The following is a 461,373-nucleotide window of genomic DNA, read 5'->3' on the forward strand; positions in this document are numbered from 1 at the left end:
AAGACCCCTCATAGACGATGAGGTTGATAGGTTCGGTGTGGAAGCGCGGTAACGCGTGGAGCTGACGAATACTAATCGGTCGAGGACTTATCCACAAATTCTTAGCAATCATGCGTATTCAGTTTTGAAGGAATAACGAAGAGAGGAGTCAATCCATTGGATTGGCTCTTTTTCCTATAAGAGAAGGGGAACACATGGAACCAAAAGCAGAGAAAAAATATGAAGCTGACATGTACGAACCGATTCGAAATTATTTTGTCGCACAAGGATATGACGTTTTTGGCGAGGTCAAGCATTGCGATTTGACGGCCATCAAAGGCGATGAACTGATCATTGTTGAGTTTAAACGCAACCTAAGTGTGGAATTGCTCATACAGGCAACCAAGCGACAACGCTATACTGATTTTGTTTATATGGCAATCCCGAAGCCTAAATACAAATTGTTTTCGAAAAAATGGCAAGATATATGCTACTTGGCTAGACGTCTCGAGCTAGGTCTCATTCTCGTGTCCTTTCCAAAAAGAGGGGCAGCAGTCATGGAAGTGAATATATCACCGGGACCGTTTGATCGGGTAAAAAGCAAGCAATTCAATCAAAAAAAGCGAAACCGCATCATTGAAGAGATGCGAGGAAGATATGGCGATTACAATGTGGGCGGGAGCTATCAAACCAAGCTCATGACAGCCTACAAGCAGAGCTGCATTCAAATCGCGACATTGCTCCAGCAGCATGGGCCGTTATCGCCCAAATTACTCAAGAGTAAAGGGGCCGGGGAGAAAGCCTCGTCGATTCTTATCCAAAATCATTACGGGTGGTTTAAACGTGTGCAACGAGGTCTGTATGCGATCACGCCGACAGGAGAGAGAGAAATCGCGGAATACCCTGAGCTCATTGCTCACTATCGAGAACAAGCAAAGGAAATACACCGTCCGCTTACTTTAGACGCAGAGTTGCCATCCTCATCAACTACCAAAGCACAAACCAGAAAGAAAAAACAAAGGCAGCCTGCCGTGATAGAATGACAGGCTGCCTTTTACTATTGAAGGAAAGAATTAGTTCGCGATCCATTCTGTTGTCATTTGCCCCACCAGTGCACGCCCAGCCACAATGTCTGGATGGAACTGGATCGTTGCATTTTGGCGGACGATTTTCACCTGTTGAATGGCATCCGATAATGGCTGTTCATTCGTCAGCTTCCCCCGAGCTTTTGCGATAGAAAGTCCCGCGACCGTGCCTTGAGCCATTGCCACTTTGGCACTTTCAATTCCTGTGATATTGCCGGCAACATAGAGTCCAGGGACTGGTGTTCGCATGCTTTCATTGTGTAAGGGGACATGCCCGCCTAAGGATGGAACATAGGCAAAAGGACACCCGGCAATCGCTGCCAGTTCAGCGAGTGGACTTAATCCCCCTGCGATACAGACGAAATCAGCTGCAATGACTTGTTCGGTTCCAGCTATAGGTGAACCATCGGCTGCGACCCTGGCGATACGGACACCCTCGACTTGAGAAGTTCCGACGATCTCCAGCGCTGCTGTTCGCAGCTGAATCGGGATATCCCACATGGAAAAACCTTTCGAGGGGTAGAGGGCCATTGCCAGCTTTTGCATCCATGGACTCCCCATCAGCTTGCTCCCCAGCCGAATCATCAGGGAAGGGGCAAGATGGGCGACGCGCAATAAGGATTGCATCACTGCTTGAGGTTGCCCCGCGGTGCCGCTAACAGTTGTACGAGGTGGGAGAATCATTCGATCCACCGTAACTCCAGCCAATTGCAATTCCCGTGATATCGCCACCGATAAGATATTGACTCCAATGACTACTCCGCGTTGTCCCACTCGCACGCGCTGCACATTCGTCATGACTTGAGCAGCTCCGATGGACATCACGCCGGGTAACGTCCACCCTGGCACGGGCACAGCTGCTTCTGAAGCCCCAGTTGCGATCAGGAGCAAGGGGACTGTCATTTCCCCCTGTGTTGTAGAGACGACCCAGCCATTCTGGGATTGCGACAAATGGAAGACGGAGACGCCGCAACAGATTTCTACACGGAGACTTTTCGCTTCCTCCGTGAGCCGGGCTGCCTCATCCAGTCCATTCCACCACACGCCGTCTGGTTCTTCGTGAAGCTGTCCGAGCAAGCGGCCCCCAGGGCGATAAAACTCATCGACTACACGAACAGCCAATCCCTCTCTAGCACTTGCAATTGCTGCGGATAAGCCTGCAGGTCCAGCCCCGATAATGAGAAGGTCGATCATGCACGATGTCCTCCTGTTTTCAAAGGCGTAGGAAGGAGTGAACCTGCATTTACCTGCATGCCTTCCTGGACAAGCGTCATACAAGCACGCACGGTAGGAACACCGTCTACATGCACGCGACATTCATAGCAGTGACCGATATTGCAGTAAATTCCTCGCGGCGTTCCTTTTTCCTCATGCACCCGGAGCGTGCGGATCCCTGCGGCCAATAGAGCTCCCGCAATCGTATCGCCTTCGTAAGCCATATAGATCGAGCCGTTATAATAAAAAGAAAGCTGCTTTCTATCACCGAGTGAACCGAGGACCGGATGGTGATCAATGCGTTGACTCATGCCCTTTGCCCTCCAAGCGTATGAAATGAGACAGGTCGGATAGGCGGTTGGTATCCAAGAGGTACAGTATGAGAAGGCGCTTGGCCAGTTACTTGCTGAATGACCTGATCGATCAATGTACGGCAGGTTCTCCCACCGCAGCAGCCCATGCCGGCTCTGGTTCGTAGTTTCAACTCGCGTGCGGTACATTGATAGGTTTGGGCGGTCTCTACCAATTCAGCGAGAGTGACTTCTTCACAACGGCAGATAATCAATGGATGCGATTCCATGATGAAGCCTCCTTTCATTCTTGTTTGATAGAAAATGCAAGTGTCGTGCCATGAGGAAGCGAGTGAGATCGTCCTGACTGGCATAATACTTGCTGAATATTCCTAAAGAACGAGCCAAATCATGAGAAACAAAAGAGGGATGACAGAGATGGAAAAAGTAAAAAGACTGCGAGAACAATTCGATTCACTTGGAATTGACGGGCTGTTGATCACGAATGGACAAAATCGCCGATACCTCACGAACTTTACAGGTACGTACGGAGTTGTCCTCATCTCACGGGATCAGGCCAAGCTCTTCACAGATTTCCGTTACACAGCGCAAGCACAAGCACAAGCAACAGGCTTTGAGATCGTTTATTTGCCGACAAAGGAATCTGTATACAGTGAAATAGCGCGCCAGGCGGAAGTGATGGGGATCAACCATCTCGGCTTTGAGGAGGAGAATGTCACTTTTGCTTTGCATCGCAAATACAGTGAGGCCGTCCAAACAGCATTCATTCCGACGTCAGGTGTCATGGAGGGATTGCGGATGATTAAGACAAAGGAAGAACTCGCAATCATCCGAACGGCTGCGCAAATCGCCGATGCTGCATTCTCCCACATTACTTCCTTCCTGCGTCCAGGTATCACAGAGCTTGCGGTGTCTAACGAATTGGAAATGTTCATGCGAAAAGAAGGGGCGTCGGGCTCTGCTTTTGATATCATTATTGCTTCTGGCTATCGTTCCGCACTTCCTCATGGCGTAGCAAGTGAAAAACTGATCGAAGCGGGAGATATGGTCACGATGGACTTTGGCGCATTGTACCAAGGCTATCGCTCTGATATTACCCGTACGGTTGCTATTGGCACTCCTGATGAACAGCTCAAAGCTATCTACGAGATCGTTCTGGAAGCACGCAATCGGGCTGTTGCAGGTATTCGTCCTGGAATTACCGGGAAAGAGGCAGACGCCTTCGCACGGGACTACATCACGGAGCAAGCCTATGGCGAACGATTTGGACATGGGATGGGGCATGGAGTGGGCCTGGATATTCATGAGGAGCCATTTATGTCCACACGTTGCTCGGCTGTTCTCCAAGAAGGCATGATTTTGACAGTGGAGCCGGGGATTTATATCCCAGAGCTGGGTGGGGTCCGTATCGAGGACGATCTGGTTGTCACCGAGAGTGGCAATGAGGTGCTGACACATTCACCGCGTGAATTGATCATTATGTAAATCGAGAGACAAAAGCCTTGGCCGAGTAAATGGGCTGAGGCTTTTTTGTCTAAAGGCGGTGTCTAAGATTTGAAACACAAGAAGATATACAGTGTACAAAAAAATTTACAACAACCAACGCTAGAACGAAGACACTGCCGTCTTCATTTTTGGCACACCTCTTGCATTCTGATAATTCTGAAAACCAACACATAACGACTAACAATGGGGGTTGATCAAATGAAAAAAAGTATGTTCGCGGTAATGAGTAGCCTAGCAGTTATGGGATTAGCGTTAGCAGGATGTGGAGGGCAGCCAGCGGCGAAGCCAGCCGACCAAGCAACACAGAGTGGACAGTCGAGCACGCAGCAAGCACCTGCCACCACGGCTAAAGAACCAGCAAAAGCACAAGCTCTACGCTGGAATCTTCACTCTGAACCGCCTACAGGTGATCCTGGACTTGCGGAAGACACGACTTCTGCTGCCATCGTCAAAGCAGTTTTTGACGGACTGACACGCATCGGGCCTTCAGGCAAGCCCGAGGAAGCAGTAGCCGAGACGATTGAAGTATCGAGTGATATGAAAACCTACACATTCAAGCTGAGAGACTCCAAGTGGAGCAACGGAGAACCGGTAACAGCGCACGACTTTGAATATGCATGGAAGCGAGCTCTCGATCCGAAGACAGCGTCTAATTACGCCTACCAGCTCTATTACATCAAGAATGCGGAGAAAGCGAATAAAGGAAATGGCAGCTTGGATGATGTCGGTGTAAAAGCATTGGATGACAAGACCCTCCAAGTAGAGTTGACGAATCCAACCCCGTTTTTTCTGGAGCTAACCGCCTTCCAAACTTATTTCCCGGTAAATAATAAGGTAGTTGAGTCAGATGAAAAGTGGGCTGGAGAGGCCAAAACACACGTAGGAAATGGTCCATTCAAAATGGAGTCTTGGGAACACAAAAGCAAAATGGTACTCGTGAAGAACGACAACTACTGGGACAAAGATAATGTCAAGCTGGACAAGATCGAGTTCTCGGTGGTGGAGGATGAAAATACAGAGCTGTCCATGTTTGAAAATGGCGAAATTGACTGGGCAGGCAGTCCGTTAAGCTCGCTGCCAACTGATGCGATGCCAGCGCTTAAAGACAGTGGAAAGCTGCAAGTGAAGCCTGTCGGTGCTACCTACTGGTACAAGTTCAATACAGAGAAACCTCCGTTCAATAACGTGAAGATTCGTAAAGCTTTTGCCTACGCTATTAACCGTCAAAGCTTGATCGACAACGTACTCCAAGCGAATCAGCAGCCAGCGATGGCAGCAGTTCCACCGACCATGGGACTCAATACGGGCGGTTATTTCAAAGACAATGATCAAGAAACAGCTAAAAAGCTGTTAGAAGAAGGAATGAAAGAGCTGGGCATCTCCAAACTGCCGCCGATCAAGCTCAGCTACAACACGTCGGAAGGGCATAAAAAGATCGCAGAAGCGATTCAGGACCAATGGCGCCAAAACCTTGGTGCAGAAATAAAGCTGGAAAATCAGGAATGGAAAGTGTACCTCGAGACCATGCACGAGGGCAACTACCAGGTGGGGCGTCTCGGCTGGTCGGGTGATTTCAACGATCCGATCAACTTCCTCGAGCTGTTTAAGGAGAAGGATGGGGGCAATAACGATACGCGCTGGGAGAATCCGAGATTCAAAGAGCTGCTGAATCAGTCCGCGACAGAGAGCGATCCAGAAAAGCGCAAGACGATTCTGAGTGAAGCCGAGCAAATCATGATGGACGAAATGCCGATTATGCCGATTTACTTCTATACGCATACATGGGTGAAGAATGACAAGGTAAAAGGAATCTTCCAGGATGGTCTAGGCGCAATCGACTGGAAATGGGCATCAATCGAATAATATTCGAATGGGGGATGGACTATGAAAAAATGGGGAAGCGTGATAGTCGCGGCGATGTTGACTCTATCGCTGGCTGTAGCGGGATGTGCCAATCAAGGATCTTCTACTGGAGTTACAGCCGCTGGCGAGATAGTCGTCGGGGTGATACTTCCAGTAACTGGTAACAACGCTACGGATGGAAAAGACATGCAAAACGCCATCGAAATGGCTGTCAAAAAAATTAACGACAGTGGTGGAGTTATTGGAAAAAAATTGAAGATCGAAGTAGCTGATGATGGCTGTGATCCCCAAATGGCGACGACAGCAGCCAATAAGCTGGTCTCCCAAAACGTAGTCGCTGTCGTCGGTGGCTACTGCTCAGGAGCGACACTACCCTCATCGGGTGTATTCAAAAATGCAACATTCCTATGATCGTTCCCGCAGCAAACTCAGCCAAATTGCCAGCTCAAGGCTATGACACCCTATTTTTGATCAATGGTCTAACCCCAGATCAAGCACAAACCGCAGCAGATTACATGGCAGTGAACCAGGCGAAAAAAGTCGTACTCATTCATGATAATTCTGCCTACGCCAAAGACTTGGCCGATTTTGCCAAAGCGTCCGTTGAAAAATCAGGCGGCACCGTCATTGCGTATGAAGCAATCAATCCCGAAGAAAAAGATTTCAGCGCACTGGTAACCAAAGTAAAAGGCCTCCAACCGGACGCCACGTATTTTACGGGCTATTATGCGGCTGGTGACTCATGGTCAAACAATTCAAGCAAAAAGGTGTATCCGGCTTGTTCCTCGTTGGCGATGGCTCATTCAGTGAGGACGTTATCAAGATTGCAGGTGCAGACAACGCAGAAGGACTGCTGATTACCGCGACTCCTACAGCCGAATTCATCGAGGGAGCAGAAGCGTTCACCTCTACGTACAAGCTGACGTACAACAACTTGGCACCGGGTCCTTTCTCTGCGTTGAGCTACAATGCGGTCAATCTGCTGGCAGATGCGATCGGGCGAGCGAACTCGACTGATCGTGACGCCATCAAAAAAGCGATCAAAGAAACAAAAGATTTCAAGGCACTTGGTCAAACAATCTCGTTCAACGCCCAAAATACGCTGGATACCTCCAACTTCGCCGTTTTGAAAGTGATGGGTGGCAAGTTCACGTTAGCGAAGTAGGGCATACGTCAATTATTGCCTCAAGTAAGGATGGTGGAGGAATGGATATTCTCGTCCAAACATTGGCGGACGGACTGGTCATCGGTGCTTTTTACAGTTTGATCGCTTTGGGTTATACGATGGTTTTTGGCATTATCAAGCTACTCAACTTCGCGCATGGCGATTTGTACATGCTCGGTGCATTTGTAGGCTATACCTTGCTCAGCGTGCTCGGCGGAGACTCTTCCGGAGCAGGCTTGATGGGAATATTGATTGTCATATTGCTGACGATGGTGATTGTCGGCGTCATCGGGATGGGGATCGAGAGGGTGGCTTATCGGCCGCTCCTGTTGGCTCCACGACTCTCTATCTTAATTACGGTAATTGGTGTCTCTCTCTTTTTGGAAAACGGCTCGATGATTGTTTGGGGGGCGCAGTATCAAGTGTATCCCTTGCAGCTTTCTCACGACGGCATTAGCCTCTTAGGGGCCAAAATCACGTATGTCCAAAGCGGGCTTGTCCTCATCTCGGCGCTTTTGATGCTGGGCTTGCATCTTTTCATCAATCGTTCCCTGTACGGCAAGGCTATGCGGGCGATTGCGCTCGATCAGACGGCTTGTCATTTAATGGGCATCCATGTGCATAAAGTCATTGGCTTGACCTTTTTCATTGGTGCTTCGCTGGCAGCAGGTGCAGGCACGATGGCAGGTGCTTATTACGGAACCGTCAATTTTATGATGGGCTTTGTCATTGGACTCAAGGCGTTTACGGCGGCGGTTTTGGGGGGGATTGGCAGCATTCAGGGCGCGATGCTGGGTGGGCTGTTGCTCGGGATGATGGAGACAGCCGGAACATTTATTTTCGGCGGTTCATGGAAGGACGTCGTGGCGTTTTCCTTGTTGATCTTGATTCTCGTGTTGAAGCCAACGGGCATCATGGGTGAAAAAGTGAAAGAGAGGATGTAGCGGATGAATCCATCTCGAAAAAAAATCGCTATTGTCCTGTTGCTCACCGTCGCGTGTGTACTGCCGTTTCTGTCTAATAACTACTGGCTAGATGTTGCGACACTTGCCTTGTTCTACGTTGTCTTGGCCCAGGGGCTGAATGTGGTGGTCGGCTTTGCCGGATTACTCGACTTGGGCTACGCCGCCTTTTTTGCCGTAGGCGCTTATACGACAGGCATTCTGATGACGGTCTATCAATGGTCGTTTTGGCTGACCTTGCCGGTTTCCATGGTATTTGCGGCTATTGTGGGTGTAATCATTGGTGCGCCGACACTTCGGCTGCGCAGTGACTATTTGGCAATCGTCACCCTCGGCTTTGGGGAAATCATTCGTATTTTAGCAATTAATCTCACTATTACCGGATCAGCATCTGGCATTTATGGAATCCCGCGTCCATCTATTGGAGGCTATGTTCTTGGCGGACAGATCGACTTTTACTATTTGATCTTGATCATTGCTGTTTTAGCGGTGGTAGCTGTAAAACGGTTGGGCACGTCCCGCATTGGCAGGGCGTGGATGTATATCCGTGAAGACGAGGATGCCGCAGAGGCGATGGGCATTAACCGGATCAATATGAAACTGCTGGCGTATTCGATTGGAGCTGTCATCGGGAGTCTGGCTGGTTCTGTTTTTGCTGTCAAAATGAGTGCGATTGCGCCGCTCAGCTTTAGCTTTACCCAGTCCATCATGATTCTTCTGGCAGTGGTCTTGGGGGGCTTGGGCAGCATTCCCGGCGTCGTCTTGGGCGCCGTGTTGGTCATTGCCTTGCCGGAGCTGCTGCGCTCGGTGGAAGATTGGCGGTATTTGATCTTCGGTGCCGCGCTGGTCGCGATGATGCTGTTTCGCCCCCAAGGACTGTGGCCTGCCCGCTATGAGACGAAACGAGGCACGAAACGTGGCGATACAGAGGAGGCTACGGAAGGGGGCAGTGGTAATGACGTCAAGCTTGACAGTGAAAAATGTAACGCTTAAATTCGGCGGTCTGACTGCAGTAAACGATTTGTCATTTGATATCACCCCAGGCTCGATCAGCAGTATCATTGGCCCAAATGGAGCGGGGAAAACATCCGCCTTCAACATGATCACCGGATTTTACCAACCGACTGCGGGACAGATCATCCTTGCAGGCAACCAGCTCGTGGGAAAAAAGCCAAGCCAAATCACACGGCTTGGCATGGCGCGAACGTTTCAAAACTTGCGGCTGTTTCCGAATTTGACCGTCTTGGATAATGTCAAATCAGGCATGCACAGCCGCACGAGTCAGACTATATGGGGAGCTCTCTGGCAGACACGCGCACAGCGCCGAGAGGAAACATTTATCGAGGATTCGGCAAGGGATTGCCTTCGCTTCGTGGGGATGGAAGACAGTTGCGACCGCATTGCCAAAAACTTGCCGTATGGAGCTCAGCGTTATTTGGAAATCGCGCGGGCCTTAGCTACCAAGCCGCGAGTGTTGCTCCTCGATGAGCCGGCTGCGGGGCTGAATTATGAGGAGAAGGAAGACCTGATTGCTTTGATCAAGCGACTCCGCAACCATTACGAGCTGACAGTGCTGATCATCGAGCACGATATGGGTTTGATCAAAAAAATATCGGAAAAAGTAATCGTCCTCGATTACGGCCAGAAGATCGCAGAGGGAGCCCCCGAAGATGTGCTCAGCAATCCGCGTGTTGTAGAAGCCTACCTGGGAAAGGAGGAGGAGGCGATATGACACCACTTCTGACAATCAGCGGCATGCGTTCGTGTTATGGAAAAATTGAAGCGCTAAAAGGCATCGACCTGCACGTGCAGGAAGGCGAGATTGTCGCACTGCTAGGCAGCAATGGTGCAGGTAAGAGCACGACACTCAAAACGATCTCTGGAATCGTTCGACCTACCAGTGGAGATATCTTGCTACATGGACAGAGTCTCGTAGGCTGGGCTCCTCACCAAATTGTCGAGGCAGGCATTATCCATGTACCGGAAGGCAGGCGGATCTTTGCTGGCTTGACGGTCCGTGAAAATTTGGAGCTAGGCGGTTTTACACAGAGGAAAGAGAAGGCGGCCATCGCAGAGGGGATTGAGCAGGCTTTTGCGTTCTTCCCCAGATTGAAAGAGCGGAGTGAACAAATGGGAGGAACATTGAGCGGAGGCGAGCAGCAAATGCTCGCAATCTGCCGCGGACTCATGGCACGTCCAAAGCTCTTGATGCTAGATGAGCCGTCAATGGGGCTCGCCCCGATTATTGTGCAGGAGATCATGAATATCATTAGAGAAATAAACAGGCAAGGCACAACGATCCTTTTGATCGAACAAAATGCCAAGGCAGCGTTGAAGCTTGCTCATCGGGGATATGTAATGGAGACAGGGCGCATCGTTATGGAAAATAAAGCAGACGTGCTCAGGGCCGACGATTCGATCGTCAAGGCGTATTTGGGTGCATAGGCGGAGTGGCACAGGATAATTGCTCGATGACAAAGGAGGAATCAACGATGGAATTGATTCGAATTTTGTCTGAGGTGTTGCCGCCCAAAGAAGGGCGACGTTTTCCAGATTTTTGTTCGCGTTGGCGTGCGTTTTTTTGTTGTAAAAAGAGGCTGTAGTGGGGGGAAGAAGCGTATTTCCAGTTTACGCTTCGGCCTACGCCCCACAAGGGGTTAGACTGTCCGCTCCGAAATGAATGTCGGGAGTGCTTCAAACGTAGAAGTTTCGAAGAGGTATTCCATAAGTGAAGCTTAAATTCCCCGCCATTCATTCCTACGCGGCTTTTGTAAAACATGATTGCAAGTCGATCCAAGAAGGAAGTTGAACAACTCACGATCATTGAGTCTTCAAAAAGAACCACCAATGTTTCACAATCGCAATTCGATAACTCAAGATGATCAGCTAGTATAAGGAGTCTACCTTGACATGGCTCAAAAATGCTTTAAAAAGCAGGATGAACACCTAACTGCTCGAAAGCCCTGTCACATGTTTGAAAGGAGACCGCCCGAACGAAGAGAGGAAAAAGGCGACTGGAAAACATGTGGCAGGGCTTCCCCGTGCACAACCGTTGAAAGACAACGATTTTTTACTTACCCAATTTGTTATACAGCGTGGCCCGCGAAATACCCAGTCTTTTCGCAGCGGCTTGCTTGTTGCCGTTTTCCAGCTCGATGGCTCGCAAAATGACACGGCGCTCGTGCGCTTCGATTTCTTCTTGCAGAGAAAAGAGATCGGGAGGGAGCTCAATCGGTACCTGCTTACTCTGACCTTGCAAGGAATACGGCAAATCTTCTTCTTTGATCACCCCGTCTGTCGCAAATACCACCAATCGCTCAATCGCATTTCGCAGCTCGCGAATGTTGCCTGGCCAGTCGTATTGGAGCAGGTTTTGCATCACATTTTGTGAGATGGCATGAATGGGACGATTGTAACGTAAAGAGAATTCATAGAGAAAAAAGTGAGCGAGTTCAATCGTATCTTCAATGCGTTCTCGAAGCGGAGGGATTTTCAGCGTCACGACATTGAGCCGATAGAACAGATCTTGACGAAACTTCCCTTCCTTCACGAGCTCCTCCAAATTTTTATTCGTAGCGGCAACCACACGGAAGTCTGCCTCAATCTGCTTTGTCCCTCCGACCGAATAATACTTTTTCTCTTGAAGCACGCGAAGCAGCTTCACTTGCATATCGAGCGGCATTTCTCCCACCTCGTCGAGAAACAGCGTTCCTCCACGTGCCAGCTCAATCATTCCTTTTTTCCCTTTTTGATCCGCACCAGAAAAGGCACCTTTTTCGTACCCGAACAGCTCGCTTTCAAACAAAGTAGGCGAAATCGCGCCGCAGTTGATGGCAATAAAAGGCGCATTGGAGCCTTCCCGCACATCGTGCACCGCTTTGGCGAATAACTCTTTGCCGACGCCACTTTCCCCTGTGATCAAGACAGTTGCTTGTGTAGCGCTGAGTTTTTGGATCATGGACTTGATATGGCGAATGGAGAGACTCGTTCCCTTGATCTGTGCAAATGGATCAGGGGTCGGACTGAGCTTCGCCATTTCCTGCTGCAAGTGATTCACTTTTTTATTGGCGTTCAACAGCTCCTGGTTCAGTCGGACCTGACTCGTGATATCGGTTTCCGCCGCGACCGCACCGATGATTTTGTCATGCAAATAGATCGGGTTGGTATTGATGAGCACGACGAGATCCTCCCGCGGCTGATGCTGATGACGATAGAGAGACTGTCCGCTTTGGAGCGATTTGAGTGTTTCGAGCATTTCGAGCGGGAAAAATTCGGTGATCGGGCGACCCATCGTTTCTTTTGCTTTCAAGGAAAAGATTCGTTCGGCCCCTTCTGTCCAAACCATCACACGCGCTTTTTCGTCGATGACGGATATGGAAGCATCCATGGTCTTGATCATCGTCTCGAAATACGCTTCCAAGATCTCATACGAGGAAAAGATGGCTTGGATGACTGCACCTCGATGAAGGTAGCCGACAGGGACTCCGGGCTGTTTTTCGATCAGGAGATAGTTGTGAGTAGCTAGCAGATGGATGGCGTCGGCCAATGTTGAATCCAATGGCATCACAGCAGCTGGTTCCCAAGGGGCTTGTGTGCAATCGATCGTCAAGTTGGCGGTGAAAAGGGAAGAATCGGCGACATGCCAGCTGGTTTGACGCTGGGTAAATACAGGAATGTTTTCGTCCAACTGAGGAGGGAGAAGCTCTAGATCGTTGAAAATCCGCATGTTTGTCTGTATCAACTCGGTTAAGGCAGGAAGTTTGTGATTCAACTCGATCATCCCTTTTAAAAGAGGTAGTTCAAGTGTATAAAATTTTGAACATTTTCTCATTTATTATACATTCGCTCTTTCTGTTGTCAAAGAATTTAGACGAAATATTTTGCGAATCGCGCTTGGAACAATTGGCATGGCTTTTGCAAAAAGAGTAAGAGAGTAGTAGAAAACGCATTTGAGGAGAATCAGCATGACAGTACAAAACCATGCGCAGATTGCGGTAATCGGCGGTGGCATCATCGGCGCAGCGATTGCGTATTACGCTGCCAAGGCGGGATTGGATGTCGTTGTCCTGGAAAAAGGTGAGCTGGCATCAGGAACGTCCTCGCGCTGTGACGGAAATATTTTGGCGATCGACAAGGACCCCGGTTTTGACAGTCAAATGTCTCTGAAAAGCCAGATGCTTGTTGATCAGCTAAGCCGGGAGCTGGACCATACGTTTGAATATCGGGCACCAGGGAGCATTCTCGTCTGCGAATCAGAGGCCGAGATGGAAGCGGCTCATGAATGGGTGAGACGGCAAAAGGAAGTTGGACTGCCGTTTCGGATGCTGGACCGAGCGGATATTCGGCAGGAGTCGCCTTACTTTGCCGACGACTTGCTGGGAGGCTTGGAGTGCGCCACCGATTCTACCGTCAATCCGTACATGTTGACCTTTGCCCTGTTTGAAGGAGCGAAAAAGCATGGAGCAAGAATCATGCGCCGGACAGAGGTCAAGTCGCTCCGACGTGATCAGGCGACGGGAACGTTTCACATCGGGCTTGGTACAGGCAGTATGACAGCCAAGCAGGTCGTCAACGCCGCGGGGGTGTGGGCGCCAGTCATTGGAAAAATGGTCGGGGTGGATATTCCGATTGTTCCGCGCAAAGGGCATTTGATCGTCGCTTCGCGGCAGATGCCTGTCGGCGTGCGAAAGGTGATGGAATTCGGCTATCTCATCTCAAAGTTTGGCGGCGTGCGACAAGTAGACGAGGAGACAGAGAAGTATGGAGTCGCGCTCGTATTTGAGCCGACAGAGAGCCAGAACTTCTTGATTGGCTCCAGTCGTCAGTTTGTAGGCTTCGATACTCGAATGGATTTGAATGTCGTCAGGTGCATGGCGAGAAGAGCACTGCGCTTTTATCCAAAGATTGCCGACTTCGCCATTATCCGTACCTATTGCGGTTTGCGCCCGTGGACAGAGGATCACTTGCCGATTATTTCTCGCGTAGAAGAAGTTCCCGGTTACTTCATCGCGGCTGGTCATGAAGGGGATGGAATCAGTCTGGCAGCCGTCACAGGTAAGCTGGTGTCTGAGATGCTAGTCGATCAGACAGACACCATCATTCCGACAGAGCCGCTGCGCTTGGACCGGTTTACGAAAAAAGGAGTGTTGCATCCATGAAAGCAACGAGGGTGTTTACCACCATTGACACGCATACCGGGGGAAACCCTACCCGCACGGTAATCAGTGGTCTACCAAAGCTGTCCGGTACCACGATGGGAGAAAAAATGCTCCAGATGAAGGCCGAGTACGACTGGATTCGCACGTTTTTGATGTATGAGCCACGAGGGCATGATGTGATGTCAGGTGCCTTGATCGTTGACCCATGCCATCCGGATGCGGATGTGGGAGTGATCTATATCGAGACAGGCGGATACTTGCCGATGTGCGGTCATGATACGATCGGTCTATGTACCGCACTGGTGGAGACAGGCATGATCCCCGTGACTGAACCGGTGACAAAGCTTACGCTCGATACGCCAGCAGGACTGGTCGAGGTAGACATACAGGTAGAGGGAGGAAAAGCCAAGGAAGTATCGTTTGTGAACATTCCAGCCTTCCTCTATCAGCAAGATGTGACTGTAGAAGTAGAAGGGATTGGAGCGGTGACCTGCGATATTGCGTACGGTGGAAACTTTTATGCGATCACGGATGCACGCCAGCTCCATCTCGAACTGACGCCAGCCAATGCATCCACCATTGTCGATACAGCAGTCGCCATTCGTAAAGCAATCAATCAGGCTGTGGAGATCGTTCATCCAGAGAAGCCGTTTATTCGCGGACTGACCCATGTGGAGTTCTATACGACCCCTGACAATCCGGGAGCGGATGTGAAAAACACCGTAGTCGTACCGCCGGGCGGAATAGACCGATCGCCATGTGGAACGGGCACTTCCGCCAAGCTGGCGACCTTGTTTGCCAAAGGGGAGATCGGCATAGACGAACCATTTGTACACGAGAGCATCGTCGGTTCTATGTTTACAGGAAGAGTTTTGCAGGTGACGGACGAAGGGGGCCTGCCTGCTGTCATTACCCGAATTGCAGGTTCGGCCTGGCTGATGGGCAAGCATACGATTTTTTACAATCCGGAAGACGAGCTAGCGAATGGTTTTTTGCTCATACCAGCCGCAACCGATCATTAAAACAAAACCCAAATAGAAGAGGAGAAATGAAAATGGCACGATTTGAAGGAGTATACGTGGCGATTGTCACACCGTTTACAAATGATTATGAGGTGGATTACAAACGTCTGACGGAATTGTGTGACTGGTTGATTCAGGAGGGCGTAGACGGATTGGTTCCGTCCGGTTCGCTGGGAGAATACGCGACGATGACAGGAGAAGAGCGGGCAAAAGTCATACATACTGTGATCGCTGCCGCAAAAGGGAGAGTTCCGGTGGTCGTAGGCTCTGCTGCTCCGTCTACCCGTCAAGCAGTGGAATGGGTGCAATTTTCCAAGGATGCGGGAGCAGCAGGCGTGATGGCCCTGCCTCCGATTAACTACAAACCATTGGAAAATGAAGTGTTTGCCCACTACGAGGCACTCAATACAGTCGGGCTGCCGATTATTGCCTATAACAATCCTCACGACTACAAAATCGACCTGACACCGGACATTTTGGCAAGACTGGCTGCATTCGAAAATATCGTCGCTGTGAAAGAATTCTCCGGTGACGTACGTCGCATGCAGGACATTCTCGCCCAGACGGACTTGGAAGTTATGGTCGGTGTAGACGATCTCGTCATGGAGGGAGGCTTGATCGGGGCGACAGGTTGGATTTCGGGTGTGCCGAATGCGCTGCCAAAAGAAGGAGTGGAGCTGTTCCGTCTGGCACGGGCAGGCAAGCTGGGTGAAGCACAAGCGCTTTATCGTCGTTTGTTGCCACTGTTCCACTACGACGCGAGTCCACAATTGGTACAGTCGATCAAATACATGATGGAGCTGGCCAACTTCCCAGTAGGACCGACTCGTCCACCGCGTCTGCCGCTGTCTGAAGAATACTACGCGGGCATTAAAAAGGCGTTTGACTACGCTGTCGGCGCTGCAAGTGGACGATAAGGGGGACGGCCAGGATGCACAGCAAAAACTGGATTGGCGGCGACTGGATGACGCCGTCAGGGAAGGAACTAACGGTCAAAAACCCATCGCGTATCACAGAAGAAGTAGGCGTTCTGCATCTGTCTGATCGGACACATGTTTTGGCAGCGGAGCAGGCTGCTCGCATGGCCCAGATCGGCTGGGCAAAACAAACGGGTGCAGCTCGAGGCGAAATCCTTTTTCAAATGGCTGCTGCATTAGAGGCAAATGCAGACAGTTTGGCACAGCTGGCGAGCCGGGAAATGGGCAAGCAGCTTGGTGAGATGCGCGGAGAAGTGGCGCGTGGGGTCAGTCTGTTGCGCTATTATGCTGGAGAAGGGATGCGCTCCAACGGCAACCTGATTCCTTCTTCCGATACGAACGTCCTGCAATACAGCCGTCGGGTTCCGCTCGGGGTCGTGGCGGTCATCACACCATGGAACTTCCCCGTTGCGATCCCCATCTGGAAGATCGCCCCTGCACTTATTTGCGGGAACACAGTCATTTGGAAGCCGGCGGAAAACGGCTCACTTACAGCTACACGACTGGCTGAAATATTCGCAGAAACGAAACTGCCAGCAGGTGTGCTGAATCTGGTGATTGGCAAGGGCCGAGAGATTGGCAATACACTTACGAATGAAGCTGAAGTCGATGCGGTTAGCTTTACTGGCTCATCGGAAACAGGCAGACAGATTGCCATCGCGTGCGCGGGTCGCAATATCAAATATCAAACCGAAATGGGCGGAAAAAATGCGGCAGTCGTTTTGGCTGATGCTGATCTGGATAAAGCGGTTCCGATTTTGCTCAGCGGAGCGTTTCGATCGGCTGGTCAAAAATGTACGGCTACCAGCAGGATCATTGTAGAAAAAGCGATCTATCAGCCACTGGTCGAGCGACTGCAATCGGCTGTGGAGACGTGCCAAGTAGGAGATGCCAGCGATCTGGAAGCGTATTTGGGTCCTGTCGCCTCGGCTGCACAGTATGAGACGGTCGGGCAATTCATTGCATTGGCTAACAATGAAGCAACAGTCATTGCGCAAAGCCCTGCTTATGCAAAAGAGGAGCAAGGCTATTACATCCGTCCCCAAATTGTCGAGGGGGTCGCTGCCAATCATCGCCTCGTTCAGGAGGAAGTGTTTGGACCATTGGCTGTGCTTTTGACAGCAGACGGTTTTGACGAGGCGGTGGAGCTGTGCAACCAGTCTGTATATGGACTGAGCGCTTCGCTGTTCACCCGAGATTTGGCGAGTGCCCATCGCTTCTTGGATGTAGCGCAGGCGGGGATGGTTCGGGTCAATCAAGAGACGGCAGGTGTGGAATACCAGGCTCCATTTGGCGGTATGAAGTTGTCCAGCTCACATACTCGGGAGCAGGGGCAGGCGGCGCTAGATTTCTACAGTACGACGAAAACATGCGCGATCAAATACGCGTGGTGATCCATCGAGCTTTTCGCCAATCGAATAAAAAGGTGAGGATGTCATGCACATCAATCAGTTGTTTACGACGATCGAGGCCCATACCGGAGGGGAGCCGCTGCGCATCATAACAGGTGGCATCCCACCTCTCGCGGGCGAGACGATACTGGAGAAGCGGCACTACTTTCGGGAGGAGCTGGACTATATTCGGCGGGTGCTTATGTATGAGCCGCGTGGGCATCATGGCATGTACGGTTGTGTCATGACGGAGCCTGTCAGTCCAGATGCGGCATTTGGCGTGCTGTTCATGCATAACGAGGGCTACAGTACAATGTGCGGGCACGGAATCATTGCGGTAGTGACGGCTGCCATTGAGACGGGAATACTTCGGCTGGAAGATCCAACAGAGCGTATTGTGATTGACAGTCCAGCAGGAAGAATCATCGCACACGCCAACATGGAAGAATCGCGGGTCCAATCCGTCTCGTTTGAAAATGTCCCCTCCTTTGTTTTCGCACAAGACGTTTCCATTGAGTGGGGAGGACGAATCTTTCCAGTGGACATTTCTTTTGGCGGAGCATTCTATGCAGTTGTACAGGCGGAAGATATCGGTGTCCAGGTAGAGATTGAGCAATTGGCCGAGCTGCAAGAGTGGGGAAGGCGAATCAAGGAACAAATCGAGGCGAAAATGGAAGTCGTACACCCGTTGGAGCCTGAGCTCAAAGGCATTTATGGAGTTATTATCTCGGATAAACCGAGAGTGGAAGGATCAGACTTGCGCAACGTGACGATTTTCGCCGACAAGCAGATCGATCGCTCACCATGCGGTACAGGTACTGCGGCTCGTGTAGCCACCTTGCATGCGCGAGGCAAGCTGGCTGCTGGAGAATCGTTTGTCCATGAAGGAATTGTCGGGAGCCAGTTTATTGGCAAGGTGGTAGCAACCGCGCAGGTGGGTAGTTATCCGGCTGTCATTCCGAGTATAGAAGGAAAGGCATTTATCACGGGTCTGCATCAATTTGTCGTTGACCCTACGGACCCGCTGAAAGACGGATTTTTACTGCGATAGGATCGTTTGCTAGAAAAGGGAGGCTGCGGATCACGGGCAGCCTCTTTTTCATCCCCGAAAAAGCCTAGTCACAATACTGCCACGCATTGGGACATCAGCATTTTTCCCCTTCTTCTGGTATAATGGACAAGATTGAATTTAGGAGTAAAGGAGTTGAATTTTATGCCGTATAAAGCGTTAATGGAAGCGCATGTGGGTAGCTGGGAAGTCGCATTCGTGCTCTTGATCGTTGCTTACATCCTGTATCGCGTGGGCAAAGCAAAAGCAGGCAAGATCGTACATATGCTGCTCAGACTCATGATGGTCATCATTCTTGTATCGGGAGCTTGGATGCTTTTCGTGGGTCACGCATCAGATTTCTATTACTACATGAAGGGCATCATCGCGGTTATCGCCTTTGGTTTGATGGAAATGTCCTTGGGCAAAGCAAAAAGACAAGAAGGCAGCATCGGCTTCTTCATTGGCTGTATTGTCGTATTGGTGCTGGTTATTCTGCTTGGCTATCGCGTATTTTTGTAAGATAGCCAATCCAGGAAGGAAAAGGGTTTCCTCGCAAGAAAGATTTGCGGGCGAAAGCCCTTTTTTAGTTTGGCCGGGCACGGATAAGCCAATTAGCAAAGGGAGGGCGGGGGCCATATCACACTATGTACATATGTTAGAGGGGAGAGGTGAGGAAAAATGGCCTATCCTTCTGACAGTCAATTCATCCCGTTTATGCTCGGGGGAAGTCCATTCGGAGACGTCCCGAACGATGAAAATCCCGGCTCTGTCGACATGGTAGGAAACTCTACATTTCCTGTTGCTTTTTTAGCGTATGATGGAACGTATCTCTACTTTCGGATAAGAGTTAATGAAGATCCAAGAAATTCGCAAAAAACAGGGTTTCAAAACTTTGCCTGGGGTTATCTGATCAATACAACCGGAGTGGCTGGCACATACCAGTGGATGTTGGGTGTGCAAGGCTTACGTAATCGCATTGCCTTGATTCAAAACACGGTCGTAGAATTCAACTCCTGGAACGATCCGGCAGAGGGCACAAACGGCAGTGGAGCTCCAAACTGGCAAGCGCCGATTATCAATTTTGACACGGCTCGTGTGCGGCTGACGAATGATGGTTCAAATTTTAGCGGCAATCCTGACTACTTCATTGATTTCGTCATGCCTGCTGCTACTTTTTTTTCAACGATCGGTGTTACCTCCCTTACTTCCCTTCAATTCCTCCCCTTTACCTCTACAAATGACAACAATTACAACAAAGACTCTCTGCGAATCAGCGAAGGCTTCAGCTTTCAAAATTCCCTGAGTAATAACACGACGATAGCAACAGGAGACGTTCGAGCCAGCCTTGCCATCGATAAGCAGGTAACAGCAGGACCAGCCGTCGTTACCACAGGACAACTATCGCAGTGGACAGGATCGATCACTGTCACCAATACCGGGAAGAGCCAGGCAACGACAGTCGTTGTCAACGATCTGATCGAGCTAGATCAAGTAACAGCTTTCACAGTAAACGCAACAAGTACCGGCTCTGTCAGCTACAAACCGCTCACCAAGGTGCTCAGCTGGACGATCGGCAATTTGGCCGCTGCTTCTACTGCTAGCTTGTCATTTACGGTCAGCGGGGTTTTCGCGGTCTCTCCAGGCGGAACGCGGCGGTTAAACACAGCGACAGTCACTGGCGTAGACAGCTTTTCTGGCGGTACGCTTTCCCCTGTTCAGGATAATATTGTCATTACGGTTAACTTGGCTGGAAGTGTTGCTGGCGTGGTGTTTGACCAGTCCACAAACTTGCCTGTAGCAGGTGCGCAGGTCGAATTGTATGATTCGATTCCCGTACTTATCGGAACGACGACAACAGATACAGATGGCGCCTATTCGTTTACTGGATTGGCTCCTGGTCTGTATTCTGTGTCGGTGACCGCGCCGACTTATGACCCAAAAATTCAATTCGTGAGCGTCTTGGCAGGGCAGACCACAAGAGCAGACATTTTGCTTCCTCCGAGTCCGGGTCAGGTGAACGGTACGATAACAGATACCGGATTGGCACCCATCTCAGGGGCAGTGGTAAGGCTCATTAATACGACAGGCGTGACCGTAAATCAGACAGTGACAGGGGGAGGGGGGACCTATCAGTTTACCAATGTCGTGCCAGGTACCTACACCCTTGCAGTCAGTGCGGCTACATTCCAGCCAGCAACAGTCGCAATCAACGTCATTCGTGCCCAGACTACTACACAAAATGTAGTGCTCCAGACGTCAGTTGCGCAGCTCTCCGGTCTGGTGACAGGTCCGGGTGGCATACCGATTGCCGGGGCATTGGTGGAAGTGCTTAGCCAGACAGGTGTTACACTGACGGAAACGACAACAGACGGAGCTGGTACGTATCTGCTGAATAAGCTCGCAGCAGGTGTTTATCAAGTCCGTGTCAGTGCCACAAGCTTTTCCACACATTTAGCTGGTATCAGTCTGCAAGCGGGAGATGCCAAGGTACTAGATTTCGAATTGACTACAGCATTTGGAACGGTTAGTGGAACCATTTCCGATGCGCAAACGGGTGAGGGAATCCTAAATGCGAGCATCAAGGTTGTCACTCGTTCGGGAATTTCAGTAGGAGAGACGTTAACCGACGCAAATGGAGACTACTCCTTATCCCTGCTAGGTCCGGAAAACTATGTCCTTACGGCGGCTGCGGAGGGATATGCGGGCCAAACAGTAGGGGTAGGAGTCACTGCTGGCGCTACTACGACGGTTGACCTCCAGTTGGAAAAGCAGGCCGGAGTATTGATGGGGACAGTCTCGGACACAGGCATGAATCCGCTTGGGGATGCCGTTGTTGTTGTTTTGAAGGGAACTGTTCCTGTTGCACAGACGATTACCGACAGCACGGGCACCTTTTCCTTCCCACATTTGGCCCCGAATACGTATACCGTAACTGCATCGGCTTCTGGTTATTCCACTACTGTGTTGGGGGCAACTGTAGCGCCTCAGGAAATATCATTTCTGGATTTTGCTCTGCAAGCTTCACCGGGAGCAATCACGGGACAGGTGATCGACAGCGGTAATCAGCCGATTCAGGGTGCCACTGTCATCATTAGGGAAAATACAGCAGCAGGTGCTGTAGTCGCTACGGTATTGACGGATGGGAACGGACAGTATGTGGTACCTAATCTGCTGCCACAAGCGTACGTCGTCATCGTATCTGCTCCGGATAAAACGACAGTGATCACAGGGGCAATCGTCACCTCATTGACGACAACAACGGTGAATGTACAGCTGGCAGATTTGCCGGGGAGCATTTCGAGTTCGATTTTCGATGCTACGTCGGGTCTGCCGATAACAGGTGCTTCAGTAGAGGTTAGTGTGTTGAACCAAGCAGGGACAATCGTCGCCCATGCAAATAGCGATCTGGCTGGCAATTACGCGATCACAGGACTTGCACCCGGCGTTTATACCATTACCGCACGTGCAACCAATTATGAAACGAACAGTGCTTCCGCCACTGTACTTGCGAATGCGAATACGCCTGTCAGCTTATCGTTGTTTGCGAGTCCGGGTGAGATCCAAGGACAGGTGCTTGCTACAGGGGCGTTACAGCCGATTGCCGGTGCACAAGTAAATGCACTCGATTTCAATGGCTCCGTCGTGCATTCGGTATACAGCGATAGTCAAGGAAGCTTTGTTATCACGGGCTTGGCTGCAGGTCAATACGTCATCAGTGCTTCAGCGGATGGCTTTCAGTCCAATCATGTCGGAGCCATTGTGCTCGCGAATACAACTACTCCTGTCCAGCTTCAGCTCAATCAGGATTTCGGTTTTATTAGCGGTACAGTAGCACCTGTCGTACTGGGAACCACCATTCTATTGTTTGGTATCAATAACCTATTGATCGGTACTGTCGTCGCAGATGGGAATGGGGCATTTTCATTTTCAGGGGTCGCACCAGGCTCTTATGTCCTTACAGCTACGGCCCCTGGCTACGCTGTTCAATCTGTTGGGGCGATCGTACAGCCTGGGCAGACGGCCAACGTTTCCTTTACGCTTACCCCGAATCCGGCCAGTATTTCTGGAACCGTGCTAGACACGGGGATGCAGCCGATTGTCAATGCCGTTGTCCGTATTCTGGATTTGAATGAGACGACAATAGGCTTTGGCTACACGGATTCAAACGGGGCCTATACAATTGGCAACCTGCCTGCTGGATCATTTGTCGTGGTGGCAAGCGCCCCTGAATATGTTACAGGCTCGGTTGGTGTTACACTTGGACCCGGTGAAAATAAGAACGGCGTAGACTTTACTCTCGGGGCGAATGCAGGCGGGATTAGTGGACAGGTGACGGACGCGACGAATCCCGCGGTATTCATTGCAGGCGCCGTTGTACTGATTCGTTCCATAAGTAACGGAAATGTAGTGGCTACAGGAAGTACAGACCAGACGGGCAGCTATTTGATTCAACATCTGTTGCCGGGTGCTTATACCGCCACGGTAAGTGCGCCTAGCTATGCGGATCAATCAGTAGGGGCCAATGTAGTCAGTGGAGAAACGATGGGGGCTAGTGTGGCGCTCTTGCCTTTGCCTGGGTCCATCGTGGGAAGTGTCATAAACAGCTTGGGTGTACCTGTTACGGGAAGCGAAATCAACGTCAAGCTGATGGATAGCAATCAAGCTGTTATACAGAGCTTGCTCGCGAATGAGTCTGGTGTATTTTTCATTGGGAGTGTCTCTCCCGGCGTTTACACCGTTATCGCCTCAGCGCCTGGCTATGCCGTAGGAAGTATCGGCGTGATCGTGGTGGCCAATACCGCAACTTCAACGACCGTCACGTTACCTGACTTGCCTGCGGCTATTTCGGGAGTCGTAACAAATCAGATGACGGGATTCGGGATTCCGGGGAGCACCGTGCTCATTACGGATAATCATGGTGTTGTGCTTGCTCAATTATTGACAGATGATCAAGGCAATTTTTTGGCAGAGAAGCTTCCAGCGGGTGTCGTAAATGTAACCGTTTCTGCTTCGAATTTTGTATCCGTCTCGCAGGCGGTTATTTTGCAAGGGGGCATTACCACCAACTTTCAGCAGGCATTAGTTCCCAATCCAGGCAGTTTATCCGGCGTTGTGACTGACCTGGAGATGGGCTTGCCGATCATTGGCGCAACGGTAATCGTCTACGACAACACCCGTGCTGCTGTGGGCTCCGTACTGACTGATTCAACTGGTAACTTTTCGCTTGATAGGCTGGCTCCCGGAGGGTACACCGTCAATGTCAATGCAACTGGATATGCAAGCGATGTAGCTGGCGCACAGATACAAGCTGGTGCGGCGTCTGTATTAAGCTTTGCGTTAAACGAGTTGCCCGGTGGGATAGCTGGTACAGTGCGAAAGGAAGGTACGACATCGCCGATTGCCGGTGCGGTCATTACTGTTCGACAGGGAAGCCCGTCTGGAACGATACTGGCTATTGTCCTAACGAATGAGCAGGGGCAATATATGGTGAGTGGACTGTCCCCTGGGAGCTATACACTGATCGCAAGTGCTACGGGATTCGCTGCTGAGGCTTCAACAGCTATGGTCGGATTGGGAGCGACTACCGGTCTTGACTTTTCTTTGCCGAATCTGCCTGCAAATGTCACAGGCGAAATTAGTGACGCCATTGTCGCTACGCCATTGCCGAATACGCTCGTTCGCTTGCTGGGCAACAATAACACGATCCTCTTTTCTACCCAGACAGACGTTCAGGGGATATACTTCATTGATGGATTTGTGGCTGGTAATTACACCATTTTGGCAAGGAACGAAAGCTATCAGAGGGAGAGTGTCTCCTTTGATGTAGCTCCTGGGGGCACAGCTACAGTCAATATCCCACTGGACCCGAATCCTGGTGTTTTGCAGGGCACCGTCAGGGATGCGCTTGATGGTACGCCACTGGTAGGGGCGGAAGTGTTGATCTTTTTCCCTGGCACAAACAACTTGTTGTCTCGGACGATTACGGACGGTCTCGGTCAGTTTAAAATCGACGGCCTAGCTCCTTTAACCTATACACTTACGATTAGCGCTCAAAATTACACCACCCAGCCTGTTGGTGCGACGATCTTTTCCGGACAGACCACTGAGATTGAAGTGGGGCTTCCCCCTTTTCCAGCTACTGTAACAGGTCAGGTACAGGCTACTGGTGGAGGCGTTGTTCCCAATGCATTGATACAGGTGAAGGATTCACACGGGACATTGTTCGGCAGTGCAATTACGGATGACCTGGGCAATTTTGCTGTTGGCAATCTGCCGCCAGGAACGTATTTGATAAGCGCAAGTGAAGACAGCTACGCAGCAGCCATGCAAAGCATAACCGTGATTGCCGGACAGACAATTAGCGGAGTCATTCTCACGATGTCTCCTCTTCCAGGCAGCATCTCCGGACAGGTGAACAATCAGTTGACGGGACTCCCGATCACAGGGTCGGCTGTTGCGATTCAGCTGTTTTCCAACGGTTTGTTTGTTGCCAACACTGTCACGAACCAGAGCGGGCAATTCCAGGTAAATGGCTTGGTGGCTGGAGAGTACAATGTTATTGCAAGCACAGATGGCTTCGGTACACATTACAGTACAGTTACGGTCGCAAGCGGGCAGACGACCGTAACGACAGTCGAACTATTACCGTTCGTCGGAACGATATCCGGGATTGTCCTTTTGCCGGACGGAACGCAAGCCAGCGGAAACAATATTCAATTGTCACTATTCAATTCAAACCAGATTCGCCTGCAAAATATCCTGGCTGAGCCGGATGGAACATTCCATTTTGTCAATGTGGCTCCGGGTGCGTATACCGTTATCGGGACCATCCCAGGCATTGGTACCGGTCAAGCAGAAGCAGTCGTTTTGCCGAACCAAACAACCTTTATCATTATCCGCCTTTCGCAAACGGGAACGATACAAGGAACAGTTCGATCCGGTTTAACAGGTTTGCCAGTTGCTGGAGCGACAGTGTATGTCCAAACCGTGAATCAACCAATCAGAACGACTGTGGTTGTCCAAACAGACAGCTTCGGCAGGTACAAGGTGACTGATCTTGCTCCTGGCATCTACTTGGTTGTAGCCAATGCGATGGGGAGTGGAGAAGCGAGAGGGACAGTGACGCTAGGCGTAGGGGAAATCATGACACTCGATCTGGTTCTGGTTCCAACAACAATGAGTGGATCTTTACGGGTCGCAACATGTCCGACCATTTTGTTTACCCCATTTTGATGTTTTGGAGAATTACTCCACCTAAAATAATAAATATGGCGGACTACTCCTTTTTTGATATAATAGCTGTAGAAATACAGCTATTTTGTTTTGGGTAAAATTATCTGTGAAAATCCTGATTTTTATTCAAGGGGGAGCGAGCCATATGGTGAAACAGCAGGAGGAGCTGTCCCATCCATTGACAGCAACCATCACGAAGACAAATACGCTTTTGCATATTCAGAGTCTCCTTCCCTCCTTTACGAAATCGGAGCAAAAGGTCGCCCATATCGTCTTGCAGCAGACAGACAGCGTGATTTATTCATCGGTGATTGACCTTGCTGAAAAGGCGGGAGTGGGTGAGACGACCGTTTTGCGCTTTTGCAGGAAAATAGGCTTTCATGGCTATCAGGAATTCAAGCTGGCATTGGCGCAAGAATTGGTCAATCCAGTCAAAAACTTGCATGGTGAAGTCGGAGAAGACGATTCCCTGGACATCATCACGCACAAAGTAACAGCAACCAATCAACAGGCGATTGGGGATACTTCGGCCTTGTTTCAGATCGAACAGCTGGAGCGCTGTGTAGACCTATTGCAAAAAGCAAACACGATCCATTTTTACGGGGTAGGTACGTCAGCAGTAACAGCCCAGGATGCCAAGTACACGTTCCTGCGGATCGGGCTTCGCGTGGACGCTTTTAATGAATCGCATCTGCAAGCGATGGCCGCAGCGACTCTGGGGCCGGGGGATGTCGCGATCGGTTTGTCTGTATCAGGCAGTACGAAAGACACCATCGATTCATTGAAAGTCGCCAAGCAGGCAGGCGCAACTTGCATTTGCCTGACGCACTATCGACGCTCACCGATTACGAATGTAGCAGACATTACGCTTCTGACCGCAGCGCAAGAAGGTCCGTTGCAGGGAGGCTCTCTCGCAGCGAAAATTGCACAGCTGCATGTATTGGATGTCATTAGTACCACAATAACGATGCGCAACAAGGAAAAGGCCCTTTTATATAAAGAGAGAACAGCGAAGGCTGTACTGGAGAGAAAATACTAAAAAGGTAGTTCAAAAAGTCGTCTTTTGATCATGGAGTAGTCCTGGGAGACTTTTTGAATTTATCTTATATTGGATAGGAGTGGTTGGAAAATGAAGCTCGTGATCGTGAAAGATTACGCGGAGCTCAGCAGAAAAGCTGCTGAAATGCTCGTAAGCGAAGTAAAAGCAAATCCGAAGACCGTCTTTGGTCTCGCAACCGGAGGCACGCCAGTAGGGATGTACCGTGAGCTGATCAAGCTCTCGCAGGCGGAGAGCATCGATTTTTCGCAAGCGAGCAGCTTTAATCTGGATGAATACGTCGGACTTTCCTCCGCTCATCCGCAAAGCTATCGCTCGTATATGCAAGAAAACTTGTTCAATCACATCAACATTTCTGCTGAGAAAACACGTGTGCCAGTTGGAAATACGACAGACCATTTGGCAGAGTGTGCACGCTATGAGGAAGCGATTCGTTTGGCGGGCGGGATCGACATACAGGTGCTGGGGATCGGCAATAACGGTCATATTGGCTTCAACGAGCCTGGCTCCTCTGCCGACTCTGTGACACGTGTTGTCCAGCTCACTGACAGTACGATTGAAGCAAACGCCCGCTATTTTGATAGTGCGGACCAGGTTCCGACTCAGGCCGTTTCCATGGGGATCAAGACGATTCTTGGTACTAAAAAAGTCGTGCTTCTCGCAAGTGGAGAGGCAAAGGCAGAGGCAGTGCGATTGATGCTGGCGGGTGAGCCTACGGCAGATGTACCAGCCTCCTTATTGCAATTGCATTCGAATGTAACAGTCATTGTGGATCAGGGAGCAGCGAGCAAGCTGACAACCTCCGTACTGGCAGGAACGAAACCAAGCGGCAGCTAATGCACCGCTTGGTTTTCATTTTTCTTGTTCACCAATCTGTTCCGAATACGCACTAGTTCCTTATGCTATACTGGGAATGTTGCAAGAAGGTCACCAGATTTTTCAAGGGAGCTGATTTAGAATGAGCGCAAACGAAGCGTTGCTTACATTAGAAGGTTGGTATACGTATCATAATTTCCGCACCATCAATTGGGAAAAGTGGAAAGCAGCATCCGCAGCAGAACGCCAAGAAGCGTTGGACGAGCTGAATGCATTGATCCGTACATGGGAAGCGAATGAAGCCGAGAACCAAGGCAGCACGGCTGTCTATTCCATCCTTGGACACAAAGCAGACCTCGTGTTCATGTTCCTGCGTCCAACTATGCAAGAACTCGATGAGATCAAAACAGCGTTCAATAAAACCCGCTTTGCTGCCTATACAGAAGCTCCTTATTCGTATGTATCCGTAGTAGAGCTGAGCAACTATGTACATAACCCAGGTGAAGATCCAAAAGCGAATCCGCACGTGCGTGACCGTCTGTATCCGATCCTGCCAAAATGGGAGCACATTTGCTTCTATCCAATGAACAAAAAGCGTGATCTGCAAGACAACTGGTACATGCTCTCCATGCAGGAGCGCCAAGAAATGATGCGCTCCCACGGCTTGATCGGTCGCTCCTACGCTGGCCGCGTGAAGCAAATCATCGGTGGCTCCGTTGGTTTCGACGATTGGGAGTGGGGCGTGACCCTGTTTGCCAACGATCCGCTGGAATTCAAGCATATCGTTTACGAAATGCGCTTTGACGAAGTGAGTGCGCGCTTCGGTGAATTCGGCAACTTCCTCGTAGGTAACGTATTGAACGTAGAAACATTGGCGAAAAAGCTGGAAGTATAATCAATAAGCCCAAAAAATCCGCTGTGCGAGATCGTCGCATTGGCGGATTTTTTTATTTGAGCCTTTGTTATTCAGAAATGGTAAAATTAGGTTGTTTGGAATTGGAGAGGAGAGGTTGATTTGTGTTAAAACGTACTACATCATGGGGTTTTTCACTCGGCGTGTCGTCTGCCATTTTGATGACGACTGTATTCGCCTCAGTAGGGGAAGAAAGTTTGACGACAGTCGTACATGCAGCAGCCGAGAAGACACTTTCGGAGGAAGAGGCAATCGCGCTTGCCAAGAAGCAGTTGATGCTTTCTGGTGAGTACAAGCTGGAAATGGCCAAATTAGAAGACAGCTATGAACATTTATGGCAAAAAGCAATGTGGAATAGTATCTGGAATAAAAAAGATGGTGGATCGATTTATGTGCAGCAGGACGCAAAAACAGGTACCATATGGAATTATACATATCCTGTAGCAGAAGAAGACTTGGGTAGCAATGAAAAGAAGCTTACAGAAGATCAGACCATCCAGGTGGCAACTCAATTTCTTGAACGAGTAGCGACAGAAGAAGAACGGAGCCGTTTATCAAAGCCTAATGAATATCCTGATCCGTATGTTAACTATTATTCTGCTAAAAAAGGAACCATTGTAAACTTTACCCGTATCGAAAACGGGATTCCTTTTCTGGAAAATGGGTTTCGATTCAGAGTGGGCAGCAATGGGGAAGTGATCGGTTTTGAGCGGCATTGGTCTGAGGGGAAACTTCCAGATGCTTCGAAAGTTATAGATATAACGGAAGCTAAGAAGAAGTGGGATGCAGAAGTGATTCCATCATTTTTGTACAAGGATATGGCGTCCCGATTGCGTAATGAACCTGAATCTTACCAGCTGGTTTATGATTTCCAGAAAATCGACCCGCAGTTTGTCGATGCCATCACAGGAAAAATGCTCGATTCTTACGGACAGGTTGCCAAAGAAAGGAAGATACAACCTTTAGGGAAAACAGTTCCTCCATCCACCGTAGAAAGAAAGCTCATTACAAAAGACGAGGCGCAAAAAATAGCAGAGCAACAGCTCAAAAAGCTCCCAGGTACATACCGTTCGAATGGCAGGATCACTGAATCAGACTCAGGATCTGATGAAATGAGCTGGTATTTCGAGTTTATTTCGCAACCAGGGGATGGTGAAAAGTCAGATACTGTAATAATAGCGATTGACGTCCGTGGACATTTAGTCGATTACAGTGTGAATGCAAAAATCAGGTTCTACGAAGAGAGCAAGAAAATAGTAAAGGGTATTACCTGGGAACAAGCACAAGAGAGTGCACGAAAATTCGTACAAACATTCTACCCCGATCAGTTAGGGAAAATTTATGCAGTCGACTACGCTCCCAGTGAGGAAAGGATCAAACAAATCTGGGAAAATGATGAACCGTATGAGATCGAATTTGGCTATCTGATCAACGGCGTACCGGCAGGCGATGCCAGCAGTATCTTTCATGTCTATGTCGACGCTGAGACAGGGGAAGTAGTGGGTCTGTATAACCATTTTTATAACCATGGACCTTCGGGTGATTCATCTCTTCCTCCCAAAAATGAAGATAGTATCGATGTGAATACGGCGAAAAAAGTCGTGAAAGAGAACAAGAAGCTCATGCTCACCTACTTTCAACCAAAAGTTGATGGGAGTTATGGAAGAGATAAAATGCTTGAACAGCCACTACTCGTCTATCGTTATATTGGAGAGAAAGGTCTCGTCAAAGCAGATGGCAAGTGGCACAGCTTCGCCGAGGAGCACAAACAGGATTAGATGCCTTTGAAAATTTACGAACTCTTGTCTTTGGTTCCCGGACACTTTTTGTTAAAGTAAACAGGAAAGCATTTTTGACAGCGGAGGGGAACAAGACTGGGCTTTCTCAAGTTTAAAATTGGTTATCGTACGTTAAAAACAGCCATTGGAACGGCTATCTCGATTCTGATCGCCCAGCAGCTAGGCTTGATGTATGCGTCTTCTGCGGGGATCATTACGATCTTGTGTATTCAGGTGACGGTCAAGCAATCGTTTCGAACAGCGTGGAATCGAATTCTGGCCAGCTTATTGGGGCTTGGAATTGGGGTCTGCCTGTTCTCCATCATGGGCTATACGCCGCTTGCCATTCTCCTTTTCATTTTGCTGTTCTTGCCGCTCGCGGTGCGATTTAGCATTCAGGAAGGCTTCGTCAACAGCATGGTTGTACTCATGCATCTGTATTCTTCCAAGAGAATTGACGGGATGCTACTGCTGAACGAGGTCGCTTTGCTCGTCATCGGTGTGGGTGTAGCCTTATTGGTCAATCTGTACATGCCGAGCCTCGATAAAGAGCTAAAAGGGATGCAAGTAAAGGTGGAGAAGCTGTTCAGCAAAATCATGCGAGAGTTCTGCTACTATTTGCGTCACGGAGAAAGTGATTGGGACGGGAAAGAGCTGATCGAAACAGCAGGCGTGCTGGAAACGGCGATTCGTTTAGCTTCGCGAGACGTGGACAATCGATTGGGCCGTCGTAACGATTCGTACTACGAGTATTTTGTGATGCGGCAAAAGCAGTTCGAGCTATTGGAACGGATGATGCCGATTGTCTCTTCCTTGGACAACCAGGTAGCAGAGAGTCATCGAATCGCAGATTTTCTTGCGCGAATCAGCGACTCGGTGCATCCGGGCAATACCGCCTATCGGTTTATCGACCAACTGCGCGTGATGCAAGAGGAGATCAAGGCAGCAGATTTGCCGCGAACACGAGAGGAATTTGAGACGCGTGCCTCGCTGTTCTACCTTCTTCGAGAGATTGAGAGCTATTTGTTCATCAAGCATGAGCTAGGCAAAAACAGGGACGAAAAGGCTCAAGCGGCGAAGAGTTAGAAAAGCAAGGGTACGTAACTATGAAAGAATTGTAGAATATCGAGGGAAGGGCTGCGAATACTTTTCGCAGTCTTTTTTTGTTTTTCGGTAAAAATCCCGATCGATCAGTGGGGATCCGGGAATGCTGCTTCTCCAAGTCAATTGCGCAGTGGAAAACAAAGGGGACCTGTGATTAGCTACAGGTCCCTTCCATCTTTATCGTGACGAAAATCAGTACTCACCGTGCTCCCGCAAGCTGGCTACAGGAACGCTCATTTCCTGATCCGGCTGGTTGAGCGGGTAAATCCTCGCCATGTCGTTGTCATCATCGATGTGCTGGATGTATACGGGTATTCCATCGCAGGTAACATTCGCCATAACGGGTGAAGCGGCGATTTCTTTCGCGCGCTGATTATTCATGTCGACTCCTCCTGTCATTCGTAACAGCTATAATATGTACGTCAGCCCAGCGTGGTATACTTTTTACGCCTGTTGACATTCCCTAAAATATGTAATAAATTGAGAGAGAAATTACTACGAAGTCGTACTAAAAGGAGTCACCGGTATGCAGCAACTATACGACCTCTTTCTGAAAACCGGTTTGCGTCCGTTCGCCTTTATGTCCGATACGATGCAGCTAGAAGAAAAACTGACTCGCTCCGATTTGTCGACACTCCTCATATTGCTGTTCCGCGGAGATTTGACCATGTCAGCGCTGGCGCAAGAGATGGGGGCGCCGCTTAGTTCGATGACCAGCATCGCGAAACGGCTTGAACGCAAAGGATACATCGCGAGGGCTACCTCTGTCGAGGATCAACGGGTGAAGCTCGTCACGCTGACACAACCAGGCAAACAGCTCGCAAAAGAATCGGAGCAAATCATGCTGGCGATGCTGGGCAGGCTTCAGGAGGCATTTACGCCGGAAGAAATGGAGCAATTCACCACCCTTTTATTAAAGGCAGCCAAGGTATTTCAGGATGGAGGCCCTGTCAAGCCTCGTGAAACAAAGGTTCGTTCCATCAAGATCAACATTGAGGAATAGTCCGTTCGAGCCTGCTTCTTTTTTTGTCTAATTACTACGAAATCGTATTAAATGGGTCGTGAAGGAGAGATTCGAGATGAGAATCATCATTTACACCGGAAAAGGCGGAGTTGGGAAGACGAGTGTTGCAGCGGCAACGGCAGTCAAGCTGGCAAAGCAGGGAAAGAGGACGCTCGTACTTAGTACGGATGCCGCACACAGTTTGGCAGATTCATTGGGGACTGTGATCGGACCAGACCCCGTACCAATCAGCGAAAATTTATGGGGCCAGGAAGTAAACAGCTTGCGGGAAACAGAGCGCAACTGGGGGTCAGTTCAAGGATGGCTGACAACACTGCTCGACAAAGCTCAACTGACAGATATTACAACAGAGGAGATGCTCGTTTTTCCTGGTATGGAAGAATTGTTTAGTTTGTTGCAGATCAAAGAGCATGCAATGAGTGGGCAGTTCGACGTCCTGGTAGTGGATTGTGCTCCGACCGGGGAAACACTGCGGCTGCTCAGTTATCCCAACGTATTGAATTGGTGGTTGGAGAAAATTTTTCCGACCGAGCGGAAGTTGATCAAACTCTTTCGCCCAGTGGCCAAGATTGTCAACAAAGTGGAGCTTCCTTCCGATGATGTGCTGGACAGCGTAGAGCAACTCGCACGAGGGCTGGAGGAAATGCAACGCATTGTTTTGGACCCGGAAATCACATCAGTGAGGATCGTCGTAAACCCAGAGAAAATGGTGCTTGCGGAAGCAAAGCGCTCGTTCACGTACTTGAATCTGTTCGGGTTCAATACGGATGCCGTCATCGTGAATCGGGTGCTTCCGGATGAAGCGGGAGAGGGATTTTTTGCCCACTGGCGAGAGCTGCAACGGAAGTATGAGAACGAAATCGTGGAAAACTTTCAGCCGCTGCCGATTTTAAAAGCACCGATGATGCCAAAAGAAGTGATTGGGCTTCCTGTTCTGGAAGAATTGGCTGATATCGTTTATGGAACAGAAGACCCATCGGCGATGTTTTATCGGGGCAGAACGGAATTGATTCGGGAAGTGGACGGCGAGCTTCATTTGGAGCTGATGATTCCTTTTGTGGATAAAGCAGCCTTGGATTTAACGCAAACAGGGGATGAATTGACCGTAAATGCGGGTGCCTACAAGCGAAAAGTCATCTTGCCACGAGTATTAATGGGACGACAGGTTACGGGAGCGAAATATGTGGAAGATCGGCTGATGATTCGTTTTGGCGCAAGGGAAGGGGCTGACCAGGGTTGAGGCGTACCGGATTGAACATGGTGCTGACGATTATCGGGAACATGGAACAGCACGGAACCGAGCGACATATGAAAAATGCCTGCAAAGAATGGCTGCTCGCATCGCGGTCCGTGATAGATAGCGTGATCGATGCGTTACAGGATGAACAGGAACGTCCGAGAGCTCACAAGATCAACATTTCCAAGGAATAGGCCAATTTGAGAGGAGAGAAATGCCATGGTAAGTGGGATCAAGCGCCAAATGGGTTTCACTCTCATCCTGACAGGACTGCTGCATACGGTTGTCGGACTCTTTTTCTACGCGGAGCCACTTCAGCAGATCGTCGCAAACGGCTTTTGGAATGCGGTAGGGCAAGAGGAAGATGCTGCTTTCTGGTTTATGATGTGGGGCTTCTTGCTGGTTTTGCTCGGATATATGGCTGATTGGCTGATGAAAAAGAAGGAAATGGAGCCGCCGGCTGTCTTCGGGTGGACGATACTTGGGATATGCGTGGTCGGGGCGATTGCCATGCCTGTTTCGGGCTTTTGGCTCGGTCTACCACAGGCTGGCATCCTGCTGCGCAAGTGATGTAAGAAATTTGCGGATAGGTAGATGGTTCAGATAAAATGAATGTAACCATTTTCCATATGTTTCAATATCCGAGGATGGGATTGTTTATAAAAGAAAGATGGGGATAACACGATGGAGCACATATATGACGTCCAAACCTTGATCAAAGAATCTCAGAGGACCAAAGTGAAATACTTGTTCTTTTGGGGACATACACAGAAAGAGTCAGGCAGTATCGATAAATCTTGCTTCAGCCAATGGTATCCGGCGGCTTTTGTAGAGGATGGTATCACGTACCTGACCGCGGAGCATTACATGATGGCGAAAAAGGCTGAGTTGTTCGGTGATCTTGCCATCCGTGATCAAATAATCAGGAAAAGCCATCCAAAACAAGCGAAGGAATTGGGACGAAAAGTTCATTCCTTTGACGAGGCAGTGTGGAATGCGAACAAGACGGCGATCGTACGTCAGGCAAACCTATTAAAATTCAGCCAGCATGCCGATTTGCAAGCGTTCCTCTTGGATACAGGCGACCGCATTATTGTAGAAGCGAGTCCTTATGATCGGATATGGGGAATCGGGATGGCCCAGGATCATCCGCATGCGGAACAGCCTGAAAAGTGGCGGGGAGAAAATTTGCTCGGTTTTGCATTGATGGCAGTCAGGGAGCAACTGCGTTCGTGATCCAGATTACTAAAATCGGAGAAGAACCCGTCGAGCAGGTTCCCTATCTAGCAGCGGGTGCGAGTGGCAAAGGTGTTGTTCCGAGCAGGTTGCCCATCTATTTTGGGGAGATGGCGAACATTCCTGACGCTTACGATGCGATCATCATTACTTCCGATCTGCAAGGGGTGATAGAGTCTCGGCACGGTCAGCAAGTACTGCTCGGGGAGGAGTTGCCTGAGATGGTTTCGCTGTTACTCCAAATCGAAAAGCCATCCTTTCCACAGGAACGCGTTCTCGTCTTGCTATGTGGAGACTTGTATGCCGACCCATGGAAACGAGGAAGTAGCGGCGATCCCTCACCTGTTTGGCAGGCTTTTCAACGTGAGTTCGGGCAGCCTTCACTGAATCTGCAAGGCTTGCCTGAAATTCGGGAGTGCTTGCAGCAGTATCCTCCCGTACTCGTCTGCTGTGGTCATGTACACTGGGAGCGGTCTTGGATCGAGCTTGCCCAAGGGACACAAGTGTTGAATACGGATGGGAAGCTATTTGTCTTTACGCGAAAAAGTGGTTGAGCAGACGTTGCGCTGCTAACCACTTTTTTTGTTACTGAACGGAAAATGCATTTTTTACCTGATCAAGCGACATCACCATCTTCCCATACAGCTTGCCGTCCGGAGTTGCGGGGTCATACGGATTGGACTGAGGCAAGGAGGCAACGTAGACGAGCCCATGCGTTTGTGCCAGTACATCCCCCAGCGGCGGTCCTTCCAATTTGGACAAGTGATTCCAATGTGGTACCGTCATGACAAAAATGGTGAGGAGTGAGGACTGATCCTCCTTTCGTTGATTGGGAGCGAACATAAAATGCGCTTCGTATTTCGTCGGCACATCCAGCTTGCCCTCCAGTGGCTGTTGGCGAGGGGGACGCTTAGTCATCGATGAGAACTCCTCCACGATGTAATTTCCTGTCCAAGAGGGAGGGATGGTAAACGTAAATGTCTCGGTGATCGGGATCGGCACCGTGAACTGATTGTTTATGGTTCGACCTTTGATCTCATCGGTTGTCGGTCTTTTGACTTCCCGCTCAGGGTCAGATGGAGCCGCTTGCTGTGGCGGTGGTACTGCTTGTGGACCTGGCAGCGAACAGGCGGAGAGCAGAAAAATGAGGATGAGTCCTACATAGAAGTACGTTGCTACTTTCATCACGGTCCTCCTTGATGTATAAAACACTCCCGTTTATTCATTCCACGGGAGAAGGAAAACTATTCCATAGTCCTATCGTGAATATTTATTCAATAAAACATATTTTTCTTGAATATCAGAAAATATATAATTATAATTTAAATCAGAAATCATTTCCGGTATTCGGAAAAGTTGATACGCAATTCATCCGGGAGATAAATGGGGGATAGCAGGATGATTGAGGTTAAGCAGCTTGTCAAATCTTTTGGCCCGTTAACCGTGTTGAAGGGCGTTACGCTCACGGTGGAAGAAAAGGAAGTTGTCGTCTTGCTTGGAGCCAGCGGTTCAGGCAAAAGTACTTTGCTTAGATGTTTGAATTTTCTGGAACTTTATGACGGCGGAGAGATTCGAATCAGCGGTCAGCAGATTGATCCGCACAAGACGAATCTGAATCAGTTCCGCGCCGAGGTCGGCATGGTTTTTCAGCACTTCAATCTGTTTCCGCACAAGACTGTTTTGGAAAACTTGATCGAGGCACCTGTTCATGTCAAAGGGATGAATGCAGCAGACGCAAAGCAATTGGCAATGGAGCTTTTGAAAAAAGTGAATATGCAGGATAAGGCCGATGTCTACCCGGACATGCTCTCCGGTGGACAAAAGCAGCGTGTTGCCATCGCCCGAGCACTTGCGATGAAACCAAAAATTATGCTGTTTGATGAGCCTACCTCTGCTCTCGATCCCGAGCTCGTCGGTGAAGTGCTGCAGGTTATGAAGCAGCTCGCTAAGGAAGGAATGACAATGATCGTTGTTACGCATGAGATGGGATTCGCTCGTGAAGTAGCAGATCGGGCGGTGTTCATGCACGATGGGCAAATCCTGGAGCAGGGACCGCCGAGTGAATTCTTTGAAAATCCGCAGCATGAGCGTACCAAGCAGTTCTTAGGTAGCATCCGTTAAAATCCGCTAAATCTAAATAATATAGAGATGAAAAACAGGGGGAATCACCAATGAAAAAACGTGCAAAATGGTCCGGAATTTTGTTGTCCACTGTTCTAATGGGCTCGTTGCTACTCTCGGCTTGTGGATCGCAGGCAAGCGCACCAGCAGCAGGTGGACAAGCTTCTGGAGACGGTGGAAAGAAAGATTTTACGTACGCGATGAGTGGCGTGTACAAGCCGTTTAGCTTCAAGGAAAACGGGCAACTGACTGGCTTTGACGTAGAGATCGGACAAGCGCTGGCTGAAAAAATGGGCATGAACGCAGTACCGATCACCAATCCATTCGAAACGATCATCCCGGGTCTAGACGCGAAAAAATACGACGCTGTCATCGGGAGCTTGACGGTAACACCTGAGCGTCAAAAAGCCGTTTTGTTCACCAATCCATACTACCGCTCAGGCTCGCAAATTTTCGTGCAAGAGGGAAATACAACGGTCAAGAGCAAGGAAGATTTGAAGGGCAAGAAGATCGGCGTAGTGAAAGCATCCAACTACTTGGATTGGGCGAAAAAGCTGACCGATGAAGACAAGATCACCCAGTATGACAGCGATATTACAGCATTGCTCGACTTGCCGACAGGCCGTCTCGATGCAGTCATTACCGATCAGGTAGTAGGCTTGCGATTCATTAAAGAAGGTGGCGGCAAAGTGATTGACGTAGGCGAACCGCTCAGCTTTGACGAGCAAGCAATTGCTGTACGCTTGGGTGACCAGGAGGCAGTGGAGCGGATCAACAAGGCATTGGACGAGATCGTCAAAGACGGCACCTATGAGAAGATCAGCCAAAAATGGTTTGGCCGCAATATCCTGCAAAAACAGTAAGTGGGCAACGGGGTGTCCGTGTTGGACGCCCCACTTTTAACGCTTCATGTGAGGAGGATTGCACGTGGTTATTGATATTTTTCTGTCCAGTTATCCCCTTTTTCTAAAAGCGACATGGCTCACGATACAGTTGACGGCAGTTGCCTTGATGCTCGGTTGTGTAGTAGGTCTGGTCATTGCCTTTTTTCGGATATCCGATTCCAAAGTATTGAACTACATCGCACACGTTTACATTACCGTCATTCGCGGAACGCCATTGATCGTGCAAATTTGTATTCTGTACTTCGGCTTGGCGAATATGGTCACGCTGTCGCAGTTTTGGGCAGGGGCCATCGCGCTGGCAGTTCATAATGGTGCGTATATTGCAGAAATCTTCCGAGGAGCCATCCAGTCAATCGACCGTGGGCAGATGGAGGCGTCCCGATCACTCGGAATGTCGTACCCGTTGGCCATGCGCCGAATCATTTTGCCGCAGGCGTTCCGTCGGGCGATCCCATCGCTTGGCAATCAGTTTATTATCGGGCTGAAGGATTCGTCGTTGGTCGCATACGTAGGGATGCAGGATTTATGGGGAACCGGACTTGGTGAAGCAGCTTCCAACTACAAGCAGCTGGAGACGTACATGGTCGTCGGTTTGTATTATCTCGTGCTGATCATGATCTTCTCGTATTTCGTGAATAAGCTGGAAGCAAGGCTTGCCAGAGGGAAAGCCCCCAATAAACAAGCGAAAGATAACACGAGTGTTGCAGCGTAACTCTTTGTTATGGAGGACGAAAGAAGAATGGTTCAATCAGTCGAACGGGCGATGAAAATAATCAGGGTGCTGATATCAGACGAAAAACCTGCTTGGCCTATTTCGGAGCTAGCGAGTGCAACGGGTCTACCAATCAGCACGCTCCACCGTTTTCTCGAATCGATGATCCAGTTCGGATTGGTTGAGCAAGACTCAGTCACCAAGCATTACAAGCCGGGCTATACGTGGATGGAAATCGGTTTTATCCTACATGAAAAGCTGAACCTGCGGGCTGTGGCGAGGCCTTTCATGGAGGAGCTGGCGAGTGAAGTCGAGGAGAGCATTTTCCTTAACGTCTTGGCTGGAGCAGATTCAATGCCAATTGAAAAAGTAGAAAGCCCGTTGAAAATTCGCATAGACGAGAACCTGGGGGAGCGGATTCCTCTCACAATCGGCGCCCCCAGCAAAATCATTCTCGCGTATTTGAAGCAGGATGCGATCACAAAAGTCGTTTCAGCTCAGCTTGCACCAGACAAGCAGCCGTCATTTTTGGAGCAGTTGAGTGAAGCCAAGAAAAGTGGCTATGCGATCAGTTACGAGGAGAAGACGGAAGGCACTATGGCAGTCGCCGCTCCGATCATCGGCTACGGAAATCAACTCGTCGGAGCGCTCTCGATCAATGCTCCATGCTTTCGGGTGACAGAAGATCGATTGCCTCTCCTCATTGAAAAAGTGAAGCGTCAGGCTGCGACGATTTCGGCAAGAATCGGCGGAGCATAAGCAAATCCTCCATTCCAGTATCTGTGGGTGGAGGGTTTGCTTTTTTTAATATGAACCATTGGATCTTTCAATTTTTTCGCCATGAAAAACTGTGTTAGTGTGTAAGAAACAGTGGGGAGGGAAGATAGACATGTTTCCATTTCGCGTCATTAATCAGGAAACCACGGAAGATGTGCTGGATATGGCCAGTGTCATCGAAGTGGTAGAGGAAGCCTATCAAATGAAATCGAGTCAGCAGGCGACGTTGTTTCCGCTCATTTTTCATGAGTTCGTAGAGGGTAGGGCCGACATGGATATCAAATCCGGTCATTTGCCCCAAGCGGATATATTTGGACTCAAGCTCGTCTCGTGGTTCGGTGACAATGAGAAGAAAGGTCTGCCACAGCTAGTCGGAACTGTGATGGTATTGGACAGCCAAACCGGCGTACCACAGGGAATTTTGAGTGGAGAGCACATTACTTGCATGCGTACGGGAGCCGCAGGTGGTATCGGTGCAAAATATTTGGCACGCCCTGAATCAGAGAACCTGTTGATAGTAGGGACGGGGCACCAGGCTCCTTTTCAAATCATGGCGACCTTGATGACGATGGAGCAGATCAAGCGGGTGTACATTTGCAATCTGCGGTCCACAGAAAAGGCGCAAAGCTTTGCCGCCCAAATCAAAGATAAGTTGATAACCAAATTCGTCTCCAAGTATAAGGGAGAAGAGTACGAGCGGTATGCAAGCCGTTGTGACGTGGAGTTTATCGCGATGGATAACCTCGAAGAAGCGACAAGGCAAGCAGACATCATCATTACGGCAACCCCTTCACGCGAACCGATGATCCAAGAGGAGTGGGTGAAGCCGGGGACGCATATCACTTGTATCGGGGCAGATATGGAAGGAAAACAGGAGATCGATGAACGGCTTTTTGCAAAAGCGGGCGTCTTTGTGGATGATATCGGGCAGGCAGTACGCGTGGGGGAGACGAAGGTAGCTGTAAAAAAAGGGTTGATAGCAGAGAGCGATATTAAAGCGGAGATTGGCAATGTGATCCTCGGACTTGCAGGTGGAAGACAGAGCACAGGAGAGATCACGATTTTTGATAGCACGGGTATCGCGCTCCAGGATTTGCTGACGGCTAACCACATTTTGAAAGTAGCGGATAAGAGCGGCGTAGGTACGATTGTCGATCTGTAGAAAAGAAAGCTAGAACAAAGGAGAGGAACGACCGATGAGAATTGCACCCTTTAAAGTAGAAGAATGGATGAACGCCTACGAGATGGAGGCCGTTTACAACATTGCCGAAACATGCGTAGATTCGCTGACGGTAGAAGAGTTGATCCGCCTCTCCGATGAACCGGACGATTTTTTCCGCGAGATGGCGCAGAAGAAGCTAACGTACGGTCATATCGAAGGCTCGCCGGAATTCCGTAGCCTCGTCGCGAGTATGTATCAGACGATGAAGCCGGACAACATTTTGGTGATGAATGGGGCGATCGGAGCGAATTTTCTCACCTTGTTCTCGCTCGTCGCACCTGGAGATGAAGTGATTACCGTTCATCCGACGTATCAGCAAATTTATTCAGTACCGGAGTCGTTCGGAGCGCAGGTCAAGCTGCTCAGACTTTTGCCGGAAAATGATTTTCTGCCTGATCTGGAGGAGCTGCGCTCGCTCGTTACAGACAAGACTAAGCTGATCTGTATCAACAATCCAAACAATCCATCTGGTGCTTTGATGGATGAAGGGATTCTGCGAGAAATCGTAGAAATCGCACGTTCCGTCGATGCCTACCTGCTGTGTGACGAGGTGTATCGCCATTTGCACCAAGACCCGGAGGTTGTGGTGCCATCCATCGTCGACTTGTACGAAAAAGGGATCGCGACTAGCAGCATGTCCAAAGTGTTTTCATTGGCGGGCTTGCGTTTGGGATGGATAGCAGCGCCTCAAGACGTCATCAAAAGCTGCTTTACGCACCGCGATTATACCACCATCAGCTGCGGAATGCTGGATGACATGCTGGCTGTCCATGCACTGAAAAACCGCGACAAGATCATGGAGCGCAACCTGAAGATCGTGCGTGACAACCTGCAGATTCTCGATGAGTGGGTAGCGAAGGAGCCGTTGGTCTCTTACGTCAAGCCGCAGGCAGGAACCACCGCGATGCTCAAGTACGAGCTGGATATCCCCTCGGAAGCGTTTTGCATCGACTTGTTTAAAACAACGGGGGCGTTTTTGACACCAGGCAGCTGCTTTGACATGGAAGGCTGGGTACGAATCGGGTACGCCTGCTCGACAGAGGTGCTTCAAGCGGGTCTGGCAAAAGTATCGGAGTTTTTGGATTCACGCAAATAACGGATGAAACGGGAGGGGGAGTGTCCCTTCGGCGAGAGCAAAGGGACACTCCTATCCTGAAATTCTAGCATTCTGGCATTTCTGATCACGATACCGAACTGGGGGGATATCATGAGTCAGCCTAATGTAGATTTGCAGCCGAAAAAACAGAAGAAGCTGTGGGAAGTCAATGTGTTTGCGTTACTTTTTGCCGTGATTGCGATCGCAGTCATTCTGACGTACCTTTTGCCGGCAGGAGAATACGGACGGGTCGAGGTAAATGGTAGAAGCGTCATTGATCCGGGGTCGTTTCAATGGGTCGAATCCTCTCCAGTCAAGCCGCTCGGTCTTGTAAACAGTGTGCATACCGGTTTGGTAGAAGCCTCAGGTATTATCTTTTTTGTTTTGATAATTGGCGGAACATTCGGTATTTTAACGGCGACTGGCGCAATGGAAGCGCTCATTGTCACACTATCGTGTCTGCTTAGGAATCAAGAGAAGTGGCTGATTCCCATCATGATGCTGTTTTTTGCGGCAGGTGGCTCGCTCATGGGGATGGCCGAAGAGACTTTACCCTACATCGCGATCATGATTCCGCTGGCGATTGCTCTTGGTTTTGATGCTATGACTGGCGCTGCCATTGTGCTGGTAGGAGCGTCGGTCGGTTTTACATCTGCACTAATGAATCCGTTTACAGTGGGGGTTGCCCAAGGCATCGCAGAACTGCCCCCTTTTTCGGGAATGGGTTATCGGATTGCTGTTTTTGTCGTGATGTACATCGTATCGACTGCATTCGTCCTGCGGTATGCGTCAAAAGTCAAAAAAGACCGTTCGCAGGGCTTCTTCGGATTGTTCGAAGGGAAAAACACGGCTGAGCTTTTGCGTGAAGATATGAAGTTGACGGCCAGACATAAAGGAATCTTGGCTTGCTTTGTTCTCAACTTTGTCGTGTTGGTCTTTGGTGTCATTCAATATGGCTGGTATCTGACCGAGCTGTCCGGACTCTTTCTGTTGCTGGGCATCATCATCGGAATCGTGGGAAGACTCGGCATCAATGAAATGGTAGACAACTTCATGAAAGGTGCTGCTGGCCTAATTGCCGGGGCCTTGGTCATTGGAGTTGCACGGGCAGTTGTTGTGGTGCTCAATGACGGTCACGTACTGGATACGATTCTTTACTATTCTGCTGGTGTCTTGAATCAATTGCCTAGTGCGCTTACAGCGTTTGGCATGCTCGTCCTCCAAACCGTGATCAGCTTCATTGTTCCGTCCGGCAGTGGAATGGCAGCATTGACCATGCCGATCATGGCGCCTTTGGCAGAATTAGTTGGCGTCACGCGTCAAACCGCGGTTCTTGCCTATCAGTTCGGGGATGGCATATCCAATATCTTCATTCCGACCTCCGGCTATTTCATGGCTGGTTTGGCTTTGGCTGGCATCCCGTGGTTGCGCTGGATGAAATGGATTATGCCGCTGATCCTGATGCAGTACGGGATTGTGACAGTCGCAGTCGTCGTCGCGCAGCTATCCCCACCATCATCCGCGTTTTGACATTGATGAGGATGTCATTCCGACCGCTGTCGAACTATTGATTCAATTAGTGAAAAAATTTTAACAAGGAGGAGTAGTTCATGTCGTTATCCGTATCCTTTCTCGATATTGTAAAAGCTCACAAAAATCTGCAGGGGCAGGTTATCCATACCCCGTTAATCTCAGCACCTGCGCTGTCTGCCATCGCAGATGCTGATGTCTGGATGAAGCTGGAATGCCATCAGAAAACAGGGTCATTCAAGGCGCGCGGTGCGCTTAACAAAATCGCATCCTTGACGGAAGAGGAGCTGGCTCGGGGCGTTATTACCGCTTCAGCAGGCAACCATGCGCAAGGGGTCGCGTATGCGGCTTCGCTTCGAGGTGTGTCGGCCTTGATCGTCGTGCCAAAAACGGCACCGGAGACCAAAAAAGCAGGGATCAAGCGCTACGGTGCGGAGTTGGTCGTGTATGGAGATAGCTATGATGACGCAGAAAGCCATGCCTATGAGCTGGCGAAAGAAACAAGGCGCACGTTCGTTCACGCCTTTGAAGACAATGAGATCATAGCAGGGCAAGGAACGGCAGCGCTGGAGGCTCTTTTGGAAGAGCCGGATTTTGACGTCATTCTCGTACCTGCTGGAGGCGGCGGGTTAATTTGCGGAGTGGCACTCGCAGCAAAGGCAATCAAGCCGGATGTGCAGGTGATTGGGATTCAAACACACGCTTCTCCTCCCTGGTATTATTCGTTCCGCGAAAAGCGCTTGGCGGATGTGGTATACAGTGATTCGCTTGCGGACGGTCTTCATGGGGGAATCACCCAAGGCAACCTGGACTTAGCTCTGCAAATCGTCGATGACTTCCTGCTCGTGGAGGAAGAACACGTTGCCCAAGCGATGAGCTGGCTGGCAAAAGAGCATCATCTGATGGTGGAAGGCTCAGGCGCGGTCGGTGTCGCTGCACTCATGCAAGGAACTGTACCCAAACTGGCAGGGAAAAAGGTGCTGACGATTGTGAGCGGCAGTAATGTAGATGCTGGCAAGCTGGCGGGGATCATAGGGAAGCACGCATAGGGAATCGGTTGAACATAGAGCCACTCTCGGCTACACTTTTTCTAACAGAGTTTGTTCAATAAGTCGTCTTTTTGAACACGCACTTGCACGAAGAAATGGTGTCGTTCGGTGAGGGAGTGGAAAATCAATCATGGAGTTACGCAATCTGAAGACATTTCAGGTCGTTGCCGAGCATTTGAACTTGACGAAGGCTGCAGATCAACTCGGATACAGCCAGCCTACGATTACGCTCCAAATTCAAGCGTTGGAGCGGGAGCTGGGCCATCCTTTGCTCAATCGGGTAGGTAAGCGCACGTTTTTGACACCGGCCGGAAAAATAGTGAAGCAGCATACGGATCAGCTTTTCTACGTTCTCCAGCATATGGCGGAGGGGCTTAATCACTTAGACATGCCTGTAGGCCCGCTGATCGTGGCGGCTCCGGAGTTTTATTGTATCCAATACATGCCCCAAATTTTGAAAGCGTACGTGGAGACTCATCCACAGGTGAATCTGCAGGTGATTTCATGCACCAGTCAGGAGACATTGAAAAAAATTCAAGCCCACGAGGCGGACATTGGGATCATTGCGGGCACCAGCGCACAACCGGGTATCCATTCCAGCGTTGTTGACTTGGAACAATTCACCTTGATTGCTTCTCCTGATTTGATGAAGGAAAAAACACTGGCAGACGCACTCGTGACCTTCCCTTTTTTATCCTATCAGGAGGGGTGCAATCTCGATGAATTTATTACCCAATGTCTGTTGGAGTTAAACTACATCCCACCCTCTGTCATTAAATGCAGCAGCGAGGAAACAATCAAACGGTCAGTCCTGAACCAAACAGGCATAGCCCTGCTCAGTAAGGTTCTAGTCGAAAAAGAGCTTCGAACAGGCGAACTAATCGAGCTGTACCGCTTTTCCAAGAAAGCAGAAACATCGCTAGTCTGTTTGGAACGCCGAAGAGAAGAGCCTGCGATCCAGACCTTCATGGAGCTGGTCAAAGACGTCTGGCTATCCGTAAGAGAAGAGTAGTCATGACAAGGGGCTGTCTAAGAGCGAGGAGGATGCCCGCTACTTTCAACAAGTTATGTGCGATTGCCAGAATTCCGAACTCGACATGGGGGCAAATTGTCTCTTGGAAACAATATTTTCTTCTTGCACCTCTAGAGCGAGGGTTGTTTGCGTGATATAATTTTGATTTCTTTCATTTTACAAGAAGAGACGGTTTTTTGTGTGGAATGGCAATGATATTGTAAAATGACAGAAGGTAAGAGAAATAGGAGATGACAACAAATGAGTAAGCAAGTAAACGAAAAGGAACTCGTTTTGCATTTAGCTACGAAAACAAAAGTAGACCCGCAAAAAATCATGATCGTACTCAAGCATGAGCAAACGTACATGAACAGTGCGAAGGCAGATGCAAAAGGTGATGTCGACGTTGATTTTGATGATCTCGTAGATTACATCATGGGTAAGTCAGATGTGAAGCTGGATGAGATCACCGTCGAGAAGATCCTGGATGTAGAGATGGAATACTTGATTAAAAAAGGAATCGCTGGATACATAGACTAATATAAGACGTCTGGTTATCAGGAAAAGAAGAGTAGTGTTCCAAGCACATTCCCCGTGTAGAGGGTGATGTGCTTTTTTATTCTATTTGAAAACCACAACACAAAAGGGTAAACATTGATAAAAAAACCAAAAAATATCTGAAAGACAGTGGCTGCGGTGGGGAAAAGAATATTTCCAGACTAGGCTCAGTGCTTCGTCCCTCGGGCACGTTGCGTTTTTATTTCCCGCTAATCCCTTCTCCGCTCGGTAGGACTCCCACAAGTCGTGACGTCTGGAAATATTCTTCTCTGACGTAACTGATTACGTTATTTGTTCTTTTAAGGCTTTAGAAAACTGAATAACACTGAAAGCTCGTAGAGGAAAAAGGAGAAAACAGCGAAGATCTTAGGGACACCGACCGAGACGGAATGCAAAAAGCGAAACACGATCTTAAGCGTCCACCTCTGAAACACAACTTGAATGGACCACTTTGGACGCGGTTTCGCTTTTTGCATGGAGTCGGGCAGTGAATCCCCCAGCGGGTGGGACAAGAAGCTGAGCGTTTTCTCCTGTTTCCTCTCCACCACAACAGCGTGACGACTTAATTTTTAGTATTTTTCAACAAGGGATATATACACTAAAAAATCCAAAAAATATCTGAAAGACAAATGTAAATTGTTTGACTATTGAGAGTGGCCATGTCTATAATTTGGTTATCTTTGTTAGTAATGTTAACTAACTGTGTGGCGGTGATCGATGAAGCGTGCAAGCTCCCAAAAAAACAGGTAACAGCAAACTCGTGAAAAAACTGAATAAAGAAGAAGTATTGCAGCAAGTCGTCCAGCACGGTCAAATTTCTCGTGCTGATATCTCCAAACAAACACAGCTCAGCCGTCCGTGTGTTTCCGCCCTCGTGGATGAAATGATCCAGGAAGGACTCCTGCAAGAAGTAGGAATGGGCGATTCCAAAGGCGGCCGCAAGCCGATTTTGTTGGAGTACAACTACCAAGCGTACGCCATTGCGGGCGCAATTTTTGAAGGATCTACCCTGGACATGGCCATCGCGGATATGAAGGGTGAGTTCTTGGCTCGCTATCGCAAACGACTGGCACAACCAGCGAATGGTGAAACTGTCATCGAAGATTTGGCAGCCGGATTGGATCGCTTGCTGCGTGAAAGCGGCATCCCGCGAGAACGACTGCTCGGCATGGGCGTCGGCTTGCAAGGGGTCACACAGCGTGGAAGTGGAACCGTCAGTTTTTCACCCAGCACGGGCTGGATGGGCTCACCTATTCAGCAAACGATCGAAGCGCGACTCGGACTGCCCGTCATTATCGACAATGACGTGAATATGATGACACTGGGTGAGTATGTCCGCGGAGCAGGAGTTGGTCATACCAACGTCGTCTACATGTACGTAGGAACGGGGATTGGGGCAGGGATCATTCTGGATGGACAGTTCTATCGGGGGAGTCGTGAGGCAGCAGGAGAAATCGGCTTCATGATGATCGGCCCGGTACATAATCGCCCGAATGGCGCGTCAGGGGTGTTTGAGACGCATTATTCGATTCCGGGTATCCAAGAGCAGGCAAAGGGATTTCTCTCTGACCTTCAGGAAGGGTCGAGTGTCATAGAAGAGCTGATCCGGCACGCCAAACAACACGCAGAGGCAAAGGAGCTTCTTGCGGATGTGTATCGACATTGGGCGTACGGAATGGCGAACATCATCAGTATTTTGAACCCGGAAATATTGATCCTGAGCGGGGAGATGGTCCACGTCGATGGTGAAGGGGTGAAGCAAATTCACGAATGGCTAAGAGAATGGGTGCCTGAGGTGCCTAATCTCGAAAAAGCGAGTCTGGGGGAGCGAGCTGGTTTGATCGGTGCTGTCCATAGTGTTTTGGAAGCGTTTCCTTTCATACGACTGCTTGACAAAGAGTGAGAAGAACAAGAGGGGGAGTTCGTTTTGAAGAAGACAACTAGCAAGCTGAAAACATGGATGAAGGGCGTATTTGTCAGCTCCTTGGCTCTGACTGTGGCCGCGTGCGGAAGTGGGGGACAGGAAGCAAAGCCTGCCGACAACAACGCAGGTGGCCAATCCGGCACGCAACCTGCTGCTCAACCTGCTGATTCATCGGGTGATCCACAAAGACTGATGATTTACACCGGACGGGACAAAAACATTTTTGAAATCGTGTTGCCAAAATTCGAGGAGAAGTACCCGAACATCGAAGTGGAAACACTCGAAATGGGTGCCCAACAAATTTTGGAGCGCGTTCGTGCAGAGAAGGCGAATCCACAGGCTGACTTCTGGTGGGGCGGTACCCAATCTGCTCTAGCGACAGCCGCCAATGAAGATCTGCTCGAGCCTTACAAACCGACTTTTGCAGATAAGGTTCCGGACTTGTACAAAGATCCGAAAGATCGCTGGTACGGTGAAATGCTCTTGCCAGAGGTCATCATGTACAACTCGCAGGTGTTGAAGCCAGAAGAAGCACCGCAAGATTGGGACGAATTGCTCGACCCGAAATTCAAAGACAAAATCGTGATCCGAAACGTACTGCCGTCCGGCACGATGCGTACCATTTATTCCGCAATGATCTTCCGTCAAGGGGCGGACACTCCTGAAAAAGGTTTTGAATGGCTGACCAAGCTCGATGCCAATACAAAAGAGTACACGCAAGACCCGACAAACCTGTATCTGAAGCTGGATCGTCAAGAGGGCGTCATCTCCTTGTGGAACCTCCAAGACGTTTTGATCCAAAGCAAAAAGAACAACCATCCGTATGACTTCATTTATCCGAAGAGCGGCGCACCGATTCTCGTAGACGGCGTGGCTTTGGTAAAAGGCGCGAAAAACCAGGATGCAGCGAAGAAATTCATGGAATTCTTGATGAGTCCTGAAATTGCTGCTCAATTGGCGAAGGAGCGCTTCCAGTTCCCATCTCGTACAGACATCAGCAAGGACGAATTGCCAGACTTCATGAAAAATCTCGAGCTGAAGCCAATGGAACTCGATTGGGCTGTCATGGCTGAAAAAGAAAAAGAGTGGATGCAGCATTGGGATGAAAACATCAAGGGCAAAGGCAAGAAGTAAGGACGGCGTTTGCCATGTGCTAGGCGGGAAGGAGTTGTCCTTTCCGTCTAGTCACTTATAGAAGTTGTTCCAAAAATGCTGCAGCTTGAAATGACTTGCGATGAAGGAGGAAACACAACCCGATGAGCAGCGTAACACTTGATCACGTTCACAAAAGGTTTGGCCAGGCAAAAGGGGTCGAAGATGTTCACATTCATATCGAAACAGGAGAGTTTTTTACATTTCTCGGTCCGAGTGGCTGCGGCAAAACGACTACCCTGCGCATGATTGCCGGCTTTTATTATCCAACAGAAGGCCATATCCGCTTTGGATCACAGGAGGTTACATCTCTTCCTCCCCATAAGCGCAATACCGGGATGGTATTTCAAAACTACGCGTTGTTCCCGCACATGACTGTTTTTGAAAATATCGCGTTTGGCTTGCAGGTTCGGAAAGTCAACAAAACAGATGCAAAAGAGCGCGTAGAACGGATCATGAAGCTGGTCCGTCTGGAAGGCTATGGCGAACGCCGCATTGATCAGCTTTCTGGGGGACAACAGCAACGGGTAGCACTGGCACGGGCGCTGGTCATCGAGCCGCAGATTCTGCTGTTGGATGAGCCGCTGTCCAATCTAGATGCGAAGCTCCGAGAAGAGACGCGCTTCGAGATCAAGAGACTCCAGCTGGAGCTAGGGATTACGACGATTTACGTCACGCACGATCAGGCGGAAGCGATGTCGATGTCAGACCGGATTATGGTCATGCAGAGCGGCGAAGTTCAGCAGATCGGAACACCGCATGAGATTTACCATCGTCCTGTAAACCGTTTTGTCGCTTCCTTTATTGGCGAGACGAATCTGTGGGAAGGTACGGTTACAGGCTTTGACGGCGATGAAGTGCTGGTTCGCACGGCTTCTGGACAAATGCTCAGCGGATTTAAGACAAATGCCTCTCCACGTGCGCAGCTGTCAGTTGGGGAGAAGGTGACGATGTCCATCCGTCCTGAATCCGTTCTGGAGAGTACAGGCAATGAGGGACAAAATGTAGTGACAGGCTCTGTTGTCATGTCTGAATTTACAGGGGCGTGTGTCAATTACGTCACGGAAGTAGGAACGGAGAGTCTGCGCAGCATGTCCATCAACCTGGGACGACCGATTAAACAGCGCGGCGATGCCATCGGCCTACATATACCGAAAGAGAGCATTTATTTTGCCGGATAAGGGGGAAGAAGCTTTTGAGAGCAGAGTTGCAGCAAGCGCCGACAGCAGCCAGACGAAAGTCCATCACCGCTTCACCCGCCTTCGTCTACGTGCTGATATCGCCACTCTTTTTAATATTGTTGGCATATGTCATATATCCATTGTTCGAAACGTTCGTTGCGAGTATCAAAATCGATGAAGAAATTACGTGGAAAAACTACATTCGCTTCTTCAGCCTGGAGCATACTGCCAACCTGGAAGCGTTGTGGAACAGTATCTACATATCGGTTCTGAGTGTCATTACATGCGGAATTGTCGGTGTCACGATGGCGTTTTTATTGGAGCGCTATGAGTTTCCTGGACGAAAAATTCTTTCGGTGCTGGCTTTGGTTCCGATGGCGTTGCCTCCACTCATTGGCGTTCTCTCGTTTACCTTTTTGTACGGGGAGAGCGGAATCATTCCACGGGCGATCAAAGAGCTGTTCGGGCTTGCCCAGGTTCCTTTCTCGTTAAAAGGAATTTGGGGTGTGGTCGTCGTTCATACGTTTACGATGTACACCTATTTCTTCATGACAGCAACAGCAGCAATCAAAGGACTCGATCCGTCCTTGGAAGAGGCGGCAGCCAGTCTGGGAGCCAATCGCTTCACCGTTTGGCGGCGCATTATTTTGCCGATGCTCACGCCTGCCATGGTCGCGTCTTCTCTGTTGGTTTTCATGATTTCGATGGCTTCTTATACCGCGCCGCTCATTTTCGGAATTGACCGAACGATGACGATGCAAATCTATCTGTCTCGCACCAATGGAGATCTGGACATGGCTGCGACTCAGTCTACGATTCTATCGATTGTTTCTGTTGCCTTTCTTTTGATCATGCGCTGGTACCAAGGCGCGCGTAACTACCAGAACTTGAGCAAAGGGGTCAGCGTGCACCGTACCGAGATCAAAAGCAAAGCGGGACGCTACACTACGATTGTGCTGTCTTTTATCGGTACAGTCATTCTGATGCTGCCAATTCTCGTATTGGTACTCATCTCCTTCTCGGTGGATGGTACCTGGACGGTGCAAATATTACCTCCGGAGTATACTTTGTCGCATTACATGGATTTGTTCACGGATAGCAAGACGTGGCGTCCGATTCTCAACAGCTTGCAACTGTCTGCTATCGCGGTAATCGGGATCATCATTTTCGGTGTAGCCGCGGCTTATGCCATGGTTCGCCTCAAGTTTCGCGGGAAAACACTCCTTGATGTTCTGATCATGCTGCCATGGGCATTGCCAGGGACAGTTGTGGCGATCAACCTGATTGCAGCGTTCAGCGAGCCGAATGCATTCAGCTTTGGACAGGTTTTGATCGGAACATTCTGGATTATCCCGTTGGCGTATTTTGTCCGACATCTTCCACTTGTGTTTCGCTCTACATCCGCGACTTTGATGCAGATGGACCCATCTGTCGAGGAGGCTGCGCGGAATCTGGGTGCTTCCTGGTGGTACAGCTTCAGACGTGTCGTGTTCCCGATGGCTTGGGGCGGCATTCTCGCAGGTACGCTCTTGGCATTCGTCCAGTGTATCGGAGAGTTCGTGGCTTCGATCCTGATCTTCACATCGAAGACGACGCCATTGTCTGTCGCGGTATTCCAACGCATGTACAGTAATGAATTCGGCACCGCTTGCGCTTATGGTGTCTTGCAAATCGTGGTCATCATCATCGTGTTGTTCATCTCCAGAAAATTGACCGGAGATAAAGCGGGAACTGCCGTGTAAAGCTGGATGCCTTCGTGAAAAAGGAGGGGCTTCACGTGGATGTCAGTGAGTCGATGGACAAGAAATCACCGATGGTACAGCCGACCAAATTGCCCTGCCCGCCTATTCCCGCATCTGTTCGCATCATGCAGGGGGAACATGGACTGCTCGACTTGTGGAAAGCGATTAAGCCGCTAGCTATGATTGCCAGTGCGATGAACACAGGTGCACATCCGGACGATGAGCACAGTGCCATGCTCGCTTACTTGGCGCTGGGGAGAGGCGTGTATACCACGAGTGTGATCGCGACGAGAGGGGAAGGCGGCCAAAACGAAATCGGCTGCGAGCAAGGTACCGCGCTGGGGATAATCCGCACGCGCGAGCTGGAAGAAGCATCATCTCTTAGCAATGTGACGCTTGGCATCTTAAGCGAAGAGCTGGATGATCCCATCCATGATTTCGGGTTTTCCAAATGCGCCAAAGAAACCTTTCGCAAATGGGGCGAAGAGGTCGTATACGAGCGATTGATACGAAAAATCAGGGAGCTTCGTCCTGATGTCGTCATTGCTTGCTTTGAAAATGAACCGACGACACATGGCCATCACCGGGCGATTACTTTACTGACACAGCGAGCTTTTCACGAAGCAGCGGATCCACAGATTTTTCCGGAGCATATGCAGGCTGGACTTTTGCCGTGGCAGATGAAAAAACTGTATCTGCCTATCATGGACAACGATGATTATCACGTCGCCGTACCTGTGGGAGAATACGACCAAATCTACGGCTCATCCTATGTCCAGCTTGGTGAGCGATCTAGATTTATGCATAAGACACAGGGCATGGGTGTTCATTACGATGAAGGCCCGACCTACAATTACTACCGGTTGGATGCATCTGTTTCTCCAGCACCAGAGAAAGAGCGCGACTTCTTTTCCGGGCTGCCTGTAAGCTTTGCTGATCTGGCGCAAAACGTTGCTGCAAAAGGGGGACAAGAGCTCGCGAAAGTTCTTCATCTCATGCACGATGCGGCTACAGATGTATTAAATGCCTACCCGCGTTTTGCAGAGGTGGCACAAAGGGTTCACCGCATGAAGGTTTTGCTTGCGTCCGCACAGCAGGAAGTACACAAGTCAGCACTCGACGAAGAAACCAAAATCGACCTGATGTATCGATTGGGGATAAAGGAAGCACAGCTAAACCGTGCCAGTGCAGAGGCATTGTCATTGGTGGTCAAAATCAAGCCGGAGACAGGCGAATGGGTAGCAGGTCAGACAACGACGGTTACTGTTACGGCCTACAACGGAGGCGCGCTTGAGGTGGAACATGTCCAGCTGCGTTTGCGTGTCCCTAAAGGATGGACGGCAAAACCGCTCACTCCAACGGCATTTCCGCGACTTGCTTACAACCAGACGGTGTGCACCGTATTTGAGGTAGCGATTCCTGCACAGGCAGAGCTGTTCCATCCTTACAAGCCGCCCGTGCTCGATGTCGAGGTGCTCTATTTCGCCTTCGATACAGCCAGTACAATTCGCGTGGAGCCGGATAGCCGTGTACATGTGCTTCCGCCGTATGCCGTAACACTGACTCCGTCAGATGTGGTGCGAAACACACTGCATACGGATGAGACGATCCCGGTTAAGGTAACACTGAAACAGTACCGTCCGGGAAGCTCTACGGCCAAAGTCGCGCTCGTTGTCCCGGCAGGCTGGACAGCGGAGCCAGCCTTTGTCGATGTTCCGTTTTCTTTCCGCAGCGAGACGAAAACGATCGCTTTTACGATTCATACCACGCCGCAGGTGACGAATGGCAAATATGAGATCAGCGCAACGGTCGTGGGGACAGACGGTGTGACAGAGATCGCGCAAGATGTGCAGGTCATTGAATACCCGCATGTCGGTCGCACGTATTTCATCCGGCCCGCTACGCTGACTGTTCAAGCCTTCGACCTGGCCATCCCGAAAAACCAACGGATCGGCTACGTATCCAGCGGCTTTGACAATATGGATAAATACTTGCGCGCGGTCGGGGTAAATTGCCTCAATCTCGACGCAAACGAAATACAATCGGGCGATTTGTCCCGCTACGACACGATTGTCACAGGGATTCGCGCATACGGTTTCCGCCGCGAATTAATCGAGAGTAACCAGCGTCTTTTGCAGTATGTAGAAAACGGCGGAAATCTCGTCGTTCAATATCACAAGCCGGAGGACAAATGGAAGCCGCACTTGGCACCATACCCCATTTTTATCGGCGAATCGCTGATCGATTGGCGGGTGACCAATGAGCAATCAGAAGTCCGTATGCTTGCCCCTGACCATCCGATGTTCCTTGCGCCAAACGTGATTACGCAAGCAGACTGGGAGGGATGGGTACAAGAGCGCTCCATCTACAATCCCTCCCGCTGGGGAAGCGAGTATACCGAGCTGATTGCGACAAGTGATCCGGGAGAGCCGGAGTTTCGTGGCATTTTCCTCACGGCGCACTATGGAAAAGGGACGTACACTTACAGCTCGCTTGCCTGGTTCCGCGAGATTCCACAGCTAGTCCCTGGTGCTTTTCGTTTGTTCGTCAACATGATCAGTCAGAAGCAGTAATGCCCCATCCACTCCGGGCCAACCGTGGGTCGATCCATGGCTACATCAATGAAATGCACACGTAGAGACCGCCATGATTGATATAGACATCAATCTGAAAATGGAATGGAGGAACGTTCATTGAGTAAGGGGAAACTTGCCAAGCTGTACACGATTACGTCAGCGGCGGTGCTAGCCACGAGTCTGATTATGCCGGTAGCACCCGAGACCGCCCATGCAGACCGCGGGGTTGTCGACCTGTGGAAAGCCATCAAGCCGCTCACCACGATTGCCAGTGCGATGAACACCGGAGCCCATCCGGACGATGAGCATAGTTCGATGCTCGCGTATTTGTCGCTTGGTAAAGGGGTGGACACATCCAGTGTCATTGCGAACCGAGGCGAGGGAGGACAGAACGAGATAGGCAGCGAGCTGGGGAATGCGCTGGGGATCATTCGTACCCGCGAATTGCAGGAAGCTTCCAAAATCACGAACATCCATCTGGAGAACCTCAGTGAAAAAATCGATGACCCTATTTTTGACTTCGGCTTTTCCAAAAGCCCGGATGAAACCTTGCAAAAATGGGGCGAGGATGTGGCGTACGAAAAGCTCATCCGTCACATTCGTACACTGAGACCCGATGTCGTGATTCCCGCATTTTTGAACGAACCTTCGACTCACGGCCATCATCGCGCGATTAATGTCATTACTGTACGGGCATTCAAGGATGCCGCAGATCCAAACGTATTTCCACAGCATGCGAAGGAAGGCTTGGCGCCATGGCAGGTGAAGAAGCTGTATCTGCCTGCAAAGGATAAGGATTACTCGGTCAAGGTACCTGTTGGCGACTATGACGAAATCTACGGTGCCTCTTACGTCCAACTCGGCGAAGAATCCCGTTTCATGCACAAGAGCCAGGGCATGGGACGTCATTATGACGAGGGGCCAAGCTTCAATTATTACAAGCTCGATCAAGCCATCGTAGAGACAAAAGACAAGGAAGCAGAATTTTTTACGGGAATCGCCTATTCGTTTGACGATTTAGCCAAGGAAGTTGCCAGCCAGTCTGGCGGGGAAAAAGTCGCAGGCGAACTGAAGAAGCTACAAAAGGATGCCGCAGAGGTTATTGCTGCGTACCCAAGCTTTGCCACAGTAGCCAAGGAAGCGCATGAAATGCTGGCGGATGTGGAAAAAGTGACGACAGCAGTCGAAGCGTCCTCCTTGCCAACTGAAACGAAAACAGACTTGCGCCATCGTCTGGGAGTGAAGAAATCCCAGCTGAACAAGGCAAGTGCCGAAGCGCTCTCGCTTGTGACCAAGGTAAAGCCTGAGACAACCGAGCTGGTAGCGGGTCAAACAACAAAAGTAACAGTCACAGCTTACAACGGCGGCCAAGCAAAAGTCGGGAAGATCAATCTCGCACTGAATGTACCAAAAGGCTGGCAAGCAAAGCCGGAATCGACCACCAGTTTCTCATCGCTCGGCTACAATCAGACAGTAAAAACGACATTTGCTGTCACGGTTTCGTCTGATGCTGCTCTGTTTCAACCGTATGCCGCTCCAGCCATTACGGCAGACGTCAGCTACAGCTTCGCAGACTCGACGGCGAATAGCCATGTGACGCCAGCAGATGCCATTGCAGTTCTTCCATCTTTTTCTATGGTGCTGAGTCCGAATGCGACGGTTTTGAATACACAGAAGCCAGAAGAGCCAATTCCAGTCAAGGTTACGGTGAAAAACTACAATCCAGGTGCAGCGAAAACAAACATCTCTCTCGATGTGCCAAAAGGCTGGAGCGTGGAACCACAAGCAGCACCGCTCGCCTTTGAGGCCAAGGGAGAAACGAAGTCGGTTGCCTTTACAGTCAAAGCAGACGCTTCGGTCCAACCAGATAAGTATACGGTGACAGCAGTCGCGTCGGGCAGTGGAAAAGAGAGCCGACACGGCGCTCAAGTCATTCGTTACCCGCATATCGGCACGACATACTTTGTCCAACCAGCGACGCTTGCGATCCAGGCTTTTGACCTGAAGGTTCCGGAAGGATTGAAGGTCGGTTATGTATCCAGCGGCTTTGACAATATCGATCAGTATTTGTCCCAATTGGGAGTCGATGTGACCAATCTGTCGGCAAAAGACATCGAGTCTGGGGATCTGGATCAATACGATGCGATCGTTCTGGGCATTCGCGCTTATGGTTTCCGACCTGAGCTGATTCCTTCGAATGCACGCTTGCTCAAGTACGTGGAAAACGGCGGAAATCTGGTCGTGCAATACCACAAGCCAGAGGATAAATGGAAGCCGGAGCTTGCTCCTTATCCGATTAAAATCGGTGCTCCGCTGATTCAATGGCGTGTCACAGACGAAGACTCCAAAGTAACAGTACTGGCACCAGATCATACCTTGTTCAATTCGCCGAACAAAATCACAGAGGAAGATTGGGACAACTGGATTCAGGATCGTTCCGCTTACAATCCATCCGAGTGGGGCAAGGAATACACCGAGCTGATCTCCAATGGAGACGAAGGCGAGAAGGAATTTACGGGTACGTACCTCACTGCCAAGTATGGAAAAGGAACGTATACCTACAGCTCGCTCGTGTGGTATCGCGAAATTCCGTCACTCGTTCCGGGTGCGATCCGATTGTTTGTCAATATGATTAGCCCACAGCAGTAATCATAATAGAAGGGAAGGCGATCGTTCGGCGGTCGCCTCCCTCCTAAAAAGAAGATTAGATACAAAAATAGAAGCAGCTTACGAATGGATAGGGAAGGAGATGCAAGTAAGATGAATTACAGAGATCGAATTTTTCAACAGGAGGGAGCTAGTTTCCCTGGCAAGACATATGTGGAGGCGGTTTTAGAGCCTGCATTCAATGAGGCGAAGCACCATCTGCTACATCCGATGATGGCAATCAACAAGGCACATTTGATCATGCTTCGTGAACAAGAATTGCTCACAGACGATGAGGCCAAAAGAATTGCTGGTGCACTGTGTGGGATCGAAATGGAAGAGCTGCGCCAATCGCATTACACCGGGCAGTTTGAAGATTTGTTCTTTCAGGTAGAGAGCCGATTACTGGAACTGGCTCCTGATGTGGCAGGAAATCTCCATCTGGCTCGAAGCCGCAACGACATGGGGATTACCATATACCGCATGGTGCTGCGTGAAAAATTGTTGGTGACATTGGCTTCTGCCCTCTATCTGAAAGAGCATTTGCTCCTCTTTGCAAATGAGCATGTGGATACGATTATGATTGGTTACACACACACGCAGCAGGCTCAGCCGACGACAATGGCGCATTACATCATGGCGGCTACTGACATGCTCAGCCGTGATATCAAGCGACTGATCCAAGCCTATCACACGGTCAATCGTTCACCGATGGGAGCAGCGGCCTTGACGACTTCCGGCTTTGCGATCAGCCGGGAGCGGATGCGTGAATTGCTCGGATTTGATGAATTGGTGGAAAACTCCTATGATGCCGTCTGCGGCGCGGATTATTTGGGAGAAGTAGCGACAGCCGTACAATTGGCAGCGATTAATTTGGGGCGTACGGTTCAAGATATGCTGCTGTGGTGCACGCAAGAATTCGCGGGGTTAAAAGTCGCGAGTCCATACGTGCAGATCAGCTCGATCATGCCACAAAAGCGAAATCCGGTTTCCTTTGAACATATGCGCTCTCTGTTGTCCAGTGCAGCAGGGAATGCGACGACAGTGCTTACGATGATGCACAACACGCCTTTTGGCGATATCGTGGATACTGAGGATGACATGCAGCCATACGCGTGGCGGAGTATGGGCGTACTTGAGCAGATGTATCGCTTGATGGCGAGCGTTGTGGGTACGATGGAAGTGAACAAGGACGTCCTCTTGGAGCGGGCAAAAGGTAGCTTTGCGACCGTCACAGAGCTGGCGGATACATTGGTGCGTACGGATCAACTTTCGTTCCGCAAATCTCATCACATCGTGAGTCGTGTGGTAAAAGAAGCGATGAGCGAGCATCTCGCTGCGAACCAAATCAGCTTGGAGCTGGTAAACCGTGCAGCCGTGGAAGTAATCGGACGGGAGCTGTCACTCACAGCAGAAGAGCTCAGACTGGCGCTTGACCCCGTTCATTTCGTGATGATCCGCAAGCTTCCTGGTGGACCCAATCCAGATGAAATGAAACGCATGATCGCGCTGCGCCGAGCGGTGCTCCAGCAGGAAACAGAATGGCTGTCGGAGAAAAAGCAGGCGCTTGCGAAAGTGATGGAAGGGCTTGATCAGATGACAGCTGAATGGAGTGTGGGGTAATGGCAGTGGTGCGAATACCTCTTCTGGCAGTGGACGGAGGGGGCACCAAGTGTCTGGCGGTACTGGTGGACCGCTCCAGAAATGAAATCGGTGCAGGACGCTCCGGTTCATGCAATTATCAAGGGATCGGGGAGGAAGCAGCAGCTCGTGAGTTGGTTGCAGGGATCAGCCAAGCTCTGGACGATGCGATCGCTCGTCAAACAGTTGCCCCCTTTATGAGCGGCACACCGACTCCGGAAGGACCAATCGAATGGGAAATCGAGTGCGCGGTGTTCGGGATCGCTGGCCTGGACACGGAGTATGATCGACAAGTGATCTCGCGGATGGTGAGCAAGGTGCTGCACCAGCTCGGTATTCGCGTCCAGCATCTGATTGTGGAAAACGACGGGTTTGCGGCATTACTCGGTGCCACAGGAGGGAAGCCCGGCATTCTGGTCATCGCAGGCACCGGATCGATTGCCTTTGGTGTAAACGATGAACAGGAAACGGCGCGAGCAGGAGGCTGGGGGCATCGGGTCGGTGACGAGGGCAGCGGCTACTGGATCGGCAAGCAAGCGATTATGGCTGTATTAAAAGCAGCGGATGGTCGCGGCGAGCCGACCGTATTGAAGGAACTGCTCCTCCCACACGTTGGACTGGGACGCGTAGATGAATTGTTTAACTGGACGTACAGTGAGCATTATTCCGTAGAGAAGGTAGGAGAGCTGTCGCCGTTGGTCAGCCAAGCGGCACTTGCCGGAGATAAGGTGGCAGCAGCTATCTTGCAGGTCGCAGGCGAAGAGCTTTTCGATGCTGCTCGGACTGTCATTGATACGTTGCAAATGAAAGCCAAGCCGTTTCAGATGATCATGCAGGGAGGCGTTCTGCAAAACGATGATCGCGTGCGAGAGATCGTCGTAGAGCGCGTCCAAGAGTATACTTCGCAGGTCGTCATCGAAAATGCGCAAAACGATCCGATTTACGGTGTGATAGCAAAAGGATTGGCTTGTCTAGAACGCCAATCAAGCGGCAAGTGAGGTGCCAGAAATGAAAAAAGTAATGGTCGTCTTTCCCCATCCGGACGATGAGTCCTTTGCCTGCGGGGGGACGTTGGCAAAGTGCAAGGATGCCGGACATGAAACATGTTATTTGTGCATTACCTCCGGCTGCAAAGGACGCAGCGGTCCATTCGATATCGATTGCCGAGAAAAGCTGGCAAAACATCGTGAACTAGAGCTGAAAACAGCTGCGGAAGTGCTCGGAATCAGTCGTCTCGACTTGTTCCGGTACCCGGATGGTTCCTTGAAAAATGCTGACATGGATGAGTTGGTAAGCAAGATTCGAAAGGCAATTGAAGAGTGGAAGCCCAATGTCGTCGTCACGTTTCCCCCGGATGGCGTGACTGGTCATCCCGATCATATCGTCACGTGCGAGGCGACGACGCGGGCGGTCGAACAAGCGGAAACGAGCTTGGCTCCCGCGGAATATCCTGATTTGTACTATGTTTCGATCCCGCATTACTACGATCATTGCCCAGATCATGGTCCAAAGCCAGCGGTTCCGATTACAGGAAAGGTCGATATCTCGGCCTATCGGGCACAAAAAGGAGAGGCGCTGAAGGCGCACCTCAGCCAGGAGTATTCCGTGAATCGCGCTTATCCAGGAGTGATCGATGGTGATTTTGGCGTCATTGGTTGCTTTGAGTATTTCACTCTGGTGCGGTCTCGCGGCAAGGCGATCGAGCCGATTAGTGTGGGTGGCAGTATTCCTGTCATTGACCTGTAATCTAAAAAGTAGAAAGGGCTGACAAGTATGATTTCGCTTGTCAGCCCTATTTTTGTTTGTCAGTAACCCACAACGTCACCGTGAATCATGCTAAACAGTCGCTTCGACTTCAATTTCAACGAGCAGACGCGGATCAATCAATGCCTTGACTTCAACCATCGTAGCGACAGGCTGAATCTCGCGGAAGAACTCCCCATGAGCTTTTCCGATCTCTTCCCACTGGCTGATATCCGTCACAAACATTCGCGTTCTAACCACATGAGACAAATCAGCATCCAATTCTCGCAATGCTTTCTCAATCGTCTCCAGGATGAACCGCGTCTGTTCATAGGCATTGCCCACACCAGCGACTTCCCCGTCCTTCATGGCGGTGGTGCCAGCCACTTCGATCCGGTCGCCTATTCGGATTGCGCGGCAATAGCCCACGACAGGCTCCCAAGGCGAACCAGTGAATACTTTCTTTCGATTCATAGTAGATAGCCCCTCTCTTTTCCGTAATAATTGGAATATACTACAAAAAGGAAGGCGAGTGGAGCGGTTTATGGACTTTTTTCTCACCCTTTTTTCCAAGTACAAGTGCTTGATCCACACCGCGTTTGGTTATAAGGAATACATACGCGTGGTAAACAAGCTAAGTGCTCATGGCATTCGTTTTCGGACACGCAGTCACTCTCATGCAGTTCGTCATTTAGGGGGAGACATGGGGATGCTGCCCCAAGAACAAGACCATAAGCAGTATGACATCTACGTGGCAAAAGAAGACGAACACCAAGCACATTTGGCTATTCATTCCCGGTGATGGTTACCTATACGATCACGACAACCTTTTATATAATGATTGAGACTAGTAAGAAAATGGTACAACCGAGGAGGAACCAGCATGTCCGTACTAGAGGCACTCAAAAGCAGAAGAGCCGTGCGTAACTATATTCCGAAAGAAGTAGAAACAGAGAAAATCCAAGCGCTGCTGGATTGCGCCGTGTTAGCCCCGAATGACCGCTTGCGTCAGCCGTGGCATTTTTACGTAATCAGAGGAGAAGCGAAGCTGCGGTTCGAGGAAATCGCAAAGGAATTTTTGCTGGAGCGTTTTCCAACCAAGCCGAATCTCGTGCAGGATTCCTTGGCCGTCCTGGAAAAAACACCGCTCGTCATCGTCGCCACGGCTGATGTGATCCCAGGGGATGAAGCATCCTCAGAGGATAATGAGTATGCGGTTTGCTGCGCGATTCACTCCATGTGGCTGGCAGCGAAAGAACTGGGACTAGGCATGGTCTGGCGCACAAGAGGAGTCGGCTTGGTTCGTGACGAGCGATTGCTGCAATTCCTCGGATCGCCGGAAAATAAAAAGGTCGTGGGCACGCTGTTCATTGGGTATCCCGAGGCAGATGCTCCTGAGACGAGCCGGGTAGCTGCGGAAGAAAAGACGACTTGGCTGTAATCAGTAGAATAGCAATCCAGAAGAAGCCTCCTATTGCCTATGTCGATTATTATAAAGACAAGAAGCACCATCACTTTGTGGAAGCGGAGGGCTTTTCATGAATCAGCAAGTAACGGATTATATCCAAAACATAACCAATGAATCTCAGGTAGAAGTTTGCAATCGGATTCGCCAACTCATCCATGAAAACATCCCGAATGTAGAAGAGCAGGTGAAGTATAAACAAGCTTTTTATTCCGTTCAGGGTAAGCAGGCATGTGTGTATTTTCCGGCAAAGGACTGGATTAACATAACGCTGTTTCAAGCGGCGAATCAGGATGCTCCAGCTGGCTTTTTTGAGAAGTCTGATCATGCTGACCGGAAGACTATCAAAATACGGAACGGAAAAGAATTTGATTTTGATGTCCTTGCTGGCCTTCTCAAAAAATTAGGTGAAGCACAGTAGTTGTTTGCAACTAAGTCCCCCCACTGACGTATAACTGGATAGACTTCACACCGTACATATCGAGGGGAGCTGTTTCATTATGTTTGGAAAGCTTGCGGCAGACGCACTTGGCTTGAGCAATGTGGGAATCGTGGTAAAACCAGCCGATTATGACAAGGTGGACGCCGATGATTACATCATGCACGAGGACCATGAAAAGATCTATTTTTTGATCAAATCAAAGTCCGATGAGTATTGCTTCACCAACCTGGGTCTGGTTCATCTGGATGGCACAAGTGCCACCAGCAAAAAACGCATGCTGCGCCGCTATTCATACCATACACATCCAATCTCCAACGTGTATCTGGAAACAGCCGGAACCGTCGATCTGGATGTCGAAATCAAGTTCACGATGGGAAATGAGCACTACTCGATCGATGTAAACAAAAAGCATTTGGAGGAGCTAAAAGACCTCTACAAAGCACTTGTGAAGATCGCATCGATTACGCACGATAACGAAATTGCGCTCCAGCATGCAAAAGATAGCCTCCACGTCGCCCAAAGCACACTAGGCCGTGTAACTGGACTGCAAGCAGACGTAGCTTCACAATTCAAATCCATCAACCAATACACCTTCGATTGGCTGGAAGACATGCGCTACAAATATGTCGTCAAAGACTTTGGTAAAGTTTTTGAAAAATACATTCATAACTAAATAGGAAGAGCCTCTTTGAAAGAGGCTCTTTTTATATTCAAGCGAAATCTTCGGCAAGCCCCTACTCTTACGAGTAGTTCAAAACGAGTAAAACAAACAGCTGTACGGGAAGGCGTGTCACATGTTTGGAAGGAGACCGCCCGAACAAAGTGAGGAAAAAGGCGACTGGAAAACATGTGGCACGCCTTCCTCCCGACCACAATAGCAAGAAGACAACGCTCTTCCGAGCTCTACTCCTTGTGCAAAAGCTTGCCGATCTTGAGCGCCAGCTGGATTTGGAGCAGCTCCTCCGAATTTTTCAAATCCATGTTCAAAATCTCTTTGATCTTCTCGATCCGATAAATAAACGTATTGCGGTGAATGAACATCGCTTTCGCCGCTTCGCTGACGTTTTGATTGTATAGAAAGTAATTATCCAAGGTCACCATAAGGCTTGTGCCGAACTCTTGATCATGTTCGTACAGCTTTCCCAGACGCTTCAAAAAGAAGTCTTCCAGCTCAATATCCTTAATGTTGGAATCCAAGAAATGATAGACGGAGTAATCATCGAAATGAGAGACGTCGCCCTTGCTGTTGAACTTCTGCATCAGGCGGATCGCTTCATGTGCTTCAGAAAAGCTTTTATGTAGCGAAGCGATGTTTTTATACTGACGTCCGACCCCAATAAAGAACAAGGTCTTCTTGATCTTGTCCGCGAGAGCGCTGTACAGCTCATTTGCAAATTGCTTGGCTTCGCTTGCGGATACTACAGGTCGATGCTCATTTTGTCCGATGAGGATGATGATCCGGTTGTTCCGATAAAAGCAGGTGATTTCTCCAGGAGCTTTACTCGAATATTCATAGACGAGATCCACGCATTTTTTGGCGATCCGATCCAGCTCATACTTGCGATCGACCATATCCTCCAAATTTTCCAGCTCAACCGGCTCGATATTGATGACCATGCAAAAATACATGTAGCTCGATTGCAGCCCATGCAAATCACATAAGGTTTGCAGTGAGTCAGACGAAGTAATTTTTCCCGTTAACAAGTCATCGAAAAAGTCTTGTCTGATCTTCAGCTTCACTTCCTCGATTTCCCTCGCCTTGATCCGCTCCAGCGCTACGATGGTAGAGGCCTGCTCCAGCACAATGTAATCAAATTCAGTCAGCTCCCATACCGTTTGCCAGACGACAATGTAGCCGTAGATGTGATTGGCAACGGCAACGGGGAGAATCCGGCATTTGATCTCGTAATCCTTGGCGTGGTAAATGCGTTTGATCGACTTTTTAATCTGGCTAATATTTCTCGGCACGGAATCAGTGAAGTCACGGGTAAACACAGGTCTGCTCTTGATCAAGGTCAGGCAGGAGTCAAGCGGAATCGGATTGTGCCAGATTTCCGTGTAATGAAGCAGATGCCAGTCCTGATCCAGAATAAGGATCGGGTTGTTGATTGTCTCGGACAGCTCAGATGCGATGCGATCCAGTCCTCCACCTTCGAGCGCAATGCGAAACAGCGCATTATGCATGTCCAATGTTTTGCGGTTCAACAAATCGTAACGTCCGGAGGCTTTCTCATTAATAATGGCAATCACTTTAGACAGCGTGTATTCAAAAGGCAGTGCCAGCAGTGGCAGTCCGTACTTATTGGCATGATCAATCATGTTTTGCGGAATTTGATCGAAATAGCGGTGCATCTTGATGCAGAGCCCGGAACAGTTGATTTCTGCCAGCTCTTTGATGATTTTATTTTGCAGCTCGGGATTGTCCTTGAAAATATACCCGGTGGAGAGCAGCAGTTCATTGGATGACAGCCAGTCAAAAGCATCCGGGTTCTCCATAATATTGACGATGGAGATGACGTTATTGATGCCTTGTTCTCCAGCGATGATTTTGATGCCATCGATGGATTGGATGGATAGCAAATCTTTGATGGTAAGCATCCTGTTCACTCCTTTGCCACAAAGGGAATCCTGTAATTGTGCAATGTGCACAAGTAAACCTCTATTTTTTTAGTTTCCATACACAATGACGATTCCATTCACCCTGTCTAAAATAATGATGTAAGTACGGGTGCTTGTCTAATTGTTTTTTAAAAGAGCAAGCGCTCAGCCAATCTTGGCGGGTTGTTCAATCACGAGATCATGGAGGGCTTACTATGACGGACAAAAGCGTAGTACAGGCATTTCTCGAGGCAGCGGCTGAGGGGAATATCGAAGCACTGAAAAAGCATCTGGAGCAGGGCGTAGATATCAACGCAAGAAACAGACAAAAGCGTACAGCGATTCTGACTGCTGCCATGAACGACAAATTGGAAGCGGTATCGTTTTTGGTAGAAGCGGGTGCAGATGTAGATTTACAGGATGAGACATGCTTCAACCCGTTCTTGTTCGGTTGCATCAACGGCAAGCTGGAGCTCATCAAAATGATGATCAAGGCAGGAACAAACCTGGAGCTGTTGACTCGTTTTGGGGGAGTAGGAATTACACCAGCATGCGAAAAGGGTCATGTGGACATCGTACGTGAGCTTGTAACGACGACTGACATCAATGTAAACCATACCAACTTTGTCGGTTGGACACCACTCATCGAAGCGATTATCTTAGGCGATGGCGGCGAGAAGCAACAAACGATCATCAAGCTGTTGATTGAGCATGGCTGCAATGTACAAATGGTAGATAAATACGGCGTAACACCGCTTGAACTGGCGAGAAGAAAAGGCTACACCGAAATCGAACAAATCTTGCTGGAAGCAGGAGCAAAGTAAAGCGTCCCATGTACATCCAGGCGCTGTCTGGCGATGCTAGTTTCCTTGAGCGTTTGTCACGAGCAAACTTTAGTGGGACCGTACACAGTATTTTTGAGCGAACGATCAATCTGACATGCAGCGAAAACGGGGAATTGTACACCATTGGCAACCATCAGCTAGACAATGCACCGAACACGCTCATCATTGATGTACAAGGCTTTTCAGAGTTGGGGCTGTCAGTTAACGCTCCGGTCATTACGGAAGAGAACACGCTCGTTATCGGAGCGGATTTGCGAATATGGACCAAGCAAGCAACAAAGTGGGAAGGTGTGCTTCCTTCCTATCCTTGTGACATAGAAGGCCTAGAAGTATTGCGAAGAAATGTGGCGTTCACGAAAAACTACGTGGACGTATACGGCAAGACGGGGGGCATGAAAATGTCCTCTCAATCTGCCAGTCCGTTTGAGAAAGAGATGTCCCGTATGCTGATCCAGCGTGCAGGCATGCTTTCCGACGATCTGGCGAACAACCGCATAGAGTCAGCTACTCAGCATGCGATAAGTCTTATCGGACTGGGTCCGGGGTTAACACCCTCGGGTGACGATTTTTTAGTGGGATTGTGCAGTGTATACAAAATGCAAAACATTTCCTGTTATTTGTCATGCCCATTTTTCGATGAAATCGTCCGTTCGTCCCAAACATTAACGAACGAAATCAGTGCGATTACGCTGAAAAAAGCAGTTCACGGTCAAGTAAGAGAGTCACTCCAAGATTTGCTTTCGTGCATGGTGTCCGGCTCCTTGGAAGAGCTTGTCCCTGCCTTAGACAAAATCATCGGGATCGGCTCGACTTCAGGCACGGATATCTTGCTTGGCATCCTATGTGGTTTGGAACGAAATCTAGAAGCTGGAGGTAACGTATGTCTACCAAAGTCGTAATCAAGCAAAGCACGTATTTTGACTCGGTATCCCTGATGTCTCTATCTACAAAAGCGAATCAAATCGAAGGTGTCGAGCAAGCAGTCATTGCGATGGGCACCGACATGAACAAAGAGGTATTGAAAAACGTTGGATTGCTCACACCTGAGCTGGAAGCAGCGAAAACGAGCGACCTGATGATCGTGGTGAAGGCAGCGACAGACGAGCTATGCGAGAGCGCTCTCATCGCCATCGAAGAGCTGTTCAAGAAAAAAGGCGGCAGCAAATCTGCTACGGAGATCAAGTACTCCACGATTGATTCAGCAGCAGCCAGCATTCCAGAGGCAAACCTCGCAGTCATCTCGGTAAACGGTGCATTCGCGGCGAGAGAAGCGAGAAAAGCGTTGGAAAACGATCTGCACGTCATGCTGTTCAGCGACAATGTGAGCATCGAGGAAGAAATCGCCCTCAAGCAATTCGCGCATGAAAAAGGCCTCTTGATGATGGGACCTGACTGCGGTACAGCGATTATCGGCAATGTAGCACTGTGCTTCGGAAACGCTGTGAGAAAAGGCAACATCGGGATCGTAGGTGCATCTGGCACAGGCAGCCAAGAGGTGAGCGTGCGTATTCACGACTTCGGCGGCGGCATCACGCAGCTGATCGGTACAGGCGGTCGCGACCTCTCCGAGCAAGTCGGCGGCATCATGATGCTCGACGGAATCAAAGCACTGGAAGAGGATGAGGCGACGAAGGTCATCGTGCTCATTTCCAAGCCACCAGCACCGAGCGTTCAGGAAAAAGTGTTGGCGCAAGTGAAAAACAGCAAAAAGCCAGTCGTAGTGTACTTCATCGGTGGAGACGAAGAAGCGGTTGTACAAGCTGGCGGACATTTTGCGAAAATGAGCAAGGAAGCAGCCATCAAAGCAGTTGTGCTGGCGGGCGCCAACGAAGACGAGCTCAATAAGCGCGCACTCAACTGGCCGCTGATTGAAGAAGTGCGGGCAAAGCTGACACCGGAACAAAAATACGTTCGCGGACTGTTCTGCGGCGGTACCCTGTGCGACGAAGCAATGTACCTCGCTATGGAAAAGTATGAAGACGTATATAGCAACATCCAAAAGAAAGCGGACTACAAGCTGAAAAACATCCATGAGAGCAAGGCTCATACCTACCTCGACATGGGCGATGACGACTTTACAAACGGCAAGCCGCATCCAATGATCGATCCGTCCTCGCGCATTGCAAGATTTTTGGAAGAAGCAAAAGATCCTTCCGTCGGCGTCATTCTGATGGACTTCATCTTGGGCTTCGGTTCCCACGAAGATCCTGTAGGCGTGATGCTGCCAGCGATCATCGAAGCAAAAGATCAGGCTGCCAAGGAAGGCAGACACCTGGAAATCCTGGGCTACGTATTGGGTACCGACCTTGATACACCGAACTTCGATGAGCAAGTGAAGAAGCTGATGGATGCGGGTGTAACGATTGCAAGCAGCAGCACGAACGCAGGTCTTCTGGCTAGAGAATTTGTTGCGAAAGGGGAATAATCATGAGCAAAATCAACGAGCTGTTTAACGGAAAAATTCATGCGATCAACGTAGGGATCGAGTTTTTCAAAGACGATATCATCAAGCAAAATGCGAATGCGTCTCATCTGGATTGGAAGCCTCCAGGCGGCGGAAAGCCTGAGCTGATCAACGCTCTCGACAGACTGGAAAACACTACTGTCGCTCGGAAAATCGCTGCGGCAAACAAGCTGGCGGTAGAGCGCATCATCAACTCTCAGCCGATGCTCGTTGGCTTCGACCAAGCGATCAATGTGGTACCAGGCATGACAAAAACGACGATTCTGCACGCAGGTCCGCCCATTACTTGGGACAAAATGTGCGGCGGGATGAAAGGTGCCGTAACCGGTGCAATCGTATTCGAGGGCTTGGCAAAAGACATCGAGGAAGCTGAACAGGTAGCTGCTTCCGGGGCAATCACGTTCTCTCCATGCCACGAACACAACTGCGTAGGCTCCATGGCAGGTGTCACATCTGCTTCGATGTTCATGCATGTGGTGAAAAACAAAACGTATGGCAACGTCGCTTACACCAACCTGAGTGAGCAAATGTCCAAAATTCTCCGCATGGGTGCCAACGATGAAAGTGTCATCGCTCGCCTGAACTGGATGCGCGATGTATTGGGACCAATGCTGCGTGATGCCATGAAAATTGCTGGTGAAATCGATCTTCGTCTCATGCTGGCGCAAGCACTGCACATGGGCGATGAATGCCACAACCGCAACAACGCGGGTACGAGCTTGTTGATTCAAGCGCTGACTCCGTACATTTTGGAGACAGATTTCACAAAAGAACAAAAACGCGAAGTATTCGATTTCGTAGCAAGCAGCGATTACTTCTCTGGTCCGACATGGATGGCGATGTGCAAATGCGCACTGGACGCAGCACATGGAATCGAGAACAGCACGATTGTCACCACGATGGCGCGCAATGGGGTAGAGTTCGGTATCCGTGTAAGCGGCATGGCGGGTAACACTTGGTTCACAGGACCTGCGCAAAAGGTTGTCGGTCCGATGTTCGCAGGCTACAAGCCAGAGGATTCCGGCTTGGATATCGGGGACAGTGCGATCACCGAAACATATGGGATCGGCGGTTTCGCGATGGCGGCAGCTCCAGCGATTGTCGCGCTCGTAGGTGGAACGGTTGAAGAAGCGATCGGCTTCTCTACCACGATGAAGGAAATTACGACAGCAGACAATCCAAACGTCACGATTCCTCTCCTCGACTTCCAAGGTGTCGCAACAGGAATTGATATTCGTCAGGTGATCCAAACAGGCATCCTGCCGATTATCAATACCGCGATTGCGCACAAAGACGCGGGTATCGGCATGATCGGTGCTGGTATTACGTATCCACCGATGGAAGCTTTCGAAAAAGCATTGCTCGCAGTAACGGAAACGATTAGCTAATAGCTTTTCATTCTAAGTGACTCAGCTTTCGTAGCAAAAGAAGGTTGCGAAAGCTGGGTTGAATGAGGAAGGTGAATGAACATGGGACAGGCAAACGTAAAGGAATCATATGAAGAATTCAAGTCCTATGGATATGCGGACGATATTTTGCCAAAGACTTCCGAAAATCGAGATTGGGGCACCTTTAATTACGTGACCGTGTGGATGGGCGCTGTGCACAATCTTATGTCGTACATGACTGTAGCCGGATTCTTTGTCCTCGGATTATCTGTTCCGCAAGTCTTGTGGGCAGTTATGATTGCTGCCTTGATTGTTTCGGCTGGCTATGTGTTGAATGGCTATGCGGGACAGAAGTACGGGATTGGATATTCGATGCTTCTGCGCAGCTCCTTTGGTGTAAAAGGCTCGATCATTCCTGCTATATGTCGTGGGCTTATCGCTGGTGTTGTGTTTTTTGGGACAAAAACGATTATTGGCGCACAATCCTTTAACGTTATTTTTGAGAAAATTTTCCCGGGTTATATGGAGATGCTTCCGGGCTTTGATTTTCTTGGATTAAACTTCCCGACCGCACTTTCTTACGTGATCCTCTGGGCGATTACAGTTGGATTGTTTTTAGGTGGAATGAAAATTCTTAGTCTGTTTAGTAAATGGTCTTCACCGATCATCTATATTTTCATCGTGGGTGCAGCGATTTGGGCGATCAGTGTTGCTGGTGGATTTGGTCCGATTTTTGCCTATGCTCCTGCCAAACCGATGGAGAATTGGCTTGTATTTATCGCATGTGTAAGTGCATTGGTATCGAACTGGGGTGGCCCGATTGTAAATATTGCAGACCTTACGCAACGGGCAAAACACCCGAAAGCTCCGATGATTGGTCTGCCGCTTGGAATGATTGCATCCTACATCCTGTTTGGAATTACGTGTGTAGGATTGTTGGTTGGAACGCAAATCGCGTTTGGCATCACAGACTTTAATGTAGTCGTTGCCATTGATCAAATTGGGAATCCTGTTGCCGTCATTATCTTGTTGCTGGCACTGAATATAGGTTCGACGAGCTATGTTGTGTTTGGGAATTTGCTGCCATCTGGACTGCAAATGACAGCGCTTCTTCCGAAAATGTTTACAGTGAAATCAGCGGCTATCTTGACAGCTGTTTTGGGGACTGTCATTTTACCTTGGAAGCTGGTGAATGGCACGGCTGCGCTGTATATGTTCTATAGCTTTATCGGCTCCATGTACGGTCCGATTACGGGGATCATGCTGGTGAGTTTCTTCATTGAAAGAAAAAGAAAGCTAGATTTACGTGGCATCTACGTAAAACCAGGTGAAAACGGAGAATACAAAAACGGCTTTAATATGGTGGCATGCGGCGTATTGATCGTCAGCTTCTTGATTACGCTATCCGGTTCTTTCTTGCCAAATGTGCCACTGTTGGCAAACATCAGCAAGTCAGCATTCCTTAGCGGGTCGATCATATCCGGCGTATTATATGCGCTGTGCTATAAGTGGAACAAACCAAGCACGATCACGCATAGTGAAACAGCTACAAAAGTATCTTAACAAAGGGAGAAGTGCCCAGTGGAAAAACTCGTTATTGTTGCAATCGGCGGCAACTCATTAGTTAAGGATAATGGTCGCAACACGATTCAAGACCAGTATGAAGCCGTATGTGAAACCGCGGCAAATATAGCAGATATGGTGCAAGAAGGTTACAACGTTGTCGTTACTCATGGCAATGGACCACAGGTTGGATTTGCTTTGCAAAGATGCGAAATCGCCAATGAAGTGTCCGGGATGCCAACGATCCCGCTGGTCAATTGCGTGGCGGATACACAGGGTGGAATCGGCTACCAAATCCAGCAGGCACTCACCAACGAATTTGCCAAAAGAGGAATCAACAAAAAAGTGGCGAGCGTTATCACACAGGTAGAAGTCAGCAAGGATGATCCGAACTTTGAAAATCCAACGAAGCCAGTCGGCTCCTTCTTCACGCTGGAGCAGGCGGAAGAGATGCGCAAAGAGCATCCGGACTGGGTATTTATTGAGGATTCTGGTCGCGGCTACAGAAGAGTGGTTCCTTCTCCTAAGCCAATCGACATCGTGGAAAAAGACGCAATCAAATCGTTGATTCAAGCGGGCTATGTGGTAGTTGCTGTTGGCGGCGGAGGTATTCCGGTTGTGAAAACAGGCGAAAATACGTACGATGGGATTGATGCTGTCATTGACAAAGACTTTGCCACCAGCTTGCTGGCAGAGCAAATCGATGCACAGACCTTGATCATTACGACAGGTGTTCCGCAGGTATGCATTAACTTCGGCAAGCCGAATCAAAAGGCGCTGGAGCGCATCACCGTAGAGGAAACGAAGCAATACGTTCGTGAAGAGCATTTTGCAAAAGGTAGCATGCTGCCAAAAATCGAGGCGAGCCTGAGCTTTTTGGAGAAAAACGGGTCAAGCGTGATCATTACGAACCCGGAGAGCTTAAAGGATGCGATTACGAACAAAGCAGGGACACACATCGTAAAATAAAGGCCTCTTGAGGGAGGATGTAAGTCTATAGATTACATGAAGCTAGCAGTGGAAAAAACGATGGAAGGTATGAACAACAAGCTCGGAGGACCTTTCGGGGCAGCTGTCGTGAAAGGGGACGAAATCATCGCTGTATGCAGCAATCGCATGATGGCAGATATGGACTCGTCCCAGCACGCAGAGATGGTAGCCATTCGCGAAGCGTGCAAGACGCTGGGCACGATGGACCTGACAGGTTGCGAAATTTACGCGACATGCGAGCCTTGCCCGATGTGCGTGGGGGCAATCATCTGGTCTGGCATCAAGGTCGTTCATTACTGCTCGACGGCGGAGGATGCGCATGTGAACGGTTTTTCGGACAGACATCTACGCGACTATTTTTCCGGTAAGGATACGAGCGTTTTGAACATGATCAAGGTGGAGAGACGTGAGTACTGTGATCAGTTGTTTAGGCATTTTCACAAGCTGAATAAAGAGTAGAAGGTAATTGAAAAGAAGGCAAACATGAGAGCTAAACTCCGAAAAAGGGGAATGGCTCTTTTGGTGTATGCGAGGGAAGCGAGAGTTGCTTGGACAAGTGTTGTAGGAGAATTGACTCAATTTAACGTCGATTAAGGAGGCTGATAATGGTATATTGGAGCATAATTGAAATTGCAAAAATAACGGACAAAGGAGAGCAGAAAACAATGAAAACAATCGGATTAATTGGCGGCATGAGCTGGGAGTCCTCCTTGGTCTACTACCGTTTGATCAATGAAACCGTTAAGGAGAAGCTGGGCGGCTTGCATTCGGCGAAAAGCATTCTGTATTCCGTTGATTTTGCCGAGATCGAGGAAATGCAACGAGCAGGGCGCTGGGAAGAAGCAGGCGAGCGGATGGCGAGTGCGGCGAAAAGTCTGGAAGCGGCAGGAGCCGACCTGATCGTTCTCTGTACGAATACCATGCACAAGCTGGCGTATGCCATCGAGGAAGCGACTAGCCTGCCTTTTCTTCATATCGCAGATGCGACAGCTCAAGCGATCACGAACCACGGCCATAAGCGAGTGGCACTGCTCGCGACGCGATTTACGATGGAGCAGGATTTCTATACAGGGCGTCTGCGTGATGTTCATGGATTAGAGGTACTGCTACCGGATGAACAAGAGCGAAAACTCGTCCATGAGATTATTTACCAGGAGCTGTGCGTCGGGATCATTCGCGAGGAATCCAAACGTACATACCAGGCGATCATTGAGCGGTTGGTCAAGGAAGGTGCAGAGGCAGTCATCCTCGGTTGCACGGAAATCGGTTTGTTGATCTCGGCTCAAGATTGCACGGTTCCGGTATTTGATACGACAACGATTCATGCAGAGGCGGCTGTGGGGGCTGCTTTACAGTAGATGATAGGCAAAAAACAAAAGACTGAGCTCATCCGGTTTGCTACTAGGATGGATGACTCAGTCTTTTTTTGATGCTTACATACGAACGCTTGTACTATAAAGGTAGAAAATTCACTCAATGGAGGGAGTGGGGTTCGTATGCGCCCGTTTCGTCTATCTGAAAAAGGAATTTCCTTGGCTCAAGCAAGTCGACAGCATTGCCTTGCAATCGTCAGTCCGCCATCTAGCCGATGCTTTTGATCGTTTTTTCAGAAGCAAAACGAAGCGCCTCGCTTAAAAAGCCGGAAGAATCCGGTGAAATCGTACACCACGAAATTCACGAACGGCAATATCGCCGTAGCTGAAAATCATCTAAAACTACCTAAGCTCGGTTGGCTTCGGTTCGCGAAATCAAGGGAAGTGGAAGGGCGCATCCTATCTGCTACGATCTCGCAAAAGGCTTCTGGCAAATACTTCGTTTCCATCCTCTGTGATGGCTCGTCGCAAGCTGGGCCACCCTTCGCTCTATGCTGGAATACAAGGCCCACTGGTACGGGCGGAACATGGTGGTGGTATCAAAAAATTACCCCAGTAGCCAGTTGTGTTCCCAATGTGGCTATCAGAACAAAGAAGTGAAGCAACTCTCCCTACGAGAGTGGATATGCCCGCGCTGTCAGACACACCATGACCGCGATGAGAATGCCAGTCGAAACATTCTGAACGAAGGGCGAAGCGTGTTGGCAAGCACCAACTCAACTGCGGGAATCGCAGGGATCGCTTGGTGAATTTCAAACGAGAAGGTTTGATTACCCAGGAATCCCCCACCTCAACGGCAATGTCGTAGGTGGCGGGAGTGTTCAATTGTCCTTGATTAAATCTGAAATCAAGATACCGTTTATTTTCAATTCAGTAATGTCGCAATCAGTTATCTCAACATTTGATAAATCACAATTTCTTAATTGCACATCGGGATTGTTTAACGGACATGCTTCCGCAATGGACACAAGGAAGACCATTGCAGAATCGCACTTCGCGAATATCCCAAACAATTTTGGCAACTCCAATTTCGCCACCCCTATAATAAGAACTACTTGTAAACTAGAGAGACGGTTTTGATTGATAGATACCTAGATTACTAGGGAATGATATAATGTGTCATACGATATATTCGTATGGCATTTTTCATGTTTTAAACATGGCTAATGAAGTCTTAGACTGCCGTTGCCTATATTGTGCTAACGATATCCGGCGTTAATTTAATACTTCTTAAGTGACTCCTTAGCTCTTTATAGACACATCTTTATCCAATGTTAATTCATGAAATGATTTCACACGTAGTTGTAAAAATGGGGTGAACAATAATGTACAAGCCGAAGCTAACAATCCAATGCCACCCGCAAATAAAGCGAACCGTAAACCCATTGCCCCCCCTATCATCCCTCCAATTAACGAACCAAGCGGTAAAGAACCCCACGAGATAAATCGAAATGTAGCATTCACGCGACCTTGCAGGGCATCGGGTACAATTACTTGACGTAAACTGATGGTACTAATGCTAAACATTGAGACACCCATTCCGAAAAGAAGCTGTCCGAGCATCATAATCAACGCAATACTTAACTCTGATCCTACTGCTAATGGAGCAAGCAAACCGCCACTTGCTGCGATCGTAGCGGAACCCACAATTGTTGGACCTACTCCAAAACGACGTACAGCCCTTTGGGCAAGCAGAGAGCCAAATAGGTACCCTACTCCTAGCGTTCCATAAATGATGCCAAGAATGCTCGCACTGATTTTGAGTTCTTGCGATGCATATAGAACATAAACACTAAAAATAACATTCCAGGAAAGGTTAAAGACTGTTGAGCAGCGCACCACTCCCCACAGCAACGGTTTTGTGTAAACCGTATGCAGCCCTTCTTTAATTTCCAGCCACATGTTTTTTTGTTTTTTCGCATCTGTCACGACTGTCTCCAACTTGCGAATCCGGGCTATGTACACAGCGGATACAAAAAAGGATACCGACGTGAACAATATTGCAAAAGGAGCGGTGATTAACTGTTCCAATCCACCTGATAAACCCGGCCCAGCAATTTGTGCGGTAGATTTACTTGTCTCTAGTTTGCTATTCCCATCAACAAGCTGCTCCTTGCTCACAATGGAAGGCAAAAAGGATGTATAGGCAACATCAAAAAAGACAGTACAGATACCCACTATGAAGGCTACCAAATATAGAACTGTCATATTCAGGAATCCAGTTAAGGCTGTCAGCGGCACAATGAGCAGTAATGCACCCCTGAAAAAGTTAGCGGCGACAAGAATTGGTCGCCGGGGAAATCTATCTATCCATACACCAGCGAGCAAACCGAAAATGATAAATGGCGCATACTCGGCAAAACCAAGCAACCCCATTTACATGGGACTGGCCCCTAAATAGAGAGCTGCCACTAATGGCATTCCTAATAATGCAACCTGAGTCCCAAACTGTGATGCAGTTTGCCCAATCCAGAGCCTGCGAAAATCTGTGTTAGTTAACAATCCTTCTGTCTTGTTACTCATGCTCGTTCCCCCATTCTTCGTCACAACTAATTGCCATTCAAATTTGCATTTTTAGTATAGGGGAATTTACGTTTCAAGATCTTGCGCTTTCATTATCGCAAATGTTGGATGATTCATTTTGTTATGAAGGCCTATGCCGGATTTTTTCGTTTATAATGCCATGCAATTACTCCTCGGTTCTCCCATTATGCTGCCCGTTAGCTTAGTGCCCCGCCAGTCTACACTTATTTTTTACATACAAATAAAAATGAAAAATTCGCTATACGAAAAGAGCCTTTTTTTATTTGTGATAAAAACCAACTAAAAACAACTAAAAGCACGTAAAAACAAACCATTTACATTGCATTCACATCCACTTCATATTTCGACCGTAAGATTGGTCATAGGAATCGAGAAATGAACATTCCGCAAAGAGGAGAGGTTCTCATGAAGAAATGGCATTATCCTTTACTAGCTTCCATTCTATCAATCGCGTTTTTAGCAGGATGTGGACAATCACCAGGGTCACAACCAAACACACAAAAATCCGCAACAGAAAATGCAACCGCCTCAGGAGAGATTACCGTTTATACGGCGCTGGAGGATGACCAGATCAAAACGTATCTGGAAACCTTCAAAGCGAAATATCCAGATGTAAAGGTCAATATCGTCCGCGATTCTACAGGGATCATCACAGCAAAGCTGCTGGCGGAAAAAGAAAATCCCCAAGCAGACGTTGTATGGGGAACGGCAGCGACAAGCCTGCTTGTACTCGAACAGCAAGGCATGCTCGAAGGGTATTCGCCGAAAGGAATCGAGAGAGTGTCCCCGGAGTTTAAGGATTCCAAGGAACCTGCAAGCTGGGTAGGAATCGATGCGTGGGAGACAGCGATCGCGGTCAATACCAAGGAGCTGGAAAAACGCAATTTGCCCATCCCGCGTTCATACGAAGATCTGATCAAGCCGGAGTACAAGGGATTGATCGTGATGCCGAATCCGGCGTCTTCTGGAACTGGGCTGTTAACGATAAACGGAATCATGCAGCTGAAAGGGGAGCAAGAAGGCTGGGCGTACCTCGACAAACTGCATGAAAATATGGCGATCTACACGCATTCCGGCTCAAAGCCAGCGAAAATGGCCGCATCGGGTGAATATCCAATCGGCATTTCCTTTGGCTACCGTTCGATTACCGAGAAGAAAAAAGGCGCACCCGTTGAAGTCGTCTTTCCTACAGAAGGCTCGGGTTGGGATGTAGAGGCGAATGCCTTAATCAAAAAGAGTGAGATTAAGCCAGAAGCCAAGCTGTTCTTGGACTGGGCCATCTCGGATGAAGTCATGAAGGCCTATAACCAGAACTTCGCCATCGTCAGCGTCAAGCAAGAAGGCGCAACACTCCCGGAAGGCTACGCAGTAGATCCGATCAAGCAATTAATCAAGCTTGACCTGAATCAGGCAGCACAAAATCGTGACAACATCTTGGCAGATTGGGAAAAACGATACGCGACCAAAAGTGAACCCAAGTAAGCAGCGAGGAGAACAGCATGACACCATCCTATCTATCCGTTCAAGGGGTCAGTAAACGTTTTGGTTTGTTTGCGGCTTTGGAGCACATCTCCATCGAAATTGACAAGAATGAATTTGTTTGTCTGCTCGGTCCCAGTGGCTGCGGCAAAACGACATTACTGAGAATGCTGGCAGGATTGGAGCAGCCGACCACAGGCCGGATGATTCTGGGAGGCAGGGAGATTACTTCGCTGCCTCCAGCGAAACGAAACATTGCGATGATGTTCCAGTCGTACGCATTGTTCCCTAATTTGACTGCCGCCCAAAACATTGCCTTTGGCCTGCAAGAAAAGAAGCTGGGGAAAAAAGAGATAGCAGCCAAAGTAGAACAGGCGCTGGACATGGTTGATTTGACTCATGCCGCCGCCAAATATCCCAGCCAGCTCTCAGGCGGTCAGCAGCAGCGGATTGCCTTGGCGCGAGCGATTGCACTATCGCCGGATGTCCTGCTTTTAGATGAACCACTATCCGCATTGGATGCAAAAGTAAGACAAAAGCTGCGCCGGGAGATTCGGCGTTTGCATGAGCAGTACGGCATGACGACAGTGATGGTCACACATGATCAGGATGAGGCCTTGACCATGGCTGACAAGATCGTCGTGATGGATCACGGCGAGGTTGTTCAGGTAGGCACACCCGAGGAGATCTATAACAAACCAGCCACTCCGTTTGTTGCTGACTTTATCGGAGCGATCAACTTTTTTGAGTACAGTCGTTTCGAGAATGCGCAATCTGATCCAAATCACTTACTAGCGATTAGACCGGAGCATGTGCGGATTTTGCAGCAAGAATCCGAATGTGCCATACCTGCGGCTATTTCCGAGATCGAATTTCGCGGTGCTTTTTACCGAATTTTTCTGGAGTGGCAAGAGGAAGGCCAGATAAAAAAAGAGCTTCTTACCATAGATTTGATAGCGGCCGAAGCACAAAGACTTGGGATTGCCCGAGGCAAAAAGGTGTGGCTGGAGTTTCCGCTGGAGAATTTGCTGACCTTTGAGCATGCGCCAACCATAGAGGAACAGGGGTGAGCAGCATGAAGGAAATGACATCGATCTTCGATGGAAAAGCCATGCAAAAGTGGCTTATCGGCCTTGTTGTTCTTGGATTGTCAGCGAGTGTTCTGTTGCCACTTGGTCAATTGTTTGCCAAAGCGTTCTATGACAAGAATGGTCAGTTCATCGGCCTGGACAATTTCGTAACCTACTTTTCCACCCCAGCACTGGCCGCGTCACTGAATAACACCTTGTACATCTCAGCGATGACAACGCTGATCGCAGTCACACTCGCTTTCCTGTTCGCGTATGCCTTGACGCGCAGCGGGATTCGCGGAAAACGAGTCTTTCGGGCGATCGCGCTGTTGCCGCTGTTTGCACCCACGATGATGCACGGCATCGCCCTGACCTACCTTTTTGGGAATCAAGGGCTGGTGACGACAGGGATCTTCGGGTTGCTCCCGTTTCAATGGGACATTGATCTGTACGGCCCAGCGGGGATTATTTTGGCGGAGATCGTCTATGTTTTCCCGCAAGCGTATTTGATTCTCGCTGTTTCTCTTGCTTTTGCCGACTATCAATTGTACGAAGCGGCGGATACGCTCGGGGCGAACCATTGGCGCAAGTTTTTTGCAGTGACGATTCCCAGCGTGAAATACGGTATCGTCAGCGCCTGCTTTGTCTGTTTTACTCTCTCGTTTACTGACTTCGGAGCACCTAAGGTTGTCGGCGGACAGTTTTCCGTACTGGCGACAGACGTCTACAAGCAGGTCATCGGTCAGCAAAATATGACGATGGGCGCAACGGTTGGGCTGCTTTTGATTATTCCCGCTCTCGTGGCGTTTGTCGTGGACCGGATTATTGAGCGCAAGCAACACGCGGCTGTAACAGCCAAGTCCAAACCGTATCGAATCAAGGAAAATCGTTTGCGCGACTGGTTTTATTCCATCCTTTGTGTGAGCGTCAGCGGATTTTTGCTGCTTCTTATGGCTGCGGTGGTTCTGGCTTCTTTTATCAAAGTATGGCCGTACAATCTGACTCTCGGCTTGGATCATTACGACTTTTCCAACGTAGCCGGAGAAGGGATCGAGCCACTGTGGAACAGTATTCTCGTCGCCTTGCTGACGGCAGTGATCGGGACGGCGGTCACGTTTATTACCGCCTACACGATTGAAAAATCCCAAGTGTGGAAGGGGCTTCGCCAAGCTGGATACTTCCTGTCGATTCTCCCGCTGGCATTGCCGGGAATGGTCATTGGGCTAGCGTACATTTTCTTCTTCAATCATCCGTCGAATCCATTTCACGGCATGTACGGGACGATTTGGATTTTGATTTTGGCGAACGTTATTCATTTTTTCGCAGTCGGCTTTATTACAGCAACGAGCGCGTTGAAAAAGCTCGATCCCGAGTTCGAGCAAGCGGCAGAGTCCATGGGGATCTCGCAGACAAAGCTATTGTGGCGAGTCACGATACCCGTTTGTATGTCAGCGATTGTCGAGATGGCGGTGTACTTTTTCATCAACTCGATGGTGACGATTTCAGCGGTTGTGTTTCTGTACGCAGCGGATTTCAAGCTGGCTTCTGTCTCTATCGTCAACATGGATGACGCCGGGGATGTGGCTCCGGCAGCAGCGATGTCGGTATTGATCGTCGTCCTCAACATCATTGCTCGTGCTGGCGCAGAATGGATCGCATCCAAACTTCACAAGCGGACAACAGGGTCCTACCAAGAGAAAGGTCAGGTGGCATAAAGCATGAAAGCAGTAGTATTTGATTGGGCTGGAACGATGGTAGATTACGGATGTTTCGCTCCTTTGGCTGTCTTTTTACAGGTATTCAAAAAACGGGGGATTGAGCTGACAGCAGCAGAAGCTCGCGAACCGATGGGGATGCTCAAGCGCGATCATATCCAGGCCCTTTGCAAAATGGATCGGGTAGCAGCGCTATGGCAAGAGCGGTACGGACGTCTCCCAAATGAAGCGGATGTGGACGAATTGTACGCCGACTTCGAACCGATGCTGATGGCGACGCTGCACGAGTATGCTACCCCTGTTCCGGGAGCGATTGAATTGGTAGGACGACTGCGCGAGCAAGGAATCAAAATTGGCTCGACCACGGGCTACACAAGGGAAATGATGAATGTCGTAGCGGCATCAGCTAAAAAACAGGGTTACGAACCGGACGCACTCGTCACCCCGAGTGAAGTGACTTCTGGACGTCCGTATCCGTGGCTGTGCTTTCAAAATGCGATCCTGCTGGACGTATATCCAATGAACGAGATCGTCAAGGTCGGTGATACGACGAGCGATATGAAAGAAGGAAGAAATGCCGGGATGTGGACCGTTGGCGTCCTGAAGGGTGGAAGCGAGCTCGGCCTGTCCTTGGAGGAAGTGACGAGCATGCCACAGGAAGAGCTGGAGAAAAGGCTGGCTATCGCAACGGAGCGATTGACTGCGGCAGGCGCCCACTATGTCATCGAGGAGATCGGGCGTTTGGATGAAGTACTGGAAAAGATCGAGAAGCGTCATGCAGAAGGAGAGAAACCATGAATCAGACACGACCAACCGACAATCCGTACTTGCTTTTAACACCAGGACCATTGTCTACTTCACCGACCGTACGCGAAGCAATGCTACGGGACTGGTGCACCTGGGATCGTGATTACAATGAACTGGTACAGGCAATCCGCCAGAAGCTCGTCCAATTGGCAACCTCAAAGGTAGAGGAGTATACGAGTGTTTTGATGCAAGGCAGCGGGACCTTTTGTGTGGAAGCGGTGGTGAGCAGTGCGATTCCCGCAGACGGCAAGCTGCTCGTCCTGACGAATGGCGCATACGGGGATCGGATCGTAGAAATGGCACGAGTTCATGGGATTGCGACGGAAGTAATTGATTTTGGTGAAGTGACAAAAGCCGATGCACAGGTATTGGAGCAGAGACTCGCGGCGGATGCAACGATTACCCATGTGGCTGTCGTGCATTCGGAAACGACTACTGGCATGCTTAATCCCATCAAAGAAATCGGTGAAGTCGCCAAGAAGTATGGAAAAGTCTATATCGTAGACGCGATGAGCAGCTTCGGTGGCATCCCGCTGGATGTAGCAGAGCTCTCGATCGACGTCCTGATCTCCAGCGCAAACAAATGCATCCAAGGTGTGCCCGGATTCGGGTTTGTCATTGCCAAAACGTCTGCGCTCATCCAATGCGAAGGGATTGCCCGTACGTTGTCCCTCGATTTGTACAGCCAGTGGAAGACGATGGAGGAACAAAACGGAAAGTGGCGTTATACCTCTCCTACTCATGTCGTGCGAGCTTTTTACCAAGCGTTGATCGAACTTGAGGAAGAGGGCGGAATTGAAAGACGGTACAAGCGATACCAGCGAAATCAGCAGCTACTCGCTGAAGGCATGGAGCGAATTGGCTTGCGCGTCCTGTTGCCAAAAGAATCGCAATCGCCCTTCATTACTTCCTTTTATTATCCCGAAAGCGAGGTATTCACCTTCGCAGAGCTGTATGAGCGGCTAAAGCAGGCAGGCTTCGTCATTTATCCAGGCAAAATCTCGCAAGCGGATACGTTTCGGATTGGCAACATCGGAGAGGTTTACCCCGATGATATGGAGAAATTGCTCGCCGCGGTGGAAAACAATCGTTTCTGGATTTAGTAAACCAGTAAGGAGGCAACGGTGATGAAAGTGTTTTGCTTGGGTGGAGCGGGAAATATTTGTCGGGAAGCTGTACTTGAACTCGTGATGCATTCGGATTTTGAGCAGATCACGATCGGTGATTTTAATGAAGAGGAAGGTCGCAAGGTAGTCGAGTGGCTGAATGATCCGCGCGTAGATTTTATTCCAGTAAATGTACGCGATCATGCGGATACAGTCCAAAAAATGCGCGGTTACGATATTGTCATGGCCGGTACCACGATAACACTAAATGGCCTGTCTACTGCTGCGATTGCCGAGGCGGGCTGCCATGACATGGCCGAAGCAAAACATGGAGCTGGTCAAAGCCCTCTATGATTATGGCTTTTTACGGAACGATCCCATCACGGTAGGGGAAACCCAGGTGGGAATCCTTGATTGTATCTCCCAATACCTCTACAATTCTAGGGAGGGAAAAGAGACGGAATTATACGGGTATTCTCTTCATGTCGAGGTAACAGGTACGAAGGACGGACGCAAAGTACGCCACATCCTGTACCATACACCAGAAGAAGCATTTGATCCGGCTGTGATTTTTCACGAGCTGGCAAAACGTCAGATTTTTATCCATGAAGAGAAGTTTGATCTGACGTAAGTACGAGATAGGGGGACATTCGGCGTGTCGTTGTTCGGGGAAGAGCGTAAGCAAATCATTTTGCAGTTGATCAATTCCAATGGCAAGGTGCGGACCAATGAGCTGGTCGAAAAGCTGCAAGTATCGTCTGAGTCGATTCGCAGGTATTTGGAAGAGCTGGAAGCGCAGAAGAAGCTGAAGCGCGTTTATGGCGGGGCAGTAAAACTGACAGTGGAGCGCTCCGAGCCCTCTCATTTTGCCCGTGAAGTCTTGAGAGCGGAAGAAAAGAAACGGATTGGACGGCTGGCAGCAGACTTGGTGCAAGACAGCGACACCATTGTCATCGATGAAGGGACAACGCCTTTGCAAATGATCAGCTTTCTCGTGACGAAAAAAGATTTGACGATCCTCACTAGCTCGATCACGGCGCTGAATCGATTAATCGAGTTCCAAAACAATGGAATGCTTACGGGAGACATCTACTTCCTGGGTGGAAAAGTGAGCGCCAAGCATCATCGGGTAAGCGGTACCTATGCAGAGAAGATGATGAAACAATTTTATGTGGACAAGGCGTTTATCGCGGCTGACGGCATCTTGCTCCATAAAGGCTTGACCTGTTATGAGCCGGATCGTACGGAACTCGCCCGTTGTTTCATCGAAAATGCCAATGAAAGCATTGTGCTAGCGGACCACTCCAAGATCGGGGTCAGCACATTGTGCAAGATCGCAGACCTGGGAGAGGTCGACATCGTGATCAGCGATACGGCAGCACCAGCGGAATGGAATAAAGGACTCCAAGCAAAAAACGTAGCATGGATGGTAGCAGAAGAGTTGTAGTGAACAGGCCAGCGATTCCCCACGATAGGGAAGCTGGCCTGTTTGCTTCAGGAAGAATGGTGCAACAAAAATGGCAGCATATGCAGCAATTTCTCTCTGGTAAGGGCAGCTCCGCAATTCCATTTTCGCGCTTCTACAAAATAGACATAGCCGTTTTGAACGGCAGGCAGACTGTGCCACCTATCACTTTGCATGAATGTGGCGGTAGCCTGACGCGATACGGGTTCTTCGGACAGCAGCATAAAGATCCGATCGCCAGCGTACAGGGGGATGTCCTCCTCTCTAATTTCGATAAAGCCGTAGCCAGCTTGCAGTATTTCTTGAATGTTATCCACAGGAGAAAAACCGTTTGGATGGTAGAGGGCGGAGGAAAGTCCCGACGTGCCCATTACGAACAGACGCCCGCCATGCCCATGGATAAAGATGGATGCAGTCTCACCAGGTACGATCTTGGAGCGGAGCTTTTTCCACATGCTAGCAGCATTTGTGTGGTATTTTCTAAGCCAATCTCGTGCCTCGTTCTTTTTCCCCAACCAATCTCCGAGTGTATGTAACCGTTCCTCCAGCGAAGCAAATGAATTAAACGTGAGCGTTGGGGCAATCCGGCTCATCTGCATATATTTGTCTTCTTCTGCGTTCGCGAAAATGATCAGATCTGGCTTCAATATCGTCAAATCGTCATAGTCAACGGGAAATGCGATATCCTGCACGTGCCTTACTCTGTCTCGATAGATCGTCCGTTCCATCCAGGTAAAATTCCCGCCGACGATGTTTTCAACATGGAGCGCGAGCAAATCATTAAAAGTCTCCCCAATATAAATGATGCGCTGTGGCTGAAGTGGGATCTCTACCTCATGCCCTGTCCAGTCCTGCACGAGCTCCATGCGATGAGTAAGCCTGGAATATTGTCTTGGCGTGTAACCGGTCGTCATTCGAAAGCGACGATTGAAATAATACTCATCAGTGAAGCCGACCTGCGAGGCGATGTCCCGCAATGAATCGTTCGAGCTTTTCAGGAGTTTTTTTGCATGATGAATGCGCAGCGCTGTCAAATATTCCAAAGGCTTTTTACCCGTCAGTTGGCGAAAGAGCAATGTGTACTGCCATGAGGGCACATTGGCCAGTTGTGCTAACTGTTTGACCGTCATGTTCTCTTGATAATTTTGCTGGATATAACGAATGCTGTTCTCGACCTCTTTGCTCTTACTAGGGATATGGTCAGGAGATAGATTTTGCTCAAGTAAAAATCCGATCAGCTTCTGGAACCGCAGCTGTTGCCAAAAGCTGTCCATTTCAGTGGAGGTTGATCTGCCCAAGAGCAAAGCGTCACATAAGCGCAAGAGCCGGGCAAAAGGGTGAACGGACAGCTCGATACGGCCATCAAATATTGCGTGTGGGTACGGCAGGGGCCTATTGTCTGCATCAAACTGGATGACGGTAAACGAGATTTGGTAACAATCAATCGTGCTATCGTATGAGGATTCGATAGCAAAAGGAGTAGAGGGTGAAAGGAAAAAACACTTTCCAGCCAAAGGTGAAACCGTTTGGTCATAAACATGGAGGCTGCCAGAACCTTTTGGGAAGACGAGCAAGGTATGGAAATGAGTGGGTGAAGGACAAGCCGTCCGCTCTACTTTACACAACTTAAAATGAAGGGAACCGAGAGGGGGATGAGATGGTATGGAGTGAAGCATCGGTTGTACCCTCCTTTTTATCTGTGAGAATCATTATCATACATACTAACAATCGTATACAAAAGAAAGAAGCTTTTCAATCCTTGTTGAAAAGCTTCTCGTGTTTAATTTAGGCGGACATGATTGATTATTTCGCTAGGATTTCAGGAATCCTTTGCAGGAGCCATTCTCTTGTTGTCGCATCACTGCTAGATTTTTCGATGTCGATAAAGTAGACATACCCATTTTTAACGGCAGGAAGGTCCTTCCAGATGTGTGATTTTAGCAGCTCCTGTGTTGATTTCTCAGCTTCCTCGCTCGCAGTATTCAGAATAAAGATACGATCTCCCGCTATTTCGGGCAAACGTTCCACGGAAATGAGTTCAAATCCTTTTTGTGCATCGAGTATTTCCTGAATGGGCGCAGTGGGCTTGAATCCGTTTGTATCATAGAGGACTTGGGAAAGCCCTGTTCTTGCCATGACAAACAGCCGATCACCCGGATAATAGGTAAAGACAGAGGCGGTTTCTCCTTCTTTCATGATGCCAGACTCCTTCAGCTTCTTCCACATCTCCTCCGATTTGAGCTTGTAATCGGCAAGCCATTTGGTAGCTGCTTCGGGTTTCCCGATAATATCACCGAGCTGGGTCATCCGCTCTTCCAATGGCGCGAATGTATCAAAAATGACGGTAGGGGCTATTTTGGCTAGCTGTTCATATTCTTTTTCTTCGGTATTTGCATTGATGATCAGGTCGGGCTGTAATTCCAAGACCTTTTCGAGATTAATAGGAAAACCGATATTCTCAACATCGTGCAGTTGGTCTTCAAAGATTTGGTTGGCGTACCCGAATCCCCCAATCGGCTTCACGCCCAACGCGAGCATATCGCCAAATGTTTCCCCCGAATAGATGATTCGCGCAGGGGAGACTGGGATGTTGCCTGCATGCCCGAGATAATCGGTATAGGGACGTGTCAGGCTTTTTTGACTTGCCGCGCTACCAGGTGTGCTCGTTGCTTCTTGTCCATGCGTGGAAGTGGTAGTTGCCTGCGAAGCGGATGGACTGCATCCGATGAGCAAACTGCCAGCCAGTACGAAGAATCCTAGCATTCCTGCTATGTTGCGTATGTGTTTCATTTTCATGTTCCTCCAGTTGTCGTTTGAATCTGTTTGTTATCAATGATAATTATTATCAGATATCATAGAGAAAGTAGCTTAGCAGCTCAATGGACAAACGACAGATAGTCATTATTGATTTTGTACAAAGGGAAGGATTTCGCCTGGACAGCTGTTGAGTTTGGACAAAAAATAGTGGAGAAAATGCATTGCCAGATGGAGAGGAAACACATATGATCAGGATGCAAATGAGTGAGAATGAGAATCAATTCGATATTCATCAACAGATGCGAGAGAGGGTAGAAAGATGGTAAGAATGGTTCGAAAAGCAGGATTGGCATGGATGGCATTATTATTGATCATGATGCTCGTGTTAACTGCGTGTGCAGAAAAAGCGGCGGAGCCAACAGCCACTGAGCAGAAAGCATCGACAGAGAGCACTGCTCCGAAAACCAAGGTGGTTAAAGACGCGTATGGCGATGTAGAGCTTCCGGTAAAACCACAGAGGGTAGCCGCAATTTATCAGGAGGACTTCTTGACAGCACTGGGTGTAACACCGGTTGTCCAGTGGTATCATCCAGCGTGGGGCAAACAGGATTATCTCGGGCTGGACGTGCCGCTTTTTGATATTACAGGAAGTATCGAAGCGTTACTAGCAGCCAATCCGGATATTATCATTGTGGATGGCTACGCTGATCCCAAGAAATACGAGGAATTCAGCAAGGTAGCCCCTACGTACAAGCTGCCGGATGAACTCCGTAATGATACGATTGGAAGACTCAAGAAAATCGCCGAGGTGCTAGGCGTTCCAGAAAAAGCAGACGAAGCGATCCAAAAGTACAATGCGAAAATAGCGGATACCAAGGCAAAGCTTGAAAAGGCGATTGGCAATGAAACGGTGGCCGTCATTCGTTTGAACGTGGGAAATAAGCCGAATTTGTCCCTCTTCGGAGATGGCAATGTTTACACAGGCATGCTCTATAAGGAGTTGGGCCTTACGCCGTATTCAGCTGCCAAAAATCAAGATACGCACGTGGTCTTATCAGAAGAAGCCATCCCGCTTATCGATGCAGACCATATCATTGTGTTCCCGTCGAACGGCACGTGGACTTCTGAAGAAAACAAGGATGCGCTCAAGATTTTGGAGAGCCCCATCTGGAAATCTGTTCCGGCTGTGAAAAAAGGTCGTGTCTACCCAATGGAGCGGACACATTGGCAATCCGGTGCTATTCTGGCCAATATGAAGAAGGCAGACGACTTAGTCAAAGCGTTTGTAAAATAATCGAGTTCAGTAGAGAAAGCGCATCACTTCGGTAGATGCGCTTTCTTTTTCATGTGTGGAGCTTGTCGTCGGGATGTTTACTCATTATAATAATAAATGATAATCATTCTCACGATAAGGGTGAGGGAGATGAATAACGAAACATCAGGGGCCAAGCTATCTCAACCATCATTCTTCGCATTGACGGCCATCCAAAAAGTAAATGTGGAAAGATGGCAGGACTATCAAGAGACGGAAGACTACACGATGATTGTAGCAACAGACGGAGAAGGGCTCGTTGAGATCGAATCATCGACATATCGATTCGCTCGGGAGCGTTGCTGGATTGCAGCACCGCGTCAGAACGTTCGGATCCGTTGCACGAGTCACGTTCTCGACTATTATTATCTGACTTTTCGTGTCGTCCACATGGGAACTCCGAGTGCCGAGGCTTTTTTCTGTGTAGGGGAGTTGACCTGCACGCCTTTTTCACGTGTCGTTGAATCGATTGCAGAGATTTACAAGCATCGCGATGCCATAGAGGCGTTGCAACGATTTTATAATCACGTGCGGTTTGAGGAATTACTATGTTTTTTGGCCAAGCAAAATGTGCCAGGCAAAACAAGCTTGGATCCGAGGAAAGCTGTTGAACGTTCGATTGCGTATGTAGAGGAGCACTATCAGGAGCCGCTGACCGTAGACCAGCTGGCACAGGAAGCGAATGTTCCACGTTGGCGCTATACGCAGCTCTTCAAGGAAATGACAGGAGAAATACCGCTCGATTACATTAATCAAATGCGGATCAATCGGGCAAAGCAACTCCTGCTCATAACAGGGGACCGGATCAACGAGATCGCGCAAAACGTCGGATTCAACAGCGAATATTATTTCAACCGCCGATTTAAGCAGAGCGTAGGGCTTGCACCTGGCAAATATCGCAACATCCATCGGGATGATTTGCGGGTCGTATCACTCTATATGGAAGATTATTTGCTGGCACTTGGCATTCGCCCTGTGATTCAATGGGCGCATACATATTGGGGTCAGCAGGACTATTTGGGCTTGCACGACGTACCGACGTATGATGTGCTGACTGATAACGTGCAGCTTTTGTCCGGTGGAGCCCCAGATGTCATCATGCTTCGGGAGTGTACAGGCTGGAAGGCCGATGTGTATGAACAATGCGCGCAGATTGCTCATACATGCGTGATTCGCCAATTCGGTCCTGAATGGCGAAAAACATTGCGTACACTCGGTGATCGTTTGGGCAGAAGGGAGCGCGCAGAGCGGTTAATTGAGCAGTATGAGCAAAAAGTACGTGCTGCCAAAAGTACTCTTGGCCGCAGTCTCAAAGGGCAGAAGGTTGCCTTCTTGCGCATTTCGGCCGACCACATCCTCGTAGAGAAAAACTACACATCACAAGTGTTGTTTCAAGACCTTGAAATGGAGCCACATTTGCTCGTCAAAAAACAATTTTCCAAGCAGGCGAGGGAAGGGGTATCGTGGGAGGAGCTGTCTACGCTCGATGCGGATCATATTTTTTTCTCTTTTGATAAATGGCATCAGGGGAAGCAAGGAGCAGAGCAGCTACAGCTCACTCATCCCGTGTGGCAATCCCTTCCTGCGGTGCAAAACAAGCGGGCGTACCAGGTGGATTTCATGACCTGGATGAATCACGGCGTGATCGCCAACGGAAAAAAGGTCGATGATGTTCTGAGGGTGTTAGCGTAAATGTACAAAGTATAGCGCGCGTTTGTCCATTGACACTGTTTTCATGCATCGCCTAAAATTCAATATGATAATAAGAATCAGTATCACAAATACAACTCAGCTCCATACTAACGAAAAAAGGTGGCAAGTATGAGTCAACACGCACATTCCCTGAAAGAGGGGAATAACGGAAAGCCGGTTCATTTTCGCTCTCGTCCTTGGGCAGCGACGCTGATTTTAACGGGCGGGGTTTTTGCATTAATTCTGGGGATGTTTTTGTCTGTGTCATTTGGAGCAGCCGACATCCACTTCGCTGTCGTATGGGAAGCTATTTTTCAATTTAATCCCGATAGTACGCAACACCAGATTATTCAGGAGATTCGATTGCCACGTTTGCTCGGCGGCGCAATGGTCGGGGCCAGCCTTGCTGTTGCAGGTGCCATCATGCAAGGGATGACACGCAACCCGCTGGCGGATTCCGGACTGCTTGGCTTGAACGCAGGTGCCGGGTTTGTTTTGGCATTATGTTTTGCTTTTTTCCCAGGTCTTCCGTTCATGTACCTGATTCTCTACAGCTTTTTGGGTGCTGGCGTTGGGGCAGGTATGGTGTACGGCATCGGGTCATTGGCTAAAGGAGGCTTGACTCCGGTCCGCCTCGTATTGGCGGGTGCAGCCTTGACCGCACTATTGTCTGCGTTAAGCGAAGGGATTGCCCTGTACTTTAAAATTGGACAAGATTTGGCCTTCTGGTATGCAGGCGGCGTGGCGGGAACCAAATGGTTTCAGCTGGAGGTCATGTTTCCTTGGATTCTCGCAGCCCTTATAGGGGCCATGATGTTGTCGCGTTCCATCACGATGCTCAGCCTTGGTGAAGACGTTGCGAAAGGATTGGGGCAGCGCACGGCGTTAGTAAAACTGGCCGGCATGATCATCGTCCTGATTTTGGCTGGATCAGCAGTCGCCGTTGTTGGGGCTGTAGGCTTTGTTGGATTGATCGTTCCACATATGACCCGCTTTTTGGTTGGGGTCGATTATCGATGGATCATTCCTTGCTCAGCCATTTTGGGCAGCTTGCTCGTCGTATTCGCCGATTTGGCAGCGAGAATGGTAAATCCACCGTATGAGACGCCGTTAGGGGCACTTATTGCGCTAATCGGTGTACCGTTCTTCCTTTACTTGGCGCGTAAAGAAAGAAGGGAGATGTAATGATGCAGCAAATGGTTTCCCATTACCAAACCCGCAAAAGAAATAGAGCTATTGCGGTCATGACAATACTCGCTATCCTCATTTTCATCGCGTTTATCATCAGTATGAATACAGGCTACATACGATTGTCACCAAGTGATCTGCTTATGACGCTGATCGGTTCTGGAACGGACAAACAAAACCTGATCTTGTTCGAGTTCCGTTTGCCGCGGATTGTTATTTCTCTCCTGATCGGGGCAGGACTTGCCGTATCTGGGTGTATTATTCAAGGGATTTCCCGCAATGCATTGGCCGAACCTGGTATTTTAGGGATCAACGCTGGTGCTGGCTTGATGGTGATGCTGTTCATTTCGTTTTATCCATCAACGTCTGCGGCACCTGTTTTTCTGTTGCCAGTGTTGGCTTTGCTTGGAGCCAGCGTGACTGCAGCGCTGATCTTCGCACTGTCTTATAAAAGACACAAGGGGCTGTCTCCGACCCGTATTATTTTGACGGGGATTGCCGTAGCGGCTGGGATGAGTGCGGCAATGATCGTCTTGACGCTGAAGCTAAGTCCGGACAAGTACCAGTTTGTGGCGACTTGGCTGGCCGGCAGTATTTGGGGAACCAACTGGAAGTTCGTCCTTTCGTTGCTGCCCTGGATCGCGATTTTAATCCCGTATGTCTTTTACAAAGCACGTGTTATGAACGTGCTGAATTTGGGGGAAGAGTTGGCAAAAGGCTTGGGTGCACCCGTTGCCAAAGAGCAATTGAAATTGCTGGCTGCCGCAGTCGGGCTAGCCGCTTCCTGCGTAGCAGTGAGTGGAGGCATCGGTTTTGTCGGGTTGATTGGTCCGCATTTGGCCCGCAGACTAGTGGGGCCAAAGCATGAGATGCTTTTGCCTACATCAGCGCTGGCGGGTGCGTTATTGGTCATCGTGGCTGATACCATCGGACGCTGGATCATGCAGCCGTCAGAGATTCCGACTGGTATCGTTGTAGCCGTTATCGGTGCTCCGTATTTCTTGTACTTGCTGGCACGTTCAAAAGCATAGTTTCGCAAGTTGTGGATATGGCGAGCGTTTTCCCGTCTAGTTACGAGGGAGACGCTCGTTTTTGTATAGGGCGAAGTGGAGATCAGACAATTTGGGAATTGAAAAGAGGGAAATGTTGGAGGACAATGGGGAGAAGAGCAACCGCCTTGTGTTTGCTATAATAACAGCATAAGCATGTATCGGGACGAGAAGGAGTAAAGGCATATGATCGATCGATTAGACCACTTGGTTTTGACGGTAAAAGACATCGAAGCTACCTGTCACTTTTACGAAAAAGTCCTGGGTATGAAGGCTGTTACCTTTGGCGACGGCAGGAGGGCCTTGCACTTCGGCCAACAAAAAATCAATTTGCATCAAATCGGACAAGAATGGGAGCCAAAAGCGATGCATCCAGTCGCAGGCTCCGCTGATCTGTGTCTGGTCACATCGCTTCCACTCGAACAAGTCATCCAGCATATTCATGCATGCGGCGTCCATTTGGTGGAAGGGCCTGTTCAAAAAACAGGGGCTATCGGGCCTATACGTTCGGTGTATTTGCGTGATCCGGACCATAATTTGATCGAGGTCTCCGAGTACTTGCCACAGGAATCAGGGGCGGCTTCCCCTGCTCCTGCCATCAAGGAGATTTCCAAAAGATTGCAAGAACGTGAACCCAGGACGAGTGGCGCATACAGTGTCTTGCTACCGCTCGTCAAAATGGCTGACAACCAGCTGGGCATTTTATTTGAAAAAAGAGCCAGTACCATGCGGCGACAGGCGAACGAGGTATGTTTTCCGGGAGGACGAGCTGAGAAGAGTGACGAATCCCGTTGGGCGACGGCCGCTCGGGAAACAAGCGAGGAGCTGGGGATTCCACTTGAGCGGATTCATTTGTTAGGCGAGCTGGATCAGGTGATTGGACCCGGTTCCTCCATTATTACGCCCTTTATCGGATACGTGGAAGGAATTCCAGACATGAAGCCGAATCCAGACGAGGTCGGAGAGGTCTTTATCCTTCCACTCGATCGTCTGTTGGCAACGCAGCCAGCGATGTATCTTTCTTCTGTCATGAACGAACCTGAAGAGGATTTTCCTTATCATCTGATCCCAGGAGGCAAACGATATCCGTGGCGAAAAGGGACCGTCGAGCATTTGTTTTACGAGGTGGACGGGCGTGTCATCTGGGGGTTAACCGCCCGGGTGTTGGCCCAGTTCCTTGAATGGATTCGCAACGACGATCAATCAACTAGTAAACAATAAAAGCGGTTGTTCAAAAAGTCGTCTTTTGATCACGAAGGGGGTCATGGTAGCTAGGTCGACGTCGAAAATGGCGTTCACCTTCGAAGTCCGGTGCTCATGTAGATTCCCTACACTCCGCTCCTCCTTCGTTCGGTTCTCGCCATTTTCTCGGTGCTGAAAAGTCAACTTTTTGAACAATGATAAGATGAGGAGTGGAAATCAACATGTGGACAAATAATTCTATCACTTCGCGTTTACATTTGAAATGGCCGATTATACAGGCGCCAATGGCAGGGGGGGCGACCACGCCTGCATTGGTAGCTGCTGTCTCAGAAGCAGGGGGACTCGGAACGCTCGGTGCGGCCTATATGTCTCCTGAGCAGATTCGTGAGGCGATCAAGTCCATTCGTGAGTTAACAGACAAACCAATTGGAGTGAATCTGTTTATCCCGGAAGATTTCGATGCCAATCAACCGATCGCAGAAGGAGTTGCGCAGGCAATGAATGATGCGCGAGATCGATTGGGCATCCCGCACAACCCGCAGGTGACGCAATTTACAGAGCCGTTTGCCGAGCAGATGGCTGTCGTCTTGGAGGAACAGCCTGCCGTTTTCAGCTTTACCTTTGGAGTTCTGGATCATCGCCTGATGGCAGAGTTGAAGCAGCGGGGAATCACTGTCATTGGAACAGCGACGACCGTTCGCGAAGCGATTGCATTGGAAGCGAGCGGAGTCGATATGATTGCCGCCCAAGGCAGCGAAGCAGGCGGGCATCGTGGTTCCTTTTTGCCGGATTCACCAAGCAATATGATTGGGACAATGGCGCTCGTCCCGCAAATCGTGGATCGGGTCAAGATTCCCGTTATCGCGGCTGGCGGGATCATGGATGGGCGAGGGATCGCAGCAGCACTTGCGCTCGGGGCACAGGCGGCACAGCTAGGAACGGCTTTTCTGACGTGCAAGGAGAGCGGAGCACATGCCCTGCACAAGAAAACCATTCTAGAAACGAGCGAAGAGTCCATCGTGATGACACGTGCTTTCTCTGGAAAATGGGCAAGGGGCATTCAAAATGAGTTCATGACAACACTCGCCCCACTTGATCACGAGCTCCCGACTTATCCGGTACAAAATGCCCTGACGAAAGACATTCGAGCCGCAGCGGGCAAGCAGCAACAAAGTGCGTACATGTCGATGTGGGCGGGGCAGGCTGCTCCACTCAGCCAGGAAATCAGCGCGAGTGAGCTCGTTGAAAAGCTGGCAGCGGAGACGACGAGAATTTGCAGCAATCTGGGGCAACCCCAAGTAGATTAAGCGCGCTACGAAAGCCACGCCAAAGATGGAGGAAATCAAATTGAACCAGGAATACGCTCTCAAGGGGAACCTTGTCGCAGATGGACAGGAATTGAATAATGGTCTCGTAGTCGTGGTAAGTGGAACGATCACCTATGCTGGCAAGGCTGAAGAGTATGGAAAAGCATTGCCAGATCATGTGGTTACGGTTGAGGATGGCTGGATTTGCCCTGGATTCGTGGATATGCACATGCATGGGATTGACGGATACGACACGATGGATGGGACACCGGAATCACTGCAGGCCATCTCGACCGCACTCGCGCGGCATGGGGTGACGTCTTTTTTGGCGACGACGATGACAGCTCCTTATGATCAATTGGAGCAAGTGCTGGTAAACATCGCACATCACAGCAGAAAAGGTCTTCCGGGAGCACAAGCGATCGGCATCCATCTGGAAGGCCCGTGGATCAATCCTCGTTACAAGGGAGCGCAAAAGGAAGAAAACATCGCGATACCTAAGCTCGATGCGGTGCAAAAGCTATACGGGCTGTCAGAAGGTCTGATCAAGGTCGTGACGATTGCACCTGAGCAACCGGAAGCACTTGAAGCGATTGCTTGGTTAAAAGATCGAGATGTCATCGTATCTGCTGGACATACAGGAGCTACGTTTGCCCAAGCGACGGACGCAGTAGATGCAGGCGTGCGCCATTTTACGCACTGCTTCAATGCCATGACAGGGTTGCATCATCGGGAGCCGGGCGTAGTTGGTGCTGCGATGTACCATGAGCAGTTGAGCACTGAGCTGATCGCAGATGGCATCCATGTGCATCCAGCAGTCATGAAGATTCTGTATCGGGTCAAAACGGCAGAACGTCTCGCGCTCGTCAGCGATTCCATGCGAGCAGCTGCGATGGGTGAAGGGACCTACGACCTTGGTGGACAAGAGGTTCACGTCCACGACAATCAGGCGAAGCTCGCAGATGGAACACTTGCTGGAAGCATCCTGACGCTGAATCGGGCAGTCGGAAATATGGTGACGCTAAGCGGTGTCTCTTTGCCAGATGCAGTGGAAATGGCTTCCCTGACACCGGCAAGCATTCTTGGCTTTGGAGAACGTAAAGGACGTCTGGCGGCAGGGTATGATGCGGATATTACGGTATTGAATGAACAATTTGACGTGACGATGACTTTCGTTGCGGGGAAAGAAGTGTATCACCAGTCGAAGTAGTTTCTTAATAGAAAAAAGCAGTCCAAGGTCGTTCTTGGATTGCTTTTTTGCGTAAGGGATAGTAACTTCATTCAGTTACATTTCAAAGAGGGATTTCTTCTAGCCGTAGTGGTCGGGGCGAAGCCCTGCCACATGTTTTCCAGTCGCCTATATCCTCACTTCGTTCGGGCGGTCTCCTTCCAAACATGTGACAGGACTTCCGTACAGCTTTTGTCTTCCGCCTGGTTTACACCGTTCATGATCGTCAACTCAGGGAGAGCTTTCATAATGACCTTCTTCCTCCACCACAACCGCGCCTCTCGTTACAACTGCTGCTGCAAAGCCTCCGGCTGAAACCAGATTTTATGAAAGTCCAGCCACCCCGAGGAGTTGATCGATACACCTCGCAATGACTTATGAAAGAACGTAAGCGTCTTTTTCTGAACCAGATACAAGACAGCATAGTTTTCCTTGATCATCACCTCGATCTTGGCGAGATGGTGTTCCCGCGCAAGCCTGTCAGGCTCCTGCAAAGTCAAACAAATCTCCTTATTGATCGCCCGAACCAATGCTTCATCGAATGCCGGGAGAAAGTAATTTTTTTGCAAGTACATCTCCAACTCGCTTATTTGATCACTGCTGAACACATTTCCGAACAACTGACAGTCATGTTCGGGTAAACAATCGCGATTCGCGAATTCGGACGGGTCTCTCACATCGACTTCCATGTGAATGCCGTAAGAACTGCATCGATCTTGAATCCAAAGCGCGTCTTCTCTATGGTAGGGTGTCGTCACGAGACGCAACGTTTCTCCCTGATAGCCACTTTCCTGTAGCAGGGACATGATTTCAGCATGGCAGAGCTGCTCGTTCTCTCTTGCTCTCACTTCCCTTAAAACAGGGTGATACGTTCGGAATCCTTTTGCCGGATAAATACGATCTCCACCCAAATCAGCAATCATTTGATCCCGATCGATCAGCTGATCAAGCGCCTGACGGAATTTGAGGTGATTGTGCGGGCCGATTTTCCATTGGTTAAAGACGAGCAAACTACAGCAGGAAAAAAACGCCTCCAAATCACACCAATCCTGAGCGTCCCGGATGACGGCTTCTTTTAATGCTTGTGCTTTCGTCTGGACACCGTGTGACACCATGACAGACGCCCAGTTTGGTTCTTTTAAGCGACCCATGTCCAACTCGGGGAAGATCAAGATTTCCACACGATCTAGTTGAGGTCTTCCCAAAAAATGGCCAGGAAATGCCTCTAGAATACAGATCCCCTCGTCAAGACGGACCAGTTGAAATGGCCCCGTACCAATTGGCTTTTCTCCGAAGACTCCCTCATCATTTCGCACGATTTCCTCGGGAACAATGCTTGCAGGAATCGTCGCCAACAGCCGCAGTAACAAGTAATTTGATTCTTTTAGCAGGATGCGCACGGTTCTGTCGTCAATGGCTATGAGATGTTCAATATCACGAAACATCCAGCTTGCTTCATACTTGTCTGGATGCAAGCGAAGCCGATTCAAGGAAAAAACGACATCATGTGCAGTCAGTTCCCGTCCGTGATGAAAAAGCACGTTCTTTTTCAAATAAAAGGTCCATTCTGTGGCATCTGAATTGTTTTCCCATGAGTGCGCGATGGAAGGTAAAATCGAACGACTATTCAGATCATAATGGACGAGTGTATTGAAAATTTGTCCCGCCAGATGTGCATCGAAGTGGTAGTAAACCAGGCCAGGGTCCAGCGTTACAATCGTGCGGTACACCGGAAAGCGCATGATATCTTGGGAACGGTTCGATACCGAATGGCTGGAGAAGCCCATTCCTTCTGAGAGCCAATCCATGATCTGGTCTTTGACGGCTGCTTTGCCGTAGCGATTCATGAGCTCCATCGCTTCTTTGACGTCGCCCTTGTCTATTTGCAGCTTGACCTCGGTGAGGAGGATCTCATCGGAATCCGCATGAAGCGTCATGACCGAGGCATTCCCTCGCCCACGTCCAGCCTTCCATTCGATCCAATTCAGCTCCGCTAGTTTATGGACAATCAGCTTGGCGTAGCGGGGCGTACAATGCCAAATCCCAGCCAATTTTTCGATGGTGACAGGGAACGGCTTCCCGATGTCTTCTTGTTGAAAAAACGAACGAAGCTCTAAAAAATGTAGAACGGTAACCATGCAGGCCCCCATTTCTCAGATAAAAATGCATGCTCGAAAAGGTGACAGGATTCAATCAAATCGAACACTTTTTACCCCTTTTCAAGTTCCATATACTGAAGATAACACGAGAGATAACAAACGGGAATGGGAAAGAGAGATGGGGAGAATGAGATTTCATCCGGTGGCATGGGGTGTCATTATCGGAACATTTCTGTCACGCACAGGCTTCTTTATGACGCTTCCGTTCTTGGGCATTTATTTAGGAAAGGTAAAAGGAATTGATCCGGCGATAGTAGGCTCGATCCTGGCACTCAGTTTGCTGGTTGGGACGATTAGCAGCTTTGCTGGGGGAGCACTGTCAGACCGATTGGGCAGATATCCAGTGATGATCACTGCGATGGGAGCTTGGAGCATCGTCTTGATCGGATACGTTTTCGCGACGGAGACGTGGATGTTTTTTGTTTTAAGTGCTTGCAACGGTCTTTTTCGAAACGTATTTGAACCGACAGCCCGCGCCCTGCTGGCGGATGTCACGCCGGATGATCAGCGGGCAGCTGTTTTCAACGCCAGGTATTTCGCGATCAACCTGGGTGGAGCAATCGGTCCGTTAATCGGCTTGCAACTGGGTGCAGGGAGCACATCCTTGTTGCCGTTCCTCGTCACGGCCATCATTTTTGCCGTGTACGCAGTTGTATTGGTGGTATTTATGGTCATGTTCAAGGAACAGCTGAAGAAGGATGTAACTGCTGAACCGGTCACCATGAATCAGATGGCACGCATCGTTTTTACGGACAAAGTGTTTCTTTACTTGTTGCTCGGGAATTTGTTCGTCGCTGGTGCCTACTCGCATCTGGACACAACACTCTCCCAATACATTGGGCATGATCGAATAGAGGCGTATTCCTTTTTATTTGTAGTGAATACCATCTCTGTTTTGGCGCTTCAATATCCGCTCGCCAAGTTTATGAAGCGATACTCCTCGATGACTGCGTTGAAGCTGGGCTGTCTATTGTTTGGGGTGGGGCTGTTCGGTTTCGGGCTATTTACGGATTTGTTTTGGCTCTCCGTGTCGATGGTGGTGTTTACGATCGGCGAAATCTTGTGCTTTGTCGTCGGAGATATCCTGATCGGAGAGATTGCTCCCCAGCATTTACGTGGAGCGTATTACGGCGCCAGCGGCTTTGCTTTCCTTGGACAGAGTGTTTGTGCGTGGATCGGCGGGGTGTTGCTCCAGGTACTCGGCTTTGGACAAGGGCCGCTCATTTTCTCCATCCTCATGTTGTTGACCTTTATCGCGCTTCCGTTCTATCAGCGCGGTCAGTACTTATGGGAGCAGCGGCAACATCAAACAAAAAGCTGTGAAAAATCCTCACAAGTTATCATTTGAATAGGGGTGCTAAAATGAACAACATTCAAAAATTCAACGCGCTGCATCACACGGACGATCTTTTGTTTTTAGGGAATGCCTGGGATGTACTCTCGGCGCGATCTCTGGAGAAAAGCGGCTTTCAAGCAATTGGTACGACGAGTTGGGGAATCGCGGCGTCTCTTGGGTTCGCAGATGGGGAAAAGATCGATTTTGCTCTCCATCTGGCGATTATCAAAATGATCGTAGACCACGTCCACATCCCGGTTTCAGCAGATATCGAAGCAGGCTACAGTGAAGACGCTGATACCATCGTGGAAAATGTGTTGCGAACGGCTGACTTGGGCGTTGCTGGCATCAACATCGAGGATTCTTTTAAAACCAAGCCGGGGTTAAAAGAGATACAAGAGCAGGCAGCCCTCCTGCAAAAAATGAGAGTCGCTTTGGACAACCGAGGTTTTCAGGGGTTTTATATCAATGCGCGAATCGATACTTATTTTCGGAAGGATGATCCTTTCGAGGAAACGATTTCGCGAGGAAAAGCATATGTGGAAAGCGGTGCAAGTGGCATATTTGTCCCCGGTCTACATGCGGAAGAAGAGATAAGTAGCATTGTACAACAAGTGCCAGCACCGCTGAATGTCTTGTCACGCCCGAATCTGACAGATACGAATAAGCTGGCGGAGCTGGGTGTGAAACGATTCAGCATCGGCAACGATTTCTATGACCACATAGCCGCATATACCAGCAAAAGTGCTGCATACCTGATTGCCTCGAAAAACAGTATGTCACTCTATGAGGCAAAATCCATAGAATCTCTATAAATCGAAACTGTATTGCCAGAATCCCCCATCTTTCGTTATCATTTTTGAGAGGAAAGATAGGGGGCAATTGTCATGAGGCAGGTAGAACGAGAAAGAGGTCTAAGAAAAGGCACGATCCTGCAAAAAGCCTATCGAATCAAGAAGACCATTTCCACAAGTGAGTTGTCGAATGTGTATGTGGTCTACCATATGAAAAGCAAGCGGATTCTCATTCTCAAAGAGTTTTTCCCTCAATCATTGGCGATGCGAGATTTGGATCACGTAAAGGTTATTTGCCGCATGCCGTCATTAAAAAGCAAATTCGAGATGCTACTAGAAAGCTTTTGGCAGGAAGCATCCCTGCACAAAGAACTGAATCATGCAAATATCATCGGATACATCGACCATTTTGCTGAAAATGGCACAGGTTATCTCGTCGTGGACTATTGCAAAGGGAAGACGTTCGATGAGTATGTATTCGCCCAGGCCGAGCTTGATGTGGGGGCATTTCTGCATCAGACGATACTTCCGTTGTTTGACGGATTAGACTACTTGCACAAAAAAGGCATCATTCACCGCGATATCAAGCCCAAGAACATCTTGGTCACTGAAGATGGCCAGCCTGTGCTGATCGATTTTGGCTCTGCGATCTACTTCGTGAGTGATGAACCCAGGCCGATTGTGACCACAGAAGGATATTCACCGCTTGAGTTTTACTCGGGTCAATCCAAGCAAGGAGTAGTCTCGGATATTTACAGCCTGGCTGCCACGCTGTATTACTGTCTGACCAAAGAGCGCCCAATTGATGTGGCGGCAAGAGTCATTGAGGATCACTTGCCATCGCTTCGAACGATCAATCCTGAGGTTCCGCTGCTACTGGCGAATGTCATTATGTGGGGATTGGCTGTCGATTCCAAAAAAAGATGCCCCACACTCAAGCTGTTTGCGACAGCGATTCGTGCAGAGCATCTGCTATGGAAGGGGAAGACGCGCTTCTCTCTTAGGAAGCTTCCTCACTAGACGATTTCTTAAAGCGAATTTCGATCTCAGTCATCCGATCCTCGAAGGTAACATACACCTTGTCGTTGTATTGGAGGACGAGCTTTTTATGTCGGGGCATGGCTTCCTTGCCCCGCTCAACTGTGCAATGACTATGATTGACCAAGAGAAGCGTCTGATTTTTTCCTGGCTGGAAGTAAATTTTCTGAGCTTCGGGCAAATGCTCATTCACATCCAAACTGGTGAACAACTCCTGCAACGTGATCCGCTGTTTCTTGCCAAAGGAGGCGAGAGGCCAAAACTTGACAGGGATGTCGTTGCCGCTTGCCGTGTGCAGGAAATATCCCTCAATACGACCTGCAAAGGCAGGCTTGGGACGTGTAAGCAGGTAAACGCCGTAGCCAATTGCTGCTACGAGCAGTACAATCATGCCGATGGTGATGTAGCGATCCCATACTGAGTGCACGGTAATGACGAGTGGGCCTGTTACGCTTGCTCCTTCCGCATCCGTGGCGGTGATGGTGATTTCGGATGTACCGCTTTTCTCTGGTGACAGCTTCAGAGCTGCGTCTTGGATCGTAGCGACAAATCTTTCGTCCGGATCAGTGGTGACGATTGTATAGGTCAGCTTGTCGTTATTGGCATCCGTGAAGAACGAGCCTAAATCGATAGCCTGCTCGCCGTTTTCCTTCTCGATCGTCAAGGTATTTACCGAGGCAGCAACTGGCGCGATATTCGTCATATCAAAAACGCTCGTAGCCGTCTCACGATAAAAGTCCGGGCCGTTCATAAAAATTCTCCACTCATACTTGCCCGTGTGAGGGAAGACGTAGTCGACTGTAAAACTATCGCCAAGGTTCTTCATCGGGATCTTTTCTTCTTTTTTCCCCGCGAGATCGTTTACGATCAATTCTGCTTGCATGGATGCGTACACATCCTTGTCATCCAGTCGTTTGCCCCCCTCCAGATGGTGGAGATAGGTAGTAAACGTGGCAGGATTCCCCTTGATAACAGGTTCAGGCTTGACCTCGACACCAGCCGTCAAACTGTAATTCCCCAACAAATTGATTTTCACCAAATCCCCGGGTTTGCCACGAAATTTTACGAGATAGTTCCCCTTCTTCGGCTTTTCTATTTTCATCAGCGAATATTTTTTTGATTTCATAAAATGAACATTTTGCGATTGATAGTACACTTGCGATTCTAGTAGCGGATTGTTGGACAACAGGATGATATTCGCTTCCTGCATGCTGGCGTTAGGAATGGTCACGGTCACTTCCTGCAAGCCCCCGGTAGCTGTCATGGCCGCCACCGATACGAGCTGCGATTGAATATGCTTGGCAAAAATCTGATTGAAGATCTCGGGCAGATCATCCGTGCTTTGTGTGACGAAGGAAGTCCCGCCTGTTGCCTCGGCGATTTTTTTCAATTGTTCCTTTTGAACGGAGCCATCGCTATTGAGGCCAATCGTATAGATCGGATAGTCTTGCGCTTTTGCTTTCGAGATAGCTGTCTCCACGTCCCTGTTGGAGGCTGCTATACTCCTGCCGCTCGCACTTTGCCGTAAGTCTGTTCCTCCGTCTGACAGAAGGATCAAAAATGGCTTGCGAGCCGGGTCCTTTGCTTTTTCAATCATCTCTGCCCCTCTGCGCAAACCAAGCCCCAAATCGGAATACCCGGAGTATCGCAAACCTTGAATCGTTCGCTTGAGCTGTTCCCGATCTCTTGCTTCGGCCATGCTCGCTGGAGATTGAGCTTGTACAATCCGATCATTATAAGCGACAAAGCCAATGCGGGTTTGAGTGGCTTCACTCATGTCAATAAACATGCTCATGACCTCTGCGGCTGTTTTGACAGGGTCGGTTTTGTTCATGGAATTACTTGTATCAATGACAAAGACCGCGTCTATTCCCGCATCTGCTGTTCCATTTGCCCCCGCAGAAAGGGGAGCGGACAAGAAGAGCATGGGGAGGAGCAGTCCGATGACCACCATTCGAAAAAGTGGCGGTAGAAAGAGGGTTGACTGACGATTTTTGTACATACATTCACCTTTTTCTGAAAAAAATTTTAAAAAAGTTCATGACTTACTAAAATGGGACGATTTACCTATAAATGTTTCTTCGTATAAAAGATCGGTTTCCTATTGCCGATGTATATAAAAGTTAATTACAGACATTTATGTAAATATGAGGTGAATGCATATGGCTCCCCAGCGGCAACTAGGGAGAATGATCTATCAGTCCTTGTGCTTCTTTCCTAGTAAGAGAGTGGACAAGGCAAGGCCCATCACTATTTTTTCGAAGAACTAGGAAAGGAGACTCGGTGTCTTCAGCATAAAACGCAAATCCAAGAAAAGGAAGATTCGTGGCATAAAATGGGTCTAAATACTGGTAATGGTCATCTAGGCATAGGAAATTTGTCGCAATCTGCGGAATGTTGACAAATAATGCGGGCTACGTTTAATTTAGAGGCAAGATTTTTTGTTTGTTTTTGGTATAAATGTCACGAATTGTATCTTTATTTGAGAAGTAGGACTCATCATCTTTTAAGTAGGACTAAGTGGTTATGCAGACAACAGAAAGGGGCCATTTATGGACATTATTAACCAGACCAACCGAACCATGCTGTTCGAAGAGATCAACCCGGAAAAATTGGACCTGATCACCATTGTTGGAGATGTAAAAGGCATCGACAGTCTCAGTGACGACAAGATCAAAGAGATTAACGAGCATCTTCTCGTACGCAGCTTCGATGAGTTTTTGGACAAGTTCTCTCCGAGCGTGTATTCGTTCTACAATGCAGCGAACCAAAAGGTCATGTACACATTGAAAAAGCCTGATGGAATTGCAGAGGATGCGATTTCCGAGATCAAGATCGACCAGAGCAACGACTTCTTGAAAATGCTGTTTACCCTGATCGACACCAAGCGCAGCCAAGGGATCACCAACGTGGATTTCAAATTCGAGAATTTGCTCGATATGATTTCCCCGAAAAAAGTGATGGATGACATCCGTCAGGTGCGCAAAGAGATTCACTACTTGTACGGCCATTACGAAAAGCTCGATGATGGCGATCCGAAGAAGCTCGATCTCGGTGACAAGCTGAACACGATGTTTGAGGATGCCAGCAAAAACTACAACAACGTCATGGCGATGCTGCCGTTGGCGATTGAAGATATCAAAACACGACTGCTCTTGGGCGGCGCACAAGAGGAGAACCAATCCGAAGCGATTCAGATCGGGATGCTGACGATTGGGGAAGACGGTGAACTGAAGATTATCGAGGCACCGAAGAGTGACAGCCGTGAGCTGATGGTTCTCGATGAAAACAGCGGAAACGGACTGATGAACGTTTTCGAAGAGGATTACGAGTCGATTACAGAGACGCCATCCTCCTATGTAAAAGATCTCGTAGTGCGTACCTTCTGCCCGCTGCCGACGGTACATACCGAAGTCAACATTGAGACAGAAGTACAGAACTACAATACGTATCTGGAGTTCTACAAAAACGCCAAGGACGACTTCGTAAAAACGGTGAAGCCTTTGGTTGAGAAAATCTTGGGCGTGAAGATGTTCTTCGATCAGTATGTGACCAAAAACAAAGGCATGCAGCCTGGGATGCTGATCACAAACACGAAGCTCGACATGCTCGTGAAATCCAGCAACATTCCGCGCTTGGAGACATACCTGAACACAGTCAACGCGAAAAACGACTTCACGGATACAATCTGGTTCGGAATCGTTCCATCTGTTGATATGGATTCCGCCGGAAAAGCAACAGTGACCCGCGAGCGTTTCCGTGGTAACGAAAAGGTTGTCAAGCAAGACGGCAATACGATGGAATCGCTCACCATGCTGCTCCAGGTCGTCAAAGACTTCAAGGTACAAGTGTTCTTCAGCTTCAGTACAGGTGAAGAAACGACCTTCAACAGCATGGCGACTGCGGGCATTGATAAATACATCGACAAGTGCGGAATCTTGGTGCGCAAAGAATTCAGTGAATTCGCGATCCCTAGCATTCCGAACTTCACGATTATTCCGAAAGACAAATCAGGAGTTGTCATCGACAGCAGAATGCTGCAAACCGAAGACGGCGTGAAGCTGTCCCAGGAAAAAGAAGACATCCTGAAGCTGTGGATCGAGGGAGTCTATGTCGGTGCGAGCTATGTAGCCGCAGGTGTTGTAGCAGCTTACCAATGTCCGGAATACTTGCGCGAAGCATTCAAAGTGGTTAGCCGCGAATATCCGGGTGTGCGCTTTGACATCGAAGCAGGTGAAAATGGACTGCGCGCTGTCACTACAATGGCCAAAGAAATCTCCGGCTTCACGAATAACATCAAAGATTCCATCAACCGCAAAAACTTTGGATTCGTCTTCTCTTCGGAAAATGCACAAATCCAAGGCAAAGATATCAAGCGAATTACGGTGTACAAGGCACGCAGCCTCGCTATGGCAGAGGACGGCTTTGATTCGATCTACAAAACACTGGTCAGCACCTATATCGAGCGGATTCTCCGCTTCCAGACTGGCGATTTCAAACACGACAATATCGTGAAGTTCTTCAGTAACAATCCGAGCAGCCAAAAAAGCAAATGGCTCGGAACGCGCGGTTTCGTGAACTCGATCATTCACGATGGTGATGACATGAGTTACATCATCGATGACAAGAGCAATCTGTGCCATATCGATCTGGTGTTCAACGGCAATGTGAAAAACCTGGAGGTCACCATCACCAAAGGAACGACTCCGGTCAAAGCATAGCCCCCGCCCTCTGGAGAGCTGTTTATGAAACTTTTTGACTCATTACGCAGGTGGTTAGAGGTGTGTTTTCCAAAACGCACCCTTACACATAAGCCTCGAAGCCAATCAGGTAATTCGAGAGCAAGAATTCATTTCAAGGAGGTTTTATTCATGGGTTTTCGACTCAAAGTAGAAGGTTCTGAAACAATTGAGCTGGGCATGGACAACATTCAGACAGTGAAGTACGACACTGACACGCCAGACGATTCCAACGCGCGCTCCACAGATGTGGGTGCAACACTGAAACTGTCTGGCAAAATCATCACGGCAACAGACGGTGACAGTGCGGATGACACCATGAAGCTGGCTCTCTGGTCTTTGGTACCAGCAGAAAAAGCGGATTGCTACCGCAAAGTGACACTCGAAGTAATCGCTGCTGATCAAGTGATCCGCAAAATCCACTTCCCGAACGCATTCGTAGTGGATTACAACGAGAGCTTCGGTGATACCGAGGGTGTAGGAACATTCAGCATCTTCATCAAGCAAAAGAAAGACAAAACCGAACTCACCAAAATCGAAGGCGGCTACGCTGTTTAGGTTTTGAGAGAAGTAAGGTAGGAAGAGCCGTACCTCGAAAGCCGTGTTCGAGGTACGGCTCTACAAAATAAACAAATCATTGCCAGACAGAGGGTGCGCGCATGAAAAATTATTACGAGATTCTGGGGCTAACCAAACAAGCTTCCGCGAATGACATCAAAAAAGCATACCGTCAATTGGCAAAGCAGCATCATCCGGATGTCAATGCCGGGAGCAGTGAGTCAGAACGAATCTTTAAAGAAATTACCGAGGCCTATCAGACATTGCAGGACCCGGCATTGCGCGAAGCATACGATGCACGTTACGAAGCTTTTCAGCAGAAGAAGCAACAAACCAGCCATACAAGCAGTACGAGACAAGGACAAACCAAACAACAGCAAGGACAGTCTGCACCAGGTGTGAACTTCGAAGATTTGGGAAGCACCTTTGAACGATTTTTTGGATTTAATCCGAAGACAGGCGAGATGAATGACAGCATGAAGTCCAGCAAAAAAAACCCCCTGGATACGACGGATATGTTTGAACAGTTTTTCCGCATGAAGAAAAAATAAGATGGAAAACTCGGGCTTGGATGACAGCTCTTTCATGACATAGAGGTAGTAGCAACCTGCTCCTGTCTTTGGATGGATGTCTATACATACACCATTCGCCCAAAGCTCGGAGCATTTTTCTTAATAGGAAGTTCAAAAATTCGTCTTTTGATCACGAAGTCCAAGAGCATTTAGAGGTAGTTGATTGGGGGTAAACATGTGGCGAAGAAAAAAGGGTACCAAAGGTCCATCAGAGTGAAGCTCATAGAGCTGCTGATTTCCATCCTTGTGATTATTGCACTTATTTATGTCTTTGGTTATACAGACAGCAACACTCTGAAAATTTTTACAGGAATTGCCTTCGGACTCTTTTTGTTCGGGGTCATTATCGTCAAATTCGGAAGCCCCGACGAACCGGAGCCAAAGAAAGAGGATGGCGTAACCAAACTGGTTCTATTGGATGAAGAGGGAGAGAGCGTGAAGGAGTGGTTCATCCAGGGAGAGACATCCCTAGTGATCGGCAAAAGCTCCTTACAAAACGAGGTCGACATCGACTTGGCGGACGCAGAATACGCAGCCTTGATCAGCAAGCAGCATGCGGTTCTGAACCAAGCTTCCGGGAACTGGTTCATTGAGGATATTCATTCCAAGAACGGCACAGGCATCAAGCAGCCGAACAAACGCGACAAGAGCAAGCTGGAGATTGAACAACCGCATAAAGTAAAGGCTGGCGACATTATTTACATAGCAAATACCCGCTTGTTGCTGAAATAACATCGGGGTAAACATCGCTTTTATACACATACATATCGTCCTTGCACGGAACGAAACGGGGGAGCAGAAGAATGAGTTTGACAAGATGCGCGAATGGTCACATGTTTAGCACCAGAAAACACGGAAGCACCTGCCCTTATTGCAGCATGGTCGTTGAGCCTGGGGCGAAACCGGATAACAAAGCACCAGCGAGAGTGGCAGAAGACGATAAGACGATGCCGTACCTGGGGGAAACAGAAGGGATCGAGCCTGTTACCGGTTGGCTGGTATGTATTGAGGGGCCGCAACAAGGTCAAGATTACCGCATTATGGCGGAGAAAAACTTCATCGGTCGCGCAGAGGATATGCACATTCGAATCGTTGGAGACAACACGATCTCTCGTCGAAATCATGCGGTGATTGTCTATGATCCGAAAAAACGTAACTTTTACTTGCTCCCGGGTGATGCGTCTGGGCTTGCCTATCATAACAATGAAGCGGTGTACACACCCGTTGAACTCACTGCATACGATGTGCTCCAGCTCGGAAAAAGTACCTTTATTTTCATCCCGCTGTGCGGTGTTCACTTCGAGTGGGACAACTCCAACAAGGGCAAGGAATGATGAGCATGTTTCAACAGGGCGCAATTCCGTATCTGGTCGTCCTTGGCGTAATCATTGCCATTACTCTTTTGTTTCGTCTGCGTGCAGCTTGGATCCGGCAAGAAAAGAATCCCGTCATCCAGATTGGAAATGGACAGACGATCGGCAAACGAGAAGAACAGGATGATTACTTTTCTACAGCAACATCATCACATGGGACGATTGCGGTCTTGGCGGACGGGATCAGTGGGCTGGCTAACGGCAGACTTGCATCCACGCTTGCCGTGACCACATTTATACGCGAGTTTACAAAGCTGGACAACCCGAAGCATATGTCCCTCTTCTTTTCCCGGGCTGCTTCCCTTGCCAATTCGGAGATTTTGCAGGCGCTGAGAGGAAGTCGGGGTGGGACCACGCTGGTTGCTGGCGTAATCGTAGAGGACAAGCTGTATTGGGGAGCGGTTGGGGACAGTATCATTACCGTTTTCCGGAATGGCGAATTCATCCCGATCAATCAAAAAGACATTTTTGAGTCGGTGCTGGAGGCGCGTTTTCTGTCCGGGGAGATTACGAAGGACGAGGCATTGGAGCATCCGCAGAAAAAACAGCTGATCAACTACTTGGGCTATGAGAACTTTCAAAATATCGAAATTGGACGTGAGCCGTTTCCGCTTGAGAAGGGAGACAAGGTCATTCTGTGCAGTGACGGCGTCTACGATACGTTAACCGAGATGGAGCTGGAGCAGATTTTGTTCCAAAATATCGCTGCCCATGACGCGGCTGACCAAATCATTGAAGCGGTGGAAAGCAAGCAAAAAGCCAATCAGGACAACGCAACCATTCTCATCCTGGAAAAAGGCTGGTAACGGGGGAGCGGGTAGTACGAATGAGAAAGGACAACAGTGAATTCATTACCGGGTTTCTATCCGAATCAGGCAGCTTCGTTCGCAATAAGGATTACTTTGCCTACGCGGAGCTGGATGATATCGCGTGCTGGGTAATCGCCCGCGGATTGGACAACGATCAGGAAGTAGAGAGTGCGGAGTTGGCGGCCAAAAGCGTTCTGGGCTACTTTTTGCAGAAGCCGTCCATTTCGCGTTATCGCATACGCCGCTATTTGCAGGAGGCCCATCGTGTCCTGCAAGCCGAGAGCCATCGCGTCAGACTAAAAGCGAGCTTGACCGTAATCGTAACGGACTATGCCAGAGTAAGGTACGGCGTCGCTGGTAACACCAGGCTGTACCATTTTCGCAATGGCAGATTGCAGTGGCAGAGCAAGGATCAGAGCCTTGCCCAACAGATGGTGGATGGGGAGGAAATCGCAGAGGACGCGCTTGATCAGCATGAGGAGCGACATAATCTCTTGAGCTATTTGGGGACACCCAATGAATTTCGCCCGTTTATCTCCAAGAAGCTTCCGCTCTATGACGGTGATGTTTTTCTGCTTGCTACTACAGGTCTGTGGGAGAAGGTAAATCCGGCCGAAATGCAGGACGGGCTTCAAGAGGCCACTGATCCTGAAACCTGGATCGATACGCTGGAAGACGTGCTTTTGAGCAAGCAAGAGCATGTCGTCCAAAACTACACGGCAGCCGCAATTTTTGTAAACAAAATATTCAAAACCGACCCGCAAAAAAAATGGCGGATTATCAAACGGGTGGCACTCATCCTTCTCGTGCTCGCATTGGCTGGAGGCGGGGCTCTGCTGTTCAAGATGAAGGAAGCGGAGCGCATAGCGGATGCAGCGACAGGGATGTTCGAGCATGAGACAGCCGGAGACGCTTTCATTGCGGAGAGCGATTATCCGAAGGCACTCAAAGCGTACAGCGATGCCCGAAATGCTGCAAATATTGTCAAAAACAAAGTTCAGGCCGCCCTCTTGGTTAAAAAAATCCGCATTACCCAGTTGATCGTGGATGGAGATGCGGCAGTAAAAGATGAGCAGTACGCCAAAGCATTGGATAAGTACGACAAGGCGCTCAAGGAAATGAAAGGGCGCGATGATTTTAACGAACCGGAAATTTTGGAGAAAAAAGAAAAGACGCAATCGTATGTGCTCGTCATGCAGTGGAAAAAGGAAGGCGATCTCTTGTTTGAGGCACAGGATTATGCTGGTGCGGAAGCCTACTACCAAAAGGCACGCAAACTGGCGTTGGAAACGTCTTTTGTGACTGGAGAAAAGGAGCTTCGCACTAAGCTGGACGAGGTAGCTTCCAAAAAGACCGGCATTGATAAGGAAAAGAAGACGCTCGACGGTGACAAGCTGGAAAAGCAAGGCGACGAAAGCTATGCAGCGCAAGACTTCGAGGGAGCGATCCAATCGTATACGATGGCGCAGGAAATTTATCAGGAGATTGGTGTGCTGGAAAAAGTTTTAGCGATGGAGCGCAAGGTAACAAAGGCAGAAGAGAAGCTGAATCCACCTGCTGCTCCACCTGCTGCTCCGCCTTCGGCAGGCACGCCAGCAGGTCAGCCACCTGTGCAAGGGGCGAGTGCTGCGAGTCAAGCTCCGGCAGTTCCGGTTAATCAAACAGCTCCGGTCAATCAAACGGCACCAGTTAATCAGACAGCCCCAGTCAATCCGGTGGCTCCAACTTACCAGCCAGTTCCGCCGCCTCAGGTAGTGCCGAACAATCAAGCAATCCCGTCAGCCGACACAGCTCCGGCGACTCAGCCAGTTCAGCCAATGCAAGCTAATCCACCAGCTACAGCCAATCCTACACAGGAGGAGGCAGCGAAAACGCCATGAAAGAGATCGTACTGGATCGTTTGAACAAAATGGAGGAGCTGGAGCAGCGCAGGTTGCTCAAGCAGATCATGAACGGTGTCTTCCTCAACCTGGTCGAGTATCAGGAGGAGATGCAAAAGAAGCTGGAGGAGCGTGTTTTTTCCGAGATAGAGGACAAGGAAGAGAAGCATGACATCTACGTGACACTCTGCCATCGCGATGACTTTGACCCGATCCATGAGTATTTGTACCCGATGATTCCTGGTGATGAGGAAAAGAAGGTATGTGATCGCAAAGAGTTGGCGGTCAAGCTCAGCAACCAAGAAGAAGCGGTCATGATGACGATTTTTTTAGAGTGTGAATACGACAAGATACAGGCGCTCATGACGAGCAAGCGAACCTTCAAGGGCCGCCTGAACACAGCAGGTAACCACTTTCCCATCGAGGTACGTCTCCAACAAAGCCGCATGTATATGGATGAGATGGAAAAGCTGTACAACATGTTTCAAAAGAACGGGATGCCGTGGAAAACGGTGAATCACCCTTACGCCAGCAAGTTTTTCGATGTCATTCTGGTTGCCTGTGAGGGCACGTTTACAGAAGACGAAGAGATATTGGAAATGTCGATTACGCTCGATGAGTGGGAGCCTTACAAAAAGCTGGACGTTATCCCACTGTGGAACATCGAGCGTTTGGCTTTAAAAAACATCGGCTTTCCCGTACCTGCCATTGATCGAGTGAACTTCGAGCATGTCCTGTCGTTACGCAAGACAGGCAGTGAGCACGGGTATTTGGTGGATGGAGATGAAGGGCTGATTCGCTACATCAAGCGGTCACCGGAGGAGCTGACGATTGTCTCGCCTCAGGAGAAATCGGGGATTTGGAACGTATGCAAAATTACACAGCCTGTCACGACTCGTATCGGAAGACTCGACTACGAATTGGTGTCCAATCGCCGCAAAAACAGCTTTATTGGGAGCTATGCGCGGAAGCAAGCGATGACCGTACGGGCTAAAGGGGAGATTATCCGAATCGTCCATTCCTTTGAGGCAGCTGATCAGCTGGAGCTAGTGAATGTCGAGATTCGGGACAAAAACATTCGCCCTTCCGCCACATACGGATTGAATCCGTTCATTAGTGATAATGTCCGCGTTGAAAATGACAAGAAGATCATGGCTCTCGGCTTTCGGAGACGCGGCGCGAACAGCTTTATCTTTCAAGATATGATGAGCTTTCTCGTCTCCGAGGTTCAGATGTATTTTCCGGAATACAAGTGTGAAGGAGAATGGGCTTGAATTACATCTGGGATTTGGTCATTCGTGCAAAACGCGCCGGGATCGCCAACAAAGACATCCAGTTCAAAGCGGCCAAAGTGTATTCGCCCTACATGGAGCTAAGTCATGAGGCCATCAACGCTAAAACGGTGGACAAAACGGTAGAAGTGAATCCGTACTACCGCTTCGACGATATTTTCCGTGACCTTTTTGATGCCAATTACTTGGACGATGCAGAGCTTCGGCATACCTTGTTTGATGTCATCGTCCATTTGCTGGCCGAGATCGATCTGTCACAAGGGATGAACAAGCGTGAATACCACATTCGCTTTGTATTGCATGATTTGGAAGCGGGGCTGTTCGGCAGTCGGGTACAGGAAAATATCCGACTTTTTACCAAAGAGGAGCGAGAGATAATCGCGGGCAATATTTTGCGCTTGTACGAGACGGGTGAAGCGGTGTACCTACTCAAGGATACGATGCGCAAAATTTTCTCTCACTCTACTATTTACGCCAATTGCGAAGAAAAAGATGAACTGCTGATTTATGTGGGGCAATCGGAGAGTGAAACCGCACATGCCAAGCTCGCATTAATCAAGGATATTTTTCTGCCGGTTCGGTTCCATACAGAGATTTATTGGCGAAACCACTTTGGCATTTTGGATGTCGAGGAAACGATGCAAATTGACAGTGTTGCCCTGTACTAGAGGTTTTTGACCGATTGACCCCAACAGACGTCGGGAGAGAGGAGAGTTGGGATGACTACCTATTCATATAAGCTTCATTTCCAAAAAAGCAGTGGGGATGAAAACCATCGCAATCATCCAGGCGAAGCGACCTACACACGCGATGAGCTGATGGAGATGACGACCTTTCAGCTCCGCAATATTTGTTACAAGGAAAAGTTGGTCGGCTCTGTCGTGAACAATCTCGATCGGGAAGGGCTGCTGCACACGATTCTGCGTTTTCGCGGCGCAGAAGAAAACCTCCTGATTGAGCGTGCTGTTCCGGGGGGTATTGAACGCCTCGAAGCCGTACTCCACAAATATTTGAACACACCGATGCCAGGTGTAGATGCGATCAAAATCCCAGCGAAGATGACCTTGTACATGGGTCTATCCATTGACAAGCTGGACAACTATCGCGTCGAATTCGCCAAAGGCTTGTCCGAATCCAATGTACTTTTGGTAAACGACCATATGGAGCTATGCGGCATTTTGCATCTGCGCAAAGACAGAGACGATAGGGGAGCGGGGCACTTTACGCTATACGCTCCCCAAGATGCCCAGCTGAGAAAAACCGTCAATCAAAACTACAGCCTGCTCTTTTTCCGCAAGCAGGATTCGGAGTATTTGTACAAGGCGTATGATCAAGACCATCCATTGCCACCTGTCAATCTTCACTACTACAAAGTACCAGTGACTGACCTCGAAATCAGGGAGTTGGAAGAGACGGATGCCGTTCTGGCCATTGATTTTGGTACTTCCTCCACGACAGCAGGTACCTTTCTCGACCATCAGTATGTCAACTCCCCTTCTAGCAACGACTTGTTGAATGGACGCATACGTTTGAATGCGATCAACTACGTCTCCTTCCCCGATACGACGCAAAAAATAGAGGAATGGATCGAGGTGCTGCCGACGACTGTCAGCGTGGCGGATTGCTCCTCCCCGCATGATGTTCGCTTTCACATCGGTTATGAAGCACTTCGGCACATGAAAAAGAATGGATATAGTACGAACGCAACCGTGTTTCAAGGCATCAAGCGCTGGGTGAACAGCTATCACAAGATGGAAGAGGTCATGGACAGCCAAGGAAATACCGCGACTGTGAAAAGAAGCGACATCCTGCGCCAGTACCTTCTTCATGTCATTCAAATGGCTGAGCATCAATTCAAATGCCGCTTTCGTCATCTGCATATCACAAGCCCGGTCAAGCTGAAAACGCAGTTTATTGAGATGTTCACCGAGATTTTACCTGAGTATCGTATCGAATCAGAGCATGCCCTCGACGAAGGAATGGCCGTCCTGTTTAACACGATTGCGGATCAAATTGACAAAAACAGCTTTTTGGACGGTGAGACCTATCAAGCGCTCGTCATCGACTGTGGCGGAGGAACGACGGACCTGTCATCATGCCATTTCCAGATTGAGGACGGGCATATCTCCTATCGCATCAATATCGATACGACCTATGAAAACGGCGACACCAATTTTGGCGGCAACAATATTACTTATCGCATCATGCAATTTATGAAAATCGTCTTCGCGGACTATTACGGCAAAGGGCGGCAAGTGACCGACATCGACCAGATCATCGACATCCCCGGATCGGAAATATTCCGGTACGTGGATGAATACGGCGTAGATTCCGTCTATGAGCGCTTCGAGGCGAGATATCGGGAAGCCGAGACGATTTTGCCGACGCGCTACAAGGAGTACGAAAACAAGAGTCGGGATGAATATCAGCGCGTCCGCAACAATTTTCACTTTTTGTGGGATCTCGCTGACCATATGAAAAAAGAGTTTTTCCGCCAGACGGGCATTCTGCGCAACCGCTTCACAGCCGATACGGAAAATCGTCAGGAGCCTGATCTAAAGCTAACGGCAGTCGAGCGATGGGTGTTGTCGATTCGGGAGGACGCTCGCTTCCGGGATGTGGTTGAATTTCCTGATGTCGTCTTCAACGCCAAAGAGATCAATCATCTGATCAAAGCAGATATTTACGAGATTTTACGCGTCTTTTTGGATGATTTTTATCAACAGGGAAGACTGGCAGAATTCTCAATCATCAAGCTGACCGGGCAGTCGTGCCGCATTGATGTTTTCCGTGAAGCGCTCAAAGAGTTTGTCCCTGGACGCAGTATTGAGTTCAGGCAAAAGACGGAGGATGCGGGCAAGGTGCCAGATCTGAAGCTGTCATGCTTGCGTGGGGCACTGCGCTATCAAAGCGCCAAAAAAGCCGGATTCATCGAAGCGAACATTACGAATCATGCGCCGATCGTCCCTTATTCCGTGACCGCCTTCACCCATAACAAGCAAGAGAGAGTGCTCATTCACAGTCAGGAAAAGCTGAGTCTCGTGCATGGTTCCATCTCGCGTCCCTACGGCGTGAGCGAGGTAGAATTTTTTCTCAAGGAAAGCGACGGCCATCTGCGGCAGCGGTACTTATACATGGATGATCCGGCTCAGTACAAAACGGTGCTGTATGAGGACATCGCGGGCAAGTACGGTACACATATCCCGCAGGATGAGACTGACTCGATCCAAAATGGCGAGTCGAAATACTTCGTTTTTGCGAGCGGCAGCGAGTGGGGATTCCATGTCGTGCCAGTGGCTCGGCTAAATGAACAGCTCTCTTTGGGGAAAAAGGTATTCTTTGCGTTTGAGAGTGACTTGTCGGAGCTGGATTTCTTTGACGGGCTGAAATGATCAAATAAACAGGCAGCTTAATTGAACAGGAAGGGGGAACAGCGGTGTTTTCCCATCTCTATCCCAATTTTCATAAAGGCCGAATTCTCAAGCGAGAGATGCTTGAAAATCTGCGTGATTACCCGCGCCATTTTGTAGATTTGTACTTTCAGGAGTATACAGACGGCATTATTTCCGGGATGGATGTAACGATAGGCGAAGGGCACCTCACTGTCGGCAGAGGAATCGTCAAGCATCTAGGACGGATTTACTTGTTCGATCGCGAAGAGCGTGTCCCTTATGAGGCCACAGGTATGGAGACAGTGCTCAAGATTCGTTTTCAAGAGGAGACTTCGCTGACCGACTATTACGTTTACGAGACGTCCTATATTCTCGATCAGGAGATAGAGTCACGCCAGGATGAAAGGGAGTTGGGGCGCTTCAAGCTCAAGCAAGGGGCAAGGCTTCGTGGTGATTATCAGGATTTATCTGATATGGCAACCGAATTCAATACGTGGAATATCGTGCATGTCGAATATGCCGGGCGAACTGAACCAACGCTTGCTCCCTACATCCTGCGGTATTTTGCTGATGAAATGTTGAAGACAAGCACCAATCAACCGTATGATCTCGCCTTTGTCATGCAGAGCATGAATGCGGACAGAGTGGAGCGGGGGCTCATTCTTCATTATATAGGCAACAGACTGGGGACTGGTTATCGCGAGTACACGAACCTGCAAATCCTCAAATACCTCGCACGTATATTGGACGACGCCAAGAGCGGCGGAAGGTCCTCAAAAACGGAGTGGAAAACAGGCGGGCGTCAGCGGGTTATTGTCGATTAACGAGAGGATGGTGAATGGTAATGGAGCGCATGGATGAAAGCATTATCGGCATGTTGAATGAGCTTTCCGGTGAGGATACACAGCCAGCAGCCATACGTTTTGGTCCAAAGGGCAAAAATCGACTGGATGTGGTGAGCAAATCATTTATTACGGTTGGGGAAGAGCGAATTCCCATGGAGGACAAGCGCGTCCTCGACGATCTCGTACAGATTAGACTCCCGAAGACATTTTCCATCATGAGTCCAGAAGTAGCAGCTCTGAAATATCCATCGGAACGTAGACCTTCACTGATTTATACGAACGAAACAGCGTCGATTAACCTGGCTTTTACCTATACCGAGAGCAAGCTGACCGATTCTCCTGCACAGCTGAAAGCCTTCATGGATGTCATGAAGCAAATCTTGCGCAAGACACAGCCGCTCGCTCGCTGGCAAGAGGAAGGCATACGCGAGATCGCGGGGAATCACGTCGGGTTTTTCGAGTTTGTCGCGCCCGCATTGGATACGGACATTTACAATCTGATCAGCTTTGTTTCGCTACAGGGACGCGCGCTTCTCTGCACGTTCAATTGCACGGAGCAGGAGTTGTCAGACTGGAAGCAGGTAGGCTGGGGGATCATGGATTCCTTGTCGATCGTGTCTACAAAGTCGGATGAAAATGCGAAGGGAGAAGGGAAAAAATGAGTCTTCCTGTCATTGCCTACAACAATTTGCAAATCTCTCCTTATCAATTGACGCATCTGGTGGAACTGACGATTACGAAAGAGATCAATGAGCATGCCCGCCTGACATTTACGGGGATCATACCAGAAGAATTGAAGGACAGCTATGTAGAAATGACGGAAGCACAGACCCCTATTGAAATCAGTCAGGTGGATAACGAAGGCAACGCCACGCCGCTTTTTGCGGGGATTGTTCTGGAGATTGGGGTCAAGGCCGTACGGGACGTTTATTACCTGTACGTCGAGGCTGTCTCTCCTACTTACAATCTCGATGTGAAGCGCAAGAGCCGTTCCTTCCAAAACAAAGCGATGACCTACGGTGCCCTCTTGAAAACAATCGCTGGGGAATATCCGGGGATGGATATCATGGACATGGCCTCCAATGGCGGGAAGCTAGGCTCCTTTACCATGCAGTATCAGGAGACGGATTGGCAATTTCTCAAGCGGCTTGCTTCGCGTTTTCAGACTGGACTGATGCCCGCATCTGTTTTTGAAAAGCCGAAGTTCAGCTTTGGTGTGCCAGAAGGTGCCTCCAAGGGCAAGCTGGACGATTTTCACTATCGGGTACGCAAAAATTTGAACGAATACCGCCATTCCTCGGAAAACGGGGTCAAGGGCGTGGATGAAAATGACTACATCTTTTACGAGGTAGAGACGGATCGCGTGCTCGATTTGGGCAATGGTGTGGATTTCAAAGGGAAGAGCCTGTATGTGTATGAAGCCCATACCGAGATGAAGAAAGGCTTGCTCAAGCATAAGTATTTGCTTGCGTCCAAAAAAGGAATGAGCCAAAAGCCGCTCCACAATTCGCTCATTGTAGGTGCATCGGTGCAAGGGAAAGTCATTGAGGTCTCAAAAGACAACGTCAAAATCCACCTCGATATCGATGAGAGCCAGAGCAAGAGCGAAGCGCACTGGTTTCCGTATTCCTCGGTTTATACGGCCGAAGGAAACAGCGGCTGGTATTGCATGCCGGAGCTAGATGACTACGTCCGTGTCTATTTTCCGAGCAACAAGGAAAGTGACGGGATTGCGATCAGCTCTGTCCGGAAAAATTCGGACGAGGGAGAAACGAACAAGCTCGGGAATCCCGATATCAAATACTTCCGTACGGCCAACGGCAAAGAACTGATGTTTAGCCCGTCAGAGGTATTGCTTAGCGCAAAGGACGGGGAAATCCTCATTCGCATGACCGACGCGGACGGCATCCAGATTTTCAGCAAAAAAAATATTAAGGTTGTCTCCGAAAAGGACATTTTGATGGACTCTGCCACGAAGGTGATTATCTCGGCGAAAGAGGAGATCAGTCTCACCTGCAAAGAGAGCAACATCAAAATGGACGGAAATACAAGCATCGTCGGGCAGGAGCTCAAAACCAATTGACACACATGGTTGCCACGCGGGTAACCGTGTGTTTGGTGTATGCAAAAACGGTGAGAAGAAGGGGGGATTGGCATGGAAAGAGAGGAAGCCTTGCAGCATTTCAAGGAGCACGAGGTGCCGAAGAGAACCATCGCCAGCCTGCATGCCTTGGATACTTACTATCAAGCCAATAAAGAGCGGCTGGCAAAAGAATTTCTCCGTTCATTTGAAACGATATGCCAACGCGTGGTTGATAAACAGGAGCAAGGGACAAAGGGCAAGCTGGCGTACCTGACCTACTCTATGCTGCGGACCGAGCTGCTATTGGGAAGTAGCCATTATTTGCTGGAAGCCACGGACAGCAGTTGGTTTTTTGATCCGGTGGAGTGTCAAACCACCTATGATGCGAGCTGGGCTTTCCGCTTTTTGGATCGGCTCTCAGACGAATGGAGCGAGGCTGCCAGAGCGTATGCCGGACAGATAAGTGTTCCCGATATCGAGCGAATCAAGCTCGTGGAAGCAGAGAAATTTCATCAATATGTCGTTCATCTGATCCGTTATGCCATGGTGCAGGCTGTTCAGTTGGAGGTTTTCCAACAGGTGGACAAGGAGCCGGAGCTGGAGGTGCGTGTCGGAGAATATATGGATCAAAGCGAGATCGTGTATTGTCTGGACACTCGCGACAAAGATCCTGAGATGATACGCGCGTGGCTGGAAGAAAAGCAAGAGCTGGAATACGGCTACAAGGTTTTAGCTGACCTCGACTTGGCAGAAGGACAATTCGATGGTTTGGACCTGCGCTATTCGGACTTGTCGGACAGTCAGTTAGCAAATGCAACCCTTCGTGAAAGTGTTTTAGTCGGGACGAGATGGCATCGTGCCCAACTGCAAGCGGTTGATTTCGGTGACAGTCTCATTCACGGAGCGGATTTTACCGGAGCGAATCTGCTAGGAGCGAGTTTTCGTGATGCATCCGGGCCAAGGGGTCTCTTGGAACCAGATGCGTGGGAGATGCCCGGTTTTGATGGCATCTTGTTTGTCGGGGCGAACCTGACTGGCACTGATTTTACCGGGGCTGACCTGCGTGGCGCGGACTTTTCGGATGCGAATTTGACCGGAGCGAATTTTAGCGGAGCGCTACTGGAGGGAGCCATATTCCCGGAGGATGTCAGAGAGTCGGTTCTATTAGATGAGCTTCAGGAGCGACATGTCATTTGGCGAGAGGGGAGTAAGGCATGAATTATTTCATCTTGTCACAGGACGAGCGAATCTCGAATGCGGTGGAGCCAACTGGCGTTTTTGACGTCATCCGGCAGGAGTGGCTCTCACCGGATTATATGGAAGAGCTGGACGAAGCGATCATTCAGTTCGACATCAAGCAAAAGAAAGAGAACGACTATCTGGATTTTCTCGACAGACCGATCCCGCTCTATTCCAACCGCTTAAAGACAATCATCCACAAGTTCGCGCCGAAGCTGTTTGTCAAATCCGTTGTGCTGGTAGACAGGGAGCGGATCAAGCAGGATTTGTACTGGCTGATGATCCTGCCGCGTGTGAACTGCCTGTCAGAGCAAAGCGAGTTTCACAAGGACGGCTCACTCAAAAGACTGGTTCTCGATCCAGAAAAGATTGGGCGTCGTGTGATTTTTCAAATCGAAGGCATTCGTGAACCGTATATCATCATCGATTTGCGGCTGGCGGAAGCTTTGCTGCGCAGGGACTTTTTCGGTATCCACTTGAAAAAAGCAGAGCAAGCAGGGAGGAGAATGAGTCATGCCCATGATTGAAGATGTCGATGTAGTACCTTCGTCTGCTCCGAAGAAAAGCTACGTCGTGGCAGGAGCGATTCTCTCGTGCGACTACGGGAGCCAGCAGAACAAGCTGAAAACGCCGTTTAGTCATGGCGTGTACATTCGCAATCAGGCACAGATGAACGTGAATGACTATATGCCACAAGTGAACATCATGCCGTTTGGCAAATGCCGCTGCGAGAAAAATCCAACGGTCGCGGCTGCTACTGCTGCCAACAACGGCGTACTCAAGCCGATGCCATGCATTCCAGCGGTCACCATGCCCTGGATCGAAGGCAAGGCAGATGTACTCGTGGAAAATCATCCCGCCCTGTTAAACACCAGCACGAACATGTGCGTATATGGAGGCTGCATTCGCATCGAAGACGACGGACAGGAGCAATAGTGAGGGGGATTGTATGAATACGACAGAGAAGCTGGCTGGATACGAGAATATCCAGTTGGTCTCACCCTTTGAAATCCAAAGCCTGCAAGATGTCAGAATCGTGAAGAAAGTTAATGAGCACGCCAGATTGTTCGTCACTGGAATCATCCCGGAGGAGAAAAGTGACCGCTACATCGAGATGGCGACGAGCGAGGATATAGTTGCGCTGAATTTGGTAGAAAACGGCGCGCTGACGAAGACATTGTTCAAAGGACTCGTGGATTCCGTCAGTGTGAACTTCGTTCGCGGCGTGTACCATTTGGAGCTGGAAGCGGTCTCGCACACGCAGCGAATGGACGGACAGCGCAAGATGCGCTCTTTTCAGCATAAACAAATGACGTATGCCAGTCTGCTGGATGAAATCACGAAGGACTATCCCGGTTCGGATTATTTGGACCATGCTTCGAACGGCGCGCCGCTTGGGACCATCGCCATCCAGTATCAGGAGACAGATTGGCAGTTCTTGAAGCGACTGGCCTCTCGTTTCGGCTCCATCCTCGTCGCTGAAGCCGTCGCGGATATGCCAAAGTTCTGGTTCGGCTTGCCGGAGGGACGCACCGCCCAATTGACAGACGCCAGCTACACTGTCAGCAAAAGGCTGTCGCCCTATATGGAAACGACAGAAAACGGCTATGCGGCAGGTATGTCGGAAAACGATTTTCTCACCTATGAAGTAGAAAGCGGACAGGTCCTCCAGCTTGGGGAACGCGTGAACTACCAAGGAAAAGAGCTGGTCGTCGCAGGGTCCACCACCAGAATCGACCATGCCCTCTTGATTCACACCTATCAGCTCATGCCCGAAGCAGGCATCCGGCAAAATCCCATTCGCAACGACGACATCTGTGGCGCTGCTCTGGAAGGCAAGATCATCGACATCCAAAAGGACACCGTCAAAATCCACCTCGACATCGATCCGAAGCAGCCCAAGGCAGAGGCGAGCTGGTTCCCGTATGCCACCGTCTACTCGGCAGAGGGCAACAGCGGCTTTCACTGCATGCCGCAAATGGGCGACTCGGTCAAGCTGTACTTCTCCACGCCAGACGAGGAAGGTGCCATGGCGGTCAGTTCCGTGCGAAAGGGCGGAGGCAGCACAGCGAAGACAGGCAATCCCAGCATCAAGTACTGGGGAACCAACTTTGGCAAAGAGCTAATGTTGGGAGGCAAGGAACTCGTTCTTACAGCTAAGGAGAGCGAAGAAGGCAATATTTTTATCAAGCTGCACGAAGAAGACGGCATTGAGATTCACAGTATGCATCCGATCGTATTTTCCTCGGAAAAGGATATGGAGATTACGTCAGATACGAAAGTTGAGATCAAGGCCAAGGAAGCTATCTACCTCATGTGCAGCACCAGCAGCATGATTTTGGACGGGGAAGTGGATCTTCAAGCTCCGAAGATTGAGATGGTCGGGCTGACGAAGGCGCCTGTGGTTGTGGAGGATTTGCCGCAGGAGGAAGAAGAGGAGGAAGTCGTCGAAGAGGAGCAGGAAGAGGAAGAGTCTGGTTGGGGCTTCCTCGATAGCTTGCAGCTTGGACTCGATATCGTCGGGATGATCCCTGTCATCGGGGAAGTTGCAGACGTTGTCAATGCGGGGATATCTGTCGCACGTGGCGATTATGCTGGTGCCGCTATGTCCCTTGCGGCAGCGATTCCAGGTGCGGGTACGGCAGTGACTGCGGCAAAGCTGACGACGAAAGCAGTGAAGGCAACAAAAGCGATGACCAAGGCAACGAAAGCGGTCAAGGCAGCGGACAAAGCACTGGGTGTATCGAAAGCGGTAAAGGCGACTGCCAAAGCAGCAAGTGCGGTGAAAGGCAAGGTCGTCACTGCTGCGCGGAACATTCAGGAGAGTATGGACAAGCTTGCGGCAGTGCAGAAGCTGAAGAAGAGCATGCTCGGCAAGTTCATGCAGAAGCCTGTTGTGAAAGAAGTGCTCAAGGAAGCCGGATCTGAGGCATTAGATTATGCGACGGATGGTGTTTTCTCAACTGTAGCGGGAATTACCGGGCGCCGTAAAAAAGTTCGTGTGACGAAGAAGAACACCAATAGACTGAAAAAGCGGAACATCAAAAAAGCGAAGCTGAAAAGTTGCCTTCGAGACCCTATACACGGAGGCACCGGAGCGCAGTTTATCGTTCATCCTGCCCTCAAGTTGTATGGAGCCGAGACGTGGACGTTTGAGCTGCATTACAACTCCTTGCTTTTGCAAGAGGGAGCACTAGGCAAAGCGTGGACGCACAATTACGAAATGCGCCTGGAATTCCTGGATGAGACACGCGAAGAAATTACGGTTTGGTGGCATGCTGGTCGCGCCAACACCTTTACTCGTGTTCAGGACGGATTGTATCGGTCCAGCGATGGGGACGTCTTTTTTGACGAACTGCGGGAAAGACAAGACGGCTATACGCTGTGGGTCAAGGAAACGAGAGAGACGTACGATTTTGCCAGAAATGGACAAGCACTTCGCCATACGGTGGCTGCCGGAATGTCGCTGCTCTTCGGCTATGACCAGCATGGCAGGCTGAATCGCTTGACAGAAGAGCGGAGTCGTCGAGCGTTTTCTCTGGAGTATGGGGCGGATGGCTTGGTGTCAGCATTGTCCGATGGGACTCGTTCCCTTCGCTTTTCGTATGATGCCGACCGCAGAATGACTCGCTACACCAATCCCAATGGTGTTGTCACTGACTTGTCCTATACAGGAAATGACCAATTGGAATCTCTGGCATCCGATGGCGTCATCGTCTACACGAATACGTTTGACGAAGAAGGACGCATCATCTGCCAGACAGACGCGGCAGGCATCCCTGGTTATTTTCACTACGATACCGAGAGCCGCCCTGGCATGATGGTCACGACCTTCACAGACGGCAATGGGCATGTCGAGGTCATGATCCATGACGACGATGGCCAGTTGCTGGAGAAGACCGAGAAGGATGGTACGGTCACCAAATACTCCTATAATGAGTGGGGCCAAACGACTTCTGAAACAAACGGAGCGGGCGAAACAACGACTTACACGTATGACAATCGCGGGAATCTGGTAAAAGAGACAGATCCTCTTGGCAATACAACGACGTATACGTACAACGAAAAAGACCTCATGACAGCAGAAGAAGACGCGGAAGGCGGAGTCACGACTTACGCCTATGATGAACACGAGCGGTTGGTCAGCATGACAAGACCAGACGGCTGCACCTCTTCCATCGGGTATAACGAGCACGGGCAAAGAAGCACTTATATCGATTTTACAGGCGCAAAAACCACTTATCACTACGATGGACAGGGAATGCTTGTTTCCGCTCAAGACCCAGAAGGCCGTATCTTCCGCGTCGGCTTCGACCCTACAGGCAGGATGACAACCTTTACGGATGCTTTTGGGGGTTCTTTGCGTCAGGTATTCGATGCCAATGATAATCTTGTTGGTGTCACAGATCCTCTCGGAAGGATACATTCCTTTACCTACGATACACAAGATTGTCGAATAGCGGAAACAACACCGACCGGAGCATCGACAAAGATCGGCTACACGATTACGGAAAAAGTAGAATCCATTACGAACGCCTATGGTGAAGCCACTCGTTATGAGTACGACAAGGAATGGCAGATCGTTGGGGTGGTAGATCCAACCGGGGCGAAGACCAGTCTCAAACGCGATGCCATGGGCAGAGTGACGTCTGTCACCGATCCGTTGGGGAACACCCAGTGCTATGAATACGATGCGGCGGGGCGTTTACTGGCTGTCTATGATGCAACCGGACAGAAATTGAGCGGGCTCACCTATGATGGCGCAGGCAATATTCTTGCCCATATTGACGGTCTCGGACGAACAACCCAATACCAGTTCAACAAGCTTCATCAAGTCATAGCCACGACGAATGCAGCTGGACAAAAAAACAAGTTTTCCTATGACGCAGCCGCAAGACTAACAGAGGTATTGGAAAATGAAGCAGCCGTCTACAAACAGCAATACGACGGAGAAGGACGCCTAACGAGCTATACGGATGCCAATGGCAATGCAACCACCCTCTCCTACGATGCTAGTGGTTTGCTTTTAGCTGAACGCAATGCTACCGGAGAAGGAACGACCTACCGCTATGACAAGCGCGGATGGCTGACCGACAAGACCAATGCGCGTGGTCAGGAAACGAACTACCGCTACGATGCAGCTGGACAGCTCATTGAGCAGCAGGACGACGCGGGGACTGTTCGCAGGACTTTCGACGCCGAGGGTCGAGTGGTAAGTGTCAAAGAAGATGGAAAAGACACCAAGCGCCGTACCTACGATCTTTTGGGAAGAATCGTCTCCAGCACAGATCAGTATGGGAATACGCTTCAGTACATCTATGATGCGGGAGGCAGACTCGCAACGCTCGTCTATCCAGATGGAAAGTCGGTTCGCTATACCTATGATCTCGCAGGTCAATTGACCACTGTCACAGACTGGGCAGGACGTGTCACAAGGTACACCTACGATGAAAATTACCGCCTCATCCGTACAGATCGACCGAACGGTACGGTAGAGCAGCGTCATTATGACGCAGCCGGACAGCTTCTGCGTCTTTGGGATCAGAATGCGCAAGGCGTCATGCTCCAGCAATATCGGTTTGTGTACAACGAGCTCGGGCAGATCATCCAAGAGGAAGAAAAGCAATACACCTATGATGCCCTGCGGCGCCTGACGAGCGGAGCCATGGCAGGACGCAAGATTCTCTATACGTATGACCAGGGCGGGAATATTACCGCTATTGGGGACTCAGGTTCGAGTCTTGCTATGAACATGACGTACGCCAAGGACAACCGACTGGACATGGTAGATGGTCAACCCGTTCAGTATGACGAGGAAGGCAATCTGCTACTGCTACCTGGCAAGCAACAGCCAGAAGCATATGTGTACGATGCCCGCAACCGTCTCGTCCGTGCCGGACAAGCTCGCTACACCTATGATGCCGAATACGTGCGCACCTCGATGACATGGAATGGAAAGACGACACGGTATGTGGTTGACCAAAACGCCGATTTGACCCAGGTGCTTATGGAACTGGAGGAAAATGGAGGCGCCAAAGCGTATTATGTATATGGACTGGGGCTCATTGGTCGCGAGGATGCGCAAGGCGACTATTTGTCCTATCACGCGGATACGCGCGGAAGCACGACCCTTTTGACGGACGAGCATGGTCGGGTCACTGACCGTTATACCTACGGAATGTACGGGGAACTGGAAGCACACGAAGGCAGGACAAAACAGCCGTTTTGCTATAACGGACGTGATGGAGTCATGACCGATCCGAATGGGTTGTATTGCATGCGGGCGCGGTACTACCATCCGGGATTGAAGCGGTTCCTGAACCGAGATGTGCTCCAAGGGGATATGACGGACGGGCAAACGTTTAACCGTTTTGCTTATGTGAACGGGGATCCGATTGGGTTCATTGATCCGTTGGGGTTGATGAAGTGTGAAAACGAAAAATTCTTAGCGTTACCTGCACCAAAATCTGCAACGGTACGACGTAATAGCCCTGGTACTGTTACTGGTGGTCATAAAGCCGGATCGCTTGAAAAAATGCTTCGTGGGACACATGGTAATGTAGGGCTTATACCAAAAGAGGTGGCAGATCAGTTAAAAGGTAAATCATTCAAAAACTTTAGTGATTTCCAGAAATCGTTCTGGAAAGCTGTATCTAATACTAAGTATGCGGACGAATTTGCTTCATATCACAAAGCAAATAAAACAAGAATGCGAAATGGGAATGCACCTTTTGCGGATATTACACAGCAGTTAGGGCAATCTGCATGGCCTCAAATGGTTTATAATATTCACCATAAAACTCCAATTGGACGAGGTGGAGCAGTTTATGACTTAGATAATTTACTCGTTGCAACTCCTAGAACGCATGCTGAGATTCTCGATGTGGTATACCATGGATTTAATGGATTTAAAAAGAAATAATTCAAAAAGGCTGATTTGTTTTGTTCTTACTCATCAGCCTTTTTCTAAATCGGAGGAATATTTTAAATGAATAACCTACCAATATTTAAGTATCAACCAAATGCGTACGATATTGGAGTATTCAAAAAGGTCCCTGCACAAAATTGCAGTATTTGTAATAAAGAAACGGATTATATCTACGTGGGACCATTTTATTCAATAGACGAAGTTGAAAATGTTTGCCCATGGTGCATTTATGAAGGAACCGCTACTAAGCAACATAATGGTGTCTTACAGGCAGCAGTAGAATATAAGGATCAGTTGTTGTCCGTGACTTATGATGACGAAAATAATGAGTATATGTATTTTATGGGATACGATGAAGTCGAACAGTTTAAAGATGATAACCTAGAGGAGTTACTCTTTCGTACCCCTGGTTACATTTCATGGCAAGAGCCACAATGGTTAAGCCACTGCGATGAATTTTGTGCTTTTATTGGATACGTGAATAAAAGTGAGATATCAGCGACGAAGATAGATTTACGAGATGAAGAATTGTTTGCAATAAAGGAAAACTATGGTATTGATACTTTGGACCAAGTAAGTGAGGATTCAGGAATATATTTGTTTCAGTGTCTTAAATGCGGACAACATAGAGTTCATATTGATCACACATAATTTGTGAAAAGAATGATGTTACTAGCTACTTAGAGTTGTTTCAAGTACGTTATCGAAAATTTATTATGAATGGCTTATTCCAACCTTTCAACTAAGTTGGAATGAGCCTTTTTTGCATCTTCCAGCCATAGGTTTGTGTACAACTGATAGGGGCAGTTGTTAGGGAAGTGAGACACCTATGATGTCGAATACGTGCGCATCTCTATGACTTGGGGAGGAAGAAGACACGGTATGTGATCAACCAAACGCTGACCTGCACAGCTTCTTATGGAACTGGAGGAAATTGGAGTAACCAAAACGTATTATGTATTTGCAGAAACTAAGAAACCAGCAAAAGGAAAAGGAACTGCATAGGATATTTTTAATATTACTAGTTTTGAAAGGATATAAAAATGAATCAAGAACTAAGAATACTAATAAATAAACTTATTGGCGGTGAAATAACAGATCTAGAATTTTTGGATTTGTTCAAGGGAAATATAGAAATAACTAGCTACATTGACAACCTGTTAGAAGTTATTTGTAGAGAAAAAAATAAAGATGACCTAGGATTACTATTTTATATAGGATTTACATTTGATTTGTTTGATGAAAGACATTTGGAAATGTTAAACCAGTTAATTACTGAAGCTTGGCATAAGGCACATGAGGATATTGCTGGCTTGCTTCAATATTTTCAATCAAATTCATCGGTAGAAAGTCTTTATAAAGCAGCATTAACAAAATTTGAGTATCTTCATTACACAAATGCCCTTGCCGTAAAATGTATTTGGGCTCTAGGTGATATAAATACGCCAGAGTCTAAAGAGAAATTAGAACTCTTAAGTAAATCAAAGGAAAAAGAAATGAAAAAGAATGCTTTACACCAATTAAAAAGAATCTCAATAACAAAGTAGTGTAAAATTTACCAAAGTGAACACATTTATGAAATATTCGAAAAAGCGACAGGTGGTTTAGTTACTTGTCGCTTTTTGAAATTTTTTATAATCCAATTTAAGGAGAGAGACTTCAAAAGTAGATATAACCGCAAATAATACCGGTTACAATAAAAATTGCATCCCCCACTAATCGATCAGGAAATTACAGAGTGGCAAATACAGAAGCTAAATTGAATAAGGATACGGATTCACCAGTACCGGCACCTGATAAAGCACCTGAAGGTTATATAAAGCATCATCATGAAGATGGAACAATAATGATTCTTGTTGAAAAAGTTATTCATAGGGAGTTTCCTCTTAGAAGATTAGGTGGAGTATTGGGAGTACAGTTAAAAGATGTTTCGAAAGGTGAGGAATATGATCGAATTATTAATCGGAAAACATAGATAAAATTAGTGGAATATTAAGTGACGACCCATTTAGTCTGACCTTTGCGGACATTACTAAAAATACGAATGAAGCACAATTCAAAAATTCCGAGAATAGTCTTTTAAAAGATTATTACTTGATTACAGATCGATATGAAAGATTAATTGGAGGGGTTATCAATATTTTTGGTCAACGGCAAGTTGCCGATATTCAGTTTTATGTAGAGGAAATGCAAAGGTTTGATGGTGACTGGATTTGTATAGGAAAAATTGAAAGGTATCCTTTGTTCATTAATAAGGAAAATGGTCAAGTAACGTGTTTATTTGGAGATCCCTTAGATCAAAATTTTGTTTTGGAATCGTATGGAGACTTCTATAACTTCTTACTTAACTATTTTCTAGGGGAACAATATGGAGAAATTGGATTTAAGCTAGTTGAATCTGGAGGAAGTATAAATAGCGTTGGTTCAAAAGATGATGAATGGTATAAAGTGTTAGAAGAGAATGGTTTGTTAACATAGCAAGAGTCTTTCAATACAATCAAGAAACCAAACAATAAGTAACATAGCTTGAAAGTTAGTCGCAGCACCACAAAGTCGGGAAATCTCAGTTTCAAATAGATGAGGTAAAGAGTTGATGTTGGGAGGTAAGGACCTCGTTCTCACTACGAAGGAGAGCGAGGAAGAACTTCTTTATCAAGCCTGAAAAAGATATGGAGTTTATGTCAGCGCCAAACTCAAAATTTAGGACAAGGCGGTCACCTTTTTGCAAATTTGCTTTGCATAAAAGTGGAACATGATGTCATTTTTGCAAGTGGAAGTAGATTACACCAAAAACGGTTGTATCAAATAGCTTTCAATGAGTGACAATCCAGATCGGCCTAGGACCTTCCTGGGCTTTTTGTGTTTTTCCCAAATCCCATACTTTCCCCTTACTTTTCACGAGGTTATCCCGAACATTCCCAACGCTCGTACGGTACGATTGGTTTGTAAGAAACACATAGAAGACAGGGAGTGTTCACACATGAAAAAAATGCTTTCCGTATCTGTAATCGCAGCGAGCTTGTTGGTAACGAGTGCCGTAGGAGCTTTTGCGGCTGAGAAAGAAGGGAAAGAAGCAGGGTGGAAGAGCCTGCCTGAAGTTCAAGCACTAAAAGCACTGCAAGTGGAGCAAAAAGCTCTCCAAGATAAACTGAAAGCTCAAACCCAGACCAACAAACAGGCATGGGACGTTCTTTGGGGCGATGTAACGCCAGAAGTACGTGAAACAGTGAAAAGCGCGTTGGCAGAGACCAAGCCACTCCGTGAAGAGAACAAGGCGCTGTCTGCTGAATTGAAGGAAGCGAAAAAAGCAAAGGATAAAGAAAAGGTAGCGAGCATCAAGGCTGAAATCGCCGCGAACCATACGGCTATCGAAGAAAAACTCGCTCATGTCCAAACTGAATTGGCGCAGGTAAAAGAGAAAAAAGCTTCTTTCAAAGAGATGAACCAAGAATTGAAGCCAATTCGCACAGAAAAGAAAGCGAACAAAGAGCAAGCGAAAGAACTGAAAGCAAATGAGAAAAACACAGTGAAAGAAGCGAAGGAAGTATTCAAGGCAGGCGACAAGGAGCAAGCAGCTGCATCCTTGCAAGAGGCTGCTGATCTGTTGAAAGAACTGATCGAGGTACAAAACGAGATTTTGGAGCAAAAGCAAGCGATTTCCGAGATTATTCAATAAGGAACGTCTCCGAGAATAGTGACAGCCCGAATCCTGTTATTGACTAGACAGATGTTCCCCCTCACATAAGAGACAGAAAGCCCGTTGCACGCCAGCGGGCTTTTTTCATTCCCCAATTCGTCAAGCTCCTTTGAAACATCTATACTAAAATGGAAGATAAAGACATGGGGGTAGGAGGAGTTTCGCATGGATATTTTAGAAAGAGCGAATACGGTTGAGAGTAGAGAGGAAATGGTTCAATTCATTTCTCACTTGATTAAGGATTATCAGGAAAATAAAAAAGAGTGGGCGAACATGTCTCTGGAAGAGTTCCTAAGTGGGGTGGAGTCATGGATTGAAGATAGCGATTATCTGGAATCTGTAGACTGGAATTTGTTTGCTACCATCTTAATTGCAGGAAGCCGTTATGAGTAAGCGTTTGCTGCATGCTAGATTTATTCGGTGTGAGATTGGGTATAGATGGATGATTCATAAGATCGCTCCTCCATCACAAAATTCGGCGGGCAAATTTTTGGTTCAGGACATGTGAGGGAAACAATGAGAAGAGAACAATCTCCTTATAGACTACGGATGCAAGCAGACATCAACCAATTTTACGCAGGAGCCTATGATGACATCAATACGATTACCACTGCTCCTCTCGAAACGGGAGTGAAAGTGTTGACGGTCCTATTGGAGTCTGCTTGCCATGGACAGAATATCGGGCCCATCGTCTTGGCAAGAGATCTGCTCAAGAACATATCCAGCGAGTGGCTTTATCAACATTTGCCTGTAATTGCCCGGGAATGCATCGACCTAGATGATGAATGGGAGTATCGCAGATTGTTGGAGGTAGTACAAGAGACAGTCCCGATGCTACTCAAAGAATACGTCCTGTTGGGATTACATTCAAAAAACGAGGAAGTGAGGGAGGCAGCGGAGGATTACGTTGTTTAAAGCTTACCTGAATAATCGTGTGTATGGGCTTCTACCACCTCGCAAAGGAATGGTACGAAGCCCCTCTCTTTGCCTCCAAATCATATCATTCAGGACTAACGACCCATTCATAAAATCCCCAAAAATACCGATTGTAAGATAGTGTGTAAAATAATGGTCTTATTTGGAAGGGTGAATCCAATTCCCTAGAAGTATCGGAGGGGTGGGGTTCATCTGGCAAGGAGGGGATACCATGAGCAATCGAACACTCACTTATGGAGATATACAAGTCTCGCCCTATGAATTTACTCATTTGCAAACCCTGAAAGTCGTGAAAAAGATGAACGAGCATGCGCGACTGACGCTCACGGGGATCATTTCTGAAGAGCGAAAAGATAGCTACGTAAACCAGACAAATGCGCAAACACTGATCAACGTGGCACTGGCGGATGAATCGGGCAAGCCGAAAACGTGGTTCCAGGGCATCGTTTTGCGCGTCCAAGTCAAAGCGGTTCGCGGTATTTATTACTTGTCGCTTGAGGCAATTTCTCATACCTATTTGCTGGATGTCAAAACGAGAAAGCGTTCGTTTCAAAACCCGGCGATGACCTATGCGGGGCTTGTGAAAACGGTGCTGTCCGGGTACGGAAAAGCTGATTTTATTGACTCTGTTACGAACGGCAAGGTTTTGGGGACGTTTATCATGCAGTATGAAGAAACCGATTGGCAGTTCCTGAAGAGAATGGCGTCGCGCTTTTATACAGGTTTGATCCCGACAACGGCTTTTGACATTCCCAAGTTTTATTTCGGTTTGCCAAAGGGTCAGGATAAAGGAAAGCTTGCCGTTAGTCATTATACGGTGCACAAGCGTGTCGGGGATTTTCAGAGTGATGCAGAGAACAAGGTTCCGGGAATCGATGACCAGGACTATACCGTGTATGAAGTGCAGAGCGAACGAGTGCTAGAGGTAGGCAATGAGGTGAACTTCAAGTCCAGACCACTTGTTGTCGGAGAAGCGGTCACGGAGATGAAGGAAGGCATTGTCACGCACACGTACAAGCTTTTTCCGCGTTTAGGTCTGGCGCGTAAGAAGCAGTACAACCATGCTATCATCGGGGCGTCCATCCAGGGGCGGGTGCTGCAAGTCCAGAAGGACAATGTGCGGGCCAAGCTGGACATGGATGATCAGCAGGATCAGAGCACGGCATATTGGTTCCCTTACTCCACGATTTATGCCTCCGAGGATCAAACGGGTTGGTATGTCATGCCAGAGCTGAACGACCAGATTCGGATTTATTTCCCGAGCAAAAAAGAAGAGGACGGTATCGCGATTAGCTCTGTTCTCAAGGAAATCCCAGACGACGACAAGCCAGCTCCAAAAAAGAAATCCACCCCGAAAAGCAATCCAGGTGGAGGTGGAGGTGGCGGGGGAGACCGGATGAAGGACCCTGCTGTAAAAACGTTTCGTACCAAGTATGGCAAGGAAATCGTGCTGGCTCCTGACAAAATTGTGATCACGACAGGAGATATGTCGATCACGATCAGTGATACGAGTGGAATCGATATCCAGAGTAGCCAGAACGTGAATATAACAGCGAATCAAGACATTAAGCTATCAGCTGCTTCTCTTCATATTAGTGCGGATAAAGTAGAGCTGAGTGGCAAAGGAAATACGATCAAATTGGAAGACAAGATCGAGATGAAAGGTTCGGAAATCAAGATGAACTAGAGGGGGAACTTACATCGATGAAGAAAGAGGAAGCGCTCCAGCATCTGCACGATAACACCTTTCGGCCAGCGTTGGCTGAAAGCGTAGCGGCACTCGAGCGTTATTTCCACCAAAACAAGGACCAGCTCGTCTGGGAGTTCGTGGAGTCTTTTCGGCAAATGCTCCAGCATATTGACTTCATGCAGAACAAACAGGAGCTTCCCCCTGTCGGGTTTATTCACTACTCGATGCTTCGGACAACGGTATTGGATGGCACGCACACATTTTTAATGGAGGCTTATACGGAGCAATGGTACTGGGAGCCCGTGGAATGCTATGCACGGTACGATGCAACATGGGTTTTGCAAGAGGTATCCACGCTCATTCAACTATTGGATGCAAGTCGTAAAAAGTACATGGGGATTTTACACGCTGCTGATGTGGAGCATATGGTGCTAAAGGAAATGGAGCTTTTCTGTCAGTATGTCACAGCGCTTGCCCGAATAGCCATTCCGGAAGTCATCAAGCTGCCTGAGTACCAACAGATTAGGAAAGCAGACCGTCTGTACATACGAGTGGGAGAATTCAAAGACATCAGTGAAGTGGTGTACGTAGAACAGCGAATCAAGCGGGAGGAGAAGGAGAGCCGGAGCCTGCTTGGGCAACCGAAAGGAACGTTTTGCACCCATGAAACGTTCGCCCACATGGATTTGCCGCGAAGTAATGTGGATGCAATGGATTTGCGCTATTGCGATTTTAGTGGCAGTGATTTTACAGACAGTCAGTTCCGTGAGTGTATCCTATTCGGAACAAGATGGGTAAAGAGCAAGCTTCAACGCGCCGATTTCAGCCATTCGCTTCTTTGTGATGCCGATTTTCGTCATGCTGACTTGAGCGGAGCCATCTTTTCTTATGCCGAGGGACAAGGAGTCAGTGCGGACGAGCTGCATCGTGTACCGGGCTTACTCGGTGTCCAATTTGCATATGCTGATTTGGAAGAAGCGGATTTTCGTCATTCTCGTCTGTATCATGCGAATTTTCATGGAGCGAATATGCGGAATGCCGTTTTTCTCGAGAAGGACCGGGAGCGCTTTGCATTGAGTGAAGTACAGATACAGCAGATTGAGTGGAAAACGGAATAAAGGAGGCGGGATGACATGCGCGATTATTATTTGCTAGCAGATGACGGTCGAATGGCTCAAAAGGTTGTACCATCGGGTCTGGGGCTGCAAAACGAAAACGGCTTCGAGCAACTCCCGCCGATATCCGTTCTCGAGGTCAACATGAATGGGGCCCATGCCTACACAGATTGGTTGGAAAAGCCACTGCCTATAATTTCAGAGCAGATGAAAAACATTACTGCCAAGTACAATCCAAGTGTACAATGGAAGCGTGTCGATTTGATCGACAACGAAACCAATCTGCGAAACGTCTATTGGGCCATGCAAGTACCTGCTGTCGATTGCCTATCGATGGAGACTGAGTTTCATTTGAATGGAACGGTAAAGAGGCTTGTATTGGACAGGGATAAGATAAAGGCACATCATTTTTTTGCGGTTCAAGGGATTTTGGAGCCGTATATCCTGGTGAGCTTGGATGCTGCGGAAAGCTTCCTACGCAGAAGCTTGAACGGATTTGTTTTGCAGAAAGTGGAGCAGGTGATGCGGAGGGAGCTATGACAATCTACTGGGATGAAAAGATTTTGGATGTATGGAACAGCATCCAGACACGGCGTCAGCTCGCTGAAATGGAAGAACAGCAGGCGCATTTGACGATGGAGGAGTGTCTGGATAGTGTGCGAAAAGGCATTCTGGATTACGAAGGACGCAGGTTCGAATTCGCGGCGAGTGTCCTCTTTGACGGGAAGCTCAGCATTCAGTTGCCCCGTTCGATGCAGCTCATACCAAGGGGGCGCGGGTCAAGTAGCGGGGGGAATCATCAGAACGAGCAGCTTACCTATAAAGAGGAGAATAGCGCGGTCATGCTCGGTCTGAATCATATGGCACATCTGTTGCCGATGAGTGGAGTGGAGTCGTTTGTGCAGGCGATGACCGCACAAGTGAAAAAGACGCAGGCAGGCTTGCAGGTCGTACATAACGAGCTTATCGAACTGGATGGATGCAGAATTGCCTGTAGCGAATTCATCATTCCCATCGAGGACAAATCGTACTATCAAATCTTGTTCGCGACATCGATGGACGGGCAGGCACTACTCGGGAGCTTTCATTTTGAGTCCGAAGAAGTGCTCGTGTGGCAGCCTTTGGCCCATGCGTTGATTCGCACGCTTCGGGTTGAGCAAAATTTGAACATGACGTAACAAGGAGGTTTCAAATTGGAACAGCAGCAACAGCAATTGCAAGTGAGCGTACCTGAAAATGAGCGGGTTATGTCGGTCAAGGATTGGGTAATTACTTTTTTAATAATGATCATACCGGTGGTCAATCTCGTGATGTATTTTGTTTGGGCATTTGGCAGTGAAGGCAACTTAAACAGAAAGAACTGGGCAAAAGCGAACTTGCTGATCATAGGTGTTTGCATCGGGTTGTACGTAAGTGTCTTCTTTTTAATGCTGATGTTGGCATTCATTGGAGCAGCGGTTGAATAATAGCGAGAACGGTGGATTGGCAAAAAACGTGGAGGGTGTAGAATGGATCACCAAACGTATGTGGAAGGAAGCGTAGCGGAAAACGAAAAGGTCATGACGATGAAAGATTGGATCATGGTCTCGTTGTTCATGATGATTCCGATCGCGAATATTGTTTTGTTATTTATTTGGGCTTTTGGTTCAGATGGAAATCTGAATCGTAAAAACTGGGCAAAAGCGAACTTGTTGTTAATGGCCATTCTTTTGGGTTTATACTTCGTCATTGGTACGATATCATTTATAACGTATATTTTACTCGCCATGGAAGGGTAATGAGAAACGATGATAAGGCATATTCCAACTCGAATCACCGAGGAGGAATATGCCTTGTTTTTTTTACACAGACCATTACACCAGCTTTGCTTTTTTGACGTGCTTTTTCATCAACAGATTGCCAAAATAGCAGCCGAGCAATCCGCCGACAAACGAAATCGAGCACATGATGAGAATCATGCTAGGGGTTTCAAAATAATAGAGCATTGCAGAAAGCTGCTCGGGTGTATAGCTTTTTTCCAAGGTCGCGAGGTACGATTCGCGGAAGAAAATAAGCGGGACAACCCCGCAAAGAGAATAGCCGACATAAAAAACAGAATAGCTGATCGCATTGCGCACAGGTTTAAGATAAGAACCTTTTCCCCACAGGATCAGTTCGCAGATGAGTCCGATAACAGCTAAGGTAAGTAAGTAATTCGCGTAGCCAAAACCGACAAAATACAATCCAGTCAAGACAGCTGTAAAAAATAGAGTCCCAGGCTTGGCGATTTTATTAGACATGACCATATAAATTGGACCATTGAGTAGTGCGGTAAAGCCACCAACCAGTAAATGAGAAACAACGGTAATAATTGGGGCAATGGTCATCAGTATCAGCATGACAACGTTAAAGATCGCGAGCGTAATAATATCCCGCATGGTCCATCTGCTGCTTTGGGCAGCTAACGACGTTTGGGCTTGCATGTAGTAACATCCTCCCTCAGACATAAGTAGCCGATCAGCTTTACTAACCTTCTCTACTTGCGAACCCCCTTTTGTAGGAATACTGGAAAATAGTTTGCTAGCCAAGCAGGTGTCGTACGCACGGTTGTCAGTATAACAACACAATATTGATAATGAGAATCGTTGTCAAAATAGAAAAAGCCCAAATTTCAATATTTTGGTATAAATTTCGAGCTTTTTCGCCTATTATCTCTATATTTTTCCGTTTTTCTTGAACAACCGCCAAAATATTACAAGGAGGATGATTTGCAAAATAATCATTCTGGTGAAGGTAGGACGAGATAAACGGGGAAAATCGCTGGAATATACCAGAAAACGGAAAAGAAGAAGTTTGTATATATTTGGCAACTATGCATGAGAATTATTATCATGTGCGTTGTATCAAATCGTTTTAGCAAGAGACGCAGTCGAGGAGGAACAATAAACATGGATACGAGAACGAAATCATGGCTGCTTACTCAGCCGCAAGCAAAAGACAGCATTCGCCTGTTTTGCTTCCCTTACGCAGGGGGAGGGGCTTCGATTTACCGGGGATGGGCGCAGGCTTTTCCCAGTGATGTCGGTGTTTACCCGGTTCAACTGCCAGGGAGGGAAAACAGAATTGCCGAGCAAGCGTACGCAGATATGGGAGCGCTGGTGGAAGAGCTGGCCCAATTGATCTATCCGTATTTGGACCGCCCGTTTATTTTTTTCGGTCACAGTATGGGAACGCGAATCGCCTTTGAGTTGGCGCGTACCGTACGGAGCAAATGGGGCCGTCTTCCACTTGGCCTCATCGTTTCAGGTGGACGTGCTCCACACTTCCCGGAGCTAAAGCCTATTTACCATTTGCTTGAGGATGAATTTGTCGAGGCCCTGCGACGTTTTTCCGGGACACCAGAAGCAATCCTGCAAAGCAAGGAGCTTATGGAGTTGTTCATGCCACTGTTGCGTGCGGACTTTACTCTCGACGAAACATACGTGTATGCGGAGGAGACCCCACTTGATTGCCCGATTGCTGCGTATTGCGGGACAGAGGATCAGGAAGCCACGCAGGAAGAAATGGAGGCTTGGGCTAGTCATACAAGTGCCGGATTTACGTTGGAAATGGTAGACGGCGGGCATTTTTTCCTGACGACAAACAAAGAGGTGCTCCTGCAATCTGTAACCAGAATGATCGGACAATACCGGAGTGCGGTAGCAGGGAACGGGGAGCGCTAAAGGGATGCAGTATATGCAGCAGATCCGAATAACCCATTTGTCTGAGAGGACAAAATCAGCTCTGGAGGAATCATCCTCTCTGTTCCTGGCTAAAGGGGAAGTGCATATTTGGCTGACGTTTGTGCAGGAATGGGACCACAGTATGCAGGGGCTGGAAGGCGTGCTGTCTGCCGAAGAACTCGATAAACGGGCACGATTTCATTTCCACGCAGACAGGAAACGCTATGTTGTCGCACATGGACTACTGAGAAGGATGATTGGGCGTTATCAACGGATTTCTCCTCGCGTGGTTCAATGGGAGTGCGGGGAGAACGGAAAACCGTTTTTATGTGGACATAACAGTGATTCCGAAGCACTTTATTTCAATCTGTCGCATTCGCATGAGCTTGTGGCGGTCGCTTTTTCACGCGATCGCCTTCTCGGCGTTGACGTGGAGCATTTGCGACACATCCCGGAAATGGAACAACTCATGAGCTACTTTCATCCTGCGGAGCGAGAGAGATTTTTACGTTTGCCTTCTGGTGAGAGACAGCAGGCTTTTTTTGATTACTGGACAAGCAAGGAGGCTTTTGTCAAAGCGACAGGGGAGGGCCTGAGCCGTCCTCTCAATTCTTTTTTCATGGAAAAACAGGATAGCAGCTTCACGGTAAACGGAGATGGAATTAGGAGCGGGGATTGGAAAATTTACGGGTTTACGCCTGCCAGAGGCTATGCGGGAGCAGTTGCAATCGGGAAGGGAAGATCGTAAATCTGAGTAGGTAAAACGAGAATCTTCTATTATACTGATAAACTTTATCGGGTTTAATGAGGCTATATAAGTGTGTAATAATATGGAAAACTTACAATGAGAAACGAAGAAATCGTGAGAAAATGGAAGATAATCTAACCTATTTTTCCCAAATGTAGAAAAAACAGCTTACGGATGAAATTGACAATGAGAATCACTATCACTATCTTGTTGTTAGACAAACCAACATGATGCGTGCAACGACGAGGCAGTATTCTGCATGAAACGGCTTCGGGCGCAAAAAGCGACCCGCAGTTACACAGGAGGAGGACAGAATGAGAGTAAGTACGGAGTGGTATGAGCAAGCGGCAATAACTTATGAACAGCGTGGGTATTGGGAGCCGCTGACACTTGGGCAGCAATTGCGCAAATGGGCGGAACAGTACCAGAACAAAGAAGCGCTGGTGGAGGACGAGGAGAGACTCACTTATAGCGAGCTCGACAGCAAGGTGGATGCGCTTGCTTCCGGTTTTTATCACATGGGAATTCAAAAAGGCGACAATGTAGCCGTCCAGCTTCCGAATCGAATTTCTTTCGTACTGACTTGCTTTGCTTTATTTCGCATCGGCGCTGTGCCGATTCTTGTATTGCCTGCCCACAGAGAGGCTGAATTGGACGGGATTTTTGCACTCGCGAAGCCAGTTGCCTACATCCTTCCAACGACGTTTCTCGGTTTTGATTACACGAAGATGGCAGAACATTTAGTCAAAAAACATGCGTCTGTCAAATTTGTCATGACGGATGGGGATAGCCCGATTGGGAGGAACTTGGCAGAAATAAGTGGACCGCCAATCGAGCTGGAAGCCTCTTCGTACAAAGACACTGCGTTATTGCTGTTGTCTGGCGGTACGACAGGGATACCGAAGCTAATTCCTAGAACCCATGCGGATTACGTCTACAACGCAAAAGCAACCGCAGCTCGTTGCCAGCTGACAGAGCGAAGCGTCTATCTCGCGGTTTTGCCGATTGCACATAATTTCCCTCTGTGCTGCCCGGGTATCTTAGGCACGCTGTCCGTTGGTGGCAAGATCGTGCTATGTAAAACAACGAGTTGCGACGAAGCTTTTCCGCTGATTGAGAAGGAGCGTGTGACCATTACTGGCCTCGTGCCTTCGATCGTGCAAGTATGGCAGGAAGTGCTGGAATGGGATAAATCAAGTGACCTGTCGAGCCTGGAAGTCCTTCAGGTTGGAGGCTCCATGCTGGATGATAATCTCGCCAGTCGTATCACACGAGAGTGGAAATGCAAGCTCCAGCAAGTATTCGGAATGGCCGAGGGACTCATCTGCTGCACATCACTGGATGATCCAGAGTCGATCATTACTAGCTGCCAGGGCCGTCCGATTTCCGAAGCGGATGAAGTGCGAATTGTGGATGAGCATGGAAATGATGTCGCGCTAGGCGAATACGGAGAGCTGATAGTACGGGGACCGTATACGATTCACGGCTACTACCGAGCGGAGGAACAAAACCGCGAGAGCTTTACGCCTGATGGTTTCTATCGCTCTGGGGACAAGGCTAGGATCACGCCAGAAGGAAATATTCAAATCGGTGGACGCATCAAAGAGCAAATCAACCGAGCTGGCGAAAAAATCATGCCGGCTGAAGTAGAGTCGTACCTGCGCATGCACCCAGCTGTTAAAGACGCGGCGTTGATCACACTTCCCGATCCAGTGCTGGGCGAGAAAAGCTGCGCATTTTTGATCACCGACGACGAAACGATCAGCCTGGCGGACATCCATGCCTTCTTCCAGGAAAAAGGAGTGGCGCGATACAAAATGCCAGACCAAATCGAACTCATCGACTACTGGCCGCTGACGAGCGTCGGAAAAGTCAATAAAGCCATGCTAAAAGAACTAGCGTTAGCGCCAAAGTCAGAGACGAAGCCAGCAGAAATTGCCTATCTGGAAGAGACATTTGCTTTTGCGGGCGATCCGCATATGGCAGCGGCCCTGATTGCAGAGCGCAGCGGGTATGAAAACTATCTGCTCTATGAAAACGGAGATGAGTTGTCGTTAGGAATGGGGATTCATGCGCTTCTTTACGTAGATGGGGAGCAGACGACTTTGACTTACCGCAACGAGACTGTCCGTTTCGACAACAACGAGCTTAGTGAGACGCTGGAAAAAGCAATGGCACAGGTCCCGATTCAAAACTGGCGCGCTTATGGAACCGTCAATTTTGGCATGGCGCGTTATTATCAAGGCTTGCCACTTAAGCCTGAAGAGGATTGCTTGCTCAAGCTGTTTATTCCGGAGGTCGAGCTGCGCTTCAATAAAGGTACGGTCCTCTTGAGAGCCTTGCATGAAGAGAAGCGGAGCGAATTCAGCGAACTTCTGCGCGACCTGTCGATGAATACACAAGGCGAGCAACAGCTGACCCAAAGAGTGGACAAACCGAAGCTGTCCGTCCCGCAAGCCGATACATACGACGCTGAAGCCTACATGCAGAATGTGGCGGAAGCTGTATGCGAGATTCAGGAACGCAAATACCACAAGGTCATCTTGTCGCGAAAAATTCCGCTTGATCACGAGTTGGATCTGGTTGCGAGCTATATTGCTGGTAGACGAGTAAATACCCCAGCACGCTCTTTCCTCGTTAGCTTGGACGGTCTCGGTGTGGCTGGTTTTAGCCCGGAGACGGTTGTAGAGGTCGATAGCGACGGATGGGTGAGTACCTTCCCACTCGCGGGAACACGGTCAAAAGGCAGCAGCGAAGAAGAGGCGAACAGGCTCAAGGATGAGCTGTTGAATGACCCGAAGGAAATTGCGGAGCACGCTGTTTCCGTCAAGCTGGCATTCGAAGAGCTAAAAAGCGTTTGCGATTCGACGACGATCGTCCTGAACGATTTTATGTCAGTAGCGAGCCGAGGAACCGTTCAGCATATCGCTTCTCGCTTGAAAGGGAAACTGAAGCAAGAATGCAATTCGTGGGATGCCTTCCGCGCGTTGTTCCCGGCTGTTACCGCCTCGGGAATCTCGAAAAAAGAATCGATCGAAGCGATTGGCAGATTGGAGACCGTGCCACGAAGCCTATACAGTGGGTGCGTCATGACTTTTGACAGCGACGGTGCCATGGATGCCGCTCTTGTGCTGCGAACGATCTATCAAAAGGACAACCAAGCTTGGCTGCATGCCGGAGCTGGTGTCGTCGAAATGTCTTTGCCGTCCAGAGAACTGGAAGAAACGCGTGAAAAGCTGAGCAGCTTCTCCAGACAGCTGATTGGAAAAGAATAGGGGCTTGCACGAGAGAGGAGGGAACGAGGATGTCCAAAATGCTCAGTGATAGTCAGACCGCAAGTCCCGCCGCTTCCTTGAGCTATGAGGAGATGAAGAGGCAAATTCAGGCGCTGCTGCCCGCGCCTGTCGCGTTTTCCGATGATCAAAACCTGATCGAGCTGGGGCTGGATTCCTTGCAAATGATGAGGATGGTCAACAAATGGCGCAAGGAAGGCGTGAAGGTTACATTTGCCGAGCTGATCGGTGCTCCTACCTTACGTGATTGGCAGGCGTTGCTGCAAAAAAGCAGCGCCTCGCTTCCACGTGTGGACGAAAGGAAAGCAGATGCGGAAGTAGAGGTGAATGTACCCTTTCCGCTCACCGATGTGCAATACGCTTACTGGATTGGACGCCAGGATGATCAGCCTCTCGGGGGAGTCGGGTGCCATGCGTACTTGGAAATCGATGGTGTGGGCGTGGAGCCAGATCGATTGGAAACAGCGTGGGGCAAGCTGCTGATGCACCATCCGATGCTTCGGGCCAGATTTTTGGCGGATGGACAGCAAGAGGTGATGAGTGCCCCGATGGCCACTGGAGTAGCTGTTCATGATTTGCAGTCTCTTTCTGAGGACGAATTGGCACGGGAGCTAGACCGTATACGGGATCGGCTGTCTCATCGTCGTCTGGCGGTGGAAGAGGGAGAAGTAGCCGGATTGGAGCTGAGCTTGTTGCCAGAAGGCCGTACCCGCATCCATTTTGATCTGGATTTGCTGGTCGCTGACGTACAGAGTCTGCATATCGTATTGCGCGATTTGGCGGCAGCTTATGCACGAGGCAGCAAGCCTCTTGCCCCGACCAATTGGAGCTTTGCCCATTATTTGGGGCAAGAGGCACAACGCCGGGTACAGGACAGACAGGAAGCAGCTCGCTATTGGCAGGAGCGCCTTTCCACATTGCCGGGAGCGCCAGGCTTGCCGCTGAAAGAAAAGCCGGAAATGATCAAGTCGCCTGTTTTTACGCGACGAACGCATTTCATGAAGACAGCCGATTGGGCCATTTTGCAAAAACGATCCGCAACACATCGCGTCACACCAGCGATGGTACTGTTAGCGGCTTATGCAGAGGTACTGGATCGTTGGAGCACCCAGTCGCAGTTTCTCATAAACATACCGCTATTCGATCGCCAAACCGGAGACGCGGGAATCGAAGACGTCGTTGCCGATTTTACCAATCTGCTACTGCTTGCGGTTGACATGCAGGAGCGATCCTCTTTTCTGGGGCGGGTGCGATCTGTACAATCGCAATTCCATCAAGATGTGGCACATGCGGCTTATTCAGGGGTACAGCTACAGCGTGACCTAGCGCGTGTCCGTCGGGGAGAGCGGGATTTTGCCCCGGTGGTGTTCGCGTGCAATTTGGGTACGCCTCTGATCAATGACGAATGCCGAGACACATTGGGCAAGCTCTCTTACATGATCTCGCAAACGCCGCAAGTATGGCTCGATTTCCAGTCGTATGAAATGGACGGCGGACTCCTGCTGGCGTGGGATGCGGTTGATCAGCTGTTTCCTGACGGGATGATTGATCAAATGTTCGGCGCATTTTGCCAGCTGATGGACTCCTTGGCGAGTGAGGACAATGACTGGCAAGCTACATCCGTGCTGCTTTCCGGTTTGGAACAGAAGAGGAATGATCAGGTTGTAGACGCTTCCCAATCGCAACAGAGCCAATGCTTGCACAGCGCATTTTTTGCCTATGCAAGAGAGAATCCGCACGAGATGGCATTAATTGATAGTCATACTTCCGCCACTTTTTCGTATAGCGAGTTAGCGCAGTACGCCTTGCAGATTGCAGCGTATCTCCAAAAGCAAGGCGTTGAAGCAGGAGACCCTGTGGCAGTCAGCCTACCGCGCGGAATCGATCAAGTCGCGGCGGTTCTCGGTATCGTGGCACGAGGAGCATGCTACGTCCCGGTTGGAATCGGGCAGCCTTCTACAAGGCGTGAGCGCATTCATCAAAAAGCGGGGATTCGCTTTGTGCTTACGGATACGGAGCTGGCGCAGACGCTGGAGTGGTCGGAAGACGCTGTTGTTCTGTCGGTTACCGATGCGTTGAATGTCTCACCGCTGGCTGAACCCGTGCCGATTTCTTTTGATAGTCTTGCCTACATCATCTTTACTTCTGGCTCCACGGGTGAACCAAAAGGGGTAGAAATTAGTCATTCCGGGGCGTGGAACACCATTTCAGAAATAAACAGACGCTACGGAGTCGGGCAAACGGATCGGATTTTGGCGGTTTCCTCCCTTGATTTTGACCTGTCTGTCTATGATCTGTTCGGATTGCTCAGTGTAGGCGGTTCGATAGTGCTCATTGGCGAAGAGTTGCGACGGGATGCGGCTCATTGGGCGAGACTGGTGGACCAGCATCAGGTGACGCTGTGGAACTCTGTGCCCGTGCTACTCGATATGCTCTTGATCGCTGCGGAGAGTGGATCGTACGAAAGTTTGCCGCTTCGGCTGACTATGCTTTCCGGGGACTGGATCGGTCTCGACTTGCCGCAACGACTGAACCAGCTCGCACCGAACAGCCAGCTGGTGGCGATGGGGGGAGCGACAGAAGCATCGATCTGGTCCAACTTTTTTGATGTTACGTTGCCCTTGCCTGCTCATTGGACATCGATTCCGTACGGTCGACCGCTCGCGAATCAGGCTTATCGGGTTGTCGATGCCCATGGACGTGATTGCCCTGATTGGGTAGAGGGGGAATTGTGGATCGGCGGAGCAGGTGTGGCAGTAGGCTATCGGGGTGATCCTGCGCTGACAGCAGAGCGCTTTGTCTACTGGAACGGTTCACGCTGGTATCGGACTGGTGATCTCGGACGCTATTGGCCGGATGGGACCATTGAATTTCTCGGGCGCAAGGACTTCCAGGTGAAAATTAGGGGGCATCGCATCGAGCTGGGTGAAATCGAATCGGCCATGAAGCAGCATCCGGGGATTCGCGATGCAGTTGTGACAACAGTAGGTGATCCGCGCGAGAACAGGCATCTGGTTGGGTATGTGGTACCAGAACGGGAAAGTGATCCAGCGCTGTTTGATCGTATAGAAGCTGATCCGAAAAAGTGCGAAGAACTGTGGACAGATGTCTTGGATACGGGTCGTGCGCAGACCTTGTCGGAGCATTTTGCAAGCATCAGACCTGAAGATTTATCATCGTTTTGGGCGTATATGGAGCAGCTTGCCGTTCGGTTCATTTACCGCGCATTGCAGATGGCGGGAGTGAATTTTGAGCCACATGCCACATACTCTCTCGATGATTTGATGCAGAACTGCGGGATTCAGGAACGTTATCGCGGGCTGGTTAGACAGTGGCTTCAAACATTGGAGGACGAAGGGTTTGTCCGTAAAGACAAATCGGATGTTTACAGCATCACGCAGGCGAGCCCGACTGAATGGCTGGAAAAGCCGCAAGTCTCTCAGGTACCGCCCGCATGGGAACAACAAGCACAGGCTCTTTTGCATTACTTGGAGCAAGTACATGACAAGAGTGTTGCGCTTTTGCGTGGTGAGCTTGACCCGTTGGCCCATTTCTTCTCGGAGGAATTAAGTCTGACTCCGAATGATCTGATGCAGACACTCCCTGGCGCAAAGCATCGAGACAGTGCAGCACTGGCAATGGTTAAAAGTCTTGTACAACGCTTTGGAGAAAGGTCTGAACCGATACGTGTTCTGGAAATCGGGGCAAGGAGCTTGACGCTGACGGAATCATTGCTGGCTGTGCTCCCGGCAGATGCAGCCCATTTTACATGCACAGACACTTCGACTTTCTTTACGAATGCTGCAAAAGCGAGATTCCGGGCGTACCCGTTTGTGCACTATCAACTGCTGGATATCGATCAAAGTCCACTATCTCAAGGCTTTGAAGCACATCAATTCGACGTTGTTATTGCCTCTGATTCATTGCATCGAACGAAAAATATCGGTGTGGCCCTCTCGCATGTACAAAGCCTTTTGGCTCCGGGAGGCATGTTGATTTTGCTGGAGATGACCCGCAACAGCCGATTGCAGCAAATCAGCACGGCATTTCTCGAAGATGGCTTTACGCATTTCGAAGACGAGCGGCGGAATGAACAGCGTCCCTTGTTGTCGGTGGAGACATGGCAGCAAGCCTTGCAGCAGCATTCCTTCGCACAAGTGGCAGCTTTCCCAGAACAGAACGATTTGGGTCAGCATGTACTGGTTGCGCAGGCGCCACTTCAAGCCAAGACCTTCAACGCTGCACAACTATCTGGCTTCTTGAGTCAAAAACTGCCTGATTACATGGTTCCGACCGCTTTCCTTTTGTTGAATGAACTGCCGCTTTCAGCAAACGGCAAGGTAGATCGGCAAGCACTGCCGACGCCTGACAGCATGATGAAGGTCAAAGCAGAAAAAGGGTATACAGCCCCAACGACACCGATCGAAACCGCGCTCGCGGCTATTTGGTGCCAGCTATTTGAAGTGGAACGGGTAGGCGTCACGGACAACTATTTCGAGCTCGGTGGGGATTCGCTATTGGCAACCAGACTCAGTGCGATGGTTCGCAGCAAGCTTGCGGTAGAGCTGTCGTTAGGGCGCATTTTTGAAAAGCCGACGATTGCCGGACTTGCCCAGCATGTGCAGATGCTTCTGGAACAAAAAGAAACAACGTCAGGCTTGCCTGCAATCGTACTAGCTCCACAAGACCGGCATCAGCCTTTCCCGCTAACAGATATCCAGCAAGCGTACTGGGTCGGGCGTAGTGGTGTTTACGCCTTGGGTCATGTCTCCACGCATTGCTATTTCGAAATCGAAGGGCAGCATTTGGACCTGGAGCGGATCAATCGAGCTTGGCAACGACTAATTGACCACCATGAAATGATGCGGGCCGTAATTTTGCCGGATGGCTGGCGCCAGCAGATTTTGGAGCAGGTTCCTGCTTACCAGATCGAAGTCACGGATTTGCGGAACCAATCGACTGAAGAGGCCGAGTCCGAGCTGCAAGCGATTCGGGAAGAGATGTCCCATCAGGTATTGTCTACGGATGTGTGGCCGTTGTTTGACGTGCGCGCCTCCCGCTTTGGAGAAGAACGGGTTCGCCTGCATATCAGCTTTGACAACCTGATTTTTGACGGGTGGAGCATGTTCCACCTCTTGAGCGAGTGGACGAGGCTGTATCATGAGCCGGATGCGTCTTTGGCGCCACTGGACTTGAGCTTCCGCGATTATGTCCTGGCGCAAGAAGAGCTGAAATCAACCGAGCTGTACCAACGCGATCTGGACTATTGGATGTCCCGCCTGCCAGATTTACCGTCAGCGCCACAGCTTCCTTTGGCGAAAAATCCTGACACGATTACCGAGCAGCGCTTCCATCGTTTGGAAGCCAGACTTAATCGCCAAGCATGGCAGCGGCTCAAAAAGCGGACAGCAGAGGTCGGTCTGACGCCTTCCGGGATTTTGCTGACAGCGTATGCCGAAACACTCGGTGCATGGAGCAAGAGTTCACGTTTTACGATCAACTTGACGCAATTCAATCGACTGCCGTTGCATGCACAAGTCAACGAGATCGTGGGGGACTTCACTACGCTTACATTGCTGGCAGTCGAGCTGTCCGCTGGCGAGACGATTTTGGAACGAGGCAGGAATTTGCAGCAGCAGCTATGGCGCGATTTGGACCATCCTTATGTGGGTGGCGTTCAAGTCCAGCGTGAATTGGCGAAGCAAACAGGAGAGCACAACGGTGTTGCCATGCCGATTGTCTTTACGAGCGCATTGGGTGTGGAGCAGTGGAGTGGGTCTGACTCCGATGGAAAATGGCTGGGCAAGCTCGTCTACAACATCACGCAGACACCGCAGGTATGGCTGGACCATCAAGTGGTTGAGCAAGACGGAGAACTACTGTTGATCTGGGATGCCGTAGAAGGACTGTTCCCAGAAGGACTCCTTGCCGACATGTTTACGGCTTATTGCGAACTGCTGCATCGACTGACAGAAGAGGATTCAGTATGGCAAGAATCAGCACCAAGCCTGATCGCTGTCCCTCGACTGGAAGCACGAATTGCCGCAAACGATACGGCTGCGCCTGTATCCACAGAAACGCTCGTCGGACTATTTGCCAAACAAGCTGCATGCCAAACGGATCAACCAGCCGTGATCTCTTCTCAGCGGACGTTGACCTATGGGGAGCTTGCCGACGCTGCTGACCAAATCGCGAAGTGGCTACGATCACAAGGAGTCCAACCGAATACGTTGGTCGCTGTCGTGATGGAAAAGGGCTGGGAGCAGGTCGCAGCCACGCTCGGGATTATGAAATCCGGGGCCGCTTATCTGCCGATCGATCCGCTGCACCCAGAGGAACGACGTTCTCAGCTTTTGGATGATGGGCAAGTACAGATCGTGCTGACGCAGTCTTGGCTGGATGAGCGATTGGGCTGGCCGGCGGATGTGGAGCGGCTGATTGTGGATCAGATGACGGCAAGGAATGAGGCAAGCACGGTGAACGCAGTTACGCCAGTGGCCGGGCAGCCAGAGGATTTGGCCTATGTCATCTATACATCCGGGTCAACGGGCCTGCCAAAAGGAGTCATGATCGACCATCGTGGCGCGATCAACACGATTGAAGATATCAACCAACGATTTACAGTGGGGCCACAAGATCGGGTGCTCGCCTTGTCCAATCTCAATTTCGATTTGTCGGTCTATGACATTTTCGGCATGCTTGCCGCGGGTGGAACAATCGTCATGCCGGATGCTGATAAAACCAAAGACCCTGCACACTGGCTGGAGTGGCTGGAAGCCGAGCAGGTGACGGTGTGGAACACAGTTCCGGCGCTGATGCAGATGCTGATCGAATACGCCGTGGGGAGAAACCTCCACTTGCCCCATTCGCTACGTCTCATCTTGCTGAGCGGTGATTGGATTCCATTGGATTTGCCAGACAAAATCAAGTCGTTTTTCCCTCACGTTCAGGTGATCGGTTTGGGTGGCGCAACAGAGGCCTCGATCTGGTCAAACTATTTCGCAATCGAAGACATCGACCCTAGCTGGAAAAGCATTCCGTATGGTCGCCCGATGGTCAATCAGCGCTACCATGTGCTGAACGAATCGATGGGAGATTGCCCCGTTTGGGTGCCGGGACAGCTATTGATAAGTGGCACGGGGCTCGCCAAAGGCTACTGGCGAGATGAAAACAAGACGGATGAGAAATTCATCACGCATCCGCGGACAGGAGAACGACTGTACCGCACGGGGGATTTGGGCCGTTACCTGCCAGATGGCACGCTGGAGTTTCTCGGTCGGGAAGATTTCCAGGTGAAAATCAGAGGGCATCGGATTGAGCTGGGCGAGATCGAGACGGCATTGAAGCGCCATGACGGGCTCAAAGACGTTGTCGTAGCCGTGCCAGATGACGGTGCAGATGAAAAGCGCTTGGTCGGGTATGTGGTGCTGGATCACCAAAAGGATTCCGCATTATTCGAAACAGAGCAAGCCGATCCCGCTGCAAGTGCTGCTCGTTGGCAGGCGATCAACAGCATGGGTCACGCGCAGGCTGATACCATTCCCGCGACAAGTGTCGATGTGGAAGGCGTCACGCAATTCCTGATGGAGGCTGACCGTGTAAGCACCGCCTACATGTGCCGCACGCTGGAGCATATGGGGATGTTCTCGCAAGTAGGAGACAGCGCTTCGATTGCGGAGCTCATGAATCGTTTTCAGATTCATCCCCGTTACCAGACCTTGCTTGCGCATTGGCTGGAAGTGCTAGTAGAAGAGGGCTTGCTGCAAAAACACGCTGCGGGTACGTACGTGAGTCTGCGTTCCTTGCATGAAGTTGTACCGGATGTGGATCTGTCAGTTCCTTCGCTTCGTACGGAATCAGCACGAGAGCTCGAAGCCGTTTTCCGTCGCGATTATCCGTTGTTTATTGGTCTGTTAACCGGTGAGCTCGATCCGCTGGAACTATTTCTAGCAGAAGATGCCTTCTTAACACCTGCGGGCTTGAGCCGATTTGACCTGACGCGGGAATTTTACAAAAGTCTTGCCGGGACGATGTTCGGTAGCATCGTAAACCACCATCCGTCTGACAAGACACTGCGGGTGCTAGAGCTTGGCACGAGAGCCGGAAGCTTGACGCAAACGCTGGTGTCCACCTTGCCAGCAGAACGCAGTCGTTATTTGTACGTCGACGAATCCTCCTTTTTTACCGACAGGGCAAAGAAGGAGTGGGGAGAGCAGGCTCCGCTGGAATACGGTCAGCTTGACATGAACGTAGCACCGCTTGCACAAGGCTATGAGCCGCATTCGTTTGACGTCATTGTTGCGGACAATACGCTGCATCGCTCTCTTGATATAGGGAAAACCCTTGCGTACTTGAAAGGGCTGCTCGCACCTGGGGGACTTCTGTTCCTGGTCGAGTCGACTCGCAACAGTCGTCTGCTGCTAACCACTGTCGGCTTCTTCGAGGATGGGTTTAGCCATCTGGAGGATGAGCGAAAAGCCAATCACCTTCCTCTGCTTACGGTAGAGCAATGGCGAGCGGGCTTGGAAAAACAAGGCTTCACCAACGTCCTTGCCATTCCGGATAAAGGCCAGGTCGCAGCGGCGTTCGACCGCCATCTGATTGTGGCGCAAGCACCGGAAGCAGTTCGTTTGTTCCAGCCGGAAAAATTGTCCGAAGCCCTGCGGAATAGCTTGCCTGATTACATGGTGCCAAGCGAGTACGTGCTGATAGATGAACTGCCTCTATCCGCCAATGGAAAAGTAGATCGAAAAGCAATCACAAAGCTCGGCAAAAGAAAGGCAAGCATGCCGAAGAAGACACATGTGGCGCCTTCCAACGAGCTCGAAGTCAAGCTCGCAAGCGTCTGGGAAGAGGTGCTTGGTGTAGGGGAAATCGGCATCCACGACAACTTTTTTACGCGGGGTGGAGACTCATTGCGCGCGATTCAATGCCTCAATCTTTTGAGAGAGAGATACCAGATTGATTTGTCTCTACAAAGCTTGTTTGAAGCTTCCACGATCTACACCCTTGCCGAGTTGATCAAAACGAGCGCACAGGCAACAGAGGATCTCGCAGTGGATTTTGACGAGGGGACCATTTAAATAAAGAAAAACCGCAGATGAGAGAGGTGGGCTGCGACTCAGTGGCAGACGCAGCCCCGCCTTCTCTTGGAAGAAGAAAGCGGGGAGCAGGCTAGGAGGGAGAGAACATTGGGTATCAAAAAAATTGGCATTTTGGGAGCGACTGGGGTTGTAGGTCATGCAGCCTTTCAAACGATTCTGTCTAGGACGAACTATCCGGTTTTGCTAGGTGGCAGAAACTCTGAAAAGCTAAGCGAGCTTTTTACTGGGACGGACGGTAGGCTGGAATGCCAGCAGGTGGATGTATTCAACGAGGAGGAACTGCATGACTTTTGCGGCCGAGTCGATCTCGTCATCAATTGTGCAGGGCCATCCAAGCAAATCGTTGATAAAGTTGCCGTCGCATGCCTCAAGCATGAAGTTCATTACGTGGATGTGTCCGGAGATGAGCATCTGTATCAGCAATTGCTCACGCGAAAGCAGGAAATCGAGGAAAAGGGACTGCTGTTTATCATCTCTGCTGGGGTTTACCCGGGACTGTCGGAAGTCTTTCCAGCTTACGTCGCTGAAAATGATTTGGACGAAATCGATTTGCTCGAAGTCTTTTTTGCAGGCCAAGGCGGTTTCTCACTCAATGCGGCATATGACATCGTTTGCAGCATTGAAGAAGATACCGGGTGGGGAATGTCTTACTTCAAGCAAGGCGAAGTCAAAAAAATAGATGGGCCGTTCCATCGCAACTACACGTTGCCAAATCCCGCTGGCAAACGCGACACCTATCCAGTAGTGACCAAGGAATTTGGCCTCATGACCAAGCAACATAAAATCGACTCCGCTTATTTTTACAACAGCTATCAAAGCAATGCCATCCTGAATCAATTTGTGATGATCAAGGCTTTGCAGCAATACAAGACCGAGGAACAAAAAAGAGCGTCAGCCAAGCTGCTACTGGAACAGTTTGAGGCGAAGAAGCCAGGCGTGAAAGATTTTACGATGTTCCACCTGCATGCGACTGGAAAGCGTGACGGCAAAAAAGTTCGGGTCTTCTCCACTCTTCTGTACCCAAGCGACTGGAATCGGATATCTGGCATCATCGCGGCTACGGTTGCCCACTTGATCGCGGAAGATCACAACAGCAAAACAGGCTGCTTTTTCGTGGCAGAAGGCGTATCGGCGACACGCTTGATTGATGCACTTCGCGAGCAGCAGGTCGAACTCATGCATTCCATCATGGAAATGAAGTAGGGGTGACGTATGACAAAGAATCGTAAGTTGCGTACCGTGGTATGCGGTTCCCGCTTTGGGCAGTTCTACTTGGAAGCGGTAAAGGCATTGCCTGAGCAGTTTGAACTGGTAGGGCTGCTGGCAAAAGGAAGTGAACGCTCGCGTCAATGCGCCGAGCGAAATGGCATCCCGCTGTACACCGATGTGAATCAATTACCTGCTGACATTGATTTGGCATGCGTCGTATTGCGTTCCACCGTGATGGGCGGAAATGGAACAGAGCTGTCCATTCAACTGCTTGCCAAAGGCATTCACGTCATTTCGGAGGAGCCGATCCACCACAAAGATTTGGCGCTGTGCTTAAAGCACGCCAAGCAGAACGGTGTTCATTTTATGACGGGCGATCTCTACGTACATTTGCCTGCTGTTCGCCGTTTTATTGCTTGCGCTCGTACGATGCTGGCTGTGCAGCCTGCCTTATACATCGATGCTGCTTGCGCTACACAGGTGTCCTTCCCGCTCATGCATATTTTACAGGAAGCCCTCCCTTCTATTCGTCCGTGGAAAATCAGTCATGTCATCAAGGATGAGGGGCCGTTTCAAGTGTTGATCGGACAGCTGGGCAAAATTCCGATCACGCTGCGCGCCCACAATGAAGTCGATCCGGAAGATCCAGACAACCATCTGAATCTGCTGCATCGCGTGACGATTGGCGTAGCTGGCGGGAGTTTGTCGCTTACAGACACGCATGGTCCCGTCGTGTGGCATCCGCGTCTGCACGTACCGGATCTTCCCGACATTCACGGAGAGCTGACAGTGTCCCCGCCAGCGCATATGTTGGAAAACAGTACACACATACTGGGGCCGCAAGAGACGCCGACCTATCGGGATATTCTCACGAAGCAGTGGCCGCAAGCTATCGGCCGCGATTTATTCATCATGCGAGATAGGATCATGGGGCAGGTCGATAAGGCTGTAATGGAAACGCGTGCGCAACAGGAGCTATTGTGCTCACGACAGTGGCAAGAATGGACCCAGGCATTGGGATATCCCGTGTTGCGCTCGCATGGCAGCCATGAGCCTTTGTCGTTAGCATCTCTCGAACAAGCAGCCTGGAGCATTCCAGCCGACGAAGTTGAGGACACTGCATCACCCAATGATGCGACTTTGACGGAAGACAACGATGTCTTTGCATGCACAGCACCTGCTGAGAGTGAGCGAAAAGGGATCGATGCTGTGCAGGTAAATACGTGCATTGAGCGTCTGGATGCAGCAGCGGTTGCCTCCATGCTGCTTGCGCTGCAATCCCAAGGAGCACTGACAGCGGGACAACATTCCTATACGGCGTCAGACATTTTCACTGCAGCAAACGTAGCAGCACGACATGAGCCAGTCATCAAGCGCTGGCTGCACATATTGACGGATCGTGGCTACCTGAAGCCTGCCGCTGGGGAGTATCAATGCGGCATTCAAATGACGCGAGAGGAAGTAGAACGACGGTGGGATTTAGCCAAAAATGCTTGGGATGGCAAGCTGGGCTCACCGCTCGTCATGGACTATCTCAAGGACAATGCGGATCGGCTGCCACAGCTGATGGAGGATACCCAGCAAGCTGCTTTACTGCTATTTCCTGAGGGTCGCATGCATGTTGCCAATGCGCTTTATCGGGACACCCTTATTGCGCGTTATTTGAACAAGTCGGTCGCAGAAGCAGTAGCGCGGATCGCGTCTACGACAAACTCGCTTCGTATCCTGGAGGTAGGCGCTGGGACTGGTGCGACTAGTGATGTAGTCGTGGACCGCCTGAAGGTGTCTGTTTCCAAAGGACTGAATGTGGAGTATGTGTACACAGATGTTTCCCACTTTTTCTTATCGTCTGCACGTGAACGGTACAAAGATTTCCCATGGATGAAATATCAGGTAGTTGATATCGACAAAGATTTGTTTGCACAAGGTCTCACAGAAGGCAGTTTCGATATCGTGATTGCGGCAGGCATGTTGAACAACGCGCGGGACACGGATGAAGTCATCCAAGGGCTGTTGAAGACCCTTGCACCGGGAGGCTGGATGATTATTACCGAGCCAACACGAGAATTCGTAGAAATGCTTATCTCCCAAGCTTTCATGATGACGCCACCCGTAGATGACAGGAAAAATACGCAATCGACTTTTATGACTGTCCAGCAGTGGCTCGATGTGTTTCAGCGGGCAGGCGTCAAGGAGCTTGCAGTCTTGCCTGAGAAGTCTCACCCATTGGCACCACTTGGACAAAAGCTGTTCCTCATCAAGAACAACATCGATGTTGGCGTACGTCAGCAGCTTTCCCCAAACGAAAACGAAGCGGCCAAGCTCATTAAATAGGAGTGTGTGCATATGCCCCAAAACCTCAAGACGAATAGTGTCGAGCTCTTGATGCGCCTACGCAGAGATGGAATTTTTTTATGGGAAGAAAATGGGAGCCTGCGTTACAGAGCCCCAAGAGGAACACTTGCAGCTGACGATTTACAGGCGTTAAAAGAACAGAAAGCAGACATTCTCGCACTTTTGCGAGCCGAATCCCAACCAGTTACGGTGGTACCAGATCCAGCAGCGCGATTTGTGCCTTTTCCCCTGACAGATGTGCAGTCTGCCTATTTGCTGGGGCGGTACGAGCTGTTTGGATACGGTGGCGTGGCGTGCCATATCTACATGGAGCTGGACTATCCCGAGCTCGATCTGAAACGGGCAGAGAATGCGTGGAATCTGCTTATTGCAAGACATGACATGCTGCGCGCAACCATCGATCAGAATGGTCAGCAGCGCATCTTGGAGAATGTTCCGCATTTTACAATTACCTATACAGATACGAGTTGCATGGATGAGCAGGAGGCAGGAAGAAGGCTCGATGACATACGCGAAGCGATGGGACATCGCGTGTATGATACAGCCAAATGGCCGCTGTTTGATATCGGCTTGACGAAAACGAGCGACAGGGCCGTGCTTCATGTATCGATGGAATTTCTCATCGCGGATTGGGCGAGTATTTGGCTCTTGCTGGGTGAGTTTGAGGCCCTTTACAAAGAACCGGGAAAAACATTGCCTGGGCTGCCGATTACGTTTCGCGATTACGTATACGCCGAGCGCAGCTTAAGAGAGACTACGGCGTATAGCAGAGACAGAGCGTACTGGCAGCAACGGATCGATGTATTGCCACAGGCTCCAGACCTACCAATGGCGAGACAGCAGCCCCAGAATGAAAACGCACGCTTTCGCCGTCGCTTCATTCGATTAGATAAAGCTTCATGGGATGCCTTCAAGCAGCGTGCCCAGCAGCGAGGATTGACGCCAACCTCCGCTGTGATGACAGCCTTTGCCGCTGTGATCGAGCGCTGGAGTCGAAATCGTGCGTTTTGCCTGAATTTGACGTTGTTGAACAGACAGCCGCTGCATGAACGAGTCCATGAGATTGTCGGGGATTTCACATCCGTCAATTTGCTTGCGGTTGATTGGGGACTAGAGCGTTCTTTTCAGGGACGGGCGAAAACCATTCAAAAACAGTTGTTTGAAGATTTGGATCACCGTTTGTTTTCAGGCGTTGAGGTCATGCGCGAGTTAGCGCGTAGGCGAGGGCGTGAAGCCGCTCTGATGCCAATCGTATTTACGAGCGCGATTGGGTTAGTGGAACCAGCGGAAGGCGGTCAGCTACAGGGCAAAATCGCTGGGCACGGAATCAGTCAAACGCCGCAGGTTTTCATCGATTGCCAAGCCATGGACAGCTCGGCAGGATTGCAAGTGAACTGGGATGTGCGAGAGGGCGTCTTGCCAGAGCTTATCGTTGATGACATGTTTGATGCTTTTGCGAAATTACTGCATTCATTGGCGGACAGCGAGCAGATGTGGGAGGGAGCTGACGAAATTGCCTTGCCAGACTGGCAGCGGGAAGAGCGTCAGCTGGTGAATGCGACCACCGCAGCTATACCAGAGTACGCCTTGCATCAGCCAATCGTAGCGCAAGCAATGACGATGCCAGATCGTCCAGCGGTGATTGACAGTGAAGGACAGCTCTCGTATGCGGAGTTGGTCAAACGAGCTGCCGCAGTTGCAGGGAAGCTTAAGGAGCTGGGGTGCTGCGAGCAAGACCGCGTCGCCATCGTGATGGAAAAAGGCGCGCATCAAGTCACAGCTGTACTCGGTACCTTGTTTGCCGGGGCAGTCTATGTGCCCATTGATCCGAAGCAACCTGAGATGCGCCGACAGGCCATGATGGAACAGGCGAACATCCGCTATGCCTTGACGGTATCTACCAACCAGTTGCAATGGTCCGACTCTATTCAAACGATTGCAGTGGATCAAGTAAGCCCGCAGCATGAACCGTTGATCTTGCCTGACCTAAACCCGGATTTGCCTGCGTACATCATCTATACGTCTGGCTCCACGGGACAGCCCAAAGGGGTCGTCATCAGCCACCGTGCAGCGGCAAATACGATCGAGGACATGCTTCGTCGTTTTGCGATTACGGAAAATGACCGCGTGCTTGGCCTTGCCCAGTTGAGCTTTGATTTATCTGTCTACGATATTTTTGCCACGCTCTCTGTGGGTGGTGCTATCGTGTATCCTCATCCCGACCACCAAACGGATCCGTCCCATTGGTCAGAGCTGATAGTCCGGCATGACATCACCGTGTGGAATTCCGTGCCGGCCCTGATGCAGATGCTGGTCACGTATTTGGATTCCACGCCAACTGCCAAAGTAGATAGCTTGCGATTTGCCTTGCTTTCCGGTGACTGGATTCCGCTGACGCTGCCTGATCGGATGCAAAAACATCTGCCTGCCGCAGAGATTATCAGTCTCGGGGGTGCCACGGAAGCATCGATCTGGTCGAATTACCATCAGTACAAAGGGCTGGAAGCCGACTGGAGCAGTATTCCGTACGGCCGACCGCTCGCCAATCAAGGTTTCCGTGTCCTCGATTCACAGATGCGCGATTGCCCAGTGTGGGCGATAGGAGATCTATATATTACCGGAGCTGGCTTGGCAAAGGGCTATGTAGGAGATCAAAGACTCACGGAGGAAAGGTTCTTCTCCCACCCTGTCGATGGAAAGAGACTTTACAGAACTGGTGACTTGGGCCGCTACACACCAGGGGGCGAAATCGAGTTTATCGGCCGCGAAGACAATCAGGTCAAAATCAGAGGGCATCGGATCGAGCTAGGTGAAATTGAGTCGGCAATGCTCAAACACCATGCTGTAGCCGCAGCTGGTGTCGTGCTGGATGGAGCGAGTGACGAGCCTGTTTTGCTGGGAATTGTGGAGTGCGCCCGCAAGATGGATCGGGACCTTGAAGCGGAAAGAGCGGAATTCGCGATGCTCGTAAATGGGATCGGTGAAGAAGCGGGCATCGAGGTCAATCAACGCATTGTCATGCTTTTGCAACAGATTGCGCGACAGCATACGAGCAAGCCTCTTCGGATATTGCAAGTAGGCGGAGGGAACGGGGCGTTAACAGAGGGTGTCCCGCAAGCGCTGGAAGGCTATGATGCACAGTATATAAGCATGGATATCGTAGAAGAAGAGTATCGGGAACAAGGACTGGCACCGAACTCGTTCGACGTGGTACTAGCTGCGGGAGCTGTAGAAAGCTCCGAAATGAGCAAGCTGAAAGAGTTGATTTGCCCGGGCGGGTGGTTCATTCTTGCCAAGTGGACAGAGACGTCATGGATAAGTGAGTTGCAGAAGGAAGAAGACGGTCTTGCGTTCATGTTGCAAAAGGATGGAGAAAATCATCTGCTTGTCCATCGCGTGAAGCTGGACAGGATGAAAGTCAGTTCCGCAGAGCTGGAAAAATTTCTTTCCCTACACCTGCCTGCCTACATGCTGCCTGCCCACCTGCAAGTCGTAGATGCGTTGCCGCTTACCGGAAATGGAAAAATCGATCGCCGCGAACTGGCAAAATGGCGACCTGCATCGTCGTTCGGGCAAAAAGCTGCAATGGACGCTACAGAGGCGACTGATTCAGATCCGTTGGAAGCTCAACTTACCCACATCTGGGGAGAAGCATTGGGAGTCTCGAGAATCGGCCTAACACAAAGCTTTTATGAATGTGGTGCAGATTCCCTCATCATGGCGCAGGTAGCTGGAAAGCTGCGCGACAAGCTGGCGGAGGACTCGACGCACGCTGCCATCCCGTTTGATGTCTTGCTCCGACAAATGCTTAACTTCCCGACTGTGGAAGCACTGGCTGGGTTCATACACGAGCGCAATCAGGAGTTGCAGCAGCGTGAGGAAGTGGCGTTGCCGAAAAAACGGAGTAAGTCGAGCAACGCCGTGCTGATTCCATATGGCGGTGACGAATCTGGGCCGTTGCGGGTTGTGTTCCATGCCGTTTTGGGGACGATGGACAGTTTTCGTCCATTGATTGAACAGCTCAAAGCCCAGCAGACAGGAAGCATCGTCGGGATTGCCATCGACGATAGCGAGCGCTATTGCGAGCTAGAGCCGTCCGAGCTGATAGAAACTGTGGCCGATGACTATGCCGAATGCTTGATCGATGTCTTACGTGATGGAGAGCAAAGACCCGTACAGCTCATCGGTTATTCTTTGGGCGGATTGATTGCCATTGAAGTAGCGAGAAGACTCGGGGAGCAGGGCGTCCATATTCTGGACCTGGTTTTGATTGATATTCCTCCGATCCTGACAGAAGTGAATGACGATCTCTTGATTGAGGCACTGTTCGTTCCGAACCTGAACATCACACTGGAACAGGCTGATTTTGGAAAAGTGGATGAGCACGACTTTTCACGGGCGATTTTGCAGCTTATAGAAAAATACGGGGATTCCATCCCACAAGGCTCAGCGTGCACGATCAGCGGAGACGAGGGGCTAGACCAGGTGGGAGAAATGTTCCGCAAATTATCCGCGTTTGACAGAAGAGAACGCTTTACTGCTTATGTCCAAGCGCTAGGCAAAATATCAGGAGAACAGATGCCAGTAGAAATGGCAGAGGGCTTGTGCAAGGTGTTTGGTCAGAGCTTTAAAGCAGCTCGTTATACTCCTTTGCTTTATATGGGAGACATTCGCTTCCTGTTGGCTAGCGAGCCGTTTCAATTTTTGCCAAGCACAAGCGAAGAGACCATCGCTTTTTGGCAGGATACATGCATTGGAGAACTGGAAGTGACAGAAATCGCCGGCAACCACTACAGTTGCATGGTAGGAGAGAATACGGTTAAGCTGGCGGAGCTGTTGGCAGTACCGCTTGACACTAAATAATTTCAAAAATCAAGTCAGCGGTAGACATGGACGACTAAATAGTGTCCGTAATCTACCGCTGTCCCTTTTTCTACAAAATAGAAGCCCTCATTTGTTCATCACGTGGATATGAACCCCCATTCTTAAAAAATCTGTCTATTTCGTCAACAATCAAAACTACACGGTATCCGACAACACAGTTGCTTTCCCTATCGTTGTAGATGGAAAGACGAAGAAAACAGCGTTTCGTGCTGCGATGACTAGCCGAGATAGGAAACGGTTAAGCAAAGGAAAATCTGGATTGATGCGTATCATTGAAAAGTCAGGGAAATGGTACGCTCAAATTTCGGTAGAAGTGTCTACAAGTGTAACAAACACTGAAAACATGATGGGGATTGACCACGGTCTGAAAGTTCCTGCTGTTGCTGTAACTTCTACAGGTAAAACCCGATTCTTCGGAAAGGGCAGACAGAACAAGTACATACGAAGAAAGTACCAACAACGCAGACGAAAACTAGGTAAACTCAAAAAGTTGACTGCCATTCGTAAGTTAGCCAATAAAGAGCAAAGTTGGATGAAAGATCAAAATCATAAGATTAGTCGCCAAATTATCCATACAGCCATTCAAGAAGGTGTGTCAATCATCAAGCTTGAACGACTAGAGAATATTCGCAAGACGGCAAGAACAAGCCGTAAAAACGCAAAGAATCTGCATAGTTGGACTTTCTATCAGCTTCAACAATTCATCTCCTACAAAGCAAACCTTGTCGGCATAAAGGTTGTCGAGGTGAATCCTGCCTACACTTCTCAATTTTGTCCTGCCTGTGGGGAGAAGAACAAAGCGAGAGACAGAAAGTACGAGTGTTTATGCGGATTCAACGCGCATCGTGATCGGGTTGGAGCGATTAATATCATGAATCAACCTGTGGCAGATGGTAACAGTCTGTCAGCCTAAGATGCTATAGGCACTGTCTTAGGATGGGCTGATGAGACAGCCCTGAACTTGAGGGAACTACGGTTAGCAGAAATGCACGACCGACTACCACCCAAGAATCCCACTGATATCAAAGGTATCAGCTTGTGGCTTTAGCCGTGGGAGTCTCAACTCCGGATGATAGAAGATTTGTTCATTATATCCAATAGAAGGGCCGCGCTCCAAGTCTTAGGGACAATCTTGAGAAATACGTTGACTTCTCGGATGAAAAGCACTATTTTGTAACCGACCGAATCATCATGTTCGAGATTAGCTAGGAGGGCTCGTCGTGAAAATCGCAGTAGTAGGAAGCATCAATATGGATCTCGTAACCCATGTACATCATTTGCCCAAAGCAGGAGAAACGATCGCAAGTCATCACTTCGAACTGATTCCGGGTGGAAAAGGAGCGAATCAGGCAGTAGCGGCTTCTCGCCTGGGTGCGCATGTCTCCATGATCGGGATGGTAGGAGAGGATGAAAACGGCCAGATTATGCTGGGAGGGCTTGCGGATGCGCAGGTTCACATAGAGGGGATCAAACGCTCGGGTACGACAGGCATGGCTTTTATCAATGTAAGTGATGACGGGGAAAACAACATTGTGCTCGTACCGGGAGCGAATGCGCTCGTCAGCACCGAGCATATTGCAGACAATCTGTCCATTTTAAAGGAAAGCGACGTCGTATTGCTCCAACTGGAAATCCCGATGCCCGTCGTGGAACATACAGTCATAGAAGCTGCTCGACTCGGCAAACTGGTCATTTTAAATCCGGCACCCGCACGCGAGCTATCCAGTGAGCTGTTAACCCATGTACATACCTTAACCCCAAATGAAACAGAGCTTTCCATTCTCACGGGAATGCCTGTAACCACGATAGAGGAAGTGCAGGCCGCAGCCAAAAAGCTTTTGTCAGGAGGTCCAAAGCGCGTCATCGTGACATTGGGGGAAAAGGGCGCTCTCTTAGTAACCGCTCATGAGACGACCCATATCCCAGCTTTCCGCGTAGAGCCAGTGGATACAACTGCGGCGGGAGATTCCTTTACGGCAGCTTTTGCGGTCGGGATCACGCAAGGAATGACAGAAACCGAAGCGGCCACTTTCGCCAGCAAAGTAGCAGCGATTGTCGTTACAAGGAACGGTGCTCAACCATCTTTGCCTACTTTGGATGAAGTACAAGCATACTCTTTTTCATAAAGGAGAGTTTGTCTGGTGTAGAACATATGCCAGTTGCAAATAATCAATGATCAAGCCTATTTTGAAAGACGATTTTCAAAATAGGCTCTTTCTATATTTGTGGTTTACATTTGCAGACATTTCATTTATTGACCGTATGGTACAAAATGTGTATGATTTCCATAACAGTTGGAAACGAAAGGAGGATTCCGTTGAGCAAACGCGGCAGACCTCGTGATTTTGATTACACTTCCATCGTAGATGTGGCCATGAAAACGTTTTGGTCAAAAGGCTTCAATGGTTGTTCTACGCATGACTTATGCAGTGATACTGGACTAGGTAAAGGCAGCTTGTACAATACGTTTGGCAGTAAACAGGAGCTTTATCTAGCAGTGGTGGAACACTATCACGAAACTGGGATTCGTGAACAGCGGGCATTGTTAGAAAGTCCGGGTTCCGTGAAAGAACGGTTGCAAAATTTTTTAGTTTGGGCATTGGTGGAAGACTTTGAATCAACGAACCCAAAGGGGTGTTTGCTGATCAATGCGGGATTGGAACGGGCTAAAGACGATCCCAAGATTGAAGAAATAGTCTCCAGACATGTTGAACTTCTGAAGCAAACCATAGAGAAAGTGATGGAGGAAGGCTTGCGAACGGGTGAAATCTCCAAAAAACGATCTGCTGTGGATTTGGCAAGCCTATTTTTAAGCAGTTACTACGGCTTCCGTGTGTTGAATACATCCATACAAAATCGGTCATTGGCTGAACAAATCATGAACGGCACCATGGAATCTATCTTCGGCGCGTAATGCGCTATTTTTTTGCATAATTTTTGTACCAATCGTTACAAAAATGAGTAAGGAGTGTTTCCTCATGCCATCGATGATTTATTTGTTAGCGGTAGCGATTTTTGCGATGACGACCTCTGAATTTATGGTGGCAGGTATGATGAATGAGCTTGCCGATGATTTTGGCGTGTCGATTCCCTCCATCGGGTATTTCATTACGGCGTATGCAGGTGCAATGGTGATAGGAGGCCCGATACTAACAGCAACTCTCCTGCACATTCGCCGAAAACAAGCACTGCTCTCTTTGGTTGCCGTCTTCTTCCTTGGTCAGTCGTTAGGAGCCATGGCTTGGGATTACGAGTCGATGATGCTTGCGCGTATCATCACCGGTATTGCTTCATCCGCAGCATTTGGCGTCTCTGTCAGCATTTCAGCCAGCTTGGTACCTCCTCATTCAAGGGGAAAGGCAGCTTCGATTGTTCTTGCAGGCTTAATGGTTGCTACTGTCGTTGGACTTCCTCTGACCACCGTGATTGCCCAATCTTTTGGCTGGAGGGTGAGCTTTTGGGCTGTTGCCGTTCTCGTGTTGCTATCAGGAATCTTAATTCAAGGGTTGCTCCCTTCCTCTGCACAAAAAGACCAGGTAAACGTAAAAGAGGAGCTTGCCAGTTTTCAAAATCCGCACCTGTGGACCGCGTATGCAACGAGCATGTTGATCATTGGCGGTACGTTCGCTGCGTTTAGTTATTTTACTCCTATTCTTACGGCTGTATCGGCATTTTCGGATACGAGCATCCCATATTTGCTCGCCTTTTACGGTATCACGACCGTGATTGGAAATATCGTAATTGGCAGGCTGGCTGATCGTTTTGCCATGCGAATACTTGTAACGGGATTAAGCATACTCCTAGCGGCATTGGTTCTGTTTGCCGTAGGTGCCGAGAATAGATGGATGGCAGTACTGTCCATTGTTCTAATTGGGTTGACGGGTGTAGCGATGAATCCGGCCATGATTGCACGAGTCATGAATGCCGCAGGTAGTGGGACGATGGTAAACACTGTGCATACTTCCTTTATTACATTGGGTGTTGCCATTGGTTCTTCCTTAGGTGGAATCGGGATCAGCAGGGGATATGGGCTTGTATCACCGTTGTGGGTAGGTGCTTGCTTAGCTGTTTTAGGGTTACTTTCAATCGTTCCCTATCTGCAAAAGAGCAAAGTGTAAAAACCATACAATCCCTCTTGAAAGTCAAAGAAGGTCAAACTATAATAAAACCAGCGAAGGTCAGGAAAGGTCAAAGATCTTCTGGATTCCAAAACAACGCTTTTGGGGGGATTGAATATGCATTGTGAAATCTGCAAACAACGAGAAGCAACTGTGACTGTTCATATACGTGTACAAAATCAGCAACAAAAATACGATCTGTGCCAGGATTGCAAAACAAAGCTGACCAACAAAATGGGAGTGGGCATGGGCTTTAGTCCTTTCTCCTCCTTCTCTGGACTGGATGAGTTCCTGCAAGGCTTTGCCCAAGGCCGGGTGAATCTAGGCAAATCTTCCGGCCAACCGCAGCCACAAGCACCAGAGCGCGGTAGAGGCATCCTCGATGAGTTGGGCCGTAATCTAAATGATGCGGCGCGTGCCGGGCTGATTGACCCTGTGATTGGACGCGAACAGGAAATTGAGCGCGTTATTGAGATTTTGAACCGACGCAACAAGAACAATCCGGTTCTGATTGGGGAACCAGGGGTTGGGAAGACGGCGATTGCGGAGGGCCTCGCCCTGCGTATTACGGAAGGGCAAGTGCCGACCAAGCTGAAAAACAAACAGGTGTACATTTTAGATGTCGCTTCTCTGGTTGCAGGGACGGGAATTCGCGGACAGTTCGAGGAAAAAATGAAGCATGTGATTGCCGAGCTACAAAAACGCAAAAACGTCATCCTGTTCGTGGATGAGATTCATCTCTTGGTAGGTGCAGGCTCTGCGGAAGGATCAATGGATGCCGGAAACATTCTGAAGCCCGTACTGGCTCGCGGCGAGTTGCAGTTGATTGGGGCAACTACGTTAAAAGAGTATCGCGTCATTGAAAAAGACGCTGCTCTGGAGCGCCGCCTGCAGCCAGTAATGGTCAAAGAACCAACCGTAGACCAAGCCATTGAGATTTTAAAAGGCTTGCGCCCGAAATACGAAGCATTCCACCAAGTCGCTTACTCAGATGATGTCATTCGTGCCTGCGTGGAATACTCCCATCGTTACATTCAGGATCGCTTCTTGCCTGATAAGGCGATAGATCTCTTGGATGAAGTGGGCTCGCGCTTGAACCTGCGATCCTCCGCTGTAGATACGGCAGACTTGCATGAGCGGCTGGCGCAAATCAATCAGGAGAAAAAGGAAGCGACAGAGCAAGAGGCATATGAAAAGGCAGCTCGTTTGCGAGACGAAGAAGCGGGCATTTTGGAAAAGCTGGATCAGATTGAGGGCAAGAAGCAGCGCGTTCAGGTTGACGTCACAGACATCCAGGCATTGATCGAGCAAAAGACTGGGATTCCTGTTACGAAGCTGCAAAGTGATGAGCAGATGAAAATGAAAAACCTGGCCGCTCATTTGGAAGCAAAAGTCATTGGTCAATCGGAGGCGGTCACACAAGTAGCGAAGGCGATTCGCCGCAGTCGTGCAGGCCTGAAACCGAAAAACAGACCAATTGCATCCTTCCTGTTCGTCGGTCCGACTGGTGTCGGGAAAACGGAGCTGTCCAAAGCACTGGCAGAGGAGCTGTTTGGTACCCGTGATTCCATGATTCGTCTGGATATGAGCGAGTACATGGAGAAGCACTCGGTGTCCAAATTGATTGGCTCTCCTCCGGGTTACGTCGGTCACGAAGAAGCAGGTCAGCTGACAGAGCGTGTACGCCGCAACCCATACAGCATTATTTTGTTGGATGAGATCGAAAAAGCCCACCCGGACGTCATGCACATGTTCCTGCAAATTCTCGAGGATGGTCGTCTGACAGACAGTCAGGGCCGCACAGTGAATTTTAAGGAGACCGTCATTATTGCGACGAGCAATGCGGGTGTGAGCGAGCGTAAGATTTCTGTAGGCTTTGGAGCAAAAGCGCCTGAACCTGCCACCGTGCTGGACTCCCTCGGTGCGTACTTTAAGCCGGAGTTCTTGAACCGCTTCGACTCGATCATTTCCTTTGCTCATCTGGAAAAACAGGATTTGGTCAAAATCGTCGATCTGCTGCTGCAAGATGTCATGGGCAATCTGAAGGAACAAGGAATGGAGATCAGTGTGACAGATGCCACAAAAGAAAAGCTGGCTGAGTTGGGTTACAACCCTTCCTTCGGGGCGCGTCCATTGCGCCGCGTGATTCAGCAATACGTCGAGGATGGCATTGCGGATCTGGTAATGGAAGAGGACAATGTGACAGCGATGCTGCTTGATGTAGAAGATGATGTGATTCGTGTGAAAAAAGGATTAAAGTCGTAAAAAAAGAAACCCCAATGTGGGGTTTCTTCGCTTTTTATTATCGACTTTATTTATTCAATACTTTCTCATTGATGCCATTGCTGACGCCAGTACTTTCCATTTTCAGCTGGCGGCGCTTGGTGACGATTTTCTTCACCCATAACCCGACCAAGATGAGCGGTACCACGATGAGAAAGATATAGAGAGAAACGTTATGGACCATATTTTCCGCCACTTTGCCGTAAAAATAAAACAATAATCCGACTGCGTAAAATTTGACTGCCCGTCCAATTGCCGCATACCCAAGCAATTTCCACAACGGGAAGTTCAAGCAACCCGACATGATTGTAAATACTTTAAACGGAATCGGTGTAAACGAACCGATGAAGATCGCGACCTCGCCCTTCTTTTGAAACATCGCTGTGGCCGCATCAATCCATTCTTTCTTGAGGATTTTGTACAGAACGGATTTGCCTAGTACTTTCCCGATAAAATAACCGACGGGTGTCCCTAAGAGACAAGCGATGTAGCCTACCGTTGCAATCCACAATGCCTGTGAAGGATCAACGAGGCTGAGAGGCACTTGAAGAAAGAAGGCCGGGACGGGAAAGATGACTGCGTCGGCAAAAGAATGGATAAACATTCCCCAAATGCCGTATTCCATTAAGAAATCTAAAATGTTCTGAAACATCTATTTCTCCTTTGTCATTCTATCGTTAACTGCCAGTCATCCATTCAATCAAGTCGGAATGTATCAGGTCTGCTGGAGTGGTGAGCGCAGCGCATTTTGACACGAGCCGCACGTTGGCCTCTTCAAACACCGATGCGATAAATTGCGAACAAAAATAGGCGTTTTTGCGCTTTATCGGAATATTCAGCATCACGCCGAGTAAGCCCAACAAATTACATGTGTATAGATGCGATTCTACTTCAAACTGGCCGACTATGGAACGAATTTTTTTGAATTGGGATTCACTTACTGTAACAATGATATACCGCAATCGTTGCATTTTGAAACAATTTACCCTGTATCTCTTCTTTTACAAAACCTCCAATGAATGGATTGCGCGTGTGGGTAAATCATGTTCCTGTATCTGGTAATACGATGTAGATCGTCCTCGGGTTACTCAACAATCATTCACATCCGCCTGGGTTTTTGGATCCACTCAATAAGTTCTATTATCGAGATTTATTGGTTGTCCAAAAACGCACCCTCGCCGGATTTTATCTACGACTTTAGGCGGATAGGTTAGCGGTGCATGCGGCGTAGTACATCTATCAGCACATGAATCCCTTGCTCAATCACTGCTTCCTTAGCATAGGATACATTCAGCTTCAAAATATTTTCTTGCCGAAAGCCCTCCAAGTAATTTTTGTCGGTAGCATCCACGAGGATCGAGCGTTTTTTTAGCTGGCTGATAACGGCAGGGAGCGAGATGGAATCTTTCAAAACAATGTGAGTATGAATCCCCGGATACGCAAGGGGGTGAAAGGTAAACAGTCTGTTTTCATTCTCCGCAAAATAGTTCAAGGACGCCATCAAGAGGTTGGATCGCTGGCGATAGGAACTGCGTATTTTTTGCTTATGACGCTCGAACATCCCGCTTTTTAAGTATATCTCCAACGCTGCCTGAGATAGCATGGAGCTGTCGATATCCGAAAGTCTTTTGTGCTGATTGAAGGAATCCTTTAGTGCGTCAGGTAAAACGGCTACACCCAAACGCAGTCCAGGAAAAATAATTTTGGAATAGCTTTTCAAATAAATGGTGCGAGAGAAGCGATCATAGGCAAAGAGGGGATCGGCTTTGCTGTCATGCTCAAGGTCTGCCATGTAATCGTCTTCTACGATATAGACGTCGTACTGTTGGGCAAGCTCCACAATGCGCTGCTTGTCCCCTCGGCTGTACGTTGTACCGAGAGGGCTGTGATAGCGAGGCATCGTATAGAAAAACTTGATCTCTCCCGTTCGAAAAATCACTTCCAGCTCTTCTAAATCGATTCCCTGGGCAGTTCGTCTGATCCCGACAACGGGATGCTTGCGTACTTGCAAATTTTCAATGAAAAGGTGGTAGCTAGGCTGCTCAATTAGAATCGTTTCTTTGCCATTTGGAAAAGGAAGACTACACAGCAAGGATAGAGCTTGTTGGACACCGGAGGTAATGAAAATAGTACTCGGGTCGGTAAAAACCTGATGATTCCCAAGGTGCTTAGCGATGACCGCGATGAGCGACGGCAAGCCTTGGGTGGTTCCGTATATGAAAAGATCGTTCTTGTAAGTTTCAATCGCTTTATTGATGCAGTGTTGAAAGTCGACATAAGGAAAGAGGTCAGGATCGGGAGCAGAGGTCGCAAAATCGATCATCGATGTATCTGCAGCTTGTATCTTCCTTTGTTTTTTCACGACGTAGTAGCCGCTTCGGTCGACCGAGTAGATGAGGTGACGTTTTTCTAGTTCGTCTAAGGTGCGGATAACGGTGCTCTTGCTGCATTGGTAACGAGAGGCGAGCTCCCGAATGGAGGGAAGGCGGTCTCCGTCTCGATAAGAGAGGCTTTCAATCAACGCTTCGAGTTCATTTTGAAGTTGCAAATATTTGTGCATCCGGCAACATTCCCTTTTCACCGATTTTGTATCGGTACAGTTACTCCTTTTTTGCATTGTAGCACGATTGGTCCGCCATTACTATTAACCTAAGACGGCCGTCTGTAAAAAGTCCCCAGTAGGAGAGATACATACGATGAAAGACCAACAGAAAGCAATTCTCGCGGCATTACTGAATGCAGGGATTACTGGCTTGTCGTTTTTGTTTCTGAAAATGGCACTCGCTGTAACCAATCCGGTCGATACGTTGGCACACCGTTTCACCGTAGCATTTATCGCTGCATCCATCCCGCTCGTGTTTGGGTGGATCAAGCTGTCCATCAAACCAAAAGACATGCTCACGATTATACCGCTCGCCATGCTGTATCCCATTCTGTTCTTTACCCTTCAGGCGTTTGGACTGGTGCATACTACTTCGTCTGAAGCGGGGATTATTCAAGCAACCGTTCCGATTTTTACCATGATCATGGCGGCATTCTTTTTGGGGGAGTCTTCTACATGGCTGCAAAAGCTGTCCACGCTTTTATCCGTAGGAGGTGTCGTCTACATTTTTGTGATGAAGGGGCTGGGTGTAAGCTCAGGCTCAGGGAGCAGTATCGGGACTATTCTCATCCTGTTATCCGCGTTTTCTTTGGCGGGGTATAGTGTTCTGGCGAGGAAAATGACAAAGTCCTTTCATTATATAGACATGACATATATGGTGGCGTTGCTCGGATTTTTGTTTTTTAACGGTTGGTCAGTTATTCGCCACAGTACAGAGGGGACCCTATCGACGTATTTTGCTCCTTTCGCCAGCTCGGCGTTTATCATCTCGATTGTATTTTTGGGGATACTGTCCTCGCTCATGACGTCTTTTATGACCAACTTTGCCTTGTCCAAGATGGAAGCATCCAAACTCAGCGTGTTTAACAATTTGTCTACACTGGTTACCATCGTGGCAGGCGTCCTCTTTTTGCAAGAAAAGCTGGCTTACTACCATCTCATTGGCGCGGTGATGATTATTCTCGGGGTGATTGGGACGAATTTCCTAGGAGCAAAATCGAAGAATCAGAATCGCAAGCCCCAACCGAAATCCACGTCTGTGTAAGAAAATAAATAAGGATACGCAACAGAGCGAATGTTTATTCATCGGCTCTGTTTGTTTTTGTGGAGGAATCGCTCATCCTTGCTGGTCGCAAAAAAATCATTCCAGACTTGGTGAAACTGTTTACAAATCGTATCATACACGATATAGTTACCTAGATTGTGAGTATAATGACATATGGTGAGATGACGGAATGAAAAAAATTATACATCTGGATTCGATTGAAAAGAGATTTGCAGATACTGTCGTCGTCCCCTCTTTTTCTCTCTCCATTGAAGAAGGGGAGTTTTTGACGTTACTCGGCCCCAGTGGCTGTGGGAAAACGACACTGCTTCGAATGATTGCTGGCTTTGAGCAGCCAACGACTGGGGAAATTTTCCTAGACGAAAAACCACTCAGCCATGTGCCGCCGTATCAGCGGGATATGAACATGGTGTTCCAGCAATATGCTTTGTTTCCACACATGACAGTGGAGCAAAACATCCTGTTTGGTTTGAAAATGAAAAAAGTGAACGCAGCTGAACAACAAAAGCGTTTGGAGGAAGTACTTCAGTACGTCCAACTGACAGAACTGCGGAAGCGCACGCCAAAGCAACTGTCTGGCGGACAACAGCAACGCGTAGCAATCGCACGGGCGATTATTAACAACCCACGCGTTCTGCTTCTGGATGAGCCTCTAGGTGCTTTGGACTATCAATTGCGAAAAAGCTTGCAGCTCGAACTGAAAAACTTGCAGAAAAACTTAGGGATCACGTTCATTTACGTCACCCATGACCAGGAAGAAGCGATGGCGATGTCTGATCGAATTGCGGTCATGAACAAGGGACGCATTGAACAGATTGCTTCTCCAGCAGAGATTTACAACTCCCCGCAAACCTTGTTTGTGGCTACCTTTATTGGGGAAAACAACATTTTCCGGGAAAACGGAACGAATGCAGCGGTACGTCCGGAAAAGATCAAGTTGTACCCGGTTGATTCCGACAAGGACAAGCATAAGAAGCTGGGCACCATTGCTGACGCAGTGTTCCTCGGCAATTTGCGCAAGGTATTTATTCGCCTCGAGGGGCAGGATATGACCGTAATGGCACACCAGTACGCAGGTGATGGTCTGGACTGGCAGGTGGGAGATCAAGTGGCCATTGGCTGGGCACAGACGGACGAGGTGATTCTTCCTTGTTAAACAAGAAGCCGGTAAAACTGCTCGCGCTTCCCGCCCTTTTGTGGATGGGTGCGCTTTTCGTCCTGCCTATGCTTATGATCGCCATTTTGTCTTTCCTCAAAAGAGGCACGTACGGGCAAGTTGTCTATGAGTTTACGCTGAACAATTACATCCGTATTTTCGATCCGCTGTATGGCCAAATTTTTTGGGACACGCTGGTCGTAGCGGTTTTAACTACCGTATTTTCGATCTTGTGCGGCTATCCGTTAGCGTATTACATTTCACGACTGGAAAAATCGTCTCAGCAAATATGGCTTTTGCTCGTGATGATTCCGTTCTGGATCAACTTTTTGGTCCGTTCCTATGCGTGGGTAATCATCTTGCGTTCGCAAGGCGTAATCAATACGTTTCTGCAATCGCTGGGGATTATTTCGGAACCGCTACCGCTTCTGTACAATTCGGGTTCTGTGCTGCTCGGGATGGTGTACACACTCATGCCTTTCATGGTGTTGCCGATTTATGTATCGCTGGAGCAGATGGATCGTCGTAAGCTGGAAGCAGCGTATGATTTGGGCGCAACACCTTGGAAAGCTTTTTGGCACGTGACTCTGCCGATGACCAAGACAGGTGTCGTCACTGGGTCGATCCTCGTATTTGTTTCTTCCATCGGGATGTTCGTCGTTCCGGATGTCATGGGAGGAGCGAAATCGGCTCTGATTGGAAACGTCATTCAAAATCAATTCTTGTCTGCACGTGACTGGCCGTTCGGTTCTGCCTTGTCTATCGTGCTGATGCTATTATCCATGTTGTTGATTCTTCTTTATTTCCGCGCTACCAAAGCGAGTGAGACAAAGGAGGGATCAGCATGAAAACATTACGTCGAAACGCATTATCTGGATACTCGTGGCTGATGCTGGTCTTTTTGTATCTGCCAATTTTGATCCTTGTCCTTTATTCGTTCAATGATTCACGGATCAATGCTACGTGGACTGGTTTTACGTGGAAGTGGTACGTTTCTTTGTTTGAAAACAGGCAGGTCATGCAAGCGCTGATGAACAGCCTCACGATTGGCGTTATTAGCAGTGTGATTGCAACGGTTTTGGGTACGGCTGCTGCACTGGCGGTCAAGCACTATTCCCTGCGTTGGAGCAACATCTTCAATGGGCTAATGTACTTGCCGATCGTCATCCCCGAGATCATGATGGGGTTGGCTTTGCTCGTATTGTTCAGTCAGGTGCATATGGAGCTGGGGAAAGTGACCCTAATTCTGGCGCACGTTACGTTTAGCATGCCATATGTGATGGTCATTATCTCTGGACGTTTGGCTGATATGGGCAAAGATTTGGAAGAAGCGTCTCAAGATTTGGGAGCAACTCCATGGGAGACATTGCGCTATGTGACGTTGCCTCTGATCATGCCAGGGATTATCGCAGGCTTCTTGATGTCGTTTACCCTGTCGCTTGACGATTTCATTATTTCGTTCTTTGTAGCTGGTCCGAATTCGACCACATTGCCGCTCTACATTTATGGTTTGGTAAAACGAGGCGTCTCGCCAGAAGTGAACGCACTCTCGACACTTTTGATCGTGAGTACGGTGTTGTTGGTTGTGGTAGCAGAGATATTCCGCCGCAAAGACTCGAAAAATAATCAATCCATCTTTTAGATCCATCTTGGTGTTTTCATAAAAGCAATCCCATAACTGATTTGGAGGTTGAGAGGAAAAAATGAAACGTTTCAAGTCCTTGATGATCGGCGCTTTGACCGCCGTACTCGCGGTGACCGCTGTAGGGTGCTCATCGTCATCTGAGCAAGAGCAACAGGTATTGAATATTTATAGTTGGGCAGACAACTTCGACCCAGACGTCATCAAAGATTTTGAGCAAAAATTCAACGTCAAGGTTAACTATGATGTATACGGCAGCAACGAAGAAATGCTGGCAAAAGTTCAAGCAGGTGCATCCGGCTACGATCTGATTCAACCTTCCGACTACATGGTAGGCACTATGATTCAACTGGGCCTCCTGGAAGAGTTGAACAAAGCCAACATCCCGAATATGGGCAATATCGTGTCTACGTTCAAGACACCTCCTTATGACAAAGAAAACAAGTATTCACTCGTATATACATGGGGAATTACCGGTATCGCTTACAACAAGAAATATGTAAAAGAAACCCCGACAAGCTGGAACGATCTGTGGAATGAAGCTTACAAGGGCCGTGTCATCATGCTGAACGACCCGCGTGAGGTTATGGGAATGGCACTGATCAAGAATGGCTTCTCCAATAGCACGACGAACAAAGAGGAACTGGAAAAGTCCTTTGCTGATTTGAAAAAGGTAGTACCGAATGTTGTTGCCTTTGATACAGACAACATCAAGCAAAAGATGATTGCTGAGGAAGCGTGGATTGGAACGGTTTGGTCCGGTGACGCTGCTTTCATTCACGCACAAAATCCAGATGTGGAGTACGTCATTCCAAAAGAGGGCGCAACGATCTGGGCAGATACGCTGGCAATTCCAAAAGGCGCTAAGAACAAGGAAGTGGCTGAGAAGTTCATCAACTACTTGATGGACCCAGAGGTTAGTGTGAAAAACTACGAGTCCATTGGCTACAGCAACCCGAACGAAAAAGCATACCCGCTGCACAGTGAAGAATACCGTTCCAACAAAATGGTCTTCTTGGATACAGCAGACATTGCCCGTGCGGAGTGGTTGGTTGATGTAGGAGAAACTTTGCAGCAATACGACCGCTACTGGACTGAGATGAAGAGCGGTAGATAAATAGTGGTGAACGAACCGAGATGGAGTATTTCCGTCTCGGTTTTTTTGTGTTTATTTTGTCTGGGAGCTTACTCTTCGGCTTGAAAGGGGAATAGAGAGAGGGCATTGGTAAAATAATAAGGGGACACCATATATTGGGGTACACATAAGATGACAACCAACATGATTTCTGAATCCATTAGCGAGACGCGAGAAAGATTATGGGATCACATGCGAAATCCGCGATTGGTGTTTCGTAACCTTTCTTGTGGAACCAATAGCTTGTTGCTAGCCTACCTCCCCTATCTAGTTGATACGGTCATTCTCCAGCAGGTGTTGCTTCCCTATTTCGAAAGGTTACCTGACGAAAAGATCGTTCCTGATACGATTTTGGGAAATGTTCCTGTTGGTCATGTCACCCAAACCACGGATTACAGACAAATCAGCGATTATCTCGTGAGGGGATGGATTTACCTTCAAATAGAAGGAACGGCGTGCGGGATTCTTCTCTACGTAGCAAGAATACCGAGTCGTTCTTTGGGAGAGGCTCAGGTCGAAACCCAAATTTTCGGTCCCCAGGTTTCTTTTACGGAAGCCTTGGAAACCAACTTAGGGGTTCTACAGGGATATCTGTCGACTGATTTGCTTACCAACGTATCCATTACGATTGGGAAACGTAGCATGACGAATGTGGAAATATGTTACATGGAGGAACTGGCTGCTCCTGAAAATGTTCAAACCGTCATTCAGCGTATAAGCGATCTAGATATAGACGGCGTGATTGACAGCGGAAAATTGGTTCAACTGATTGATGACAATACGTTCTCTATTTTTCCGCAGCTAATCCTAACAGAACGACCTGATCATGTAAGTGAAGCCCTGCTGGAAGGAAAGGTTGTTGTGTTTGTGGAGGGGAGCCCGTTTGCTATCGTCGGTCCCAGTTCCTTCGTTGACTTTTTCAAGTCCAATGAAGATCTCTATGTCCGGTGGCAAATGGCTTCCTTCATCCGATTGTTACGTTTCTCGGCCCTTTTTGTCTCTTTGTTTTTTACAGCTACTTATGTGGCTGCACTTACGTTTCATTATGAAATGATTCCATCTGCTCTCCTTGTATCGCTAGTAAAGTCTCGTTCCAAGGTGCCTTTTCCCCCATTGTTTGAAGCTTTGCTGCTTGAGATGATTATTGAATTCTTGCGGGAGGCTGGAGCAAGACTTCCTTTCAAAGTTGGGCAAACGATTGGGATCGTAGGCGGTATCGTAATTGGACAGGCAGCCGTTGCAGCGGGTTTTACCAGTAACATTTTGATCATGATTGTGGCACTCAGTGCATTAGCTTCGTTTACTTTTCCTTCCTACATGATGAGTACGGCAGTACGCATCCTCCGCTTTCCGATTATCCTGTTAGCTGGAATTTGGGGAGGTTTTGGTATTATGCTTGGCGCGTCTTTTCTATTGATACACATCCTACGTCAATCAAGTCTGGGACGTCCGTTTTTTCTACCCTTCTTTCCTTTTCGCTTGCAGGATTTTAAAAACAGTCTGATCCGGTTTCCTTTTTACTCTCTCGGCAAGCGTCCGGTTATGACACGTTCTCCTGACGATACCCGTGCGCCAGATGAAGTCGGGAAAAAGAGACCAGTTCAGTAGTTAGGTGTTGAATGTGAATGTCACTGTCCACTTTTCGTCGGAATAGCCATATGGCTATCAGCGTATCGCTTGCGCTATTTATGGTTCATGGCAATCAGGTTGGAATCGGCATAGCGGGCGTACAGCGGTTTATTTATGATAGGGTGCAACAAGATGCTTGGATTGCGGTCATAATAGCAGGCATTATGACCCATATAGCAGCGTGGTTCATGCTAAAAATTTTAGCGAAATTCAAAGACATGGATTTGTATGACATTCATCAAAGTGTATTTGGAAAATGGCCGGCTCGCATTCTCAATTTCATCTTTATCGTATATATCATGGGTTCTGCCTTAACGATCTTGAGAGGGTACATCGAGATCATTCAGTCATGGATGTTTCCAGAAGTGCCTTCCTGGATATTAAATGCCTCCTTGCTTTGCCTGACCATTTATGGAGTGACGGGTGGCATTCGGGTGTTGGCTGGCATTAGCTTTTTTTCTGTTGGATTGACGATTTGGCAGCTGCTGCTCATGGTTTATCCCATGCAATACGCCGATTTTCATTTATTGCAGCCAGTATTTCATCATGATATTGGACAGTTGTTGGACGGTGCGAAGAAGATGTCTTTTTCCACTATCGGATTTGAGATTATTTTGTTCATCTATCCTTTTGTGAAGGAAAAGGCAATACTACCGCGGTATGTACATGGTGGGTTGTTTATGACTACCTGCTTGTATGTAGTCGTCATGTTGGTTACACTCTTGTACTTTCAAGGCGAACAGCTTCAGCATCTTATCTGGGCAACGTTCATGATGATGAAAATTGTAGAGTTTCCGTTTTTGGAGCGTTTTGAGTTTGTGTCCATTTCACTGTGGATGCTCGTCATGCTGGATAATTTGCTGATGGACTTGTGGATAGCCATGCGGGGGGTTCACCATGTTAGTGGGGTCAAGGAAAGAATGGCCCTTTTCGGGATTGTTGGTGTCATGTTTTTTGCTAGCAACTTTTTGGAAACACGCCAGTCGATTAATCTCATCACGGATATTTTCGGTGGAGTAGGTTTCTATATCATTTTTATTTATCCGATCGTGCTTTATATAGTGATTCGGCTGTTTCGGAAGGGAGCGGTCCGGACATGAAAAGGTTACTGTTGCTTGTTCACTACTTATTAGTGATCGTGTTGTTGAACGGTTGTGGGGAGCAACACGTATTAGAAAAATTGGGACTGGCGGTTGCAGTGGGGTACGATCTTAGTAAGGACGGAAAGCTTTTAGGTACCACGGTATTTTATCAAATTGACCCGGAGGCACGTGAGTTGGTCACTGTGATTTCGGGCACAGCGCATACAAGCAAAGGACTTACCGTTGCACAGAACAGGGAGTCGTCCAAAAAAATCGTAGGCGGACAAGTTCGCGTCGTGGTCTATCACGATGAGCTAGCGCGTAAAGGGATCCTTTCTCTTGTGGAAAACTTAACGCGTGATGCCTCCATTGGAAGCAATGTCTATTTAACTGTAGCCAAAGGACGAGCTTATGATATTTTGACACATCGCTATCCTGAGAACAGCAACATTGGAATTTACCTGTATCAAGCCATACGACAGAACGTCGATAGTGAGAATATGATCTCCTCGAAACTGCATGAGTTCATGAAAGATTTCTATGCAATCGGGAAAGATCCCGTGATGCCTTATATCGAAAGAGTAAAGAATGAATTGCATATTAATCAAATTGGTCTGTTTCGAGATCAACGACTGGTGGCAGAGATTACAACAAGGGAGGGATTTTTCCTCAAGATATTACGTGAGCGCTACAATAAGGGAGAATTGGAAATAAACATTGCCCTCGATAAAAAGCGTCTTTTTACTGTAATTGAACATATCTCAAGCAAAAAGCAAATGAAAGTGCTGGATTTGGAGAAACCAAGATTTTCTGTGAAAGTGAATATGACAGCGCAGATTCAGGAAATGGCTGAAAAAATTGATTTATCAAAGCCTGAGCAGTTGAAAAAGGTACAAAAAGCAATCGAACTGGCAGTGAAAAAAGAGACGGAACAATTACTGGAAAAGTTAAGAAAACACGATGTAGACCCGGTAGGATTTGGAGAAATCTACAATATAGCCAGTCAAAAGAGCGGGAAAAAGAAATTGAGTAGAGATGAATGTCGGGAAATCATGAAAAGGGCGAAATATGAGGTGGATATCGAGATCAAGATTTTACGTACAGGCGTCATTGGGTAATCGGAACAAAAATAAATAGACACGCAACGATCCGGGGTGAGATAGTGAGTGTGAGGCGAGCCGCTCCTATTGATCCACGGTTTCAATCTGGATACAAGACTATGGAATGCACAGATGCAAGAATTTGCAAAGTCGTATAAGGTTGTTCGTTTTGACATCCGCGGGTTTGGTAAAACGCTTGCGACTGAGATTCCTTTTACCTTGTATGACGATGTGAAAGCAGTACTGCAAGGGCTTGGTATCGAAAAAGCGCATGTGGCGGGACTTTCATTTGGGGGGATGGTCGCGCAGGAATTCGCACTTGCTTATCCGCAGATGGTGAGCAGCTTGATTCTTGTCTCATCCGGCTTGTTTGGTCACCCAAGAAGTGAACAAAGGTTGCACGATGTGGAACGGTTCAATCAGGTGTCTCAACGTGGCACGACAGAGGAAGCGTTGGAAATGACGACCCAAATGTGGTTTGACGGTCCAGGACAGCCGGTAAATGAGCAAGCTCGCGAAGCGCGAAACCACTTTAAAGAAATCAACAGACACGCCTTTTCGCTGCCGGAGTTTGGCGCTGGATTGGAAACGTTATCCCCCTCACAAATCGAGCGTTTGGAAGAAATCAAAGCCTCTACACTCGTTATTGCAGGAGCGCGGGATTATCCCGATTTTCTACAGACCGCCGATGTATTGGCTGAACGGATTACAGGCGCACAAAAAGTCATCCTGCCTGACTCCGCCCATATCCCACCGATGGATCAACCTGAGGTATTCAACAAACTCGTTCTGGAATTTCTCGCACAAAGCACTGTACGAGCATCCTAATATAGTATGGAAGAGGCATGAATCGGAGAGAATTACCGCTCATGCCTTTTTTTGTTTTCAACACTTTGCCACATCAGATAGCCCGATGGAGCCATATAGATTCTCGTACTATTTTGATAGGATTAAGGACGAAATAAGGAAGCAGGTGATAGGGTGACAGACAACATCAGACATTATGCGGTTGCGTTTTTGCTCGCCTTCTTACTTGTACTGACAACGGGTATGACGACTGCTTTCGCCCATGCAGGCTTGATGAGCAGCTCACCGCAAGATGGTGAGTTACTGAAGGCGAATCCAGGACAAATATCTGCACGGTTTACCGAAACATTAGAGCCCGATCTTGTTAACGTGCGTCTATTTGACTGGGATGGCAAGGAAATAAGGATGGAACGGCCGACATTGCAGCCGGGCGATGCCTCGCAGTTAAATGCGAATCTGCCGAGCGATTTGGCTGAAGGGACGTATTCGGTTATCGTGTCTGTCGTTTCCGAGGACGGACACCCGATCGAAGAGAGACTCACGTTTTCCATCGGACAAAAAAGTGCGGTCGTGGTTCCGCCAAGTGAGCAAAAAGCAGATTCAAGCTACTTGATCATGTATCGCTATTTGACGCAAGGAATTATTCTCGTAGGTGGTGGCTTGTATCTGATAGCGTGGGTAGCACAACGTCATGGCTTGCCTTCGCTTGCCCAGTTGATCGGGATTGGCAGGCAAATTGGATGGGGTTTGGCGATCATCGGACTTATCTTTCTGTGGTTCTTGTATGACGAATCGTTAACCGCTGTATCACTTACGCAAGCACTGTGGCAAATGGACGGGAACTTGCTCAGTCAGTCTCCGTTTGCGATCATGCTGCTGGTGTCCTTTGCCTTACTGTTATTGGTCGCGATCCCCAATATGGTGTCCGGCTGGTATGTGGGAATCTGGATTTTCCTGATCAGCGCGCAAGCTTTTGGCGGTCATGCATGGGGTATTGCTCCTGTCTGGCTGTCCATTTTGCTGAGACTGTTGCATGTTTTGACGGTTGCTGTGTGGATGGGGGCACTTGTTTACTTGCTGCTTACAGTCAAAGCGGCTGAACGAGCACAGGAGTCGTTCAAGAGGTTCTTTTTGCAAACAGTTGCTGTGGCGTCTGTACTTGCCGTCGTGACGGGTGTTGTCATGCTCATCGTGCAGACGGATGTCATGAGCATTTTCCAGAGTGCGACGGTATGGAGTTATCTGTTATATGGAAAAATTGTTAGTGTTTGCTTCATGCTTCTTCTAGCCTTTAGGCAAACGAGACGTTGGCGGACAAAAAATTCCTTGCAGCCCGCTTACTTGCGTTGGGAGATTGTATTCGGGATTGTCGCTGTTCTGGCTGGACTTTGGATGAGCCAGATCAACTACCCGACTGCTACGACAAATAATCAGGATGTAATTCAAACAGAATCAAACTAGGGAGGAACTCATACGATGAAAATGAAAAAATGGATGAGCAGTGTACTATTAGCAGGTGCAGTTTTGACGTTGGCGCAAGCAGCACAAGCACATGTGAACGTATATCCGAAAGAGACTACTACAGGCTCCTACGAAAAATACTCTGTGCGTGTCCCAGTAGAAAAAGACGTCAACACCACAAAAGTGAAGCTGGAATTCCCGGCAGGTGTGAAGGTAAATTCCGTTCAACCGATTCCGGGCTGGACCTACGAGTTCGAAAAAGATAAAGACGGTGTGAACACAGCGCTTGTGTGGACAGCAACAGAAGGCGGAATCAAGGCGCATGAGTTCCAAGAGTTCACGTTTGTCGGGGCAAACCCGAAAGAGGAAGGCCAATTGGCTTGGAAGGCTTATCAGACCTATGCAAATGGTGAAGTTGTGGAATGGACAGGGGACAAGGATTCCAAAACGCCAGCGTCTGTCACAACCATTAAGGCTGGTGTAGGCGAAGCAGGGCATGAGCATGGACAAGAACAAAAGCCGGCAACTGCTCCTGCAGGGGAAGCGGCGAGTGCTGGTAGCAGCAACACCCTGCCATTGGTTCTCTCCGGTTTGGCGTTGCTGATCTCCATCGTTGGCCTGTTTAGAAAAAAAGCGTAAGTGCTTCATAATCAAGCTGTGCAGTGTGTCCAATGCTGCACAGCTTTTTTTCATTGTGTGGCAATTAAAAAAATTCTATAATAGCGATAATTACTTTCGGAGGTGTATCTCATGTTAAAAACACTATTCAGAGCAAGCAAGTACACAGGAAGGAAAAATAAGAGCGGCAGCATGACGCGTACGCATTTTGCACAGTAGAGGATTGTAGAGTAGCGATCAGTATGTGAAAACGGAACGCGTCATCTGCCTAAAAAAAGGTGGATACTGCTTCCATGTTCATGAATGCGACAAAAGTATATATGATTAAAAGTTTTTTGACTTCCCTGGCCAATACGACCATGTTCACGACCTATGCACTTTACTACATTGTGACATTGGGTTTTAACCCATTTGAATTGTTATTGATCGGGACAGTATTGGAGTTATCCGTGTTGGTGTTTGAAGGGATAACAGGTGTAGTGGCGGATACGTACAGCCGCCGACGCTCCGTCATTATCGGGATGTTTTTGCTGGGAATCGGATTTGCCTTGCAGGGAATCGTTCCCGCGCTGAATGTTTGGATACCGTTGATTTCTATTTTCGGCTTGGTGCTGTTTTCGCAAGTCATCAGTGGTCTTGGTTATACGTTTATCAGTGGAGCGGATACTGCATGGATTGTGGATGAGGTCGGTGAAGAGAAGATCGGTTCGATTTTCATGAAGGCCAAGCGCTACTCCTTGCTTGGTAATCTGCTCGGGATTGCACTTAGTGTTGCGTTGGCAACAATCGCACCCCATTTACCTTACCTCATAGGAGGTCTCATGTACCTGGGGCTTGGTGTCTTTCTGATTTTATTCATGAAGGAGACCGGTTTTAATCGTCGCGAACGTACGGAAGGTGCTTCACACTTGAAGGAAATGATTCAGACGTGGACTGCGGGTGCCCAAGTGATTCGCAGTCAGCCGATTCTGATGTTGATCTTGTTTGTGACGCTATTTACGGGTGCAGCTTCTGAAGGGTATGACCGTTTGTGGGAAGCGCATTTGATCGCAGAAATTGGATTTCCAGAGCTCGCTGGTATTTCGATGCCAATGTGGTTCGGGATCATTGCCGCACTCGCAAGCTTACTCGGCCTCATCGTCGTAGGTATTGTTGAAAAAAAGCTGGATGTGAACAATGAGCGGGTTGTTATTGTGGGCATGTTCACGTTGACGGGGCTCAAAATTGCAGCGATGATTGCTTTTGCCTTGTCCCCTAGCTTTAGCTGGGCATTAGTTGCACTGCTGTTGATCGGTGTGATCCAGTCATTAAGCAGTCCGCTGTATGATACGTGGCTGAATCTGAACATTGAGAGCAGTGTGCGAGCGACGGTTTTGTCGATGATGGGCCAATCCAATGCCTTGGGACAAACGGCAGGTGGTCCTGCTGTTGGATGGATTGGGACCCGTTTTTCGATTCGCGCTTCTTTGGTTGCGGCGGCCATCTTATTGGCACCGATTCTGATTGTGTTCGGGCGTGCGCTTAGAAGGCGCTGAGTTGTAACAAGCATAAGGCATGTGTCCATTTTTGGGCGCATGCCTTTTTGCTGAGCCGATAGTTGGTCGATGCAAATACATTTGCGAACAAGCGTTCTCTTTTGGTAAGATGATGTCAACAACAAGAAGACACATTTTGTGGTGATGACAGCCTAATGATTCAGGAGTTGAGGAGGTACGCAGCCAGGCAGCAAGCAGTAGAGATCATCTATCTGAAGAAGGATGGAGAGGCTAGCAGGCGTACGATCCGTGTAGTGCATATCGATGAGACCAAAGGGAGCTTGAAAGCATACTGTTATATGAGGAAGGCATATCGTGTGTTTGTGTTGGATAACATTTTGGCAATTGCGCCTGTGTCGGGGCATTTTGCCGGATGAACAGGGCTCATTCACCATCCCCCAGCCTATTCCAGCTCCACTATGTTATACTAAATGGGTAAACATCTTCAAAAAAGAGGAAGGGCGGGGACAACAATGGAGTACTTCATTGTCATCGTCATCATGTTTTTGCTCGTAGTATTTGTCTTGGCGTCCAAAGCCGCAAAAGGCGGAAATGGTCGCTCTCATTCCTCTTCAGACGGCGGGGGCGGCGCCTTCTATGTAGACAGCAATCACAATCACCATCATCGAAATCACGACTCGAGTGATCGTTGGGATAGCTATAACAGCGATAGTGGTAGTGGTGGAGACAGTGGTGGTGGCGGAGATAGCGGAGGCGGCGGGGGAGATTAACGCTGTTGCATTTTGTTTCATTATGGTACAATAATTGGGAAATATGATACCAAACCTGAATGGTAGGTTTGCTAAAGGAGAGATGTTTTATGGTAGTCATCAAATTTGTTCAGAGTGTCGTAGTCGAGGTCACAGGAATCCTCCTTTCAAGCGAACAGTAATACCGTTCACCAAATGAGGATTCGACTGTGACTGGTTTTGGCGATAGAGCCATTTTACTTAACCAATTGCAGGGGGAATCCGCAGTGAATCAACTAACCAATCAACAAGTATTGCAATCTATGGGCTGGAATGAGTATTTTGCTAATCATTTTGCCCCTTATGCAGAGCAAGGCTACAGTGTGGGACGTATCACACTCGAACATAAACGTATTTATCGTCTGTGGAGTGAGCATGGCGAGCTCCTGGGCGAAGTAACTGGAAAGCTTCGTTATGAAGCAACTGGTCGAGAAGATTTTCCGGCTGTCGGAGACTGGGTAGTTATCAGTGCCCGCCCAGAGGAAAAGAAAGCCTCAATCCACGGACTTCTTCCACGTAAGAGCAAGTTCTCCCGCAAAGTAGCTGGGGATACTGTGGAAGAGCAGATTGTGGCGGCAAACGTCGATACAGTTTTCCTCGTGAATTCCTTAAATAATGATTTAAATCTGCGTAGGTTGGAACGCTATCTCATTCTTGCATGGGAAAGTGGAGCCAATCCGGTGATTGTGCTTTCCAAAGCAGATTTGTGTGACGATCTAGATGCATGCATGGCAGAGGTAGAATCAGTTGCGATCGGAGTACCTGTTCATATAGTCAGTGCTGAGCAGGGAGAAGGACTGGATCAGCTCGAGCCGTATCTGGGCGAGGGTCAGACGATTGCCTTGATGGGTTCCTCTGGTGTTGGCAAATCCACGTTGATCAATAAATTGAGCGGAGCGGAGATGCAAAAAGTCAGTGACGTGCGTGAAGGTGATGACCGCGGCCGTCATACGACGACACATCGCGAGCTGTTCCGATTGCCGAGTGGCGCTCTGATGATCGACACACCAGGCATGAGGGAGCTGCAGCTCTGGGAGGCAGATGAAGGCTTCCGCGGTGCCTTTGACGATATCGAGTCCATTGCAGAAACATGCCGTTTCAATGATTGCAAGCATATGCGTGAGCCTGGCTGTGCTGTTCAGGTTGCCATCAAAGATGGATCATTGGAAAAGGCACGCTTTGACAGTTACCTGAAGCTTCAACGCGAATTGGCACATCTGGCGCGTAAAGAAGATGCAAGGCTTGCAGCCGCTGAAAGGGAAAAATGGAAGAAGATTAACGTTCAAATGAAACAGAAAAAACCAAAGAGATAAGTACGAGAGCCCTTGAGAAATCAGGGCTCTTTCCTTTATTCGGACAAGTAAGCGCTTCCTTTTGCTTTCAAAAATTAACGCTTGCTCACAACGAGGGAGTTATGATAGATTTGGTCAATACTCGTTATTACACATCGATATAAATAGATAGGTAGCTCGTATAATTTTGGGAATAAGGCCCAACCGTTTCTACCAGGTGACCGTAAATCACCTGACTACGAGTGAAAGTGCGTCTAGGGTTCCGTCTCTTTTTTTCCTATTCCAATAATAGGATGAAAAGAAAGCTGGTCCGAGCGACGCAGGCACGAATGATGTGTCACACCTAAGGGATAAAAGCCCAGAGGGACAGTTTCACTTGGCGTTGGTTAGTTACGTAGCCCGCTTGTGACACTGTCCGCTCTGGGCTTTCTATATTTCAGCAGGCCGCATGTATAAAGTGGCTGGAACCATATTCGAGGAGGAAGAACTGATGAAAGAATTACAAGAGCGCATCGTACAGGACGGCAAGGTACTGTCGGCATCCGTTTTGAAGGTGGATGCGTTTTTGAACCACCAGGTAGATCCACAATTGACGATGAAGATCGGACAGCGTTTTGCCGAGCTGTTCGCTGGTGAAAAAATCACAAAAGTCGTGACGATTGAGGCAAGTGGAATCCATTTTGCTATGGCGACTTCCTTTGCATTGGGCGTTCCCTTTATCTACGCGAAAAAGAAAAAAGCTGTCACGTTGACAGAGGAAGTATACTCCGCTCCGGTTCATTCCTTTACCCGTCAGGAAACGTATCAAATTAGTGTTTCCCGTCAGTATTTGTCCAAAGAAGATCGCGTATTGATTGTCGATGACTTCTTGGCTACGGGAGCTGCTCTGGTGGGGCTTACGAATATTATTAAAGATGCCGGTGCTCATCTCGTCGGGGTTGGCGCTGTCATTGAAAAAAGCTTCCAGGAAGGCCGCGGTCTCTTGGAGCAAGCTGGTGTACGAATCGAATCATTGGCACGTATTGAATCGATGTCACCAGAAGGCATTCACTTTATTCAAGAAGAGCCTGCACGCGTATAATCCAAAAATAAATAGGAGGTAAGGGTTCACTCATGCTAGCCAAACATAAGATTGTTACTTTGGGCTTACAGCACATTCTTGCCATGTATGCAGGAGCCGTCGTCGTACCGTTGATTATCGGTGGTGCTTTGAATCTGACTCCTACGCAAATCGCTTATTTGATTGCTGCCGACCTTTTCACATGCGGAATCGCGACACTCTTGCAAGTCCTTGGCACACGTTATACAGGGATTCGCCTTCCCGTTGTGCTAGGCTGTACGTTTACAGCAGTAGGGCCGATTATCGCCATTGCGTCTACGAGTAATCTAGCGACCGCTTATGGTGCTATCATCATATCGGGTATATTCGTTGTCTTGGCAGCTCCACTGTTTGGCAAGCTGCTACGCTTTTTCCCAACAGTGGTACAAGGTTCAGTCGTCACAATCATTGGACTGTCGCTCATTCCCGTTGCGATGAACAACGCGGCTGGTGGGCAAGGCATGCCTGACTTTGGACAACCGCACAACTTGCTTTTGGCTTTAGGAACGTTGGTTATCATTTTGCTTATTAATCGTTTCTTTACCGGATTTATTCGTGCGATTTCCGTATTGCTCGGCTTGATCGTCGGTACGGCTGTAGCTTACATGATGGGGATGGTCAGCTTCGCAAGCGTTGCGGAAGCCTCCTGGTTTAGCGTAGTTGAACCGTTTTACTTCGGTACGCCACAGTTCAGTATTGTGGCCATTGTAACCATGATTCTCGTCAACATCATCAGCATGGCTGAGTCCACAGGCGTTTACTTTGCACTTGGTAAAGTGACCGATACAAAAGTAACGGATCAAGATGTAGTCAAAGGATTGCGTGGGGAAGGGGTCGCGATTGTTCTCGGCGGCATTTTCAACGCATTTCCTTACACGGCTTTTTCGCAAAACGTCGGTCTGGTTTCCTTGACTGGCATTAAATCACGCGATGTGATGATTGGTGCCGGTGGAATCCTGGTTGTTCTCGGACTACTGCCGAAGCTGGCTGCTTTGACAACGGTTATTCCTAACGCGGTATTGGGTGGAGCGATGATCGCCATGTTCGGGATGGTTGTGGCATCTGGTATCAATATTCTCTCTCAGGTCGACCTGAACAAAAACGAAAATCTACTGATCGCTGCTTGCAGTATCGCTGTTGGACTGGGTTCTGCTGCTGTTCCGGCGATGTTTGATCAATTGCCTACCATGGCAAAAATGATGCTGCAAAATGGTATCGTAACAGGCTCTTTGACCGCAGTGATCTTGAATATTTTGCTCGTTCATACGAATAAAAAAGTAGCTCAGGCTGCTCCGGCAAATGTAACTGTTTCCGAAGCGTCTTAACTTCATCAAACAATGATCCGCCATTTCCTGGTTAGACAGGGAGTGGCGGTTTTTCTTTTTAACGCGGCTGCGGTGAAGAGAAGAATATTTCCAGTCTAGGCTCCAGGCTCCGTCCCTCGAGGAAGTATGCTGCACTGCCCGCTCCGAAGGGATTCGCGGGGAAACGCAAAAGTGGTAGCCGCTTCGACGCATGGGCAGGGTTGCGTTTCTGTTGCCCGCGAATCCCTTCTGCGCTCGGTAGGACTCCACAAGTCGCTACGTCTGGAAATATTCTTCTCTGGCACAACTGATCAGATTCTTCAATCTTTTCAGGCCTTTAAAACCCGTTTAACACGGAAAGCTCATAGAGGAAACAGGAGAAATAAGTGAAGATCTTTGGGACACCGACCGAGGCGCAATGAAAAGAAGGGAAACAAGCTTTTAGCGTCCACCTCTGAGACGCCTCCTGAATGGACCACTTTGGACGCGGGTTTCGCTTTTATTCATGGAGCCGGGCAGTCAATCCTACAGGAGGTGGCCCAAGAAGCTGAGCGTTTTCTCCTGTTTCCTCCCACCACGACAGCCCGAACAAAGATTTTTTCCAATCTTTAAAAGTCACGGAAAAAACCATCCGCTCGTCAGGAAACAGGAGAAATAAGCGAAGATCTTTGGGACGCCAACCGAGGCGCAATGGAAAAAGTGAAACACGCCTTTAAGCGTCCACCTCTGAGAAGCATCCCTGAATCTCTACTTTGGACGCGGTTTCGCTTTTTCCATGGAGCCGTACAGTCAATCCCCCAAGCAGGTGGCCCAAGAAGCTGGAGCGTTTTCTCCTGTTTCCTCCCACCACAACAGCCCGAACAAAGATTTTTTCCAATCTTTAAAAGCCATGGAAACAACCATCCGCTCGTCAGGAAACAGGAGAAATAAGCGAAGATCTTTGGGACACCGACCGAGACGGAATGCAAAAAGTGAAACGCGTTTTTAAGCGTCCACCTCTGAAAAACGTCCCTGAACCTCTACTTTGGACGCGGTTTCGCTTTTTCCATGGAGCCGTACAGTCAATCCCCCAAGCAGGTGGCTCAAGAAGCTGGAGCGTTTTCTCCTGTTTCCTCCCACCACTGTAGCTCGAACAACGATCTTTTCCGCATTAGCAAAAAAGGCGTACCCGCAATGACAAGCGTCCAACAGTGCTGGCCAAGTTTTACATACGATGACCATGTAAAACAAACTTACCTCCAGAAAGGATGGGGTGCCATGGCAACCTTTCGGGAAGCGCTCCTGGCCAAGAAGCATTTGGTCAAAAGGTGGAAGCGAATGCCGGGCGTAATTGGTATCGGGATTGGCTGCACAAACGGAAAAAACAAAAAAGACGGCGCCTGCATCGTGATGTATACCGTCACTGCAAGTGCCGCAGTGACGAAGAGATGCCCAAGCTGCGTCCTTGTCAAAAGTCAGGCGGCGACAGCCCACGTATCCGTTCCTGTTCGAACCGTCACCTCTGGTCGATGCCATTGTCATCCTGCTGTACGCCCCTCCGCAACGAATTATCGCAGCAGAATCAGACCTGTGATTGCTGGATATAGCATCGGCTACCCAGGGGCCTCCGGAACGGCTGGTTTAATCGTTTCACGAGGAGCCCAGCGGTTCGTGTTGAGCAACAATCACGTTCTGAATCGCAACAATACGAGCGGCTATACCGAGACCATCCAGCCTGGTGGAGCAGACGGCGGCCGTTCAGGAAGAGATCGAATCGGACGATTGTATCGGTATGTTCGACTTCGGAGAAATGGTGTTAATCGAATGGATGCAGCGATTAGTATCCCCACCTCCAATCGACTCCTTGCCCCTCGTTATGCAACAGTGGGCAGAGTGCCCGGTGTTATTCGTTCGTATGGCATCGGGCGCAGATTGAAAAAAGTTGGCCGTTCATCGGGGCTGGCATGGGGAACGGTTGAATCGATCCACACCGATATTGATGTCAGTTACGGAAACTACGGGGGACTGGGGACTATCCGTTTTCAGAATCAGACGGTCATCAGAAGTACGGTTCCCATCTCCCTGCCTGGAGATTCCGGCTCTGTTTGGCTGACTGCGGGCAATTTCGCTGCAGCTGTGAATTTTGCAGGTTCAGCTAATGGGAGGCTCTCGATTTCGTATCCGGTTGTCTGGGCGTTGCAAGCGCTTGGCGTCGGGATAGCAAGATCAGCAGGGGTATCCGGCAGGTCAGTTGCCAAGGCTAAAAAAGTCAGTCGAAATAATGCTCGTACGAGACCGCTGTCTACCAAAGAGTTAAAGCGTGTCCAAACAAAAAAAGCTGCCCCCAAAAGGCAGCCTGGCAAGAAAAAGACGAATAGATAATAGTATTAGGAAACTTCGTTGGCTAACTGATCCAGTACGTGGAGAATGCGTTGTGAGATATCTTCTAGCCCATCAAAAGCAGCTTCTGCTTCCTCTAGTTTCCCTTGCTTGACGAAGTGGTAAATCCGCCGAACAGTTTCGTGGAACTGTCTATGAGGCGCATCTAATTGCTTGAAAGAGGGCAAGGTGCTTACGGATGGATTGTTCAGGGCTTCGTCATACCAAATCCCCAAGCGGCATTGATGATGGTCGACGAGGTCTTTTTCTTCAATGTAGTGATACCCAAGCATGTAGTTGTACAGCCACCATTTCCATAAGAGATGGTCGGTTTTGACGATTCGCAAGTAATGCTTGGTCTTTAAGTGGCTCGTTTGCGTGATGCTCAGCTTGTGCAGGCTGTTAATGCCGGCGCCAACATCATAGACGTTTTTACCTACATTCGAGACGTGCGAAGAGACCTGCTCCATATTCGTCAGGACTTGCGATATGCGCATCGAAATATCATCTGTGGCAGCAGACTGCTCTTGTGCCAATGCTGCGATATGTCCAGTGGAATGCCCGACAGTTTCAATGTTTTGCACAATATCTCCTAATATCCCAATCGCATCACGTGTCTGATTCACTTTATCGTTAAAATGGTCGCTCATGAGAGTGGCCGTTTCTTTTACCTGGACAGCTTCATTCTGGACATTATTGATCGTGGCTGTAATGCTTTGAACGGATTGCTTGGTCTGTTCGGCGAGCTTTCGCACTTCATCTGCCACGATAGCAAAGCCGCGCCCATGTTCGTTGGCACGCGCTGCCTCAATCGAAGCGTTCAATGCAAGAAGATTGGTTTGATCGGCAATATTGCGAATGACTTGGACGACCTGGGAAACTTCTGCAATGGACGTCATTAACTGAGAAATTTTTGTTTGCATCTCTTGGAATTCATCTGCCATGGAAAGAAAGCTGGTCAATGACTCTTGGATAATATCTTTGCCCATTGTCGCTTGCTCGATTGTAGTGGAAGCACTCTCTGCGACGGAGACGGCTGATTGAGCCACTTTTTGCACAGATTCGCTTAGTTGCTCGGCAGCAGATCCCACATTGCCAGCTTCATCTGTCGTATCCTCAAGCGTGTCCAGGACATGCTTGAATTTATCGATCTGAATCACTAACTCCAGCACTTCGCCCAAGCTATCAATGACCTTGTAATCATTGTCCTCTTGATACGATTGGAGGACGATTTGCGAGTCAAGCGTAATGATTTTAATGAGTGCCAACAGGACAGAAGATAATTCTTGAGGGCGTTTCGAATAGGTGTTGACGATTGCGGGAATCAAATATTCATAGACCCGCAAGTAAGAGCCCGTATACCATTCTGGCGCAAGTCCAATTTTGCTGTGGACCTCTCCGATTTTTTCTCGCCCGGCTACGTAGGCATTGTCTAGCTTAGCGTGTGGAAGCGATTGCAAATAGTGACGAAAGGATACAGCCAATCGATCAACCGTCGTATGCGTTTCGATGATTTGCATCAGATGGGAGTATTGGTGAAGCATGTGGTAATGACGCTCTGTAATGGCCTCTAGGTGTTCTGTTAGGAGTGGTTCAATTTGTTTCAACCGATCAAGGTCCGTCTGATTCATTTGCAAAAAATGAACTTTTCCCTGTAGCTGATCGGGCATTTGGACATTACTTTTTTGAATTGAGGCGGTAACGGTTTGAGCGCCGCGCTTACCAAACATAAAATCCCTCCATATTTTTACGAAAAACGGGCCTATTCACAAGAGAAATAGGCCATAAGTGCTTTTTAGATTATAGCACTCTCGAATGGAGTTGAATCTTTGGAACTATTGTGATTTTGTGAAAAGTATATTAAGAAATGGCGGTGTCACCGATTATTCAAAAAATTTCATGTGATGCTTTTCATCCCGGTAATAGGCGAGACGGTCTTGAAGAGTGCCTGTATGTAATTCGAACTTATGCCCATCAGGGTCTGTGAAATAAATGGAGCGCTTATCCCGTTCCGAACGGTCTCGTCCATGCAAAATGGTAACCTCGTGCTTTTCCAAATGAGCGTACCACTCATCAAATGACTCTTCGGTGATGGTAAAGGCCAAGTGTGTATAAGATTGAGCAATTTCATTGCGTGGAATATCTGGTTCCTCATTCAGCGCCAACCAGTAGCCATTCAGGTCAAAGTAAGCCAGCTTGCGACCTCGTACAAGTGGTTTGGCAAGCAGTACATTCCGGTAAAAACAAAAAGATTTTTCTAAATCAGAGACAGAGAAAAGTAAATGATTCATTCCTTGGAGTTGCGGCAATACGTCCCCCACCTTTTTAGCAATAATCTTGCAGCTATTGCTATTGTATGGGGAAAACAGGCAAACCACCAGTCTACTGAGGGTCTGCCTGCATTTCGTTTAGGATTGACTTTGTTGAGCTTGCGCTTGGGTTTGCAGTGTGGATTGGACTTGGGACACCATCGTTTGCGCTTGGGCAATTTCTTGAGATGCTTGCTTCAAGGCTTCTTCGGCGAGCTGTGGATTGGCTGCGGATTGCTCGATCGCTTGGGTAATCATATTTTTCGCCAGAGTGGTGGCTACCTCTGCTTTTTTAAGCGAGTCAGTATTAATTTGGCTAGGCATGGTTGACCTCCTGAGGGTTTTGATGATGGGAACACCGTATTAAGTTGCCCCTTCCACAACCGTTTATGTATATGGATACGCGTCCAACCGTTTTCCTCGTGAGATGCATAGTCTGACAGGGGGAGGGACGTCAATGAAAAAGCAATGGGTGCAAGTCATTCGATTGGCAGAGAAAGCTTTCTTTACGATTATTTTTTCGGCGCGTAAACGAGTGGGGGATCGTGGAATCATTTTGCCAAAACGCTTTAATTCCAAGCGGAAAATTCGCCGTTTCCTGCAAAAGTTCATGACTCCTTGTCTGGCAAATCGAGTAATCGGCAATCTTGATTTGAGACGTATAAACGGACGACTGGCGATCCCTGTAGGTGATACGATTGGGGCACCACCGATTGTAAAGTCTAAGGTTTTGTCTTCGGGAAATAGATGTGCGACGCTTGCGGTATGGTTTGCCTTTGATGAGAGTGATCGTTTTTTTCGTGTGTATCAATTGAAAAAGCTTCCGAATGGTCGCTGGATCGTAGTAGGGCGTCACCCGCTGGACTATCCGTTTAACCTCCCGCAGGATTTTTTGAAACGACAAATACCATGCTGCAAAAGCTGTGGATCTTGGAAAGGGAAGTAAGCGGATTATCAGGCGCATGTTCACTGTATTGTAAAAAATTAGGAATAAATTACTATCTTCCAAAAAAATACGGTATTGATATTGGTTCAATTTGCCTGTATAGTATGTAAGTGTTGCAGTACTTATCGGAATTTGTCGAATGAGAGACAGTCCGATATGGATTGGCAAACGGGAAGTAGCTCAGCTTGGTAGAGTACTTGGCTTGGGACCAAGGGGTCGCAGGTTCGAATCCTGTCTTCCCGACCATTTTTATTTTGGATAGGCCGGTATGGCGGAATTGGCAGACGCGCGCGACTCAAAATCGTGAGGGAAACCGTGGGGGTTCAAGTCCCTCTACCGGCACCAGCAATCTATACATATGGTTTTCGTTATAAGGTGGGGAACAGTGAGTAGGCCTGTTTCTCACTTTTTTTCTTTTTTATCGAATGATTTGGTACTCAACGACATGGAGCAGAATACCGACAATAATTATGGCAGCATGCTTGCAATCAGCGGGACAGATAGAAATGAAAGGAGAGGACGACAGTGATTAAGGTAATGATAGTGGAAGATGAGAAACCTATCCTTGATCTCATGAAGCATGTAATCGGACAAAATGATAACTATACGATCGTTGGAGCATTCACACATCCACTAGAGGCTCTCGCTTGTCTGCCCGATCTGTGCCCGGATGTTGCGTTTTTAGATGTGGAAATGCCGAAAATGAATGGACTTGAGCTTGGAGCAAAAATGAATGAGCTGTCTGAACATACAAAGATTGTGTTTACGACCGCCTACAAAAAATATGCCCTGGATGCTTTTAAGGTGTATGCATTCGATTACATATTAAAACCGGTTACACCAGCAGCTATTGAACGGGTCACTGATCGTTTGGTCAAACAGCTTCAAATCACACCACCGATCAATCAGTCAGAAAAAAGTGTGTCTATCCAATGTTTTGGCGGTTTGGATGTTCGCAATTCCGCTGGCGAAGTTGTTCGCTGGCCCACGCGTAAGAGCGAGGAACTTTTTGCTTACTTTCTCTGCCATCCCAAGCAAGATATCAACAAGTGGCATCTGACAGATCTGTTGTGGCCAGAGATGGATGAGGACAGAGCGACACACAATTTGCATAACACCATGTACAGATTGAAGAAGATCATGAAAGAGCAAGAATTGGGCATCGACATTCAAAAAACCAACGACGGCTACATGTTTCACCCGACGGATCAAAACTATGATGTATGGGCATTTCAGCAATATGATTTTTCCTTTTCGCAAAAGCTGCAAAGTACAATTGCAGCCGAAGCTTTATGCGCCATGTACAAGGGACCGCTTTTGGACAGAAAGGATTATTTATGGAAAGCGCCTCTGGAGGAAGCGTACCGGAAAAAGTATACGTCGCTGGTAAGCAAACTCGTGGAGCTAGACCTAGCATCGCAGGAATGGCAGAAGGGCTTGCGAAAGCTGGAGGATTATTTGTCGATCTATCCCTTGCATGAAGAGATGAATATAGCATTGATGGACATTTACGCACGGTGCGATCAAAAACAGAATATTATCCGACACTATGCCAAGTTCGAAAAGGCATATCGGCTGGAGTTGGAAATGGACCCGCCTCGACAGATCAGGAATTGGGTTGCGAGTGTGGTTGGAGAGTAAGACAGGAAGAGATCATTCTTCCTGTCTTTTTTATTTGATGATCCATGTGAGAAGTTTGGGAGAATCAATTGCTATGATCTAACAAAAAAGGAAGTGAGCGAATTCATGCAATTCACTATTTTGTCTGTGGGGAAAATCAATAATGAATGTTTGTCGGGGGTGGAGGAATACAGCAGGCGGCTTGCTGTTTATTGCAAGATGAACTTCGTCGAAATTCCAGAAGGAGACCGACATGAAAACGTAAGTACCTCGGAGATGGAACAGCTGAGAATACAGGAAGGGCGAAAGATTCTCGCTCAAATTAAGCAGGAACAGCATGTCATTGTCCTCACTGGCGAAGGCGTGCCGTGGACCCCAAGGAAGCTATCTGTGCAAATTGAACATTTGTCGGGTACAGGGCGAGATGAAATTCTCTTTGTTATTGGCGGTGCTTTTGGATTATCCGAAGAGGTCTTGGAAAGGGCAAACGAGCGACTTTCGCTGCCCAAGAAAGAATATCCGCACCAGTTAGCGCGCATTGTGGTAATGGAGCGATTGTACAGGGCGTTTCGAATGAGCTTGGGAGAGCCGCTTTGGTAGAATGCAAATGCAGACGAATCGAGCACCCTAAGAGCACAAAGCAAGGCAATCACTGCTTAACGGGGAGATGAGTTTATCGTCATGTCACTGAAAGAATGGTTGCATGTTGTAGAGACTACTTCAGAGGATCAGTCTTTCCAGTATCAGGTTTATGCAAGCACCAGATTGGATGAAATCGCTGGTTGGGGTTGGGGGACAGCGCAGCAGGAGGCTTTTCTTCGAATGCAGTTTGCAATGCAGCAGCAAGCGTATCAGTTTCAGTTCCCAAAAGCCCATTACCAACTGATTGTCTCAGACACAGAACGTGTAGGTCATTTGCTGATTGATAGGACGGAGAATGAGTTGCATCTCGTGGATATTGCTTTACTGCGCGAATACCGTAACAAGGGGATTGGCTCGTTTGTCATGAAGAAGCTGCAGGACGAGGCTGCACAAAAGGATAAACCATTGAAGCTTCAGGTGATGAAATTGAATGTGGCTAGTCGTCTCTATGAAAGGCTGGGGTTTGCACGGACAGGCGAGTACGGTATACACATCGAGATGGAATGGAGTAAACGAGGTTCGTGAACAAAACGATAGGAGGAGTCTCGTAATCGCGAGAGTCCTCTTTTTCTTAGAAAAACATTGTGAGATTTTTGTGAGGATTAAATGGTAGTCTTAAGCAAGATGATCGTACATATTCGATTTCTTCTGGAAGGGGATACATGTTTGGAGCGAAGAAATTTCCTGATGCCTGCCGGGATTGGATTGGTCTTTTTACTTTCAATAGCGGTATTCATCGGGATATACATACAAACCTTTCCTAGTCGTGACATGCCAGTCGCGAAGCGGGGAGTGCTTGATTTGTCGAACTGGAATTTTCAGAGCAAGGGCTTGGTCAATTTAGATGGGGAATGGGAGATATATCCAGGTGAATTGCTTTCACCAGAAGATTTTCCCCGAGGGCGGCCCACAAAAGTCTCTTATCTGGTCGTACCTGGAACGTGGAAGGGAGAAAGTCTCATCGATAGTATCGACCGCAAAGGCTTCGCTACCTATCGATTACAAGTAAAGCTTCCGGAAGACAAGCAAATCTATGGGCTGAAAACAAAGAGCATTCGCATGTCGCATCGGTTATACATCAATGGAAAACAAGAAGGCGAGAGCGGACAGCCTGCCGTAGAGAGCGAAGCCCATCAGCCTGGGAATACCCCGTATACCGTGTTTTTTTCTCCGGATGACAAGCACATGGAGATTGTCATTCAAGTGGCGAATTACATGTTTTTCACTGGGGGGATTGCGAGCTCGATTCAACTGGGCTTGGACAAGGATATTGCCATTTTAAACAGTACCTTGCTCGGAACGGATATTGCTTTTGTCGTAACATTGGGGATCATGGCGGCGTACCATCTCAGTTTTTATTTTCTCCGTATGAGGGAGAGAACCTATTTGTTCAGTGGCAGCTATATGGCTGCTCTTGGTATCTATCACTTGGTTTTTGGCGAGAAGGTATTACTGCAGCATGTGCCTTCCATTCCGTTTGCCATTGCTTACAAGGCACAGGATGCGTCGCTATTCATCAGTTCCATTCTGCTAGCCCTGTTTTTCTGTTCGATTGATAGAAGGGTTCTCTCTCGAACCTGGATGATCAGGCTGACTGCTCCCATTTTTCTCTATACTCTAATCATTCTCGTGTTGCCCTATTCGTTTTATACGAACCTGAAAGGCCCGCTATTGATTTATGTACAAATCTTTCATTTCTTTATTATGGGCAGGCTGATCTATTTATCCAGCAAGAGTCAGAGGGAGTCGTCCGACCGTAAAGAAATGTTGCTTTTCATCGGGGCCAGTATATCTATGTCGGTTTGTTTAATAGACGGTCTTTTATACGCGGAGAACCTCGTGCCAACCGATCTTGCAGGAAAAATTGGTATCTTGTATTTCATTACCTTGATGAACATTCTTTTGGCGGTACGATTCACTAATGCCTTTGAAAAGACGGAAATTCTTTCCCATCAACTGAAGATATCGAATCAGATCAAAGACGAATTTCTCACACAAACATCGCATGAGATGAAAACGCCGCTGCACGGGATTATCAATATTACGTCCCATTTGCTAGAGGACGAGACAAATATGCTGTCCTCGAAACAAATCCAAAATCTCTGGCTCGTCAAAGATACGTCGATCAAGCTGTCCATGCTGGTTGGTGATTTACTCGACGTGACTCGATTGAAGCATGGGGAGCTGCGCCTCCATCTCACAATCGTGGACATCAAGGTCATCACACAAATTGTCTTTGATGTATTGCAGTTTGAACTATTAGGGAAAGATGTCCGGCTGGAAAATCAAGTTCCCGCGAATATATGGGTACATGCTGATGAGAATCGGCTTCGTCAAATCATGTATAATCTTGTGCACAATGCAATCAAGCATACGATGGTAGGTTCGATCAAGGTAACCGCAAACGTGTTGGAGGGACATGTACGCATTTCTGTAGAGGACACAGGCACAGGGATTTCGCCCGATAATCATGAAGCCATTTTTGGTTACTTTGAGCAGGCTGATCAACTATTGCCGCAGGATGGGTACACAGGCATGGGCGTAGGTCTCTACATCAACCGCAAGCTGGTTGAGCTTATGGGAGGCGAAATTTGGGTAGAAAACTCGGAGCTTGGCCAAGGCACGCGCATGACATTTACGCTACCGACTGTCCATCAAACAATGGCCGCGCAGGAGATTGCAGCGACGGCTCAGGATAAATCACGTGAGGCAAGCGAAAAGATTCCCCTGGATATATTGGATGATCACCAATATACCATCATGATTGTCGATGACGAGGCATCCAACATACACACCTTGCTGAACATCCTGTCCAAGCATCGCTATAATGTGATTTCTGCCTTTTCAGCAAAAGAAGCCATGAAGAAAATCAAGGATCACCCACAGGTTGATCTGGTGATTCTGGACGTGATGATGCCAGGAGTATCGGGGATTGAGCTGTGCCAGTTGTTGCGCGCACAGTATTCGATTCTTGACTTGCCCATCCTGTTTGCATCCGTCCGAGATACTCCCCAAGACATTGCGCTGGGCTACAGAGCAGGGGCGAACGATTATGTGACCAAACCATTTGATGCGGAGACACTCATTGCCCGCGTGCAGACACTGATTGCGATGAAAACCTCCATTCAAGAGGCCATACGCAATGAGCATGCGTTCCACCAGGCTCAAATCAAGCCGCATTTTCTCTATAACGCCTTGAGCAGTGTGATTTCTTTCTGTTATACCGATGGCGAGAAGGCAGCGTATCTCATCAGCATGCTCAGCCAATACTTGCGCTATATTTTAGATATGGATCGAACCACGCTGTTCGTACCGTTGTACCGGGAAATGGAGCTCATTCATGCCTATGTAGAGATCGAGAAGGCTCGTTTTGGAGAAGGCTTTGATTTCGTGTGTCATGTTGACGAAGGCATTCTGGATAAGGAGATTCCTTCCTTGTGCATCCAACCGTTCGTAGAGAATGCGATCCGGCATGGATTGTTCGAAAAGGACGAGAAAGGTCATGTGACGCTTACCATTGTGGACGGAGGTCATTACATCAAGGTCATGATCGAAGACGATGGGGTGGGGATTGCAGATGATCTCCTGTATCAAATGTCAAAAGGCGAGAATCAAAAAGGAAGCATCGGCATCCAAAACATCAGAAGGCGACTTGATACCATTTCTGGGGCTACCTTAAGTATTACCTCCGAAATGGGAAAAGGGACCAAAGTTGTCATGTACATACCTACTCCTGAGGGGATGCATGCTTGACCCATGTACCTGCTGTCTTTTCCTTTTGTACCTGCTACAATAGCGTAGTATAGAAGGAAAAGGAGGCGAGAACGTTGAGACTTGCAGGAAAACAAGTGGTTTGCTTCGTCGAAAGTGAATTTGAGGATCTCGAGCTCTGGTATCCGGTGATGAGATTGCGAGAGGAAGGCGCTACCGTCCATTTCGTCGGCCCGAAGGCGAATCATGTCTACATAGGGAAGTATGGTGTACCATGCGAGGCTGACAAAGCGATGGCAGAGGTCAATCCTGCCGACTATGCAGGTGTACTCGTTCCAGGAGGGTGGGCACCTGACAAGCTGCGCCGCTATCCGGAGGTGCTGTCGTTTGTGAGTGCGATGCACGAGGCGAAAAAACCGATTGGACATATTTGCCATGCGGGCTGGGTGCTTGCTTCCGCAAAAATTTTGCGCGGGGTAACCACGACATCGACGCCGGGCATTAAAGATGATATGGAGAATGCAGGCGCGATTTGGGTAGATGAAGAGGTCGTGGTAGACGGTCACATTGTTGGTTCCCGTAGACCGCCTGATCTGCCAGCGTACGCCAAAGCGTTTGCTGATTTGCTGGCACAACAATAGGAAAAGGAATAAAGGGCTTGCTCGAAATGCTGAGCAAGCCCTTGTTTTTACGTTGATCGAGGCTTTATTACGAAGGGGGGTTATTCCGTTTCTTCCAGGGCGGATCGCCTATCTCGTGGATTTTGCTATTGATTTTAAAAAAAAGATAGGGAATCAAGAATGCCAAGACTGTCCCTGTGAAGGTCAAATACGGAGGGACTACGCCTAAAAATTTGAACATGGGATCACCTGTTGTTTTAGCGTTCGGTACGGTTGATTGCACCGATATTGCGTAAATAGACCTTTGCTTGAACTGTTATCTCACTTTTTTCATACAGACGCTGCCCTGTTTCCCAATCCTGCCGAATTTTTTTCCATAGCGAAAAATGATGCTGCTTCAGATAGCTGCCAAGCTTGATGACATCCACTTTCATCTGCTTATGGACCTTCCTGATGGTGTCATTGCTCATTCGCTCGATTTCTTTGGCAAACACTTGTTCAAGCTTCTCCATCGCAATGTGATTCAAGTAATCCGTTGTGGCGTAAGACTCGGCCAATGTGCCTTCACATTCGATTATTATCGTGAATTTCATGTGCTGCCGATCTCGTAAATCTGTTTCAATGCTATGCTTGATCCCTTGGATGTTCATCGAGACGAGGTTGTTTTTAAACTTGCCTTTTACCATACCTCCACTAACTTTTCCCGTGAGAAAATTCAGTCCCTCCGTCTCTTCTTCCCCGAGAAAACCCATCAACTGATTGTCATGGGTAAAAACAGCGGCGCCTGCTAATTTTACCTCCTGCTCCTCGGGTCTGATGCGCGGAACCACAAAACTGTACGGACTGAGAAGCTCCTCGTGGACATCGCCCAATCGGACCTCTGGAAGCATGCGGGAATTTTTAGTGACGTTTTCTCCAATCGAATTGACGTAAATAGCTGGCAACTTCTCTGTTTTCGGTTTGACTTCCAGTACTTCTTTGGCGGGACCATTTGAGATAAATACCTTGCTGCTTCGTCTGGAATCTGGATCACGCAGATAGAAATCGAGTGCTCTGGCAAAACCGTTTTTCGTACGGGCGACGTCTTCGGAGACGATCAGGATCTTCATATGCTGATAAAACGGAGTTCTGCTGGTCCGGGTAACCAATTCGCGGGAAATCTCGAAAAGAGAATCCCCCTCGGATATGAGGTTATGGTAAGCCTCATTGGCCGTGTTTTGACCACCGCCGCTTCCTTGGCTGCCGGAGATCAATCCACCGGGGACGACGAATTGATGTGTGACGAGAAAGCGCTCTTTTACTTGAGGTTTGTCTGGAGCCTCTTGCTTGGCTTGCTGCTCGGCTTCTTTCGTACGAGGTTTATCAATCGCTACGCCCACCACAAATCCGCGTTCCTCAATTTGAACCTGATCCCAGCATCCAGCCAGCAAAGTCGAGAGAAGCAGGAAGATGCAGAAGGCAGTGGGCTGTCTATTCATGTCCCTTTACACCTCGTATGACAGCGATGAGGAGCAGCAATATCGGACATAAATAGACGACGATCATTCCGAAATAAGTGATGCTGTCTGCAAACGTGAAGAAATCAACCAGGTTTTGCGGGAGCATCGCGACAAAATAAATCATGGGAGAAAGAATGAGCACCCAAATCGTTTTGTGCACCTTGTGGAACATGGACGACAAATTGAGCACGGTAATATCGAGCCACATCGCACATGTGTTGAAGATCGTCATGATCCAGATGGTAAAGAAAATGGACTCCACCCGTTCAAAAAAGCCGCCGGGGATTTCGACCTCTTTTGCCAGCTCGATGGTTGGATAGGTCAAGTTCGTCGCAACCTCCGCAGAAAATACTCCGATGACGAACATGTAAATGGTCATGTAGAGCAGAATCGGGATCGAGAGCCCTAACGTCACGGCCATCGCTCCTTCCTGAGGCTTTTTCATCAGCATGGTGTAAAAAAGGATAATCTCAAAGCCGGAATAAGACAGTCCGACCTCTTTGGAGCCTTCCAAGAGAGACCGCCAGTCCGAAGAAAAGTAGGGACGTATATTTTCAATCTCTAACAACTGGGTCGTAAATAGCAAGACGATGAACATGACGATGAGAACGACAGGTAAAAACAACAAGTTTAGCCGCAGCATGGAGACGCGTGTTCCGACTACGGCATATTGAACGATCAATAGAAAAGAGAGCGTGATCATTTCCACTGGCGTATTGTAAAACAGATACTGCTTGGCGATGTTTCCGATAGCTCGAATTTCGAACGAGACAAAAAGCATGGTGTAAATACAGACCAGAAAGGTCAAGATGTAGCTGATCGGCTTGCTCGCGATGATCGATGTGTATTGAAAGAAGCTTTGTCGGGGAAAACGAGCCGCGAGCTTGGCAAGCAACCAGCCAATCACACACGCACACAAACCGCTCACGATTACAGAAATCCATCCATCGAAGGCCCCTGTTGCCTTGGCTAAAGCGCGGGGGAATGTCAGGATGCCAACACCGATCGTAATCGAGGCGATGTTGATCCCCATATGCGTTTTGCTGATCAGTTTCTCCGCCAAGGTCTGTGCGCTCACTTACGAACCTCCTGTCGGCATGCGATTTTCGTCTTTCGGGTGAAGGGCATCGGGCCGAGTCTTCAAAAAGGTAACCGGCGCGCGCAAGATCATGTCCTTCCAGTCCCGCGGCATCTGTGGAGCAAGAGGTGCCAAATATGGGTACCCGATGCTCGTCAGATTGGATAAGTGAATCATGATGGCAATGAAGCTTAACACCACGCCGTAAATACCAAAGATGGCAGCCATGAACATGGCAAAAAATCGAATCATCCGAAAGGCGATGGCAAGGTGATAGGAAGGGATGGCAAACGAAGCGATGGCAGTAAGGGCGACGACAATGACCATGACAGGACTGACGATGCCCGCAGAAACCGCTGCGTCACCGATGACGAGACCCCCGACGATTCCGATGGTTTGGCCGATTGGTTTCGGTAAGCGTATTCCGGCTTCCTGCAACAACTCCATCGTAGTCACCATCATGATCGCTTCTACGAATGCTGGAAACGGAACCCCATCGCGTGTGGCTGCAATTGAGAAGGCGAGATCAGACGGGATCAAGCCAGGGTGAAAGGTGACGAGAGCAATATAGAAAGCAGGTGAATAGACGGCTAGAAATGCTGCCAAATACCGCAACAGCCTGGCTAATGAACCGACAATCCAACGCTCGTAGTAATCCTCGGGTGAATGGAGGAGCAAGCCGATGGTGACAGGCAGAATGAGCACCATGGGAGTCCCGTCCACCAATATGGCAATGCGGCCTTGAAACAATGCCGCACTTACTTTGTCGGGACGCTCCGTGTTATGAATCTGAGGAAAAGGAGACAAAAAATCATCTTCAATCCATTGTTCGATAAAACCGGACTCTTCGACCTCATCTACATCGATCGTGGAGATACGCCGTCTCACTTCATTCAGCAGTTCTGGATCAGCGATGTTGTCAATGTAGGCAATGATCACATCTGTTCGGCTGCGTCTGCCTACGATGGACCCTTCAAAGCGCAAGTTCGGGTCTTTGATACGTCTGCGTATATGAACGGTGTTGTCCCGGATACTCTCTGTAAAGCCATCCCGGGGACCTCGCACAAGCCCTTCGGAGACCGGTTCCTCGATGGAGCGAGTTTTCCATCCCTTGCTGTCGATAACAATGATTTCGGAAGATCCATCTACGATCAGGGCTGTATCCCCAGAAAGAATACTTTCGAGTGTTTTTGTGAAATCCGTTGATTTCGATATTTCGACGACAGAAAGGACTTCCTCATAGAGCATCTGGACGATCTTGTCTGGTTCAGTCGGCACCATTTTTGAAGCAGTCGAGATCATCAACTGGATTTGTCCGAGTACTTGCGTATCCAGCATATCGCAGTTCGCCAATCCATCGATCGCAATAACGGCACAGGAATGATTGGTGTTGCCGATAAAAAAGGAACGAATTAATAAATCGTGTGGGCTGCCCAGCACGGTCTTGAACGTCTCCATGTTTTGCTGCAAACTGGTCGATAGCGTAGGCGCAGGATCATTTCGCTGCTGCAAACGTTCGGTTATGAGAGAGGAAGTTTTCTTTTTGCGACGTTGGGACAAAAATCTGCGCATTATTTGGAGTTCCTCCCGTTCAGATTGCGAATATCATGTTAGTGCGATTTTTTCCAGATGAGAGGAAAATTATGCGGAAGACAAGGCTAATGCTAAATCTTTCATAGTTTTAAATTGAACTCATCTGTGACGTATGATACATTCGGCATGGTAGAATAGAGAGTAGTAAAAGGAAGTTCAACAGGTATTAGTAGAGAGAGTAGGAATGATGGAGAAGGGTGGAATAGAAGTGCTTGACAGTCAAGTATTGATCCGGGAAACGGACTTTTCCCGACTGGCACATACATGGGAAGAACTCGCGGAAGTAATGAAATCGCAGGGAGACGAAACCACGCCTCACAAGCTCATTCAATTGGCCGCGAAAACAAAGCGCGCTGAGCTGAATATTGCGTTTTGCGGACATTTTTCCGCAGGAAAATCAACGATGATTAACACGCTTCTGGGAGTCAATTTGCTACCGTCCAATCCGATTCCGACCAGTGCGAATGTCGTCAAGATTCGCGGCGGAGAAAAAGCGGCTCGCGTCTTCACCATGAGCAGCGGAGTCCTTACATTTGATCCCGATACGGAGATGGAGAAGCTCAAGCAGTTTGCTGTTGACGGAGATACGGTAGAATCCGTAGAGGTTTCCTATCCGGGAACATTCCTTGACGAATATGCGAGTTTGCTCGATACACCGGGCATTGACTCAACAGATGCAGCACACAAAATCGCTACGGAATCTGCGCTGCATTTGGCAGACGTCGTCATTTACATGATGGATTATAACCATGTTCAAGCCGAGGAGAACTTCAATTTTACGAAGACGTTGAAGGACCGTGGCAAGCCAGTCTATCTGGTTGTGAACATGATCGATAAGCATATTGATTTCGAATTGGATTTCGATAGCTATAAGGAAAGTGTTGAGGAGGCATTCGCGACCTGGAACATTCATCCGGATGGTATTTTTTACACGTCGCTTGCGGAATCAGATCATCCTGAGAACATGTATGAGGAATTTAAAGGCATGCTTGCACAGTTGATCGTTGATCGTGAAAAGCTAGTTGGTACGAGCGTTCGCAGTGCTGCTGAGCATTTGATCGAAGAACACATCCAAGTAGTAAGAACAACCCAGGCTGATCAACGCCAGCAGTGGGAAGCCCAGTTGGATCGTTTGGAAGTGGAAGGCATCGACAGTCGTGATGCAGCGGTTGTGCAAAAATCGCTTGAGCAGGAGGAAGCGACAGCTACTGCTCTGGAGCAGCGTGCTGAGGATGCCAGAATACAGATGGAAAAAGAACTAAGTGTACTCTTGGACAACGCCCGCCTGACCTATTTCAGTACGAACGAAGCAGCACGAAGCTATTTGGAGAGCCGCAAACCGGGCTTCAAGGTGGGCTTGCTGTTTGCAGGCAAGAAGACAGAGGAAGAACGCGCACGTCGCGAAGAAGCCCTTCTCGTTGAGTTCCGTGAAAAAGTGGCGGGAAATCTCGACTTCCATTTCAAAGAATGGCTCGGCAAGCAGCCGCAAGTGTTTGATTTGCGAAACGAAGAATATCACGCCAGCGTCCATGCGACCAAGATCGAGATTACGGGTGAGTTTCTCAGCAAGCACATCAAAGACGGTGCTGCTTCAAGTGAGTACGTCTTGAACTACTGTGCGGATATTTCCAGCGGGATGAAGCTGGAGTACAGACGAGTTGGCCTCAATTTCATTGCGCAAGTGGTTGAGATGCTGAAGGAGCAAGTGCGTGTAGAGAGTGCTGCTCAAGGCGAGCGTCTTAGTGTCTTGCGTGAAATGGCAGCGTTGCATCAAAAGCTGGCAGGACTGGCAGCGAGAGAAGAAGAAACCAAGGGTCGTCTGTTGGCGATTATGCGTGGAGGAGAACAAGTAGCATGAATCAACTACGAGACAAACTAATTGCGGCAGCAGAGCGTCTGCGGCGCGCAAGTGATGAAGTCGTTTCCGTACCAGGGATGCAAGCACAGGCACAGGCGATGCTGGATCGAGCAGATCGCCTGACAGCTAATCGTTTTACTGTCGCACTGTTTGGTGCATTCAGTGCAGGGAAATCGTCTTTTGCGAACGCCTTGATGGGCGATCTCGTGCTGCCCGTGTCACCGAACCCGACAACAGCAGCTATTAACAAAATCATGCCGCCTACGGATACACACCCGCATGGCACTGTTCGTGTCGTCATGAAAGAGCGTGAAGCCATTGAGCAGGACGTGATCCGTTCCCTTGCTGTCTTTGGTATGATCGCTACTGATCTCGAAGGCGCACTGGCTGAGCTGGGCAAGATCGACGTCGCCCAAATCCCTCCGACGGCAAAACCGCATTACACCTTTTTGAAAGCTGTTACAAAGGGGTTGCCAGAGATGTCGGCTCATCTGGGCGGCGAACTGCTGGTTGATATGCAAGCGTTCAAAGGGTTTGTGGCAAAGGAAGAAAAAGCTTGTTTCGCAGAGTACATCGAGCTGTTCTATTCTTGTCCGCTGACCGATCAGGGAATTGTTCTGGTAGATACGCCTGGTGCTGACTCCATTAACGCACGTCACACAGGTGTGGCGTTCGAATACATGAAAAACGCGGATGCGGTCCTGTTCGTGACGTATTACAACCACGCCTTTGCACAGGCTGACCGCGAGTTTTTGCTGCAAATGGGTCGCGTCAAAGATACATTTGAAATGGACAAAATGTTCTTTATCGTCAATGCTTGTGACCTCGCAGCGAATGAAGAAGAATTGCAGGGCGTCCTGACCCACGTAGAGAAAAACCTCCTCTCGTGCGGAATTCGTCTGCCACGTATTTACCCGGTGTCCAGCCAGACTGCTCTGTTGGCACGGATGCACGAAAAAGGCAAGCTGGCAGCTTCTGCGGAGAAGGTCTACCGTCAACGAACGAATTCGGCTGAAGGCGAGCCGCTGATGCCGGCAGATGAAGCATTCAAGTTCTCGGGAATGGCATCGTTTGAAGCAGATTTCCTCCGCTTTACGATTGAAGAGCTGACGCAAATTGCTGTGAATGCTGCAATCGGTGAAATCCGTCGCGCCCACGATACCTTGACAGAATTCATGCGTATGGCACAGTCCGGGGAAGACGAGCGTCAATTGCGCAAAGAAGCAGCAAGCAACGCCAAGACACAGGCTCTCTCAGCTGTTGAAGCGCTGTCTACCGCTTCGTTCGAGCGAGACTTGGCAAAAGAGCGCGAGGAGCTGCTCTACTACGTTCGCCAGCGCTTGTTCTTCCGCTTCAACGAGCTGTTCAATTTTGCTTTTAATCCGGCTGTCATCAAGGACGATGGACGCAATATGAAGCAAGCGCTGCAAGGATGCTTGACTGATCTGCTGCGTTCGATCAGCTACGACTTAGCGCAGGAGCTGAGAGCGACTACCCTTCGCTTGGAGAAGTTCACGAACAAGCAGGGGACAACACTTGTTGCGGCATGGCAAAAGGATGTACAAGGCTACGCAGCAGGGTTGGGCTTGGCATCTTATCAGCAGCGGCAGGTGGAAACACTGTCCTTTGCGAACGAACTGCCAGTAGCTGAATCTGCATTTGCATCTGCGATTTCCTTGTTCAAAAACACCAAAGACTTTTTCGAGCAGGATGGCAAAGTGAAAATGCGCGAAGAACTGGAGAAACGCATGCAAGAACCAGTAAGCGGGTATGTAGAAATCGGAAACAAGCAGCTGGATGAGCAGTTTTCTGCGTTGTTCCAAGAGCTGGTGGCGAGTGAGCGCAATCGCGTCATCGACCAGATCAACGAGTATTTCACAGGTCTGTTTGCAGCTCTTGAGATGAACGTCGATCTCGACGAGCTGGCGGCAAAAATAAGCCGTGTGGTGGTTGAGTTGGAGTAGTTCCGGTTTGGTGGGAAAATGAAAAGGGCAGTTCCCAGGTCTTTTAAAGACGAGGGGATTGCCCTTTTTTCTTTTTAAGATGGTAAGTGGAGCATGTTACATGTAAAGAAAGGAAATTGTTCAGTATAGGAGATAGTAGAGGGCCGAATAAATAATGAATACATGCAATACCTCACCATTACGATTCATTCAAGTTGACTAGTGTCTTCCCTATTAAATCCTCAGCCCGATAATCTCCAGGCTCAAGTTGAATTGTTATTGATTCAGTTGGACTTATGAACTCAGTCCTATTGACTAACGCAACTCCCTTAACATTGTATAATTTCAACTTATCATTCGCATCATATAAAATATTAGAGCTAAGGTTACCATGTGGTTTCCCTTCAATTGCGACAATATTTGCTACCTTAATATAAAACGCTGCTTTTACCTCAATGGAAAACATATTCTTCGCCTCAGTCCTCTAATGTCTTAAATTCTTTTCTCATTTTCCTTAATCTATCTATAGTAGCTGTAGTTTCGATATTAGGAATTCCGTAAACCTTTCTAAATTTAATTAATTTTTCGGCAGCTTCAATCTCAACTGTTAGTACTGTCCTTGGCCGTTGATCAGGAATTTTGCCCGCTCTGTATTGTGCAGTATGAATAAATTCTTCAAATACTGCTGATGTTGTAGGATTCTGCCTCAATTGGATTGTCTTTTCGTTCCAAGTCACAGCTTCTGCTCCACGATAATCTAAATATCTAATAGCTTCTTCAGATTGGTCAATGACACCACCCTGTTTTTCAAAGGCTTTTTTCATCCTATCAAATTTAACTGGATCAATAGAATCAGAAGATTGACTAGTGTTTCTTGTTAGACCATAACCTTTACTTTTATTTCCTTTTTTTGCTGTTTCCACTATTTTTCCGATGTTCTTACTTCTCCCAAGCGTAAGTGCATGCAGGGCAAGCCCACCGATTGCAAGTCCATCCGCGAGATTGATTTTATCGTCCCGCAACGTATTCAAGTCCTCTTGCATCGGATCAATATAGCCTTCCCTTACAAACACATTCACGCCCTTAGGTAAACCCTCAGCCGCCTTCTGCAAACCTTTTGGTAAATCGTTTGCAGCTTTTTCTAGGGCCCCAGGCAGTTCACTTGCCGCTTTTTGCATGGCAGCAGGAACGTCTCCCAGTTTTGATATTCCTTTGACGAAGTTGTCCCACATGGTTGGCTTTTCCTGTGGCTTCTCGCAAGCTGCTCCTTGTCCAAAACTGGCAGCTGGTGGTCCACTATTTCCTGACGACTGATGCCCTGTCGTAACACCACCCAAATCCTGCCCGTCGTCTTCAATCTTGACAAGTCCGCAATGAAAACACATATTTGTGGATTTGTTCAGTAAAGCAGGGTGTCCGCCGACCATTTTATCCGGTTTGCCATCCATCCATGGCATGGTCATCACAGGTGTGCACGGCATTGGTGTCAGTACCCCATTATTGGCTGCGGTGGCAGAAGCGACGGCGGGATTCTTCAGGTTATTGCACTTTCCAAATGGCATGATATTGACGTTTGGAATGAAGTCCATAATGTTCATTTGCGGCTTGCCTTTTACAAAAACACCATGACTGAAGGGCATTTTTAGCCGACTTAACTGACTTCCGCTACTGCACGATAAAATGGCACCAACAACCACGTAGCTCTTGCGTTCCGCATTCGACTTTTGGACGATGATATCTTCAATATGTGGCATTCAGTCTCCTCCTCACAGGCAGTTTCCTATACAGATGGAAGATGCTCATGGTGAAAAAAGACGAATGATATCCAATCTATATATAAAAAGGGAATAATACCCACATATTGAAGTATCGGTTTCGGATTGGTCGCAAGCCATAGATAGAAAGTTGCGAATACTGGATATATTTATAGTTATTAAGATCTATTCATGTATTCCTATTATTTATATTTTCATTTCCGATTCTCCCATTCCTCTCGCAAAATCCCCATCTTAATCGCATCGAAATATTCACCGCGGACAATCCTTGCTTTGCGTACCCGCGCTTCTTCCACCATTCCCATATGAGCAGCCAGCTTGATCATCCGTTCGTTGCCGGACCACGTACCAATGCCTAAGCGGATGGTATCCATGTGAGTAAACAAGTAGTCGATCCACATTCGAAATGCTTCACGGCCATAGCCATTCTGCCAGTAGCGGGAGTCGTAAATAACGATTCCGATTTCGCACCAGTTCGTCTCTTCGGATACCCAGTAGCGACCGACACTGCCTTTTAACTCCCCATCGATCTCAATCATCAGTTCGGTTCTTGGTGCATCTGTCCCGACGAGAGCAAGAGACTCCTGGTGGCGTGGGAGGGCACGATACTCTTCTTTTGTGTACGGATCAAGCGGTTTGTAGGGGCCATTCCAATTGAGATGCTCACGATCTTCTGCTTCGTATTTCCAAAAGTAAATGGTATCAAGATCTTCTGCTCGAAGATCTCGCAGAACGACCTTTTCTCCCTGTAAATGAATACGCATGACTTGTTCTCCTTTCGTGTGGGTGAATCTGGTACAATCATTGTAAAAGAGAACTGCTCCTATACATAGTGACAGTTTGAAATAGATGAATGGGTACAGAATGGAGGGGCGCTGATGGAGTACATGCCGATCATGGATGCACAGAGCAAAGAACCTCTGTATCAGCAGCTATACAAGCAATTGAGCAAACGGATTGCATCAGGAGAGATACCGTCTGGAACCAAGATACCGTCGATTCGTCAGTTGATGAAAGCAAGCGGGGTCGGAAAAAATACGATTGAGGCAGCCTATCAGCAACTGCTCGCAGAAGGCTACATCGTGAGTAGGGAGCGAAGCGGCTTTTATGCTGCCGAGATCGAGAGATGGTCAGAGCCAGTTGATCAGGATGAGGAGATTGCCTTGTTTTCGTCTATCCTGAAAAAGAAAAAAGGGGAGCATCTCACCTGTCGCTACAACTTCCACGGTTCTGTCATCGATACGAAGCACTTTCCTTACGCTGCATGGCGCTCTTGCATGCTGGAAGCGCTGGATGTCTATCCGGAGGACTTTGCTTTTTACGGGGATGATCAAGGGGAGTGGGAGCTGCGAGAAGAGCTCAGTAAATATTTGCGCAGAGCACGTACGCTCATTTGTCGGCCTGAGCATATCATCATCGGCACCGGATTACAGCAGGCTCTCAGCTTTTTATGTCTGCTCTTGGCAGATCGGCATCGTGTGGTTGCGATCGAGGAACCAGGATATGCAGATGCACGAATCGTCTTTTCCCATCACGGCTACGAGGTCATACCAATTCCGCTTGCGGAAGAGGGGTTGTCCATTGAAGCCTTGGAGAAAAGCAAAGCAACTGTCGTGTACACGACCCCAGCCCATCAGTTTCCGTATGGGATGGTCATGTCAGTCGGTCAGCGTCAGCAATTGCTGCAATGGGCAAAGAGAAAGAACGGAATCATCATCGAAAATGATTACGATGGCGAATTCCGCTACAATGTACACCCTACGCCATCTTTGCAAGGAATGGATCGGGACGGATGTGTTGTTTATATCGGCAATTTTTCCAAAGCATTTTCTCCAGCACTTCGCTTGGATTACACGGTACTTCCGAGGCAATTGCTCGAACGATATTTGGAATCGTTCCAGGCGTATCCTTCTCCGGTTTCCCGCCATTTGCAGCGGAGCATGCAGTTGTTCATGCAAAAGGGCTACTGGGAAAAGCATGTCCGAAAAATGCGCACGGTCTATCACCGCAAGCATGATGCATTGCTTCGGGCAATACAGACCTACATGCCCCGGGAAGTACGCGTATTGGGACAGTCAGCAGGGCTGCATATTTTGCTCGAGGTGGACACTTCCCGTACAGAGAAGGAGCTGGTCGAGCTAGCGCGTGCGGCAGATGTTCGGGTATATCCGAGCGGCCATAACTGGGCCAATGATCCGACGAATGCACGGCCGCGAATGATAGTTGGATTTGGTGGAGTGGAGGAACATGACATAGAGGTAGGAATCGGTCGTTTGGCAGAAGCTTGGTTTTCGTTATGATCTGTGCATTTGCCGGATCTTCTCGTTCTTATCCTTGTCGTCACCCTCTTCTTCCTCTGTTTCTTTTTTCTCGATCTTTTGCTCATGGAATTCCACTGGCGTTTGCCCGAACACGCGATCTAGCGGGGTGTAGTAATGCTCGACCGGTTTCTTTTGGATAAAAAAGCGGTAGCAAGCCATCCCGAGCATGCCAAAAATCAAAAGGGATACGCCAATAATCAAGCCAGACATCATCATCAGTTTTTTGCCCCTCCTTTTTTCGAGGTTATGGATGATTTACGATGAGGGTCCTAAATAGTTTCAACAGAAAAAAGCAGCCTATGACGTGGACAAGGCAGTTGTCCAGCGCATAGGCTGCTTGGCTTTTATCGGCAAGGATTATTTCATGCCTTTTTGGTACTCATCAAACTGAGCGGTTACCTCATTCGAAGGCTTGCTGGTCATATGGCTGACAACCACGATGGCGAGCAGACTAATCGCAAAGCCGGGAACCATCTCATATAAGAAGTCCTTTAGCACATCAAAACGAGTCCAGATGATAACAGTAAGCGCGCCAGCGACCATGCCCGCGAGAGCACCCCATTTGTTCATGCGCTTCCAATAGAGGGAGAGCAGGATGACAGGCCCAAACGAAGCGCCGAATCCGGCCCACGCATATCCGACGAGATCGAGGATCGTGTCATTTTTATTCAAGGCGAGCAAAAAGGCGACGACAGATACAAGCAATACGGACAGGCGGCCAATCGTGATCAGCTCTTTGTCAGTGGCAGAACGGTTGAGGAAGGTTTTGTAAATATCCTCGGTCAAGGAGCTGGACGTCACGAGCAGCTGAGAGGAAATCGTACTCATGATCGCGGCCAAAATCGCTGCCAGCAAAAAGCCGGTAATGAGTGGATGGAACAGAATCGTCCCCAACTGGATGAAGATCGTCTCAGGATCGCTCAACGTCCAGCCTTGCTTGGAGTACAAGGCGATACCGGCTAGACCTGTCAGCATGGCGCCAGCCACGGAGAAAATCATCCAGCCCATACCGATGCTGCGAGCTTTTTTGATCTCACTCGTGGACGTGATCGCCATAAAGCGAACGATAATGTGCGGTTGTCCGAAATAACCGAGACCCCATGCAAACAAGGAAATGATGCCGAGCAGGCTCGTCCCTTTAAAAATATCGAGCAACGAAGGATCAACAGCGTGGATCTCGGTAAGCGATTCACTCAATCCGCCTGCTGTAAGGACGGTCACAAGCGGGACGAGAATGAGAGCAATCACCATAATGAGTCCTTGAACAGCGTCCGTCCAGCTTACAGCGAGAAAGCCGCCAAACAACGTGTAGGCAATGGTGACCAATCCGACAATCCATAGGCCTGTTTGATAACTCAGGTGGAAGGTGTTTTCAAACAACACGCCTCCAGAAACGAGACCAGATGAAACGTAAAAGGTAAAAAAGATCATAATTACAAGTGCCGAGACAAGACGAAGCATCCGCGACCCATCCCCGAAACGATTTTCCAAAAAAGCAGGGATCGTAATCGAGTTGTTGGCAACCTCCGTGTACGAACGAAGGCGGGGAGCAACATACAGCCAGTTGGCATAAGCACCGAGAGTCAGACCGATAGCAATCCAGGAGGAGCTAAGACCTTGGGCAAACATCGCGCCTGGCAAGCCCATCATCAACCAGCCGCTCATGTCGGATGCACCCGCACTGAGAGCGGTTACAGTTGGACCCAGCGATCGGCCACCAAGCATATAGTCGGTCAGATTGGAGGTACGCTTGTAGGCATAATAGCCGATTAAAAGCATACCTGCCATGTACACAATAATAGACGTGAGCAGCATATTCATTGGCAGCACCTCTTGGCGTGTTTAGTATTTATGAACTTTATATGAACATCTTACACATTATCATGCCCATATATAAAAATCTATAAGGAAAAACAGAAAATTTGGTAGATCTTCAATAAAAAGTTTTTTAATAACACGAAAAAACCCGCGATGATTGATCGCAGGCCTTTCTTGAAAAGTGATCCAAATTACTGAACTTGAACCTGACCGTTTCCGTCGAGTGTTACTTTGAATTCCTTTACGACAGCAGGCTCCGCACTTGAGTTGTTCAAATCGTGCTTGAGCACTTTGAAAGTACCATCGGCAGAGAGTGTGCCTGTATATTCAACACCAAACATGTCAGATTTGTAGAAGCTGAAGTTCGCAAGCTCGGTCTTTTGCAATTCTTCCACGAGTAACTGCCCATCTCCACTGAACATGGCATTACGCAATGCCTCAGAGGATTCGTATTTTTGCTGGAGGTATGTTTGCAGCTGCTTGGCGACTTCAGACTCCGCTAGTTGCTTGCCGGCTTCTAGAGCTTGTTGGCCCGTTTCGACAGCCTGTTTGCCTGCCTCAATCGCTTGCTGACCTGTTTCTACTGCTTGCTGAGCGGTTTGGACCCCTTCGGATATTTCGGAGCAGGCAGTGAGCAGCAGCGCGCAAGCAACAATCAATACTTTTTTCATGTGGTTCACTCCTTTCTGGCGTGACGATTCTTACTTTATTTATTTTAACGTATATCCACTGACTTCGCATCCGCATATGATGGGGTAAGCGTAAGAGCTGCACTGATTACAGGGAGGAAACACAATGATTCAAGGGAAAGTAAAATGGTTCAGCAAAGAAAAGGGTTATGGGTTTATTGAGCGCGATGGAGGACCTGATGTATTCGTACACTATTCTGCGATTACGGGGGCAGGTTACCGGAATTTGGAGGAAGGCGAGCAGGTGGTTTTTGAGATCGTGAATGGACAGCGTGGGCTACAAGCCGCCAATGTAGCGAAGAAAATCGTGTAAAAGAGGTATCATCTTCGAAAAACACATGACGAAGGACTTCCTTCGATTCAAAAACGCCGTCATACCTGTATAAGGCAGACGGTGTCTTATTTATGTGACGTTGCGTTTTAGATTGATCAAAGGTTGTTGTAGAGAAAGACTGACAGTGCAATGACCAGAGCGATCGTAATAATGCCGTAAATGATCAACAAGTTGCGGGAGCGTTGTTTAAAGCCCCGTTCTTTGGATTCGGTTGGATTGATCCCGATTTTAATCGTAACGACGAGACCTATAAGAACAAGTACAATAATCGCAATGATAAAAGGCAAAATACTCATAACAGCCAATCGTCCTTTCTGTATGGCACAGTCATCCTGCTGGATATACACGAGGATGCATACGGTAGCTTACTTCGATCATATACCGACCGTACAAAAATGTTGCCATCCACTTGGGGATTATTTTGCCCATCCACTTGCCACGAATGCATCCGCTAAACGTGAAACGGCCTCAGGGATCTGATCCAGGGTAGCTCTGCCAAAGGTGAAGCGGACATATCCTTGCTCTGCACCGAAAAGATGCCCCGGAACGAAGACAACCCCTCGTTTGACTGATTCGGTAAGAAGACGTTCGCCGTTCCATTCCCCTTTGAATTTGCACCACAGGTGAATACCGCCTTGTGAACCGACCATTTCTACTTGGTCACCGAATTTGTCTTGAAGCGAGGAAACAAGCTGATCGTGACGCAAGGATAGCTCGGCTTGTAAAAGATTGATGTGACTCGCAAACTGAGGCGATCCGAGAAAGCGATTCGCTAGCCATTGCGGAAAAATGCTGTGTCCAAAATCAAACTGTTGTTTTGCATCTGCCAGTCTTTCCATGACAGTAGAGGGCCCGACGACCCAGCCGATCCGCAGACCTGAGGCTACGATTTTGGTCAAAGAGCTGATATAGAGTACGGTTCCGTGTTGATCCAGCGATTTTAAGGTTGGGACGGGTTCTCTCGAAAAACTGGTCAAGCTGTATGGATCATCCTCGATGATCGGAATCCCTTTTTCATAGGAGAAAGCGAGCAGTTCCTGGCGCCGCTCCAATGAAAGCATTGTCCCTGTCGGGTTTTGATAATTCGGATTGAGAAAAACCATTTTGATGCGGTGCTGGCGGTGTAGCTGGGCCAAGTGCTTCGGGTCTATTCCGTCCCGGTCAACAGGCAGTGAGAACGTACGCAAGCCAGCGGAATGAAAAAGCGGCAAGGAATAACAATAAGACGGCTCCTCAATGGCAACCGCATCACCTGGCTTTAACAAGCATTGAACGACGAGATGAAGAGCCTGCTGCGCTCCTGACGTAATCATGATCGAGGTCGCAGGTGCTGCGATGCTTCGCCATTTTTTCATATGAAGACTCAAGGTCTCGCGCAAAGCCCAATTGCCCTGCGGATGCTCATAGCCAAGGTGAGTCGGGAAGTCTTCGGCTGTCATGAGCTGCTGGAGTGTCTGATGGGGAACGAGATCGGTCGAGAGCTCGCCACTCGCCAAATCGATCAAGTCATTTTCCTGTGTTTCACGACGGATTTTTCGAATCAATGGTAAATTCGGGCGAAATGACCCTGATTCCGTCAAATGACGCCAGTTAGGAACACGGGTCCGTGCCAGTCCCCAGATATCTTGGCTAACGATGGTGCCACTTCCTTGTATGCGCTCGATCATGCCTGCTGCTTGCAACTCATCGTACGCCGAGACGACGGTCGAACGGTTGACGTTCAGTTCTTTGGCCAGGGTGCGCTCTGAGGGCAAATAGCTGCCAGGCCCGAAGTCGCCACTGCTGATTCTTTGTTCGATTTGCTCTGCTATTTGTTTATATAAGGGCTTTGCAGCCACAGAAGTTATGCCATCCATCACGAATCCTGCTTTCTACATTTATCCAGTACATTATATCATGACATTCATCTTTCATTTTCGTCTGGGTCAGGTAAAATAGATGAGATGGAAGGGGAGATGGACGATGAAACAATACCTGGATTTGTGCCAGCGTATTTTGAATGAGGGTGTCACAAAAGAAGATCGGACAGGCACCGGAACGACCAGTGTTTTTGGGCATCAGATGCGTTTTGACCTGAGCGAAGGCTTTCCGATGGTCACCACGAAAAAGCTGCATATGAAATCGATCATCCACGAATTGCTCTGGTTTTTATCGGGCGATACCAATATCGGCTATTTGCAGGAAAACGGCGTGCGGATTTGGAACGAATGGGCCGATGAAAACGGAGATTTGGGCCCGGTATACGGAAGCCAATGGCGTTCATTTACTGGACGTGACGGCAAAACAGTAGACCAGATTCAATGGATCATTGATGAGATCAAACGCAATCCGGACTCTCGCCGCTTGATTGTAAGCGCGTGGAATCCGGCTGAATTGGACAAGATGGCATTGCCTCCTTGTCACCTGCTGTTCCAATTTTACGTAGCGAATGGCAAGCTGTCCTGCCAGCTGTATCAGCGCAGTGGCGACACGTTTTTAGGTGTGCCGTTTAATATCGCTTCCTACGCCTTGCTGACGCATATGGTTGCGCATGTCACTGGGCTTGAAGTGGGTGATTTTGTTCATACGATCGGAGATGCTCATCTATATCTCAACCATATCGAGCAGGTCAAGCTGCAGCTTTCTCGCGACCCGAAACCGCTGCCAAAGCTGGTGCTCAATCCAGCGGTTACTTCGATTTTCGACTTTAAATACGAAGATATTGAAATCGTTGGCTACGAATCCCATCCGCACATCAAAGGCGAGGTGGCCGTATGATCAGCCTGATTGTTGCCTATGCACGCAACCAAGTCATCGGAAGAGATGGCGACATGCCGTGGAACCTTCCTGCCGACTTGAAGAATGTGAAGGAACGAACGACAGGTAAAACGATCGTAATGGGACGCAAAACGTTCGAGTCGATCGGCAAGCCACTGCCTAACCGCAGAAATGTCGTTCTGACACGTAGTCAAGACTTTCACCCTGAAGGTGTAGATGTCGTCCATACGAAGGAAGAAGTGCTCGCAATGGGTGATGTCATCATCTTTGGCGGCTCGGAAATTTATCGCCAGTTCCTCGATGTCGTGGATCGTCTGTACATTACGGAGATCGATTTGGAAACAGAGGGCGATACGTTTTTCCCGGCATGGGATCGAGACGCCTATACCTTGGTGGACAAGCGTGAGGGTATTGTGGATGAGAAGAACGTTCATCCGCATGCGTTTTACGTGTATGAGCGGAAAAATAGCAAATAAGCGAAAATGCCTCGTTACTGAGGCATTTTTTGTTCTTTTTTCACCTCTATTGCTAGGTCGTACGACATGTGAATACTCGACATATGTATGGACTCACATGCATATAAACGATAGAAAATAGCAGGGACGAACCCAAGGAGGTGATCGGGATGAAGGTAGACTTTCACGTCCATCTGGAGGAAGGGCCGTATTCGCTGGACTGGTTGCTCAAGCAAGCGGAATCATTGCGCCCCCTCGTGGAGCACGACGAAGTGATGGGGAGCCGAAAATGGGCGAGTAAGCTGACGACTGGGTTGGCAGAACGCCTTCAACAAGGCCCGTATTCAAGGGATTGGCTTGAATTGTATCGATTACGTGCCAAACAGGCGGGGATTCAGCAAGTTTGCGTGGTGGAGCACTTATACCGTTTTCTTGAGTATCGGCCGTACTACGAACAGTATGTGCACATCGGCTCTGATCGCTTGGGGACAGCACAGCGCAGATGGCTGAGTCAGGTCGCAAACGAGTCACTGGACAGCTTTGTTGTTTTCCTGCAAAAAGAACGGCTTCGTTGGGCAGAAGACGGGATTGAGCTGCGTGTCGGGATTGAACTGGATTATTTTTCAGGTGGAGAAGAGACACTGCGGCATGTCATCAATCAATATCCTTGGGATGTGTGCATAGGGTCCGTGCATTTTCTGGAAGGCTGGGGCTATTCGATCCAAGATGCACGAGAACGGTTTGGAAGACAGGAGCTCATCGGTTTGTACAGTCTTTATTTTGATAAGCTGGAGCAGGCGATCGAATCGCAATTATTCGATGTCATTGCGCATATCGATGGCATCAAAGCGTTTGGTGTGCGACCGGATGAAACTGCACTACTGCCGTATTATCAGCGTGTGGCCCGTGCTCTTGGGCGCAGAGGGATTGCGACGGAAATCAATACAGGCTATGTTCTGGCCAGTCAGCTCCGAGAATTTTCGCCCAGCTATCGTTTTCTGGAGATTCTGTTCCAGAATGAGGTGCCCATCACCTTGGCGTCTAGCGCTACTGCACCTGATCAAGTCGGTCAGCAGTTGGACGAGGCTCGAGCACAATTGAAACGGGTAGGCTATACGAGCTTTGCGGTTTTTGAGAAGCGAAAACGCAGCATGCTTGCGCTGGATTAGTCAAGCTCCCCATTTGGCCCATGATTCTGCTATGATGGAAGAAGAATGGTGCATCCAGTGGGAGGAGTAAGAACCATGGCCTTGCAGGAACAATTAAAAGAGCTGCTCAAAGAGATGGAACCGCAAATCATCAGCTGGAGGCGTCATCTGCACCAGCATCCCGAGCTTTCCTTTCAAGAAGAGAAGACCCCAGCCCTTATTGCCGAAATATTGAGAGGATTTCACTTTGATGAGGTTCGCACAGGAGTTGGCGGAAGAGGAGTCATCGGCGTTTTGCGCGGAGGGCGCCCGGGTAAGGTCGTCGCTTTGCGTGCGGATTTTGACGCACTACCGATTCAGGATCAAAAAGAGGTGCCGTATAAATCTACCGTACCCGGCGTCATGCATGCATGTGGACATGATGCGCACACTTCCCAGCTATTAGGACTCGCAGCTGTTTTGGCAGCACATCGTGAGCAGTTTGCCGGTGAAATTCGCTTTGTCTTTCAGCATGCAGAAGAGGAAAATCCGGGCGGAGCTACCCAAATGGTTCAGGATGGTGCTGTAGATGGCGTCGATGCGATCTTTGGCGTTCATCTCTGGTCGATGTTCCCTGTGGGGAAGGTGTACATTAGTGCAGGTCCGCTCATGGCGAATACGGACGACTTTTCCATCGAGATCAAGGGAAAAGGGGGACACGGTGCTGTTCCAGAAGAAACCGTCGACTCCATTGTGATCGGTTCACAAATCGTCGGTCATCTGCAAACGATTGCCAGCCGCAACGTCAGCCCGTTAGAGAGTGTAGTCGTGACCGTGGGGACGTTCCATGGCGGAGACAGTACGAACATCATCGCAGATAGCTGTCGTTTGACAGGGACTGTCCGCACCTTTTTGGCAGACGTCCGCGATCGTGCGGAGCAGCGCCTGAAAGAAATTGCGGAGGGGACAGCTGCCATGATGGGAGGCAGCGCTACGGTTGTCTACGATCGAGGATATCCAGCCGTCATTAATCATGAAAAAGAAACAGCGATCGCACAGGAAGCAGCGATTGCTGCATTTGGAACTGATCGTGTGGAATCGATGAAGCCGTTGATGGGTGGCGAGGACTTTTCTTACTACTTGGAAAAGGTGCCCGGCGCTTACTTGTTCGTAGGGGCAGGCAATCCGGAAAAACTGGCGACATATCCCCATCATCATCCTCGTTTTGATATCGACGAGGATGCCATGCTGATCGCAGGAGAGCTCTTGGGACGAACAGCGTTGCACTATTTGGAACATCAACAATAGGAAAATTCATGAAAGATGCGCTTTTGCCTACATAGGACAAAGGCGCTTTTTTTGCTTTCAACCATAAGCTATACGAGGCTAGCTAGAAAATCGAACAAGGGAGGGAGTGGCCTTTCGGTGAGAAAACGTATAGGCGTACTGACCTACCGAGGAGAATCAGGCTTTGTCGAACCGGGCTTTTTGCGAAGGCTGGTAGAGGAAGGAAAAGAAATGGGGGCAGAGGTTTTTTTGTTTAGCCCACAAGATGTCCGTTTTGCAGAAAAGCGGATCAACGGTTATGTACCAGATGGCACGAAGTGGAGACGAGCGCATTTTGCCTGGCCCGATATCGTCATTGACCGTTATCGCTACTATCCATTGCCCAAGCATCGTGCCTATTTGCCATTTCGCAAGCAAGACTGGTTTCGCTATGCGAATAACCGCTTCTCGAACAAATATGTCGTTCATCAGGTTTTGATACAAGATCCAGAGCTTCAGCGGTGGCTTCCCGAAACACTCCCCTACGACAGAAACACGCTTGCCACGATGCTTGCCGATCATCGTCTGGTTTATCTTAAGCCGACAAACGGCTCAGGTGGCAGAAGCATTTTGCGTGTGGAGAAAAAAGCAGGTCGCTACCTTTTGCATGGCAGGACCAAGCAGCAAGCCAAAAGCTGCGAAAAACTGGCGACGCTCACAGAGGTGTGCGAGCGGCTGGAGCATTGGATGAAGCATGAAAAGAGCGGAAACGAGCAGTTTTTTCTTCAGCAGGGGCTACGGCTGTCACTGGTTCCCAAGCGAACAGTAGATGCTCGCCTACTCGTGCAAAAGGACGGGAAGGGTCAGTGGTGTTTGACCGGGATGGGCATTCGCGTTGGGCCGACACAATCGTCTACCTCGAATTTGCATGGGGGGGGAACCGCTTTGCCTGCTGTTTCTTTTTTGGTCAAACGATTTGGTCAGGAAATGGCAGAGCGGATTGTGTTGGAATGCAAGGAACTCGCGATCAAAACAGTCACACGCATTGAAGAGCATTTTGGCTTGATGATGGAGTTTGGCTTTGACTTGGGGATTGACGTTCATGGGAAGGTTTGGATTATCGAAATCAATCCGAAGCCAGGCAGAGAAATTTTCAAGCAGATGCGTCAGCACAAGCGATATGCGATGGCGGTTCGACGGCCGTTGGAGTATGCGTTGTATCTTGTTAATAAAGAGAAATCTGAGCGACTGAGGGATCTTCCATAGAGGAAGGTCTCTTTTTTTGGTATTTTCGTTTCTTTTAAGAGGTGGACACGGCATAATAATAATAATAATAATAAAAAAATGCATAAGAGGTGAAACGCACATGCAAAAACAATCATTTTCCATCGTACTCGACGAGGAGTTGACGCTGCGCGGCGACATCCATTCGGAGGAAGCAGCAGGGTCAGCACAACCGCTGCTGCTGTTTTGCCATGGCTTTAAGGGCTTCAAGGATTGGGGAAGCTTTCCCTACGTAGCCGATGAGCTGGCAAAGCAAGGCGTTACCACGATTCGCTTTAACTTTAGCTGCAATGGCGTAGGCGAGAGCTTGACCGAGTTCGACGAGCTGGAGAAATTCGGGCGCAATACGTATGCGCGTGAACTGGCTGATTTGCAAGCCTTGACGGAACGGATATTGTCAGGCGAGCTTTCTTTACCCGATCATGTGGACAAAACCAAGCTGTACGTATTGGGACACAGCAAGGGCGGCGGTGACGCGATCCTATTCGGAGCAAACAACCCGCATGTGGCAGGGATTGTGACTTGGAACGGAATTGCTCATGTCGATTTGTTCGACGAGAAGCTGCGCCAACAAATAGAAGAAACTGGCGCCGGATACATAGCGAATGCACGAACCGGTCAAGATATGCCAATCACGAGAGTCGTGATCGAGGACGTGGACAACAATCGCCAGCAATACGATATTTTGGAACTTGTTTCTACGATGGAGAAACCGCTGTGCATCATTACAGGAGAAAAAGATTATGTCCGTCTGGTAGAGGGTGCAAAAAGAATTCATCAGGCTGCGAAAAGCAGCGAGCTGCACTGGATAGAAGACGGAGATCATACATTTAACACGCGTCATCCGTTTGCAGGTACATCGGCTCCACTGGAAGCTGCGATCAAGCAAACTGTCGCATTTGTCCGCACCCCACGGACATAGGAAAAACCTCTATTTTCCTGCGTTTTCTTTTCCATTTGGGCTGTGGTATACTGGGAATCGTCTAACGGTTCGAATGATGTGATTATTCAGAAAAATAACAGAACAGGTGGAGAAGAAACATGAATAGCAAGGTGTATCTGTATGATACGACCCTGCGAGATGGTACGCAGGGAGAGGGGATCAGCCTGTCGGTAGAAGACAAGATAAAGATCGCACTGCGGCTGGATCAGTTTGGTATCGATTTTATTGAAGGCGGTTGGCCGGGCAGCAATCCAAAGGACATGGCTTTTTTTGAGCGTATCCGGGAGATTTCGCTGCAACACGCAAAGATAACGGCTTTTGGCAGTACCTGTAGACCGAATATAGCAGCTCCGGATGATGAGAATCTGCAAGCATTGATCTTAAGCGGAGCTGGCGCAACAGCGATTTTCGGGAAATCATGGGACTTGCACGTGACGGATGCTCTCAAGACGACGTTGGAAGAAAATGTGCGCATGGTCGCTGATTCGGTCGCATTTTTAAAAGAAAACGGACTGACGACGCTCTTTTTGGCAGAGCATTTCTTCGATGGGTACAAGGCGAATCCGCGCTACGCATTGCGGGTGCTGGAAGCGGCAGAAGAGGCTGGGGCTGACTGGATTGTTCTCTGTGATACAAATGGCGGGACAATGCCGGATGAAGTCTATGATATTGTCAAAACGACTGTGGGCCATCTGCGGACGCCTGTAGGCATTCATCCGCATAATGACAGCGGAGTGGCGGTTGCCAATGCGTTAGCAGCGATCCAGGCAGGCGCACAGCAAGTACAAGGAACCATTAATGGCATCGGTGAGCGCTGTGGGAACGTCAACCTGATCTCAGTGGTTCCGAATTTGCAGCTCAAGCTGGGTTATTACTGTGTGAGCAGCGATCAATTGCAAGAGCTGACGCAGCTGTCGCGCTATGTGGCCGAAATTGCGAACATGACGATGCCGAACAACCAGCCGTTTGTCGGGTATAGTGCTTTTGCTCACAAGGGTGGTATTCACGTAAGCGCCGTTATGCGCGATCCGAAAACGTACGAGCACATTGAGCCGGAGAATATCGGCAACAAGCGTCGTGTACTCGTTTCGGAGCTCGCTGGTCAAAGCAATTTGCTCGCCAAAATGGAAGAGCTGGAGATCGACCTCTCGCTGGATCGGGAAAAGGCGAGAGAAATCATTACACACATCAAAGAGCGCGAATTCCAAGGCTATCAATACGAGGGAGCAGAAGCTTCGCTAACACTGATGCTGCTGGAAGCCTCCGGCAAGCTGAAAAACCTGTTCACGCTGGACTCCTTCAAGATCATGCTGGAAAAGGCAGCCGTCCAATCGATCACGTCGGAGGCGACCGTGAAGTTGCGTGTGAATGGGGAGTCTGTCCATACGGCAGCTGATGGCAACGGTCCGGTGAATGCGCTGGACAATGCGATGCGAAAAGCGTTGGAAGGCTACTATCCATGCATTGCGAAAATGCAGCTCGAAGATTACAAAGTACGTGTCCTTGATGAAAACGGCGCAACTGCCGCAAAAGTACGTGTCCTGATCGAATCCTCGAGCAACGGCGAAAAATGGAGCACAGTCGGCGTCTCGACCAACGTCATCGAGGCGAGCTGGGAAGCGCTGGCAGACAGTATCCGTTACTTGTTATGGAAAGAAGGTTGCGAGGAAGTCGGAAGCTTTGCTTCTACAGGGACGCGAGTAGGAATTGTGAATCATTAACAAAGGGAACCAGCCCGGGCAGATGCCGTCGGGCTGGTTTTCCTATTTCTCTCGGAGCAGTTATGACATGAAATTTTTAAAAGGCATCGAACTACGGACAAAGCTAGTGAGAAGAAAAAGCACAGAGCTCGTAGACCTTGACAACGCCTACCCAGTTGGAACTTCCAAAAGGGGACCACGCTTGTCGAACACTTCTTCCTTGAGAAACTTCCGCCCGTAGGGTGGCTTTGGCTCGACGGTCCCCTTTTGGGAGTGGAGACGGACAGTCAATCCCCCATGCTGGCGTGTCAGAGTCGAAGAGAACTGTGCTTTTTCTTCTCCTCCACTATGTTGACTCTAACCAGCTTTTAATTATGGTTGTGAAGAAGAAACCGGACGATCAATCAACTGCCGCAGCTTCGTCTCGGTGGCAGAATTCGGGTCAGGTGTGTAAATGCTGCACCTTAAATCCGCGCTCCCGGAAACCTGCAGCGAGGTCAGATGAAAGAGCATTTTTCCTGCCTTGGCATGACGAAATTCCAGTAAAACCTCCGGGGCTGAGCTGACACGGCTTTGCTCCCATAGATCGTGAAAATCGGGATGAACCTGCCGCATTTCTCTCAAAAACTGCTCGTACCACTCGTCCTCTACGTATTGACCGTAATTGGCGCGAAAAATCGCGAGAAAGCCGCTGACGAAATGCTCCCAGTTAACGGCAAACCGTCGTAATTCCTTCCGTGTAAACACCAGGCGGATCAAATTGCGCTCTTCATAAGGGATTTGTTCAAAATCGAGAAAGACATGTGCGGCTGCCTCGTTCCAGCCTACAATATGACTGCGTCGATCTGAAATGATGGTTGGGCAGGAGCGCAATTCTTTTAAGATTCGTTTTAGGGCAGGATTGATCTTCGGAGGTTCATCCTTTTGCAAGCCTTGTCCGACTCCCGTGCTAGTCTCCAGTGCCAGCGCATACAAATATTTTCGCTCATCGACGGTAAGCTGCAAAGCTCTCGCTACCGCATCCAGAACAGAAGGCGAGACCTTGATGTCGCGGCCTTGTTCCAGCCATGTATACCAGGTGGAGCTAACCCCCGCGAGCTGAGCAACTTCTTCTCTTCGTAGTCCGGGTGTTCTTCTACGTGTCCCAGGAGCCAGCCCGATCGACTGTGGCAGGATTTTGGCGCGCTGCGTTTTTAAAAAAGTAGATAGTGCCTGCAAGCGCGTTTGCTGATTCATGCTACACCTCCATTTCCTAACTTGGTTAGATTTGTTAGACTAGTACTCATTATACTAGGATAAATAACAACTTGTAATAGGATAATGTATGTGACAAGATGATTTTCATAAGGCACTCGAATAGGAGGCTAATCATGGAAAAAGTCGTTGTCACAGGTATGGGAGTGATCTCCCCGATAGGGAATACGGTGAATCAGTTTTGGAACAGTCTCGTGCAAGGGAAGTCTGGAATTTCACATATTGACACTTTTGATACAGCGCGAAACAAAACGAAAATCGCAGGCTTGGTGCGGGATTTTGATCCGGTGGAGCGTTTTGGGCGCAAAGAAGCGCGGAGAATGGATCGCTTTTGCCAGTTTGCCCTTGCTGCTGTCGAAGAAGCACTAGAGGATGCAGAGCTTCGGCTGGACCAGTTGGACCGCGAGCGAATCGGGGTATATGTAGGCTCTGGCATCGGCGGGGTAGAGACACTGCTTGAGCAGCATGATGTCCTGCGTGAGCGAGGGCCTGAGCGGATCAGTCCGACGCTGGTTCCCATGCTCATCTCCAACATGGCCGCAGCGATGATCAGTATCAAGTACAGTCTGTACGGTCCGACGATGTCACCTGTCACTGCTTGCTCGATTGGAAATACGTCCATCGGAGAAGCTTTCCGGCTCATTCGAACGGGCGGGGCGGATGTCGTCATCGCAGGAGGGTCTGAGGCCGCAGTGACTGACATTTCTCTCGCCAGCTTTAGCAATGCGACGGCATTATCAACGAGAAATGATGATCCAACAGGAGCGAGTCGGCCATTTGATGCCCAACGGGATGGATTTGTGATGGCAGAAGGTGCTGGTATTGTGATTTTGGAGTCAGAGACGCACGCCAAGAAAAGAAATGCACGGATATATGCCGAGGTGATTGGCTATGGGGCAAGCTCTGATGCCTATCATATGGTGGCGACACATCCAGAAGGAATCGGTCCCTACCGCGCGATGAAATGGGCCCTTCAGGAAGCAGGGGTGCAAACGACAGACGTGGATGTCATCAGTGCGCACGCTACCAGTACAGAAATCGGAGACCGTTCCGAGACACTGGCGATCAAAAAGCTGTTTAGCGAGCATGCTTACCATGTACCGATTACCGCCAACAAGTCGATGACTGGTCACATGTTTGGTGCAGCAGGGGGTGCGGAAGCGATTGCCCTGATTAAGAGCCTTCAAGAAGGAATGATTCCCCCGACGATCAATCAGCAGGAGCGTGACCCTGACTGCAATCTGGACTATGTGCCAAATACAGCCCGCAGAGCTAAGCTTCTCATCGGGATGTCCAATTCCTTTGGCTTTGGCGGTCACAACGCAGTCATCGTGCTGAAAAAAATGTAACATCTAGAGCCTGTTCTCGTAGTCTCAGGTAGACTGTGAGAGCAGGCTTTTTTATGTCGATAGAAAAAAATGAAACGTTTTGCAGTCCTGATTTCTCTAACAAGGGAGAAAAGGAGGGGGAACAGATTGAACAAAAAGCTTGGTCTCGTTGCACGCGCCAAGGCCGGTGATTCAGAGGCATTCCAAATGCTCATGCACCAGGAAAAAGCCAATCTGTACAAGATGGCTTTCGTGTACACGCGCAACGAAGAGGATGCGCTGGAGGTTTTTCAGGAAACGGTCTATAAGGCTTTGATCTCCATTTCAACCGTAAAGGACGATCAATACTTTACGACATGGCTGACGCGAATTTTGATCAACACGGCGATTGCCTATTTGGCTAAAAAGCGAAAGGTAATTTCGTTGAGTAAAGACATGATCGAAAATATGCGAGATACAGAAGGTGTAAGGCTGGAAGAACGAATCGACCTTTTGGAAGCAATGGAAGAGCTCGAAGAAAAGTATGTAACGGTTCTCTTGCTGCGATTTTATAAGGACTATTCTGTAAAGCAAATCGCAGCCTTGCTAGATTGCCCGGAAGGCACCGTGAAAACGAACATACACAGAGGTCTAACTCTATTAAGGAAGAAGCTGAAAGGGGAGTATTTCGATGAGAGAAAAAATTCATGCCTATAAAGAGCAAGTGGATCGCATACTGGTCCCTACAGAGAAGCTGGACGACATTATCACCAAAACAGTTCGAGAAGCATCGCCACAAAGAAAACGCCTAAACAAAAGGAAGCTGGTTTATAGCACAGGAGCTGCAGTCGTTGCTGTAGGTATCTTGTTTAGCTCAGCGACTGTCTCACCAGCGATGGCGAACCTAGTCTCCAAGGTGCCTTTGATCGGATCGATATTCGCGACTTATGGTGACAGCGGATTAAAGCAAGCGAGTGAAAAAGGCTTAACGACTGTCATCGGCGAGTCACAGAGCGTAGGAGGCAATGCGATTACCGTCAATGAAGTCTACTATGATGGGACACGCTTTACGATTGGGTACACATTGGAAACGAAGGAGGCAGTCGGAGAGCATTATTTAGGCTCCTCACCAGATTTGACAGTGAACGGGGAATCGTTTGGATACGCAGGAAGCAGCAAGCAAACACAAATCACTCCGACGCTTGCGACCGGAATTGTCGATATTGACGCAATTAATGACTTGCCTCAGGAGTTCAAGCTAGGGTTGAGCTTCCAGGGGGAGGACGGAAAGAAGTGGAGCTTCTCCCTACCAATCAGTGAACGCACAGATACGAAACGCATTCCGATTAATCACCAGCAACAAGCTGGAGGCATTGACCTGACCGTTTCGGATGTCACAATGGGTCCAGCAGGGCTGGTGGTGAGCTTCCAGGCAGTAACCGAGGAAATCGGGTATTTATCGAGCTATTTGGAATTCAAGGTGGTTGATGAAAAAGGGAACGAGCTGGGAGCCTACTCAGGCGGTAGCCAAGGTAAAGAGTCTGACGGCAAAGAGTATCTCACGGGTACAAGACGTTTCGACCCGGTGACAGCGGATGTAAAAGAATTAACGATCACGCCATATATGTCATTGCCTACAAACGGTGGCGGTGTCGAAATCGATGGCAAAGGGAAAGAAACACTGATCCAATCGGCAATCGAGACGATACAAAAGCATGGAAAGAACATCAAGTTCAATACGTTTACCATTTCCTTGGAAAAATAAAACCACACAAAAAAGCGTCACTCCACGTACTGGAGCGACGCTTCTTTACTTGATCCGGGCAAAAACTAGGATTGCTTTCTCATCGCACCTAGTTCTTCAACGATGGCAGTCATTTCATTGATACCAAACGCCGCTTTTTTCTGCACCATGTTGTACAGGTACAGCAAATCCTCGTAATGAACGAGATCGAAATCCTCTGGACGCATCACAGCGGTATTCGCCATGTTCAGCTTTGCCTTAATGCCTTCGATGATAATCGCCAAGTTCTCTACAGTTGGTTGATTCAGGTCAGCCATACTTTCTCTCTCCTCTCTGTAAAGCTGGTATTTATTTCGTCAGTTGCCCACGTGTAACGCCCAACTGGTTCGTTGCCTTCAGGGTACGCCATACGTGTGTACCGCTAACTTCTCCGCACAATGCTTTGCGATACAGATTGATTACTTCTTTCACGCGCTCTGGTTCTTCTTCCAAAAACTCAATGCGGTAGCTCCCGACGTTCAGGGAGCGGAACTCTCTCAAGTACTCAGCACCAGACTGGTCAATCGCGTTATAAACGGTATTGCGGCAGCCGGTATCCACACGTATTGGGTGAGAGAAGCCGACGCGGTCTTTCAACGAAATGCGGGAAGTCTCACAAGGGGTTCCGCAGTTCGTATGGTCAGTACCTTCACTCATGAATGTGCAGTACACGCAATGCTCGGTGTGGAACATCGGCATGTGCTGGTGGATGACCAGTTCCATGTTCGCAGCGTTCGAGCGGCTGAGCAGATCGACCATCTGCTGGATGTTCAGATCGTAGGATGGCGTGACGCGCTCAAGACCTGTTGCGAGGAACAGCTCAACTGCCTTGTGGTTCGCGACATTCAAGGAGAAATCGCCAATCAGTGGAATGTCGATTTCATCACGACGAGACAAGTAGTAATAGAGTGCTCCGGTATTACGCACCAGAATAGCGTCTGGCTTACTTTTCGCGATCAGGGCAAGGACACCGTTTTCATCCGGCATATGAATGCGCATGGTAGCGATACCGATCTTTTTGCCGTATTTGTGTGCCAGCTTGACACCCTCTGGGTACTGCTTAACGAATTCAAAGTCAGCGTAGAGGAAGTCCACATCTGTTTGTGCAGCTGCTTCCAACTGCTCAAGAGAGCGGCACAGAGCTGTCAGGAGCGGTTTTTCCACTGGTTGGCTCTTCGGTGCATCCGCGTATACATTGATATCGTGATGGTGATAAATAGGTGGCTTAGAACGCAGGAACACGAGTTGTTCTACCGCGTCACGGCGCATCCGGTTCAATTCGCTGACAGGAACAATGAGTTCCCCGTCGAGATCGACAGTCAGATCGCCGGCCTCCAGATGGAAAATGGTTCCCCCCAGACGGCTGAGTTGATCGTGCAGCAACTCAGCCGTCAGAGGACGCTTCAAAGCAGTTTCCAGCAGTACCTCCGAAGGAACACTGACAGCGTGATTTGCCTGTTTATCCACCCAAGTGACATTGAGCTTTTCACCCAACTTGCCGCTTACGTGAACGGACAGTGGGAAGGTGCGATACGGCTTTTCCGTCTCGAACGTTTTGCGCAGGCGACGATCCAACTCAGGATCGCTCGTCTTCCATACGCGGTCACCAACGTGGAGACGCTTCAGATTGACGTCATTACGTCCCATCACGATTTCGTATAAGCCTTTTGTTACTTCGCCTTCTACTTTTGTGCCGCGTGACAAAATATCGTAAATACGGCCGCCTTCTTCTTTTTGCGTTGGATCACCAGCGTCGAATACGATACCGTCGCCTCGTTTGATAGGGGCGTTAATTTCGACGAGAACCCCGTTCCCAACGAACTTTTTCACGCTTCCTAAAAAGACACCACGGCTTTTCGGGAACGATCCGTCCACGAGCTCGCGATTGTTTGTCCCGGTCAAGAAGCCATGGGTAAAGCCACGAGAAAAGCTCTGTTGCAGTTCACGAACTTCCACTTCAGATGGCCCTGTATCTTGACCTGCAAAATAGCGATCAATTGCTGCATTATATTTGCTAACTACGTTTGCTACATATTCAGGTGTTTTGAGGCGTCCTTCGATTTTAAAGGAAGTCACGCCAGCCTCGATCAACTCAGGAACCAAATCGATGGCAGCCAAGTCTTTTGGGGACAGCACGTAAGCGATATTCCCCATTTCCTTTTGCACACCGTCTACCATCAGGTCATACGGCAAGCGACAGGCTTGAGCACACTCCCCGCGGTTTGCCGAGCGTCCTCCCCACATTTCCGAGGTCAGGCATTGTCCGGAATAAGAAACGCACAAGGCACCGTGGACGAAAACTTCCATCGGCAGCTTTGCTTTTTCTCCGATTTTTTTGATCTCTTTTAATGAATTCTCACGACCGAGTACGACGCGTTCCATATCAAACGGCTTCGTGAACTCCACCGCTTCCGGCGAAGTAATCGTCATTTGTGTAGAGCCGTGAATCGGGAAGTCTGGAGAAATTTCGCGGATCATCTTTACAAGACCGAGGTCTTGTACGATCACAGCGTCCACTCCAGCATGGATACAGGCGTCTATCAGCTCGCGTGCATCCTCTAGTTCATTTTCAAATACGAGAATATTAAAGGTAAGGAAGCCCTTTACCCCGTACATGTGCAAATAAGCCATAATCTCTGGCAGTTCCGCCATATGGAAGTTCTCAGCACGCGCACGCGCGTTGAACTTTTCTACTCCAAAAAATATTGCATTGGCTCCGTTAGCCACGGCTGCCTTCAAACAATCCCAGTTACCAGCAGGTGCCAACAGCTCGATATCTTCACGTTTTATACCATTTCGCATGTGTATGTCATTACCGTTGCCAAACGATTGTAAAAATCCACCAACCCTTTGTTTGCTTCCTGTTTCTTTGTGTCTGCTTTTGCCAAGGCTACTTGCATTTGGTAAGACACTCCACAGGCGTAAATTCCGGTACAACGAACCGTACACATTAGCAATAACTTGTTGGTGTCAGCTTGCTAATTTGGCTAAGTTGATAGATGCGTTAAGGTCTCTATCTATTTCTAGCCCACAATCACATCTGAAAACCCGATCTGACAGTTTTAGGTCTTTTTTCATTTGACCACAATTTGAACAGGTCTTCGATGAAGGATACCATTTGTCTGCTTGTATGAAGCAAATGCCATATTTCTCGCACTTGTATTTCAGTTGTCGTTTAAACTCGTGCAATTTCTGTTGTGCGATAGCTTTGGACAGATGACGATTCTTCATCATATTGGCGATTTTCAAAGTCTCCATCACTACAGTGCCAGGTTTGGTTTTCACGATAGCATTCGTAGCTTGATGGATGTGATTGGTACGGATATTTGTTAGTATTCGGTTGAGCAAACGAATGGATTTTTCCACTCTTACAATGTTGCACGTTTTGACAAAACGGTTTCCCTCCTTGTTCATCTCGTATTGGCGAGAGACTTTACGTTGCAACCTCCGTAAACGTTTCTCTGCTTTCTTTACAGGTTTTGTCTTGTTGATATTTTGAAAGGTCATTCCGTTAGAACAAACCGCAAGCTCTTTTAAACCTAAGTCAATGCCAATGACTTCATTAGTTAAAGTAGGCTTCTCTACCTCTTGTTCAATGCTGACGGATAGATACCAGTATTTCCCATCGAATGAGATGCGAGGATTTATATACGTTGTATCCACAGGAATTTGTTCTGAGGTACGAACCCATCCTACTTTCAAAAGGAAGACGAGACCTTTTTTTACCCTCAATTTCACATTGTCATTGTAAAAGGAGGGTTTTGACTTTTTTCTGCTTTTAAATCTAGGTTTATGAGCTTGTTTCTTGAAGAATTTTTTATAAGCATCACAAGCATCTTTGACTGCTTGTTTAGTTACATCATTGGAAACATCGTACAACCAAACATAATCCTTAGACAGTTTTACCTGTGTCAGTTCTTTACGGAGAATAGTATCGGGTAAGAACTTACCACCGTTTCGGTAGTTTTCTTCCTGCCTGGCCAACGTCCAATTGTATGCCCAACGAGCCGTTCCAGCCGACTTCCATAACTGATTTTCTTGTTCGGGAGTGGGTTTCAATCTAACTTTCATTGCGAGTATCATTATTGGTATCGCCGCCTTTAGTTATACCGTGAAATATAAGATGAATAACAAGGCATTAGACTGTACTCCGAATGACGTACTATACATGGAAGAAGGGTATACAGGAATACATAGTTTTTAATAATGAATAGCTTAGTTAACAACCTCCAAGTTTTTCAACAAGCTCTTCTTCATCATAGGGAAATGTGCAGGTCACCGCAACAAAAACATCCTTTCTGCCAGATGTTGAAAATGTACCTTTCAGAAAGACACCTAGGGATGTTATTCTGTAAGAAAAATCGAAATATTCTACAAGCCAGGGGAACCGATATATGCTAATCATCAAAGACATTTTGCTGCAGTTACTGTTTGTTATCGTCCCTGTTTTGCTGTATAGAAACGTTTGGCTGGGGCGATCAACCTCAAACAAGATGAGTGTCAAGTCATCAATGGTTATCGTTTGTAGCTCGATCAGTGTCATTTTTGCTATGAGCTTTCCAGTACAACTCAGTAATGGTATGGCGTACGATTTACGCTCGATACCGATCATTATTACCATTTTATACGCGGGGTATATCCCGGGCATTTTGACGATTTTCGTGATGTTTGTCGTAAGGATCGTTCTGGATGGCGATGTCGTTCTCATGACCATTCTGGGAACGATGTTCTACGTGATCATACCTTTTTTGTTGGTCAATCGTTGGTATGGATACTCTTTGCGAAAAAAACTGACGGTCGTTCTCTTGATCGGATGCTTGAAGCAACTGTCCATCATCGGTGGAGGGATGGCTGTTTTGATCTGGAGAGGATCCCCGGTGTCCATCATTAACGATTATCTGGAGCCGCTAGTGGAAATTGGTTACCTTAGTTTGATCGTACAAGGTGGAGCCGTTTATTTCATCGAGTTTATTCGAGAATCCCATATTATCCGCAAGCAAGTCGAACGCTCGGAAAAGCTGAACTTGATCAGCGAGCTAGCAGCAAGTGTTGCCCATGAAGTGCGCAATCCACTCACGGTCGTACGAGGCTTTGTCCAATTGTTGCGTGAGGAGACGAATCCGAAAAACACTGAATACATCCGATTGGTCTTAAATGAACTCGATCGGGCTGAATTTATTATTTCCGACTATTTAAATCTGGCCAAGCCTCATTCTGAGACGCTGGAGCGACTGGAGATTGCGCATACGGTGAAAGAAGTCACTGCTATCATGTCGTCCTACAGCGTCATGAACCGCGTAGAAATTCACTGTGAGACAGAGCCTGGTCTATTCGTGGAGAGCAATGCCGTCAAGCTGAAGCAAGCCTTGATGAATCTGATGAAAAACGGCATCGAATCGATGGACCAGGGAGGCGTACTGCATGTCACCGTACAAGCAGCCGGGAACTATCATGTGATTTCCATCAAGGATGAGGGAGAGGGGATGACGCAGGAGCAGATTGACCAGATCGGGTTGCCTTTTTATTCCACAAAAGAAAAAGGGACAGGTCTCGGATTGATGGTAACCTGTCGGATTATTGAGGCGATGAAAGGGACGATCCACTTTCAGAGTGAACGAGGACACGGAACACAGGTGACGATTCAACTGCCTGCTATGTATATGACCGGAAAAGGAGGCGAACATGGACAAAGATCAAGAGATGTGGGACCGACTCTTTCATGAGTTGGCTGTAATCAGAAGCGAACTAAAAGCGTTTAAGCTCGAAACACGTGCAGAGCTCTATCAATTGAAAAGCGAGCTGAGAGAATGGCAGCAACGAGAAGAACAGCGAAGGCTCCCGAACGAAGGGGAATAGACCATGCGAAGTTCCACAAAACGATGGTGGCAAAAAACAAGAAAAGCTGTATTCGTAGCAGCCTTGGCTTTAGCGCTTGCTGCATGCGGACAATCACAGGAAGCAGCAAAGCCTGCCACTCAACCAACGACAGAACCTACGACTACATCTGTACCTGAGCAACCCGAACAGATACTCAGACTGAATAACTTTACAGAACCACTTTCTCTTCATCCCGGACTCATTTCCGATGTTTGGTCATCCAATGTTATTTTTCAGACGTTTGAAGGGCTGACTCGCATTGACAACAAGGGCGTTCCACAGCCCGCCATGGCGCAGGAAATCAAGGCATCAGACGATTTACTGACGTACACCTTCACGATTCGTGACAATGCGAAATGGTCGAATGGCGATCCTGTAACCGCACAAGATTTTGAAAACGCTTGGAAATGGGCGCTCGATGCTAAAAACGGTTCCCAGTATGCTTATCAGCTGTTTTATGTAAAAAATGCAGAGGTGGCCTTTGCTGGTAAGGCGAAGCCCGAAGAGATCGGGGTAAAGGCAACAGATGACAAGACACTGGTCGTCCAACTGGAAAACCCGACGCCGTTTTTTCTGGAGTTGACGGCTTTTTACAGCTATTTTCCGCTGAATACCAAAGTGGTGAAAGACAACCCAGACTGGGCGAAGGAAGCAGGACCAGCCTACACCTCGAATGGACCGTTCAAGCTCACTACGTGGGAGCATAAAACCAAGCTGACGCTTACGAAAAACGAGCATTATTGGGACGCAGACGCTGTCAAGCTGACCAAAATCGAAATGAATATGATCAATGACGCGAATACAGAGCTGTCGATGCTAGAGAGCGGCGATCTCGATTGGGCAGGTGCTCCGACTGGCAATCTTCCGCTCGACGCAATGCCGACCTTGAAGGAAAAAGGCTTGCTGGTGATCACGCCAAAAGCCGGGACGTACTGGTATGAATTCAACACAGAGCAAAAGCCTTTCCACAACAAAAAAATTCGCCAAGCCTTTTCATATGCAATCAACCGAAAAGACATCGTGGAGAACATCACACAGGGAGGGGAATTGGTTGCGACAGCCGTAGTGCCACCTACGATGTTTGCTGAGAACGAGCAAGGCCTGTTTACAGACAATGATGTGGAAAAAGCCAAGCAGCTGTTGGCGGAAGGCATGAAGGAAGAAGGGTACGCCAGCGTCGACCAACTCCCACCGATTACACTGTCCTATAATACGGAGGAGGCACAGACCAAAATCGCGCAAGCCGTACAGGACATGTGGCAAAAAAACTTGGGTGTGCATGTCAAGCTGGAGAATCAGGAATGGAATGTCTACTATGAAAACGTGAAAAACGGGAAGTACCAAGTAGCGCGGATGGGGTGGACGGGGGATTTCAACGATCCGATCAACTTCCTGGAAATATTCCGAACGAAGGAAGGCAACAACCATACTCGTTGGGAGAAACGTCAATATGCCGATCTATTGGCGGCTTCTGCCAAGGAGAAGGATGCTGCCAAACGAAAAGCGATCTTGCAAGAGGCGGAGAGAATGTTGGTGGACGAAATGCCAGTCATTCCGTTTTACTTTAAGTCTACAGTGTATGCGCAGAACCCCAAGTTGAAAGGTGTAGTTATTTCAGGTTTGGGATACGCGCAGTACAAATGGGCCTATTTTGAATAATCTAGTAGTCACATTCGAAGGGCTGGTCAGTCGGATTATTCCACGACCAGCCCTTCGAATACGATAGAGACCTTCTCTTCCATGATTTCTTCGAGTGCCCAAGCGCCCTCGCTGCGTACCCAATCATAAAGAGCGTTATAGTAAATGTTTTCCAACATGTTCGCAGCGACAAGCGGGTTGAATTTGCTTTTCAATTGATTCTTTTCTTGCGCTTCTTCAATCAGGTCAGCGAACAGTTGACGCAATTCAAAGTACATGTTCTTTTCGTTCTCAAGCACTTTCCGATGTTTCATCGAGGATTCCACGACGACTTTGATGAAATCGAAATTGGTGATGGTGACTTCATTCATGATCTTGTAGATCCGCAGCACCTTCGACTTGCAGTCGTTACCATAATCCCACTCTTCCCGACGCTCCTCGATTTCATGCAGACGCTCATATCCCCAATTAGCGAGAATGGCTTCCTTTGAAGTGAAATGTAGAAAGATCGTACCGCGTGCAACATCCGCTTCTTCGGAAATCATGTCGATCGTGGTTGCTTCAAAGCCGTGCGTTTTGAAGAGCTTGATGGCAGCATTGAAGATTTTTTCGCGGGTTTCGCGTTTTTTTCGTTCCCGTCTCGTCGTCAAGTATGTAGCACCTCCCTATGAACTCGTACGCTTGATTATAACACAACCGTTACCTAACAAAAGAATTGTTCATACAATTAAGCATAAATTAGGTGAAAAAAGGATAGACTTCTGCGAAGGTCGAATGTATATTTATATACTATAATGAATAAATATTAAATCATACCAGGCTCGAAATGCATGGGGTGGAGGAGAGTAAAATGGGTGTTGCAAAGGCATTGGCAGTACGTCAGGCTACGATGAAAGACGTGGATGCCATGTTAGAGATTGTTAATGAATATGCACAACAAGGCTTGATGCTGCCACGTACGAAGCTGTCATTCTTAGAAAACTTGCAATCCTTTATTGTCGCTCATGATGGAGATTCGGTCGTAGGTGTCGCAGGCCTACATATTTTGTGGGAGGATCTGGCTGAGATCCGCTCCTTGGCTATCTCGGAAAAAGCGAAGGGAATGGGCGTTGGGAAACACCTGGTTCTTCATTTGGTTGAGCAATGCCGTCTTTTGGGAATTAAGCGTGTCTTGGCGCTGACCTATCAACAAGTGTTTTTTGAAAAGTGCGGGTTTTGGGTGGTTGCCAAGGAAACGCTGCCGCAAAAAGCTTGGAAGGATTGTATTAATTGCTCCAAGCTGCCGATGTGCGACGAAATTGCTATGATTTTCGAGACGGCCTAATACAATTGGTCTAGCCTTCCTTTTTTCTTTTCTGGTACTATATTCATATGAATAGTAGAAATATAAATAATATTCTATAATTATATCAGAAAAAGAGATTGGAAAAAATGGGGGGCTTTTCCATGAAATTAGGCGCTCGTATACTGCTCGTACTACTACTGGCAGGAAGTGTACCGCTGACGGCAGCGGGAGTGTTTGCTTATCAAGAATCCAAGCAGGAATTGTTGAACGGAAGTGCCGCTACACTGGAAGCGCTTCGTCATAGCAACAAGGAACAGGTGGAAAATTACTTTCGCGAGCGAGCCAGGAACGTGGACACGTTGGCTGCATCGGGAACAGTAATGTCTGCCCTTTCTTCGTTTGAGGATGTGTGGCGGCAAGGACGAGAATCGCCTACGTATGAAGAAGTGCAAGCGCGGTATACGAACGAATTGAAGATGGAGGTCGCTCGCTACGGCTTCGTGAATGCCTATCTGTTGAATGCACAAGGGGACATCGTGTATGAGACAAAGCCGCAGGCGGATTTTGGAACCAATCTCCTGACAGGCCCACACGCTGGCTCTATACTTGGTCAGACTGTACAGCAAGTCAAGAAAACCCAAAGCGCAGAAATGTCAGATCTCGGAAAATACGAACCATCTGGAGCGGCGCCAGGGGTATACATTGCAGCGCCAATCTACGAGCGAGGCTACATCATTGGGCAAATAGCCGTAGAAGTATCCATGGAGTATATTTCTAGAATATTCAACCAACGAGAAGGGCTGGGGGACACCGGGAAGATTTACTTGGTTGGTGGTCCGGACAAGCTGATGCGGTCGCAACTTGGCAGTGGGCCAAATACGCTGCTACAGCAAAAAGTAGATACGCCCATCGTCGATCAAGTCTTACTCACCCAACAATTTGAAGGAACAGTCGAAAGCGTCGATTACTTAGGACAGCAAGTACTCGTGTCCTATGATCAGGTCAAAGTGGGGAAGAAGACGTGGGCGATTTTGGCCGAGATGGATATGACCGAAATCCTGGAGGGCCCGACCCGCATTCGGGATGCTATGATTGCCTTTAATGGTGCTGTTCTCTTGCTAATCGTCATCATCTCGTTATTTACAGCAAACTGGCTTCGCCGCTCCTTTCGTGGCATGCTTGCCGTCGCAGATCGAATCGGACATGGGGATTTTTCGCGTGAGATTCCTGATAAGCTGTTGAAACGAAAAGATGAACTGGGTGAGCTGGCAGGGTCGCTCGTCACGATGCAGAAGCAACTGCGTAAAATTTTGTTTCAGATTCAGCAGGCAGCCGCTTCCGTTTCCGGAGCAGTGCGAAATATTCAGGGAAACACCAGTGAGATTGCCGCTTCCAGCCAGCAAATTGTCCTCGTCGTCGATCAAGTGGCCGCCTCTACTGACAGCCAGGTAGAAAAAATGGGACAAACCTTGAATCTGGCAGTTGATTTGACGAAGGATGTGGCGGTTGTAACGGAAAATGTAGAGCGGGTGACACTATCTGCGGAAGAAATGAAGCAGCATGCACACGCTGGAAGACGCGCGATCGCAGATGTGATGGACAGCATGGACGAAATCAATCGTTCGGTAGAAGCCGCAACGGATGTCATTCATGTATTGGAAGGGCGCTCGAAGGACATTTCGAGAATTATCTCTGTCATTACAGAGATTGCCCGACAGACGAATCTGCTAGCCTTGAATGCAGCGATCGAAGCGGCCAGAGCAGGAGAGCATGGCAAAGGATTTGCAGTCGTCGCAGGAGAAGTACGCAAGCTGGCGGAAGATACTAACAGCGCTGCCCAGCAGATCGTCGGCATGATTGGAGACGTACAAAAGGATACGAAGGAAGCAGTCGCCAGGATGGAAGAGGGTGCCCAAACGACAGCCCGTGGTATGAAGACAGCACACCAATCGCAAGAGATGTTCCAGCACATCGAGGAAAACATCCTCGGGGTATCGCAAGAAATCAATGGCGTCAGTGAAGCCTTCAAGCGTATGGCGCCCGATGCCCAGCAGGTAGCCGTCGTCGCTGGTGAAGTATCGTCGGCATCGATGCAAGCGGCTGCCGGTGTTCAAAGCATCTCGGCTGCGGTAGAAGAGCAGAGTGCAGCGATGGAGCTCATAGCAGATGCTGCGAATCAGCTGGCCATTTTAGCAGAAGAGCTGAGGAGCTCACTTGCAACCTTTGTTTCGCGTGAAAATTAAGAAAAAAGGGACGGAGAGAAGCCAGTTACAACTGCCTTTTCTCCCGTCTCTTTTTGTATTTTGGAAGGATATCTCACACAAAATGTTGAATGATAAGGACGATGGAGAGTTTCAAGCCGGAGGGACGTAAGCGTGCACAAACTAGATTGGGAACTATATCTGCTACCGTTCGAACAAGCTGTAGAAGAAATCAAAGTCAAAATTAAAAATATCCGTAACGAGCTACGCAAACGCAAGGAGCATTCACCGATTGAGTTTGCAGTGGGCAGGGTCAAATCGATCCCGAGTATTTACAACAAGGCAAACCGCTTGCAGTTTCCGATTGATGAGAATATCTGCTGGGAAATTCGCGATATCGCGGGCATCCGCGTCATTTGCCAGTTTATTGATGATATACCTGCAGTCGTAGAGATGATCCGCAACCGCGGAGACATGCGTGTGTATTTGGAGAAGGATTATGTCTCTACCCCAAAAGAAAGCGGATATCGTGGCTATCACCTTGCTGTGGAGTACCCGATCATGATGGCGGGTGGGCAAGTGACCATTCCTGTAGAAATTCAGATTCGCACATTGGGAATGAATTTTTGGGCGACGATTGAGCACTCGCTGAATTACAAATACGAGGGAATTATCCCATCCGATATACGGCAGAGGTTGTTCGAGGCTGCCAAGGCGTCCTACAAGCTGGATAGCGAAATGAACAACATCCGGGACGAAATTAAAGACGCCCAAGCAGAATTTACGAAAAAAGAAGTGCCAATGGAGTCGTTATTATCGCTGGTTGAGCTGGATCTCGACGTCGATGCGGCAATGGACGAAGGAAGTATGAATGAGAGGACTGGAGAAGAGGATGACAAGCGTTAATTGGCTGGAAGAAACAAATAAACGCAAGGAAGAACTGATTGCGACGACGCAACAATTTTTGCAAATGAAAAGCGTATTGGATCCCGAGACAGCACGGGAAGGGGCTCCATTTGGAGAAGGGATTCGGCAAGCGCTTGACTTTGCGCTAGGCGTGTGTGAAAAAGCAGGCATGACAACCAAAGACGTCCGCGGATATGCAGGGCACGCTGAATTCGGGCAAGGCGAGGAATTGATCGGAATTCTGAGCCATGTCGATGTGGTACCGGAAGGCGATGGCTGGAGTACGCCACCGTATGCAGCAGAAATCGTAGATGGACGCATGGTGGCCCGTGGAGCAATTGATGACAAGGGACCGACGATGGCGGCTATTTTCGCAGCGAAGATCGTGATGGAACTTGGTTTGCCGCTGTCGAAGCGCGTGCGCTTTATTTTCGGTACGGATGAAGAATCGAGCTGGCAGTGTGTGAACACGTATTTTGAAACGGAAGAAATGCCGACGATGGGTTTTACGCCAGATGCAGACTTCCCGTTGATCTATGCGGAAAAAGGTTTGACCGATCTGTCACTGCGCCAGACGCTTGCAGCCTTCCAAAGCCTCGGAATACCTGCTGCGGAAAATTTGCAGGCAAAGCTCGTTTCCTTACAGGCAGGCTTGCGGATGAACATGGTTCCAGACAAGGCTGTAGCAACGCTTACGCCAATCGGCTTGAATAGTGAGGCGATTACACAAAGTTATCGCCAACACTTGGAAGTGACTGGCTTGAAAGGCAAGGTGGAGGAGCAGGACGGTCTCGTGGTGCTGCACATGGAGGGCGTCTCGGTTCACGGAATGGACCCGAGTAAAGGCGTCAACGCGGGTACCGAGCTCATTCACTTTTTGCACACCTTGTCCTTGGATGAACGCGGAGCTGTCTTTGTAAGCTTGGCTGATCGTTATTTGCACAAGCAGCATTACGGTGAAGCACTTGGCATTGCGCATGATGATGAAGAAATGGGTGCGCTCACACTAAACACAGGTGTGATCGAGTATGACGAAAAGCAGGATGCGCTTTTCCGTCTGAATATCCGTTACCCACATTCTGTTGCCTTCGAAAAATGGTCGGCCGTTCTTGCTGAACGATTCAGTGAAGGCGCATTTACGCTCGAAGTGGCTGAGCATCTGACACCGCACCGCGTCGACCCGAATCACCCGTTGGTGACGACACTGCAACGCGTGTATACGGAACAAACGGGCGAGGAAGCTGGTATCATCGCAATTGGCGGTGCTACCTACGGCCGATCGTTGGATGTGGGGGTAGCATTCGGACCGCTTTTCCCAGGTCGTCCTGACAGTGCCCACCAGCGAGATGAATATATTTTCGTGGACGATCTGATCAAAGCGACGGCGATTTACGCACAAGCGATCTATGAATTAGCGAAGTAGGAATAGCAAGCGGCTGGACACAAGTGCCAGCCGTTTTTATTTTTGCGGAAATCAAGAGAGACAAAAATCTTTGCAAATGCTGGAAGTCAGTTCTATAATGCAAGTAACGATTGATCGATTAATCATTCATAGGAAAGGAGCCTGTACAGCATGCCACTTTCAGAAGAACAAGTGCTAAAAATGAAGCAGAAGCGGGAAACGATTCTCCAGCAGGCAATTCTCCTGTTTGCCGAGCGCGGCTATGACGATACCACGATTGCAAAAGTCGCGAAGGCATCGGGAGTGAGCTTTGGCAGTGTTTTCACCTACTTTGAAAATAAGGATCAGCTCTTTCATGCTGCCGTCACCGAGCCATTGCAAGAGCATTCCGTCAAGCTGCTTGACTTTGATCCCCAAGCATCTGAGCCATTACTGGAATTAGAGAGAATGGTGACGAATCACATCAAGATCTTCGCCGCGTTCGATTCGTACTTGCGACTGGTTGTACAAGTAGTCGGCTACTACAATCGTTTTGCCCATTCTTTTGCCGAGCTAGATGCGTTTCACAACACCTTTCGTACGAAAATTGCCGAGCTCTTGATCAATGGACAAGAGAAAGGACTCTTGCATGTCCAAGATCCCAAATACGTGGCGACAGCGTACATGAGTCTGTTAATTGGTCTGCGTGTGAATTTGACGGATGAGCCACAAAGCAACATGTGGGAAAAATTCGTTCCGTTTGCCATGCAGCTATTTGGACCGAAGAATCGCTAGCATTCTCCATCGGTCTTTTTTTTGGAATATAAATGATTGATTAATCAATCGTTAAAAGAAAGAGGAGTGGTCACGATGAGTTTTTGGAAGTTCGACAGCAACATCCAGATCAGGCTGATGTTACAATTTTTGACGACCATGGCGAGCATGACTGTTACCCCGTACTTGATTGTTTTTTTCTCCAAGCAATTGGGGACGGTTGTAACGGGCTTTATGTTTCTAGGCGTGATGGCAGCGAGTGTCGCAGGCTCTTTTGCAGGGGGATATGTGGCGGACAGGATCGGGCGAAAAAAAGTCATCGTTGTATGTGAGGCGGTCATTTTCCTCAGTTTTCTTGGTGTGGCCTCCGTCAACTCTCCCTGGATTCAGCTGCCCTATGTGACATTTATTTTGTTTCTGTTCAATAACTTTTGTTTGGGGGCGTCGGGTCCTGCTTACCAAGCACTCATTATTGATGTGAGTCTTCCCGAGAACAGGCGAGCGATTTTTACTGCTTCCTATTGGCTGAATAATCTGGCGGTAGCCATAGGGGGATTGGTGGGTGCTTTTTTGTTCGACAAGCATTATTTTGCTTTATTTCTCGGTGTGGCTGTAAGCATTGCGATTTCGCTCGCCATTACGATCTTGTTTATCAAGGAGACGTATGTGCCAGAAAAACTTGCACACTCGGCTTCTCACAAACAAAGACAAAAAGCTTCGAGTTTTATTACAGATGTCATGGGAGCCTATAAAGAAGTGCTGAAGCATCGGATTTTTCTGCTGTTTACCATAGCGAATCTGCTCATTATAGCTGTAGAGGAGCAATTGACCAATGTCATTGGCCTACGATTAGTGAAAGAAATTCCGGAGCCTGAGCAGCTTTTTTCGTTTCTTGCCTTTCAAGTGGATGGGATGAACTTGTTAGGTTTATTAAAAACAGAAAATACGTTGTTGGTGGTTTGCTTGACTGTTCTAGTCTCTTATGTGATGAAGAAAGGCAAGGATAGAGTGATGCTCCTGTCAGGCTTGAGCCTGTTCTTTTGCGGGTATGCATGGATTAGCTTCAGCAGCTCTCCCGCTGTTTTGCTCATTGCTATGTTCTTCGCGACCCTGGGTGAAGTGATGCACATTCCGGTAAAACAAGCGTTACTCGCCAATATGGTGCCAGATCATGCGCGGAGCACGTATATGGCTGTACATTCGCTGTTTAGCATCGTAGGGGTCAGCAGTGCAGGTGTGTTTATTCTGGCAAGTGCGTGGGTTCCCAACGTTGCGATCACCGGGATTTTTGCAGGGTTGGGACTGATTTGTCTCGTACTATTTCATCGGATCACGAAAAAACTCGGACAAGAACAAGAAGCTGCTACGAAGGGCACCAAATTAAATGCGACAGCATGACGGATTACTCTAGCGCATTCGGAACATGGGTTGGGGAAACAATAACAAATAGGGTGTAGGCAATTTGGAAATGAAAGGATTTTGTAAGCGGTTTCTCGAAGGCATAAAGGGAACAAGTCAGTAGCGAAAAGGAGATAAATAATGGACGATCTCACGAAATTGATCAAGGATTTGACGGAAGCGGACGGAGTGCCTGGGCACGAGCGCGAAGTCAGGGTGAAGATGGAAGAGTACTTACAGCCTCTAAGCGACCAATTGGTAAAAGATCGGCTGGGTGGGGTACTCGGGAAGAAGACGGGTGCAGAAAACGGTCCGAAAATTTTGCTCGCCGGACATTTGGATGAAGTAGGTTTTATGGTGACACATATCACGCCAAAAGGGTACTTGCGTTTTATCCAGCTTGGCGGATGGTGGACGCACAATATCCTCTCACAGCGCGTGAAGGTTAAGACACGCAAAGGAGAGTATCTGGGGCTCATTGGTTCGAAGGCACCACACGCTCTGGAAAAAGAAGAGCGGGAAAAAGTCATGAAGCTCAAGGATTTGTACATTGATATCGGGGCGAAGGACGAAGCGGATGCAAAGGAAATGGGTGTTCGCCCTGGTGATTGGATTGTCCCAGATAGTGAATTTGCGACAATGCGCGACGGCGAGCTGTGGGTCGCGAAGGCTCTCGATAATCGCGCAGGGTGTGCGCTCGCCATCGAGGTGTTGAAACGATTGCAGACGGAAGAGCATCCGAATGTGGTATACGCCGGTGCAACCGTGCAGGAAGAGGTAGGCACTCGCGGTGCTGGTACAGTAGCGAGGCTGGTTGAACCCGATATTGCTTTTGCTGTCGATGTTGGACTCGCATATGACACCCCTGGAAATGAATCGTATCCGATGACCTGCAATGTGGGGGACGGCCCCCTCGTCATGTTATTCGACGCTACGATGATTCCGCATACCGGATTGCGTGATCTCGTATTCGACACAGCAGAGGAGCTCGGCATCAATATCCAGGTGGATGCACTCGCAGGAGGCGGCACAGACGCAGCGAAATTCCATACAAGCGGCATTGGATGCCCATCTATTGTCGTCGGCTTTGCGACACGGTATATTCACAGCCATAATGCGATTATGTCCAAAAGCGATTTTGAACAAGCTGCACAGCTGCTGACAGCTGTCATCAAGAAGCTCAATAAGGAAACGGTTCAACAACTGCTCGATAGATGAGATAGGCGAAACCCTCTCCATGCATGTATCATTGCGATGGAGAGGGTGTTTTTGTGATGATGGAGTTAAAAGGATATCGAGACCGAGATGAGGTAAAGCGCCTACTGGCAGAATGCATGTGGCCCGACAACGAAAAAATAGAAAGAGAACTCGCACAATACATAGAGAGTGATGAACGTACGCTTTTAGGGAAATTTGTGCAAGCGGAGCTAGTAGGAATCATGGGGTACATCGTTGGGGCGAATGGAGAAGGCGTCATCAAGCATATCGCTGTCAAATCCACCTGTAGAGGTAAGGGCTTCGGCAGAGCAATGATCAGTGAACTGCTCCATAACGGGGGGCTTAGAAAGATACAAGTGGAAACCGACCAAGAAGCAGTCGGGTTTTATCGGAAAGCAGGTTTTGTAATCTCGAGCCTCGGAGAAAAATACCCGGGAGTCGAACGGTTTAGTTGTATTTTCGAAAAGACTCCTTTAGTATAGGTAGGATAGGAATTCGCAAGGGCTGCAACCTGCCTAGGATGAATATTGATTGACGGGAGCCGGTTTTTTCGCATCCACTGTCCATGCAGTCATGGTGTGGCGAATCGGACCGCTTGTGAAAGGAAGTGGAAGTTATGGCAAAATCGTTTGCGTCTTTTGGCTTTCGACCGGAGCTGATGCAAGGGATTCAAGACCTGTATTATAAAGAGCCGACACAAATTCAAGAGGAAGCCATTCCTCTTATTTTGGAAGGAAAAGACCTGATCGGACAAGCTCAAACAGGAACAGGAAAAACAGCTGCGTTCATGCTGCCGATCCTTAATGGATTACAAGAAGGAAAACGCGATATTCAAGCGCTGATCCTCACACCGACCCGCGAGCTTTCCATTCAGATTGCAAAAGAAGTGGAAAAGCTGGGCAAACACCTGAATGTGAACGTGCTCTCCTTGCACGGTGGAACGGATATCGACAGACAGCTGAGCAAGCTGAAAGAAACAGTACACATTGTCGTTGGAACGCCTGGACGCGTGCTGGATCATATGAAGCGCGGATCGCTCCACTTCGGCCGTATCTCCACACTCGTGCTGGATGAGGCAGATAAGATGATGGAAATGGGCTTCTTGGAGGACGTGGAGCAAGTAATCGTTCACACACCTTCTCAACGTCAGGTACTGCTGTTCTCCGCGACGATGCCTGATTTGGTGAAAAGACTGGCGCACCGTTTCATGGATCAGCCACCGCATGTCAAAATCGAGGGCAAGCAGAAGACAGTTGAACGCATTGAGCAATTTTACTATGTGGTCAACCAAAGTGATAAAACAGATGCGCTTGTGGATGTTCTGGAACAGGAACAGCCATTTTTGACTATTGTATTTGCCAATACGCAAGTGCGCGTTCAACAATTGACAGCCCGTCTTCAGGAAAATGGCCTCTCGGCGAAAGCTCTGTACGGCGATTTGTCCCAGAACAAGCGGGAACAACTCATGAAGCAATTCCGCGACATCCGTTTTCAATACTTGATTGCGACAGATATCGCTGCTCGTGGACTCGATGTAGAAGGCGTAACACACGTCATCAACTACGATTTGCCGAATGACGTGGACAGCTACATTCACCGCGTCGGACGTACTGGTCGTGCGGGACAAAAAGGAAAAGCGATCTCCCTCATTTCCCCTCGTCAGAAAAACTTGATGGCTCGTTTTGCCAAAGCCACGAAGGCTTCGATCGAAGAAAGAATTATGCAGGCAGGACGCCATCTGGATGCGGGACGTCGTCAGCGCGCAGAAGAACGGGAAACTCATTTCGTTGAGCTGCGAGTGCAACAGGTGAAAGAGCAGCAGAAGGAAAAAGACAAAGAGTTCTCTCCTGTACGTGACGCCTTGAAGAAAAAGACGAAGGTAAAGCCAGGCTACAAAAAGAAGATCGCGCGTGAGCTAGGTGAATTGCAAACGCAGTACGAGAAAAACCGCAAGAAGGCAGAAGCGATTGCGGCGCGTAAAGCGGGTAAATCCGCGAAGCCTGCCGATGCTAAAAAAGCGGGAAAAGGTGGAGCCGCTCGCTCTGCGAAGGGCGGAAAACCGTTTAATCAATCCTCATCCGCTGGGAAAACGCGTGGAAATAAGTAGAGATGTTAAGAGAAACTGTCCAGATTTGAAAAGAGTCTGGGCAGTTTTTTGATTTGTAAAGAAGGGCATTCCCTGCAAAAATGATGAAATGTGTAGGATTTTACGGATATGATCATATGGGACACGTAACTCACCGAAGTAAATATAGGACAAATGCTTATGAATCGGATGGAAGTGAAAATTAATTAAATGGGGCTTACTCCGTCTTGTTTGCTAAGGAGGAACAAGCTAGTTCATTCCATTTTCTAACAACGGTGTTACGTTGAAATGTATACATACACTGTGGTAGATTGTTGTGTATTGTTTCGTAAAACAAAACTTTTTTAAAGTAAGGATGAATCATGAAAAAAAGAAATAAAATTGCTCTCGTTTCTCTTGTGGCAATCGTAGGATTGGTTTTGGTTTTCATCGTGATGAACAAAACGGTTCAAACTGAATTTGAGGCGCTAAATGAAACGGACAAACAGATGTTAACCGAGTTGTCGACGATTTATAAGCATTTTGAGCAATCCCCGGATCAGCTTTGGAATGAGGAGTATGATTTTCGAACCTTACCGCTCCTGCTTGTGCACACGAATAAAGATAGAGGGTTTTTCCGAAAAGAAGCCTTTGCAGTAAATGTGAAGCAATTCGAAAACAGTATCTTTGCAACAGAAATCAAAGTACCGGAGTCATTCGGTTTGCCTAAGGTGTATCGTGTCAGCCGTTTTGATCCGTCCACGATTTCTGCTTGGATGCCCTTTAACTTTGCGACTCTTGAGATGGATGACACCGAAGCCATGTATTACAAGTATCATCCCAAAATGTTTAGCGACCCTGAGCTGTATTTTGATTTTTCATCCTTTTTGCTGCATGAATCGTTTCACATCTTCAAACAAAAAAAATGGACCTATGATGCTGATGGGGCAGAATTCATTGATAACTACCCAGTTACAGAAGAAAATTACGCCTTGATGGGACTCGAATTCAAGCTGCTGGATCAGGCAATGGCTGTGAATGATACCGAAACCATCAAACAGCACTTGCGTGATTGGGCGATCGTGCGCAGCTATCGTTATCAGAAATGGCCCCAACTGGTAGGGGAAACCAAGACAGAGGCAATTGAGGGATCAGCCCGCTATATCGAGTATCGTTACAGCGAGCTTACAGGTGGAAAGCTGACCGTTCTTGCGACGAAAGAGGAGCCTTTTCACGTTACGTTTATGCATGCATTTGATGTGATTGCCAATGGTCAAGTGTCCCCACGTTATTTGGTAAGAAATATTCGGTATGAGACTGGTTCTGCCCTTGAGCTGTTGATGGACAAAGCCGCTATTCCTTGGAAAGCAGCGATTGAGGATCACCCACAGAAACCGGGCCAAACACCCTATGAAATAGTGAAAGCCTATTTCAACATACAGGATCGTGCTAGCGTGGAAAAAGAAATAGAGAGAATCAAGAGCAAATATGGATATGAAGCTCTTCTGGAGCAAGGGGCAAAGATTGCGAACTTGAATAAAGAAGAGCAGTAAGGCTCCGAAAAAGGCTTATTCCCACTTCGATCAGGAGGAGGAATAAGCTTTTTTCGTCCAGGTTGGCCCAACGTTTTTCATGGGCTCAGTGGTGCCTTTCTGATTGGGTTTGCGATTGTCCTTCTACAAAAAGCTGTCTGATGTCGCCATACAGACCGATTAAAGGAGTTTGGAATGGCTGCATCGAATTTTAATTGAATAAGATTGGCAATGAAAAATAGTGTTTTCCTCCCATGTGATTTGGGTAATAGATAGGAAGATAGAACCCTTTCTTGTGAAAGTACCATAGTACAGGGTGTGAGGAGAACCAGTGATGACGACGGATACGTGCTTGAAATGCGGCAGTCCGATGGGCCGGGGAGAGTACAGTTGCCAGGTTTGCGGAGAAAACGAAATACAAGACTACCAGATGATTCGCAATTACGTGAGAACTTATCCGAATTCGAATGCGATGCAAATTGCCAATGCAACAGGAATATCTGTTTCAAAAATATTGCGTTACATAAGAAATGGTTCTTTGACCGTAGTAGACAGTCCGTCCCGCAGAGGGCGATCATAAGAAAAAAGAGAAAAGCCCACAAGCAGTCACGAATGCATTTCGTGTAGCTTTGTGAGCTTTTTTATTTTTGATGGAAACCTATAACCAGCGTAGACCCTTTGGATAATGATTTTTGAGTTGCCCCTCTGATTGCTTGCCCCAACCGATGGAGAATCCATCTACCGTAACCAGCGTCCAGCCGCTTTCACCATCACGAGTGAGCGCTTCTCCCTTTAAGTACCGCAACATTTCAGGATCGTCTGCGCCATACGAAGCGACACGGGTTGCCTCCGCAGGTGAGAGGGCGAGTGCTAAGGCGTGTCCAGGTTCAAATCTGTTCTTTTTTACGGTTCCTAGGTGCAGACCGACACGCGCGACCTTGAGCTTGTCCCAATCGAGCTCGGAAGCGGGTGAGTAGTAGAGTTGCTCGCCGAACAAAAGAAAAGCCGATTCATCATCGAATGCTTTGGAGAGCGCTGGGAGCGCTTCGTACGCAAACGTGCGCCAGGCTGCCAAAGCCTCTTTTCGACCTGCCGGAGCCGATTTTGCCGCACGCTTTTCTTTACGCTTTCCGGAAGGTTCATGAACTTCAGCCGTATCACTTTTTTGCAGCTTGGCGAGGTAATGACCTTCTCCCTGTAAACGATGCGGCCACAATCTGGCTGTCTGGGTGAGTTGCTCGTTTTGCGGTGAGGCCCACTCTGGTTGACCAGCAGAAAAGAAATCTGCATGTGGCAGTGAGACGATCTCAAATTCCGGGTGACGGCCCAGGAAGTTAACCAGTGACTGCTCATTTTCCAACGGAGCGAATGTGCAGGTGGAGTAGACCAAAGTCCCGCCTGGCTTCAGCATAGCAGCGGCCGCTTCGAGAATATCGCCCTGCATGAGATGGCAATCGGTAACTTTTGCGGGGCTCCAGTCATCGATTGCTTCGGGTAGCTTGCGGAACATTCCTTCGCCAGAGCATGGAGCGTCTACTAAAATTCGGTCAAAAAATTGGGGAAATCGCTCCTGTAAGCGTTCAGGCGTTTCGTTGGTCACGACGGCATTGGTCACGCCGCAGCGCTCCAGATTTTCTGACAAGGCTTTTGCCCGAACAGGATGGATTTCGTTTGCCACAAGCATTCCTTGTCCATGCAAAAACGCTGCAAGATGCGTCGATTTCCCTCCTGGCGCTGCACACAGGTCGAGGATTCGTTCACCAGGTTGTGCGCCGAGTGCTTCGGCAGCGGACATTGCGCTTGGCTCCTGCAAATAGTACAATCCAGCCGCGTGAAAAGGATGCTTGCCGGGACGGTCTGGCTCTTTGTAGCGAAAACCATTTTCGCACCAAGGGACTACTTCCAGAGCAAACGGCGAGATTTTCAAGAAATCGTCACGACCTACTTTCAACGGATTGACCCGCAAGCTGTGTGTCACAGGTTGATCATACGAGGAGACGAATGCCTCATAATCGTGCTCGAGCAAGGTTTTCATGCGCTCGGTAAATGGTGTTGGAAAATTTTTTGTCATAACAGCCTCCGATGTCAGATTTTGGCCCCATGTGAAAGGAAAAGATAGAATCATGGCGAATCATAGAGAATGAGGTGAGAGCATTATGGAAGGATCCCGTGCAAAACGCTACCGCTCCCGGCGGAGGAATGACTCGGAAGTAAGCCGGTTTTGGATCATGGGGTTGCTGTTCTCACTGCTGGTGCTCGCTTTTGAATTCTTTATCGAAATACCCGCCGACGCAGATTGGCTGATCGATATGGAGATGGCTTTGTTTTCTGCCAGCTTTACGTTACTTGCCTTTTATCTGCTCGGACTAACCTTTGCCTTTTCCCGCCATCAAAAGGCAGGGAAGATCAATCACCAAATCATCATCTATGTATGGTTAGGTGCGATCTTGTTTCACTTGTTCCTGCTCATCAGCAATTTGTCCAATCAGCATGTGTACAAGGCAGGGATCATTCTATTTTTAGGACCATTGTTTTTAACTGTCTACCATTTTATCACGTACTTGGCAGCTTTGCGCGAGGAGCGTGAGGAGCTGGAGGCAGCTACGACAGCTACGCTCGAGCGAACGGCCTACCAGATGATTCTGGAGGGTGGGCGTGTATACAGCGAACTGAGTCGCCTGAAAACAGAATATCCAGAAGTGGAGCAAATGCTTCGTGCCAACGATTTTCACGATAAACTGGAGCGCTATGCTTTGGAAATGCAGCAGTATTTGCAGGTGAAGCAGTTTGAGCGCAAAGACGTGGAGCTCTTGGAGGGTCACTATTATTTCTTGGAAAACTTGCTGAGCTTGGCGAAACAACATCCGGGAATAATCGAGTCCCGCGTATATAGTCGCCGAGGTGACAATTGATGGGTACAAAGGAGAGGGAAGCGGATGTTTTGGAAAAAAGACAAAGGCCTAGCAGAAAAAGAGATAGCAGCGACGACAGTGGCAACTCCCACTACCACAATGGCAGGGCAGCAAGACGCTTGGAAACATGAGCTTCGCGGTATTTACGAACAAATTGGTGCGATCCTTTCTTCGAACCAAGCGGTAAACGCCGAACACGATCAAATGGCGCGATTGGTGACGAGGATGCAGCGTGTCGTAGATAATATCCAGACCATTAATGAGAGGGATGATGAATCTGCGAACCAGTTGTCGATTCGAGGAGAGCGCCTGACAGACATCTGTAGACAATCGGTAGCGCGTGCAGATGAAGGCAAAAAGGCTATGACGGACGTTGTGGAAGTCATGAGTCTCCTCGACAAAGAATCGGTTCATACGTCCAAGTCCATGAGCCGCTTGGAAGAGCGCTCTTCGGAAATTACAAGTATCGTCAAGGTGATCAGCGACATTGCCAATCAGACCAACCTTCTCGCTTTGAATGCAGCGATAGAAGCGGCACGTGCGGGTGAACAAGGCCGAGGCTTTGCTGTAGTAGCAGATGAAGTACGGAAGCTGGCAGAGATGACAGCGAATTCGACCAAGACGATTGCAGAATTGATCGGCAAGATTCAGGAAGAAACAAAAGAAGCGTTGTCCAACAGTGAAAAAAGCAGCAGTGCGATCAAAAATGGACTTTCCATCAGCAAGGATGCTGCGGAGAAGACGGATCAGATCGTGAACGCTTTCCAGGCACTGAACGTCGAAGTGTCAAGCGTGATGGAAATCATCGCGCACCAAAAGCGGTTTGCTGACGATGTGTCCCAACAGGTAAGTGATGCAAAGGGCTTGCTGGACGAGCTGAATGAAGGCTTGACCAAGCACGTGAGGGACGCAAACGCAGTAGAGCAAATGCTCGCGAAGAGCGTAAAGGATGTCAAAACATTATTGTGATCATAAGCAGAAAGAATCAGGAGTCCGTATCCAAGCGATGCGGACTTTTTTGCAAATGACACTCGCCGTGAAAAAAATCGCTGATCAAAGTAACATTGTGGGACTGAATGCGAGCATTGAAGCTGCGCGCCCAAGAAGTGATTGAAATAAAGTAAGCCCATACATGTAACAAAATTCCCCTCTCAGGAGTCTAACTTTAGAGAGGGGAATTTTTCTTTTAGTTCTTTTGTGTGGTGGGTAGCGATTGCTCCAGCATATAGCGATAGACCGGGACTTCATCGCCTTTTTCAACGGCCAAGAAGTTAAACGAAACGTAGCTGTCTACGGATTCCGGTTCCAGGGCCAGTGCAATGAAGTTGGCGTTTGGCTGGGCCATGCTGAACACGTAGCTACCCGCAGGAAAGGTTTTCGTTGTTTCTGTTACATTTGCTGTCACTTGATTGGTGTAATGCCCATTCTCGTAAATCGTATTCACCTTGTTTTCCAAAATGGTGTAGCTTTCTACTGCTAAGGTTGTTTCTTTCGATAGTTTGGTTACCGAAACACCGAGCAGTTCCAGCTTGGCGGCAACGTCATGGTAGGCAGGAGGCATGAGATAAGCAGTGGGGCGCTCGCGTTCGAGTACGGGATAGGCCTCTGTGGAGCTCACCCAGTCGATGGGGGTAGACACTTTTTTTGCAGTGGCTAGATCAACCACCTCGAGAGACTGACCCGGCACTCGCTTATTTTCACTCAGGATGACGAGTTTGTCGTTGTCGTTTGCTTTTTTGCCTTTTTCCGTGATTTCTGCGCGTGCCTGGGTCACGGCTGACTTGATTGCTTTGGCGTTGGCCGCTGTTGATTGGATGACAGCAGCGTGAGTCATGGCTTGACTGTATACACGACGCTCAAAATCGGCGCGTCCAATGCCGATGCCGCGCGTTTCCACCAAAAACGTCAACGTGTTTTTCAGACCTAAGGCATTGCGTCCGATTCTTGTCTCTGTGCTGCCTTCTGTTGCGGTTACTTTACCGTCCTTGCCTTTTGCCAGCGTATAGTAAGCGTGATGAGAAAGTTGCTCCTTATCGAGTGCTTTTTGAACGTCAGCCAAGAGCAGGTTGTCTGACATTTTGCGCAGGTTGGCGGGAATATTCAAGTTTTTCGCAGAGGAGATCAGAACATCGTAGGAAGAGATCGCGCCTTTTTCCCCAACATCGCGAAGCTGGCTGGAAGAGACGCCGTATTCATGGGCGTCAAGCACCACATCAGGTTGATAGGTGTTGATGGCTTGGTGAACCGCTTGTACCTCTGGGTATTCTACCTTCATGTAGTCGCGGTTGGCATCCAGCTCGGTCGCGATGTAGCGTTTGAACTGGTAGGAGCCATCTGGGTTGATGCGAGGAATGATCGCGACGTTTACTGTATCCAGGAGGTCGGCGCCAAGTTTTCCTTCTGCCAGCCATTTGGCGATCACAAGAGCAGATTCACCAGAGGCGGGTTCATTTCCGTGAATTTGTGCCTGTAGCCAGATGAGTGGTTTCTCCTTGTTTTGATTGATCTTGTTGTTGTGGTCTTTGCTGAACAGAAGCAGGGGGATATCACGACCTTCCAATGATGTACCGATGGATAGCAGCTTGATTTCCTTGTTGCCTGCTGCTAATTTGCTTATGTAAGCCATCATTTCTTCCTGGGATGTAAAAGCTTCTTTTCCTTCTTGGAAACCGGGTGTCCCAAACTGGATAGTTGGCTTGGGAAACAAGCTCTCAATCTGTGCAGGCTGTACATAGGTTGGTCCCATTCCGTAATAAGGAATTGGGGTGTGTGGATCAGCTTGGGTGGCATGGATCAATGAGGGGCTGGTGAACAGAGATATTACGAGTGCAGTAGAAACAGCGTAGCGTACTTTCTTGTCCATAAATTCCCTCCTGCGAAATAAAGTTAGACACCTATGATTAATTTATCAGATTATTATAAAAATAATAATCGCTACAAAATATTCATTTTAAAGTAGGACTTTCGGTTCTGCTTTACTAGAATAGGGGGATGACATGGTCAGAAAAATCAGCAGAATGCTCCTTTTGATGACGGCCATCGCCGTAAGCAGTTTCTTTCCGAGCCATATTTCTGCAAATGAATGGAAAAAACCAACAGAAACAGAGAATGTTGAGCACCTGAATGGTGCGATCCACCAAAAACAAGAATTTCGATTCCCAGATGGTGTTACGTATTGGGCCCATAAAATCACAGGTCAGCGCAATATGATGCCCTACGTTTTCACGATCCCGATTCAGGGCAACAGTCAGAACATGATGTTCCGTTATCGAGCCTATGATGAGTCGAAGAAACCATATTGGAAGGTTGTCACGCTTGATCAAGTCCAGACACTTCCGCTTTCCTCTGGTTTTGTAGAGACGGAGGGCAGGTATATTTGGGTAGGTAAGCCCATTACTTACGTGGATAAAGGCAGAGCCACGATTGAAGAAAAACCGGCATTAGCGTTGCCGATCGAAGTAAAACAGACGTCTTCTGGTGTCGAGCTAGTGATCAAGATGCCGATGAAAGCAGGATTTATCAGCGAAATGTGGGCGCTCGATTCGAGAGAGCCACTCGTTCCTTGGGGAGAGCAATCGATTGACAGCGTCTGGCTAAACTTGGACGTTACGGAAAAGGCAAAATGGCTGTACGATGGGTATTACTACCAAAGCCCTTCAACGTACGAGCCGACTTCGGAGTCCTCCTTTTGGCGGATTCCCGAAAATTATGTCCTTCGCTCCTTTTTATATACGGGTGGAAGCAAGGCTGCCCGGGATATGGGCTATGTGATGCTGAAAGCGAGCCTGAAACAGCAGGAGCCTGAGGGGTACTGGAAGACGCAGCCACGCTCCTTGTGGTTAAGCGGCGATTACGGGATACCAGAGGGCTTTTATGATACGAGATTCAACACAGGAGCGGCTGATCTGATGTTGCGGGGCTGTGATCAGTATCAAGAAAAGGACTTTTGCCAATCTGCGAAAAAATATGCTTCTTACTTTCACAATCACGCAGCCATGAACCATTTTACGATCGCTGGTATACAGCAAGGGTGGCTGGTTGCCGACTATGCGACAGCAACGAATCCAATGATTCAGACACATGTTTCTTTGAACCATCAGTTGGCGGAAATCAATTTTCTCTACAAAAACTACCTGCAATTCGGGGACCGGACAGACAGAGACTTAGCAGACATCATGCTCTACGGTGTGGTAAACCTTGGATCGCAGTGGATACTCGGAAATGGCGATTTACATTACGCATACTTTCCAGACGGGACATTCGGCAGACCGGACTATCCGTTCTTGACCTACAATGACTTGATCGAAACCCAGCGCTTGTACCGTCAACTGCATGGAATGGATGAGATGACCATTACGATGTTGATTGACAGTAAATTAATGTGGATGCAGCTGAATAATATTCAGTACCGTTAACAGATGGAGTTGTGACCCGTACGAAGGACACTTGAAAATAGTGACTTTCTTACGGGTTTTTTTGCATGTATCGACAAGTGCATCGTAACACTCAGAGAGAGGTGCAGTATCTATTTCTGCAAAGCAAACAAGGTCAAAAAGCTGACAGCCTCCCGCAGCTCTACGCTTAAACGGCCCGCGATATCAGGGGTAATTCCTTCTTTGTAGACAGGTTCTTCTCCCAGCAGAGTGAAGCCATTTTCGCTCGCCAATTGCTTGGCTTCCCATGGCATCATCGTATTTTGGATCGTCGTCTCTTCATACAGTCTGCGATAGCTATGAGCGCGTGGGCCCGCTGTAGGACCGAGGATACCCAAGAGGAGAATTCCACCGGGAGCGAGCACACGGTGAAGCTCCTTGAGTGCCTGAAGTGGAGACGGCGTGAATTCCACTACATTAATGGAGAGCACACCGGAGAATGAATCATTCGCAAAAGGAAGGTTGCTGATGTCTCCTGTCTGAAAATGAACAGAGCCCGGGAAGGAAATGACCCGGTCATGAGCGAGGCGGATCATTTCCCCGGCAATGTCGATGCCCTCCACCTGATAGCCCTGCTCTGCAAGCTTGCAACTGGCATAGCCGTCACCACATCCTGCATCGAGTACAGATCCGACAGGTACATGCTTCATAAAAAAGGGGAGGATGGTGCTGCGGCTGCCTTTTTCCCACATATGATCACTTCTTTTTCGCCAGTCGCCGGCAAACTGATCCCATTGCTTAGCGGCTTGCTCTGTCCATTGGCTCATCATTATCCACACCTTTCCCATCGATAGAACGTTACCGTTATGAAGAAAAACTCCGGTCGAAGCGGCCGGAGCTTTTCTTTGAGGTTGTTTCACGTCGAACGGTCATGACGTTATTTTCGGATATGCGGAACCAAGTCAGCAATTTTTTTACTCTTCAGCGATTGCACCATTTGTCGCTCAGCGTCAGCCACAACCTGTTGAATCAAACAGGCACTATCATGGTGGAAGCTGCATTCAAACAAGGAGGTATTCCCTTCAATGGCTTGAATAACATCCAGAAACGATATATCATCCTGGTTGCGTTTGAGCTTGTATCCGCCATTTGCGCCAGATACCGAGTGGATTAACCCAGCCTTTACGAGTTTCGTCAGCATTTTAGATAAGTACGTTTGAGAAACGCCTAGCTTCTCTGCTAAAAGCTGTACACTCACGGGTTTATCAGGCGCTTCTGCCACCAGATAGAGAATCGCATGGAGGGCATAGTCTGTTGCCTGTGAATACTTCATAAGACACCTCAATTATGGACTTAATACATCCATCATAAAGTTAATTGGAAGTGTGGGCAAGGGGAAGCGTAGTTCGTGTTCGTTGAAAATAAAGTCTTAGACTAACCGCTGTTTTTATTGAACGAATGATCCCATTTTGGTGGAATTGCAGGCAGTGTGAATAGGTGCTAGCTAAAGATTAGCCTGCTTTTGCGAAATACCTAGGATTCTTTCTAATAGGATAGCCACTCCATCATTATCATTGAAGTCATCACCAAAGCACATTACATCACTCATTTTATTGCCCTGAGATTCAATCAAATAGTTAACTGCATTTTCTTTTGATGCTTTTACAGACATGATTTGAATCAACTTTCCATCATCTGTCCTCATAATATTAACCTGGTCCCCAAACTTATTAATAATAGGTTCAGAATCATTCCAATCGGTTATTAATGATTATTGGATTTGTTGTAGTCTTCATCATTTCTCTATAATCCAACGATTTATATGTGATCCATTCATCTTTGACTTCAACACTAATATTGGCTTCAGGGTCTACCGATAGACAATAATCGAAGATAGAAGCAACCAATTCTTTTCACCTTCTGTAGAGCAAGCATATTTCTTTTCGATATTTGTTTTTTGGAATTGAGAAGAGTCCCATCTAAATCCAATACGATCACCTTAGGCTTCATAAGTTTTCCCCATTCAACTCAGTCTATTACTATATTTTAACAGTCTAACACTTCATTTTTCGAGTCAAAAACATTATTTTCAGTGAACAGTTTGTGCGTTCATCTGCACTTTCGGTGCCTATTTTAGGATGAGGCAACTTGACACAAAAACAATTTAAGGGATATTATAGATATAAGAAGTCTATGAATGAGTTGTTTGAAATGACCAGGTACAGCGAGTTATTTTTTGTCTCTATCGAAGATATTGAGGGTCTGTAATGGTTGTTTTAAATAACTGTTCAATAGTAATAAGGGGAGGAAAGTACAAATGAGCATTTGCAATACGACGGACACTACGTTTCAACAAGATGTAAAAAGTGAAGGTTATACTCTCGTCAATTTTTGGGCACCTTGGTGCGGGCCATGCCGTTTTTTTGGGCCGATACTCGAATCGTTTGATGCGGAGCACAGTAAAGAAGTGAGAGTCCTAAAGGTCAATGTCGATGAACAAACGGAGATTGCCAATCAGTATGGCATCATGAGTTTGCCAACGACCATTTTGCTAAAAAACGGGGAACAGATCGACAAAGTTATAGGAGCTCTTCCTCTAACAGAACTGAAACGATTTGTTTTCAATCATAGGTAGCCGGAAAACGCAGCGAAAGCCATCGATCAACTTGATCGGTGGCTTTTTGGTATCCAGTTGTTACTCGTATGCGTACTTTAATAAATGAAAGCGTTTGAGCGTTTTCGCGTTGTTCCGTGTTCTTGCATGAGGAAGCGCTTCCAATGTACTCTCAAGATAACGACAAAATAATCCCAATTAACAAAATAATGTCAATAATCGAAATGGAAAGCGGAGGGGTAGGTAATGAGCAATACTGATTTTTTCCCGATTCAGGACTGGGACTACCTGGAGTTTTATACGGGTAACGCGAAACAAGCGATGCACTATTTCACAAATGCGTTTGGTTTTGAAGCAGTAGCCTATGCGGGCTTGGAGACAGGCTCTCGGGAAAAGGTTTCCTACGTCTTGAAGCAGAAGCATATGACGTTCGTGATCAGTGGGGCGCTTACGCCTGACAGCCCGATCGCTGAATTTGTGAAAAAGCATGGCGACGGAGTCAAAGACGTTGCTCTGCGTGTAGAGGATTGTGAACAGGCTTACCGGGAGGCAGTTTCTCGCGGAGCAATCCCGATTATGGAACCGACTGAGTACACCGATGAATTCGGGACGGTCAAAAAAGCGATTATCGGTACGTACGGAGAAAACATTCACTCCTTTATCGAACGGAAAAATTACAACGGACCATTCTTCCCAGGCTATAAAGCGTACCAATCTTCAATCAAAGGGGAGAGTACGGGTATCATCGGCATCGACCACATCGTCGGTAACGTCGAGGTCATGGATGAGTGGGTGGAATACTATCAAAAGGTCATGGGCTTTACAGCCGTACAAAATTTCAGTGAGGACGACATCTCGACGGAGTATTCTGCGCTCATGTCCAAAGTGATGCAAAGTGGAACAGGACGCATCAAGTTCCCGATTAATGAGCCGGCAGAAGGACGCCGCAAGTCGCAGATTCAAGAGTTTTTGGAGTTCTACAAAGGGCCAGGAGTACAGCATATTGCCATCCTGACCAACGATATCATTGATACCGTATCGAAGCTGCGTGATAACGGTGTAGATTTCCTCATGGTGCCAGATGCATACTACGAAGATTTGAAGGAACGCGTAGGGGAAATTGATGAAGACATCGAGGCGTTGAGAAAGCTGGGGGTATTGGTTGACAGAGACGACGAAGGCTATCTCTTGCAATTGTTCAGCAAGCCGATTGTAGACCGTCCGACGCTGTTTATCGAGATTATCCAGCGCAAAGGAGCGCGCGGCTTCGGGAATGGCAACTTCAAGGCACTGTTCGAGGCGCTGGAGCGCGAGCAGGAGCGCAGAGGTAATCTGTAATTCATTGATGTAACGAGCATGACAAGACCATCTCAGGCTGAAAACGCTGAAGAGATGGTCTTTTTTGTGTTCGCGAAGCAGAAAATATAAAATCTCATGAACCATTAAATCGCCTCTGTCATCTATACTAGTAGGAACCAAATATTGGAGAAAAAAGGAGGTTTATGCAATGTGAGCATCAAGATGGAAGTTCAGCAAGACATTCAGCTGGCACAGGACGGTAGCGTAGAAGCTTTTGCTAGAGTCATTCAATTGTACGAGCGTACCTTGTATAGCTTGGCACGAACCTATGTCGGGCGGGACGAGGATTGTGCCGATGTGGTGCAGGATACCGTGTTGAAAGCATTCAGAGCCATCTGTACGCTGCGAGAGCCTGCTTATTTCAAAACATGGATGGTCCGAATTCTCATAAACGAATGCAGACAATGGCAGCGAAAAAAGAAGCGAAGTTCAACCGTAGTGTTGTCTCCGTTACAAATAGAGGAGAAAGCTGTACAGGCTCCCTACGATGCCGTTGAACTAACAGAGGCAGTATGGAAGCTGGAGCATGAGCTGCGCATTGTCGTTTGGCTTCACTATTACGAGGATTTGCTGATCAAAGAAGTCGCCTTGCGCGTAGGTGTCCCTGAGGGCACAGTGAAATCCCGGCTGCACCGCGCTCGCGTGCTACTTGCAGAAGAGCTGGAATCCTCCCAGGAAAGGAACGTGGATCATGACCCGACTATTATGCGGAAGCTGAGTCTGAATCTGAATGACTTCGCTCCGCTATCAGCCGCATAAGTACGCAGATGACAAAAAGAAAGAGAAAGGGCCGTATATGCGATGATTCATAGATTAGAACCAAAAGATTATCCAAAAATCAAATCGTTGCTGTCACCTGACAACGTGAACGATCTGACCATCCATGCGATTATCAAGGGGACAAATCGAGGAGCGATTTACGTAGACGATGTAGAGCAGCCTCGGACAGCACTGGTCGATCAAACCGGCGTGATCAGCATCTTCGTAGGAGATGCTGCCAATGGAGCGTTCACAGCGGATCTGGGTGCCTTTATTGAGGGAGAATTGCGCAAATATACGACCGAATCGTGTGGAGGCACTCATTTTCTGGCGGTTGTGCCAGATGAAGCATGGGAAAAGGCAGTGACCAAAGCTATCTCGCATCGAGAGATAGAAACGGATTGGGAGTATTACTATCAGTTCAATCCCGCGCAATTCCAAGCGCGAAAGGACAGCTATCGCCCTCTGCCCGAAGGATACACGTTGAAAAAAATCGATGCAGTTATCATGGAAAACGACCCTGACAACATCTTGATAGAGGTAGTAGAAGAATTCTATCATTCGGTGGATGATTTTTTGCAGTGGGGTGTGGGTTTTTGCGTATGCAAAGGAAATACGATTGTGAGTGCTTGCCTGTCTTGCTGTGTCCATGAGCGTGACCATGAAATTAGCGTGGAAACGTACGAGGAAGCAGACATGAACAAAGGCTATGCTACGCTTGTTTGTGCGGCGTATCTGGAGCATTGCATGGCACATGGACTGACACCGCACTGGACCACACTTCTGACCAATGAGGAGTCGGTACGTCTGGGGACAAAGCTAGGATTTGAACCGAAGGAAAAGTGTAAAATACTGGAGTTCGAATACTAATACAATAAGAGTAATCACAGGTTGTCGAAATCATTTCGGCAACCTTTTTTAGTAGGAAAGGAAGAGAAGTAAAAGGGAAAACCGAGGTGAAAAGTGAATATTTTGATTAGTTATATAAACGAACAGCGGGTAGCGACACGAAAGGGATGAACCAATGAATATGGCATTAATGGTTCCATTGACGGAACGGACAGCTGTTTTGATAGTGGCGGCCTTGTTGTTTACGCGTGTACGCGCATTTCGCAGCATATTGAACCAGCAAGCGACGTGGCGAGAAAAAGCACTGATGGTCGTCATTTTTTCTGCTATTTCCATACTGGGTACCTATAATGGCATCTGGTATCAGGATGCGATTGCGAATTCACGTGTGATCGGGACTGTCGTGGCAGGCTTGCTGGCTGGCCCCGGGGTTGGGCTGATGACAGGGCTGATTGCGGGGATTCATCGTTATTCATTGGGGGGCTTTACGGATTTGGCTTGTGCCATCTCAACGATAAGCGAGGGCTTGTTTGCGGGATTAATCTATCAGTTCCGCCGTAACCGTAGCAAAAAAATCGGGTGGACGACAGCACTCGTCGTCGGTTTTTTTGCGGAGTGGCTGCAAATGGGAATTGTTTTGCTCATCGCACGTCCTTACGCAGACGCATTGGCATTGGTGCAGGCCATTAGTGTACCGATGTCTATCGTCAACTCGGTCGGAATTGCTATATTGATCATTATTATTGACTTGGCAAAAAAGGAAGAAGATCGGATCGGGGCGCTCCAAGCCCAGCGAACGCTGCAAGTAGCGGACAAAACGCTATCTTATTTGCGTCAAGGACTGACGTATAACTCTGCCCAAAAGGTAGCGGAGGAAATATTGCGGACAACGCGTGTAGCTGCGGTAGCGATTACCGATACGCGCTCTGTGCTTGCGCACGTTGGCGCAGGCTCGTCCCATCATGTAGTGGGAGAAGGTATCACAACCAAGGCGACCCGTGAAGTTTTATCGACCAAAGAAGTAAAGATTGCCCAAACCAAGGAAGAGATTGGGTGCAGGGAGACAAATTGTTCCTTGCGCTATGCGATCCTCGTACCCTTGATGCGAAGACGTGAAGTGGCAGGCGTGCTCAAGCTGTATCAAGATCGTTCTCGCAAACTTTCTGCTGTGGACTTGGAACTCGTACGTGGATTGGGGAACCTGATATCGAGTCAGCTCGAACTGGCTGAGCTTGAAAAGCAGTCCCGTCTGTTGGCAGATGCAGAAATTAAAGCCTTGCATGCCCAGATCAACCCTCATTTCTTGTTTAATGCGCTGAATACGATCGTTTCGTTTATTCGCTTCCGTCCCGAACAGGCCCGTGAGCTGTTGATTCATTTGGGGGAGTACTTCCGGCGTAATTTGCATGACTCTGGCGGATATGTCAGTCTGGCGCGTGAGCTGGAGCATATCGAAGCGTATTTGGCGATCGAACGTGCGAGGTTTGGGGACAAGCTCCATGTAGAGTACGACATCGAGGATGGGGTGGAGCGCTTTACTGTGCCGGGACTGATTTTGCAGCCGCTGGTAGAAAATGCGGTCAAGCACGGGCTGTTGCCCAAGCGCGAAGGGGGAACCGTAGTGATCCGTGCGCGCCGCAAAGAAAAGCAAATCGTCGAGTTGACAGTGGCAGACAATGGAGTTGGAATGGATGGGGACCCATTCGAGCCAGCCATTGCAGAGAGGAGTAAAGGGCGGCAATTATCTGGGATCGGCCTTGCCAATGTAAAAAGTCGTCTCCAGTCGATCTACGGAGATCCGTATGGAATCGTGATCGAGAGCAAAAGCGGGAGCGGCACAACATGCACCATACAATTACCAATAGGGGTGAACGTCAGTGCTCAAAGTGTTCATCGTTGATGATGAGACGCCAGCCAGAGAAGAACTGAGGTATTTGCTGGAGCAGTTTTCGGAAGTGTCTGTAGTAGGAGAGGCGGGCAGTGGGGAAGAGGCGTTGGAGGCGGTTCTTCAGACAGAACCGGATGCGGTCTTTTTGGACATCCATCTGCAAGACCGGGATGGTGTCGACGTGGGGCAGGAGCTTCTGGAATCCATGGTCAATCCTCCTGTCATCATCTTTGCAAGTGCGTATGATTTTCATGCGGTCCGAGCATTTGAGGCTGAAGCCGTCGATTATATCGTCAAGCCTTTCAGCGAAATGCGGCTGGAAAAGACGATGAACCGGGTACGAAAAATGATGCGGAAAAGTGAGCCTGCAATAAATGCGGCACCGATGCTGGAGGAAAGGCTACGGTCCCTTCTGCAAAATGTGCTGGTCGATACTCAGCCGCGGCGTGTCCCGGTGGAGAAAAACGGAAAGATCATGCTGATTGATCCAAACGAAATCGTCTATGCCACTTTGGAAGGAAGGTATGCGAGTATTTATACAGCAGGTGAGCAATATGCGACCACGTTTACGTTGCAGGAGTTGGAGAGCAGGCTGTCACGCCAGCAGTTTTTTCGGACGCATCGCGCTTTTATTGTCAATTTATCCAAAACGGCAGAGCTCGTTCCTTGGTTCAAAGGCTCGATTCATTTGGTCATGCAGGATCAGCGCAAAACAGAGGTGCCTGTCAGCCGCAATGTCGTGAAGGAATTGAAGAAGCGATTGGGGTTTTAAAGCAAACAGACCAATCCTGTATCCCGGTTGGGAGTATGGGATTGGTCTGTTCTTTTCCGACTGCTTACATGGGATAGTGATCGTTTTTCTTTCGCGTCACCATAATTCCGCCCAATACGATCAGGAGCAAGCCGAGGATGCCGCCTACTTGGGTAGACGCCAGGTTCGCGATCAAAAACACGATGGCAATGACGGTGAGAATGCCGATGGGGATCAAGAGAGCGGGTTTGCGATTGCCAAATATGTACAGCTCGGTAAGCCCAACGGCAGGACCAATTAGGAAAAAGGGCCACGTCGTGCTCATATCCCCGCCAAAAAATAGCTGGCTGAAAAAGAAGAGTGGGGCGTAGACGAGCAAGATCCCGCCTGGTACGAGTAATCCAGCCCGATGTGGCTGCGGATTCATAAAGAAGAAAATATGAAACCCGATTGCTGGAATGAGAAGAAAGACTGGCCATAGCAAGTCCATCGCGAGCGGTATGTTCAGGTAGGTTGCCAGAACAAATATCGCTCCGATTCCGATAATGATGTATCCCCCGATATGTCGCATGTGCGTATTCTCCTTTTTGGTTTCCATACCAATTTGTGTATAACTTTAACATATTGTGGAGGAATTTGGATCGGACTCGGGGCGGAGACTTTCTACGTCCCTAAATTGAATGCGTTTACACTCAAGCGAGGATGGTGCAGCTTGTGCCTGTTTTTGTACGGTTCAGCCATTTTATATGTTAGCAATTTGTCCGATGTGATACCTTTTTCTAAGGTCTGTTGACTGAATATTTGATAAATAAAAGGAGGCGACTCGGATGAAGAAATGGCTACTTTCCCTCCTTATTTGGGGCGGGATAGCTGCATTGGGTGCTGTCGGATTCGGGATGATAGCACTCTGGCAAGGGGAATCAGTCAACTCGTTCTGGTTACTGACAGCCGCATTCTGCACTTATGCTGTAGCTTATCGTTTTTACAGCAAATTCATAGCCAAAAAATTAATGGCGCTCGATGACAATCGCGCTACTCCGGCAGAAGTGAACAACGACGGCAAAGACTTCGTGCCAACGAACAAATGGGTGTTGTTTGGGCACCATTTCGCTGCGATTGCAGGTGCAGGCCCACTCGTAGGTCCTACGCTGGCTGCGCAAATGGGATATTTGCCGGGAACGATCTGGATTATTGTCGGGGTCGTGATCGGTGGAGCGGTGCAGGACTTCATTATTTTGTTCGGATCGATGCGTCGCAACGGAAAGACTCTCGGTCAAATTGCCAAGGAAGAGATCGGTCCTGTAGGCGGAGCGCTCGCTTTGATTGGTATTATTGCCATTATGATTATCCTGATTGCTGTTTTGGCGATGGTTGTTGTGAACGCTCTTGCTGAATCGCCGTGGGCTACCTTTACGATATTCATGACGTTGCCTATCGCAATATTGATGGGCTTGTACATGCGGTATATACGACCAGGGCAGGTATTAGAGGGATCGATCATCGGGCTGGCCCTGTTGTTCTTTTCCCTCTGGCTCGGTCAAATCGTTGCTGCCTCGCCAACATGGGGACCAGCCTTCACGTTTTCCAAGGTACAGCTCGCCTGGATGATTATTGTGTACGGCTTTATTGCATCGGTTTTGCCAGTGTGGCTGCTGCTGGCACCGCGTGATTATCTCAGCTCATTCTTAAAAGTAGGGACGATTGCGGTGTTGGCGGTGGGGATCGTGTTGACGCTGCCGCCATTACAAATGCCTGCACTGACGAAGTTCATTGATGGAACAGGCCCTGTTTTCGCAGGAAATCTATTCCCCTTCCTGTTTATTACCATTGCATGCGGAGCCGTATCGGGATTCCATTCACTCGTATCATCCGGAACGACGCCAAAGATGATCGCGAAGGAATCGCATGCGCCATTGATCGGTTATGGAGGCATGCTGATGGAGTCTGGTGTCGCCATTATGGCGATGATTGCAGCGTGCGTGCTCACTCCCGGCGTCTATTTTGCGATCAACTCGCCTGCTGCAGCGATTGGTGTGGACACCGTCCAGGTTGCGACTACGATAACGGGCTGGGGCTATACGGTAACACCTGATCAATTAACGACACTCGCCAACGATATTCAAGAGAAGACGATCCTCTCACGGACGGGCGGAGCGCCGTCACTGGCAATCGGGATGGCGACGATCTTCTCTGGCGTATTGGGTGGTAAGGCGTTGATGGCATTCTGGTATCACTTTGCAATTTTGTTTGAGGCTGTATTTATTTTGACAACCATTGATGCCGGTACGCGTGTCGGTCGATTTATGGTACAAGACATGCTCGGCAACGTCATTCCGAAAATGAAGGAAGTCAACTGGCTGCCAGGTAATCTGATTGGTTCTGGGATCATTACCATCGGATGGGGATACTTCCTGCTCCAAGGTGTCATGGACCCGTTGGGAGGCATTTACACCCTGTGGCCGCTCTTTGGTATCGCCAACCAGATGCTCGCCGCGATTGCGTTTACGGTGGGAACGACGATTATTTTCAAAATGGGCAAAGCCGCCTACTCATGGATCACACTCGTACCGATGGCTTGGCTGACGACTGCGACGCTGACAGCGGGCTGGCAAAAGCTGTTCCATCCTGATCCCAAAATCGGGTTCCTCTCGCATGCAGAAGCATTCCAAAAGGCACTGGATGCCGGTACGTTGCCAAAAGGAGTAAAAACGGTGGAAGCTGCACAAAAAATGATCTTCAACGACCAGATCGATGCGGTGGTATGTGCGATCTTCATGGTCATTACGATTGGGATCATTCTCGACGGAGCACGGGTATGGATCAATATTCTCCGCGGCAAGCAATATCCGTTGCAGGAGTCGCCGTACATCAAGTCCAAAGGAAATGTATTTGACGGGAAAGGCCATCACGTAGCATGAGGAGCAAGCTAAGAGCCATTCGAAAGGCCATGCGCAAAGTGAGCTCTGCCATTAAAACCATTTTCGGAATGCCCGACTACGACCGCTACCTCGCCCATTGGTACGAGACGCATGGGGCACCCGGTATATTTCCGATGACAGAGCGTGAGTACTACATGTACGCATTGACCGAACGGTTTGAAAAAGGTGGCGTGACTCGTTGCTGCTAAAGTAGCCATACAAAAAGGGGTGTCTCCAAGGTCAGAGATGACGAGGGAGGCATCCTTTTTCCGTGTTATTGGACGATGGTCGGGCGCTTTCATGGGGGAATTATGACTTAAGTCTTGATAAACAACGACATTTCAGGCACATTCCCTATGGCTAACGTGTGGTGTAACAGCAGGTAAAGTATGGTACACTAAATAATATAGCATGGCCGTTTTGTAGCACGAGCTGTCTCATCATTTTCAAATAAAACGTCGAAGCCTCTCTTTCTAGAAGAAGGGGGCGCCTTTGCGAAAAAATAAGTCAAGTTTTAGGTGGCGATACGTGTGCAAGCATCAACACTGGCGGCTCTCAAGGAGCTCGCTTTGCAATGCGCCCGTTCAGCGGGTGAGCTGAGTCTGAAGCGAATGAAGGAGCCTTTTACCGTCGAGTATAAAACATCAGCCTCCGATCTAGTTACAGCCGTAGATAAAGAAGTGGAGAATCACGTCATTCAGATGATTCTTGCACGCTTCCCTGATCACGGAATTTTGGGAGAAGAGAGTGCACATGCTGAGGATTACAAGCAGTATGAAACACTTTGGGTCATTGACCCGATTGATGGCACGACCAATTTTGTTCATCAGCAAATCAATTTTTCCGTTTCCATTGCCGTCTACCATAAGGGAGAGGGAATGGTCGGAGCGGTTTACGATCCTTCCAGAGACGAGTTGTTTTATGCGGTAAAAGGGGAAGGGGCTTTTCTCAATGATCGTCCCTTGCAGGTGAATCGAGCAGTGAGCCTGGAACAAGCTTTGTTATGCACGAGCGTATTTTGGAACAAGCGTGCTGAGCAGATCGGCATCGACTTGATCGTGAAAAAGCTTGCCGGGAAGGTTCGCGGTATGCGGCTGTTAGGAAGCGCCGCTCTGGAGATGGCGTATGTGGCTGCAGGAAGACTGGATGGCTACGTCAGTATGCAGCTCAATGCGTGGGATTTCGGGGCAGCTCGCATTATTGTGGAGGAAGCAGGCGGCCGGGTGACGACCATGATGGGGACACCATTGCCGTACGACCAAAAGAGCAGCGTGATGGCTTGCAACCCGACTTTTTATGAGGAACTGCAGCATTACCTGAAATCTGAACATATCGATGTACCCTCACAAAATTAAGAGTCACAAGAACCCGCTGGCTATGCGCATCCAGCGGGTTTTCTTTTGCTGTGCAAGTTGGGTTCCTTTTGGACGTCGGTTGCATATGATATAGAAACATAGCCGGAAGACGAGCAGCAACTGTATTTGTTACGAAGGCGGCTTGTCCGAACAAGGGGGGATAACCATGACCCTGATTGAGGAAAGTGTACAGTTGATCCTTCAGAATCAAGCGAGTACCGGGGCGTATCTCGCTTCACCCGCATTTGTCCACTATCAGTATGCGTGGCTCCGTGATGGAACATTTACGGCATACGCGATGAACCGTACCGGCAACCATGAGAGCGCCCGTAAGTTTTACCAATGGTGCGATAATGTGATCCGAAAGCATGAGACAAAAGCAAGAGCAGCCATTTCGGCAGTAAAAACAGGATTAGATAACGATGATGCGGGGAACGACCGCTTTTTGCATACGCGCTATACACCAGAAGGAGAAGAAGTAGCAGGGGAATGGGGCAGCTTTCAGCTCGATGGCTATGGGACATGGCTGTGGGGGCTGGCTGAGCATGTGCGGATGAGTGGGGAGCATGACTTGATTCACGAGCTGAAGCCTTCTATTGAACTGACGATTGACTATGTAGCGGCGTGTTGGCAGCTCCCTAACTTTGATTGCTGGGAAGAGGGAGGAGACCGCATCCATCCGGTGACGCTAGGAGCCATTTATGCCGGAATCAAGGCGATGGAGCCTTATTTGTACGATCGCGCTTCCGAACTCGCTCGGCTAGGAGAGACAATTCGTCAATTCATACGCGAGCACGGCACAGACAACGGGCGATTGATAAAATCACTCGGAGATCATTCTGTGGATGCAAGTCTGCTCTGGCTGGCCCTGCCGTATGGGATTGTCACCGTGGATGATCCGCTTATGATTCGGACAGTGCAGGCCATAGAAGAGGAGCTGCGCGCAGGATATGGCGTGCATCGCTATCCGGCCGATACGTATTACGGCGGGGGACAGTGGCTGCTGTTATCTGCGTGGTTGGGATGGTATTACGTGAAAACCGGCAGGCGTGAAGAAGCGGAAAAGATAGCAGCGTGGCTAGCTTCCCAGCGTCAAGCGAGCGGACTGCCTGAACAAGTACAGGAGCATCTGTTTTCTCCAGTTCATTATGAGACATGGGTGGAGAGGGCTGGCCATCCCGCTGTGCCGCTTCTTTGGTCGCATGCGATGTTTCTCGTGCTGGCGGCAGAGCTCGGCATTCAGAACTAACCAGGAAGAGTGTCTTCCTGGTTTTTCTTATTACTGACATCTATTGACACCATTTCTTGCTATGCTCATCTCAGGACCGAACAGAGTGGCGTTTAACCGGGATAAAAATGACACAGCGCATGGAGTTCTTTATGCAGCCAGCCGATTAGCTCAGCAGGCTCCTCTACTGTGGCTTCCTTTCCCAGACCGAGTACAAACCGGGCTACCCAATCGATTCCGGAGGGGGCAACGGTGTCGGTGATGAAACCGGATCCATCTGCCAGAAGAGTCATTTGATTGCCGAATTGATGGTGGCTTTCTGCTAGTTTGCAGCCTTTTCTCGTCAAACGAATACGCAGGGGAAGCAGCTCTGGCTCTTCATTCTGCGAAACATGCGGATCAAGGTTGACGGAAGGGGCTTCCACAATCGACATAGCTTGGATGCGGTCAACGCGCAGCTTGACTGTGCATCGCCTGAGAAAGCAGAAGCATTTGCAGTACCAGTACCCATCAAAGGCGTACAAATAATCGGGCTGAATGATTCTGGTGCTTCGTCGGTTGAGAGAGTCGTACGCAATTTCCACAGCTTGTTGGGAAAGAGCAGCATCCAAGAGTGGTCGCAAAAAAGGCGCCTCCACACTTCTGCTCGGGTTCGTCACTCGTAGTTTTTTGCGTAGCTGCTCTACTCTTGTCAAAGCGTCTGTTGGAAGACTCGCAAGCAGCTTGGCGATTACGGACAGGGTTTCTTTTTCAAAGGGCTTGTCCGTGTAGGAGAGAAGGGCTTCATACGACAAAATCAGAGCAACGGCCTCCTCTGTCGTGAGGGCAAGGGGTGTCAGCTGATGGGATCGAATCAGTCTGTATCCACCGCCAGGACCAGGGGAAGCTTGCAAGGGCGCACCAGCCTCGCTGAGCAAGTGCAAGTCACGCAGCATGGTTCGTTTGGACACGGACAACGTATCGGCCAAATCACCCACGGTAAAGGTTTTCCCTGTGTGGAAAAGCGCAAGCAGTTCTAGTAAACGACCAGTTCGGTTCATACGTATTCCTCGCTTTAGCTAAAACGAATGAAAGGGTGAGTCAGGATGAAGTCAATGACAATGTATCAGCAGGGGACCAGATTACATGTGTTGGAAGGCGCACGAAATGGTGAAACGGTTCTATTCGTGCACCCCCAAGGGGGAACCTCGTCCATCTGGAACGATATGTTACCTTATTTTTCAGAGGATTTCCACATCATTTGTATGGACCTGCGCGGGCATGGTCAGTCGGAGCATGCGGCCACTGGCTACGATATTGGTACGCAATGTGAGGATATACGGGCAGTTCTCGATCATGCAGGGGTAGAAAGAGCGCATGTGATTGGCAATTCTCTCGGCGGAGATTTTGCCACCTTTTTTGCAGCAACCTACCCTGATCGTGTGCGATCACTGATCAATCTGGATTCGGGCATGATTGATTTCGTTGGCCCAAATGGCGAGCGGGAAGGATCAAAAGCCGAAATTTTGGAACAGTATCGCATGCGCGCAGTGCCAGCGTTCCAGCATCGAGCGGAATTTGCTCCATATGCGAGGCAGCATTGGTACCCGTGGGACCCGTATTACGAAAAATGGTTTCAGCATGTAACGATCTACCCTCTGTCTGATGGTCTGATCACGTACCAGATACCGACTGCGATTAACCTTCAAATCATGGAGACAGTCTGTGATTTGCACTATGAGGATGCCTACGCACAAATGAAATGCCCGGTTCTGTTTCTCCCGGCGGAGACTGAGCCAAAGCTCGATGTGAAGCTCTCCCTCATCCAAAAGGTCACGAGGCATCCACAAAGTAAAACGGTGGTCATTCCAAAATCCAAGCACTTGATGCCGATCGATGCGCCGATAGCGACAAGCATGGAAATACTGGCGTTTCTAAAAGGTTTGGTTCCTGATTAATTGGTTTGGCGCGTAAGTTCGATGCCTTTTACATATTGCTGGCTGTGTACGGCGAACTCTGCGGTCAGTGGGGAGATCGACTGCCAGTTGCGCACCGCGAGCACCACTTCCCTTGTAATCGGCGGCGACAGCGGGATCGCTACGACTTTGGGGATGACAGGTGGCATGTACAGCTCAGGCATGATCGTGACGCCAATATACTCCTGAACCATGGTCAAAATCGTATACACCTCACGCACTTCAAACGTAATCGTAGGGGTGATGTGATTCTCTTGCAGCATTTTTCGGATGCAGCCATCCTTTGGCATGATAAAACAACGCTCCGCAATTTCGGAAAACCGCAGGGTCTGGCTGTCTTTCAACGGATGGGTTTCTGGCAAAATGACCATCATTTCGTCTTGCAAGAGCGGCAATGTCTGCATTTCCTTGTCAGGCATGACGGTAAAGGCGATGTCGACAACTGAGCTGTGCAGCCAGTTACTAATTTCATCACTATCCCCTTCCAAAAGCAGGATGTCCACGGCTGGAAATCGCTTGCGAAAGTTGCCCAACAGTCCGGGCAAAAAGCGGGAGGCGACGCTGGGGATCGAGGCAATGCGTAGGGTGCCGGACGTAATCCCACGGGCCACGTTTGCTTCCTCCGTCATGCACGATGTGATGTTCAAAATGTCGCGGGCGTGCGAAAGCATTCGTTCTCCGATGCTCGTCGGAGTGATCCCGCTGCGACTTCGCTGAAAAAGACTGACGCCCAATTCTTTTTCCAGGGCTTGAATCATTTGCGAGACGGCGGATTGCGTAAAGCCGATTTTCTCTGCTGCCCGTGTGAAGCTTCCAGCTTTTGCTGCCGCGACAAACACTTGCAGTTGGGTAAGTGTCATGTCTCCTCGTTCCTTTTCATTAGTTTTTTCTTATGAAAAATATTATAAATCATTGTTTTACTAATGGAAAAGAGCTTCGTATAGTAAAAAGACATCACTACCAAGTTATTACGAGGAGGAACATAGATGCATCCCGAATGGCAGCGAATTGCAAATGAATTTATCGAGGCGACCTCTTACCGGGTGGGCGAGCTGGAAAAAGGCTGGGCCTCTCGTTACGATTTTTCTAAAAGACCGGCGACGTATTTGCGCTATGAGGAGGTATTTGCACGCATTGATTTGGGCAAACCTCAGTTTCCAGCGTCCGTCGATTTGTGGGATGTGCTCACCAATCGAAGATCCAAGCGTAATTTCTTGAAGCAACCGTTGACCCTTAACGAATTGAATCTCTTGCTGTGGGGTACACAGGGCATTACAGATGATATGGGAGACTATCAATTACGCACGACGCCGTCTGCCGGAGCCCTGTATCCGATTGAGACGTACCTGATGATTAACAACGTGGAGGGCCTGGAGAAAGGCCTGTATCACCTCGATGTACAGAATTGGTGCTTGGAAGGACTGAAGAAAGAAGACACGTCCGAGATCGCCTATATGTTTACAGAGGAACAAGAGGTGACGAGACGGGCAGCTGTCAATTTTATTTGGACAGCGATGGTCGATCGGACGAAAGATAAATACAAAGAGCGTGCGTATCGCTATATTTGGTGGGATTCCGGGCACGTGTCGCAGAACCTGCATTTGGTAGCAAACGGACTGGGGCTTGGGGTAACGACGATTGGTCACTGGATGGATCATGACATGAACGAGTATTTAGGCATTGATGGTAAGTCCCATTTGTCTGTTTTGATGGCATCAGTGGGCAAAATCGCAGGTGGGCATTGGCTGAAGGATCGTCGACCGGAATAAGCAGCAAAAAAGGATGGGCGCAAGATGCCGCATCCTTTTTTATGTTCATGATGGTGTGCCAAGTACGATGTCATGTGCAGAAAGTGTATCCCGCAGAACGGTCGCCATGAGCTGGTAGCCGAGGACATGCGGATGTAGTCCGTCGTCAGCCAATTCCTTGCGCAGCGTGATACCATCTGCGTCTACCATACGGGAGTGATAATCGACATACAGGCAGTCTGCTTGTTCAGCAAAAGCTTGAAAACGTTCATTGATCGTGATGACGAGCTCGTTTCGCTCACGGTTGCGTGCGTATCGGTCCATGCATGTAGGCAAGAGAGAACAAAGAATAGGCTGGATACCTTGTTCGAGAGCTGCATGCACCATCGCTTCTACATCCGTGGTAACCTGCTGGCATATCTCCTGAGGTGTCAGTCGGTCGGAAGGCAAGAATGTATCCAACGCCCACGTATTGTTAATCCCGATCATGATTACGACGTACCGTGGCTTCAATTGAAGGACATCAGCGGCGAAACGTCTGCGTGCCTGCTCGGTTGTGTCACCGCCGATCCCACGATTGACGATCGTCTGACCCGACCGGCCAAAAAAGGTAGCGAGATCCCACCAATGCGTGATGGAATCGCCGAAAAAAACTAAATCGATCGGCTGCTGATGGAAGAGCAGCGCTTCATTATGAAAGTCAAATTCGTTGCGTCGCCTGTCTGCTGGCGCATCGATACTGAAAAATCCGGGCTTTATGAGAGCTGGGCGCTGTTCGTCCAAGCTACATCCCTCCTCGTCAAAAAAGTTTACCATATCAATTTAGGCGTGGTGTGCAGTTTCATGTACTTCTTTACTTGATTTTGCCGAGCGTACACGATAACATATGATCTGGATAAGACTGATAACCATTATCAAAGTGTGGAACTCTAAGAGAAGAGGGTGACCGATGTGTCCATTGCCAAAATAATTCGAGAGCGCCGCTCTATTAAAAAAGATTATAAACCAGATACTGTGTCCGAAGAACTCGTTCTGGAGCTGTTGAATGACGCTGTATACGCGCCGAACCATGGTATTCGTGAGCCATGGAGATTTTTGTTCGTGTCGTCTGAGAAAAAAGAAGCGTTCGTGGAGAAGTTGATCACCGTCTATCCTCCAGAGACTCATCAGGCGCGCAGAGACATGTACAATCAACCAGCAGCTTATTTGGTCGTCATCATGAAAGAAGATCCTCGCCAAAAACAATGGGAGGAAGATTTCAGTGCAACGGCTGCTCTCGTTCAAAACTTTCAGCTGCTCGCATGGGAGCGTGGGCTCGGCGTCGTTTGGAAAACAAACGCGCACAACTGGGACCCGAAGGCACACTCCATCTTGGGCGTTGCGCCAGGAGAGAAAATTGTTGGTTTCCTGCACCTCGGTTTTTTCGATCAGGAAAATGTTCCAGCAGCACGCACACGCACACCTGCCGAAGAAAAGTTCACTCGGTTCGAATAAAAGGAAAAAACGAGACCATTCTAAGGTCTCGTTTTTTTGTGTACACTGCACGACTTCGGTTACACTATTGCTAGATCATTGTGTAATGAGCTCGACTTGAAATATGGGAGTAGGGTGTATGGAATGAGAGTTTTTTGGACGTTACAAAACCAAGAAGTATGGGATCTGGCACAAGAACAGGGATATTTACAGGGGGAACGGAACTATGCGATGTTCCCTGAAGAATACGAATGGATGATTCACCAGATGAAGAAGAGATTGTCAACATATGAGGGAGAATATCCGATCTGGTTGTGGGTGAACAAACCTGATTTGAGGAGTACAGGCTATTTTGAAAGTGGCGTAAAGTTCGTCCGAATCAAAGTTGAATTAGATGAACAAGAGGTTTTACTATCGGACTACGATGAATGGCACATGGTGTTAAATCATGACTACCTGGCTAACAGTGAACAAGAGTATGAAGAATACCATAAGGGGATTGGGACGATTTCAAAAGAGGAAAGCTGGGAGCGTATCTTTGCGTGGGATAGAGAGCGAGACGACAGTTGGGATGCAGACGAGGAGAGAGAATTACAAGGGACAACCGGAAAAATAGACCTTGCTAGCGTAAAAAGTGTCGAGTACTTTATCGCGAGGTAATGGGAAAACGAGACCATGAGAAGGTCTCGTTTTTTCGTGATTATTTGGATGCTTCCTGTGCTACGACTTTTACCATGCTAGAAATGATCCCCAGATGGATGGACTCGTGCACGACGGCAAAGTTAAAGACTTCTCCTACCGTCGTAAACTGGAAGGGACCCATTGTAATCGGTGCTGGCAAAGCTGCCTCTAGCTCTTCAGGGGTGACGGAGGACAATAGATCAAGCTGTACGGACAAGTAGTGAATCAGCTCATCTTTTGAGGGTGGTGCAGTCGTCCAGTCAGAAGGCTTCGTTCCCGTCTGAAAGAAAGTAGCGTAAGAAGCGGGCAGGTCAGATTGGTAAGGCAAGCCGATGGACAGGAAATGCTGAAAACAAAAGACGATGTGGCCGATATTCCAGCGCAGTGTATTTGAAAAAGCAGGGGATTGAACATCCAATAGCTCCTCAGGAATCAATGGAATCTGTTGCAGACCAATTTGACGAACGGATGTGGCTGTAGTGATCATGCTTTGAGACATGAGACAAAACCTCCCTATCATTTTCCTATGATTGACAGCGTTCTTACCGTCAACTAAAGTGTACGTCGTAGGGGAAATCACAACAATCATGCTTTTCCGATTATAATGATTAGTAAAAGTGATAATGGGCGTAAGAGGTGAAGCAATGGAGCTCAGGCAATTGGAGTATTTTATGGCCATCTGTGAAGAAATGCATTTTTCCAGAGCATCAGAAAAGCTATGTACCTCTCAGTCCAATCTCAGCCAGCAAATCAAGTTTTTAGAGGGTGAGCTGGGAGTCCCGCTGTTTGACCGCTTGGGCAAGCGTATCACGCTGACGGAAGCAGGAAAGGTATTGCTGGAACAGAGTCGGCACGTTTTTTCCCATATCGACTATGCACGTGAAGCGATAGCTGCCATGAAAAACAACGAAGGCGGCACGCTCACGATCGGTGTACTGCCTGGCGATGCAGACTTGTTGTTCAATGCGCTTCTCGTAGAATTCCATCGCTTGTATCCAAAAACATCCTTATCCGTCATTGAGTCGACAAAAATAGTGGGGCAGATCCTAGCGGGCGAGATTGATTTGGGCGTGACTGTGTTGCCTGAACCGGATGAGAGAATCACGGTCATCCCGCTTTTTCACGAAGAGTTCGCATTGGCCGTTCATTCTGCACACCCACTTGCCAAGGAAAAAGCGATCAAGTTTGAGCAGCTTCAAGATTTAAAAATGGTGATGTTTCCGCCGGATCATCAAGCGAGACAGATCATCAATCGCTATTGCTTGCAGGAAGGTTTTCGCTTGCAGCCTCATATCGAAACGACCACACTCTTGTCTCTCTTGACTCTTGTGAAAAAGGGGATCGGGGGCTGTATCCTGCCCAGCTTATTGCTGCAGAATGTAAACGATGACGGGATTGCGATCATCAACCTCTTGAATCCGACACCCAGCCAAGACATCTGTTTGGTTTATCGTTCGGACAAATATATGGGGTTCGCCGCTCGTACTTTCATCGATACGTTACAGGCGTATATTCAATCGGCCATCGACAATGCCAATGCTACTAGCCCAAATGAAAATAACTGATCGAGGGGAGGAAGTTCACATGCATCCAAAAAAAGTCCCCCGTTAATCCCGAGGTCCTCCATTCATGTATTTGTGTCAACTCACCCCAAAATATATCGAGGGAGATGTACGTAAATGAACATGAATGGACCTGTAAAAATGTCTCGAAGCGAACGATTTCAAACCTGCCAGGAAATTGCTGCGCGATTACATGAAGTGTACAAAGAAAAAGTTCTGGCCATTGGGGTGTATGGTTCCATTTCTCGCGGGACAGACGGCCCTTATTCGGATATCGAGATGTTTTGCGTACTAGAAGAATCAGGGGAAGAAATAGAATTTAGCTACGAATGGTCAGCGGGACCTTGGAAGGCTGAAGTGAATGTGTGCAGTGCAGACGTCCTGCTGAACACAGCCGCAACAGTCGAGGATGATTGGCCGCTGACACATGGCCCATTCTTTTCTCCGCTGAGTTTGTACGATCCGAAGGGCTTTTTTGAAACGCTCAAAATTGCGGCTGAATCACCAGCAAGAGAAGCGTTCACCGAAGCAATCAACGGTATTCTCGTAGGGGAAATGTACGAGTTTATTGGCAAGTTGCGAAACGTAAATCTAAACGGCCCGCATACCTACCTGCCCTACTTGACCATGCAGTTTGCCCAATACGGTGCGATGTTGATCGGGCTGCATAACCGAAAGCTTTACTCGACAGGGGCCAAGGTTTTGCCGGAAGCGCTGGAATTGCCGAATCGCCCGGCTGGATTCGATCAGGTAGCCCGATTGGTAATGTCCGGGGAGCTGACGGATTCAGCAAAAATCGTTAGCGCTTGCGGAGCATTCTGGGATGGTCTCCAAGAGTGGGCTGCTCGGCATCGGTATGTGATTCATTCAGAGCGAATCCCTTTTTGATCGATAAAAACAATACGAGACCCCTTCCAAGAGGGGTCTCGGCTTACCAAGAAAGCCTTGCTACCTAGCGAGGCTTTTATTTTTGGGCTTACTCAACTTTGCCGCTCAAATGCTCATGAATGAGCTTCCATTCCTCTGTCTCTGTTTTCGTAAAAATATTCGTAGCTCTGCCACTTCCCGTGACGAATTCACCGTTGTAATAGCCTTGATAGCGATACGTATACACACAGCTAGCGGACCTTTGATCGACAGCAATCCACTGGACATCCGTAGCCGCATAGACTTCCTCCTTGATCAAATGCCATGCCTTTTCAAAATAAGCGCGGATTTCACTCATGGATGTACAAGTCTTGTCGGAAAACCAGTAAATGGCATTCGGATGAAGCGCTTTTTCTACATTGGCAAAGTCATGTGTATTGGTAGCGTCAATATATTGCGCTAACGCCTGTTTATACCCTTCCACGTAATAATCCCTCTCTCCGCTAAAAAAAGTCTAATTTATCCATATTTTAAAGGTTTGCGGCAAAGAAAAAAAGCCCGCCCGATGTAGAAGGGGGCTATTCGGGCGGAAATGGAGGACGTAATGTCCATCGTAGGGTCTGACACATTCATGATAGATGTCTGATGTTAAGGAAGAGTAGAGAAAACATGAAGCATTTGTTAATTTTAGGTTTTGTATAAATGCCGAGGGGCAAGCACCCGTTTTTTTCTTTTTGATCGCTGGAATAGACAGGCATCCATACAGGAGAGATACAGTTGTCATAAGCTAAATGCAGTACTGATCCTTGCCAGCAGATCGGTGCGTCCATCTGAATACTTCGAGAGGAGAGGAAGAGCATGGGTTGCGATCGCGATGGCTTCGGCTTTTTTGGGGGCGGGTTCATTTGGATCATCATCATTATTTTTCTAGTAATTTGCTTCTGTGATGACTAAGGTATCTTTGTAAAGAAAAGACTCTGTGCTCATATACAAGAGACAGAGTCTTTTTTCTGGTGACTACTTCAAATGCTGCAAAAACTGACGTGTGCGCTCCTCACGCGGCTTTGCGAACAAATTGGAAGGTGTATCTCGCTCCACGATGACGCCTTGGTCCATGAAAATAACCTCGTCGGCAACTTCCCGGGCGAACCCCATTTCGTGCGTGACGACGATCATCGTCATCCCTTCCTGGGCAAGCTCCTTCATCACCTTCAACACTTCACCAACGAGCTCCGGGTCGAGAGCGGAAGTAGGCTCGTCAAATAGCATAACTTGCGGGTCCATCGCTAGTGCGCGGGCAATCCCTACACGCTGCTGCTGTCCGCCAGACAACTGTGCAGGATAATGGTCCAGCTTGTCACCGAGACCTACTTTTGTCAGGAGAGCAGCGGCTTTCGCACGCGCTTTTTCTTTGTCAACTTTTTTGACAGTGACGGGCCCCTCCATCACATTTTCAACGGCTGTCATGTGCGGGAACAGATTGTAATTTTGAAACACCATACCAGTCTGTTTCCGTAGCTTCGGAATACTTGCTCTCTCCACTTTTTGGGAAAAGTCCAGCTTGACGGCGCCGATCTGGACGCTGCCGCTGGTCGGAACCTCAAGTGCATTCAGGCAGCGAAGCAAGGTTGTCTTCCCGGAACCAGAAGGACCGATGATAACGACTACCTTTCCTTTTTCTACCGAGAGGGAAATGCCTTTGAGTACATGTAAGGTGTTGAATTGTTTATGCACATCCGTAATCGTAATCATGTATTTTCACCTGCTTTTTAGACATAACGGTCCAGCTTGTTTTCGATGCGATCCTGAATAATGGAGAGTACGAAGCAAATCATCCAGTAGATAAGGGCCGCTTCCACATAGACGAGCAGCGGTTCATATGTCGCAGCGACAACTTCTTGGGCTTTGCGAAACATCTCCGGTACCAGAACGACCGAAGCCAAGGAAGTATCCTTGACCAAACTGATAAACGAGTTGGACAAAGGCGGAATGGAGACGCGAGCTGCCTGAGGAAGCACGACTCTACGCAGTGCTTGCCAGTAGGTCATCCCCACGGAGTAGGCTGCTTCCCATTGACCTTTGTGAATGGACAAGATCGCGGCACGTACCACCTCGGAGGAGTAGGCACCGACGCTGAGAGAGAAGCCGATGATTGCCGATGGTATCGGATCGATCATCAAGCCGATACTCGGCAAGCCATAAAAAATGATGAACAATTGGACCAATAAAGGCGTACCGCGAATGATCGATACATAAAAGCGAGCGATGGCAATCAGCGGCTTTATGCCAGATAGACGCGCTAGCGCGGTGAGAACCGCAATGATCAGACCAATGAAAAAGGAAGCGATGGCGATTGTTATAGAATAGAGCAAGGCTCCTTTCAACAGAGGAAGAAAGGAGCTTTGCGCGATATCCATCCATCGGTTCAGGCGTTCTGGGTTTTCAAAGAAGCTACTTAGAGACATCTGCACCAAACCATTTCTCTGATATTTTTGCGAGGGTACCATCTTTCGTCATGTCATCCAGTGCTTTGTTGAATGCATCAACCAGCTCTGTGCTGCCCTTGCGGAAGAGGAAGCCGTTTTTCGCTACGTTCGGATCTTTTGCGATAATTTTGATAGGAACATCAGGCTTTTGTTTCATAAAGTCCAACAGGGAAATTCCATCGTTGATCGTAATGTCTACACGCTTGGAAACAAGCAGGTCAATCGCTTGGTTAAAGCCTTCCACACCGACGATTTCCGCTCCGTTTTTCTTCGCGATATCTGTGAGGTTGCTCGTCAATGTTTGCGCTGCTTTCAGGCCTTTGATATCCTCGAAGCCTTTTACGGTCGTGTTGTCTTTATGGGTGACGAGGACCGCTGTGGATACCGTGTATGGATTGGAGAAATCGTATTTTTCCTGACGATCAGGACGAATGCCTACCTGATTCGCTACGACATCAAAGCGTTTGGAGTCGAGTCCAGCGAACATCGCATCCCATTGTGCTTCTTGAAAAACAGGCTCTACGCCGATGCGCTTCGCTACCTCTGTCACGACCTCCACATCATAGCCTGTCAGCTTGCCAGACTGATCGTGGAACGTAAACGGCGCGTAGGTGCCCTCGGTTCCGATCAGGATTTTGCCGTCTGCTTTTACTTTTTCCAACAAGTTTTGTTCTTTTTTCTCTTCTGTTGGGGCAGGAGTGGCACTATTTTGCGGTGGCTGTCCCGTTGAAGACGACCCGCAACCTGCCAATGCGACTAACAGAGTGGAAGCGAGAAGCGAAAATAATAGTTTTTTCATAAATTAACCCCCACTAAACCGATGTGAAATTGATTAGGAACATACTAAAAGGGACAGACAATTTTGTCAATGTCTAAGAATTACTTCGTGATATCTTCACCGAACCATTTGATGGAAATCTTGGAAAGGGTTCCGTCCTGCTGCATCTCATCGAGCGCCTTGTTAATCGCATCAATCAATTCCGTGCTGCCTTTGCGGAACATGAAAGCGGTTGGTTGGCCCTCTGTATTTTTCGTCACGATTTTAATTGGCGTATCCGGCTTTTGCTTCAGGAAATCAAGCACGGACAAATTATCGTTGAGCACGACGTCCACACGTTTTTGTGCGATCAGGTCAATCGCCTGATTGAAGTTGTCTACACCGACGATTTCCGCCTCATTGGCGCGTGCGAGATCAGCGTAGTTGCTGGTCATGGATTGTCCAGCTTTCAAGCCTTTTATATCCTTGAAGTCTTTGACAGTTTCGTTGTCCTTGTGCGTGACCAAAACCGCGCGAGAAATCGTATACGGCTTGGAGAAGTCGTACTTTTCCTGACGATCAGGACGAACTCCTACCTGATTGGCAATCACGTCAAAGCGCTTGGAGTCGAGTCCCGCAAACATGGCATCCCATTGGGTCTCCTGGAAAACAGGCTCTACATCGAGTCGTTTGGCAACTTCCGTGATAACCTCCACATCGTAGCCAGTTAATTTGCCTGCCTGATCATGGTACGTAAAAGGAGAGTATGTACCTTCCGTACCAACGACGAGTTTTTTCTCGGCTTTTACTTTCTCTAGCAAATTTTGAGAAGCTGCTTGATCAGCAGGTGGTGTCGAATTATTCGGCTGAGAAGGAGAACCGGAAGTGCTACAACCGACCATTCCCAGTAGCAGACAAGATAGTAAGGTAGACAGAATGACTTTTTTCATGGTGACAATCCCCTTTATGTTAATCGGATTTCATGGATTCATAGTAGTTGTCGTTCATGCCTTTGTCAATCTTTAAATTGTTAAATCCTATTTGATTACTTTGAATTAGAAGGGACAAGGTTCTATGTAGCTGCGGTGGGGAGAAGAATATTTCCAGTCTAGGCTCCAGGCTCCGTCCTGCTGGGGGCTAAGACTGTTCGCTCCGAAGGGATTCGCGGGGAAACGCAAAAGTGGTAGCCGCTACGTCGCGTGGGCACGGTTGCGTTTCTTTTGCCCGCGAATCCCTTCTCCGCTCGGTAGGACTCCACAAGTCGCTACGTCTGGAAATATTCTTCTCTGTCGTAACCGATGACATTCTTCAATCTTTTAATGCTTTTAAGACCCGTTTAAGCACGGAAAGCTCGTAGAGGAAACAGGAGAAAACAGCGAAGATCTTTGGTACACCGACCGAGACGGAATGCTAAAAGCGAAACACGCCTTTAAGCGTCCACCTCTGAAATACATCCTGAAATGACCACTTTGGACGCGGTTTCGCTTATGGCATGGAGGCGGGCAGTCAATCCCACAGCGGGTGGGACAAGAAGCTGAGCGTTTTCTCCTGCTTCCTCCCCACCACTACAGTAACGTTTACACTTGTTATCTCTTTTAAGATTCTCCATTCATGTGGGGGCTATGTGCATGAGACGAAAACTTGGGGAAGAAGTAGTGGTTGAGGTTCCTCGTCAAGAAGCGTACAATTAGTACGAATTGAAAGGCCCACAAGCAATTGCGTGCTTGTTCTTCATAGGAGAGCGCACCGACAAAAGGAGTCAACCAACATGTTAAACGACTGGCGTATGTATACAGATGGAAGTGCAATGGAGCAAAAGCATGTAGCTTGGCATGAAGTGCTGAAGGAAATCGCTCAATTGGATGGAGTCACGCGGACGTTGGTTCACGCAGCGTATGGAGACCATGTGGATTTGGTCGTAGCAGGCGGGAACAACGGCAAAGTATTGGTGCAATGGAAAGAACACGAGCCTGTTGAGCAGCATTTTGTACTTGCGGCAGACAAGCAATCAGCGGTGATGTCCACGCTCGTCATCGAGGGTAGTGAAGTTGCTTTTCCCCTTTCCTGGTGTGTTCCGCTTGAGCAAGTTGTTCCTTTATGCGGGGATTTGCTAAGAACATGTGAAAAAGGGGAGCCAACCGAACTCGAATGGCTTCCGGTAGAAATGTAGGCAGGAGGGCAGCATGGAACTACAAACGTTGCAGCAGTCCATCCTCATCATGGCCGTCATCATTGGGATCGGTAGCTTAATCGGCTACCGGCAACCTTTGACTGCGGACTCCCGCCAGCTCGTCATCACGATTATTATAAACGTTGCCATGCCGTGCATTATTTTAGACGGGATCTTTCAAACAACCATTGATCAACAAATTTTATACCAAATTTTTGCAATATTCTTCATTTCGATTATCTTAAACTGCCTGGGCATTTTCATCGGCTGGTTAGGGGCGCGTGCCCTTCCTCTTCCTGTGAAAAAACGTCGGGAGATTGCTCTCTTGTCCGGCTTGGGGAATACAGGCTTCATTGGTTTGCCGCTTTGTGCGGCATTGTTTGGGCCAAAAGGGGCGTTATTGGCCGCTATTTTCGACGCAGGCGTGGATGTCGTGCTATGGACAGTGGGCGTGATGATGCTCCAGGAAAAAGGAAACTTTTCCTTGAAAGGGCTAAAAACACTCATCAACATCCCGATGATCGCGATCGTATTTGGACTCGGTTCTGCCATCATTGGGTTTGTGCCACCTGAGCCTGTGAAACAGCTGTTTGGAACGCTGTCCAAGCTCGCCTCTCCACTAGCCATGATGTACATTGGTATGCTCTTGCCTATGTTTTTGCGCAACAAACCGCAGGTGTCATTGAAGCTTTTGAGTATGCCACTCACGTTTAAATTAGTTGTTTTTCCACTGATGACGGCGTTTCTTTTGTCCGTTTTTTCAATCGACAGCGATATCGTCAGCGTTTCCCTCGTGCAAGTAGCAATGCCCACCCTGACATTGGCCTCGATCTTGTTCGGGCGCTATGCGGCGGATGAGGAGATGGGCGCCATGACGACGGTTTGTTCCACCTTGCTGGCGCTCTTGTCCATCCCGGTTGTTCTGGTCATGGGAAATTGGCTCTTGCACTAATCTTTTGCCAATCTCAGTCATAGTGAAACGAATCAGAGGAAACCTAAGTCTAACAAGTAAAGAATGACGAAAATGATGAGCAGGGATGGAGGAACAACAATGAAAAGTAAATCGATTCTGGCTGTTGCACTGACACTCCAGATGTTGGCGGCTTACCCTGTGCAGGCGGCAGGGCCTAGCACACCGCAAACAGCGATACTGGTAAATGGAGAGCAATCTTCCTTGGCAAAAGCACCGATTCTCGTCGAACAGCGCACCTATGTATCTGTCGAGGATGCGAGCCGGATTTTACAAGGTACGTGGAAACAAGACGCAACGAATGGAGAAATGAAGCTGGCAGACGGTACGCTGACGTTTCAACTCGCTACGGGAAAAGTAGCGTTGAATGGCAAGTGGCTAGAAAATGGTCAGGGCGCAATCGTGCGTGACAAGCAAGTGTATTTGCCACTGAGATGGATGGCAGAGAATGCCGGACATCAAATCACGTGGAATGCCGAGAAAAAGGCGGTGGAAATTGTGATTGATGGGGATGAGAATGCCTTTACGCTTGTCGATGTCGATAAGCTGACGGAACAGGAACGTACGTTTATTGACTCGGTAAAAGAACAGCAAGGGATTCACAAGCAAGGTGATCTTTACGTCATCGCACGCGGTTCCTCGCCGAATCCTGGCTATGGACTACAAATAAGCAAAGTGGAGCAGAGCTGGGAGCAGTTATTTGTATATGTGAAACAAACACAGCCTGATCCGGGCAGAATGTACCCGCAAGTGATTTCCTATCCGTATCTGGCGGCAAAAGTGAAGCTGCCACCTTACACGACAGTTGTATTTCTGGATGCAGAGACGAAGAAGCCATTGTTTGAAACAGAAGGCAACGGAAGTCGATAAGAAAGTCGGGGACACGACATACAGGGCCTGCTAGTGAGGAGCACTTAGCAGGCCCTCTTGTTTTTGTGCGACTCCTGATGTACGATATGGTTGTGATTTCCTATCCCTTGAGAAATGGAGGTGTATGTACGTGTTCGGAACTCTTCAGGCATGGTTTGTGGTAGAAACTTCCAGTATGACGCATGATGTAATATTCAACGGGACCAGTCTGTCCTTTTTTGCGCATACAACTGAACGGAGTTTCCATAGGCGTACCATGCATCGATCAGGGGCGGTTTGTTCTTGACTATAATGGGTAACTGACGTAAGGTCGGTCCCTTTCACGATGCCGCAGGTAATGGCCTGCGGCTTTTTTGCGTCCACTCGCACGTGCGGTGTGGTCTCAAAAATTGTGCCGGGGCCACCAGGAAATCCATTATTTTGAACCGTTACCAACATTTCTAGGAGGAAACAACCATGATTATTGTCGCGACACAGCAATTACAGAAATCGTACGGAGCAGATCCGGTTTTACAAGAGATCACATTGGAAATCAAGGCAGGCGAACGCGTCGGGATCGTCGGACCGAATGGAGCAGGCAAAACCACTTTGTTCAAGCTGCTGGCAGGTATAGAAAGCCCTGATTCTGGTGAGCTTTTTCGGGCAAAAGGAACGATATGGGCGTACCTGCCGCAAACGCCGAAATATCCAGCGGATTGGACGGGCGAGGATGTGGTAGCCAGCGCTTTTGCCGATGTTATCAAGCTGCAGGAGCAGATGCGCGAGCTCGAGCAGCAGATGGGGTTGCTTTACGAAAATGAACAAGAGTTAAACCGCCTCATGCTGCGCTATCAAAAGCTGCAAGATGAATTCGAACAACAGGATGGCTATCAGTGGGAGACGAAAATGACCCAGGTGACACAGGGCTTGGGAGTTAGTTCTGAGCTGTTAGCTACGCCTTTTGCCCAACTCAGCGGCGGGGAAAAGACAAAGGCTGGCCTTGCAAAGCTACTCTGCCAGCAAAGCGATGTTCTGCTCTTGGATGAGCCGACCAACCATCTGGATGTGGAGTCGATGGAGTGGCTAGAGGAGTTTTTGAAAAATTATCAGGGTACGATTCTTATCATCTCCCATGACCGTTATTTTTTAGATGCTGTTGTCACGTCTGTCTATCATGTGGACGGAGGAGAAGCCGAATTCTATATTGGCAATTACAGTGCGTTTGCCACGGAGCGCGAAGAGCGCTTGCTGCGCCAGTTTGCCGCTTTTCAGGAACAGCAGAAGCAGATCAAGAAAATGAAAGAAACAATCAAACGGCTCAAGGAGTGGGGCAATCGTTCCAATCCGCCAAACGAGGCTTTTCACCGAAGGGCGAAAAGTATGGAAAAAGCGCTGGCGCGGATTGAACGCATCGAGCGCCCGAAAATGGAAGCGGATCGCATGGGCTTGCAGTTTATGAAGACAGACCGAAGCGGGCAGGATGTGCTGAAAGCGACGGGGGTACAGAAAGCATTTGGCGGAAAACAATTGTTTGCAGACGCTAGCTTTTTATTGCGCTACGGTGAGCGAAAAGCACTGCTCGGACCAAATGGATGTGGGAAGTCTACGCTGATTCGCATGCTGCTAGGAGAGGTTCAGCCAGACGCAGGTACGCTCAAAATAGGCAGCAGTGTCAAGGTAGGCTACTTGTCACAGCAAGCTTTGGAAGGAGATCAAAACCAGCGACTGATTGACCTTTTCCGTGAGGTTGCCAGAGTGACGGAGCCGGAAGCACGACATTTACTGGCACGGTTTATGTTTTACGGCGAACAAGTTTTCAAGCGGATCGGGCAGCTGAGCGGCGGAGAGCGGATGCGACTGCGATTGGCGCAAATGATGCATCAGGAGATCAACCTACTCATTCTGGACGAACCGACCAACCATCTGGACATTGAAGCGCGAGAAACATTGGAGGAAGCATTGGCGGATTTTCGCGGGTCGTTGTTCATGATCTCTCATGATCGCTATTTCCTGCACAAGATGGCAGATGGCGTGTTTTGGGTAGAAAATAAGCGGCTGGTTCACGATGTGGGTTCCTATGAGGAAGCAAGGGAAAAGCAAAAACAGAGGATCGCTGCTCGAGCTGGTAAGCTGGAGGAGATAGAAAGAAAGCAGCCAGCAGTCAAACAAGTTCAAGAGACAGCTGTGACAAATGCAACCACCAAACGACTGAATCCATACAAGTTAGCAGAGCTCGAACAAAAAATAGCCTTGTTAGAAGAAAGAAAAGGTGAACTGACGGTCTTGCTCCAAAGTGAAGGGGCAGTTTACGAGCAGTTAGTAGCTTGGCAACAAGAGATCGATCAGGTGCAGAAGGAGATAGACGTAACCTTTTCGGCCTGGATGGAGCTACAGGAGCACTAGTAATATAAAAAGCACCGCCAGCAAAGTGTTGAATGCTGGTGGTGCTCCATTTTGTATGACTTACGATTGCGCTTGTGTGCTTGGTTCTGGCAGGCGACGATAGCCACTGACGAACCAGAGGAGGAGAAGTACCATCAGAACTCCACCGAGGAAGAAAGGACCGCTGTGGGAGACTTGGTAAACCGCTCCGCCTGTTAATGGACCCAAGATGCGTCCAAGGCTGTCCATCGAGCTGATTGCCCCACTCGTCACGCCTTGTCCTTGCGTCGTTCGTTGGGTGATCATTGCTGTGGCTGTCGCTCTGATCATTCCTTGACCCGCTCCGAATAGCGAGAGAATCAGCGCCAGTATCCAAAAGTTACCCGACAGAGGAATGGCGAAAAATCCAATGCCGTAAAGAATCATCCCAATGACGAGGACACTTGCTTCCCCTAACTGCTTGACCATTCTTCCAATGAGCCCGCCTTGTACCGCGGCAGCGATCAAGCCCATGACGAGAAACATATAGCCGAGGTCTTTGGAGGTAAAGCCGTACAAATCACTTATGTACAGGGCAAAAGTCGTTTCCAATCCCGAAAAAGCAAAGGAGACGGTGAACAAAATACCGTACAGCAAGGACATGGAACCGAACAAAGAGACAAGCGGATTTTGTTGCTGTTCTTTTTGCAGATTCGCCCGTTTTTCTTTCGGTAAGCTCTCTGGCAAGGCAAACAGGATCAGGAAAAACGTAAGCAACGCCACGATACCCGAAGCGTAGAAGGGAACGGCAAAGCCGAATCCACTGAGCAGTCCGCCAATTACCGGACCGAAGACAAAGCTAAGCCCAATTCCGGCGCCAATGATTCCCATCCCTTTTGCTCGTTCTTCTGAAGGGAAGAGATCCGCCACCATAGCAGTTACCGTTGGCAATGCGGCAGCCGAGACGATTCCACCCAAAATGCGATACAGGAGCATTTCTGTGTAACTGTCAGCTAGTCCAAACAGGATAAAGGTGATGGAAAAGCCGAACAGCCCGAATGATATGAGTGGCTTTCGCCCGATTCTGTCTGAAAGTGCTCCCCAAATCGGTGCAAACACCAGCTGCATAATATTGTAGCTGGCAAAAAGCACGCCGATTTGAAACGAAGTCGCACCCAATTTTTCTGCGAAAAAGGGAAGAATGGGGATAATGATGCCAAAACCGAGCATGATGAAAAAAGCAATAAAGAACAAGAGGGCAAGGTGCTTCTTATTCACTACGTCTACCTCGTTTCCAACAAAAATCTGTTCAAGCTGATTGTTTGCTTTTTCCACCTTACGTGAAGGAAAAGGCGAAGTCAAGCCAACAACGTGGGCAGTTATTGCGAGACGTGCTATAATAGAAAAGAAATAAGAATGGCTACCTATATTGTCAAGTATATATCCATGAGGTGTATGTTACATGTCTACTGCGATGCTTTACTACCTGGCCTGGAATGAAGATGATTGGCTGGATGAAGTGCTTGATCGTTTTCCTGAGATTAACGCCATTGTGCCTTCAGTCAAAACCTTCGAGTTGCTGGCTAAACAAAGAGAGTCCGGAGAAGTTGAGCGAGCTGTCCTCGTTCTAAATGCGGCTGTCGAACAGGAGAGATGCAAGGAGTTTTTACGCTTGTGTCAAGAACATCCACAGTTGTCCACGGACCCTTTGTATATCGTCGGACTGAAACCGGAAGAGGAGGAGGCGTGGCAAGAAGCGTATCCGCACGCGAAGATCATCGTCATTACCGGCTTTGCTGTCGAGTTTGATTACGATGCCGTCCTCGCAAGGATGGAAATCGATCTGGAGGGAGCTCATTGAAAATAAACCCGAATGAATTCGATTTGAAGGCGTTTCTGCACCGTTTCGGATTGTTTATTTATACAGGCGATCCTGAAGGGGATTTGCTGTTGATAGAAGATGAAATTCGGGAGCTATATGAGCTGAACGTCATTGACAAGGAAGAGTTCATTGAAGCCATGTCAGCATTGCGCAGCAAGCGTAAGGCTGATGGAAGAGAATAGAGTGTAAGTACGTGTTTGCCAAGCCGTGTGTATGCGGGTGTTGGTAAACACGTTTTTTTTGTTTTGGAATCTCAAAATCTATTTTGTAAGAAATTCTTCAGAAATCCTTATCCATTTCTTAAGGATTTCTGTCTTCTTTTGAAAGGTTTACCCGTTAGGATAGAGTACAGAGAGAAAGGAGGCGGCACAGGTGGAGTTTACAGGGTATTACGCACGATTCTGGGAGATGGTTACAGGCATGCTGGGAAAATTCATTCCTGACGAGATTACGGTCATGACCGTGGGGGCGCAGGTTGCCAATACAGGGGCGGACTTTTTTACAGCATTTGCAGTCATATACCCCGTTTTTTTCATCGTTTCTTTCGTGGGGTACTTGCTGGGAGCGAGTGCATTTGGCTGGATGACCCGGAATCTGGGCTTGCGTGCTGATTTACTGTCGGCATTGCGCGGATCAATGGGCTGGCTGCTCGCTTTTGGAATCTTTCTTCCGATTATTCGTCATATCGTGCCTATCCTCGCTGGTGCCAGTCGAATGCCGTTTCGACAGTTCCTCCTATTCTTTTTGCCGAGCAGTATAATTTGGACCTTGCATTACTTTGTTGCAGGCTATTGGTTCTTTGATCAACTGGATATAATGGTTGCGGGAGTTTATCAATATAGCAAAATTACGTTGACGATCGTTTGTTTCGCAGGGTTTTCGTTCCTCATGATTCGCCAGTTACAGCGTCTTGGTGGAATGAAAGAACCTAGAACGAATAAGCAACCCCCTGTGTCGTAATCTCTACTCATTCCTTAGAGTCCGGCGCTTGTCTGTCCATGAACATTTCGGATAGCAGGCGTCTTTTTGTTATGTAGATAGATTTTTGTTATGTTCTGATATTTTTAAAAGTTTGCGAAAAAAGAAGTTTACAAATGGTAATAGTGGGGTAGATTACCAAATGTCGTCGTGTCATGAATTTCATTTTTTTATTTTGTGTGATTGGAGGCTTTTGCATGAGGAGCATAAAAAATGTGCTGGTAACCATTTTGGCTGCCATCACCATCGGTATTTTTATTCTTCAGCTAGTGTTTGGTTTTCTCCAGTTTGAGCAAATTATCTCGAGTGAAGTAGAAGCAAAGCTACAAATGCAGGTAGCCAAAGAGGCGGCTTATCTGAATGGTATGCTGGACAAGACAGGCAAGCTCTCGGAAACACTCACGTATTCTGTCTCGCATGGCTCCAAGGAAACAATCAAGCAACTCGAAGGGACGCTGGTCGATGTTGTAGCGTCTGAGCCTTTGATTGTGGGCGGTGGATTTTGGATGGAGCCATATAGCTTCGACAGCTCACAAAAGCTGTACGGCAGGTACGCTATCCGCAATAACGACAAGGTTGAGCTCGATCCTGCTTACAGTGATGGCAGCTATGATTATCTCGCACAGGATTGGTACAAGGCGGGAATGGTTGACAAACCATATGTGTGGACAGAACCTTATGCCGACCCGATCTCCAAAGTTCCTATGGTTACAGCAATTGCGCCCATAAAAGTGGGAGGAAAGATCGGCGGTACGACGACATTGGATATCGGACTTACGGAGCTTAACAAAAGCATCGAAAATTTGAAGGTAGGCGAAACCGGTTACGGCTTTATCGTTTCCAAGTCGGGTATTTACGTTTCCCACCGCGACGCGCAAAAGAACTTGCAGGTGAAAATTACGGACGAGTCTGAAACGGGACTGCGGGATATTGCCAATCACATAACAGAAGCAACCGCAACGGGTATGACGCAAGCTACCATAGCTGGACAAAAGCAATACGTCACCTTCGCTCCGATCGGGGAAACAGGTATGACGCTAGCTACTGTCATGCCCGCAGCAGAGATTAACGGACCGATTACCCAATACTTTTACATCAGCCTAATTATTTTTGGTGTCTCCATCAGTATTTTCCTCGTACTCTTGTACTGGTTTATCAATCGACAGGTAGCACGTCCATTGCTGCAGCTGAAAGCAGGCATCGTCAATTTGGTGGAAAAAAAGGATTTAACCCAGACCATCCCAATCCGGCGTAAGGATGAGATTGGTGACGTAGCGACAGCAGTGAATGCATTCATTGAGGATCTGCACGGAATGATGAAAAATATTAGCGGCTATACCGGTCAAGTAGGAACAGTCTCGGATACCTCCGCAAAGAAAGCGCATGAAGCACGACTTGCCTTCGGTCAGGTGGCCTCGTCGTTCCAAGAGGTAGCAACCGGCACGGAGAATCAACAGCACAGTGCTGAGGAAAGTGCTCGGGCGATGGAAGAAATGGCAATCGGTATTCAGCGGATTGCCGAAGCCTCCTCCACGATGGCCGAATCATCGAAACATATGGCAAACGAAGCGGTGGCGGGCAACCAATCTGTAGAAAAGGTGTCAGGACAGATGGATTCGATCAACCGATCTGTTAGTCATTCTGCCGATGTAGTTCGTTCGCTGGATAGCCGTTCAGCAGAAATCTCACAGATCGTGGAAGTAATCGCAAGCATCGCATCCCAGACGAACCTTTTGGCACTGAATGCGGCGATTGAAGCTGCGCGTGCAGGTGAACAAGGAAGAGGCTTCGCTGTGGTAGCGGATGAAGTGCGCAAGCTGGCAGAGCAGTCCAACGACTCGGCCAACCAAATCGCCAATCTGATTACCGAAATCCAACGGGAAACGACTTCAGCGGTACAAGCAATGGATGAGGGAACGCGCGAGGTTGAAACCGGAATCCAGATTGCCCAAGAGACAGGGGAAGCATTCCGCCGGATCATGGATTCTACCCAGGATGTCGCGGATCAGATTCAGGAGATTTCATCCGTTGCAGAGGAAATGTCAGCGGCAACGGAACAGGTGACGGCATCTATTTTGCAGTTGTCCTCGATTGCAAAGGAATCTGCCTCAAGTGCATCGAGTGTGGCTGCTTCTACGGAAGAGCAGCGCATCTCGATGAACCAGCTCTCTACATCCGCAGAGCAGCTAAACCAGATGGCAAAGGAATTACAGCAAATGATCCACCGTTTCACACTCTAACCACTGTTTGCAAAAAAAAGCAAAATGATGAGCTGCTGCTGTCATATGACGGTAGCAGTTCGTTTATTGACAGAAAAACAGAAGTCAGAATATAATGAATACGAAATAAAGCAAACTAAAGCAATATTTTGCAAACAAAAACCTGAGGTTGGTGGACCAGAATGCAAAACCATAAGTACGACGTTGTGGTGATTGGTGGTGGAGTAGTCGGTACAGCCATATTACGCGCCCTTTCGTTTTATCAACTGAAACTGCTTTTAATCGAGAAGCAGCCTGACGTTTGTGAAGGGACAAGCAAGGCGAACAGTGGAATTGTCCATACCGGGTTTGATGCAAAGCCAGGCACGGTTGAGGCAGAGTGCCTTCGCCGCTCCCGCAGCTTATGGCCGATGTTAGTTGAGAATCTGAGAATCCCCTACATTCCCTGTGGCGCCGTGATGGTGGCGACAAACGAAGAAGAAAAGCAGATTATCGAAACCACCTATGTTCCCAATGCAAAGGCGAATGACGTAGATGTTCATTGGATGTCTGCTGAGGAGATTCTCGAGATGAATCCCGCTGTGACAGTCAAGGTAACAGGCGGATTGGCAGTACCAGACGAAGCGATCTGCGATCCATTCTGGGCCACCAGAGCCTTCGGAGAGATAGCCGTGTTAAACGGTGCGGAGGTTGTGCTTGGGCAAGGAGTCTCCCGCATCGAGACTGTTCCGGATGGAGAGGACCTTCTCCTTACGTTGGAAAATGGTGAAACGGTCACGACCCGTTATGCGGTGAATGCTGCCGGATTATGGTCCGATGAAATTGCTCGGATGGTGGGAGATGAGAGCTTCTCCATTTCACCGCGTAAAGGCCAGTTTATCCTGACCGAAAAGGCGATATCCATTTCCTCGATCATCCTGCCTGTTCCAACGAAAACCTCCAAGGGCGTGTTGGTTTCGCCAGTTGTTTTCGGTGGTTTTCTGCTTGGGCCAACGGCGGAGGATCAAGCGGACAAATGGGATCGCTCCACCTCACAGGTCGGCATGGAATCGGTGCTGGCAGGCTGTGAGAAACTGGTTCCCGACTCTCGGCATTTTTCTACGATTCGTCAGTTTGCCGGGGTCAGGGCAGTTTGCAGCGAAGGAGATTTTGTCATCCGCCCATCTGCAGTACAGCCACGCATGATTCATGCCGCCGGGATTCGTTCCACCGGACTCTCGGCTTCCCCAGGCATAGCAGAGCTGGTAGCGGAAACTCTCCAGAAAGCCGGGCTTGAGCTGCAAGCAAACGAACAGGCACAGCACGCCCTGCCGGATCTCTTTTCAGAAGAGCAGGAAACAGGAGAGGTCATCTGTCTGTGCCGCTCCATTACCCGGAGTGAGATCGTCAATTCATTGAAGCGTCCACTCACCCCGCAGACCATTGATGGAGTGAAGCGGCGGACTGGAGCTACCTTAGGAGAATGCCAAGGAAATTGCTGTATTCCCAAAATCATCGATGTTATGGCCGAGACCTATCCTGAACAGACCGGGAAACAGCCTTTAAAAGGAGTAAGAAACTCTTATCTAGCTGTAGCACAAGGAGAGGAGCAGTTATGAAGTATGAATTGGTGATCATTGGAGCAGGAATCTCGGGATTGACGGCAGCCCTTTCAGCGTGGGAAGGAGGAGTCAGCTCTGTTCTGATGATCGATTATCAGAAGAGAAGAGGTGGCTTCACCTTACCGTATTGGAGCTCTGATGAGTTTGCTTTAGAACGGGAGCTGCTGGAAAAAGCCGCGTCGCTTCCCTACGAGATTCACGAACAATCAACTGTCGTCGGTTTTTTTCCAGGCGCAAACGGTCAGCTGCACCAGTTGTACGTCCAATCACCGATGGGCACCTATTCTATAGAGGCAAAGAAAATACTGATTGCCTCAGGCTCACTGGAAAAACCGCGTGAGGCGCACAAAATCCCGGGGACACGTCCAGCAGGAGTCATGACTCCGATGATGGCGATGCAGCTGATAGAGCGAGGATATCAGCCAGGCCGCAAAATTGTGTTGATCGAGAATGGCAGAATCTCTCGGAGTACAGCGGTCCTTCTGGAACAAGAGACGAGCAATATGGTCAAATACGCTGAGTCAGATTGGGAGCTTACCTCTATCAAGGGACTGTCCCGTGTAGAAGGAGTACAGCTGCGGAATCGGATGACGGATGAGATAAACGAAGTGGCGTGCGATACGCTCATCTTTGCAAAAGGGAGGGTACCCTGCACGTTTTTCTTGAAAGGAACGCCAATCGAGCGAGATCATCACGATGCAATTATCGTAGATGCCACCGGGAAAACGAATCTGCCGGATGTTTATGCAGCAGGGAGTTGTACCTGTCGTGGCGACGATGATCACACCAATTCGATGGAATTGGCAAAAGAAACAGCCAAGCATCTCTTTTAAAGCGATCGTCAGAAGGGAGAGTTTACGATGAAGCTATCCGACTCGTTTACGATTCAGGCAAGCAAAGCGGATGTATGGTCCGTCTTTATGGATGTAGAAAAGCTGTCAGGCTGCGTACCAGGTTGCAAAGAAGTGAAAATGAGTAGCCCCACCCGTTATGAGGCGAGCATGGAAGTGAAAATTCAGTTTATGACGATTCAATTCCGCGTCACGGGGGAATTAAAAGAAGCGGTAGAAGGAGAAGCGCTGCAAGTGGAGATGACCGGACAACCGGTAGCGTTGGCAGGATTGTTCCGCAATCAATTGCACCTTCAGCTAATAGAGGAACAGCCGGGAGCCACACGCGTGCAGTACGAGATGGATTTGCAAATGACAGGACGACTCGCATCGTTAGGAGATATACTAATGAAGGGGACTGTGAAGAAAAAGGCGGAAGAATTTGCGACGAACGTCCAGACCCTGTTCCAGTCTAGTCAGGAGATTTACAATTAAGAGAAGTTGGTGATCATCCATGCTACAAGAAGAAAGACAGCAGCTGATCCTGCAAATGCTACAAGAAAATCAATCCGTTCGTATTGCAGAGCTATGCAGCCGATTAACGGTGACGCGCGAAACAATCAGGCGTGATTTGTATGAAATGGAGCAGCAGGGGCTACTCAAGAAGGTGCATGGTGGCGCTATTCTGAATAAAACCAACGTGGAGCCTCCTTATGCCAAGCGGAGTGGATTAAACTTGGAGGAGAAGGAGGCGATTGCGGTCGCCGCCGCCTCCTTGGTGGAGGATGGCGACGCGATCTATATTGATTTGGGCACGACAACACAATTGTTCGCCAAACACCTTTACCATAAAAAAGGAATTACGGTGATAACCAATGCGCTACTGGTGGCATTGGAACTATCTCTGCACCCGGATGCAAAGGTGATTATGAGTGGGGGTGAATTGCGCACAGGGGATCTGGCCATGTCCGGTCCGATCGCCAGGAAAAGCCTCGAGGGGTTGTATGTGGACAAAGCATTTATTGGTGTGGGGGGATTGGCAGCAGAAACTGGTTTTACGGATTACCATGTGGGCGAGTCAGACATCAGGCAGCTGATGCTTAATAACGCCAAAGAGACCTATGCACTGATTGATCATTCCAAAATAAATGTAACCGCTTTTATGAGGGTGGCAGAGCTATCCGACATCGACGTAGTGATTACAGATGAGGAACTACCCCAGTCTCTTGCTGGGCGGCTCGCTCAGGAAGGATTGCAAGTCATCGTTGCTAAGACATCTATGTAAAGCAAATGGTGAGGGAGGCAATCAATGGTGAAACAATCGGTACAAGCAAATGATTCGCAAGATATGCAAACGTATCATTATAAGCAAGAATTGAGACGGACATTAAAACTGTTCAGTTCGTTTGCCGTCGCGTTTTCTTTCATTTCCATTACCACAGGCATTTTTAGTAATTATGGATTTGTGCTTAGTACGGCTGGGCCGGCTGGTATCTGGACCTGGCCGATTGTAACCATTGGACATTTGATAGTGGCGATTATTTTTGCAGAGCTTGCCGGACGAATTCCATTGAGCGGTTATTCCTATCAATGGGTGACGCGTCTTGCCAACCCGGGGCTGGGTTGGTTTGCTGGCTGGATCGCCTTTTGCTTTCTCGTTATCGTGGTTCCCACAGTCGACTATGCGCTGGCGCCCATTATTGCCGAGATATTTGGCTGGGATACAGGCTCCATGACGCTGATCTGGATCGTGATTGGTACGCTGGTCGTACAAGCTTTATTAAACATTTATGGAGTGAAGCTGGCTACTCGCATTAACGATATCGCCGTATACACCGAAGTGATCGGTATGGTCGGGATCGTTGTGGTGCTGGGGGCAGTTGTGATGTACAACGGGGCGAATTGGAGCATGCTGACTGATATCGGTACCGCTGCGACTCAATCAGACGGTTCGTACCTAGGCGCTTTTATCATGGCAGCGCTGATGGGTTCCTTTACATTGGTAGGCTTCGAGGCTGCTGCGAATCTCTCTGAGGAGACGATCGATGCGAAGAAAACGGTGCCTCGTGCCATGATTTTATCCGTATTGTTGAGTGGTGTGATCGGTTTCTTGCTGTTGATTGTCATTTCTGTTGCCATAACGGATCTGCCGGCTGTGCTCGGTGCAGCGAATCCGATTCCGTACATTTTGCAAACAAGTCTTGGCTCTGCCGTATCCAGCTTCTTTCTGGTGCTTTGCCTCATTTCCATCTTCGCGTGCGGCTTGATCATCATGGCTTCCGCTTCCCGGCTCATCTATGCGTTGTCACGCGACAATGTATTTTTCGCTTCCTCCATCTTCAAGAAGGTATCTCCTCAGACTTCCGTACCAACAAACGCAGTATTACTTGTTTTAGTGCTTGGCATTCTCGCTGTGTTATTCGCTGATTCCCTGACCCTTCTGGTAGGGGCCACCTCCGTTCTGCCTGCACTTCTCTACCTGACAACGATTGCTGCTTATGCATGGAAACGCAAGGAACTGCCCAAATCGAAGTACTTTGACCTGGGCAAATGGCGCACACCGCTTACTTTCCTTGCTATCGCATGGTTGATCTTTGAGATTGGCATCCTGACCGTTCCAGAAAAATTCCATAGCGTAGCGATCGTGGCAGCTACCTTGCTGGCTGTTGGAGTCATTTTGTATCATCTCTTGTTCCGCAAAGGAATTGTGGAGGGGCGTATCGGGATTAAAGACAGAACATTCGGATTTGATGAAGAGAAAGAAGATCATTCAGCCTAGAATAATGAAAAAGGAGTCTGCTGTATGGAGAAGTATTTGCTGTCGATCGATCAGGGGACAACCGGGACGAAGGTGCTGATGGTAGATCGCCATGGACGAGTTGCTGCCGAAAGCTACCAGAAGCACACACAATATTATCCGCAGTCCGGATGGGTGGAGCATAACCCGGAGGAGATCTGGGAGAAGGTCTTGATGGGAGTCGCTGACGTGCTGCTCAAGGAACGTATCGAACCAGAGCAGGTGGAAGCGGTTGGCCTGGCCAATCAGGGAGAAACGGTTCTCTTCTGGGACTCGGTCAGCGGAGAGCCGCTTTATCCGGCAGTCGTCTGGTCGTGCCGCCGCTCCGATCAAATCGCCGAGCGCTGGAAGGCGGATGGCGTATGGGCACAGAAGGTGGCCGAGAAAACTGGACTTTTGATTGACCCGTATTTTTCCGCTACCAAAATTAGATGGATGATGGAAGAAGTGCCTCTGGTGCAAGAAAAGATCCGACAGCGGCAGGCTTATTGCAGCACGCTTGACTCTTGGTTGATCTGGCAGATGACAGGAGGCGCCTCGTATGTAACCGATGCTTCCACCGCTGCCCGAACGCTGTTGTTTGCTCATCGGCAGGGGAATTGGGATGAGGAGATATTGCGGTATTTGGAGATTGAGGAAGACTGGCTGCCGCAGGTTCGTCCAACAGTTGGCTCGTTTGGCAGTACAGATCCGGATAAATTTTGCGGCATCCAAGCACCGATTCTCGTCAGCCAGGTGGATCAGCCAGCCGCTCTTTACGGTCACCTCTGCATAGAGCCGGGTATGTCCAAATGCACGTATGGCACGGGTTGCTTCGCTTACATGAACGTCGGAAACGAGCCGCCTGCGACGAAAGAGAGCGGACTCTTGACGACGCTTGTCTGGAAACGCGGGGCGCAACATACTTATGCGCTTGATGGCGCGATTTATGCGGCGGGGTCTGCTATTGAATGGGGCAAGGAACAGCTTGGACTGTATCAAAATATAGACGAGCTGCAACGATGGTCGGAGCAGTGGTATGAAGAACTGCACAAGGGAGAAGACCCAAGCAATCTATTATTTATTCCTGCATTGAACGGGATCGGGACGCCGTACTGGAACTCGGAGGCGAGAGGCGTTTTTCTCGGACTCTCCCAGCATACTGACCGACCGCTGATGGCAAAATCGATGCTGGAAGGGATCGCTCATCGTGTAGCGGATGTGTTTATCACAATGGAACAGGCTGTCGGACAAAAGATTTCCGTCTTGCGTGTAGACGGCGGATTGACGCAAAATCCGTATTTGATGCAGTTTCAGGCAAATCTGCTGGGTGTTCCGGTTGAGGTGCCTGAGATCAACGAAACAACAGCGATGGGCATTGCGTTTTTACTCGGGGAAGAGTGTGGCTGGTGGACGGCGAACGATTTGGAAGCCCGAATGAAGGTAGGGCGTCGCTATGAGCCGAAGCTTGACGAAGCGGTGAGAAAAAAACTGCGTAATCGTTGGAACAAGGCGGTTCACTTTCTGTTACAGATAATCGAAGGATAAACATGAAAAAGCAACCAACAGCCAAGCGAGCATAATGCTCCGGAGGATGGTTGCTTTTTATTATTTCTTCAACTCGAATGAAGGCTCCCAGCCAAAGCTGTCAAACCACTGCTTTCGTCTAAAGTTCGAGAGAGCTTGTCTCACATAAGGAATGACGTTCGGGGGTAATTTATCCATGTCCATCCATACGAGCTCATCGCATTTATTTGGCTCGGCATTGATGATTTCTCCGCGCCATTCCGTGGCAGCGACAAAAAAATCGATGCGCTCATCATTGGAGCGACGATGCATGACGCCTACCATCTCTAAGCTCGCTGGATCGATGTCAATCCCGCATTCTTCTTTTGCCTCGCGGATCGCGGCTGTCTTCACTTCTTCATTCCCATCCAGATGTCCGGCGGGAACACTGTAATTGCCGTCTTCGTAGCCGGTGTTGTAGCGACGTAATAACAAGACTTGCGTGCCTCTCACCAGAAAAAGGTGAACGGCTACCTGCATCGCGAAACGCTCTTTCTGCATGCCAATTCTCCTCTATTAATGATATTCTTCCGGACGATGATTCTCGGCAGCTTGTCTGCGGCGTTCCATTCTGTTTTTTTTCAAAATAGGTGAGCTGGTCATCGCAAAGAGCAACATGCCAATTCCAGCAACACCTAAGACGATCCCGATAGTAAGATACAGGTAATTCATTGAAAAAGACCTCCTTAATTCATGGAAAGCGAACATGATTATGAATGGGAACTATGCTATAATGGCACAGTGTGTTTTTACCTGATTCTCGGTAGTAATTTCTAGAAAACGCAGGGAGGATTTTGCGAGATGACTCAGCATACGTCTGTTGATCAGCTATCCATTAATACCATCCGCACGTTGGCGATTGACGCCATCGAGAAGGCGAATTCCGGTCACCCGGGAATGCCGATGGGTGCAGCCCCTATGGCTCATGTTCTTTGGAGCAAATTCATGAAAGTAAATCCGAGCAATCCAAAGTGGATTGACCGTGACCGTTTTGTCCTCTCAGCAGGACATGGCTCTATGCTATTATACTCGATGTTGCATCTGATGAAATACGATGTTTCACTGGAAGACCTACATAACTTCCGTCAATGGGGTAGCAAAACGCCTGGTCACCCTGAGTTTGGACACACGGCGGGTGTTGACGCGACAACTGGTCCTCTGGGACAAGGAATCGCAATGGCAGTCGGTATGGCGATGGCTGAAAAGCACATGGCAGCCGTATACAACCGCAACAACTTTGACATCGTTGACCATTACACATACGTAATCTGCGGTGACGGCGACCTGATGGAGGGTGTATCCAGCGAGGCTTCTTCTCTGGCTGCTCACCTGAAACTGGGCAAAATGATCGTGCTCTACGATTCGAACGATATCTCTCTGGATGGCGAGCTTTCCCGTTCCTTCTCTGAAAATGTAGAGGGTCGCTACCAAGCGTATGGTTGGCAATACATTCGCGTAGAAGACGGCAATGATCTGGCTGCCATTGAAGCGGCAATCGCAGAAGCGAAAAAAGATTTGGATCGTCCTACCTTGATCGAAGTAAAAACCGTCATTGGATACGGAAGCCCGAACAAAGGCGGCTCCAGCTCTTCTCACGGCGCTCCACTCGGAAAAGACGAAGTGAAGCTGACAAAAGCAAGCTACGAGTGGCACCATGAAAATGAATTCCATGTACCACAAGAGGTTACCGACTTGTATACAGGCCTTGCTGATGCTGGCGAAAAAGCAGAAGCTGCTTGGCGCGACCTGTTTGCTGCATACGCGAGTGCGTATCCGGAATTGGCTCTGCAATTTACGACTGCACAGGAAGGGCATCTGCCTGCTGGCTGGGACAACCATATGCCAACGTATGAAGCTGGCGCGAAGCTGGCGACTCGTGTTGCTTCCGGTAATGCGATCAATGCATTGGCAACCAGCGTTCCGTTCTTCTTGGGCGGTTCGGCTGACTTGGCACATTCCAACAACACGGTGATTAAAGAAGCGGGCAACTTCCTGCCAGGTTCTTACGATGGCCGCAACATTTGGTTTGGTGTTCGTGAATTTGCGATGGGTGCAGCACTCAACGGTATGGCTCTCCATGGTGGCGTAAAAGTATACGGGGGTACATTCTTCGTATTCTCCGACTACGTGCGTCCGGCGATTCGCCTCTCCGCACTGATGAAGCAGCCTGTTGTTTACGTATTTACGCATGACTCCATCGCGGTTGGTGAAGACGGACCGACGCATGAGCCGATTGAGCAGCTCGCTTCCTTGCGTGCAATGCCTGGCTTGACCATTCTTCGTCCATCTGATGCAGTGGAGACGAACGAGGCTTGGAAATATGCTGTATCCCGCACAGATGAGCCAATCGTGCTGGTTCTGACTCGTCAAAACCTGCCAGTCTTGCCTGAGACGATCGAGAAAGCGGCAGAAGGTGTGAGCAAAGGTGCGTATGTCCTCGCAGACGCTCCAAGCGGCAATCCGCAGCTCATCCTGTTGGCAACTGGTTCTGAGGTATCCCTCGTGATGCAGGCGCGTGAGCAACTCCTCGCGAAAGGTATTGAAGCACGCGTTGTTTCCATGCCGAGCTGGAACCTGTTCGAGCGCCAGCCGAAAGAGTATCGCGACGCTGTGATCCCACCGTCTGTAAAAGCACGCGTGGCGGTAGAAATGGGCTCTCCAATGGGTTGGGAGCGTTACGCTGGCGATAGCGGTACGGTTATCGCAATCAATCAGTTTGGCGCATCTGCACCAGGTGATCGCATCATGAAGGAATACGGCTTCACGGTAGAAAACGTCATGGCTGAAGCAGAAAAACTGCTGAAATAAATGGTTTACCTTTAGGAAAAAGCCTATCTTCTGTTTAAGGAGATAGGCTTTTCCAGTGACAAACAAAGTTCAATATGGAATGATAGACTACGATCCAAAATAGAAACTTTTTTGAAATGGGACCGTCTATATAAGATGTGGGGGAGAGAGAGAAAACCAGGAGGTAAATAATGGCAGCAAAGGCCAAGAAGAAAGTCAGGAAGAAAAAGAACAACTTGCTGATGATTGCCGTATCGTTTGCAATATTCCTTTTCCTTAGTGTGATTGGGGGCTACTTCGCCCTGTTGTATGCGGGAGACCGGATGATTGAGCAAAACGTACAAAAGCTACAGGACTTAAAAGCAGAACCAACGGTCATATACGACAAAAACCGGAAAGAGATGACGAGTCTGATTCGTCAGAAGAACCGTATATACAAACCAATTAATGAAGTGCCAAAGGTTTTGATCGATGCTTTCCTCGCCGTAGAGGATAAGCGCTTCTATGAACACAAAGGCGTCGATATGGTTCGGATCGGTGGCGCCATTGTCAATGACATTAAAAAAGGATCGTTAGCTGAAGGGGGAAGTACCATTACCCAACAGCTGGCAAGAAACGTCTTTCTCACCCTAGACCAAACGTTCTGGCGTAAAACAAAAGAAATGAGTATTGCGATTGGTTTGGAGCGCAAGTACTCGAAAGATCAAATTTTAGAGATGTACTTGAACCGCGTTTATTTGGGCGAAGGGGAATTTGGGATAGAGGATGCTGCCCAGTATTACTTCGGCAAGTCGGTAAGCGATGAGAAGTTTACCGTTGCGGAAGCAGCGATGCTGGCGGCCATTCCAAAAGCACCGACCACTTATTCACCTTTTAACAATCCAGAAAAAGCAAAATTGCGTCGAGATACTGTCATTCGTCTGATGTATGAGCAAGGAATCATTACCGATGAGCAAAAAGACGCAGCTCAAGCAGAGGCATTGCCGACCAAACCGCACGAAGTGGCTGGTGCGAGCTTGAAAAAAGGCTATCGCGCGTTTTTTGACTATATGGTAGAAGAATCCGAAGCCACGTTCGGCGTGACAGAAGAAGAGCTGTACCGCGGAGGCTGGAACATTTACACGACCTTCGATCCGAAAGTACAGGATGCCATGGTAGAGGAATATGCCAATGCCAAAAACTTCCCGAAAGACGGTGCCAAGCGCGGTGTAGAATCATCCATGATTGTCATCGATGCGAAAACAGGCGGAATTGCCGGGATGGTGGGCGGACGCAACTATGCACCAAAAGGCTTTAACTATGCGACAGACATGAAGCGTCAGCCGGGCTCCAGCTTTAAGCCGATTGCGGTGTTCGCTCCAGCAGTAAATAAAGATATCAACAAATGGAACGCGAATTCGCAACTGAGCAACAAACGGCAGAGCTTCAATGGTTATGAGCCGCGCAACTACAATAACCAATACACGGAAACGGTGAGCATGAACCGGGCGATGATCGACTCCGCGAATATCCCGCCGGTTTGGTTGTTAAATGAAATTGGTGTACCAGAAAGCTTGGAATACCTCAAGAAAGTCGGCATTGAGCTGACTCCGAACGATCGAAACCTAGCAATTGCCCTCGGGGGCTTGAGTTTAGGTACGTCCCCACTGGAAATGGCTCAGGCGTACACGCCTTTTGTCAATGGAGGGGTAGTGTCTGAGACGCACTCGATCATGAAGGTGGAGAACAAGGACGAGGGTGTTGTCCGTGAATATAAGCCTAAGCAAACTGAGGCACTGAAGCCAGACGCAGCTTGGGAGATTCACACCATGCTGGAGAAAGCGGTTCAGGAAGGGACAGGGAAGGCAGCACGTATCTCTGGCCGCCATGTTGCAGGTAAAACTGGTACGACCCAATCGATAGCAGGCGACAGCAAAGCAAACAAGGATGCTTGGTTCGTCGGATATACACCGGAATATGTCGGTGCCGTTTGGATGGGCTTCGATCCAGAAGACAAACAGCATTTGATGCACCAAGGAAGTAGCATGACAGCGCAAATGTTCTCCAAAGTGTTGGCAACATCCTTAAAAGGAGTGCCGTCAACGGACTTCGTTCGACCAGCAGGAGCGGTAGAACATAAAGAGGTGGAAGTAGAATCAGAGCTCCAATTGGCTGCAGACATGTCGATGGATCCAAGTACCAATAAATTGATGGTTGTGCTTAGTTGGATTGGTGGAGCTGACGGCGATACGTACGATTTGTACCGCATTAGCGAGAACGGTGAAAGACAGCTCATCTCTGCGGGGATGAAGGAAACCTCTTATGTAGATGTGCTGGATAGTCCGAAACAGTACCGTTATCAAGTCGTTCCGAGAAATGCGCAAGGTGAGGTAGGGACACCATCAAAAGAAGTCCCAATCGACTCCAAGAAGCTGGAGAATCTGATCAATCAAGATCCTGGTCATAACGAGGAAGGCAACGGTCAGGGGCAAAATCCAGATGGTACGGAAAATGGCAACGGTGAAATTCCACCTGACCAAGGTACCGGAGGAAATGGTGAGCATACAAATAATGGAGATGGTAGCCAAACGCCAACTCCGGGAACAGGTGAGGTTCCACCGGACATCGTGAATCCGGATCCTAGTCAAACAGATGGTTCCTCGAACGAAATTAAGCTGCCACCACCTCCACAAGAGGAAGGGCAGAATCAGTTCCCAGATGCATCGAATGGCTAAAGATTAGCCCTGAAAGAACCATTCAAAACCGATTCGACTATTTGCACAACTTCTTTCGCGTGGTACAATACCAATAAATCGGGAGACAGGGGGGACAGTCCATGTCTGGCTACGCACAAAGGGATCTACCCACATTTTTCAAAGAACAGTTACACCAAACCAAGGTGAATTTTGAGCGAGCTCTTGACTGTAAACACACCGATTTCGATGACCTTTACCCATACATGAACGAGCAGCCACAGTTCTTCTGGTACAAACGTTACGTGGCTTGGTCAGAATTGTTGACCGTCGTACGTCTAGCTGAACAATTGGGTATTGAGTGGACAGAGGATTTCAGTGAGCAGCAGGTAGAATTCATTCAAGGCAAGGTTCTGCAAGGAAAAGTGCTCGATTATTGGAACCCAGAAGAAGAACAAGAAGAAGCGATGAGGGAATTGGAAGAAGAAAAATAAATGTGATAGTAAAAAGATGGCGCGTTCCCACTTACGGGAACGCGCTTTTTTGCGTGCGCGAAGCAAAGCTCACTTTTCTACTAGCGGTGTCTAAAATGTCATACATGTTTATGGAATTTTGTAAAAAAATGTATACATTCTCACTCTTCTTATCTGTTATATGTGTTGGCACCATAATTGCAATTCTAACTGCGTGTGTGTTTAGTAAATTTCGAATGGAAAGAAGGTGAACTAGTACAAATCAAAATTCGGCTTCCTCGCAGCAATCGAAACTACGGTTACCATTCAAAGGAGGTTTGCTCATTCATGAAGAAAAAGTGTCACACGGTACACACAAGCCGCATAATGGCTGGTGTCCTTCTCTCGACGTCATTTCTATTTGGAACGGTTGGAACTCCTGCTCAAGCATTGGCAGCCAAGGATTATTCAAATGCGATTGGAAGGGATGGGCATCAAAACGTTCCGCCTTCTGGAAAATTTGTGGAGAGAACGCTGGACCCGATCACTTTGTTTCAGCATCAATCCAGTGACGAAGCAGGAGAGCATCCGCATCCAGTGGAGCCGACCTGGAGTGTAGAGGAGCAAGAGTCTTCTAGCAAAACGCATCAGATCATGAAGGCAAATGCCCAGAAGTACTCGATGTCCGATTTGAACAGGCTCAGCTATGAGGAATTAATCAATGTACTGGTGACGGTCAACTGGGAGCAGATTCCTGAATTATTTAATTTTACTCCTGACTCGTATGCCTTTTACAACGATCGTCAACGCGTTCAGGCCATCATAGATGCATTGGAAGCAAGAGGTAGACAATACTCCAGCAGCGATTCCAAAGGAATAGATACTCTGGTTGAGGTATTACGATCTGGATATTACCTCGGCTACTACCATCAGGAATTATCCTATCTCAACCAGAGAAACGAGCATAAAAAAGTGCTTCCAGCTCTGCACGCCATTGCAGACAATCCGAATTTCAAATTGGGAACAGATGTTCAAAATGAGGTGGTAGGTGCATTCGGTGGACTTATAGGAAACACTACTGTAAGCGCTTCCCTCGTGGAGAAAGCTGCGCCAATCATTCGTCAATACGAAGAACAGATGGATACTTTCATTACACAACGGAGTGCGGGTAATGCTGTATTCCGTATCATGGGCCAGTTTAGCTACATTCTGATGTGGAGACTGGATGAACAGACCAAGCAACAGGAGTTTTACGGCAAAATCGATACGTATCTGAACGAGTTGGGAAATCTCGCCTTGCACGGTGATGCGGATGAGGAGAAAGAATGGGTTCTTGACAATGGATTTTATCACAGTGCTTATTTGGGAGAATATCATTCCAATCCGAATAAGGGCAACGAGGTTCTCACAGAGGCGTTAGAGCTTTATCCGTATGTGGGACTTCAGTATATGCAGGCAGCGAAGCTTATTCTGACGGTCTACGGCGGAAAAGACGCGCAGGGAAGAGACATCCAGTTCAACAAGATTCGTGAGGATGCCATGGAAAAGTATCTGCCCAATGAATATACGTTTGATGACGGAAGCATTGTCATGAAAACAGGGGGTGATGTCACCGAAGAAAAAGTAAAACGGTTATATTGGGCGGCAAAAGAGGTAAAAGCTCAGTTCCATCGGATGGCAGGACGAGATGAACCGATGGAAGCAGGGAACCCAGACGATATTTTAACCATTGTCCTTTACAATAGTCCCTCAGAGTACAAGATGAACAACCCCTTGTATGGCTATGAAACGGACAACGGGGGCATGTATATTGAGGGGAAAGGAACATTCTTCACATACGAACGAACACCACAGCAGAGTACGTACACACTGGAAGAGCTGTTCCGCCATGAATTCACGCACTATTTGCAAGGTCGCTACGCCATACCTGGCTTGTGGAATGAAGGTCCGATTTACAAAGACGAGAGACTGTCGTGGTTTGAAGAAGGGGGAGCGGAACTCTTTGCAGGCTCCACGCGTACAACAGGGGTTCAGCCACGAAAATCAATGGTCGGCAATCTCATTCGTTTTGGACAGGACAATTGGTATACGGCCTCCCAAACTTTGCACGCACGCTACGGCACATGGGACTTTTATACGTATTCGTACGCCTTGCAGTATCACATGATGAAAGAAGACTGGAACAAGCTGGATGATATCATGGATTACATAGAGGCCAATAATGTTGACGGTTATGACCGATTAATACGTACGCTAAGCGACGACTCAGCACTAAATTGGGATTACCACCGTACCATGGATTCGTTGGTAGACAGTTATCCTGATCTGACAGTGCCGCTGGTGTCGGATGATTACTTGGTGACGCCGGACCCTAAAGCAAGTGCAGCAATCTTTCAGGAAATTAAAGATGCCACCGGATTGCAAAATGTGTCTACAAACAGGCACAAATCAGAGTTCTTCCAAACCTTTACGTTGACAGGGACGTACACGGGCACACAGGCAGAAGGGGAGAAAGAAGACTGGGAAACGATGAATCGCATAACAGACGAGTTTCTAACCACGCTGACTTCCCATCCATGGAACGGCTACAAAACCGTAACCGCCTACTTTACCAACTACAGAGTAAATGCGTCCAATCAGTTTGAATATGATGTCACGTTCCACGGGGCACTTCCAGAGCAGGGAGATGGAGAGAACCAGCCACCTGTTATTGTTATGAGCGGACCTTCCAAAGCAGCCGTAAACGAGAAAGTGACGTTTAGCAGTAACGGAAGCTCCGATCCGGATGGCAGCATCGTATCCTATCTGTGGGAATTTGGAGATGGTACAAGCAGCAGTGATGCCAATCCTACGCATGTTTACGAAAATCAGGGTGAATATACCGTGAAACTGCGAGTAACGGATGAGAAAGGAGCGGTTACTGCGAAATCAATTAGCATCACGATCGAGGAGCAGGGTGGAGAAATCCGGGAAAAGGAACAAGAGCCAAACAACAGCTTTTCAGAGGCAAATCTGTTGAAAAGCAATGTGGAGCTGAGCGGTCAAACAAGCAAACAAGACGACAAGGACATTTTTGCCTTGAACGTATTGGGCAACGGAACAGTGAAAATCAACGTAACGAGTGAGCATGATACTGGTCTGAACTGGGTCGTTCACCACGAGGATGATCTGAACGACTATATCGCTTACCCCGCTACTTCAGGAAAAACGCTGTCAGGTGAGTTTGAAGCATCTCCGGGTACCTATTATTTGTCTGTGTACAACTTTAACGGTGAAACCATTCCTTACAAAGTAACCGCGGAATTGCCTGAAGCAGGATCAGAAGCAACCGAAACCGAGCCGAACAATTCATTCGATGAGGCAAATGCGCTACACATGGGTGAAGAGCTAAGTGGTCAAACTGATCGTACAGATGACAAGGACACCTACATCATTCAGGTTGAAGAAGAAGGGATCGTTCGAGTTACGGTAAATAGCGAGCAGGACGAAGGCTTAAACTGGGTGGTGTTCCATGAAGATGATCTCGATACGTATCTCGCCTACCCCGAAAACGTAGGTAAGAAACTGACGAGAGAATTTGAGGCAAAACCAGGGAAATATTACTTGTTAGTCTACAACAATAACAACACGACAATCCCGTACAAAGTGATCGTCAACGCAGAGTAACCTCATGTGAATTCCCCCCATTCATAGGAAAAAGCCCTTTCTACGCCTTTTTATAAAGGAATAGAAGGGCTTTTTTCGTTTGATAAGCGTCTGGTAAAAATCAGCGCGTAACGGGATAGCGTTCCATACGTCTTTTCTTTACGTAGCCTGAGAATTAATGGAGCCAATTGTAAATGACTTGTGGCGTCTCTTCCTCAGGGCCAGCCGGGAGAACGAATGGAACAGGGTTGCTCCAAGGCTGGGCAGAGGACGGGGCATTGGAGATAATGAATTCTGTCCCCAATGAAACAAAGCTGTACAGCTCCTCGACAGTGGCATTGTACAAGCGAACACATCCGAGCGAAACGGATGAGCCGATGCTCTCGGGATGGTTTGTCCCGTGGATGACATACCCGTTCTCCTGAAAGACCATGCCCCTCGTTCCATAAATATTGTCATGTCCGCGGGGCTGATTGATTTTTTGTTGAATGGTATAGTAGCCTTCGGGTGTAGAACCGTTTTTGCCTATGGCTACGGGATAGCTGCGTACCAGATGGGAACCGCTGATGAGCTTCATCGTATGTGTCGAGGTAGACAAGTGAAGCTGTAACGGTTCGAAAGGCGCCACTGGCTCCGGATAGCCGGGAAGCGGCAGCACATTGCGCAAGCTGTCCCATGCGGACTCTGGCAAGAAGGCTTTGGGATGATATGGATAGCTTTTTAACAAAAGTCTCTTTGGCGGCACTGGAATTTGCGGCAAATAATTGCCTGGATAAGCGCCAGCCAGGTCAGACAGCTGGGCAGGCAACGTACCCGTTTGCTGATAATAGCGATACAAGGCGTTTCGCAAGATTAGTACATGCTGGAGGGTTAGCTGCTCATCCGTGAGTTCTGCCTTACCTGTGGCAAGTGTCGGTTCTCGTTCCAACTGCACAGGTTTATCCCACCATTTTTCACTGAGTACAGTCCGACTCGTCGGATTGTAACGCAAGATGCCTCGGACTTCGCGCGGCTGATAAAACAGCAAGGGACGAAACAACGGCGAACCAGGTACTTCTGGGACAACCATCACTGTAAAAGGCTGCGTAAGAGCAGGACGCCGGGACTCTACATAGTGCCGGACCTGTTCAGATAGCTCACGGGCACTGAGTGTAGGAGGAACTGCGATGACCTCGACATGTGGCTGCGTTTGTGCTGTTGTCGGTACGGGCTGTTTGGCAGCCTGGGGTGTTGTCTTGGTTGACGCATCTCTCAACAGTCCTGGAGAAAAAGCGAATTGAAAATAGAGAAACAAGAGTGAAGCCAAGAGTAAACGTGTTCGTTGGCCCCACGTATTGCGCTGTCGCTCCCGCAAGAGTTTGGAATAAGTGTCACGCGTCTCGTTGTAATACGGGCCTTGTTTGGATACCAGACCACGCCTGTACGCTTCGAGAGCCTGTTCCGTGTTTCCTTGTGCCTCTCGCTCTTGGCCAAGGTGAAACCAGCCGATGGCTTCATTTGGATACTGAGTCGTATACCACCGGTAAAAGGCGAGGTCGCTCTGATCCGGATATTTCATATGAAATGTACTTTTTTCCTGAAGAAAGGAAACCTTGTCCACGGATACTTCTCCCCCAAATAGATGGCGTTCAAAAAGGCGCCCTTATAAGGTTGTATCGGCGTGTATCGGGAAAATAATGAGAGTGGAGGTCAAAAATTGGTCTATTTACGAACGATCAAGATGCTGCGAGAAAAATTTCCTAACACGAAAGAATATCCGTTTCACCTGCCATCCTTGCGCAAGCTGAAAACCATTGACCTTGAAGCGAGTGTCACTTTTTTCGTAGGAGAAAATGGCTCAGGTAAATCTACGATGCTCGAAGCGGTTGCCTATCAATGCGGGTTTCATACAGCTGGTGGGTCGCGGAACAATTATTATGAGGTAGATCGCTCGGAGTCGAGCTTGGGTGACTACATACGCCTTTCCTGGCTACCCAAAATAACGAATGGCTTTTTTCTGCGGGCGGAGAGCTTCTATCATTTTGCCAGTCATATTGACGAGACTGAGCGCATTCGTGGAACAGGGTATTCTGGCTACGGCGGACGTTCTCTGCATAACCAGTCGCACGGAGAATCTTTTTTCGCTCTATTTGCTAACCGTTTCAATGGTAGGGGCATCTATTTACTAGACGAGCCCGAGGCTGCTTTGTCCCCCAAGCGTCAGATCGCCTTCCTGTACCTCATGCAGGACTTGGTGGAGGAAGGGGCCCAATTTATCATCGCGACGCATTCACCGATACTACTGGGCTACCCAGACGCAAAAATTTTCAATTTCGATGAATCCCCCGTCCAAGAGGTGAATTATCGGGACACGGAGCACTATCAATTAACGCGGAGATTCCTGGAGAATCCGGCTATCTTTTTAAATGAAAAATAATTTTCATTCTTCCTGTCACAAAAATCGCCTTGGCGGTTTCTATTAGATGAACGAGGCAGTAGAGGCATTCGTCAATGGCGCACGCAGGAAGGAGGAATCCAGTGGGGGTGCAAGCAAACCTGGTGATGAACCATGCTCGAGTAGAGGATCAAGCAGATTCCTTTCAAGAATTGTTTACGACCTATTATCCGTTTGTGGTCAGACAGATCATGCGAATTGTGAAAGATCAACAAACGGCAGAAGATATTGCACAGGATGTGTTTCTCTCCTTTTACCATACCGATCGCACGGTGATAGAACATATCCCGGCATGGCTGTCCAAGTCCGCGCTCTACGCAGCGTATAATTATCTTCGTTCAGAAAAACGCAGGTACGCAAGACAAGAGCGGAGTGCATCCGAGCAAGAGCACGTCAGTCCTTCTACAGAAGAGATGTGGTTTGCAAAAGAGTCCCAGAGTATCGTCCGCGATGTGCTAGAAGAGCTAGACGAGCGGGAACGAACCTTGCTGGTCATGAAATATTCCGGATTTCCTTATGCGGAGTTGGCTAAAGCGACGGGGACGCAGATCAGCTCGGTGGGAACACTTCTCGCGAGAGCGAAAAGTAAATTTCGTACCATCTATGGCCGGATGAGGGGGGAAGAGGAATGAAATGTGCTGATACAGGCCTTATTCAGGCGTTCTTGGACGGTGAATGCAGCTCAAAAGAAAGTGAGCAATTCCTGCTTCATCTGGAGTACTGTGAAACCTGCCGTACACAGCTGGACGAATTGTCCGCGTTGGATAACTGGACGCGTGAGAAGATGGAGCATGCTTTTTCCGAGACAAACGATGTGAATGTCAATACGGAAGCAGCGTGGCAGCGATTTTCGCAAACAATCGAGAAAACGACTGACACATATGCAAAGGATCGACAAGCGATAACCAATCGAGCAACAATCAGAAGGAGCTGGAATCAGATGAACAAGCAAACAAAAAGATGGGTGACAGGCGCTTCGGCAGCAGCAGTATTAGCTGTGTCCCTGTCTTTCCCCCAAGTACAAGCAGCAGCGAACGATTTTCTGTCCATTTTCCGCATGGATAAAGTAGAGTTCGTCAAAGTGACGCAACAGGATTTGCAAGAGCTGGAACGATGGATCGCAAACGGCAATGTGGGCGAGATGGAACTGAATGGAATCGGAAAAATCTGGATTGATGAAAACGATCAAGAGAAACTTGAGCAAAGAAGCTACTATTACAACAACAAGGAATCAGCTGAAAAGGCTGGCGTGAAGCTGCCACAGCTGCCAAAGGACGTCACGGTGGATAGCGTAAACATCCAATCTCCTTATACCATGCACATGGAGATCGATGCCGAGCGTGCAAACAAACTGTTGGCTCAATTGCAGGTAGAGGCGCGCTTTGACGAGAAGCTGAGTGGAAAACGCTTCTCCTTGAAGATTCCACAGATGCAGAACATCTGGATGACCGCAGGAAAAGAAAGCTTTGGCTACTCAGTCGTGGACGCACCTGAGCTAACTGCTCCAGAGGGAGTCGATCTGGCACAGCTTCGCGAGACACTCTTGGCCCTGCCGTTCATTCCGGATCAAGTGAAAAAGCAGATGATTAGCATCGAAGACTGGCAGCATACCCTCCCTGTACCATACATGGCAGACGGCGAGAGCAAGATGAAGGAAGTAAAAGTGAACGGTCAAAACGGAATGCTGATCACAGGTGAATACAATGCACATCTGATGTGGCAGCAGGATGGACAGATTCACATGCTGGAAGGCAGCGAAAAGAACGCTGATGGGCTGTTGGATTTTGCAAAACAACTGAAATAAGTAAACAAATAGTGGGGCATTGGCAGAGTTTTCCTGAAGGAGGAGGGCTCTGCTTTGTCCCGTTTGCAATGGAGAAAGTGAGGTAAGCGATGTCAGATTATGTGATAGAGACCTGGGAGTTGACCAAGCAATATAACGGTAAAGCCGGCTGCAAAAATATTACGCTACAAGTACCGCGCGGCTCCGTATTTGGTTTCCTCGGTCAAAATGGAGCGGGTAAAAGTACCTTTGTCAGGACGATGCTCGGGTTATTGCACCCGACGGATGGCAAAGCGGTCATGCTTGGGCAGCCGATTGGCAGTGTAGAATCGCGAAAAAAGGTTGGGTATTTGCCAGAGCTGTTCCGCTATCCGGATTGGTTGACGGGCCAGCAGCTCTTGGAGCATCATGCCGAGTTGTGCGGATTAACACATCGCGAGAGCAAGTCAGTGATAAAAAATGTCGTCGAGCTGGTCGGAATGGCTGGACGCGAGCGTGAACGCATCCGGGGCTATTCCAAAGGGATGCAGCAGCGTATCGGGATTGCCTGCGCCCTCTTATCCGATCCGGAGCTGATCTTCCTCGATGAGCCGACCTCCGCACTGGACCCAATCGGGCGAAAAGAAGTACGTGAGCTGATCGCGCGGCTGCGTGACCAAGGAAAGACGGTTTTTCTCAACAGTCATCTACTGAGTGAAATGGAGAGCGTGTGCAACTACGTCGGGATCATTCACCGTAGTGAGCTGGTCGTACAAGGCGATTGGCGCAAGCTGAGCACCGTCCAACCACAAATTGAATTGACAGTGGACAAGGATAGCGCGGGCTTTCATAACGAGCTTCCTTCCTTCGTCACAGAGAGTCGTCTCGTAAGACAAGAGGAAAACCGTGATACATGGTTAATGACGCTGGACCAGGACAATCGGGTACCCGCTCTGTTGCAACAGGTGATTGCTTCAGGGGCTGGGGTACATGAAGTCGTGCGCAAGCAGCAATCACTGGAAGACGTATTCCTGTACTGGGTGCAGCGAAAGGAGGGGGAACGACATGTGGCCGATCATCAAAATCACGTATAGAGAAATGATCTCCAAGCGTATTTTCACGATTACGCTGATCATGTCGCTGGCCTTCCTGCTGCTGTTTGGACTGGCAACAGGCTATGCGATTAAGGAAATGAAGGAATCGTTCGGGAATGCAGGTCCAGAAGCATTGCTGCAAAAAAACTTCTTTTCCACTCAGCTCTTGGGGATGGGCTTGTACTTTGGCTCCGTAATTACGGCACTCTTGGCGATTTTGAGCAGTGTAGGAAGCATTGCCTCTGAAATCGAAAGTCATCAAATCGATACGTGGCTGGCACGAGCACTTCCTCGCTACAAATATGTGCTGGGGAAATTTTTCGGGTTGGCAAGTATGTTGGGGCTGTACGCACTCCTGATGTTCGTCGGGCTATTGGGAATCAACCAATGGGTGGGTGAGGGTATGCTGGCTGTTCAGGTAGATGCTGGTCAAATCCTGAAAGCAGCTGCCTTCTTCGTAAGCATGCCGATCATCCTTGTTTGTGTAGCGATGTTCTTAAGCAGTATGACCACCACAGTGACGGGTGGTATTATCCTGATCATTCTGTACGGGATCAGCTTCGTTGGCGGCTTTATTGAGCAGCTCGGTGCGGTCTTTAGCAATAGCTCGCTTACCAACATCGGGATTATTTCCAGTCTGCTCTTTCCGGCCGATTCATTGTTCAGGCAAGCGACGCTTTCGTTATTTGATTCTGCTGACGATCCGCTGTCCTTTGCTTCGCAAGGAATTTTCGGTACGACTTCTCCTCCGAGTACTGCTATGCTCATCTACACCATTTTCTATGGCATCGTGGCGCTGGGGCTGTCCATTCGGGTGTTTCAAAAGCGAGATGTATAAGAAAAACAAGAGAACGGCTGAATCATGCCGTTCTTTTTCTTTTCGAAAGCTGGGTCTATCGATCCAGCCGAGCAAACCACTGTCTATATGCTGGACTACACGCCGACAACGGGCGGAGAAGTCGTGAAAAACTATAAATGGTTTGTAGGCAGCGAGCTATCCGCTAAATAACGACATTTAATTGTTGTACTATCGTTCCCCGTTAGTTCAATGTTTTAAATCTGTTCCTATGACAATTGTTTCGCGATCTCCCAGGCATGTCCTGCCGGATCGATGAATGAAGCCGTTCGCACTCCCCACGGCCGGTCGAATGGACCGTTCAGTAGAGCAACCCCACGTTTTTTCAATTCTTCACAGACCTCATCCACGTCATCGACCCAAATGGTGAGTAGGAAACGGAATCCGGATTCACGTGTTGCGACTGTTCCCGGTTTCATCAATTCGTGTGACTCGGAAATATCCAAAAGGTTCACGCTCATATTCCCGAAGTTAAACACCGACGAGACCTCGTCTTCATATACGGCTTGAAATCCGAATACTTCCATATGAATTGCTTTCTTTTTCACTAAATAAATGGAGGCAGGTCTTTCGGGGCTAATCGCTCCATTCTTTCACATAAGCCGCGCATTCCTTTCGGATGGTGTCGTCGGCATTCAGCCTTCGAATCATCGGCATATACGAATCTGTCTCGAACTCATAGTCGGAAACTGCGAACAAGACGATGATGTCGCGACCAACAGCACTGGAAAAGATGCCCGAGCGTACCAGTTCTTCCAGCACCTCGATACACACGTTTCGTACAACGCCTCCCGAAACGCCACGAAACGGCCGCTTTCATGTCTTGCCGAGGGCTCCTCAGTCAGGATGAAACTTCGCAACTTCGCGCAAATCGCGCCGAAGGCCTCATCAGCCCCTTGACCTTCGAACCTCCATTCCGCAGGCTCGTATTTGAAATACAGCGCATGTTCCGGATCGCTCTCGACAATTCTATCAAGATGCGCTTCGGTATTGACAGCAGGGCAGACCGTCATGGCGAAGGCATTTAAGGACACTAGTGTTGCTAAAGGCAACATAATTTTCCCATGCACCAGGGCAAAGGGCTATTAGGCTCCAGGTCCCTAAAGAAAAACACCATTTCTATGCAAATATTCAAAAAAATTATTTTGCACTTGAAACTTACGTAACGTAATGAATTATGATGTAGATACCGGTAAAAACCTCGCGCGAAAACGTACGCTAAGCTTAAAAATGAGAGGGAGTTGAAGAGAATGACGAAACAAACACGAATTGGTAAAACAGATTTAATTGTCAATCCAATCGGACTTGGAACAAGCGCTGTAGGTGGCCACAATATTTATCCCAATTTAAATGAAGAAGTAGGACAAGATTTGGTGCGGGCTGCGATCAACCATGGAGTGAATTTTTTAGATACAGCGTTTTTTTATGGAACAGGACGTTCAGAGGAGCTAATAGGTGAAGTGATAAAAGAAGCAGGAAAGCGTCATGAACTTGTCCTTGCAACAAAAGGTGGCCTTACACTTGTCGGCAATGATGTTACCATGGATAATTCGCCTGCTTATTTAAAACAAGCCGTTGAAGATAGTTTGAAAAGGCTACAAACAGATTACATAGATTTATTTTATATTCATGCACCAGATGAGGATACACCAAAAGATGAGGCGGTTGGAGTCTTAAAACAGCTAAAGGACGAAGGTAAAATTAGAGCAATTGGCGTTTCTAACTTCTCACTGGAACAATTGAAAGAAGCAAATAAGGATGGTTATGTCGATGTATTACAGGGAAACTACAATCTGCTGCAGCGTGAAGCGGAACAAGAATTCATTCCATATACGACAGAGAATAATATCTCGTTTATTCCATACTTTCCACTAGCATCAGGCTTGCTTGCCGGTAAATACAATAAGGATATGGCATTCAATGATCTACGCAAAGATATGCCTCACTTCCAGGGCGATAAATTCAAAAAAAATCTAGAAAAGGTAGAGCAGCTCCGTAAAATTGCAAATAAAAAAAATACCGAAGTTGCTCATATAGTCCTTGCTTGGTATTTAACACATGATTCAATTGATGTTGTCATTCCCGGAGCACAAAGAGCAGAGCAAGTGCTGGATAATTTAAAAACATTAGACGTCCACCTGACAGAAGAAGAAATCAACGAAATTGATCGTATTTTTAAATAGGTTCTCGGTGGCGAACCTTCGTACTACTGCCCTTTCGTATTATGAGGTTAGCCAGTTTAAAGCCTTTATTTTCACTGTCTATTAATTTATTTTTCTAATTTTAATACGCTATTTATTCGAACATTTGCAATTGAATTCGGTTCAGCAAATTCCAATATTGTTCAACCATGACCGATGCCGGATACGGCATCGAATGGGTAATCCACCATTCCAATACACCCACTCCCGCTGAAATTAAAAATTGCACCGTAATATCCTTGTTCAATTTCCGATCGAGATTGATCGAATCCAGATGCTCGCTCAGACTTTGCCGGAACATTGTCTCCATTTGGTTTCGGAAAACCGCGTTACCCTTGCTCTTCAGCATTATGGAATAGAAAGAAGCATGCTGCTCCAAATATTCAAACGTGCGCTGTAGCGCGGTTTTGGAAGTGAGATGAACCAAGCCCTCTTCAGGCATACAATTGCGCAGTAACTGGTTAATTTGATCTTCCATACATTGATCGAGTAGATCGTACTTATCAGCGAAATGCAAATACACCGTTCCTCGATTGACATTCGCTTCCTCCGCAATTTGATTGACCGTCATGCTCTCGAAGTCCTTTTCTGACATCAGCCTCATAAAAGCATTCATAATCGCTTGCCTCGATTTTTGAATACGTCTGTCCATATCGTTCTCCCCTTTATCCTATATAAAATGAACATATTGAAGCCCTCTGTTGAAAAATCAACAACCGGGCTTGTTTTAACCATTGGACATCATCTATCGCTCTGATACGTTTTTACTATATAAAACACATGTTGAAAATTCAACTTATGTTCAATTTAAGAGGAGGCATAATCATGAAAGCTATTGCTTTGACAAGCTTTGGAATCCCCGAAGTACTAGAGGAACTGGAAGTGCCAGTTCCCACACTCACCGATACACAAGTTCTAGTCGAAATGCGCGCCTCTTCCATTAATCCTGCGGATATTCTAATGCGCAGCGGCGCGATTCTTCAGAGTCCGATGGCTGATAAATTTCAGGCTCGACTGCCGATCGTTCTTGGTTTTGATGTAGCCGGCATCGTAAAAGAGGTTGGCGAAAAAGTGCGTCATTTCAAGTCGGGGGATCGTGTCATGGGCTTGGTTCCGATGGGTTCCTACATGGACTACGTTGCGGTGGAGGAAGATCATCTTGCTGTTATCCCGGAGAGTCTTTCCTTCGAAGAGGCAGGCGCCGCGCCTGCGGTTGCCCTGACAGCTTGGCAAGCGCTGTTTGAGCATGGCCGTCTCCAACCGAGACAACGCATCCTTGTTCATGCCGGTGCCGGAGGTGTGGGACATGCGGCGGTCCAGTTGGCCAAGCAACATGGAGCATATGTTATCGCAACCGCGAGGGACTATAATCATGATTTCGTCAAAGGACTCGGTGCGGACGAGGTGTTCGACTACACGAAAGTCGACTTTGCCGCCAAAATAACCGATCCTATCGATATCGTGGTTGATTCCGCTATGGACCCATCCACAATCGGTACCGGGCTACCAGGAGATCGGGGAGAGAAAAACTACTCGGTCATCAAGGATGGCGGCTCCTATATTTCAGTGGTGGCATTTACGATCAATCAATATCCAAAGGTCCGGGGCATTGACGCGCATTTCTTCCATGCAAGACCCAACCGTGCCGATTTTGATTCTATTGCTCGCCATATGCAAAAGAACAAGTTGAGTATCCACATCAATGAGACCTATCCCTTTACTGCTCAGGGCCTGCTTCAGGCGTACCGCAAAAGCGAAGAGCTGCCGAAACGGGGGAAAATCGTCATATCGAAAAGCATGGGGTAAACATCTTGCTCAGTGAAATGGGATGTCTCAAAAGTAAGTTTGCGCACTTGACGGATAGCTTGCCTGATCAAATCATTTTGCAAAAATAAAGCAATGGCGGTGCTGGGTTCCCCCTCACTGCCATTGCTTGTTTCCGTCTTCTTGAGCAGATAATATTACGATTACAGCTATTGAAATGTTGCGTTAATCTGCCCTTTAGTTCAGCAGAAGACTTTACCCTAAAAGTACCGCCTATACAACTCCCGTCGACGTTAGGCTAATTTCTACTAGCTTCACTATGTTGGGGAGGGATTAATCCGTATTTTGAATTTGTTGAACTAGTGAAACCCGTTACTTCAACGATCAATTTGGAAAGGTCGACTCAGAAAGTAAGTCTGGTTCAAGCTTCCAAATATTCATTCCCTTTTTCGTCTCAACAAACGACCATTTCGAGTCCATATAATAATTATTGAACTCAAGATTTGACGGGCATGCGGAGAATATCGGGAAACCAATTTGTGATAGTAGATATCTCATGAGATTCTTATGACGATACTGTTTCTCTACGGCAAACTGATAAAGAGAGATTGTGCCGTTTTTCTTTAGGTAGATTCTTGCTGCTGCGATAATGATGTCTTCTATATTCATAACAACAACAGATCGTCTTTTTACGGCCGCTCGAAGTCCTAATGGGCAAAGAAACTCCTCATTGTACACTGCCTTATTCTCGCGAGTGATATGTTTTGAAAAAAATGACTCAAGTTGTTTAATATCCTCAACCACGGCAAATCTTAAGTTCAATTTTTAACCACTTCCCCAAACAGTTTACTTTCCAATCCATACGAAAACATCTCCATCAGGAATTTCCATTACAGCAACATGCCCGGATTTTCCAATCGTCTCCAAAAGCATGGATGAGAGTTTGCGTAGCAGTACGCACCATTTCCGATGTAAGATAACATGTATTTTTCCCTCTTTCTAAAAATAATAGTTTTCATATTATAGACTTCGGCGAACCTCTTTTTCTGACAGCTCATATTTGATCTGTTGTTGAAATCTAAAAAAGGAGGTGATTATCAAAACGTCTTCCATCCTACTAATCTGCCCGTTAGCTTAATGAGTCTCATCTAAATTCAAGAGTTAAACCCACTCCAACCTCCAATACATTCGCCACATCTGATAATGCAATTTTCGATTTCAAATCTGTACAATGACAAGCATGTAAATATTTCGGTTTGACAGTCTGAAAATATTCCACGGTTTTATTCATCTGATATTCTCCAGGGTTTAGCAGATGAAATCCTCCGATTATATCGAGAATCCTATCGTCTCCACAAACTTTTTTGGCATATTCAATGGTATTGCAGATTCCTGAGTGTGAACATGCAACAATGATGACGCCATGCTGCTGCATAAAGATGCTCCTCCTGCTTATCAGATATCGGATTGGGAATACAACCGGATATGCCAGGAAATGACCGACCACCTACAGGAAAAAATGGAGCATCGAATCATAGATGACTATCGCGCCAAGCTCGTTTATTTTGACGGACGTAAGGTTTCTCTATTATTATTTCTGTCCATAAAGTTCTAGACTCCCGCTGTATTATTGAACTAACGATCCCGGTAGTTTTGTTGAATCTGTCACGGGAAATGAATAAGCCCCCAGTGCAGGGGCAGTTTCCTATTTTCATGCGCCGATCACCATATTCGCATGTCGTGATTTTTATGGTGTTAATAGAGGAAATGCGGTTAAAACAGTTTATGCGCATATTCTATTCGGATTTTTAAGAACATTGTTATAATGACAGCACAATATGAAAGCGCATTCGTTATGGTTGCTACAACATCATTGTAAGCGTATTCTTGCGAGGGGGAACTAGCGTATGCTGGCATTACTTGGATTTCTCATGGTAGCTGTTTTTATGTACTTGATTATGTCGAGACGGCTTTCGGCATTGGTTGCTTTGATTGTTGTTCCTGTTGTTTTTGCGTTGATTAGCGGATTTGGTTCTACAGAAATTGGCGATATGATGCTTTCAGGTATCAAGAAAATTGCGCCTACGGGAATTATGCTATTGTTCGCCATTCTATACTTTGGAGTCATGATGGACGCGGGTCTGTTTGATCCATTAATTAAGAAAATCGTGAAAATTGTGAAGGGTGACCCACTGAAGGTGATTGTAGGTACAGCGATTCTCGCTACCTTGGTCGCACTGGATGGAGATGGAACCACGACGTATATGATTACCGTTACCGCGATGCTGCCTTTGTATCGCAAGCTGGGAATTAGACCGATGATATTGGCAGTCGTGCCGATGCTCGCACTCGGTGTTATGAACATGACGCCTTGGGGTGGACCGACAGCACGCGTCATGAGTGTACTGCATATGGATGTTACCGAAATTTTCGTCCCTGTTATTCCTGCGATGATTGGCGGAATTGCGTGGGTGATGATCGTAGCCTGTATTCTGGGCAAACAAGAGCGTAAGCGTCTGGGGATTATTGAGATAGCAGATGAAGATTTGCAATCGCTTGCAGGACAAGAAGTAGCGGCGACAGATGAGACTGCTGCAATGAAACGCCCGCGCCTGATCTGGTTCAATCTGTTGCTGACAGCAGCCCTGATGGTCGGTCTGATTATGAGCTTCTTGCCTTTGCCGACGATGTTCATGCTCGCTTTTGCCATTGCCCTGTTTATTAACTACCCGAAAATGCAAGATCAGAAAGAGCGGATTGCAGCCCACGCGGCTAATGCATTGGCTACGGTATCCATGGTTTTCGCTGCGGGAATCTTTACAGGCATCCTGACTGAAACGAAAATGATCGATGCGATGGCGAGCACACTCGTATCCTGGATTCCGGATTCACTTGGTTCCCATATGCCTCTACTCGTAGCGCTGACAAGCATGCCGTTCACGTATTTCATGTCTAACGATGCGTATTACTTCGGGATCGTTCCAATCCTGGCAAATGCAGCAGCAGCTTACGGAATCGATCCTGCGGAAATTGGTCGCGCTTCCATCCTGGGTCAACCGCTGCATGTACTCAGCCCGCTGTTTGCAGCACAGTACCTGTTGATCGGAATGGTTGGGGTCGATTATGCAGAAACCCAAAAGTTCATCCTGAAATGGGCGTTTGGAACATCGATCGTGATGATTGCTCTTGCTCTTCTTACCGGAGTCATCTCATTCTAGTCAACTATATGAAGGAAGAAATAAAAAAAGAGGCCCGCTCGCGGCCTCTTTTTCGTCATAGAGCGAAATGAGATACAATGAGAAGAAGAGGAGGGAACGATGTGCGTTTTCACAGCAAGCTGATGTTGATTATTTGCTCGCTCCTTTTTGGTGTGACTGCCATACTTGGTACGATGTTTGAACAGATGTTGGCGGGTGTATTGGAGCATGAGATCGGGACACGCGCATTGCATACCGCTAAGACTGTCGCGCAGATGTCCGAGATCAAACAGGCGTTTGACGCAGAAGACCCTGCCGAGATTATCAATCCAATCGTGGAAAAAATACGCGTGGACACGAATGCGGCATTTATAACAGTAGGAAATTTGCAAAGCATCCGCTATTCACATCCTGATCCAGAGCAGATTGGGAAAAAGATGGTGGGAGGCGATAATGAGGCAGTATTTCAAGGGCAATCCATCATCTCTGAGACAGTTGGTTCGCTCGGCCCCGGACTCAGAGGAAAGACACCAATTTATGATGAGGAAGGAAAGGTGATGGGGGTCGTTTCTGTCGGCTTTTTGTTTGAGGATATCAATGAAACGATCGAATCGTATCGCAATCGAATCTTCATCATCGGCATCGTCACCTTGCTCTTGGGTGTAGTGGCTACGCTCATTCTTTCACAGAATGTAAAGAGAGCGATATTTGGTTTGGAGCCTGAACAGATCGGACGATTGTATCAGGAGAATCAAGCCGTGCTGGAATCGATTCGCGAAGGCATTGTGGCGGTCAATAAGGAAGGGGCGATCACGCTCGCGAACCAGACCGCTCTCCATATGCTGGGGCAAGCGAAGGATAAAGACAGGATCATGGACAAACAGGACGAGCTGGTTCGTTCGCTGGGCCTTCATGAGGTGATTGAGACTGGGAAAGCCGAATTTGACCGCGAAACGAATGTGGACGAGCACGTATTAGTCGTAAACCGCGTCCCGATTATGGATAAGGAGCGCCATGTTATGGGGGCGGTAGCGAGCTTTCGCAATCGGTCCGAGCTGTTCGAGGTCACACAGGAGCTGTCACGGGTGAAGGAGTACGCGGAAGTCCTTCGTTCCCAGACGCACGAGTACTCCAACAAGCTGCATCTCATATCTGGACTCATCCAGCTCGAATCGTATCAGGAAGCGATTGAAACGATCTCTTCTGAGTTGAATGTCCATGTTCACCATACGAAATTCATTATGCAGGAAGTCCCTGACCCTTTGATAGGTGGATTGTTGCTCGGGAAGCTGAATCAGGCCAGCGAACGCAAAGTCGAGCTGAAAATTGATCCAGATAGCAACTTCCGCGATATCCCGGCCTCAATCGATCGCTCGCAGCTGATTGTCATTCTGGGCAATTTGATAGATAATGCGATGGATGCGGTAAAAGCGCCGGGGGCATCCGCATCAGAAATCACGATTTTCCTACTCAATATGGAAGAGGTCTTACTTATCGAGGTAGAGGACTGTGGACCCGGTATCTCGGAAGAAAATGCCGAACGAATCTTTGATCTGGGCTTCTCTACCAAACAACAACCCAATCATGGCTACGGCTTACATTTAGTCAAACAAGCTGTCTTACACGTACACGGAAACATTACGCATACAGGAAATCCAGCGGGTGGAACAATTTTTACCGTGACGATCCCAAAGGATGCACGCACGGCAGAACGGAAGGAGGCCGTTATCGGTGATACGGGTACTCGTTATTGAAGACGACCTGAGAATCGCAGAGGTAAACCGACGCTTCGTGGAAAAAGTGGAGGGATACGAGGTGATTGGCATTGCCACGAATGGGCAAGAGGCCAAGGATCAAATGGAGATTTTGCAGCCCGATCTCGTGTTGCTCGACATTTATTTTCCTGATATGGACGGCCTCGATTTTTTGTCGATCATAAAGGAGCAGTTCCCTACAACTGATGTCATCATGCTGACAGCTGCCAAAGAAGTGGACGCAGTTGTAGAGGCAATCCGCTATGGCGTATTCGATTTTATTACCAAGCCACTTATCTTTGCACGCCTGCAACAAACGTTACGGAACTATCAGGAGTTCAGGCAAAAGGTGAGTGATTGGAAAAAAGACACCGATCAGATCAGTCAAGCCCAAATCGATGAGCTCATTGCCCGGACAGGCCAAAAGAAGACAACCGAGCCAAGGGCAGTCAAAGGAATTGATCAAATTACGCTGGACAAGATTTCTGGCTTTCTCATGCAAACGCAGGAGGCTACGACAGATTTGGTCAGCAAAGAAACAGGCATTAGCCGTTCGACTGCAAGGCGATATCTAGAGTACTTGGTAGCCAAGGGAGACGCCATCGCAGACCTTTCGTACGGTGTCGTTGGACGTCCAGAGCGCGTATACAAGAGCGTCAGGCGGCAAAAAGAATAATAAAAAACCCTCCGTGCCCACAAGTAAGGTTTAAAGCCTACTTGAGAGTGCGGAGGGTTTTTTAGTTTAGAAAGTACCGATGAACCAACAAAGCTGGCGAGAAGAAAAAGCACAGATCTCGTAGACCTTGACAACGCCTACCCAGTCGGAACTTCAAAAAGGGGACCACGCTTGTCGAACACTTCTTCTCTGAGAAACATCCGCCCGTAGGGTGGCTTTGGCTCGACGGTCCCCTTTTTGGAGTGGAGACGGCCAGTCAATCCACCATGCTGGCGTGTCAGAGTCGAAGAGAACTGTGCTTTTTCTTCTCCACCATGTTGACTCAAAGGTCTACTTAATCACACAGCTCGCTTCCACCCGATAAATGCGCTGGCCGCGAGAAGAAAAGCGCTCCTCGTACTCCGTCATCACATTATCTGCCGCCAGTTTGGACTGGTGCAGGTCAAAGGTGATATTGCGCATCTGGAAGCGCTCGCCCGCGAATTGGTTGAGGGAAAACTCGAACAGCTTCTCGTTGTCTGTCTTCATATGAATCTCACCGTCTGCGACAAGTACCTGACGATAGGTGTTCAGGAAGCGTGCATAAGTAAGGCGGCGTTTCGCGTGACGAGTTTTTGGCCACGGATCACTGAAATTCAGATAGATGCGAGAAATTTCATGATCAGCAAACAAATCGGTCAATTTGGAAGCGTCAAACTGGACAAAAGCCAGATTCGGAATAGTCTTGTACTCCGTACGCTGGACAGCGCGCAGAACGACCTCCGCCTTCAGTTCTACCGCAATGAAATTGATGTCAGGGTGACGCTCGGCCAATGTATTAATGAAGCGTCCTTTTCCACAGCCGATCTCCACATGAATCGGATTGTTATTCCCGAAGCGTTCCTTCCAATTACCTTTATAGGAAAGGGGATTGTCTACGAACGTCGGATATTCTCTCAGGGCCGCTTCGGCACCTGGAATGTTACGCAGTCGCATATGTGCCTCCTTCAAAACGAACTCCTATCTACTTTACGATGACTCCCTGCTAGTTGCAAGTAGAGAGAGAAGAAAGAGAAGCGAGATTTATACGTTCATCACGTGATAAATGAAGGGAAAGGGGTTTTTTGTAAATTGAAGTAGGACAAAAGTCGCATGGTATGGGGATTTTCGCAATTCGGAGCTGGATACATTTTTCCAATTTGAGAGGGACATTCTGGTAAGGAAATAAACTGAAAATTTGAGGGACGCCTATTAAATCAGGCGCGAAGGCGTCAAGCGGTAATGTTATCCAGTTGAAAAAAAGTTTTTGGTAACTTTTTGGTAATTTCATAGTGGGTGAGTTTTGGTAAAGTAGAGAACAAGTGAGAGGTCAGCCAAACTTTGCATAAAATGGTCCCTTGTTGGACAGGGATCTTTTTCAAAAGAAAAGGGAGGATGAACAGCATGAAATTACATAAAGCCCTCATAGGAATCGTAATGGGAGTAGCATTGGGAGTTACATCGATTGTCGCTCCATTGCCAGGAGAGAAAAATGTAGCCGAGGCTGCATGGTCGCAATCCAGGGCGGACAAGGTCATTGCCACGGGGAGAAAGTATCTGGGTACTCCGTATAAATTCGGTGCAAGCAAAAATACCACAGCCGTTTTTGATTGCTCTTCCTTTACACAGCGCGTATTTAAAGTCGCAGTAGGCAAGAGCTTGCCACGCACTTCTCGAGATCAAGCTAAGGTAGGAACGAGTGTATCCAAGGCGAACCTGAAAAAAGGAGACTTGGTGTTCTTCAAGGCGAATACGACGACGACGTCCAAACGGATTACGCATGTGGCGATCTATGCAGGCAACAACCAACTCTTACATACATATGGAAAACCAGGAGTGACGTATTCGACCTTTAAAGGCACGTCCTGGGAGAAGCGCTTCGTTTCGGCACGACGAGTCTTGTAATCTATTCTTCTGGCTCTCTACTTACTAATACGTCTCATACTCTGTGAAGTTGCGATGAGCGAATATGCAAGTTTTGTAAATACAATAGGGAAGAGGGATGATCCATGACAGATCGTCCCTTTTTGCTTTTCGCGCAAAACTCAATCGGATCTCTCTGCGGGTCGAGCGTACTTTTGCCGCCAATAAAAGAAACAAGAAGCAATAAAGAGGGGGATGGAGGCAAGAAGCATAACTTCCTTAGCCGTAAGTCCACATGCGATCAAAAGGCTCGTCAACGCCTGTGATATTGGCTGCAAGCCCAAAGAGGAGAGCGAGACCAAACTCATGATTTTCCCCAACGAGGCTTTTGGCACCTTTTCCTGAACAAAGGAGAGAATCGGTATATTAATGAGAGAAAACGTTACTCCAAGCGTAAAAAGAATCATCAAGCTTAACCAGAACTGTTGAGTAAGACTAAAAGCAAAAAAGACAAGCGCTTGCATCATCATGAAAAGAAAGGCGATCTGTAACCTGTTTTGGCCCAGTGTTGTGAGTGCGAGCACGATTGCCCCGGCAAGCATGCCCAAAGCGAGTGCCCCTTCTAAAAAGCTGTACTGCAGGGTAGAACCAGATAACACTTGATCTACAAAAATCGGTAAGCCGATGTATAAGGGGCCCATTAAAAATACGTTCAGGCAGATGATGGCGGTCAAGAGCAAGGGCAGGAAATCCGATTGTTTGACATAACAGAAGCTTTCCTTAATAGATTCCGTGAGCCTTTGCTGTGGTTTTGATAGTACGGCTGGTTCCTCTTTCGGCATACACCATGCAGATGCACTTCCTATCAGGAGAAGCAATCCAACTAATCCGTATAAAAGGGGGTAACTTCCCCACTCAATCACAAAACCGGCAAGAACAGGACCGAGCAGCTGCGAGGTTTGGTTTGTCGTTTGCAGCACAGAATTTGCACGCAAAAGGGAAGAAGAGGGTACGATTGACGGTATGAACGAATTTTGAGCTGGCCAATAAAAGGCATCGATGATACCGAATAAGAAAGCGAACCAAACAAACAGCGCAAACGAGGAATACCCCCACCAGATAATTCCTCCAAGCAGCAGCATCAAAATTGCTTTCAGCATGCTGGTGATTGACAGGATTCTCTTTTTGCTCATCCGATCAGCGATCGTTCCGCCTATCAGCATGAAGACGATTCTGGGAATTGTTGCAGCCATAAATACGATACCTAATGAAGCCTCCAGAGATAATACCTGAATGATGTACCAGGTTTGCGAGAACAGAAAGAGTGAGAAACTGAGTCCGGAACAAAGTACGGACATCCAAAGAAGGGTAAAAGGTTTTGTAAACAAGCGGGATGTATCCGCTGAAGGGAGGCTAGATTGCTTGGGGACTGCTTCCATGAAAAATCACGCTCCTTAATATTAACCGGTTAAAAAATATTAACTGATTGTTCGAAAGAAAAAACCTAGCCGAATAGGTTTTTTCTACACATGTATTGGACGTAGCGTATTACATTTTGCTTCGTTACTTCTGTCCATCCTTTTTGAATAACGGTTCATCGATTTGAAATCCCGTAATCATCAAGTAGTAATCCTGCTTCGTAGATGGGTCATCTAGAGAGTTCTGCTGCAATTCGTGGAGCAGGTCCCGGTATTTTTGCAAAAAGGACACAAACGCTTGCTCGCTGACTCTGAGTTCAGATTGCAAGGAGATGCGCGGCCATTTCTCGACTTCGGATGACGTCAGGGCAAAGGCTTTTTCAGGAGCACTGAGCGCTCTTGTTTTCGCCCGTTGCAAGACTTCGACGTAGGATTGTCTGGTAGCCTCCTTAGACTCCGTATACGTGAGTAGATGATCAGCAGGTATAAAGCCTCTGGCCACCGCCTGATAGTATTTGAGAATGTTCCCGCCCTTTTCTTCTTTTTTAACCAACTGGATAATGCCATGCTTCTCCAGCTCACGAAGGTGATAGAGAATCTTCGCGCGGGACAGTCCGAAAAGTTGTGAGAGCTGTTGTCCTGTGTGTGGCTTTTCCACCAGATGCATCAGCATTTTCGTGCGTAAAGGATCACTGATCACTTTTAGCTGATCGTAGTTTTCGATTATAAAAATCGACTTTTGCTCCACTATCTATCACAATCCTTTTAACCAGTTAAGATTTGTTAACTTGATTGTAGATGGGAGGAGCTGGAAAAGTCAATACAAAAACCCCTTCCTAAGTGATGGTGATTCACAAAGGAAGGGGTTTGCCTTTACTTGAAACACTAGATTTTCAAAATACCACCCATGCTCGCATTCGTTACCATTTTCGAGTAGCGGGCCAAATAGCCTGTTTTTACTTTTGGCTCGAATTCTTTCCAGCCTTCGCGACGGCTAGCCAGCTCTGCCTCATCCACATGTAGCTCGATCGTGCGTTCTTCGAGGTCAATCGAGATGATATCTCCGTCTTGAACGAAGGCGATTGGACCGCCTTCAGCGGCTTCAGGAGACACGTGACCGATACTGATCCCGCGAGAAGCACCGGAGAAGCGACCGTCTGTAACCAGAGCGACTTCTTTCCCGAGTCCCATACCGACGATTTGCGAGGTTGGAGCCAGCATTTCTGGCATGCCTGGACCACCTTTTGGACCTTCGTAGCGAATAACGACAACATGACCGGATTTGATCTTGCCAGCGGCGATTCCTGCGAGTGCCTCCTCCTGAGAGTCGAAGCAGATCGCTGGACCTTCATGCTTTTTAATAGAAGGATCGACACCGCCTGTTTTGATGATCGAGCCTTGCTCCGCCAAGTTTCCGAATAGAACAGCGAGACCGCCGGAAGCGCTGTACGGGTTGTCCAGGTGACGAATGACTTGATCATTTTTGATTTCAGCGTTGGCGAAGTTCTCACCGAGAGTTTGACCTGTTACAGTGATGCGGTCAGGGTGAATCGCGCCCGCTTTTTTCGAGATTTCTTTCAGTACGGCAGATACGCCGCCTGCCTCGTGGCAATCCTCGATATGATAGTCGGAGGAAGGCGCGAGCTTGCAAATATGCGGAATGCGCTTCGCTACCTCGTTGATGCGCTCGATCGGGTATTCGAAGCCTGCTTCTTGTGCGATGGCCAGTGTATGGAGAACTGTATTGGTTGACCCACCCATTGCCATGTCGAGAGCGAATGCATCGTCGATTGCTTCTAGAGTCACGATGTCGCGTGGCTTAATGTCACGTTCAATCAGATTTTTCAGTTTTTCAGCAGATGATTGTACCAGTTCGCGACGTTCAGGCGAGACAGCGAGTACGGTACCATTGCCAGGCAGAGCCAAACCGATGGCTTCGAGCAGACAGTTCATCGAGTTCGCTGTAAACATACCGGAACAGGAACCGCAAGTCGGACATCCATATTGCTCCAGCTCTTCGAGTTGCTGATCGTTGATCAAGCCTGCTTGGTGAGCGCCGACACCCTCGAATACAGAGGAAAGGGAGATGGAACGTCCATCACTCGTTTTTCCTGCTTTCATAGGGCCACCGGTTACAAATACGGTTGGGATGTTGACACGAAGTGCACCCATGATCATCCCTGGCGTGATCTTGTCACAGTTCGGGATACAGATCATGCCGTCAAACCAGTGAGCAGCGACAACGGTTTCCAAGCTGTCTGCGATGATCTCGCGGCTCGGGAGGGAGTAGCGCATCCCGATATGTCCCATGGCGATCCCATCGTCAACACCGATTGTATTGAATTCGAATGGAACCATGCCAGCAGCGCGAACGGCTTCTTTGACTAGTTTTCCAAACTCTTGCAAGTGCACGTGACCTGGAATAATGTCGATGTACGAGTTGCAAATGGCGATAAACGGTTTATCGAAATCCTCATCCTTTACACCTGCTGCACGAAGCAAGCTGCGATGTGGTGCGCGGTCGAATCCTTTTTTGATCATATCACTTCGTTGTCTGGCCATTTTAAAAAACTCCCTTCCAATACGGAGAATGCCTGTCTTATGTTTTGAACTATCTTATCAATTTTTAATAACAGAAACAACCGTAAAAGTCTGAACATTTGCTCAGTCTCTACTGGTTCGGACAGCAGCTCTCGATTCCCATAGGCTTAGGAATCATAGCGAAATCAACGGGTTTGGGATAAAATAGAAGAATCGATTCTATTTTGGTTGGAGTGAACAAAATGTTAGATGAATTGAAAAACATCTGGTCGGACGGGAATGAAGAGGAGCGTCGCATTCTCGAGCTGGCTGTTGCTGCCATTCATCAGAAGCGGGAACGGAATAGCGCGTTTATCTCTGGGTTTCTTGGATTAAAGGGAGAGTTTATAGACGAAGAGAGACAGTCGTATCGCTTTGAATTGCCTCTGACTCCTTTTATGCACAATTCAGGTCGAGTTGTTCATGGAGGAATTCTTGCTACCTTGATCGATTCAGCGATGGGCTCCTTGATCAATCGGTCCTTGCCACCAAATCAGTATGCAGTGACGACAGAGCTGAAGCTCAATTATTTGCTTCCGGGAAAAGGGGAGCGGCTGCGCGCAGAAGCGAGCTTTTTGCATCGCGGCCAAACGCTAGTGGTCATGGAGGGCAGTGTCTACGATGATCGGGATAGGCGGATCGCCCACGGTACAGGAACGTTCATCGTCTTGTCGAGGAATGTGCCAAAATAAAAAACGCTCCACACCAGCAGGTGAGAACGTAGGTTTGACGAGTGTTATTTAATGACAACAAGGCCGCTGTATTCCGAAATATAATTGAGCATTTTCGCGGAAAGCGGCACGATGAACTCCATGTCTTCTTTTTCGACGATGCCGGATCGCGAAACAATTCTCGCCCACTTGGCTGTCAGCTTGTAGTAATCAGAACCAAACGAGGCGTGAACCATCTCACTTTGATGACGGAACGTGACAGGTGCAGCGTCCAGCTTCAATGGGACCATGGTGATGATGTCCTGCAAAAACAAATGATAGGTCATGTGAGGCTTGAAAAACACAAGCTCCTTTGTCGTAACAGAGAAGCCGTAGCTATTGTTCATTTGGGTGAATTTGAGCTCACCCTCCATATTTTTCAGCCGAATGAAGTCGGTATTCATAGTTATCCCCCTCCTTCGGGTGTCTTTCTATGATAGTAATGTTACCTGTATTAGTGCAAGTGAAAGGTTGTTCCAAAAGTCGTCTTTTGATCACGAAGTAGTCCAGAAAGCGAATTCGACATCGAATATGGCGTTCATCTCTGAAGTCCGGTGCTCATGTAGACTGCCTACATTCCGCTCCTCCTTCGTTCGATTCACGCCATCTTCTCGGTGCTGAAAAGCCGACTTTTTGAACATTCATTGAAAGGTTGTTCCAAACGTAAAAAGGAGCGAAAGATCATGATAGAAATTGCAAAAGAAGCAGCAAGTGTCGCTGGTGCGTTTCTGAAGGAACGCTTTCTCGAACAGCTCGTGCCCGATGAGGAATTGCATAACGACGTGAAGCTACCAGAGGATAAAGGCAGTGAAAAGCGCATCATTGAGGTACTGCATCGCCACTTCCCGACACATACGATTTTTTCTGAAGAGGTCGGAATGGTTTCTCGCGAGGAAGAGTATTTGTGGATTATCGATCCATTAGATGGAACGAATAACTATTTTATCGGCTATCCGTATTTCTCGATCTCGATTGCGTTGCAGCACAAGGGTGAGCTGGTGCTTGGTGTCGTCTACAATCCGGTAGCAGGTCAAATGTTTTGGGCGGAAAAAGGAAAAGGAGCCTACCTGAACGGAAAACGCATGAGTGCCAATAACCGCCAAGACCTCACACGTGCAGTAGGTACATACATTCGTGGACGCGACACGGTAACGAAGGAAGAGGAGATGGCTTTTACGGAACCGTTTGTCTTCCAGACCAAGCGTCTCATGCGAAATATTGCGCCTGCACTGGACTGGTGCTTACTGGCTAACGGATGGCTCGATTATATCGTGATGCAACGCTCCAATATTATGGATGTGGCAGCTGGAATTGTCATCGCCCAGGAGGCGGGTGCAACGATTTCGGACTGGTCTGGAAAACCGTATCAGCATGAGCCATTCCAACAAGATCACACACCTTCCTTAGTAGCGAGCAACGGACATTTGCATGAAACGATTCGCGGTATGATTCAACAGGAACGCAAATAGAAAAGTAGGACTTATGTAGCGGTTTATGGCTCTGCTGGATTTCTTTTCATTTATTGGCAACCAAATGTTTCGGCGGACGTATAAAATTGTTGCGCATGATTTGCTATTCTGTGATAGGTAAAAGAGGTGAGAAAAATGGCAAGGTTGGAATATCGGTTGCTGGATGAGGCGAGGGGATACCCTGTTCTGTTTTACTACGACAATGTAAACAAAGATGAGGTCTCCTTGCGTTTCGCCTGCGATTATTTGGTGAAGGGGCATGTCGTTTATGAAAAGACGTCCTGTGCAATCGAGAATGGCACGTATGTGATTTACGTCAAGCGCTCAACAGAAGAGCAAGCTGTCGATTACGCGGAGGCTGTGTCTGCACGCTGGGGCAGCATCCAGATCGAAATGCGTGAATATCAAGAAGATGCACGCGTTTATCCGCTCGTACACACGTTTTATTTCAAAGACGACGATGATGCTCTCTTGCATTTGCAAAGCGACTATTTGTATGTGAACGGACGTGAATGGGAGAAGACATCGGCCGAAGTGGATGAAGATCGGCAGGTTTATGTTTACTACGCGAAGCCAGTGTAGGAGGAAGAAAAATGGCACAAACGAAATCGAAGAAAGTAGTCGGTCTGTTCGTCGCGGCTGCACTTGCGATCAGTGGTTGTTCATCCGGGGACGACTATGATGACGATTGCTACGATAACGACAATGACGGCTATTGTGACGATAGCAGCAGTGGGGGTTCGAGCTCCACTTACAGGTCTTACAAGAGCAAATCCGGAGTATCGAGTGGGATAAGCACGAGCAGCTCCAAGGGTGGTATCGGCAGCTCGGGCTATTCCAGCTCCGGGTGAGGTGATGGAAGTGGAGGATCATAACCGACGAGAACGAGAGGCACTGTACGGCCCGATGCGGGAGGAAGGAGTGTTTACCTGGGATTGGATGTATGGCGAGGAATATGCGCTTCATGATATCCACCTGATCTCTCCCTCATTTCGAGTGGAAATCGCGATGGCGACTGAGCGACTTGGGCAGATATTTACCAAGGTCGTTCCGGTATTGCAGCGTGCAGAGGACTCCCTGTTAGTGGAATTAGGAGTGCCAAAGCAGGCTTTGCAGGCAGTCAGGAACGTCGTTTCCCAAACAGTGCCGACTGTGATTGGACGCTTTGATTTTGCCCAGACGACAGAAGGATTGAAGATGCTTGAGTGCAATAGCGATACCCCTACAGGAATCGTCGAGGCGTTTTATGTGAACGGTCGTGCTTGTCACCATTTCCTGCGCGAGGACCCGAATGAAGGGATGGAGCGGCAGTTGCGTTCGGCGTTCAGTAAGGTGATCGACGCATATCGGGCGCAGGGCTATAATACGGATTCTGTCTGGTTTAGCTCGCTCGACTGGCATGAGGAAGACAAGGGAACGACATTGTACTTACTGAACCAATCGGGTCTGTCTGCCCGGTTTGCCGCTTTGGAGCATTTGCGTGTTTGGCAAGATCGCCTCTATGTAAAAGAGCAGGAAGAGTTACTGCCAGTCGATGTGCTGTACCGCCTGCATGCTTTGGAAAAATTGGCGGAAGAAAAGGATGAAGATGGCTACCCGACTGGTGAGCATGTGCTTTCGCTGATTGCCCGTAAAAAACTGGCCATTATTAATCCTCCTTCTGCGTTTCTCATTCAGACAAAGGCCTTGCAGGCGCTCATCTGGAACCTGCATGAGGGGAATGAGTTTTTCACGGAAGAGGAACACGCGATTATTAAAGCTTATATGCTGCCTACTTATTTTGAAAATCGGTTTGCAGGCAGGGAGGACTACGTCACGAAGCCGATATTTGGGCGGGAAGGTGGCGGTGTCATGCTGTTTACATCAGATGGTACGTTGCAAGAGCAGGATCAGGAAGAGTTTTACTGGGAGCAGCCGATGATTTATCAGAAACGGGTAGAGCTGCCAGAGATAACGGTTCAGACGATGAAGGGAGCTTATACTGGACGGCTACTTTGGGGGTCCTTTTGGATCGGCACAGAGGCATCGGCCATTGTAGCACGTGTCGGAGGACCGATTACAAACAACCTATCCTATTATTTGCCAGTCGGCATAGACAGATAGCGAAAGGAGAGGACAACTTACATGTTGGGACAATTGGATTACGTATTAAATTTTTTGGCGTATTTGGCAGTGACCATTCCGATATTGGCTGTGGGGATTTTTGTTTTTACGATTACGACTCCTTACAAGGAGTTTGATCTGATCAAGCAGGGAGCACAGACTGACGATCCGAAGAAAGTGGCAGCGGCAAAAGCAGCCGCGCACGATTTGGGAGGAAAAATCATCGGTTTGGCAATCGTCCTCGCTTCGGCCGTATACCACTCTGTTAACTTGTGGGATTTGGTCATCTGGGGTATTGTAGGAATGGTATTCCAAGTCATCATTTTTTATTTGTTCGAATGGGTCACACCATTCAAAGTCGTGTCTGAAATTCCGAACGGGAACGTATCCGTCGGTATTTTCGCTTCGCGGTTGAGTATTGCAGCGGGCTTGTTAATGGCTGCGCTGATCAGCTACTAAGCATGGAAAGAGGCGTTCACCTTCGAAGTCCGGTGCTCATGTAGGATCTCTACATTTGGCTCCTCCCGCTTCAGGTTCTTCGCCTCTTTTTCGATGCTGAACAGAACATGTTGTGGACATGCACTTATGAGCACAGGGAGGAGTCTTTTTGTTCTGGCGCGTCATGTATGAGATTTTTATCATTATGCTTGTGATTACGTATGCGATCCTGTTGTTCGCGGACTTCTCTAACCATCCTCTCTTGACAGATGAACTGATGGACAAGGTCGACACTGGGCTGATCATCATGCTGATTGTCGAGTATTTGTTCCGGTTATGGAGGGCGAAAGACAAGCGGAAATTCGTTTATGCCAACTGGTTCGATCTGATCGCGATGATTCCATTGGACTCGTATTTGTATTTAGCCAGATTCATGCGCATACTTCGGCTGGTGCGCATTGTGCGTGCTTCGCCGTTTTTGTTGGGAATCATTCGTTCAGGCCCGATGCGTCAAGTATTTGGCGTCGTCTTGATCATCATGCTGTGGAGCTCGACTGCTATTTATTTGCTCGAATACGGTGTAAACGAGAACATCAAAAGCTTTCCCGATGCACTATGGTGGTCGATTGTGACAACCACAACAGTCGGCTACGGTGATATTTCGCCTGTGACGGCAGGTGGAAGGATCATGGCAACGATCTTGATGATAACGGGGATCGGAATGCTTGGAGCGTTGACGGCGAATTTTGCTACACATTGGACAGAGACACATGAAAGCAAAAGCCAGGATGAGACAGATCGTTTGACTGAAGAGATCAAAAAGCAGACGATCGCAAATATACAACAGATCGAAAACCTGACCGAGCGTGAGTATGAAACGCTCAAAGAAAGTATGGATTTGCTGTATCGTCGAACGAGGAAAAAGAGTGAGGAATAAGAGGAGCTGTCAGGCATTAGGCCTGGCAGCTTTTTTATGTGATTTTCTCGAGAGCGTAATGCTGTACAACAAATTCACGAAAGGTCTGTGCAGCAAGTGACAAGTAGTGCTTTTCATGCCACACCAAATGAGGAGTCCATTGGCAAACAGGCTCCTCAATATGAAGGAGCGTAAGCGGTGGCAACTCCTTTTTGGCGGCGAATGGTAAAAATGCAACACCAAGGCCAGCGCGTACCAAGCCGCTGATGGCTGCAGGTTCGTCCCCTTCACATACGATATTGGGTAGAAAACCAGCCTCTCGACAGAAAACATCGGTGATCTCACGGAAGCTATACCCCGGTTTTAGACTGATGAACGGATCATTTGCTACTTCGCTGAGGTGGATTCGATGGCGGCCTGCGAGACGATGCGCACTTGGCACTGCCAGTACGATCTCTTCCGTCAATAAGGGCAGATTACAGATTCCCGGCCGATCAATCGAGGAAGTAGCGAGGCAAAAGTCGATTTCACCTTTTTCGAGCAGTTGAACCTTCAATTCGTCTGTAGTTGCTTGGGTTATCCGAAAGCTGATGTGAGGATATAAGGATAGAAAAGGTGCCAGTAATTCAGATACTCGATTCAAGGTTGTCGTAGCTAACAAAACACTTCCACGTTCCAATCCAGCCAGGTCTGCAATTTCGCGCTTCCCTTCTTCCAGCGCCCCAAGAGCTATATCCACCTTCTTGAGAAAAGCTTGTCCAAAAACATTCAGGCGGATTTGTCGCCCAATCCGATCAAATAAAGGGACTCCTAATTCTTCTTCCAAGCGAGCGATGGTAACACTTAAGGCTGGTTGAGCGATACGAAGTTCTTGGGCCGCCTTTGTCATATGTTGTGTACGAGCGACTGCTTGAAAATACTTAAGTTGGAGCAATTCCATATGTCGTTCCACCTTCTATTGATATATCAGGGATTATTACTATGATACAAAAATATACCCAAAAATATTTCGAACGTATTCAGGCTAAGAGCCAAAATGAGCTGAATCTCGCTTATTTGTCCCATCTCCAAAAACAACATGTTCTCAACGTTCACTTTGAGAATCTCGACATTCTTGCCAAAAAGCCTCTGTCTTTGCGTGAAGAGGATCTTTATCAAAAAATTGTCCATGCAGAGCAGGGGGGCGTGTGTTACGAGCTAAACGGGATCTTTTATTTTCTGTTAAAAGAACTGGGCTTTGAACCGTATCTGATGGTAGGAACCGTCTACGTAGGAGATGGAGTCTGGGCTCTTGAAAACGCCCATATGTTCAATATCGTACCGTTTGATAACAAGGAATACTTGGTGGATGTAGGCTTTGGCGGTAATTCACCACGGCTACCTGTTCCGCTGAGCGGGGAAGAAGTGATGGATAGTGATGGAATTTACCGTGTATATAAGGATGAATCCGAATCGCTTTACTATTTGCAAAAAAAGACAGAGGAGGATTGGGAAACGCTATATCGATTTGAGACACCTTTCAAGCACTGGAATTTAGAAAATATCTATCCAATTTGTGTGCTAACGGAAACATCCCCTGAATCCATGTTCAATAAGGTGTATTTCCTTTCGAGAGTGACGGAAACAGGGCGTATCACCCTGTTGGGAAACACGTTGATCATCGTCAACGGAAAAGAGAAAACAAAAGAAAAACTGAAAGATCATGAGATTGAGGAAACAGTTCGGCGCTACTTTGACTTTTCCATTTGATGAGAGGAACAACCGCTTGGAAAAATGATACAACAGCCATCCGCGTATATTGGGGTAGCTGTTGTTTTTACCATTCAAAAGATTTTGTTATTGACGAGACAATACATCCCAATTATAATTCCGAGTAAACATATAAGAATTACAAAATAAGTTTGGATAAGAGGGATTATCCGATGGCGAAAACAGCGGTTTTGGTAATTGCTCACGGTTCGCCCGATCCTGACTGGTTGGCGCTGGTGGAATCAGCCGTTTGGCAGTGCCGCACTGATTTGCCAATTCGGGTAGCTTACTTGGGAGGAGTGGAAGGACGAAGCATCAGTGATGAAGTGAAACGTCTGGAAGCAGTAGGAGCGGCAACGATTGTCGTCGTTCCGCTATTCGCTACGGCAGGAAGCAATCACGTAGGGGAAATCCGCGCAATGCTTGGACTGGACCCGTGGCCTATAGGAGAGACAGACCTGATTCGCGTTCCGGTTCAGGCAAGAATTCTCTGGTGTCCGCCATTGGAAGATCACGTAAACGTCGAGCAGATCGTGGCAGAGCGAATCGCAAGCCTATCGCTGGCACCTAGTCAGGAAGCTTTGTTGCTCGTCGGGCACGGCAGTGACTTGCCTGGATGTCATGAGCGCTGGGAAAAGCTACTCCTGCGCCTGACATTCCGTCTGCAAAACCGCTACGCATTCGCTGCCGCCGGATATGCGACACTGAGACCCGATACGTTGTACGAACAAGCCTGTTCACTGGCACAAAAAGGGGACGTCCTTGTACTTCCACTGTTCGTCAGCCAGGGCTACTTCACGCGACAAGCGATCCCGAAACGGCTTGCGGGCTTGGCTTATCGCTATGAGGGCAGTGCGTACTTGCCTCACCCATTGATTGCGGACTGGATGACTCAGTCGATTCGAATGGCAGTGGTAACGGACATCTTCTCACAAAGGAGCATGTATGAGCATGGCAGAGAGAAAGCAGTGGAAATGGGCTGATGATCCCTCCCTCAACAAAATGGAGTTTGCGAAGCTGGAAAAAGATGGACTGGACGTCATCGAGACGATCGTAAACACCTATTCCAAAGAAGGTTTGGCATCGATTGAATCTTCTGACATGGATCGTTTTAAATGGGCAGGTGTCTATCAGCAGCGACCAAAGGACGGCAACTTTATGATGCGCGTGCGCATACCTGGAGGCATTTTGAGCAGTGAACAAGCTCGGGTGCTCGCTAAGATCGCGGAGGATTATGGACGTGATCTGGTGGATGTGACGACACGTCAGGCCGTGCAATTTCACTGGCTCACGGTAGAATCGCTCGCTAATATTTTTGAGCGGCTCGCAACAGTGGGGCTTTCCTCTTATGAAGCATGTGGAGACTGCCCGCGGCAAATCATGGGGAACCCACTGGCAGGAATTGATCCGCATGAAGTGCTGGATACACGCCCAATCGTTGCGGAGTTGGAAAAATTCTTCTTGCTCAATCGCGACTTCTCGAATCTGCCACGCAAGTACAAAATATCGGTTTCTGCCAATATCCATAACGCCGCGCATGCACAAATCAACGACCTGGCTTTCACTCCGGCCAAAAAGGTCATTGCTGGCGAGGATGTTATCGGCTTCCACGTCTGGGTAGGTGGTGGCTTGTCAGCGAAGCCATACTTGGCGAAGCAACTAGATGTTTTCGTGCGACCAGAAGAGGTCGTCAAAGTAGCGGCAGGAGTTACGACTTTGTTCCGCGATTTCGGCTACCGTCAAAAACGTACGCATGCACGTCTTAAGTTCTTGGTCGCTGACTGGGGACCGGAAAAGTTCAAGGAGCAATTATTGGAGCAGGTTGGCGAGCTTGAGACGGGTGGTATCGATTTAACCTCAGGCTGGAATGGCGGATATTTTTACGGCATTCACGAGCAGAGCCAAGCAGGACTGTACTACGCAGGTTTGTCTGTTCCCGTTGGGCGGATGAATGCAGAGGAACTAAATGAACTTGCCCGTCTGGCGGACGAATACGGCGATGGAACGATTGGCACCTGTAACACGCAAAACGTCTTGATTCGCAACCTTCCCGAAGAGAAGGTTGCAGCTTTCCGTAATGAGCCGATTATTGTGAACCGCTTCAAATTGAAGCCCAATACGTTTGTTGGGTATGCCGTATCATGCACAGGCACGGAATATTGCAATCTGGCTATTGTGGAGACCAAGGAGCGGATGCGTTCGCTGGCTCAATATTTGGATGATACAGTCGTTCTCGAAACACCGCTGCGCATTCATATGATTGGTTGCCCGAATTCTTGCGGTCAGCGCCAAATTGCGGATATCGGCCTGCAAGGCGCATTGGTCAAGACACCGAACGGGATGATTTAGGCATTTGATATCCACGTAGGCGGGACACTGGAAGAGCCGCAATTCAGTCGCAAGCTCAACGCACGGATCACCGTGGACAGACTCGGTCCGTTCCTTGCCCAACTGATCATGCTTTACAAGGTGGATCGTCAAGAAGGCGAACCATACTGGCGTTACGTGGAACGAGTAGGACTTTCTCAGATACAAGAGCAGGTAGACTCGATTTTTCAAACCGCGTAATGGCTATCTTTCGAGCGAGGAGGGACATCTCATGGCAGAGGAACAAACAGAGAGCTACCTGTACAAGCTGGAAGCCGTGCTGGAGGAAGGGCGGCTACTGACGGTTGTGGTGATCGCCAAAACGGATGAGCGAGCCTTCTCTTCAGCCGAGAACAATCTCTTGCGACATACGATAGCGCCACCTCGTATAAATGAGCTGAGTCTGGTAGAAAAGAAGCCGCTCGGACGCCAAGGAGTCGGGTACGTAGTGGAGACCGCCAAGTTTGGATAACGTCGCCAATACGGCGAGGGCTCTTCCTGTGAAGGAACTAAGCAGCAAGGAGGACGGATCCGTAATGAACACAGGCAGAGTCGTTTTTGTCGGGGCTGGACCTGGTGATCACAAGCTGCTGACGATTCGCGGCATGGAGTCGCTTCGCCTTGCGGATGTGATTGTGTACGATCGCCTTGCAAGTCCGCAGCTTCTCTCGCACGCAAAAAAGGGAGCCACCCTCATCTATTGCGGGAAAGAGGCCGATCATCATACATTACCACAAGAGGAGATCAACCTCTTGCTCATCCGAGAAGCCCAAAAAGGGAAGTACGTCGTTCGACTGAAAGGCGGAGATCCGAGCATGTTCGGGCGTGTAGGAGAGGAAGCGCAGATGTGCCGGGAGCATTCTGTTCCATTTGAGATCGTGCCGGGGATTACTTCCGGGATGGCGGCTCCACTCTATGCGGGTATTCCGCTAACTCATCGTGACTACAATTCTTCCGTCGCTTTTGTCACCGGTCACTTGTGTGAAAAAAATGCGGGGAAGGAACCGGACTGGGCAGCACTCGCCTCGATGGAAACGTTGGTCATCTACATGGGTGTGAAAAATCTGCCTCGCATCAGGGAGCGCCTTCTTGCGTATGGAAAAGACGCCCATACGCCCGTTGCTCTCGTGCGCTGGGGGACGGTGCGTGAGCAGGAGACGTTGATCGGCCAGCTTGGGACAATAGATAAAGAAGTAGAGCAAGCTCGTTTTGCCGCACCGTCCATCATCATTGTTGGTGAGGTCGTTCGATTGCGCGAATCGCTGAACTGGTACGAATCGCGCCCGTTGTTCGGTCAGCGGGTAGCCGTTGCTGGCAGAGCGAGCGAGGAAGGGCGAAACAAGCTCGTGAGCACACTGGAGCAGCTGGGCGCTGAAGTCATGCCGATTCCTCTGATCGAACGCTGCACTTTTGACACACCGTTAACAAAGCTGGCTGCTTATCGTTGGCTCGTCTTCGCAGATGAACGGCAGGTGTCATTTTTTACTGCTGGCTTACGACAACAGCGTTATGATATCCGGCGATTGACGAGTAAGTTGGCTGTTTGTGGGCAAGGGGCTTTCGAGGCTTTCGAAAAAAGCGGGATATACCCAGAGCTGGTACTGGAAGAAAACACACCTCTACTGGCGTTGCCCGACTTACTAGCTTTGGAAAAAGAAGAGCAGGTGCTTTACCTAGGGGCAAGGCAACCGCAAACCATTCAGTTATCCCACGGCAGGGTGATTCAAGTGAACCAAGCGGGCACGGTGGAATGGGAAGAGGCACACCCTGATACCAAAGTGGGAGAAGTGCCATTTGACTGGCTTGCCACGACTGACGTTTATGCGCTGTCAGCACTGCAGCAATTCGCTGGCGATGCTTGGGAAAAGACACCGTTAGTATGCGCCGATGTGGAAACAGTAGCTGCAGCGAGAGAAATAGGCTGGCAAATCGTGAGCAGTCCTGTAGAGCATGCTGGAGATATAGAAGGGCTCCTGACGTGGATCGACAATGCCAAGCGCGGGGCGCATCCCGTGTTGTCGGCTGGGTCCGCAGGGAAAGTAGTACGATGAATGGGCAAGGAGGGGGCACATGAGCCAGCTGAATTATGCGTCAGCTACAGAAGAACAACTCGCTTCCATCAATAATAGTCTCGCAAAGGGCGACACCATAGACGTAATCAAATGGGCCTACGAGATGTTTTCAGATGATTTGATTTATTCGTGTAGCTTTGGGGCCGAGGCCATGGTGCTGCTCGATATGATCAGTGATGTGAAAAAGGATGCCAAAGTCACTTTTTTGGATACCAATCTTCATTTTACCGAGACGTACAGCTTGATTGAACAGGTGAGCGCACGGTATCCCGAACTGCGTCTGACGATCAACCAGTCGGACATCACGCTGACACAGCAGGCAGACTTGCATGGCGAAGAGCTATGGCTCAGGCAGCCGGATTTATGTTGCCATATTCGTAAGGTTCAGCCGATGGAGAGCGTGCTGACTGGAGCAGTTGCATGGATGTCAGGACTTCGCAGAGAGCAGTCTGCTACGAGAGCGAATGTCGCGTTTATCAATCGCGATGAAAAGTTCCAATCGCTGAAAATCTGCCCGCTCATACACTGGAAGTCAGAAGAAGTGTGGCAGTACATTCGTACATTCGAATTGCCGTACAACTCCCTTCACGACCAGAGCTACCCGAGCATCGGTTGCGCTCCATGCACTCATCCGGTAAAAGCGGGCGAGGACTCCCGAGCCGGACGCTGGGCGCAAGTGGGCAAAACGGAATGCGGTCTGCATCTCGCAAAGTAGATAGAGAGCAAAAGAAACAAATCGAGGATAGGAGAGATTTTGGTATGAGTGGAAAACCTCAAGGGAGAGAGCTGGTGAATCGCTTTGATCTACAGGCGGACCTGACACTGACTACGCATGAGGTGGAGATCGATGCATTTGCACTCTCAGACCTGGAGTTAATCGGGATTGGGGGCTACAGCCCCATTGAAGGCTTTTTAAATCGTGCCGATTACATTTCCGTCGTGGAGCAGATGAGGCTCGCTGATGGTGCCGTTTGGAGCATTCCGATTACGCTTCCAGTCTCGACTACTGCAGCAGGTGCATTGCAGATCGGAGACAAGGTCCGGTTGAGCCATCAAGGGTCGGTCTACGGCATTCTGGAGATTACAGACATTTATTCGCCGGATAAGGAGCGAGAGGCCCGGCTCGTCTATGGGACCGACGATACGAATCATCCCGGCGTCAAGAAGCTTCTGGATCGTCCTGCTGTTTATCTGGGTGGGCCCATCACGTTGGTAAAACGTACAGAAAAAGGGCCATTTGCCAGCCATCACTTCGATCCGGCACAAACGAGAGAAAGATTTGCTGAGAAGGGCTGGAAAACGATTGTCGGTTTTCAGACGCGTAACCCAGTCCACCGCGCCCATGAATACATCCAGAAGTCAGCTCTCGAAATTGTCGATGGTCTTTTTCTGAATCCTCTCGTGGGCGAAACGAAGGCGGATGACATTCCTGCTGATGTGCGGATGAACAGCTATCAGGTATTGCTGGAAAAATACTATCCGGCTACCCGGGTAGAGCTGGCCGTGTTTCCGGCTGCCATGCGCTACGCAGGACCGCGGGAAGCGATTTTTCACGCATTGGTGAGGAAGAATTACGGTTGCACCCATTTTATTGTGGGCCGGGACCATGCGGGCGTTGGCAACTATTACGGGACGTACGATGCCCAGCATATTTTCCGCCAGTTCCAGCCAGAGGAGCTAGGAATTACGCCATTATTTTTCGAGAACAGCTTTTATTGCAAGACTTGCGAAAACATGGGCTCTAGCAAAACGTGCCCGCATGATAGTGAGCATCATGTCGCGCTGTCCGGGACGAAGGTGAGGGAAATGCTGTCGCGCGGAGAGGCTCCTCCACCTGAATTTAGCCGTCCTGAGGTCGCACGGGTATTGATCGAAGGGCTGCGACCGGTGACCGTATAATCCGCTGGAAAAATCGGTTGTAAGAGAGGAGAGAGACGATGAGTAGAGAGGGTAGCGCGAATATCGTATGGCATCCGGCGACGGTAACCAAACAAGACCGTCAGAAGCGTGCAGGCCACAAAAGCTGTGTCTTATGGTTTACGGGGCTATCTGGTGCTGGAAAATCGACGTTGGCCAATGCAGTCGAACATGAACTGCATCAAAGAGGATTAGCCAGTTACATACTGGATGGTGACAATATTCGTCACGGTTTAAACCGCGGATTGGGGTTTGGAGCAGAGGACAGACGGGAAAATATTCGCCGAATTGGTGAGGTCGCGAAGCTGTTCGTAGATGCAGGTGTGATTACCTTGACGGCATTTATCTCTCCGTATCGGGAAGACCGGGAGCTTGCGCGTAGATTGGTAGAGGCGGGAGAATTCGTCGAGGTATACGTAAAATGTTCATTGGATGAGTGTGAGCGCCGGGATGTGAAGGGACTATACCAAAAAGCGAGAAGCGGGGAGATTGGTCAGTTTACGGGGATTTCAGCACCGTATGAAGAGCCTGTTCAAGCGGAACTCGTGATCGAGAGCGACAAGCAGACGATTGAAGAAGCTGTCCAGATTGTCCTTACATACCTGGAAAAGCACAATATTCTCTAGTTTCATGAGTACGTAAAAAAGCACGACGCGAGAGGCGCCGTGCTTTCTTCGTGAGGAAAAATATTACTTAGTAGTGGTTGCTGCTTCTTCAGCTTCCAGATCCTTAGTCATTTCTTCCATCCATTTTTGTTGTTCAACCATGCTTTCAGCGATTGGACGAACAAAGCCTTTGTCGCTAAAGCTGTTGATTGCTTTTTCATCTTTCACCAGCTGTTCTACAGTCAGACCAGCATCTTTTGCTGGCGCATTGAACTTGGTTGCTTTACCGAAGTTGTATGCATATTGATCAGCAGCCAGACCGATTGTCACTGCTTGCTTCATTTCAGGAGCTTGGAAAGTTACGCTCAGATCGCTTGTTTGTTTCACAGGCATTTTGTTGCTGTCGATGTAGAAGTCGAGGTTCCAAGCGAGCTTGTGGAAGCCTTCTTTTTTCATTTCTTCTACGATTTTTTCAGGTGTGTATACTTTACCTGTTTCATCCAACCATTTTTTCGCTTCAGCCATGCTCTCGTTGATCATTGCTTCTGCATTTGCGCGCTTCTCTGCTTCTGTAGTTTTCTTGCCAGCTTCTGGGTACAGATCTTCTGTCATGGAAGTAGTCAGTACCATCATATCGATCGCAAAATCTTTTACTTCTTTGCTAGCTACTGCATCGTTAGCTGTGAAGAAGAACATTTTCACGAGTTCTTTTGTGTCGATTTTTACAGTTACGTGAGTCGCTTCTACTTTTTCACCGTTCGGCAATGTAACGGATTGTTTGCCATGGTTTTTCGCGTCAGTCAATGTATAACCATATTTACTTACATACTTTTTAACAAAGTTGAAAGTAAGGTCGTTCATTTTGTCTTGGTAGTCTTTCAGTTTCGCAGCGTTAGCAGCATCGGATCCGCCAAACTCAGCCATGAAAGGATTGGATGCGTTCGGATCGATTACCAAGTACTTGCTGTCCAGTGGAGACTTCACGTAGACTTTATCTTCGTCAACGATCGTTTCAACAGATGCTTTTTTGTCACCTGCCCAGAGCTTGTTGTCGCGCAGGAGTTTGTCGTCTTTTACTTCTACTTCAAACTTCACAGTGTCCAGATCCAGCTGGGAACCTTTTACTGTTACGCCTGCTTTCAAAGCGGACAGCAACGCCGTTCCTTCTTTGTCAGCCGTTTCTCCGAATGCTTCAGGCAATTTCTCAACGTCGCCTGTCAGCTTCAAGGAGCCTTCAAAATCATAGTTTGGCTTGTCAATTGTCGCTACGATAGAATCACGCACCAGTGATGCCTCGCCAGCACAACCGGTCAGCAATACAGTACCTGCTACCAGAAGGGCGCTTCCTTTTTTCCACATGATGTGTTCCTCCCCTATGTATATTATTTTTTTATTCCCCTCTTCTTCTACGCACAAATAGAGAAAAGGTTTCGCAAAAACGGAAAAAAATCACAATCCAGCTAATTCTGCCCCATTTTCGTGGTAAGATGAAGGGGAAAAGATGGTTAGTGAAGAAAGGGCGTTGCAACATGTGGTCGTGGCTTCAAAAGCTGATGAACTTTTTTCAGGGAGAAAGAGAAGAAATAGAGGAAGCAGGCCGTTCAGTAGGAACCGGTAACACAACAGGTATTCCCGCTCCCCGTCAGCCTCAGGCGAAAACAAAAAGCATCTACCCAAAAGAACGGGTAAACAATCAAGATATAGAAGACAATGTACGTCAAAGAAGAGAGCGTCAATTTCGTTTTCCAGTTGTTCCGGATGACTATTTGGATAAGAAGCGCAATCATAGCGTGAATCCTGCCGAATCGAATGAGCGCATTCGCCAGCAGGCACCTCGTGAGCGATTCGAGCCTAAGCGTGAAACAGTACGTACAGCAAATGATCGCGTGTTGGAAACAAAGACAGAGCCCGTTTTCGAGAAAAAGAAACCTGAGCTTGTCAAGAACAACAACGAAATACCGCAGCGTCCAAATCGTACGTCGCAACAAAAAGAAGCGGAAAAAGTTACGAGACCCATTTTTTCTGCAGAAGAAAAGCGTGCCTACCAGCCGTCTGAAATCGTTTCTCCTGTTTATGGGAAGATTACACCGGCGACGCGCGAGGCAGAGCATCGGATTCATACGACGGCGGGAATCATTTATCCGCGTTTGGAGCAAGAAGAGCATTTGCAGCAGATGAAGCAGTGGGAACAAGAGATAAGCGAGCGATATTTTCCAGAGGGGCAAGAGCCTGCTGTGACAGAAGTTCTTGATTCAGAACATGAGGTTGCTGCTTCCGTACAAATGGAAGAGTCGGTAATAGAAGAAATAGAAGGAAAAATGATGGAGACGGAGCCGCAAGCAACAGATCATCAAGAGTTTGATTCTGAAGCATTCGAGCCAAAAGCCGAAGAGACCGTAGCTGAAGTGATAGATGAAGAAGAGGCACAAATAGTACAGAGCGAGCCTGCGGAAATAATGGTGAGTGTGAATTCCGAAGAGCAGGAATCGGAGTCTATTGAAGAGCGGCTAGCCCATGAGGAAGCCGAGCATAGACTGATCACTACACTCAGTGCGGTTGTCCAGGTGGAGAGCGAGAATGATGGCGATAATGTGCAGTCTCATTCTGTTGGGTATGAGAATCGAGAAGCCGATACAGAGCCATTGAGCGATGGCGTCGAAGAGCCTGCCTATGCATCTGCTATCAGCCGTTTGCTAGAAAGAGCAGAAATAGATTCGTCACAGGAACTCAGTTCAACAGGAGCTCATTCGGTCAGCGAAGATGCGCCAGAGCAAACAGAGCCTGAATCTATTGTTCAACCAATTGTGGAACCGATTGTAGAACCAGTGGCAGAACCAGTTAAAGAACCAGATGCAGAATCCGTCCCAGTCCCAGCTTCATCTGCTGCACAGCCGGTTAGCATGTCCCAGGCATCCATTACTAGGCAGCCAGTGTCGGTTCCGTTAAAAGACACGTCCAATGAAGCAGACCGAGGAGCAGAGTCAGCGGACCCACCTTACATTTTGCCGGATTTGGGACTGCTGAATCCGAGCCCGCCAGTCAGCGGTGACGACGATGAGCATACCCAAATTCAAAAGCTGTTATTGGAAGAGACCCTCGCGAATTTCAATGTCAGCGCTCAGGTAGTAGGGATTGTCAAAGGTCCATCCGTGACACGCTTTGAGCTGCAACCGGCTCCCGGCGTAAAAGTGAACAAGATTACGGGATTGATTGACGATATCAAGCTGAATTTGGCTGCAAAAGACATTCGCATCGAGGCACCGATTCCAGGACGCAATGCCATCGGAATCGAAGTCCCGAATATGTCCAGTCAGCCTGTGTTAATTGAGAAGATCATTAGCTCAGACAAGTTTCAGGAGCATTCATCTCCGCTGGCAGTCGCACTCGGTATGGACATCGGTGGAGACCCAATTATTGCGGATATTAAAAAGATGCCGCACGGTTTGATTGCCGGCTCGACAGGCTCAGGTAAAAGTGTCTGCATCAACTCTATCATCGTCAGTCTGCTATACAAGGCGACTCCTGAACAAGTGAGATTGCTCTTAATCGATCCGAAAATGGTAGAGCTCGCTCCTTACAATCATTTGCCGCATCTGGTCACGCCAGTCGTGACAGAGGCCAAGCAAGCAACGGCTTCTCTCAAGTGGGCCGTGGAAGAAATGGAGAAGCGTTATGCGCTGTTCGTAGATGCGGGAGTTCGTGATATTGAACGCTACAATCAGACGACAGATGATCAGCTGCCTTATATTGTGATCGTCATTGATGAGTTGGCTGACCTGATGATGGTCTCGCCGCAGGATGTGGAGGATTGCATTATCCGGATTGCTCAGAAGGCACGCGCTTGCGGTATTCATTTGCTCCTAGCGACACAGCGCCCATCCGTAGATGTCATTACCGGTAACATCAAAGCAAACGTACCGACTCGTCTTGCTTTTGCCGTGTTCTCCCAAGTCGACTCTCGTACGATTCTCGATCAGTCTGGGGCAGAACGACTGTTGGGCAGAGGGGACATGTTGTTCCTTGAGAGCGGCACAGCTCCGGTTCGTCTGCAAGGGAACTTCGTTTCGGATGACGAGATCGAGCGAATCACGCAGATGATCAAAAAACAAAGAAAGCCTGCGTACATTTTCAGTAAGGAAGATTTGGAGCAGCAGGTAGCATCATTTGACAGCGGAGATGATCCGTTGTATCTGGAAGCACTCGTGTACGTTGCCGATCAGGGACAAGCTTCTGCATCTGGATTGCAACGCCGTTTCCGCGTTGGATATAACCGCGCTGCCCGTCTCATCGAAATGATGGAGGCAGATGGGTACGTCGCAGGGCAAAGTGGCGGTAAGGCTCGCGCTGTCCTTATTTCCAAGGAGGACGCCCAAGCCGTAGTGGAAGGATCGACACTTCTGTAAAAAACGAGGGTCTTGCATGGAGCAAGGCCCTTTCTAATCAGACGAGTTGCCTAAATATTCAGTAAGGTAGTATGCTATAGGATAGATGTGAGATGGAAAGGATCGATGACGATGAATCCGCTAGCGAAAAAGTATCAGGAAATGGACGACAAAATTGTCTTGTTCAATGAAGAGTATTATTTGAGCGTGGAAAAAATCGACATTGCCGCAATGACGCTGGAAAAAAGGGAGTCGCTCTTTAACCAGCTATACGATTTTGACAGCCCAGATATGGAGCTGGAGATCGATGTGTCGGAGGAAGAAAAGGGCGTTTGGTACCTGCAGCTGCTCGTACCACATGTGCTGACCTTGCCTGAGGCTGCCAAAAGACGAATCGAAAATGGTACCACTCAACTCACCCAGCATTTGACTCAACAGGCAGATGAGCTTGTGAGAACACAATTGCTTGGGGAAGAAATTTATACCTATGTGAAACGGTACAATCCGGATTTGGAGCGTATTGCGTAATGAAAAACATCCATCTATCCCACAACGAGGGGCCAGATGGATGTTTTTCATTACCCTTAGCTTTTGGCCGTTTTGGTCGCCATCCAGGTGCAGGCAGTCTTATTGGTCGTAGTCGCTATCCATTCGCATGGTTGATTGTTTACAGGAGTGATCAAGCGCAGTGTATCGCCTTTGATCCCGCCGTATTTGACGGAGGCGCTGGGGGCTGCTGCCACATACACGACACGCTCGTTGATTGAAACAGTTGGGATATAAGAAGTGTTTTCGGACTTGTAGCCGCTAGTGAGGGAAACAGGAACAGGGAGGTTTTTCATCGAGAGGGTTATTTTATCCGAAGACTTGTGATAAAACATTTTTCCAGTAACCTGGCTGAAGTCCCCTCCATCTACGGTGACTACCACTGGATACGTTCCGGTGCCGTAGAGCATGATCGCGTGATCAGAACCGGAATAACGGTTGTTTTCGAGGGAGACATTTCCGCAGCGGTTCAATGAAATATTTTGGGTCAACCTAGGGTCAAACGAACAGTTTCTCACGGTTACTTGTCTTTCGGCGAGCACATCCCATGGCTCCAAGCTCAAGGCGTAGCCGCCGATGGAAGCTGCCGTATCATTGGCCTCGAAGCTGCAGCCATCAAATACAAGTCCGACATCCGAATAGTCCACCGTAAGACCGGTACCAACCGTCTTCGTAGTTCCTTGTGCGGTCGTATGCAATACCCAGCGACAATTGCTGAACGTCATGTTTTTCATAAAGTTCACCCTATTTTTCTGATCAGGTGCCGTATAAAAAACAGAGGAGCTGATACAGCCTGTCATACCAGTGAGACTGAAGCTACTGAGAGAAACAAGCTGACTACCTTGCACGACCATCGGGGTGGACAGATATCCCTCCAAGTCGAGCTGTTGACGGCAAGAGATATTGCTCAGGTTTACGAGCATGGGTGTGGCTCCATCGTACCCTTCATTGAGCTCAACCTCAAAACGATCACACGCTACATTCGCTGCATTCAGACGTTCCAGGCCACCCGTCACCGTAACGTCAGAGCGTGTACGCTTGCGGTTGTCACTGTAAAAATCGGTAATTTGCACAGAGCGGACATAGCAGTTTGTTTCCCCGGCAAAGTAAAAATGGTCGGCGACTCCATCCGTACACCATACTTGTCGAAGCGCTACGTAATTGATATAGCTGCTAGGACCGGCACCCCGAATGTAGAAATCGGCGCAATGCTCGTAATCGTAAGGATCGGGAGGCAGTGGGTTTGCTCTTGCATTGGAATCAATCTTCAGGTTGTTGACCACAAAAGAATCCGCATCACCACCCGTGGACGTAATCGAGAACAGCCAGCGCCAATCTGCTGCAGTTGAATTGGCTTTCCTTTTTAACACGGAAAAAGGACCGATTCCCTGCATCACTAGGCTTTTTCCTGTTCCTAGGATGACCTCCAGGCTGTTTGGTTCAATGATATAGGTGCCAGCAGGGAAAAACAGAGGAATTTGCAAGTTCAGAGCAGCAGTCAAGGCAGCCTGAATTGCTTGGGTATCGTCGGTCACTCCATCCCCCTTTGCTCCGTACGTTTTTACATCAATCCACATAAAAGCATTCTCCTCCAAAAAATTGGTAGACAAGATTGTCTTCTTTTCATTTCATTCAACCATTTCTCAAATGTTGACAACCATTTCGTAAAAAGGGCATGGACTCCATAAAAAATGTGTTCCATAAACTTCGGGCAACCACTGGCATATTTGTCCTAGAACCTCCGTATGAATAAGCAAAGAGGTGGATAGTATGTCGATTTTGGTGACAGGCGCTGCTGGATTTATTGGTTTTCATGTAGCACGACAGCTGTTGGAACAAGGACAGACGGTGTGGGGGGTAGATAATTGCAATGAGTATTACGACCCAGTTTTGAAGGGCAAACGACTGGAAATCCTCCAAGCGTATCCATCATTTTGTTTTATCAAAGCGGATATTGCAGATCAGAGCAAAATGGACGAGTTGTTCCGAGAAATGGAGCCGGAGATTGTCATTCACTTGGCCGCTCAAGCGGGCGTCAGGTACAGTCTGGAAAATCCTCATGCTTATACGACTTCCAATATCACCGGGTTTCTGCACATTTTGGAAGGATGCCGACGGACGAGAGTCAGGCATTTGCTCTACGCATCCTCGAGCTCCGTCTATGGAGGGAACACAAAGCTACCTTTTGCGGAGTACGATCCCGTAAATGAGCCGGTCAGCTTGTACGCAGCAACGAAAAAAGCCAATGAACTGATGGCCTATACCTATAGTCATTTATACGGATTGCCTGCGACGGGACTTCGCTTCTTTACGGTATATGGGCCTTGGGGACGACCCGATATGGCGCTTTATACGTTTACCAAGGCGATTTTGTCGGGAGAGCCTGTCCGCATTTTCAACTACGGCAAGATGACGAGGGACTTTACGTATGTGGACGATATCGTCGAAGGGATGCTGCGACTGATGAATCGTATTCCCCAAAGGGAAGGGGATAAGGCGCCGCATGAGGTGTTCAATATCGGAAATCACCAGCCAATTGATTTACTTGCTTTTCTCTCGATACTGGAAGAGAAGCTGGGGAAAAAGGCTATTCGCGACTATTTACCCATCCAGCCAGGGGATGTTCCTGCTACCTATGCGTCAGTGGAAGCTCTGTATGAGGCGACAGGCTTTCGGCCGAAAACACCAGTCGATGTGGGGATATCTCGCTTTGTAGACTGGTACGTCAGCTATTATGGTGTCGCGCATGCGTAAAAAAGTGGGGGTAGTAGGTCTTGGATATGTAGGACTGCCTGTAGCGATTGCTTTTGGCCAAGTGCTTCCGGTGGTGGGTTTTGATATCGACGAAAGACGCATACGCAGTCTAGAGAGCGGAGTGGACGAAACGGGTGAGATGTCGACAGATGAGCTGAAACGGGCCAACATCACGTACACGGATGACCCCGCAAGTCTCGCAGCGTGCGATTTTATCATCATAACGGTACCCACTCCTGTCGATTCTGCGAAACGGCCCGATATGCGGGCACTCATTCTCGCGTCTGAAAGCGTTGGGCAACATCTTACTTCAGGGACCATCGTCGTCTATGAATCCACAGTCTATCCGGGGGCGACAGAAGAAATTTGTATTCCTGTATTGGAACAAGCGTCTGGGAAGCTGGCGGGGATTGATTTTTTCGTCGGCTACTCACCTGAACGAATTAATCCAGGGGATCGGGAACGGAGATTGTCCCAGATCATCAAAGTCGTTTCAGGGCAAGATCGCCAGACGTGTGAAACGATTGCCGAGATGTACGGGTTGATTGTAGAGGCAGGTATCCACAAAGCGCCCTCGATTCAGGTGGCTGAGGCAGCCAAGGTGATTGAGAACACGCAACGCGACATCAATATCGCCTTGATCAACGAGCTCTCGATTATTTTTGACCGTTTGGGCATTTCTACGGTAGATGTGCTCCAAGCCGCTCGAACGAAATGGAATTTCCTACCGTTCTCTCCAGGACTCGTCGGTGGTCATTGCATTGGCGTCGATCCGTACTATTTGACATACAAGGCGGAGAGTGTTGGTTATCATCCGCAGGTCATACTGGCTGGACGACGCATCAATGACGGAATGGGCAAGTTCGTCGCGACTTCACTCGTGAAGCAAATGATCTGGCAAAACATTGCGATTCAAGGCTCGCGGATTACGATTATGGGCATCACCTTTAAAGAAAACGTGTCGGACATTCGCAATAGTCGAGTCATCGACATTGTCCAGGAACTGAAGGAGTTCGGAGTAGAGGTCCAAGTGACCGATGAATTGGCTTGTCCAGAGCGGACGAGAGAGGAATACGGGATTCAACTGCGAGAGTGGGATGAATTGCAGCCCGCCCACGGAATTGTATTGGCCGTACCTCATGAGCGATATCTGCACCTGGGATGGGAGGAGCTTGCCGGGCTCTTGTATCAGGGGCAAGGTGTCATCGCAGACGTGAAAAGCGTGCTAAATCGCGAAACATGCCCGGCAGAAATTAGCCTGTGGCGTTTATGATGACCAATCTTTGAATAACGATCACCTGGAGCGGATGAATATGAGCTACCGGAAGAGAAGATTCTGGTTAAGCTTATCGGACGCAGGAATTATCAGCTTGGCGGTCTGGTTGGCCTGCCTGGTTCGATTTGATTTTTCTTTCACGGAGATAAGCGAATATCAACCTGTGTATTTGATGATTGGCCACGTACTGTTCGTCGTGACAGGCATGCATTTTGCTCAACTCTATCGACCTGTTTTCCGCTATGTCAGTGTACGCGAACTGGTCTCGATCATATTAGCTACGAGCTTTTCCGTTTTGGCCCTCTACCTGGTGCTGAAAATGTCGTACCTACTTGGTTGGTCGATCCGATTTCCCACCTCACTCTTTCTCATGACACTAGCCTTTGTTTTGCTCGGGATCACAGGCTCCCGGTTTGTATGGAAATGGTGGTATGAAGAGCGGGAGAAGAGAACCCAGGATCGCAGGCGCACATTAATTATCGGGGCAGGCAGCGCAGGTGTGCTCGTAGCCAGAGAGATGAAAACCTCGCCTTTGTCGGAGCTGGGTCCAGTAGCCTTTATCGATGATGAGTCCAGTAAACAAAATCTGCGCGTGTACGGTTTGCCAGTCGTAGGGAATCGGGATGACATCGCCCGCGTCGTGCAACGGCTGTCCATATCAGACATCGTCATTGCAATGCCATCGGCTTCCCGGCAGACGATTAAGGAGATTTTCGATATTTGCAAAACGACGAGAGCGAGCGTCAAAATTTTGCCGCACGTAGCAGACATCATCAACGGGAAAATCACGATGAACATGATCCGGGATGTAGCGTTGGAGGATTTATTGGGAAGGGAGCCTGTTCAGGTCAATCTGGAAGAGATTACGGGGTACTTGCGGCAGCAAGTTGTACTTGTGACAGGAGCGGGCGGCTCGATTGGATCCGAGCTTTGCAGACAAATAGCTAGATTTGGCCCGAGGAAACTTCTTCTCTTGGGGAACGAAGAGAACGGCATTTTTGAAATGAGCCTGGAACTCTCGCGTTTGTTTCCTGAGCAGGAGACAGTGAGCCTGATTGCAGATATTCGTGACAGACAAAGAATTGCTTCTATTATGCATGAATATCGTCCCGCCGTTGTTTTTCATGCGGCAGCCCATAAGCATGTACCGTTAATGGAGAACAACCCGTGTGAGGCATTAAAAAATAACATTCTGGGTACGAAAAACGTTGCGGAATGCGCGCTGGAAACCAGCGTCTCTCATTTCATCCTGATCTCGACGGACAAGGCAGTGAATCCAACCAGTGTGATGGGGGCCACAAAAAGGATCGCTGAGCTTCTGATCCAGGGTTATAACCATTTCGGACTTACCCGGTTTGCGGCTGTTCGTTTTGGAAATGTCCTGGGGAGCAGGGGGAGTGTCGTTCCGGTTTTTCTCAATCAAATACGGGCAGGTGGACCGGTTACCATTACGCATCCAGATATGGAGAGATTTTTCATGACCATTCCTGAGGCTGCCCAGCTCGTCATCCAGGCGGGGGCACTCGCTCAGGGAGGGGAGATATTCATTCTCGATATGGGGAAACCGGTCAAAATTGTCGATATGGCCCTCGACCTGATCCGCTTGGCAGGCTTGGAGCCTGTGAAGGATATTCCAGTCGTTTTCACGGGAATGCGTTCGGGCGAGAAGCTGTACGAAGAAATTTTGACGGCTGAAGAAGGTTTGACGTCTACTTGCCATAATCGCATCTTCATTGGGAAGCCGCTCGATTTTTCTTGGAATGAGCTCTTGGCAGGGATTGCTCGGTTGGAGCAAATTGCAGACAAAGGAGCGACGATGGAGGACAAACAATCCATCATCGAGATTTTGCAAGGGATCGTTCCTGGCTATCAATCCACTTCTTACGTGAAGGAAGAATCTACAACAGTCCCTTATCAAGTGGCGATCGGATGAGCATCAGCAAATGGAAGGAAAAGATCGCCACGATTAAATGGAAGCGGCTGATTGCATGGGGAGGATTGATATGTCTCATCATCTTGAGTGGATATGGTCTGTATGTCTATCTGTCGTTGAAAGAAACGGCCAGTAAAATGTACCTCCCTGTCCGCACGCAGAAATCTGTCGACATACCTGTAGCGACCGAACCAGCATCTGTGAGACAATCGCCGACCATGAATTCACAAGCAGCAGCCACACCGCCTGCGGCTGAAGTGGAGAACTCCGCTATCGTGCCCAAAGAACCGATCACCTTGCTGCTTCTTGGCGTTGATGAACGCGAGAATGACAAGGGGCGCTCTGATGTCATCCTCGTACTCTCCGTCAACCCGAAAACAAAATCTGCTTTGCTCATCAGCATACCGCGTGATACGCGAACAGCTATGGCTCACAAAGGTACCCAGGATAAGATCAATCACGCATATGCATTCGGAGGAGTGCAACAGGCAGTAGACACCGTCGAGCAGTTTCTCCAATTTCCCATTGATTACGTGGTGACCGCGAATATGGAAGGATTCGCAGGTGTGATCGATGCGCTGGGAGGAGTGGAGGTCAACAACAAGCTTGCCTTCACTTATGCGGATTACACCTTTCCAGTCGGTCCCATCCAGTTAGACGGGAAGCAAGCCTTGGTCTACGCTCGCATGCGCTACGAAGATCCGAGAGGCGACCTCGGGCGCAACGAAAGACAGCAAGAAATCATCAGGGCATTGCTGGATAAAGGCGTGACCCTTGCGTCGCCTACCAGATTGAATGACGTCCTTACGACGATGGAGCAATACGTGAAAACAAACATGACTTTTGATGTGATGAAACAGCTTGCCTTGAGCTACAGTACGGCAGTTACCTCCGTCGAGACGATTCGTTTGGAAGGAAAGGGACAAATGATCAACGGAATCTACTACTATATCGTCAGCCCGCAAGAGCGTGAGAAGTTGACCGAGAGTCTTTCAGCTTTTCGCAAACAAATCGAACCTCCCGTACAACTGCCGAAAGAAGGAAATGACAGCATGGCGGGGCAAAGGGGGAAGCAGAATGAATGAGGAGCTTAATCTTCGAGAAATACTCCTGGTGTTGTTGAAGCGCTGGAAGCTGATCCTTTTGATCACCTTTTTGTGCACCATCGGAACAGCGCTCGTGAGCTTTTATTTACTGACACCGATTTATCAGGCAAAGACGGAAATATTAGTGAATCGCTCGCTTGATTCAACAGTAGAGAGCGTGCTATCCGTCGCGGAAATTGATTCAAACCTGAAATTGATTGAGACCTATCGGGTCATTATTGAAAGTCCGCGGGTGATGGAACGGGTGCTCGAAGTGATAGGGGCCGGCGCCACGATGGAGGATCTGTTGCTTCATACAAAGGTGGAGCCAGTCAAAGACTCGCAGGTTATTTCCATTACAGTGGAAGACCCGGATCAGGGAAGAGCTGTGCTCATCGCCAATACAATCGCGACGACCTTTCAGAAAGAAGTCGTCAAAATGCTTAGCATGAATAACGTGCATATTTTGGCAGAAGCCCGAAACAATCCGGCGGCCATTCCAGTGAGCCCAAAACCGATCCTCAATTCGGTGATCGCCTTTGTCCTCGGGTTGGCAACGTCTGTAGTCGTCGTCTTCTTGCTTGTGCAGATGGATACTCGACTTCAATCGGAAAAAGAAGTAGAGGAGTATTTAGGCTTACCTGTACTGGCAACCATTGCAGTGATCGACAAAAAAACGCGGAAGGCATTTCGCCAGCCCAAGGTGGAGGAAGTGAGGAATGAGTATGAGAAGGCAGAAGCCTGATGATCGTTACCAAAAGCTGATTGCCCATTGGGAACCGCTGTCTCCACTGGTCGAGGGCTACCGTACCCTTCGCTTAAACATTCAATTTTCCATGGGCGACCAGCTGATGCAAACGATTTTAGTCACCAGTCCAGGGGCTTCTGAGGGAAAAACGATCACGGCTGCCAACCTGTCCTTGATGATGGCAAAGGATCGCAAAAAAACGGTGCTGCTTGATTTTGACTTGCGCAATCCGCGCGTGCATTTCACCTTTGATATGCCAAATCTGTACGGGATCAGTTCTTATTTTTCGGATATGTGCCAGATTTCCGATATTGTTCAACCGTCTGGGGTATCAGAGCTGTCAATCATTACAGCTGGGCCGATCCAGCATAATCCGGCGGAAATGCTCGGTACGCAAAGGCTTTTGGAATTGATGGCATACCTGCGCGAAAACTTTGATTTTGTGATTGTCGACAGCCCGCCATTAATCGTAAGCGACGCAATGGTGCTGGCGAGGGAAATGGACGGTTGTGTCATGGTCGTAGATGCAAGCAAGACGAAGCGGGATTCTGCTCTCAAAGCGGTAGAGCAGTTGAAAGCGGCTGGAGCCAACCTGCTCGGTGTTGTTCTCAACAACAAAAAGGTAGGGAAGAGAGAAGGCTACTACGGTTATGGGTACAACGCATAGCAGAAAGCGGGGCGTTTGTAGGCATGCATGCCCTCAAATTAGCTTGGCAACGACAATGGAGCCGTCTGCCTAAAGATCGCGATGTTCTCGAAGTGATTCGCGGCTCGGCCTTCACGTTTTTGTTTCGGCTCCTTGGCTTCGTGCTGCTCTATCTCTTGCAGTTTTATATTGCCAGAGAGTATGGAGCCGAGAGCCTTGGCATCTATTCGCTGACGATCACCTTGATGAATATTGGAATGGTGCTGGCCGTATTGGGGACGGATACAGCCATGATCCGCTTTCTCTCGGAGTTTCGCGCGAAAGGTTCGCTTTACCAGATTTCCGAAGTATTCAATAAAGTACTGCTATGGACGACGCTGATATCGTTTGTGCTCGGAGTACTTTTGCATGTGTTCTCGGAGCAGGTGTCCGCCTACGTTTTTGCAGGGGAACTGCCAGCAGAGGCACTGCGAGTCGTCGCGTGGATGCTTCCGTTTGTGTCACTTGCAAGGCTGTATGCTTCTGCGTTTCGGGCACTGCATCGGGTTGTCATCTCGATCACTGTCGATATCGTTGGTATGCGTTTTCTGCACTTGGTGTTTCTTTTCATCGCCATTCCTCTATTCGAACCCAGTACGATGCTCTTGATTCAACTGCTCGCGGCTGCTGTTATCTTGAATGCCGTCTATGGGATGGGGCAGTGGTATGCTACCAGCCGAGGATTCCGTAAGGGTGTACAGGTGACCACGGGAGAGCCAGGCGTTGGGATGAAGGAAATTATTGCAGTCGCATTGCCCATGTATCTCAGTTCGTCGATGGAATTGATTATGACGTGGACAGATATGATCATGCTGGGCATTTTTACGGATGCAAAGACTGTTGGAGTATACAGTGTGGTCATTCGCCTGGCAATGGTGACGGGCTTCGCGCTGATTTCCATCAATACCATCCTCTCTCCCAAGTTCTCTGAACTGTACGCACGTAATGATATGGACGGTTTGAAAAAGATGATTGCGTTCGCCAATCGCTTAATTTTCTTCACCTCTGCTCCTCTCAATCTGCTGGTGGCTATATTTGCTGTTCCGTTGCTCACTTTTTTTGGCGAAGAGTTTGCGAGTGAGAGCCTTGTCCTTGTGGTTCTGTGCCTGGGGCAGTTTGTCAATTTTTGCACAGGCAGTGTCATCCCCTTGTTGACGATGACCGGGCATCAAAAAACGGCCCGTAATATTCTTGTCTGTTCAGCTGCACTAAACATAATCGGAAACGCTTGTCTCATCCCGTTGTATGGAATTATCGGGGCCGCCATTGCTACTTCGATCAGCCTGATCTGTCGAGATCTTTGTGCTTCGTATTGGGCATCAAAATATTTTGGTTTTCGCACGTGGTATATCCCGTTTTTGTCCGAAAAATATTCCGTCTCGCTCTCGAAGACGAGGTCATGAAGAAGGTGGCTTACCGTGAAGGATGAGCTGTATCCGTCTATGTTTTGGGATAGTGAAGAAACACGCCATTGCCGTGTGCAGGTGCAGAAGCCGTGGAGCAGGGAGGAATTTTGGTCGTACTACTTTACACGTCGCATCTCCATCTACGTGAGCTTATTGCTGACCCGAAAAACACAAATATCCCCCAACGCGATTACAATGGGGGGGATTGTCGCCGGACTCCTTGGCGCCGCAGCATTTATGTACGGAACGGCGGCATCTTTTTTGCTCGGCTGCTTCTTCTGTCAGGTGTGCTACTTGGCAGATTGCGTCGACGGGGAAGTAGCCCGAATGCGCAACCAGAAGAGTAAGGGAGGAGAATGGCTGGACATCGGGCTCAACTATGCACTCTATCTGGTGTCATTCGGGGTGATATACGGCATCACGAATCATCACGCAATGCTGGATCCGTGGCTGCTCTATTTGATCTTGTTCACTATTTTTGCAGAGATTTTGGCGACCAATGGCTCTGATCTCGTATTCAGTCAGGGGAAAATCTCTCAAGAAACGGTCTCTATGAGAAAGCGCAGCAAATGGATTGATGGTTTTGTCTTCCTTTTTCTTACCCAAACGGGTTATCAGTTGGGGGTGCTGATTACTGCGCTTCTGTGGGCAGTCAGCGGTCAGATGCTATTTTTGCTCCTATGGACCTTCTACCACCTGTTCGTCGGACTGGCCAGATCGATGTACAAGCTGAAGTTGAACATCAAATACGTCATGCCATCTCTGAAAGAAGGAGGGGAGTCGGATGAAGGCACTGCTCATGGCAGCAGGTCTCGGGTCACGAATCAACGGGCAAATTGACGGAATTCCCAAGTGTACAGTGGATATCGGAAACCAAGCGCTCATCGAACATACAATAGCTGAGCTAAAGTGCCAAGGAATTGAAGAGATCGCGATGGTGGTCGGCTATCAAGCCAACGTGATTACCGAGCTACTCAGAGATGAACCTATTCGTTTTTATCACAATCCTTTTTATGATCGGACGAATAGTATGGTGTCCCTCTGGTTCGCCCGCGAGTTTTTGCAAGGAAGCGACTGCTTGCTGTTGAACGCTGACGTTTACTTTGAATCGAAGGTGCTGGAAGTCGTTTTGCAAGAGACCACAAGTCCCGTCATGTTTGCTGATCCAGCACGACGCTATGAGGGAGATTACAACTTCGGCTATGAAAACGGACTGCTGCTCTGTCATGGAAAGGAGCTTCCTCTGGAGGAGACAACTGGCGAATACGTAGGCATTGCCAAACTTCAAGAGAGCTTTCTGCCGATATTTTTAAGTCGATTACAAAGGTTGATTCAGGAGAAGCAGTATGATTTGTGGTGGGAAAATGTCCTCTATTCTTTTTTGGGTGAAAGGAAAGTGTATGTCGCACAAATACCACCGGGATTGTTTTGGGCAGAGGTTGATACGTGGGAAGATTATCAGCGAATCCTGCAATTCACCAATCATCTGGCGCACAGGTAAATGATGATCCACGAGAAGCTCTCACCAGACAAGATCCTGCTTTTGCTCTATGTGGTGCTCAAGCCCTTCTACTTCTTCCCCAGTGGCAATCCGCAAATCGCCGATTTTATTATGCTCATCTTGATGGCTTACAGCTTCCTGTTTCGCCTGGGGCGGGTCAACCGCAGACTCGGACTTTTTCTCTTCGTTACCTTTCTGTTTTTGTACGACATTATGCTGGTGAATGGCATATGGGCGATTGCGCTCGGCGGAGAAATGGATGTATTCAGCTCGACCAAGTGGTATTTGTACAACGGAGCCGTGATGTTTGCACTGGTTATTTTGTTCAGGCGCAACCCACGAGAGTACGTGAAATGGGTCTTCCTGGCAACGTCCACTTCCTTACTCATTCAGGCATTCATTCTCGTGTCAGGACTGTCACCGGATAGCGACGAGTTCAGGCAATCTTTGTTCTTCAACAATCCGAACCAGCTCGGCTATTTTGGGCTTTTGTGCATGGGAATATGTCTGCTGTGTGCGCGATTCGTATCCGTGAAGACCATTCCTCTCTTTATTGCGATCGGCACGGCGTTCAGCATCATTGCAGCGTCCTTGTCGAAAGCAGCGATCATTAGTGCCGTAGGGATGTACCTCGTTTTTTTGCTCCTCTCCATAAAAGAACGAACGGGCTTGTTTTGGTTGAATCTGCTCTGTGTGCTCGTCTCGTCCTTCACAGTCTTCTTCATTTATTTGTACACCAACGAAAATGTGCTGAGCGATGCATCTATTTACACACAAATCGAAGAGAGGATGGTATCTCTCGGGGAAGATTCGGACGACAATTTGGCAGCGCGGGGCTATGACCGGATTGCCAACCATCCGGAGTACATTTTGTTCGGAGCAGGGGAAGGGATGTACGAGCGATTTAACAGTAGCATTTCATTGGAACTCCATTCTACCTTAGCCAACCTGTTCTTCTCCTACGGTGTAATGGGCACGGTGCTGTTTAGTCTCGTGATCTATGGGGCGGTGCGCGGTCATCGATTGGTTGCTTGGTATCCTATTGTCTTCCAAATTTTGTACGGACTCACTCATAACGGGATTCGCGAAACGTTTTTCTGGATCATGCTCGCGCTGTATTTCGTGACAGCCGAAATAAATACGCGTCAGATCAAAAATGGCGGTGATCTGCATGAAAAAAATCTTGCAAGTATGCGCAATTGACCGCTCTGTAGAAAGCTTGCTGTTTCCCCTGATCGAAAAGCTGATGGGTGAAGGCTATGAGGTGCATACCGCATGCTCGGATACGGGGCGCTTTGATGTGCTAGCAGCAAAGGGATTGACGCTCAGAAACATCTCGATTAAGCGAAAGATCGACCCAATTTCCAATTTGGTGACGATTTGGGCATTGTATCGGCTGATGAAAAGGGAGAGGTATGATGTCGTGCATGTCCATACGCCGATTGCCGCTGTTCTCGGGCGCGTGGCAGCACGGCTGGCAGGAGTGCCGCATGTCATCTACACAGCGCATGGCTACTTCTTTCATGAGGGCATGAGCAAAAGAGCGTATCAGATGTACTACACGTTGGAAAAATGGTTTGCCCGGCATATGACTGATTATCTTTTGCTTCAGAGTCAAGAAGATTACGAGTTAAGTGTGAAGGATGGTTTCTCCTCTCAGGCGGAGCGGATTATGCACATTGGCAACGGCGTTGATCTCACAGAACGCTTTCACCCGCGACACGTAACGAGAGAAGAGATCCAGTCTATCAAGGCCTCACTGGGGTTGCGTGATAATCATGTGGTGATCACCTATGTAGGACGAATGGTTTCGGAAAAAGGAATTTTTGAACTGTTGGAAGCCTTTCGCAAGCTGGCGGGTGAATTTCCACGCCTGCGCCTATTGTTGGTGGGAGACGTGCCTTCCAGTGAACGCGATCAAAGAGGTCAAGACTTCGTGGAGCTTTGCCGACAGCATCCGCAAATCATTCTGACTGGATTTCGCAATGACATCCCTGAGCTGATGGCCGCCAGCGATATATTTGTTCTTCCCTCTCATCGCGAAGGGCTGCCTCGTTCTATCATCGAGGCGATGGCTATGGCGAAACCGATCGTCGCCACGAATATTCGTGGATGTCGGGAAGAAGTCAGGGACGGTATAAACGGATTTTTAGTAGAACCGAAACAGGTGGGTCCATTGTATACAGCATTAAAAAGGCTCGTAGTCGATGCCAGACTCAGAGAAGCATTCGGACAGAACAGCCGTAGTATCGCGCTTGAGCACTTCGATGAAAGAACTGTCCTTACGAAGCAGGCGGCGCTTTTTGCCCAACTGACTGGTCAGCGAGAAGAAAGAGGGCAGGAGAAAGGAGGCAGCGGAGAAGATTGGACAAGACGGGAGCATTCGTCATTTCCCTAGACTTTGAACTTTACTGGGGCGTCCGAGACAAGAGAACCATTCAGTCATATGAGCAAAATTTGTTAGGTGTTCGTCAAGTGATCCCCGCACTTTTGGAGCTGTTTGCCAAGTATGAGATGCACGTCACTTGGGCTACTGTCGGTTTTTTGTTTTGCGAGTCGCGCATGGAGCTATCAGGGGTCATCCCACGGCATCTCCCAGCGTATTCCGATGGAAAGCTGTCACCTTATCCTTATATAGACGCAGAGGCGATAGGAGAGCATGAGCAGGTCGATCCGTATCACTTTGCTCCTTCCTTGATCAAGCTGATCTCCTCTTACCCGCATCAATTCATCGGAAGTCACACTCTTTCCCACTATTATTGTCTAGAGCCGGGCCAGACCCCCGAAGCTTTTGCTGCTGATCTTGATTCTTTTCAAAGAGTGACTCGCAAAAAAGGGTACTCTCCTTCCAGCATCGTTTTTCCGCGAAATCAGGTGCAGTCTGCCTATTTATCGTTGTGCAAGAAAAAGGGGTTTCGCTCCTATCGCGGAAACGAGCAATCTTGGATGTACCACACAAGAGGGGCTGCCGAAGAGACATTGTTCAAACGAGCCATGCGACTGATGGATGCGTATGTGAATCTATCCGGTCATAACAACTATGAAACCTTGCGGCGAAGTCCGGAGGGAATGGTTGATGTTCCATCCAGCCGGTTTTTGCGCCCTTATCATCCAGGGCTGCAACGGCTGGAAAAATGGCGCTTGAAAAGAATCAAAAGAGATCTGACTCATACGGCGGAGCACAATCGTTTGTACCATCTGTGGTGGCATCCGGAGAATTTTGGAGATCACATCGAAGAGAATTTGTCCTTTTTGGAGGAAATACTCAAGCATTACTCCTTGTTACGTGAGAGGTACGGCATGCAAAGCCTCAGCATGGAGGAAGCGGCAGCGAAGTGGAATCAACAGGAGGTGCGGCATGAAGTCCTTGTTTGATCGTTGCGTCTCCTTCCTGATGCTTATCATGCTGTCCCCACTGATTTTACTAGTGAGTCTGCTCATCCGCTGGAAGCTGGGGTCTCCGGTTTTGTTTGTACAAGAGCGACCAGGTTTGCACGGAAAACCTTTTTTTATCTACAAATTTCGCACGATGACCAATGAGCGCGATGAGACTGGAGAGCTTCTCTCTGACGAGCAGCGACTGGGATCATTCGGCACGCTGTTGCGCAAGTATAGCTTGGATGAACTGCCGCAATTATGGAATGTACTTCGTGGTGAAATGAGCCTCGTAGGGCCGAGACCGCTACTAATGGAGTATCTGCCTCTGTACACGCCACGGCAGTTGAAGCGACACGACGTGAAGCCTGGGATTACAGGCTGGGCGCAGGTCAACGGGAGAAATGCGATTGACTGGGAGCAAAAGTTCGAGCTGGACGTCTGGTATGTAGAAAATGGCAGCTTTGTTCTGGATATGCGGATTATCGGTCTGACGATCAAGCGCGTTTTTCAATCGACAGGCATAAATCAGCAGGGCAGCGTCACGGTAGAAGACTTCAGAGGGAGTGAAAACACAGAGCGCGCTGGGAGGGTAGCATGTGAGCCTGATCGTACTTTCGGAACAGGATGATTGGACCGAATATTTGCGACGCTTTGTTCATTTGGACGTGACCTACGCGAAAGAATACGTACAGCTGTACGCCAAAATGGAGCAGGGCACACCAGAAGCTGTTTTTTTCAAGAGTGGGGAGAACGAGGTTTTCTACCCGTATTTGGTCAGGCGTCTGGATGGATTGATTCCCGGCTATGCCGATTTGGTTTCGATTGGATACGGAGGGCCATTCGTCGTGGGGGGGCAGACGGCTGCTCGATTGTTCCAGGAGCAATTCCACGTCTACTGTCGGTACAAAAACTATCTGACGGAAACGGTCCGCTTTCATCCGTTGCTGAGAAATGCGGAGCTGTTCGCGGGTCAAATGCGACTGGATCTGGTGAGGATGGTAACGGCGGTCGATTTGCGCCCTACACTCGCATACATTCGCGCCCACTATACGCAAAACATCGGACGAAATATGAGGAAGGCCGCGGCAAACGACGTCTCGGTAAAGTTGGGCGGAACCGATTGGCTTCATTCTTTTATCCAGCTGCATAAAGAGACGATGGACCGCAATCAAGCCGAGGCGAACTACTACTATGCACCGGAATTTTTTGTGGGACTCATGAAAAAAACAGCGTTGTGCAAGCCGCGGCTTCTGCTCGCCATGCATGAGGATCGGCCGGTGGCGGGGGTGCTTTTGCTCAGTGGAATTCAATTCGCCCATTATCAGCTAGGGGCATCTCATACGGAAGACATGACGCTTGGCGTCAACCACCTCCTCTTCGACGCCATGATCCAGCAGGCAAAGCTGGATGGAGCAGACCTGCTTCTCCTTGGAGGAGGAAATCTGGACGGAGATGGCTTGTTCCGTTTCAAGTCCTCGTTTGCAAATGGCAATCATTTTCCTTACTGGATGGGCAAAAAGGTTCACGATGAGGAAGCGTATTTGGCTTTGTGCCAAAAACTACAGGTCGATCAGGCTGGCGAGCAAGATTTTTTTCCTGCCTATCGCAATGGGGGGACGTAGAAATGAGTGCACAGCAGCGGATCTTTTTATCACCGCCACATATGGGAGAGGATGAGCGGGACTTGGTGGCAGACGCCTTTGCCTCCAATTGGATCGCTCCGTTGGGGGAACACGTCGATGCTTTTGAGCGAGAGATCGCCCAATATGTGGGCGTAAAAGCTGCACTGGCGGTTTCCTCTGGTACGGCTGCTATCCATCTCGGACTTAGGTTAGCGGGTGTCGCTCCAGGTGATACCGTGTTCTGCTCCACCCTCACCTTTGTTGCCAGTGCCAATCCCATTCTGTACCTGGGAGCAACTCCGGTATTTATTGATTCCGAGGAAGGTACATGGAATATGTCGCCGCAGGCATTAGAGCGAGCCTTGCGGGAAGCAGCGGAAGCGGACAAGTTGCCCAAGGCGGTCGTCATCGTCAATTTATATGGGCAGAGTGCAGATATGGGGCCGTTGATTGCGCTTTGTGAGCAGTATGGAGTGCGCGTGGTGGAAGATGCAGCAGAATCGTTAGGGGCTGTATACAAGGGGAGAATGAGCGGTGTCTTTGGTCATGTTGGGACATTTTCATTTAATGGCAATAAAATCATGACGACCTCAGGTGGCGGAATGCTCGTCTCCGATGACGTTGAGGCGCTCGAAAAAGCGCGCTTTTGGGCGACGCAGGCGAAGGAGCCAGCTAGGCATTACCAGCATGAAGAGATGGGCTATAACTATCGGTTGAGCAACATACTGGCGGCAATAGGTCGGGGGCAGCTGCGCGTCTTGGAGGAGAGGATCCATACAAGGCGAGCGATTTACAAGCGTTATGAACAAGCTCTCGGACAATTGCCTGGTATTTCGTTCATGCCAGAGCCGGCAACAGGGCGATCCACACGATGGCTGACGGTGATGACACTGAATTCAGCGGACACAGCACTCTCTGCTGCACAATTGATCGATGCATTGGGCAAAGAAAATATCGAAGCCCGTCCCGTGTGGAAGCCGATGCATCTTCAACCGTTGTTCGCACAGTGCCAATACTATCCGCACCAGCCAGATGAGTGTGTGTCAGATCGGTTATTTGCGCATGGTGTTTGCTTGCCGTCCGGTTCCAGCTTGACCGTTGAACAACAAGAGCGAGTCATCGATGTTATCACGAACTGCCTCCTGAACCAGGAACGGGGGGTGCGCCATGTATAGTTATGAGCAGCTAGAAAAATGGCGTAGTCTCTGCTCGTCTTCTTTTTACGTGTTGGACACAGTGAAGCTCGCCGAGAACTATCGTCGTTTCCAACGGGCTTTTTCTCGACGCTACGAGCATGTCGCCGTCGCGTATTCGTATAAGACCAATTACTTGCCGTTTTTATGCCAAAAGTTGCACCAGTTAGGGGCGTATGCAGAGGTCGTTTCTCGACTGGAGTACGAATTGGCACAAAAGCTTGGAGTCGATCCTGCTTCTATCATTTTTAACGGCCCGCTCAAAACGGAAGCGGACATTCACCTTGCCCTGCAGCAGGGGAGCCTGATCAATCTGGATTCCTTTTCGGAAATACCGTGGGTTGTGGCCTATGCCAAGCAGTTTCCAGAGCAGACGGTTCGGATTGGGCTACGGATTAATGTGGATTTGGCTAGGGGTGGAGTGAGTCCTCTGCAAAATGGGTACGAGGTCAGCCGATTTGGTTTTTGCGTCGAAAACGGCAATTTGGAAAAAGCCCTGAGCCAGTTGGCTGTCGCCACGAATGTACACGTAGTCGGGCTGCATGGGCACTTTTCCACCAATCGCAGTGTCGGTGTGTATCGCCAAATTACGCGCCATCTATGCCGCTTGGGGAAAGAGCATTTGGGAGAGCGGCTTGCTTTTATCGATATTGGAGGCGGATTCTATGGCGAGCTCCCGACCTCGTTTGGGATGACAGCTGCTCCAACCTTTGAGGAGTACGCTGAAGCGATTACTTCAGTCGTGAAGGAGGAGCTGGCAGAGCTGGATCATGCTCCGTTGCTGATTCTGGAACCGGGTATTTCACTCGTGGCAGATGCCCTTGATTTCGTTTGCCAAGTCATCGATGTAAAAGAAAACAGAGGAGAGCGGTTTGTTCTCGTGGATGGGAGCATTCACAATGTCAAGCCGACGATGCACACGCACCTTTTGCCAGCACGACTTGTGTGCAACCGCAAGCCAGTCCCCGAAGCGAGCTATCATGTCGTCGGGTATACGTGCATGGAAAAAGATTACCTGCTCCAAGGCTACATGGGGCCTTTGCCTGATATCGGGGATTATTTTGTCTTCGGACACGTAGGGGCGTATACGCTCGTCTTTAATCCACCGTTTATTCGGGAGAGGCCACCGGTTCTCGCCATCGACGGAAATGAAGCAGTCATTGTCAGGGGCAAAGAGACGCTCCACCAATTCATTCCCGAATCGGTTTATCGTTTTCACGTTGACAAGCAGGGGGTAGTGAACTGAATGAACGTACTTGTGACCAGTGTAGGCAGACGAGTCAAGCTGCTCCGCTATTTTGTACGCGAATGGGGTGACACTGGAAAAATCATAGCAGTCGACTGCGATCCGACGGCCCCGGCTCTATACGCTGCCCATCATCACGAGCAGGTGCCGCGTATCGATGATCCTGGCTATCTCGATGCCCTGCTGCAAATCTGCCAACGATACGAGATCAAGGCAATCCTTTCCCTAATAGACCCTGAGCTGACCCTGTTGGCTACGCATGCAGAGCGTTTCTACATGCAGGGGATCGAAGTGATCGTGTCCAGCCGGGATGTAATCGAGATGTGCTTGGATAAGATGGAAACGTATGACTTTTTGTCCGCGCACCAGATTCCCGCGATTCCTACCTATACCAAAATGGATGAGGTACAAGTCGCGATTTTGGCAGGACAGATTACATATCCATTGATCGTCAAGCCGCGGTATGGAAGTGCCAGTTTGGGTATCACACGTGTGGAGAAAGATCAAGATTGGACCGTACTCATGGAAAACACGGAGGAGGTCGTCATTCAACCTTTCTTACAGGCAGAGGAGTACGGAGTGGATGGCTATGTGGATCTGATCTCGGGGGAGCTGGTGACACTTTTCATCCGAAAAAAGCTGCGTATGAGGGCAGGGGAGACGGATCGCTCCCTCGCGGTAAAAGATCCGCGCTTGCTATCATTAGCGAAGGAACTCATTCGCGTCCTAGAGCCGCGTGGGCCAATTGACATCGATTGTTTTTTGGTGGGAGATCAGTACGTTGTGTCGGAGATCAATCCTCGTTTTGGCGGCGGATATCCGCATGCTCACGAAAGTGGAGTGAACATCGTGCGTGCGCTTCTCCACAACGTAAAAGGTCTGGTGAATGTACCAAAAGTGGGGGAGTACAAGGAAGGAAGCATCATGATGAAATATGATGAGGTCATGCTGCTGGAGTGAACGCAACCATTGGCATTCATGAACTGGGCATGGGCAGGAAGCAAAACGGAGTTCCTGCCCTCTCCCTGCATTCCGGCACCAACATATTGTTTGTACCAGTACATTTCTCTACTGTGCTACAATCATGGTTGAGCGTCCATTATAGTCGCTCACTTGATTGAAGGTCAGGAGTGTTACTTGTTATGGTTATGATCCAGTTCGTTCGTAATCGGTAATGTGAGGTGCAGATCAACGTAATCCCGCATTTTTTGAAAATGTTTGGGGTTTATTTGATTGTGCCTTTTTCATTCACCGAAATACGAATGAATGGGGTGCTTTTTGTGATTTCTACTGCTATCTCTATCTCCTTGCATGCGGAGATTTTTCGTTGTCCAATCTGCCAGGCGGCTATGCATAACGTACCTGCGACCAGCTTGGTATGCAACAATCATCACTGCTTTGATTTATCGAAGCACGGCTACGTTCACTTGGCTGCGCGAACCTACAAAACAAAGTATGACAAGCAAATGTTCGCAGCGAGAAGGGCGATAGGGGAGCAAGGTTTTTTTGATCCATTGTATGACGTGTTGAGCGAGGTCATCCTGCATACGACAGAGCCCGAGGAAAACCAGATGTACGTACTGGATGCAGGATGTGGAGAAGGCAATCATCTGACGCAGGTTCGGCAGAGAGTGATGCAAACCAGCCAAATCCCCTTTATCGGAGTGGGTGTCGATCTCGCCAAAGAGGGAGTTATGCTTGCGGCGAAGAGCGATCCAGAAGTAGTTTGGTGCGTCGGCGATTTGACGAAGGCGCCGTTTGCCGACAGACAGTTCCATTACATTTTAAACCTGTTATCTCCATCCAATACGGATGAGTTTCATAGACTACTGGCTGATGATGGACGCATGATCAAAGTCATTCCAGCGGCCAATTATTTGCGAGAGCTACGAGAAGTCTTGTATCAAGAGACACCGAAAACACAATATACGAATCATCGTACGATCGACCACTTCCAAGCCAGCTTCCAGCTAATCGGCAAGGAAAGAGTTCAGTATCAGTTCCGATTGGATAAAAGAAGTCTTTCTTCCCTGCTCCAAATGACCCCGTTAGCATGGGGGGCGGCCCAAGAGCAGTTGGAGAGGGTGTCTGACTTGGCAGGAGTGGACGTGACAATAGACTTGGTTGTGTTAATTGGCAGGAAATAAAAAAGCGACTGTCCTGAGCGGGAAAAATCCGTTCTGGACGGTCGTTTTCTTATGTTTACATTGTCTTTGTTTGACAGCGTTCCTTATTTTTCCGAAAATAAGTGTGAATAGTCAGAAGAGTTTTGGAGGGGGAGTATGGGGACAGATCAAGATGAGACTTCCTTTTTGCGTATCAAGCCTTTTCTTGCGGATATTAAAAAGCATTGCATGTACCTTGCGAAAAACGAGTGGGATGCGCAGGATCTCCTGCAAGAAACATTGACGAAGGTGTATCGTTCCTTGCAGAAGGATCCAGACAGAGAACTGACCAAGGTTTTTTTGAGGAAAATTGCCACGAATGCTTGGATCGATCAATGCCGGAAATGGAATGGGCAAGAACAGGTTACTGAATTTGATGAAGCCGTACATTTGCAAAAATCAGTTGTGCCTGATGGGTTTGTACTGAGGGAGGCATTTGAACAATTAGCAAATCGCTTAAATCCAAGACAGATGGTGCTGATTCTCCTGATGGACATTTTTTCATTTACGGCGCCAGAAACAGCCACATTGTTGTATACGACAATAGGGGCTGTGAAAGAAGGTGTGAAGAGAGCTCGTCATCGCTTGTTCGTGTTGGCTGAGCAGTCCAGGCAGGATGAAAGCCACTCCAGCAAAATGAAATTCGACAAAGTTGGTCGTCGTGATTCTTCCGGGTTTATATCAAAAGAAGGGTTCGAGCAATTTTTGGCTGCCTTTCGTGAGGGGGATGCCTATGCGATTTGTGAAACGTACCTGCGCCTCGCCGAACAGGGCGTGAGCGTGGAAAAGGTTTCGGTGACAGGCGATCGCCTTTTCTTTGCTGTTCGTGACCCGGATGGACATTTGTTGCATTTTTTTCAGAAATGGTAGAGATACCCGTTTCTTTTTGTTCTTTTCTTTCGTTCAAGAGGGTGGACGTACATATTTGAAATAAAGGAGCGAACACAAATGAGTATCCATGTGCGTAATTTTGCGGTTGTACAGCTGCCTGTAAAAAACTTGGAGGTATCCGTAAAGTGGTATCGCGATGTGCTCGGCATTCCGTTTACTTTCGAATTTTCACCTGGAGACAATGAGGCTTGGTTGAACGTAGGCGGAGTAGGTCTAGGGCTCATTCGTTGTCCGGAGGTTCCGCGATTGGACTTTACCGATATGGAAGGACGAGCCCAGCCGATCATCTCCTTGCAGGTAGATCAGATCCATGAGGTTTATGAGGAGCTGAAAAGCAAAGGAATCGAAGTAAGTGAAATGACGTATAAGCGAGGCGGAGGCTACAGCTTTAGATTTCGTGATCCAGATGGGCATTTAAACCACCTATGGGGTGGATGGCCTTCTGCTGAGGATGAAGAGAGAAACGCATAGAGTTTTCCTATTCAAAAGATGCCATCTGCGAGGGTTTTGCAGGTGGTTGTTCTTATATACGGGGCCGCAGTGGAGAGAAGAATATTTCCAGTCTACGCTCCAGGTTACGTCCTGCTAGGATGTGGAGACTGTCCGCTCCGCAGCGATTCGCGGGGAAACGCAAAAGTGGTAGCCGCTACGCCGCATGGGCACGTTGCGTTTCTTTTACCCGCGAATCACCGCGAATCACCGCGAAGCTGGATCGTTTTCTCCTGTTTCCTCCCACCACAGCAGCTGGAATAACGCATCTCAAATTAAGACGAAAGTATCAAAATGATACACTCAAATCTCATTCTGATACGATTACTACCGAAATCATAAGCCATCAAAGCCTCACACCGTTGGCACGATCCTTGCTCTATCAAAAAGGAAGAAACCACCCGAGGAGGAACCCAGCTGATGGATAAACGTAAACGACCACCAATCTACGTCGTGAAAAATAAAAGAAAAAATAGCAAGAGTTCTCGCATTCCTACCTATTTGACCGCAAAAGAAACCCGTTTTGCCAAAGCTTTTCACCAATCTCTCACAAACTACGAGCCAACACCCCTTGTTACGTTGCCTGCATTAGCACGTGAGCTGGGAGTAGCACAGGTGCTTGTAAAAGATGAGTCCAAGCGATTCGGCCTCAATGCCTTCAAGGTTCTGGGAGCCTCTTACGCCATGGCTCGTTTCTTGTGCGAGAAGTTGGGGAAATCGACAGAAGAGATGACCTTTGAAACACTGTGCTCTCAAGAGATGAGAGAGCGAATCGGAGAAGTCACCTTCGTTACCGCAACAGATGGCAATCACGGACGGGCAGTTGCATGGGCTGCTAAGGCGCTTAGACAACATGCCGTTGTTTATTTGCCCAAAGGCTCCGCCCAGCAAAGGGTAGATGCGATACGGGAAGCTGGCGCACAAGCCCACGTCATCCAGGGAAACTACGATGAAGCCGTGCGTCTCTCTGAACAAATGGCCAAGGAACGTGGTTGGCAGGTGATTCAAGATACGGCATGGGAAGGCTACACGACCATTCCTACCTGGATCATGCAAGGCTATACGACGATGGCAGCAGAGGCTATGGAACAACTATCAGCCCTCATCGACTCCAAACAGCCGACGCATCTGTTCTTGCAGGCAGGTGTTGGTTCCATGGCCGCCGCAGTCTTGGGACATTTCGTTGCAGCGTCAGCAAACAAAAACGTAACGACCGTGATCGTCGAGCCGCATAGCGCCAATTGCATGGTCCTCTCAGCAGAAGAGAACGACGGACAACCACATACAGCTACGGGAGAGCTTGGAACCATCATGGCAGGTCTGGCATGTGGCGAGCCGAATCCGCTGGCATGGGAGATCTTGCAGGAGCATGCAGACTTTTTCGTTAGCTGTGCCGATTACGTGGCGGCAAACGGCATGCGCATACTTGCGACACCGACTGAAGACGACCCTTCCATTGTGAGCGGGGAAAGTGGAGCTGTCGGGGTAGGGCTTCTCGCTTCCTTGATGAGCAACCGGATGTTCCATCAACAGCGTGAGCAGATCGGCATGAATGAAAATTCCATTGTCCTGTGTTTTAGTACGGAGGGTGATACGGATCGGGATATCTACAGACGCATCATCTGGGAAGGCGCATGTCGAGAAGAGGAGGAGATGACAAAATGAACGTGACGATCAATCGAGACGAATTAATTACGCTGGTGCAGGATTTGATTCGCATTGATTCGGTGAACCCGTACCTTGATGAGGATGGACCGGGCGAGAAAGCGATCGCCGCTTTTATTCGAGATCGTTTGGAGGCGGTTGGACTGGAGGTTCATGTCACGCCTATTAACGACACAGCGGTCAATGTCGTCGGGATACTCCGGGGAACAGGCGGCGGCAAATCGTTGATGCTAAACGGACATATGGATACGGTAAGCGCCAAGCGCATGGAGATTCCGCCGTTTGAGCCTACCCTTGTGGACAACAAAATTTACGGCAGAGGCAGTCAGGACATGAAAGGCAGTCTGGGGGCGATGATAGCCGCAGGAGAGGCGATCGCACAAGCAAAGGTTCCTTTGGCAGGAGATGTCATTTTGACTTTTGTCGCTGACGAGGAGTATAAAAGCATCGGCACAGAGGAGTTAGTAAAGGCGTACAAAGCAGATGCGGCGATATGCTGTGAGCCTTCCGATCTGGCGATTGGCGTCGTTCACAGAGGATTTGCCTGGGTCAAATGCGAGGTGCTGGGCAAGGCAGCTCACGGAAGTCGTCCAGCAGAAGGGATTGATGCAATCGTTCGGGCGGGCAGGGTCCTGCAAGAGCTGGAGCGTCTCTCAGAAAAATTAGCTCAAGGTACGGTACATCCGATTCTCGGTGCAGCATCTGTCCATGCTTCGCTCATTCAGGGTGGAACAGAGCTGTCCACTTATCCAGACTATTGCTGCATCGACTGGGAGAGAAGGACATTGCCGGGCGAGACAGAGGCTGATGTGGCAAATGAAATAGAAGCATTCCTACAGAAGCTGCGCGATGAAGATGAGACGTTCCAAGCAAGCGCCGAGCTGTCATTTTTGCGGGAGCCGTTTGAAATCGGGCTGGATGAACCTGTTTTTATAGCCCTTCAGGCAGCGTGTAAGAGCGTGATGGGAAAAATACCGGAAGTATGCGGGTTCTCGGGTTGGACGGATGCCGCATTATTGCAGGAAGCGGGCATCCCTACTGTCTTGTTTGGACCAGTGGGAGCCGGTCTGCATGCGGCAGTCGAATATGTAGAGGTGGATAGCTTGGTAGACATGAGTGCCATCTTGGTGGAGACGATTTGCGATTTTTGCAGGTAAAAAACTGCATAGGGGCTGGCTTCTCCTGTGATGCGCTATAATGTAGGCAAGAGATTGACGGGGAGTGGAAGCCAGATGCCCTTGCAAGAAATTCAAGAAAGTGTCCAACAGATTGCTTCGGCAGTTGCATCCGTTCTGCGCGTAGAGGTAGAGATTGCGGACAGTCAGTTTTTGCGGATCGCAGGGACGGGGAAGACTGAGGCAGGCGTTTTGCGGACGATGGCAGGAGAGGACCATATATACCGGGAGTCATTGCTCGCTGGGCATCCTGTTGTGATCATGCATCCGGGGCAAGATGAGCGGTGTCGTCCCTGTATGCATTATGGAAATTGCGCGGAGACGGGAGAGATTTGTTGCCCGATTCAATTAGACAATGAAAATATTGGTGTGATCGGCCTACTCGCTTTCGATGAGGAGCAGCGCGAGCGGTTGTTTGCGGATGTGGATGCGATTTTGACGTATTTGCAAAAAATGGCCGAGCTGATCGCCATTAAGCTAAAAGAGCACTACTTGTACGTCGAGCAGTTACATACGGTAGAAAAGCTACGTGTTGTCATGGATGAAATGGACAAAGCCATGTTTCTCGTTGATCAAGACAATCGGATTATTCAGGCGAACCAGCGAGCCCGTCAATATTTGCGGCTCGATCACGATGACAGTCAAACGGTAGAATGGATGATTGCGATTCGCCGGGCAGATGCCGCGCAGTCTGCGCCAAAGCAGGTCGTTTTGTCAATCGGGCAGGAAGACAAGACATTTTTGTTTGCTATCAAGCCCATTCTACTGGCAGGAACGATCAGAGAATGGGTGATTACGCTAGATGATGTACAGGAAGTCGTGCAAATCGCAAGGCAAGTGAGTGGATACTCCGAGCCGGACCCTTTTCGAATGATCGGTGGAAACAGTCCTGCGATTGTACAGGCAAAGGAAGTGGCAAGACGTGTGGCAGCCAGTGATTCGACTGTTCTGCTCCAAGGTGAAAGTGGAACCGGAAAGGAGCTCTTTGCCAGAGCCATTCATCAGGCAAGTCCGCGACGAGACGAGACGTTCCTCTCGATTAATTGCGCAGCAATCCCCGAGCATTTGATGGAAAGCGAGTTGTTCGGTTACGAGGAAGGTTCATTTACAGGAGCGCGAAAAGGTGGAAAGCCGGGCTTGTTTGAGGTCGCAGGAAAAGGCACGCTGTTTCTCGATGAAATCGGGGATATGCCCATACATTTGCAGAGCAAGCTGCTGCGCGTGTTGCAAGAAAAGGAACTGTACCGAATCGGAGGTAACGGCAAGCCCATACCCTTAGCGGCAAGGATCGTAGCAGCGACCCATCTGGATTTGCAGGAGCGGGTAGACGAGGGGTTGTTTCGGTTGGACCTGTACTATCGATTGCATGTGATTCCCATCCACTTGCCCTCGCTGCGAGAACGTAGAGAGGATATACTGCCTTTGGCGAATGATATCCTTTCGGCGCATGCGAATCGGGTAGGGAAGAAGTTGCACGGCTTTTCCCAAGAGACGCAAAACGTCCTGTTTCATCACGACTGGAGAGGAAATGTTCGCGAGCTGGAGAATGTCATCGAGTACGCCGTCAATATGGAAGCAACCACTTGGGTCCAGCCTTCGAGCTTGCCCATTCGAACGGGAATGCTGCGTGAATCTCCCCCGCATGTCGTTAAAGAAAGCCAGGGGTCATTCGACTGGCAAAAGCAAGGACTTACGCTGAAAGAACTGGAACGAGCAGCAATCGATACCGCGATGCAGCAAATCCGGGATAGAAACGGACGAAAAGAAGAAGCTGCTGCACTGTTAGGGATAAGTCGGGCAACGCTGTTTCGCAAACTGCGCGAGTACGGTCTCACCTGATCTTTGCTTCTGGCCGATTTTTTGGGATTGCACAGATAATGTGGTATGATAGTTTCGATATAGGAAGAGAGAATGGTAAAAGGAAGGAGTGCCGAAAGAAAATGAGAGAAGTATTGGGATGGATTCGATCGATAACCTTTGCTGTCGTTTTTGCTCTTGTCCTCGGAATCTTTGTATTTCAACCGTTCAAGGTTGATGGGCATTCCATGGACCCTACCTTACAAGATGAACAGCGCATATATGTGTCTAAACTATCACACACGTTTTCTTATTTGCCAGATTACGGCGAGATTGTCGTCATCGATAGTCGGGTAGAGCGAGACCGTACATTGATGGACGATATCGTGGGGCATCCCTTGGTGTCATTGGTCACAAGTCAAGGCGATGATCACACAATGTATGTCAAGCGGGTCATCGGAAGACCAGGCGACGTACTAGAGTTCAAAGACAACAAGGTATATCGAAACGGTGAGGCATTAAACGAACCATACATCAAAGAAACGATGGATTATGTAGCGAACGGGAAAATTACCGTTCCAGCCAACCATGTTTATGTCATGGGAGATAACCGGAATCACAGCACGGATTCCCGCGAAATTGGCTTTATTCCGCTGGATCATGTGATGGGAACTATGATCGAAAATCCTCTCAAGAAGTAAGAACGTGAAGGAGAAAAGGTTGTCCATTTATGGGCAACCTTTGTTTCATAGAGGAAGATGTCCCACTCTTCTGACAGCTCTAAAAAAGGAGGACAGCTTATGCCCAGCATTTTGATAGCAGATCGGGACCAGAACGAACGAATCGGGATCAGTTGGCTCGTCAACAGCTATGCCATTCCGTATGACAAGGTGCATAGTGCCGGGACTATGGAAGACGTTTTTAAAATGATGGAAGCGCATACACCGGAAGTGCTCTGTATTGAACTGGACATGATCGTTCGCGGGCAGTGGGACAGGCTGAAGCTGCTGGTGGAACAGTATCGTCCGACCGTTGTGGTGACCACATCAGAGGCGACGTTCGAGCGGGCGATGCAGGGCATTGGACTTTTTGCACGCGATCTATGGTTGAAGCCACAGACACCGGAATACATCAGGAGAATCCTGACGAGGTGCTGTCAGGAGCGCTTGGATGGGAAGCGAATGAACGAAGAGAAGGGAACGGGATCGGGCAATAGCAGGGATGTCTCGTATCTTGACCTGTTTTTCCCCGGGCATGCACAGGCCAAGTCTTATTCGCTTATGTTGGCTCAACTGGAAGATCCAAAGCGGCATCCGGAACTGCTGCGCTTTTTTGAGGAATATCCGTTTCGCGACAAACCCGATCTTTTGCCGCTAGGGGAAACCATTGTGGGGGTTTTTCCTATGGATGCTGCGGTCTCGCCTTCTTGGCTCAACCAAATTGGCAAGCGTTTGCTGATGGACTGGGAAGCAAACAATGATGCGCCGCTCTTTTTGGTCATGTATGACGCAAGTAACCATGAGCGGAGCTTGAACGAGACGTATGCGGAAGCGAGCCAAGCCCTGCAAGTCCGCTTTTTCAAAGGATATCGGCAAGTGACGGTCGTGGATAATCGTGTGAATTGGACCATGATTGACCCATTTTTGACGCCAGCCGAACAGCGCACCTGGGTGGAAATGCTGGATGAAGGCAATCGGGAAGAGTTGAAGCAGTGGCTGTATACACACTTCTTTTACAAGGAAGAGCCGTATCCGGAGCCGGGATTGTTGCGTATTCGACTGACGAGTATTTTGGCGCAAGTCAGGCGCTACATGATATCGCATGGTCTTGACTCCGGGCCATTGGAAGAGGAGTATCACCGGGTTTTCGAAACGATTCTTTACTCGCCGATCTTGTATCGGATCGTAGTGGAATTGCTGCTGTTCATCAATCAGCTTCTAGATGCCGCCCATCATCCCATCGACGAGTCCCGTGCAGATGTCGTGGAACAGGCGATTCGTTATATAGAAGGACGTTACACCGATCCTGCACTTCGTCTGGAGGAGGTCGCACGCTATATAGACCGGAGCCCCTCCTATTTCAGTACGCTGCTCGCGCAAAAGCAAGGAAGCTCTTTTCGCCAGATACTCACATCGTTGCGGGTAAAGGAAGCACGCCGATTGCTTCTCGAAACCTCCTTGTCTGTCCAAGAGGTAGCAGAGAGATGTGGATTCATTAACGCCAATTATTTCAGTAAAATTTTTAAGGAAAAAATAGGGATATCTCCACGTTTGTTACGAAATCAGAAAAAAAGATAGAAATCGAAAGAAAAGACAGATTTTTTTGTCAAACCGTGAATGCGGTTACAAATGAATCGAAAATAGAGGCACCAAATCGAAAGCGCGGTGCCTTTTTTGTATTTCTACGCTTCTTTACAATAGAGCTAAGAAATACATCTTTTTAGAAAAGCAGGTGGAAATGATGACGACAACACAATCCGTTGAGCAATTGATCCAAGCCTTTTCAGGTACCAAATTACACACAAAGGGATGGGTACAGGAAGCGGCGTTGCGCATGCTGTTGAACAACCTCAATCCTGATGTAGCAGAACACACAGAGGATCTGGTCGTTTACGGCGGAATTGGTAAGGCGGCACGGAACTTGGAATGCTTCGATACCATTGTCAAAACATTGCAAACGTTAGAAAGCGATGAAACACTCCTCATCCAGTCTGGGAAGCCAGTTGCCGTATTCAAATCGCATACAGATGCACCGCGTGTGCTGTTGGCTAACTCGAATCTGGTGCCTGCCTGGGCAAATTGGGAGCATTTCCACGAGCTGGACAAAAAGGGTTTGATGATGTACGGACAAATGACAGCGGGAAGCTGGATTTACATTGGCAGCCAGGGCATCGTGCAAGGGACGTACGAGACGTTTGCAGAACTGGCCCGCCAGCACTTTGAAGGAACGCTGACCGGAACGATTACCGTGACAGCAGGTTTGGGTGGCATGGGTGGTGCGCAACCGTTGGCCGTATCGCTCAATGGTGGCGTCAGTATCAATATCGAGGTGGACCCGACCCGTATCCAACGCAGACTGGATACGAAATACCTGGATGTGATGACAGAGAGTCTGGACGAAGCGATCCGTTTGGCGGAGGAAGCGAAACGCGACAAAAAAGGCATTTCCATCGGTCTGTTGGGCAATGCACCCGAAGTGCTGAATGCTATGCTTTCTCGCAACTTTATCCCGGATGTACTGACGGACCAGACATCCTCGCATGATCCACTCAACGGCTACATTCCCATTGGCATGTCAATGGAGGAAGCAGCCGAACTGCGTGCACGCGATCCGAAAGAATACGAGTCTCGTTCAAAAGCAAGCATCGCCGAACACGTTCGCGTCATGCTCGCGATGCAGGAAAAAGGAGCCGTCACTTTCGACTATGGCAATAACATCAGGCAGGTTGCTAAAAACGAAGGTGTGGAGGATGCATTCCGCTTCCCTGGCTTTGTGCCAGCCTACATCCGTCCTCAGTTTTGCGAGGGCAAAGGGCCGTTCCGTTGGGTAGCGCTATCAGGTGATCCTGAGGATATTTACAAGACTGATGAAGTCATCCTTCGCGAATTTTCCTACAACACACATCTGTGCAACTGGATTCGCATGGCGCAGGAGCGCATTCAGTTCCAGGGACTACCTTCCCGCATTTGCTGGTTAGGTTATGGCGAGCGAGCGCGTTTTGGCCAAATCATCAATGAGATGGTGGCGCGCGGTGAGCTTTCGGCTCCAATCGTCATCGGGCGTGATCATCTGGACTCCGGTTCTGTCGCTTCGCCAAACCGTGAGACGGAAGCGATGAAGGATGGCAGCGATGCGGTTTCAGACTGGCCGATTCTCAATGCCATGATCAATGCGGTAGGCGGAGCGAGCTGGGTATCTGTACACCACGGTGGCGGCGTTGGCATGGGGTACTCTCTCCACGCAGGAATGGTCATCGTGGCAGATGGTACGCCAGAAGCAGCACGTCGTCTGGAGCGTGTCCTCACGACAGATCCAGGTATGGGCGTCGTCCGACATGCAGATGCAGGGTACGACATCGCGATTCAAACAGCCAAGGAAAAAGGCGTCAACATTCCGATGATGAAGGAGTAAGAGCTATGACAAAACCTGTATGGATTCGCCACGCCCGTCAGCTTGCCACGCTGGCTGGCGGCTCCTCTTCCCCGGTAGTAGGAGCGCAAATGAACGAGTTGTCGATCGTTGAGGACGGAAGCATCTGGCTGGAAGACGGCGTTATCCAGCGTGTGGGAACAGATGAAGAGCTGGAGCTTCACTATCGAGAGCGTGCACAGGAAGCGCAAATCATCGATGCTACGGGCAAGCTGGTCACGCCAGGGCTGATCGATCCGCATACACATCTGGTGCACGCGGGCAGTCGGCAAAACGAGTTCAACATGCGGCTAAACGGTGCAACGTATATGGAGATTATGAACAATGGCGGCGGAATCCACTCGACTACCGCAGCGACGCGAGCAGCTACCCACGAAGAGCTGTTTGCCCAGAGCAAGCAGCGTCTTGACCAGTTCTTATTGCACGGGGTCACAACCGTCGAGGCGAAAAGCGGCTACGGTCTGACATTGGAAGATGAGCTGAAGCAGCTGGAGGTCGCCAAGCAGTTGCACGAAGCACATCCCATCGATATCGTCAGTACCTTCATGGGTGCACATGCGGTGCCGCGTGAATACAAGGAAAATCCGGATGCGTTTGTAGACGTGGTCATCGAGGAAATGATCCCGGAGGTCGCTCGTCGAAAGCTGGCTGTCTTTAACGATGTGTTTTGCGAAAGAGGCGTGTTTACCCCTGAGCAGTCCCGACGTATTCTCGAAGCAGGGGTCCGTTATGGGTTGCTGCCGAAGATTCATGCGGACGAAATCGAACCGTATGAAGGGGCAGAACTGGCAGCTTCGGTGGGAGCAGTATCTGCGGATCATTTGCTGCGTGCCTCTGACAAGGGGATCGAACAGATGGCAGAAGCGGGAGTCATCGCTGTGTTACTGCCCGGTACGGCGTTTTTCCTAATGGCAGAGTCTGCAAATGGCAGGAAAATGATTGATTGTGGCGTGGCTGTCGCGATTTCTACGGATTGCAATCCGGGTTCGTCTCCAACGGTTTCGCTCCCACTCATTATGAATCTGGGGTGTCTGAAAATGGGGATGACGCCAGCAGAGGTATTGACGGCAACTACAATCAATGCCGCTCACGCAACCCGCTGCGCACATGAAGTCGGCAGCCTTGAGGTTGGGAAAAAAGCAGATGTCACGATTTTTGACGTTCCTGACTTCATGACCTTGCAATATCGTTATGGAATCAACCATGTGAACACCGTGATCAAAAACGGTACGATTGTCGTTGCTGGGGGCAGACTGGCGTAATACAGAGAGCAAAAGAAAAACGGATAGAAGTGGAGGAGACCGGCTTGTGTCTTTGAAATGGAGGGACATCTATGGGCAATATTTCTAACAAGAATCTTTCGCCGCATCCGAATCAGCGAGCCGTATCCACCACACAAGTATGGAGGTTTTTTGTTTTTAGTCTCATTGGTATTTTCGTCTTTTTTATCCCTGTTACGGTTAATAACACCAGCTCGATTATGCTGGATCATATCGTAACATGGGTTCGGCAAATCATGCCGGGGGCGATACCGGTATACGCTCTGCTTGTGATTGTACTTGGGGCCATTTATCCGTTTGTGACGGGAAGTTGGAAAAAGAGCAAAGTGAACCTCGTCTTTTCTGCGCTAAAAGTACTGGGTGTGCCTATCGCACTGTTGATCTATTTTCAGGCGGGCCCTGCATGGCTGCTGGACAAGAATATGGGGCCATTTCTCTTCGAAAAGCTGGTGGTTCCAGTAGGCATGGTGGTCCCGATCGGTTCCGTGTTCTTGGCGTTGCTGGTCGGCTACGGCTTGTTGGAATTTATCGGCGTACTGGTGCAGCCGATTATGCGCCCGATTTGGAAAACACCAGGCCGCTCTGCGGTAGATGCGGTGGCGTCTTTTGCGGGAAGCTATTCGATCGGTCTTTTGATCACGAACCGTGTATTTAAAGAAGGCAAATATACGATCAGGGAAGCATCTATTATCGCAACAGGCTTTTCCACCGTATCCGCAACATTTATGATCGTCATCGCGAAAACATTGGATTTGATGAATTATTGGAACCTCTACTTTTGGATCTCGCTCGTGGTGACATTTCTCGTAACCGCAGTGACGGTGCGTATTTGGCCGCTGTCTAAAATGAGCGATGCGTATTACCAAGATAACGGCGAGCCTGAGAAAGTGATCAAGGAAAAGCGGTTGCGTCAGGCGTGGACGGAAGCAATGGAAGCGGCGGGAAAAGCGCTGCCGCTAACACGGAACATTTGGGAGAACTTACGGGATGGCTTCATCATGACCATGAGTATTCTTCCGTCTATTATGTCGGTTGGTTTGCTCGGGTTGGTGCTGGCTGAATTTACCCCATTGTTTGACTGGTTGGGCTACTTGTTTTATCCAATTACGTGGCTCTTGCAAATTCCGGAGCCCATGCTGGCAGCAAAAGCGTCAGCGATAGAGATTGCCGAGATGTTTTTGCCTGCGCTGCTTGTGGTAAAAGCTCCGCTGGTCACCAAGTTTGTGATTGCAGTTGTTTCGGTTTCTTCTATCCTGTTCTTTTCAGCGACGATTCCCTGCATTTTGTCCACCGAGATTCCGATTAGTATTCCAAAGCTTCTGGTGATTTGGGTGGAGCGTACGATCCTAACCCTGCTGATTGTAACCCCTCTGGCTTTCCTGCTTCTGCCATAAGCATGAGAATGGACAAATATGGTATGATGGTGGCAGGTTCGAACAAGCAGAGGAAAGAGGAGTTAGATGTCAATATCTAGAATATTCCGTGATGTTGTAACGTCAGAGCAGCAACTGCGCGAAATGGTCGGAGAGCCAAGTCGTCTCGTACAGAACAAGGCGATATCCCAGCTGGATGATCATAGCCGCAATTTTATTGCCCAAGCGCCATTTCTGATTATTGCCACAGCAGACAAAGATGGCCATTGCGATGCTTCGCCACGTGGAGATGCGCCTGGTTTTGTGCATGTTATCGACGATCATCACCTGGTCATCCCCGAGCGGCCGGGAAACAAGCGGATGGACTCCATCACGAACATTTTGGTCAACCCGCAAATTGGGCTTATCTTTTTGATTCCTACGCTGGAAGAGACGTTCCGCGTGAACGGGAAGGCTTGCATTATTCGCGATGAAGAAATACTGGCGAGGATGGCTGTCAACGGGAAGGTGCCTACGCTCGGGATCGGCGTAAAGGTAGAGGAGTGCTTCGTCCACTGTGCAAAGGCATTTATGCGCTCTGGGGTATGGAAGTCGGAGTCGTGGCCGGCAGAAGGGACAACTCCTAATGTCACGCAAATGCTGGCGGACCATGTGAAGCTTCCGGGTGTGACGGCAAAAGAAGTGGCGGAGGGTTTGCAAGACAGCTATACGAAGCGGTTGTACTAATGTTGAAAAAGAAACGGTAGCCACGTTCAGAATTCGCGGTTGCCGTTTCATCATTTTATTCCGGGATCAGGTGGTGGGCGATCAAACCGCTGGTAACTGGGACAGAGGGCGAGGCGCATCAAGATTCGCAAGAGTAGCAAGGTTTGCTTCATTTTGTATTTATGCTACACTTTCTTAATGTAAGTACATATCAGTGTAAGACGGGAGGAGATCTAATGGCAACACCTATCACAGATCATTCCGTTCTGAATAACGGGGTGAAGATGCCCTGGCTGGGTCTGGGTGTCTGGAAGGCAAAAGACGGAAACGAAACGTTAGCCGTCCGTTCTGCAATTGAGGTGGGTTATCGCAGTATAGACACGGCAGCCATCTACGGCAACGAAGCCGGCGTAGGCGAAGGAATCCGTCAAGCCGGGATTGATCGCGATCAATTGTTCATCACGACCAAGGTGTGGAATGCGGATCAAGGCTACGAGTCAACGCTGAAGGCTTTTGATGAAAGTATGAAAAAATTGGGTATCGATACGCTGGATTTGTACCTGATTCACTGGCCCGTAAAAGGCAAGTATGTAGATACATGGAGGGCCTTGGAAAAGCTGTACCGCGATGGATATGTACGAGCGATTGGTGTCAGTAATTTTCATAGCCACCACCTTGAGGACTTGCGCCAGCATAGCGAGATCATTCCTGTTGTCAACCAAGTCGAGTATCATCCATTGCTGACCCAAAAAGAATTGCATGCGTATTGTAAAGAGCAGCATATTCAACTAGAAGCATGGAGCCCATTGATGCAAGGAAACCTCGATCACCCTCTTTTGGTAGAACTGGGACAAAAATATGGCAAGTCTCCTGCACAAATTGTGCTTCGCTGGGATTTGGAAAACCAAGTGGTCACGATTCCGAAGTCGATCACACCAGAGCGGATTCGTCAGAACGCAGATGTTTTTGACTTCTCTCTCCATGCAGAGGATGTAGAAAAAATTAATGCCTTGAATGACAACAAGCGATTTGGGCCAGACCCGGATAATTTTGATTTTTAAACGGACAACGATAGCGCATAAAAGGGGAGCCGCAACAGGTCGGGCTACCCTTTTTTTATTCCTGTCTTTGCGCCGACCTCGGATTCGCTCTTTACTATGCTTTATTTTTTCGTATACTGAAAAGTAGCATATTCGTTTCATCAGATGAAACGATCGGAACAAAGTAGGAAGCAGGTGTCAAACACTTATGGAAGAAGAACAAAAAGCAAACGTTCGGGCAGTCGATCGGGCTTTGGATATCCTGCTCTGTTTTACGGACGCTACGGATCTGGGCCTGAGCGAAATAGCGAGTCGACTCTCCTTGCATAAAAGTACCGTGCATCGTTTGCTGGCAACGCTAGAGAACAAAGGGTTTCTGATACGAGATGTTCAGACGGAGAAGTATCGACTCGGGTTTCGGGTTTGGGAGTTATCCGCCAATTTATCGCAAAACGATGATCCAGCGATATTGCTGTTGCCGGAGATGGAGCGCTTGCGGGATTTGGTGGAGGAAACGATCAGTCTGTACGTGCGGGATGGAAACGAGCGGATACGCGTACAGGCAGTCCAAAGCAAGCAACCGATTCGCAGGGTGGCGCCAATCGGAGCGCGTATGCCACTTGCGGTGGGGGCATCCAGTAAAGTACTTGTGGCATACGCAGAGCCTTACATTTTGCAGGAAGTCATAAGTGACCCGAATTGGCCTGACTTTGTGAACAAGGAGTCTTTTATTGAGCAATTGGATCAAATCAGGAAGCAAGGCTTCGCGACTAGCGTGGAGGAACGGGAGCTGGGAACAGCAGCCGTAGCCGTCCCGATATTCAACCGCAACGGACAATTGGTAGCGTCTATTGCGGCGTCGGGTCCTTCCAACCGCCTGACTCCTGAAAAAATGAGCCAATATGCGCCTTACATCATGGAGGCAGCCTATCGGATGGGAAAAATGATGAAATAAATAACGAAGAAGCCAGTCAAAACACGACGAGAATGTGTTTTGATTGGCTTTTTTTTGACCGATCGATACGTACTCATTAACGGACGGTTAACACTACGTTGCCTTTCTTGTGCCCCAGCTCCACATAGGAGTGGGCCTCTGCTGCTTGTTCTAGCGGATAAATGCGATCGATAATGGAGCGCAACTTGCCAGCCTCGATCAGCTCCTTTACATACCTCAAGTCTTCCGCATTTTCCTTCGCGGTTCCGCCCATCACCTTCTTACCGCTCGTCATGTTCGTCCAAATCCCGCGAATGATTGGAAGAGGGCTAAAATGGACTGCTCGCAGGTAAAAGCCGTTCGGTGACAGTCGCTCGACGCATGCCTGAAACGGACTCTTTCCGACCGTATCGAAAATGATATCGTAGACGGTATTGTCGTCTTCGAAGTTCTCTTTTGTATAATCGATGATTCGGTCGGCTCCCAATGATTTTACCAACTCCACATTTGATGTGCTGCATACTCCGGTCACTTCTGCACCGAAATGCTTGGCGAGCTGCACCGCATACGTCCCGACGCTGCCAGAAGCACCGTATACGAGCACGCGCCTGCCGGGCTGGATATTGCCCTTCCGGAGAAATTGCAAAGCTGTATAGGCACCGACCGGAACCGCTGCTGCTTCCTCAAACGTCATGTTCGCAGGCTTCGGTGCAATACAACCGTTCTCAGGCAGGCATTTGTATTCGGCATACGCGCCGAAGCCGTTTCCGCAGGCAGCATAGACGGCATCCCCCGGCTTAAACTGAGAAACACCACTGCCCGTTGATTCGACCACCCCGGCTAATTCGAAGCCGAGAATCTTGATTTTCTTCGGTTTCCACAGACCATTGAATAAGCGTGCTAGGAAAGGATCTGCCTTGCGTAAGCGCCAATCCCCCGCTGCGGCGGTTGCAGCATAGACTTTGATTAATAGCTCGTCGTCCTTTGGTACTGGCTTGGCGACATCCCGAAGCTGCAAGACATTTGGCGGCCCGTATTGCTCGTATACGATCGCTTTCATCTCTTTCCCTCCAATCAACCTCAGCTGTTTTCCTATTTTATACGGTGTAAGTAGATGATAGTTCCCAAACATAAGAATCTCACGGAATATTTTGGAATTCTAAGTGAGTTTATCCCATACGATGTTGCATGGGGAAATCCAGGTAGCACTGCAAACGAATTTTGATTGGATGAAAGAAAGATCAGGTAAAGGGGGCAAGCCGTGCACAATGGATCATAGCGGGAAGAAGGGAAGCAAGAAGGTCGAACCTCCAAGAATTGAGCTGTATATGTATTCTTTGAATCAGGAATTCCCCGTTGGCAAAGGGCATGCAAGCTTCCTAAAGCGACATTCCGAGGTCAAGGCTGACGTGACGGGGGACTTAATGGGCATTGAAACGGTGGAATCCGAGGTTTTCCGGCTGCCTGTCATGGATTGGAGTGTGCAATGGATTTCAAACCAGTGGATCACGAATTACACGAAACTGGCTGGGATGGGACTAAGAGAAGATGTTGACCCGATGTACACAGCTATCGTTCGCAAGGAGGATTTTGGAGCAATCCTGTTTGAACCCAGATCCGACCGTGTGTTTAAGCTGAACAAATCTGGCTTGGCACTCTATTATGAGCTTCGAATTGCCTATCAAAGAGGAAATCGAGACTTCGAGAACTTCACGTCTGAATTGTTCTCAGAACACGATGTGGCTTGTTTTGTAGCGTTTCTAAAGGGGGCAGGCCTGTGGATCCCGCAATAAACACTCGTGCCCCGTTGAGGGCTCCCTTCGCCGTATGTCTGTGGTTGACAGACTACTGCAATTTGGCGTGCAAATACTGCTACGCCATGCCATTTCAAGGCAAGAGGATTGATACGGGAAGGGTATTGGAACTAATTGATGAGTTAATCGAATTAGGTGTCTTCGATTTGACATTGGCCGGAGGGGAACCGCTGCTGCATCCTGATGTAATGGACATCATACATCATAGCGTAAAGAGCGGGCTCCGGGTCGGTGTACTGACGAACGGAACGATGGTCAATCAGAAATTTTGCGAAGAGCTGGAGGAGCTCGTCAGTGAAAAAAACTTTATTCTCCAGGTTTCGCTCGACTCCATTGATCCGACGATCAATGATGTTTCAAGAGGCCGAACCGAGGAAGTGGTTCGCAATATCCGGGCTTTAAAAGGGACAAAGATGCAAGTTCAACTCTCTTGTGTCGTCCACAAACTCAACGCGGCCACTGCCCATCTCCTAATTGAAGAGTTCTACCCTGATATCAAACGCTTTCACTTTTTGAATATTCAGCGTACCGTGCAGGCACTCAAACACCCTGAGCTGCTTCTCGATGAAGAGGATGCTTTTCAGTTTTGGATGAATCTGAATGAGTATTCGCGGCAGTTTCCGCCTGACCTGTTCCTTCCTTCTCTGCGCATACAGATGCGGTCCCGCGGTTCCGCCCATGTAGAGCCGGAATTTTCTCTGAGTGAGGAGGCAGGCTTTGAGTGCAGCTCATGTTCGGCTGGCTGGACACACCTAAATATCACGACTGACTTTGATGTGTTGGGATGTGACATTGCCAAAGATTATACAAGAATGGGAAACGTTCGTCATCGTTCCTTCTACGATGTGTGGCACTCTCCTGAGGCTCATGCCGTCCGCAACGCACCTTTCCCCGCCTGCTACAGGATCAAGGGGCCCACAGGAGAGAAATTGGAGGACTGGCTAAAAGTAGAGTATAAGCATGCCGTTGGTACCAGCGAACGCGAGCAGGGGTGACAAAAACAAGAAGTATGTGGAATACGTGATTGCGGCGGCTTTCCTTGTGGTCCGTCAGGATGTTCGATTGCTGTGGATATTTTTCTGATATAACGAACAATAGGAAAAATGTGTCGCAGGTGATTCCTTTGAAATCACTTTTCCTTTGGTTTTTTTAAAATAATGAAGAGAGCCGGGGCGGAGGAAATGATGTTGATCTTTGTGTTTTTCCTCCCGCTCATCTTATCTACATCAAATAAGTACTTGAAAAACAAACAGAACAAATAGGAGCATCAAAGCCGGAGTACCACGGGTTGGTGTTCCTTTTTTGTTTTAGCCAGCCGATGATGACCAGTTGAATGTGAGAGTAAATATTCGTACGGGGTAATAGGTTGGCATGCTTCCGAGCCGCTTCCGAAATGGTTTTGCCCCTCATATTGATGTTGATTACGGCGAGAGTGCTTCCTATTATGTGTTATGTGTAATGAAAGAGGGTTGCAAAAAACTTTACTAAAGTTAATTTATGTACTAATATAAACAAAAGTAGAAATATGGAAAAAGGAGTACAAGATGGCAGAAGCATTATCGTTACGTGAGAAAAAGAAAGCAAAAACCAAATTTGCCCTTTTGGACGCTGCCTTGGAGCTGATGGGCGACGGGAGCTTCCGAAATGTACTGGTTGAAGACATTTGCGAACGAGCAGAGGTGTCGAAGGTCACGTTCTTTAAATTTTTCCCGCAGAAGGAAGAGCTCTTGATTTATTACATGAGCATATGGCAAGCAGAGTGTTTCGTTGAGTTGCGGAGTACTGGCAAGAGAGGATGGGAAGCGGTTCGGCATATTTTTGCCAAGGTTACGCGTGATAGCGAGAAGCAACCAGGGATCATGCTTAGCCTTATCAGCTTTTTAGCCGAGCAAAAAATGCACCCGTGTGTACCGGTTTTATCCGATGCTGAATTGTATTTGCGCTTTTCCGAGCATGAGGAGAGAGAAGCTATTAGAGACACTGATCTGCATCAAATTTTGCAAAAGTGCGTGCAAGAGGCCGCCGAAGATGGTCAGCTTGCCCTTCATCTGTCGGAGGAGGAAGCTGTTATTTTGCTATTCTCGATGTTTTACGGAGCCTATCTGACTGCACATTTGTTTCATGTGTCTGATTATATGGTTTGTTACGAACTGCACCTCAATTCTTTGATAAGGTAGGGGAGTCGGATGGCAAAAGTAGTTCCAGGGCGTTTTACAGCACAAATGGAAGGACCTTTCGTCGTATTTATCATCGGGATGCGCATCAACCGTATGCTTGCGGTTCACAAGTGGATGCCAGTGGCCAACGCGATGGGAGGCATGATGCGAGAATTGTATCAGCACCCGGAGCTCGGACTTTTGGGTCATACTTCACATTTTAATTCGCGTGAAATCACCCAAATCCAGTACTGGCGATCCTATGAGCATCTGGAAAATTACGCGAGAAATAGTCACAATCATCTGAGTGCGTGGAGGAAGTTCAACCAAGCGGTAGGAACGGATGGAACGGTTGGGATTTTTCATGAGACGTATTTGGTTGAAGCGGGAAAATACGAATGCCTTTATGGAAATATGCCTGTCTGGGGATTGGCCAAGGCAGGAGAGCATCTACCGGCCGTGGGAAAAAGGGAGACGGCACGTCGTCGTTTGGGCGGTGAGAACGAGCCAGCGGTTCCAACTCCTACACAATAAAAGGCACCTCGGAAGCTATGATACATCCTGTCGCAACCAGCGGCCCTTCTTCTTTTTAGAGCGATGCAGCATTGGATCGGTTTTCCAACTGCTGCAAGGTCTAAGGAGAAGAGGGCCGTTTGTTTTTTTGCGTGCTTCGTTATTGCTAAGACGGAGCATGAATAGAAAATTGTTCGAGAAAAACTTTTAAGTACCATGACGGGATGCTTTTTCATTTTAACAGTAATCATAGAGTCGTTTTTGCATTAACCTTGGCACTTGCATGAATGTTGTATAGTAGATCAAGCAGGTCAGTCTTCGTCAGCGAAAGGGACTGACATTTCAATCATGAAGGAGGTTTTTTGCATGAAAGACTTGATTCGCATTCGGGGAGCAAGAGAAAACAACTTGAAAAACATTTCTCTTGATATTCCCAAGCATCGTCTCGTGGTGGTAACGGGACCATCTGGATCTGGTAAATCGACGCTGGCACTTGATATTCTGCAACGAGAATGCCAACGACAATACATGGAGTCCAGTGGAATGTCATCCGAATCACTAGCGAAGCCTCGTGTGGATTCAATCGAAGGACTGTCTCCCTCCATTGCGATCAGTCAACATGTGACCAACCGTAATCCCAGATCGACAGTGGGAACCGTCACAGACATGTATACCTATCTGCGGACAGTCTATGAAAAGAAGGGGGAGAGACGCTGCGAGAAGTGTCACGCTCCAGTAGCACCTGCTGCCAATGGTGGAGAAACAGAAACCGTTACGTGCCCCGTATGTGCCCATGTCCATTTCCCTCTGACCAAAGCAGATTTTTCGTTCAATACGCCCCAAGGTGCTTGCCCGACTTGCAGTGGATTGGGAACAGTCGTAGATATTGATGTAGAAGCTGTGTTTGATGAAACAAAGAGCATTCGAGAAGGAGCGGTTACCTTTTGGTATGAGGCGATTAATGAATATCAGGCTAGCGTACTGGAGGCGGCAGGAAAACATTACGACCTGCCAATGAATCTGCCATTGAACCAGTACAACCAAGTGCAGTGGGATCTGCTCAAATATGGTGTGGAGAGCGAGGAGTTTACTCGACACTTTCCTTCAGTTCAGCCTCCGAAAATGGTAGGAAAAGGAAGGTTTAAAGGCGTTATCACAGGCATGTGGCAACGATATAAGGAAAAAGATGGGCAATCGGGCGAAGCGGCTTACTTTCATATCCAACCTTGTCACGACTGCCATGGGGAGAGATTAAAGGAGGAGAGTCGTCTCGTCACAATCGAAGGCAGGACGCTGCCGAGCCTCTCGAAGAGCTCGTTGGAGGAGCTGGGGGATTGGGTGGAGAGTGTCCACACACGATCTGTTGACGAAGAAGACACGATTCTGGAGGCTGTCCTTCATGATTTGCTCATCAAGATCAGGCGTGTCATCCATGTGGGGCTGGGCTACTTGACCCTAGATCGACAAGCCATCTCTCTTTCTGGCGGTGAAGCACAGCGGTTGCGGCTCGCTTCCATTCTCGGCTCTGGCTTGACGGGTGTTCTCTATTTGTTGGATGAACCAACATCGGGTCTGCATCCAAAAGACACGGATGGACTCGTGAAGGTCATGAAGGAGCTGCGTGATTTGAGGAACACCGTACTGCTCATCGAGCATGATCAACGAGTGATTCAAGAAGCGGATCACGTGATTGATGTGGGGCCAGGAGCAGGACGTTTTGGCGGAGAAATCGTCGGGCAAGGTTCGCTGAAAGAATTACTGCACCAACCGCATTCAGTCACAGGCTGCTACTTGAAAGAACAGCGGGTGCTGTCGTCTAAAGAGCGCAAGGGAACAGGCGAGTGGATCACCATTCAAGGGGCCACGTTGCACAATTTGCGCAATGTGACGGTATCGTTCCCATTGGGAAGGCTGGTAGCAGTTTCGGGTGTCTCAGGCTCGGGTAAATCGACACTTGTCTACGATTTACTGGCAGTGGCTGCCGAGAAGCGAAACGGAAAAGCAACAGGGTGCCGCGCGATTACGGGACTTGAAGCCATTCAAAGCGTCATTACAGTGGATCAGTCGCCGCTATCACGCATGCAGCGCTCCAATGTCGCAACGTACGTCGACTTGTATACGCTCTTGCGCAAAATATACGCCGCCTTGCCAGCAGCCAAAGAGCGCGGTTTGGATGCCAAACACTTTTCATTCAATACGCCGGGCGGAAGATGTGAGCGCTGCGAGGGACTGGGTCAAGTGGAAGTGGACATGCATTTTCTATCCAACTTGCAGGTCGTCTGCCCGGATTGTCGGGGAAAAAGATTTCGTTCTGAGGTCTTGGAGGTAACGTACCAAGGCTATACCATTTCCGATATATTGATGCTTAGTATTGAGGAGAGCCTCTCTTTGTTCAGCGAGCAAAAGAAGATAGCGCAATTGCTGACCCTGCTGTGTGAGGTAGGACTCGGCTACTTGCAATTGGGGCAGTCCGTGACGACCTTGTCCGGTGGTGAAGGACAACGGTTGAAGCTAGCCAGGGAGCTGAGTGCTTCTTCTACAGGTCATACGCTGTATCTACTGGATGAGCCTTCGACGGGACTGCATCCGATTGATGTCGAGAAGCTCCATGTACTCTTGAGTAAATTGGTCGATGCTGGAAATACAGTGATTATGGTCGAGCACAACACAGAATTGATCGCTGCTTCTGACTGGGTGATTGATGTGGGACCTGGGGGAGGTACTTCTGGAGGGACCGTTGTTGCGAGCGGAACGCCAAAAGAAGTGGCAGCCACGAAAGAATCGATTACCGGAACGTTTATCCACTAACAAAAAGGTCGCCCCGATTTTGCTGTGGGCGACCTTTTTGCCGTCAAAAGTCGGGCAGACGATCCAAATTATTTTCCTTGATTCCGTCAGGCTCACTCCGCAGAATGTCTCTCCCGTATTTGTGAAACACGTCTACATGAGCCAGCTTGCCAGCCTTTGCATCGTTTAGTGCGGTGATATAGTCGAGCTCACGGCCTGCATCTGTTTTAAACGCGATTAAGTCTCCATCGTCGTTTCTCCTGACGGCCACGATTTGCTCTTTTCCTGTATTCGTCAGCGGACTGTTACCTTCATTTTCCTGGATCGCCTGTTGTTCTCCTGCATTTTTGTACGTTTCATAAATTTGTTCAAAGCTCTGTTGATCCATGCATTATCCCTCCTCTTTAGTAGGGTGTCTAAAATAGAGGAGAACATGTATTCGTTTTGGTTTTCAGGGACTATGCTCGCTGTGCACTTAGAGGAAGTAAGGTCGCTGCTATCCGCTTATACTTTTCCTGGTCGTGAATGCGATAGTACAGGCTCCGCAAAAAGTTTTTCACATTGATTCGCCCCGTATACGCTTCGATGGAATAGCTACTATCCAAACGATTCGCAAAACTCCGAACCCATCCATCGATATCATCCAAAGAGAGTTCATCACGATTCCAGACAGAAAGGACGGCAGTCACCAAGCGCTCATCTTCTTCGTACGCATAAACTGATTTCGCCCCTGCGATTGTTTCGCGGATGACTCCGAGAATTTGCTTCAGGTCAGTCTTATCCAGTTCACTGCATTGGGCCAGGTCATCGAGAGCGTCTGCAGCATGAGCGGTAGCATGTGCCCAGCCTTTTTCTCCCACATAGCCGCGCAGGTCTGTTTCTTGCCGTATGTAAGAGAAAAGTTTGTCTTTTACGTAATGAATCGCTTCTTTGGCGAGAAAGGGATGGTTCCGATGCAGGATCAGGATAAGGGGAAGCAATAGAACGGAAAAAGAGCGCGTGAATACCGAGTCTGTTCCATTTTCATCTATCCGATAAAATAAATGTTGGTCGTCGAGTGCAATTGCTAGTAGCTCTTGCAGTTGTTCAGGGGAGAGCACACCTTCCTCGATCCAATGTGAAAACGTAGAATAGATGAGTTCATCACGCAGCTGGGGATCGGGTGAACCGATGTGCGCAACCATTTCAAGGGTTAATTCAAAAGCATGTGGCGGCGCGAGAAAGCTATTCGCCCGAATCGAGAGTAAGGTTTCTTTTAATGACATTTTCTTCTCAGCTCCTTTATTTCCCTAATTTTACAACAATGAAGGCGATGATGGAATAAAAAGAGAAGAGGGCAGATTGCCGAAGCCTGCCTCATTTAACCTTCCGGCAACAGATGAGTGATCTCTACAACCACCCCTTTTTCTAGGAAACCATTTCCCTCTTCCATGCGTATTCGCCGCATGTTCCACTTAAGCGTGGCCTATCAGGAAGAGAAAACAAAAAAACAGTCCATCTGCACGGTGGCCTGCTAACGTAAAAAAGAGCAGACTGCCGAATACTCGGAGTCTGCCCTTTTCGTTGGGTGGGTGCTGATACGAACTTATTTTTTATTCGTTTGCTTACGCAGTTACTGGTTTACCTTCATCCAGCAATTGACGCAGAACCGTTTGCAGGATACCACCATTGCGGTAGTAGTCTACGTCTACCATGGAATCGAGGCGCACGATTACTTCGAATTCGATAGTGCTGCCGTCTTTCTTGGTTGCTTCTACTTTTACGCGTTGGCCTGGTTGAACATCATCGGAGAGACCAACAATGCTGAAGGACTCAGTACCATCGATGCCGAGGGACTTCCAGCTTTGGTCACCAGCGAATTGCAGAGGCAGAACGCCCATACCAACCAGGTTAGCACGGTGGATACGCTCGAAGCTCTCAGCGACAACCGCTTTGATACCCAAGAGGAATGTACCTTTTGCTGCCCAGTCACGGGAAGAACCAGTACCGTACTCTTTACCAGCCAGTACAACGAGTGGAGTACCGTCTGCTTGATACTTCATGGAAGCATCGTAGATGGACATTACTTCGTCAGTTGGCAGGTATTTCGTTACGCCACCCTCAGTGCCAGGAGCCACTTGGTTGCGGATACGGATGTTAGCAAAAGTACCGCGCATCATTACATCGTGGCTACCACGGCGAGCACCGTAGGAGTTGAAGTCTTTGCGCTCTACGCCGTTTGCTTGCAGATACAGACCTGCTGGGCTAGTTGGCGAGATGTTACCCGCTGGGGAGATATGGTCAGTTGTCACAGAATCACCGAAGAGTGCGATGGTGTTCGCCGCTTTGATGTCTGCGATTTTAGCAATTTCTCCAGCCAGGTTTTGGAAGAATGGCGGCTCTTGGATGTAGGTGGATTTTTCATCCCACTCGTACAGGTCGCCAGTTGGAACGTCGATTTTGTTCCAAGCTTCGTTTTGCGTAAACACTTGGCCGTACTCAGCGCGGAACAGAGCAGGATTCATAGCTTTATCCATTGCTGCCGCGATCTCTTGTGGAGATGGCCAGATGTCTTTCAAGAATACAGGTTGACCGTCTTTACCAGTGCCGATTGGCTCTGTAGTCAGGTCGATATCTACAGTACCTGCCAGTGCATAGGCGATAACCAATGGAGGAGAAGCGAGATAGTTCGCTTTTACCTGTGCATGGATACGGCCTTCGAAGTTACGGTTACCGGAGAGTACCGCTGCAACTGTCAGATCTTCATCAGCGATTGCTTTGCTGGTTTCCTCTGGCAATGGACCGGAGTTACCGATGCAAGTGGTGCAACCATAACCAACTACGTTGAATCCGATAGCATCCAAGGAGTCGATCAGACCAGCGTCAGTCAGGTATTGCGTAACTACGCGGGAACCTGGAGCCAGGGAGCTTTTTACGAAAGCAGGCTTTTTCAGGCCTTTTTCTACAGCTTTTTTCGCCAGGATACCTGCACCCAGCATTACGCTAGGATTTGATGTATTGGTACAGGAAGTGATCGCTGCGATTACAACTGCACCTGTTTTCAGCGTAGCTGTTTCACCGTTTGCATAAGCAACTGGCGCGCTAGCTGCGATTTTCTCTTCGGAGAGACCAAAACCGCCTTTTTCGATCGGCGTACGAAGGCTGTCATTGAAGGATTCCTTCATAGCAGTCAATTCTACGCGGTCTTGTGGACGTTTTGGACCAGCCAAGCTAGGTACGACAGTGGACAGATCCAGTTCCAATGTTTCGGAGAATACTGGGTCAACAGTCTCGTCAGTACGGAAGAGGCCCTGTGCTTTGGTGTAAGTTTCAACCAAGGAAATGAGGTCTTCTTCACGACCAGTTTGACGCATGTAGTTGATTGTCTCAGCATCTACTGGGAAGAAGCCCATTGTAGCGCCGTACTCAGGTGCCATGTTAGCTACGGTAGCGCGGTCAGCCAGCGAGATGTTGGACAGGCCTGGTCCGTAGAACTCCACGAATTTACCTACAACGCCTTTTTTACGCAGCATTTGCGTAACAGTCAGAGCGAGGTCGGTTGCAGTTGCACCAGCATTCAGTGTGCCAGTCAGTTTGAAACCAACTACTTCTGGTGTTACGAAATACAGAGGTTGGCCGAGCATTCCTGCTTCTGCCTCGATACCACCAACACCCCATCCAAGAACACCAAGACCGTTGATCATAGTGGTGTGGGAGTCAGTACCTACGAGAGAGTCAGGGAAAGCAACCAGTTCGCCATCTACTTCGCGAGTAGCGATTACAGTTGCGAGGTACTCCAAGTTTACTTGGTGAACGATACCAGTAGCTGGAGGAACCGCACGGAAGTTGTCAAACGCAGTTTGTGCCCAACGCAGGAAGCGGTAGCGCTCTTGGTTGCGTTCGAATTCCAATTTCATGTTGTTGTCCAGAGCGGATGCGTTACCGAAATCGTCAACCATGACGGAGTGGTCGATAACGAGGTCAACTGGAACCAATGGGTTGATTCGTTTTGGATCTCCACCAGCGCGCTTCATCGCAATACGCATCGCTGCCAAGTCAACTACAGCCGGTACACCGGTGAAGTCTTGCAGAACGATACGAGCTGGCATGAGAGGTACTTCTTGGTTTTCGTCGCGGCCTTTTGTCCAGGTCGCCAATTGTTGTACGTGTTCTTTGGTGATCGCGCGGCCATCGAACTGACGTACAGCAGCCTCGAGCAGAACTTTAATGGAGAACGGCAGTTTGGAAACATCGCCCAATCCTTGTTCTTCCAACCCTTGCAGGCGATAGTAAGCAAAAGACTTGTCGCCTACTTGCAGGGATGACTTTACTTTGTAAGCATCTTTGTTAGCCAATGTATACAACCTCCCTATAATAATGGAGTTTCACCTAGTGAAACATTGTTTCGTTTCTTCATTACGAACCTATTATATACGATTTGTTTCACGGCTTCTACCCCAAATTCATCATTTATATACAAAAATCATAGGTAAAGAAAATTGGATCACGAACGTCTTCTTAATAAAGAAGAAAATTGCACGCACTTCAATTATTATCTCGTTTATATTTCGTTTACATTCATGCCGTATCTTATCTCTTGCAAGTGAAAAAGAGTGGAGGAAAAGGGGAGAAATGAACGAATGGAACAGACCAACAGCGTAGCGAAATGGGGAAACTGGCGCCCTTTCTTTCGATTAATCATGGAAACAAAGCCATCCAAGCTAAAAATCGGTGTCGCGTTGTTCATGAGCATTGCCACCACACTGGTTAGCCTGGTTATTCCGTTGTTTACGAAGGATTTGGTGGACAGCTTTTCCTTATCTACGATTACGACAGGACAAATTATTCTTTTGATCGTTGCCTTTATCGCACAAGCCATTGTGGGAGGGCTGTCCATCTACTTATTAAATCATGTTGGTGAGAGTGTGGTGGCCTCACTCCGTGAACGACTCTGGAAAAAACTGCTCGTCCTGCCGATCTCTTATTATGATAACAACAGGACAGGTGAGACGATCAGTCGAATGACCAATGATACAGGCGTCGTGAAAAGCTTGATTAGTGATCAACTGTCCGGCTTTTTCACAGGATTGATCACGATTGTTGGTTCCGTTGTGACTTTGCTATACCTCGATTGGCAAATGACCTTAACGATGCTGGTTGCTGTGCCGTTGTGCATGGGGATTCTCATGCCGCTTGGCAGTCAGATGTACAAAATTTCAAAAGGATTGCAAGATGAGACCGCCAGCTTTACGACGATTATGAATCAAGTGCTTCAAGAGATGCGGCTCGTCAAATCTTCTAATGCCGAAACACACGAACTGGGGATGGGAACAAAGGCAATCGGCAATTTGTTCCGATTCGGACTGAAAGAAGGCAGAGTCCAAGCCGTCATTGGACCGTTAATGTCCTTTATCCTGATGGTGCTGCTCGTGGTTGTCATCGGCTATGGTGGCATGCGGGTGTCGTCAGGAGCATTGACAGCTGGTGAACTGGTCGCGTTTATTTTGTATCTGGTGCAAATTATCATACCGATGGGGCAATTCACACAGTTTTTCACCTCCTTGCAAAAAGCCATGGGGGCCACAGAAAGAATCATTGCGACACTGGAAGCCGAGGAAGAAGATCTCCTGACAGGACGGACGCTTGAAAACGCAGGGCTGCCCATTCATGTGAACCATGTGAGCTTCGCGTATGAGAATGGGGAAACGATTCTCGATGATGTGAGCTTTACGATTGAGGCTGGAAAAGTAAATGCGATTGTCGGACCGAGCGGCAGCGGCAAGACGACGTTATTTTCACTCGTTGAAAGGTACTACCAGCCACTGAGTGGAGAAATTAGGCTGGGCAATGATTCCATCACAGATTTTTCCTTGAAGTCGTGGAGAAATCAAATCGGCTACGTGTCTCAGGAAAGCCCATTGATCGCTGGAACCATCCGAGAAAATATTTGCTACGGGATTTCACGGACAATTAGCGAGGAGGAACTGAAGCAGGCGGCAATGATGGCCTATGCGGATCAATTTATTGAGGAATTACCTAATGGCTATGAGACAGAAGTAGGGGAGCGAGGCATGAAGCTATCGGGCGGACAACGCCAACGAATCGGTATTGCCCGTGCACTACTACGGGACCCGCAAATCTTGATGCTGGATGAAGCGACCTCTAGCTTGGACAGTAACTCCGAGATGATCGTCCAGAAGGCTTTGCAAAATTTAATGAAGGGACGTACCACACTCGTGATTGCCCATCGCTTGTCGACTGTAGTGGATGCGGATCAAATTATCTTTTTGGAAAAGGGAAAAATCACAGGTATGGGTACACATGAAGAGCTTTTTCAAACGCATGAGATGTACCGGGGATTGGCTAGTCAGCAATTACTCGTAAAAGAGAGGGTGTAGAACGTGACCACGATTATGGTAGTAGACGACGATCCGCATATTCGCGAGCTCGTCAGTGTCTTTTTACGCAATGATGGATTTGATATCGTGGAAGCCGCTGACGGACAGGAGGCAATGGATAAACTGGAGTCGGTTGCCGCACAGCTGGTGATTCTTGATATCATGATGCCGAACATGGATGGCTGGGAGCTGTGTCGGCATCTTCGCAAGCATTATGATTTTCCCTTGCTCATGCTGACTGCAAAGGGAGAGACATCGCAAAAAATCAAAGGCTTCGAGCTAGGGACAGATGATTATTTGGTGAAGCCGTTTGATCCGCAGGAGCTGGTCGTCCGGGTAAAAGCGCTGCTCAAGCGTTACCGGATTGCCGCTTCGCATCAGGTTCAGGCAGGACGACTGCTACTTGATCGTAAAACGTTTGCAGTCACTAGTGGTACGAGAACATGGAACATCCCACTAAAGGAGTTCGAGCTGTTGTTCAAACTGGCCAGCTATCCCGGGCAGACCATTTCCCGCGAGCAGCTAATCGAACAAATATGGGGATATGATTTTGAAGGAAATGAACGTACAGTAGACGTGCATATTAATCGATTACGGGAGCGTTTTCCGGAAGCTATGTACGGCTTTTTGATCCGGACGGTTCGGGGACTTGGTTATCGTTTGGAGATCGTCGTATGAAAAAGAGAAGGCCAGAACGTCCCCATGTTTTGCTGAAAATCGCAGGCGTAGTGGGCTTATGTGCTGTTTTTGCTTTGTGCGGGCTAGGTGCATATGGGACTACCTCTCTCTTTTATGGCTATATGGACTATGATCCCAATGATCTTGTAAAAACGTTGGTCAATTCAGTTTTGAGCTGCATTCTGTTTATTGGGGTAGGCATGATCATTTCTTTCTTCACCATGCCAAGGCATCGGGGCAGGTTTCAACCATTGATTGATGCGCTCAGACGGATTGCCATGGGGGATTTTCGGGTCAACCTCGATATCAAGCTGGCGCACGAATGGGGGGAACTGGTGGAGGGCATTAACCACATGGCGGAGCAATTAAACGAGATGGAGAAGCTGCGGCAGGAGTTCATCTCCAATGTTTCCCACGAAATTCAATCGCCTTTGACGTCCATCAGCGGGTTTGCTCGTGCCCTGCACAATGAAAGACTTAGCCCACAAGAGCGTAAACGTTACTTGGAGATTATCGAGTCCGAAAGCAAGCGTCTGTCCAAGATCAGTGACAATCTTCTAAAGCTCACGGCACTAGAAGGCATTCACCATGATTTAGAGCGGAAACGGTATCGTTTGGACACGCAACTACGCGCAATCATCCTGGCATGCGAGCCGCAATGGATGGACAAAGATATCGAAATGGACATTGACTTGGAAAAAATCGAAATCGTCGCCGACGAAGATATGCTGAATCAAGTCTGGACCAACTTGCTTGGCAACAGCATCAAATTCACGGAAGCAGGCGGGAAAATCAGTGTAAAGCTGGAGACGGTGAACGGACAGGTGCTCGTGAAAATGATCGACACGGGAATAGGGGTATCCAAGGAAAATCAGGAGCGCATTTTCGAAAGATTTTTCAAGGCGGACCCATCGCGGAACCGAGCCAATTCGGGCAGTGGTCTGGGGCTTGCAATCGTGAAAAAAATAATCGATTTGCATCACGCCACGATAACTGTTCAGAGTGAAGTAGGGAAAGGTACGACGTTTACGATTGCATTTGATCAAACCGCATAAAAAAGCTGCCCCTTCGTCTCGGTGACGGTCTGGGACAGCTTATTTTCATTATCGGTAATCCAGTTACGCGCCGATATACTTGGCATGAAGCGAGCGTGCTACGCTGATATCATCTGTGCCTTGCACGAGGACGCGACCATCCGGGAAAATGACGAGCGTGTACGTATCAACACGAAAACGCAGCAAAAACTTGTTTTGCTCGATTTGTCCCAAGGGGGATAGTCTTACAGCTAATGCATTCAGATCAAGTGTGATGGCAGCGGCAGGCGAGATTTGTACGGTGTCTCGACCGCAAAGCGAAACGGCTTGTCCATCCTGGGTATCCGGGTGCAAAAACGAAAATTGCTTCTGCCCACATGTCGGACAGTCGTCCCGGCGGGCATTGACCACCTTGATTTGCTGATGGCGGTTATGCCAAATCTCGAAGTGCTCCAAATTCGGATTAAGCTCATCTGTCGCACCCACTAACAGCTTGAAGGCTTCTGTTGCCTGATAGGAGGCGACGATGTGAATGATCGGTCCGATGACGCCGGCTGTGTCACAGGTAGGCATCTCACCCGGGTTTGGCGCTTCAGGGAAAAGACAGCGCAAGCAAGGCGTGATCCCCGGACGAATCGCGGTAAAGGTTCCGGTCGCACTCACAGCACCACCGTATACCCACGGAATGCTATGCTTAACGCAAACATCGTTCACGAGATATCTCACCTGAAAATTATCCGTCGCATCTAGAACGAGATCGACATCTGCCAGCAATTCCTCCGCATTGTAAGCGGTGAGGTCTGCGACAATCGGTTCGATCGTGACGGCTGAGTTGATCTTTGACAGCTTGGCGTGAGCGGCGATTGCTTTTGGCAAATGTTCGGCTGCATCGGATTCGTCGTAGAGCATTTGACGCTGGAGGTTGCTCGGCTCGACGAAGTCGCGGTCAATCATGCGGACAAAACCTACTCCAGCTCGGACCATATGATTGGAGAGAACGGTTCCGAGCGCTCCCAAGCCAACGATTGCTACACGGCTTTGCCCGAGCTTTTCCTGCCCACTGCGCCCGATCGGATGAAACAATATCTGACGGGAATAGCGAGTATCCAAGACGTTACTCCACCTTTCCTTCTGGCATCGCAAGCGGATTCCACGGTCCTTGCTGATGTCCCTTCCATTCGCTGCCATCTTCCCACATTTCTTTTTTCCAAATAGGAACGATCTGCTTGAGTCGTTCGATGGCATAACGGCCTGCTTCAAACGATTCATTGCGATGCGCTGTTGCAACGGCACAAACAACAGCAATCTCTTCCACAGCCAAATTACCGATACGATGGTGCATCGCGACTTGAGCTCCCGGCCAGCGTTCCTCGATCTCTGCTGCGACCTGCTTCATTTTTTCAACAGCCATGGGTGCATAAGCTTCATAGGACAAATACACCGTGCGCTGACCATGGGTAAATTCCCGAACAGTTCCGACAAAAGTAAGGATTGCGCCTGCATGCGGGTTGCTCACCAGATGAACCAGCTTATCCGCAGAAATGGGCTCCTCGGTAATGGCAAAGCGCGGGTCTTCTTCTCCGCCGCTTACAGGAGGCAAGAGGGCAATTTCGTCGTCGACTGAAATGACCTGATTTTTGGCCGCGTATTCATGATTGATGGAGACAAAACAACTGCCCAAAAGCGCAGAGAGCGCAGGATATTCTTTTTCCACTGCTTGCAGAAGATCGCTAACGGTCGCGCCTTCAGATAGGGTCAACTGTACTTCCCGGGTATTCGCACGCTCGGCGAGTCCGGCAAATAACAAGATCGTAATGGTCAAGACAATTCCTCATTTCCCTGGATGATACTACACTCTAGGCTAGACGATATCATAAACCGATCAAAGTTGCCAATGAGCGGAGTGTTACAAACAGCGGTTGATTCTAAGGGGCGAAGCCTTCCTGACTTAAATAGATCTGCTCCGGGGGAAAAACATGCAATAGCCGATCATAGACGATCCGATAGGCGGAAGGATCATACCATTGTTCCAGTCCAAGCTGTTCATAGAGAGCCGGAATGCCGTTTCGCTTCGTTCGTTTACCCCCGCTGCCATCTCCCATATAAAAATCGTCGACACAGACCCGTGTTACCAAGGGACGTAACATCTCCGGGAACGACTCACTGCTTGGCAAAACAGGGGCAATGGTTGCTTGTGTAGGGATGCCTGCCATAGCCAAACGCTGAAGGGCTTTGATCCTCGCTTGAATGGGGGGAGCTTGTGGGCTAAAGTGCCTGCGAATCTCCTCCAAGTCGGTCTCGATGGTCATGCTGACGCGGACGCGATCGCCCAGAAGGAGCAACAAGTCAGCATCCCGCCAAACCAAGGGACTTCTTGTCTGCACCAGCAAAAAATCGGGTGGATTCTCTACCATGACTTCGAGTAAAGACCTCGTTACCTTTTCCTTGTGTTCGATGGGCTGGTACGGGTCTGTACTCGAAGACATGAAGATGGTCACCTTTCCTTTTCTCTTTGCCCGCAAAAGCTCCTTGCGCAATAAATCGGCGGCTTGCTGCTTAATGTCGACCCAGTTGCCCCATTGCTCATTGCGAAACAAAGAGACAGGCATCTGCCTAACATAGCAATAGGAGCAGGCAAAAGAACAGCCCGTATACGGATTGAGCGAGTGGGTGTAATCCGCAAGAAATCCGCTTCCTTTATTAAGGAGGGTTTTCGGCATTTTATAGGAAAGGATACTTTTCATATGGTGCGCTCCTCACTTTGCATCATGAAAAATAATCCCGAGGCTGTAACGGGTTCCTGAAGTAATCGTGCTGACGCCGTGGCGCAGCGTGTTTTTGTAGTAGCCCCGCGTTCCCTGCACTGGACGATAAGATGTCGGGAAAATCAGTCCAGCGCCTTGGTCCAAGGTTATCACATGTCCCCGGCTCTGTGCGCGCGGTCGTTGCTCCATCAGCAGAAATTCACCACCAGTGTAGTCGTGATCCTTCTGATTCAAGGCAAAAACGACTTGAAACGGGAAGAATACCTCGCCGTACATATCCTGATGCAAACAATTGTAGCCGTCCGTTTCGTATTTCAAAATCAATGGAGTGGAGCGCAGCTGACCCTGGTCGTGACATTGCGCCAAAAATTCAGGGAGGGTAGCAGGATAAACGGCTTCGCGTCCAAGCATTTCCAGCCACCGATTCGCAGTCTGCGCAAGCATCGGATAAAAGCCTTCGCGAAGCTCCTGCAAAGGCGCGGGAAGGGGAGCCTGATAATACCGATACTCTCCTTCACCGAAACGATACCGTGCCATCTGGATCGTATTGCGAAAAAGATTATTTTGTCCATACGTAGCGATTAATTCTTCGCATGCTTCTGAGCTTATTAAGGAAGGAAAAGCAGCATACCCTTGTTCGTCCAACTCTTGTTGCAGTGACTGCCAGTCAAGTGCAGCGATTTTTTCTGTCAGTGAACTAGCCATGCTTTCACACTCCGATTCGCCTTTTTCTCTAGGTCAAGCAGAACTGTCTTCATAGGCAGTCCTCCACGATAGCCAGTCAGTGAACCGTTTTTACCGACAACGCGGTGGCAGGGGACTGTAATGAGAACTGGATTGGCACCGATTGCTGCACCGACGGCACGAACAGCAGCAGGCTTTTTAATAATGTTCGCAATATCGGTGTACGTTGCCGTTTGCCCGTATGGGATTTGGCGCAGTGCCTCCCAGACAGCGAGTTGAAAAGGCGTCCCAGACAGGTCGCAAGCCATGGTAAAATGCTCGCGCGTTCCTTGCAAATACTCCATCACTTCTGTTGCAAAAGGCTTTAGCCATTGATCGTCTTGCACCAGTGCACTTTGTGGGCGATGTTTCTTTACCCACGCTTCCAATTCAGCAAAAGGCTGGTTGACCGAGCCGACATAACAAAGTCCGGCAGCCGTTGCTGCCAAATAAATGGTCCAATCACCATACGACAGCATTGCCCATCGTACTGTCTGATCTTGATTCGTTTCCACTTCCATACCCTCCTTTGAGCTGTGTACGCACAGTATACCTCCAGCACCTGTTCTTCGTACGTTTTTAGGAGTGGATGAGCAAGATAACAAAACAATGTCCTCGACATTCCCATTGCTTTTATCCAGCGGCGGGGGTAAGGTAGGAGGGAGATAGAGGAGGAACGATACTAGTATGACTGATCAATTAACACATTTTAATGAACAAAATCGGGCTCAGATGGTAGATGTATCTGAGAAGGACATCACAAAACGGGTGGCTGTAGCCGAGAGCCAAGTCAGCATGAAACCCGAAACACTCGCCCGAATCCGCGAAGGTCGAATCGAAAAGGGCGATGTACTCGCCGTTGCGCAGGTAGCAGGTGTCATGGCTGCCAAAAAGACGTGGGAAATCATCCCGATGTGTCATCCGCTGCCATTGACTGGCATCGACATACAATTTGCATTTGTAGATGAAACGACGCTTGCGATTACAGGAACCGTGAAGACGACAGGGAAAACAGGCGTCGAGATGGAGGCGTTGACCGCTGTCAGCGTAGCTGCTTTGACGGTGTATGACATGTGCAAAGCCATGGATAAAGAAATGATAATCGGTCCGACCAGTCTGCAATCCAAAACAGGCGGAAAAAGCGGCGATTTCCATCGGGGTGAGAAGTAAGCCATGAGGCAAAAATGGGAATCCTATCCGAGCAGCATTCGTTTATTGGCGATTGCTGCCGTCATTTTTTCTACCGGAATGGCTTGTATATGGCCGTTAGTTACGATCTATATTCACAACCATCTCGGAAAGCCGCTGACCGTAGCCGGCTTCTTGTTGCTTTTAAATCAAGGCGCATTCCTGATCGGAAGTATTGTGGGCGGTATGCTCTTTGACCGCTGGGGCAAAATGCGTACCATTGTCGTTGGCTCCATCGGGGGAATGCTTATTTCCGTCAGTTTAGGTGTTACACAAGATTTTACCGTATATGTCCTACTGCTATTATTGAATGGACTGTTTTATGGATCCCTTTCTCCCGTTATGAATGCACTGGCAGTGGTTTTATGGCCGGATGGAGGCCGTAAGGGAATCAATTTGATTTACGTCTCCCTCAATGTGGGTGTAGCTGCCGGCTCTGCTTTAGGCGGCTTCTTGGCAAGTGTTTCGTTTGCTTGGACGTTTTTCGGAAATGCGATCTCCCAAGTAATTGTGCTGACGATGTTCATGCTCATTTTGCCGCGTCAGTTAAAACTGGCAGAGCAACAACGTCAATTGCAGACGACTGCTCCCGAACATGCAGAGGGCGAACTTCTACGACAACCACAGCAACAGCCCAAGGTCGTATGGGGAGCATTGCTGCTCTTATGCGGAGGGTTGCTCATTAGCTGGATTGTCTATGTACAATGGACGACGGTCCTGTCTACCTACATGCAGTCCTTGGGCATTTCTCTTCGTCAATACAGTCTGTTGTGGACATTGAATGGTGGTTTGATCCTGTTTGGTCAGCCGCTAATTGCGTGGGTGATTCGACGCTTTGCCCGCACGCTAAAAGCACAAATGCTCTTGGGTGCTTATATTTTTGCCTTGTCGATGCTAATTTTGTCTCAGTCGACGGTTTATGCAGGTTTTGTCGCAGGCATGTTCATTATGACGTTGGGGGAAATGCTCGTCTGGCCAGCAGTACCCGCAGTAGCGGCACAGTTTACACCAGAGGGACGAGAAGGCTTCATTCAGGGATTGATTGCAGGGACTGGATCGGCAGGGCGGATGGTTGGCCCATTGCTTGGCGCATTTATCTTCCAATCAATTCATGCGCAGGGTCTATTGCTCGTGATGGCAGGCTTGTGTCTGTTGTCTGTCGCATTCTTTGCCTTCCACACTTCTTTTCAAAAAAGGAGTCATCATCTACCCGTACAGAATCAAGCATCTTGACACGGTTTACGTGCTCAAGTAGTATGATATAGACGAAAAAACAGTATATTCCGTGTGTTTGACTTATTCAGAGAGGTGGAGGGACTGGCCCTACGAAGCCCGGCAGCGGATCTGCTCCATGTGATGGACAGATGCTGTGCCAATTCCAGCAGGATTTTTCCTGACAGATAAGGACGCGACCAAGCTGATCTCCCCCTTTTTCTGTATGGAAAAAGGGGGTTTTACTGTATTGGCCCGAAGAAAGGAACTGAAGAAAGATGCGTATCCACCCCTCCGACATGATTGATCGACTCCCTACCCAGTTTTTTGCGACGCTAGTGGCAAAAGTAAACAAGGTCATTGCGCAAGGCCATGACGTCATCAACCTGGGCCAGGGTAATCCCGATTTGCCGACGCCGCCGCATATTATTGAAGAATTACAGGCGCAAGCGGCACAACCACTCCATCACAAATATCCGCCTTTTCAGGGACGTGTGGAACTGAAACAGGCAGTGGCTCATTGGTATAAGCAAGAATTTGATGTGGATCTCGATCCGGAGGAAGAAGTAGCGATTTTGTTCGGCAGCAAAACCGGACTCGTAGAGATTTGCCAAGTCCTAATGAACGCAGGCGATGTTGCACTGGTTCCAGACCCAGGCTATCCGGATTATTGGTCGGGGGTTGCTGTTGTCAACGGACGGATGGTCATGATGCCGCTGAAGGCGGAAAATGACTTCTTGCCAGACTACAGCCAGCTCTCCCAAGCTGATTTGGATCGAGCGAAACTAATGTTTCTCAACTATCCGAACAATCCGACAGCAGTCAATGCACCACTGGAGTTTTATGAGGAAACGATTCGTTTTGCACGAAAGCATGAAATCGTCGTCTGCCATGACTTCGCTTATGGGGCGATTAGTTATGACGGGAAAAAGCCGGTCAGCTTTATGCAGGTTCCGGGAGCAAAAGAAGTAGGCGTAGAATTCTATACCTTGTCCAAAACGTACAACATGGCAGGCTGGCGTGTTGGGGCCATGGTAGGAAATCGCGAGCTGGTTCGTTTGATCAATCTCATTCAAGACCATTATTTCGTCAGTCTGTTCGGAGCGGTACAGATGGCTGCAGCCAAGGCGATGACGGATTCGCAGCAGTGTGTTCGTGATCTCGTCGCAGTCTATGAAAGCCGCCGTAATGCCTTGTACTCCAATTTGCACAGAATTGGCTGGCAGGCGCCACCATCACAAGGATCGTTTTTTGCCTGGCTTCCCGTACCAAGCGGCTTCACGTCCGTCGAATTCTCTGACCTGCTCTTGGAAAAAGCGCATGTTGTCGTAGCTCCGGGTAATGGCTTCGGTCCGACAGGTGAGGGCTATGTACGTGCGGCCCTGTTATCAAATGAAGAGCGTCTCGCGGAGGCGGTTCAGCGGATAGATCGGTTGGGGCTGTTTACAAAAACAAAGTAAATGTGAGGAATTTTGGCCACACTACCATGTAAATGGGGTGTGGCTTTTTGATGTAGAATAAAAATCATTCTCATTATTGACAGATAATGATTTTCATTATACGATGTCATTGTTAATGATAATTAGTCTCAGCAAGAGCGGGAGGGTACCATGCGCTATCAGATTAACGGTTACACGGATATGTATACGGTGATCGCCAACGAGCGTAAGATCGGTGGAGCCATTGAAGCAGGCCAGATTCGCTTGCGGACGGGAGAAGTTTACGCCAATGCTGTTCTCACTCGTTTGGAAATGTCAGGTGCGCATTTTTGCTCGATCGGCTTCGTGACAGAAGAAGGCAAAAGGCTGATTGTTCATGTGAATGATATCAGCATGATCGCTGATGCACGTCACGTCAATGTTTGTGAACTGACGAATGAATGCATGAGAGCGGAGAAATGCGCAGAGAGAATGAAGCGATTAAAGCGTCTCTGTGAACTGAATGAAGGCAGCTGTACGCCGACCTTCCAGGAAGAGGCACTGCTGTTGGCAATTGATATCGGAATGGAAGAAGCGTCCACACAAGTAGACCTTTCTTTTCTGCCACACACAGAAAAACCACGTGTATTCCGTATCGCCTAGAATAATATAGCCATATACATATGAACCCCTTTTCGTTTGATGCGAAGAGGGGTTTTTTGCATGCGTTGTGCTAAAACTAACGATTGAACAACCGCTCGACATAGTCAAAACCTATCTCCCCATAGCGAGCAAGGATTGGACTTACGCAAGGGAGAGTGATAAAACAAGGATAAGCAAAATCAAGGGGGAACGGAACATGGAGTACACATTTTCAAAATCTGTCGAAGCACTATCCTCCTCGGCTGTCCGGGAAATCTTGAAGCTGACCCAAAGCAATCAAGTGCTCTCGCTCGCAGGTGGACTGCCAGCAGAGGATTCTTTTCCAATCGCAGAGATGCGCGAAGCGTTTAACCGTGCATTCGATCAAGGAGCAAAAGCTCTTCAATACGGATTGACTGATGGATACTTACCGCTTCGCGAGTGGATTGCATCCCGCATGAAGCAAAAGCATATGAACGTCGGTGTAGATAATATGATCATCACAACGGGCTCTCAACAAGCAGTAGACTTGTTGTGTCGTGTATATTTAGACGAAGGCGATGTCGTTCTTGTTGAAAATCCTACCTATTTGGCAGCGGTTCAATTGTTCCAATTCCGGGGAATCAAAGCGATTCCCGTAGACGGTGATGCTGATGGGATGGATTTAGACGATCTGGCGAAAAAAATTGCCCAGTATCGCCCGAAAATGGTGTACGTCATTCCTACCTTTGCCAATCCGACAGGAAAGGTATGGAGTCTCGAACGCCGTCTAGGTTTGCTTCGTCAATGTAAGTCGCAAAACATTCTCATTTTAGAAGATGATCCGTATGGAGAGATCCAATTCGATGGGGAAGCACCGTACCGTTCGATTTTCTCACTGGATGAGCATCCGACCGATTCCTGTGTGGTATACACCAGTACATTTTCCAAAATTGTCGCGCCAGGCTTGCGTACGGGATGGGCCATTGGAGATACACGCGTGATTCAAATGATGGTGAAGGCGAAGCAAGCAATAGATTTGCAGTCGAGCACAATCGACCAGTACGCCCTGTATGAGCTGTTGTCCCGCTTTGATCTGGAGCGACACATTGAGAAAATCCGCGAGTCCTACAAGGCGCGCATGGAATGGATGCATGAGCTCTTGGTCGCGCAAAACTGGGAGGGTGTACAGTGGGAAAAACCAAGAGGCGGGATGTTCCTCTGGGTGAATCTTCCTGCGCACGTCGATGCAGAGAAACTGCTGGCCCGATCCGTACAGGAAGGCGTAGCATTTGTACCAGGGAAGCCGTTTTATGCTGCCGAGCCGCAAGTCAATACGATGCGCTTGAACTATACCCTTTTGAACCGGGAAGACACGGAGCTTGCGATTTCTAGACTGGGCAAAGCATTCCACGCTTACAGCGAATCGCTTGTCGCACACTCATAGGAAAAAGAGAAAAGACAACCATTCCATTAGGAGGGTTGTCTTTTTCATTGGGGCTCGGGTCTGTTATGTACACCAGTTGTGCTTCGTCATTTACTGTCTCTTTGTGTCCGATCCAGCCATTCATTCACAAGCTCGGTAAACAGAAGCGGTTGCTCAATCTGCAAGTTGTGTCCGGCACAATCGAGTGCGGCAAAAGAAGAGCGAGGATAGCCTTCGATGATATCCCAAATATCGTGATAGCCAACAGAATGATCTTGTTTGCCCACAACAAAAAGACTCGGGTGGACAAAGGGAGCCGTATCTAATGGGAAGGACACGCCATACGATTGTCTGATTTTGCTGAGGAAAGAAGGGTCAGACAGCATGTAGCCGTCGACAATCTCTTTTTTATAGCGGTTCCACGTATATTCGGTAGCTACTACCGCCATCGACTCAAACTCCGCTCGTTCCGTCTCACTCAACTGCTCCCAGAGGGAAGGCTCCTCCACTAGGACGGGTTTATTCGGCAGTGTACGCATTTCTTTATCAGGAATGACGTTCGGGCAGATGAAAAGGGCGCCCTTTACTTGATCCCGGCGCTTCTCGATAACCGCTCGAGCAAGATATCCGCCGTATGATTCACCCGCAATGAAAAAGGGCTCTCCTGGAATGAGCTGATCAATGAATGCGAGGACAACCTCTACAATATCGTCCGTGGTATGAATATGTTCGTAGTTTTTCGTTTGCCCCATTCCCGGCAAGTCTATGTACAGTCGGCGGTATTCTGGGCGTTTCTCAAAAATAGGTTCCATACAACCAGTCATGCAGCGGTGATCAAGTGAAAATCCGTGTATCATCACGACAGGAAAGCCGCTTCCGATCTCCTCATAATAAAGGTTGACGCCATTGACCTCGCATCTCATAAAAAGCCTCCCAATGACATTTTTGTCAGATTGTTTTAATAGTTCGGAACGCACGTTCTTATTATAAGTGATCTGTTAAATATTTCAAGGATGAAAAAACACACCCACAACGAGAATCGTCAATGGGTGTGCCAAAGTGTTTCCTATTCTTCTGTTTCTTCCAAGGTGCAAATTGCGCTAGGACGCTTGATGCGCAATACAACGCACTCATACACACGGAACAGACTGTTCATTTGCTCGTCTCCGAGGAATGCGGAGTCGAAGTCTTCTGCAATCGCCAGGTCGAGATTGTGGCGGCCAGTTGCTACCAAAACGCCGGAGCGGCCTTTAATGGTAGGGGATTGGAAGACACCATCTGTAACGAGATTGCGAACATGCTCAATCTCAAGCACGTTGGTGCCTTTGTGCACGCGATGCAAGAGAGAGTACAGCTCAGGAGATACAACCAGTGCGTACGGACCGCTGTGGCCCATTTTCAACAGCTTGTTGCGTGCTTCCACGATATCGGCAAAAGCATTGCCAGATTCCATCCAATCGCTCTTCAGATGGGTGAGGCGGCCTTTTACGTTCATCAGACCTGGGAGGTCAAATTCTGCCGCACCGTTGAAGATCAGATCGTCTTCCATCAGTGCACCACCAGCAGCTGCGTTGGCAGCCGCGCTCATGTCCAAAGGCATGCCCAATGTGCGTGCTTGGGCAACATCGCGCCAGTACAGCATGAAATCCTTGTACAGGATCGGAATCGTCATGCTGACACGACGGCTAGGCTGTGTCATTTCCAGTGATTCTCCACGCAGGGAGAGACCGCCAAAACGGGATTCCTCGTACACATCGTTGGTGATGGTTTGGATACCTTCACCCAATGGTCCATAAATATCGATAAAACGACGGCCTACCAGTTGGCGGCGAGCCATGTCAACGATAGTTGCATCCAACTGGCTCCATTCTTCAGTCGTCAAGGGAGAGTCTGGGTATTTACGTAGCTTGTCCATTGTGTAACCTCCATGTCATTTCAGGATTTCCGATTCCTTACATTCCTTTCAAACTTCCAACTGTCAGTCCTTTTTTGCCAGAAACTGCAGGGGCAGAATGCGTGATCACGGAAGCAACACCGTGAGGAGCGGAAGCTGAAGCTTTCAAATGATCTACCTGGTGAATGTCGTGCCCCTCATCGTGATCAGTGAGATCAGGATGAGCCGCATCAGAGAAACGTTGGCTCATGTTCGCCATGATTTCTTTGACTGTCAAATAGTCTGTATGCGTCTTTTCACGCATGCCATCCAGAAGCTGACGTGTTTCGTCATCCTTGAATTCATACAGAGAGAGCTCCAGATGCTCGCGGAAATTGTGCAGTCCAAAACGTTCCAAGTTCACATCGGACAGCATTTGCGAGAGGTCGCGGTCACTTAGCTGGTCCAGGCTTTTTCCTGTGGACACCTTCTCCAGGTAGGGAATCAATTCCTGCAGGCGACCCATGCGCTGTTCTTCTTCTTCCAAAATATGATGGTAGTAAAGACGAGTATGCTCGTCCGTTGCCGCGTCGATAATCGGCTGGATAACGCCCATGAAGCTGTTGATATAACCTCTGGTGCGATCAAAAATGGCGTGCAGCTGTGTAATTTCTTGCACTCTACGCCACCTCCTCATTCACAATCTATTTTTTCATTATAACGTTGGAAAAAACACCCGGGCAACAATTATGTACATTTTCCTATAACTGCGAAGAATATTGCGAGGATTAATTTGGCAAAGAGGGCGGGAACGCTAGAGCGCCACGGCTTTGCATATAGCCTCAGTTTCTAGTTTTGTTTTTTGACAAAAAAGTTATCATGGAGAGTATTGTCAAAGTCAATTGGGAATGATAATATTTATCAATAATAGTGATATTCATTATCAATTAGCATTCAGAGAAGAAAACATAAATCCTACATTCACCAAATTTAAGGAGGTAACAAGTTATGTCATCCATTTTAGTTATTGGCGGAGATCGCCTAGGTAATATTATCGAATTACTGCAAGGTCAAGGCTTCAAGGATATTCACCACGTAACAGGACGGAAGAGCTCGCAAACCGGGGTGAAAATTCCAGCTGGTATCCACATGATTCTGGTGTTAACTGATTTCGTCAATCACAACTTGGCCAAAACTGTGAAAAACCAAGCCAAAGATCGCGAGTTGCCCATCGTTTTCTGCAAGCGTTCGTGTTCTGCGATTGCCAAAGCTTTTGATCTCACTGCGTAAATACATACTCTCCCGATAGGGCAGACTACGATCGTTAGTCTGATACCAACGGAGGAATGACGTATGGAACAGAATCGTTTGGGTGATCTGCCTATTGCACAGCTTACGGCCGCTCAGCTGCAACAATTAAAACAGGCAGAAGAACAAATCAACACAGAAGGTCCAAATGTATATCTCATTGCATTAGAGAAGCAATCCCCGTCCTCCTAGACGGGGTTTTTTGATGTATCGCGTGCTTCTCACTTGAATACGTATTGCTCCAGTTGCATTTTGAGGGCGTCAATTCCAATGGCGAAGCCCAAGCATTGGCTGGATTGAATAATGAAGGCATTGAGACCAACGACTTCCCCATTCAAATTAATGAGTGGACCTCCGCTATTTCCTGGGTTAATGGCAGCATCCGTCTGAAAAATTTCTTCGTACATGCGCTTCGCAACCTGTAAGCGGCGGTTTTTGGCACTGATGATTCCCGCTGTCACAGAATTTTCCAACCCAAGTGGGGAACCTCTTGTCGCCATAAAGGCAAAATCAGGGGCAATTTAGTGAAAAGACAACAGATGCAGGCAAACATCTCGATTCTTCTGACCAGTGCTAGCGTCTGTTGCTTCCACGTCAACACGCTGGATGAGCGTGCAGATGAGCAATCGCCGTTCTTTTTCATTTGCATATGTCCAAATGAGATTCCAATTGGAAAGCGCATCGAGATCAAGCGGTTGTACTTTTGAAAAAGGGGAGTAAGTCCGTTCGAGTTCTTGTGCAGTTTGCTCTAACGCACTGATTTTCTCGCGTAAGGCAGGGAGAGTAAGGAATCCGTCTTCATAAGCCTGTTCCCAGCGCTGCCTTCGAATTTGCAGCTGTTGCTCGGTTTCTTTCGCGGGAGCGCGGGAATTCGTCTGGAACACAGTCTGATACACATCCTTCACAGCATCGATTGACGCTGGGGAATGCTGCATCAGCTCGTGCAAAATTGCTCTTTCCAAGCGATCCTCACGTATGGCAGGAGCATCACATGTACCAGCCAGCTTGTTTTTACATAAGTAATAGCGGTGCGTGTAGCGTTTTTCCCCTTTTCCCGTGATCGTGGTTGTTTTCCCGCGCATAGAGGAGCCACAACGAGAGCAGTACAGCAAGCCGGAAAAGAGGTAGCGGGAGCTGAGTACACGGGGATGGGTTGTTCCACGAGCACTTAGCCGCTCCTGCACCCGCGAGAAACATGGCTGATCGATGATAGCTGGGTGAGTGGCCTCTTCGATAATCCATTCCTCAGGGTCATTGCGTTGTTGATCGGCGTCGGTGTAATTCCAACGCAACGCACCATGATAAACCGGATTTTTTAACAGGCGAAGCACGGCACTTGCACTCCATGAAGCGCCATTTTTTCCGCGCAAACCGGAATGATTTGCCCACTCAGCGATTTGGCGGGGAGATTCGCCTCGGTCATAGCGCTCGAACATGCTGCGTACGCTAGCTGCTTCCTTCTGATTCACGACCAGAGCTCCTCGCACCAGATTGTATCCATACGGTGCAGGTCCTCCTGGTCGTTTTCGTTCTCTTGCCATCTGGCTCATTCCCAGCTTGACCCGTTCCGCCAAGTTTTCCCGTTCCCATTGTGCGAGGGCAGCCACTAATGTAATAAACAGCCGGCCGATTGCCGTAGTCGTATCGTATACCTCGGTGCAGCTTTTAAAGTGTACCGCATATCGATCGAACTCCTGTAGGAGCTGATACAGGTCAAGGACAGAGCGAGTGAGTCGATCGAGTCGATAGACGAGGACGACATCGATTTCACCCGTTCGGATATCCTGCAAGAGCCGACCGAGTGCGGGGCGATTCGTATCTTTGGCACTCGCGCCTTCATCTGCGTAGACTGCATGGACTTCCCATCCTTGGGAGTGAACGTACGAGAGCAGCTTCTCCCTTTGAGCGGGGATCGAAAATCCTTCGCGTGCTTGATCCTCCGTACTGACACGAATGTAGACGGCCGTTCGCATCGCCCGTTCTCCCTTCTCCTTGGGTTGCTAGAGTGTACAGCAAAAGGGAGGTGCTTATGCCTGACCGCAAATAAAAAACCCCGCTTATCCGTCTTGGACAAGTGGGGCTATGCTACATCCATTTTTGGCCCCATTCGTGAATGGAATCAATGACAGGACGTAGATCTTTTCCTTTTGCGGTCAATTCGTATTCAATGCGAACCGGGATCTCTGGGTACACTTTGCGCTCCAAAATCTCCAGCTCCTCCAACTCCTTCAGCCTTTCCGAGAGCATTTTATCACTCATATGCGGAACCATTTCACGGATATCTTTGAATCGTACAGTCCCACGTAGCAACACATGAATAATCAGGCCGGTCCAGCGTTTTCCAAGGACATTCATTGCACATTCATATTTTGGACACATGTGTTCGCCAGAAAAATCATGACTCATATCGGCGTCACCTCTATCTAGCAGCATTATTGTTGCCCTTTATTCTAACAGATTAGCTTGAAAAAAGTAAGTAACGAAAAGCTGGAATGACACTTCGCCAATGGCTGAGAAGTCGAGCCCGTTTTCATGGACAAATGTTTCCCTATAAGGTGTCCACACATACACTAATCGCGAAAGAAAAGAAACGAAGAGGGTGTTAGGATGCTCCCCAAACGGGTAATCAGTATTTTAACCTGGCGGGAAGGTGTTCGCTTTGAGGAACCAGATTATTTGCGAAAGCTGGTTCAAAAAGGGCAAAAGCTAGGCGCAGAAATCTACCTGTTTTCGCATCAGGACGTCAATGTTTCCGCAAGAAAGATCAAGGGTTTCCTCCCCAAACCGAACGGGGGCTGGGTGAGTAAATCGGTCCCTTGGCCAGAAGTTGTCATCGATCGGTACCGACGCAGGGTAAGGGAGTATATCCGGCTGCGAAATAGCGATCTGTTTTTCTTTGCAAACAGTCCGTTCAGTAAGAAATGGAGAGTGACGAATCTGCTCACTTCCGATGAACGCGTCAAACGCTGGATTCCGGAGACGCATGTCTATGACAAAGGCTTGGTTTGAAACATGCTCGCACGCCATGGGCTCGTCTATGTCAAGCCGGGGAATGGCACAGAGGGAAGAAGCATTCTCAGAGTGAAGAGCAGCGGCAAGGATTATAGCCTCTCTGGACGTGACAAAAAGCATAACCATCACGTGGCTCGGATTGATACGGTGGAAGGCGTTGAAAAATGGGTCAAAACGTGGGTGGAGGAACAGCGGATTCGTGATGGGAATTTCCTGGTGCAGCAAGGCTTGGACCTGGGGCTGCTGCGTAAGCATGTCGTCGATGTACGACTAATGATTCAAAAGGACGAGCGTGGGGAGTGGGCGGTGACGGGCTGCGCAGTACGCATGGGGGAGAACGGCAGTGCTACTTCCAATTTGCATGGGGGAGGTAGAGCGATTCCCTTTGAATGGTTTATGTCCAGGCGGTTTGGAGGGGAGCGGGGAGAGCTTATCAAACGGGAATGTTATCAGCTCGCTCTCGATGTAGCAAACACGCTCGAGGATTATTTCGGTCGCATGATGGAATTCGGACTGGACATTGGGGTGGATGTGGACGGACGTGCGTGGCTAATCGAAGTGAACCCCAAGCCAGGGAGAGAGGTTTTTCGCCAGATGGGTAACATGGAGCTGTACAATAAGGCGATAGCTCGTCCCGTTCAATTTGCACTGTATTTGGCCCGGAATCAGGCTCGTTTTTTGTCTCTTTGAACACAGATGGAGAACCGACGCTGATGACCCATTCTCCTACTTTTGTATGAGAGGAGTTGCCTAGTGGCAGCGGATATAGCTTGCAGTCTGCATCAATTTTGATGACGGCGTAATCCCGGACTCGATCAGCTATAATTCGTTTGGCTTCAAACACTCTACCGTTATATAGCTTCACGAAAATGTTTTTGGATTTGCCGATGACATGCTCGCTCGTCAAGATATACCCTTTCGGATGAAAAAGAAATCCGGAGCCAAAGCTTCGTTCCGTGGGTGGAGAATTATCTTCATGATCAATGAGGCTGCGAATTAACGAATCCACGTCTTTGGAATGGGGAGCATCCTCGGTAACGATGGAAACTACTCCCTCTTGAACTCGCTCGACAATGGGAACGAAGAAATTGAATGGGTGCAGACTGCTGCTGCTCACAGGGTACTTTACCCGCGTATATTGGGACCATTTTTTACTTTTCACCGATCTCTCCCCCTACAGCAGATAGGTATGTATCATCCTATGGGGAGCGGAGTGGGAAGGGACGCCCAATTTCTAGTCGCATGGATGGATATATCATTAATTTTGATTGATATAATAAAGAAATAGCATTGGTATAATTATTTAAATGCATTTATAATAACATGTAGTTAAAGAATATTTTGAACATAAAGGCTAAGTCCTAGCCGCTAGAGAGAGAAAAAGAACGGTAACGGAGGATGCGAAGAGATGGATGTTAAAACGATCATACTGGGTTTCTTGAGCTACGGGGAAATGAGTGGCTACGATATTAAGCAAGCGTTTACAAACAGCATTGGGTTTTTTTATGACGCTAGCTTTGGTGCTATTTATCCAGCATTGCGCAAACTGGAGGAAGAAGGCTTCGTGACGAAGCAAGAAATCATTCAGTCTGGCAAGCCGAACAAGATTTTGTACCGCATTACAGAAGCCGGAAAACAATCCTTCCGTCAAGAAATCCAGACGCCTATCTTGCCACCAGTATTGCGTTCAGACATGCTGGTTAAGATTTTCTTCGGCAAGAGCCGCACGATCGACGAACAAAAGGATTTGCTAGAAGGCTGTTTGGATACGCAACGTCAATTGCTCCAACAAAGCAAGGCCTCTTATAAAAAGCTGGAAGTGAATTTTGACGAATATCAACGTTTTTGCTGGGAGTATACCATTCATCATCTGGAGTCAACGATTTCCTTTATGGAACAAAAAATGACTTCCTTGTTGAAGCAACCAGCATATTCCGTTTAGCCACATAAAGCGAAGGGCTCATGTCTTATCAACAATGAGCCCTTCGCTTATTTTCATTTATTTAAGGTTTTCTGGATTGAGGCATTCGAGCTCAGGTACAACGAAGCGTCCGTCTTTACGGATCAGGCGATCGTCAAACCAAATTTCTCCACCGCCCCACTCAGGACGTTGAATCATAACCAAGTCCCAGTGCACGGAGGATTTGTTTCCGTTAAACGCTTCATCGTATGCTTGTCCAGGTGTAAAGTGGAAGCTTCCATCGATTTTTTCATCGAAGAGGATGTCTTTCATTGGATTTTGGATGTACGGATTGACGCCAATCGCGAATTCCCCAACGAATCTGGCACCTTCATCGGTATCAAAGATTTGGTTGATCTTCTCTGTATCGTTTGCGATTGCTTCGATGATTTTTCCATCCTTGAAGGTCAGCTTGATATTGTCGTAAGTAAAGCCTTGGTAAGGAGACGGCGTGTTGTACGCGATCGTACCGTTGACGGAATCGCGAACAGGAGCAGTGAATACTTCTCCATCAGGGATGTTGGCTTCACCTGCACATTTGATTGCCGGAATATCTTTGATGGAGAAGGTCAGATCGGTGCCTGGCCCTACGATACGTACCTTGTCGGTTTTCTCCATCAGCTCGACTAGGCTGTCCATGGCTTTATCCATTTTGCCGTAATCAAGCGTGCACACTTTGAAATAGAAATCTTCGAAAGCAGCGGTGCTAATGTTAGCCAACTGAGCCATAGATGCATTTGGATAGCGAAGCACGACCCATTTGGTATGCGGTACGCGAATATCCATCACGGGACGCGCTAGCAGCTTGGAGTGCAACTGCATTTTGTCCCCAGGCACATCAGAGAGCTCACTGATGTTGTCGCCACCGCGGATGCCAATGTAACAATCCATTTGTTTCATAAAGGCAACATCTGCTTCACGCATGATACCCAATTGTGTTTCGTTGGCACCCATCAAGAGTTCACGCTGAACGGATTGGTCGATCAGTTGGACAAACGGATTTCCCCCCGCTTCGTATACCTTGGCAATTACAGCTTTTGTCAGATCGGTAACGTTGCCAATGGAGTAAATTAAAACGTTTTCATTTGGCTTGACAGTCACCGAATAATTGACGAGGACGTCAGCTAGTTTTTCAATTCGTGGATCTTTCATAGGAAGGGGATCCCTCGCTTTCCATATCATTCATACCCATTGTACACAACTCAAACAGAAAAAAGCTACCCACTGACGAGGGTAGCTTGCGGAGGAAACGCACTTGAAGGATTCGGTACTTCATGTATATGCAACGGCCTGCTGAATATGGCTATATCTTCGGGGAAGATCAGTCGCAGCTGCACCCGATAATAACCAGCAGGATGAAAAGAATCAAAATCAGAGTGAAACCGTCGAATTCTCCATTAAAGATGCCGCTCATGGAATAAACATCCTCCTCATATGTGTGTTAAGCCTCTTGTGCTTACATCTACAACATATGGGTGATCGCATAGGACCGAACCGGGCATCCGCCCATTTTTGAGAAAATTGTTTTGATAATCTCTCGTTTTTCATACTCTTGCAGTTCTCGATGTTTATTATTCTGAAAAGCAGGAAAAGCTAGAGGATACCAAAAGACTTTGCAAGTATGAAAGGATGTTTACGTGATGCAAAGATCATTATCGAGTCCGCAGCATGATCTGGTCCAAATTACGATTAATGTTGGAGAAGATTTTAAATCCATTATATGGAAAGCTCAATACGACATGGACTTCAATACAGAATGTCTGTTTTGTTTTTCCGAGCAAATTACTGGCTACCGTGTAGAAGATGAAGACGGCATAGCGGGGAAAGTCGCTGTTTGTCCGCATTGTGAAAAAGTAAACGCGATCTACGCGTAAAATTGAAGTTTGATCGCAACGAAAAGACGATGCTTGCAAGAAGCATCGTCTTTTTTGTAAGTGAATTTTTAAGTTGTTGCAAGTTTTAGAAGGTACCGATGAACATACAAAGCTGTTGAAGAAAAAGCACAGGGCTCGCAGACCTTGACAACGCCTACCCAGTCGGAACTTCCAAAAGGGGACCCGGCTGTCGAACACTTCTTCCTCGAGAAACTTCCGCCCGTAGGGTGGCTTTGGCTCGACGGTCCCCTTTTGGAAGTGGAGACGGCCAGTGAATCCCCCTGCTGGCGTGTCAGAGCCGAAGAGAACTGTGCTTTTTCTTCTCCTCCACAATGTTGACTCCAATCAAACCCAAAATGGCTTCTCTGAAGGTCTTTCTTAGTCTATTTCTGACACTATACCCACCAAGTACCACCTGTTCTCAAGCAGGATTGAAAGGAGGATTCTCGAATAGTATGAGAGTCATACATAAGTAGATAGGTAGGGGTGAACACCGTGCAAAAGATATGCAGCCGCTGTGGGAATGAGATGGAGATCGAACTGCGCAACATCGTGTACCGGAAACGGGTTAAAATCATGAATGTACCTGTACACGTCTGTGTGGACGAAGACTGTGACCATTCCCAAGTGGTAGATGTGATTAAGGATGATTTGAAGTCACTCATGGAGGAACTGGGCCAACATCCGCAGCGCCAGGCAATCGAATTCGAAGAAATGTCAGAGTTATCCAACTTATTGGTATTGATTGCTAATGAGAAGGTGAATTCGACCGTAAGAGAATTACTTGGTGAAAAAGTCAACGAGCTATTGGATCTGTTTTTGTTGGCGCAGTCCCTTGGCGATGAAAAATGGATGCTGGAGCTGCGCGAGCGTCTAACGAAAATTATGGTGTAAGGATAAAGAGATGCCTGGAAGATAGGTGTCTCTTTTTTCATTTCTCCGCTGCACCGCAAATGTAGACTTTGCTGCTTGGACTTATGTATACTGATAGGCACATAAGATAAGGAGAGATGAATCATGTCACAAAAACAGCTTCACTCCATAGAAGAACTGGATGAGTTCGTAGCGAAAAATGGGAAAAAGCTATTGTTTAAGCATAGCACGATCTGCCCAATCAGTACGTCTGCCTATGAAGAGTTTCAAGCATATTTGCTGGACAATCAAGTGGAATCTGCGGTCATTTTGGTACGGGAGGATCGTCCTGTCTCCAATGCCGTAGCGGATCGTTTTTCCATCAAGCACGAATCCCCGCAAATCTTTTTGCTGGAAGACGGCGAAGTAAAATGGCACACGTCTCACTGGAAAATTACAAAGGACGCGATTGGCCAGGCGCTCAACGCGTAATCATTCATACTGAAAAGAGCTGTTGACGATTTGTCGATAGCTCTTGTTTTATGTAAAAAGCCGGCACACCCTACAAGCGAGGTGAAAACCGGCTTTTTGCATGGAGAAAAAGAGTATTGGAGATTCTATTCCCAGAATAGCTCCAACTTGTCACCGCTTTTTAATTCAGTCTGAAAGTTGGCTTGTTCGCCGTTGACGAGCATGACGAATCCGGAGATACTCTCACGGTCTGGCTTTTCCAAGGAAACGTCGACAAAACGGAAGACGTCGCTAAACACAGGTGTAGACGCAGGTGAGGATTTTACCGTGATGTCGGCACCTTCGCTCACGGGATCGGAGGCATTCGCCGTTTTACCGTCTACAGTAATCGTTACCTGTGCGACAGGCAATACGACCCGTTCGCCATTGAAGTGGACGGCCATTGTCTCCTGGACCCATTCTTCCAAGGGGATGACATCCTGAATGGAAGAAGCGGGGACTTCATCCTGCCGGTATACGAGGACATCACCTTGCCGGACGACATCTGTCAAGGCTGCTGGTCTTCCGTTCAGCTCGATCACCTCGATACGGGATGGAATCGTATAATCTTGCCCATTCACAGAAAAATGCAAGCCTGATTCCACTCGCGTTTTCAGTTCTGCGAGATCTAGCACTTCATAGACAGTGCGGGGAAGGCGGATGTCCATCTCTGCCCGATCAGAGATCAACGTATCGAGAGTAGCAACCGCTCTGTTTACATGTACGACAGGACCGAGTGAGTAGGGACGGTCATTGCAGATTACCTCAAGCGTGTCCAGCTCATCGAATAAATCTTTGGCAAACACACGTGCATCATCGCCATTGGTACCTGCCACTACGGTGATTTGGTCACCGTCATTGATTGGCGTGTCGAGACTGACGCCCTCTCCGTTGCGCTCAATAACTGGCGCTGTGCCGTGACCACCCGGAATCATTTTCATCCGTCCGTTTACGGTGACTGACATCGCCAATCCGGGGCGACCATACAGACGGCGGATATCCAATCCAGATGCAATGAGGGCATCACCCAACGTCATTTTTCGCAAATCGAAAATGCGCAGAGGAGCGTCATTGACCGTAACGGTTACATATCGCAACGGATGACGGCGTGCAGCAACAGCAATGCCGACTGGGGTTACGAACTCAGGTCCACTGAGCGCAGGATTGTCTCCGACGTATTGCTTGATCGCATCGCCGCCTCTGACAGCAACGCGTGCGGCAGGAATATTCAAGACCTGCGCGACTTTTCCAGTAAGCCCAGGGGTGAGGCTACCGCCGCCGATCAGCATGACCGCTTGCGGAGCTTTTCCGTTGAGCTCCAATATTTTGAAGGCAATTTTATCGGCGAGTTGCTGGATGTCTGCTTCAATTGCACTCGTTACCTCGGAAGTGCTCATCGTATGCTCTATACCGAGAATGTCAGTGAAGGTAACGGACTCCTCGGTAGATAAGAGGCGCTTCACTACTTCTGCCATCGGAAAGTCCATTAAAAAGGCATTCATGAGTGCATCCGTGATTTCATCGCCTGCAACAGGCACCATGCCGTAGGCGGTAATCGCTCCTTCTTCCGTCAGCGCGACGTCAGAAGTACCTGCCCCGATATCCACCAATGCGATATTTAGTCGGCGCATGGTCACAGGAATCAGGACATTAATAGCCGCGATAGGCTCAAGCGTCAATGCCTGCATTTCCAAATCGCATCGTTTCAGGGCAGCGATCAGCGAGTCGACAACCACGCGTGGAAGGAAAGTTGCGATCACATCTGCGCTTGCTGTGTCACCCCGTTGGTCAATCAGACTCCCGATCAGCTCTCCATCCAGATGGTAATTGACGACGCTGTAACCGACGCAATAATAGCGGGTGACGTCTTGATCCTTTAGCTCTTGGGCTAGTGCGGCTTGGGCCTCCTGTACAGCGGAAAACTCCAAAGCGACAACATCTTCACGGGAGATGAAGGCATGTCTGGCTATCGGCATGTCCACACGAACGCGGCGGGTGCGCAAAGACCGACCGGCAGCCGCGACTGCTACCTGATGCAGTTTGCCATATTTCCCTTCCAGTTCTTCTTTTATTTGTTGAATCACCTTAGCTACGGCGACAATATCGTGAATTTGCCCATCGAGCATGGAGCGTTCATCGTGCTCTCGAATTGCGCAGTCCAATACACGGTACTGCTCGCCTGTGGTTTCAACAATCAGGCCGACGACGCTGCGCGTTCCAATATCTAATGAAAAAATAAGCTCAGGGGCTGTGATGTCAGACAAAAGTAGGTCACTCCTTGTAAGAGGTTGTTCAAAAAGTCTTTACAATACTTATCGGTGATTTTGGACTGGATCGGAAAGGAACAATCGCTTTTAGCTAGAACATATATCCAAAACTATTCGATTCGTAAGGGAAAGAATCCTGTCGAATCAAGGAATCTTCTTCTTTTTGACGAATAATTGGAAAAGATAAAAAAACAGAAAAAATTTACTTTCGCGCTTTTTGGCGCTAAACTGCTGACAAGGGTGTTTGAATCGATTATAATTACCCTAATTTATCGATAAATCCCTATATAAAAAGAGGAGAGTGGAGAGAGATGGCACACGATCAAATCGAAACTATGCGCAAGCAGATAGACGAGATCAACCTGCAAATTCTTGAATTGATCAACAAACGAGCTACCTTGGTTCAAGAGCTCGGCAAAGAAAAAGAAAAACAGGGCAGCAACCGTTTTGACCCAGAGCGTGAGCGCCAAATGCTCAATCTGCTCGTTGAAAACAATAAAGGTCCTTTCAATGACAATGCGATTCGTCATTTGTTCAAGCAAATTTTCCAAGCTTCATTAGTTCTGCAAGACGATGATAAGAAAAAAGTACTCCTCGTTAGCCGCAAGAAAAAAGCAGAGGATACTGTTATTACTGTAAAAGGCGTTGAGTTCGGAGGAAAAAATCCGATTCTCATCTCAGGTCCATGCTCTGTGGAAAGCTACGAGCAAGTAAGAGCAGTAGCAGAAAACCACGCAAAACGCGGACTGCGCACACTGCGCGGTGGTGCGTACAAGCCTCGTACTTCGCCATACGACTTCCAAGGTCTGGGTGAAGAGGGCTTGCAAATTCTCAAGCGTATCGGGGATGAATTCAACCTCGTGACGATCAGTGAAATCGTGACGCCAGCAGATCTTGAGATGGCGACAAAATACATCGATGTCATCCAAATCGGTGCGCGCAATATGCAAAACTTCGAGCTGCTGAAGGCGGCAGGTCGTGTGAACAAGCCGATCCTCTTGAAGCGTGGCCTCTCTGCTACGATTGAAGAGTTCATCTACGCGGCAGAGTACATCCTGTCCGAAGGTAACGCACAAGTCATGCTGTGCGAGCGTGGAATCCGCACGTACGAAAAAGCGACACGCAATACACTCGATATTTCTGCAGTACCACTGCTCAAGCAAGAGACGCACTTGCCAGTGTTTGTAGACGTGACGCACTCAACAGGCCGTCGTGATCTGCTCTTGCCTTGCGCGAAAGCAGGTTTCGCAGTCGGTTCTGATGGAGTCATGGTAGAAGTTCACCCAGATCCAGATGTGGCACTGTCTGACGCGAAGCAACAGTTGAACATTCCACAGTTCAACGAGTTCGTTGATGAGCTGCTCGCTTCTGGCCTGTACAAAGGCGAGATCGTGGCAACAAGAGCGTAAGATATCTCTTAGGGGTAAGAAAGAAAGGTCCTTCCTGCGCGCGGAAGGACCTTTCTCATTTGACGAACCATTGGCGACCAAGTAAGCTAGAATTACGTGCTGATATTGGTGAAGGAGGATAGGCCATATGGAAGACAACCATCAATGCTGCTCGACTGATCGGTCCACCGAAAGGCCGGATAAAATCAAGTCTAATCTCATCTCTCGTCTGAATCGGGTAGAGGGACAAGTTCGCGGAATTCGCGGAATGGTAGAGAAGGATGTCTATTGCGACGACATTCTCAATCAAATTGCGGCTGTGCAATCTGCACTGAATGCGGTTGGGAAAATGCTCCTCGAAGGACATATGAAAAGCTGTGTGATGGATCGCATTCAGCAAGGCGATCATGAAGTGATTGATGAGCTTTTGAAAACGATGAACAAACTCATGAAGTAACAGGTGCGCAAGCCATCAAAAACGATTGCAACGGCATACGGCTTGTCGTATCATAGGTGCATATATTTATGAAAACGTTTATGAAAACCAAAAAATAGGGAAAGTGAGGGTGTATGATGCCAGTTACTATATACGACGTAGCAAGAGAAGCGGGGGTGTCGATGGCGACAGTTTCCCGTGTAGTTAACGGGAATCCCAACGTAAAGCCTTTGACCCGAAAAAAGGTATTGGCTGCGATTGAGCGCTTGGGATATCGACCAAATGCGGTTGCTCGTGGACTTGCCAGCAAAAAAACGACAACAGTTGGTGTCATCATCCCGGATATCTCCAGTTTGTTTTTCTCCGAATTGGCGCGAGGAATTGAAGATATCGCTACCATGTACAAATACAACATTATCCTGTGTAACTCTGACCAGCGGATGGAAAAGGAATTGCAGCTCATCAATACGTTGCTGGAAAAGCAGGTGGACGGGCTTCTGTTCCTGGGGGCAGAAATCAAAGAAGATCATTTGCAGGCATTAACAAGCACGTCTGTACCGACTGTACTCGCCGCGACGCGCGATGCGGACAACGTGCTGCCGTCGGTTAGCATTGACCACTTCCAAGCCGCATACGACGCGACGGAAGCATTGGTTGCGCGCGGACACAAGCACATTGCGATGATCGCGGGTCCTGCAAACGATCCATTGGCAGGGTTGATGCGTTATGAAGGCTATAAAAAGGCGTTGAAAGATGCGGGTATCGAGCTGGATGAAGAGCTGATTGCGACAGGCAACTACTTTTATGAATCTGGCTTGTCCACGACAAAAGCTTTTCTTGCCCTTAAAAATCCGCCTACGGCGATTTTCGCAGCAAATGATGAGATGGCCATTGGCGCGATCCACGCCATTCAAGATTCTGGCCTGAATGTGCCAGGTGACATCGAAGTCATTGGTCACGATAATATTCGTCTGGTCGAAATGGTACGTCCACGACTGACTTCTGTCGTACAGCCGATGTATGATATTGGTGCGGTGGCGATGCGCCTGTTGACCAAGTACATGAATAACGAGAATGTCGAAGAGCATGTCGTGCTGCTGCCGCATCGCATTGAGTATCGGGAGAGCACAAAGCCCGAGCAAGCTTGATCGAAAAGGGACGTAGGCAATTGACAGCATGAGGGGGATGGGAAATGCGTTACGGAATTATCGGCGCGATGGATGAAGAAATCGCGCTTTACTTGGAAGCGATGCAAGAGACGACTACTGCCACTAAAGCAGGCATTACCTATTACACGGGTAAAATGGAAGGCAAGGATGTCGTGCTGTGCAAGTCAGGTGTCGGCAAGGTGAATGCTGCCGTGACGACACAAATCCTCATCGATTCCTTCCAAGTAGAACGTGTCATTTTCACAGGTGTGGCAGGAGCCCTTCATCCTGAATTAACTATCGGTGACATTGTGGTTTCGACGGATTGCATCCAACATGATATCGATGTGACACCGCTTGGCTTTGAACCAGGACAGATTCCGTTTACTGAGCAATGGACTTGGCAAGCTGACGCTGGGCTGATGCAGCAAGCGATTGATGCAGGCAAGGAACTAGAAGCGGGAGTTCAAGTAGTGAGCGGACGTATCTTGTCCGGCGACCAGTTCGTTGCCAGTCGGGAAAAGGTTCAATGGCTGTATGAGCAATTCGCAGCGCACTGTACCGAAATGGAAGGGGCATCTGTTGGACAAGTATGTGCGATGAATGGCGTGCCATTTGTCGTGGTTCGTTCGATGTCGGACAAAGCAGACGGCTCCGCGCATGTGAACTTCGTGGAATTTACCAAGCTGGCTTCCCAGCGCTCCTACGCGATTGTCCGTAACATGCTGACAGCTTCTCAAGCATCGACAGCTGCGGGAGTGATCGTCTACTCGACGAAAAACTGTGTGGATTGCGACATGGTAAAGAATTGGCTGACAGCAAAAGGTGTTTCCTTTGAAGTGCGCGATGTCATGACGAGTCGTGCCTATCAAGAGGAAGTGGAGCGCTTTGGCTTCATGGGTGTGCCTGTAACAGTCGTAGGTGATAAAGCGGTAAAAGGCTTTGCACCGTCTGAGCTGGAAGAGCTTGTGAAATAGTGTTTGGAACTGAAAAAGCGTGCTGACCAGTACCCAAAGGTACGAGGGCAGTACGCTTTTTTTATTACTTCTCTGATTCAATTGGTGCGTACAGTATCGCACGTTCTAACGTAAGCCGATTTTTTCCCGTGATCTCTGCGCGTCGTGGGATTGGTGGGAATGGTTCGTCAAAAAGCCGAGGTGGCAAGGGCAAATCCGTCTCAGGTTGCCAGCGCTTGAGCCAGACTTCGGGAAGATCACCGTCCGTGAGAGGCTGATCACTCATCTCACTCCATACCAGTGTCCACGCCCGCGGCACCACCCGCCAAATATCGTAGCCCCCGCCGCCTACAGCGATCCAACGTCCTCTGCAATATTCATGAGCGAGTCGGTGAGCAAGCCTGGGGATGGCTTGATAAATCTTCATCGAGCAAGACAAATGGGTGAGGGGATCGTACGCATGAGCGTCACAACCATTTTGGGTCAGAATGACATCAGGTTTGAAGCCAGCCGCTAGCTTTGACACCAGCTCTTCATACACTTCCAGAAAAGAATCATCTTCCGTAAAGGCATCGAGTGGAACGTTGACAGAATAACCGTAACCACTTCCATCTCCACGCTCAGACAAATTGCCTGTTCCCGGGAAGAGATACTTTCCCGTTTCGTGGATGGATACAGTCAGTACATGGGGATCATCGTAAAACGCCCATTGAACACCATCTCCATGATGGGCATCTGTGTCGATATACAGCACGCGTGCATTCCAGTTTTTGCGCATATACGCGATCGCGACGGAGCAATCATTGTAGATACAAAATCCGGAGGCGCGTCCACGAAAAGCATGATGCAGTCCACCAGCGGGATTGAAGGCGTGTTCTGCCTGTCCACTCATAACTGCGTCCACTGCGTTTAACGTACCTCCTACGATTAGCGAGGACGCTTCATGCATGTTCGAAAAACAGGGAACATCCTCTGTTCCCAAACCATAACTGGCTGCCTGCGGAAGCTCGTGTTCACTATGGCCCTGATCGCGAACAAATTGGATATAACGTGGGTCATGCACCAGAGCGAGCTCTTCATCTGTCGCCTGGCGTGGAGACAGGGTGTCCGAATCTTTGAGTATTCCGTAACTGCTCATCAGATCGTGTGTGAGGAGCAGACGACGCTGGTTGAACGGATGATCATCATGAAAATAATATTGCGTGTAGTCTGGAGAGTAGATCAGACGAGCATTTCGGCTCACTGGAGTATCCCTCCTTCCGTAGGGCCGATCACGGAAAAGCCTTTGTCAAGGAGCAATTGGGTCACGATACGCGGATCAATCGTCTGTACCCGAAAAACAAGGTTCTTTTTCGCGGGCTTTTTCCCTGGAAAGACTACGACGCTCGTGACATTTACTTGTGCTTCGCGAAAGACTTGACTGACTTCTGCCAGCATGCCGACGCGGTCGTCTACTTCGACTTCGATATGGGAGCTAGGTTTGTTAACGCCGAACAGTTCGATCAGGCTAGAGAAAAGATCAGATTCCGTGATCAATCCTACGAGCCGTTTCCCTTCGACGATGGGTAGTGAGCCGATTTTGTGCTCGTATAGTTGGAGGGCTGCGTCTTCGATGAAGTCCAGAGGGTGGGCAGTAATGACTTGTTGATTCATGATATCGGCTACAGGCTTGTGCAGGACGGTGTCGTCATCGTCATGCGTCAGCAGACGAGAGGGGAGAGCGTCTCGCAGGTCACGGTCCGAGACAATGCCTACGAGTGAGTCATTTTCAATGACAGGCAAATGCCTGATTCTGTTTGCACGGAGGAGGAGAAGCGCTTCTCCGATGGTAGTGGATGGCTGGATCGTGACAATTTTTTTTCGCATAATCTCTTCAATACGCATAAGAGTAACCTCCTAGAATCAAAAGGCATCCAAACTAGTAAAGAAAACGATTTTGAAACCGCATAGCATCAAAGGCGACGATTGTTTCTGGTGGTACACGCTTGCCGATTTTTGCCATTAGACAGTTGGCGGGGTGTGAGCATATTTCCGGATCGTCTGTTGTCATCCAGCTTAGGCCTGCGCTGCCCATGACCTTTTCCATGACCTTTCTGTATTGCCATACATCAAGTTCTGTTCCTTTCAGATCCCAATGCCAGTAATACTCGGTTGTAATAATCACGTAGTCTTCCATGGCGTCGTCCATGAAGGAGACTTCCAGCAGCTTCTTCGCTACGCCACCTGCTCTGACTTTATGACTGATTTCAATCGCGCCTAGCTCCAGCAAATCGGGCAACTGCGCTTGTGACCATCGTTCCAGCGGATCGGGGTGTAGAAAAGTTACGTAGCCGAGTACGAGGTCACCTTCACGTGCAATAATAATGCGCCCTTCCGGTAAATCAGCGATTTCAATGAGAGCCTCATGCTGCTGTTCAGGTATACGAAAAGCTTTCAGACCCTCATCAAAGCGTAGTGAGGCCAGATAACTTCCTGTAATCGGTCCTTCGATGAGCAGCTCCTTGTTGTTCACCATTAGGCTCAATGAATGATAGCGTTTGATGTGCTCCATCAGTTCCCCCCCTTACGTTTGTAGAAAAACAGAGATGGCGTCTAACCATCTCTGTCAGTTGTTATTTCAGTTTATTCTGTGGTGTTGGCAGTTACGATGTTAGAATGTGGCGATTCTCCGTAACTGTTGACTGCGGTAATGTAATAGTTGCTGCCATTCGGTACTTCTGCTGCGTGTGTAAAGCTTGTGCTAGAAACTGTACCGAGTAGCAAATAGCCGCTTGCTGAGTCTGGGCTAAAATATACGTTGTACATCTGCTCAGATGAGCTGTTTCCTTTCCACTGTAGCTGCCAGCCGTTTGGCGTATTCTTGATGGACAAGGATTTTGGAGCAGAAGGTGGTGAAGCGGAATCTGGGTTTGTATTCGTGCCTTCCGATCCGTCTGGTGGGGTAGTCCCAGTTCCACCTGGTTCTGTTTGCCCATTCCCGTTATTGTCCGTCGGATTCGAGTTATCTGTTTCCGTACCTTGATTCGGATCTGGCAACTGCCATGTCTGTGTGGAACCGACAGAAGCGATTGCGGAAGGCTGCGATTCATGGCCAGCGATATCCACAGAAGTGACATAATAGCCTAAATCTCCGTGGGTTGCAGTCGTATCTGCAAAAGTCAATTCGGATGGATCTTTCACAGTCGCTACTTTGATAAAGCCGTTTTGCACATCGGCGCGGTAGATGCGATAACCGACCAAGTCAGATTCTTTGGCTGATTGCCAGGTAAGCGTAATTTGCTTGCCTGAGCCCGTAGCTGTTACACCGCTTGGCGAAGATGGTGTTCCACCTTCTTCTGTACGAGGGTCTTCTTTGTCAGGTAGGCGTTGCTCCCAATCTGGTGGTTGGGTGGCGACCCTATTGTTTTTCGCTTGAATTTGCTCCTTGGTAGGAAGCGGATCTGGTGAGCGGTAGAAGACGCCTTCGGTAACAAAATCTTCAGGTGTTCCTTCCTTCGCCAAATACCGTTCGCCATTATACGAAATGACGCGTGCTTTTTGGTGGGAGTCGTCCACCTTCGTCGGAACGAATTTGCTGTTGAATATATCAGTGATCAAATGGCCAGCTTCCTTTGAAAGCTCACTTGGCAAAAGACCTGATTTCGAGTCAACAGTCGCGCTGACAATTCCTACCGGCTTTTTAAAGGTGGAGTCAGGAGGTGAAAGGTTCGGATGCTTTGCAATGACATCCTTCATGACCTTACCCCATACGACCATCGGAACATATTTGTCCGCGTCTGGCATTGGATATGGCTCGTCAAAGCCAACCCATACCCCCATGGACAGCTCTGGCGTGTAACCGACGAAATAGAGGTCGTTGCTGTTATTCGTTGTTCCGGTTTTACCTGCCACATCGACTTTGCTCGGCACGTATTTGCGGATGTGTGTACCTGTACCGTTATTGACGACGGAACGCATCATATCAGTGATCAAGTATGCCGTTTGTTCGCTGTATACTTGCACAGGTTTGGTCTCATGGCGATAAATCGCTTTTCCGGTGCTATCCTCAATTCGATCAATCAGATAGGCATCCACGAAAGAACCGTGATTTGCGAATGTCCCATAGGCGTTTGTAATTTCCTCGACAGTTGTTCCGTAGGTAAGACCGCCAATTACGCCAGTGGCTGCATAGTTGTCAGCATCCACCAATGTTGTGATTCCCATTTTCTTCACGTATTCGAGAGCCGTTGGAATGCCAACTTTCAAATACGTCTTGATCGCCGGAATGTTCCAGGACATCCGCAGTGCTTCGCGGGTACTCATCATCCCTTGCCATTTGTTGTTCCAGTTCTTAGGTAAATGGGAACCGTTCTGGCCGTCAGCGAGTAGCACCGGAGCGTCATCGATTGGGGATGCTGGCTGGAGCAATCCCAGTTCAAAAGCAGGAGCATAAGCTGCAAGTGGCTTCATGGCTGAACCAGGCTGACGAGGTACGGTAGCGTGGTTCGTTTGTTCCACCTTGAAGTCACGTCCCCCGATCATGCCGAGGATGGCTCCTGTTTTGTTGTGAATCAGCATTGCGCCGACTTCTTCCAGAGCATTTTCGATTTTCTCTGTTTTGCCGTTAGAGCGGCGAATCGTATAGGTACGATTCTTACCGAAGTTTTTCGGATCGGCTGCAACGGCCTGCATGATGTCATATACGCCCTTGTCGATTGTGGTATGTATCTTGTACCCTTTTCGCAGGATGTCGCGACGTTTCTCTTCAACCAGCTGGCGGTATTCGTTGCGACTGATGGTTGATTTGTCTCGACCTTTTTCCAAGAGGTCTGCATCCACAAGTTGACGCGCGGCACGATCTTCAATTTCCATCATCAAGAATGGCACTTCTCGATAAGCTTGCTGCGTCGGTTTGGCTAGCTGTGCCTTCAAATCACTGGTGACAGCTCCGTCGTATTGGGTTTGTGTGATGTAGCCATTTTCCAGCATGCGATCCAACACCATTTTTTGGCGTTCCTTACCGCGCTGATAGCTTTCTGCACGGAATGGAGAGTAGGCACCTGGGTTTTGAATCATGCCCGCAAGATAGGAGCCCTCAGCGAGCCCGAGCTCTTTTACATCTTTGCCAAAGATTCCTTTTGCGGCAGCCTGAACGCCGTATACGTTTGATCCGTTGGCGTTTTTTCCGAAGTAAATTTCGTTCATGTAGGCTTCCAGAATCTGATCTTTGGAAAACATGCGCTCGATCCGAATTGCCGTAAATATTTCACGGGCCTTACGGGTGTGGCTAACTTCAGCAGAGAGGATCGTATTTTTTACAAGCTGCTGTGTAATCGTACTACCACCTGTTACGACGGGCTGGTTGGTAAATTCCTGAATCGCTCCACGCATGGTGGATTGAAGCGAAACCCCGGTGTGGTTGTAGTAGTTATGGTCCTCAGTTGCGATGATGGCATTAATTAAATAGGGAGAAACGTCTGCTTTCTTCACTAAACGTCGATCGCCTTCTTCGGCCCGTAATTGGCCGATCAGAGAGCCGTCGTTGTAGTAGGCGAATCCAGTCAGATAGTTGGTGAAGATTTTATTCTCCAGTTCCTCCTTGCTGCGCACAGGCTCGTCCTTCACGAGTGCGGCAACATAACCTGTCACGATTCCTCCCGCTACTGCAGCTCCCATTAGCCCTAGTACGAAGACGATTTGGAAGATGATCCAAAACGTTCTACCACGGCCTCTGCGTCGCTTTTTCTTCGTCGGTTCAGAGGAAGATGTGTGGTTATTCGACATAGTCTACGACCCCCTAGCATACCACCTGATTATACCATACGAGGAACCTAGAGGATAGAAGATGCGAAGGAGATAGCAAAATGTGTCAAAAACCGTTGAAAATTGTCAACTGCATGTGATTGATTGCGTTTCACTGACGTTGTTAAGCTTACAGTGTGGGATCGAAAAATAGGTTTCCTAGGAGGAGACAAATGAACATAGACGAGCCGATTCATCTCGAAGGCTTCACAGAAAATTGGTCGCGGATGTTTACAGAGGAGCAGCAGTTACTTTGTATGCATCTGGCTGACTTCATCGATATCTTGATAGGAGTCGGGCATATGGATCGAGTCAAACCCGTGATTGGTAAGCTTCAAGAGTGCCAACCAGAAAAATGAATAAAAAAAAGAGCAGGCCGACAAGCGGCGCTACTCTTTTTCTTTTTATCCTCAGACGATTAACGGCTGTAGAACTCAACGATCAGAACTTCGTTGATTTCAGCTGGCATTTCTTCACGGTCTGGCAGACGAGTGAAGGTACCTTCAGCAGCAGCATCGTTGAATGTAACGTAGTTCGGCAGGAAAGTGCGGCTTTCCAGAGCGTCCTTGATCAGTTGCAGACCACGGGACTTTTCACGAATGGAGATTACATCACCCGGTTGTACGCGGTAGGATGGGATGTTTACTTTTTTTCCGTTTACCAGGAAGTGACCATGGTTTACCAACTGACGAGCAGCTGGGCGAGTTGGAGCAAAGCCCATACGGTATACCACGTTATCCAGACGGGATTCCAGCAATTTCATGAAGTTTTCGCCCACTACGCCAGCCATTTTGCTAGCATTGTCGAAAGTGCGGCGGAATTGTTTTTCGTTAAGGCCAAACATGTGGCGCAGTTTTTGCTTTTCTTGCAACTGGATTCCGTACTCGCTCAGTTTACGACGGTTGTTGTGACCGTGTTGACCTGGAGGGAAGTTGCGTTTGATGTCTTTTCCTGTACCATCGAGGGAGATACCCAGACGACGAGCAAGTTTGTGACGAGGTCCTGTGTAACGTGACATGTATTCATTCTCCTTTAATATGGATTCGCAGGTGTTTACTTCCGGCAGGTTAGTTCCTACTTTATCTACACGAACTTCGGACGGTAGCGTTTCCGCATCGTGCTCCTCACAGAATTCAGCCGCAGTCTGTCAAGGGAGGGAACTAAGAGGGTATATCCTTCCGTTTTTACCTACAATCAATGCTACCCTGTACACATACATTCAATAATACTAGGCGAGATATAGCAAAGTCAAGGGAAAAGAAGCGCGCCATCTGCCGCAAGAAGTGGGATGGATGGCGCTTTTTGGGTTTTATTTTCGCAGCAAAGTTGCCGGATCGTCTTGATTACCTCTTTTTTCGAGGAAGCGGGTAAACGTAATGGCTGCATCGGCCCGAGGGACGAGACTTTGCGGCTGGAACTTCTGCTTATCGGTTGGCACGATATCGAGAGTCGTCGCGATGATGATCGAACCGCGGTACTTCGAATTGGCAATGTCTGAGAGCTGAGATTGGAACATACCAGGGAAGTCAGTCAGCTTTTTGTAACCGAGCGCACGAACAATCATATCAGCCAGCTCTTCACGCGTAATCGTCTCATTTGGGTTCAGCTTGGAAGCATTTTTATCGAGAAGTCCTCGATCAACAGCTCCTTCCACGGCTGAGAAGAAGCGCGAACCATTTGCCACATCGCTGTAGGTGGCCTTGCGTTCCAGAGAGTACTGTGGATAGTGTCTGCCTTGGTTGAGACTGATCATGAGCATTTCAATCATTTCGCCACGTGTGATCGGTTTTTGCGGCATGATATTGCCGTTTTCAAGCGAAAGTGCGTCGTATTCATACATCAGCAAAAGTTCCTTCTCCGCTGGATGTCCCTTCAGATCGGCAGGAGCTGGACGATGCAGCACAATCGTTTTGCCAATAGAGGTGGAGCGCCATTCGCCTGTTACAGCGTCAAGGTAATACGGCTGCTCAAACGGCGTCATTGTCGCGCGATAGACGATCTTGGCCGTTCGCTTCGGTGTGTAGGAAGGCTGCTCTTTTGTGCGTTTGGCATCCTCAGGAGTAAGAGGGACGAGGGCGTATACTGCCTCTGCTTTTGTCTCGGTCCACCACTTCTCGCTCGCTTCGGCAGCAGGCAGGTGCTTGGGAACTTGTGTCGGGTATGTTTCGCTGCCCAATTCAGCACTGTAACTCAGCAGATCGCCTGTTTCTGTGTCAAACGTGAAGTAGGCAGAGCCGCTAGCTGCAGCTATTCCATTGATAAAACGCTCAAATCGGATCTGCGTCCGCTCGGAATCAACGGGTTGGTTTTGGTTTTCCTCTTCAAAACGCTCTGTCCAGTAAAGCTGGTGGGCCATGGTTGGCGCCAAGTCACGAATCGTTTCCATCGCTTTTGCCTTGAATTTTTCTATGTCTGGTTTTTTAGAAGCGGTTGTTTTTTCTTTATGGCCACGGAAGTCCTTGTTCAATCGGTAGATGTCCCCGGTTACAGCATCCACGGAGACATACGCAAATCCGTCTTCGCTATTGCCCTTTTCGCCGAATTCGAGATCCCATACAGGACGATTGCCACGGTAGTCTCTTTCATTGTAATTGGCAGAACGAAGCTCGTAGCTGGACAAATTCAATGCTTTCGATGCCCATTGTACAGCTTCCTCTTGGGAGAGCGGCTGTCCGCTGCGGCGTGCAGGAAGGACTTTGCTGCTTACAGGCTCAGGATCTTTCGCTAGTTGATATGAGGTCAACGATTGTGTCAATGCTTTGCCAGTCTCCGCATCAATGTAGAATGTGAAGGGATTCATATACCCAAGAGACGGCTTGTTATTTTGAGTTTCCACCCGATCCCACGGCAGCAGGTAAACTGGTTTTGGATTTGCTTGTTCTTTAAACAGTTTCTCGGCTTCTTCTTCTGAGATTTTCGTATCCGTGTCCTCGAAAGTCACGTCGTTCCAAGACAGAGAATAGTTGGTCACTTTGCCGGAAGCATCTACCGTGATATCTGCGCCGTTGTCAGGAAAGAGAATGCCGTCCACTTCACGAACAAAGCGGAAATTATAGTAGACTTCCGAGTTCAGCGGCGTTTTTGGTTCTGGCATATCGCGTGTATACAGTCTTGTTTCCGCTGCTTTTCCTGCATTGTTTTTCTCGAAAAAGCGTTTCGCCTGCTCTTGCGCCTCTGTATAGGAAATTCGTTTTGCATAGGGAAGCTGGGATGCTTCCTGCTCTTGATGCGAATAGGAAGTCAGCTCGCCTGTATTGGCGTGGATACTGACGCTATAGGATAGAAGGACTTTGCCGTTTTCTGGATCTTTCTTCACCCAACTAAACGACCATTCTGGAAATGGGCGCCAGCTATCCGCTGAACGAAATGACACATTCTGCACCGTCATCCCAGCGGTAGGCACTATTTTTGTAGCAAGAGCCAAGGCTGCTTCCTTGGACAGCTTTGCTTTGGCTTGTGCCACAGAGTCAGCTTGTGTCACAATAGTCGCCATTTTATTGGTACTCACAAGAGGTGATTGTGCATGCGCTTGAGCGACAGGCAGCAACAGACTGGCAGATAGAACGAACGAGCTAGATCGAATGATCCATGGTTTCATAGGAACCCCTCCAACGATGTCATATTCTTCTTATCACCTCTGACGAGAGGAAGTAAAAGATCGTTTCAGATAAATTTCGTGAAAAAAAGTGTCCAGTATTTGCAGAAAGGAATGAAATATAGGAATTTTGTACCAAATGTTTTTTTATCAATCTAGAATTGTGAACATGCATCTTATATAATAAGAAATACTATCCATAGAATACAGAACGGTAAGGAGATAAATCGTTTTGGAAACCATCATGTATCTCATTCGTCATGGAGAGACGGAGTGGAATCAGGTTCGTCGTATACAAGGCCACAGTAACATCGCGTTGAACGAGCTCGGGGTACGTCAAGCCGAGCAAGTAGCAGACAGGTTTCAAGGCGAGACGATTCACGCTTTTTATTCGAGTGATCTTAGCCGCGCACACGATACGGCTGCCAAGATTGCTGGGAACTTCCAATCCTCTGTTTCTACGCAGACAACCTTGCGGGAGCGCTGCTATGGGGAGTGGGAGGGGCTCACCTATGAAGAAATACGTGAGCGATTTGAGAATCAGGATGAAGCCTCTTGTGGAATTGAGACATTTGAAGACATGCAGCGTCGAGCTGTAGCTGCCATGACAGAAATAGCAGGGAGCCATCCAGGTGAGGCGATTGTGGTTGTCTCGCATGGCGGCCTCATTAATTGCTTCTTGCATTATGTGACGGTGGGAGAACAAGGAACGGGTATCACACGGATCGATAATACCGGTATTACGATCTTTCGGTATGTGGATCGCAGGTGGGAAGTTCTATCCGTTAATGATACAGACCATTTGAAAGCTTGAGAAAATGCTGAGAGAGGGAGTTTCTCGTGTCAAGTAAAATGTTGGGGAAGTTAGAGACGGTCTTTTCCTACACGGCCCATTTTATCTTACAATCTTGGCCGGAAAAGCGCCCAGGCATCCTTTTCTTGACAGATTCCGGGGGCCGCGTAATCAACTTCATGGAAATGCAGGTTGGTCCATCTCGGAATTCTCAAGGGCTTACCCTGCAACACGATGTATCGATTGGCAAAGTCTTTGATTTTATTTTGGAGGCACTTTCTTCGAAAGAAATCGTAGTCAAAACGAGAAGTGAAACAAACAACGTATGTGGAGCCTTTCCTTTGTGTGAAGACGATGGAAGGGTTCGTGCTGTCATTGGCATCATAGCGCCCGACGACCAAATCCCATTCGATTTGTCATCCTACATGCGTGGGCTAGAGCCGTTGATTCGCATGGGATATGATGCTTATATTCAACACGTCACAAGCCAGATTGTCATGGATTTGACGCTGCATGATACGACCAAAGAGCTATTGCAAAGCTTGACGGGCCAGATCAGTGACATTATTCAAAAAGGCTACTGTTCGGCCGTTAAGCTCTCGGACAATGCCACGTTGATTCCGCAGGAGAGTGTAACAACGCCGGAGGCCGAAGTTGGACAATCCCACATAGCCCAACTGGTCTCAAGATTCGGTGCGACGCAAATCATGCCTTCCATTTTGGATGACCACAGGCTTGTCGTCGTTCCTGTCTCCTTGAACCAAACGCCGCTCTACGCACTGTTTTTGCATCTGCCACCCGAAGAGACAGATTGCGTGTACGATGAACGGGATGTTGCTTTTTTGCAGGAAGTAGGCGCGAAGGCAAGCTGTGCGCTTTGGCGTTCGATCATGTCGGACGACCTGCGTCGTGAAGCGAGCAAAAAAGATTTGTTGTATCAGTTGATGTCAAAGATTCAGGCATCGATTGATGTGAATGATGTTTTGCATGAAATCGTGACGAGCATTCCCAGCCTTTATCCGTACTTGTCGGCAGAGCTTTTCCTGACAGTTGAACCCAATGCAACCACCCCGGTCAAACAGCTTTCTTTTCAAGAAGTGGAGCCGTCTACCAGTACCAAGGCCTATTTGGAAGGACGTCTCATTGCCGAAGAAGTGGGAGAAGGGGAGCAGCAGGTGACGGTGATCGCAGCGCCACTCTTGGGCAAGCAAGGCATCTACGGAGTTTTGCAAGTGACGTCCGATCAACGGATCACCTTGAATCAGCATGAAAAGGACTACATCTCGATCTTGGCGGATACTGCTGGCACTGCGTTTGAAAACGCACAGCTCTATCAGCAATCGCGTAATTTGATTCGAGAATTACGTTTGATTAACGAGATGGCACGCCAGTTGAACAGAAGTCTTGATTTAAAGGAAATTCTCGATTTTGTTACGACGATGATGCGGGCTACCTTTGATGCGGAGTTTTGTGCTATTTTGCGAAAAACGCCAGGAGAGGATTGCTTCGATGTGCTCTCTTCCTCCATTCCAGCGTTCAATGGCATGGCGATCGATTCTACAGAAAAGCCTTTTCAGCAAATTTTACAAAACAAGCAGGCATTGTTACTAGCTCAACCAGGGGCAGGACCGCTTCCTTTTTCACTCTTTTCGTGTTGTTCCTTCATGGGCGTTCCGCTCGTGGTCGAGGGTGAAATTAGTGGGGTACTTTTAGTCGCAGATTCCCGATATCATTTTTTTAGTTTTGACGACTACAAACTCCTCGAAATATTTGGGCAGCACGCGAGCTTGGCAATGACCAACGCGGTCTTGCATAATGAGATGGAACGAATGGTCATTACCGATAATTTGACAGGTCTGTACACGAGAAGACATTTGAATGAACGAGTGAGAGGATCATTACAAAAAGACAACTACGGCTCGTTGATCTTGATCGATATTGATTATTTTAAAACGGTGAATGATACATTTGGCCATCAGGTAGGGGACGAGGTACTGATTCAAGTCTCCAATCTGATTCGACATAGCATCCGAGACAGTGATATCGCAGCAAGATGGGGTGGAGAGGAACTCGCTGTTTATTTGCCGCGTGTGGACAAAAACACCGCACATTCCGTAGCAGAGCGCATACGGGAATGCGTCGAGCAGGAGACGTCCCCACAGGTCACGATCTCATGTGGACTAGCGAAATGGAGCAGGGAGATGGATGTAAACCTGAGTGTAGAAGCGCTGTTCCATCAAGCAGATATTGCTTTGTATGAAGCGAAAAATTCAGGTAGAAATCAAGTTGTTCTCGCCTAGAGCCAAAACAATGGCTCTTTTCTCTTTTCGGAAAAAAAGGCAAAAAACTTGAGGGGTAGATAAAAAATGACAACGAATGAGGGCAAGCAAACGATCGCGACCCTAGTAGCACCTGATATTTTTTGTCTGGAAATACCTACGCCTTTTGATGTGGGGGCAGTAAACGTCTACTTGCTAAAAGGGGAGCGTCTGACCTTGGTTGATGTGGGTCCATTGACCGACGATGCGTGGGCAGCCTTGACAGAAGGCTTAGAATCGATTGGCGTAAGCGTGGAAGATATCGAGCAAGTCATACTGACGCATCATCATGTGGATCATTGCGGGCAGTTAGAAAAAATACGGGAACGATCAGGAGCGAAAACATTTGCCCATCCACAAGCAACGCCTTATGTACAGCAGGATGAGCAGTTTATGACTTTTCATGATCAGTTTTTTGAAGAGCTGTACATCCAGAGTGGTGTACCAGAAAAAATGATGGTCATTATCTCGAAATTTCACAAGCTGATGAAGACATTTTCTACCCCAAGTCAGATTGACTCTCATCTGAAGCATGAGCAAAAGGTACCGTATTTAGAGGACTGGCAGGTACTGTATACGCCTGGACACAGCCAAAGCCATCTGTCGTTGTATCGGGCAAAGGATCAAGTCATGATTGGTGGAGACCATATCATCAAGCGAATTTCATCCAATGCCTTCATTGAACCACCCAGGAATCGCTCGAGTACAAGACCACTGACCTTGATCCAATACCGTACAGCGTTGCAAATGTGTGCGGACATGGAGATCGAACAAGTCCTCAGCGGACACGGTGACCCGGTTTACAACCATCGAGAGCTCATACTTGCTCGTCTGCAAAAGAATTGGGAGAGAACAGACACGCTCCGCAGGCTTCTTGCAGATGGAGAAAAGACTGCTTTTGAACTGAATGCTCTCCTATTTCCGACCTTATACCAAAAAGAATTGCCATTGACGCTATCCGAGACTTTGGGGCACATCGATTTGCTAATGATTCTCCATCAGATTGAAGTGAGAGAGCAGGATCGCATCTTGTATTACCACCTGTAAAACCTGATCGTGCAAGAGAGGCTTGCAAGAAGAATAAGCCTATTCCTCCCCGGAAACGCTAAAAGGGACTATTACCCTGGGACCCTACATGAGGCTGACCCAGGGTAGCCGAGGGAGGGAAGCATCTATGCAGAAGTATTGGACCATTTGCGTGATGGCTCTTGTGAGTACAGTTGTTGTAGGTGGCTGTAATCAAATGAGTGTGAAGCAGGATGCAAATACAACGTTTGAGCAAGTACGTGACAAGTTCGATGGGCAGAAATCGTATGCATTCTACGGGCAAACCAAGCTGTTGACAGCGAATAGTGCCAATGGGAACCTGGTTAACTTTTCGGGCAGAAAAGATGGAGAGGCTGTTTACATGAACGTGAAGCTCTCAGTCCCAGAAGAAAACAGAGTGGACAACTTATCCTTGCTGCGACAAGGGGACAAGCTGTATACCAAGCATGGACAAAACGAAGGCTGGAAACATGTCGCGGGGGATAGTCCGGCCCTGCATCAAGAAATGAACAACTGGAACCCCATGGCCTCCTTTCAGCAAATCGACGAAATGAAAAGAAACGTCCGGATGCTGCCTGATGAGAATCCAAAAGACGATTTTGAGGCGTTCGGAGTCGTATTGGATTCTGCCAAACTAAAGAGCTGGCTTGTTGCCCAAATGCAAGAACAAACAAAGTCGGGAGCGAAAGTCCAATCGATAGCAGGACGAGAGAAACCCTACATACCTAAGCTAAAGATAGCGATGTCACTCTCTGAAGGTAATTGGAGAGGAACGTCTGCACAACGTTCTGGACCCACGATTCAATCCAAGAAGAAAGTGGACGTAAGCGAGCTCGTGAACCAGATGGAAGTGGAGGCAGAGTACACGATTCACTACAATAAAAAAACGATGCTCCCCACGAACATGACGATGTCGATTCGATCTTCGTACGATTTGAACGATCAGCGTGTAAAAGAACATACGCAAGTAGAAACGTATTTGCAGCAATATGGAGCTGTGCCCCCCATCACAGTTCCAACGGAAAAAAGCAAATAAGGAGTAAGAGTAATCAGGTGAGACGTTCCTCTTGCAAAACAAACAAGGAGCGTCTTTTTTCTGTCATAGAGAAAATTGAAAAGTTGAGGTAACTTGCTCGATGCTTTTTACGTACTTCTTATGTGGAAGAAAATCTATGCGAGAGCGGTTTTTTTCAATGGAATCAGCATTACGAGAAGGAATAATGGAAAACATTGTCGAACATACAAGCAAGACTATCTTTTTTCGTCGAATAATCTGTACAATGGGAAAGATGCCTGATGGATCAGACGAAAATGCGTATTTTGTCCGCAGCAGCGAAGCTTTTTGATGTTCATGGCTACAAAGGGACCTCCGTTAGACAAATTGCCTCTGTTGCTCAAGTAAATTCCGCGCTGATTTCCTATCACTTTGAAGGGAAGCAAGGAGTCCTGGAGACGCTAATTGCTTCTTACTTTGAGACGTTGTTTCGCCTTTTGGATGAACTGGAAAACGAGCAGGAAAACATCCCTGCCTATCAACGACTGGAACAAATTGTGCAGCTATATTTGCGATTTCAATGTGAGCATGCGCCAATCACGCGTTTGATTCACCGTGAGCTTAGCGTAGAATCCATGCTTGCACGTGAAGTGATGACGCTATATATGAGCCGATGGAAGCACGGGCTTTCGCGTGTGATCGAGGGCGGTGTCGTCTCGGGTGAGTTTTTGCCCGTCTCTATTGATCGTACAGTACTGGCTATGACGAGCCAGATGATATATCCATTTTTGCAACCACAAATGGTTCGCCAGGTCTATGATCTGGAGCCATCTTCCGAGGAGTTCGTCCAATGGCTGCAAACCTCGATCATGTGTTATCTGCGAGGTTCTTTGCTGCCTACTTAGGCGTGGTCTCTCCCAATGAATGATTCTAGTAAGGGGATGTATGACAAGTGAAACGAAAATTATTCATGCTCTGTCTGGCAGGCATGTTGTTATATACGAATCCGGCCTATGCGACGCCGTTTCCAGATAAAAAAGAGGAAGTTGTTCAGGACGCTGACAACTATTTGAAAAAAGAAGACAGGACAGCCTTTGCAAATTCATTGAACGGCATACCTGGCAGCTACAAAGTCGTAGTAGTGGAAAGCACTGCACCGGAAGCTGAATCTCCTGATATCTACGCGCAAAAGCTGTTTGACAATTACAATTTGGCCGACGATGCTTTGATGATCGTACTCGACATAAACACCGAGCAGTTGGGGATATATGCCGGCCCTGCTTTGCAGGAAAAAGGTGCCACGATGGCAGTGCTGCATGACAAGATCGCGTCTTTCTATGAACCATTCCGTACACAAAAACAGTATTTGACCGGGATTCAGACGTTAATTACGGAAGTAAACCGAGAACTTAGCCGCATAGAAAGCAAGCAAGCATCAGCAAAACCGGGTGCGACCGACGTTAGTAAAGAAGCGGGAGAGAGCGAAGGCACTGGCGCTCTCGGTGGCATTCCATGGTGGATCTATCTGGTGGGTGCGGTATTTGCAGGGCTATCGATCGGTTTGATTTATGCGATGATCAGACGCCGGGCTATTTTTGCCCAAGTAGATGATGTAGAGGATTGGAAGGAAGAGCTCGTTGAGAAGATCAATGTCATCGAGGTGGAAAAACCACTTCGCCGTTCCAGCGGCATGACAGAAGTACGTTACCACCACTTGGCTGACAAAAAAGAAAATCTGTTGCGCGTCCGCATCCCTGATGTGGAAATGATGATTCTCGACGCTGAAGAGGCTTGCGATCGCTTCCGCTTTACGTTGGCACTTGGCATGCTGAATGAGGCGAGAGAGGCCATTGCGAAAATTGAGGAAGAGCTGAATGAGCTAAAAACGGATACTTCCAAAGTGGCAGTTACCAAGCAAGAAAACAAGGTGGTTGTTCCTGAGATCGGAAAGCAAGTGGAGCAGATGGAACGACGCTTGTCCGATTTGCGTCTGGAGTACGGTTTGTCTTTCCATGAGCTGAAAGCATCGCTCGATGAAGTAGACACGATGCGAAAACTCGTAAAAACTGCGCGCGCGGCAGGGGACGACATTGCTGCGTACGAAACCACTCAAAAAGCTCAGCAAGTGCTGGAGCAGGTAGGACAAGCGATGGAGCTCATTCCAAAGCTTGTGCAACGCGTGAAAAAAGAAATGCCGGAAGAATTCAAGCATCTGGAAGAAGGAATTGAGCAGGCCGTTCGTGACGGCTTTGATTTAAGACAGGATTCCATGGACAATGCTCTCTTGCAGGCAAAGCAATTGGTCATGTCCGCGAAAAGCGCTTTGGAAGAGGGCAGCCTGGAAATGGTACTGACCCATGTCAAGGCGTTCGAAGTGCTCATTGATGCGACGTATCAAGGTTTAGAGGATGGCGTTCTTGCTAGTGATGAAGCAGCAGCGACGATACATGTAGACGTTGAACCGCAAACAGAAGTGAATCAAGGAAAAGAAGAAACAGAATTTGTACAGGTGGAAAAGAAAGCAGAAGTAGTAGAGGTGGATCCGGATGATTCACAACAGCAAGTAGCTGCGACATCCGCGCCTGTGGAGCCGGAGATTCGTACACCTGAGTTGACTACAACTAGCGAGAAGGAGCAGTCTATAAGCGAAGCAGATTCTGAAAATCCGCCTCCGCTCGAGCAAACGAAGGTGGCAGAAGAGCGAACGGTGCGAGGAAAATCCTCGGAGCTGAGTGAAGCCGAGCGTTCCGTTTTGTTACAAGCGATTCCCCAGCTTTTCAATAAAAAAGCACAGAAGCCTGCTCCAGCAGTCAAAGCTGAGGAGCCTGTGTACGAAGAAGAAGAGTATGAACTGGTCATGCCGAAGAACCAGCCTGAACAGGAAGAAATGATTCAGGAAGAAGAGCAAGCGTATTTGGTCATCGAAACGGAAGACGATGCACTGGACGAACTGGAGCGAATTTCTAATACATTAGTCCGCGTTCGTCAGCAAATCAAGCGCAGCTACTTGCCAGGGATTCCTGATCAATTGAAATACATGTTTGAAGAAGTCGTGCAAACGTTGGGCCGCGTACAAATGATCATGGACAAGTACCGCTATGATATGGAAGAGGTGGCCATGCTGATTCAGGACGCGAGTGATCTGGTCAGCGAAACAGAGCGGATGGCAGAACGCATCATCACTACTTGTCAGATGGCAGAGGGTGCCATTCAGTATACAAACCGTTATCGCCGTCAGAATCGCCAGGTCAATGAGTTGTTGACGAAGGCAGAGATATCGTTTCGACAACTGGCTTTCGCAGAAGCCTATCAGCTTGCCGAGGAGGCCCGACTAGTAATCGAAGGCGCACCAGCCGAAGAGGACAACCGATGGCTTCTCCGTCGTAAGAAAAAGGGATGAGCCAGATGATGGTCTTTCCTCTTTTCTTACTGGCTGTCGGCATTCTCGTCATGGTACAACCGCGGACAAAACGTTGGCAATCGCGGATGAACGCCAATTTTCAAGGAGATGAAAGGCGAGTGAAGCAACGTGCCAACACGTTCTTTCTGTTGGGCCTAGCTTTTGTGTTCGCAGGATTCGCGTATTTGTTCCGCCTTGTCGGATAAACCTATAACCAATGATAAAGCACCTGCTATGAAAAGATGGACGTGCCTTCTTTTGTAGCAGGTGCTTTTTGCTGGGCAAAAAAAAGAAGCATCGCTCACGCAGGCGATGCCCCATCTAGGAAGATAAAGGGAGTAAGGTTTGTTAAACCAGCACATTACAACTAGGGGGGAGTAATGTGCTGGTTTCTCTTTCATGAAAAGAGAACCTGATTCATAGTTTCCCCAATCCAACTTGATCTAAACGTCATTCTCGTAAAAAAATTCGAATGCTTCCTGCGCACTATGTGTACCCGCAGAATGGCCGGATGAGAAGGCGATGGTGATGTTGTATCCACCAGTATGGGCGTGGACGTCCATGACCTCTCCAGCAAAATACAAGCCATCCATGAGCTTGGATCTCATTGAGCGTGGATCAATCTCTTTTACGCTTACACCGCCACCTGTAATAAATGCTTCTTCAAGAGAGAGCGTCCCCGTAATGGTGAGTGGAAGCGATTTGATCAAGCTCGTGAACTTGCTCCACTCCTGTTTCTTCATATGGCTGTAGGTCGTTTCTTCCGAAATCCCTGCCAACTCAAGCAAGAGCGGGATAATCCGTTCGGGAAGGAAGCCTTTGATGGCATTTTTTACTGCCTTTTTTGGCTGATCCTCAATCAACTGCCAGCTTTCCCCTGTGATTTCCTCTGCCGTTTTGTCAGGCATGAGATCGATCATCAGAGAAAGAGGAACCGCTCCGTATTTTCGTTGTGACACAGAGACATAATGTCCCATGCGAAGAGAGGCGGGGCCTGATATTCCGAAGTGAGTGAAGATCATATCGCCTTCCTGCGTATTGATCTTTTTCCCATTGGGCGCATACAAGGTCATCGTAATATCACGCAGCGACAGACCCTGGATCGATTTATCGCGAATAAAAGAGTCATTGGCTGTAAGTGGTACTTCTGTCGGATACAGCTCTGTGATCGTATGCCCGGCTGCCTTCGCCCATGCATAGCCATCGCCTGTAGACCCTGTCTGTGGTACAGAACAGCCCCCGACGGCAATAATCACACAAGGCGCGGTGATTTTCTCACCGGATTGGAGCATGATGCCACCGACTCTGCCTTCCGAATAGAGCACTTCTTTTACAGCGGCATTTAGATGTATGGTGGCACCTCTGTGCTTCAACAAATCAATCAATGCTTGGGCGACTGTCACTGCTTTATCTGTGACGGGAAACATGCGGCCCCGATCCTCTTCTTTTAACGCGACACCCATTTCCTCAAAAAACTGGATAATCTCTCGGTTGCCGAAATGGGTGAGAGCACTGTACATGAAACGGCCATTTCCCGGCATTTGTTTGATTAGTTCATCTTGTTCCTTGGCATTGGTTACATTGCAGCGACCGCCGCCAGATATGATGAGCTTACGTCCGAGCTTCGAGCCTTTTTCCACGAGACAGACTCTTGCTCCTTGGCCAGAAGCGGCAATAGCGGACATCAGCCCAGAGGGACCGCCGCCAATGATGATAACGTCATAATTGTATTGTGATCGATTCATTTTCATTCTCGTCCTTTGTTGTATAGGGTTGGGCAACACCCATTTTACCACATACCACCCACCTGTCGCGCAATTCCAGCTAGGATAGAGAGGACGAGGCACCTAAAATATCAGTCAACGGCTGCTTTTCTAAGACGTAACGAACGGTAGATTGACCTCGGAGGATATTCGTGACTACATATCCTTTGGCAAAATAGGTCATGAACAATTCGCGAGTCATCTCTCGCCACAAGGAAGCGACAGTCATATCTGCTTGTTTTACATCCTGGAAGTAGGCCGGGACAGGCAGCAGCACCATAGGCTCTTCACATGACAAATCTACTTCGATTGGATGTGGAATACCATCCTTGATTTCTAAACGCAATAGGTCTGGCGCCTGTTGGAAAGATGGAGCAGAGCTCTCCCCAGACTGACGCAACTCCACACGATTACTTCCGATCATCCATTCAACGAGGAAACGGTCTGTCGGCAGTCCACGATTGAAGTCGTCATCAAGATGTCCGTAGCAGTTTGGCAAATAAGTGCGAACGATACCGCCGAGCTTGGCGATGTTCAGAACACCGTTTACGGTTTCAAGCGGATCGTACGTCCATGTAATTTTGGAATAGCCTGATGCTGCCGCTTCTTTTTTTTGCAGCCATTTCATTTGTACACCTAGCCCTTGCTTGCGATACTCTGGCAAAAAGCCGAGCATGTGCGAGCAAAGATGGGATTCTCCGTTGGTGAAGCCCGGGAAGCTGTACAAAAAGCCGATCAGTTCCTCGTCATCGAATGCCCCTAAAAACAGACCGCCAAACTTTTGCATGGTGAGTGTCATATGGTGGGGAATAGCAGTAGAAGGGTCCCATATTTTCCCCTCCATTTCTTCTAAAAGCTCAATCTCACTGGATTCGGTCAACTTTCGTAACGTGATTGCCATCTACTTTTTCCTCCTCAAACGATTCGTGTTTTTTTCTTCATTCGGGACAAGCTCTGTCATTCCTGCTTGGGAGTAGTTGCGTCTGAATTCTCCCTCGCGGATAATAGAGAAGAATAACAGGCATGAAACTAGGGTCGAGGAGGATTTTTGGCGATGGAAAATAAATTTCAAGTTGAACTGTGGAACCGTTTGACGCAGGCACCAGGAGCGCCTGGCTTCGAAGGTCCGGTACGCGAGATTATGCGGGAATACATAAGCAGCTATACGAGTGAACTCATGTACGACAATTTGGGCAGTATTTTTGGTGTTATGCGTGGTGACGAGAACGGTCCGAAAATTATGGTAGCGGGTCACATGGACGAAGTGGGCTTCATGGTCACCCGAATTTCTGATAAAGGATTTATTTCATTTCAGACGTTGGGAGGCTGGTGGGGGCAGGTCCTGCTCGCTCAACGTGTACAAATTATTACGGGCAATGGACCGGTCGAAGGTGTAATCAGCTCGATCCCGCCGCATGTCTTGAGCGACGATCAGCGCAATCGTCCGATGGATGTACGCAACATGTATATTGATATCGGTGTGGATACACGTGAGGAAGCCGAACAGGTAGGAATACGGGCTGGCCAGCAAATTGTACCAGTGTGCCCGTTGCAGGTTATGGCCAATCCGCGCCGTTTGATGGCCAAAGCATGGGATAATCGCTATGGTTGTAGTTTGGCAGTGGAGCTCGCAAAAGAGCTGCACGAAAAACCCGATCATCCGAATGTCGTCTACGTCGGGGCCACTGTACAGGAAGAATTGTCCGGGCAGCGCGGCGCGAAAACGGCCGCTGCGTCCATTGATCCGGATTTGTTCTTGGCTTTGGATGCGAGTCCAGCCACAGACATACCAGGTGTAAGAGACGATGGTGGCAAGCTCGGCGGTGGACTATTGATGCGCATCTACGATCCGATGTACGTCATGCCGGTAGGATTGCGTGAGCTGCTCATCTCCACGTGCGAAGAGGAGAACATTCCTTACCAGATTTATGTGGCAAAAGGCGGAACGGATGCAGGTGTCGTTCAGTACCATGGCAAGGGAGTGCCGTCTGCCGTTATTGGAATTCCTTCTCGTTACATTCACAGCCATGCTTCGATCATTGATCGTGAGGATTACGAGGCAGCCAAACGCCTCTTGTTCAGTGTCATTCGCAAGCTGGACAGTGCGACGTGGGAATCCATTTTGCCTAGATAAATGGTTTGGAGAAAATCGTTGAGTAAGTAGAAAGCGGAGGAGTGCTTTTGAACGCGATCATATTGTATACACGGCGTCAGGGCGAAGTTACGTCCTTTGAATTTAATGTGTTTGACAATCAATTCGCTACGGAGAATCTGGCAGTGCGCAAGGTGTTGATGGCCATGCTGGAGGCAGTTTCCAACAACTTGACCGATCTGGAAGTTGAGTACAACGACAGCATACTAGTGGAAAAGGTCGGCGCGAAGCGTGCAGGGGAGCTGCTTCGTTTGCTCGGGGCAACAAAAGAGAACATGCGGGAAAATCTGAGTAATGGTGTAGTCGTCAGCCGTATCTTTCAAGCGCCTTTTACAGAGGAGCGCTACGAATATTTTTATAACTTGACGGACATCGCACAACTGTCACACTATCGCTTGAAAGAGGGCGAAGAGGATCGCATCGTGTTTTATTTCACACGCTATCTCCAACTGATTGCGTCTGATGAAAAGTCTCGCCAAGTATTTTTGGACAGACTAGAAGCATTTTCCTTGCCGTACAAGCTTGTTCCGATTGCGTAAAGGAAACAAAAAAAGTCATTTTGCCCTTACACGAAGGCGCAAAATGACTTTTTTAATGGATTGCCTGCAGGTTAGGTGGAAGGACGATTCGGCCCCTCCAGTTTTTTGTCTCCATAGCCTGGTGCATCGTTTTGAACATTTTTGGGCTGGCGATTGCGCTCGTCTGGTCGATTTTGCTGTACAGACGAATCTTTGTCTTGCTTGGTCATGTAAATACCCCTTTCTTAACGTATCGAAATTTATTAGTAGCATGCTCATGAATTTCGGAGTGCATGAAATCATTCCGCAGAAACGCGGTCGCTCCGCCATGAACAGGCTTCGATAGAAGTTTTCTTAGAGCCATGGCTGCCAAGTCGAATTTGTCTTCTGGCGAATTCGGGAGGATACATTGTCCTCCAACTGGATGAATAGGGAGGTGAGCGGCACTCGCCTGAGTACTTCCAGTTGCTTTTCAGGTTGATGCTGTAGGTGTTCTTCTGTGTTCATGTGGATCCTTCCTTTCTGCGATTTTTTAAGGGAAAGTCAAGAACATCGTTTTTGTGGCGGGGAATCGCGTACAGGGCAAACAGACCAAGAACAGCCGTCAAAAACAGCGTAATCACTCCATAGCCGATCCACGGATAATTGCTGCCGACTCCTCCTAGTTTTTCAACCATCGCTCCACCCAATCCTGTCCCAATAGCTGTCCCAAGACCAGATACGAAATTGGAAAAGCCAAAGTACGCACCCAACCATTTTTCATTTGCGAAATGAGTGACGAGGCTGTCCAGCATCGGCATAAACAGCATCTCACCCAAAATGAAAAGAATCGCAGCCCCGCACAGTGTGAGGAAGTGGTTCGCCCATCCCATGAGCGTAAGCCCTGCTCCTACCAAGAGCGTTCCCATCGTTACAGACAAGTACGGATTGATGCGCTGTAGAACAAACCGTGAGATAACCCCTTGCAAGACGACGACACTGAGCGAGTTGATCGTCCAAATGAGGCCAATCATCGTAGCGGAATGCAGGACATGCTCTCCCCGGAGTGGCAGGATCATGGCGAATTGAGCGTAAAGCGCCCAGATTAGGAGCGAAATTGCGGAAAAGAGCAGAAAGCTGCGATGTGTCAAGATGTGACGATACTCCTTGATCGGCGTTTGCTTACAATCTGATCCCACACAGCGATCATCGGGAAGGACGAAGCGAGAAAAGACAGCAAGTGCCCCATATACGAAGGCAGCGACGAGAAATGGCTGTTTTCCACCCGCAGTCATCCACGTTATGACCAAGCCTGCGACAATGATCCCGCTATGAGCGAGTATCCCTCTCCACGAGAAGGCAGCCGTTCTTTGGCTCTCGTCCACTTCATCCGCGATCATGGCTTTAATCGTAGGAGCGAGTAGCCCAAAACCCAACCCGTTGACAGAGGAGAATAACAGGAAGAAACCATAGGAATGGCTGAAGTGATAGCCTGCCATGGCACATCCTTGAACGAATGCCCCCAAGGCTAGGATGGAGCGTCTGCCCCAGCGATCTGACATCAAGCCGCCTGCCAAGCTTCCGATTTGGTAGGTGATGCTTCCCGCTGCCAAAATGATGCCTACTTGAGAGAGAGAAAGAACCCGTACCTTTTGCAAAAACACAGGGAAGACAGGAACGACCAGATAAGAGGCCATGTGCATGAAAAAGACGACTGTCAGTAACAGCAAGTATGGTTTGTTGCGTAACAGAGATCCAGTAGAGGCTGTCATGTTCGTCTCCTCTTTGATTCATTCCTCTCTAGTATGAGTGGAAAAGGATTGTCCCTATGCAACTTTTAATCGTTTTTCACAAACAAAGTAGGCCAGCACACAAATTCGATATGAAGGCAGGCAAGCGTCCAATCCAACAAGCGCGGAACCACATATACCTATAGGGAAAGGTACCATGGGCGGTAGGGAATGGTGCGAGGAGTGCGGCAGAATAAAGGGGGGATCTGGCGTGAGAGGATTTGGTTTCTTCAACGAGGAAGGGTTCGAAGTGATCATCTGGATCATCGTGATCATCTTTCTCCTCTCCATATTTTTTGACGAAGGGATAGATTAAGATGAGTGCATATCGGCCAGTTCGTCAACTGAATCACTATTACAAATCTAACGACGCTTTCAAGAAATGGATTCGTGCCAATGAGCAATGGTTCAAGCAAAATCCGGAGGTTTTTAACCAGATGCTGCGCAATCCGAAAATGGTCAACATGTTTACGGATCTCATGATCATGAATTCGCCGCGGATTGAAAAGAAACTGAAGAAATGGAGAAGGAACCAACGCTGATCGATCCGGCATGCTGCCAACTATAGCATGCCGCTTTTTATTTGGAACGTTGACGAGTCCTGTTATAAAACCGGGATGACGAGCGTAGGGATAAGCATACCCTGCTTGTTCGAAGAAAGGATGAAGGACAACATGGCACAAGTCATTTTGACGTTTTTCGTGGCTTATGGCATTGTAGTTGGCGGCGCTCTTTCAGGTGGGGTGGGCGCATTTCTCACAGAAAAGCCTCCGCTGTTATCCATGGCCCAATTGGCTGACCAGCTCAAAATATGGGGATTGGTTGGGGCATTGGGAGGAACTTTTGATTCGTTTTTGCAGATCGAAAAAATACTGATGGGAAATTTGACACCTGTCATTAAACAGCTCGTCATGATCGTTGTCGCATTCTTGGGTGCCCATATCGGCACGATTTGTGTGCATTGGCTGGTACAGGTGCGCTCATGAAGGTGACTCTTTGGAAACGTTACCTCGCTCTTTTGCTCATGGGGTGCGTGTTGGGCGGAACCGTGATTTTATTTACATACGGACGCGAAATGGAACAGATGATGCTGATCAAAAAAAGCTTGGAGCTACAAAACAAAAAACTGTACGAGGAAAATCTGGAGCTGAAGCAAAATCAGCGCGTCTATCGTAAAAAGCAAGAGACCGTCATTGAAGACGTACGCGCCTCTGTGCTCACTGTGGATCAGAAGCAGCCGCTTCATGCCACGATTGTCGTACAAGTAGTCGATCGCGTGGAAAAGGATCTCGCCTCGTTAAAAGGGAAGAAGGTTGAGCAGGTTGCGGAGGTCCATCAGGTCTTGCATGAAATGCTGCGACGCCGCGAATATATTTTGTCTGATCGAACGACAGTGGAGGTGCGGATCAAAACGGTCGTGATCAGCAGGACGCTGCATGTGTTCGTGACAGCGGACGTGATACCAGACGATGTTTGGCAAAAGATTGCGCGAAACTTTCTATTTCTTCCGCCGTATATTTCGATATAGAATATCTGATAGCCAGATCATGTAGGTCTGGGTCGGTATAAAGGAGAGGCGAACACATGTCCATGTTCAAAAAATTGTTGGCTAGTGTAGGTATTGGTTCTGCGCAAGTAGATGCACGTCTTGAGCAGGAGTCACTCATTCCCGGCGATATGGTCAGAGGTGAGGTCCATATCAAGGGAGGAGATGTGGCCCAGGAAATCGACGAAATCTACATGTATGTCGTCACACACTATGAAAGAGAAGTCAACGACACCAAGACGAAGGAAGAATGCACACTAGTAAAATATCGTCTGTCCGAGCGGGTACAATTGAAACCGAAAGAAGAAACAGTTCTGCCCTTCGCTTTTCAATTGCCTTATGAGACGCCATTGACGATGGGGCGTCAACCTGTTTACTTGCGGACAGGTCTCGATATTAAAAATGCGATTGATCCGGGTGACTCTGATTTCATCGAGGTTCGCCCACATCCGTTAATGTCAAAAGTGTTGGATGCTGTTCAACAGATCGGATTCCAACTGTATAAGGTAGACTGCGAATACAATCGTCACATTGGTCGCAATCATCCGTTTGTACAGGAATTTGAATTCCGTCCGACAGGGCCATACCGTAGCCAATTGGAGGAGCTCGAAGTAGTTTTCTACCTTCGCGATGGCGAATTGGAAGTTTTATTGGAACTGGATAAACGTGCGCGAGGCTTTATGGGTGGATTTGAAGAAGCGTTTAATCTCGATGAACGCTATATTCGTTTCCGCTTAACGAATGCAGACGTGAACAAACATACGCATGTCATTGCAGAAGCGATTGAATCGCTCATTAAGCAGCAGCTTCGCTAGAGAAGATACAAAAAAAGGACTGACGGAGTGAAGATTACTACTCTGTCAGCCTTTTTTCTGTATGGAGGTCTTAATCGTCCCCGATGTAGTCATTTCCCTATAGGATAGTCACTGATCTATGAATCGGTGTCGAGGCTTCTACCTAGATTTCTGTACATAACTTTCTTTTTAATTTTTCGATTTGCATGTATAGGGCTGGATTTTTCTGACAATACTGTGAGCATGAAGAATCCAGAGGAGGATATTATTATGAATTTGTTAGAAAAAACGAGAAAAATTAATGTGATGCTTCAAAAAACAATGGGTGGAAGCGGAGTAGGTTTCCAAGATCTCGCAAGACTTTTATCTGAAGTAATTTCTGCAAATGTTTACATCATTACCGCAGATGGCTCGATCCTGGGAAGTGGAATGAATCAGGAAATTTCCCTTCAAGAAGAAGGCCGTTCATCTACGCAGTTGCAGGAAGGTGTAAATCAAAAGCTGCTGGAAGTTACACAAACCTTGGCGAACGAGCCGATTACCAGTCCATACAGCCTGGTTCCAAAAGAGTTGAATTCGATCTTCCCGCAAATGATGACGACGATTGTTCCTATCATTGCAGGGGGAAGCCGCCTTGGCACACTTGTCTTGCTGCGTGCTTACGGTCAGTTTGAAACAGAGGATCTGATTTTGGGCGAGATCGGTGCTACCGTGATCGGAATGAAAATCGTTCGTCAGCGCACAGAACAGATTGAAAATGAAGTGCGTGACAAAACATTTGCCAAAATCGCACTCTCTTCGTTGTCCTACAGTGAACAGATCGCGATTGAAAAAATTATGGAGCAATTGGATGCACGCGAAGGCTTGCTGGTAGCAAGTCAGCTGGCAGATCAAGCAGGTCTGACACGTTCTGTCATCGTGAACGCGCTTCGCAAGCTGGCAAGCGCCGGTGTGCTGGAATCCCGTTCGTTAGGGATGAAGGGTACATATATCAAGGTTTTGAATGATAAGTTCCCATCTGAATTGGCTAAATGGAAAACCTCATAAATTGCACGAGCTACGAAAGAAGCTCTCCCTGTCCTAGGGAGAGCTTTTATTTATGAATCAACGAGTATAGCAGAATCGATAAAACGTTCACGATTTAGCGATTGAATAAATGATTTTCTTCCCTTTATAATGTCCACAAAGGTTGAAACTTCAAAAAAATCAAAAATTAAAGTTCATACTTCAAAATCGAATGGAGGGTCTATGAATGAAGGTGATCATTGGTGGAATTGCGCATGAAACGAATACGTTTTCCAATGTGCCCACGACGCTTGAGATGTTTCAAAGCTATGAGTGGAGTCATCATGAAACGATTGTGAACGACAATCGGGGCGTTCGCAACTTTCCGGGAGGGATGGTGGATCGCGCCGAAGAGCTGGGCATCGAGCTATTGCCGACCTTTTTCACCTTTACGTATCCAGCGGGGACGATTTTGCGAGAAGCATATGATCGTATAAAAAAGGAGCTTCTTGACACCATTGCCGCAACAGAAGGTGCAGACGCCATTTGTCTGGGGCTTCACGGAGCGGGGGTCGTAGAAGGAATGGATGACCTGGAGGGCGAGCTTCTAGCGTCAGTGCGTCAGTTGGTCGGTTATGACATTCCTTTAATTGTTACGCTCGACCTCCATGCAAACATGACACAAAAAATGGTGGATGAGGCCGATGCGCTCCTGGGTGTCCATCTCTATCCGCATGTGGACTGCTACGAACGCGGAATCGAAGCGATCGATCTGGCTCACAAGATGGTTACGGAAGGGATTAAGCCGACCATGCATTTGACTAGACTGCCACTATTGATTCCGACATCAGCTACTCACCATTCCCCGGCACGTGAAATTAACGAAGCCTGCTGGGCGTGGGAAAAGGAAGAAGGCGTCATCGACTGTGCATTCTTCCACGGATTTCCGTATACGGACATTCCTGAGCTGGGCGTCTCCGTTTTGAGCGTTACGAATAACGATCAGGAGCTTGCCAAAAAAGTGAGCGAGGATGTCGCTAGTCTTATTTGGGAAAAGCGGGACGAATTCGAGTTGAACATGCCCGCTCCTGCCGAGGGAATTGCGATGGCATTGGAAACGGAAGGGATGCCGATCGTAATCAATGAGACCTCAGATAATCCAGGCGGAGGCACACCCGGAGACGGAACGCATTTACTGCGGGCGATGCTGGAAGCCAAGCTGACAAATGCGTGCTTTGGTTTTATTTACGATCCCGAAGTGGTCCAGATTGCCCATCAGGCTGGAGTAGGCGCTACCATTCAACTCTCTCTTGGTGGAAAGACAGATTACTTGCATGGAGAACCGCTTGAAGTAACAGCGTACGTCAAAGCTTTGACAGATGGAAAATTCATTGCGACGACGCCAATGGGGCAAGGGGGTCATGAGAATTTTGGCAAGACCGTTCGCTTGCAAATTGACGGGGTAGACGTACTGGTTTGTTCTGTGAAATCGCAGGTGCTGGATGAGCAAATCTTTCTGTTGCACGGAATAGACGTGACCAAATACAAGATCGTCGCCTTGAAATCAAGCACACATTTCCGGGCATCATTCGAACCGATCAGCGCACGCGTCATTACCGTCGATTCGCCGGGATTGACGACACTCAACTTCCGTTTCTTCAAATACGAGCGCGCCATTCGTCCGATTTATCCGTTAGACCCAGCCACAGAGTGGAACCTACATCAATTGACAAGGAAGTAGATGATCATGGAATCCGTACAGGAGCGCATTCGCAAGCATTATCCGGAATTGACCAACCAACAAAAACTCGCAGCCAAATACATTCTCGCCGAGCCGAAGACCGTTGCACTGCAACCAGCCAAAGTTGTCGGGGGCTTGAGCGGCACAAGCGAAACCACAATTATTCGACTATCTTACGCTCTCGCCTACTCCGGGTACAGTGAATTGCAAAATGAGATTCGCAGCTCCTTATTGGAAAAAGTCCCAAAAGCTGATGCCATCCACAGTTTTCGTACAGCGGCTGTGGAGATGAAGGGGAAACAAGACCTGATTTCTTATAACATGGAACAGGATGTTGCGTATATTCGGCAAACGTTGGGGGAGCTGCAAAAGGACCATCTTTTGCAAGCGGTTTCAAGTATTATGGCAGCCAAACACATTCTCGTCGTCGGGTTTCGCAGCTCCTTTGCTCCGGCCCATTGGCTCGCCTTTACACTGAATGTCGTCAGAGGAAACGCGCACCTGTACAATGGACCAGTTGATGACGTTAACTATCTGTTGACCCAGATCAATCAGGAGTGGCTCGTGATTGCACTCTCCTTCCCCCGCTATACGAGTGAAACGATCCTGTTTGCAAAAGCAGCAAAAGAGAGAGGCGCCAAAATCATCGGGATTACAGACGATGAGCTATCTCCGATTGGGCCGATAGCCGATCAAATTTTGAAAGTCAGCGCACCTGCTCCTACTGCCTTAAAAGGAATGACAGCGATCTTTTCCATGCTGAATATTTTGATCAGTGGTGTGGTTCAGGCTGATGGCGAACAGGTACAACAAAGACTGAAAGAATACGAAGAGACAAGTCGACAAATATACCCGTTTGTGGAAGGGACCGAAGTGTAACGGCAATTGATAAGGGGGATGGGACATGAAAATTCACAGATGGAAGCAAGGGGCCCTAAGTGTATTTGTGGCAACGGCGCTGATTGCAGGCTGCTCCTCACAGCCGACCAATCAAGCGGGGAATGATACATCGGCCAAAGGTAACACATTAGTCATCGCTTCCTTGACGGACCCAGACTCGCTTGATATGCACAAAACGAGCTGGTTGAGCATGGAAAACAGTTTAATATATGAGCCACTATTGACCCGCGATGCAACAGGCAAACTCCATCCGCGTTTGGCAGAGAAGTACGAAATCTCACAGGACGGTAAGGTTTGGACATTTACCCTCCGCAAAGATGTCCGCTATCACTCTGGCGATCCAATGACGGCAGCGTCCGTAAAAGATTCGTTTGACCGTTTGCTTGCCATTTCGCCTGTGAAGGGGCTTGCAGGTCCAATTGAAAAAGTGGAAGCAACAGACGAGCATACGCTCAAGGTGCATTTTAGCCAACCGTTTGCCCCTTTTGTTAACGTCATTGTCGGTGGATTAGTCTCGCCTCTTGACGCCAAAAAGGCAAAAGAATTAGGGGATGGCTTCGCAGATAATCCATCTGCAACGGGGCCGATTATCTTTGACAAACGCGAGCGGGGTGCTTCGCTCACCTACAAGAAAAATCCTGATTATAACTGGGGACCAGAATATGCTACCAACAAAGGCCCTTTGCATGTGGACAGCATAATGTTCCGGTTTATGAAAGACGACGATACGCGGCTGATGGAATTCAAAAAGGGTACGGTACATGTGTTATATGATGCGCCGCCGAATTCGGTTGCGGAGCTTGAGACACTGCCCGGAGTCAAGATTGAGAAAGCGATGGACGTTGGAAACAAATACATCGCTTTTAACAATAAGCACCCGCTGTTTTCAGATGTCCGTCTGCGCAAGGCAGTGGCCCTCTCCGTAGATCGCGATCCACTTGTTCAGGTAGCGTTGAATGGATTCGGCAAGCCAGTCTATGGTCCATTGGCACCCACGATTTATGGCTACAGTGAAGCGATTGAAAGTAAGGCGAAGCAGTTGTATACAAGAGATTTAGGCAAAGCCAAGCAGTTGCTAGCGGAAGCAGGCTGGACGGATAGTAATGGGGATGGCATCGTAGATAAGGACGGAAAACCGTTGTCTGTAGAAATGCTCGTCTCTCAAGAGCCAGCATTTCAGCGAGCGGTGCAGATTTTGCAGAGCCAGCTGAAAGAAGCAGGTATTGATATGAAAATCAGCGTACAAGAAATGACAACCATCAAAGAGCGCATTTCGAAAAAGTCGTATGACATGGCTTTGATGTACTACGGTTGGTTTGATGCTGATATTTTGTACCTCATCTTTGAAAAGAGCAATTCAACAAGCCGTACTCATTACAACAACCCTGAGTTGGATGTTTTACTGAATAAAGGACGTTTGGAAATGAATGAGCAGGCGCGCCTCAAGATTTACGAAGATGCACAAGAGATTTTGCTAAATGATTTGCCGTGGGTCCCTTTGTGGGTAAGTGAGACCGTAATAGCAACGCGCGGCGTTAAAGGCTTTACGATCAATCCGTACACGCAAGGTATTACGTTGCATGATGTCATGCTCGAAAAATAGACAACTGAGGTGAGGGCATGCGCCGTTATGTAGTAAAAAGATTACTTTCCCTGGTAGGTACACTGTTTGGCGTTTCCGTCCTGATCTTCTTGATGGTGCACCTCATACCGGGCGATCCCGCAACACAAATACTTGGACAGTTTGCAACACCAGAGGCCATCAGTCAATTGAGAGCGTCGCTAGGTCTGGATCAACCACTGTGGCAGCAATACATGCGATTTGCTGGAAACCTGTTCGCTGGCGATTTGGGAACATCGTTATTCACTGGCGAAAAGGTATGGGATCAGATTATGAACCGTTTTCCGATCACCATGCAGCTTGCCATCTTTAGTGTAATCATTGCCGCAATATTCGGTATTTTATTGGGCACGATTGCTGCCGTCAAACAAAATACCATCATCGATCGGCTTGTGGTGCTTACCTCGTTACTCGGTATTTCGGCACCGGGGTTCTGGATTGCCTTGTTTCTCATTTGGATTTTTGCTTACAAGCTGGCCTTGTTTCCGATTTCCGGCTATGAGGGGATTCACTCCCTGCTGCTGCCAGCGATCACGTTGGGTATGGCGGAAGCGGGGATGATCGCCCGTATGACCCGATCCAGCATGCTGGAAGTCATCAAGCAGGATTACATGCGGACAGCCGAGGCCAAGGGGGCGGCGCTTTTCCGAATCATATTGAGCCACGGTCTGCCGAACGCCATTATACCTGTTGTTACGATGTTAGGCTTACAGTTCGGTTCGCTCATGGCTGGAGCTGTGGTGGTGGAAACCGTGTTTTCTTTGCAAGGGATCGGCAGCCTGGCGATTGAGGCGATCAGTAAACGGGATATGCCAACCATACAGGGCATGGTGTTTTTCATGGCGTTGATTTTTGCCTTAACCAATTTGATCGTGGATCTCATTTACAGCCGGATTGATCCGCGAATCCATTTCGACTAAGGAAGGAGCAGATGGATGGTGAACGGTAATCGTCCGGAGTCGTATTGGGGAGGAATGGGCAAACGGCTGAGACGCAATAAGACAGCAATGGCGGGTGTGATCATCCTGATCGTCTTTACACTGGGATCGCTTCTTGCTCCAGTCATTGCCCCTCATCCTGTCGAACAAATGAACTTTAACAGCCGATTAAGCGCTCCGAGTACGACTCATCTTCTCGGAACAGATGATTTTGGCAGAGATATTTTTTCCCGTTTGTTGCACGGGGGGCGAATTTCCTTGCTGATGGGTCTGATAACGGTTGTTCTTTCTACCTTGATTGGGGTAACGCTCGGTATTATCGCTGGCTATTATCGTCGCGTGGATCTGTTTATCATGCAGGGCATGGATATTCTCATGTCACTTCCCGCACTGCTTCTGGCGATCGCTGTAATTGCGGTCTTGGGTCCTGGATTAACGAATGCCATGATTGCGGTAGTGATTGCCGTTATTCCGTCCTATGTGCGGATCGTTCGCTCTGCGGTTTTATCCATCAGGGAAAAAGAATACATTGAGGCTGTTCGCGCTCTGGGGATCAGAGACTGGCAGATTTTGCTGAAGCATGTTTTACCCAATATTCTCTCCCCGATCATCGTGCTTTCCACCATTCAATTCGGAGTCAGTATTTTGGCGGCAGCGGCCTTGAGCTTTCTCGGACTGGGTGCGCAACCGCCGATGCCAGAGTGGGGAGCGATGGTTTTTGTGGGCAAGGCATTCTTGAGTCAGGCCTGGTGGATGTCCATTTTTCCTGGATTGGCCATCATGCTGGTTGTCCTTGGCTTCAATCTGTTAGGTGACGGATTACGGGATGCATTCGACCCGAAAACGAGGTAATGGATGAAGGGGGCACGAGCTGATGAAAGAAGTACTCTTGGAAGTAAATGATTTACGCTTGCAGTTTAAGACGGATAAGGGCGAGCTGCCAGCGCTACAAGGCATTTCTTTTCAACTGAAAAAAGGTGAGACGGTAGCGTTGGTAGGCGAATCTGGCTGTGGAAAAAGCGTGACGTCCTTGGCAATCATGGGACTCTTGTCTCGGACGAATGCACAGATGGAGGGAAGCATTCGGTTTCGCGACACCTTATTGAACCAGTTGAGTACTGGTGAACTTCGCAACATTCGCGGCAAGGATATCGCGATGATTTTTCAGGAACCGATGACGTCACTTAATCCGGTCCATACGATTGGCAGACAGCTAGAAGAAGTGTATCAGCTGCATACCGATTTATCGAAAAAAGAACGCCAAGCAAAAGCGATTGAGATGCTCAAAAAAGTGGG

The 461,373-nt window shown here is 48.6% G+C and carries 404 protein-coding genes, 2 tRNA genes, 1 rRNA gene, 9 pseudogenes and 2 riboswitches (1 of these 418 only partly in view); of the genes and pseudogenes, 316 read left to right on the plus strand and 100 right to left on the minus strand.

What is annotated here, in order from left to right; translation table 11 throughout:
* Both ACFYU8_RS11815 and ACFYU8_RS11820 read left to right on the plus strand, forming a co-directional pair.
* Nucleotides 1–95 (plus strand): 23S ribosomal RNA (locus ACFYU8_RS11815); the annotation flags it as partial.
* Between the two features lie 99 nt (nt 96–194).
* Nucleotides 195–1,022: a DUF2161 domain-containing phosphodiesterase gene (locus ACFYU8_RS11820; protein WP_390298648.1), complete on the plus strand. Its 828-nt coding sequence runs from the start codon at nt 195–197 to the stop codon at nt 1,020–1,022.
* Between the two features lie 30 nt (nt 1,023–1,052).
* Here the strand turns inward: ACFYU8_RS11820 and ACFYU8_RS11825 are convergent, their stop codons facing one another.
* The 3 genes from ACFYU8_RS11825 to ACFYU8_RS11835 are packed head-to-tail and all read right to left on the minus strand — an operon-like array spanning nt 1,053 to nt 2,859.
* Nucleotides 1,053–2,258 (minus strand): NAD(P)/FAD-dependent oxidoreductase, encoded by a 1,206-nt coding sequence (locus tag ACFYU8_RS11825; RefSeq protein ID WP_390298651.1) that lies wholly within the window; start codon nt 2,256–2,258, stop codon nt 1,053–1,055.
* On the minus strand, nt 2,255–2,590 hold the full coding sequence (locus ACFYU8_RS11830; protein ID WP_390298654.1) for a (2Fe-2S)-binding protein: 336 nt from the start codon (nt 2,588–2,590) through the stop codon (nt 2,255–2,257). The genes ACFYU8_RS11825 and ACFYU8_RS11830 overlap by 4 nt, the downstream gene beginning before the upstream one ends.
* On the minus strand, nt 2,587–2,859 hold the full coding sequence (locus ACFYU8_RS11835) for a (2Fe-2S)-binding protein (protein WP_390298658.1): 273 nt from the start codon (nt 2,857–2,859) through the stop codon (nt 2,587–2,589). Before ACFYU8_RS11835 ends, ACFYU8_RS11830 begins: the two co-directional genes overlap by 4 nt.
* A 148-nt stretch (nt 2,860–3,007) precedes the next feature.
* Here ACFYU8_RS11835 and ACFYU8_RS11840 point away from each other — a divergent pair, with 148 nt between their 5' ends.
* From ACFYU8_RS11840 to ACFYU8_RS11875, 8 genes and pseudogenes are all read left to right on the plus strand, one after another.
* Nucleotides 3,008–4,075, plus strand: coding sequence for a M24 family metallopeptidase (locus ACFYU8_RS11840; protein WP_390299788.1), 1,068 nt, complete (start codon nt 3,008–3,010; stop codon nt 4,073–4,075).
* A 219-nt stretch (nt 4,076–4,294) separates the two neighbouring features.
* A complete protein-coding gene (locus ACFYU8_RS11845; protein ID WP_390298661.1) occupies nt 4,295–5,959 on the plus strand; it encodes a peptide ABC transporter substrate-binding protein in 1,665 nt (554 codons plus the stop codon).
* 186 nt (nt 5,960–6,145) lie between these two features.
* Nucleotides 6,146–6,816: pseudogene (locus ACFYU8_RS11850) on the plus strand (branched-chain amino acid ABC transporter substrate-binding protein).
* Nucleotides 6,738–7,124, plus strand: a complete 387-nt coding sequence (locus ACFYU8_RS11855; protein WP_390298664.1) for an ABC transporter substrate-binding protein — start codon at nt 6,738–6,740, stop codon at nt 7,122–7,124. The pseudogene ACFYU8_RS11850 and the gene ACFYU8_RS11855 overlap by 79 nt, the downstream one beginning before the upstream one ends.
* Nucleotides 7,125–7,165: 41 nt before the next feature.
* A complete protein-coding gene (locus ACFYU8_RS11860) occupies nt 7,166–8,068 on the plus strand; it encodes a branched-chain amino acid ABC transporter permease (protein ID WP_390298667.1) in 903 nt (300 codons plus the stop codon).
* 3 nt (nt 8,069–8,071) lie between these two features.
* The gene (locus ACFYU8_RS11865) at nt 8,072–9,079 is read left to right on the plus strand and encodes a branched-chain amino acid ABC transporter permease (protein ID WP_390298670.1); all 1,008 of its coding nucleotides are present in this window, start codon (nt 8,072–8,074) and stop codon (nt 9,077–9,079) included.
* Nucleotides 9,042–9,818, plus strand: a complete 777-nt coding sequence (locus ACFYU8_RS11870; protein ID WP_390298674.1) for an ABC transporter ATP-binding protein — start codon at nt 9,042–9,044, stop codon at nt 9,816–9,818. The genes ACFYU8_RS11865 and ACFYU8_RS11870 overlap by 38 nt, the downstream gene beginning before the upstream one ends.
* Nucleotides 9,815–10,531 (plus strand): ABC transporter ATP-binding protein, encoded by a 717-nt coding sequence (locus ACFYU8_RS11875; RefSeq protein ID WP_390298677.1) that lies wholly within the window; start codon nt 9,815–9,817, stop codon nt 10,529–10,531. The genes ACFYU8_RS11870 and ACFYU8_RS11875 overlap by 4 nt, the downstream gene beginning before the upstream one ends.
* A gap of 625 nt (nt 10,532–11,156) precedes the next feature.
* Here the strand turns inward: ACFYU8_RS11875 and ACFYU8_RS11880 are convergent.
* Nucleotides 11,157–12,917 (minus strand): sigma-54 interaction domain-containing protein, encoded by a 1,761-nt coding sequence (locus ACFYU8_RS11880; protein ID WP_390298680.1) that lies wholly within the window; start codon nt 12,915–12,917, stop codon nt 11,157–11,159.
* 133 nt (nt 12,918–13,050) lie between these two features.
* On the opposite strand from ACFYU8_RS11880, the gene ACFYU8_RS11885 reads away from it, so the two are divergent.
* The 12 genes from ACFYU8_RS11885 to ACFYU8_RS11940 all read left to right on the plus strand — a co-directional run bounded on the left by ACFYU8_RS11885 (nt 13,051) and on the right by ACFYU8_RS11940 (nt 31,568).
* Nucleotides 13,051–14,244, plus strand: coding sequence for an NAD(P)/FAD-dependent oxidoreductase (locus tag ACFYU8_RS11885; protein WP_390298683.1), 1,194 nt, complete (start codon nt 13,051–13,053; stop codon nt 14,242–14,244).
* Nucleotides 14,241–15,266 carry a 4-hydroxyproline epimerase gene (locus tag ACFYU8_RS11890; protein WP_390298686.1) on the plus strand — a complete coding sequence of 342 codons (1,026 nt, stop codon included), beginning with the start codon at nt 14,241–14,243 and terminating at the stop codon, nt 15,264–15,266. The genes ACFYU8_RS11885 and ACFYU8_RS11890 overlap by 4 nt, the downstream gene beginning before the upstream one ends.
* Nucleotides 15,267–15,298: 32 nt before the next feature.
* The gene (locus tag ACFYU8_RS11895; RefSeq protein WP_390298689.1) at nt 15,299–16,183 is read left to right on the plus strand and encodes a dihydrodipicolinate synthase family protein; all 885 of its coding nucleotides are present in this window, start codon (nt 15,299–15,301) and stop codon (nt 16,181–16,183) included.
* A 14-nt stretch (nt 16,184–16,197) separates the two neighbouring features.
* Nucleotides 16,198–17,637 carry an aldehyde dehydrogenase family protein gene (locus ACFYU8_RS11900; protein WP_390298691.1) on the plus strand — a complete coding sequence of 480 codons (1,440 nt, stop codon included), beginning with the start codon at nt 16,198–16,200 and terminating at the stop codon, nt 17,635–17,637.
* A gap of 43 nt (nt 17,638–17,680) precedes the next feature.
* On the plus strand, nt 17,681–18,685 hold the full coding sequence (locus ACFYU8_RS11905; RefSeq protein WP_390298694.1) for a proline racemase family protein: 1,005 nt from the start codon (nt 17,681–17,683) through the stop codon (nt 18,683–18,685).
* 153 nt (nt 18,686–18,838) lie between these two features.
* Nucleotides 18,839–19,204 carry a YisL family protein gene (locus tag ACFYU8_RS11910; RefSeq protein ID WP_390298697.1) on the plus strand — a complete coding sequence of 122 codons (366 nt, stop codon included), beginning with the start codon at nt 18,839–18,841 and terminating at the stop codon, nt 19,202–19,204.
* A gap of 159 nt (nt 19,205–19,363) precedes the next feature.
* Complete coding sequence (locus tag ACFYU8_RS11915; RefSeq protein WP_390298700.1) at nt 19,364–25,918, plus strand: carboxypeptidase regulatory-like domain-containing protein; 6,555 nt, start codon at nt 19,364–19,366, stop codon at nt 25,916–25,918.
* A 145-nt stretch (nt 25,919–26,063) separates the two neighbouring features.
* Complete coding sequence (locus ACFYU8_RS11920) at nt 26,064–26,957, plus strand: MurR/RpiR family transcriptional regulator (protein ID WP_069848228.1); 894 nt, start codon at nt 26,064–26,066, stop codon at nt 26,955–26,957.
* 90 nt (nt 26,958–27,047) lie between these two features.
* Nucleotides 27,048–27,812 (plus strand): glucosamine-6-phosphate deaminase, encoded by a 765-nt coding sequence (gene nagB / locus ACFYU8_RS11925; RefSeq protein ID WP_390298703.1) that lies wholly within the window; start codon nt 27,048–27,050, stop codon nt 27,810–27,812.
* 121 nt (nt 27,813–27,933) lie between these two features.
* Nucleotides 27,934–28,686: a hydrogen peroxide-dependent heme synthase gene (hemQ, locus tag ACFYU8_RS11930; protein ID WP_390298706.1), complete on the plus strand. Its 753-nt coding sequence runs from the start codon at nt 27,934–27,936 to the stop codon at nt 28,684–28,686.
* Between the two features lie 122 nt (nt 28,687–28,808).
* Nucleotides 28,809–30,482, plus strand: a complete 1,674-nt coding sequence (locus ACFYU8_RS11935; RefSeq protein ID WP_390298709.1) for a YcdB/YcdC domain-containing protein — start codon at nt 28,809–28,811, stop codon at nt 30,480–30,482.
* Between the two features lie 117 nt (nt 30,483–30,599).
* Nucleotides 30,600–31,568: an aromatic acid exporter family protein gene (locus ACFYU8_RS11940; RefSeq protein WP_390299791.1), complete on the plus strand. Its 969-nt coding sequence runs from the start codon at nt 30,600–30,602 to the stop codon at nt 31,566–31,568.
* Nucleotides 31,569–31,778: 210 nt separating this feature from the next.
* On the opposite strand, the gene ACFYU8_RS11945 is transcribed toward ACFYU8_RS11940, so the two are convergent.
* Nucleotides 31,779–31,967: an H-type small acid-soluble spore protein gene (locus ACFYU8_RS11945; protein WP_390298712.1), complete on the minus strand. Its 189-nt coding sequence runs from the start codon at nt 31,965–31,967 to the stop codon at nt 31,779–31,781.
* Between the two features lie 145 nt (nt 31,968–32,112).
* Between ACFYU8_RS11945 and ACFYU8_RS11950 the strand changes: the two genes are divergently transcribed.
* The 6 genes from ACFYU8_RS11950 (at nt 32,113) to ACFYU8_RS11975 (ending at nt 35,637) form a co-directional block, all read left to right on the plus strand.
* Nucleotides 32,113–32,589, plus strand: a complete 477-nt coding sequence (locus ACFYU8_RS11950) for a MarR family winged helix-turn-helix transcriptional regulator (RefSeq protein ID WP_390298715.1) — start codon at nt 32,113–32,115, stop codon at nt 32,587–32,589.
* Nucleotides 32,590–32,665: 76 nt separating this feature from the next.
* Nucleotides 32,666–33,850, plus strand: coding sequence for an ArsA family ATPase (locus ACFYU8_RS11955; RefSeq protein WP_390298718.1), 1,185 nt, complete (start codon nt 32,666–32,668; stop codon nt 33,848–33,850).
* Complete coding sequence (locus tag ACFYU8_RS11960; RefSeq protein WP_390298720.1) at nt 33,847–34,041, plus strand: hypothetical protein; 195 nt, start codon at nt 33,847–33,849, stop codon at nt 34,039–34,041. Before ACFYU8_RS11955 ends, ACFYU8_RS11960 begins: the two co-directional genes overlap by 4 nt.
* A gap of 25 nt (nt 34,042–34,066) precedes the next feature.
* Nucleotides 34,067–34,417, plus strand: a complete 351-nt coding sequence (locus tag ACFYU8_RS11965; RefSeq protein ID WP_390298723.1) for a DUF6463 family protein — start codon at nt 34,067–34,069, stop codon at nt 34,415–34,417.
* A gap of 114 nt (nt 34,418–34,531) precedes the next feature.
* Nucleotides 34,532–35,083 carry a riboflavin biosynthesis intermediates N-glycosidase gene (locus ACFYU8_RS11970; RefSeq protein WP_390298726.1) on the plus strand — a complete coding sequence of 184 codons (552 nt, stop codon included), beginning with the start codon at nt 34,532–34,534 and terminating at the stop codon, nt 35,081–35,083.
* Nucleotides 35,080–35,637 carry a hypothetical protein gene (locus ACFYU8_RS11975; RefSeq protein WP_390298729.1) on the plus strand — a complete coding sequence of 186 codons (558 nt, stop codon included), beginning with the start codon at nt 35,080–35,082 and terminating at the stop codon, nt 35,635–35,637. The genes ACFYU8_RS11970 and ACFYU8_RS11975 overlap by 4 nt, the downstream gene beginning before the upstream one ends.
* Before the next feature lie 31 nt (nt 35,638–35,668).
* Here ACFYU8_RS11975 and ACFYU8_RS11980 read toward each other — a convergent pair whose 3' ends face one another.
* A complete protein-coding gene (locus ACFYU8_RS11980) occupies nt 35,669–36,268 on the minus strand; it encodes a hypothetical protein (RefSeq protein ID WP_390298732.1) in 600 nt (199 codons plus the stop codon).
* A gap of 213 nt (nt 36,269–36,481) precedes the next feature.
* Between ACFYU8_RS11980 and ACFYU8_RS11985 the strand changes: the two genes are divergently transcribed.
* From ACFYU8_RS11985 to ACFYU8_RS12075, 19 genes are all read left to right on the plus strand, one after another.
* The gene (locus ACFYU8_RS11985) at nt 36,482–37,204 is read left to right on the plus strand and encodes an amino acid ABC transporter ATP-binding protein (protein ID WP_390298735.1); all 723 of its coding nucleotides are present in this window, start codon (nt 36,482–36,484) and stop codon (nt 37,202–37,204) included.
* A 50-nt stretch (nt 37,205–37,254) separates the two neighbouring features.
* On the plus strand, nt 37,255–38,067 hold the full coding sequence (locus ACFYU8_RS11990) for an ABC transporter substrate-binding protein (protein ID WP_390298738.1): 813 nt from the start codon (nt 37,255–37,257) through the stop codon (nt 38,065–38,067).
* Between the two features lie 64 nt (nt 38,068–38,131).
* Nucleotides 38,132–38,821 (plus strand): amino acid ABC transporter permease, encoded by a 690-nt coding sequence (locus ACFYU8_RS11995; protein ID WP_390298741.1) that lies wholly within the window; start codon nt 38,132–38,134, stop codon nt 38,819–38,821.
* 27 nt (nt 38,822–38,848) lie between these two features.
* Complete coding sequence (locus ACFYU8_RS12000) at nt 38,849–39,580, plus strand: IclR family transcriptional regulator (protein WP_390298744.1); 732 nt, start codon at nt 38,849–38,851, stop codon at nt 39,578–39,580.
* Nucleotides 39,581–39,710: 130 nt separating this feature from the next.
* Nucleotides 39,711–40,760, plus strand: a complete 1,050-nt coding sequence (locus ACFYU8_RS12005) for an ornithine cyclodeaminase family protein (protein ID WP_390298747.1) — start codon at nt 39,711–39,713, stop codon at nt 40,758–40,760.
* Nucleotides 40,761–40,794: 34 nt separating this feature from the next.
* Complete coding sequence (locus ACFYU8_RS12010; protein WP_390298750.1) at nt 40,795–41,916, plus strand: aminotransferase; 1,122 nt, start codon at nt 40,795–40,797, stop codon at nt 41,914–41,916.
* A gap of 111 nt (nt 41,917–42,027) precedes the next feature.
* Entirely contained in the window at nt 42,028–43,446 is a 1,419-nt protein-coding gene (locus ACFYU8_RS12015) for a YfcC family protein (protein ID WP_390298753.1), read from the plus strand.
* A gap of 80 nt (nt 43,447–43,526) precedes the next feature.
* Entirely contained in the window at nt 43,527–44,495 is a 969-nt protein-coding gene (locus ACFYU8_RS12020; protein ID WP_390298756.1) for a threonine ammonia-lyase, read from the plus strand.
* 130 nt (nt 44,496–44,625) lie between these two features.
* The gene (locus tag ACFYU8_RS12025; protein WP_390298759.1) at nt 44,626–45,507 is read left to right on the plus strand and encodes a LysR family transcriptional regulator; all 882 of its coding nucleotides are present in this window, start codon (nt 44,626–44,628) and stop codon (nt 45,505–45,507) included.
* A 261-nt stretch (nt 45,508–45,768) separates the two neighbouring features.
* Complete coding sequence (locus tag ACFYU8_RS12030; protein ID WP_390298762.1) at nt 45,769–46,047, plus strand: hypothetical protein; 279 nt, start codon at nt 45,769–45,771, stop codon at nt 46,045–46,047.
* 742 nt (nt 46,048–46,789) lie between these two features.
* Nucleotides 46,790–47,968 (plus strand): ROK family protein, encoded by a 1,179-nt coding sequence (locus ACFYU8_RS12035; protein ID WP_390298765.1) that lies wholly within the window; start codon nt 46,790–46,792, stop codon nt 47,966–47,968.
* A gap of 24 nt (nt 47,969–47,992) precedes the next feature.
* On the plus strand, nt 47,993–49,123 hold the full coding sequence (locus tag ACFYU8_RS12040) for an extracellular solute-binding protein (RefSeq protein WP_390298768.1): 1,131 nt from the start codon (nt 47,993–47,995) through the stop codon (nt 49,121–49,123).
* Between the two features lie 122 nt (nt 49,124–49,245).
* Complete coding sequence (locus tag ACFYU8_RS12045) at nt 49,246–50,322, plus strand: ABC transporter ATP-binding protein (RefSeq protein WP_390298771.1); 1,077 nt, start codon at nt 49,246–49,248, stop codon at nt 50,320–50,322.
* Nucleotides 50,323–50,336: 14 nt separating this feature from the next.
* Entirely contained in the window at nt 50,337–52,064 is a 1,728-nt protein-coding gene (locus tag ACFYU8_RS12050; protein WP_390298774.1) for an ABC transporter permease, read from the plus strand.
* 53 nt (nt 52,065–52,117) lie between these two features.
* Nucleotides 52,118–54,637: a PIG-L family deacetylase gene (locus ACFYU8_RS12055; protein ID WP_390299794.1), complete on the plus strand. Its 2,520-nt coding sequence runs from the start codon at nt 52,118–52,120 to the stop codon at nt 54,635–54,637.
* A gap of 120 nt (nt 54,638–54,757) precedes the next feature.
* A complete protein-coding gene (locus ACFYU8_RS12060) occupies nt 54,758–57,289 on the plus strand; it encodes an NEW3 domain-containing protein (protein ID WP_390298777.1) in 2,532 nt (843 codons plus the stop codon).
* A 111-nt stretch (nt 57,290–57,400) separates the two neighbouring features.
* Nucleotides 57,401–58,909, plus strand: a complete 1,509-nt coding sequence (gene argH, locus ACFYU8_RS12065) for an argininosuccinate lyase (RefSeq protein ID WP_390298780.1) — start codon at nt 57,401–57,403, stop codon at nt 58,907–58,909.
* The gene (locus ACFYU8_RS12070; RefSeq protein WP_390298783.1) at nt 58,909–59,925 is read left to right on the plus strand and encodes an N-acetylglucosamine kinase; all 1,017 of its coding nucleotides are present in this window, start codon (nt 58,909–58,911) and stop codon (nt 59,923–59,925) included. The genes argH and ACFYU8_RS12070 overlap by 1 nt, the downstream gene beginning before the upstream one ends.
* 10 nt (nt 59,926–59,935) lie before the next feature.
* Nucleotides 59,936–60,673, plus strand: a complete 738-nt coding sequence (locus ACFYU8_RS12075) for a PIG-L deacetylase family protein (RefSeq protein WP_390298786.1) — start codon at nt 59,936–59,938, stop codon at nt 60,671–60,673.
* A 90-nt stretch (nt 60,674–60,763) separates the two neighbouring features.
* On the opposite strand, the gene ACFYU8_RS12080 is transcribed toward ACFYU8_RS12075, so the two are convergent.
* Nucleotides 60,764–61,144, minus strand: coding sequence for a RidA family protein (locus ACFYU8_RS12080; RefSeq protein WP_390298789.1), 381 nt, complete (start codon nt 61,142–61,144; stop codon nt 60,764–60,766).
* Nucleotides 61,145–61,214: 70 nt separating this feature from the next.
* Here ACFYU8_RS12080 and ACFYU8_RS12085 point away from each other — a divergent pair, with 70 nt between their 5' ends.
* The 4 genes from ACFYU8_RS12085 (at nt 61,215) to ACFYU8_RS12100 (ending at nt 63,250) form a co-directional block, all read left to right on the plus strand.
* The gene (locus tag ACFYU8_RS12085) at nt 61,215–61,472 is read left to right on the plus strand and encodes a hypothetical protein (RefSeq protein ID WP_390298792.1); all 258 of its coding nucleotides are present in this window, start codon (nt 61,215–61,217) and stop codon (nt 61,470–61,472) included.
* 81 nt (nt 61,473–61,553) lie between these two features.
* Complete coding sequence (locus ACFYU8_RS12090; protein WP_064202701.1) at nt 61,554–62,111, plus strand: nitroreductase family protein; 558 nt, start codon at nt 61,554–61,556, stop codon at nt 62,109–62,111.
* 97 nt (nt 62,112–62,208) lie between these two features.
* Complete coding sequence (locus ACFYU8_RS12095; protein ID WP_390298796.1) at nt 62,209–62,556, plus strand: DUF1801 domain-containing protein; 348 nt, start codon at nt 62,209–62,211, stop codon at nt 62,554–62,556.
* A gap of 79 nt (nt 62,557–62,635) precedes the next feature.
* Nucleotides 62,636–63,250, plus strand: a complete 615-nt coding sequence (locus ACFYU8_RS12100) for a PH domain-containing protein (protein ID WP_390298799.1) — start codon at nt 62,636–62,638, stop codon at nt 63,248–63,250.
* Between the two features lie 230 nt (nt 63,251–63,480).
* Here the strand turns inward: ACFYU8_RS12100 and ACFYU8_RS12105 are convergent, their stop codons facing one another.
* A complete protein-coding gene (locus ACFYU8_RS12105) occupies nt 63,481–65,175 on the minus strand; it encodes a PucR family transcriptional regulator (RefSeq protein WP_390298801.1) in 1,695 nt (564 codons plus the stop codon).
* Nucleotides 65,176–65,390: 215 nt separating this feature from the next.
* On the opposite strand from ACFYU8_RS12105, the gene ACFYU8_RS12110 reads away from it, so the two are divergent.
* The 9 genes and pseudogenes from ACFYU8_RS12110 to ACFYU8_RS12150 all read left to right on the plus strand — a co-directional run.
* Nucleotides 65,391–65,999, plus strand: coding sequence for an ankyrin repeat domain-containing protein (locus tag ACFYU8_RS12110; RefSeq protein WP_390298804.1), 609 nt, complete (start codon nt 65,391–65,393; stop codon nt 65,997–65,999).
* Nucleotides 66,000–66,007: 8 nt separating this feature from the next.
* Nucleotides 66,008–66,919, plus strand: a complete 912-nt coding sequence (locus tag ACFYU8_RS12115) for an oxamate carbamoyltransferase subunit AllH family protein (RefSeq protein ID WP_390298807.1) — start codon at nt 66,008–66,010, stop codon at nt 66,917–66,919.
* Complete coding sequence (gene fdrA / locus ACFYU8_RS12120) at nt 66,901–68,445, plus strand: acyl-CoA synthetase FdrA (protein ID WP_390298810.1); 1,545 nt, start codon at nt 66,901–66,903, stop codon at nt 68,443–68,445. Before ACFYU8_RS12115 ends, fdrA begins: the two co-directional genes overlap by 19 nt.
* Before the next feature lie 2 nt (nt 68,446–68,447).
* On the plus strand, nt 68,448–69,872 hold the full coding sequence (locus ACFYU8_RS12125) for a YlbE family protein (protein WP_390298813.1): 1,425 nt from the start codon (nt 68,448–68,450) through the stop codon (nt 69,870–69,872).
* Nucleotides 69,873–69,953: 81 nt separating this feature from the next.
* A complete protein-coding gene (locus ACFYU8_RS12130; RefSeq protein WP_390299797.1) occupies nt 69,954–71,435 on the plus strand; it encodes a cytosine permease in 1,482 nt (493 codons plus the stop codon).
* An 18-nt stretch (nt 71,436–71,453) separates the two neighbouring features.
* The gene (gene arcC / locus ACFYU8_RS12135; protein WP_390298816.1) at nt 71,454–72,404 is read left to right on the plus strand and encodes a carbamate kinase; all 951 of its coding nucleotides are present in this window, start codon (nt 71,454–71,456) and stop codon (nt 72,402–72,404) included.
* A gap of 27 nt (nt 72,405–72,431) precedes the next feature.
* The gene (locus ACFYU8_RS12140) at nt 72,432–72,884 is read left to right on the plus strand and encodes a nucleoside deaminase (protein WP_390299801.1); all 453 of its coding nucleotides are present in this window, start codon (nt 72,432–72,434) and stop codon (nt 72,882–72,884) included.
* A gap of 206 nt (nt 72,885–73,090) precedes the next feature.
* Entirely contained in the window at nt 73,091–73,783 is a 693-nt protein-coding gene (locus tag ACFYU8_RS12145) for an aspartate/glutamate racemase family protein (protein WP_390299804.1), read from the plus strand.
* 130 nt (nt 73,784–73,913) lie between these two features.
* Nucleotides 73,914–74,547, plus strand: a pseudogene (locus tag ACFYU8_RS12150) (zinc ribbon domain-containing protein); the annotation flags it as partial.
* 493 nt (nt 74,548–75,040) lie between these two features.
* Here ACFYU8_RS12150 and ACFYU8_RS12155 read toward each other — a convergent pair.
* Nucleotides 75,041–76,174, minus strand: a complete 1,134-nt coding sequence (locus ACFYU8_RS12155) for an MFS transporter (RefSeq protein WP_390298819.1) — start codon at nt 76,172–76,174, stop codon at nt 75,041–75,043.
* 573 nt (nt 76,175–76,747) lie between these two features.
* Between ACFYU8_RS12155 and ACFYU8_RS12160 the strand changes: the two genes are divergently transcribed.
* The 7 genes and pseudogenes from ACFYU8_RS12160 to ACFYU8_RS12190 all read left to right on the plus strand — a co-directional run bounded on the left by ACFYU8_RS12160 (nt 76,748) and on the right by ACFYU8_RS12190 (nt 83,966).
* Nucleotides 76,748–77,824, plus strand: coding sequence for a putative 2-aminoethylphosphonate ABC transporter substrate-binding protein (locus tag ACFYU8_RS12160; protein WP_390298822.1), 1,077 nt, complete (start codon nt 76,748–76,750; stop codon nt 77,822–77,824).
* A 17-nt stretch (nt 77,825–77,841) separates the two neighbouring features.
* On the plus strand, nt 77,842–78,891 hold the full coding sequence (locus ACFYU8_RS12165) for a putative 2-aminoethylphosphonate ABC transporter ATP-binding protein (protein ID WP_390298825.1): 1,050 nt from the start codon (nt 77,842–77,844) through the stop codon (nt 78,889–78,891).
* A 5-nt stretch (nt 78,892–78,896) separates the two neighbouring features.
* A complete protein-coding gene (locus ACFYU8_RS12170) occupies nt 78,897–80,606 on the plus strand; it encodes a putative 2-aminoethylphosphonate ABC transporter permease subunit (protein WP_390298828.1) in 1,710 nt (569 codons plus the stop codon).
* A 3-nt stretch (nt 80,607–80,609) separates the two neighbouring features.
* Entirely contained in the window at nt 80,610–81,404 is a 795-nt protein-coding gene (gene phnX / locus ACFYU8_RS12175) for a phosphonoacetaldehyde hydrolase (protein ID WP_390298831.1), read from the plus strand.
* A complete protein-coding gene (phnW, locus tag ACFYU8_RS12180) occupies nt 81,401–82,516 on the plus strand; it encodes a 2-aminoethylphosphonate--pyruvate transaminase (protein ID WP_390298834.1) in 1,116 nt (371 codons plus the stop codon). The genes phnX and phnW overlap by 4 nt, the downstream gene beginning before the upstream one ends.
* 24 nt (nt 82,517–82,540) lie before the next feature.
* Nucleotides 82,541–83,150, plus strand: a pseudogene (locus tag ACFYU8_RS12185) (saccharopine dehydrogenase NADP-binding domain-containing protein).
* Nucleotides 83,151–83,174: 24 nt separating this feature from the next.
* The gene (locus ACFYU8_RS12190; RefSeq protein ID WP_390298837.1) at nt 83,175–83,966 is read left to right on the plus strand and encodes a DeoR/GlpR family DNA-binding transcription regulator; all 792 of its coding nucleotides are present in this window, start codon (nt 83,175–83,177) and stop codon (nt 83,964–83,966) included.
* A gap of 47 nt (nt 83,967–84,013) precedes the next feature.
* Here ACFYU8_RS12190 and ACFYU8_RS12195 read toward each other — a convergent pair whose 3' ends face one another.
* Both ACFYU8_RS12195 and ACFYU8_RS12200 read right to left on the minus strand, forming a co-directional pair.
* On the minus strand, nt 84,014–85,660 hold the full coding sequence (locus tag ACFYU8_RS12195) for a helix-turn-helix domain-containing protein (RefSeq protein ID WP_390298840.1): 1,647 nt from the start codon (nt 85,658–85,660) through the stop codon (nt 84,014–84,016).
* 127 nt (nt 85,661–85,787) lie between these two features.
* A complete protein-coding gene (locus ACFYU8_RS12200) occupies nt 85,788–86,774 on the minus strand; it encodes an ABC transporter substrate-binding protein (RefSeq protein WP_390298843.1) in 987 nt (328 codons plus the stop codon).
* Nucleotides 86,775–87,060: 286 nt separating this feature from the next.
* Between ACFYU8_RS12200 and ACFYU8_RS12205 the strand changes: the two genes are divergently transcribed.
* The 7 genes from ACFYU8_RS12205 (at nt 87,061) to nagA (ending at nt 95,702) form a co-directional block, all read left to right on the plus strand.
* A complete protein-coding gene (locus ACFYU8_RS12205; RefSeq protein WP_390298846.1) occupies nt 87,061–88,035 on the plus strand; it encodes an ABC transporter substrate-binding protein in 975 nt (324 codons plus the stop codon).
* A gap of 129 nt (nt 88,036–88,164) precedes the next feature.
* Nucleotides 88,165–89,745 (plus strand): ABC transporter substrate-binding protein, encoded by a 1,581-nt coding sequence (locus tag ACFYU8_RS12210; protein ID WP_390298849.1) that lies wholly within the window; start codon nt 88,165–88,167, stop codon nt 89,743–89,745.
* A gap of 129 nt (nt 89,746–89,874) precedes the next feature.
* Complete coding sequence (locus ACFYU8_RS12215; RefSeq protein WP_390298852.1) at nt 89,875–90,930, plus strand: FecCD family ABC transporter permease; 1,056 nt, start codon at nt 89,875–89,877, stop codon at nt 90,928–90,930.
* Nucleotides 90,931–90,932: 2 nt separating this feature from the next.
* Nucleotides 90,933–91,964, plus strand: a complete 1,032-nt coding sequence (locus ACFYU8_RS12220; RefSeq protein WP_390299807.1) for a FecCD family ABC transporter permease — start codon at nt 90,933–90,935, stop codon at nt 91,962–91,964.
* Between the two features lie 204 nt (nt 91,965–92,168).
* The gene (locus tag ACFYU8_RS12225) at nt 92,169–93,203 is read left to right on the plus strand and encodes a VOC family protein (RefSeq protein ID WP_390298855.1); all 1,035 of its coding nucleotides are present in this window, start codon (nt 92,169–92,171) and stop codon (nt 93,201–93,203) included.
* A gap of 203 nt (nt 93,204–93,406) precedes the next feature.
* Nucleotides 93,407–94,492, plus strand: a complete 1,086-nt coding sequence (locus tag ACFYU8_RS12230; protein WP_390298862.1) for an NAD(P)H-dependent flavin oxidoreductase — start codon at nt 93,407–93,409, stop codon at nt 94,490–94,492.
* Between the two features lie 40 nt (nt 94,493–94,532).
* Complete coding sequence (gene nagA / locus ACFYU8_RS12235; protein WP_390298866.1) at nt 94,533–95,702, plus strand: N-acetylglucosamine-6-phosphate deacetylase; 1,170 nt, start codon at nt 94,533–94,535, stop codon at nt 95,700–95,702.
* Nucleotides 95,703–96,004: 302 nt separating this feature from the next.
* On the opposite strand, the gene ACFYU8_RS12240 is transcribed toward nagA, so the two are convergent.
* A complete protein-coding gene (locus ACFYU8_RS12240; RefSeq protein ID WP_390298869.1) occupies nt 96,005–97,858 on the minus strand; it encodes an SgrR family transcriptional regulator in 1,854 nt (617 codons plus the stop codon).
* A 148-nt stretch (nt 97,859–98,006) separates the two neighbouring features.
* Here ACFYU8_RS12240 and ACFYU8_RS12245 point away from each other — a divergent pair, with 148 nt between their 5' ends.
* The 3 genes from ACFYU8_RS12245 to ACFYU8_RS12255 all read left to right on the plus strand — a co-directional run bounded on the left by ACFYU8_RS12245 (nt 98,007) and on the right by ACFYU8_RS12255 (nt 101,029).
* The gene (locus ACFYU8_RS12245; protein WP_390298872.1) at nt 98,007–99,227 is read left to right on the plus strand and encodes an MDR family MFS transporter; all 1,221 of its coding nucleotides are present in this window, start codon (nt 98,007–98,009) and stop codon (nt 99,225–99,227) included.
* 14 nt (nt 99,228–99,241) lie between these two features.
* Nucleotides 99,242–100,030 (plus strand): isocitrate lyase/PEP mutase family protein, encoded by a 789-nt coding sequence (locus ACFYU8_RS12250; protein ID WP_390298875.1) that lies wholly within the window; start codon nt 99,242–99,244, stop codon nt 100,028–100,030.
* 72 nt (nt 100,031–100,102) lie between these two features.
* Nucleotides 100,103–101,029 carry a serine/threonine protein kinase gene (locus ACFYU8_RS12255; protein ID WP_390298877.1) on the plus strand — a complete coding sequence of 309 codons (927 nt, stop codon included), beginning with the start codon at nt 100,103–100,105 and terminating at the stop codon, nt 101,027–101,029.
* Here the strand turns inward: ACFYU8_RS12255 and ACFYU8_RS12260 are convergent.
* Complete coding sequence (locus ACFYU8_RS12260) at nt 101,010–103,049, minus strand: VWA domain-containing protein (RefSeq protein ID WP_390298879.1); 2,040 nt, start codon at nt 103,047–103,049, stop codon at nt 101,010–101,012. The genes ACFYU8_RS12255 and ACFYU8_RS12260 overlap by 20 nt on opposite strands.
* 550 nt (nt 103,050–103,599) lie before the next feature.
* On the opposite strand from ACFYU8_RS12260, the gene ACFYU8_RS12265 reads away from it, so the two are divergent.
* From ACFYU8_RS12265 to ACFYU8_RS12410, 30 genes are all read left to right on the plus strand, one after another.
* Nucleotides 103,600–105,768, plus strand: coding sequence for a transcriptional regulator (locus ACFYU8_RS12265; RefSeq protein ID WP_390298882.1), 2,169 nt, complete (start codon nt 103,600–103,602; stop codon nt 105,766–105,768).
* Nucleotides 105,769–105,918: 150 nt separating this feature from the next.
* The gene (locus tag ACFYU8_RS12270; RefSeq protein WP_390298885.1) at nt 105,919–106,344 is read left to right on the plus strand and encodes a membrane-associated protease 1; all 426 of its coding nucleotides are present in this window, start codon (nt 105,919–105,921) and stop codon (nt 106,342–106,344) included.
* A 101-nt stretch (nt 106,345–106,445) separates the two neighbouring features.
* Nucleotides 106,446–106,895 carry a J domain-containing protein gene (locus ACFYU8_RS12275; RefSeq protein ID WP_390298888.1) on the plus strand — a complete coding sequence of 150 codons (450 nt, stop codon included), beginning with the start codon at nt 106,446–106,448 and terminating at the stop codon, nt 106,893–106,895.
* 198 nt (nt 106,896–107,093) lie between these two features.
* Nucleotides 107,094–107,648, plus strand: a complete 555-nt coding sequence (locus ACFYU8_RS12280; RefSeq protein ID WP_390298891.1) for an FHA domain-containing protein — start codon at nt 107,094–107,096, stop codon at nt 107,646–107,648.
* 71 nt (nt 107,649–107,719) lie between these two features.
* Nucleotides 107,720–108,250 carry an FHA domain-containing protein gene (locus ACFYU8_RS12285; RefSeq protein WP_327948879.1) on the plus strand — a complete coding sequence of 177 codons (531 nt, stop codon included), beginning with the start codon at nt 107,720–107,722 and terminating at the stop codon, nt 108,248–108,250.
* Nucleotides 108,251–108,255: 5 nt separating this feature from the next.
* Nucleotides 108,256–109,095, plus strand: coding sequence for a PP2C family protein-serine/threonine phosphatase (locus ACFYU8_RS12290; RefSeq protein WP_390298895.1), 840 nt, complete (start codon nt 108,256–108,258; stop codon nt 109,093–109,095).
* A 20-nt stretch (nt 109,096–109,115) separates the two neighbouring features.
* On the plus strand, nt 109,116–110,978 hold the full coding sequence (locus tag ACFYU8_RS12295) for a serine/threonine protein phosphatase (protein WP_390298898.1): 1,863 nt from the start codon (nt 109,116–109,118) through the stop codon (nt 110,976–110,978).
* Complete coding sequence (locus tag ACFYU8_RS12300; protein ID WP_390298901.1) at nt 110,975–112,252, plus strand: normocyte-binding protein; 1,278 nt, start codon at nt 110,975–110,977, stop codon at nt 112,250–112,252. Before ACFYU8_RS12295 ends, ACFYU8_RS12300 begins: the two co-directional genes overlap by 4 nt.
* Nucleotides 112,243–112,938, plus strand: coding sequence for an iron-dependent peroxidase (locus ACFYU8_RS12305; RefSeq protein ID WP_390298904.1), 696 nt, complete (start codon nt 112,243–112,245; stop codon nt 112,936–112,938). Before ACFYU8_RS12300 ends, ACFYU8_RS12305 begins: the two co-directional genes overlap by 10 nt.
* Before the next feature lie 51 nt (nt 112,939–112,989).
* The gene (locus tag ACFYU8_RS12310) at nt 112,990–115,662 is read left to right on the plus strand and encodes a molecular chaperone (protein ID WP_390298907.1); all 2,673 of its coding nucleotides are present in this window, start codon (nt 112,990–112,992) and stop codon (nt 115,660–115,662) included.
* Between the two features lie 44 nt (nt 115,663–115,706).
* Nucleotides 115,707–116,486: a DNA and RNA helicase gene (locus ACFYU8_RS12315; protein ID WP_390298910.1), complete on the plus strand. Its 780-nt coding sequence runs from the start codon at nt 115,707–115,709 to the stop codon at nt 116,484–116,486.
* A gap of 14 nt (nt 116,487–116,500) precedes the next feature.
* Complete coding sequence (locus ACFYU8_RS12320) at nt 116,501–117,169, plus strand: hypothetical protein (RefSeq protein ID WP_390298913.1); 669 nt, start codon at nt 116,501–116,503, stop codon at nt 117,167–117,169.
* Entirely contained in the window at nt 117,166–118,590 is a 1,425-nt protein-coding gene (locus ACFYU8_RS12325) for a contractile injection system protein, VgrG/Pvc8 family (protein ID WP_390298916.1), read from the plus strand. Before ACFYU8_RS12320 ends, ACFYU8_RS12325 begins: the two co-directional genes overlap by 4 nt.
* A 72-nt stretch (nt 118,591–118,662) precedes the next feature.
* Nucleotides 118,663–119,808 (plus strand): pentapeptide repeat-containing protein, encoded by a 1,146-nt coding sequence (locus tag ACFYU8_RS12330; protein ID WP_390298919.1) that lies wholly within the window; start codon nt 118,663–118,665, stop codon nt 119,806–119,808.
* Nucleotides 119,805–120,356, plus strand: coding sequence for an imm11 family protein (locus ACFYU8_RS12335; protein WP_390298922.1), 552 nt, complete (start codon nt 119,805–119,807; stop codon nt 120,354–120,356). Before ACFYU8_RS12330 ends, ACFYU8_RS12335 begins: the two co-directional genes overlap by 4 nt.
* Nucleotides 120,343–120,765: a DUF4280 domain-containing protein gene (locus ACFYU8_RS12340; RefSeq protein WP_390298925.1), complete on the plus strand. Its 423-nt coding sequence runs from the start codon at nt 120,343–120,345 to the stop codon at nt 120,763–120,765. Before ACFYU8_RS12335 ends, ACFYU8_RS12340 begins: the two co-directional genes overlap by 14 nt.
* A 13-nt stretch (nt 120,766–120,778) precedes the next feature.
* Nucleotides 120,779–126,751: an RHS repeat-associated core domain-containing protein gene (locus ACFYU8_RS12345; RefSeq protein WP_390298928.1), complete on the plus strand. Its 5,973-nt coding sequence runs from the start codon at nt 120,779–120,781 to the stop codon at nt 126,749–126,751.
* 66 nt (nt 126,752–126,817) lie between these two features.
* The gene (locus ACFYU8_RS12350) at nt 126,818–127,408 is read left to right on the plus strand and encodes a CbrC family protein (RefSeq protein WP_390235632.1); all 591 of its coding nucleotides are present in this window, start codon (nt 126,818–126,820) and stop codon (nt 127,406–127,408) included.
* Nucleotides 127,409–127,800: 392 nt separating this feature from the next.
* Nucleotides 127,801–128,304, plus strand: coding sequence for a hypothetical protein (locus ACFYU8_RS12355; protein WP_173618727.1), 504 nt, complete (start codon nt 127,801–127,803; stop codon nt 128,302–128,304).
* 191 nt (nt 128,305–128,495) lie between these two features.
* On the plus strand, nt 128,496–128,732 hold the full coding sequence (locus tag ACFYU8_RS12360; protein WP_390298931.1) for an HNH endonuclease family protein: 237 nt from the start codon (nt 128,496–128,498) through the stop codon (nt 128,730–128,732).
* 119 nt (nt 128,733–128,851) lie between these two features.
* Nucleotides 128,852–129,235 (plus strand): hypothetical protein, encoded by a 384-nt coding sequence (locus ACFYU8_RS12365; protein ID WP_390298934.1) that lies wholly within the window; start codon nt 128,852–128,854, stop codon nt 129,233–129,235.
* Nucleotides 129,236–129,737: 502 nt separating this feature from the next.
* Complete coding sequence (locus tag ACFYU8_RS12370; RefSeq protein WP_390298937.1) at nt 129,738–130,433, plus strand: hypothetical protein; 696 nt, start codon at nt 129,738–129,740, stop codon at nt 130,431–130,433.
* A gap of 186 nt (nt 130,434–130,619) precedes the next feature.
* A complete protein-coding gene (locus ACFYU8_RS12375) occupies nt 130,620–130,847 on the plus strand; it encodes a DUF7660 family protein (protein WP_390298941.1) in 228 nt (75 codons plus the stop codon).
* Nucleotides 130,848–130,970: 123 nt separating this feature from the next.
* Nucleotides 130,971–131,369 (plus strand): hypothetical protein, encoded by a 399-nt coding sequence (locus ACFYU8_RS12380; protein WP_390298944.1) that lies wholly within the window; start codon nt 130,971–130,973, stop codon nt 131,367–131,369.
* A gap of 232 nt (nt 131,370–131,601) precedes the next feature.
* Nucleotides 131,602–133,077 carry a contractile injection system protein, VgrG/Pvc8 family gene (locus ACFYU8_RS12385; RefSeq protein WP_390298947.1) on the plus strand — a complete coding sequence of 492 codons (1,476 nt, stop codon included), beginning with the start codon at nt 131,602–131,604 and terminating at the stop codon, nt 133,075–133,077.
* A 17-nt stretch (nt 133,078–133,094) separates the two neighbouring features.
* Nucleotides 133,095–134,198: a pentapeptide repeat-containing protein gene (locus tag ACFYU8_RS12390; RefSeq protein ID WP_390298950.1), complete on the plus strand. Its 1,104-nt coding sequence runs from the start codon at nt 133,095–133,097 to the stop codon at nt 134,196–134,198.
* A gap of 15 nt (nt 134,199–134,213) precedes the next feature.
* Entirely contained in the window at nt 134,214–134,735 is a 522-nt protein-coding gene (locus ACFYU8_RS12395) for an imm11 family protein (RefSeq protein WP_390298953.1), read from the plus strand.
* A complete protein-coding gene (locus ACFYU8_RS12400; RefSeq protein WP_390298956.1) occupies nt 134,732–135,373 on the plus strand; it encodes a hypothetical protein in 642 nt (213 codons plus the stop codon). Before ACFYU8_RS12395 ends, ACFYU8_RS12400 begins: the two co-directional genes overlap by 4 nt.
* Nucleotides 135,374–135,388: 15 nt before the next feature.
* Nucleotides 135,389–135,661, plus strand: a complete 273-nt coding sequence (locus tag ACFYU8_RS12405; RefSeq protein WP_390298959.1) for a hypothetical protein — start codon at nt 135,389–135,391, stop codon at nt 135,659–135,661.
* Between the two features lie 42 nt (nt 135,662–135,703).
* On the plus strand, nt 135,704–135,973 hold the full coding sequence (locus tag ACFYU8_RS12410; protein WP_390298962.1) for a hypothetical protein: 270 nt from the start codon (nt 135,704–135,706) through the stop codon (nt 135,971–135,973).
* A 75-nt stretch (nt 135,974–136,048) separates the two neighbouring features.
* On the opposite strand, the gene ACFYU8_RS12415 is transcribed toward ACFYU8_RS12410, so the two are convergent.
* On the minus strand, nt 136,049–136,657 hold the full coding sequence (locus ACFYU8_RS12415; protein ID WP_390298965.1) for an MptD family putative ECF transporter S component: 609 nt from the start codon (nt 136,655–136,657) through the stop codon (nt 136,049–136,051).
* A gap of 465 nt (nt 136,658–137,122) precedes the next feature.
* Between ACFYU8_RS12415 and ACFYU8_RS12420 the strand changes: the two genes are divergently transcribed.
* The 12 genes from ACFYU8_RS12420 to ACFYU8_RS12475 all read left to right on the plus strand — a co-directional run bounded on the left by ACFYU8_RS12420 (nt 137,123) and on the right by ACFYU8_RS12475 (nt 165,872).
* Complete coding sequence (locus ACFYU8_RS12420; RefSeq protein ID WP_390298968.1) at nt 137,123–137,896, plus strand: thioesterase II family protein; 774 nt, start codon at nt 137,123–137,125, stop codon at nt 137,894–137,896.
* 13 nt (nt 137,897–137,909) lie between these two features.
* Complete coding sequence (locus ACFYU8_RS12425) at nt 137,910–138,644, plus strand: 4'-phosphopantetheinyl transferase family protein (RefSeq protein WP_390298971.1); 735 nt, start codon at nt 137,910–137,912, stop codon at nt 138,642–138,644.
* A 314-nt stretch (nt 138,645–138,958) separates the two neighbouring features.
* Nucleotides 138,959–141,919 carry a salicylate synthase gene (locus tag ACFYU8_RS12430; protein ID WP_390298974.1) on the plus strand — a complete coding sequence of 987 codons (2,961 nt, stop codon included), beginning with the start codon at nt 138,959–138,961 and terminating at the stop codon, nt 141,917–141,919.
* Nucleotides 141,920–141,948: 29 nt separating this feature from the next.
* On the plus strand, nt 141,949–151,020 hold the full coding sequence (locus ACFYU8_RS12435) for an amino acid adenylation domain-containing protein (RefSeq protein ID WP_390298977.1): 9,072 nt from the start codon (nt 141,949–141,951) through the stop codon (nt 151,018–151,020).
* A gap of 108 nt (nt 151,021–151,128) precedes the next feature.
* Complete coding sequence (locus ACFYU8_RS12440; protein WP_390298980.1) at nt 151,129–152,244, plus strand: saccharopine dehydrogenase family protein; 1,116 nt, start codon at nt 151,129–151,131, stop codon at nt 152,242–152,244.
* 9 nt (nt 152,245–152,253) lie between these two features.
* Nucleotides 152,254–154,584: a Gfo/Idh/MocA family oxidoreductase gene (locus ACFYU8_RS12445; RefSeq protein WP_390298983.1), complete on the plus strand. Its 2,331-nt coding sequence runs from the start codon at nt 152,254–152,256 to the stop codon at nt 154,582–154,584.
* 12 nt (nt 154,585–154,596) lie between these two features.
* A complete protein-coding gene (locus ACFYU8_RS12450; protein ID WP_390298986.1) occupies nt 154,597–159,468 on the plus strand; it encodes an amino acid adenylation domain-containing protein in 4,872 nt (1,623 codons plus the stop codon).
* 118 nt (nt 159,469–159,586) lie between these two features.
* Nucleotides 159,587–160,402, plus strand: a complete 816-nt coding sequence (locus ACFYU8_RS12455) for an RNA-guided endonuclease TnpB family protein (protein WP_390299810.1) — start codon at nt 159,587–159,589, stop codon at nt 160,400–160,402.
* Between the two features lie 307 nt (nt 160,403–160,709).
* Entirely contained in the window at nt 160,710–161,615 is a 906-nt protein-coding gene (rbsK, locus tag ACFYU8_RS12460) for a ribokinase (protein ID WP_390298989.1), read from the plus strand.
* Nucleotides 161,616–161,806: 191 nt separating this feature from the next.
* Nucleotides 161,807–162,403 carry a TetR/AcrR family transcriptional regulator gene (locus ACFYU8_RS12465; RefSeq protein ID WP_390298992.1) on the plus strand — a complete coding sequence of 199 codons (597 nt, stop codon included), beginning with the start codon at nt 161,807–161,809 and terminating at the stop codon, nt 162,401–162,403.
* Nucleotides 162,404–162,467: 64 nt separating this feature from the next.
* Complete coding sequence (locus tag ACFYU8_RS12470; protein ID WP_390298995.1) at nt 162,468–163,607, plus strand: MFS transporter; 1,140 nt, start codon at nt 162,468–162,470, stop codon at nt 163,605–163,607.
* Nucleotides 163,608–163,724: 117 nt separating this feature from the next.
* Nucleotides 163,725–165,872, plus strand: a complete 2,148-nt coding sequence (locus ACFYU8_RS12475) for an ATP-dependent Clp protease ATP-binding subunit (protein WP_390298998.1) — start codon at nt 163,725–163,727, stop codon at nt 165,870–165,872.
* A gap of 46 nt (nt 165,873–165,918) precedes the next feature.
* Here the strand turns inward: ACFYU8_RS12475 and ACFYU8_RS12480 are convergent, their stop codons facing one another.
* The 3 genes from ACFYU8_RS12480 to ACFYU8_RS12490 all read right to left on the minus strand — a co-directional run bounded on the left by ACFYU8_RS12480 (nt 165,919) and on the right by ACFYU8_RS12490 (nt 168,450).
* The gene (locus ACFYU8_RS12480; protein WP_390299001.1) at nt 165,919–166,542 is read right to left on the minus strand and encodes a YqaA family protein; all 624 of its coding nucleotides are present in this window, start codon (nt 166,540–166,542) and stop codon (nt 165,919–165,921) included.
* 25 nt (nt 166,543–166,567) lie between these two features.
* Nucleotides 166,568–166,861 carry a hypothetical protein gene (locus ACFYU8_RS12485; protein WP_390299004.1) on the minus strand — a complete coding sequence of 98 codons (294 nt, stop codon included), beginning with the start codon at nt 166,859–166,861 and terminating at the stop codon, nt 166,568–166,570.
* Between the two features lie 239 nt (nt 166,862–167,100).
* Nucleotides 167,101–168,450 (minus strand): aminotransferase-like domain-containing protein, encoded by a 1,350-nt coding sequence (locus tag ACFYU8_RS12490; protein WP_390299007.1) that lies wholly within the window; start codon nt 168,448–168,450, stop codon nt 167,101–167,103.
* Between the two features lie 136 nt (nt 168,451–168,586).
* Between ACFYU8_RS12490 and ACFYU8_RS12495 the strand changes: the two genes are divergently transcribed.
* The 17 genes from ACFYU8_RS12495 to ACFYU8_RS12575 all read left to right on the plus strand — a co-directional run bounded on the left by ACFYU8_RS12495 (nt 168,587) and on the right by ACFYU8_RS12575 (nt 186,188).
* Nucleotides 168,587–169,537, plus strand: a complete 951-nt coding sequence (locus tag ACFYU8_RS12495; protein ID WP_390299010.1) for a DMT family transporter — start codon at nt 168,587–168,589, stop codon at nt 169,535–169,537.
* 190 nt (nt 169,538–169,727) lie between these two features.
* Entirely contained in the window at nt 169,728–170,714 is a 987-nt protein-coding gene (locus ACFYU8_RS12500; RefSeq protein WP_016743157.1) for an ABC transporter ATP-binding protein, read from the plus strand.
* 44 nt (nt 170,715–170,758) lie between these two features.
* Nucleotides 170,759–171,562, plus strand: a complete 804-nt coding sequence (locus ACFYU8_RS12505; RefSeq protein ID WP_390299813.1) for an ABC transporter permease — start codon at nt 170,759–170,761, stop codon at nt 171,560–171,562.
* Nucleotides 171,559–172,356 carry an ABC transporter permease gene (locus tag ACFYU8_RS12510; RefSeq protein WP_390299014.1) on the plus strand — a complete coding sequence of 266 codons (798 nt, stop codon included), beginning with the start codon at nt 171,559–171,561 and terminating at the stop codon, nt 172,354–172,356. The genes ACFYU8_RS12505 and ACFYU8_RS12510 overlap by 4 nt, the downstream gene beginning before the upstream one ends.
* Before the next feature lie 61 nt (nt 172,357–172,417).
* The gene (locus ACFYU8_RS12515; protein ID WP_390299017.1) at nt 172,418–173,473 is read left to right on the plus strand and encodes an ABC transporter substrate-binding protein; all 1,056 of its coding nucleotides are present in this window, start codon (nt 172,418–172,420) and stop codon (nt 173,471–173,473) included.
* A 150-nt stretch (nt 173,474–173,623) separates the two neighbouring features.
* Nucleotides 173,624–175,099, plus strand: coding sequence for a spore germination protein (locus tag ACFYU8_RS12520; protein ID WP_390299020.1), 1,476 nt, complete (start codon nt 173,624–173,626; stop codon nt 175,097–175,099).
* Nucleotides 175,100–175,116: 17 nt separating this feature from the next.
* Complete coding sequence (locus ACFYU8_RS12525) at nt 175,117–176,220, plus strand: GerAB/ArcD/ProY family transporter (RefSeq protein WP_390299023.1); 1,104 nt, start codon at nt 175,117–175,119, stop codon at nt 176,218–176,220.
* Complete coding sequence (locus ACFYU8_RS12530; RefSeq protein ID WP_390299026.1) at nt 176,217–177,320, plus strand: Ger(x)C family spore germination protein; 1,104 nt, start codon at nt 176,217–176,219, stop codon at nt 177,318–177,320. Before ACFYU8_RS12525 ends, ACFYU8_RS12530 begins: the two co-directional genes overlap by 4 nt.
* 69 nt (nt 177,321–177,389) lie before the next feature.
* A complete protein-coding gene (locus ACFYU8_RS12535; protein ID WP_390299029.1) occupies nt 177,390–178,130 on the plus strand; it encodes an alpha/beta fold hydrolase in 741 nt (246 codons plus the stop codon).
* 153 nt (nt 178,131–178,283) lie between these two features.
* Nucleotides 178,284–179,570 carry a copper resistance CopC/CopD family protein gene (locus ACFYU8_RS12540; RefSeq protein WP_390299032.1) on the plus strand — a complete coding sequence of 429 codons (1,287 nt, stop codon included), beginning with the start codon at nt 178,284–178,286 and terminating at the stop codon, nt 179,568–179,570.
* Between the two features lie 15 nt (nt 179,571–179,585).
* The gene (locus ACFYU8_RS12545) at nt 179,586–180,209 is read left to right on the plus strand and encodes a YcnI family copper-binding membrane protein (RefSeq protein WP_390299035.1); all 624 of its coding nucleotides are present in this window, start codon (nt 179,586–179,588) and stop codon (nt 180,207–180,209) included.
* A 272-nt stretch (nt 180,210–180,481) separates the two neighbouring features.
* Nucleotides 180,482–181,723 carry an MFS transporter gene (locus tag ACFYU8_RS12550; protein WP_390299038.1) on the plus strand — a complete coding sequence of 414 codons (1,242 nt, stop codon included), beginning with the start codon at nt 180,482–180,484 and terminating at the stop codon, nt 181,721–181,723.
* Nucleotides 181,724–181,878: 155 nt separating this feature from the next.
* Nucleotides 181,879–182,100 (plus strand): WYL domain-containing protein, encoded by a 222-nt coding sequence (locus ACFYU8_RS12555; protein WP_390299041.1) that lies wholly within the window; start codon nt 181,879–181,881, stop codon nt 182,098–182,100.
* 96 nt (nt 182,101–182,196) lie between these two features.
* On the plus strand, nt 182,197–182,454 hold the full coding sequence (locus ACFYU8_RS12560; RefSeq protein ID WP_390299044.1) for a hypothetical protein: 258 nt from the start codon (nt 182,197–182,199) through the stop codon (nt 182,452–182,454).
* A 245-nt stretch (nt 182,455–182,699) separates the two neighbouring features.
* Entirely contained in the window at nt 182,700–183,785 is a 1,086-nt protein-coding gene (gene rsgA / locus ACFYU8_RS12565; protein WP_390299047.1) for a ribosome small subunit-dependent GTPase A, read from the plus strand.
* 136 nt (nt 183,786–183,921) lie between these two features.
* Nucleotides 183,922–184,023, plus strand: a riboswitch (purine riboswitch).
* Nucleotides 184,024–184,254: 231 nt separating this feature from the next.
* Nucleotides 184,255–184,845, plus strand: a complete 591-nt coding sequence (locus ACFYU8_RS12570) for a xanthine phosphoribosyltransferase (RefSeq protein ID WP_106840438.1) — start codon at nt 184,255–184,257, stop codon at nt 184,843–184,845.
* 32 nt (nt 184,846–184,877) lie between these two features.
* A complete protein-coding gene (locus ACFYU8_RS12575; RefSeq protein WP_390299051.1) occupies nt 184,878–186,188 on the plus strand; it encodes a nucleobase:cation symporter-2 family protein in 1,311 nt (436 codons plus the stop codon).
* 963 nt (nt 186,189–187,151) lie between these two features.
* On the opposite strand, the gene ACFYU8_RS12580 is transcribed toward ACFYU8_RS12575, so the two are convergent.
* Nucleotides 187,152–187,388, minus strand: coding sequence for a hypothetical protein (locus ACFYU8_RS12580; protein ID WP_390299054.1), 237 nt, complete (start codon nt 187,386–187,388; stop codon nt 187,152–187,154).
* Between the two features lie 36 nt (nt 187,389–187,424).
* Here ACFYU8_RS12580 and ACFYU8_RS12585 point away from each other — a divergent pair, with 36 nt between their 5' ends.
* Nucleotides 187,425–188,528: a chymotrypsin family serine protease gene (locus tag ACFYU8_RS12585; RefSeq protein ID WP_390299057.1), complete on the plus strand. Its 1,104-nt coding sequence runs from the start codon at nt 187,425–187,427 to the stop codon at nt 188,526–188,528.
* A 5-nt stretch (nt 188,529–188,533) separates the two neighbouring features.
* Here ACFYU8_RS12585 and ACFYU8_RS12590 read toward each other — a convergent pair whose 3' ends face one another.
* From ACFYU8_RS12590 to ACFYU8_RS12600, 3 genes are all read right to left on the minus strand, one after another.
* A complete protein-coding gene (locus ACFYU8_RS12590) occupies nt 188,534–190,255 on the minus strand; it encodes a protoglobin domain-containing protein (RefSeq protein ID WP_390299060.1) in 1,722 nt (573 codons plus the stop codon).
* 153 nt (nt 190,256–190,408) lie between these two features.
* Nucleotides 190,409–190,816, minus strand: a complete 408-nt coding sequence (gene fosB / locus ACFYU8_RS12595; protein WP_390299816.1) for a metallothiol transferase FosB — start codon at nt 190,814–190,816, stop codon at nt 190,409–190,411.
* Nucleotides 190,817–190,933: 117 nt separating this feature from the next.
* Nucleotides 190,934–191,158: a hypothetical protein gene (locus ACFYU8_RS12600; RefSeq protein WP_007722024.1), complete on the minus strand. Its 225-nt coding sequence runs from the start codon at nt 191,156–191,158 to the stop codon at nt 190,934–190,936.
* A 133-nt stretch (nt 191,159–191,291) separates the two neighbouring features.
* Between ACFYU8_RS12600 and ACFYU8_RS12605 the strand changes: the two genes are divergently transcribed.
* From ACFYU8_RS12605 to ACFYU8_RS12640, 8 genes are all read left to right on the plus strand, one after another.
* A complete protein-coding gene (locus ACFYU8_RS12605) occupies nt 191,292–191,780 on the plus strand; it encodes a hypothetical protein (RefSeq protein ID WP_390299063.1) in 489 nt (162 codons plus the stop codon).
* Between the two features lie 169 nt (nt 191,781–191,949).
* Nucleotides 191,950–192,026: transfer RNA gene (locus tag ACFYU8_RS12610), tRNA-Pro, on the plus strand.
* A gap of 16 nt (nt 192,027–192,042) precedes the next feature.
* Nucleotides 192,043–192,125: transfer RNA gene (locus ACFYU8_RS12615), tRNA-Leu, on the plus strand.
* A gap of 180 nt (nt 192,126–192,305) precedes the next feature.
* Nucleotides 192,306–193,421: a response regulator gene (locus ACFYU8_RS12620; RefSeq protein ID WP_390299065.1), complete on the plus strand. Its 1,116-nt coding sequence runs from the start codon at nt 192,306–192,308 to the stop codon at nt 193,419–193,421.
* 105 nt (nt 193,422–193,526) lie between these two features.
* Nucleotides 193,527–194,000, plus strand: a complete 474-nt coding sequence (locus ACFYU8_RS12625; RefSeq protein WP_390299067.1) for a 23S rRNA (pseudouridine(1915)-N(3))-methyltransferase RlmH — start codon at nt 193,527–193,529, stop codon at nt 193,998–194,000.
* An 81-nt stretch (nt 194,001–194,081) separates the two neighbouring features.
* The gene (locus ACFYU8_RS12630; RefSeq protein ID WP_390299070.1) at nt 194,082–194,567 is read left to right on the plus strand and encodes a GNAT family N-acetyltransferase; all 486 of its coding nucleotides are present in this window, start codon (nt 194,082–194,084) and stop codon (nt 194,565–194,567) included.
* Between the two features lie 141 nt (nt 194,568–194,708).
* Entirely contained in the window at nt 194,709–197,795 is a 3,087-nt protein-coding gene (locus tag ACFYU8_RS12635) for a hybrid sensor histidine kinase/response regulator (RefSeq protein WP_390299073.1), read from the plus strand.
* A 74-nt stretch (nt 197,796–197,869) separates the two neighbouring features.
* Nucleotides 197,870–198,394: a type 1 glutamine amidotransferase domain-containing protein gene (locus ACFYU8_RS12640; protein ID WP_390299076.1), complete on the plus strand. Its 525-nt coding sequence runs from the start codon at nt 197,870–197,872 to the stop codon at nt 198,392–198,394.
* A 236-nt stretch (nt 198,395–198,630) separates the two neighbouring features.
* Here the strand turns inward: ACFYU8_RS12640 and ACFYU8_RS12645 are convergent, their stop codons facing one another.
* The 3 genes from ACFYU8_RS12645 to ACFYU8_RS12655 are packed head-to-tail and all read right to left on the minus strand — an operon-like array spanning nt 198,631 to nt 202,525.
* Nucleotides 198,631–199,851 (minus strand): Ger(x)C family spore germination protein, encoded by a 1,221-nt coding sequence (locus ACFYU8_RS12645; protein ID WP_390299079.1) that lies wholly within the window; start codon nt 199,849–199,851, stop codon nt 198,631–198,633.
* Nucleotides 199,844–200,950, minus strand: coding sequence for a GerAB/ArcD/ProY family transporter (locus ACFYU8_RS12650; RefSeq protein ID WP_390299082.1), 1,107 nt, complete (start codon nt 200,948–200,950; stop codon nt 199,844–199,846). The genes ACFYU8_RS12645 and ACFYU8_RS12650 overlap by 8 nt, the downstream gene beginning before the upstream one ends.
* Complete coding sequence (locus ACFYU8_RS12655; protein WP_390299819.1) at nt 200,951–202,525, minus strand: spore germination protein; 1,575 nt, start codon at nt 202,523–202,525, stop codon at nt 200,951–200,953. It lies immediately after the preceding gene.
* 202 nt (nt 202,526–202,727) lie between these two features.
* On the opposite strand from ACFYU8_RS12655, the gene ACFYU8_RS12660 reads away from it, so the two are divergent.
* A complete protein-coding gene (locus ACFYU8_RS12660; protein WP_390299085.1) occupies nt 202,728–204,401 on the plus strand; it encodes a dynamin family protein in 1,674 nt (557 codons plus the stop codon).
* Complete coding sequence (locus ACFYU8_RS12665; RefSeq protein ID WP_390299088.1) at nt 204,398–206,365, plus strand: dynamin family protein; 1,968 nt, start codon at nt 204,398–204,400, stop codon at nt 206,363–206,365. The genes ACFYU8_RS12660 and ACFYU8_RS12665 overlap by 4 nt, the downstream gene beginning before the upstream one ends.
* Before the next feature lie 1,316 nt (nt 206,366–207,681).
* Here the strand turns inward: ACFYU8_RS12665 and ACFYU8_RS12670 are convergent.
* A pseudogene (locus ACFYU8_RS12670) lies at nt 207,682–208,098 on the minus strand (DUF4280 domain-containing protein); the annotation flags it as partial.
* Between the two features lie 215 nt (nt 208,099–208,313).
* Complete coding sequence (locus ACFYU8_RS12675) at nt 208,314–208,883, minus strand: GNAT family N-acetyltransferase (protein ID WP_390299091.1); 570 nt, start codon at nt 208,881–208,883, stop codon at nt 208,314–208,316.
* Between the two features lie 114 nt (nt 208,884–208,997).
* Between ACFYU8_RS12675 and pdxR (ACFYU8_RS12680) the strand changes: the two genes are divergently transcribed.
* Nucleotides 208,998–210,419, plus strand: a complete 1,422-nt coding sequence (gene pdxR, locus ACFYU8_RS12680) for a MocR-like pyridoxine biosynthesis transcription factor PdxR (RefSeq protein ID WP_390299094.1) — start codon at nt 208,998–209,000, stop codon at nt 210,417–210,419.
* Here the strand turns inward: pdxR (ACFYU8_RS12680) and ACFYU8_RS12685 are convergent.
* The 3 genes from ACFYU8_RS12685 to ACFYU8_RS12695 all read right to left on the minus strand — a co-directional run bounded on the left by ACFYU8_RS12685 (nt 210,414) and on the right by ACFYU8_RS12695 (nt 212,929).
* A complete protein-coding gene (locus ACFYU8_RS12685; RefSeq protein ID WP_390299097.1) occupies nt 210,414–210,656 on the minus strand; it encodes a DUF3951 domain-containing protein in 243 nt (80 codons plus the stop codon). The two genes, pdxR (ACFYU8_RS12680) and ACFYU8_RS12685, sit on opposite strands and share 6 nt — an antisense overlap.
* Before the next feature lie 141 nt (nt 210,657–210,797).
* On the minus strand, nt 210,798–212,261 hold the full coding sequence (putP, locus tag ACFYU8_RS12690) for a sodium/proline symporter PutP (protein WP_390299100.1): 1,464 nt from the start codon (nt 212,259–212,261) through the stop codon (nt 210,798–210,800).
* A 188-nt stretch (nt 212,262–212,449) separates the two neighbouring features.
* A complete protein-coding gene (locus tag ACFYU8_RS12695; RefSeq protein WP_390299103.1) occupies nt 212,450–212,929 on the minus strand; it encodes an outer membrane protein assembly factor BamD in 480 nt (159 codons plus the stop codon).
* A 124-nt stretch (nt 212,930–213,053) separates the two neighbouring features.
* Between ACFYU8_RS12695 and ACFYU8_RS12700 the strand changes: the two genes are divergently transcribed.
* A complete protein-coding gene (locus ACFYU8_RS12700) occupies nt 213,054–213,260 on the plus strand; it encodes a cold-shock protein (RefSeq protein ID WP_390299106.1) in 207 nt (68 codons plus the stop codon).
* Nucleotides 213,261–213,376: 116 nt separating this feature from the next.
* On the opposite strand, the gene ACFYU8_RS12705 is transcribed toward ACFYU8_RS12700, so the two are convergent.
* Nucleotides 213,377–213,577: a hypothetical protein gene (locus tag ACFYU8_RS12705; protein WP_327952415.1), complete on the minus strand. Its 201-nt coding sequence runs from the start codon at nt 213,575–213,577 to the stop codon at nt 213,377–213,379.
* 120 nt (nt 213,578–213,697) lie between these two features.
* Entirely contained in the window at nt 213,698–215,137 is a 1,440-nt protein-coding gene (gene pdxR, locus ACFYU8_RS12710; protein WP_390299110.1) for a MocR-like pyridoxine biosynthesis transcription factor PdxR, read from the minus strand.
* Between the two features lie 106 nt (nt 215,138–215,243).
* On the opposite strand from pdxR (ACFYU8_RS12710), the gene ACFYU8_RS12715 reads away from it, so the two are divergent.
* From ACFYU8_RS12715 to cimA, 7 genes are all read left to right on the plus strand, one after another.
* Nucleotides 215,244–216,038 carry a thymidylate synthase gene (locus ACFYU8_RS12715; protein WP_390299113.1) on the plus strand — a complete coding sequence of 265 codons (795 nt, stop codon included), beginning with the start codon at nt 215,244–215,246 and terminating at the stop codon, nt 216,036–216,038.
* Nucleotides 216,035–216,514, plus strand: a complete 480-nt coding sequence (locus tag ACFYU8_RS12720) for a dihydrofolate reductase (protein WP_390299116.1) — start codon at nt 216,035–216,037, stop codon at nt 216,512–216,514. Before ACFYU8_RS12715 ends, ACFYU8_RS12720 begins: the two co-directional genes overlap by 4 nt.
* A gap of 149 nt (nt 216,515–216,663) precedes the next feature.
* Nucleotides 216,664–217,662 (plus strand): histidinol phosphate phosphatase domain-containing protein, encoded by a 999-nt coding sequence (locus ACFYU8_RS12725; protein ID WP_390299119.1) that lies wholly within the window; start codon nt 216,664–216,666, stop codon nt 217,660–217,662.
* Between the two features lie 75 nt (nt 217,663–217,737).
* Nucleotides 217,738–218,928, plus strand: coding sequence for a M20 metallopeptidase family protein (locus tag ACFYU8_RS12730; protein ID WP_390299122.1), 1,191 nt, complete (start codon nt 217,738–217,740; stop codon nt 218,926–218,928).
* Between the two features lie 117 nt (nt 218,929–219,045).
* Entirely contained in the window at nt 219,046–220,152 is a 1,107-nt protein-coding gene (locus tag ACFYU8_RS12735; protein WP_390299125.1) for a YheC/YheD family endospore coat-associated protein, read from the plus strand.
* Between the two features lie 100 nt (nt 220,153–220,252).
* Nucleotides 220,253–221,092: an alpha/beta hydrolase gene (locus ACFYU8_RS12740; RefSeq protein ID WP_390299128.1), complete on the plus strand. Its 840-nt coding sequence runs from the start codon at nt 220,253–220,255 to the stop codon at nt 221,090–221,092.
* Nucleotides 221,093–221,211: 119 nt separating this feature from the next.
* Nucleotides 221,212–222,834, plus strand: a complete 1,623-nt coding sequence (gene cimA / locus ACFYU8_RS12745) for a citramalate synthase (RefSeq protein ID WP_390299131.1) — start codon at nt 221,212–221,214, stop codon at nt 222,832–222,834.
* Between the two features lie 351 nt (nt 222,835–223,185).
* Here the strand turns inward: cimA and ACFYU8_RS12750 are convergent, their stop codons facing one another.
* A complete protein-coding gene (locus ACFYU8_RS12750) occupies nt 223,186–224,049 on the minus strand; it encodes a helix-turn-helix transcriptional regulator (protein ID WP_390299134.1) in 864 nt (287 codons plus the stop codon).
* Between the two features lie 134 nt (nt 224,050–224,183).
* On the opposite strand from ACFYU8_RS12750, the gene fabF reads away from it, so the two are divergent.
* From fabF to ACFYU8_RS12765, 3 genes are all read left to right on the plus strand, one after another.
* Entirely contained in the window at nt 224,184–225,416 is a 1,233-nt protein-coding gene (gene fabF, locus ACFYU8_RS12755) for a beta-ketoacyl-ACP synthase II (protein ID WP_390299137.1), read from the plus strand.
* Between the two features lie 126 nt (nt 225,417–225,542).
* Complete coding sequence (locus ACFYU8_RS12760; RefSeq protein ID WP_390299140.1) at nt 225,543–226,091, plus strand: sigma-70 family RNA polymerase sigma factor; 549 nt, start codon at nt 225,543–225,545, stop codon at nt 226,089–226,091.
* On the plus strand, nt 226,066–227,139 hold the full coding sequence (locus ACFYU8_RS12765) for a DUF4179 domain-containing protein (RefSeq protein ID WP_390299143.1): 1,074 nt from the start codon (nt 226,066–226,068) through the stop codon (nt 227,137–227,139). Before ACFYU8_RS12760 ends, ACFYU8_RS12765 begins: the two co-directional genes overlap by 26 nt.
* Nucleotides 227,140–227,204: 65 nt before the next feature.
* On the opposite strand, the gene ACFYU8_RS12770 is transcribed toward ACFYU8_RS12765, so the two are convergent.
* From ACFYU8_RS12770 to ACFYU8_RS12780, 3 genes are all read right to left on the minus strand, one after another.
* Nucleotides 227,205–227,435 (minus strand): DUF1128 domain-containing protein, encoded by a 231-nt coding sequence (locus ACFYU8_RS12770; RefSeq protein WP_015892616.1) that lies wholly within the window; start codon nt 227,433–227,435, stop codon nt 227,205–227,207.
* Nucleotides 227,436–227,466: 31 nt separating this feature from the next.
* Nucleotides 227,467–229,959 carry a U32 family peptidase gene (locus ACFYU8_RS12775; RefSeq protein ID WP_390299146.1) on the minus strand — a complete coding sequence of 831 codons (2,493 nt, stop codon included), beginning with the start codon at nt 229,957–229,959 and terminating at the stop codon, nt 227,467–227,469.
* A gap of 168 nt (nt 229,960–230,127) precedes the next feature.
* Complete coding sequence (locus tag ACFYU8_RS12780) at nt 230,128–231,240, minus strand: RNA-guided endonuclease InsQ/TnpB family protein (protein WP_390299148.1); 1,113 nt, start codon at nt 231,238–231,240, stop codon at nt 230,128–230,130.
* Between the two features lie 311 nt (nt 231,241–231,551).
* On the opposite strand from ACFYU8_RS12780, the gene ACFYU8_RS12785 reads away from it, so the two are divergent.
* The 3 genes from ACFYU8_RS12785 to ACFYU8_RS12795 are packed head-to-tail and all read left to right on the plus strand — an operon-like array spanning nt 231,552 to nt 234,693.
* Nucleotides 231,552–232,880, plus strand: coding sequence for an ATP-binding protein (locus ACFYU8_RS12785; protein ID WP_390299151.1), 1,329 nt, complete (start codon nt 231,552–231,554; stop codon nt 232,878–232,880).
* Complete coding sequence (locus ACFYU8_RS12790) at nt 232,840–233,013, plus strand: hypothetical protein (protein WP_390299154.1); 174 nt, start codon at nt 232,840–232,842, stop codon at nt 233,011–233,013. The genes ACFYU8_RS12785 and ACFYU8_RS12790 overlap by 41 nt, the downstream gene beginning before the upstream one ends.
* 3 nt (nt 233,014–233,016) lie before the next feature.
* A complete protein-coding gene (locus ACFYU8_RS12795; RefSeq protein ID WP_390299157.1) occupies nt 233,017–234,693 on the plus strand; it encodes a peptide ABC transporter substrate-binding protein in 1,677 nt (558 codons plus the stop codon).
* Nucleotides 234,694–234,728: 35 nt separating this feature from the next.
* On the opposite strand, the gene ACFYU8_RS12800 is transcribed toward ACFYU8_RS12795, so the two are convergent.
* Entirely contained in the window at nt 234,729–235,322 is a 594-nt protein-coding gene (locus ACFYU8_RS12800) for a TetR/AcrR family transcriptional regulator (protein WP_047071619.1), read from the minus strand.
* Nucleotides 235,323–235,522: 200 nt separating this feature from the next.
* Here ACFYU8_RS12800 and ACFYU8_RS12805 point away from each other — a divergent pair, with 200 nt between their 5' ends.
* The 11 genes from ACFYU8_RS12805 (at nt 235,523) to ACFYU8_RS12855 (ending at nt 248,012) form a co-directional block, all read left to right on the plus strand.
* On the plus strand, nt 235,523–235,996 hold the full coding sequence (locus ACFYU8_RS12805) for an N-acetyltransferase (protein WP_007722846.1): 474 nt from the start codon (nt 235,523–235,525) through the stop codon (nt 235,994–235,996).
* Between the two features lie 122 nt (nt 235,997–236,118).
* Nucleotides 236,119–238,200, plus strand: a complete 2,082-nt coding sequence (locus ACFYU8_RS12810; protein WP_390299160.1) for a methyl-accepting chemotaxis protein — start codon at nt 236,119–236,121, stop codon at nt 238,198–238,200.
* 132 nt (nt 238,201–238,332) lie between these two features.
* A complete protein-coding gene (locus tag ACFYU8_RS12815) occupies nt 238,333–239,064 on the plus strand; it encodes a GTP pyrophosphokinase (RefSeq protein WP_390299163.1) in 732 nt (243 codons plus the stop codon).
* Nucleotides 239,051–240,487: a dipeptidase PepV gene (pepV, locus tag ACFYU8_RS12820; RefSeq protein WP_390299166.1), complete on the plus strand. Its 1,437-nt coding sequence runs from the start codon at nt 239,051–239,053 to the stop codon at nt 240,485–240,487. The genes ACFYU8_RS12815 and pepV overlap by 14 nt, the downstream gene beginning before the upstream one ends.
* A gap of 150 nt (nt 240,488–240,637) precedes the next feature.
* Entirely contained in the window at nt 240,638–241,240 is a 603-nt protein-coding gene (locus ACFYU8_RS12825) for a TetR/AcrR family transcriptional regulator (protein WP_390299169.1), read from the plus strand.
* Between the two features lie 75 nt (nt 241,241–241,315).
* A complete protein-coding gene (locus ACFYU8_RS12830; RefSeq protein WP_390299172.1) occupies nt 241,316–242,617 on the plus strand; it encodes an MFS transporter in 1,302 nt (433 codons plus the stop codon).
* 141 nt (nt 242,618–242,758) lie between these two features.
* A complete protein-coding gene (locus ACFYU8_RS12835; RefSeq protein WP_390299175.1) occupies nt 242,759–243,835 on the plus strand; it encodes a M42 family metallopeptidase in 1,077 nt (358 codons plus the stop codon).
* A 56-nt stretch (nt 243,836–243,891) separates the two neighbouring features.
* Nucleotides 243,892–244,317, plus strand: coding sequence for a GNAT family N-acetyltransferase (locus ACFYU8_RS12840; protein WP_390299178.1), 426 nt, complete (start codon nt 243,892–243,894; stop codon nt 244,315–244,317).
* Nucleotides 244,318–244,451: 134 nt separating this feature from the next.
* Nucleotides 244,452–245,942: a DEAD/DEAH box helicase gene (locus ACFYU8_RS12845; protein WP_390299181.1), complete on the plus strand. Its 1,491-nt coding sequence runs from the start codon at nt 244,452–244,454 to the stop codon at nt 245,940–245,942.
* Between the two features lie 341 nt (nt 245,943–246,283).
* Nucleotides 246,284–247,453 carry a hypothetical protein gene (locus tag ACFYU8_RS12850; protein ID WP_390299184.1) on the plus strand — a complete coding sequence of 390 codons (1,170 nt, stop codon included), beginning with the start codon at nt 246,284–246,286 and terminating at the stop codon, nt 247,451–247,453.
* A 313-nt stretch (nt 247,454–247,766) separates the two neighbouring features.
* Complete coding sequence (locus tag ACFYU8_RS12855) at nt 247,767–248,012, plus strand: hypothetical protein (RefSeq protein WP_390299187.1); 246 nt, start codon at nt 247,767–247,769, stop codon at nt 248,010–248,012.
* Nucleotides 248,013–248,090: 78 nt separating this feature from the next.
* On the opposite strand, the gene ACFYU8_RS12860 is transcribed toward ACFYU8_RS12855, so the two are convergent.
* The gene (locus ACFYU8_RS12860) at nt 248,091–249,503 is read right to left on the minus strand and encodes an RsmB/NOP family class I SAM-dependent RNA methyltransferase (RefSeq protein WP_390299190.1); all 1,413 of its coding nucleotides are present in this window, start codon (nt 249,501–249,503) and stop codon (nt 248,091–248,093) included.
* Between the two features lie 85 nt (nt 249,504–249,588).
* Here ACFYU8_RS12860 and ACFYU8_RS12865 point away from each other — a divergent pair, with 85 nt between their 5' ends.
* From ACFYU8_RS12865 to ACFYU8_RS12875, 3 genes are read left to right on the plus strand one after another with little or no spacing between them, the layout of a single operon-like run.
* Nucleotides 249,589–250,344, plus strand: coding sequence for a hypothetical protein (locus ACFYU8_RS12865; protein ID WP_390299193.1), 756 nt, complete (start codon nt 249,589–249,591; stop codon nt 250,342–250,344).
* A gap of 24 nt (nt 250,345–250,368) precedes the next feature.
* Entirely contained in the window at nt 250,369–251,313 is a 945-nt protein-coding gene (locus ACFYU8_RS12870; RefSeq protein WP_390299196.1) for a methyl-accepting chemotaxis protein, read from the plus strand.
* On the plus strand, nt 251,294–251,458 hold the full coding sequence (locus ACFYU8_RS12875) for a hypothetical protein (protein WP_390299199.1): 165 nt from the start codon (nt 251,294–251,296) through the stop codon (nt 251,456–251,458). The genes ACFYU8_RS12870 and ACFYU8_RS12875 overlap by 20 nt, the downstream gene beginning before the upstream one ends.
* A gap of 72 nt (nt 251,459–251,530) precedes the next feature.
* On the opposite strand, the gene ACFYU8_RS12880 is transcribed toward ACFYU8_RS12875, so the two are convergent.
* Nucleotides 251,531–253,207 (minus strand): M14 family metallopeptidase, encoded by a 1,677-nt coding sequence (locus ACFYU8_RS12880; RefSeq protein ID WP_390299202.1) that lies wholly within the window; start codon nt 253,205–253,207, stop codon nt 251,531–251,533.
* A gap of 133 nt (nt 253,208–253,340) precedes the next feature.
* Between ACFYU8_RS12880 and ACFYU8_RS12885 the strand changes: the two genes are divergently transcribed.
* A complete protein-coding gene (locus ACFYU8_RS12885) occupies nt 253,341–254,759 on the plus strand; it encodes a hypothetical protein (RefSeq protein WP_390299205.1) in 1,419 nt (472 codons plus the stop codon).
* A gap of 110 nt (nt 254,760–254,869) precedes the next feature.
* Here the strand turns inward: ACFYU8_RS12885 and ACFYU8_RS12890 are convergent, their stop codons facing one another.
* The 4 genes from ACFYU8_RS12890 to ACFYU8_RS12905 form a co-directional block, all read right to left on the minus strand.
* On the minus strand, nt 254,870–255,544 hold the full coding sequence (locus tag ACFYU8_RS12890; protein ID WP_390299822.1) for a class I SAM-dependent methyltransferase: 675 nt from the start codon (nt 255,542–255,544) through the stop codon (nt 254,870–254,872).
* A 110-nt stretch (nt 255,545–255,654) separates the two neighbouring features.
* The gene (locus ACFYU8_RS12895; protein ID WP_390299208.1) at nt 255,655–256,050 is read right to left on the minus strand and encodes an RrF2 family transcriptional regulator; all 396 of its coding nucleotides are present in this window, start codon (nt 256,048–256,050) and stop codon (nt 255,655–255,657) included.
* A 171-nt stretch (nt 256,051–256,221) separates the two neighbouring features.
* On the minus strand, nt 256,222–256,482 hold the full coding sequence (locus ACFYU8_RS12900; RefSeq protein WP_390299825.1) for an HAD hydrolase family protein: 261 nt from the start codon (nt 256,480–256,482) through the stop codon (nt 256,222–256,224).
* Between the two features lie 98 nt (nt 256,483–256,580).
* Nucleotides 256,581–256,727: an HAD family hydrolase gene (locus ACFYU8_RS12905; protein ID WP_390299212.1), complete on the minus strand. Its 147-nt coding sequence runs from the start codon at nt 256,725–256,727 to the stop codon at nt 256,581–256,583.
* Nucleotides 256,728–257,001: 274 nt separating this feature from the next.
* Between ACFYU8_RS12905 and trxA the strand changes: the two genes are divergently transcribed.
* The 6 genes from trxA to ACFYU8_RS12935 all read left to right on the plus strand — a co-directional run bounded on the left by trxA (nt 257,002) and on the right by ACFYU8_RS12935 (nt 262,958).
* On the plus strand, nt 257,002–257,352 hold the full coding sequence (trxA, locus tag ACFYU8_RS12910; protein ID WP_483862287.1) for a thioredoxin: 351 nt from the start codon (nt 257,002–257,004) through the stop codon (nt 257,350–257,352).
* 225 nt (nt 257,353–257,577) lie between these two features.
* Nucleotides 257,578–258,669, plus strand: coding sequence for a 4-hydroxyphenylpyruvate dioxygenase (gene hppD, locus ACFYU8_RS12915; protein ID WP_106837869.1), 1,092 nt, complete (start codon nt 257,578–257,580; stop codon nt 258,667–258,669).
* A gap of 171 nt (nt 258,670–258,840) precedes the next feature.
* Complete coding sequence (locus ACFYU8_RS12920) at nt 258,841–259,449, plus strand: RNA polymerase sigma factor (RefSeq protein ID WP_390299218.1); 609 nt, start codon at nt 258,841–258,843, stop codon at nt 259,447–259,449.
* Between the two features lie 42 nt (nt 259,450–259,491).
* Nucleotides 259,492–260,319: a GNAT family N-acetyltransferase gene (locus ACFYU8_RS12925; protein ID WP_390299221.1), complete on the plus strand. Its 828-nt coding sequence runs from the start codon at nt 259,492–259,494 to the stop codon at nt 260,317–260,319.
* 154 nt (nt 260,320–260,473) lie between these two features.
* Nucleotides 260,474–262,198: an ECF transporter S component gene (locus ACFYU8_RS12930; protein ID WP_390299224.1), complete on the plus strand. Its 1,725-nt coding sequence runs from the start codon at nt 260,474–260,476 to the stop codon at nt 262,196–262,198.
* A complete protein-coding gene (locus ACFYU8_RS12935) occupies nt 262,176–262,958 on the plus strand; it encodes a LytR/AlgR family response regulator transcription factor (protein ID WP_390299227.1) in 783 nt (260 codons plus the stop codon). Before ACFYU8_RS12930 ends, ACFYU8_RS12935 begins: the two co-directional genes overlap by 23 nt.
* 64 nt (nt 262,959–263,022) lie before the next feature.
* On the opposite strand, the gene ACFYU8_RS12940 is transcribed toward ACFYU8_RS12935, so the two are convergent.
* Nucleotides 263,023–263,508: an LPXTG cell wall anchor domain-containing protein gene (locus ACFYU8_RS12940; RefSeq protein ID WP_390299230.1), complete on the minus strand. Its 486-nt coding sequence runs from the start codon at nt 263,506–263,508 to the stop codon at nt 263,023–263,025.
* A gap of 256 nt (nt 263,509–263,764) precedes the next feature.
* Between ACFYU8_RS12940 and ACFYU8_RS12945 the strand changes: the two genes are divergently transcribed.
* The 4 genes from ACFYU8_RS12945 to ACFYU8_RS12960 all read left to right on the plus strand — a co-directional run bounded on the left by ACFYU8_RS12945 (nt 263,765) and on the right by ACFYU8_RS12960 (nt 268,459).
* Nucleotides 263,765–265,855 (plus strand): carbon starvation CstA family protein, encoded by a 2,091-nt coding sequence (locus tag ACFYU8_RS12945; RefSeq protein WP_390299233.1) that lies wholly within the window; start codon nt 263,765–263,767, stop codon nt 265,853–265,855.
* Nucleotides 265,852–266,064 carry a CstA-like transporter-associated (seleno)protein gene (locus ACFYU8_RS12950; protein WP_390299236.1) on the plus strand — a complete coding sequence of 71 codons (213 nt, stop codon included), beginning with the start codon at nt 265,852–265,854 and terminating at the stop codon, nt 266,062–266,064. The genes ACFYU8_RS12945 and ACFYU8_RS12950 overlap by 4 nt, the downstream gene beginning before the upstream one ends.
* A 321-nt stretch (nt 266,065–266,385) precedes the next feature.
* Entirely contained in the window at nt 266,386–267,210 is an 825-nt protein-coding gene (locus tag ACFYU8_RS12955; protein ID WP_390299239.1) for an inositol monophosphatase family protein, read from the plus strand.
* 166 nt (nt 267,211–267,376) lie between these two features.
* Nucleotides 267,377–268,459, plus strand: coding sequence for a glycoside hydrolase family 15 protein (locus ACFYU8_RS12960; protein ID WP_390299242.1), 1,083 nt, complete (start codon nt 267,377–267,379; stop codon nt 268,457–268,459).
* 92 nt (nt 268,460–268,551) lie between these two features.
* Here the strand turns inward: ACFYU8_RS12960 and ACFYU8_RS12965 are convergent, their stop codons facing one another.
* Nucleotides 268,552–269,478 (minus strand): helix-turn-helix transcriptional regulator, encoded by a 927-nt coding sequence (locus tag ACFYU8_RS12965; protein WP_390299244.1) that lies wholly within the window; start codon nt 269,476–269,478, stop codon nt 268,552–268,554.
* A 45-nt stretch (nt 269,479–269,523) separates the two neighbouring features.
* On the opposite strand from ACFYU8_RS12965, the gene ACFYU8_RS12970 reads away from it, so the two are divergent.
* The gene (locus ACFYU8_RS12970) at nt 269,524–270,375 is read left to right on the plus strand and encodes an alpha/beta fold hydrolase (protein WP_390299247.1); all 852 of its coding nucleotides are present in this window, start codon (nt 269,524–269,526) and stop codon (nt 270,373–270,375) included.
* Here the strand turns inward: ACFYU8_RS12970 and ACFYU8_RS12975 are convergent.
* A complete protein-coding gene (locus ACFYU8_RS12975) occupies nt 270,372–271,253 on the minus strand; it encodes a LysR family transcriptional regulator (protein ID WP_390299250.1) in 882 nt (293 codons plus the stop codon). The two genes, ACFYU8_RS12970 and ACFYU8_RS12975, sit on opposite strands and share 4 nt — an antisense overlap.
* 126 nt (nt 271,254–271,379) lie before the next feature.
* Here ACFYU8_RS12975 and ACFYU8_RS12980 point away from each other — a divergent pair, with 126 nt between their 5' ends.
* Nucleotides 271,380–272,162, plus strand: a complete 783-nt coding sequence (locus ACFYU8_RS12980) for a SagB/ThcOx family dehydrogenase (protein WP_390299253.1) — start codon at nt 271,380–271,382, stop codon at nt 272,160–272,162.
* Between the two features lie 45 nt (nt 272,163–272,207).
* Here the strand turns inward: ACFYU8_RS12980 and ACFYU8_RS12985 are convergent, their stop codons facing one another.
* The gene (locus ACFYU8_RS12985) at nt 272,208–272,924 is read right to left on the minus strand and encodes a GDSL-type esterase/lipase family protein (protein WP_390299256.1); all 717 of its coding nucleotides are present in this window, start codon (nt 272,922–272,924) and stop codon (nt 272,208–272,210) included.
* 159 nt (nt 272,925–273,083) lie between these two features.
* Here ACFYU8_RS12985 and ACFYU8_RS12990 point away from each other — a divergent pair, with 159 nt between their 5' ends.
* Together ACFYU8_RS12990 and ACFYU8_RS12995 are read left to right on the plus strand one after the other, a co-directional pair.
* Nucleotides 273,084–273,635: a nitroreductase family protein gene (locus tag ACFYU8_RS12990; RefSeq protein ID WP_390299259.1), complete on the plus strand. Its 552-nt coding sequence runs from the start codon at nt 273,084–273,086 to the stop codon at nt 273,633–273,635.
* Between the two features lie 123 nt (nt 273,636–273,758).
* Nucleotides 273,759–274,274, plus strand: coding sequence for a DUF3841 domain-containing protein (locus ACFYU8_RS12995; protein ID WP_390299262.1), 516 nt, complete (start codon nt 273,759–273,761; stop codon nt 274,272–274,274).
* A 40-nt stretch (nt 274,275–274,314) separates the two neighbouring features.
* Here ACFYU8_RS12995 and ACFYU8_RS13000 read toward each other — a convergent pair whose 3' ends face one another.
* On the minus strand, nt 274,315–274,794 hold the full coding sequence (locus ACFYU8_RS13000) for a DinB family protein (protein WP_390299265.1): 480 nt from the start codon (nt 274,792–274,794) through the stop codon (nt 274,315–274,317).
* Nucleotides 274,795–274,939: 145 nt separating this feature from the next.
* Here ACFYU8_RS13000 and ACFYU8_RS13005 point away from each other — a divergent pair, with 145 nt between their 5' ends.
* Both ACFYU8_RS13005 and ACFYU8_RS13010 read left to right on the plus strand, forming a co-directional pair.
* Nucleotides 274,940–275,860 (plus strand): LysR family transcriptional regulator, encoded by a 921-nt coding sequence (locus tag ACFYU8_RS13005; protein ID WP_390299268.1) that lies wholly within the window; start codon nt 274,940–274,942, stop codon nt 275,858–275,860.
* Between the two features lie 114 nt (nt 275,861–275,974).
* Nucleotides 275,975–276,745 carry an ANT(4')-I family aminoglycoside nucleotidyltransferase gene (locus ACFYU8_RS13010; protein ID WP_390299270.1) on the plus strand — a complete coding sequence of 257 codons (771 nt, stop codon included), beginning with the start codon at nt 275,975–275,977 and terminating at the stop codon, nt 276,743–276,745.
* A gap of 88 nt (nt 276,746–276,833) precedes the next feature.
* Here ACFYU8_RS13010 and ACFYU8_RS13015 read toward each other — a convergent pair whose 3' ends face one another.
* The 5 genes from ACFYU8_RS13015 to ACFYU8_RS13035 form a co-directional block, all read right to left on the minus strand.
* Nucleotides 276,834–277,208, minus strand: coding sequence for a YybH family protein (locus tag ACFYU8_RS13015; protein ID WP_390299273.1), 375 nt, complete (start codon nt 277,206–277,208; stop codon nt 276,834–276,836).
* Between the two features lie 533 nt (nt 277,209–277,741).
* The gene (locus ACFYU8_RS13020) at nt 277,742–278,476 is read right to left on the minus strand and encodes an amino acid ABC transporter ATP-binding protein (RefSeq protein ID WP_390299276.1); all 735 of its coding nucleotides are present in this window, start codon (nt 278,474–278,476) and stop codon (nt 277,742–277,744) included.
* Nucleotides 278,477–278,493: 17 nt separating this feature from the next.
* Nucleotides 278,494–279,189, minus strand: a complete 696-nt coding sequence (locus ACFYU8_RS13025; RefSeq protein ID WP_390299279.1) for an amino acid ABC transporter permease — start codon at nt 279,187–279,189, stop codon at nt 278,494–278,496.
* Nucleotides 279,176–280,009 carry an amino acid ABC transporter substrate-binding protein gene (locus tag ACFYU8_RS13030; RefSeq protein ID WP_390299282.1) on the minus strand — a complete coding sequence of 278 codons (834 nt, stop codon included), beginning with the start codon at nt 280,007–280,009 and terminating at the stop codon, nt 279,176–279,178. The genes ACFYU8_RS13025 and ACFYU8_RS13030 overlap by 14 nt, the downstream gene beginning before the upstream one ends.
* Nucleotides 280,010–280,089: 80 nt before the next feature.
* The gene (locus tag ACFYU8_RS13035) at nt 280,090–280,917 is read right to left on the minus strand and encodes an amino acid ABC transporter substrate-binding protein (RefSeq protein WP_390299285.1); all 828 of its coding nucleotides are present in this window, start codon (nt 280,915–280,917) and stop codon (nt 280,090–280,092) included.
* 818 nt (nt 280,918–281,735) lie between these two features.
* Here ACFYU8_RS13035 and ACFYU8_RS13040 point away from each other — a divergent pair.
* From ACFYU8_RS13040 to abc-f, 4 genes are all read left to right on the plus strand, one after another.
* Entirely contained in the window at nt 281,736–282,137 is a 402-nt protein-coding gene (locus tag ACFYU8_RS13040) for a hypothetical protein (RefSeq protein WP_390299288.1), read from the plus strand.
* A gap of 13 nt (nt 282,138–282,150) precedes the next feature.
* Entirely contained in the window at nt 282,151–283,089 is a 939-nt protein-coding gene (locus ACFYU8_RS13045) for an AEC family transporter (protein ID WP_390299291.1), read from the plus strand.
* A gap of 99 nt (nt 283,090–283,188) precedes the next feature.
* The gene (locus ACFYU8_RS13050) at nt 283,189–283,977 is read left to right on the plus strand and encodes a stalk domain-containing protein (RefSeq protein ID WP_390299295.1); all 789 of its coding nucleotides are present in this window, start codon (nt 283,189–283,191) and stop codon (nt 283,975–283,977) included.
* Between the two features lie 456 nt (nt 283,978–284,433).
* A complete protein-coding gene (gene abc-f / locus ACFYU8_RS13055; protein ID WP_390299298.1) occupies nt 284,434–286,359 on the plus strand; it encodes a ribosomal protection-like ABC-F family protein in 1,926 nt (641 codons plus the stop codon).
* Nucleotides 286,360–286,419: 60 nt separating this feature from the next.
* On the opposite strand, the gene ACFYU8_RS13060 is transcribed toward abc-f, so the two are convergent.
* Entirely contained in the window at nt 286,420–287,757 is a 1,338-nt protein-coding gene (locus ACFYU8_RS13060) for an MFS transporter (RefSeq protein WP_390299828.1), read from the minus strand.
* Nucleotides 287,758–287,779: 22 nt separating this feature from the next.
* Between ACFYU8_RS13060 and ACFYU8_RS13065 the strand changes: the two genes are divergently transcribed.
* The 10 genes from ACFYU8_RS13065 (at nt 287,780) to ACFYU8_RS13110 (ending at nt 298,151) form a co-directional block, all read left to right on the plus strand.
* Complete coding sequence (locus ACFYU8_RS13065) at nt 287,780–288,178, plus strand: hypothetical protein (RefSeq protein ID WP_390299301.1); 399 nt, start codon at nt 287,780–287,782, stop codon at nt 288,176–288,178.
* Nucleotides 288,175–288,381 (plus strand): YqgQ family protein, encoded by a 207-nt coding sequence (locus ACFYU8_RS13070; protein ID WP_007721527.1) that lies wholly within the window; start codon nt 288,175–288,177, stop codon nt 288,379–288,381. Before ACFYU8_RS13065 ends, ACFYU8_RS13070 begins: the two co-directional genes overlap by 4 nt.
* Nucleotides 288,382–288,571: 190 nt before the next feature.
* Complete coding sequence (locus ACFYU8_RS13075) at nt 288,572–289,159, plus strand: DedA family protein (protein WP_390299305.1); 588 nt, start codon at nt 288,572–288,574, stop codon at nt 289,157–289,159.
* A gap of 215 nt (nt 289,160–289,374) precedes the next feature.
* A complete protein-coding gene (locus tag ACFYU8_RS13080) occupies nt 289,375–291,417 on the plus strand; it encodes a methyl-accepting chemotaxis protein (protein ID WP_390299308.1) in 2,043 nt (680 codons plus the stop codon).
* 161 nt (nt 291,418–291,578) lie between these two features.
* Nucleotides 291,579–292,994, plus strand: a complete 1,416-nt coding sequence (locus ACFYU8_RS13085) for an NAD(P)/FAD-dependent oxidoreductase (RefSeq protein ID WP_390299311.1) — start codon at nt 291,579–291,581, stop codon at nt 292,992–292,994.
* Nucleotides 292,991–293,830 (plus strand): NAD(P)/FAD-dependent oxidoreductase, encoded by an 840-nt coding sequence (locus tag ACFYU8_RS13090; RefSeq protein WP_390299314.1) that lies wholly within the window; start codon nt 292,991–292,993, stop codon nt 293,828–293,830. The genes ACFYU8_RS13085 and ACFYU8_RS13090 overlap by 4 nt, the downstream gene beginning before the upstream one ends.
* 27 nt (nt 293,831–293,857) lie before the next feature.
* Nucleotides 293,858–294,322, plus strand: a complete 465-nt coding sequence (locus ACFYU8_RS13095; RefSeq protein WP_327949200.1) for an SRPBCC family protein — start codon at nt 293,858–293,860, stop codon at nt 294,320–294,322.
* A gap of 19 nt (nt 294,323–294,341) precedes the next feature.
* Nucleotides 294,342–295,112 carry a DeoR/GlpR family DNA-binding transcription regulator gene (locus ACFYU8_RS13100; RefSeq protein WP_390299317.1) on the plus strand — a complete coding sequence of 257 codons (771 nt, stop codon included), beginning with the start codon at nt 294,342–294,344 and terminating at the stop codon, nt 295,110–295,112.
* A gap of 24 nt (nt 295,113–295,136) precedes the next feature.
* Nucleotides 295,137–296,606, plus strand: coding sequence for an amino acid permease (locus ACFYU8_RS13105; RefSeq protein WP_390299320.1), 1,470 nt, complete (start codon nt 295,137–295,139; stop codon nt 296,604–296,606).
* A 24-nt stretch (nt 296,607–296,630) separates the two neighbouring features.
* Nucleotides 296,631–298,151 (plus strand): FGGY family carbohydrate kinase, encoded by a 1,521-nt coding sequence (locus ACFYU8_RS13110; protein ID WP_390299323.1) that lies wholly within the window; start codon nt 296,631–296,633, stop codon nt 298,149–298,151.
* Between the two features lie 60 nt (nt 298,152–298,211).
* Here ACFYU8_RS13110 and ACFYU8_RS13115 read toward each other — a convergent pair whose 3' ends face one another.
* The gene (locus ACFYU8_RS13115) at nt 298,212–298,670 is read right to left on the minus strand and encodes an NUDIX hydrolase (RefSeq protein ID WP_390299327.1); all 459 of its coding nucleotides are present in this window, start codon (nt 298,668–298,670) and stop codon (nt 298,212–298,214) included.
* 15 nt (nt 298,671–298,685) lie between these two features.
* Nucleotides 298,686–298,841 (minus strand): hypothetical protein, encoded by a 156-nt coding sequence (locus tag ACFYU8_RS13120; protein WP_390299330.1) that lies wholly within the window; start codon nt 298,839–298,841, stop codon nt 298,686–298,688.
* Between the two features lie 129 nt (nt 298,842–298,970).
* Between ACFYU8_RS13120 and tkt the strand changes: the two genes are divergently transcribed.
* The 4 genes from tkt to ACFYU8_RS13140 all read left to right on the plus strand — a co-directional run bounded on the left by tkt (nt 298,971) and on the right by ACFYU8_RS13140 (nt 307,746).
* A complete protein-coding gene (tkt, locus tag ACFYU8_RS13125) occupies nt 298,971–300,977 on the plus strand; it encodes a transketolase (protein ID WP_390299333.1) in 2,007 nt (668 codons plus the stop codon).
* Between the two features lie 170 nt (nt 300,978–301,147).
* Entirely contained in the window at nt 301,148–303,670 is a 2,523-nt protein-coding gene (locus ACFYU8_RS13130) for a transglycosylase domain-containing protein (RefSeq protein WP_390299336.1), read from the plus strand.
* Between the two features lie 101 nt (nt 303,671–303,771).
* Entirely contained in the window at nt 303,772–304,122 is a 351-nt protein-coding gene (locus ACFYU8_RS13135) for a hypothetical protein (protein ID WP_106837823.1), read from the plus strand.
* A 306-nt stretch (nt 304,123–304,428) separates the two neighbouring features.
* Nucleotides 304,429–307,746, plus strand: coding sequence for a collagenase (locus ACFYU8_RS13140; protein WP_390299339.1), 3,318 nt, complete (start codon nt 304,429–304,431; stop codon nt 307,744–307,746).
* A 154-nt stretch (nt 307,747–307,900) separates the two neighbouring features.
* Here ACFYU8_RS13140 and ACFYU8_RS13145 read toward each other — a convergent pair whose 3' ends face one another.
* On the minus strand, nt 307,901–309,325 hold the full coding sequence (locus ACFYU8_RS13145) for a L,D-transpeptidase family protein (protein WP_390299342.1): 1,425 nt from the start codon (nt 309,323–309,325) through the stop codon (nt 307,901–307,903).
* Between the two features lie 96 nt (nt 309,326–309,421).
* On the opposite strand from ACFYU8_RS13145, the gene ACFYU8_RS13150 reads away from it, so the two are divergent.
* The 6 genes and pseudogenes from ACFYU8_RS13150 to ACFYU8_RS13175 form a co-directional block, all read left to right on the plus strand.
* A complete protein-coding gene (locus ACFYU8_RS13150; protein ID WP_390299345.1) occupies nt 309,422–310,141 on the plus strand; it encodes an AAA family ATPase in 720 nt (239 codons plus the stop codon).
* 101 nt (nt 310,142–310,242) lie between these two features.
* Complete coding sequence (locus tag ACFYU8_RS13155; protein ID WP_390299348.1) at nt 310,243–310,791, plus strand: RNA polymerase sigma factor SigX; 549 nt, start codon at nt 310,243–310,245, stop codon at nt 310,789–310,791.
* Nucleotides 310,788–311,963 carry an anti-sigma factor family protein gene (locus ACFYU8_RS13160; protein ID WP_390299351.1) on the plus strand — a complete coding sequence of 392 codons (1,176 nt, stop codon included), beginning with the start codon at nt 310,788–310,790 and terminating at the stop codon, nt 311,961–311,963. Before ACFYU8_RS13155 ends, ACFYU8_RS13160 begins: the two co-directional genes overlap by 4 nt.
* Nucleotides 311,964–312,052: 89 nt before the next feature.
* A complete protein-coding gene (locus tag ACFYU8_RS13165) occupies nt 312,053–313,015 on the plus strand; it encodes an ABC transporter ATP-binding protein (RefSeq protein ID WP_390299354.1) in 963 nt (320 codons plus the stop codon).
* Complete coding sequence (locus tag ACFYU8_RS13170; protein ID WP_390299357.1) at nt 312,987–313,853, plus strand: ABC transporter permease subunit; 867 nt, start codon at nt 312,987–312,989, stop codon at nt 313,851–313,853. The genes ACFYU8_RS13165 and ACFYU8_RS13170 overlap by 29 nt, the downstream gene beginning before the upstream one ends.
* Nucleotides 313,854–313,907: 54 nt before the next feature.
* A pseudogene (locus tag ACFYU8_RS13175) lies at nt 313,908–314,024 on the plus strand (DUF1541 domain-containing protein); the annotation flags it as partial.
* A 56-nt stretch (nt 314,025–314,080) separates the two neighbouring features.
* Here ACFYU8_RS13175 and ACFYU8_RS13180 read toward each other — a convergent pair.
* The 3 genes and pseudogenes from ACFYU8_RS13180 to ACFYU8_RS13190 all read right to left on the minus strand — a co-directional run.
* Nucleotides 314,081–314,398, minus strand: coding sequence for a VOC family protein (locus tag ACFYU8_RS13180; RefSeq protein ID WP_390299360.1), 318 nt, complete (start codon nt 314,396–314,398; stop codon nt 314,081–314,083).
* A 49-nt stretch (nt 314,399–314,447) separates the two neighbouring features.
* Entirely contained in the window at nt 314,448–314,645 is a 198-nt protein-coding gene (locus tag ACFYU8_RS13185; RefSeq protein WP_390299363.1) for a DUF4303 domain-containing protein, read from the minus strand.
* A 50-nt stretch (nt 314,646–314,695) separates the two neighbouring features.
* Nucleotides 314,696–314,926: pseudogene (locus tag ACFYU8_RS13190) on the minus strand (DUF4303 domain-containing protein); the annotation flags it as partial.
* A gap of 195 nt (nt 314,927–315,121) precedes the next feature.
* Between ACFYU8_RS13190 and ACFYU8_RS13195 the strand changes: the two are divergent.
* On the plus strand, nt 315,122–316,054 hold the full coding sequence (locus ACFYU8_RS13195; protein WP_390299366.1) for an aldo/keto reductase: 933 nt from the start codon (nt 315,122–315,124) through the stop codon (nt 316,052–316,054).
* Between the two features lie 112 nt (nt 316,055–316,166).
* On the opposite strand, the gene ACFYU8_RS13200 is transcribed toward ACFYU8_RS13195, so the two are convergent.
* Nucleotides 316,167–316,724 carry a TetR/AcrR family transcriptional regulator gene (locus ACFYU8_RS13200; RefSeq protein WP_390299369.1) on the minus strand — a complete coding sequence of 186 codons (558 nt, stop codon included), beginning with the start codon at nt 316,722–316,724 and terminating at the stop codon, nt 316,167–316,169.
* Between the two features lie 173 nt (nt 316,725–316,897).
* On the opposite strand from ACFYU8_RS13200, the gene ACFYU8_RS13205 reads away from it, so the two are divergent.
* Nucleotides 316,898–317,878 (plus strand): NADP-dependent oxidoreductase, encoded by a 981-nt coding sequence (locus tag ACFYU8_RS13205; protein ID WP_390299831.1) that lies wholly within the window; start codon nt 316,898–316,900, stop codon nt 317,876–317,878.
* Between the two features lie 342 nt (nt 317,879–318,220).
* On the opposite strand, the gene ACFYU8_RS13210 is transcribed toward ACFYU8_RS13205, so the two are convergent.
* Together ACFYU8_RS13210 and ACFYU8_RS13215 are read right to left on the minus strand one after the other, a co-directional pair.
* Entirely contained in the window at nt 318,221–318,658 is a 438-nt protein-coding gene (locus tag ACFYU8_RS13210) for an N-acetyltransferase (protein ID WP_390299372.1), read from the minus strand.
* Between the two features lie 322 nt (nt 318,659–318,980).
* Nucleotides 318,981–319,271 carry a hypothetical protein gene (locus ACFYU8_RS13215; protein WP_390299375.1) on the minus strand — a complete coding sequence of 97 codons (291 nt, stop codon included), beginning with the start codon at nt 319,269–319,271 and terminating at the stop codon, nt 318,981–318,983.
* A 472-nt stretch (nt 319,272–319,743) separates the two neighbouring features.
* On the opposite strand from ACFYU8_RS13215, the gene ACFYU8_RS13220 reads away from it, so the two are divergent.
* From ACFYU8_RS13220 to ACFYU8_RS13230, 3 genes are all read left to right on the plus strand, one after another.
* Nucleotides 319,744–321,054 carry a CitMHS family transporter gene (locus ACFYU8_RS13220; protein WP_390299378.1) on the plus strand — a complete coding sequence of 437 codons (1,311 nt, stop codon included), beginning with the start codon at nt 319,744–319,746 and terminating at the stop codon, nt 321,052–321,054.
* A 101-nt stretch (nt 321,055–321,155) separates the two neighbouring features.
* Nucleotides 321,156–322,787: an ATP-binding protein gene (locus tag ACFYU8_RS13225; protein WP_483862286.1), complete on the plus strand. Its 1,632-nt coding sequence runs from the start codon at nt 321,156–321,158 to the stop codon at nt 322,785–322,787.
* The gene (locus ACFYU8_RS13230) at nt 322,765–323,463 is read left to right on the plus strand and encodes a DUF977 family protein (RefSeq protein WP_390299384.1); all 699 of its coding nucleotides are present in this window, start codon (nt 322,765–322,767) and stop codon (nt 323,461–323,463) included. The genes ACFYU8_RS13225 and ACFYU8_RS13230 overlap by 23 nt, the downstream gene beginning before the upstream one ends.
* 330 nt (nt 323,464–323,793) lie before the next feature.
* Here ACFYU8_RS13230 and trmB read toward each other — a convergent pair whose 3' ends face one another.
* Complete coding sequence (gene trmB, locus ACFYU8_RS13235) at nt 323,794–324,438, minus strand: tRNA (guanosine(46)-N7)-methyltransferase TrmB (RefSeq protein ID WP_390299387.1); 645 nt, start codon at nt 324,436–324,438, stop codon at nt 323,794–323,796.
* Between the two features lie 447 nt (nt 324,439–324,885).
* On the opposite strand from trmB, the gene ACFYU8_RS13240 reads away from it, so the two are divergent.
* Nucleotides 324,886–325,386, plus strand: coding sequence for a C40 family peptidase (locus ACFYU8_RS13240; RefSeq protein WP_390299389.1), 501 nt, complete (start codon nt 324,886–324,888; stop codon nt 325,384–325,386).
* Nucleotides 325,387–325,526: 140 nt separating this feature from the next.
* On the opposite strand, the gene ACFYU8_RS13245 is transcribed toward ACFYU8_RS13240, so the two are convergent.
* From ACFYU8_RS13245 to ilvD, 3 genes are all read right to left on the minus strand, one after another.
* A complete protein-coding gene (locus ACFYU8_RS13245) occupies nt 325,527–326,783 on the minus strand; it encodes an MFS transporter (RefSeq protein WP_390299392.1) in 1,257 nt (418 codons plus the stop codon).
* 124 nt (nt 326,784–326,907) lie between these two features.
* Nucleotides 326,908–327,510 (minus strand): ArsR/SmtB family transcription factor, encoded by a 603-nt coding sequence (locus ACFYU8_RS13250; RefSeq protein ID WP_390299394.1) that lies wholly within the window; start codon nt 327,508–327,510, stop codon nt 326,908–326,910.
* A 137-nt stretch (nt 327,511–327,647) separates the two neighbouring features.
* The gene (ilvD, locus tag ACFYU8_RS13255) at nt 327,648–329,324 is read right to left on the minus strand and encodes a dihydroxy-acid dehydratase (protein ID WP_390299397.1); all 1,677 of its coding nucleotides are present in this window, start codon (nt 329,322–329,324) and stop codon (nt 327,648–327,650) included.
* Between the two features lie 221 nt (nt 329,325–329,545).
* Here ilvD and ACFYU8_RS13260 point away from each other — a divergent pair, with 221 nt between their 5' ends.
* Complete coding sequence (locus ACFYU8_RS13260) at nt 329,546–330,034, plus strand: PaaI family thioesterase (RefSeq protein ID WP_390299400.1); 489 nt, start codon at nt 329,546–329,548, stop codon at nt 330,032–330,034.
* Between the two features lie 44 nt (nt 330,035–330,078).
* Here ACFYU8_RS13260 and ACFYU8_RS13265 read toward each other — a convergent pair whose 3' ends face one another.
* Nucleotides 330,079–330,456: a hypothetical protein gene (locus tag ACFYU8_RS13265; RefSeq protein WP_390299403.1), complete on the minus strand. Its 378-nt coding sequence runs from the start codon at nt 330,454–330,456 to the stop codon at nt 330,079–330,081.
* A gap of 279 nt (nt 330,457–330,735) precedes the next feature.
* Between ACFYU8_RS13265 and ACFYU8_RS13270 the strand changes: the two genes are divergently transcribed.
* From ACFYU8_RS13270 to ACFYU8_RS13295, 6 genes are all read left to right on the plus strand, one after another.
* On the plus strand, nt 330,736–331,521 hold the full coding sequence (locus ACFYU8_RS13270) for an inositol monophosphatase family protein (RefSeq protein WP_390299406.1): 786 nt from the start codon (nt 330,736–330,738) through the stop codon (nt 331,519–331,521).
* 135 nt (nt 331,522–331,656) lie between these two features.
* A complete protein-coding gene (locus ACFYU8_RS13275; protein WP_390299409.1) occupies nt 331,657–332,103 on the plus strand; it encodes a hypothetical protein in 447 nt (148 codons plus the stop codon).
* Between the two features lie 11 nt (nt 332,104–332,114).
* Nucleotides 332,115–332,372 (plus strand): hypothetical protein, encoded by a 258-nt coding sequence (locus ACFYU8_RS13280; RefSeq protein ID WP_069847752.1) that lies wholly within the window; start codon nt 332,115–332,117, stop codon nt 332,370–332,372.
* Nucleotides 332,373–332,376: 4 nt separating this feature from the next.
* Nucleotides 332,377–333,624, plus strand: a complete 1,248-nt coding sequence (locus tag ACFYU8_RS13285; protein WP_390299834.1) for a glutathionylspermidine synthase family protein — start codon at nt 332,377–332,379, stop codon at nt 333,622–333,624.
* 21 nt (nt 333,625–333,645) lie between these two features.
* A complete protein-coding gene (locus ACFYU8_RS13290) occupies nt 333,646–334,083 on the plus strand; it encodes a DUF350 domain-containing protein (protein ID WP_390299414.1) in 438 nt (145 codons plus the stop codon).
* A 148-nt stretch (nt 334,084–334,231) separates the two neighbouring features.
* Nucleotides 334,232–334,999 carry a potassium channel family protein gene (locus ACFYU8_RS13295; protein ID WP_390299417.1) on the plus strand — a complete coding sequence of 256 codons (768 nt, stop codon included), beginning with the start codon at nt 334,232–334,234 and terminating at the stop codon, nt 334,997–334,999.
* A gap of 34 nt (nt 335,000–335,033) precedes the next feature.
* Here the strand turns inward: ACFYU8_RS13295 and ACFYU8_RS13300 are convergent, their stop codons facing one another.
* Nucleotides 335,034–335,918 carry a LysR family transcriptional regulator gene (locus tag ACFYU8_RS13300; protein ID WP_390299420.1) on the minus strand — a complete coding sequence of 295 codons (885 nt, stop codon included), beginning with the start codon at nt 335,916–335,918 and terminating at the stop codon, nt 335,034–335,036.
* A gap of 41 nt (nt 335,919–335,959) precedes the next feature.
* On the opposite strand from ACFYU8_RS13300, the gene ACFYU8_RS13305 reads away from it, so the two are divergent.
* The 8 genes and pseudogenes from ACFYU8_RS13305 to cysC all read left to right on the plus strand — a co-directional run bounded on the left by ACFYU8_RS13305 (nt 335,960) and on the right by cysC (nt 343,709).
* Complete coding sequence (locus tag ACFYU8_RS13305) at nt 335,960–336,727, plus strand: arylamine N-acetyltransferase family protein (protein ID WP_390299423.1); 768 nt, start codon at nt 335,960–335,962, stop codon at nt 336,725–336,727.
* A gap of 173 nt (nt 336,728–336,900) precedes the next feature.
* The gene (locus tag ACFYU8_RS13310) at nt 336,901–337,710 is read left to right on the plus strand and encodes a sirohydrochlorin chelatase (RefSeq protein ID WP_390299426.1); all 810 of its coding nucleotides are present in this window, start codon (nt 336,901–336,903) and stop codon (nt 337,708–337,710) included.
* Nucleotides 337,679–339,295: pseudogene (locus tag ACFYU8_RS13315) on the plus strand (nitrite/sulfite reductase). The gene ACFYU8_RS13310 and the pseudogene ACFYU8_RS13315 overlap by 32 nt, the downstream one beginning before the upstream one ends.
* Nucleotides 339,296–339,326: 31 nt before the next feature.
* Nucleotides 339,327–339,566 carry a DUF3906 family protein gene (locus ACFYU8_RS13320; protein ID WP_390299428.1) on the plus strand — a complete coding sequence of 80 codons (240 nt, stop codon included), beginning with the start codon at nt 339,327–339,329 and terminating at the stop codon, nt 339,564–339,566.
* Nucleotides 339,567–339,630: 64 nt separating this feature from the next.
* Nucleotides 339,631–341,145, plus strand: a complete 1,515-nt coding sequence (gene cobA, locus ACFYU8_RS13325) for a uroporphyrinogen-III C-methyltransferase (RefSeq protein ID WP_390299431.1) — start codon at nt 339,631–339,633, stop codon at nt 341,143–341,145.
* 19 nt (nt 341,146–341,164) lie between these two features.
* Complete coding sequence (locus ACFYU8_RS13330; RefSeq protein ID WP_390299435.1) at nt 341,165–341,881, plus strand: phosphoadenylyl-sulfate reductase; 717 nt, start codon at nt 341,165–341,167, stop codon at nt 341,879–341,881.
* 44 nt (nt 341,882–341,925) lie between these two features.
* Entirely contained in the window at nt 341,926–343,065 is a 1,140-nt protein-coding gene (gene sat / locus ACFYU8_RS13335) for a sulfate adenylyltransferase (protein WP_390299438.1), read from the plus strand.
* Between the two features lie 38 nt (nt 343,066–343,103).
* Entirely contained in the window at nt 343,104–343,709 is a 606-nt protein-coding gene (gene cysC, locus ACFYU8_RS13340) for an adenylyl-sulfate kinase (protein ID WP_390299441.1), read from the plus strand.
* Nucleotides 343,710–343,772: 63 nt separating this feature from the next.
* On the opposite strand, the gene ACFYU8_RS13345 is transcribed toward cysC, so the two are convergent.
* Nucleotides 343,773–345,047: a hypothetical protein gene (locus ACFYU8_RS13345; RefSeq protein WP_390299444.1), complete on the minus strand. Its 1,275-nt coding sequence runs from the start codon at nt 345,045–345,047 to the stop codon at nt 343,773–343,775.
* Nucleotides 345,048–345,217: 170 nt separating this feature from the next.
* On the opposite strand from ACFYU8_RS13345, the gene ACFYU8_RS13350 reads away from it, so the two are divergent.
* Nucleotides 345,218–348,091, plus strand: coding sequence for a DNA translocase FtsK (locus tag ACFYU8_RS13350; protein WP_390299837.1), 2,874 nt, complete (start codon nt 345,218–345,220; stop codon nt 348,089–348,091).
* 105 nt (nt 348,092–348,196) lie between these two features.
* The gene (locus ACFYU8_RS13355; protein WP_390299447.1) at nt 348,197–348,598 is read left to right on the plus strand and encodes a hypothetical protein; all 402 of its coding nucleotides are present in this window, start codon (nt 348,197–348,199) and stop codon (nt 348,596–348,598) included.
* 56 nt (nt 348,599–348,654) lie between these two features.
* On the opposite strand, the gene ACFYU8_RS13360 is transcribed toward ACFYU8_RS13355, so the two are convergent.
* Nucleotides 348,655–350,193, minus strand: a complete 1,539-nt coding sequence (locus ACFYU8_RS13360; protein ID WP_390299450.1) for a glycosyl hydrolase family 28-related protein — start codon at nt 350,191–350,193, stop codon at nt 348,655–348,657.
* A 193-nt stretch (nt 350,194–350,386) separates the two neighbouring features.
* Between ACFYU8_RS13360 and ACFYU8_RS13365 the strand changes: the two genes are divergently transcribed.
* The 31 genes from ACFYU8_RS13365 (at nt 350,387) to ACFYU8_RS13515 (ending at nt 385,127) form a co-directional block, all read left to right on the plus strand.
* The gene (locus ACFYU8_RS13365; protein ID WP_390299453.1) at nt 350,387–351,370 is read left to right on the plus strand and encodes an NAD-dependent epimerase; all 984 of its coding nucleotides are present in this window, start codon (nt 350,387–350,389) and stop codon (nt 351,368–351,370) included.
* Nucleotides 351,363–352,643 (plus strand): nucleotide sugar dehydrogenase, encoded by a 1,281-nt coding sequence (locus ACFYU8_RS13370; RefSeq protein ID WP_390299456.1) that lies wholly within the window; start codon nt 351,363–351,365, stop codon nt 352,641–352,643. The genes ACFYU8_RS13365 and ACFYU8_RS13370 overlap by 8 nt, the downstream gene beginning before the upstream one ends.
* Nucleotides 352,644–352,683: 40 nt before the next feature.
* Nucleotides 352,684–354,579 carry a polysaccharide biosynthesis protein gene (locus ACFYU8_RS13375; RefSeq protein ID WP_390299840.1) on the plus strand — a complete coding sequence of 632 codons (1,896 nt, stop codon included), beginning with the start codon at nt 352,684–352,686 and terminating at the stop codon, nt 354,577–354,579.
* Complete coding sequence (locus ACFYU8_RS13380) at nt 354,576–355,664, plus strand: LCP family glycopolymer transferase (protein WP_390299459.1); 1,089 nt, start codon at nt 354,576–354,578, stop codon at nt 355,662–355,664. The genes ACFYU8_RS13375 and ACFYU8_RS13380 overlap by 4 nt, the downstream gene beginning before the upstream one ends.
* The gene (locus ACFYU8_RS13385) at nt 355,657–356,409 is read left to right on the plus strand and encodes a YveK family protein (RefSeq protein WP_390299462.1); all 753 of its coding nucleotides are present in this window, start codon (nt 355,657–355,659) and stop codon (nt 356,407–356,409) included. The genes ACFYU8_RS13380 and ACFYU8_RS13385 overlap by 8 nt, the downstream gene beginning before the upstream one ends.
* Nucleotides 356,384–357,079 carry a CpsD/CapB family tyrosine-protein kinase gene (locus tag ACFYU8_RS13390; RefSeq protein WP_390299465.1) on the plus strand — a complete coding sequence of 232 codons (696 nt, stop codon included), beginning with the start codon at nt 356,384–356,386 and terminating at the stop codon, nt 357,077–357,079. The genes ACFYU8_RS13385 and ACFYU8_RS13390 overlap by 26 nt, the downstream gene beginning before the upstream one ends.
* Before the next feature lie 23 nt (nt 357,080–357,102).
* Nucleotides 357,103–358,500, plus strand: coding sequence for a flippase (locus ACFYU8_RS13395; RefSeq protein ID WP_390299470.1), 1,398 nt, complete (start codon nt 357,103–357,105; stop codon nt 358,498–358,500).
* A gap of 15 nt (nt 358,501–358,515) precedes the next feature.
* Nucleotides 358,516–359,343: a CDP-alcohol phosphatidyltransferase family protein gene (locus ACFYU8_RS13400; protein WP_390299473.1), complete on the plus strand. Its 828-nt coding sequence runs from the start codon at nt 358,516–358,518 to the stop codon at nt 359,341–359,343.
* Nucleotides 359,288–360,004: a phosphocholine cytidylyltransferase family protein gene (locus tag ACFYU8_RS13405; protein WP_390299477.1), complete on the plus strand. Its 717-nt coding sequence runs from the start codon at nt 359,288–359,290 to the stop codon at nt 360,002–360,004. The genes ACFYU8_RS13400 and ACFYU8_RS13405 overlap by 56 nt, the downstream gene beginning before the upstream one ends.
* Nucleotides 360,005–361,207 carry a ligase gene (locus ACFYU8_RS13410; RefSeq protein WP_390299480.1) on the plus strand — a complete coding sequence of 401 codons (1,203 nt, stop codon included), beginning with the start codon at nt 360,005–360,007 and terminating at the stop codon, nt 361,205–361,207.
* Nucleotides 361,176–362,402, plus strand: a complete 1,227-nt coding sequence (locus tag ACFYU8_RS13415) for a glycosyltransferase family 4 protein (RefSeq protein WP_390299483.1) — start codon at nt 361,176–361,178, stop codon at nt 362,400–362,402. The genes ACFYU8_RS13410 and ACFYU8_RS13415 overlap by 32 nt, the downstream gene beginning before the upstream one ends.
* Nucleotides 362,369–363,379, plus strand: coding sequence for a polysaccharide deacetylase family protein (locus ACFYU8_RS13420; protein WP_390299485.1), 1,011 nt, complete (start codon nt 362,369–362,371; stop codon nt 363,377–363,379). The genes ACFYU8_RS13415 and ACFYU8_RS13420 overlap by 34 nt, the downstream gene beginning before the upstream one ends.
* Nucleotides 363,363–364,010 carry a sugar transferase gene (locus ACFYU8_RS13425; protein ID WP_390299488.1) on the plus strand — a complete coding sequence of 216 codons (648 nt, stop codon included), beginning with the start codon at nt 363,363–363,365 and terminating at the stop codon, nt 364,008–364,010. Before ACFYU8_RS13420 ends, ACFYU8_RS13425 begins: the two co-directional genes overlap by 17 nt.
* A complete protein-coding gene (locus tag ACFYU8_RS13430) occupies nt 363,979–365,004 on the plus strand; it encodes a GNAT family N-acetyltransferase (protein WP_390299491.1) in 1,026 nt (341 codons plus the stop codon). The genes ACFYU8_RS13425 and ACFYU8_RS13430 overlap by 32 nt, the downstream gene beginning before the upstream one ends.
* Before the next feature lie 2 nt (nt 365,005–365,006).
* Nucleotides 365,007–366,179: a DegT/DnrJ/EryC1/StrS family aminotransferase gene (locus ACFYU8_RS13435; RefSeq protein WP_390299495.1), complete on the plus strand. Its 1,173-nt coding sequence runs from the start codon at nt 365,007–365,009 to the stop codon at nt 366,177–366,179.
* Entirely contained in the window at nt 366,172–367,443 is a 1,272-nt protein-coding gene (locus ACFYU8_RS13440; protein WP_390299498.1) for a type III PLP-dependent enzyme domain-containing protein, read from the plus strand. The genes ACFYU8_RS13435 and ACFYU8_RS13440 overlap by 8 nt, the downstream gene beginning before the upstream one ends.
* On the plus strand, nt 367,444–368,403 hold the full coding sequence (locus ACFYU8_RS13445) for an ATP-grasp domain-containing protein (protein ID WP_390299501.1): 960 nt from the start codon (nt 367,444–367,446) through the stop codon (nt 368,401–368,403).
* A 320-nt stretch (nt 368,404–368,723) separates the two neighbouring features.
* Complete coding sequence (locus ACFYU8_RS13450) at nt 368,724–369,590, plus strand: putative RNA methyltransferase (protein WP_390299504.1); 867 nt, start codon at nt 368,724–368,726, stop codon at nt 369,588–369,590.
* A 135-nt stretch (nt 369,591–369,725) separates the two neighbouring features.
* Nucleotides 369,726–370,478, plus strand: a complete 753-nt coding sequence (locus ACFYU8_RS13455) for a sigma factor (RefSeq protein WP_390299507.1) — start codon at nt 369,726–369,728, stop codon at nt 370,476–370,478.
* Nucleotides 370,479–370,556: 78 nt separating this feature from the next.
* Nucleotides 370,557–370,970, plus strand: coding sequence for a VOC family protein (locus ACFYU8_RS13460; RefSeq protein ID WP_390299510.1), 414 nt, complete (start codon nt 370,557–370,559; stop codon nt 370,968–370,970).
* 438 nt (nt 370,971–371,408) lie between these two features.
* Nucleotides 371,409–372,653, plus strand: coding sequence for a diaminopropionate ammonia-lyase (dpaL, locus tag ACFYU8_RS13465; protein ID WP_390299513.1), 1,245 nt, complete (start codon nt 371,409–371,411; stop codon nt 372,651–372,653).
* Nucleotides 372,650–373,810, plus strand: a complete 1,161-nt coding sequence (locus ACFYU8_RS13470; protein WP_390299516.1) for an ArgE/DapE family deacylase — start codon at nt 372,650–372,652, stop codon at nt 373,808–373,810. The genes dpaL and ACFYU8_RS13470 overlap by 4 nt, the downstream gene beginning before the upstream one ends.
* A 75-nt stretch (nt 373,811–373,885) precedes the next feature.
* Entirely contained in the window at nt 373,886–375,667 is a 1,782-nt protein-coding gene (locus ACFYU8_RS13475) for a sigma-54-dependent Fis family transcriptional regulator (protein WP_390299519.1), read from the plus strand.
* 101 nt (nt 375,668–375,768) lie between these two features.
* The gene (lepB, locus tag ACFYU8_RS13480) at nt 375,769–376,326 is read left to right on the plus strand and encodes a signal peptidase I (protein WP_390299522.1); all 558 of its coding nucleotides are present in this window, start codon (nt 375,769–375,771) and stop codon (nt 376,324–376,326) included.
* A gap of 99 nt (nt 376,327–376,425) precedes the next feature.
* Nucleotides 376,426–377,922: a helix-turn-helix domain-containing protein gene (locus tag ACFYU8_RS13485; RefSeq protein ID WP_390299525.1), complete on the plus strand. Its 1,497-nt coding sequence runs from the start codon at nt 376,426–376,428 to the stop codon at nt 377,920–377,922.
* Nucleotides 377,923–378,085: 163 nt separating this feature from the next.
* Nucleotides 378,086–379,756 carry a urocanate hydratase gene (gene hutU, locus ACFYU8_RS13490; RefSeq protein WP_390299843.1) on the plus strand — a complete coding sequence of 557 codons (1,671 nt, stop codon included), beginning with the start codon at nt 378,086–378,088 and terminating at the stop codon, nt 379,754–379,756.
* Nucleotides 379,757–379,761: 5 nt separating this feature from the next.
* Nucleotides 379,762–381,036, plus strand: coding sequence for an imidazolonepropionase (hutI, locus tag ACFYU8_RS13495; RefSeq protein ID WP_390299528.1), 1,275 nt, complete (start codon nt 379,762–379,764; stop codon nt 381,034–381,036).
* Nucleotides 381,037–381,107: 71 nt separating this feature from the next.
* Nucleotides 381,108–382,448 (plus strand): YjiH family protein, encoded by a 1,341-nt coding sequence (locus ACFYU8_RS13500; RefSeq protein WP_390299531.1) that lies wholly within the window; start codon nt 381,108–381,110, stop codon nt 382,446–382,448.
* Between the two features lie 66 nt (nt 382,449–382,514).
* On the plus strand, nt 382,515–383,153 hold the full coding sequence (locus tag ACFYU8_RS13505; protein ID WP_390299534.1) for a pyridoxamine 5'-phosphate oxidase family protein: 639 nt from the start codon (nt 382,515–382,517) through the stop codon (nt 383,151–383,153).
* A gap of 215 nt (nt 383,154–383,368) precedes the next feature.
* Nucleotides 383,369–384,193: an aldo/keto reductase gene (locus ACFYU8_RS13510; RefSeq protein ID WP_390299537.1), complete on the plus strand. Its 825-nt coding sequence runs from the start codon at nt 383,369–383,371 to the stop codon at nt 384,191–384,193.
* Between the two features lie 187 nt (nt 384,194–384,380).
* Nucleotides 384,381–385,127 carry an IclR family transcriptional regulator gene (locus tag ACFYU8_RS13515; RefSeq protein ID WP_390299540.1) on the plus strand — a complete coding sequence of 249 codons (747 nt, stop codon included), beginning with the start codon at nt 384,381–384,383 and terminating at the stop codon, nt 385,125–385,127.
* A gap of 76 nt (nt 385,128–385,203) precedes the next feature.
* Here ACFYU8_RS13515 and ACFYU8_RS13520 read toward each other — a convergent pair whose 3' ends face one another.
* Entirely contained in the window at nt 385,204–386,166 is a 963-nt protein-coding gene (locus tag ACFYU8_RS13520; protein ID WP_390299543.1) for an NAD(P)-dependent alcohol dehydrogenase, read from the minus strand.
* A gap of 121 nt (nt 386,167–386,287) precedes the next feature.
* Here ACFYU8_RS13520 and ACFYU8_RS13525 point away from each other — a divergent pair, with 121 nt between their 5' ends.
* The 5 genes from ACFYU8_RS13525 (at nt 386,288) to uvrA (ending at nt 392,397) form a co-directional block, all read left to right on the plus strand.
* Nucleotides 386,288–386,899 carry a hypothetical protein gene (locus ACFYU8_RS13525; RefSeq protein WP_390299546.1) on the plus strand — a complete coding sequence of 204 codons (612 nt, stop codon included), beginning with the start codon at nt 386,288–386,290 and terminating at the stop codon, nt 386,897–386,899.
* Nucleotides 386,884–387,915, plus strand: coding sequence for a radical SAM protein (locus tag ACFYU8_RS13530; protein WP_390299549.1), 1,032 nt, complete (start codon nt 386,884–386,886; stop codon nt 387,913–387,915). Before ACFYU8_RS13525 ends, ACFYU8_RS13530 begins: the two co-directional genes overlap by 16 nt.
* A gap of 549 nt (nt 387,916–388,464) precedes the next feature.
* Nucleotides 388,465–389,097, plus strand: a complete 633-nt coding sequence (locus ACFYU8_RS13535; RefSeq protein WP_390299552.1) for a TetR/AcrR family transcriptional regulator — start codon at nt 388,465–388,467, stop codon at nt 389,095–389,097.
* A gap of 9 nt (nt 389,098–389,106) precedes the next feature.
* Entirely contained in the window at nt 389,107–389,610 is a 504-nt protein-coding gene (locus ACFYU8_RS13540; protein WP_390299555.1) for a DUF4188 domain-containing protein, read from the plus strand.
* 345 nt (nt 389,611–389,955) lie between these two features.
* Nucleotides 389,956–392,397 (plus strand): excinuclease ABC subunit UvrA, encoded by a 2,442-nt coding sequence (gene uvrA, locus ACFYU8_RS13545; protein ID WP_390299558.1) that lies wholly within the window; start codon nt 389,956–389,958, stop codon nt 392,395–392,397.
* Nucleotides 392,398–392,440: 43 nt separating this feature from the next.
* Here the strand turns inward: uvrA and ACFYU8_RS13550 are convergent, their stop codons facing one another.
* The 3 genes from ACFYU8_RS13550 to acnA all read right to left on the minus strand — a co-directional run bounded on the left by ACFYU8_RS13550 (nt 392,441) and on the right by acnA (nt 396,710).
* Entirely contained in the window at nt 392,441–392,764 is a 324-nt protein-coding gene (locus ACFYU8_RS13550) for a DUF3892 domain-containing protein (RefSeq protein ID WP_390299561.1), read from the minus strand.
* Nucleotides 392,765–392,834: 70 nt separating this feature from the next.
* Complete coding sequence (locus ACFYU8_RS13555; RefSeq protein WP_390299564.1) at nt 392,835–393,641, minus strand: DUF2785 domain-containing protein; 807 nt, start codon at nt 393,639–393,641, stop codon at nt 392,835–392,837.
* Between the two features lie 339 nt (nt 393,642–393,980).
* Nucleotides 393,981–396,710 carry an aconitate hydratase AcnA gene (gene acnA, locus ACFYU8_RS13560; RefSeq protein WP_390299567.1) on the minus strand — a complete coding sequence of 910 codons (2,730 nt, stop codon included), beginning with the start codon at nt 396,708–396,710 and terminating at the stop codon, nt 393,981–393,983.
* Between the two features lie 285 nt (nt 396,711–396,995).
* On the opposite strand from acnA, the gene ACFYU8_RS13565 reads away from it, so the two are divergent.
* From ACFYU8_RS13565 to ACFYU8_RS13575, 3 genes are read left to right on the plus strand one after another with little or no spacing between them, the layout of a single operon-like run.
* Nucleotides 396,996–398,753 (plus strand): ABC transporter ATP-binding protein, encoded by a 1,758-nt coding sequence (locus ACFYU8_RS13565; protein ID WP_390299570.1) that lies wholly within the window; start codon nt 396,996–396,998, stop codon nt 398,751–398,753.
* Between the two features lie 3 nt (nt 398,754–398,756).
* Nucleotides 398,757–399,431, plus strand: coding sequence for a response regulator transcription factor (locus tag ACFYU8_RS13570; protein WP_390299574.1), 675 nt, complete (start codon nt 398,757–398,759; stop codon nt 399,429–399,431).
* Entirely contained in the window at nt 399,428–400,486 is a 1,059-nt protein-coding gene (locus ACFYU8_RS13575) for a sensor histidine kinase (protein WP_390299577.1), read from the plus strand. Before ACFYU8_RS13570 ends, ACFYU8_RS13575 begins: the two co-directional genes overlap by 4 nt.
* Nucleotides 400,487–400,549: 63 nt before the next feature.
* Here ACFYU8_RS13575 and ACFYU8_RS13580 read toward each other — a convergent pair whose 3' ends face one another.
* From ACFYU8_RS13580 to ACFYU8_RS13600, 5 genes are all read right to left on the minus strand, one after another.
* A complete protein-coding gene (locus tag ACFYU8_RS13580; protein ID WP_390299580.1) occupies nt 400,550–401,575 on the minus strand; it encodes a ThiF family adenylyltransferase in 1,026 nt (341 codons plus the stop codon).
* Between the two features lie 4 nt (nt 401,576–401,579).
* Complete coding sequence (locus ACFYU8_RS13585) at nt 401,580–402,287, minus strand: molybdenum cofactor biosynthesis protein (RefSeq protein WP_390299583.1); 708 nt, start codon at nt 402,285–402,287, stop codon at nt 401,580–401,582.
* 103 nt (nt 402,288–402,390) lie between these two features.
* Nucleotides 402,391–403,209, minus strand: a complete 819-nt coding sequence (locus ACFYU8_RS13590) for an SPL family radical SAM protein (protein ID WP_390299586.1) — start codon at nt 403,207–403,209, stop codon at nt 402,391–402,393.
* A 12-nt stretch (nt 403,210–403,221) separates the two neighbouring features.
* Nucleotides 403,222–403,935 carry a 2OG-Fe(II) oxygenase gene (locus ACFYU8_RS13595; RefSeq protein ID WP_390299589.1) on the minus strand — a complete coding sequence of 238 codons (714 nt, stop codon included), beginning with the start codon at nt 403,933–403,935 and terminating at the stop codon, nt 403,222–403,224.
* The gene (locus ACFYU8_RS13600) at nt 403,920–404,468 is read right to left on the minus strand and encodes a methylated-DNA--[protein]-cysteine S-methyltransferase (protein ID WP_390299592.1); all 549 of its coding nucleotides are present in this window, start codon (nt 404,466–404,468) and stop codon (nt 403,920–403,922) included. Before ACFYU8_RS13600 ends, ACFYU8_RS13595 begins: the two co-directional genes overlap by 16 nt.
* 172 nt (nt 404,469–404,640) lie before the next feature.
* On the opposite strand from ACFYU8_RS13600, the gene moaC reads away from it, so the two are divergent.
* The 5 genes from moaC to ACFYU8_RS13625 all read left to right on the plus strand — a co-directional run bounded on the left by moaC (nt 404,641) and on the right by ACFYU8_RS13625 (nt 409,839).
* The gene (gene moaC, locus ACFYU8_RS13605) at nt 404,641–405,123 is read left to right on the plus strand and encodes a cyclic pyranopterin monophosphate synthase MoaC (protein WP_390299595.1); all 483 of its coding nucleotides are present in this window, start codon (nt 404,641–404,643) and stop codon (nt 405,121–405,123) included.
* 3 nt (nt 405,124–405,126) lie between these two features.
* Complete coding sequence (locus tag ACFYU8_RS13610) at nt 405,127–406,374, plus strand: MFS transporter (RefSeq protein WP_390299598.1); 1,248 nt, start codon at nt 405,127–405,129, stop codon at nt 406,372–406,374.
* Nucleotides 406,375–406,434: 60 nt separating this feature from the next.
* A riboswitch (SAM riboswitch) is annotated at nt 406,435–406,548 on the plus strand.
* Nucleotides 406,549–406,631: 83 nt separating this feature from the next.
* Nucleotides 406,632–407,813: a pyridoxal phosphate-dependent aminotransferase gene (locus tag ACFYU8_RS13615; protein ID WP_390299601.1), complete on the plus strand. Its 1,182-nt coding sequence runs from the start codon at nt 406,632–406,634 to the stop codon at nt 407,811–407,813.
* A 150-nt stretch (nt 407,814–407,963) separates the two neighbouring features.
* Nucleotides 407,964–408,434, plus strand: a complete 471-nt coding sequence (locus ACFYU8_RS13620; protein WP_390299604.1) for a hypothetical protein — start codon at nt 407,964–407,966, stop codon at nt 408,432–408,434.
* Between the two features lie 196 nt (nt 408,435–408,630).
* Complete coding sequence (locus ACFYU8_RS13625) at nt 408,631–409,839, plus strand: aminotransferase-like domain-containing protein (RefSeq protein ID WP_390299607.1); 1,209 nt, start codon at nt 408,631–408,633, stop codon at nt 409,837–409,839.
* Between the two features lie 86 nt (nt 409,840–409,925).
* Here the strand turns inward: ACFYU8_RS13625 and ACFYU8_RS13630 are convergent, their stop codons facing one another.
* The 3 genes from ACFYU8_RS13630 to ACFYU8_RS13640 all read right to left on the minus strand — a co-directional run bounded on the left by ACFYU8_RS13630 (nt 409,926) and on the right by ACFYU8_RS13640 (nt 412,370).
* A complete protein-coding gene (locus ACFYU8_RS13630) occupies nt 409,926–410,741 on the minus strand; it encodes an alpha/beta fold hydrolase (protein ID WP_390299610.1) in 816 nt (271 codons plus the stop codon).
* 143 nt (nt 410,742–410,884) lie between these two features.
* Entirely contained in the window at nt 410,885–411,733 is an 849-nt protein-coding gene (locus tag ACFYU8_RS13635; protein WP_390299613.1) for a family 1 encapsulin nanocompartment shell protein, read from the minus strand.
* A gap of 37 nt (nt 411,734–411,770) precedes the next feature.
* Entirely contained in the window at nt 411,771–412,370 is a 600-nt protein-coding gene (locus ACFYU8_RS13640) for an IMEF encapsulin system ferritin-like cargo protein (RefSeq protein ID WP_390299617.1), read from the minus strand.
* 329 nt (nt 412,371–412,699) lie between these two features.
* Here ACFYU8_RS13640 and ACFYU8_RS13645 point away from each other — a divergent pair, with 329 nt between their 5' ends.
* Both ACFYU8_RS13645 and ACFYU8_RS13650 read left to right on the plus strand, forming a co-directional pair.
* A complete protein-coding gene (locus tag ACFYU8_RS13645) occupies nt 412,700–412,981 on the plus strand; it encodes a DUF2325 domain-containing protein (protein WP_016742090.1) in 282 nt (93 codons plus the stop codon).
* A 63-nt stretch (nt 412,982–413,044) separates the two neighbouring features.
* On the plus strand, nt 413,045–413,191 hold the full coding sequence (locus ACFYU8_RS13650; RefSeq protein WP_167402439.1) for a hypothetical protein: 147 nt from the start codon (nt 413,045–413,047) through the stop codon (nt 413,189–413,191).
* Between the two features lie 29 nt (nt 413,192–413,220).
* Here ACFYU8_RS13650 and ACFYU8_RS13655 read toward each other — a convergent pair whose 3' ends face one another.
* From ACFYU8_RS13655 to ACFYU8_RS13665, 3 genes are all read right to left on the minus strand, one after another.
* Nucleotides 413,221–413,499, minus strand: a complete 279-nt coding sequence (locus tag ACFYU8_RS13655; RefSeq protein ID WP_390299621.1) for a S1C family serine protease — start codon at nt 413,497–413,499, stop codon at nt 413,221–413,223.
* Between the two features lie 21 nt (nt 413,500–413,520).
* Nucleotides 413,521–414,972: a recombinase family protein gene (locus ACFYU8_RS13660; RefSeq protein WP_390299624.1), complete on the minus strand. Its 1,452-nt coding sequence runs from the start codon at nt 414,970–414,972 to the stop codon at nt 413,521–413,523.
* Between the two features lie 112 nt (nt 414,973–415,084).
* On the minus strand, nt 415,085–415,405 hold the full coding sequence (locus tag ACFYU8_RS13665) for a winged helix-turn-helix transcriptional regulator (RefSeq protein WP_064202174.1): 321 nt from the start codon (nt 415,403–415,405) through the stop codon (nt 415,085–415,087).
* 201 nt (nt 415,406–415,606) lie between these two features.
* Between ACFYU8_RS13665 and ACFYU8_RS13670 the strand changes: the two are divergent.
* Nucleotides 415,607–416,701: pseudogene (locus ACFYU8_RS13670) on the plus strand (YheC/YheD family endospore coat-associated protein).
* A 52-nt stretch (nt 416,702–416,753) separates the two neighbouring features.
* On the opposite strand, the pseudogene ACFYU8_RS13675 reads toward ACFYU8_RS13670, so the two are convergent.
* Nucleotides 416,754–417,173: pseudogene (locus tag ACFYU8_RS13675) on the minus strand (trypsin-like peptidase domain-containing protein); the annotation flags it as partial.
* 246 nt (nt 417,174–417,419) lie between these two features.
* Here ACFYU8_RS13675 and ACFYU8_RS13680 point away from each other — a divergent pair.
* The gene (locus tag ACFYU8_RS13680; protein WP_047071910.1) at nt 417,420–417,953 is read left to right on the plus strand and encodes a PadR family transcriptional regulator; all 534 of its coding nucleotides are present in this window, start codon (nt 417,420–417,422) and stop codon (nt 417,951–417,953) included.
* Nucleotides 417,954–418,010: 57 nt separating this feature from the next.
* Here ACFYU8_RS13680 and ACFYU8_RS13685 read toward each other — a convergent pair whose 3' ends face one another.
* A complete protein-coding gene (locus ACFYU8_RS13685) occupies nt 418,011–419,123 on the minus strand; it encodes an aminopeptidase (RefSeq protein WP_390299628.1) in 1,113 nt (370 codons plus the stop codon).
* 169 nt (nt 419,124–419,292) lie between these two features.
* Nucleotides 419,293–419,385, minus strand: coding sequence for a YjcZ family sporulation protein (locus ACFYU8_RS13690; RefSeq protein ID WP_390299631.1), 93 nt, complete (start codon nt 419,383–419,385; stop codon nt 419,293–419,295).
* A gap of 226 nt (nt 419,386–419,611) precedes the next feature.
* On the opposite strand from ACFYU8_RS13690, the gene ACFYU8_RS13695 reads away from it, so the two are divergent.
* The 3 genes from ACFYU8_RS13695 to ytxJ all read left to right on the plus strand — a co-directional run bounded on the left by ACFYU8_RS13695 (nt 419,612) and on the right by ytxJ (nt 421,189).
* Nucleotides 419,612–419,845 (plus strand): hypothetical protein, encoded by a 234-nt coding sequence (locus ACFYU8_RS13695; RefSeq protein WP_390299634.1) that lies wholly within the window; start codon nt 419,612–419,614, stop codon nt 419,843–419,845.
* 495 nt (nt 419,846–420,340) lie between these two features.
* Nucleotides 420,341–420,739 carry a hypothetical protein gene (locus ACFYU8_RS13700; protein ID WP_390299637.1) on the plus strand — a complete coding sequence of 133 codons (399 nt, stop codon included), beginning with the start codon at nt 420,341–420,343 and terminating at the stop codon, nt 420,737–420,739.
* A 123-nt stretch (nt 420,740–420,862) separates the two neighbouring features.
* Entirely contained in the window at nt 420,863–421,189 is a 327-nt protein-coding gene (gene ytxJ, locus ACFYU8_RS13705; protein ID WP_376896318.1) for a bacillithiol system redox-active protein YtxJ, read from the plus strand.
* Nucleotides 421,190–421,314: 125 nt separating this feature from the next.
* Here ytxJ and ACFYU8_RS13710 read toward each other — a convergent pair whose 3' ends face one another.
* On the minus strand, nt 421,315–423,471 hold the full coding sequence (locus tag ACFYU8_RS13710; protein WP_390299640.1) for a cell division protein FtsA: 2,157 nt from the start codon (nt 423,469–423,471) through the stop codon (nt 421,315–421,317).
* Between the two features lie 314 nt (nt 423,472–423,785).
* Here ACFYU8_RS13710 and ACFYU8_RS13715 point away from each other — a divergent pair, with 314 nt between their 5' ends.
* From ACFYU8_RS13715 to ACFYU8_RS13730, 4 genes are all read left to right on the plus strand, one after another.
* The gene (locus tag ACFYU8_RS13715; protein ID WP_106838209.1) at nt 423,786–424,883 is read left to right on the plus strand and encodes a bifunctional 3-deoxy-7-phosphoheptulonate synthase/chorismate mutase; all 1,098 of its coding nucleotides are present in this window, start codon (nt 423,786–423,788) and stop codon (nt 424,881–424,883) included.
* 127 nt (nt 424,884–425,010) lie between these two features.
* Nucleotides 425,011–425,319, plus strand: a complete 309-nt coding sequence (locus ACFYU8_RS13720; protein WP_007720961.1) for a metal-sensitive transcriptional regulator — start codon at nt 425,011–425,013, stop codon at nt 425,317–425,319.
* Between the two features lie 116 nt (nt 425,320–425,435).
* Nucleotides 425,436–426,446 (plus strand): catabolite control protein A, encoded by a 1,011-nt coding sequence (gene ccpA / locus ACFYU8_RS13725; RefSeq protein WP_390299846.1) that lies wholly within the window; start codon nt 425,436–425,438, stop codon nt 426,444–426,446.
* 44 nt (nt 426,447–426,490) lie between these two features.
* Nucleotides 426,491–427,423, plus strand: coding sequence for a 5'-methylthioadenosine/adenosylhomocysteine nucleosidase (locus tag ACFYU8_RS13730; protein ID WP_390299644.1), 933 nt, complete (start codon nt 426,491–426,493; stop codon nt 427,421–427,423).
* A 64-nt stretch (nt 427,424–427,487) separates the two neighbouring features.
* Here the strand turns inward: ACFYU8_RS13730 and ACFYU8_RS13735 are convergent, their stop codons facing one another.
* The 4 genes from ACFYU8_RS13735 to ACFYU8_RS13750 form a co-directional block, all read right to left on the minus strand.
* On the minus strand, nt 427,488–428,645 hold the full coding sequence (locus ACFYU8_RS13735; RefSeq protein WP_390299647.1) for an acetoin utilization protein AcuC: 1,158 nt from the start codon (nt 428,643–428,645) through the stop codon (nt 427,488–427,490).
* Complete coding sequence (locus ACFYU8_RS13740; protein WP_390299650.1) at nt 428,642–429,286, minus strand: CBS and ACT domain-containing protein; 645 nt, start codon at nt 429,284–429,286, stop codon at nt 428,642–428,644. Before ACFYU8_RS13740 ends, ACFYU8_RS13735 begins: the two co-directional genes overlap by 4 nt.
* A 34-nt stretch (nt 429,287–429,320) precedes the next feature.
* A complete protein-coding gene (locus tag ACFYU8_RS13745) occupies nt 429,321–429,953 on the minus strand; it encodes an N-acetyltransferase (RefSeq protein WP_390299654.1) in 633 nt (210 codons plus the stop codon).
* 71 nt (nt 429,954–430,024) lie between these two features.
* On the minus strand, nt 430,025–433,165 hold the full coding sequence (locus ACFYU8_RS13750) for a transglycosylase domain-containing protein (RefSeq protein ID WP_390299657.1): 3,141 nt from the start codon (nt 433,163–433,165) through the stop codon (nt 430,025–430,027).
* Between the two features lie 191 nt (nt 433,166–433,356).
* Here ACFYU8_RS13750 and ACFYU8_RS13755 point away from each other — a divergent pair, with 191 nt between their 5' ends.
* Nucleotides 433,357–433,542, plus strand: a complete 186-nt coding sequence (locus ACFYU8_RS13755; protein WP_390299660.1) for a hypothetical protein — start codon at nt 433,357–433,359, stop codon at nt 433,540–433,542.
* Nucleotides 433,543–433,601: 59 nt separating this feature from the next.
* Here ACFYU8_RS13755 and rpsD read toward each other — a convergent pair whose 3' ends face one another.
* Both rpsD and ACFYU8_RS13765 read right to left on the minus strand, forming a co-directional pair.
* The gene (gene rpsD, locus ACFYU8_RS13760) at nt 433,602–434,201 is read right to left on the minus strand and encodes a 30S ribosomal protein S4 (protein ID WP_106838216.1); all 600 of its coding nucleotides are present in this window, start codon (nt 434,199–434,201) and stop codon (nt 433,602–433,604) included.
* Nucleotides 434,202–434,492: 291 nt separating this feature from the next.
* Nucleotides 434,493–436,781 carry a YcdB/YcdC domain-containing protein gene (locus tag ACFYU8_RS13765; RefSeq protein WP_390299664.1) on the minus strand — a complete coding sequence of 763 codons (2,289 nt, stop codon included), beginning with the start codon at nt 436,779–436,781 and terminating at the stop codon, nt 434,493–434,495.
* A gap of 229 nt (nt 436,782–437,010) precedes the next feature.
* Here ACFYU8_RS13765 and ACFYU8_RS13770 point away from each other — a divergent pair, with 229 nt between their 5' ends.
* The 7 genes from ACFYU8_RS13770 to ACFYU8_RS13800 all read left to right on the plus strand — a co-directional run bounded on the left by ACFYU8_RS13770 (nt 437,011) and on the right by ACFYU8_RS13800 (nt 445,536).
* Entirely contained in the window at nt 437,011–437,592 is a 582-nt protein-coding gene (locus ACFYU8_RS13770; protein WP_390299667.1) for a histidine phosphatase family protein, read from the plus strand.
* 38 nt (nt 437,593–437,630) lie between these two features.
* Nucleotides 437,631–439,871 carry a sensor domain-containing diguanylate cyclase gene (locus ACFYU8_RS13775; RefSeq protein WP_390299849.1) on the plus strand — a complete coding sequence of 747 codons (2,241 nt, stop codon included), beginning with the start codon at nt 437,631–437,633 and terminating at the stop codon, nt 439,869–439,871.
* A 66-nt stretch (nt 439,872–439,937) separates the two neighbouring features.
* Nucleotides 439,938–440,936 (plus strand): MBL fold metallo-hydrolase, encoded by a 999-nt coding sequence (locus ACFYU8_RS13780; protein WP_390299670.1) that lies wholly within the window; start codon nt 439,938–439,940, stop codon nt 440,934–440,936.
* A 127-nt stretch (nt 440,937–441,063) separates the two neighbouring features.
* Nucleotides 441,064–441,972: a DUF6612 family protein gene (locus tag ACFYU8_RS13785; RefSeq protein WP_390299673.1), complete on the plus strand. Its 909-nt coding sequence runs from the start codon at nt 441,064–441,066 to the stop codon at nt 441,970–441,972.
* 260 nt (nt 441,973–442,232) lie between these two features.
* The gene (gene refZ / locus ACFYU8_RS13790; RefSeq protein ID WP_390299676.1) at nt 442,233–442,835 is read left to right on the plus strand and encodes a forespore capture DNA-binding protein RefZ; all 603 of its coding nucleotides are present in this window, start codon (nt 442,233–442,235) and stop codon (nt 442,833–442,835) included.
* Nucleotides 442,836–442,882: 47 nt separating this feature from the next.
* A complete protein-coding gene (locus ACFYU8_RS13795; RefSeq protein ID WP_390299679.1) occupies nt 442,883–445,330 on the plus strand; it encodes a septation ring formation regulator EzrA in 2,448 nt (815 codons plus the stop codon).
* Nucleotides 445,327–445,536: a hypothetical protein gene (locus ACFYU8_RS13800; protein ID WP_390299682.1), complete on the plus strand. Its 210-nt coding sequence runs from the start codon at nt 445,327–445,329 to the stop codon at nt 445,534–445,536. Before ACFYU8_RS13795 ends, ACFYU8_RS13800 begins: the two co-directional genes overlap by 4 nt.
* Before the next feature lie 237 nt (nt 445,537–445,773).
* Here ACFYU8_RS13800 and ACFYU8_RS13805 read toward each other — a convergent pair whose 3' ends face one another.
* Together ACFYU8_RS13805 and ACFYU8_RS13810 are read right to left on the minus strand one after the other, a co-directional pair.
* Nucleotides 445,774–447,075 carry a BaiN/RdsA family NAD(P)/FAD-dependent oxidoreductase gene (locus ACFYU8_RS13805; RefSeq protein WP_390299685.1) on the minus strand — a complete coding sequence of 434 codons (1,302 nt, stop codon included), beginning with the start codon at nt 447,073–447,075 and terminating at the stop codon, nt 445,774–445,776.
* Between the two features lie 79 nt (nt 447,076–447,154).
* A complete protein-coding gene (locus ACFYU8_RS13810) occupies nt 447,155–447,994 on the minus strand; it encodes a GNAT family N-acetyltransferase (RefSeq protein ID WP_390299688.1) in 840 nt (279 codons plus the stop codon).
* Nucleotides 447,995–448,147: 153 nt separating this feature from the next.
* Between ACFYU8_RS13810 and ACFYU8_RS13815 the strand changes: the two genes are divergently transcribed.
* The gene (locus ACFYU8_RS13815) at nt 448,148–449,227 is read left to right on the plus strand and encodes a M42 family metallopeptidase (RefSeq protein WP_390299691.1); all 1,080 of its coding nucleotides are present in this window, start codon (nt 448,148–448,150) and stop codon (nt 449,225–449,227) included.
* Nucleotides 449,228–449,268: 41 nt separating this feature from the next.
* The gene (locus ACFYU8_RS13820; RefSeq protein ID WP_390299694.1) at nt 449,269–449,784 is read left to right on the plus strand and encodes a hypothetical protein; all 516 of its coding nucleotides are present in this window, start codon (nt 449,269–449,271) and stop codon (nt 449,782–449,784) included.
* 71 nt (nt 449,785–449,855) lie between these two features.
* On the opposite strand, the gene ACFYU8_RS13825 is transcribed toward ACFYU8_RS13820, so the two are convergent.
* The 3 genes from ACFYU8_RS13825 to ACFYU8_RS13835 form a co-directional block, all read right to left on the minus strand.
* On the minus strand, nt 449,856–449,993 hold the full coding sequence (locus ACFYU8_RS13825; protein WP_390299697.1) for a hypothetical protein: 138 nt from the start codon (nt 449,991–449,993) through the stop codon (nt 449,856–449,858).
* A gap of 124 nt (nt 449,994–450,117) precedes the next feature.
* Nucleotides 450,118–450,270, minus strand: a complete 153-nt coding sequence (locus ACFYU8_RS13830; RefSeq protein WP_390299700.1) for a hypothetical protein — start codon at nt 450,268–450,270, stop codon at nt 450,118–450,120.
* Nucleotides 450,267–451,514, minus strand: a complete 1,248-nt coding sequence (locus ACFYU8_RS13835; RefSeq protein WP_390299703.1) for an MFS transporter — start codon at nt 451,512–451,514, stop codon at nt 450,267–450,269. Before ACFYU8_RS13835 ends, ACFYU8_RS13830 begins: the two co-directional genes overlap by 4 nt.
* A gap of 335 nt (nt 451,515–451,849) precedes the next feature.
* On the opposite strand from ACFYU8_RS13835, the gene ACFYU8_RS13840 reads away from it, so the two are divergent.
* The 11 genes from ACFYU8_RS13840 to ACFYU8_RS13890 all read left to right on the plus strand — a co-directional run.
* Nucleotides 451,850–452,074 (plus strand): hypothetical protein, encoded by a 225-nt coding sequence (locus tag ACFYU8_RS13840; RefSeq protein ID WP_390299706.1) that lies wholly within the window; start codon nt 451,850–451,852, stop codon nt 452,072–452,074.
* A 132-nt stretch (nt 452,075–452,206) separates the two neighbouring features.
* The gene (locus ACFYU8_RS13845; RefSeq protein ID WP_390299709.1) at nt 452,207–452,518 is read left to right on the plus strand and encodes a YtrH family sporulation protein; all 312 of its coding nucleotides are present in this window, start codon (nt 452,207–452,209) and stop codon (nt 452,516–452,518) included.
* On the plus strand, nt 452,515–453,060 hold the full coding sequence (locus tag ACFYU8_RS13850) for a sporulation membrane protein YtrI (protein ID WP_390299712.1): 546 nt from the start codon (nt 452,515–452,517) through the stop codon (nt 453,058–453,060). Before ACFYU8_RS13845 ends, ACFYU8_RS13850 begins: the two co-directional genes overlap by 4 nt.
* Before the next feature lie 56 nt (nt 453,061–453,116).
* On the plus strand, nt 453,117–453,893 hold the full coding sequence (locus ACFYU8_RS13855) for a sporulation protein (RefSeq protein ID WP_390299715.1): 777 nt from the start codon (nt 453,117–453,119) through the stop codon (nt 453,891–453,893).
* 249 nt (nt 453,894–454,142) lie between these two features.
* Nucleotides 454,143–454,919 carry a GTP-sensing pleiotropic transcriptional regulator CodY gene (gene codY / locus ACFYU8_RS13860; protein ID WP_390299718.1) on the plus strand — a complete coding sequence of 259 codons (777 nt, stop codon included), beginning with the start codon at nt 454,143–454,145 and terminating at the stop codon, nt 454,917–454,919.
* A 205-nt stretch (nt 454,920–455,124) separates the two neighbouring features.
* Entirely contained in the window at nt 455,125–456,618 is a 1,494-nt protein-coding gene (locus ACFYU8_RS13865) for a M81 family metallopeptidase (RefSeq protein ID WP_390299721.1), read from the plus strand.
* Entirely contained in the window at nt 456,619–457,497 is an 879-nt protein-coding gene (locus ACFYU8_RS13870) for a MurR/RpiR family transcriptional regulator (RefSeq protein ID WP_390299723.1), read from the plus strand.
* Between the two features lie 25 nt (nt 457,498–457,522).
* The gene (locus tag ACFYU8_RS13875) at nt 457,523–459,121 is read left to right on the plus strand and encodes an ABC transporter substrate-binding protein (protein ID WP_390299726.1); all 1,599 of its coding nucleotides are present in this window, start codon (nt 457,523–457,525) and stop codon (nt 459,119–459,121) included.
* A gap of 17 nt (nt 459,122–459,138) precedes the next feature.
* Nucleotides 459,139–460,059: an ABC transporter permease gene (locus tag ACFYU8_RS13880; RefSeq protein WP_390299729.1), complete on the plus strand. Its 921-nt coding sequence runs from the start codon at nt 459,139–459,141 to the stop codon at nt 460,057–460,059.
* Between the two features lie 15 nt (nt 460,060–460,074).
* Nucleotides 460,075–460,929, plus strand: a complete 855-nt coding sequence (locus ACFYU8_RS13885) for an ABC transporter permease (protein WP_390299732.1) — start codon at nt 460,075–460,077, stop codon at nt 460,927–460,929.
* A gap of 22 nt (nt 460,930–460,951) precedes the next feature.
* Nucleotides 460,952–461,373: the beginning of an ABC transporter ATP-binding protein gene (locus ACFYU8_RS13890; RefSeq protein WP_390299735.1), read on the plus strand. It continues 568 nt past the right edge of the window; 422 of the gene's 990 nt are visible here — the first part of the coding sequence; it begins with the start codon at nt 460,952–460,954; the stop codon falls past the right edge of the window.

Origin of the sequence: Brevibacillus sp. NPDC003359, assembly GCF_042878995.1 — a bacterium.
Lineage (GTDB): Bacteria > Bacillota > Bacilli > Brevibacillales > Brevibacillaceae > Brevibacillus.

Bases quoted from the DNA above. Each gene is read 5' to 3' on its own strand.
- ACFYU8_RS11820 (WP_390298648.1), top strand. From the start codon at position 195: ATGGAACCAAAAGCAGAGAAAAAATATGAAGCTGACATGTACGAACCG.
- ACFYU8_RS11825 (WP_390298651.1), bottom strand. From the start codon at position 2,258: ATGATCGACCTTCTCATTATCGGGGCTGGACCTGCAGGCTTATCCGCA.
- ACFYU8_RS11830 (WP_390298654.1), bottom strand. From the start codon at position 2,590: ATGAGTCAACGCATTGATCACCATCCGGTCCTCGGTTCACTCGGTGAT.
- ACFYU8_RS11835 (WP_390298658.1), bottom strand. From the start codon at position 2,859: ATGGAATCGCATCCATTGATTATCTGCCGTTGTGAAGAAGTCACTCTC.
- ACFYU8_RS11840 (WP_390299788.1), top strand. From the start codon at position 3,008: ATGGAAAAAGTAAAAAGACTGCGAGAACAATTCGATTCACTTGGAATT.
- ACFYU8_RS11845 (WP_390298661.1), top strand. From the start codon at position 4,295: ATGAAAAAAAGTATGTTCGCGGTAATGAGTAGCCTAGCAGTTATGGGA.
- ACFYU8_RS11860 (WP_390298667.1), top strand. From the start codon at position 7,166: ATGGATATTCTCGTCCAAACATTGGCGGACGGACTGGTCATCGGTGCT.
- ACFYU8_RS11865 (WP_390298670.1), top strand. From the start codon at position 8,072: ATGAATCCATCTCGAAAAAAAATCGCTATTGTCCTGTTGCTCACCGTC.
- ACFYU8_RS11870 (WP_390298674.1), top strand. From the start codon at position 9,042: ATGACGTCAAGCTTGACAGTGAAAAATGTAACGCTTAAATTCGGCGGT.
- ACFYU8_RS11875 (WP_390298677.1), top strand. From the start codon at position 9,815: ATGACACCACTTCTGACAATCAGCGGCATGCGTTCGTGTTATGGAAAA.
- ACFYU8_RS11880 (WP_390298680.1), bottom strand. From the start codon at position 12,917: ATGAGAAAATGTTCAAAATTTTATACACTTGAACTACCTCTTTTAAAA.
- ACFYU8_RS11885 (WP_390298683.1), top strand. From the start codon at position 13,051: ATGACAGTACAAAACCATGCGCAGATTGCGGTAATCGGCGGTGGCATC.
- ACFYU8_RS11890 (WP_390298686.1), top strand. From the start codon at position 14,241: ATGAAAGCAACGAGGGTGTTTACCACCATTGACACGCATACCGGGGGA.
- ACFYU8_RS11895 (WP_390298689.1), top strand. From the start codon at position 15,299: ATGGCACGATTTGAAGGAGTATACGTGGCGATTGTCACACCGTTTACA.
- ACFYU8_RS11900 (WP_390298691.1), top strand. From the start codon at position 16,198: ATGCACAGCAAAAACTGGATTGGCGGCGACTGGATGACGCCGTCAGGG.
- ACFYU8_RS11905 (WP_390298694.1), top strand. From the start codon at position 17,681: ATGCACATCAATCAGTTGTTTACGACGATCGAGGCCCATACCGGAGGG.
- ACFYU8_RS11915 (WP_390298700.1), top strand. From the start codon at position 19,364: ATGGCCTATCCTTCTGACAGTCAATTCATCCCGTTTATGCTCGGGGGA.
- ACFYU8_RS11920 (WP_069848228.1), top strand. From the start codon at position 26,064: ATGGTGAAACAGCAGGAGGAGCTGTCCCATCCATTGACAGCAACCATC.
- nagB (WP_390298703.1), top strand. From the start codon at position 27,048: ATGAAGCTCGTGATCGTGAAAGATTACGCGGAGCTCAGCAGAAAAGCT.
- hemQ (WP_390298706.1), top strand. From the start codon at position 27,934: ATGAGCGCAAACGAAGCGTTGCTTACATTAGAAGGTTGGTATACGTAT.
- ACFYU8_RS11945 (WP_390298712.1), bottom strand. From the start codon at position 31,967: ATGAATAATCAGCGCGCGAAAGAAATCGCCGCTTCACCCGTTATGGCG.
- ACFYU8_RS11950 (WP_390298715.1), top strand. From the start codon at position 32,113: ATGCAGCAACTATACGACCTCTTTCTGAAAACCGGTTTGCGTCCGTTC.
- ACFYU8_RS11955 (WP_390298718.1), top strand. From the start codon at position 32,666: ATGAGAATCATCATTTACACCGGAAAAGGCGGAGTTGGGAAGACGAGT.
- ACFYU8_RS11965 (WP_390298723.1), top strand. From the start codon at position 34,067: ATGGTAAGTGGGATCAAGCGCCAAATGGGTTTCACTCTCATCCTGACA.
- ACFYU8_RS11970 (WP_390298726.1), top strand. From the start codon at position 34,532: ATGGAGCACATATATGACGTCCAAACCTTGATCAAAGAATCTCAGAGG.
- ACFYU8_RS11980 (WP_390298732.1), bottom strand. From the start codon at position 36,268: ATGAAAGTAGCAACGTACTTCTATGTAGGACTCATCCTCATTTTTCTG.
- ACFYU8_RS11985 (WP_390298735.1), top strand. From the start codon at position 36,482: ATGATTGAGGTTAAGCAGCTTGTCAAATCTTTTGGCCCGTTAACCGTG.
- ACFYU8_RS11990 (WP_390298738.1), top strand. From the start codon at position 37,255: ATGAAAAAACGTGCAAAATGGTCCGGAATTTTGTTGTCCACTGTTCTA.
- ACFYU8_RS12000 (WP_390298744.1), top strand. From the start codon at position 38,849: ATGGTTCAATCAGTCGAACGGGCGATGAAAATAATCAGGGTGCTGATA.
- ACFYU8_RS12005 (WP_390298747.1), top strand. From the start codon at position 39,711: ATGTTTCCATTTCGCGTCATTAATCAGGAAACCACGGAAGATGTGCTG.
- ACFYU8_RS12010 (WP_390298750.1), top strand. From the start codon at position 40,795: ATGAGAATTGCACCCTTTAAAGTAGAAGAATGGATGAACGCCTACGAG.
- ACFYU8_RS12015 (WP_390298753.1), top strand. From the start codon at position 42,028: ATGAGTCAGCCTAATGTAGATTTGCAGCCGAAAAAACAGAAGAAGCTG.
- ACFYU8_RS12020 (WP_390298756.1), top strand. From the start codon at position 43,527: ATGTCGTTATCCGTATCCTTTCTCGATATTGTAAAAGCTCACAAAAAT.
- ACFYU8_RS12025 (WP_390298759.1), top strand. From the start codon at position 44,626: ATGGAGTTACGCAATCTGAAGACATTTCAGGTCGTTGCCGAGCATTTG.
- ACFYU8_RS12030 (WP_390298762.1), top strand. From the start codon at position 45,769: ATGAGTAAGCAAGTAAACGAAAAGGAACTCGTTTTGCATTTAGCTACG.
- ACFYU8_RS12045 (WP_390298771.1), top strand. From the start codon at position 49,246: ATGAGCAGCGTAACACTTGATCACGTTCACAAAAGGTTTGGCCAGGCA.
- ACFYU8_RS12055 (WP_390299794.1), top strand. From the start codon at position 52,118: ATGGACAAGAAATCACCGATGGTACAGCCGACCAAATTGCCCTGCCCG.
- argH (WP_390298780.1), top strand. From the start codon at position 57,401: ATGAATTACAGAGATCGAATTTTTCAACAGGAGGGAGCTAGTTTCCCT.
- ACFYU8_RS12070 (WP_390298783.1), top strand. From the start codon at position 58,909: ATGGCAGTGGTGCGAATACCTCTTCTGGCAGTGGACGGAGGGGGCACC.
- ACFYU8_RS12075 (WP_390298786.1), top strand. From the start codon at position 59,936: ATGAAAAAAGTAATGGTCGTCTTTCCCCATCCGGACGATGAGTCCTTT.
- ACFYU8_RS12080 (WP_390298789.1), bottom strand. From the start codon at position 61,144: ATGAATCGAAAGAAAGTATTCACTGGTTCGCCTTGGGAGCCTGTCGTG.
- ACFYU8_RS12085 (WP_390298792.1), top strand. From the start codon at position 61,215: ATGGACTTTTTTCTCACCCTTTTTTCCAAGTACAAGTGCTTGATCCAC.
- ACFYU8_RS12090 (WP_064202701.1), top strand. From the start codon at position 61,554: ATGTCCGTACTAGAGGCACTCAAAAGCAGAAGAGCCGTGCGTAACTAT.
- ACFYU8_RS12095 (WP_390298796.1), top strand. From the start codon at position 62,209: ATGAATCAGCAAGTAACGGATTATATCCAAAACATAACCAATGAATCT.
- ACFYU8_RS12100 (WP_390298799.1), top strand. From the start codon at position 62,636: ATGTTTGGAAAGCTTGCGGCAGACGCACTTGGCTTGAGCAATGTGGGA.
- ACFYU8_RS12105 (WP_390298801.1), bottom strand. From the start codon at position 65,175: ATGCTTACCATCAAAGATTTGCTATCCATCCAATCCATCGATGGCATC.
- ACFYU8_RS12110 (WP_390298804.1), top strand. From the start codon at position 65,391: ATGACGGACAAAAGCGTAGTACAGGCATTTCTCGAGGCAGCGGCTGAG.
- ACFYU8_RS12115 (WP_390298807.1), top strand. From the start codon at position 66,008: ATGTACATCCAGGCGCTGTCTGGCGATGCTAGTTTCCTTGAGCGTTTG.
- fdrA (WP_390298810.1), top strand. From the start codon at position 66,901: ATGTCTACCAAAGTCGTAATCAAGCAAAGCACGTATTTTGACTCGGTA.
- ACFYU8_RS12125 (WP_390298813.1), top strand. From the start codon at position 68,448: ATGAGCAAAATCAACGAGCTGTTTAACGGAAAAATTCATGCGATCAAC.
- ACFYU8_RS12130 (WP_390299797.1), top strand. From the start codon at position 69,954: ATGGGACAGGCAAACGTAAAGGAATCATATGAAGAATTCAAGTCCTAT.
- ACFYU8_RS12145 (WP_390299804.1), top strand. From the start codon at position 73,091: ATGAAAACAATCGGATTAATTGGCGGCATGAGCTGGGAGTCCTCCTTG.
- ACFYU8_RS12155 (WP_390298819.1), bottom strand. From the start codon at position 76,174: ATGGGGTTGCTTGGTTTTGCCGAGTATGCGCCATTTATCATTTTCGGT.
- ACFYU8_RS12160 (WP_390298822.1), top strand. From the start codon at position 76,748: ATGAAGAAATGGCATTATCCTTTACTAGCTTCCATTCTATCAATCGCG.
- ACFYU8_RS12165 (WP_390298825.1), top strand. From the start codon at position 77,842: ATGACACCATCCTATCTATCCGTTCAAGGGGTCAGTAAACGTTTTGGT.
- ACFYU8_RS12170 (WP_390298828.1), top strand. From the start codon at position 78,897: ATGAAGGAAATGACATCGATCTTCGATGGAAAAGCCATGCAAAAGTGG.
- phnX (WP_390298831.1), top strand. From the start codon at position 80,610: ATGAAAGCAGTAGTATTTGATTGGGCTGGAACGATGGTAGATTACGGA.
- phnW (WP_390298834.1), top strand. From the start codon at position 81,401: ATGAATCAGACACGACCAACCGACAATCCGTACTTGCTTTTAACACCA.
- ACFYU8_RS12195 (WP_390298840.1), bottom strand. From the start codon at position 85,660: ATGCTTCACTCCATACCATCTCATCCCCCTCTCGGTTCCCTTCATTTT.
- ACFYU8_RS12200 (WP_390298843.1), bottom strand. From the start codon at position 86,774: ATGAAACACATACGCAACATAGCAGGAATGCTAGGATTCTTCGTACTG.
- ACFYU8_RS12205 (WP_390298846.1), top strand. From the start codon at position 87,061: ATGGTAAGAATGGTTCGAAAAGCAGGATTGGCATGGATGGCATTATTA.
- ACFYU8_RS12210 (WP_390298849.1), top strand. From the start codon at position 88,165: ATGAATAACGAAACATCAGGGGCCAAGCTATCTCAACCATCATTCTTC.
- ACFYU8_RS12215 (WP_390298852.1), top strand. From the start codon at position 89,875: ATGAGTCAACACGCACATTCCCTGAAAGAGGGGAATAACGGAAAGCCG.
- ACFYU8_RS12220 (WP_390299807.1), top strand. From the start codon at position 90,933: ATGCAGCAAATGGTTTCCCATTACCAAACCCGCAAAAGAAATAGAGCT.
- ACFYU8_RS12225 (WP_390298855.1), top strand. From the start codon at position 92,169: ATGATCGATCGATTAGACCACTTGGTTTTGACGGTAAAAGACATCGAA.
- ACFYU8_RS12230 (WP_390298862.1), top strand. From the start codon at position 93,407: ATGTGGACAAATAATTCTATCACTTCGCGTTTACATTTGAAATGGCCG.
- ACFYU8_RS12240 (WP_390298869.1), bottom strand. From the start codon at position 97,858: ATGGTTACCGTTCTACATTTTTTAGAGCTTCGTTCGTTTTTTCAACAA.
- ACFYU8_RS12245 (WP_390298872.1), top strand. From the start codon at position 98,007: ATGAGATTTCATCCGGTGGCATGGGGTGTCATTATCGGAACATTTCTG.
- ACFYU8_RS12250 (WP_390298875.1), top strand. From the start codon at position 99,242: ATGAACAACATTCAAAAATTCAACGCGCTGCATCACACGGACGATCTT.
- ACFYU8_RS12255 (WP_390298877.1), top strand. From the start codon at position 100,103: ATGAGGCAGGTAGAACGAGAAAGAGGTCTAAGAAAAGGCACGATCCTG.
- ACFYU8_RS12260 (WP_390298879.1), bottom strand. From the start codon at position 103,049: ATGTACAAAAATCGTCAGTCAACCCTCTTTCTACCGCCACTTTTTCGA.
- ACFYU8_RS12265 (WP_390298882.1), top strand. From the start codon at position 103,600: ATGGACATTATTAACCAGACCAACCGAACCATGCTGTTCGAAGAGATC.
- ACFYU8_RS12270 (WP_390298885.1), top strand. From the start codon at position 105,919: ATGGGTTTTCGACTCAAAGTAGAAGGTTCTGAAACAATTGAGCTGGGC.
- ACFYU8_RS12275 (WP_390298888.1), top strand. From the start codon at position 106,446: ATGAAAAATTATTACGAGATTCTGGGGCTAACCAAACAAGCTTCCGCG.
- ACFYU8_RS12285 (WP_327948879.1), top strand. From the start codon at position 107,720: ATGAGTTTGACAAGATGCGCGAATGGTCACATGTTTAGCACCAGAAAA.
- ACFYU8_RS12290 (WP_390298895.1), top strand. From the start codon at position 108,256: ATGTTTCAACAGGGCGCAATTCCGTATCTGGTCGTCCTTGGCGTAATC.
- ACFYU8_RS12295 (WP_390298898.1), top strand. From the start codon at position 109,116: ATGAGAAAGGACAACAGTGAATTCATTACCGGGTTTCTATCCGAATCA.
- ACFYU8_RS12300 (WP_390298901.1), top strand. From the start codon at position 110,975: ATGAAAGAGATCGTACTGGATCGTTTGAACAAAATGGAGGAGCTGGAG.
- ACFYU8_RS12305 (WP_390298904.1), top strand. From the start codon at position 112,243: ATGGGCTTGAATTACATCTGGGATTTGGTCATTCGTGCAAAACGCGCC.
- ACFYU8_RS12310 (WP_390298907.1), top strand. From the start codon at position 112,990: ATGACTACCTATTCATATAAGCTTCATTTCCAAAAAAGCAGTGGGGAT.
- ACFYU8_RS12320 (WP_390298913.1), top strand. From the start codon at position 116,501: ATGGTAATGGAGCGCATGGATGAAAGCATTATCGGCATGTTGAATGAG.
- ACFYU8_RS12325 (WP_390298916.1), top strand. From the start codon at position 117,166: ATGAGTCTTCCTGTCATTGCCTACAACAATTTGCAAATCTCTCCTTAT.
- ACFYU8_RS12330 (WP_390298919.1), top strand. From the start codon at position 118,663: ATGGAAAGAGAGGAAGCCTTGCAGCATTTCAAGGAGCACGAGGTGCCG.
- ACFYU8_RS12335 (WP_390298922.1), top strand. From the start codon at position 119,805: ATGAATTATTTCATCTTGTCACAGGACGAGCGAATCTCGAATGCGGTG.
- ACFYU8_RS12340 (WP_390298925.1), top strand. From the start codon at position 120,343: ATGCCCATGATTGAAGATGTCGATGTAGTACCTTCGTCTGCTCCGAAG.
- ACFYU8_RS12345 (WP_390298928.1), top strand. From the start codon at position 120,779: ATGAATACGACAGAGAAGCTGGCTGGATACGAGAATATCCAGTTGGTC.
- ACFYU8_RS12350 (WP_390235632.1), top strand. From the start codon at position 126,818: ATGAATAACCTACCAATATTTAAGTATCAACCAAATGCGTACGATATT.
- ACFYU8_RS12355 (WP_173618727.1), top strand. From the start codon at position 127,801: ATGAATCAAGAACTAAGAATACTAATAAATAAACTTATTGGCGGTGAA.
- ACFYU8_RS12370 (WP_390298937.1), top strand. From the start codon at position 129,738: ATGAAAAAAATGCTTTCCGTATCTGTAATCGCAGCGAGCTTGTTGGTA.
- ACFYU8_RS12375 (WP_390298941.1), top strand. From the start codon at position 130,620: ATGGATATTTTAGAAAGAGCGAATACGGTTGAGAGTAGAGAGGAAATG.
- ACFYU8_RS12380 (WP_390298944.1), top strand. From the start codon at position 130,971: ATGAGAAGAGAACAATCTCCTTATAGACTACGGATGCAAGCAGACATC.
- ACFYU8_RS12385 (WP_390298947.1), top strand. From the start codon at position 131,602: ATGAGCAATCGAACACTCACTTATGGAGATATACAAGTCTCGCCCTAT.
- ACFYU8_RS12390 (WP_390298950.1), top strand. From the start codon at position 133,095: ATGAAGAAAGAGGAAGCGCTCCAGCATCTGCACGATAACACCTTTCGG.
- ACFYU8_RS12395 (WP_390298953.1), top strand. From the start codon at position 134,214: ATGCGCGATTATTATTTGCTAGCAGATGACGGTCGAATGGCTCAAAAG.
- ACFYU8_RS12400 (WP_390298956.1), top strand. From the start codon at position 134,732: ATGACAATCTACTGGGATGAAAAGATTTTGGATGTATGGAACAGCATC.
- ACFYU8_RS12410 (WP_390298962.1), top strand. From the start codon at position 135,704: ATGGATCACCAAACGTATGTGGAAGGAAGCGTAGCGGAAAACGAAAAG.
- ACFYU8_RS12415 (WP_390298965.1), bottom strand. From the start codon at position 136,657: ATGCAAGCCCAAACGTCGTTAGCTGCCCAAAGCAGCAGATGGACCATG.
- ACFYU8_RS12420 (WP_390298968.1), top strand. From the start codon at position 137,123: ATGGATACGAGAACGAAATCATGGCTGCTTACTCAGCCGCAAGCAAAA.
- ACFYU8_RS12425 (WP_390298971.1), top strand. From the start codon at position 137,910: ATGCAGCAGATCCGAATAACCCATTTGTCTGAGAGGACAAAATCAGCT.
- ACFYU8_RS12430 (WP_390298974.1), top strand. From the start codon at position 138,959: ATGAGAGTAAGTACGGAGTGGTATGAGCAAGCGGCAATAACTTATGAA.
- ACFYU8_RS12435 (WP_390298977.1), top strand. From the start codon at position 141,949: ATGTCCAAAATGCTCAGTGATAGTCAGACCGCAAGTCCCGCCGCTTCC.
- ACFYU8_RS12445 (WP_390298983.1), top strand. From the start codon at position 152,254: ATGACAAAGAATCGTAAGTTGCGTACCGTGGTATGCGGTTCCCGCTTT.
- ACFYU8_RS12450 (WP_390298986.1), top strand. From the start codon at position 154,597: ATGCCCCAAAACCTCAAGACGAATAGTGTCGAGCTCTTGATGCGCCTA.
- ACFYU8_RS12470 (WP_390298995.1), top strand. From the start codon at position 162,468: ATGCCATCGATGATTTATTTGTTAGCGGTAGCGATTTTTGCGATGACG.
- ACFYU8_RS12475 (WP_390298998.1), top strand. From the start codon at position 163,725: ATGCATTGTGAAATCTGCAAACAACGAGAAGCAACTGTGACTGTTCAT.
- ACFYU8_RS12480 (WP_390299001.1), bottom strand. From the start codon at position 166,542: ATGTTTCAGAACATTTTAGATTTCTTAATGGAATACGGCATTTGGGGA.
- ACFYU8_RS12485 (WP_390299004.1), bottom strand. From the start codon at position 166,861: ATGCAACGATTGCGGTATATCATTGTTACAGTAAGTGAATCCCAATTC.
- ACFYU8_RS12490 (WP_390299007.1), bottom strand. From the start codon at position 168,450: ATGCACAAATATTTGCAACTTCAAAATGAACTCGAAGCGTTGATTGAA.
- ACFYU8_RS12495 (WP_390299010.1), top strand. From the start codon at position 168,587: ATGAAAGACCAACAGAAAGCAATTCTCGCGGCATTACTGAATGCAGGG.
- ACFYU8_RS12500 (WP_016743157.1), top strand. From the start codon at position 169,728: ATGAAAAAAATTATACATCTGGATTCGATTGAAAAGAGATTTGCAGAT.
- ACFYU8_RS12505 (WP_390299813.1), top strand. From the start codon at position 170,759: ATGGGTGCGCTTTTCGTCCTGCCTATGCTTATGATCGCCATTTTGTCT.
- ACFYU8_RS12510 (WP_390299014.1), top strand. From the start codon at position 171,559: ATGAAAACATTACGTCGAAACGCATTATCTGGATACTCGTGGCTGATG.
- ACFYU8_RS12515 (WP_390299017.1), top strand. From the start codon at position 172,418: ATGAAACGTTTCAAGTCCTTGATGATCGGCGCTTTGACCGCCGTACTC.
- ACFYU8_RS12520 (WP_390299020.1), top strand. From the start codon at position 173,624: ATGACAACCAACATGATTTCTGAATCCATTAGCGAGACGCGAGAAAGA.
- ACFYU8_RS12525 (WP_390299023.1), top strand. From the start codon at position 175,117: ATGTCACTGTCCACTTTTCGTCGGAATAGCCATATGGCTATCAGCGTA.
- ACFYU8_RS12530 (WP_390299026.1), top strand. From the start codon at position 176,217: ATGAAAAGGTTACTGTTGCTTGTTCACTACTTATTAGTGATCGTGTTG.
- ACFYU8_RS12545 (WP_390299035.1), top strand. From the start codon at position 179,586: ATGAAAATGAAAAAATGGATGAGCAGTGTACTATTAGCAGGTGCAGTT.
- ACFYU8_RS12550 (WP_390299038.1), top strand. From the start codon at position 180,482: ATGTTCATGAATGCGACAAAAGTATATATGATTAAAAGTTTTTTGACT.
- ACFYU8_RS12555 (WP_390299041.1), top strand. From the start codon at position 181,879: ATGATTCAGGAGTTGAGGAGGTACGCAGCCAGGCAGCAAGCAGTAGAG.
- ACFYU8_RS12560 (WP_390299044.1), top strand. From the start codon at position 182,197: ATGGAGTACTTCATTGTCATCGTCATCATGTTTTTGCTCGTAGTATTT.
- ACFYU8_RS12570 (WP_106840438.1), top strand. From the start codon at position 184,255: ATGAAAGAATTACAAGAGCGCATCGTACAGGACGGCAAGGTACTGTCG.
- ACFYU8_RS12575 (WP_390299051.1), top strand. From the start codon at position 184,878: ATGCTAGCCAAACATAAGATTGTTACTTTGGGCTTACAGCACATTCTT.
- ACFYU8_RS12580 (WP_390299054.1), bottom strand. From the start codon at position 187,388: ATGGTCATCGTATGTAAAACTTGGCCAGCACTGTTGGACGCTTGTCAT.
- ACFYU8_RS12585 (WP_390299057.1), top strand. From the start codon at position 187,425: ATGGCAACCTTTCGGGAAGCGCTCCTGGCCAAGAAGCATTTGGTCAAA.
- ACFYU8_RS12590 (WP_390299060.1), bottom strand. From the start codon at position 190,255: ATGTTTGGTAAGCGCGGCGCTCAAACCGTTACCGCCTCAATTCAAAAA.
- fosB (WP_390299816.1), bottom strand. From the start codon at position 190,816: ATGAATCATTTACTTTTCTCTGTCTCTGATTTAGAAAAATCTTTTTGT.
- ACFYU8_RS12600 (WP_007722024.1), bottom strand. From the start codon at position 191,158: ATGCCTAGCCAAATTAATACTGACTCGCTTAAAAAAGCAGAGGTAGCC.
- ACFYU8_RS12605 (WP_390299063.1), top strand. From the start codon at position 191,292: ATGAAAAAGCAATGGGTGCAAGTCATTCGATTGGCAGAGAAAGCTTTC.
- ACFYU8_RS12625 (WP_390299067.1), top strand. From the start codon at position 193,527: ATGCAATTCACTATTTTGTCTGTGGGGAAAATCAATAATGAATGTTTG.
- ACFYU8_RS12630 (WP_390299070.1), top strand. From the start codon at position 194,082: ATGTCACTGAAAGAATGGTTGCATGTTGTAGAGACTACTTCAGAGGAT.
- ACFYU8_RS12645 (WP_390299079.1), bottom strand. From the start codon at position 199,851: ATGAATAGACAGCCCACTGCCTTCTGCATCTTCCTGCTTCTCTCGACT.
- ACFYU8_RS12660 (WP_390299085.1), top strand. From the start codon at position 202,728: ATGATGGAGAAGGGTGGAATAGAAGTGCTTGACAGTCAAGTATTGATC.
- ACFYU8_RS12665 (WP_390299088.1), top strand. From the start codon at position 204,398: ATGAATCAACTACGAGACAAACTAATTGCGGCAGCAGAGCGTCTGCGG.
- ACFYU8_RS12675 (WP_390299091.1), bottom strand. From the start codon at position 208,883: ATGCGTATTCATTTACAGGGAGAAAAGGTCGTTCTGCGAGATCTTCGA.
- pdxR (WP_390299094.1), top strand. From the start codon at position 208,998: ATGGAGTACATGCCGATCATGGATGCACAGAGCAAAGAACCTCTGTAT.
- ACFYU8_RS12685 (WP_390299097.1), bottom strand. From the start codon at position 210,656: ATGATGATGTCTGGCTTGATTATTGGCGTATCCCTTTTGATTTTTGGC.
- putP (WP_390299100.1), bottom strand. From the start codon at position 212,261: ATGAATATGCTGCTCACGTCTATTATTGTGTACATGGCAGGTATGCTT.
- ACFYU8_RS12695 (WP_390299103.1), bottom strand. From the start codon at position 212,929: ATGAAAAAAGTATTGATTGTTGCTTGCGCGCTGCTGCTCACTGCCTGC.
- ACFYU8_RS12700 (WP_390299106.1), top strand. From the start codon at position 213,054: ATGATTCAAGGGAAAGTAAAATGGTTCAGCAAAGAAAAGGGTTATGGG.
- ACFYU8_RS12705 (WP_327952415.1), bottom strand. From the start codon at position 213,577: ATGAGTATTTTGCCTTTTATCATTGCGATTATTGTACTTGTTCTTATA.
- pdxR (WP_390299110.1), bottom strand. From the start codon at position 215,137: ATGGATGGCATAACTTCTGTGGCTGCAAAGCCCTTATATAAACAAATA.
- ACFYU8_RS12715 (WP_390299113.1), top strand. From the start codon at position 215,244: ATGAAACAATACCTGGATTTGTGCCAGCGTATTTTGAATGAGGGTGTC.
- ACFYU8_RS12720 (WP_390299116.1), top strand. From the start codon at position 216,035: ATGATCAGCCTGATTGTTGCCTATGCACGCAACCAAGTCATCGGAAGA.
- ACFYU8_RS12725 (WP_390299119.1), top strand. From the start codon at position 216,664: ATGAAGGTAGACTTTCACGTCCATCTGGAGGAAGGGCCGTATTCGCTG.
- ACFYU8_RS12730 (WP_390299122.1), top strand. From the start codon at position 217,738: ATGGCCTTGCAGGAACAATTAAAAGAGCTGCTCAAAGAGATGGAACCG.
- ACFYU8_RS12740 (WP_390299128.1), top strand. From the start codon at position 220,253: ATGCAAAAACAATCATTTTCCATCGTACTCGACGAGGAGTTGACGCTG.
- cimA (WP_390299131.1), top strand. From the start codon at position 221,212: ATGAATAGCAAGGTGTATCTGTATGATACGACCCTGCGAGATGGTACG.
- ACFYU8_RS12750 (WP_390299134.1), bottom strand. From the start codon at position 224,049: ATGAATCAGCAAACGCGCTTGCAGGCACTATCTACTTTTTTAAAAACG.
- fabF (WP_390299137.1), top strand. From the start codon at position 224,184: ATGGAAAAAGTCGTTGTCACAGGTATGGGAGTGATCTCCCCGATAGGG.
- ACFYU8_RS12765 (WP_390299143.1), top strand. From the start codon at position 226,066: ATGAGAGAAAAAATTCATGCCTATAAAGAGCAAGTGGATCGCATACTG.
- ACFYU8_RS12770 (WP_015892616.1), bottom strand. From the start codon at position 227,435: ATGGCTGACCTGAATCAACCAACTGTAGAGAACTTGGCGATTATCATC.
- ACFYU8_RS12775 (WP_390299146.1), bottom strand. From the start codon at position 229,959: ATGCGAAATGGTATAAAACGTGAAGATATCGAGCTGTTGGCACCTGCT.
- ACFYU8_RS12780 (WP_390299148.1), bottom strand. From the start codon at position 231,240: ATGATACTCGCAATGAAAGTTAGATTGAAACCCACTCCCGAACAAGAA.
- ACFYU8_RS12785 (WP_390299151.1), top strand. From the start codon at position 231,552: ATGCTAATCATCAAAGACATTTTGCTGCAGTTACTGTTTGTTATCGTC.
- ACFYU8_RS12790 (WP_390299154.1), top strand. From the start codon at position 232,840: ATGGACAAAGATCAAGAGATGTGGGACCGACTCTTTCATGAGTTGGCT.
- ACFYU8_RS12795 (WP_390299157.1), top strand. From the start codon at position 233,017: ATGCGAAGTTCCACAAAACGATGGTGGCAAAAAACAAGAAAAGCTGTA.
- ACFYU8_RS12805 (WP_007722846.1), top strand. From the start codon at position 235,523: ATGGGTGTTGCAAAGGCATTGGCAGTACGTCAGGCTACGATGAAAGAC.
- ACFYU8_RS12810 (WP_390299160.1), top strand. From the start codon at position 236,119: ATGAAATTAGGCGCTCGTATACTGCTCGTACTACTACTGGCAGGAAGT.
- pepV (WP_390299166.1), top strand. From the start codon at position 239,051: ATGACAAGCGTTAATTGGCTGGAAGAAACAAATAAACGCAAGGAAGAA.
- ACFYU8_RS12825 (WP_390299169.1), top strand. From the start codon at position 240,638: ATGCCACTTTCAGAAGAACAAGTGCTAAAAATGAAGCAGAAGCGGGAA.
- ACFYU8_RS12830 (WP_390299172.1), top strand. From the start codon at position 241,316: ATGAGTTTTTGGAAGTTCGACAGCAACATCCAGATCAGGCTGATGTTA.
- ACFYU8_RS12835 (WP_390299175.1), top strand. From the start codon at position 242,759: ATGGACGATCTCACGAAATTGATCAAGGATTTGACGGAAGCGGACGGA.
- ACFYU8_RS12840 (WP_390299178.1), top strand. From the start codon at position 243,892: ATGATGGAGTTAAAAGGATATCGAGACCGAGATGAGGTAAAGCGCCTA.
- ACFYU8_RS12845 (WP_390299181.1), top strand. From the start codon at position 244,452: ATGGCAAAATCGTTTGCGTCTTTTGGCTTTCGACCGGAGCTGATGCAA.
- ACFYU8_RS12850 (WP_390299184.1), top strand. From the start codon at position 246,284: ATGAAAAAAAGAAATAAAATTGCTCTCGTTTCTCTTGTGGCAATCGTA.
- ACFYU8_RS12855 (WP_390299187.1), top strand. From the start codon at position 247,767: ATGACGACGGATACGTGCTTGAAATGCGGCAGTCCGATGGGCCGGGGA.
- ACFYU8_RS12860 (WP_390299190.1), bottom strand. From the start codon at position 249,503: ATGACAAAAAATTTTCCAACACCATTTACCGAGCGCATGAAAACCTTG.
- ACFYU8_RS12865 (WP_390299193.1), top strand. From the start codon at position 249,589: ATGGAAGGATCCCGTGCAAAACGCTACCGCTCCCGGCGGAGGAATGAC.
- ACFYU8_RS12870 (WP_390299196.1), top strand. From the start codon at position 250,369: ATGTTTTGGAAAAAAGACAAAGGCCTAGCAGAAAAAGAGATAGCAGCG.
- ACFYU8_RS12875 (WP_390299199.1), top strand. From the start codon at position 251,294: ATGTCAAAACATTATTGTGATCATAAGCAGAAAGAATCAGGAGTCCGT.
- ACFYU8_RS12880 (WP_390299202.1), bottom strand. From the start codon at position 253,207: ATGGACAAGAAAGTACGCTACGCTGTTTCTACTGCACTCGTAATATCT.
- ACFYU8_RS12885 (WP_390299205.1), top strand. From the start codon at position 253,341: ATGGTCAGAAAAATCAGCAGAATGCTCCTTTTGATGACGGCCATCGCC.
- ACFYU8_RS12890 (WP_390299822.1), bottom strand. From the start codon at position 255,544: ATGAGCCAATGGACAGAGCAAGCCGCTAAGCAATGGGATCAGTTTGCC.
- ACFYU8_RS12895 (WP_390299208.1), bottom strand. From the start codon at position 256,050: ATGAAGTATTCACAGGCAACAGACTATGCCCTCCATGCGATTCTCTAT.
- ACFYU8_RS12905 (WP_390299212.1), bottom strand. From the start codon at position 256,727: ATGAAGCCTAAGGTGATCGTATTGGATTTAGATGGGACTCTTCTCAAT.
- hppD (WP_106837869.1), top strand. From the start codon at position 257,578: ATGAGCAATACTGATTTTTTCCCGATTCAGGACTGGGACTACCTGGAG.
- ACFYU8_RS12925 (WP_390299221.1), top strand. From the start codon at position 259,492: ATGATTCATAGATTAGAACCAAAAGATTATCCAAAAATCAAATCGTTG.
- ACFYU8_RS12930 (WP_390299224.1), top strand. From the start codon at position 260,474: ATGAATATGGCATTAATGGTTCCATTGACGGAACGGACAGCTGTTTTG.
- ACFYU8_RS12940 (WP_390299230.1), bottom strand. From the start codon at position 263,508: ATGCGACATATCGGGGGATACATCATTATCGGAATCGGAGCGATATTT.
- ACFYU8_RS12945 (WP_390299233.1), top strand. From the start codon at position 263,765: ATGAAGAAATGGCTACTTTCCCTCCTTATTTGGGGCGGGATAGCTGCA.
- ACFYU8_RS12950 (WP_390299236.1), top strand. From the start codon at position 265,852: ATGAGGAGCAAGCTAAGAGCCATTCGAAAGGCCATGCGCAAAGTGAGC.
- ACFYU8_RS12960 (WP_390299242.1), top strand. From the start codon at position 267,377: ATGACCCTGATTGAGGAAAGTGTACAGTTGATCCTTCAGAATCAAGCG.
- ACFYU8_RS12965 (WP_390299244.1), bottom strand. From the start codon at position 269,478: ATGAACCGAACTGGTCGTTTACTAGAACTGCTTGCGCTTTTCCACACA.
- ACFYU8_RS12970 (WP_390299247.1), top strand. From the start codon at position 269,524: ATGAAGTCAATGACAATGTATCAGCAGGGGACCAGATTACATGTGTTG.
- ACFYU8_RS12975 (WP_390299250.1), bottom strand. From the start codon at position 271,253: ATGACACTTACCCAACTGCAAGTGTTTGTCGCGGCAGCAAAAGCTGGA.
- ACFYU8_RS12980 (WP_390299253.1), top strand. From the start codon at position 271,380: ATGCATCCCGAATGGCAGCGAATTGCAAATGAATTTATCGAGGCGACC.
- ACFYU8_RS12995 (WP_390299262.1), top strand. From the start codon at position 273,759: ATGAGAGTTTTTTGGACGTTACAAAACCAAGAAGTATGGGATCTGGCA.
- ACFYU8_RS13000 (WP_390299265.1), bottom strand. From the start codon at position 274,794: ATGTCTCAAAGCATGATCACTACAGCCACATCCGTTCGTCAAATTGGT.
- ACFYU8_RS13005 (WP_390299268.1), top strand. From the start codon at position 274,940: ATGGAGCTCAGGCAATTGGAGTATTTTATGGCCATCTGTGAAGAAATG.
- ACFYU8_RS13010 (WP_390299270.1), top strand. From the start codon at position 275,975: ATGAACATGAATGGACCTGTAAAAATGTCTCGAAGCGAACGATTTCAA.
- ACFYU8_RS13020 (WP_390299276.1), bottom strand. From the start codon at position 278,476: ATGATTACGATTACGGATGTGCATAAACAATTCAACACCTTACATGTA.
- ACFYU8_RS13025 (WP_390299279.1), bottom strand. From the start codon at position 279,189: ATGTCTCTAAGTAGCTTCTTTGAAAACCCAGAACGCCTGAACCGATGG.
- ACFYU8_RS13030 (WP_390299282.1), bottom strand. From the start codon at position 280,009: ATGAAAAAACTATTATTTTCGCTTCTCGCTTCCACTCTGTTAGTCGCA.
- ACFYU8_RS13035 (WP_390299285.1), bottom strand. From the start codon at position 280,917: ATGAAAAAAGTCATTCTGTCTACCTTACTATCTTGTCTGCTACTGGGA.
- ACFYU8_RS13040 (WP_390299288.1), top strand. From the start codon at position 281,736: ATGTTAAACGACTGGCGTATGTATACAGATGGAAGTGCAATGGAGCAA.
- ACFYU8_RS13045 (WP_390299291.1), top strand. From the start codon at position 282,151: ATGGAACTACAAACGTTGCAGCAGTCCATCCTCATCATGGCCGTCATC.
- ACFYU8_RS13050 (WP_390299295.1), top strand. From the start codon at position 283,189: ATGAAAAGTAAATCGATTCTGGCTGTTGCACTGACACTCCAGATGTTG.
- abc-f (WP_390299298.1), top strand. From the start codon at position 284,434: ATGATTATTGTCGCGACACAGCAATTACAGAAATCGTACGGAGCAGAT.
- ACFYU8_RS13065 (WP_390299301.1), top strand. From the start codon at position 287,780: ATGTCTACTGCGATGCTTTACTACCTGGCCTGGAATGAAGATGATTGG.
- ACFYU8_RS13080 (WP_390299308.1), top strand. From the start codon at position 289,375: ATGAGGAGCATAAAAAATGTGCTGGTAACCATTTTGGCTGCCATCACC.
- ACFYU8_RS13085 (WP_390299311.1), top strand. From the start codon at position 291,579: ATGCAAAACCATAAGTACGACGTTGTGGTGATTGGTGGTGGAGTAGTC.
- ACFYU8_RS13090 (WP_390299314.1), top strand. From the start codon at position 292,991: ATGAAGTATGAATTGGTGATCATTGGAGCAGGAATCTCGGGATTGACG.
- ACFYU8_RS13095 (WP_327949200.1), top strand. From the start codon at position 293,858: ATGAAGCTATCCGACTCGTTTACGATTCAGGCAAGCAAAGCGGATGTA.
- ACFYU8_RS13100 (WP_390299317.1), top strand. From the start codon at position 294,342: ATGCTACAAGAAGAAAGACAGCAGCTGATCCTGCAAATGCTACAAGAA.
- ACFYU8_RS13105 (WP_390299320.1), top strand. From the start codon at position 295,137: ATGGTGAAACAATCGGTACAAGCAAATGATTCGCAAGATATGCAAACG.
- ACFYU8_RS13110 (WP_390299323.1), top strand. From the start codon at position 296,631: ATGGAGAAGTATTTGCTGTCGATCGATCAGGGGACAACCGGGACGAAG.
- ACFYU8_RS13115 (WP_390299327.1), bottom strand. From the start codon at position 298,670: ATGCAGAAAGAGCGTTTCGCGATGCAGGTAGCCGTTCACCTTTTTCTG.
- ACFYU8_RS13120 (WP_390299330.1), bottom strand. From the start codon at position 298,841: ATGAATTACCTGTATCTTACTATCGGGATCGTCTTAGGTGTTGCTGGA.
- tkt (WP_390299333.1), top strand. From the start codon at position 298,971: ATGACTCAGCATACGTCTGTTGATCAGCTATCCATTAATACCATCCGC.
- ACFYU8_RS13130 (WP_390299336.1), top strand. From the start codon at position 301,148: ATGGCAGCAAAGGCCAAGAAGAAAGTCAGGAAGAAAAAGAACAACTTG.
- ACFYU8_RS13135 (WP_106837823.1), top strand. From the start codon at position 303,772: ATGTCTGGCTACGCACAAAGGGATCTACCCACATTTTTCAAAGAACAG.
- ACFYU8_RS13140 (WP_390299339.1), top strand. From the start codon at position 304,429: ATGAAGAAAAAGTGTCACACGGTACACACAAGCCGCATAATGGCTGGT.
- ACFYU8_RS13160 (WP_390299351.1), top strand. From the start codon at position 310,788: ATGAAATGTGCTGATACAGGCCTTATTCAGGCGTTCTTGGACGGTGAA.
- ACFYU8_RS13165 (WP_390299354.1), top strand. From the start codon at position 312,053: ATGTCAGATTATGTGATAGAGACCTGGGAGTTGACCAAGCAATATAAC.
- ACFYU8_RS13170 (WP_390299357.1), top strand. From the start codon at position 312,987: ATGTGGCCGATCATCAAAATCACGTATAGAGAAATGATCTCCAAGCGT.
- ACFYU8_RS13180 (WP_390299360.1), bottom strand. From the start codon at position 314,398: ATGGAAGTATTCGGATTTCAAGCCGTATATGAAGACGAGGTCTCGTCG.
- ACFYU8_RS13195 (WP_390299366.1), top strand. From the start codon at position 315,122: ATGACGAAACAAACACGAATTGGTAAAACAGATTTAATTGTCAATCCA.
- ACFYU8_RS13200 (WP_390299369.1), bottom strand. From the start codon at position 316,724: ATGGACAGACGTATTCAAAAATCGAGGCAAGCGATTATGAATGCTTTT.
- ACFYU8_RS13205 (WP_390299831.1), top strand. From the start codon at position 316,898: ATGAAAGCTATTGCTTTGACAAGCTTTGGAATCCCCGAAGTACTAGAG.
- ACFYU8_RS13215 (WP_390299375.1), bottom strand. From the start codon at position 319,271: ATGCAGCAGCATGGCGTCATCATTGTTGCATGTTCACACTCAGGAATC.
- ACFYU8_RS13220 (WP_390299378.1), top strand. From the start codon at position 319,744: ATGCTGGCATTACTTGGATTTCTCATGGTAGCTGTTTTTATGTACTTG.
- trmB (WP_390299387.1), bottom strand. From the start codon at position 324,438: ATGCGACTGCGTAACATTCCAGGTGCCGAAGCGGCCCTGAGAGAATAT.
- ACFYU8_RS13240 (WP_390299389.1), top strand. From the start codon at position 324,886: ATGAAATTACATAAAGCCCTCATAGGAATCGTAATGGGAGTAGCATTG.
- ACFYU8_RS13245 (WP_390299392.1), bottom strand. From the start codon at position 326,783: ATGGAAGCAGTCCCCAAGCAATCTAGCCTCCCTTCAGCGGATACATCC.
- ilvD (WP_390299397.1), bottom strand. From the start codon at position 329,324: ATGGCCAGACAACGAAGTGATATGATCAAAAAAGGATTCGACCGCGCA.
- ACFYU8_RS13260 (WP_390299400.1), top strand. From the start codon at position 329,546: ATGTTAGATGAATTGAAAAACATCTGGTCGGACGGGAATGAAGAGGAG.
- ACFYU8_RS13265 (WP_390299403.1), bottom strand. From the start codon at position 330,456: ATGAATACCGACTTCATTCGGCTGAAAAATATGGAGGGTGAGCTCAAA.
- ACFYU8_RS13270 (WP_390299406.1), top strand. From the start codon at position 330,736: ATGATAGAAATTGCAAAAGAAGCAGCAAGTGTCGCTGGTGCGTTTCTG.
- ACFYU8_RS13275 (WP_390299409.1), top strand. From the start codon at position 331,657: ATGGCAAGGTTGGAATATCGGTTGCTGGATGAGGCGAGGGGATACCCT.
- ACFYU8_RS13280 (WP_069847752.1), top strand. From the start codon at position 332,115: ATGGCACAAACGAAATCGAAGAAAGTAGTCGGTCTGTTCGTCGCGGCT.
- ACFYU8_RS13285 (WP_390299834.1), top strand. From the start codon at position 332,377: ATGGAAGTGGAGGATCATAACCGACGAGAACGAGAGGCACTGTACGGC.
- ACFYU8_RS13290 (WP_390299414.1), top strand. From the start codon at position 333,646: ATGTTGGGACAATTGGATTACGTATTAAATTTTTTGGCGTATTTGGCA.
- ACFYU8_RS13300 (WP_390299420.1), bottom strand. From the start codon at position 335,918: ATGGAATTGCTCCAACTTAAGTATTTTCAAGCAGTCGCTCGTACACAA.
- ACFYU8_RS13305 (WP_390299423.1), top strand. From the start codon at position 335,960: ATGATACAAAAATATACCCAAAAATATTTCGAACGTATTCAGGCTAAG.
- ACFYU8_RS13310 (WP_390299426.1), top strand. From the start codon at position 336,901: ATGGCGAAAACAGCGGTTTTGGTAATTGCTCACGGTTCGCCCGATCCT.
- ACFYU8_RS13320 (WP_390299428.1), top strand. From the start codon at position 339,327: ATGGCAGAGGAACAAACAGAGAGCTACCTGTACAAGCTGGAAGCCGTG.
- cobA (WP_390299431.1), top strand. From the start codon at position 339,631: ATGAACACAGGCAGAGTCGTTTTTGTCGGGGCTGGACCTGGTGATCAC.
- ACFYU8_RS13330 (WP_390299435.1), top strand. From the start codon at position 341,165: ATGAGCCAGCTGAATTATGCGTCAGCTACAGAAGAACAACTCGCTTCC.
- sat (WP_390299438.1), top strand. From the start codon at position 341,926: ATGAGTGGAAAACCTCAAGGGAGAGAGCTGGTGAATCGCTTTGATCTA.
- cysC (WP_390299441.1), top strand. From the start codon at position 343,104: ATGAGTAGAGAGGGTAGCGCGAATATCGTATGGCATCCGGCGACGGTA.
- ACFYU8_RS13345 (WP_390299444.1), bottom strand. From the start codon at position 345,047: ATGTGGAAAAAAGGAAGCGCCCTTCTGGTAGCAGGTACTGTATTGCTG.
- ACFYU8_RS13350 (WP_390299837.1), top strand. From the start codon at position 345,218: ATGTGGTCGTGGCTTCAAAAGCTGATGAACTTTTTTCAGGGAGAAAGA.
- ACFYU8_RS13355 (WP_390299447.1), top strand. From the start codon at position 348,197: ATGACGATGAATCCGCTAGCGAAAAAGTATCAGGAAATGGACGACAAA.
- ACFYU8_RS13360 (WP_390299450.1), bottom strand. From the start codon at position 350,193: ATGTGGATTGATGTAAAAACGTACGGAGCAAAGGGGGATGGAGTGACC.
- ACFYU8_RS13365 (WP_390299453.1), top strand. From the start codon at position 350,387: ATGTCGATTTTGGTGACAGGCGCTGCTGGATTTATTGGTTTTCATGTA.
- ACFYU8_RS13370 (WP_390299456.1), top strand. From the start codon at position 351,363: ATGCGTAAAAAAGTGGGGGTAGTAGGTCTTGGATATGTAGGACTGCCT.
- ACFYU8_RS13375 (WP_390299840.1), top strand. From the start codon at position 352,684: ATGAGCTACCGGAAGAGAAGATTCTGGTTAAGCTTATCGGACGCAGGA.
- ACFYU8_RS13380 (WP_390299459.1), top strand. From the start codon at position 354,576: ATGAGCATCAGCAAATGGAAGGAAAAGATCGCCACGATTAAATGGAAG.
- ACFYU8_RS13385 (WP_390299462.1), top strand. From the start codon at position 355,657: ATGAATGAGGAGCTTAATCTTCGAGAAATACTCCTGGTGTTGTTGAAG.
- ACFYU8_RS13390 (WP_390299465.1), top strand. From the start codon at position 356,384: ATGAGTATGAGAAGGCAGAAGCCTGATGATCGTTACCAAAAGCTGATT.
- ACFYU8_RS13395 (WP_390299470.1), top strand. From the start codon at position 357,103: ATGCATGCCCTCAAATTAGCTTGGCAACGACAATGGAGCCGTCTGCCT.
- ACFYU8_RS13405 (WP_390299477.1), top strand. From the start codon at position 359,288: ATGAAGGCACTGCTCATGGCAGCAGGTCTCGGGTCACGAATCAACGGG.
- ACFYU8_RS13410 (WP_390299480.1), top strand. From the start codon at position 360,005: ATGATGATCCACGAGAAGCTCTCACCAGACAAGATCCTGCTTTTGCTC.
- ACFYU8_RS13415 (WP_390299483.1), top strand. From the start codon at position 361,176: ATGAAAAAAATCTTGCAAGTATGCGCAATTGACCGCTCTGTAGAAAGC.
- ACFYU8_RS13425 (WP_390299488.1), top strand. From the start codon at position 363,363: ATGAAGTCCTTGTTTGATCGTTGCGTCTCCTTCCTGATGCTTATCATG.
- ACFYU8_RS13435 (WP_390299495.1), top strand. From the start codon at position 365,007: ATGAGTGCACAGCAGCGGATCTTTTTATCACCGCCACATATGGGAGAG.
- ACFYU8_RS13440 (WP_390299498.1), top strand. From the start codon at position 366,172: ATGTATAGTTATGAGCAGCTAGAAAAATGGCGTAGTCTCTGCTCGTCT.
- ACFYU8_RS13445 (WP_390299501.1), top strand. From the start codon at position 367,444: ATGAACGTACTTGTGACCAGTGTAGGCAGACGAGTCAAGCTGCTCCGC.
- ACFYU8_RS13455 (WP_390299507.1), top strand. From the start codon at position 369,726: ATGGGGACAGATCAAGATGAGACTTCCTTTTTGCGTATCAAGCCTTTT.
- ACFYU8_RS13460 (WP_390299510.1), top strand. From the start codon at position 370,557: ATGAGTATCCATGTGCGTAATTTTGCGGTTGTACAGCTGCCTGTAAAA.
- dpaL (WP_390299513.1), top strand. From the start codon at position 371,409: ATGGATAAACGTAAACGACCACCAATCTACGTCGTGAAAAATAAAAGA.
- ACFYU8_RS13470 (WP_390299516.1), top strand. From the start codon at position 372,650: ATGAACGTGACGATCAATCGAGACGAATTAATTACGCTGGTGCAGGAT.
- ACFYU8_RS13475 (WP_390299519.1), top strand. From the start codon at position 373,886: ATGCCCTTGCAAGAAATTCAAGAAAGTGTCCAACAGATTGCTTCGGCA.
- lepB (WP_390299522.1), top strand. From the start codon at position 375,769: ATGAGAGAAGTATTGGGATGGATTCGATCGATAACCTTTGCTGTCGTT.
- ACFYU8_RS13485 (WP_390299525.1), top strand. From the start codon at position 376,426: ATGCCCAGCATTTTGATAGCAGATCGGGACCAGAACGAACGAATCGGG.
- hutU (WP_390299843.1), top strand. From the start codon at position 378,086: ATGACGACAACACAATCCGTTGAGCAATTGATCCAAGCCTTTTCAGGT.
- hutI (WP_390299528.1), top strand. From the start codon at position 379,762: ATGACAAAACCTGTATGGATTCGCCACGCCCGTCAGCTTGCCACGCTG.
- ACFYU8_RS13500 (WP_390299531.1), top strand. From the start codon at position 381,108: ATGGGCAATATTTCTAACAAGAATCTTTCGCCGCATCCGAATCAGCGA.
- ACFYU8_RS13505 (WP_390299534.1), top strand. From the start codon at position 382,515: ATGTCAATATCTAGAATATTCCGTGATGTTGTAACGTCAGAGCAGCAA.
- ACFYU8_RS13510 (WP_390299537.1), top strand. From the start codon at position 383,369: ATGGCAACACCTATCACAGATCATTCCGTTCTGAATAACGGGGTGAAG.
- ACFYU8_RS13515 (WP_390299540.1), top strand. From the start codon at position 384,381: ATGGAAGAAGAACAAAAAGCAAACGTTCGGGCAGTCGATCGGGCTTTG.
- ACFYU8_RS13520 (WP_390299543.1), bottom strand. From the start codon at position 386,166: ATGAAAGCGATCGTATACGAGCAATACGGGCCGCCAAATGTCTTGCAG.
- ACFYU8_RS13525 (WP_390299546.1), top strand. From the start codon at position 386,288: ATGTTGCATGGGGAAATCCAGGTAGCACTGCAAACGAATTTTGATTGG.
- ACFYU8_RS13535 (WP_390299552.1), top strand. From the start codon at position 388,465: ATGGCAGAAGCATTATCGTTACGTGAGAAAAAGAAAGCAAAAACCAAA.
- ACFYU8_RS13540 (WP_390299555.1), top strand. From the start codon at position 389,107: ATGGCAAAAGTAGTTCCAGGGCGTTTTACAGCACAAATGGAAGGACCT.
- uvrA (WP_390299558.1), top strand. From the start codon at position 389,956: ATGAAAGACTTGATTCGCATTCGGGGAGCAAGAGAAAACAACTTGAAA.
- ACFYU8_RS13550 (WP_390299561.1), bottom strand. From the start codon at position 392,764: ATGGATCAACAGAGCTTTGAACAAATTTATGAAACGTACAAAAATGCA.
- ACFYU8_RS13555 (WP_390299564.1), bottom strand. From the start codon at position 393,641: ATGTCATTAAAAGAAACCTTACTCTCGATTCGGGCGAATAGCTTTCTC.
- ACFYU8_RS13565 (WP_390299570.1), top strand. From the start codon at position 396,996: ATGGAACAGACCAACAGCGTAGCGAAATGGGGAAACTGGCGCCCTTTC.
- ACFYU8_RS13575 (WP_390299577.1), top strand. From the start codon at position 399,428: ATGAAAAAGAGAAGGCCAGAACGTCCCCATGTTTTGCTGAAAATCGCA.
- ACFYU8_RS13590 (WP_390299586.1), bottom strand. From the start codon at position 403,209: ATGAAAAGTATCCTTTCCTATAAAATGCCGAAAACCCTCCTTAATAAA.
- ACFYU8_RS13595 (WP_390299589.1), bottom strand. From the start codon at position 403,935: ATGGCTAGTTCACTGACAGAAAAAATCGCTGCACTTGACTGGCAGTCA.
- moaC (WP_390299595.1), top strand. From the start codon at position 404,641: ATGACTGATCAATTAACACATTTTAATGAACAAAATCGGGCTCAGATG.
- ACFYU8_RS13610 (WP_390299598.1), top strand. From the start codon at position 405,127: ATGAGGCAAAAATGGGAATCCTATCCGAGCAGCATTCGTTTATTGGCG.
- ACFYU8_RS13615 (WP_390299601.1), top strand. From the start codon at position 406,632: ATGCGTATCCACCCCTCCGACATGATTGATCGACTCCCTACCCAGTTT.
- ACFYU8_RS13620 (WP_390299604.1), top strand. From the start codon at position 407,964: ATGCGCTATCAGATTAACGGTTACACGGATATGTATACGGTGATCGCC.
- ACFYU8_RS13625 (WP_390299607.1), top strand. From the start codon at position 408,631: ATGGAGTACACATTTTCAAAATCTGTCGAAGCACTATCCTCCTCGGCT.
- ACFYU8_RS13630 (WP_390299610.1), bottom strand. From the start codon at position 410,741: ATGAGATGCGAGGTCAATGGCGTCAACCTTTATTATGAGGAGATCGGA.
- ACFYU8_RS13635 (WP_390299613.1), bottom strand. From the start codon at position 411,733: ATGGACAAGCTACGTAAATACCCAGACTCTCCCTTGACGACTGAAGAA.
- ACFYU8_RS13645 (WP_016742090.1), top strand. From the start codon at position 412,700: ATGTCATCCATTTTAGTTATTGGCGGAGATCGCCTAGGTAATATTATC.
- ACFYU8_RS13650 (WP_167402439.1), top strand. From the start codon at position 413,045: ATGGAACAGAATCGTTTGGGTGATCTGCCTATTGCACAGCTTACGGCC.
- ACFYU8_RS13655 (WP_390299621.1), bottom strand. From the start codon at position 413,499: ATGGCGACAAGAGGTTCCCCACTTGGGTTGGAAAATTCTGTGACAGCG.
- ACFYU8_RS13660 (WP_390299624.1), bottom strand. From the start codon at position 414,972: ATGCGAACGGCCGTCTACATTCGTGTCAGTACGGAGGATCAAGCACGC.
- ACFYU8_RS13665 (WP_064202174.1), bottom strand. From the start codon at position 415,405: ATGAGTCATGATTTTTCTGGCGAACACATGTGTCCAAAATATGAATGT.
- ACFYU8_RS13680 (WP_047071910.1), top strand. From the start codon at position 417,420: ATGGATGTTAAAACGATCATACTGGGTTTCTTGAGCTACGGGGAAATG.
- ACFYU8_RS13685 (WP_390299628.1), bottom strand. From the start codon at position 419,123: ATGAAAGATCCACGAATTGAAAAACTAGCTGACGTCCTCGTCAATTAT.
- ACFYU8_RS13690 (WP_390299631.1), bottom strand. From the start codon at position 419,385: ATGAGCGGCATCTTTAATGGAGAATTCGACGGTTTCACTCTGATTTTG.
- ACFYU8_RS13695 (WP_390299634.1), top strand. From the start codon at position 419,612: ATGCAAAGATCATTATCGAGTCCGCAGCATGATCTGGTCCAAATTACG.
- ytxJ (WP_376896318.1), top strand. From the start codon at position 420,863: ATGTCACAAAAACAGCTTCACTCCATAGAAGAACTGGATGAGTTCGTA.
- ACFYU8_RS13715 (WP_106838209.1), top strand. From the start codon at position 423,786: ATGGCACACGATCAAATCGAAACTATGCGCAAGCAGATAGACGAGATC.
- ACFYU8_RS13720 (WP_007720961.1), top strand. From the start codon at position 425,011: ATGGAAGACAACCATCAATGCTGCTCGACTGATCGGTCCACCGAAAGG.
- ccpA (WP_390299846.1), top strand. From the start codon at position 425,436: ATGCCAGTTACTATATACGACGTAGCAAGAGAAGCGGGGGTGTCGATG.
- ACFYU8_RS13730 (WP_390299644.1), top strand. From the start codon at position 426,491: ATGCGTTACGGAATTATCGGCGCGATGGATGAAGAAATCGCGCTTTAC.
- ACFYU8_RS13740 (WP_390299650.1), bottom strand. From the start codon at position 429,286: ATGCGTATTGAAGAGATTATGCGAAAAAAAATTGTCACGATCCAGCCA.
- ACFYU8_RS13745 (WP_390299654.1), bottom strand. From the start codon at position 429,953: ATGGAGCACATCAAACGCTATCATTCATTGAGCCTAATGGTGAACAAC.
- ACFYU8_RS13750 (WP_390299657.1), bottom strand. From the start codon at position 433,165: ATGTCGAATAACCACACATCTTCCTCTGAACCGACGAAGAAAAAGCGA.
- ACFYU8_RS13755 (WP_390299660.1), top strand. From the start codon at position 433,357: ATGAACATAGACGAGCCGATTCATCTCGAAGGCTTCACAGAAAATTGG.
- rpsD (WP_106838216.1), bottom strand. From the start codon at position 434,201: ATGTCACGTTACACAGGACCTCGTCACAAACTTGCTCGTCGTCTGGGT.
- ACFYU8_RS13765 (WP_390299664.1), bottom strand. From the start codon at position 436,781: ATGAAACCATGGATCATTCGATCTAGCTCGTTCGTTCTATCTGCCAGT.
- ACFYU8_RS13775 (WP_390299849.1), top strand. From the start codon at position 437,631: ATGTTGGGGAAGTTAGAGACGGTCTTTTCCTACACGGCCCATTTTATC.
- ACFYU8_RS13780 (WP_390299670.1), top strand. From the start codon at position 439,938: ATGACAACGAATGAGGGCAAGCAAACGATCGCGACCCTAGTAGCACCT.
- ACFYU8_RS13785 (WP_390299673.1), top strand. From the start codon at position 441,064: ATGCAGAAGTATTGGACCATTTGCGTGATGGCTCTTGTGAGTACAGTT.
- refZ (WP_390299676.1), top strand. From the start codon at position 442,233: ATGGATCAGACGAAAATGCGTATTTTGTCCGCAGCAGCGAAGCTTTTT.
- ACFYU8_RS13800 (WP_390299682.1), top strand. From the start codon at position 445,327: ATGAGCCAGATGATGGTCTTTCCTCTTTTCTTACTGGCTGTCGGCATT.
- ACFYU8_RS13805 (WP_390299685.1), bottom strand. From the start codon at position 447,075: ATGAATCGATCACAATACAATTATGACGTTATCATCATTGGCGGCGGT.
- ACFYU8_RS13810 (WP_390299688.1), bottom strand. From the start codon at position 447,994: ATGGCAATCACGTTACGAAAGTTGACCGAATCCAGTGAGATTGAGCTT.
- ACFYU8_RS13815 (WP_390299691.1), top strand. From the start codon at position 448,148: ATGGAAAATAAATTTCAAGTTGAACTGTGGAACCGTTTGACGCAGGCA.
- ACFYU8_RS13825 (WP_390299697.1), bottom strand. From the start codon at position 449,993: ATGACCAAGCAAGACAAAGATTCGTCTGTACAGCAAAATCGACCAGAC.
- ACFYU8_RS13830 (WP_390299700.1), bottom strand. From the start codon at position 450,270: ATGAACACAGAAGAACACCTACAGCATCAACCTGAAAAGCAACTGGAA.
- ACFYU8_RS13835 (WP_390299703.1), bottom strand. From the start codon at position 451,514: ATGACAGCCTCTACTGGATCTCTGTTACGCAACAAACCATACTTGCTG.
- ACFYU8_RS13840 (WP_390299706.1), top strand. From the start codon at position 451,850: ATGAGTGCATATCGGCCAGTTCGTCAACTGAATCACTATTACAAATCT.
- ACFYU8_RS13845 (WP_390299709.1), top strand. From the start codon at position 452,207: ATGGCACAAGTCATTTTGACGTTTTTCGTGGCTTATGGCATTGTAGTT.
- ACFYU8_RS13850 (WP_390299712.1), top strand. From the start codon at position 452,515: ATGAAGGTGACTCTTTGGAAACGTTACCTCGCTCTTTTGCTCATGGGG.
- ACFYU8_RS13855 (WP_390299715.1), top strand. From the start codon at position 453,117: ATGTCCATGTTCAAAAAATTGTTGGCTAGTGTAGGTATTGGTTCTGCG.
- codY (WP_390299718.1), top strand. From the start codon at position 454,143: ATGAATTTGTTAGAAAAAACGAGAAAAATTAATGTGATGCTTCAAAAA.
- ACFYU8_RS13865 (WP_390299721.1), top strand. From the start codon at position 455,125: ATGAAGGTGATCATTGGTGGAATTGCGCATGAAACGAATACGTTTTCC.
- ACFYU8_RS13870 (WP_390299723.1), top strand. From the start codon at position 456,619: ATGATCATGGAATCCGTACAGGAGCGCATTCGCAAGCATTATCCGGAA.
- ACFYU8_RS13875 (WP_390299726.1), top strand. From the start codon at position 457,523: ATGAAAATTCACAGATGGAAGCAAGGGGCCCTAAGTGTATTTGTGGCA.
- ACFYU8_RS13880 (WP_390299729.1), top strand. From the start codon at position 459,139: ATGCGCCGTTATGTAGTAAAAAGATTACTTTCCCTGGTAGGTACACTG.
- ACFYU8_RS13885 (WP_390299732.1), top strand. From the start codon at position 460,075: ATGGTGAACGGTAATCGTCCGGAGTCGTATTGGGGAGGAATGGGCAAA.